The sequence below is a fragment of the Curtobacterium sp. KBS0715 genome (genome assembly GCF_005938005.2).
GTDB lineage: Bacteria > Actinomycetota > Actinomycetes > Actinomycetales > Microbacteriaceae > Curtobacterium > Curtobacterium flaccumfaciens.
The window spans coordinates 1,472,183-1,927,088 of record NZ_VCCA02000001.1 but is presented as its reverse complement, the minus strand read 5'-3'; the positions used below and the strand labels follow the sequence as shown (position 1 = coordinate 1,927,088).

Here is a 454,906-nt window from a genome sequence, read left to right as displayed (position 1 = left end):
CCGAGGATCGGCATGAAGACCGACGGGTCACCGATCTCCGGCTCGACACCGTTGCCGGCGAGCAGCGGGAGCGAGATGAGGACGCCGATCCAGGTGGCGACGGCGCTGACCACGAACGTCGTGACGGCGAGGACGGTGGCCTTCGCCAGGATCACGCCGGTGCGACGGGGGTCGGCGGTGAAGGTCGAGCGGACCTGGCCCGTGCCGTACTCACCGGTGATGATGAGGACGCCGAGCACGCCGACGACGAGCGACGAGAGCAGGACGCCGACGGTGTTGGCGTTGACGAACGTGCCGTTGGCGATGTCCGTCGGCAGGTCCTGCCCACCGCTGTTCGTGTTCGCACCGACCAGCGCGGCCATGCCGATCGTGACGACGACCAGGATCGCGTAGCACCAGAACGTGGACCGGATGCTGCGCAGCTTGATCCACTCGCTCCGCACCAGGTGCGGGAACGACAGGCGGGTCGAGCCGCTCATCCGGGTCGACGGCGTGGTGGGCGAGGTGGTGGCGCTCATCGGGTGCCCTCCGATCGGTACTCGACGTCGTCGCGGGTGAGGGCCATGTAGGCCTCTTCCAGGCTCGCGCCGGTCGGGGTGAGTTCGTGCAGGGGGACGCCGGCCTGCGCGGCGATGTTGCCGACCGTCGGGGCGTCGGGCCCGACGACGAGGAACGATCCGTCCTCGCGCTGGGTGACCGCGGCGTTCGGGCCGATGGCGGTGAACAGGCCGTTCGGGTCCGGCGTGCGGACGATGACGCGACTGACGGCGGCATCGGTGCCGGCAGCGGCGCCACCACCGGCGACGAACTCGGCGATCGGGGCGTCGGCGAGGACCTTGCCCCGGCCGAGCACCACCACGCGGTCGGCGGTCTGTGCCATCTCGCTCATCAGGTGGCTGGAGAGGAACACCGTGCGGCCGTCGGCGGCCATGCGGCGGGCGAGCTGACGCACCCAGAGCACGCCGTCGGGGTCGAGGCCGTTGACGGGCTCGTCGAGGATCAGGGTCTTCGGGTCACCGAGCAGTGCGGCAGCGATTCCCAGGCGCTGCCCCATGCCGAGCGAGAACCCGCCGACGCGCTTCTTCGCGACGGAGTCGAGGCCGGTCATGTCGATGACCTCGTGCACGCGGGACTTCGGGATGCCGTGGGTCGCCGCGAGGGAGAGCAGGTGGTTGTAGGCGCTGCGCCCCGAGTGCACGGCCTTCGCCTCGAGCAGGGCGCCGACCTGCCGGAGCGGGTCGCGGAAGCTCGTGTAGGACTGGCCGTTCACGGTGGCGCTGCCCGATGTGGGCCGGTCGAGCCCCATGATCATGCGCATCGTGGTGGACTTCCCGGCGCCGTTGGGCCCGAGGAAGCCGGTCACACTGCCGGGACGCACGACGAAGGAGACGTCGTCCACGGCGGTCTTCGGACCGTACTGTTTGGTGAGATGGCTGACTTCGATCACGGCCTCGACGCTACGGGAGTGCGCGGCGTCGCCGCGTCCGCCGCTGGGGGGAGATGTGTGCTCCCACAGGGTGACGCGGGGGCGGGCGGGGTCGCGCGGGGTGCGGGCGGGGCGCGCGGGTTTTCGCGCTGGGCGACAGTTCACGCGCGCGGCCGGCCGTGAGGTGTCGCTGGACGCGAAGTGATCAGGCGGGGTGGTGCGCCGGGCGCTCGTCGCCAGGGTCGCGAGCGAACGCGAGGCTCTCCTCGATGATCGACAGCACGACCGCGAGTTCCTCGACGTTGCGCGGGCCGTAGACCATGAACTCGGTCCCGTGGTCCTCGTACTGGTGCGGGATCGCCCAGCCGAGCTCGGTCAGTTCGGCTCCCCGTGCGACCGGGAGGCAGAGGTGGACCGAGGTGTCCTCGACGCCGTGCAGGTGCACGGGCTCGAGTCGTCCGTCCGGCGCCAGTGACGTCCACGGGACGAAGTGGTCGCGCTGATCGCGCAGGAACAACGCGCGTGACGACGCCGGCGACACCTGGCTGTGCCCCTCTTCGACGCCGGGCAGCGCGACGGCGCTCCCGACGAGCGCTCCCCACAGTTCCGGCGTCGCGCGGTCGGTGAGCTGACGCTGGGGACCGGCGTCGGACACGGCGGGCCGTTCGCCGCGGCGGATGGACCTGATCATTGCTCGACGATACCGTCTCGGCCGGGCTGCATCGCTCCTGTTCGCGCCCTCACGAGGACGGGGAAGCGTCCGCGTCGACCTCGTACGCCTCGAACCGGGCATCGGCGAGGAGCGCGTCGACGAGCGACCGCGACCCGGCGACGATCGTCGAGTCCCAGTCGATCTCGGTGGCGAGCACCCACTCGTGCCCCTCGGGCCAGAGCATCTGCGGGGTGTGCCCGACCTCGACGTACGTGCCCACGCGGGCGTCGTCCGTCCAGGACGGGTCGCTGAGCTGCGGCAGGGACATGGAGAGCAGGAAGCACTCGCGGGCCGGCCACAGGAAGCGCGGACCCGCGAGCGACTCCCGGAGCGCAGCCTGCTCCCGCCGGTGCTGCGCCTGCCTCCGGTCGATGTGCGCCTGCATCTCCACGCGCTCGGCCGCCGTCGGCTCGCCGCTCCCCTGCCACCCGAAGCCCAATGTCGACGTCCCGTTCAGGTCGCCCCATCCGTCCCAGATCGCCCCGACCAGGTCGTCCGGGGTCGACGTCGCCTCGGCGAGGAGCTCGGTGAGCGCGGCGAGTTGCCTCGGCTCGTACCAGCCCTCTTCGGGTGGATGGACGACCCAGCCGTCGTCGAAGGGCAGGTCCGACTCGTCGTCCCGACCGCTGAGCGTCTGCCACGACACGAGCGGGTCGATCGTCCGACGGGTGCGCTCGGCGACGTCGGCCCAGCGCCACTCGGCCGACTCGAGGACCGGGTGCTCGTCGTACTCGTCCACGGTCGTCCGGTCCTCGCGATCCGCTCGGAGCGGGTGCAGGATCCGGGCGTAGGCCTCGAACCCGGTGCCCGCGACGCCGCCGAACGAGGCGAACGAGCCGGCCCGGGCCAGCAACCAGTCGCCGCGTGAGGCGTCCTCGATCAGTTCCACGTGTCGAGCCCAGGGTGCCCGTGCGGGTCAGCTCGCCTGCGGGCGGGGCGCGCGGAGGCCGGGGAACTCGTCGTCGCGCCACTCCCCCTCGGCGCGCGTGCCGTTGCTCACCGACTGCTCCTCGCGCTCCCGGAGCTCCACGCGGCGGATCTTGCCCGAGATGGTCTTCGGGAGCTCCGCGAACTCGACGCGGCGGACGCGCGCGTAGGCGGGGAGAGCCGTGCGTGCGTACTCCAGGACCTGTCTGGCGGTGTCGGCCGACGCCTCCCATCCGGTGGCCAACGTGACGTACGCCTTGACGACGTTGAGACGGGCGTCGTCGGGGGCCGGGACGACCGCGCTCTCGGCCACGGCCGGGTGCTCCAGCAGGGCACTCTCCACCTCGAACGGCGACACCTTGTAGTCCGAGGACTTGAAGACGTCGTCGGTGCGGCCGATGAAGGTCAGCTCACCGTCGGCGTCGCGGACGGCGATGTCGCCGGTGTGGAAGAAGCCGTCGCGCATCGACGAGGCCGTGCGGTCGGGATCGCCGAGGTACTCGGCCATCAGGTTGACGGGCCGCTCGGTGAGGTCGAGGCAGACCTCACCCTCGTCGCCCGGTTCGCCGGTGACGGGGTCGAGCAGCGTCACGGTCACGCCGGGGAGCGGCTTGCCCATCGCGCCGGGCGTCACGGCGGCACCCGGGGCGTTGCCGATGATCGCCGTCGTCTCGGTCTGCCCGTAGCCGTCGCGGATGGTGAGCCCCCACGCCGCCTCGACCCGGCCGATGACCTCGGGGTTGAGCGGCTCGCCGGCGGAGATGAGCTCGCGGAGCGCGCGCGGCTTCGCGCCGAGGTCGGACTGCAGCATCATCCGCCACGCGGTCGGCGGCGCGCAGAACGTGTTGACCTCGGCCCGCTCGAGCTGCGCGAGGAGTGCAGCCGGGTCGAAGCGCGCCGTGTTGTGGATGAACACGGTGGCCTCGGCGATCCACGGCGCGAAGAAGCAGCTCCAGGCGTGCTTGCCCCACCCGGGCGAGCTGATCGTCAGGTGCACGTCACCGGGCCGGACGCCGAGCCAGTACATCGTGCTGAGGTGTCCGACCGGGTACGACGTCTGGGTGTGCACGACCATCTTCGGCTTCGACGTCGTGCCGGACGTGAAGTAGACCAGGCACGGGTCGGTCGTGCGGGTGACGACGTGGGGACGGACCTCGTCGGCAGGAGCGGGCTCGCCCAGGTCGCTCGGGTACTCCGTCCACCTGTCAGCGGGACCGCCGATCACGATGCGCGTGAAGGACCCGCGGACGTCGTCGTACTTGTGCGTCTCGCTCCGGTTCGTGACGACGTGCGCCACGGAGCCCCGGTCGACGCGGTCCTGCAGGTCCGCGGTGTCGAGCATGGTCGACGTCGGCAGGATGACCGCACCGAGCTTGATCACGGCGAGCATCGTCTCCCAGAGCTCGAGCTGGTTGCCGAGCATGACGAGGACGTGGTCGCCCTGCTGCACGCCGAAGTCGTGCAGGCGCGCGGCGAGCCGATCGGACCGTGCGGCCATCTCGGCGTAGCTGAGCCGCTGCTCACGACCGTCCTCCTCGACGATCCAGAGCGCAGTGCGGCTGTTGTCGGTCGCGATGACGTCGAACCAGTCGGTCGCCCAGTTGAACGTGTCGCCGACGTCCGGCCAGCGGAACCCGGCGCGTGCCGCTTCGGGAGAGTCCGCGGCGAGGAGCTGGTCGCGGGCGGCACGGTACGCGGCGGTCGGGTTCACATCAGGCACGGACCGATCATGCCGCATCCGGCCCGGCACGCTCACGAACACCGGCGTCAGCGCCCGGTCGCCCGGCCGCTCCCCCGCACGACCGCACCGAGCACCCGGATCGTCTCGTCGGTGTCGACGTGCAGGTGCGCCCCGATGCCGAGCGCACGTGCGGCCTCGATGTTCTCGGGCACGTCGTCCACGAAGAACACCTCGTCCGGATCCGCCCCGAGGCGCTCGAGGGTGATGCGGAACGCCCCTGGTTCGGGCTTGTTCACGCCGATCTCGTGGGAGTAGCAGATCGGGTCGAACACCGCCGAGAACCGGAAGCGCCGCTCCTCTTCTTCTCGAGCGCCGTCGCCCGAGTTCGACAGGATCGCCAGGCCGATCGTGCCGCGGAGTCCGGCGAGGAAGTCGTACAACGGCTGGTTCAGGGTTCCGCAGTACGCATCCCAGAAGTCGGCCCGCATCACGGCGAGCTGATCGGCCCCGAGTTCGAGCGCTGTCCCGATCGCACCCCAGTAGCGGTCGACGACGCCGGTCTGACGGGAGGCGTCGGGCAGGTCGGCCGCGACGAGGCGAGCGGAGAAGTCGTCCGTCGTCATCCCGAGACGCTCGGCCCACCGCGCCCGGAAGCGTCCGGGCCAGGCGGCGTCGTCGACGAGCTCGAGGACGCCGCCCACGTCGGACAGCAGCCACCGCACGACGGGCCCCGTAGCCCCGGCCGTCCCGCCGCTCACAGCGATCCCCGCAGCTGCCGGATCATCTCGATCTCGAGTTCGCTCGGATCGAGGACGTACGCCTCGGTCGCCCCCGTCGGCTCGTAGCCACGTCGGGCGTAGAAGGCCTGTGCACGGGTGTTCCCCTCGTGCACGTGCAGCCGCAGTGCCGATCCGTGTGCAGCCGCCCACACCTCGATCTCGTCGAGCAACGCATCGGCGACGCCGGCGGGACGGCCCCGGTGCGACGGTGCGACGTAGACGCCGACCAGGAGCGGCCCGACCCGGGGTCCGGGTACGAACACCCCCATCGTCCCGAGCCACCGGCCGTCGGCACCGATCGCGGCGAGGGTCGTCCCGCCGACGTCCTGCTCACGGCGGCCGCGTCGGCGCCAGTCACGCTCCTGCATGCGCTCCGCGTCGGCGAGTCGCTCCCCGTACGCCTTCGGGGTGTCCCGGAGCATCTCGAGCCGCAGTGCCCGCACGGACTCCCAGTCGTCCTCCGTGGTCGGTCGGATCGTCGTTCCCCGCATGACCCGAGCCTAGGGGCGACAGGCCCGGAGAACTCGTTCCAATCCGACTGGCGGACGACGCCGAATCACCTGCAACGACCGGGAAACACCCGGAGCGCTCACCAGCCGCACATCGCTGGTTCTCCACCCCACCAAGGGTGTGTTCGGCGCGCACACAGCAGCCGCGCCGAGCGCGACAACAGCAAAGGACTGATCACGATGCGTAAGAGCCTCAAGACCTCCATCACCCTCGCCACGACCGGCGCCCTCGTCCTCGGCGGTGCCGCGTTCGGGATCTCCTCCGCCCAGGCCGCGACCCCGAACGTGCACACGGTGTCCTCCTCGTCCGAGTCGAAGATCCCCGCACCCGTCGCCTCGGTCCCCGAGGTCCTCGGTGGCTCCACCGCCGTGAAGCTCGACTCCGGCTTCACCGACGCCCTCACCGCCCTGAAGCTCACCCCCGGCGTCTCCGGCGACGCGACCCTCGCCGACGGGTCGGTGTCGTTCCCGATCACCGCCGGGTCGGTCACCTACTGGTCGCCCGACGGCAACTACCGCCCGTACGTGCAGGGCCTGCTGAACCACGACGACTCGGGGCTGACCCTGAAGGCCGGCGACACCACCGTCACGCTGGAGAACTTCGTCGTGAACCCGGGCTCGTCCAAGCTCTACGGCGACGTCCTCGTCAACGGCAAGGTCGCCGCGGCCAACGCGTTCCTATTCGAGCTGCACGGCGGCTCCCTCAAGCCCCTCCAGCTCGAGGGCGACAACGCCATCCTCACCGGCACCACCGTCCACATCTCCGAAGACGCCGCCGGCCTGCTGAACAAGACCTTCGGCACCGACGCCGTCAAGCGCGGCCTCCTCGTCGGCACCGCCACCATCACCGCACAGATCAAGTAACACCCCGCACCACCACAGTCGGCCCGGACCACGCAGCAGCGCGGTCCGGGCCGACTTGCGTCGGTTGCGGTGGACGTGAGGAACGACGGACTGGAGGCGCGGTGCCAGACCGCACCGCGCCTCCAGTCCGTCCCGTCGGCGCTTCCACAGCCCCACCGCGTGCGGTGGCGACCGCTGCTAGGGTCGTCGCAGGCCACGGGAGGGGTGACCGATGGGGGATCTGCAGGTCGACGAGACGACGCTCGATGCGCTGACGAACGCCTTGACGCCGGTACCGCAGGCGGTCCGGCTCGACCGGGCCATCAGCGATCCGCGAGAGGACGCACTCGGGTCGGCCGAGGTCGCAGACGCACTGGGGACGGCCGGCACCGCCATCACCGACCGCGCCGAGGTGCTCGCGCAGTCCCTCAGCGCCATCGGGCAGTACCCGCGCGACGTGGCAACGAAGATCTCCGCGGTCGAGGACGACCTCGCGGGCCGGTCTGGCGGTCGCTGATGTCCTGGACGACCACCGACCCCGGAACTGGCGACACCGCCGCCGTCGCGGCGCTGGCGACTGCGCGACGCACCAAGGCTGATGACCTGCAGGACGTCGAACGGACCCTGCGTGACATCGCGAGCGACGGCCAGAGCGCCGACTGGAAGGGACGCGCGAAGGAACCGTTCCTGTCGAACATCGGCGATTTCAGCGCGGACACGATGATGCTCCGGGCTGCGCTCGTCGAGCAGGCGTCCGCTCTGGAGCGGTACGCGATGGACCTCGAGGCGGTGCAGCAGGAGCAACAGCGGCTCGAGACCGCCCGGGCTTCGGCCGCAGCGGCTCTCGCGTCCGCCCAGACTGCGTCCGAAACGGCTCGCGACGCAGCACGCTCGGCTGCGAAGGACGCCACCACGACACCCGAGGCGGGCGCTGGACTGCAGTCCACCGCGAACCGGGCCGACGACCAGCTGTCCCACGCAGTCGCGACGACCCGGTCCCTCGACATGGAGTGGGACGCCCTCGTCGAGCAGCGTCGTGCGGCCGACCGGCGGTGCATCGACGCGCTCTCGGCCCGCCGGGCGAACGGACTTCCCCAGAAGCTGAGCGGGTCCGACATCGCGAGTGCGACCCCGTTGACGCTGCTCGCCCTGCTCCAGAGCATGGGCGCTGATGAGGCAGCAGCGTTCCTGAAGGCCCACCCCGAAGTCGTCGAGACCATCCAGCAGGCCGACCCCGGCGCGGTGCGTGCGTGGTGGCAGTCGCTCGGGAGCGGCGACGACGGAACCCTGTCCCCCGAGCAGCAGGCACTCATCGCAGCAGTGCCGTCGGTGCTCGGCGGACTGAACGGCCTCCCGCCCGCGGCGCGCGTCGCGGCGAACAAGAACCTCGCGGAGAACCGCCTCTCGGCCGTGCAGTCTCGGCTCCAGGCGCTCCGACTGGCTCTGGCCTGGTCAGAGGCGCTCTCCGGTCGGACCGACACGTCGACCAAGGACGAGATCGACCGGCTGGCGCTCGAGGAGAAGTACCTGCTCCGGGTCACGGCCGAGCCGCCGAAGACCCAGCTGTACCTGTACGACCCGGAGGACCATCGGATCATCGAGATGATCGGCACGCCGTCGCCGGACACGGAGCACGTGATCACGTACGTGCCGGGGACCTTCAGCAATGTCGAGTCCTTCTACAACGGCAGCGTGCAACAGGTCGGCAAGTGGTTGCACAACCAGTCGCCCGATGACACGGTGGTCCTCGTGGCGAAGGACGGCGTCTTCCCCGGCGAGGAGACCCCTGGGCCAGCCGGCGTCAACGAGGCGAACGACCCCGACTTCGCACTGGCCCCGGCTGAACGACTCCGCCAACTGTCAGCAGGACTGGATGTGGACCCGAACCTCGCGAACACGCAGCGAACTGCCATCGGACACAGCTGGGGTCTGGCGAACATCACCACGTCCGAGACCCTGGGGACCCAGTACGGGCAGGTCACATCGTTGTCCGGAGCGGGTATGCCGCCGACCTGGCAGCCCAACCCGATGACGACCTACACGGACCACTCCTACTACGACATCCTGCAGCTCGGGCAGGGCACCCGACAAGTCTGGGACGGCAACAATCCACGGTGGAACCCGGCGTTCGGCCACGACGAGTACTACGGTCCGGCACCGACCGACGTGAACCCGTACGATTTCGGAAACCTGATGGACCAGCACAACAAGGTCGCACGCATCGAGGGCAATCGCGCCGTCCTCGACCAACTCGCCGAGGAGATCTTCGAGTGACCACCCGCTCCGCCTGGTTCGTCGCGGGTCTCGTGACGACGTTCGCACTGTCCATCACTGCCTGCGCTGGAGGACCATCGATGAAGGAACAACACGAGCCGGGCGCAACCGCCTCGGTGTCCCGGACAACTGCCGAACGTCGCACGACGGAGATCCAGGACCGGGTGATCGGTGCGATCCCGGACGACGCGGTCGCCAGCAGCCGCACGATCGACTGGACGCTGCTGGCCTGCTCGGACACCACTGTTTCGGCAGCGGGCGGCGCCGCCATCACGCTGGCGCGCCCAGTGGACGTCGATGAGACCTACGACGCGATCACCGCCGCTGTGCGGGACGACGGGTACACGGCCGCCACTGACACGACCGGCAAGGGCGCGAAGCGACTGACGCTCACCGGGAAGAACGACGACCAGTACCTCGTCACGATCTACAACGACACCAAGAAGGTCCGGTTGTCGTCGTTCTCGCAGTGTTTCCCGGGTTCGTTGAACGACGACTGAGTGAACGCCCGCCTCGGCGGCCGTGGAGATGTGGCAGCCCGAACGACAGGCCACCTACACGGACTACTTCTCGGTCGACTTCCTCCAGGTCGGGCAAGCGACGGGCGGGTGTGGGACGGGAACGGTCCTCGCCGGAACCCTGCGTTCGGCCACGGCGAGTACTGCGGCCGCCGCCCGAGGGCGTCGACTTGTACGATTCGGGAACCTCATTGACCAGCATGACAAGGTTGCTCGGATCGAAGGAAACCAGGACGTCCTCGACGACCTCGTGGAGGAGATCTTCCTGTGACCAGACACCCGGCCATCTCATCCGCCATCGGGGCGATCATCGCCCTCGCACTGACCGCATGCACCGGAGGGCAACCCACGACGGCAACACCGACGACCTCATCGAGTTCCGATCAAGCGGAGGTCCGCGCTGCGGCCGAGGAGCGCACGGGTGCTGTGCAACGAAAGATCGCCGACACGTTCGACGCCGAGAAGGTTTCGTCTGAGGCGACTCGGAAGTGGGTACTGCTCGCATGTTCTGATTCAGAGGTGCAGTCTGCCGGCGGCATCACCCTGCGGCTGACGGAGTCAGAAGCAGCGGATCCCGCGTACGGCAAGATCCGGTCCGAGTTCTCAACGGACTCCTCGTTCACTGCCGAGACGGAACGGACCGGCAAGGGCTTCGAACGGCTCGCGCTCAGCCGCGGTGCTGGCGAGCGATACCTGGTCACCGTCGACAACGGGTCGCTGACCGTCCGGATCGCTTCGTTCTCGTCCTGCTATCGGGGCTCCCTGTCCGAGCGTTGATCACACCGATGCGCTGGAGGCCCATGCTTCCGGGACCGCAGTTCTCGAGGGGCCAGCGTCGATCTGAGCGAGTGAACGCCGAGCTCGTTTCGGGCTGAGCGACACCCTGCGTGGTTCACCGGGCGTGAGCTGTCGTTCGGCGCGAGATCACGGCCCGAGCTCGTGGTGCGCAGGGCCGGAGCCCCTGCCGAGACTCGGTTCCGCGGACACGTTGCGGATGCCGGGACCCGCGAGCTGTCCGGCAGGGCGAGACTCCGTCGACCGCGGCCACTCCCGCAGCGACGAGCAACGCCCCGACCGGAACGGTCGGGGCGTTGCTCGTGGTGGTGCCGATCAGCGGATGATCGAGATGTTGTCCGCCTGCGGGCCCTTCTTGCCGGGCCCGATCTCGTACTGCACGTGGTCGTCCTGGGCGAGCGGCCGGGAGCCGGTCGCCGCGACGATGCTGGAGAAGTGCGCGAACAGGTCTTGGGACCCGTCGTCGGGGTGGATGAAGCCGTACCCCTTGCTGTGGTCGAACCACTTGACGGTGCCCGTCGGCATGGCGGTCAGCACGGCGTCAGTGGATGCGCAGCTGCGCGACCATCGGGCACGCGAAGGGGTCGCGGGCGGCGAGGCCGACGCGGTTGAGGTACCGGACGACGATGCCGTAGGAACGCAGCAGCGTCGTCTCGGTGTAGGGCACGTCGAGGGTGTCGCAGTGGTCGCGGACGAGCAGGCGGGCCTGCTTCAGCGCCGGACGCGGCATCGACGGGAACAGGTGGTGCTCGACCTGGTAGTTCAGGCCACCCATCAGGAACGACACCCACCAGCCGCCACGGATGTTGCGCGAGGTGCGCACCTGGCGGGAGAAGAAGTCGACCTTCGCATCGTGGGCGATCGTCGGCATGCCCTTGTGGTTCGGGGCGAACGAGGCACCCATCATCACGCCGAACACGGCCAGCTGCACCCCGAGGAACGCACACGCCATCCCGAACGGCAGGAACCAGAACACGACCGTCAGGTAGATCGCGAAACGCGCCACCAGCAGGGCGCCCTCGATGAGGCGGTGCTTCTTGTCGGCCTTGGTGCCGTTGCCGGTGACGATCGACATCACTGCGTAGCGGTGCAGGTTCAGGCCCTCGAGCGTGAGGAGGGGGAAGAAGAGCCACCCCTGGAAGCGCATGAAGGTCTTCATCGCGCCGCCCTTGACGGCGGCGGCGTCCTCGGGCAGGAACCGGATGCCGTCGGGGGCGATGTCGGGGTCCTTGCCGACGGTGTTCGGGTTGCCGTGGTGGCGCGTGTGCTTGTTCATCCACCACGAGTAGCTGAGGCCCACAAGGAACGTGCCGAGCCAGCGGCCCGCGCGGTCGTTCCACTTCTGGGACTCGAACACCTGGCGGTGGGCGGCTTCGTGCGACAGGAACGCGAACTGTGTGAACAGCACGCCCAGCGCGCCGGCCACGATGAGCTGGAACCACGAGTCGCCGAGGAACGCGAACGCGACCCAGGCGAGGGCGAGGCTGCCGACGAGTGCGCCGAACAGTGCCCAGTAGAAACCGGTACGACGGCGCAGGAGGCCGTTCTCCTTCACCTGCGCCAGGAGCGCGGAGTAGGTCGAGGTGCCCTTGCGGGCCCCCGTAGCGGGACGAGTGCGGGTGTAACCCGGAGCGAGCGGAGTGGTGGTCATGTGGACCGCCTTCCGGTACGGATCGGTCCTTCAACCGGTTCGAGGGAGTTCACGCGATTGCGCTTGCGGCGACCCTAGGGGCCGAACTTGCGTGTTCACCGTGGTGTCCGGAACACGTTGCGCGGTGCACGAACTCAGCCGGCGTGACGCTCCGGACCGTCTGCGCACCGGCCGGACGATGCACGCAAAGTCTGCCCCGGATACTCCCCGAAACGGCGGAAGTACGTGCCCGAGAACCGCCCCAGGTGCCGGAAGCCCCAGGCCATCGCGGCTTCGCTCACGCTCGTCTCGTGACGGCCGCTGGATTCGAGGGCCGCGTGCACCCGGTCGAGCCGCATCTGCAGCAGGAACGTCATCGGCGAGACACCGTGCTCCCGCATGAACGCCGTCTGCAGGGTCCGCGGACTCACGCCCACGGCGTCGCAGATGTCGGCGAGGCAGAGCACCTGATCGCAGTGTCCGTCGAGGTAGGCCTCGGCCAGCTCGACCGTCGACGGGATCGCCGCACGGCGGAGGACAGCGGCCGTCCGGACGCCGAAGGCTCCGAGCACGGCTTCGACCAGCGCGACCTGCGCGGCGTTCCGGGTGCCCGAGGTGAACCCGTCGCGCGTCGCGGTGACGGCCACCTGCTCGACGCACCGGCGCAGGTGTTCGAGCGCCGCGACGGCGGGCTCGGCACCCCGGGTCGGCAGTTCGGGCGCTGCGGCTCCCAGCGACGAGCACACCTGGTCGAGGAGCGCCCGGTCGATGCTCACGAGCTGCAGCGTGCCCTTCGGGGCGCGCACCGAGAACTCCCCGGACGTCGGCATCAGGACGGGCGTGCCCGGGCGGGTCTCGAGGACGACGCCGTCCTCGACGGCGATGTGGACACCGCCGGTGCTCGACCACCCGACGACGATGCGGTCGATGGGCTCGAAGACCCCGGAGAAGCCGGAGGTCGTCGACGCTGTGACGAGGCTCACGCAACCGTCGCGGCGGGTCCGGTAGCGGAACCGGAACGGCAGCCGGAAGGCGTCGTCCTCGACGTCGAAGCGCACGTCACGGCCGTGCCCGGCCTGGGCGAGCAAGCGCGCGGCGAAGGCCCGGTCGGTACCGGATCGTTCGGTGCGCCGGCATTGGGCGTCGATCCGCGCGGTGACGGTCCGGGCGGCGTCGGTCCCGTGGACCGCGGTCAGCACGGTGCCTCGTCGACGTGCTGTCCGCAGCGGTGTTCGAACCAGGCGCGAGCGTCCTGCAGGCTCGCTCGCCGGTCGTGCTCGTGCAGTGCCGCCATGAGCGTGCAGTCGAAACCCTCCACCGTGCGCTCGATGAAGCCGAGGAGCATGTCCGGGTCCCCCCATGCAGCTGCGGCGTCGACGACCCGCCAACACCCGGCGTCGACCGGCTGCACCCGGATGTCGGTCGGGTCCGTCGCGGCGAGCGCACGGATCCGGTCTGTGTGGACGACCTGCTGCCAGACGGCGGCCTCGGTCATCACGGTCGTGGATCCCTGGCGGTGTCCCATCGCGCCTCCCTGTCGGTTCGATGTGGCGCACCGATTTCGACGGCGGTGCACGAGACACTTTCAGTATCGACAGGACGATTCCGGTCATGTCAGGGGTTGACTTCTCACCGCGCAAGGTGCACCACCTGGGGCCTCGGTCGGAGCCCTGGGAGCGCGCCATCGGCGGGTCCCGTACGGTCGGCACATGAGCGACGGGAGCAGCGCGACCCAGGACGGCCCGCCCCGACTCTCGCGTGCGGTCCGGGATGCGATGCGGTTCGTCCACGAGCAGGCTGCGACGCACATCACCGTCGCCGACGTCGCCGCGGCAGTGCAGCTGTCGCCGCGGAGCCTGCAGAAGCGGTTCCAGGCCGAGATCGGGCAGTCTCCGGGGATCTTCCTTCGCGCAGTGCGCCTCGAGGGGGTCCGACGTGACCTGCAGGCAGCGTCGGCAGCGCCGGACCGACGGACGATCGCCGAGATCGCCGAGCGCTGGCAGTTCAGCAACGCGGGCCGGATGGCTGCGGCGTTCCGCGCGGCGTACGGCATCGCGCCGTCGTCGGCGCTGCGCTCCTTCGTGCCCGAGGACGACGAGGACGGCGAGGACGGCGCACCGAGCCTGTCGGACCGGAACCAGCGACGCTTCCGCCTGGTGCTCGACTGCGAGGTCGACGTCGACGACGCGAAGGCGGTGCTCGCCGGTGCCCTGCAACGCGCGGGGGCCGGTCCGTGGCGCGATTACCGACCGGATGGGGGCAGCGAGGACCTGATGGCGTTCCTGCTCGGCAACGCGGTGCGGACGGCGGTGCGTGAGACCCCGGGTGTGAGCCTCGTCGCGCTCGATGCGATGCTGCGGGTGCAGGACGAGCAGGGGTCGTACCCACCCGCAGAGCTGCCGGCCTGGCGCGCCGGCCCACCGCCGAACCTGCCTGCGCCGTCCGGATCGTCCGACACCGACCAGCGCGTAGGATCGAGCGACGGCAGGGAAGGCGCCCATGGATGACGCATTCGAGCGTGCACTCCGTGCGCTCCGGTCGGCAGAGATCGCCGACGACGAACTCAGTCGGCCGTTCGCGCTCGCGCTGCCGATGGGCGGTGTCTCGATCTCGACCTTCGGTGACCTGTGCCCGAGCGAGACCGTGTCCGCGACCGACGAGGTCGCCACCCGGATCGACGAGATCCAGCTCGACCTGTCCGAGGGACCGTGCTGGACCGCGCTCGCGACCGATGCCCCTGTGCTGGAGACGGATCTCGTGCAGCGTCCGAACGCCGCGTGGCCCGCCTTCAACGATGCCGTCCGGAGCGAACCCGTCGGCGCGGTCTTCGCGTTCCCGGTCGCCTTCGGGCCGTTCCCGCTCGGCGCGATCGACGTGTACGTGACGGAGCCCGCGACGATCGAGGACGACACCGTGCGGCAGGCGATGACCCTCGCCTCGGCCGTCAGCCGCCGGGTCCTGCGCCGGGCACTCCGCTCCATCGCGGACGAGGACGACGCCCTGCTCGACCGCAGCCCGTCGTCGCGGCGCGTGGTGCACCAGGCCACCGGGGTCGTGCTCGCGCAGCTCGACATCAGCCCCGAGGACGCCTACCTGCTGCTGCAGGGCCACGCCTTCGCCCGTCGGACGACGATGCGGCGGGTGGCGGAGGAGATCCTCGACGGCACGGTCCGGTTCGAGAAGCGAGGCGACCTGATCGAGGAGGCCCAGTGACGACGGCAGGCAGAGAAGCCCGGATCCTCGAGACGTTCACGTCACTCACCGACACCCTGGTGGACGCCTACGACGTCGTGGAACTGCTGCAGACCCTGGTCGAGACGTGCGCCGACGTGCTCGGCATCGACGCCGCGGGCATCCTGCTGGCGAACGACGACCAGGAGCTCGAGGTCGTGGCCTCCACCTCCGAGGCGACCCGGCTCGTCGAGGTGCTGCAACTCGATGCCGAGGCCGGCCCCTGCATGACCTCGTTCGCGACCGGACGGGTCGTGACGTGCCCGGACATCGAGATGGCTCCGGCGGAGTGGGCGATGTTCCGCACGGGAGCACTCGAACTCGGGTTCCGGTCGGTGCACGCCGTCCCGCTCCGGCTCGGGAGCAACGTCATCGGCACGCTCAACCTGTTCGGTGCAAGTGTCGGTGTGCTCGCGGAGTCGGACCTGCGCGTCGCCCGGGCCCTGGCGGACGTGGCGACGATCGGTATCCTGCACGAACGCTCCCTGCGCGAGCACGAGGTCGTCCGCGCGCAACTGCAGCGGACCATCGGGTCGCGCGAGGTCATCGAGCAGGCCAAGGGCGTCGTGTCGTACCTGCGCGGCGTCTCGATCGAGGACGCCTTCGCGGTGATCCGCGGGTACGCGCTCGAGCACCACGAGCCGCTCTCCGAGGTCGCCCGCGCGATCGTGCAGCGCCGACTCGTCCCCTGACGACCACGAGCGAGCACGGCCCGGCCGGTCCGACGCGTCCGGCGAGTCCCGCCCGCTACGGTGAGCGGATGGGCAAGGTCACACTGCAGGACGTCGCCGCACACGCCGGCGTCTCGATGAAGACCGTGTCCAACGTCGTCCGCGGCTACCAGCACGTCAGCGACCCGATGCGCAGCCGGGTGCAGGCCGCCATCGACGAGCTGGGCTACCGCCCGAACGTCTCGGGCCGGTCCCTGGCGACCGGACGCTCGAACATGCTCGCCTTCGCGTTCCCCGACCTGCGGCGTCCGTACTTCGCCGAACTCGCCCACGTGTTCTCGCGGGTGTGCGCCGACCGCGGCTACCAGCTCCTGCTCGAGGAGACCGGCGGCGACCCCGACGGTGAACGCTCAGCGGTGCGGGGACGTGAGGCCGGTGTGGTCGACGGGGTCGTGATCCACCCGCAGGTGCTCACACCCGAGGCCATCGACCGGATCCGCGGGGACACCGCCGTGGTGTTCCTCGGCGAGGACGTCCGGCCCCCGCACGCCGACCAGGTCGTCATCGACAACGCCGGGGCCGCCACCGAGGCCGTCGCGCACCTCGTCGCACTCGGCTGCCGCCGCATCGGGTTCTTCGGGCACGAGACCGGCCCGTCGTCGCGCACGTCCGGACTGCGTCTGGACGGCTACCGCGCCGGACTCGTCGCCGCGGGCCTGCCGCTCGACGACGCGTTGCTGGTCCCCCGCGAGGTCGGTGACGCCGCCGGTGCCGAGGTCGCCTTCGGCGCTGCGCTCGACGCCGGACTCCGCGTCGACGGGCTGCTCTGCCGCGACGACCTGGCCGCGCTCGGGGCGCTCCGGGCGATGCGCCTGCGCGGCCTGGACGCCCCCGGCGACGTCGCCGTCGTCGGGTGGGACGCGGTCGGACTCGGGTCGAGCCTGGTGCCGAGCCTGACCTCCGTCGCGCCCGACACGGTCGCCCTCGCCGACACCGCGCTCGACCTGCTGGTCGAGCGGATGGACGGGTCCGACGTGCCCGGCCGGTTGGTCACGGTCGGCCACCGCCTGCTCGTCGGCGAGAGCGCGCCGTACGCGGACGGCACGTCCGACCGGGCGGCGCACCAGGGAGAGTGAACGGCGGACGGGAGGCCCGTGGCGGTGCCGCCACGGGCCTCCAGTCGGATCTTCCCCCGTCGCGTGCCGTCAGCGGCCTGCGAGCGCCGACTCCCCCGGGTGCACGCTGCCGAGCAGCTCGACGACGACGTCCCGCAGGGCGTCGGGCAGCCCGACGGTGCCGAGCTCGACGATGCGGTCCGCACGCGGCAGGTCCTTCGCCACGACCTCCCACGCCTCGAGCTTCTCCGGGTTGCCGGCCTGCGCGCCCTCGAGGACCCGCCGCACGGCCTCCCGCGCGTCGACACCGACGACCGGAGCGCCGACCAGCGCGACCGATCCGCCCGACGCCGAGTCGACGGACAGGTCGACCGAGAACCGGTCGGCCGCGTGTGCCGACGTCGGTTGCCCGTCGGCTGGCGCAGCGAGGAACGTGACCCGCCAGTCGCGGTGGGCGGGGACGACGTCGAGGGTCCCGGTGGTGGCGTGCACCCGGAACTCGGCGTGCTCGGGATCCCAGGTCAGGCGGGTCCGGGCGGTGCGGCTGCCCTCGCCCTCGTGGTCCTCGACCAGGGTGAACTCGCCGGGCGCACCCGGTGCGACGAGGACCTCGAACGCCGTCGGGTTGACGGTGGCGTCGAGCTGGTCGGCCGCCGCGAGCGGCAGGATCCCACCGGCGCGCAGCAGGACCGGCACCGTGTCGAGCGTGCGGTGCAGGTCGACGAACCGGTCGCCTGCGTACACCGTGCCGGTGAAGACGTCGGTCCAGGTGCCGGGCGACAGCCAGGCCCGGGCGACCCCGTGGCGAGTGACCGGGTCGCGCGGCGCCACGATCGGGGCGACGAGCAGCTCCGAACCGAACGCGTAGGTGTTCGGCACCCGGTACGCCTCGTCGCGGCGTGGCTCCAGGTGGTAGAGCGGCCGGACCAGCGCGGTGCCCTCGGCGGTGCCGTGGTTCATGGTGTGCAGGTAGGGCACCAGGCGGTGGCGGAAGCGGAGTGCCTCGCCCATCGCGGCGCGGGCCTCGGCGGGGAACACCCACGGCTCCTTGCGGATGAACGGGTTGTTCGCGGAGTGCAGGCGCATGATCGGCGAGAACACCCCGAACTGCACCCAGCGGGTGGCGAGCTCGTCGTCGCGGACGCCGCGGGTGTGGCCGCCGATGTCGTGGCTCCACCAGGGGTAGCCGATGTTCGCCGCGGTGGCGGTGAACTCGGGCTGGAACGCCAGGGACGCCCACGACACGACAGCGTCGCCGGAGAACCCGACGGCGTACCGGTGGCTGCCGGGGCCGGCGTAGCGCGAGAAGGTCATGCCGTCGACGGGGTCTGCTGTTGCGTCGTCGTCTGGAGCCGTGTCCGCGCCGCCGTCAGGCCTTGCGTCGGCGTCACCCGATGCCGCGTGTCGCGCCGAGTCGAGCAGGTGGAAGTGGTTGAGCAGCCACAGCGGGTCGACCCCGGGCAACCCGGTCTCACGACCCTGCTGCCAGTCGATCCACCAGAAGTCGACGCCCTGCTCCTCGAGCGGGCGGTGCAGCTGTTCGAAGTAGGCCTGCAGGAACCGCCGGTCCGTCGGGTCGAACGCGATCGGCTGCTCGGTCTCCGGGTCGACGCCCATCGCCCGCGCCACCGCGGCGTAGGCGTCCTCGAACGCCCGCACGCCGTCGGCCGGGTGCAGGTTCAGCGTCGTGCGCATCCCCCGGCGGTGGAGCTCTGCGAGGAAGGCTTCGGGGTCCGGGAAGAGCGACGGCTCCCACGAGTACCCCGTCCAGCCGTTGCCGAAGCGCGGCGGGACGGAGTCCACCCGGTGCCAGTCCATGTCGATGACGGCGACCGAGAACGGCAGGTGTTCGTCGGCGAAGCGGTCCAGCAGCTCGAGGTACGAGGTGTCGCTGTACGGGTGGTACCGGCTCCACCAGTTGCCGAGTGCCCACCGCGGCATCCGCGACGGCGGCCCGGAGACGGCGTGGTAGGTGCGGAGCGCAGCGTCGTAGTCGCGGCCGTACGCGAAGACCGTGACGTCGCGGCGCCCGGGGACCCGCGTGCCGATCCAGCCGTCGTCGGCGAACAGGAACGACTCGCTGTCGTCGAGCGCGGTGATGCCGTCGCGGGCCAGGATCCCCGGTTCGAGCGGCATCCGGCCGTCGACGTCGTCGAGGGTCCGGCCGGTGCCGCCGAGGTCGCGCGGCTCCTGCCCCCAGCGCCAGCGGTTGGCGTCCGGGCCGGTGGTCTCGACCACCAGGCCGCTCGGGCTGAAGGGGCGGCCGTCGTAGCGCAGGCGGGCGCGGTCGGTGGTGACGACGATGCCGGCGGCGGTGCCGTCGGTGCCGGTGCCGTCGGCCGCGGCCGTCCGCTCCACGGTGAACGTCGGCACGGGCAGGCGGCGGCGCATCGCGAAGGTCGACGCCCGGTCCTCGAACCCGCCGTCGTCGCTCCACTCGATGCGGAACGCCCCGGCGTCGAGCACGGTGATGCGCCAGTGGTCGCCGGTGACGACGGCTGCGGGGTCGGCGACGGGGTCCGACCCCGGGAACGGACGGATGGTGGGGAGGACCGCGCCGGTGGTGCTGGTGGTGCCGGTGGTGCCGGTGGTGCCGGTGGTGCTGCTGCTCACGTGGTGCCTCTCAGCTCTTGACCGCGCCCTGCGTCACGCCGCTGATGACCCAGCGCTGCGCGAACAGGTAGACGATGATCGTGGGCGCCATCGCCATCAGGTACGAAGCGAAGGCGACGTTGTAGTTGGTGCCGAACTGACTCTGGAAGATGTTCTGCACCACGGGCAGGGTCTGCAACCCCGGATCCGCCGTGATGAGCGACGGCATCATGAAGTCGTTCCACGATGCCAGGAACGCGAAGATGCCGACCGTCGCGTTCATCGGGCCGAGGAGCGGCAGGATGATCCGCCAGAAGATCTGCCACGTGGACGCCCCGTCGATGCGGGCGCTCTCCTCGAGTTCGACCGGGATCGACCGCAGGTACGCCGAGTAGAGCAGCACACTGAACGAGAGTTGGAACATGGCGTGCAGGATCCCGACGCCGATCGGGTTGTCGAGGCCGATCTCGGCGGTCAGCTTGATCTGCGGCAGCGCCACCACCGGGAACGGCAGGAACATCGCCGCGAGCAGGTAGACGAACGAGTACCGGAAGAACCGCTTGTGCCAGTTCCGGACGATCGCGTACGAGGCGAACGAGCTGAGCAGCAGCGTCGCGACGACGGTGAGCGCCGCGACGCCCAGGGACACCGAGAAGGACACCGGGAACCGGGTCAGCTGCCAGGCCTCGGCGAACGAGCCCGGGTTGAACGGGAACGGCAGCGAGAGGGCGTTGCCGTCGACGGACTGCTCGGTCGTCTTGAACGCCATCGAGAGCGTCACGTACAGCGGGATGAGCACGGTCAGCGACGCGAGGCCGAGGACCACGGTCAGCGTCCAGTTCGTGCCGCCCAGTCGTCGGCGGTGGCCGCGGCCAGAGCGACCGCCGCCGCCGGTGGTCACGGCGCGGGTGTCGGTCGGGGGTCGTGTGTCGATGGCGGTCATGCGAGTCGCAGGTTCCTTCCGCGGGTCGCCGCGAGCTGCAGCACGGAGATGAGGACGGTGATGATGAAGAACACGGTCGCGTTCGCCATCTGGTAGGCGTAGTCGCCGCCGGTGAAGCCGCCGAAGATGGTCATCGCGACGCTGCTCGTCGCGCTGCCGGGACCGCCGTTGGTCAGACCGACGATCACGTCGTAGGCGCCGAGGTAGCCCTTCACGCCGAGCACGGTGTTGATGACGATGAAGCCGCCGAGCAGCGGGAGCGTGATCGAGCGGAGCTGCTTCCAGCCGGTCGCACCGTCGAGCGCACTGGCCTCGTACAGCTCCTCGGGGATCGACGTCAGGCCCGCCGTGTAGATGAGGAGCGCGCCGGGCACGGTCTGCCAGGCGGACACGATCACGATCGCGAGCCAGGCGAGGTTCGGGTCGCCGAGGATGCTCTGCTCGAGCGGGCCGAAACCGACGCTCGTGGCCAGGGCCGGCACGGTGTTCGAGAACAGGAAGTTGAACACGTAGGCGACGATGATCCCGGAGATCACCATCGGGATGACGAACACCGACCGCAACCCGGCGGCGAACCGGATCTTCTTCGCCAGCGCGATCGCCAGGGACAGCGCCACGACCTGCGTGACGACGACGGTGACGGCCGCGAAGCCGAGCGTGAAGCCGTACGACGCCAGGATCGCCGGGTCGGAGACGAGCGCCCTGTAGTTCTCGACGCCGATGAAGTCCCACTGCCCGAACCCCAGGTAGTCGGTGAAGCTGTAGAAGACGCCGACGCAGGCGGGGACGACGACGAACGCCGTGAACAGCACGAGGGCCGGCACGAGGAACAGGTAGTACATGCCCTCCGTCCGGTGGAGGGAACCCACACGACGGTGCGTACGGGACGCCGCGGTCGCCGGTCCGGACGTTGCCGGGTCGGTGTCGCGGGAGAGCGGGGTCTGCATGGTCATGGTGACTCCTGTGTCCTGGTCCGGCTCAGACCGTCGCGGAACGGCCGGCGAGCCGCCGCCAGTCCGAGTCGAGCCGCTGCAGCATCGAGGTGAAGTCCCCGCTCCGGATCGCCGACTGCAGGTAGTTGCCGAGCGGGATCGACGTGGGGATGAAGGTGCCGGCGCCCTGGTAGAACGCCGCGTCGTCGACGTACTGCTGCAGGCCGGCGAGGCGCTCGTCCTGCTGCGGCGGTGCGTCGATACGGGGCGAGTACGCCAGGTTGTCGCGGTTGTAGGCGTCGATGACCTCGGGCTGCATGAGGAACTCGACGAGCTCCTTCGCCTGCTCCGGGTGCTCGGACGCCGTGGGGATCCAGAGCCCGAGGTCGATGTTGACGCGCGCCTTGCGGTCGGCCGGGTCGTTCGACACCGGCAGGGCGAAGGTGCCGACGGGCAGCTCGTCGTCGATCAGCGCGATCTGCCCGAGCGCCCACGGGCCCTGCAGGTACATCGCGGCCTCGCCCTTGCCGAACGCCAGGTTGCCGTCGGCGTAGGCCCGGGTGGCGTGGTCGCGGTTGAAGAACGACGAGATGGTCTTCGCGCGCTCCATCGGCACCGCGAAGTCCTTCTCGAACGACACCTCGGAGTCCGGACCGACGTCGGCGCCGAGGGCCTTCATCTTCCGGAAGAACGAGCCGGTGTCGACGAGGCTGCCCACCGAGTAGTCGAACAGGCCCTGCCAGAGCGTCCAGGTGTCCCGGTCGGTGGCGTAGATCGGCGTGATGCCGGCCTCCTGCAGCGTCCGGCAGACCTCGACGAACTCGTCCCACGTCGTCGGGACCGGCAGGTCGTGCTCGGCGAAGATCCGCTTGTTGTAGATCACCCCGGCCGCCGCGAGCGAGTACGGCAGCACGCTCGTGCGGTCCTCGAACTCCGCGTACTGGTTCGTCAGGGTGTCGATGTCGGGTCGGCCCCGCGCTGCCGACGGCAGGTCGCTGAGGTCGCTGAGCACGCCGCGCGAGATGTACCGGGCGAGCTCGAGGTTGTCGTTGAAGCACCCGACGTCCGCCGGTTCGCCGCGGACGAACTGCGGGGCGATGGCCGCCGTGCTGTCGTGCACGACCGACATGCCGGTGTGCTCCCCCTCGAACCTCCGCAGCAGCTTGTCGAAGTACGCGATGACCTCCTGCTTCTGCTCGTAGAAGCGGAGCGTCGTGGCACCACCGGCGGCACGCCCCGGGGTCGCGCACCCGGCGAGCGCCATCGTGCCGAGTGCGATGCCACCGGCCGCGCCCGCGAGGAACCCCCGCCGGCTCACCGCCGCCTGGAGTGTTGCGGTCCTGCTTCCCACCATCGGGTCTCTCCCTCGTTGCGCATCGTCGCGCAGGCTCCTGTTTACAGCGCTGTAAAGCGTACGTCAACGTTGTAATCGCATGTGGCATTGGTCGGTGCGCCCCACGGACGGGAGGCACGGTGCCAGCCCGCCCCGCGCCTCCCGGCCGCCGCGCAGCGCGTCCACTGCCGCGCGCCGCCGCCTGGTGCGAGGCTGCGCACTCCGTGCGGCGCCCGCAGCGCCGCACGGAGTGTGGAACCTCGCACCGGGCACGCCCCGGCACCCTCACGACACGCCTGGGCGAACACACAGGATCGCGAGCAGGCACCATGGAGAGATGGCAAGCACCACTCCTCCCCTGCCCGGACCCGTGACCACGACGCCGCAGTTGCGGCGGTGGGTGTTCTGGCCCGCCGCCGTCATCGTGCTGGGGTTCGTGGCCTTCACCCTGATCTCCCCCTCCACCGCCGAGGCGCTGTTCCTCGGTCTGCAGGACGGCATCGTCAAGAACTTCAGCTGGTACTACGTGCTGATCGCCGCGTTCTTCGTCGGCTTCTCGCTGTTCGTCGGCTTCAGCCGCTTCGGTGACATCAAGCTCGGCAAGGACCAGGACGAGCCCGAGTTCTCGACCGGTTCGTGGTTCGCACTGCTCTTCGCCGCCGGCATGGGCATCGGCCTCGTCTTCTACGGGGTCTCCGAGCCCCTCAGCCACTTCGCTTCCCCGCGCCCCGGCGTCACCGGCACCGAGAAGGAGCTCGCGCAGCAGGCACTGACCCAGACGTTCCTGCACTGGGGCCTGCACGCGTGGGCGATCTACGTCGTCCTCGGCCTGGCCCTGGCGTACGCGATCCACCGCCGGGGTCGTCCGGTGTCGATCCGCTGGGCCCTCGAACCGCTGCTCGGCAACCGCGTGCGCGGCGGCTGGGGCAACCTGATCGACGTGATCGCCCTGGTCGGCACGCTCTTCGGCGTCGCGACCTCGCTCGGCCTCGGCGTCATCCAGATCGGCGCCGGGCTCGAGAGCGCCGGCATCGCCGACAGCAGCATCGTCAGCCAGATCGCCATCATCGCGGTGATCACCGCCGTCACGATCGTCTCGCTCGTCACCGGCGTGACCAAGGGCATGAAGATCCTGTCGAACTTCAACCTGCTGCTCGCCGCTGCGCTACTGCTCTTCGTGCTCATCGTCGGCCCGACGCAGTTCCTGCTCCGCGACTTCGTGCAGTCGATCGGCTCCTACCTGCAGAACATCGTCGGCCTGTCGTTCAACGTCACCGCCCAGCAGGGCGCCGAGGGCGAGGCCTGGCAGGGCGCCTGGACCACCTTCTACTGGGGCTGGTGGATGTCGTGGGCGCCGTTCGTCGGTGTCTTCATCGCCCGCATCTCCAAGGGCCGCACCGTCCGACAGTTCGTGTTCGGCGTCCTGCTGGTGCCGACCGCGCTCACGTTCCTGTGGTTCGCCGTCCTGGGCGGCACCGCGATCCACCGCCAGACCGACGGTTCGGGCGGCCTGATCGGCTCGGACGGCTCGGTCGACATCGAGGGGTCGCTGTTCGCGGTCCTCGGTGACCTCCCCGCCGGCATGGTCCTGACCTACGGCGCGATCCTGCTGATCGGCGTGTTCTTCGTGACCTCGTCGGACTCCGGGTCGCTCGTGATGGCGATGATCGCGTCGGGCGGTGACATCGAGCCGAAGAACTGGCTGCGGGTCTTCTTCGCCGGTGTCGCTGCGCTGCTCGCCGTCGCCCTGCTGCTCAGCGGTGGACTGAACGCGCTGAAGACGGCGGCGATCACGACCGCGCTGCCGTTCAGCATCGTCCTGCTGCTCACCTGTTGGTCGACGATCATCGCCTTCTCCCGCGAGCGCCGTGCCTACGACAAGGCCGAGCGCGAGGTCCTGCTCGAGCACGTCGGCGCCTACTACGGCCTCGAGGTCGAGGCGCCGACCGAACGTCCGGCACGGTCCGGCCTCGGCCGTCCGTGGGCCGCGGTGAAGAACCGCGTCCGCGGCGGTCGCGGAACCACGTCCCCGTCGGTGGAGGCCGGTGCGCTCGAGGACTTCCCCGTGCGGCCGTCGTCGATCTCGGCGGACCCGGCGGTCGACCCGAGCCTCGACGCACGTCCGACGTCGGCCGACGGACCCGCGACGGAGCAGCCCGAGCGCTGACGGGCGGTCGACGCGACCACCTGACGGACGGGAGGCACGGTGCCAGCTGGCACCGTGCCTCCCGTCGTCCGTCAGGTGTCGGTCCGTGCGGACGCCACCTCGAGGGTCACGACGACCGCCACCACGGCGAGCGCCGTGACCGGCAGCGACACCGCCGGCACCGCGATCGACGCGAGGACCACGAGCACCAGGGCCACCACGACCGCGTTGGCCCGGGCCGACAGCGACGGCCGGATCGCGAGCGCCCAGATCGAGAGCACGAACACGGCGACCGGCACCGCGACGGTCGCGGCGACCGAGGCGGACGACAGTGCGACGTGTCCGGCGTCGGCGCTGACCGCGACCTCGATGCCGGCCGGCAGGGCACCGGCGGCGGCGAAGACGAAGTAGTGGCCGTAACCGAACACGAGCGCGGTGGGCAGCGAGCGGATGTGCGCGTGCTGCTCGCGGGAGAAGTAGATCCACCACATGCCGACGGTGATCACGAGCCCGCAGCCGGCGAGCGCCAGCAGGGCTCCGAGGTGCTCGGTGTGCGCGACGGCGTCGATCACCGCGCCGGCCGAGGCCACCAGCCCCTCGCCGAGGACGATGAGGGTGAACAGGGAGAACCGCTCCGCCAGGTGCCGGGTGTGCCACGGGGCCGTCCCCGTCGAGGTCTGCGCCCAGATCGGCACGGCCAGCTCGGCGAGCACGAGGAACGGTGCCGCGTAGGACCAGACGTCGTCGGGCAGGGCCAGGGAGACCACCCAGAGCACCTGCACGACCGTGATGCCGACGGCGTGCAGGGTGGCGGTCCGGCGGTGGCGGGTGGAGGACGCGGCGGCGCGGATCCACTGCCCGACCAGGGCCAGCCGCATGACGACGTAGCCGATGATGCCGATCGTGAAGTCGTTCTCCACCATGGCCGCGTGCACCCCGGCGGCGAGGACGAGCACCCCGGCCATCTGCACGAAGGTCATCACGCGGTAGAGCCAGTCGTCGGTGTCGAACGACGTTGCGAACCACGTGAAGTTCATCCACGCCCACCAGATCGAGAAGAACACCAGCCCGTAGGCCAGGACGGCGGAGGTGACGTGTCCCTCGAGCTCGATCTCGTGCAGGTTCGTCGCGGCGAAGCCCACCGCGACGACGAACACCAGGTCGAACAGGAGCTCGAGGGGGCTCGCCGCCCGGTGTCGCTGGTCGGGGTCGCGCGGCACCATCCGGCGCAGTCCGATGGTCGGCATGGGGCCAACGGTAGGGCCCGGCCCGACGCCGTGCCGACGCGCGTGTGGCGGATCGGTCGAATCCCGTCGGGTCGGGCCGCGTCCGGCCGACGATCCGTCGCAGCGAACCCGTGTTTGCCACACACTTGACCGAACAGCCGACAACCGACGGAGACACGATGTCGCAACCGCTCGAATCGCTCATGCACGCCAACCTGTTCGAGGTGTTCGGGGAACGGGACCCGGAGCGCCGCCGCGCCGCGATCGAGCGGACCTACGCCCCGGACGTCGTGTTCCTGGACCCGGACGAGGTCGTCACCGGGCACGAGGCCCTGCACGCCAAGGCGCAGCGCCTGCTCGACGAGGCTCCCGGGTTCGTGTTCTCGGCGGCCGGCCCGGTCTACGAGAACCACGGGATGGGGTACCTCGCCTGGCACTTCGGCCCCGAGGGAGCACCGCCCGTCGTGTCCGGCATGGACATCTGCTTCATCGAGGGCGATGCCATCGCGAAGGTCTACACGCTGCTGACCGACTGACCGCCACCACCCGCAGCTGGTGGCGATCGTCGGGCGCGAGCGATGCGGTCACCGTGAGCGGCTGACGGACTGGAGGCCCGGTGCCAGCTGGCACCGGGCCTCCCGTCCGCCTGTCGGTACGGTCGAGTCGTTGCCGGATCGAGACACCGGTGCGGCCCGGCGTGCGGCATGGTTGAGCGACCGATGGCGAACAGGACGGAGCGCACGGTGGAACGAGCGGTGGGGTGGGCCACGAACGCGGTGGACGTCCGATGACGAGCACGGGCCCTGCGGCGAGTCCGCGTCCCTGGACGCTGATCGCCGTCGTGGTGCTGGTGGGCTGGTCGATCGTGACGGCACTGCTGTTCCCGGTCACCGGGGTCGACGAGCACGAGGGGCCCGGCGACCAGGTCTGGCGGACCTCGTCGAGCGCGCTCGGCGTGCCGCTCTCACCCGAGTGGGACGTCCTCGTCTGGCTCGCCGCGCTCGCGCTGGTGCCGGTCGTCGTCGTCGGTCTCGCGTTCCTGCTCCGCCGCCGACGACCGCACACCGCGCCCGTCAGTCCGTCGCCGGGTGGCCCTGTCCGCTGAGGTGTGCGCGGAGCACGTCACGGACGCTCGTCCACGACTGCACGCCGTAGCGATCGTTGTCGACGTGGTGCAGCTGGGCCTGCCCGCTGAACATGCTCACGAAGTACTGCATCCCCTGCCATGCCGGGAACGTCTCGTCGGGGTCCTTCGACAGGCGCCGGCCGACGGCGCTCATCGCGGACAGGGTGCCGGTGGTGCCGGCCCACTGCAGCCGGAAGCGCTCCCCCGTCAGCTCGCTCATGGTGCGTGCGACGTCGCGGGCGGTGACCTGGTCGCCCGCCATCTCGATCACCCGCGGAGCATCGTCGTCCAGGGCGGCGAGGGCCGTGACCCGGGCGACGTCGTCCTTCGTGGTGAAGTCGAGCACTTGGTCCGCCGACGACCAGAACAGCACGAGCCGACGGCCGGACAGGATCATCGGGGCCTCGCCGGTCAGCAGGTCGGTGAACATGCCGGTCAGGATCGAGGTCGCCTGCACCGGGGCCGCATCGAGGTCGGCGGCGAACTCGCGCCGCAGCTCGAAGTTGCGGTTGGTGCCCGGTGCGATCCGCCGGTAGTCGGCCGAGTAGTCGGACGGGATGAACCGCCGGACGCCCGCCGCCACGGTCGCGGCGAGCAGCGCGCGCTGGGCGTCGACGATCACCGGACGTGTCCCGCTCACGGCGGAGACCACGACGTCGGCCCCGCTGACGGCCCGGGTCAGGGCGTCGTGGTCGCCGTACTCGGCGGCGACGACGTCGACACGGGCGTCGTCGCCGAAGCGTTCTGCGGCGGTCCTGCTGCCGGGCCGGGTGAGGACCCGGACCTGCACGTCGTGCTGGGTGAGCTCGCGGACGATGCGGTGCCCGAGGTCGCCGGTGGCGCCGGCGACGAGGATGGTGGTGGTCATGGGCGAGGCCTCACTGCAGTGGTGGTCGACGTGGTCGTCGCGGTGCGCCGTCGGGATCGCTCCGGGACGGCGAGGGGGTGTTGGAACGTGGGGTCTGCCTGGTCCGGTCCGGCGGTGCCGAGCCCGGCGGTGAGCGCGACGCGGGCCAGCAGCCGGCGGAGCGTCGTCTGTTCGTCGTCGTCGAGGTGCCGCATGAGCACGCCCTCGGCGCCGCGCAGGGCGGACCGTGTCCGGGCGAGCAGGGCACGGCCGGCGTCGGTGGGGTGGACCTGCCGCACCCGCCGGTCCGTCGGGGCGGGGCGACGTTCGACGAACCCGCCCGCCTCGAGCGCGTCGACGATGTAGGTCATCTGGGTCTTGTCGATCCCGAGGCGCTGCGCGAGTCCGAGTTGCGACGACGGTTCCTCGGTGGTGGTCGCGACGAGCACCTGGTAGCCACGGGGACCACCCGGCACGTCGGCGACCGCCTCACTACCCAGCCGCGTGAAGCCCTGGAGCGCCAGCGGCAGCGCCCACCCGAGTTCGGATTCGATGCCCTCGGCACCCCAGTCGATCTCGGGGAGTGCATCGGTCGGCGTCGGACTGTCCATATCGGAGACCGTACCGGAACAAGATCGTCTTGTGCAAAGATCATCTGCGATCAAGACGGACAGCCGCCCTGACGCCGAGCACCGAGGACCCCATGTCGGACACCGCAGCCATCACCCCGTTCACCCTCGACGTCCCCCAGGCGGAGCTCGACGACCTGGGCCGCCGTCTGCTGGCCACCCGCTGGCCCGATGCCGAGACCGTCGAGGACACCTCGCAGGGACCCCGACTCGAGAAGGTCCGCGCCCTCGTCGAGCACTGGACGACGGAGTACGACTGGCGCCGGACCGAGGCACTGCTGAACACCTGGGGCCAGCACACGACCCGGATCGACGGGCTCGAGGTCCACTTCCTGCACGTCCGGTCCGCCGTCCCCGGTGCCCGCCCGCTCCTGCTCACCCACGGCTGGCCCGGTTCCGTCCTGGAGTTCCGCCACGCGATCGGTCCACTCACCGACCCGGTGACGCACGGCGGCGACGCGGCGGACGCGTTCCACGTCGTGATCCCGAGCCTGCCCGGGTTCGGCTTCTCCGGGAAGCCGACGACCACCGGGTGGAACACCGCCCGGACCGCGAGAGCCTGGTCGGTGCTGATGTCCCGGCTCGGGTACACGGACTGGTTTGCCCAGGGCGGTGACCTCGGCGCCACCGTCACCGCGGAGCTCGCAGCCCTGCAGGACGCCGGGGACATCGGACTCGCGGGGATCCACCTCAACATGGCGCTGTTCATGCCGACGGACGACGAGGCCCGGAACGCGTCCCCCGACGAACAGGTCATGCTGCAGGAGAGCGGCCACTACTGGCAGGAGCTGTCGGCCTACTCGCAGCAGATGTCGACCCGCCCGCAGACCATCGGGTACTCGTTGGCGGACTCCCCCGTCGGGCTGGCGTCGTGGATCTACGCGATGTTCCAGGACGTCGGCGGCTCGCACGACGAACACGGCGATGCGGAGCGGCTCTTCCCGCTCGACGAGATCCTCGACGACGTCATGCTGTACTGGCTACCGAACACCGCCGCGTCCGCGGCGCGCATCTACTGGGAGGCGACCCGCACCGGCTGGGCCACCCCGGGCACCGTCGAGGATCCACTGACCCTGCCCGTCGGCCTGAGCATCATGCCGGGCGAGTACGTCCGCCGGTCGCGCCGCTGGGCAGCGCGCCGGTACACCGACCTGGTGTTCTTCAACGAGGTCGCGCGCGGCGGGCACTTCGCGATGCTCGAACAGCCGGAGCTACTCGTCGACGACGTCCGTGCGACCTTCCGGAACCTGCGCTGATGCCTTGTGGACCGAGAGTAGATACCGCTACTCTCCGATAGTGCGAATATCTGAACTTGCCCGAGCGGCGTCCACGCCGGTCACCGCCGTCAAGTACTACCAACGCGAAGGCCTCCTGCCCCCCGGCGAGAAGTCGGCGCCGAACCAGACCGCCTACGACGACCGGCACGTCGAACGGGTCCGGCTCGTCCGGGCACTCCTGGAGACCGGCGGGCTCTCGGTCGCCGTGACGAAGCAGGTCCTGGCCGTGCTCGACGCCGAGACCGCACCGCTGGCCGAGGTCTTCGCCGTCGCCCAGTACGCCATGACCACCCCGCGCTCCCCCGAGTCCGAGGCGACCCCGGAGGCCCGCGCCCGGATCGAGGAACGGGTGTCGGCCGCCGGCTGGTGCGCGACGTCGGACAACCCGGGACTCGAGACCGCGGCCCGGGCGCTCGACGGGCTGCGCACCATCGGGTTCGACGCTCCGGACGACTACCTCGACGCCTACGTGTCGGCAGCGGCGAGCGCGGCACGTGCTGACGTCGCCGCGCTGCAGGACCGCGACGGCCGGACCGCGATGGCGGAGTTGATGGTGATCGGCACCGTCCTCGGCGATCCGCTCTTCGCAGGACTCCGGCGCCTGGCGCAGCAGGACGCCACCCACGACCTGTTCCCCGTCGCCGACACGGACGAGGCCGGCGCATGACCGCTCCGCTGCACGTCGTCCTGGGCGGCAACGGTGTCGTCGGGCGCGAGACACTCCGTGCACTGCGCGAGCACGACGTCGCCGCCGTGTCCGTCGGCCGGCGCCCGTCGACAACAGCAACGGCAGGCAACAACGAGAGCGAGAGCGGCAACGCCCGCACCGACCACGTCATCGCCGACCTGCTCGACCCCACCGCCGTCCGCCGCGTGCTGCACGGCGCCGACGTCGCGTACCTCGTCGCCGGCCTGCCGTACTCGTCGGGGGTCTGGGCGGACCAGTGGCCGAGGATCGTCGACAACACCGTCGGAGCAGCACTGGCCGAGGGTACCCACCTGGTGTACCTCGACAACGTCTACGCCTACGGCCGCGTGTCCGGGCCGATGACCGAGGCGACCCCGATCAACCCGTCCGGTCGGAAAAGTGCGGTGCGCGCGGCCGCCCTCGAGCGGCTGCGGACCGCGGCCGACCGCGGACTGGCCGTCACCGTCGGGCGGAGCGCCGACTTCACCGGCCCCGGCGCGACGACGAGCGTGTTCAACGGTTTCGTCGTCGACCGGATCGCCGCCGGCAAGCGCCCGACCTGGCTGCTCGACGCCGACCAACCGCACTCCCTCACCGCCACGACCGACATCGGCGACGCACTCGTGACCCTCGGTACCGACGACCGTGCGACGGGCCGGACCTGGCACCTGCCGACCGCTCCAGCGCTGACCGGTCGGCAGTACGTCGAGCTCGCCGGGGTCCCCGCCGCCGACACCGCCGTGATGTCGTCGGCCACGCTGCGCCTCGGTGCACTGTTCGCCACGTCCGCCCGGGAGACGCTCGAGCTGCGGTACCAGTACACCGACCCCTACGTGTTCGACTCGTCGGCGTTCGAGCAGACGTTCGGCGTGCACCCGACCCCCACCGCCGACGTCGTGGCCGCCGCCCTGCTGCACGCCCGGAGCGTGACCCGGTGATCGCCGCCGTCCGTCGAGCGGTCGCGTGGCACCCGGCACTCATGGCCGTGGCCGGCCTGATGGTCGTGTCCACCGCGGTCTGTCTCGTCGGACTCGTCGTGGATCCCCGGACCATCCTCGGGGCACCGGCGTGGATGAAGCCCCTGAAGTTCTCGCTGTCGATCCTGCTCTACGCCGTCACCTGGGCGTGGCTCATCGCCCACCTGCCGAAGTGGCGGACGCTCGCTCGCCGACTCGGCACCGTGGTGGCCATGGCCCTGGTGGTCGAACAGGTGCTCATCGTGTGGGCCGCCGCGACCGGCACGACGAGTCACTTCAACGTGTCGAACAGCGTGCACGTGGTGGTGTGGGCGGTGATGGCGGTGGCGATCACGACGCTCTACCTCTGCACCTTCGTCACCTCGATCGCGCTGTTCTTCCTGCGCCTGCCCACCCCGGCACTGACGGTCGCCGTCCGCGCCGGTGCCGTCATCGCGCTCCTCGGCATCGGGGTCGCGTTCCTGATGACCGGCCCGACCCCCACCCAGCTCACCGCCCCGGACGGGATCGTCGGCGCCCACACGGTGGGGATAGCGGACGGCGGCCCCGGGGTGCCGCTGCTCGGGTGGAGCACCGTCGGCGGTGACTACCGGGTCGCCCACTTCGTCGGCATGCACGCCCTGCAGGTGCTCCCGCTGGTGGCACTCCTCGTCGCCGCCGCCGGTCGGCACTTGCCGTGGCTGGCACACCCGACCACGCAGGTCCGGATCGTGGTCGTCGTCGCGGTCACGTGGGCGGCGGGCACCGTGCTCCTCACCGTGCAGGCCGCGGTCGGACAGTCGGTGGTCCACCCCGCCGGCACGGTGGCCGCGGTGGCGTGGTCACTCGTCGTGCTCGCCGCAACTGCGAGCGCGGCCGTGCTGCTCCGTGCCCGCACCGCTCCGGCAGCGCGACCGCGCTGACGGATCAGCGGGTCCGGAGCCCTCGGGAGACCAGGTCGGCGGCTGCACGGGCTTCCGTCGCCCACCCGGGGCGATCGATCCCGGCCCCGATGCCGTGCAGCAGCATGAGCACCGTCCCGGGGGCGACGTCGGACCGGATCGTCCCGTCACCTGCCGCGCGCGCCATCAGCTCGGCGAGTGTCCGCTCCAGGTCGCCCCCACCCTCGGCCTGCGTGGTGGCGTCGACCACGGCGGCGAGGGTGCGGGCGAGCGCCGCATGGTCGACCACGTACTCCACGAACCCGCGCAGGAAGTCGTCGAGGCTCTCAGCCGCTGGCCGCGTCGAGTCACGAGCACGCTGGCAGAGGACGTCGACCTCGCCCCGGTAGACCGCCGCCGCCAGCGCTTCACGCGTCGGGAAGTGTCGGTAGAGCGTGCCGACACCGACGCCGGCGCGTCCGGCGAAGTCGTCGAAGCGCAGCTGCTCGTCACGCTCGAACGCCGTCCGGGCAGCGGCCACGATCGCGTCGCGGTTCCGACGGGCGTCGGCGCGCATCGGCTTCGCGGCAGGCAGGGGTTCCTCGACCGGCACGGCGCTCCTTGACAAGTGGAAACAATCTCCATATCTTCCAAGTGGAGATCGTCTCCAGACTAGCGGACAGGTGCCTGATGCGGATCCTCATGCTCGGACGGGGCGTCATCGCCACGATCTACGGCCACGCCTTCCAGCGCTCCGGGCACCAGGTCGACCACCTGGTGCGACCCGGGCGCGCTGCCGAGTACGGCGACACCGTGCAGACCGACGTCATCGACGGCCGCCGCGGACCCCTGGGTCGGCGGACCCGATCGACGTCGCCGACGCGACTGGTCGAGTCGATCGACACAGACGACGCGTACGACCTCGTCGTCCTCAGCGTCGGCCACCACCGACTGCAGGAGGCCGTGGCCACCCTGGCACCCCACATCGGTGACGCCACGGTGCTGGTCCTCGGCAACGTGTGGGACGAACCCCTCGCCGCGGTCGCACCGCTCGCCGCGGACCGGGTGCTGTTCGGGTTCCCGGGAGCCGGCGGCGGGTTCGACGCCGACGGGGTCCTGCACGGTGCCGTCCTCCGTTCGGTCCGGCTCGGGACGACGGGCGCGGCTCCGGACCGGCGGGAGCTGGTGCGGTCGGTGTTCCAGCGGGCGGGGTTCACCGTGCAGGACGAGGACGACATCCGCGGATGGCTGTGGCTGCACTTCGTGCTCGACGCCGGCATGCTCGCACAGGCACTGCAGAGCGGTGGCCTGGCGACGATGGTCGGGGATCGGCAGGCGCTCCGCGAGGCGTTCCTGATCGGTCGGGAACTCCTCCCGGTCCTGCAGGCACGGGGCGTCGACCTCTCCCGACACCGCTCCACGACCATGCCCGTCCGGCTGCCGGGGACGACGGCAACGCTCGTCGCCGCGGCCACGGCGCTCGTCCCGATCGCGCGTGCGAGCCTCGCCGCGCACGACGACCCGACCGCCGCCGAACCCCTCGCGGTCCTCGAGGACGTCCGGCGCACCGCCGAGACCCTGGGCATCCCGACCCCGCGCCTCGACCGCGCTGCGCGACGCGTCTGACGGCGGGTGCGGGCCCTGGACCGGACCGCCCACGGCCTGGAGGCCCGGCGCCAGCTGGCACCGTGCCTCCAGGCCGTCACGGCGAGCGTTCCGAACCCGCCCGTTACGCTGTCCCCGTGTCAGAGCCGCGCCGCAGTCCGGGGAACCAAGCTTCACTGCGTGAAGCCAACCGGGGTCGGGTCGTCAGCGCGGTGAAGCGGCACGGCGGGCTGACGCAGGTCGAGCTCGCCGGGGTGACCGGACTCTCCCCCGCGACCGTCTCGAACATCGTCAAGGAACTCGTCGCGACCGGTGCCCTGCACGCGACGCCGAGCACCTCGAGCGGCCGCCGGGCGCTCCGCGTGACCCTGCCGCACGGCCTCGGGCTGGTCGCCGGGGTGCACGTCTCGCCGCGGCACCTGCGGCTGGCGCTGTCGGACCTGAACGGCGCCGTCCTGGCCGAGCGGCACATGCCCCTGGCCCGTGACCACCGCGCCGACGCCGAGCTCGACAAGACCGCGCTGCTCGTGCTGGACATGGTGGAGTCGATCGAGTCGTCGATGGACGAGGTGCTCGCAGTCGGCCTCGCCGTGGCCGCCCCGATCGACGCCCGCACCGGGATGACGGCCCGCGGCGGGATCCTGCGGGGTTGGGACGGCATCGCGCTCGGCCAGTCGCTCGCCCGGCGGATGGACAAGCCCGTGCAGGTCGACAACTCGGCCAACCTCGCCGCCCTGGCGGAACACCGGAGCGGGGCGGCCCGCGGCCGCGACACCGTGGTGACGCTCGACGTCGGCAACGGCATCGGCGCCGGACTCGTGCTGGGCGGGCACCTGTTCCGCGGGCACCACGGCATCGCCGGCGAGTTCGGGCACACCCCCGTCCTGCCGAACGGACCCCTGTGCCGGTGCGGCAACCGTGGGTGCCTCGAGGCGATCGCCGGCGCGCCCGCCGTGCTCGAGGGTGTCCGCGACGAGGTCGGCACCCTGAAGCTGGCGGACCTGATCCTGCGCGCGATGGGCGGCGACCAGGTCTGCATGCGCGCCGTGGCCGACGCCGGGCGGGCGATCGGTTCGGCGGCGGTGGGGCTCTGCAACGTCCTCGACCCGGAGCGGGTGGTGGTCACGGGCGAGTTCGCACGGGCCGGGGAACTCCTGCTCGGCCCGATGCGGCACGCCCTCGAGTCGTCGTTGATCGTCGACGTGGACGGCACGCCGGACGTGGTGCAGGGGCAGCTCGGTGAGAAGGCCTCGGTGACCGGCGCGCTGGCCCTGGCGATCGAAGCCGTGGACGTGACGCGCGCACGATAGGCACGGGCGAGCCGGGGCGCCCCGCGCCCTCCGGATAACGTTTTCGTCACGGCGCGCGGTCCTTGCGTTCAACTCTTGCAGCCAAGAACGCTCGCTGTCACACTCAGGGCACCGCCGATGGGGGCGGTCCACTGTTGGAGGACGTTTCAATGAAGAAATCCACCACACGAGCGATGCTGGGCGTCAGCGCCCTGCTGCTCGCGATCACCACCCTGGCGGGCTGTTCCAACGGCGCGGACGCCGGGACCGGTTCCGGCGGAGGCGGCGGGGACGCGTCGAAGGCCAAGATCGGCCTGCTCCTGCCCGACTCCGTCACCGCCCGCTACGCCAGCGCCGACCGCCCGCTCTTCACCGCCGAGGTGAAGAAGCAGTGCAGCGGCTGCTCGGTCATCTACGCGAACGCCGACGGCGACGCGTCGAAGCAGCTGCAGCAGGCCCAGTCGATGCTCACGCAGGGCGTCAAGGTCCTGGTCCTCGACCCGTTCGACGGCGAGGCCGCAGCATCCATCGTCCAGCAGGCGAAGGCCAAGAAGGTGCCGGTGATCTCCTACGACCGGCTCATCAACAGCCCCGACCTGAGCTACTACATCTCGTTCGACAACGAGAAGGTCGGTGAGCTGCAGGGCCAGGCCCTGGTCGACGCCCTCAAGGCGAAGAAGGTCCCGGAGGGCTCGGGCATCATCATGGTGAACGGGTCCCCCACCGACAACAACGCCTCGCAGTTCAAGAAGGGCGCGCACTCGGTCATCGACGACAGCGGCTACAAGGTGCTCGCCGAGTACGACACACCCGGATGGGACCCGGCCAAGGCGCAGGACTGGGCAGCCGGTCAGATCAGCAAGCTCGGCAAGGACAAGATCACCGGCGTCTACGCGGCGAATGACGACACCGGCGGCGGCGTCATCGCGGCCCTGAAGTCGGCCGGTGTCACCGAGCTCCCGCCCGTCACCGGGCAGGACGCCTCACTCGCGGGCATCCAGCGGATCCTCGCCGGTGAGCAGTACATGACCGTCTACAAGGCCTTCAAGCCCGAGGCGTCGAAGGCCGCCGACCTGGCGATCCAGTTCGCGAAGGGTGAGACGCCGAAGGGCGACACCACCGTCGACACCGCCGGGGGCGCGAGCGTCCAGTCGACGCTGCTCGACCCGGTCGCCGTCACCGCGGACAACGTCCAGTCGACGGTCGTCAAGGACGGCCTGTACGAGGTGTCGAAGATCTGCACCGCGCAGTACAAGGCAGCCTGCGACAGCGCCGGCATCAAGTAGGTCCGACCCCCTCTGCCCGCCCGGTCCGACTGCGGACCGGGCGGGCCTCACCGATCGAGGACGACACCCGTGAGCACGACACCCGTGAGCAACGCGTCACCAGCAGCACACCCCTCCGCCGACCCGGTGATGTCCCTGCGCGGGATCACCAAGCGGTTCGGCGCCGTCCAGGCCCTCAGCGACATCGACTTCGACGTCTACCCGGGCGAGGTGGTCGCCATCGTCGGCGACAACGGCGCCGGCAAGTCGACGTTCGTGAAGATCCTCGCCGGGGTCTACACGCCCGACGGCGGCACGATCACCTTCGGCGGCGACGAGGTCACGGTCCCGAACCCCGCGGCGGCCCAGACCCTCGGCATCGCCACGGTGTTCCAGGACCTCGCCCTCGCCGACAACCTCGACGTGGTCTCGAACCTGTTCCTCGGGCGCGAGATCGCCCACCCGTTCCTCGACGAGGAGGAGATGGAGCGCCGATCGTGGGAGCTCCTCCAGCAGCTCGCCGCCCGGATCCCGTCGGTTCGCATCCCGATCGCGTCGCTGTCCGGTGGGCAGCGGCAGACCGTGGCGATCGCCCGCTCGCTGATCGGTGACCCGCAGGTGGTCGTCCTCGACGAGCCCACCGCCGCACTCGGTGTCGCACAGACCGCCGAGGTCCTGAACCTCGTCGAACGCCTGCGCGAGCGCGGACTCGGCGTCGTCCTCATCAGCCACAACCTCGCGGACGTGCAGGCCGTCGCCGACCGGGTCGCGGTCCTGCGACTCGGCCGCAACAACGGAACCTTCCGCATCGACGACGTCTCCTACGAGGAGATCATCGCGGCCATCACCGGCGCCACCGACAACGCCGTCACCCGTCGCGCCGCCGCCCGCACCGAGCAGGAGACCTCCGCATGAGCAAGACCGACGAGACCCTCACCGCAGCGACCCCGACGCCCTCGGCCGCGGACCTGCAGGACGAGCGGCTCCTGCGTGACGCCGGGCTCGGCGGCGCGGCGAAGGCGTTCGTCCGACGGGTCCGCGGCGGTGACATCGGCTCGCTGCCGGTGGTCGTCGGGCTCATCGTCATCTGGGCGGTGTTCCAGGCGCTCTCCCCCGACTTCCTGTCCCCGGGCAACCTGGTCAACCTCGCCCTGCAGTGCGCCGCGGTCGGCACCATCGCGATCGGCATCGTGCTCGTGCTGCTGCTCGGCGAGATCGACCTGTCCGTCGGCAGCGTCAGCGGGCTCTCCGCCGCGATCCTCGGCCAGGGGCTCACGACGCTCGGCTGGCCGCTGTGGCTCGTGCTCACCGTCGCCCTGGCCGTCGGTGCCGCCGCCGGCCTGCTCTACGGCCTGCTGTTCACCCGCTTCGGGGTGCCGAGCTTCGTCATCACACTCGCCGGTCTGCTCGGGTTCCTCGGGCTGCAGCTGCTCATCCTCGGGCCGAACGGCTCGATCAACCTGCCGTACGACTCACCGATCGTGCAGTTCGCCTCGGCCTCGTACCTGCCGCCGTGGCTCGCGTACCTGCTGGCCGTCCTGGCCGCCGGAGGACTCTTCTTCACCGAGGTCCGTCGCGCTGCCCGCCGCCGCCGTGCCGGGCTGTCGACCGGAGCGATGTCGCTGACCATCGTCAAGGCCGTCGCCCTGTTCCTCGGCCTCGCGCTGATGGTCTGGTACCTGTCGCGCGACTTCGGCACCGGCACCTCGTTCGTGTTCTTCGTCGTGCTGGTCGTGCTGATGAACTTCGTGCTGAAGCGCACCCGCTGGGGCCGCTCGGTCTTCGCGGTCGGCGGCAACGTCGAGGCCGCACGGCGCTCCGGCATCCGGGTGAACCGCATCTACATCTCGGTGTTCATGCTGACCTCGCTCTTCGCCACCGTCGGCGGCATCCTCGCCGCGGCCCGCCTCAACTCCGCGAGCCTGTCGTCCGGCGCCGGTGACACGAACCTCAACGCGATCGCCGCAGCCGTCATCGGCGGGACCAGCCTGTTCGGTGGCCGCGGCAGCGCCTGGTCGGCGCTGCTCGGCATCATCGTGATCCAGTCGATCTCGAACGGGCTCACCCTGCTGAGCCTCGACTCGTCGATCCGCTACATGATCACCGGCGCGGTCCTGCTGCTGGCCGTCATCATCGACTCGCTCTCGCGGCGCAGCCGCGCCAGTCACGGCGCGGCCTGAGCGGGGCCCCGGACCCCGCCACGCGGACGGACGGGAGGCACGGTGCCAGCTGGCACCGTGCCTCCCGTCCGTCTCGGCGCGCGTCTCGGATCCGGAAGACGCCGTCGTGTTCTCCCGACGCCGCCCCGTGTGCGAGACGCCTCCGAAAACGGAGGCGTCTCGGCGACTGGGCGGCGTCTCGGCGCGCGCTACTTGCTCTTCGAACCCGAGGTGCCCGGCAGGCTGAGGATGTTGTCGGTGCCCTGCGGCACGACGATCAGCGAGCCGTTGTCGCCGGCGCTCTTGAGCGCCTCGATCTCGCGCTGCTTGAGGGCGGCGTCGGAGAGCGGGTGCTCGTTGAGGACCTCGTTGGCGTCGGCCTGCCCCTGTGCCTCGGCGACCTGCTGCTGCGCCTGCACCTTCTTGGCGTCCAGGAGCGCGCGCTCCTTCGTGACCTGGATCTGCGCCTGCTGTGCGGTGGCGTAGGCCTCGATGACCGACTTCGGGGGCGTGATCTCCTGCAGGGCGAAGTTGTCGACGTGCACGCCCGAGCCCTTCCACCGCTTCTCGAGCGCCTGGATCATCGCCTTCTCGACGGTGCCTCGCTTGGTGATCAGTTCGATGGTGGTGAAGTCGTTCGGCACCTGGCGCACGACGCTGCGCACCGAGTTGCCGATGAACTGCGTCTTGAAGTTCTCCTCGGTCTTGTACGACCGGTAGATGTCGGTGACCGACTTCGCGTCGATGCTGTACTGCAGGTTGAGGCTGACGTTCGACGAGACGCCGTCCTGGTCCTGCACCGTGACGTACGGGCCGGAGCGGACGTTGCCGTTGTTGTCCGAGTCGGAGCCGTTGACCGCGTTGATGTAGGTGACGGTCTGGTTGCGGATGTTGAACGTGTGCAGCGTCGCCCACGGCGCCTTGAAGTGGAACCCGGAGTCCGTGCTCTGCCCGACGATGTTGCCGGAGATGTCCACCTGGACCTTCGACTCACCCGTGTCCTGCGCGTACAGGGTGCTGCCGAGCGTGAGCCCGACGAACAGGACGCCGGCGGCGGCCGCGGTCCACGTCGCGATGAGGTTCGGGCGGCGGGTCGGGACGGCGGGGCGTGCCTCGCGACCGGGTGTGGCCGGTCGTGCGGGGGTGGAGTAGGTGCGTGTTCGGAAGAAGAGCGCGACGAGCGCGATGACGAGGAAGACGATGGCGGCGACGAACATGACGATCACTCCTGGATGCTTGTCCGTGCAGTCTGCCGTACCCGGAGGGGTGTGGGTGACTCGAGTGCGCGGGGTCCGTGTCGCCTGGGGTCCGTGTCGCCTGGGGTCCGTGTCGTCTGGTGCGAGGTTGCGCACCTGGTGCGACCCTCGATGCCTCGCACCAGGAGTGCAACCTCGCACCGACCGTACGTCCATCGACCCCGAGCCGCACGCCCGGCCACGCGTCGGGGGTCAGACGTCAGTACTCGGCACGACGCGTCGCCTCGGCGAGGTCGCTCGGGTTCACCACCCCGGCACCTCGACGCGCACCGAACTGATCCGACCGGCGCGCGTCGTCGCCGTCACGGCCGGGTCGTAGCTGTCGGCGGTCGCCAGGTACAGGGTGCGCCCGTCCTCGCCACCGAGCGCACAGTCGATCGCGCAGTCCCCGGGTGCGTCGATGCGGTCCGTCACCTCGCCGCCCTCGACGACCCGCAGGAACTCCCCCGTGTCGACCGAGCAGACCCAGATCGCGCCGTCACGGTCGACGGTGCTGCCGTCCGGGGTCACGCCGCCGGGCAGGGCTGCCCACTCGCGACGTCCGGTCAGCAAACCGTCGTCCTCGATGTCGAAGGCGGTGAGGCGGCCACCCCACGTCTCGCTGACCACCAGGGTCCGGGTGCCGGGCAGGATGTTGGCGCTGTTCGGGAACACCAGGCCCTCGGCGGCGAGGCGGACCGAGCCGTCAGGGTCGATCACGTAGAGCGGGCCGGGGCGCAGTTCCTCGCCCGCGTACAGGTCGTACCCGAAGGCACCGATGTAGGTCCGGCCGGTCTGGGCGTCGACGACCAGGTCGTTCACGAGCGACGACTCGATCGTGGACAGGTCGGCGAACACCGAGGTGCTGCCGTCCGGGTCGACGGCGACGACCGTGCGGGACTCCATCGAGCTGACGATCAACCGCCCGTCGGCGAGCCACCCGAGCCCCGACGACTGCCCGTCGACCGTCGCCTCGAGCCGGGGGCCGTCGGTCGAGGACGGGTCGACCGAGAACACCTCGCCGGTGTGCATGTCCGAGTACCAGAGCCGCCCGTCGTGCCAGCGGTTCCCCTCCGGGAAACGGATGCCGGAGATGACGATGTCGGTCGCGGAGTCCAGGGTGATGTGCACGGATCCAGCCTGCCAGCGGGACCGGGATGCTGCCCGGACGGATGCCGTGACGGCGGCCTAGGGTCGTCCCATGCCGGGTCGTCACCTCATCCACCACCTGGGCGTCTTCGCCAGCGGCTTCGCCGCGAGCGACGCGTTCTACACCGCCGCCCTCGCGCCCCTCGGCATCGGAGCGGGCTACCGCACGGACGCCGTCGCCGAGTTCTGGCAGCACGGGGACGACACCCCGAGCGTCTCGCTCGAGACCGCCCGGACCCCAGAGGCGACGACGCGCGGACTCCACCTGGCGTTCGAGGCCGGGTCACGGAGCGAGGTCGACGCCTTCCACCGCGAAGCCGTCGCCGCTGGCGGGGTGTCCCGGCACGAGCCGCGCTACTGGCCGGAGTACGGCGCGTACACGACGTTCGTGTCCGACCCGGACGGCAACAACGTCGAGGCCCTGATCAAGGAGACCGGTGACTGAGCCGGCGGCTGCACAACGGTCATCAACGGACGAACGGCACGACGCATCTGGCACGATCGACCCATGCCCCTCGACGGAACTCCCCTGCACCGGCTCGGCTTCCTGACGATCGGGTCGTTCGACCCCGCACGACCGTCCGAGGGCCACGAGGACACCCTGCGCGTGATCGAGCGCGCCGAGGCCCTGGGCTTCGACAGCGCCTGGCTGCGCCACCGGCACCTGCAGCACGGCATCTCCTCCCCCGTCGCGGTGCTGGCCGCCGCCTCGCAGCGCACCTCGCGCATCGACCTGGGCACCGCCGTCACCCCGATCGGCGCGGAGAACCCGTTCCGCCTGGCGGAGGAGCTCAGCACGGTCGACGTGCTCCTCGGCGGCCGCCTGAACCCGGGGTTCTCGGTCGGCACCCCGATGAACTTCGACCTGTACCGCGACGCGATCTACCCCGACACCCTGGAGCACGAGGACCTCGGCAACGACCGGCTCCTGCGCTTCCGTGCCCTGGTGCGCGGTGACCCGGTGACGGCCACGGAGACCGTCGAACGCCGCGGCATCGAGGAGTTCGCGAGCACCGTCCAGCCGCACAGCGCCGGCCTGGCCAACCGGATCTGGTACGGCACCGGCAGCACGAAGTCGGCCGTGTGGGCAGGTGAGAACGGCTTCCACCTGCTCACCTCGAGCGTCACCCGCAGCGAGAACGGCACCGACTTCGCCACGAACCAGCGCGCCCAGATCGACGCCTACCTCGACGTCCACCCCGACCCCGCTGCCGCCCGCGTCTCGCAGGGCCTGGTCGTCATCCCGACCGACACCGCGACCGCCGAGCAGGAGGCCCGCTACCGTGCCTACGTCGACAGCCGCTCGGGCCGCGTCGGCGTGCCGCAGGGCCCCGCCGGGATGCTCTTCGCCGCCGATCTGGTGGGCACCTCGGCCGAGATCGCGGACCGGCTGCGTGCCGACGTCGGCTACCAGGCGGTCACCGAGGTCGCCTTCGCACTCCCGTTCTCGTTCGAGCCCGACGACTACGCGCAGATCATCACGGACATCGCCGAGCGGCTGGGTCCGGAACTCGGCTGGGCGCCGCAGGTCGCGGCCTGAGAACGGCGCCAGACCGACGGACTGGAGGCACGGGGCCAGCTGGCACCGTGCCTCCAGTCCGCCGTCGACGCGCGCCCAGGGCGCGCTCAGGCGCCGGATCAGTCCTGCTGGTCCGCCTCCACCGCGTCCCGCAGCCGGTCGAGCACGTCCGGCACCGCTGAGCGCACCCGGCTCCAGCTCGGGATGAACGGCTTGTCGTTCGGCCGCGCCGTGAAGGCGCCGCCGGCGTCGAGGATCGCCTTGGTGAAGAGCTCCACCGCGGCTTCCTCGGCGTGCTGGTCGAACGCGAGCCCGCTCATCTCGGCTTCGTGCCGGTACACCTCGACGATGTCGAGCGCGTTCCGGTAGTACGTCGCCTTGAGCACGCGGAACGAGTCGGACGTGAGCGGGACGCCCATGGTCGCGAGCTTCCGGAGCAGCGACTGCACGATGTCGTTGCCCATCCGGGCGAGGCCGCCGGTGCCGTCGGCCTCGGCGAGGGGCTGGTGCTTGTGGTCGTACGCGTCGGCGATCTCCACCTGGCACACCTGCCGGGTCGCGTAGTCGCGGTAGACCTCGGAGAGCATGCCGATCTCGAGTCCCCAGTCGCCGGGGATCTTCAGGCCGTTCAGCACGTGGGCGCGCATCGCGAACTCGCCGGACAGCGGGTACCGGAAGCTGCTCAGGTACTCCAGGTACTCGGACTCGCCGTAGACCTGGCGGAGCGAGCGGAGCAGCGGCCCCACGAGCAGCCGTGCGGCGCGTCCGTTGATCCGACCGTCGGCGACGCGGGCGTAGTAGCCCTTCGAGAACTCGTAGTCGAACGCGGGGTTCGCGACCGGGTAGAACAGCCGCGCGAGCATGCCCCGCTCGTAGGTGGTGATGTCGCAGTCGTGCAGGGCGATGCAGTCCGCCCGCTCCGACGCCAGGGCGTACCCGGTGCAGTACCAGACGTTCCGGCCCTTGCCGGGCTCCCCCGGTGCCAGGCCCGCGCGCTCCAGTTCGGCGTCGAGTTCGCGCAGCCGCGGCCCGTCGTTCCACAGGATCCGGTGCCGCTGCGGCAGCCGCGTGAAGAACTCGCGGGCGTGCTCGAACTGCGAGCGGTCGGCCCGGTCGAGCCCGATCACGATCTCGCTGAGCCAGTCGGCCTCGGCCAGCTCGTCGACGATCCGCGACAGGGCCGGACGCTCGAGCTCGGAGTACAGCGCCGGCAGGATCAGGCTCATCGGGCGTTTCTCGGCGAAGCCCCGCAGGTCCTCCTCGAGGCTCGCGGTGCTGCGGCGACCGAGGTCGTGGAACGTCGTGATGACGCCGTTCTGGTGGAAGTCGCTCATCGGTGGCTCCTGACGGACGGGGTGGTGAACCGGGTGAGGCCCTCGGTCCAGCCTTGCGGGCCGGGGGCGGTCGTGCGGTGGACGCGCTCGGGGCGGTCGTCGGCGAGTGGTCCGGGTGCCGGGCCGTGCCCGCGGACCACGACGGCGAAGTCGACCGCGTCGAGCATCACCGTGTCGTTCGGGCCGTCACCGAGTCCGATCGTGCGCGGGATGGTCCCCGTCCGGCGCTCGTGGTCGGCGATCAGCGTCCGGACCGCCGCGCCCTTGTCGCGGCCCGCCGGCAGCACGTGCCAGAACCGGCCGCCGCGCACCAGGTCGAGGCCGACGGCGGCGAGCGCCGCGCGGAACGCGTCGGCCCGGTCGTCGTCCTCGGCGTGCCAGAGCAACACCTCGGACGCCTCGCGCTGCTGCGCTCGTCCGGCCGCTTCGAGGTCGAGGCCGGTCCACGCGGCGACGACGGCGTCGGTCACGCCGCCGAAGGTCTCGAACCGCAGATGCAGTGCCCGGCGGACGCGGTCGAGTTCTCCGTGCAGCCGCTCGAGGTCGCCGTCGACCGGTCCGACCAGGACGTCGCCCGCCGGCCCGACGACGACCGCGCCGTTCTCCGCCACGAACGAGTGCCCGTCGAGCCCGGTGCGCGCCTGCAGCGCCGTGATCTCGGCACGCGTCTTGCTGCTGCAGAACACCACGGGGACGTCGTCCGCCCGCAGCTGCTCCAGCATCGGCAGGGCCGCGTCGAACGAGTAGTCGTGGTGGTCGAGGAACGTCCCGTCGAGGTCCGTGACGATCATCAGGTCGGGTGTTGGCATCGTGCTCCGCTGGCGGCTGGCTGGGCTGCGGGCGACGATGCCCCGGACCACCCTGCCACGCGCATGCGTCGGTTGGGTGAACAAGCCGGCGCTGGTCGCGCGACGGGACCAGCGGACGGACTGGAGGCGCGGTGCCAGCTGGCACCGCGCCTCCAGTCCGTCGTCACGCACGCTCAGAGCCAGTGCCGCCGCTTGAACACCGCCCACAGCACGACCGCCAGCAGGACCATCGCGACGATCGCCGCCGGGTACCCCCACGCCCACCGCAGCTCAGGCATGTGCTCGAAGTTCATGCCGTAGATCGACGCCACCAACGTGGGGGCGAACAGGATCGCCGCCCACGACGAGATCTTCTTCACCTCTTCGCCCTGCTCCATCGACGCCCGGGCCAGCCGCCGGCTCTCCTCCCCCTGCGCCAGGCTCGCGCTGGTCATCCGGCGCATCGCGTCGTTCTGCTCCTGCGTCACCAGGGTCGAGTGCAGCGTGAGGGCGTTCTCGAGCAGCGTCCGGAACGTGTCCACCCGCTCGGTGACGCGGATCGCGTGGTCGAGGACGTTCCGCAGCTGGTTCTGCACCTCGGTGTCCGTGCCGTACTTCTCGGCACCCCGCAGCAACGCGTTGAGCATCCCGGGCAGCGGGCCGATGGCGCGCTGGAACCCGATGACCTCGCTGAGCAGCTGGTAGATCCGCCGCGAGGACGCCGGGTCGACGTCGCCGTCGAACAGGTCGTCCTCGATGTCGTCGATGTCGTCCTGCAGCCCGGCGACGACCGGGGCGTAGCTGTCGATGACCTCGTCGAGGACCGCGCAGAGCACCGCCTCGGACCCGCGCCCCAGGGCGTCCGGGTCGGCTTCGAGTCGCTTCCGCACGTCGGCGAGGTTCGGCTGCTCCGCCTGCCGGACGGTGACGACGAAGTCCCGCCCGGTGAACAGGTGCACCTCACCGAACTCGACGGTCTCCTCGTCCTCGTCGTACCAGGCGGGTCGCAGCACCACGAACAGGGTGTCGCCGTAGCGCTCGAGCTTCGCCCGCTGGTGCCCCTTGCGCGCGTCCTCGACGGCGAGCGGGTGCAGCCCGAACTCGTCCGCGACCGAGGCCAGCTCGGTGGCCGTCGGTCGGAACAGCCCGATCCAGGCCATCGCGCCCCTCCCGGCGGCGTCGAGCGCTTCGTACGTGCGCCCGAGGTCCGCGGGCGAGTCCGTCCGTGTTCCGTTGACGTAGATGCCGTTGTCGATGAGGGCCACCGGTGTCCTCCTGGTTCCGTGGTGCATGCGGGCAACCTGCCGAGCATGCCGGACCACCGACGGTGCGAGCGCTTCCCTGACGGACCCCTCACGCTGCGCGCCGGATTCCTGTCGGAGTCCTGACGCGCCCTGGGCGCGACCCCGTGACGGACTGGAGGCGCGGTGCCAGCTGCCACCGTGCCTCCAGTCCGTCACGTGGCAGACGAGACGGCGTGGAGCTGACGGAACGCTCGGCACGACAGCGAAGATGGCCAGGTGAATCGCACCGATCGGCTCTACGGCCTCGTGGAGGAGTTGCGCGCCGTCTCCCCGCAACCGCGGAGCGCGCGTCGCCTCGCGGAGCGGTTCGAGGTGTCGGTCCGGACCATCGAACGGGACGTCTCCGCGTTGCAGCAGTCGGGTGTGCCCATCTGGGCGGAGCCCGGCCGGACGGGTGGGTACGTCATCGACGCGTCCGCGACGCTCGGCCCGGCGGGCTTCACGGCGGATGAAGCCCTCGCGGTGCTGATCGGGCTCGGCTCGCTGGGGCGGAGTCCGTTCCGGCACGCGGCACACACCGCGGCCAGGAAGACGCTCGCGGTGATGCCCGCCGGGGATGCCGCACGAGCCAGCGCGCTGGCGTCCCGGGTGCACTTCCTGGAGGACGACGAGGACACGGTCGTCCCGGCCGGGTTCGCGGCGGCCCTGCGCGCGGATCGAGTCGTGCGGCTCCGGTACCGGGACGCCGACGGAGCGGAGTCCGAACGCGACGTCGAACCGCTGGGGTCGATCGGGAAGGACGGTCAGTGGTACCTGATCGCCTGGTGCCGGAAGCGCGACGGGGTGCGGGCGTTCCGGGGCGACCGGATGCTGTCCGTCGAGGTCACCGACGAGCGGCCCGCGCAGCGCGTCCTGCGATCCGAGGACCTCGCGATCCAGTACGGACGACTCCGGCCGGTCCTCGACGAGTAGCGCGGTCGGTTTCCGGAAACGCGGTCGGTTTCCGGAAACACCGACAGGACGGTGTCGCGGCAGTCGGTGAAGCTGGTCGCTCCGAGTCAGCAGCACCACCGTGAGGAACCCCATGTCGTTCGCATCCGTCCGCATCATCACCGACGACCTCGAAGGCATGGTCGCCTTCTACGAGCGGATCACCGGCCAGCCGGCCGAGCGCCCCGCACCGGTCTTCGCGCAGTTCAGCGGCCCGGGTGCGACCCTCGCGATCGCAAGCACCGCGACAGTGGCCATGCTCGGAGGCACGCTGACGCCCGGGACGAACCGTTCCGTGTTCATCGAGTTCGAGGTCGCCGACGTCGACGGCGACTTCGCCGGACTGCAGCTCGGCAGCGACGACGTCGTCCTGGAGCCGACAACGATGCCGTGGGGCAACCGCTCCGCACTGGTCCGCGACCCGGACGGCAACGTCGTCAACCTGTTCAGCAGGCCCGCCGCCAGCTAGTCGGGGTGCTCAGGCGGCGGCGGCATTCGCCGACGAGCGGCACTCCTCCGGCGGTCGCCCAGCAACGGACTCCGCCGCGATGTCGCGGAGCCGCGCGAGGCGGTCATGGGTGGCGCCGAGGGCCTCGATCTGGCGCCGGATGCGATCGCTCTCCTCGTCGAAGTGGTCGAGCATCGTCCGCGTCGCGACCCCGGTGTCGAGGAAGGGCAGGATCTCGACGATCCGACGACTCGGCATGCCCGCCGCGTAGAGCATCTGCATGAAGCGCACCCGCGCGACATCGGGCTCGCGGTACTCCCGGTGTCCGCCCGTGGTCCGCTCGGACTCGAGGAGGCCCTGTTCCTCGTAGTACCGCAGCGACCGGACGCTGACGCCCGCCCGTTCTGCGAGTTCACCGATCCGCATCGTTCTGTCCCTCGGGCTTGATTCTCACGTTGACGTCAGGTTCTACCGTAGCGGCATGAACCTCTCTGGAGCCACTGCCCTCGTCACCGGCACGAACCGCGGTATCGGTCGCCACCTCGCCGCGCAGCTGATCGCCCGCGGGGCGAAGGTCTACGCCACCGCCCGACGCCCCGAACTGATCGACCTCGAGGGAGTCGAGCGCCTCGCCCTCGACATCACCTCCCCCGCGTCGGTCGCAGCGGCCGCCGCGGTCGCCACCGACGTCGATCTCCTGGTCAACAACGCCGGGATCGCGACCACGGCGACCCTGCTGGGCGATCTGGACGCAGCGCACGCCGACATGGACACGAACGTCTGGGGCACCCTGTCCGTGATCCGCGCGTTCGCGCCGGTCCTGGCGGCGAACGGCGGTGGCGGCATCGTGAACATCGCCTCGGGTGCCTCGTGGCTCGCCATGCCCGGAGCCTCCGCCTACGCGGTGTCGAAGGCCGCCCTGTGGAACATGGGCAACGCGTTGCGTCACGAGCTGGCCGGCCAAGGAACCACGGTGATGTCCGTGCACCTCGGAGTGGCCGACACCGACATGACCGCGGGGATCTCGATGGCCAAGACCGACCCGGCGGACGTGGCGCGCGCGACCCTGGACGGGGTCGAGCGCGACGACTACGAGGTCGTCGTCGACGAGCAGGCCGCGTTGATCAAGCAGATGCTCGCCGGCCGCCCCGAGGAGCTGTACGCCGTGGTGGCGCAGATGCTCGCGTCGTAGGCGCCGGCTTCACGCAGCCTTCGGCACGGCTGCCAGCGTGCGGCCGTGCCGGGCCGCCTGCTCTTCGGCGCGGACCCGCAACTCGTCGGCCAGCTCGGTGAACTGGTCGAGGGCGGGGTTCACCCCGACGAGCGTGAACTCACGCGTCACCACGTCGAGGTCGGGCTGCGACTACTGAGACGGCCCGGTCGTGAGTTCGGCCACCTCGACGACCGCATCGTCCGGCATGTCGGGGTAGTAGTTCTCACGGAGCTGCTGACCGAAGAGCTGCATGTCCGTCTCCGGCGGCTGATGCGCCTGTTCCGCCGTGAGGGTGTCGAGCCGGTATCGGTGCACGGCGGTGATCGTGCCTGCCACCGGTTCGGCGGTCGGGTGATCGTCGAAGACGAACGTCGCTTCGCCGACCTGCACGGACTCGTTCCACCGCACGGTGGTGACCTTCTCGCCGCGGATGATCGCTTCGTGGTGCTTCTGGTGGAAGTGGACGGTCCCTGGGGCTGTGTCGGCCATGCTCCCAGCTTGCCGCACTCCTCGCGGAGCGAGTGCCCCTCCCGCGCTGAGGACTCAGCGATCGAGGAGGACCGGCAACTCGCGATCGGTCTCGGCGACCTGGGTGAGCTTCATGGCGACTGGCCGGAGCGGCCGTGACATCAACACCTTGTTCAGGAGCCCGCGGAGCGCGAGCGCGAGTCGGGACTGCGGGTACGCCAGGGCCTTGAGTCCGCGAGGGAGGTCCTGCACATCGTCGACCAGCGGGCGCATCCACTTCTCGTACGCGGTCAGCGCTGACTCCTGGTCCTGCGTCGCGTCTGCGAGCTCCGCGGCCAGGACGTACCCGGCGGTGAGCGCGAGCGAGGCGCCGCCGCCACCCATCGGCGTGACACACCATCCGGCGTCACCGGCCATCACGACGTGACCGCGGTGCCAGGTCCGCATCCGGATCTGCTGGAGCTGGTCGATGTAGACGTCCGGGGACGTGTCGAGCGCGTCCAGGACCCGCGGCGCCTCCCACCCGACTCCGTCGTACCTGCGCCGCACCGCCGCCAGTGTCTGCTCACGAGTCAGACCGATGACGTCGTCCCCGGGAGAGTAGGCCAGGATCGCGCGCGTGGTGCCGTACGGGTCGGGTCGCAGGTGGACCTGGCGTCCGCGGACGGCGTTGTGCCACCGCCACCGGTCGTCATCGCCGTCGGTCCGGGGGATGGTCCCGAAGACCATCGTGACGTCGAGGTCGCGCTGGTCGACGTCGTCCTCGTCGAAGACCATCGCACGGGTCCGGGACCGCACACCCTCGGCGATGACGAACAGGTCCGCGCGGAGGCGCTGCCCCTTCGCGGTCGTCACGGTGACTCCCGCAGCGTCGTCGTCGACGTCCGACACGGTGTCCCCGTAGACGAAGGAGACGCCGGCCGGAAGGTTCTCGAGGATCGTCCGAGCGAGGTCACCGCGCAGGATCTCGAGTTCCGCTGTCGCACCGCCGGCTCCGTCAGAGGGCAGTTCGGCGGTGACGGCCCCTCGCCCGTCGACGAGGACGGTGCCCGTCTCGGTGGTGTTCCGTGCCTTCACAGCGTCGAACAAGCCCATCTTGCGGAGCACGTCGCGCGCGACGCCTCGGACGTCGACGTTCTGCCCGCCGTCACGGAACGCAGCGGCTCGTTCGATGACGGTCACGTCCCATCCGGTCCGGCGGAGCCAGTAGGCGGTCGAGAGGCCAGCGATACTGGCTCCTGAGATGACAGCGGTGCGGTTTGCCATGGTGTTCCTCCGTTGCGAGCTTTACAATAAAGATACTACACAGTAAAGGAGTCTGATGGACGACGTGTTCGAGGCGGAGTGGGACGCGCCCCAGGTCGAGGTGATGGAAGCGCTCCAGACCTGGGCGGTGGCGTTCGCGGAGCTCAACCAGCTGATGTCCTCATGGCTCGACCTGCCGACCACCGATGCGAACGCCCTCGGACAGGTGATCTGGGCAGACTCGTCCGGCGACCCGCTGTCACCCGCCCGGCTCGGGCAGCGGATCGGGATGACCTCCGGATCCGTGACGGTGCTGCTGAACCGCTTGGAGTCGGCAGGTCTGGTCGCACGCAGCCGCGAGCACACGGACCGGCGCCGGGTGACGCTCCGTCCGACACCGGCTGCGCGGGAACGCGCGCGGGCGTTCACGGAGATGTCGACCGCCGAGATCGCCGCCGCCCTGCAACAGGTGCCTGCGGCGGAGCTCGAGCACCACGCCGCGTTCATCCGCCGCATGGTCGGTGCCGCGTCGGATGCCGCGGACCGGCTCCGCGGATAGACGTCATCGAAGTTGCCTGGCCGATCACCAGGGTTCTCGTTGGCCGATCGCCAGCTGCTTATTCACCGTTGATCTCTCATCTTGAGCGCTGCTAGCGTTCGTTCAACTGGTCCGATGATGGCGAAGGGTGGCAACGATGCCGTTCTGTGCCCCTCGTCGACTGTTCTCCACCAAGCCTGCGCCCGAGTTCGTCGGACCGCGGCCGATCCCTCCCGGAGTCATGGCAACGCAGAACTGAGCTGACCACGAAGGTCGGCCTCTCCCCGCCGCGAGCGTTGTGCTCGCGTGCTTCTGCTTGCCCGCGCCGTCGTGCGACGACGGCGCGACGACTTCACGGGACCACATCCATGTTCTTCACCCCTGCCCGGTTTCGGGCCTCACTCGCGAGCTTGCGCGAACACCGTTTCGTCACCTTTGCAGTCTTGACCGACACCATCGGCGCCGGCCTCACGCTGCCACTGACGATCGTCTACTTCACCATCACCACCGACGTGCCGCTTGCAGTGCTCGGGGCCGTCTCCACCGTCGCGACACTGGTTGCTCTCCCGATCGGACTGGTCGGTGGCGTCCTCACCGATCGATTCGGCGCGAAGGCGTCGATGATCCTCAACAACCTCCTCTCGGCAGCGGGCTTCACGCTCTACCTGTTCGCCCATGACCCGATGATGATCTTCGCGGCGATCTTCCTCGCCAACGGCTCCGAGCGGCTCTACTGGACCTCATGGACCGCGTACGTCCACGACCTCGCTGAAGGCCGCCCGTTCGAGCGGTGGTTCGCGTTCCTCGAAGCGACGAAGGCCGCAGCGCTCGGCGCTGGCGCGATCATCGCCGCGGTCACCCTCGCGAACGGCCACCAAGACGGGTTGCGGTGGCTGATCCTCGCCAACGTCGTCACCAGCGTTCTGGCGGCCGGCGTGTTCGCGACGCAACCCACCGGGCATCGATCCACGCCGCCGTCCGCCCTCGCAGATGCGGAAGAGGCGGACACGACCGGGTCACTTCGTTCCTTCATCGCCGACCGGTCGATGCGACTCATCACGCTCGGACAGTTCCTCATCGGTCCCGCAATGGTGTTGCCGAACGTCGCGTTCAGCGTTCTGTTCGTCGAGCAGTGGGGCATGTCCCCAGCGGTCGCGCCCGTCCAGTTCGCTGTCGCTACGGGCCTGTGCGCGTTGCTCCAGACCTCCGTGACCCGCTGGGTTGCTGGTCAGCAGCGTGGAACGCTCATCGCGCTCGGTGCAGTCTTGACTGCCGCGACCGCAGCACCGCTCATCGTTCTTCCTCCGCTGCACGGGCTGGCGGCGTGGTCCTTCGTCATCGTGGTCGCGATCCTGCTGGCAGCTGCGGACATGATCTACCTCCCGGCCGCCAACGCGGTCATGGCCGAAGCTCCACACCCTCGAATCCGCGGCCGAGCGATCGGGGTGTTCCAGACCGCGAGCTCGATCGGCATGGCACTGTTCCCGCTCACTCTCGGACTCTTGGACTCGCGCACGCCCTGGCTGCTCTGGCTCATCGCCACGGGTGTGTTCCTCGCCGCCGCCTGGGCTTGGCACAGAGCGGTCCGGGGTTTGCCGGGACGCGTACAAGTCGCCGAGCCGACCGACATCGACGCTTGAACAGTGTCTTGGGCGAACTGTCTTGCTCGCAGCGTCGCGGTCTGCCAGCGTTGGCGCATGGGCGAGGACGCGACCACGCTGCGTGGAGTGCTCGGGTTCCGCCCGTACTGGTCCGCTGCGACCGTCTCATCGTTCGGATCAGCAGTCAGCGCGGTCGCCGTACCGGTTCTCGTGGTGACCGTGCTGCACGCCAGCCCGTTCGAGGTGGGGCTGGTGAACGCTGCCCAGTTCCTCCCGTACGCGTTGTTCGGGCTGATCGTCGGCGCGTACGTCGATCGATTCCGGCGCAAGCCACTCCTGATCTGGGCGAGTGTCGGTCGTGGCGTGTGCCTGGGCGCGATCCCGGTGCTCTGGTTCACCGGGCTCTTGAACCTCTGGGTGACGGCGGCGGCGTTGTTCGTGTTCGGCATCCTGTCCGTCATCGGATTCGCCGCGACGCAGTCCCTCCTCCCTCGAATCGTCCCTCGCCCGCTCCTCCTGGCGGCGAATGCGCGGGTCGACCAGAGTGATGCGGCAGCGCAGACGGTGGGCCCGGCTCTCGGAGGTGTCCTGGTCAGCATCGTGACCGCGCCGGTCGCGATCGCCCTCGACGCGGTGAGCTACTTCATCGACGCCGTCCTCATCGCGCGCGTCCGCGTCATCGAGCAGACGCCAGCGCGCACGGCGGGTGCGCGGTTGCGGAGCGACATCGCCGACGGTCTGCGGTGGACGTACGGTCATGCGACGCTCGCACCGCTGGCGCTGTCGACACATCTCTGGTTCCTCGCCAACGCCGCCGGACTGACGGTGTTCGCGACACTCGCGCTCCGCACCTTCGCGCTCCCAGCGGCCGTGTACGGGGGCATCCTCGCCGTCAGCGGTGTCGCGATGCTCCTCGGCGCCACCGCTGCGCCGCGCCTCGGTACCCGCTTCGGTGCCGGCCGGACGATCATCGCCGCTCGAGCCGCGTACCCGGTCGCCTGGGCCGCCGTCACGCTCACGACGGTCGGCACCGGCACCGCAGGAACACCGGCGACTGTCGCGGTGTTGTTCGTCGCCTTCGCCGTGCACGGCGCTGCAGCGGGCTGCGAGAACGCGAACGAGATGAGTCTCCGCCAGACCGTCACACCCGACGCGCTGCTCGGTCGGATGAACGGCACGATGCGCAGCGCGAACAGGACCGTCGCGGCTGCAGGAGCAGTGGGCGGCGGCGCGCTCATGACCGTCGCTGGAGATGGCGTCGCGCTGCTCGCGGTGACGCTCGTGTTCGCCGGCGCCGTCGTCGTGGCGATGTGCTCACCACTCAGGACGATCGCCGTTCGGTAACGGGGAGCTCGAGCACCACGCCGTGTTCATCCGCCGCATGGTCGGTGCAGCGTCGGACGCTGCGGATCGGCTCCGCGGGTGAGACCCCGCGGACACTCGGCTCAACGGTCAGGCTGGTGCACCCTGGCGGCTCACGGACCGCTTCGACACTCACTCGCTCCCCGGAACGCGCTCGGCGCTCAAGCGGGGGAAGAGCTGCTCGGCGGCTGTTCGGTGCACCTCGCCCAGTCGTTCTGCGCCGGGGCCGTCGTAGGTGTCCAGGTCGTGGTCGAAGCGGGCGCTCCAATCGGGGTGCGCGTAGGGGAAGTCGCTGCCGTAGAGGACATGGCCGGGTTCCGCGAACGCCAGCAGTGACGGCAGCGAGGCGGGAGACGCGGACAGTGCGGTGTCGAAGTAGAACTTCCGGAGGCCCGCCTGGATGCTCTCCGGCGTGGTGTCGGGGTTGAACATCGCGGCGGCGCTGAATCGACTGGCTGCGTACGGCAGGAACCCGCCGGCGTGGGAGAGGATGACGCGGAGGTTCGGGTACCGGTCGAACACGCCGTGCGCGACGAGGTCCACGGCGGTGCGGGTGGTGTCGAACGGGAAGTCCAGCAATGCAGTCGGCATCCCTGGCAGCTGGGTGATCGGTGGTGCGGTGGGGTGCACGAAGACCACGGCCGAGCGCGCGGCGAGTTCTGCCCAGAGCGGCTCGTACGCGGGGTCGCCGAGGTACCGTCCGTGCGCGTTCGACAGCAGGAGCACCCCGTCGGCGTGGAGTTCGTCGAGTGCTCGCACAGCCTCGGCGACGGCACCATCGAAGTCCGGCAGCGGCAGCACCGCGAAGTGCCCGAACCGGTCCGGCGCCTCACGGACCAGCTCGGCCTGGTAGTCGTTCAGTTCGCGGGCGAGTTCCCGCGCCGCGGCGTCGTCACCGAAGTGCACGCCGGGTGCGCTGATCGAGAGCATTCCGGTCTCGATCCCCGCCTCGTCCATCATCTCGATCGCCGCTCGGGGGCTCCACTCCGGCATCAGCCAGCCACCGATGGCCCGAGGCCCTCGTCGCGGTGCGGTCCCGCCGCTTCCACCCCACGGGTCCCACTGCGCGGACCCTCCGGTCGCAGCCGGCGCATCCCCCGGGGCGCCGGCCCCCATCGCTTTCGATCCTGCCGCTGCCAGCGCCTCGAAGTAGCGGGGCGGGAGCAGGTGCTGGTGGACATCGATCTTTCCTGGCATGGTGCAGTCCTCCGATCGTCCCCAGCAATGAGGGCTGGTTGTCGTGTCCAGGAGTGGGTGCCTCGAGGGATCCCCGCCCGTCGAGGACCCCTGTTGCATTCAGGGCGTTGGGGTCAACGGCAGCAAGGCCGCGTTGGGCGTGACTGCAGCGGCCTCGAGGTGGGAGCCCGAGGGTCCGGCCGTCTGGCGGGGATCGCGCTCGGAGCGGAGGCCGCCCTTCGGTCGAGCCGCGGCTTCGCGTCGGTTCCGGATGAGCATCGCCGTCAGCGTGAGCAGGATGCCTGCCACGGCCCAGATGCTCAGCCGGATGATCGGGGCGGCGACCGCGGCGCCGTCGAAGTACTGGACGGACCGCAGCAGGTCGAGCGCGTCGCCCTGTGGGAAGACGTAGTAGAGCGTCTGGAAGAAGTCGTTGAGGACGTGGATCCCGAGCGGGCCACCGGACGACGTGTTCCCGAGGATCACCAGGGCGAGCGTCATCACCAGAGCCGCGATGGTTCCGCCGAGTGCTGCGACGCCCGTGACCGCTCCCCCGATGGCGAGTCCGGTCAGCCAGAGGGTCCCGAACACGGCCCAGGGGCCGACGGTCACCGCTCCGAGTGCGGAGTCGATCCACAGGGTGATCAGTCCGGCGAGGAGACCGGTGTAGAGCACGAGGACGATGCTGCGCTCGATGAACTTCGCCGCTGTGTCGACAGTGCCGAGGATGCGTCCGAACACCGTCGCACCGAGGGCGGCCCCCAGGCCGGCGAAGAGGATCGCGTAGAACTCGATCGATCCGACCGGGTCCTGCTTCGGCAGGGGTGCGAGGTCTGCGGCCGTGTTGGTGGTCCGCAGTTTCGCTGCGATCGAGTCACCGATACCGGAGATCGCCTGTCCGAGGCCACGGCCGCCGCCGCTGGCGATGTAGGTGGTGACGCCGGCGCCCTTCCCCGGAGCAGGCAACACGACAGCGCCGTCGACGTCGCGGTCGAGCACCGCGGTCCGCGCCTGCTGGTCAGAGGCCACGACGGTGAGGTCCAGCGATCCTTGCTGCTCGAGCGCGACGATCGCGTCAGCGTCGCCGGTGACCGCGAGGTGCACGTTGTTCGGCGTCGGGTCGCCGAACGCGCTCGAGTAGCTCGTCAGCATCGCCATCGCGAGGAGCAGGATCGCGATCCCGCCGAGGATCACGTTCCGGTAGCGATGAGCCGATCCCGGCCCTTCGGAGTTCAGCGTTCCGCCCGCGACCGCCGCTTCGAAGGCCGGGTGCTGCGGGCCGTCTCGCCGGTCCGGTGCGGGTTCGGTCACGTGCGTCATGGTGTCCTTTACAGTTGTCCAGTAGATGACGAACGTACATCAGAGCTCTCAGGCTGGCAAGATGGACGCATGACGGAGGGAACGCCCACGGCGGCACTCGCGAGCCAGCGGGTGGACCCGCGCATCACCCGCACCCGCGCCGCCCTGATCCGGGCGTTGACCGCACTCGTGTCCGAGGCGCCGAAGGGCGAGACGATCTCGATGAGTGCAGTGGCGCAGCGAGCTGGCTTGAGCAGGCAGGCGCTCCACAACCACTACAGCAACGTCGGTGACCTCGCGACAGATGTCTGGATCAGTCGACTCCTCGAAGACCATCTTCCCCTCGACGAGGGCGCGGCGAACCTCGCGCAGGCCCTCACCGACGCCGTTCGCGAACGCGGGATCGAACCGCTGCTCACCGCAGGACGATCGGATCGGGAGTTCTTCGACAAGCTCCGTGCCATCCCGCGCGGCGAGCGGGTCACCGAGGTGCTGGCTTCGGCGATGACGACGTGGCTGACGGAGTCCGATTGCGATGGCCCCCGACCGGTGGTCGCACTCAGCGGGGACGCCCGCACCTTCACGATCGGCGGCATGATCGCGCTGGTGTCGACGTGGCAGATGGCCGACGCACCGCCGAGCACCGCGCAGCAGGTCGCCACGCTCCGCACGTTCGCAGCCGCGGCAGCCGGTGCCCGCACCGACTGACGTGCAGAGCGCCACCATGCAGAGTTCGCGGCAGCCACCCGTCCAGGCCGGCCGGCCCGGACGGGTGTGTCGTCAGCCGTCGTAGGCGACGTAGTGCAGTTCGGCGTCCCGCCGCTCGTCATGGAGCTTCACGTACGACTGCGCGATGACCGCGGGCTCCGCATCCGGTCGCCCACCTCCGATCAGGGCGGTGATCGCGACGAAACCGACGTAGACACCCTTCTCCGCGACGGCGGCACCGAGGTTGAGGATCCAGTTCCGGAGCCCTGCGGCTGCGATGTTGACGTTCCCGCGGACCGGAGTCCGGGCGAGCGCACCACCACCGGTCGTCACGAGGACCGTGCCTGTGCCCGCGGCGATCATGTCGGGCAGCACCGCACCGACGGCCGCGATGGCGCCACCGAGGTAGAAGTCGATCTGTGGCTGCAGGTTGTCCATCGTCACGTCCACGGCATCGACCGACTCCAGTGCCCGATCCGCCGGCGAGTACTCGAGGACGTCGATCGGACCGAGCGACTCCCGGATCGACCGGAGTGCGCCTCGGATCGTGTCGGGCTCGCTGACGTCGGCGGTGAACCCGCGAGCCTGGATGCCCTCCGCGACGAGCGCACTCGCCAGGGCATCCACCTTCGCCTGGCTGCGGGCAACGAGCGCGACGTCGAAGCCCTTCTTCCCGAAGGCGCGAGCGATCTCGAGACCCAGTCCGGGTCCCGCGCCGATGATGGTGATGAGGGGCATGATGTGTCCTTTCGTGGCCCACCGCCGGGCCCTGCAAGCTGGTGCGGTAAGTTGAGAACGTCCTCAAATCCACTGCAGCATATGTTGAGACCGCCCTCAAGATCCTTCGGAGTCGCTGTGAGCACCCCACCCCGTCTGCGTCGAGACGCGCAGGTGAACCTCCAGAAGCTGCGCGCCGCCGCCATCGCCGTGTTCTCGCAGCGAGGGTTGTCCGCTCCCCTGGAGGACATCGCCCGGGAAGCCGGCGTGAGCATCGGCACGCTCTACAACCGCGTCGGATCGCGCGAAGAACTCATCGACGCCGTCGTGCCCGACATCGCAGGGGCAAAACTCAAGACCCTGCGAGACCGGACACTGTCGCAGGACAGTCCCCGTTCCCAGTTGGAGACCTTCATCGCCGAGATGATCGACCTCCAACGAAGCGACCCGGCCATGAACGACGCAATGCTGCGGCGCTACCCGGACGCCGTGCTCCTCATCAACGCTTGCGAACGATCCATGGCGCTCGGCGCCGAACTCGTCGCCAACGCACACAGCGCCGGAGTGCTCGCCGAGGACTTCACCGCCGACGACCTGATGGCCGTCCTGTGGCTGGCCGGGATGGCCAGCCACGACCCTGCAGCCCCGGAAGGATGGCGTCACGTCGTGGACCGGAGCGTGTCCGCAGCCTGGCTTGCCTGAGGGTCATGCCACGGCGATCGTCACGGAGTACCACTGACCCACCGGGCAGCCGCCCCGTGTCGCGCGAAGCCGATCGCACCCTGACCGTTCACCTGATTGCCGACGGGAGCGCCCCGATCTGCCCGAGGATGCTGAGCACGTCCGGCTGGCCGACCTCGTCGACGATCAGTCCCTCGTCGAAACGGTAGAAGTTGCTCGCGTTCGCGACCACCGTCCTCCCCGTAGCGGGGACACCGAGGAACTCGCCGTCGTGCGTGCCGCGCAGTTCGAAACGTGCTGCGACTTCGTCGCCCTCGACGACGATCCGGTCGGTGCTCCACTGGATGTCGGAGAACGCGCCCCGCATGATCGTCAGGATCTGCATGTACCCCGGCAGCCCGCGCAGCGGCTCGGGCGAGAACGGCGTCAAGAACGCCGCTTCGGGTGCGATGACCGTCTCACCGATGGACGGGTCGGCGCTGTTGATGAAGTCGACGAATCGCAGGAAGGAGAGGCGTGTGTCTGTGGTCATGGACAACTACTTTACATAGCAAGTAGATGCCGTAGAGTCGAAGCATGAGCACGGACCTCGCACCCCTCCCTGGAATCGACGCCCCGGATGACCGGGCTGGGCGAGCGGCGCGTCTGCGGGAGTACTTCGCCGCGCTGGTGCGGCACGAGACCGACGTGTGGAACGCGGTCGAGAAGCGGATGCGGGGCGAGGGCGTGCTGAGCCTGGCCCGACTGGAGGTGTTGCGGATCGTCCAGGCAGCCCCATCGGGCGCCCGGGTGCAGGACGTCGCGACCGGCGTCGGGACGTCGATCGCTGCAGCCAGTCGCTTGCTCGACCGGCTCGCCGCCGATGGTTTCCTCGAACGTTCGACGGACCCGGACGATCGGCGCAGTGTCCGGAGCGTGCTCTCGCCCCAGGGGAGAGACGCCTTCGCCCTCGCGGACGAGCGGTTCGACCAAGCGCTGGACGCCGTGCTCTCGGATGCCGATGCCGCGGCGATCGCAGACGGCATCGCGGCACTCGAGCGCCTGCAGTCGACGTTGGAGGCAAGGCGATGACGGCGACCATGCGGGCCGTCGTGATCGACGCACCCGGTGGCCCCGACGTGTTGCACCTCCGTGAGCTGCCGGTCCCGATCCCAGGCCCGGGCCAGGTGCTGATCCGTGTGGAAGCGTTCGGGCTCAACCGGTCCGAGCTGCACTTCCGCCGCGGCATGGGCCATTCCGGGACCTTCCCACGGGTGCCCGGGATCGAAGCCGTCGGGACCGTGGAGGCAGCCCCAGGTGGAGAGTTCCCCGCCGGTACCCAAGTAGCCGGACTGATGGGCGGGATGGGTCGCGACTTCGACGGGGGCTACGCCGAGTACACCGTCGTTCCGGCCAGCAGCGTCGTGCCGTTCCGGAGCAGCCTCGACTGGTCCGTGCTCGGCGCCGTCCCCGAGATGCTGCAGACCGCACACGGTTCGCTCACAGTGGGCGTCGGTGCCCGCCGGGGCGACACGATCCTGATCCGCGGTGGCACGTCGTCGATCGGCCTGGCGTGCATCGTGCTGGCGAAGCAGCAGGGCATGACCGTCCTCGCCACCACTCGCAACCCTGACCGCACCGAGCGACTGCACACCACTGGTGCGGACCACGTCGTGGTGGACACGGGCAGGATCGCCGACACGGTCCGTCGAATCGTGCCGCACGGCGTCAACGGAGCGGTCGAGCTGATCGGCACCGACACGCTGCCCGACACACTCCGGGCGACAGCCGTCCACGGCACCGTGTCGTTCAGCGGGATGCTCTCCGACGTCTGGACCATCCCCGACTTCTACCCGATGGCGGTGATCCCCAACGGGGTGCGCCTCACCGCGTACTCCGGCGAAGCGAGCGACCTGCCGGCATCGGTACTGCAGGCGTTCCTCGACACCGTCGCAGCCGGCACCGTGCAGGTCCCGATCGCGAAGGTGTACGCGCTCGAGGAGATCGTTCAAGCCCACCGCGATATGGAGGACGGGACCCGGTCAGGCAAGCTCGTCGTCACCATCCGATGATGGGTACGGGTTCTCCGGAACCCCGCTCTCGGGGTGGAACCCGTTCGTCCTCGACAAGGGCGCCAGCCAGTGCAAGTCAGGAAGGTCGGATGTCTCCTCGCAGCTACAAGATCACCTTGGCCATCCTCGGCCTGGTCAGTCTCTTTCTCGTGCCGTTCTTGGTGCAGGGCGCCCTGCCGGCGATGTGCGGCACGGTCGCACTCGTCGTTGTCGTCGCCTGGCTGCTCTACGGCGTCGTCAGCTCGAAGCTGACCCGACGATCCGGGCCCAGCTAGGCAGGTCCCACGGCGCTGCCGTGTCCGGCAGCACCGTCCGGTCACCCCCAGGTCAAGGGCTGTTCACCCGCTGCCGCTACCTCTGCTTGTCGGACCGCCACCCGAGGGTCCCGATACCGGAGGACCCATGAACACCCGCACCGCACTGTCCTGCGTTGCCGTCGCTGCACTCGCCTCGCTGGTGTTCGCGGTGCCGGCGCACGCCGACGAGGCCAGCTCCTACAGCAGCAAGCAGCCGTACATCGCCCCCACCCAGTCGGACATCGACGCCTACTCGCCGGCACCGACGGGCTACGCACCCGTCGCCACGGAGTCGGTCGCCCGACATGGATCCCGGGGGCTCTCCGCGTACAAGTACGACGCGCTGCTGCACCGTCTCGCCGCGACCGCGCAGGCCGAGGACGGGTTCCTGACGCCCGAGATCGGGAAGGAGTTCTCCGCGAACCTCGATGCCATCACCGCGGCGAACGTCGCGAACGGCTACGGCATGCTCACCGGTCAGGGCGCCGCCCAGCACCAGGGCATCGGAGCGCGAGCCGCGCAGCGCAACGAGCAGCTGTTCGCAGCTGCGGCGAAGACGCGCGGGCGAGTGGTCGCCGAGACCTCGGGTGAGTCTCGCGCCGCGGAGTCGGGCGAGAACTTCTTGCGGGGCTTCGGGGCCGCGGGCGTCGAGCTCGAACCGCGACCTGATCTGCTCTACTTCCACGACGTCGAGAACCCGGACGGCACCGACAAGGCCGAGGGGTCGCCCGAGCGCGAGCGCGCCCAGGCGTACGAGGACTACGTCGCCGCACAGACCGGTGACGGCGGCACGATCGCGGCGGCCTTGCAGTACATCGAGGCGAAGCCGCGATCGGTCGAAGCGGCGCAGGACCTGCTCTCCGGCATCTTCACGCCCGGGTTCATCGCCGCGATCGGCACGGACAAGGCGCACACCTGGTACAACACCGCCGATGGTTCCAAGGGCGGCGCGGTGGCGTGCGCGCCCGGCGCCGACACGAAGGCCGATCCCGATGCCTGCGGCGATCCGAAGAAGTCGATCAAGAGCACCGTCGATGCGGCGATGTCGCTCTACAACCTGTACATCATCGCGGCCGACATGCAACAGGAGAACGTCGCTCCGCACGTGTTCGACTTCGCCCAGTACTTCGCTGGCCGGCCGGCCGATGCCGAGTGGTTCGCGTACCTGCTCGACGCCGAGGACTTCTACGAGAAGGGCCCGAGCCTCGCCGGGCACGACGAGACCTACTCGATCGCCGAGCCCCTGCTCGACGACTTCTTCGCCACGATCGACGCCCGCATCGCCGGCGGCGACGTGGTCGCGACCTTCCGCTTCGCGCACGCCGAGACGATCATCCCGTTCGCTGCGCTGCTGCGTCTGCCGGGTTCCACCGTCGCCGCGCCCGACAACGCTGCTCCGGCATCCGACGCCGACGTCTACGGGTACGCCACCAACCCGTGGCGAGGCTCCCAGGTGACGCCGATGGCGGCGAACGTGCAGTGGGACGTCGTGTCACGAGCGGGCATCGACCCCGCTACCGGAGCGGCCTACACGCCGCTCGTGCGCATGCTCTACAACGAGCGGGAGATCGCGTTCGCCTCCGGATGCCGTGCGGTCGCCGCAGGGTCGAACTGGGTGAAGGAGACCGAGCTCAAGCACTGCCTGACCGGCACCGCGATGACCGAGAGCCCCCTGATCGCTGCAGCCACGCCAGGACCAACCGCGACGCCCACTGCGGAGCCCGCGCCGACCCCGACCGTGACACCGGCGACCCAGGGTGCCGGCACACCGACGGCCCCGGCGACGGCGACGGGAACGCTGGCCGCGACCGGAGCGGAGTCGCCTGTCGGACCGGCGTTGCTCGCGACGCTGCTCCTCCTGGCCGGTGCCGGGACCCTGGTGCTGCGTCGCCGACGCCGTCACACCGAGTGACTCCGACGCGGAGTCGCGGCTTCTCGACATGACCAGCCGGCACCGGCGCCCCGCGCCAACGGGGTGACGGACGGACTGGAGGCACGGCGCCAGCTGGCACCGGGCCTCCAGTCCGTCATCGGCCCGAGTCCACGGCCGCGTACGACGCGACCACGCCGCTCACCGAGGCGGCGGAAGCCGCGAAACGAGCCGACCCGCGGCTGCCCCTTCCTCAGGAGCCCTCCGGGTCGTATGGTTTACAGCGTTGTAAACGGGCCGCCGCAGGGACGGCCCGCAGGTCACGGCCGTTGCACGGCCCGATGGACGACGACGTCCACGAGGAGCACCCACTTGCGCCCCATCTCCTTCCGATCCCGAGGGCTGCGTCGTGCGCTGTCGTCGGGCATCGTCGCTGCGACCGCCCTCGGCATGCTCGGGATCGCCGCGATCCCGGCCGCCGCGGACCCCGCAGCCGACCGCACCGTCGTCTCGGGCCAGGCCCGGTTCGAGGTGCTCTCCCCCACCCTGATCCGCACCGAGTACGCGGGTGACTCGCAGTTCACCGACGGCAGCACCTTCAACGTCATCGGCCGCGACGACTTCGCACCCACGACGTTCACGAAGACCGAGCGGGACGGCTGGCTGACCCTCGACACGGGCGCGATGACCGTCCGGTACAAGGAGGGCTCGGGGGCCTTCACGCAGGACACCCTGCGGACCACCGTGACCACGGCGTCCGGGCAGCGGGTCACCGGCACGCCGTGGGTGTCGACGCCGACCCCCTCGTGCACGATCGGGTCGCTCTGCGAGGCCGAGGCGCTCGGACTCACCGGCCTGTCCCTCGCGACGGACCACGCGGGCTTCACCGGAGCCGGGTTCGCCGCGGGCTTCGAGTCCGTCGGCAACGCGATGACCTTCACGACCACGGCGGCACGTGCCGGCTCGTACGACCTCGCCCTGCGCTACGCGAACTCGCAGGGCGGCGACGGCCAGGTCGCCACCCGCACCCTCAGCGTGAGGGTCGACGGCGGTGCCGCGAAGACGATCCGGCTCGCAGCCGGCGCGAACTGGGACGACTGGAAGACCACCGCTGCCACGACGCTCGACCTGACGGCGGGCGAACACCGCGTGCGCATCGAACGCACCGCGGACGACTCCGGCCGGGTGAACGTCGACAGCCTGGCCGTGGTCGGCACCGGCGCCGCCTACCCGGCACCGTCGACCCCGGTCACCGGCGAGGACTGCGCGTTCGGCACCGTGTGCCAGGCCGAGGACTCGGCACGCACCGCTCCGGCGACGACCGCCACGAACCACAACGGCTTCGCCGGGGACGGCTTCGTCGCCGGGTTCGAGCGTGCCGGGGCGCAGCTGACGACCCACGTCACCGGGGTGCCGGCCGCGGGCGACTACGCCCTGCAGGTCCGCTACGCCAACGGCTCCGCCGGGACGCCGACGCTCACCGCGGCCCCGACCGGTCAGCAGTCGACCACTGCACCGCTCCCGAAGACGAGCGGCTGGGACTACTGGAACACCGCCACCGTGCCGGTGCACCTGGCCGCCGGCGCGAACGACGTCGTGATCGGGTGCCCGACCGTGGCGAACAACTGCAACGTGAACTTCGACACCGTCGCCGTGGTCGACACCGCGTCGCCGGTCCTCGCCGCACATGCACCGCTCGGCGGGTACCGACGCGACCTCGACACCGCCGACGGATCGGTGAAGACGAACCCGGGCCTGCTCTACCAGGACGGCTGGTCACTCCTCGACGACAGCGCCTCGGCGCTGTACGACCAGGCGAGCGACACCGTCACCCCCGCCGGCGACCACGGCGGCGAGCGCTACCAGGACGGCTACGTCTTCGGGTACGGCAGCGACTACCGTCACGCCCTGCAGGAGCTCGCCGTCCTGACCGGTCCGACGAAGCTGCTCCCCCGCTGGGCGTACGGCGTCTGGTACTCCGAGTACTACGACCGCTCGCAGGCCGACTACCTGGCGATCGCGAAGCAGTTCGACGACGAGGACGTCCCCGTCGACGTCATGGCGATCGACACCGACTACAAGATCGGCAGCCCCACCAACCAGGGCGACAGCAAGTGGAACGGCTGGTCGGTCGACCCGTCCCGGATCCCGGACATGACCGGCCTGCTCGCCGACTGGCACGCCGAGGGCATCCACAACACCCTCAACATCCACCCGTCGATCTCGAGCCAGGACCCGCAGTTCGCGAAGGCCCAGGCCACCGCGAAGGGCAAGCTCACCAAGGGCGACGGCGACCGGTACCTGTTCGACTGGTCCGACCCCGACCAGCTCAAGGCCTACTTCGACCTGCACACCTCGCTGCAGCCGAAGGGCGTCGACATGTGGTGGCTCGACTGGTGCTGCAGCGAGAACTCGAAGTACTCCGCGAACGGCGTCACCCCCGACGCGTTCATCAACCAGCAGTACGCGGAGTACACGAACCAGGCGCTCGGCGGCCGGGGGCTCGCGTTCTCGCGGGCGTACGGCTCGCTGACGGCCGGTGGCTACGGCAACCCGCAGGCGGTCCCGACCGGCCCGTGGGCGGACAAGCGCACGACCGTGCACTTCACCGGCGACACCACGTCGTCGTGGGACATGCTCCTCGCCGAGGTCGGCTACACCCCCGGTGAGTCCGCCGCGACCGGCCTGGCCTCGGTCAGCCACGACATCGGTGGCCACAACGGTGCGCAGTACGGCATCGAGGGCGCCGAGGAGGGCACGACCCAGCTGCCCGAGGACCTCTACGCCCGCTGGGTGCAGCTCGGCACCTTCCAGCCGATCGACCGCCTGCACAGCAACCACAGCGACCGTCTGCCGTGGCAGTACCCGGCCGCTGCCGAGGCGTCGGCGAAGCGGTTCCTGAACCTCCGCGAGGCCCTGGTCCCCCTGACCTACACGCTCGCCGCCCAGGCCACCGAGACGGGCACCCCGATCCTGCAGCCGCTCTACCTGCAGTACCCCGAGGCGCAGGAGTCCTACGCCCAGGCCGGCTCCGAGTACCTGTACGGCCCGGACGTGCTCGTCGCCCCGGTCACCACCGCGAACGACGACTCCGGCAAGGCGACCCGCTCCGTCTGGTTCCCGGCCGGCAGCTCGTGGACCGACTGGTTCACCGGTGAGACGCACGCCGGAGGCACCACCGCCGACGTGACGACCGACCTGAACAGCATGCCGGTGTTCGTGAAGAGCGGCGGTATCGTCCCCACCCGCTCGGAGCAGGTGCAGAACGACGCCGCCCCGCTCGACGCCGTCACCCTGACGGTGGCGACCGGCGCGAACGGCTCGTTCGACCTGCACGAAGACGCCGGCGAGGACAGCGCCGCTGACGGCGCCGCGAAGTCGAGCGCGATGACCACGGCCACAGCGTCCGCGAAGGCCGCGGCGGGCAGCGCCTCCACCGCCGTCCGCTACACGCAGCAGGCGACCGGCGGCTCGCTCGCCATCGCCCCCGCCGACGGCTCCTTCGCCGGCCAGGTGCAGGACCGCTCGTGGACGGCGACGTTCACGAACGCGGACCGCCCTCGCACCGTCACCATCGACGGTCGGGTGATCGCGGGCACCGGCTGGACCTACGACGCCACCACGCGCACCATCAGCGTGCCGGTCGACGAACGGTCCGTGACGGAGCGAACGGTCGTCGCCTTCAGCAGCAAGGCGGCGGCGACGCCGGTCCTGCGGGTCGAGTCGCCTCGGGCGGACGCGGGCGACACGCAGACCGTGACCGGCGCCGGCTTCCCGGCCGACACCGACGTGGCGCTGGCGACCGCGCCACGCATCGGTGGTGCCACCGCGCACACCGACGTGAGTGGTGCGTTCTCGACCGACCTGCGGGTGCCGAACACGGCGTCCGGTCGGGTGACCGTCACCGCATCGGTCGACGGTGTGGCCCTGGCTCGGGCCGCCTTCACCGTGGTGGCTGCGGCTGCTCCGGTGCCGACCACGTCGCCGGGTGCAGGCACGCCGGGCAGCGGCGCTCCGACGCCGGGTGACAGCGGATCCGGTGCACCGGGCGCGGCAGCGCCGGGCAACGGCGGCGCGGATGCGGGCAGCGACCCGGGCGACGCACTGGCCTGGACGGGCGCGAACCTGCTCCCCCTCGGGCTGTTGGCGGCGGCACTGCTCGCGGCCGGTGGACTCGTGTGGACGCTGCGGAGCCGGCGACGCCGGGCGCGTGTCTGAGCCCGCCTGAGCGGTCACCCGTCACGAGCGGATGACGGACGGACGGGAGGTGGGCCCCACCAGCCGGTACCGGCGCACCGCGCCAGCGGGGTGACGGCCGAGCCTGGAGGCCCGGTGCCAGCTGGCACCGGGCCTCCAGTCCATCCTTGGTCGCGCTGCAGGTCCCGATCACGCGTCCGCAGGACGGGCGCGACTACGACACGCTCCTAGGCAAAACCTCCGACGTCTGACATGTTAACGGCTGGTGACGCGCACCGTCCGAGGCGTGAGGAGAAGACGTGACGAAACAACAGATCACGGCGATCGCGGGCCTGCTGCTGCTGGCCATGCTGTTGACGGTCTTGATCGGGGTGTTCGACGCTCGCCGACGTGTCATCGCCTCGGAAGGCAATGACCTCCGCACGGGCCAGAGCGCGTGGGTGACCGCGACGCTCGACGATCTCGAGCGTGCGCGGAGCGCGTTCGAACCGGGGACGAAGGTGTTCGTGGGTCTGGACGGAGACGTCCGCGCCGTCGTGGTCCTGTCCGGACAGTGGACAGACGTTCCGCTGCACGACGGGCACGCTCTGACCGGGCGTCCCGGTGAGGCCCTCGTCGGCGCTGCCGTCGACGTCCGCGGCGAGGACATCACCGTCGATGGCACGACGTACGAGGTGGTGGGGCGTCTCGGCGTCCGGGCCGACAGCCTGCTGTCCGATGACGTGATCATCGCCGATTCGTCGCGGTTCTCCGCGTCACCACAGCGACTACTCCTGGACGGCCCGAACAGCGTCCGCCACTACAGCACACGATTCCCCGGACGAAGCGTCGAGATCATCGACGACGGCACGAACCGCAGAACGAACGTCGACGCGGTGTCTCCGGTCCTGGTCACGCTCGGCGTGCTCGTCGTCGCACTCATCGCCCTGATCGCTGGCTTGCAAGCTGGACGATGGGAACTCCGCGCTGCCGCCGTCCGGTTCGCCACGGGGATCCGACCGCTGACCACCCTGCGCAGCGCGGCCGCCAGGGTCGGCGTGATCAGCAGCGCTGCCTGCACGATCGCCCTCGCAGGCGCGGCAGTCGTCAAGCAGACCACCATCCTCGACCTCGACGTCACCGCCGCAGTCGTCGCGGTCGGAACCGTCGTGCTTGCCGTGTCCGTCGCTTCGTTCTTGCAGGGAACCCGACGATGGAACTGCTGAACGACCTCCGGTCCAACTGGACGATCATCGTCGCCAAGATCGTCCTGCTCGTGCTGCTCACACTCTGCTGGTACAACGTGGCGTCGTTCACCCAGTCCACATCGCAGGCCGTGGCCCAAGGACTGTCCGCTGATGCCGATGTCGACCTCTACACGGTGGTCGACGATCTCGGCCCGGATGCTTTCGAAGCGATCCGGCGAGACCAGCACGCACTCGACGACGTCGCCTCGTTCGTCGACCGCATCGACGACGAGCCCGGGTTCGACTTCATCTCCTCGTACGACCAGCCCGTCACGGTCCAGGGCTTCCGCGGCGACGACCGCTTCGACGTCGGTTACGGCACCGAGTACACGCTCAACGGGAAGTACCAGGACGAGTCCGGCCGCAGCGTTCAGGACATCAAGTCCATCCAGCTCAACGAGAACGCGTACGAGTTCGCGGGGCTCTCCGTGCAGGACGGCGTGCCGATCGATTGGGACGCTGTCGACTGGGGATCCGGCCGGATCCCGGTGCTGCTCGGCAACGAGTACCGCGGCGTGTACGAGCTCGGAGAGCGACTCACCGGAGCGGTCATCCTGCAGGAGCAGGAGCTCGAAGTCGTCGGTTTCCTCGAACCGAACAGCGCCGTGTACTTCCGCGGTGAAGCCACCCACTACCTCGATGACACCGTCATCGTGCCCTACCCGCCGACACTCGCCGGACTCGACCGAGCAGCACTCGACCGGTTGGATCCCGAGCTGTTCGGGCGCCTGGTGTTCCAGGTGCTCAACGCCGACCTCGCCGTCGATCCCAGCCTCGATTTCGCAGGCGTCGTCGCGCGTCTTGACGCAATCGGAGACGACACCGGCTTCCGGTCGTACACGTTGCTCGGAGTACCGACCTACCTCGTGCAGCTCTCCCTCGTTCGCCAGCTCATCCAGGACAACCTGGTGCTCGTCACCGCGCTGCTCGTCGTCCTCAGCGCGGGCGTGAGCATCATCACGGCGTTCCTCCACCGGCTCCTGCATCACCGTCGTGCGCCAGTGGCGCGGGTGCACCATCTCCTCGGGAGGAGCCCGGACGCGACGAACCGACTGTTCCGCGCAAGCCGCCTGACCGAGTACACCGCCGCGCTCGGGCTGTTCCTCGCGTCCAGCGCGCTGCTCCCCAACGACAGTGCGATGGCACGACTCGGAGCCGGCACCGCCCTGCTCCTCTGGTGTGTGGCAGACGGCGCACTCGGTCGACGAGCCGTCCGCATCGAACTGACCACCCAACGCCGAAGAGGTACCCCACGATGATCGTGCTGCGCGACGTCTCCAAGACCATCACCGAGCCCGACGGAACGACCCGAGCACTGTTCGACCGACTCGACTTCGACCTTCGCGAAGACGATCGCTCCGTAGCGATCACCGGGCGCAGCGGATCCGGCAAGAGCACGCTGCTCCGGATCCTCGCCGGCCTCGACACCGACTTCGGCGGGACCTACGAGCACGACGGGCACGTGCTCGAGCGCACCGCACGCAGGATGGCGGCGCACCGACTCCGACACATCGGCATCGTCACCCAAGACCACAGCCTCCTCGGCGACCGCAGCGTGCTCGACAACGTCCGGCTCGGCGTTCCTGCTCGCGCTGACTCCGCTGAACGAGCGCGTGAGGCTCTCGAGGCGGTCGGCATCGGTCACCTCGCTGGCAAGCGCCCACCACGACTTTCGGGGGGAGAAGCGCAGCGCGTCGCGATCGCTCGAGCCATCGCGAAGCGCCCTACCGTCGTCCTCGCCGATGAGCCCACCGGCGCACTGGACGAGACGACCGAAGACGACGTGCTCGCCCTCTTCGACCGGCTGCAGCAAGCAGGAACCAAGTTCGTGATCGTCACCCACAGTGAGCGCGTTGCACAGCGGTGCGGACGGCAACTCCAGCTGCAGCACGAGCAACTCATCGCACGCGGCGCGTGACGGACGGGAGGTGGGTCCCACCAGCCGGTACCGGCGCACCGCGCCAGCGGTGTGACGGCCGAGCCTGGAGGGACGGTGCCAGTTGGCACCGGGCCTCCAGGCAAACGCCGCACGGTACGCCGCGTCTGTGACGCGGATCACACTGACCGACCAACTCGTGGCGTCCCAGTCGGGCGCGACCATCGCGCCGCTGGGTGCATGGAAAAAGTGCACGACGAACGTGTCGTGCTCGCCTTCCGTGCCGTAGTGCCGCTCGTCCACTTCTTCGATCTGCACGAACTCATCTTGTCAGCGTCAGCCGGGGCGTTCGAGGCCGCGGACCAGCCGAAGCGTGCACCTTCGCCGGTACCATCTCGCCATGGCTGAAGCAGGTCTGCTCGCGGCGAGCATCGCGGTCCTGGTGGGTACGGTCGCGATCCTCGTGAATCGTGTGCGGAACCCGGCCTGGGTGCGTGACGCGCAGCTCGGGTTGAACGCCAGCCCCGTGACCAGCCTGCTGCTGCTCCTGGTCGGTGCACTCCTGGTCGGCCTCGTTCTCGCCTTCGGGATCTTCTTTGTCGTCACCAGGCACGGCGTCATCGGGTGGGCAATGGTCTGTCTCGCTGCGACCGGCATCGCTCACCTCGGGGTGACCGTGTGGATCCGGCGACAGCCGCTCTCGTGATCAGGTGCGGAGCTCGCCGGTGGAGAAGAAACGATCGAGGTGCTCGTCAGTCCGGACACGCACCACAAGTACACCTCGGGGAGGGCATGCTGCTCCCGGCGACCTGGTCATCAACTGGGCGCTCGTCGTGGTCGGGATCGTCGCCGTGATCATCTCAGCCGGGTACGTGTTCAACGAGAACTTGCACGCCTACGGGCTGCAGTGTCTCTGAGGATCGCTACCGTGACGTCGTGGGCTCGAACTGGGGATGGGTGTTAGCTGCACGGTGGCGGGCGCTGCCGGCCGAGGTTTGGATCCTCGTCGTCGCTCGCACCGTGAACCACCTCGGGGCGTTCACCCTGCCGTTCCTGACCGTGGTCCTCGTCAACGACTTCCGCACACCGGTCGCAACTGCCGGCCTCATCGTTGCGCTGTTCGGGGCAGCGACCATCCCGTCAGCAGTCCCATCTATCGGCCATAACGAGGGTGGCGTCTCGGGCCCCTCTGCCATGATCATCAAGTGGTGAAATCGATCGAGGCACTGCGGATGCCTCGGCCAGGCGAACGTGCGATCGTCGATGCGCTTGCTGACGTGGCTCAAGGCGAGAGCACGAACGCTCTCCGTCAGCAGGCGGCGACGATGCTCGTTGCTGCGAATTGCGGGTGCGGATGTGGAAGCTTCAACGTGTCGTTGACTGAGCCGGTTCCGGCTGCCGCCGCTGAGGAAGTCCCTACTCTGGTCAGCAGCGAGCCTGCGATCGAGGTCTTGCCTGTGTTCAGTCCCAGCGGCAGGCTGGCGAGTGTCGAGGTCACCTACTTCCTCGACGAAGCGAGAGGCGTTCCGGCTCCAGGCTCGCTGATGCTGGGTCCGAGCGGCTGACGCAGAGCCCGCGGGACGGTGGGTTCAAGGCCGCTCAACGATCGGTCACCGGTCACAACGCGGAGCGGTCACGAGTGGGGCATGCTCGACTCATGACGTTCTCCTGGTGGATCTGGTCTGCCTTTGTGCTCGTCGGGCTCATCGGAGCGGGACTGCTCTTCCGTTCGGTTGTGGTTACGGTCCGCGAGTACGGGTTCGGACGAGGTCAAATGACCAGACGACCGGGGGCGCCCTGGTTCTGGACGGGACTCGCGACTCTGATCATCGCGGGGTTCCTCGTTATCGGCTGGGCCTTCATGCTCGACGGGTGACTCCGCAGGATGGCGAGTCTCGGCCGCGTCTCGACGACCGCGTTGCGTTCGGAGCTCCGGCGGAGCGCGCAGCAGTTCACCCGCGGCCGCTGGCCGATCCCTGACCGGTCGAGCTACGGGACCAGGTGCTGCATGATCGAGCCGTCCTCCCCGTTGAGTCGAACTTCCGCCAGGGCGCCGTTCACGAGTGGCATCTGCGGCGGCTGGTGCCCGGTGTCGAAATCGAGGAGTACCGGCACGTCGAGGTCGCCCAGCAACCGACGCACGGCTTCTTCCTGGGTCAGTTCGGGCACGGCCGCGCCGTCGGTGCGGCCGATCAGAACACCGTTCGCGTCGTCGAACCAGCCCGCGAGGCGCAGCGAGGTGAGCATCCGAAGGACGGTGATCGCGTTGGACTCGGCTGCTTCGAGGTAAACGATCGTGCCCTCCGGGGCGTACTTCCGCGCGAATCCAGGTACGTCGCCATAGGGCGTTCCGGCGAGCAGCGACACGGTTTCGAGGCATCCGCCGATCAGACGGCCGCGCATCGTCACGTCGTTCGCGCCGTCGAGGGACCGCCACCTCGTGGGGGATTCGTACGCGTGTTCGCGATCCAACGGCTCATCAGCCCACGCTCCCCACGGGCGGCTGCGCCGGCGAGGTGCGCTGTACTGCTCGAAGGTGCTCCCTGGCGGAAGCGCCACGACGTCGGTCCATCGCTCGAACTCGCTGGGTAGCTCGTACGGCTCATCCATGAGGTTGGCGCCGTGAAGTGTCGCGAGCCCGGTCCGCGTGGTCAGCGGCAGCAGCAGTGTGGAGATGTCCGACCAGCCCACGAACCACGGGCGAGCTTCGGCGAGGGCGTCCCAGTCGATCTTCTCGACCAATTCGATAGCAAGCTCCCCGCCCCACGGTGGAAGTACCGCGTCGGCTGCCTCGAACGCAGCGTGCAGATCCTCGGCGCGGGCAGCGGCAGACGCCGGCGTGAGACCAGCCGTGGACGTGTGCGGGCGCACATGAGTCTCGAACCCGAGTGTCGTGAGCGCTTCGACCGAAGTCTGCAATCGCTCGAGGAGATGCACGGGAACCCCCATCGACGGTGCAGGAACCTCGATCCGCCCGCCTGGTTGGAGCGGCGTTGGGTAGGTGATGCTCGCCATGATTCGACCGTAGCGGCATCCGAAGCATGTCCCGCAAGCCGGTCCTCCCACGGACCTCGGTGTCCAACTCGGACTCGGGCTCGAACCGGACGATCCGCGAGAAGACTCATGTCGCACATAGGTGGTCCGCTGAACGTCGCAATGAGGCAGCCCTGTGCGGACGACCCCACGACAGGCACACGAACGAAGAAGCCCACCGAGATCCTCGGTGGGCTTCTGTCGCCGTGCCAGACACGTTTCGGTGGGCTGTCTTAAGAACCCGTCGATGCCTGGAGTGGTGCGGAGGACGACGGGTGGCCTGGTCGCCCTATCCTCTGGCGACGCCGGGGCTATCCTCTGGCGAGGGACGGTGCGCTGCCGAAACGTGCGCTGACCAGCAATTTTCCGACTTCCGATTCAGTCGCGCCGGTTCGCGAAGGGGCGCTTTCCACCGCCGATACCTCGGACAAAGCCTTCGATGAGAGCGTGCTCCTCGGCCACCACGCCCTCATCGGACGGATCGGCGGACACTCGCCAACACACGCGTAGCTCGTCGCCGTCGGCGAGTTGGAACACCGACACACCGCCGGCGTGGTTGTCAGCTCTTCCGGCGCCGGTGCGGCGGAACTGCTTAAGCCTCCGGTGGAGGCCATCGCCTCGCATCCCGGACCGAGCGAGCCCGACGTAGAGCACCTGGCAGTCGTCGACCCACGCCTCAGCGAGCCGTTCAACGGGTTCAGTGAAGTCGCGATGCCTCCCAGCTGAGTTGGTACTGGCGAAGCCTGGGCTTCGAGTGTGGTCGCGAATGACCATGTAGACACCAGGCGCAGAAGGGGGCCGATGAAGCCGGAGCTCGTCGAACCGACGGAAACCCTCGAACCCCGCGTCGACCAAGCCTTCGATCGTCCAGCTGGCGGGAAGCAGAGGCGCTACGTCGGAAGCTTGCATCACTGCTCGGCGATCCGCGCGACGCTGACTTCAACGTCGAGCGCTCGGAGTGCGTCGTACTGTTTGACGAGGTTCACCTTCGTGAAGGTGAAGAGGTTGTCGACCATTACCGGCTTCGACGAGCCGATCGCTAGGACGACGCGCGAGACCGTTGCGTGAGTGATGCCGCCGTCAGACTCCTCGACGATGCGCTTCATCCAAGCCGCTCGCGCAGACTCATCGCCTGCGAGTGCGTCGGTGGATACAAGTCCCTGTGCGAGCAAGTGGCTCAAGTCAGCCGAGCTTCGTCGTCGTTTGACGTGGACGAGGGTGCCCTCCGGCACAAAGATGTCACACGGTTCGATCCCTCCCCTATGAAGCGGCGTCTGGATCAGCTTCCGATCAAGGCTCAAGCCGCCTACCTCCGCGGCCGCCCGCAGGTTGTATTCGCGCTCGTCCTCGTCAGCCGGCCAGGCCGGGAGTTTCACGGGTGCGTCGCGGGCGAGTATTTCCTCGACCCTCTCGTCGATGCGCGCAAGATACCGGTCATCCATCCGGAACCACTTCCCGTCGTGAAGGCAGAAACGCTTCTCGTCCTCTCGGACCTCAAACGCCAGCCACCTCCATAGCGGCACGTCGTTTGAGACACGCGTCTCTGGCTCGAGGTCCGGACTGCTGTACAACACGACGCGGATCGTGTCGAGACGGGTCCTCAGTTCACTGCGAGGAATCTCTCGCAACCACTGCAAGACCTCATCGAGCTCGGGCACATCACCAGAAACCCGAGCAGTTCGATCGCCGAATCCGAGCACCTTAGAACCGGCGACCGGTCCGTAGAGATCGAGCCGCTCGTGCGGCCAGGACAAGCCGAGTCTTTTCGGGTCGTCGGAGAGAATCTCGTCCAGCAGCTTGTCTTCCAAGCCGGCGGCTCGTTGGTCGCGCGGCTTCAGCGCGATGAGCTGTTCAACGCTCTCGAGTCCGGGGCGAACATCCTTGGTCGTGAGGCCGACCAGGACGTCTAGATCCGCGAGAAGTCTGTCTGCCCTCTTCGCCAACGGGAGGTTGAGGGACTCAGCTGCTCGGATCGAGATGATCCCTTCACCGACGCTGAGCCCTGGAATCTGGGCCTTCGCCTCAATCCGGCTCACGACTTCACCGTACCCATCGACACCCAAGTCGCGAACCGTACTCCCGTTCGGCAACGAGCTCCGGTCAACGCGAGCGCGATGATCTAGCACGGTCTTCGTGACCGACTTCACGGAGTCCGCGATGGCCGAACGGGCAACGATTCCGGGTCCGAATGCGTAATCGACGCGCTCAGCATCGACGTAGTGGAACCCTGTTCCCCACGTCAACACCCAAACCGACCCATGGTTGTCGGGGATGGCGAGCGCCGCTCCAGGCGAACTCGACGCCGCGTCTACAGGCTGACCAATCAGGAGCGCGACGTCGCTCGTCCACTTTGCGGAGGACGACGACGACCCCAACACAAGGCGCGCCTCACGTCCGCCAAGATCGACATCGTCGATTCTGAAGCGATCGGGGTCCTCGATCTTCTCCGGGATGAAGACTGTGTCAACGGTTGTTCCGTCGATCATTCGATACAACGTCGTTCGTTTTGTCTGAACCGTCTCGATGTCTGCCATGCAGCCCACCCTCCCCCACGTTAGGCAAAGGTCCCCGTCCTGGCGGGACCCCTGAGACGGTATACAGCATTTCCGCCCCGAGTGGAAGTGGACGAATCGAACCATTGTGATTCAGTGCTCTGAACACGGGGCCGCCCGTCGTCGACATCCGTCCGTCCGACCCAGTTCGTTACTGCTTCCTCGAAGTCCTTCGCGACCTGCGGCACAACAGGCCGCTCCGACGAGCGGACGCGTTCAAAATGCCACACCCATCGAACACGAACTACCCTTCACTACGAACACCCATACCCGCCTGAAACGGGTAACCAGGCCATAGGGCTCGTCAAGGACGTCAACCGAGCCTGCAGTAGTCCCAAGTGTCTGAAGACGAGCGTTCGGTGCACTACGCCACAGCGGAATCTGAACGCTAGTCCTCGTAGAACTCGGATGTCGATCGAACGATCCGACGCGTGAGGAGCGAGTCTCGCGCCCCTCGCAGTGAGTCCATGACGTCTTGCGTGAGTTCCGGGACCAGATCCTCAATCGCACCATCCGTCGCTTCGATCAGCGCTGCGCCGTCGCGGGATTCTCGGTAGGTGGCATCGAGCCGAGGCAGGTGCTCGTGCATCTCTGGGGACGTTGGGATTAGCAGCGCAGAGACCTCGCTGGGGACGAGCTCGAGTACGCCGCCGCCGAAGCTCCTGCCCTCGATCTCGGCCGACAACAGGGTTAGCGAGTTGTGGAACGAAGCCGTTACGTCGTTCGCGGTGACGCCGCTACTAGCGAGCACCTGCCCTTTGTAAATGGTGTCGGTCGTGATTGCCTTTGCGTGGTTCGCGATCACGCGGGGAAACTCGTTCGACCTCTTGGACAACAGCAAGTCCCCCGCCGACACGATCGGCACGCGGTACCACGGGGTGCGAATCCTTGTCTTGTACCTGGTGTGAATGTCGAGCAATTCACCCCTGTGGATGTATTCAAGCGCCTTGCGGACCTTGGTCGGGTCGGGGCGGTTCGCCGCGAAGCTCAGGATCCAGGAAGGCTGATCCTCATCAGCAAGCAGTCCGTGATCTTCGCCGGTGAAAAAGAGGCCCCGCGCCTGACGTGATCTGCCGAGCAGTGGCAGCGCCCACGGCTCCAGCTCGTGCGCTCGGACCTCGCTCGTTGATAAGCAGAAGTACGCGTTGGCGCCGGTCACGGTCGACACACTGAAACGTGCGACTCGGCCGAGCGTGTCCACGGACTTGAGTGCCTGTGCGAAGCGGTACGCCTCTACCTCCGCCGGCGACAGAAGGTATGCCGTCCATGTCTTGGCATCGCGATCTACGACATGCGTCCAAGTGTGACTTCCACCGTTATGGTCGGCGAATTCGACAGTGGACGTTTGGTTTGCGGACGTGCGACGGCCAGACAACACCAACACTTCTTGTAGTACAGCAGGGAAGGAGCCCGGCTTGAATAGATCAATCGACAGGTCGGTCGTGTTGTCGAGCAGCCAACCACGAACACGACTCGCTGACACTCCTGTCAAGAATTCCGTTGGGAGAATGACCGAGAACACGCCACCGTCAGCAAGGGAGTTGAGCGCGAGGAGGAACACTGGAATCCACAGATTAGACACTGATGAGCCGACAACCCCAAGCTCGGAACTGAGATCCTTCGCGCGTTGCTTGTCTTCGTCGTTGATGAACTGGAACCGCACATAGGGCGGATTCGCGAGCACAACGTCGTAGTCGCGCGTATTGCCCGCGGTGTACCACTCAAGAACGTTCGCGTTCAGCACCCGCCCGGGCAGCTCAGACCGATCCAGGAAGCGATCAATCTTGGTCGCCTCAGAATCGAGCAATTCGATCGCCTCGACGTGACCCACCCTCGAGCCGAGCGCGTGCGCCTGTAGCCCACGAAGGAACGCGCCATCCCCAGCGGTAGGCTCCAAGACCCGGAGCCCATCGCGACTCGCCAGGAGCGTCTGGACTCGATCGAGACAAAGCTTTACGAGGATCTCCGGTGAGTAGAACCCGCCTCGCAGCTTCTCTGGACTGACAGCTTCACGGGTACGCACGTCTCACATGATACCGCTGCTTCAGAAACTGAAGCAAACCGGCGTTCTGATGGAAGCCCTCCCGAGGTTGACGGTCGTGAGATCCTTCATAGATGGACGTTAGGTTCGTAGCGCAGCCCTTCGAAAACGAGAAGAACCTCGCTGACTTCATGGCGCATGTAAGCGATGGAGCCTTTTCCGAGGTCCAGATTGCGGTCGCGTGGGCGAAGCGCTCGGGTCTCGGTCGCGCTCGCGAGTATCTCGAGGCATTCCGCAGCGCTGGAGGCAGACTCTCGATGATCGTGGGCGTCAGTGAGGGAGGCGCAACCCGTGAGGGTCTGGAGCTTGCACTCGAGTTAGCGACCGAAGTGCACGTCTTTCATGACCCGCGGCGCACGTTCCATCCGAAGGTCTATGTCGCGACCGGCGACGATCGTCAGTCGCTGTTCGTGGGCTCAAGCAACCTTACGGCGGGCGGGCTCGGCTGGAACTACGAGGCCTCGATCTGGCTCGACTGGCAAGATGCTGTTCCTAGCGAGACCGTTGTCGAGGTGCAGACTTGGTTCGATCGGCTCCGTGCGGAAGCGGGCGCGTGCCTCCCCCTCACGAGTGACCTCATTGACAGGATGGTCGCCAGCCCCGACATTTTGATCAACTCCGAGCTCAGGGCCAAACGGGTCACGCGCAAAAGCGATGACGCACCGGAGGATACCGACAGCAGGGAGATTGGCGCAGCGGCCGGTCTGTTCGGCGCCGTCACCGCGCCCCTGAGGAAGCTGCCAGCGCTGAGTTCGAAGTCCGCGGTGACATCACGGACCAAGGTCGTCGACGTCCGTACGCTCAGCACAGCTGGGGCACCGATGACAGGAAGCGACGCCATCCCCTTCGGCGGCCAGACCGTAGTGCGGCGCTGGTATCGCGAGCTTGGCTACACGCAGGCTCAACAGAAGCGAACCCCGACGACTCAGGTCAAGGGTTCAATGACGCTCACCAAGGCTGGCAGCGAGGTCGACCACCTGACCTACTTCTACGACTCGTTCTTCGCAGGGCTGCCTTGGTCGCCGGTCCCCAACACCTCGGACCAGGTGGAGGTCGAGGTAGCCTTCCACGTTTGGATCGACGGGCATGACCTGGGGGTCCATGAGCTTCGCATCAGCCACGCACCTCACCGCGCTTCATCGCAGGGCAACGTACCGACGTGGCTGCACTGGAACACGCTCGGTGCGTACCTCCAGTCCACGAACTACGTCGGCTTCTATGCAACGCTCGAACGCCTCCAGAACGACGAGTTCCGACTGATGATTGACCACAGTCCGGCCGGCGAATACATCCGCTGAGCCGGGCTCGGCCGAGGCCGCCAAGGAGGCTCATCGGCGGCGTTGTCCGACCGCGCGCTCGATCACGGACGTTGTGGTCTCTTGGAGGCGCGGGACTGCTGAGGGTTCGGCGACTGCTGCTGGAACAGGAAAAGGAGATTTTGCGCCGCCGGTGACTTCCGCCGATGATGTCGGTCGCGGAAGCAATCATCACGACACCTCCGACATTCAGCCCGGAAAGTTCATAGGAGCTTGGTATAGCTGGCACCGAAACGATGGGTGGGTGGAACACGACAAAGCCCTCCCGGTTCAGGAGCGCTTCGTCGTGTTCGGTCTGGGTCGACTACAAGGTGTTGGTTCGGAGCGGGCACCGAGTGACCCGCCGGTTCGCGCCGGAGCTCTGGGGGTTCCCGCCGCGGTACTGCTTGACCTGGTACCGGCGCAGGTTGATCTGGTCGGGCCGCGCGACGTGGGTGGCGTCGAACGCAACGGCGAGGTCGCGGGGCGTTGCAGAAGCGTAGAAGCGCCCCTCAGCGTGGAGTGCAAGCGGCCGGGTTGCGGCGGCGGCCTTCGGGCGTCGCGCGGTCTGGTCGGCGCTGCGCCACTCGGCAAGCGTGTTCAGGGTCTTCTCGCTGATGTGCTGTGAGCGGACCGCTGCGTCGCGGTTCTGGTTCGGCTTGCTGAAGTCCGTGACGGCGGTCTTCGGCGTGCGGTTGCCGTCGGTGAGGGTCTTGACGTTGTCGTTGTTCATGGTTATTCCTTCGTGGGTTATCTGGTGTGGACGGCGGATATGACTAGCGGGTGATGGTGGTGGGCGACTCGGAATGCTCGGGAGCGGAGGGGGTGTGGGGCCAGCCGATGATGAGGCTCTCGTCTTCCGCGCCGGTCCTCAGGAAGCGCCTGTAGTCGGGTGCTTCGGCCCGGTTGCGCGGTCGGGCGCGCTTCGGCGCGTCGGGCTCGCGGAACGTCGCGAGGTCCTCCCACGAGGTGATTCCCCAGCGTCGGATCGCGAGTTCCAGCGGGCCATCGGTGAGCAGACCGGCCCGGAGCTGAGCGAGCATCTGGCGCTTCTCGGCTCGAGTACGCGCGTCGCGGGTGGCGTGCCAGTGCTGGTCGCGAAGGGCGTCCACGGTGATGCCACGCTGGTGGGCGACCTCGAGTTCGTCGGCTTGCAAGGCGAAGTTCGCGGCAGCCGTGCGCGCTTCGTAGACCTCGTACATCGGTTCGAGAAGCGCCACATGCTTGTCGAATGAGGCGAATCTCGGGACCGGAATCGGAACCGGGCGGTAGGAGCGGACGAATGCGAAGAGGTCTCGGACGAACGCGGTGTTCTGCGTTGCTGCGCGGTACTGCTTGCGGGCGTCGGGCTGCTCGTGGAGCTCGACCCACTTCGTGATGAGGTTCTGCGGAAAGCGGTCGGCGTACACGTCGAGGGGACGGAGCTCGCGGAGGGTGTGGCGGTGTGCCCGGCGATTGGTGCAGTCGGTAATGACGGCCATGGTCTTCCTCTTTCTAGTTCGTGGCTGATGCGTGGCGTGCCGTGATGGTGGGCGAGCAGGGCTGCTGTCCCGCACCGGCGATCTCTCGACATGGATCTACTGCGGTGCGCGGAGGGCGCTTGTGCTCGCCTATTCCGTTGGGCTTGGTGTCTCTATGCCGGGCGCTTTCGACCGGCTGGGAGTGAAGCTGTTGCGCCTGGCAGACGAGCACCGTCCCGCGTGCTGTCCGAGGACCGGGTCAGGGGTGTGGTCTCGTCGTGACGTTGCTGCGGGAGGTGCTCGCCTGCTGTGGCTGGCTTCGACGGCTCTATGCCGGCTCGTCCGGGCCAGCTGGGAGTTTCGCGTTTAGGCGTCTGCGGTGGCGTGTGCGTGAAAGGTGGTGAGGTCCTTCCAGGTGGTTCCCCACTGGTCCTCGACGGCCTGGTACTGCTCACGGGTGGCGACCCCGGCGCGCAGGAGCGAAAGCAGCCGCCGTCCCGCCTCGACCATGGTCGGGTCGTCGCCCCAGTGCTGTCGGCGGAGCGCAGCGACGTCTTTGAACCCGGCCTGCGCGGCGGCTGCGGCTTCGTCGCGGTCGTACTGGAGGAGGAAGTGCTGCTCGGCGCAGCGCTGGAAGTCCGGGTCGGTGCGGAGCTTGCGGATGGTGGCGATCTGGAACGCGAACACGTCCGGCTCGTCCAGGAACGGTTCGACGCGGTAGTGGGCCCGGAACTGCCGCTTGCCGCCCGGGCCGGCGAGGAGGTGGTCGTAGAGGTCGTCGATGCCGCGGCCGTTGAGGTCGAGCCAGTCGAGCACGATCTGCATCTCGTGGCGTCGCTCGGTGCGCTTGTGGTTCTGGTGGGAAGCCATGGGGTGGCCCTTTCGTACGGGGGTGGTCGGCACCGGTTCGTGGTGCGCTCCCCCTCTGTGCAGGCTGCCGACGGCGAGCTGTGATCGCAGATCTGGGATCTCTGATCCATAGCGCTCACCCGAGGCGCTGATCAGGGCTTCCTCCTGTTCCGCGGTCCAGTGACAGACGAGCCGCAGCCGATCCCCGCAACCGCAAGCGCGGCTGACGGCCTTTCGAGCCCGTCTTGGCGGTTGGCGGCGGCATAGAGGCAACTCCGTCATCTCAAGGAGTTCCTCTTGGACCACATCACTGCCACCCGTCTGGCCCGCTGCGACGCGTTCATTGCCGCTGCGGACGCTGAGCACGGTGGCCGCTACGACTATTCACTGCTGCCCGACGAGTTCGTCAACGTCAAGACACGGGTGCGGATCATCTGCCCGGAGCACGGGGTCTTCCGGATGGCGCCGCAGGACCACAAGGCGAAGACAGTGAAGGGCCGAGTGATTCCTGGGCAGGGCTGCCACGACTGCTCCACGCGGCGCGGACCGGCCGCGCGCCGCTTGCAACTCTTCCTCGACCGAGCGCTGAAGGTTCACGGGTCCCGGTATGACTACCGGAACGTCGACTTCGTTGACCAGCGGACCAGCATTCGCATCCGCTGCTTCGAGCACGGGGCCTTCAGCGTCATGCCGAAGAACCACCTCGCTGGTGAGCAGTGTGGGAGTTGCGGGGCCAGGGCGCGAGCAGAGTCCCTCCGCCAGGTCGACAACGCCGGCCAGTTTGGCGACCCCCGCCGCATCGCCCTCGACAAGAAGCGCGCCGCTACCGAGCGACGTAACGAGAAGAAGCGTCTGAAGCGCGAGGCAGCAGCGTCGTTGGACGCTGTCTGAGTTTTCCCGTTCCTGGCCTCGAGCGGCTCGATCCCCTGGCTCTCACGGTTGCTTCATCCCTACCGTCGAGATCGTCCACTCCAACTCCAACGCTGCTGCTGGCAGCGAAGCGGCTGCGCCTGCGGAGTGACGGATTGGGCGAGCGAGAAGGAGCCGCATGCCGAACGCCGAGAACGACCCGCGCCGCCGTGCGCGGCAACTCGCCGCCATCCACGGCATCGCACGGGTCCCGTTAGCGGACCTGCGCGACCACAGTCCCCCGAACCTGCAGGCCCTCTACGCAGAACTGCAGGACGGTCAGGCGCTGATCCCGGGCCTGAGGATGGGGCTCGGCGCCCTGACCGTGCAGCCGTGGGATCCGGCCTACGCGGCCGTCGGTTGGACCCTCTACGGAGCGGACCTCAGCCTCGACATGGGGCACCCGTTCGGGTCGATGTTCTACCGCAACGACGAGGACGGGCGTGTCCTGAGGGTCGGGGTGAAGTGGCATCCGCCGGTGCAGCAGCTCGAGTTCCCCGCGCTGCATCCGTCGAAGCCGGAACTGACCTCCGACTGCACGGACGAGGAAGTCGCCGCGGTCGTGCTGGATGCGCGGAGCCGGATCGGGACTCTTGTCGCGGTCAATGCGCAGATCGGTTCGTTCGTCGCCACCGAAGAGTCCGAGAACGCCATCCTCGACGCATCCGGCCTCGGGCTCGAGCGGCTCTCCGAAGACGATCCGAGGCTCGCCGGCCGCGATGCGCCTCGGCCGCCAAGGCAGGGCGGGGGCGGCGTTGATGAGTGATCGGCAGTGGGTGCAGGACATCCGGCATCAGCAGACGATCCTGTCGTTGCCGTTCGGGCTCGGATGGACGATCGACATCACGCAGACGTTGGTCGCGCTCGAGGCTGCGGGGATGCCCGCTCGTGTGGAGGCGTTCGACCGGCTCCGCTTCGATGACGGCCGGTCCGGGTTCCTGTCCACCCCGAACCCAACCGCGACGATCAACGACGACGGCACCCCGACCGAACGGACCGAGGACCTCATCGTCATCCCCGGCGGGTCGGAAGGCGGCGTGCTCTCGCTCGCCCGCCGGTACCCGGACCTGGTGTTCGTGAACGGGAAACGGCAACGCGTCTGGGCGAACGGTCGGCAGGTGCACGGGTCGTCGATGGAGCGGGACGCAACACATGGCTGGCGGACCGTGTTCGCGATCGCCCGCACCATCGCCCTGCACGGCGGCGGCACACGCGCTATCGCGGACCGCATCGGCATCCCACTCGACGACGTGCGCGCCGCAATGCCCGCTCTCGGGGCGAACGTTTTCCACACGCCGATCGGATGGGAAGCAGCCGACCGGGCCGCCCTATGCGACTGGGCGTTGGGGGCGTATCCCGGTGCCGGCGGAATCAGGACCTGCTGGCGCCGCGACAGAACCATCGACGAGCAGGCGGACCATCTCATTGCGCTGGGTGGGGTGATGTCGGACCGATGGGCCGCGCACCAGTCCGGCGTCACCGTCCCGCCGAACCGGCTGACGGCGTTCTTCGCCCAGCACCCCGACATGCAAGCGCTCGGCTACGAGCCCGCGTCAGTAGATGAGGCGACGGTGTCGATTGTCATCCCGCAGGACACCACGATCCTCACCAGCGCGGAGGGGTGCTGCACGGACGACTTCATCACCGCGCACGTCCTCTATGAAGACAGCTGGGTGACCGCGAACACGGACGCGATGAACGGGCTGCGGCAGCTGCTGCACTTCCGATCCGACCTCGCCCACGACCTCCGCTGGCACCCCAACAAGGGCAGCGGTGAGGGCGGGGTGAGCTGATGCTGCAGCTTCTGTCCCTGACGCTGGTGTACGACGACACCCGGTTCTTCGGCTCCGTCATGTTCACAGACCCGAAGGATCCGGATGACAAGCCGGCGACGGTCCTCATCGATCACGCTGACGAACCGCCCTGGTTCCAGCTCACCGACGTCGACCCGACGGCGCAGGACCCGACGGCGCAGGCGATGGTCGAAGCGGACCGCATCATGCGGTTCCTGCTCCGCTACACACCCGACCGCATCGGCCGCAGCCCCGCCGACTTCCCGCAGCTCTGACCCGCTCTGCCCGCACCCATCCTTTGGAGGTAGTTGCTGATGATGCGTCTGGTGTCCATGCACCTGTCGAACGACCGGATCCTCTGGGGGCACGTCCTCCTCGAGGACACCGAGAACCCTGACGCGCACCTGGCGCAGATCCTCGTCCGCCCGATCGACGTCGAGCCCGGGTACGAGCTCTACGACAGGACCAACACGGTCCTGTCGGACCTTTCGGTGCCGGCGGTGCGGGAAGCGAACCGCATCGTGCAGACCCTCCTTATCCCCGCATCCGAGATCGCACGACGGGAGAAGGCCGTCCGAGCGTTCATCCACTCCGGTTACCTGGAAGGGTTCCCGGACGACATGCCGTGGCAGTCGCAGCTGTGGATGTACGCCCGCGGCGAAGTCACCCGCGAGCAGCTGTCCGCGTACGCCGACGAAGGCCGAGAGATCCCCCGCCAACCCGAACGCTCCGCCGTCGGCCCGGCTGACGTCCCTGAGGACTGGTGGCAGACCACGCAAGCCCGGATCCGCCGGAACCTTCTCAACACCACCCTCACCGAGCCGGAAGTAGCCGCAGCCCTGCAGATCAGCATCGACGAGGTCGGGGAGCTGTTTGAAGCGAACCGGCTGACGAGCTTCGACCTCGACGGTGAAGAACGCATCCCTGACTGGCAACTCGTCAAGCCCGCCCTCCCCGAGTTCGGCGACCCATCGTCGTTGCTGCCCGGCCTGGACGTCCTCTACGCGGCAGCACCCCAACCGCTCCTCGACGCGGCGGCGATGACGGAGTTCATGACCACGCCCCTCGAGTTCCTCACCGTCGACGACCGGATCCTGGCGCCGTTGGACTGGATGCGGGAAGGTCGGCCGTTGACGACGATCATCGCCCTGTTCCGCGGACGACGGTGGCGGCAGTGAGCAGCCGGCCGGACCTGTTCCTCCTCAACGTCGCCTACGACGCCACAGGGGCGCACGGGCACGTGTTCTTCCGCGACCCACCCAGCACCACGCTGCGGCAGGTCATCATCCGCAGCACCGACACCGGCAACATCTGCGAACCAGCCCACGGCGACACCCGCACCGGCTGGGAACCCTTCCTCGAAGAAACCCGCTGGCTCGTCGCCCTCACCCAACCCGACGTCCCGGAAGAGCGCAGCTGATGATGCCTGGGCTCGAATGGGTCAACGCCGCGTACGCCGGTCGGCCGCAGATCACGATGCCGTATGGGCTCGGAGAGACCACCGACCTCACCAACGCGCTCACTGTCCTGAAACTCGCGGGGCTCGCCGCGGTCGTGGAGTCGCACGACACGATCCGCCTCGCCGACGGCCGCCGCGCACGCTTCCCAACACTCACCCAACGCCCCCGCGACGACGACCGGAACGACGCGGAACTGCTGCTTCTAGCCCCACGCACCGTCACTGCGACGCAGATCGCGCTTGCGGAGCAGACGGCGTCGGTGCTGCTGGTCGACGTTGACCGGCGCCGGGTCTGGATTGACGGAGATCAGGCCCTCGGGACGAAGGAGCGGTGGAAGGACGCCGCACCCATCTACGTCACGTTCGCCGTCGCGCGGATGCTCGCCGTTAACGGCTGCACCTTCGACGGGCTGGTGCGGGCTGGGCTGACTGCCGGGCAGGTGGATGACGGGCTCGCACGCCTCGGGAAACGCGTGCACCGCACCGACATCGGATGGGAGTCACGGCAGGCTGGCGGCCTCGTGGACTTTGCCATTGCCTGCTACCCGGGACCTGGCGGCGTTCGAACCCGATGGACGTCCAACCTGCCGCTCGTCGAGCAAGCGGAACGGCTCATCGCAGCTGGCTGCCGCATCTCCGGCCGTGCGATCTCGGACCGCCACGGCTACCCCGCCATCAGCAAACGCGAGATGCCCTACCGAATCGTCGCGTTCACCGAGGAGGAAGTCGACATGGTCACGCTCGGCTTCGAACCGGACACGATCGGCTTTGCTGGCACCGAACTCATCCGACCGGCCGACCCCACCGTCTTCCTCACCGCGGCGGCCGCCGGATACGCGGACCGCACCGACGACATCATCACCGCCAACACACTCCTCCGCGCCGACTACCGCAACGCCGACGACGCAGCATCGCTGCAAGAAGTACGCGACCGGCTGCAGTTCCTCGCCGACACCGGCTACGACCTCCGCCACAACCTGCCGAGCTGAAGCCTCTGCTTCCGAGTCCACCGGCGTCCGTATGAGGCAGCCTGGTGAGAATCAAATCGGACGGGCTATCTGCGACCCTGTGACTGTTCACGCTGATCTGCGCGGTTCTGCTCAGGCTCCCTTGCACGCCGCTGGCAGCTTCTCCCCACCACGTACCTATGACGGCAGCAGCAGGAGTGCGAGCGCGAAGACGCTGACGCTCGCCAGGCCGACACCGATGGCCGTGGCCGCGAGCAGGCGCGCGACGGCCGTCTCGCGGACTTCGCTGAAGCGCGACTGCACTCCTCGTGGGGTGTCGTTCGCCACCGGAACCTCTACGGCAGCCACGTGGTCAGGCCAACGTTGTCGCAGAAGGATGCGTCCCCGGTCGGGAAACCGGCGATGATGCCTGTGCGGAGGGTGCAGAACTGCAGTGCCGGTACTGGGAATTTCGCGGTGTTGGGGTCTGCAGGGATCGTGGCCTGCCCGATGGTGCCCGCCTTCCAGGACTGCTCGCAGAGCGCGACCGGGTCGGCGTCGCCGACGAGCTTCGCGCCGGAGTTGACGTTGTAACCGTCGGCGACCGTGACATCGACGTGGGGCGCGGTGAGGCTCGGTGCGGAGTAGCAGGCGACGTTGTGCTGGATTTCGTCCTGCGTGGCCATCTTGACCGCGACGGCGCCGCCTGTGGCTCCGAGGCCCACCAGGAGCGCCGCGGCGCCGGCGATACCGATGCGGAGGTTCCGGGTGCGCTTGGTGGTGCGGCCGACCTCGGTGAGGACCGCGGACCGGATGGAGCGCAGGCGGCGGTCGATCTCCTGGTCGTTGGGGATCTGCTCGGTGTTCATTGGGTTACCTCCCGGTACTTCTCGCGTGCGATGCGGAGCCGCTTGCGGGTCCGCTCGAGCTTCTTGCCGACAGCAGAAGGGGTCAGTCCGAGTGCGTGTGCGGCTTGGTCGTAGGTGAGTCCCTCGCGGAGCACCAGGCGGCACACCTGCTGGTCCGTCTCGGACTGGGTCGAGATCTCGCTGAGGATGAACGCCAACTCGTCGGCGTGCTCGTCGCTGTCGGCGAGCACGACCGGCTCGGTCTGCTGGCTCTCCAGCGGGGCCAGCCGTTCACTGTCACGGCGGCGCTGCCGGGCGAGGTTCAGCGCTTCGAACCGGCATGCCGTGAGCAGCCACGGCAGGGCGGAGTCATCGACCACGCGGACCTGCCGGCGTTTCTTCCACGCCACGAGGAACGTCTGCTGGACAGCGTCGAGGGTGTCCTCGTTGTTGTGAAGCACGGTCCAGGCGTAGCGGTACAGCGCTGGACTGTGCCGGTCGAAGAGCACGCCGAACGCGGCACGGTCACCGCCGGTGACTGCTGCTATCAACGCGACATCGGTCAGTTCTTCCATCTGTGCACCTCCTTCACTTCCAACACGTCAGGAGAAGGCAATTCCTGACATCCGAGTTCGAGAACCAGCTCGGTCGCGGCCACGACCGCCCGAAACGGCGGGGCGGACTCTCACGGACAGGATCAAGGCACGGTCTACATACAACTTCGGCCGCCATCGGCAAGCCGTGCAGGGTCTAGCTCCGGTCACCACGGACGACGGCCTGAAGGGACCGCCGCTTCCCTACGGCGGAGGCTAGCGTCACGTTCACCCCTGGAGCGGGGCGTTGGGCGGGACCGATTTTCATAGCTCTTGCGATCTGCGTGCCCATCGCTTTGCTCCAGGATCGACGAGCGAAGCGGCGAATTCAAACCTGCGAAGCGAGGATGATGAGCGGCCAGCAACGCTCGACATGCCTGCCGTACCGCACCGTCGTCGAGCCCGTCGACCGTGTCGCTCCAGCGTTGAAGACCCGCCGCTGTAACAATCGTTTCGGCCGCGCGGCCGCGATCAGGGGGTAGAGATGCGCATCAAGTCGATCAGGGTCAAGAACTTCCGGTGCCTCGAGGACGTGCGCGTCGATATGGGAACTTTGACATCGTTCGTCGGGCCGAACGGGGCAGGTAAGTCGACAGTCCTTCGCGCTCTGGACTGGTTCTTCAACGGTGAAACACGCCTGGTCGACGAGGATGTTTATTCCGGGGCAGTCGAGGACCGGCGGATTAGCGTCGAGGTCAAGTTCTCCGACCTCAGCGTTGCGGATCGCGAAGCCCTCGGGTCGACTTACGCTCCCCCCGGCTCCACGACCTTCACGGCCTGGCGAATCTGGGATAACGGCAGCGACAAGATGACTGCGCGAGCCCGGTCATTTCCAGCGTTCGAGGAAATCCGGAACGCGGGATCAGCGAAGGAGAAGAAAGGTCTCTGGGATGATCTGATTGCGCGCGGTGAAGCGCCCGGGCTGCCAAAGTGGAAGAACCAAGGTGCTGCCGACCAGGCGATGACGCTATGGGAGAGTGACAACCCCGATCGTCTTGAAGAGACCGAGAGTGGAGTCACGCACCTGTTCGGGTTCAACGGGCAAAACAAGTTGTCTGGGCTGTTTGACTTCGTGCTCGTGACGGCTGATCTTCGCGCTAGCGAGGAGAGCGTGGAGGGCAAGAAGACGATCATCGGACGCATCCTCGAACGCACCATTGACCGGAAGGGTGCCAACGCAGCGTTCGAGGCTCTTGCGAAAGAGGTCAGCGAGAAGCAAACGGCGATCAACAAGAAACACCTCGGTGAGCAGCTCAACGATCTGGCTGACGCGCTGACCGCCGAGGTGCGTGCCTTCACCGCCGGCCGCGGTATTCGACTTCACACGCGCACCTCAGACTTACGCCCCAGCCCGGCATCGATCAGCGTCGGCATCAGTGACGCTCTGAACGAAACCAGCGTGGATCGCCAGGGGCACGGCTTCCAGCGAGCGCTGCTGATCTCATCACTCAAACTACTCGCCGCCCGCGGTGCCCAAGGTAACGACGGCAGTGTCATCTGCCTCGCCATCGAGGAGCCGGAACTGTTTCAACATCCAACCCAGGCACGGGTATTCTCGAAAGTGCTACGGGATCTAGCAGATAACCTCACAGGCGGACTCCAGGTCATGTACGCGACGCATTCGCCGTACTTCATTGATCCACGGTTCTTTGACCAGGTTCGTCGTGTCACTCGTCGCCAGCAAAGGCCGGACGAGCATCCATCGGTCAGCGTTCACCTCGCGTCTCTTGATGCCGTAACCAAGCGACTCAACGGCTCCGAGGTGACCGACGACGCCCTGCGGTCAAGATGGGACCAGGTATGGACGAAAAACCTGGCCGAGGCGTTCTTCGCTGACGCCGTCGTCTTGGTCGAGGGCGACACCGATAAGGGCATCCTTGATGGCATTGCCGCACGCAAAGGACAGACCGCTCTCGAGGTGGAGGGCATAACCGTCGCTTACTCCGGCGGAAAACAGCACCTCTTCATACCTCACGCGATCCTGGCGGAACTGTCCATTCCGACGCTCGTCGTGTTCGATAACGACAAGGGCGGCGGTTTGCGGCTACGAGCCAACGGCAAGCCAGAGCACGATGCCGCTGCAACCGAGGCGAATGAGATCCGCACGAACCGACGGCTACTCGCGTACCTGGGAGAGACCGTCGTAGATAACCCCGAGGGACAGGTAAGCGCCACTCTCCACGTGTGGGCAGACCGGCTGGAGGAAGTAATCGAGAACGAGTGGGGCGAGTGGAACAGCACTCGGCAGTCAATCGTCGACAGCGGTCGTGGCGTTGCGGGGAAAAACGCAGCGACATACGCCCTGGCCGCTCGGGAGTGCCCGGCTGCCCCCAGTGGTGAACTCATCGAGGTGATGGTCGCCGCTCGCGCACTCGTTGCCTCCACTCCTTGACTGTTACTGAGCCCGGCCGAACAGAGGCCGAACTCGCGTCCTAGCCCGCTGAGGGATCCCATATCGAACTGGTTGGTCAGTCGAGGGCCGACAGCTTGTTCTTCGAAGCCTTGATGTAAATCCACACGGCCGGGTCTTCAAACCCTTCCCTGTTCCCGAGCGCCTCAGCATCGGCGACAAGAGCCTCTCCACGGACGCGGACCACCGATTCGGGAAGCGTGTAGCAGTCCTCCCGCAGAGCGTCGATCGCCTCGGACAGGTCTGCGTCGAGCGGGCGCACACCCTCCTGTAGATCACCAAACGCGGACTTCAACCGCAGATTTTCACGAACATCACTCATGTCTGGGATCATTGCACAAATCAGACGGGGTCCCGATAGCCGATGCCCTCAGAGCGACGACGAGCACGCCGCCGAGGCAGACGCCCGGCAGCAGCTCGCAGCGGCCAGGACCCGCCGTCTACAGCGTCTCCGCCGTCTCCTCATCGGCACACCCGCGTGGGCGGCCGCGATGCTCCTCACGGTCACCCCCGTCCACGGATGGTGGTCCGCCGGCGCTGTCGCTGGAGGCATCGACGTCGACGCCGCCGAGCTGACCTTCTGGGGCCCGCTCACGGACGCTTTGCTCCTCGCCGCCGCGATGCTCCTGCCGCAGATGCTCACGTGGGTGACGACCCCCGGTGGCCGTGTCAGCGATCGCGCGATCCGCCACCTGCTCGAGGTCGAGGCACATCGCGATCGGCCCGACAATACGTAGCCGGCGATCGAGTCATCTAGTCGCGAGACGCCAGCGTGCAGAGCGCCCGAAGCCCTGTCGCAGGGAGGAAACACCCGAGCCTGATGCCCCTGGGTGCTCCTCTTAACGGGGCGTCAGCTAAACGGCCTTGATCTCGCCGAGCGTCCAACCCGTTACGTCTTTAAGGGCGCCGCGCCAGAAGGGCAGTACGGCAAAGTTGCCACCCCCGAGGTCCACTTGGACGTCACTCATGTGCAAGAACCGGCGTGCGCGGGGCGGGAGGTCCGCTGCGCGCCGTTCTTCATGCCGCGTCGTCACGGTGGCATTCACCTGGTCGTAGACCTCACGCAGGTGCTTTGTACCATTTGAGGCCTCGTACTGGGCGGCGACCCCCTCAGTCCACTCGGTACGGCTGATCGCTCTGCCGCTGAGGACTTGTCCGCCGAGTGTCACTGTGAGTCCGAAAGACCCCCGGTCCTCGTCCTTCATGCCGTGCACGAAGTTCAAAACCGCGTCCAGCATGAAGTCCTTCGGTGCGACGTTGTCGCTGGTGTACCCGTCGGGGTCGGTCGCAGGTCCCACTTCGGCCGGTTCTCTTTCGATTCGGGCGCTGCGGGAGTTTCGTTGTCGTCCATGCGTCTCCTTCGAAGTTTCAGGGAGACGCTAACCGAAGTGACTTGGAGCCACCCCACTGCCTTTCCGTGCGCACAAACGATCGACCGTGCTCGCCCCGGTAGTGGATCGCTTAGCGGGCGCTATCGAGGAGTGTTTGCACCCTCAGAAGCTCGGTCCCCGTCCAAGCGACGTCCTGACGTGTCCAAGGCTCCCGAGGTCGGCGGGTTCACCAAACTGGTGGACCAGCCACATTCCTGACTGCTCGACTAGCCCGGCCTCGGGCCGCCATACCAGAGTGGCGACCGCGGGAACCAGCATGGGCGTGGGCTCGGACACGGTGAACCCCTCGGTAACACCCGAGAGCACCTTGAAGTAGCCAACATCGGGCGCACCCTTTGGCTGGTTGATCGTGGAGCCGAAGCCGGGGTTCTCGATACTGTCGTAGACGCCTTTCGCCGACGAGAAATCACCCCAGTGCTTCAAACTCTCTGGAGTGACCAGCTGTTGCAGCCATGCAGTATCAAGAACGGGAGCAGCGAGCGCCTTGACGAACTCAAGCGCGACCGTGAGCGGGTGACGTAGGCCCTCCAGCTCCATTCGTACTTGTTCGTCGTCGAATACGGTCCAGCTATCGTCGTCCACAAGCCGATCTTAAGTGGATACGTTCGCCGAAGCTCCAACGACGTGTCCGGATGCCGATCCGCTTGCGGAACTATCCGCGTTACCGAGCGTCGTCAACCAAGGAACGTCAACGCGTTGAAGAACGCTCCGACCGCACCGAAGAGGCCAGCGCCGAGCGCGGGCAACGCTCCGATGGCGCCAATCCCGAACGTTGTCCACCCGAGAACTCGTACCCAGGTGACGCCTCGGCTGTTCCGCGCGGTGCTGAGCCCAGTGAGAAGCGCGATAGCAGCTGCTGGCACGGCGAGCACGAGCACAGCGCCCACGAAGAACTCGGCAAGCGCAACCTGGGCGGGCTGATCTTGAAGGATCGGCGGGTTGTTCAGGGAGTCGAGGTGGGCTTGGTACGCGGTCTCGAGAGGAACGTAGTGCGCGTGAGCTGCGCAGAAGAGCAGCACCCACGCGGCAACGACTGCAAGGCCTGTGACCGCGTATCGGTCGTCACGATGAAGCACACCGTTCCCCATGACTAGCCAGCCTGCCACCCGGTCTCGTGCCTGTGAATCGGTCGGAGGTACGAACTCTGGACGCCACTACTCGGCCACCCAGTCCGTTAGTCGATGGACTTTCGAGGCTCAGATCCTTCGTCCAACAACCGGCCGGGCAACCGCTGATCGTTCGTATTCGTCACAGCGGTCGTGCCAGCGCGGCGAGCTGAAGTGCCCGCACGGAACGGAGGTGTTGTTCCGAGCGGTGGCGGCCGTTGGCGGGAGAGGGGTGCGGTGCTGCGATGACCGGGATGAGTCGGGGGCGCTGGTGCAGGGTGAGGTGTCGCATGACGCCGTCGAGGGCGACGGTCCCGTACGTGACGATGGCGTTGAGCGCGGGGAGGGCCGCGAGCAGTGTGGCGAGGGCATGCCGCCCCTCGTCGATGTCCGCGAGTCGCACGCGGTCGGGCAGTTCCCATGGGATGAGGTTCCAGCGGACGTACTCGCTGCGTGCGAGTCCGGACTCGATACGGGCTGCTCGGAACGCGGCCGCGGTCGGGCCCGGGTTGTCCTCGCTACAGATCGCTGCGTGCGCTGCGGCGACGGTCTGGGGGCCGGGCGACTGCATCAGGACCAGGACACGGCTGGATGTGCCGCCGGATCGTGGGTCGAAGCTCGGGACGAACCGTCGGCTGCCATCGGGCGCGGTCCGCCACGTCTCCGCGAGATCATTCAGCGATCGAACGTCAGCGAGTTCCTCGGGGGTGCTCATGCTGGCTGTGGCGGTGCCAACAGGGTGCCACGAATGACGGAGCCCTGGAAGGTGCGGATCGCGACGGTGATCCATGCGGCGACGAGGCCGGCGTAGTAGATGACGGCGAGGACGGCGACGACGGTGAGGCCTGAGTGCAGGGCGAGCCCGTTGAGTCCGGTGACGCAGGTGCCGACGGGGAACGTGAACGACCACCAGGTCAGGCTGAACGGCAGGTGTTCGCGAGCGGTCCGGACGGTGACGGCGAGGGCGATGACAGTCCACAGCAGCGCGAAGCCGAGCATCGCGAACCCGTACACCAACGCCACGACCAGGAGCGCGTGAGCGGTGGAGGCATCGACGACGGCGGGTGCGTTCGAGGCGAGGAGGTTCACCGCCGTGATCGACTGTCCGACGGGTCCGAGGACGATCCACAGGGTCGGCACCATGCCGGCGGCACCGACCTTGTGCTGCGCGAGCCGGCTCCAGATCAGCGTGATCACGACCAGCGACGTCACGAGACTGAGCCCGAAGAAGCCGTAGCACGACCACAGCAGCGTCTCCCGCGCCTGACCGGCGGGAGCGTACGGCAGCAGCAGGGCGCCGGTGGATGCGGACACCATCGGCGGGACGATCGGCATCAGCCAACCGCCGAACGCGGAGTCGGGCTTGTTCTCGTGGCGGGTGAACGCCAGGTACGGCACCAGGACTGCTGTGAGCAGACCTCCGACGGTGCCGATGGTCCACAGGACCCAGTCGACGGTTACGGCAGCGGGCAGGCCGATCCAGTCCTTGCCGAGCAGGAGTGTCCCGGCGCCAACGGTGAGTAACGCCATCGGTGGTGCGCCGTAGAAGTGGGAGATGACCGGGTTGAGGTGGTGCCCGGCTGCGGTGCTCCGGTAGCGGATCCAGTGCAGCACCGTCGCGACCGTGAGGGCGACGAGGAGCACCGCGGCGATCGCCCACACGACCGTCGCCGCGATGCGCAGACCGGGGAACTGCAGCGGCAGTGACGCAGCCGCGACGGCGACAATCCCCGTGCCCATGATCGACGCGAACCAGTTCGGTGTGAGGTTCGACACGATCAGGCCTGGCCGCTCCAGATCGCGGAACAACGCCGTCTGCGGCCTTTGGGGCAGCTGGCTACCGTTCGCGGGTGCAGGATCGGTGCGGAGCGTTGTCATGGGCCAAGCCTGCGCGAATCCTGCCTCTGGCGGTACCGGGAACCTCTTGGCAGGGCACAATCGTTGATTGTGGCACTACGGCGACTCACGGACCGAACGCTCGACCTCGACACACTCGACGTGCTCGCACGCGTCGCTGAGACCGGCTCCCTCTCCGCTGCCGCTGGAGCGCTCGGCGTCACGCAACAGGCAGTGTCTGCTCGGATCCGGGTCGCCGAGCGCATGGTCGGTCACTTGTTGGTGCACCGCTCGACCACGGGGTCGGTGCTGACCGAGACCGGCCGGCTCGTCGTCGGGCTGGCCGGACCGGTCCTCGACGCGTCTCGCCACCTCGAGGCAGGAGTGGCTGCGCTGCGGGCTCCCACGGGTTCGCTCGTCGTCGCAGCGTCACAGACGATCGCGGAGCTGCTGCTGCCGGGCTGGCTGCTCGAATTTCGCCGCCGCGAACCCGACGTGCGGGTGCGTCTGATCGCGGGCAACTCCGCCGCGGTGACGGACCTCGTGCAGTCGGGTGGCGCGAACCTCGGGTTCACGGAGACCCCGGTGACGGCGGCAGGTGTGTCCGCGCAGGTGATCGCGGACGATGAGCTCGCGGTCGTCGTTGCGCCGGGCCATCCCTGGGCTCGGTCGACCGGGATCACTGCGGAGGTCCTGGCGGCGACGGCTCTGCTCCTGCGGGAAGAGGGTTCCGGGACTCGCGCGACCCTCGCCGCATGGCTCAGGGAGGCCGGTTTGAGCATGTCGGTTCCGGCCGCGGTGCTGGAGACCACGAGCATCATCCGGGCGAACGCGCAGGCTGGAATTGCACCGGCGGTGATGAGCCTTCGCACGGTCGCCGCCGACATCAACGACGGGTCGCTGGTGCGGGTCCCGCTCGCTGGGCCGCCACTTGCCCGGCCGTTGCGGGCGATCTGGTCGGGAGAGCCCCAGCCAGCTGGTTCTGCTTTCCTGCGCGTCGCCCACGAGGTGGCCGGTCGGGGTCAGCGAAGCCCGTAGGGCAGCTCCGGATTGTTCTCCGCGATCTCGGTGAGCCGGTTGTACTTGGCGACGCGTTCTCCGCGGGCGGGTGCGCCGGACTTGATCTGTCCGGTTCCGGTGCCGACGACGAGGTCCGCGATGAACGTGTCGGTGGTCTCGCCGGACCGGTGCGACACCATGCTCCGCATCCCGAGCGAGCGTGCGACGCCGATCGCGTCGAGGGTCTGGGAAACGGTGCCGATCTGGTTCGGCTTGATGAGCGCCGCGTTCGAGAGCCCGTCCTTCCCGCCATCGCGGATGCGCTGCGGATCGGTGACGTAGAGATCATCGCCGACGATCTGGAGCATGTCGCCGAGCGCGAACGACATCGCCTTCCAGCCGCCGTGGTCATCTTCGGAGAAGCCGTCTTCGATGCTCCGGATCGGATACCGGCTGATGAGGTCGCGGTAGTAGTCGACCATGCCTGCTCGGTCGAGCCGGCGGTCCACGACCCGGTAGCTACCGTCACCGAGCGCGAACTCGTTCGCCGCCGGGTCGAGTGCGATCGCGACGGTGGCCACGCCGGGCTCGTAGCCAGCGGCACTGATAGCGGCGACGAGGAGGTCGAGGGCCTCCTCGGGCGCGGCGATCGATGGGGCGAAGCCGCCTTCGTCCCCGAGACCGAGACTGCCGAACCGTTCCCGGACCAGTGCCGCCAGTGCGTGGTAGACGTCCGACCCGATCCGAACCGCGTCGGTCATGGTCTCGGCGTTCACCGGGGCGATCATGAACTCCTGGAAGTCGAGCGCGTTCGCTGCGTGCGCTCCGCCGTTGAGCACGTTGAAGTGCGGGACGGGCAGGCGGGGCGTGCTGCCGGTGACGTCTGCGATCCAACGCCAGAGCGGCAGCTCCGCTGCGGCGGCGAGAGCGCGTGCCATCGCGATCGAGGTCGCGACGACGCTGTTCGCGCCGAGCCGGCCGTAGTTCGGGGTGCTGTCGAGGGCAGCGAGGGCGGCGTCGGCCTGCCTGATCGAGGTCCACGACTGGCCGGTGATCATCGGTGCGACTTCTGCCGAGATGAGGTGGAGTGCCTGGCTCACGTCGCGGCCGCCGTAGCTGCTGCCGCCGTCGCGAAGCTCGACGGCCTCATGCGCGCCAGTGGATGCGCCTGCGGGGGCGTCGCCGGTGACGACGGTGCCGTCCTCGAGCTCGAGATGCACCTGGATCGTCGGGTAGCCGCGGGAGTCGAGGATCCGGGAGCCGTGCAGGCTGCTGATGGTGACGGGGCGGCTGGTGTGGGTGACGTACTCGCCCTGATGGTGGGTGGTGTGGTGGACGTTGCTGATGTAGTCGTTCATGGCGGTTGTCGCCTTTCGGGTTGGTCGTGCGGGCGTGGGCCGCGGGGAGGCGGAGGGACGACCTCCTGGCGATCACTGGGCGCCAGTTGCCTCCCCACGGCGGTTCAGGGCGCGCACTGGATGGTGTCGGGTGCGCGGGTGCGCGGGTACCGGTCAGGGGTGCGGGGTGAACCGTTCCTGTGCGGCGCGGATGATGGCTTCGGCGTCGACACGGTTCGCCCACCCGTTGGTGGTGACGTGCTTGCCGTGCTCGATCTCCTTGTAGTGGGCGAAGAAGTGCTCGATCTCCGCCAGGACCGGCTCGGCGACGTCGGAGATGTCCTGGACGTGGTCGAAGCGGACGTCTCCGGCGGGGACGGTGAGGATCTTGTCATCGCCGCCGTTCTCGTCGACCATGCGGAGCATCCCGACCGGGCGGACGTCGATGACGACGCCGGGGAACGTGGGCCGGGGCAGCAGCACGAGCGCGTCGAGGGGGTCGCCGTCATCGCCGAGAGTGTCGTCGATCGAGCCGTAGTCCTGCGGGAACACCATGCTGGTGAACACCGCCCGGTCCAGGCGGATACGTCCGGTGGCGTGGTCGACCTCGTACTTGTTGCCGCTGCCGCGGGGGATCTCGATCGTGATGTCGAAGCGCATGAGCTGTTCTTCTCCCAGTCGGATGGTCAAGTGAGGGTGCCGAGGGTGACGCCCCCGGCGGCTGCGGCGACGGAGACGACGAGCATCCCGAGCCCGTTCACGGCAGCCGCGGTGGTGCGCCCGGTGCGTGCGAGGCGGACGGTCTCGAAGCTGGCGGTGCTGAACGTGGTGTAGCCACCCATGAGCCCTGTTCCGAGCACCGCGACGGGGGTAGCGCCGAGGTGACCGGCGGCGCCGGTGATCAAGCCCAGCAGGAACGAGCCGGTGATGTTGATCGTCAGCGTCCCGACCGGGAGCCGGAACTGCCGACCCCGGTTGATCGCACCATCCACGAAGAACCGTGCGGCCGCGCCGACACCGCCAGCGACAGCGACGCTGAGGAAGGCCAGGGCGCTCATGAGGTGGCTCCGTTCGGTCGGACCAAGCCCGCGATCGCGAGGCCGCTACCGGTGGCGATCGCGCCGGCGAGGACCGTCAGGAGCCCGTACCCGGTTCCGGCCAACCCGCGGCCGTCGAGGAACAACACCGCGGTGCTGGTCGCGAGGGTGCTGTAGGTGGTGAACCCGCCGAGGACACCGGTTCCCAGAAGCAGGCGCAGTGTCCGGCGGCGACCCTCGTCAGGTCCGCGATGCGCGAGGTGTTCCAGCAGCACACCGAGGAGGAGCGCGCCGACGATGTTGATCCAGAAGATCGCCCAGGACACTCCGTGCTGAGCGGGGAACGCGGTGCTGAGTCCGTCGCGTGCGGCGGTACCGATGGCGCCGCCGAGTGCGACGACACCGAGGTACCGCCACCGCAGATGCACCGGCCGAACAACACGTGCGGGATCGTTGGCGTCGATGTCCGGGTCGGGCGGAAGCTGCCCATCGGGCAGGTCCGTGTCCGTTCGGGAGGTCATGTTCCACCTTCCGCAGCGACCGCTGCCGCTGCTGCTCGTGCTGCCGGATGCAGGTACTCCCCACCCCGCGGACAGAACCCACCGTCGCCGTCGAACTGGTAGATCAGGGGCTCGCCCGTGGGGAGGTTCAGGTCCGCGAGCTCACCGTCAGTCAGGCCGTCGATGCAGGCACACAGTGCCCGCAGTGAGTTGCCGTGCGCGACGACGAGTACTGTCTGCCCGTCGCGGAGTGCCGGGGTGATGCGGTCCGACAGGACGGGTTGGACCCGGCGGATGACGTCGGAGAGTGTTTCGGTTCGACGAGCTGCCGCCCACGGCAGTCCACGAAGCGCCGGCGTCCGCCGGAGCGCCAGCCACGCGCGGATCGACATGCGTGGCGGCCGACCCGTGCGGGTCCGGCGAACAGCGAAGAACTGCTCCGCCCCCAACGCGGCTTGCGCATTCTGCTTCGACATGCCGGTGAGGGCGCCGTAGTTCCGCTCGTTCAACCGCCACGTCGACTCGATCGGCACATCACTGGCGAGGACTTCGGTGACGAGCTCCGCCGTGTGGAACGCCCGCTCGAGCGCTGACGTGAGCACGAGGTCCGGACTGAAGCCGGCGCGGAGCAGAAGCGACCCTGCCCGGGTCGCTTCGGCGACACCTCGTTCGGTCAGCGCGACGTCCCGCAACCCGGTGAAGGTGCCGGCGGCGTTTGCGGTGCTCTGCCCGTGGCGGAGCAGCACAAGCTGGCCGGTCACGGGTTGTCCCAGGGCAATGGAGCGTCGAACCCGGCCGGATCAACCGGCACCACGAGCACCGGACGGTGCTGTTGATGGGTCAGCCGTGCCGCGACCGACCCCGTGAAGAACTCCGCGATCCGGCCCGTTCCCGTCCTGGTCCCGACGACCAGCATCGCCGCGTCGCGGTCTTCGGCCACCTGCGACAGTGCCCGGCTCGGATCCCCAACACCCGGGACGAACGTGACGTCGACGCCGTAGGTCGTTGCGGCAGCACGTACTGCCGCCTCGTCACTGTCCGACAAGCCCTGCGGTGTCGTGTCACCGGTGTCAGGGTCGATCGGTTCCACCATCACCGACCCGTCCGAGCGCGTACCGGCGTCGATGAGCGATGTATCCACGCTGACGCACACCAGCGTCGTACCGAAGCGGCGCGCGGTGGACGACGCAACCTCGATCACCCCGGGCGCGAAGCCGGGCAGGACACCGACGACGACCGGACCGGTACCGATTGGTGCTGTCATGACACTCCCTACCTCAGGCGCGCAGAAACGCGACCAGCTGAGATAGGGACTGTTGTCGACAACTGTCGAGGTTGGGTCCGGCAAGCCCCACTACCGGGTCCGAAGACACCACCAGTATGCACCCGAACCCCTAGCCACGCGAGCCGTCTCGCGCACCCGTGACGCCCCAACACCGGAGGAAGCGATTCCGACGACACGGAGCGAAGCTGCCCACACTGGTGCGGACGCCGACCAACGTCGTTTGTCTCGGTTGCCGATCCTCTTACGGGACGCGCCACCGTCTGGACGGCGATCCGGAATCATTGCGTCATGGCTGAATCGTTTCCTGCCGTCTTCAACCCGATCGCCTCCGAGATCCGGCTTGTGCACGCGCGGCTCGATCGGGCTGACGAGCAGGTGCGGATGTTCCAAGAAACGTGGGACGAGTACCTAAGCACCCGGCCTCACAAGCTCCAGCACACCCCTGAAAGCGACGGGACGTTGACGGTGCGGCTGCACCGAACGAGCCCGCTCCCCGTCGAGTTGTCGGTGACCTTCGGGGAGCTGCTCTACGAGCTGCGCGCAGCACTCGACAACTGCCTCTACGCGATCGCGGTGCTCGTCTCGGGAGAGAACCCACCACCCAGCGCGGGGAGGCTGGAATGGCCGATCCGCGAGACGCCGGCAGAGTGGAAAAGCCAGGCCAGCAGGTACCGCGACCTGCCGCCGGTGATTAGGGAGGCGCTCGAGAAGGTGCAGCCCTACCAGGCCCAGCTACCGGGGTGGAACAGCCTGGCGATCCTGCACGAGCTCGCGCGGGTGGACCGGCACCGATCGATGCACGGTCTGGGGCTGTATCTCTCTCAACTGCGCATGAAGGCCGACCTTCGCTACATCGAAGTCCTCGATCAGGGGCGGCCAGGCATCATTGGTGATGGTGACCCGATCGTGAGCCTGCACCTAGCCGAGGGTTTCATCCTTGCTCCCGACAATTTCGATCTGAGGGTCGAGTTCGATGTCGACGTGACGAACGTGACAGAGAGCGTCGGCCCCTCGGGACAGCCCGGCCGCCCTTGGGGCTCGCTCGACAAGCGCCTGCGCACCCTCGTCCTGGTGACGCGGCAGTACACGACGGAACTCCTTGAAATCGCCGCGGATCACGTTCTTGGACGAACGCCATAGGCCGTATCAGCCAGTAGGGAACCCCACTTGGGACGCACCGAGGGCAGCCAGCGGTAACACCGCCTTGTCGTCACACACACGCCGCGCACCACTAACCGGATACGGCCGGAAGTGGATCCGGGGGCGTCCGATAACCGATCGGCTATCGAGACGGGTTTCGGCGTCTGCGTCTGGCTGCCCGGACGGCAATCAAGATCTGCGCTGCCCAGCAGACGGCATCAAGCAGGATCACTCCGCTTCCGGTCCAAACCGCGATCGCGTTACCGAACCGCGCACCGCCGACGATCAATGCGATTCTCGTCAGCACGAAAGAGCCGCTCACCAGATGGTTGTCGAGGGTGCCCCACCTGTCGAACCAGATCCCGAGTCCAGTCAAAGCACCCTGAATTTGGCAGCAAGCAAGCGCCTACGGCGGTCCGGCGGGAGTGTGCCGACTCGATCGGAGGCTCGCTGGTGGGCGACCCATCGAGCGATGCTGGCCTCAGCAGGGTCCGTCGCGCGGCGGCGAGGAGCCCGCTGCTCACGCTCCCAAAACGCTTGGTGCTGCTGAAGCCACGCGTCCCAGCGCTCGTTTTGCGGCTCCCACTCGAAGCGTGGCAATGCCTCCAACCGTGCGCGCTGGTACTCGACCATCGCTGCACGCGTGGACGGGCGCCGCTGGTACGCGAGTTGATCGACGAGTCGCTGCTCCGCCGTTCTAGGGCGCGGCCGCTCGGCGCTGGCCAGCGGAAGTCGGCCATGTGAAGTGGTGAAACCATCCAGCTCGTGAATCATGGTGGTCCAGCGGCGCACGTGCGGTTCAGCACTGTCACCCTGCTGAACGTCGGCGAGGTAAAAGTCCACGCTTCGCCGCTGGTCGCTCGTGAGTTCCGCTGCAGGTAGAGCGGCGATCTCGCTCCATCGAGCGTGCAGTTGCTCGAGCGCGCTGTTGTGTTCCGGCACGGGGTTCCTTCCCGAGGCCGGATGTCGGCCTCGGGACGCCTATGCGCGGACGGACTGTGCTTCGTGTTGCCCTGCCGCTGTGCGCTGAGCCGAGGCCAGAAACAGGACGACTTGCGCTGTCGGGATCACTACCGTTCCGGAGGTCTCACTATGAAAGGCGCCACGCTCGTGACCTCTGATCTCCCCGCACCCTCGACCTACACACCGCTGCTCGCGTTGCCGTGGTGGGACACGATCGGACCGTTCCTCACCGCACTGGTGGATGACGTGAGTGCGGAACTCGGAGTCGCCCCTCGGTCGCTGTACTCGTTCCTGACACCGTTCGTGCTCTGGTGTTGGCAGACGAAGGCGCTCGACTTGGACCGGCAGACGATGTTCCGCCGCAGCCGCATCGAGAGCTTCGTCATCAATGGCATGCCGGGACTGAGCCGAGGGACGAAGAACACGGTGCGCGGCAAGCTGCTCCGCGTTAGCGAAGTGATTGTCACCGAGTTACCGACGACGCCGCTTCATGGCATCGGCAGGTCGACTACCACCCCGCCCTACAACGCCAAGCAGCGGGCCGAGCTGTACTCCTGGTCCAGGACCCGCGGGACAGACGCCGGCCGTCGCGATGCCGCGGTGCTTCTCGCGCTGGGGTTCGGCGCCGGACTTGCCACCCGCGAACTCCTCGCAGTGCGCCGGCGAGACGTCGCGGACGATGGCAGCACCGTTCGAGTACGCGACGCGCGACGCAGAACGGTTCCGGTGGACGATCAATGGCAGGCGGTGCTCCAGCGAGCGCTGGACGAGCACGACCCCGACGACTGGGCGTTCAGGCCGGGACGTCACTCAGCAAGCTCTGGTCAGGTGGCGGACTTCGTGCGCCGCACCGCCACGGACCTCGACATCAGGCCAGCGAGGATGCGGTCAACCTGGTTGTGCCAGCGCCTCGAGCAGGACATTGCGGTCGATGCCCTCCTTGCGCAGTCCGGACTGCAGACCTACGCCGCACTCGACCGGTACCGGAGCTTCTTGCCCGTGTCCTAGCGGAAGTAGCCCGTGTCCTAGCGGAAGCACGCCTCTGCTCCCGCCTCACCTCGGTGGTCCGGCATAGCTCCATCGTGACCAGGACCACGAACCGCGTACAGCACGCCATCACTGGCAAGCCCCATCGACGCAAGACCCCGACTCCAGCCATCGCCGCCGAGATCGACACCGCCATCACCAACTTCCTGCCTGACAAGAACCGCGCCGCCTTCGCGGTCGTCGGACCCTTCGTTCGCGAGCTCGTGCGCGCAGCGGAACCCACCACCTTCGACAACGCCCGCCGTCTGCTGACCTTCGTGAGCCGCTTCGTCATCTGGGAGTGGATGCGCTCCGGCTGCGACCTGTCTCCGGAACGAGTACTCCGCGACAAGCTCATCAGCAAGTACGTCGCCACCGAGCTCAGCCATCTCGCACCGTCCACGCAATTCGACGTCACACGCATCTTGGGCATCCTCACCACGAAGCTCACGGGTGAGCCGACGCACCGGCTCACGCTCCAAGCCGGCCCCCCGAAGGCCCCCTACAGCAGCGCCGAGCTCGCGGAACTCAACAGCTGGCGAACGGGTCTTCCGACTGACCTCAGCCGTCGCAATGCCGCCGTTCTCCTGTCCCTCGGCGCAGGCGCCGGTCTGAACCCGGCAGAGCTCATCGCCGTCGAACGTCAGGACATCACTCGCACCGCGGAAGGCGACCGCTTCGTCTCCGTGCGCGGCGAACGCGCCCGAAGCGTCCCCGTCCGTCGCGAATGGGTTTCGGTACTCGACCTTGCCTGCGAGAGCCGCGATGGCTTGCTCTTCCACCGTTACGAGTTCGACGAGTACCCGCCCCGACCCATCACATCGTTCATCACGGCGCACCCGGGAAAGGTTCGGCTGACCCCGCAGCGCCTCCGTTCCGGATGGATCGTCAAGCTCATCGATGAAGGTGTGCCGGACAACCTCATCGCACGCCTCGCTGGCATCAACGTGCCCACCGTCGCCCGCTACTACCATTACGCCCGTCCGACCTCCATCGAGGCGAACCTCGCTGCGATCACCGGCGCCGGCCGCCAGGCGGTCACCCGATGAGCGAGTACGGCATCTCGAACGGTGCAGCAGCCGACTACGTCAAGAAGGACGGCCGCACGAAGCAGGAACCGGTCGAGCAGTGGGACCCATACATCCTCACCCGCGAGCGCCTTGCTGCCGGCATCGCGCTTCGCGGCAAGGAGATCGCGGACCCACGTTCGGGCTTCCGACGTTTCGACTTCGAGACCACCTGGATCGCTCGAGCTCGAGTCCTCGCCTCTGGTGTCCTCGACGACTACGAGGACTACGTCCGCGTCGACGGTTGGCACCCGGGACGTGGGGGTGCTCCGGCAACGATCACCCCGCTGGCCCTGCTCACCGGCATGATGCTCGCCACGATGGCCAACCAGCCCCAACTCATGGTCGAGCTGGGTTCCCTGTTCTACGGCGGCCTCGACGACGACGCGCGTGAGCTCCTCAACTTGCCGCATCCTTCGAGCAAGCCGTCCTTGATGAAGATCGAGAACTGGGAGCAGAACGTCGGCAACGCCTTCCGCCGCTTCTTGAAGACCTACGACCCCTACCCCACGTTCAAGGAGCCGACGACGCCCGACGAGATCGGGCGCACACCAACGGACCGGTACAAGTCAAAGAGCATCGAGATCAACAAGAAGATCTGGGACGAGCGTGACCTCGACCGCGAGCAGCTCGGCATGGAGCGCCTCGACCGCTTCACTACGCGCTTCCTTGAGATGACCTTCTACATGCAGCCCCGGCGAGTGCGTCGGGCGCCGAAGCGCAAGAACATCGACGTCGCATTCGATGGCACCCACGTCACCTCGCCCCTGAAGAAGGGCATGACCCACAACGAGGTCAAGCTCGAAGCGCGTATCGAGAAGGAGCGCGCAGAAGCGGCAGCAGGGAAGCCGCGCCCGGGCCCTGTGGAGCCGCACGCCGGCTGGTACGTCAAAGAGACCGAGAAGCGTCTCGACGCGGCACCAGGCAAAGCACCGCAGTACGTGAAGGAGACCGAGTACTTCTGGGGTTGGAATGCAACCCTGGCTCGACGTGTCTTCCTCGAAGAATGCGACCGAAAGTCTGCACCGCAGCTCATCATGGCCGCAACGCTGAGCATGCCGGGTATCGGCACGGCCGAGGCAGCGGCCGCCGTCCTCGCCTCGATCGTCGGTGCGGGCCACTTGCCCGGCATCGCGGATGCCGACAAGGAGTACTGGGCGAACGCGCTTCCCGAACGGCTCTACAAGCCAGCACGCAAGCTCGGCTGGGAAGCCAGTACCGAATACCGCATCGACAACCTCGGCCCCGCCGGCGGTCACGCCGGCCTCATCTTCGTCGAAGGTGGCAGCTACTGCCCCGCAATGCCGAGCCAGTACAAGTCCGCCAGCAAGGACGTTCTGGAAGGCAAGATCGACGAGGCGACCTACAACGTCCGCATCGACGCGCGGGAAGACTACGCGGCGCGTCCGAAGGCGCGACCCGACGAGCAGGGCCGCGTTCCGATGATGTGCCCTGCATCCGGCGACAGCCCCACGATCATCTGCCCGCTCAAGCAGATCAGCCAGCGTGTCTCCGAAGCGAAGAAGCGCAAGCTCGATGAGGTGAACCCGAAAGAGGACGGGTACCCGATCGGCGACGACCTCCCCGAGATCTGCCGCCAGCACTCCGTGCTCTTCACGCAGGACGACATGCCTCCAGTTCAGCAAGCGCTGCGCTACAAGTCGAAGGAATGGCGCAACTTCCACGGCTACGCCCGCAACCTCTCCGAGGGCGGGAACTCCATGGCGAAGAGCACCAAGTACGGCAGCCTCCACGACGACTCCCGCCGCCAGGTCCGAGGGTTCGCGGCCGCCCAGATCTTCATGACGTTCTTGCTCGCTGCCATGAACATCCGCATGATCTGCGACTTCGTCCGCAAACTCGAGCGAGAAGAAGCACGCGAGAAGGCTGGTAAGGCGCCGCGCAACGTTCCCGTTCAGAAGCGACGGGACCGTGAATTCGCGAACACCTACACGGGGACCCTCCCCGGCGGTGCACCGGACCTCGAACTCAGACAGCAAAAAGCCGCAGAGAAGGCGGCTCGCACGGCGCAACGCGCCACCCGCACGGTCAAGAAGCGGACGTAGGCAAGACCTACCTCAGCGTTCCTGCAGCCTGCTGCGAGGTACACCCATCCGATCGGCGATGTCCACCGCTCGCCAACGTCGAACACACGGCTGATCACTGAACTGCCTACGCTGGCCCCTTCCGCAGGAGCTGGTGCCGTCGTGACGGCATACGAGACGCGTCGCCTAGGGTGACGGCGTTGCCGTAGCCGACGCCACACTGACGTGGCGATACTTGTCGCGCCTGGAAGCGAGCGCGCGCGCCTCGCGCGTTTCGAAAAAGCAACGACAAGTGCCGCGCATCCCAGCACGAGCCCGACGACAACGAAGAAGCCCACCGAAATTCTCGGTGGGCTTCTTCGTTGTGAACAGTTCTTAAGACGATTACTAACTCGCCCCTTCGGTCGGGCTGACAGGATTTGAACCTGCGACCCCTTGACCCCCAGTCAAGTGCGCTACCAAGCTGCGCCACAGCCCGCGAGTTCCGGAGAACTCAGGATCCCGGAGGATCCTCGCCCGCGTCCGACCGGAGCGCGAGCGACCGGTCCAGCATAGCGGACGTCAGACCCCCTCCGTGCCACGGCGAGTCGGAGCAACGCGACCCGAACGACAGGCTCAGCCCGGCCGCACCACCTCGCGCCGCGCCGCCAGCCACGGCAACCCGAGCCCGACGAGCAACCCGCCGGACCCGTCCGCCGCCAGGTCCCCGATCGTGTCGTCGTACCCGACGAAGATCTTCGAGTCGACGAAGTTGTGCCCGAGCCACTCCCCCATCTCCCACACGGCCCCGACCGCGAGTCCCGCACACAGCGCGAGCACCGCGACGACCACCCGGCGCTCGGCGTGCGGGGCCGGCACCGCCCGCAGATCGGCACCGATGACGTAGAGCACCGCCGCGAGCAGCCCCGTCAGCACGACGTGCATGAACTTGTCCCACAGGAAGACGGTCGTGTACCACTCGAGCACGCTCGACCACCCGGCGAGGAGCACGAGGACGCACACCGCCACGTCGAAGGCCGGCCGCAGCCCGAGCATCCGCGGCACCACGACCCCGAGCAGCGCCAGCGCCATGACCGGGAACGCCGTCCCGCCCCAGCCGACAGTCGCCACGACGACGCTCACGAGCGTCAGCGCCCGCACCACGTCGGCCACCAGGAACCGCGGCCGCAGGAACGTCGGTCCGAGCGTGGCGATCACGACGCCCACCGCACGACCGCGTGCACGGCGGCGTGGTCGGACGGCCAGACGCCGCCCGGCCGCCGCACGTCGACCGCAACGCGGTCCACCTCCGCCTCGGACGTCACGAGCACCCCGTCGATCCGCCGGCCACCGACACGCGGACTCCCGTAGTGCGGGTACGTCCCGTACGGCTCGCCCGTCTGCCTGGAGGCCCGTCCCCAGCTGTCGACGACGCCAGCGTCCGCCAGTGCTCGCCATGGTGCGGACCCTGCCGGACTGTTCCAGTCGGCCATCACGACGGCGGGCAGGCCGCGCTGTCGCACGATCCGGCCGAGGAGTTCGGCGGACCGCAGTCGTGCCCACGGCGAGGCGACGTCGAGGTGCGTCGCGATCGCCAGGAACCGGACACCGGTCGCGCGGTCGTCGACAACGGCGCCGACGGCGTGCCGGGGGAAGGACGTGGCCCACGACCGCGAGCCGGGGCGGTGGGGTGTGCGGGAGAGCGCCCAGGTACGGCGCTCGACGACGTCGAGGCGGGAGCGGTCGAGGAACAGGCCGACCTGTTCGCCACCGCCGCGCGCTCCTCGCCCGGCCAGGACGGGCTCCCAACCCGACCCGAGGCCGGACGTCAGGTCGTCTGCCTGCGTGGGCAGGGCCTCCTGGACGGCGAGGACGGTGGGCGCTTCGGACGTGACGAGCGCGAGCACGGCGTCGCGGCGACGCTCCCAGGCATCGGGGTGGGTCGGCTGTCGCGGCACGCGGCGACGCACGTTGAGCGTCATGCAGTGCACCTCGGGCGACCGGACCGGTCCGATGAGCGGGCGGTCGTCGGGGTGGTGGGGCATGCCTCCCTTCTACGAGACGACACCCGTCGGATTCCCAGGGACCTCTCCGTCTGGCTCGTATGGTGGCTCGATGCGTTCTCGTTCCACCCCTCGTTTCCTGATCGCGATCGCGGTCTCCGGGCTGCTGCTCGGAGCCGCCGGGTGCACGTCGAGCGGACCGGACACGAGCCGCCCGACCCTGGCGAAGGCCTCGGCCGACACCGTCACGGTTGCCGACGCTGCGGACGTCGCCGCCCGGTCCGTCCGCGTCAGCAAGGCCCTGTTCGCGAGTGCTCCCGGAGCGGTCGTCGCCCGGGCCGGCGACACCGACGGGATCCGTGGTGCGGCGAAAGCTGCGGCGAGCGCCCACGTCCCGGTGCTGCTGACGACCAAGAACACGAGCACTGCCGTCGCCCGCGAGCTCGACCGGCTCGGCGCCGACTGGTACCAGGCCGAGGGCGACGTGTCGGTCGACACGGACGTCGAACAGCGGCAGGCACCGGACGGCGGGGACGCGCCCGAGCCGAACCGGGCCTCCCGGCAGGCGACGGTGGTGGTGGCGGACGCGAGTGCGGACGCTGCTGCCGTGGCGACCGCGAAGGCCGCCGGTGCCCGGGTCGTGACCATGCCGGAGGGCGTGACCGACCCGGCTGCCGCACCGGACGTGGTGACCGCGCTGCACGAGCGGGCGAAGCACCCGACCGTCCTGGTCGGCGCGACGTTCGACGCCCTGCCGGATCCGGAGTGGACGGTCCGGGCTGCCGAGGGCGGATTCCAGCTGCGGAACGGCGGCCAGCGACCGTTCGAGGGGCACCGCTACGTCGCGCTGTACGGGGCTCCCGGGGCGCCGGCGCTGGGCGTGCTCGGCGAGCAGGGGCCGAAGGAGACCGTGCAGCGCGCCGAGCAGGTCGCGAAGCCGTACCGGGCGGAGTCCGACGAGCTCGTGACGCCCGCGATGGAGGTCATCGCGACCGTCGCCGCCGGGGACGCCGGCGCCGACGGCGACTACTCGACGGAGCTGCCGGTGTCGACGCTCGAGCCATACGTCGAGGCCGCGCACGATGCGGACATGCCCGTGATCATCGACCTGCAGCCGGGCCGCTCGGACTTCCTGTCGCAGGCCAAGAAGTACGAGTCGCTGCTGAAGAAGCCGGGCGTCTGGCTGGCGCTCGACCCGGAGTGGCGGCTGACGAAGGACCAGGTGCCGCTCAAGCAGATCGGGAGTGTCTCGGCGTCCGAGGTGAACGAGGTGTCCTCGTGGCTGGCTGCGCTCGTGCGCGATGAGGGGCTGCCGCCGAAGGCCCTGGTGCTGCACCAGTTCCGGCTGTCGATGATCCAGGACCGCTCCGCACTGCAGACCCACCCGGAGCTCGACATGCTCGTGCACGTCGACGGGCAGGGGTCGCAACCGGACAAGCAGGCGACGTGGAAGGCACTGCACCAGGGCGCGCCGGAGGGGCTGCACTGGGGCTGGAAGAACTTCTATGACGAGGACACGCCCATGCTGACGCCCGCGCAGACCATGCAGGACGTGCAGCCGACGCCGTCGTTGGTCACGTACCAGTAAGCGCGCGCCGTCGCGTTGTCCACAGTCTGGAGGCGCGGGTCGGGTTTCGTCGGTCGGTGCTGACAGCATGGGGGCATGGACACCCCCACCGCCGCTCCGTCTGTCGTCTCGCCTTCTGCGGACATCGCTGCCGAGGCGCAGCAGGCGCTTGCTGCGCTCACGGGGCGCCCCGACGCGGTGTTCCACCCCGGCCAGCTCGAGGCCATCTCGGCGCTGGTCGAGCACCGGCAGCGTGCCCTGGTCGTGCAGCGCACCGGGTGGGGCAAGTCCGCGGTGTACTTCCTCGCGACGCTGCTGCTGCGCCGACGCGGGGGCGGCCCGACCGTCCTGGTGTCGCCGCTGCTCGCCCTGATGCGCGACCAGGTCGCCGCCGCCGCGCGGGCCGGTGTCCGTGCGGTGTCGATCAACTCCGCGAACGCCCACGAGTGGGGCGAGACCCAGGCCGCCCTCGCCCGTGACGAGGTCGACGTGCTCCTGGTCTCCCCCGAGCGACTGAACAACCCGAAGTTCCGCGACGAGCAGATGCCGACCCTGATCGCTCGGATGGGCATGCTCGTCGTCGACGAAGCGCACTGCATCTCCGACTGGGGCCACGACTTCCGGCCGGACTACCGGCGGCTCGCCGAGCTGATCCGGTCGCTCCCGCACGGGGTGCCGGTCCTCGCGACCACGGCGACGGCGAACGAGCGCGTGGTCGAGGACGTCGCCGAACAGCTCACCGTCGGTCCGGCCGACCCGGTGTTCACGATCCGCGGGTCCCTGGCTCGCAAGTCCCTGCGCCTCGGCGTGCTGACGCTGCCCGATGCCCGGCAGCGGCTCGGCTGGCTCCTCGCGCACCTCGGCGACCTGCCCGGCAGCGGCATCATCTACACGCTCACCGTCTCGGCGGCCGAGGACATCGCACGGCTGCTGCGCGACAACGGGTACGCCGTCCGTGCCTACACGGGGCGCACCGACACCGACGAGCGCGAACAGCTCGAGCAGCAGCTCAAGGGCAACGAGCTGAAGGCCCTGGTCGCCACGAGTGCGCTCGGCATGGGGTTCGACAAGCCCGACCTCGGGTTCGTCGTGCACGTCGGGGCTCCCTCGTCGCCCGTCGCCTACTACCAGCAGATCGGTCGTGCGGGTCGTGCGACCGACAACGCCGACGTCCTGCTCCTGCCCGGGCGTGAGGACCGCGAGATCTGGCAGTACTTCGCCAGCGCCTCGATGCCGACCGAGGCCCGTGCCGCCGCCGTGCTCGGCGCCCTGTCCACCGACACCGCGATGTCGACCGTGGCGCTCGAGGGCCTGGTCGACATCAAGCGTTCCACCCTCGAACTCCTGCTCAAGGTGCTCGACGTCGACGGCGCCGTCCGACGTGTCACCGGGGGCTGGGTGTCGACCGGGCAGCCGTGGGAGTACGACGCACCCCGGTACGAGCGGGTCGCAGCTGCCCGCGCTGCCGAGGCAGCGTCGATGCTCGACTACGAGTCCACCTCGGCCTGCCGCATGCAGCTGTTGCAGCAGGACCTCGACGACCCCTCGGCCGAGCCCTGCGGCCGGTGCGACAACTGCGCCGGGGCCTGGTTCCCGACCGCCGTGTCCGACACCGACTCGTCCGGGGCGGCAGCCGCACTCGACAAGGTCGGCGTCGAGATCGCTCCGCGTGCCCAGTGGCCCTCGGGGATGTCGTCGCTCGGGGTCTCGGTGCGGGGCAAGATCGGCGCGGAAGAGCTCGTGCAGCCCGGCCGTGCGGTGGCGCGTCTGACCGACCTCGGCTGGGGCGGTCCGCTGCGCGCGCTCTTCTCGACGTCCACCCCCGATGCCCCGATCTCGCGCGAGCTCGTCGACGGCTGTGTCCGGGCGCTCAAGGACTGGCCGTGGGAGACCCGGCCGACCGGCGTCGTGGCGATGTCCTCGCGGTCGCGGCCCGAGCTGGTGGGGTCCCTCGCCCAGGCGCTGTCCACGATCGGGCGGCTGCAGTTCCTCGGCACGCTCGGCCGCGCTGGGGGGACCCCTCGTGGCGACGGTGCGACGAACAGCGCCTACCGTCTGTCCGGCGTGTGGGACACCTTCGTGGTCGATCCATCGCTCGCCGCCGCCCTGCAGGCGCACGAGGGCCCGGTGCTGCTCGTCGACGATCTGGTCGACAGCCGGTGGACGATGACCGTGGCCGGCCGGGAGCTCCGGCGCGCCGGGGCCGCCGCAGTGCTCCCGTTCGCGCTGGCGACGGTCGCGTAGCCCGGTCGCGCCGGTCTCGCACCACCGTTGCGACAGTCCACGTGTCGATCGACTCGTGTTCTGTCGCAGGTCCGGTCCGACGCCGGCCGACGGGCGCCTCAGCGCCGGGCGGGCTTCGGGAACGTCGCCCGCATGTGGTCGCTCGTCAGCACGTCGCCGATGCCGACCATGAGCACCGAGAACAGGATCTGCTCGATGACCATCCAGAACGGGTAGAGCCCGGGGATCGCCGCGACGATCAGCGTCACGATCGGGAAGATCCGGCTGAACAACCGCAGCCGCTGGTACGCCCAGTAGTACCCGAGCTGCGCCCGCCAGGCGAACACGTAGAGCGTCAGGGTGATGAGCAGCACCACGGTGGACCGGAACCACACCGCCCACGACAGGGACTCCCCCGCACGGGTCAGCAGCACGGCGACCACGATGGCGGTGAGCCCGACGACGGTCTCCGCGACGAGCAGCCACCGGATCCACCGGAACGAGCGGACGGTGTCGGGGTGTCCGAGCATGTCCTCGCGGATCACGTACCCGGACTGTCGGCCTCCGGCCAACCGGTCGAGCCGCAGACGGCACCACACGCGGTCGGCGAGCACACCGAGTCCGTCGTTCTGCTGCGTCACCAGTACATCGTGCCCCATCCCGGCGGCGGCAGCGGACGCGGCACAGCCACGAGCACCGATGCGGATCGACACTGTCGACGTCGGACGACCACGACAGTGTCGTTCGGCGTCGGTTCAGCACGCCCCCGGCACGCCCCGCTCAGTCGGACGGGACGAGTGCCGCGCCGCCCAGCACGGTGCCGGTGTCGGCGTCCAGCAGGACCAGGGAGCGGACCTCGTCGGGCAGTGACCACGGATCGCTGAGCACGACGGTCAGTCCCTGTTCGACCCCGGCGGCCTGGAACAGGTCGTAGGACTCCCCGGCCGGCGTCCACATCGGCTTCGAACCACCGCGCACCGTCCCCGCGGACAGCACGACGTCCACCGGGCCGTCCCCGCCCGTCTCCAGGTGGTCGATCTCCACCGCGACGGTCTCGTCACTCGTGTTCGCGGCGATCCGGACGTGCCCGGAGGCCGCAGCCCCGATGCCGACGATGTCACCGGACACCGGCGGGACGCGGCGCCACCACGGGTCGATGGGCGAACCGTCGACCGGGCGGACGGGTTCCTGCTCGACGGGGACGCCGAGGCCGTTCGTCGGCTGCAGTCCGCTGTCGGGCGACCGCGCCGGCTCGGGGGTCGCGGAGTCGGCACGGGTGACCGTGTCGCCGTCGTCGGACGTGTGCGAGATCGTCCAGAGGGACACCGAACCCACGACGACCACACCGACGAGGACGCCCACCAGGGCGAGCCGACGTCGGTCCGCTGCCCACGGCCCGGTACGCACGCCCCCAATGATGCCGCACCGGCGTGCCGGACCGGCTGCGGGCCTCCAGGCCGAACACGAACGCAGAACGCGCCCCGACGGATCGAGGCGCGTTCTGCGTGACGGGTGGAAAGCTCAGCGCTTCCGGCGCTCGCGCACCCGCATGTTGACGTTGATCGGCGTGCCGGAGAAACCCCAGACCTCGCGGAGGCGACGCGTGATGAAGCGTCGGTACTGCGGGTCGAGGAACGCCGACGTGAAGAGCACGAAGGTCGGCGGCTGGCTCGACGCCTGGGTCCCGAACAGGATGCGGGGCTGCTTGCCGCCGCGCACGGGGTGGGGGTGTTCCTGCACGAGCTCGGCGATGAAGGCGTTGACCTTGCCGGTCGGGATGCGGGTGTCCCACGACTCGAGGGCCGTCTCGAGCGCCGGCACGAGCTTCTCGAGGTGACGGCCGGTGCGGGCCGAGATGTTCACGCGGGGGGCCCAGGCGACGTGCGCCAGGTCCTGCTCGATCTCGCGCTCCAGGTAGCGGCGTCGCTCGTCGTCGAGCAGGTCCCACTTGTTGTAGGCCAGCACGAGGGCACGGCCGGACTCGAGGACGAGGTCGATGATGCGGAGGTCCTGCACGGAGACCGGCTCGGTGACGTCGAGGACGACGACGGCGACCTCGGCCTTCTCGAGCGCGGCGGTGGTGCGGAGCGAGGCGTAGAAGTCGGCGCCCTGCTGCATGTGCACGCGCTTGCGGATGCCGGCGGTGTCGACGAAGCGCCACACCTTGCCGCCGAGCTCGATCTGCTCGTCCACCGGGTCGCGGGTGGTGCCGGCGATGTCGTTCACGACGACCCGCTCTTCACCGGCGGCCTTGTTGAGCAGCGAGCTCTTGCCGACGTTCGGGCGGCCGAGGATGGCCACGCGGCGGGGGCCGCCGACCTCCTGCTTGGCGACGGCCGAGGTGTCGGGCAGCGTCTTGATGATCAGGTCGAGCAGGTCCGCGACGCCGCGGCCGTGCAGGGCCGACACCGGGTGCGGCTCGCCGAGCCCCAGGTTCCAGAGTTCGTAGGCGTCGAGTTCACGGCGCTCGTCGTCGGCCTTGTTCGCGACGACGATGACGGGGCGGTCGGTGCCGCGGAGCATCTTGACGACGTGCTCGTCGGTGGCCGTGATCCCGACCGTGACGTCCACGACGAACAGCACGGCGTCGGCGAGGTCGATCGCGACCTCGGCCTGTGCGGCGACCGAGGCGTTGATGCCCTCGGCGCCGGGCTCCCAGCCGCCGGTGTCGACGAGCGTGAAGCGCTTGTCGTTCCAGTCGGCCTTGTAGCTGACACGGTCGCGGGTGACGCCGGGGACGTCCTGCACGACGGCTTCACGACGACCGAGGATGCGGTTCACGAGCGCGGACTTGCCGACGTTCGGGCGGCCGACGATCGCGAGCACCGGGTAGGCGGGCAGGTAGTGGACGCCGTCCTCGCCGACCTGACCGGCCTCGAGCAGGGCGAGGTCTTCGTCCTCGAGGTCGTACTCCTCGAGCCCGGCGCGGAGCGCGGTCGCGCGCTGCTCGGCCTCGGCCTCGTCGAGTCCGGCGAGCCGCTCGCCGAGGGCGTCGTCGTACTGGGGGAAGTCGTCGTTGTCCGGGTTGTCCAGCTGAGCCATCTTGGGTTCCTCGCGAGCGGCCGGGGCCGCGGTGTCGGTGGCCGTTGCCGGCCGGGGCCGGGGGTCCGGCCGTGGTGGACCGTCCCGCCGAGGCGGTCCGGTCTGCGTCAGTGCGTGATCGGCCCGCCGAGGCGGTCCGGTCTGCGTCAGTGCGTGGCCGCGCGGGCCAGGTCGACGACCGCCTGCACGGTCTGGTCGAAGTCGAGGTCGGTGGAGTCGAGCGTCGTGACGCCGTCGGCGGCGTTCATGAAGTCGACGACCTTCGCGTCCGCCGCGTCGCGACGAGCGAGTGCTGCGGAGGTCTCGGCGGCCGACTGGGTCGTGACCTCTGCCGAGCGTCGGGCCATTCTAACGGACTCGTCGGCCGTCAGCAGGATCCGGACCTCGGCATCGGGTGCGACGACCGTGGTGATGTCCCGGCCCTCGGTGATGATGCCCGGGGCGTCGGTCTTCCGCATCACGTTCCGGAACAGCTGGACCAGGCGGTTCCGGACGTCCGGGAGCTTCGCGATGTGGGCGACCGCGCCGGTGACGTCGGGGGTGCGGATGGCCTCGGTCACGTCGGTCTCCCCCACCTTGACGTAGTAGTCGTCGGGGTCGGTGCCGATGGCGTAGTCGAAGGTGTCCCAGCTCGCCAGGATCGCCGCGGCGTCGTCGAGGTCGACCCGCTGCTGCAGGGCGTGCCACGCGAGTGCACGGTAGGCGGCGCCGGTGTCCTGGTAGCCGTAGCCCAGGGCGCGGGCTGCCGCACGGGAGACGCTCGACTTGCCGCTGCCGGCGGGGCCGTCGACCGCGATGACGATCTTCGCCACGTAGGCGCCGTCGGCCAGGCCGGACGGCATCGGGACGCTGGTGGAGCCGGGCTCCCCGCCGGGTTCGCCGAGGCCGCCGGCCGGACCGCCGAGGGGGCCACCCTCAGCACCGCCGCGTGCCCCGTCGCCAGGAGTCGGGGTCGGCGTCGGCAGGCCGGAGTCGGGCCCGTCGGTCCCGCCTGCCGGAGCGCGTCCACTGATCACGCCGGAGTCGTTCGTGTCGTCGTTCAGGCCCATGCTGCTGCGATCCTCCATCCGCGCCCCTCGAGTTCCTCGACGAGTCGCTGTTCCTGCTCGGGCAGCACCGACACCTCGACGATGCCGATCTGTGCGCCCGGTGAGTGCTCGAGGCGCATGTCCTCGAGGTTGATGCCGATCTCCCCGATGAACGTCAGGAGTGCGGCGATCTGCCCGGGGGTGTCGTCGACCAGGACGACCACCTGGGCGAAGCGCTTGGTGGTGCCGTGCTTGCCGGGGAGCCGTTCGACCCCGCGGTTGCCGTCGGCGATCGTCTCGGCGATGGTGCGCGGCGATCCGGCACCGTCCGGGTCGCCGAGCGCGTCGATCACACGGGACAGGTCGTCGCGCAGGTCGGTGAGCACCGGCCGGATGTGCCCGGCGTTCGCCCCGATGATCTGCACCCAGAGCCCCGGGTCGCTCGCGGCGATCCGGGTGACGTCGCGCACACCGCCGCCGGCCAGGCCGAGCGACCCGTCGGGGGCGTCCCGCAGGCGCGAGGCCATCAGCGTCGACACGAGCTGCGGCGCGTGCGAGACGTACGCGACGGCGAGGTCGTGCGACTCCGGGTCCATCGGCACGACGGTGGCGCCGACGTCGAGCGCGAGGTCCTCGACCACCGCGGCACGCTGGTACGTGATGCCGTCGTGCCCGGCGATCACCCAGGGGCGCCCGACGAACAGGTCGGCGCGGGCAGCGGTCGGACCGCTGCGCTCACGTCCGGCCATCGGGTGCGACCCGATGTAGCGGGAGACGTCGGCCCCGGCCGCCACCAGGGCGGCGAGCGGCCCGGACTTCACGCTGGCGACGTCCGTCACCACGGCGTCGGGGTGGGCGGCGAGCTCGCGCTCCACCACGGTCGCGACGACGTCCGGCGGCACCGCGACGACGACGAGCTCCGGCTGGTCGCCGGCGGCGGGTCGACGCCCGGCGCCGTAGTCCACGGCGAGCGCCAGCGCGGCGGGCGAGACGTCGTCGAGGACGACGTCCACACCCTTCTCGCTCAGGGCGAGACCGATCGAGGCGCCGAGCAACCCGGCACCGACGACCCGGACCGGGCCGCGCAGACGGCGGTCGATGTCGGTCGGGGTCACGTCGGTCACCGGGCAAGCCTACCGATCGAGGCTCGGGCATCGGTCGATGCCCGAGCGTCGGGGTCGGTCAGTCCGCCGACTCGTCCTCGTACTCGTCGTCGTCCTGGTCGAGGGCGACGTCGCGGTCGTCACGAGCGGACGGCTTCGCGTCACGGACGGTGCTGAGCAGCTTGCCCACCTCGACCGTGCCGAGCTCGCGCATCTTGCCCGGCGGCAGGCTGCCCAGGTGCAGGGGTCCGAACGACCGGCGGACGAGTTCGAGGACCGGGTGGTCGACGGCCTCGAGCATGCGACGGACGATGCGGTTGCGGCCGGAGTGCAGCGTGATCTCGACGAGCGACTCACCCCGCGAGGACTCGAGCAACCGCACCTTGTCGGCCTTGATCGGACCGTCCTCGAGCTCGACGCCCTCGGTCAGGCGCTGCACCACGGCGGGGTTCACGTTGCCGTGGACCTTCGCGATGTACGTCTTCTGCACGCCGAACGACGGGTGCGCCAGCACGTGTGCCAGGTCGCCGTCGTTCGTCAGGACGAGCAGCCCGGAGGTCTCGGTGTCGAGGCGGCCGACGTTGAACAGGCGCTCCTCGTAGCGGTCCACGAACTCGGTCAGGTCGCGGCGACCGCGCTCGTCCTGCAGGCTCGAGACGACGCCGGTCGGCTTGTTCAGCACGATGTAGCGCCGCGAGGAGTCGATCTGCACCGGCACGCCGTCGACGCTGATCGCGTCCTTCTCGGGGTCGACACGACGCCCGAGGGCGTCCACGACCTCGCCGTTGACCGTCACGCGGCCCTCGACGATCAGGTTCTCCGCGACCCGGCGGGATGCCACGCCGGCAGCGGCGATCACCTTCTGCAGGCGCTCACCCTCTGCCTGGAGGCCCTGCTCGGCCCCGGCAGGCGCCGTTCCGTCCGCCGCGTCCCAGTCCTCGATGATCGGCCGCTCGGGCGTGCCCTCGGCCGGGTTGCCCCGGTCGTCGCGCTGCCCGCTCGGCTTCGGCGTGGTGCGGTCGCTGTTGCGGACACTCGTGGTGCCGCCGACGTAGCGACGGCCGTTGTGCCAGACGCGGCTCTGCTGGCCGTCGGGAGTCCGGCGGTCGTCGCGCCGGTCGTCGCGGGGAGCGGAGCTGCCACGGTCGTCGCGACCCCGGTACCCGCCACGGTCGTCACGCGGTGCCGAGCTGCGGTCGTCGCGACCCCGGTACCCGCCACGGTCGTCACGCGGAGCCGAAGCCCCACGGTCGTCACGTCCGCGGTACCCACCGCGGTCGTCACGCGGAGCCGAGTTGCCGCGGTAGCCACCACGGTCGCCGCCACCGGAACGGTCGTCGCGACCCCGGTAGCCACCACGGTCGTCACGCGGAGCCGAAGCCCCACGGTCGTCACGTCCGCGGTACCCACCACGGTCGTCACGCGGAGCCGGGTTGCCACGGTAGCCACCACGGTCACCGCCACCGGATCGGTCATCGCGACCCCGGTACCCACCGCGGTCGTCACGCGGAGCCGAGTTGCCGCGGTAGCCACCACGATCGCCGCCCCGGTCGTCGCGCGGCGCGGAAGCCCCACGGTCGTCACGACCCCGGTAGCCACCACGGTCGTCACGCGGAGCGGAGTTCCCGCGGTAGCCACCACGGTCACCGCCACCGGAACGGTCGTCACGACCCCGGTAGCCACCACGGTCGTCACGGGGAGCCGAGGACCCGCGGTAGCCACCACGGTCGCCGCCACGGTCGTCTCGCGACGGGTACCCGCCACGGCGGTCGTCGTCACGCGGCGGGCGTGCGCCCCCGCGGTCGTCGCGACCGTACCCGCCGGAGCGGCCACCGGCACCGGAACCGGCTGCGCCGCGTCCGCCGGCCGGGCGGCCCGAGCGATCCGGGCCTCCTGAGCGTCCGTTGCGGTCGTCTCGGTCTCGGGGCGCGCCGCGCCCCCGGTCGTCAAACCCTGCCATCGGGGATCCCTTCGTTCTGCTCGAAGCCGTCCGCACCGTCGTCCAGGAGGGGCGAGATGAGCGGCAGCTCGTCGAGCGAGTTGATGCCGAGCTGCTGCAGGAGCAGGTCGGACGTGACGTAGTTGATGGCGCCGGTCTCGGCGTCGGTGAACGACTCCTCGATGAGGCCGCGTGCCACCAGGGTTCGGACGACGCCGTCGACGTTGACGGCGCGGATCGCAGCGATCTGCGAGCGGGTGATCGGCTGCTTGTAGGCGACGACCGCCAGGGTCTCGAGTGCAGCCTGCGACAGCCGCGAGGGTCGCTCGGCCTCGACGAACTGCTCGACCACGGGGTCCAGGTCGGTGCGGACGTAGAAGCGCCAGCCGCCACCGACCTCGCGCAGTTCGAAGCCACGGCGGATCGTGCCGTCGACGCCGTCGAAGTCCGCGACCAGGCGTTCGATCGCCTGGCGGACGGCGGGGACGGGCGAACCGACGGCAGCACCGAGGGCGACGAGCGACTGCGGCTGGTCGGCGATCATCAGGATGGCCTCGAGCTGGCGGTCGATGGGGATGGCGGGGTGGGCCTCGGACGCGGCGCGCTCGTGGATCTCGTGCTCGATCGCGCGGGCGTCGGCCATCTCGTCGGCGCCGCCGGGTTCGGCGCTGGACGTGTCGTGCACGTCATCCGTCATAGTCGGCTCCCAGGTTCGCGAGGCTCTCGTCGGACCAGTCCTCGGCGGTCCACCGCAGTGTCAGCTCCCCGAGCGGCTCGAGCTGCTCGAACGAGATCGACGCGTTCCGGTACAGCTCGAGGATCGCGAGGAAGCGAGCCACCACGATACCCGTCTGGTCGACGCCCGCGACCAGTTCACGGAACGAGACGCCCTCACCATCTCGGGTGCGGAGGATCGAGACGACGATCGCGGCCTGTTCACGGATGCTGATGAGCGGGGCGTGCAGGTGGTCGAGGCCGACGGTCGGGATCTCCCGGGGGGCGAAGGCCAGCGCGGCCAGTGCTGCGAAGTCCTGCACCGACAGGGTCCAGACGAGCTCTGGCGTCCGCGCACGGAACCGCTCCTCGAGCCGGACGCTGCGGACGTGCCGGCGCGACTCGACGCCCCAGCGCTCCCCGAACCAGTCGGCGGCCTGCTTGAACGCCCGGTACTGCAGCAGTCGGGCGAACAGCAGGTCGCGGGCCTCGAGCAGGGCCACGTCCTCGGCGTCCACGAGTTCACCCTGGGGCAGCAGACCGACGATCTTCAGGTCGAGCAGCGTCGCCGCGACGACCAGGAACTCGCTGGCCTCGTCGAGCTCGTCGGCGGACTCGGCCTGCCGGACGTACTGGATGAACTCCCCCGTCACGGCACCGAGTGACACCTCGGTGATGTCCAGCTCGTGCTTCGTGATGAGCGACAGCAGGAGGTCGAACGGTCCGTCGAAGTTGGCGAGCCGGACCCGGAACCCCGCGTCAGGCGACGGCGCCACGCTGGACGAGCTCTCGTGCGAGCTGCCGGTAGGCGTGGGCGGCAGGATGGTCCGGCGCGGTCTGCGTGATCGGGCGTGCGGACACCGTGGCGTCCGGGAACTTCACGGTGCGGCCGATGACGGTGTCGAGCACACGGTCGTCGAAGGTGTCGACGACCCGCTCCATGACCTCGCGCGAGTGCAGCGTGCGCGAGTCGTACATGGTCGCCAGGATGCCGTCGAGCTTGAGCGCCGGGTTGAGGCGGTCGCGCACCTTGTCGATCGTCTCGATGAGCAGGGCGACACCGCGGAGCGCGAAGAACTCGCACTCGAGCGGGATGAGCACGCCGTGCGCCGCGGTCAGGGCGTTCACGGTGAGCAGGCCGAGCGACGGCTGGCAGTCGACCAGGATCACGTCGTAGTCGTTCGCGACCTTGCGCAGCACGCTCGCCAGGATCTGCTCGCGGGCGACCTCGTTGACCAGGTGCACCTCGGCCGCGGACAGGTCGATGTTCGCCGGGATGACGTCGAGGCCGGGGGTGTTCGTCGGCTGGATGACCTGGTTCGGGTCCTTCACGGCGCCCATCAGCAGGTCGTACACGGTGTGGATGTCGTGCGTCCGGACCCCGAGGCCGGCGGACAGCGCACCCTGCGGGTCGAAGTCGACGGCCAGGACCTTGCGGCCGTACTCGGCGAGCGCGGCGCCCAGGTTGATGGCCGTCGTGGTCTTGCCGACGCCGCCCTTCTGGTTGCAGAGCGCGATGATGCGGGCGGGTCCGGTGCTGTCGAGCTCCTCGGGCACGGGGAAGTCCCGGACGGGACGCCCCGTCGGACCGTGGGTGGTCGCGCCGGTGGGGTTGGTCGTCGGGTTCGGGCTCACCCCGTCATCGTACCGGCGACCTCGGGCTGGGCCGGGTCGCACCGCCGCACTGTTGCTCGTCAGGCAGCGCGCAGGGCGACGCGCATGCTGTCGACCCGCTCGGCGATCACGGGGTCGGTCGACCACCGCTGCTGCAGCCGGCCGACGAGCTCGCCGACCTGCTCTCGGTCGAGCCCCGGGTGCAGCGCCAGGCCCACCGTCAGCTCCGGCCCGGCGAACCGGCCGACCGGGTCGCCCGGCGCGAGTTCGACACGGGCGACGCTGGACTCCCCCTCGACCGACGCGGCGAAGGCGCGGGCCACGTCGGGGTCCTCGAAGCACGGGGCCCACGGCAGGTCCTGCCCGAGCGCCCACACCGCCGGACGACGCAGCACGAACTCGGTCGGCGACTTCGGGTCGAGCACGACGAGCTGGGTGTCCTCGCTCGCCGCGGCCATCGCCACACGGCGGGACTCCACCGGGACCGGGCGCGCGTCCGGGTCCCACGCGTGCATGGCGTCGACCGAGGTGAACGCCGGCATGACGCTGCGACCGTCCGGACCGGCGACCGTCACGATCGAGAGTTCCTGGGTCTTGTCGACGAGCTTGCCCTCGTCGGTCTCCCCCACGTCGCCGGCCTCGGCGATGAGCGGGATGAGCAGGCGGGCGGTGCGGAGCGCCTCGACGATCGCCGCCTGCGAGGCACCGCCGGCGAGCGCGCCGATCGCGGCGACCACCGCGGGGTCGGCGAGTCCGTCGTCCTCGGCGAACGCGGTGTCGTGGTGGTCGAACGTGCGGCCTTCCCACGAGAAGCCCGCCGAGTCCGCGGCCCCGCCGGGGGTGTGCGCGTCGTCGGCGTCGGGCCCGGTGCCACGGCCGTTCGAGATGCCCGCCACGGCGTTACTCGGAGGCGATGTCGAGTGCGGCCGGCAGCGTGAACGCCCCGGAGTACAGCGCCTTGCCGATGATCGCGCCCTCGAGCCCGTACGGCACGAGTTCGCGGAGGGCACGGAGGTCGTCGAGCGTCGAGATCCCGCCGGAGGCGACCACGGGCTGATCGGTCCGGTCGCACACCTGGCGGAGCAGTTCGACGTTCGGCCCCTGCAGCGTGCCGTCCTTGGTGACGTCGGTCACCACGTAGCGGGCACAACCGGCGGCTTCCAGCCGGTCGAGCACCTCCCACAGGTCACCGGCGTCCTCGGTCCAGCCGCGGCTCGAGAGCGTGGTGCCGCGGACGTCCAGCCCGACCGCGATCTGCTCGCCGTACTCACCGATCACGCGCGCGGCCCAGTCCGGGTTCTCGAGCGCCGCGGTGCCGAGGTTCACGCGCGCCGCACCGGTCGCCAGTGCCGCTTCGAGCGAGGCGTCGTCGCGGATGCCGCCGGACAGCTCGACGGAGACGCCCTCGACCTCGCGGACGGCGTGCGCGATCACCCGGCGGTTGTCGCCACGGCCGAACGCCGCGTCGAGGTCGACGAGGTGGATCCACTCGGCGCCCTGGTCACGCCAGGTCCGGGCAGCGGCGACGGGGTCGCCGTAGCCGGTCTCGCTCCCCGCCTCGCCCTGCGTGAGTCGCACGGCCTGTCCGTCGACGACGTCGACCGCCGGCAGCAGGACGAGGGGCGGGGTGTCGGTGAGGTCGGTCATGGTCCTGTCGGTTTCGTTGCGGTGGAGAAGGGGCTGCGGACGGCCGGGAGGCCCGGTGCGCGTCCGGCACGGCCGTCGCGCCCGGCGCCGGCCGGGTTCAGAGCGAACGCACCCAGTTGGAGAGCAGGCGGATGCCCGGCTCGCCGGACTTCTCGGGGTGGAACTGCGTGGCGGTGAGCGGTCCGTTCTCGACCGCGGCGATGAACGGCTGCCCGTGCTCGGCCCACGTCAGACGGGGCGCACGGAACGGCCCGTAGGCCTCGAGTGGGAAGTCGGTCACGCCGTAGGAGTGCACGAAGTAGAAACGCTCGTCGTGTAGCCCGTCGAACAGCACGGAGTCCTCGGGGGCCTGCACGGTGTTCCAGCCCATGTGCGGCAGCACCTCGGCCTGGATCTCCTGCACGGTGCCGGGCCACTGGCCGAGCCCTTCGACGTCGGCACCACGCTCGATGCCGCGCGAGAACAGGACCTGCATGCCGACGCAGATGCCGAGCACGGGTCGCCCGCCGGCCAGACGGTGGTCGACGATCTCGCCGCCCTGAACGCCCTCGAGCTGGTCGATCACGGCGGCGAACGCGCCGACGCCGGGGACGAGCAGGCCGTCGGCCTTGAGCGCCGCCTGCTTGTCGGAGGTCAGCGTGACGTCGGCCCCGGCGCGCTCGAGCGCCTTGGCGGCGGAGTGGACGTTGCCCGACCCGTAGTCGAGGACGACGACGTTCGGCTTGGCGGCGGTCACAGGGCGCCCTTCGTCGAGGGGATGCCGTCGACGCGCGGGTCCAGTTCGACCGCCTTGCGCATGGCTCGGGCGAACGCCTTGAACTCGGCTTCGGCGATGTGGTGGGGGTCCCGGCCCTCGAGCACGCGGACATGGACGGTGATGCCGGCGTTGAACGTGATCGCCTCGAACACGTGGCGGACCATCGAGCCGGTGAAGTGGCCGCCGATGCGGTGGAACTCGAAGCCCGCGGGCTCGCCGGAGTGCACGAGGAACGGACGCCCGGAGACATCGACGACAGCCTGGGCCAGCGCTTCGTCGAGCGGGACCAGGGCGTCGCCGTACCGGCCGATGCCGGAGCGGTCCCCGAGGGCCTGCTTGATCGCCTGTCCGAGCACGATGCCGGTGTCCTCGACCGTGTGGTGCACGTCGATGTCGGTGTCGCCCGTCGAGCGTACGCGCAGGTCGATCAGGGAGTGCTTGCTGAACGCGGTCAGCATGTGGTCGAAGAACGGGACGGAGGTCGAGATCGACGAGGTCCCGGTGCCGTCCAGGTCGAGCTCGAGTTCGACACTCGATTCGCTCGTCGAACGGCTGATCGAGGCGGTGCGGGCGGTCATGCCTCAACCCTAACCGGCGGCTGCTCGGCGGCGACCTGCCGCATGGCGTCGAGGAACGCGGTCGTCTCGGCCTCGGTTCCCGCGCTCACCCGCAGGTGGTTCGGGATCCCGAGGTCGCGCACGATGACGTCACGCTCGAGGAGCGCTTCGAACGCGGCGTTCGGGTCGGCCACACCACCGAACAGGACGAAGTTCGACCAGGTCTCGTAGGTGCGGTACCCCATGGCCTGGAGCTCGGTGACCATGCGGTCGCGCTGCCCCTTGATGTCGTCGACCATCGCCAGCATCTCGGGGGCGTGCCGGAGTGCCGCGACCGCCGCCGCCTGGGTCAGCGCGGACAGGTGGTACGGCAGCCGGACGAGCCGGACGGCGTCGACGACGGCCGGGTGCGCGGCCATGTACCCGACCCGGGCACCGGCGAACGCGAACGCCTTGCTCATGGTGCGGGAGACCACGAGGCGCTCACGACCGGGCAGCAGCGTGAGCGCGCTCGGAGCGTCGGACGGCATGAACTCGGCGTACGCCTCGTCCACCATCACGATGCCGTCGGTCGCGTCGTAGGCGGCCGCGATCGTCTCGATGTCGAGCGGGGTGCCCGTCGGGTTGTTCGGCCCGCACAGGAACACGATGTCCGGCTGGTGCGCACGGATGGCCGCCACGACGATCTCGGGCGAGATGCGGAACTCGTCGTCCCGCTGGGCCGGGATCCACGTGGTGCCGGTGCCCGACGCGAGGATCGAGTGCATCGAGTAAGTGGGCGGGAACCCGAGCACCGAGCGACCGGGCCCGCCGAACGCCTGGAGGAGCTGCTGCAACACCTCGTTGGACCCGTTCGCCGCCCAGAGCTGCTCGGCGGTCAGGTCGTGCCCGAGGTAGTCGGCAAGGGACTGCCGGAGCTCGGTGAACTCGCGGTCCGGGTACCGGTTGACCGTCAGCAGGGCCTGCCGGATCGACTCGACGATGTCCGCAGCGACGTCGTCCGGAACCGGATGCGTGTTCTCGTTGACGTTGAGCTGCACACGGACGTGCTTCTGCGGAGCGCCGTAGGGGCTCTGCCCGCGCAGGTCGTCTCGGATCGGGAGGTCTTCGAGCGTGAATGCCACCGATCCATCGTAGGCCGCTGTCACCGTGTGACGACCAGCCGTCTGGACGGCGTTGCCCGAGTGGCTACTCGCCGTCGGTGTACTTGGTGGGGATGGCGATCTCTTCGCCGGCCTGCAGCGCGGAGCCGTCGAGCGCGTTGAGGCTCACGACGTCCTGCACGAAGTCGCGCGGGTCCGAGTCGGGGGCCGTCTGCTCGGCGAGCTGCCAGAGCGTCTCGCCCGGCTGGATCGTCACGGTCTCGAACTGGGTGCGAGCGCCGCCGGCGGTGGCGTCACCGGCGGAGGCCTGTCCACCGTTCAGCACGCCGAGCGCGACGACGATGAGGAGCGGGAGCGCGGCGAGCGTCGTGAAGACGATACGGCCGCGACGCGTCAGACGCAGGCGGGTACGCACGGCGGGCGCCGCGGTGCGCTGGATGTCAGCGATGGCGATGGTGCTCATGTCGTTCTTGCCTTCCCGTTCGGTGGAACCGAAGTCGTGTACCGAACATAGTTTCGAATCAGACGACGCACAAGTCCTGTGAGGGGATTTGTACGGGGTTTTCTTGCGACACGCTCGAACAGGTGTTTGTCCGGCCCTGGCTGGTCGGATACTGTTTCGATCGACTGGGACAAGCCTGACGGGGACCACCGACATTCCCGCCGCGGCCGGACCGGCACCGACGAAAGCGAGACGACGTGGTGGACGAACTGCGGGGCCAGAAGCCGCTGACGCCGAAGCAGCAGGCGATCTTCGACGCGATCCGTGCGTCGATCGCCTCACGGGGCTACCCGCCGAGCATGCGCGAGATCGGCGACGCCGCCGGGCTCTCCTCGCTCTCCAGCGTCTCCCACCAGCTCGGCCAGCTCGAGCTCGGTGGCTGGATCCGCCGCGACCCGAACCGTCCACGCGCGCTCGAGGTCCTGGTCGACGAGCCGTCGTCCGACGTCGGCGGCCCGGACATCGACGCCACCACGCTCGTGCCGCTCGTCGGCCGGATCGCCGCCGGTGTCCCGATCACCGCCGAGCAGCACGTCGACGAGATCATCCCGCTCCCCCGACAGCTCGTCGGCACCGGCGAGCTCTTCATGCTCAAGGTCGTCGGTGAGTCGATGATCGACGCCGCGATCTGCGACGGCGACTGGGTCGTCGTCCGGTCGCAGCAGACCGCCGAGAACGGTGACATCGTCGCAGCCATGCTCGACGAAGAGGCGACGGTCAAGGTCTTCCGCCAGCGCGACGGTCACACGTGGCTGCTGCCGCGCAACTCCGCCTTCGAGCCGATCCTCGGCGACGCGGCCTCGGTCCTCGGCAAGGTCGTCGCGGTCCTCCGCTCCCTCTGACCGCGGCCCGCGCTGCACTTGCGCGAGACTCCGTCGTCGGTGCACGAAACCCCTCGTACGACGCCCCCTGCACGACGAAACGCCGCCGGATTCGGCGGCGTTTCGTGTGTTCCGGGGCGTCTCGGTGACGCGACGGCGTACGGCGGACCCGTGACGGGCCTCCAGGCCGCGCGGCAGCGCTCGCCGGGGCCGAGCGTCAGACCGTCGGGACCGGCGTGACCACGTAGGGCTCGAGCTCGGCGACCTGCCGCTGGAAGACGCGCACCCGCAGGCGCGTGCCGTCCTCGACGTAGTCGACGGACTCGACCGAGCCGGTGTCGTGCAGCGACGACACCAGGTCGCCGCGGTCGTACGGCACCACGATCGCCAGGTCGACGTCGGGCTCGGGCAGGCGGTCCTCGATGACGCCGAGGAGCTCCGGGATGCCCTCACCGGTGCGCGCCGACACGAACACCGCGTCCGGCACGAGTCCGATGAGCACCAGACGCTGCGCGTCGTCGATCAGGTCGGCCTTGTTGAAGACGACGATCTCCGGGATGTCACCCGCACCGACGTCGCCGATGACCTCGCGCACGGTGGACAGCTGCGCCCCGGGGTCGGGGTGCGAGCCGTCGACCACGTGCACGATGACGTCGGCGTCGCCGACCTCTTCGAGGGTGGAGCGGAAGGCCTCGACGAGCTGGTGCGGCAGGTTGCGTACGAAGCCGACCGTGTCGACGAACGTGAACTCCCGGCCCTTGGCGCTCTCGGTCCGACGGACGGTGGCGTCCAGCGTCGCGAAGAGCTGGTTCTGCACGAGCACACCCGCGCTCGTGAGCCGGTTCAAGAGCGACGACTTGCCGGCGTTGGTGTAGCCCGCGATCGCGACGCTCGGCACCTCGTTGCGGTTGCGCTCGGCACGCTTGGCCTCACGGGCCGGGGTGAACCCGGCGATCTGCCGGCGGAGCTTCGCCATCCGCGTGTGGATCTTGCGGCGGTCGAGCTCCATCTTCGTCTCGCCGGGGCCACGAGAGCCCATGCCAGCACCTCCGGAGACCTGGCCACCGGCCTGCCGGGACATCGAGTCACCCCAACCGCGCAGTCGCGGCAGCAGGTACTGCAGCTGGGCGAGTTCGACCTGCGCCTTGCCCTCGCGGGTCTTCGCGTGCTGGCTGAAGATGTCGAGGATCACGGCCGTGCGGTCGATGACCTTCACCTTCACGACGTCCTCGAGCGCACGACGCTGCGAGGGTGCGAGTTCGGTGTCGGCGATGACCGTGTCGGCGCCGGTGGCCTTGACGACCATCGCGAGCTCCTGGGCTTTGCCCTTGCCCAGGTAGGTTGCCGGGTCCGGGTTCGGCCGACGCTGGAGGAGCCCGTCGAGCACCACGGCACCCGCGGTCTCGGCGAGTGCCGCGAGCTCGCGGAGGGAGTTCTCGGCGTCCGAGGCGTCGCCCTGGGGGTACACGCCGATGAGGACGACCTGCTCGAGCCGCAGCTGGCGGTACTCGACCTCGGTGACGTCCTCGAGTTCGGTGGAGAGGCCGGCGACACGGCGCAGCGCCGCACGGTCCTCACGGTCGTACTGGTCGCCGTCGCCGGTCCAGCTGCGGTCGTCGACCGACTGCGTCTGGATGGCCTGAGCGGGTGCGAAGATGGACGATGCTGCGCGGTGGTCTGCGTTGCGCAACACCCTTTCGACGACACCGTCTGCGCTGTCGTCGTTGGTCTGGTGGTTCTGCTGATGGGTATCCGTCATCCTGTGCACAGGCTACCTCCGCAGGCCCTCCGACACACTCGGTTGCCGGTACGGTTCATCCATGGCGAACGACCACTACTTCTCGGCCACCCCCGAGAGCGAACTCCGGCCGCGCCAGGTGCACGTCACGCTCGCCGGTCAGCCCCTCACCCTGTCGACCGCGTCGGGGGTCTTCAGCCCCGACGGCGTCGACCGCGGCACGAAGGTCCTGCTCGGTTCGGTGCCGGCACCGGCTGCCGACGGCGCCCTGCTCGACATCGGCTGCGGCTGGGGCCCGATCGCGATCACCATGGCCCTGCAGTCCCCCGACGCCCACGTGTGGGGCGTCGACGTCAACGAGCGGGTGCTCGGGCTCGCGCGCGCCAACGCGGCTGCTGCCGGGGCGTCGAACGTCACGATCGCGCTGCCCGACGACGTGCCGGCCGACCTTCGCTTCCGCACGATCTCGTCGAACCCGCCGATCCGTGTCGGCAAGGACGAACTGCACCAGATCCTGCTGACGTGGCTGCCCCGGCTCGAGGTCGGGGGCGACGCCTGGCTCGTCGTGTCCAAGGACCTCGGGGGCGACTCGCTGCAGAAGTGGCTCGTCGGGGCGCTCGGCGAGGGGTTCTCCGTCACCCGCGAGTCGACGGCCAAGGGCTTCCGCGTCATCCGGGTGCGCCGCAGCGCGTAGCGAGCGAGCGCGAGCGCGAGCGCGAGCGCTCACATCGTGAGCAGAAATGGTCGGGTCGCCGCTGGGCACCCGACCATTTCTGCTCACGAAGCGACACGGGGCGAAGCGCGCCCGTGCGCCGCGACCCGTGCCGCGGGGCGAAGCGCCCCGCGCGCCACGTCAGACCGTCAGGTCGCCCGAGAACACGAGCTCGGCGGGACCGGACAGCGAGACGTGCTCGCCGTCCTCGGTCGCCGTCATCCGCACCGTCAGCAGCCCGCCCGGCACCCGCACGCGCCAGGTGTCCGGCGCCCCCGCACCGACCCAGTAACGCGTGGCGAGGGCCGCCGCGACCGCCCCGGTGCCGCACGAGAGCGTCTCACCGCTCCCCCGCTCGTGCACCCGCATCGTGATCTCGCCGACGCCGTCCTTGATGAGGGGGTCGCCGGGCAGCACGAACTCGACGTTCGCACCGTGCTCCGGTGCCGGGTCGAGCACCGGCAGGAAGGTCAGGTCGAGGTCGGCCAGTTCGTCCTCGGTCTCGACGGCGACTACCACGTGCGGGTTGCCCACGTCGATGCCGATGCCGGGCCGCGCCCCGTCGAGGTTCTTCGCCCGGACGAGCACGTCGTCGGAACCACCGCCCTCGATGCCCAGGGCCCAGCGGCCGAGGTCGGCGGCGAACCCGTTCGTGGTGCGCTGGATGTCGACCAGCCCCTTGCGGCTGCCGACGGTGAGCGTCTCACCGGGAGCGAGCTCGACCAGGCCGGACTCGGTCAGGTACCGGGCGAACACGCGGATGCCGTTGCCGCACATCTCCGCGACCGTGCCGTCGGCGTTGTGGTAGTCCATGAACCACGTCGCCTCGGGCTCGACGGCCACGAGCGCACGCCCCTCGGGGATCGCCTCGGACCGCACCGCGCGGATCACGCCGTCGCCGCCCACGCCGAAGCGTCGGTCCGCGATGGCGCGGATCCGCTCGGGGGTCAGGTCGACGGTGGCGTCGGGGTCCGCGAACAGGACGAAGTCGTTGCCGGTCCCCTGGCCCTTGGTGAAGTGCAGCTCGGTCACGGCACGATCCTACGGGCCAGTTCCGACAGGTCGCCGCGGTCCGCACCGGTGACGTCGAGCGTCTCGGCATCGGCGTACCGGCGGAACCACGACACCTGCCGCCGGGCGTACTTCCGGGTCGCGATGCCGGTCGCCTCGACCGCCTGCTCGCGGGTCGACGTGCCGGCGAGCACCTCGAGCGCCTGCGAGTACCCGATGGCGCCGCGCGCGGTCCTGCCCTGCTCGAGTCCCTGCTCGCGGAGCGCCGCGACCTCGTCGACGAGTCCGGCCTCGAACATCCGCGCGGCCCGCTCGTGCAGCGCCGACACGAGCTGCTCGCGGTCACGCCGCAGGTGCAGGATCCGGGACGGTCGCCAGACGCGGGGCGCGGCCGGGAGGCTCGGGGTCACGACCTCGGATCGGCTCGCGATCTCGAGTGCACGGATCAACCGCCGTGGGTTGCGTGCGTCGATCGTCGCGGCGGCCGCCGGGTCGAGGGCGCGGAGTCGCTCGAGCAGGATGCCCGGGCCGAGCTCCTCGTGCTCGCGCTCGAGCTGCGCACGGAGCGCGGGGTCGGTGCCCGGGAACGCCAGGTCGAACAGCACCGCGGAGACGTAGAGGCCGCTGCCGCCCACGAGGACGGCCACGCCACCGTCGGCCTGGATCCGGTCGACGTCGGCCCGGGCGGCGACCTGGTACGCGGCGACGCTCGCCTCGTCGGTGACGTCGAGCACGTCGAGCTGGTGGTGCGGGATGCCGTGCCGTTCGGCCGGCGGAAGCTTCGCGGTACCGATGTCCATGCCCCGGTACAGCTGCATGGCGTCCGCGTTGATGATCTCCGCGGGGCGTCCGGCAGCACGCAGCCGCTCTGCGATCGAGATGCCGAGGTCGGACTTCCCGGTGCCCGTCGCCCCGACCACCGCGATCAGGTCGGCAGTGGCAGTGGCAGTGGCATCGGCACCGGCGGTCGGCAGGTCAGCGCCCGACACGGAGCGTGGGCAGCCCGAGCGAGACCGGACGGGGACCGTCGCCCGCGGCGGCAGCGGGCGTGGTCACGCCGCAGCTCTCGGCCTGCGCGCGGTCCCAGGCGTCACCGGCCCGGGTACGTCGGATGCGCAACGGAGCGTCGTCGTCGGCGAGCAGGAAGTGCGGTGCGGCACGGGTGATGTCGACGGTGACCACGTCGCCCGGGCGCGGGGCCTCGGACCCGGCGGGCACGGTGAAGTGCACGAGCCGGGAGTCCTCCGCGCGACCGGAGAGCCGGCGGGTCGCGTCGTCCTTGCGGCCTTCACCGGAGGCGACGAGCACCTCGACGCTCCGGCCGACCTGCAGCGCGTTCTCCTCCGCGGTGATGCGTTCCTGCAGGGCGACGAGTCGCTCGTAGCGCTCCTGCACGATGTGCTTCGGCAGCTGGTCGTCCATCGTCGCCGCCGGAGTGCCCGGGCGGATCGAGTACTGGAACGTGAACGCCGAAGCGAACCGCGCCTGCTCGACGACGCGCAGGGTGTCCTCGAAGTCGGCGTCGGTCTCGCCGGGGAACCCGACGATGATGTCGGTGGAGATCGCCGCGTTCGGGATCTTCGCGCGGACGCGGTCGAGGATGCCGAGGAACCGCTCGCTACGGTAGCTCCGGCGCATGGCCTTGAGCACCCGGTCGGAGCCCGACTGCAGCGGCATGTGCAGCTGGGGCATCACGTTCGGGGTCTCGGCCATCGCGTCGATGACGTCGTCGGTGAAGGCCGCCGGGTGCGGGCTCGTGAAGCGGACGCGCTCGAGCCCCTCGATGGTGCCGGTGGACCGCAGCAGCTTGCCGAACGCCTGTCGGTCGCCGAACTCGACCCCGTAGGAGTTCACGTTCTGCCCGAGCAGCGTGACCTCGATCGCGCCGTCGTCGACGAGCGCCTGGATCTCGGCCAGGACGTCACCGGGACGGCGGTCCTTCTCCTTGCCGCGGAGCGAGGGGACGATGCAGAACGTGCAGGTGTTGTTGCAGCCCACCGAGATCGAGACCCAGCCGCTGTGCGTCGAGTCGCGCTTGGTGGGCAGCGTCGACGGGAAGACGTCGAGTGCCTCGAGGATCTCGATCTGCGCCTCGTCGTTGTGCCGCGCCCGCTCGAGCAGGGTCGGCAGCGACCCCATGTTGTGCGTGCCGAAGACGACGTCGACCCACGGCGCCTTCTCGAGGATGACGTTCTTGTCCTTCTGCGCCAGGCACCCGCCGACGGCGATCTGCATGCCGGGGTGCTCGCGCTTGATCCCCGCGAGCTGCCCGAGATTGCCGTACAGCCGGTTGTCCGCGTTCTCGCGCACCGCACAGGTGTTGATGACGACGACGTCGGCCTGCGCACCGTCCGCCGCGGTGTAGCCCGCGGCCTGCAACGACCCGCTCAACCGCTCGGAGTCGTGCACGTTCATCTGGCACCCGTAGGTGCGGACTTCGTAGGTGCGGGGGCGCGCTTCGACGGTGGCCATGGTCGTTCCAGTGTAGGTCGGAGCGACTACTCGAATCGTACGGTCCCGCGGCCGGGCTGCGGCCGTTTCCCGCCACCGTCGAGGGCCCGTGCCACAGCGATCCGGACGACGCCGGAGCTGTAGCCCTTGCGCATCAGGAAGCCGGACAGCCGGCGTTCTGCCGTGGCCCGGTCGAGCCCGCGCATCTGCGGCGCCCGCTTGTCGGCGAGCTCTTGCGCACGGAGGAACTCGTCGTCCTCGTCGTCGGCGGCTTCGTCGAGTGCGGTGTCGATCGCCACCTGGTCGATGCCCCGTCGGCGGAGCTCCGTCACGACACCCTGTCGACCGAGACCCTTGCGGGCGTGCAGTCGGTCCACCAGGTCGGTGGCGAGGGCGACGTCGTCGAGGAGCCCGACACGGGTCAACCGTTCGATCTCGTGCTCGACCACGTCGGGGTCGAGGTCCTGCTGCAGCAGCAGGGTCCGCATCTCGGACTCACTCACGCCCTTGCGACCGAGCGCGCGCAGGCTGATCCGTTCGGCATCCGCCCGCTGTTCGTCGAGCGGACGCGGTGCGTCGGCCGGGTCGATCTCCTCGCCGCCGGCGATGGAGAACACCGACGCGGTGGTGGCATCAGCGGTCTCGGCGTCGTAGCCGTCCTGCTCCGCACGGCTCGAGCGCCCGCTGCCGTCGCCGATCACGGGCGACACCCACGCTGCCGGCCCCCGGGCACCATGCAGGGGCACCGGCGAATCGGCGTCGAACGATGCGGGGAACTCCTCCGCCCGGCCTTCGTCGGACTCGGGCAGGGCCCAGCCGTCGGAGTCGCGCGGTTCGTCCGGTGACACCGGAGGCTCGGGGATGGCGGGCATCACCGGCGTGACAGGAGCGCGACGACGCGACCTCGCACCGAACAGGTCGGTGACCGGTGCGAGGCCGTCGTCGTCGTGGTCGGTGCTCACGCGCCCTTGCGCTCCGCGAGCTTCGGCGCGATCGACTCGACCGGGGCATCTTCGGCCTTGGCGCCGCCGACGCCGAGCTTGGCGAGGATCTTGCCTTCGATGTCGGCAGCGATCTCGGGGTTCTGGATGAGGAAGGAACGCGAGTTCTCCTTGCCCTGCCCGAGCTGGTCGCCGTCGTAGGTGTACCAGGCACCCGACTTCTTGACGATGCCGTGGTCGACACCGAAGTCGAGCAGCGAGCCTTCGCGCGAGATGCCGACGCCGTACAGGATGTCGAACTCGGCCTGCTTGAAGGGCGGCGCCATCTTGTTCTTGACGACCTTGACGCGTGTGCGGTTGCCCACCGCGTCGGTGCCGCTCTTGAGCGTCTCGATGCGACGGATGTCGAGGCGGACGGACGCGTAGAACTTCAGCGCCTTACCGCCCGAGGTGGTCTCCGGTGAACCGAAGAACACGCCGATCTTCTCGCGCAGCTGGTTGATGAAGATCATCGTGGTCTGCGTCTGGTTCAGGCCACCGGCGAGCTTTCGCAGGGCCTGGGACATGAGGCGGGCCTGCAGACCGACGTGCGAGTCGCCCATCTCGCCCTCGATCTCGGCACGGGGCACGAGGGCCGCGACGGAGTCGATGACGATGAGGTCGATGGAGCCGGAGCGGACCAGCATGTCCGCGATCTCGAGCGCCTGCTCGGCGGTGTCGGGCTGCGACACGAGCAGGGCGTCGATGTCGACACCGAGCTTCTTGGCGTACTCGGGGTCGAGCGCGTGCTCGGCGTCGATGAAGGCCGCGATGCCACCGGCGCGCTGGGCGTTGGCGATGGCGTGGATGGTGAGGGTCGTCTTACCCGACGACTCCGGGCCGTAGATCTCGACGATGCGGCCACGGGGCAGGCCACCGATGCCGAGCGCGACGTCCAGCGCCACCGACCCGGTCTGGATGACGTTGACGGGGGCGCGTTCGTCCGAACCGAGGCGCATGATCGCACCCTTGCCGAACTGCCTGTCGATCTGTGCGAGTGCGGTCTCGAGGGCCTTCTCGCGGTCTGCCGGTGATGGCATGGGGTGCTCCTTCGTGCTCGTGTTCGGCCGCCTGTAGGCTGTCGCGTCCACGCCGGCCGATGGTGCAAGGCCGATGGTTCTGCGACAAGGCTTCGGGCTGTTCCCGATGTCCATCAACCTATGGCGAGCCACCGACATCACTGCCGACGGTCACGCGATCTGTGGATGGAACACCCGGGCGACGCCGCTGTGGAGGAAGCTACCACCGATCGAACACGCGTTCGAGCAACACGCCGAACACAGTTTCGGGTGCTCGGCCCCGCGGAACCGGCTCAGTCCTGGGGTTCGGCCAGGCCCTTGCCGTGCCGACGGTCCATCGGGACGTCCTGCGAGTCGCACAGCGCGTCCCACACCCGGCGGGCGTCGATGCCGGCGGCGAGGGCGTCCACGGCGGAGCGACCGCCGAGCCCTTCGAGCACGACGTCACGGGTGACCACGGAACCGTAGGCCTCACCGAACACCTGGTCGACGGCTCGCCAGAACTCACTCACGCGCATCCGACCAGCCTAGGCGCGTGCTCGCGGGCCGGAACGCAGAACGCCCCCGCCGGGAAGGACCGGCGAGGGCGTTCGGTGCGATGCGCTCAGCGCACCGCGAGGTCGTTGTCGAACTCGGCGACGAGGTCGTCCGGGAGCGTGTCGGGGACGGGGGTCAGCCCCTCGACGATCGCGAGGCGGTCGCCCACTTCGCGCATGATGGTCGAGATGGGCGTGTCCAGAGCATCCGCGACGGACGCGAGGATCTCCGAGCTGGCTTCCTTCTGCCCGCGCTCGACCTCACTGAGGTACCCGAGCGCGACACTGGCCTTGGACGCGACCTGACGGAGGGTCCGGCCCTTCTGCAAGCGGAAGTCCCGGAGCACATCGCCGATTTCCTGACGAACGAGAACCATGAGAACTCCTCCTCTCTGTCGTCTCCGCGCCCGCTCGGTCCGGTGGATCGAGTTCGGGTTCAGCAACAATAGCGTTGCCGGTTGCAGCATGTTAGCCAGGCTGGCTGCCGTACTGCTGGAGATTTCGTGAGATGTAACCCAGTGGAAACGGGACCTATTCCCGGCCCCGGACCTCGGACGACATCCGTGCAAGGAGTTCGGAGACGGCGGCGTGCCGGATTGCCCCTCGGTCACCGTCGAGGTGCAGCTCGAAGGCCTCAGCCCCCGCGGCGGAGGCGATCCCCACGTACACGGTGCCGACGGGCTTGCCGTCCTGCGGATCCGGGCCGGCGACGCCCGTCGTGCTGATCCCCCATGTCGCCGGTTCCCCGTCGACGGACAGCGCGAACCGGACACCGGCGGCCATCTGCCGGGCGACCTCGGGGTGCACGGCGCCCTCGGCCTCGAGCAGCTCCGCCGAGACCCCGAGCACCGAGTGCTTCACGGGCGTCGCGTAGGCCACGACGCCGCCGCGGACGACGGCGCTCGCACCCGGCACGTCGACGAGGGTCGCGACCACGAGGCCGCCGGTCAGCGACTCCGCCACGGCGAGGGTCTCGCCCCGCGCCGTCAGTTCGGCGATGAGTCCCGGTGCGACCGGGACGGGAGGCGCGGCCTGCGTCGAGCGGTCGGGTCCGGTCATGCGGTGGTGCGGTTGTGCTTCCATGCCTGCCAGAGGTAGTCGATCCCGCTCAGGATGGTTGCCAGGAACGCGCCCGTCATCAGGATGCCGTTGACCCAGTGCGCCCAGTCGCCGACCAGGTTCCACCACGGGAACAGCGCCGCGGTCAGGGCGACCGCCTGCAGCACGGTCTTGATCTTGCCGCCGCGGCTGGCCGGGATCACCCGGTCGGAGAGCACCGCGAACCGGAAGACCGTGATGCCGATCTCGCGCACCATGATCAGCACGGTGACGTACCAGGGCAGCTCGGCCAGGATCGACAGCGCGACGAGCGCACCACCGATGAGCACCTTGTCGGCGATCGGGTCGACGAGCTTGCCGAAGTCCGTGACCAGGTTCTGCCGACGGGCGATGATGCCGTCGGCGCTGTCCGTGACGATCGCCACGACGAAGACGACCGCTGCCCAGATGCGCAGGGGTCCGTCGTTGCCGGCGTCGGCGAGCAGCAGGACGAAGAACAGCGGCGCCATCAGGATGCGCACCACCGTGATGATGTTCGCGACGTTCGCGGTCGACGCCGGGCCGGGGCCCTTGCGCAGCAGCCGCCCGCGCCACGGGAACCGTGCGCCGTGCGTGGTGTTCGTGCTGTCCGAGGCGGTCATCGCCGTCACTCCCTGCCCGTCAGTCCCCACGCGTCCTCATCGGGCTCGTCGTGGACTTCATCGTACCCGCGGGTCATGTCCCCGACGGGGTCTGCTCCGTAGCGGTCACCGTCGCCGGACGGCGTCGGGGCCGGCGCTGCCGGAGCGGCCGCGGCGGGCGGCTCCTCGCCGCGGAGCTTCGCGAGCACCGCGGGCAGCTGGTCGGCGGTCACCAGGACGTCGCGGGCCTTCGAACCCTCGGACGGCCCGACGATGTCGCGCGACTCCATCAGGTCCATCAGACGACCGGCCTTGGCGAAGCCGACGCGGAGCTTCCGCTGCAGCATCGACGTCGAACCGAACTGGGTCGACACGACCTGCTCGACGGCCGCGAGCAGCAGTTCGAGGTCGTCTCCGATGTCGGCGTCGATCTCCTTGCGCTCGACCACGGCCTGGACGTCCTGGCGGTACTCGGGCTGCGCCTGCCGCGTGACGTGCTGGACGACCTCGGCGACCTCGCCCTCCTGCACCCAGGCCCCCTGCACGCGGAGCGACTTGGACGAGCCCATCGGCAGGAAGAGCGCGTCGCCCTGACCGATGAGCTTGTCGGCGCCGGGCTGGTCGAGGATGACGCGGGAGTCCGTGACGCTCGTCACCGCGAAGGCGATGCGCGACGGAACGTTCGCCTTGATCAGGCCCGTGATGACGTCGACCGAGGGGCGCTGCGTCGCGAGCACCAGGTGGATACCGGCGGCACGGGCGAGCTGGGTGATGCGGACGATCGACTCCTCGACGTCACGCGGCGCCACGAGCATGAGGTCGGCGAGCTCGTCGACGACGACGAGCAGGTACGGGTACGGCTTGAGCTTCCGCTCGCTGCCCGCCGGCAGGACGATCTCGTTGTTCTCGATCGCCTTGTTGAAGTCGTCGACGTGGCGGAACCCGAACGACGCCAGGTCGTCGTACCGCATGTCCATCTCCTTCACGACCCACTGCAGCGCTTCGGCCGCCTTCTTCGGGTTCGTGATGATGGGCGTGATGAGGTGCGGGACACCGGCGTAGATGGAGAGCTCGACGCGCTTCGGGTCGACCAGGACCATGCGGACCTCGGACGGCTTCGCGCGCATCAGCAGCGACGTGATCATCGAGTTGATGAACACCGACTTGCCGGAACCGGTGGAGCCGGCGACGAGCAGGTGTGGCATCTTCGCCAGGTTCGCGACGACGAAGCCGCCCTCGACGTCCTTGCCGACGCCGATCGTCATCGGGTGCTTCGACTTGCGGGCGGCGTTCGAGCGCAGCACGTCACCGAGCGAGACGATCTCGCGGTCGGTGTTCGGGATCTCGACGCCGATGGCGCTCTTGCCCGGGATCGGCGACAGGATGCGGACTTCGTTCGAGGCGACCGCGTACGACAGGTTCTTCGACAGGGCCGTGACGCGCTCGACCTTGACGCCGGGGCCGAGCTCGATCTCGTACCGGGTCACCGTCGGCCCGCGGGAGAACCCGGTGACCTTCGCGTCGACCTTGAACTCGGTGAGCACCCCGGTGATCGCGGCGACGATGTCGTCGTTCGCCTGGCTCCGCGCCACCGAGGGTGTTCCGGAGCTCAGCGTCGTGGCGGCGGGCAGTCGGTAGGGCTTCGACGGATCGTCGTCGGAACCGGCGGCGGCCGCGCTCAGCTCGGCGGCCGCGTCGATGTCCTCGCGCTCGTCGACGATCTCGGGCTCGGACAGCACCTCGGGCACCGCGGGACGGATGTCGGCCGTCGGCTCCGGCCGCGCGGGGACGTCGGTGCCGAACGCGCGGAGCGCCTGCTCGGCGTCCTGCAGGTCCTGCTCGACGGAGTCGTTGAGGTTGACCGACGCGGGCTCGGCCGGCGTGAGGTCGACGAGCCCGGCGGCGGCACCGGCGTTCGGGCTCACGGCGGGGGAAGCGGGCACGACGGGCGCAGGCGGTGCGACGGCAGCGGCAGCCGGGGCGACCCCGGTGGCCGGCGGCAGCACCGGGCTGTCGTACGCCGGGTCCTCTTCGCGCCCGGACTTGTTCCGGCGCCACCACGGCACGTTGTCCCCACCGGCTTCGGCGTCGGCAGCGGCCTGCTCGTCACCGAACCCGAGGTCGTCGAACAGCTGGAAGTCGGTGTCGCCCTTCTTGCCGCGCTTCGACGTGCGGGCGCGGGCGGCGGGCTCCGCCACGGCGGCGGCGTCGGCCTCGGGTTCTGCTGCGGGGGCCGGGGCGCCGAACAGGTAGGCGTAGAGCTCGTGCAGGCGTCGCCCGAGCTTGTTCGGCGGCGTCTTGGTGATGATGAAGAGCGAGAGCACGAGCAGCACGATCGCCACGGGGACCGCCACCCAGGCGGTCGCGATCGTGACGAGCCAGCCGATGACCACCCAGCCCAGCACCCCACCGGCGGCGGCCAGCGCGGGCATGCCGTCGGCCGCGCTCGGTCGGCCACCGAAGACGTGGCAGAGCGAGGCGATCGACACGATCAGGATGCCCAGGCCGATGCCGATCCGGGTGTTGTCGTGCACCGAGGCCGGGTGCCGGAACAGCCACCCGGCGAACACGATCATGATGACGGGCAGAGCGAACGCCAGGCGGCCGAACAGCCCACCGAACGTGTACGCGTCGAGTGCGACGGAGACGCTGTTCGTCGGGTTGAGCCACTCCACGATCCCGCCGGCGATGGCCAGCAGGAACAGCAGGAACGGGAACCCGTCGCGCCGCTGGTCCTTCTCGAGGGTCTCCTTGCCGAGCAGCCGGAACATCGCGCCGACGCCGTGCGCCATCGCGAGCCAGAAGGTCACGAGCGGGTTCTGCTCGCGGAACACCGGCGTGGGCGCAGCCTGCGGCAGCTTCTTCGTCGTGGCCTGGGTGCGCGACGAACCGCGCGTCCCGTTGCCACGGGACGACGTGGACGCGCGCGAGCGCGTGGTCGACTTGGTGCCTCCGGCCATGGGCAGAACCCTAACGCCCGCTCAGGACAAACGCAGGAAGGCCCGCCGCAGCGCCCGTGACGGACGTTGGACGGGCCTCCAGGGCGGGGCCTGACGCTACGCCTCGATGACCACCGGGACGATCATCGGACGACGACGGTGCTTCGTGTTCACCCAGCGACCGACCGTGCGACGGACGACCTGCGCGAAGGCGTGCGAGTCGCGCGTGCCGTTCGCGGCAGCCTCGGAGATCGCCTTGGCGATCTGCGGGCGGACGTCGTCGAACACGGAGTCGTCCTCGGCGAAGCCACGCGACTGGATCTCCGGGCCGATCACGCACTGCCCGGTGGTGAAGTCCACCGCGCAGAAGATCGAGATGAAGCCCTCTTCCGCCAGGACGCGGCGGTCCTTCAGGTCGGCGTCGGTGATCTCGCCGACGGTGGAGCCGTCGACGTAGACGTAGCCGATGTCGAGCTGACCGGCGACCGTCGCGACGCCGTCCTTCAGGTCGACGACGATGCCGTCCTGCCCGAGGATCACGTTGCGCGGCGGGACGCCCGTCTGGATCGCCAGGTCGGCGTTCGCGTACAGGTGGCGGTGCTCGCCGTGGACGGGGAGCACGTTGCGCGGCCGCAGGATGTTGTAGCAGTAGAGCAGCTCGCCGGCGGAGGCGTGTCCGGAGACGTGCACCTTCGCGTTGCCCTTGTGCACGACCTTCGCGCCGAGCTTGGTCAGCCCGTCGATGACGCGGTACACCGCGTTCTCGTTGCCCGGGATGAGCGACGACGCGAGGATGACGGTGTCGCCCTCGCCGATCTCGATCTGGTGCTCGAGGTTCGCCATGCGGGCCAGGACGGCCATCGGCTCACCCTGCGACCCGGTCGACATGTAGACGATCTGGTCGTCGGGGACGTTCTTCGCCTTCTTCGTGTCGATGAGCACGTTCTCCGGCACCCGCAGGTACCCGAGGTCGGCGGCGATCGTCATGTTGCGGATCATCGAGCGCCCCATGAACGCGACCTTGCGGTTCGCGGCCGCGGCGGCGTCGAGGACCTGCTGCACGCGGTGCACGTGCGACGAGAAGCTCGCCACGACGACCTTCTTGCGGGCGCGCATGATGATGTTCTCGAGCACCGGGCCGATGTCGCGCTCCGGAGCGGTGAAGCCCGGCACGTCGGCGTTCGTGGAGTCCGGCAGGAACAGGTCCACGCCGGCCTCGCCCAGACGGGCGAACGCACGGAGGTCCGTGATGCGGTCGTCCAGCGGGAGCTGGTCCATCTTGAAGTCACCCGTGTGCAGCACACGACCGGCGGGGGTCGTGATCGCGACGGCAAGGGCGTCCGGGATGGAGTGGTTCACGGCGACGAACTCGAGGTGGAACGGGCCGATCTGCTCGGTCTGGTCCTCGGCCACGACGAGCGTGTACGGCTTGATCCGGTGTTCCTTGAGCTTCGCCTCGACCAGCGCGAGGGTCAGCGTGGAGCCGATCAGCGGGATGTCGTCGCGGAGCTTGAGCAGGTACGGGACGGCGCCGATGTGGTCTTCGTGGCCGTGCGTGAGCACGACACCGAGGACGTCGTCGAGGCGGTCCCGGATCGGCGAGAAGTCCGGCAGGATCAGGTCGACGCCGGGCTGGTGCTCCTCGGGGAACAGCACGCCGGCGTCGACGATGAGCAGCTTGCCCTCGTACTCGTAGACGGTCATGTTGCGACCGATCTCGCCGAGGCCCCCGATGGGGACGACGCGGAGGGTGCCGGCTTCGAGCGGCTGCGGTTCGGAGATCTGTGTGGGCATTCGGTCCTACGGATTCGGGCGACGCGCGTGCTGCGCGCCGCGGTGTTCGCTAGCGGGTGGTGCCTGGCACCTTCGGTAGTGCACCGCCGGCCGCCGCGTTGCGGTCGGGGCGGAAGTTCGAGAAGTCGGCGCCGGGCACGTCGCGCACGGCTTCGAGGGAGGTCTCGATGGCGTACGCCTCGGAGTCCTCGGGGCCGACGAGCGGCAGTCGGACGCGCGGGCTGCCGATGCGGCCGAGCCCGTGCAGGATGTACTTCGCGGCCACGGTACCGGGAACGTGCGTCATCACGGCGCGGACGAGCGGCTCGAGTCGCTTGTGCTCGGCCGTCGCGGTGGCCAGGTCGCCCCGGTTCACGGCGTCGACGATCGTGCGGTACGGCGCGCTCGTGATGTTCGCGGTCACGCCGATCAGGCCGGTGGCGCCGATCGACAGGTGCGGGAGCACGTTCGTGTCGTCGCCGGAGAAGTACATGAGGTCGGTGTTGTTCAGCACCCGCGAGACCTCGGCGAAGTCGCCCTTGGCGTCCTTCACGGCGAGGATGTTCGGGTGCTTCGACGCACGCAGGATCGTGTCGTACGTGATCGGGATGCCGGTGCGGCCCGGGATGTCGTACAGGATCACCGGCAGGTCGGTGGCGTCCGCGATCATCCGGAAGTGGGTGAGGACACCCGACTGCGTCGGCTTGTTGTAGTACGGCGTGACGATCATCACGCCGTCCGCGCCGGCCTTCTCGCTCTGCTTGTACAGGTGGATCGCGTGCGCGGTCTCGTTCGAGCCACCGCCCGTGATGATCTTCGCGCGGCCGGCGGCGACGGACTTGCCGACCTCGACCAGACGGAGCTTCTCCGGGTCGGTCAGCGTCGACGTCTCGCCGGTCGTGCCGGTGACGACGATGCCGTCGGCGCCGGCGGTGATGCAGTCGTCGATGTGCTGCTCGACGCCGGGCCAGTCGACCTCGCCGTCGGCCGTGAACGGGGTCACGAGGGCGACGAGGACCTGACCGAAGGGATTCTCACGCGGGGACACGGGCACCAGCGTACCGGGGATGCGCGCGAGGACCGCCGTCCGTGTGGACGGTGGACCGCCTGCGGCGCGGCCGGGAGGCCCGGATCACGTCCGTCCCGCCGGTCACGCCCGCCGACACCGGGCACTCAGGCGCGGCGCTGCCACTCCAGGAACCGGTAGCGGGTGCCCGTGCGGGACTCCTGCCAGGGGCCCTCGTCGGCGAGCGTCCAGCCGGCAGCCTCGCCGAGCGTGGGTGCGACGGTGTCCCCCGCCACGTCGACGTCGATCAGGGTCTCGGAGACGTGGTCGGCCGCGTCGAGTGCGGCGTCGTACACCTGGCCGCCGCCGATGACCCAGACGGTCTCGTCGGTGTCGAGGGCGGCCTGCAGGTCGTGCACGACCTCGGCGCCGTCGGCCGTCCACGTCGCGTCACGCGTGAGCACGACGTTGCGGCGACCGGGCAGCGGCCGGAAGCGCTCGGGCAGGGACTCCCAGGTGCGTCGGCCCATCAGCACGGTCGCGTCGCCGGTGACCTGCTTGAAATGCGCCAGGTCCTCGGGCACGTGCCAGGGCATGCCGCCGTCGGCACCGATGACACCGGTGGTCGAGCGGGCCCAGACCATGCCGATCATCAGACGGCGACCGCAGCCTTGATCGCCGGGTGGTGCTCGTAGCCGACGACGGTGAAGTCCTCGTACTCGTAGTCGTCGATCGAGTCGCGCGGTGCGAGCTCGAGCGTCGGCATCGGGTACGCCGTGCGGGACAGCTGCTCCTCGACCTGTTCGACGTGATTGTCGTAGATGTGGCAGTCGCCGCCGGTCCAGACGAAGTCGCCGACCTCGAGCCCGGTCTGCGCCGCGATCATGTGGGTCAGCAGCGCGTACGAGGCGATGTTGAACGGGACGCCGAGGAACATGTCGGCGCTCCGCTGGTAGAGCTGGCACGAGAGCTTGCCGTCGTTCACGGAGAACTGGAAGAACGCGTGGCACGGGGCGAGCGCCATGTCCGGCACGTCGGCGACGTTCCACGCCGAGACGATGAGCCGGCGGCTGTCCGGGTTGGTCGTGATCTGCTCGATGACCTGGGCGATCTGGTCGACGTGCTCACCCGAGGGGGTGGGCCACGAGCGCCACTGGACGCCGTACACCGGGCCGAGGTCGCCGTCGGCGTCCGCCCACTCGTTCCAGATCCGGACACCGTGCTCCTGCAGCCAGGTCGCGTTGCCCTCGCCGCGCAGGAACCAGAGGAGCTCGTACGCGACCGACTTGAAGTGCACGCGCTTCGTGCTGACGAGGGGGAACCCCTTCGACAGGTCGTAGCGGAGCTGCGCACCGAACAGGCTGCGGGTGCCGGTGCCGGTGCGGTCGCCCTTCGGCGAACCCTCGGTCAGGACCCGGCGGAGCAGGTCTTCGTAGGGGGTCGGGACGGAGGCGTCGGGCTGTACGGTCTCGCTGTCGGTCACACACAGAAGCCTACGTCGGTGTGAGTAGCGTTGCGGGCATGCCCGACACGACGGAACAACCGCTCTCGATCCTGGTGGCCGGCTCGTCCGGGTTCATCGGGACGCCCCTCGTCCGCGCCCTGCGCGAGGCGGGGCACCACGTCACCACGCTCGTCCGCCGCGAAGCGCGCACCGCGACCGAGTTCCGCTGGGCGCCGGGGCGGCGTCCGCTCGACCCGGCGATCCTCGACGGCGCCGACGTGGTGATCAACCTGGCCGGCGCGAACATCGGCAAGCTGCCGTGGACGGACGCCTACCGCAAGGAGATCCGCAGCTCGCGCATCGACGCCACCGACACCCTGGTCGAGGCGATGCGGCACGCCGCCACTCCCCCGGCGCTGTTCCTGTCGGGCTCGGCCTCGGGCGTCTACGGCGACCGCCCCGCCGACGTGCTGCAGGACGACGCCGCCCCGGGCACGGGCTTCCTCGCCGACGTCTGCACCGCGTGGGAGGCCGCCGCGAACGCCGCTCCCGCCGGGGTGCGCGTCGTCACGCTCCGTACCGGCATCGTCATCGGCAAGGGCGGCGGTGCACTCGCGCCGCTCGTCCCGCTGACCAAGCTCGGCGTCGGCAGCCGGCTGGGCACCGGTGGCCAGCACTGGCCGTGGATCGCGCTCGAGGACGAGGTGGGCGCGATCGTGCACCTGGCGACCGCGGCCCCGGACGTCTCCGGCCCGGTGAACCTGGCGGGTCCTGAGCCCGTCGTCGCCGACCGCATCACGAAGCACGTCGCCGAGGTCTTGCACCGCCCGTACCTGTTCCGGATCCCCGAGTTCGCCCTGCGCCTGGCGCTGCGCGACGCCGCCGACGACATGCTCCTGTCGAGCCAGCGGATGGTCCCGACGAAGCTGCTCGAGTCCGGCTACACGTTCCGGTACACGCAGGCGGCGGACGCGATCGACGCCGTCTTCTGATCCGACGCCGACCCCGGGGTCAGCGGTCGGCGGCGCGCGCCAGGGCGGTGCGCATCGCCGATCGTGCACGCTTGCGGTCACCGGCGGCGTCGTAGACCACACCGAGCCGGTACCAGGCACGCCAGTCGCCCGGGTCCTGCTCGACCGCGTCGCGGTACCGCGGGAACAGCTCGTCGGCGGCGTCGCGGATCGGTCGACCGGAGGGCCGCACCGGGACGACGTCGTCCGGGGTGCCGCCCTCGGCCTCGAGGCGTGCACCGAGCCGGGTGATGCGGATGCCGAAACGGAACTCGAGCACGAGCAGCATCGCCCCGATCGCGGCGACGACGAACAGCGCGACGCCGATGCCGATGCCGATCGGGATCCCGGTCGCGATGAAGGCGACGGCGCGCTGCCCGACGAGCACGATGTACAGGGCGAGCAGCACCGCCATCAGCGCCGCACCCCAGAACGGCGAGCGGATCGTGCGTCCGGCCCGCTCCATCCGACCCACGGCGGTCAGCCGATGCCGAGGACGCTGCCGAGGCCCACGGTGAGGCCCCGCGCCGACACCACGTTCGCCAGCGCCGCACGGATGCCCGCGACGTAGGCGACGTCGTCGTTGGTGTCGTGCCGGATCGTCAGCGTCTCGCCGGGGCCGCTCAGCACGACGTCCTGCACGGCCTTCACCCCGGGGAGCCGGAGCGAGTGGATGGGCACGCTGGCGACCTGCTGGCCGCGGGCGCGCTGGTCGACGTGCGGGGCGTCCACGGGGCCGACCTCGCGCCGGGCGTCGGCCATCAGCTCGGCGGTGCGCACCGCGGTGCCCGAGGGCGAGTCGATCTTGCCGGCGTGGTGGGTCTCGACGATCTCGGCGGCGGGGAACCACGGGGCCGCGATCGTCGCCAGGTGCGTGCCGAGCACGGAGCCGATCGAGAAGTTCGGGACCACGAGCACCCCCTGGTCCGGGCGTTCCTGCAGCCCGGTGCGGAGCTTGGCGAGCCGGTCGAGCGACCAGCCGGAGGTGCCGACGAGCACGTTCGCGCCGCTCGAGAGCGCGTTCTCCACGATCGCCGGGCTGAGCGACGGCACCGTCACGTCGACCACCAGGGCCGCGCCGCCGAAGACCGACGGCGGCGCCTCGTGCGCGCCGTCCTTCGACGACAGGCGGGCGACGAGCGCGAACTCCGGGAGTTCCTCGACGACGGACGCCACGAGGCCCCCGAGACGACCGGTGGCGCCGACGACGGCGACGGGAGTGACCATGCGGTCCATCCTAGGATCGACGCATGTCAGTCGAGGTCAGGACCGTGCCGGCCGATCTGCCCGAGGTCGACGCGCTGCTCGATGCGTACCTGGACGAGCGCGAGGCGACGTTCCCGAGCGCGCAGGGCACGTACTCGCGGAAGCGCACCCCCGCAGCCGAGTTCACGCCGCCGAACGGGGTGTTCGCCGTGGCGTACGACGACGGCGTCGCGGTCGGCTGCGGCGGCCTCCGTCGGATCGCGGACGGGGTCGACGCGACCGGCGCCGTCGACGTCCGGTTCGAGGTCAAGCACGTCTTCGTGGCGCCGGCCGGGCGCGGCACGGGCGTGGCGACGGCCGTGATGGACCTGCTCGAGCGGGCCGGGGCCGACCTGGGTGCGACGAGCATCGTCCTCGACACGAACGACTCGCTCGTGGCGGCGGGCGCGATGTACCGCGGCCGCGGGTACCGGCGGGTCGAGCCGTTCAACGACAACCCGAACGCCACCGCCTGGTACCGCAAGCCGATCGTCTGAGCCGCCACGGGCCTCCCGTCCGCCCCGCCGCCGCGGACCGGACGGGCAGCCGCTAGACGGGCTGGTCGACCGGGAGACCGGTGCGCAGCTCCACCGGCAGGTGGGCCAGGTCGTTCAGGGTGACGACCTCGGCGGGCTTCGCCGACCGGATCCGGATGATCGTGAGCGCGGTGTGGGCGACGTTCGTGCCCATCCAGCGCCACTCGGGGGCCTGGAACGCCTCACGCACGAACCAGCCGATCACGGCGTTGTGGGTGATCAGCAGGTCGTGCCGGTCCTCGCGCGCCGGGGTGAACCACTCCGACACGGCGTCGCCCATCTGGGCCTGCCCGGCGACGATCTCCTCTTCGGTGATGCCGCCGTACCAGCCCTGGTAGGCGTGCGGCATGTCCGGGGTCGGGCCCGAGGGGATGCAGTCGAACAGCAGGGTGGAGGGCTCGGGCTGGATCGACGGCAGGCGCTGCGACAGGAACGCGGCGGTCTCGCTCGGGGCCTCGAGCGGCGAGTGGTACACGCCGTCGAAGGGCACGCCGCCGAGACGGTCCGCGATCAGGGTCGCCTGGCGCTTGCCGCGTTCGGAGAGCTTGCCGTCCCGCAGGCCGTGTTCGGCGTCCTGGTGTTCGCCGTGCCGGACGAGGTACAGGTAGTGCGACATGTCCGTGCTCAGCTGCCGATCCCGATGGCCGCGGCGAGTTCGTCCTGCTGCACGGCACCGACGACCGAGGTGATCGTCGGCCGGGTCAGCAGGTCGCGCGCGAGTTCGAGCACGCCGTCGGTCGTGACACCGTCGACACGCTCGAGCGCCGTCGACAGGTCGGTGTACTCGCCGGTGCCGAGCTCGGAACGGCCGAGCCGGGTCATGCGGGCGTCGGAGTCCTCGAGCGAGAGCGTCAGCGCGCCCTCGATCTGGCCCTTGGCACGTCGGAGCTCGTCGTCGGTGATGCCGTGGTCGACCATCCGGCGGAACTCGGCGTCGACGATGTCGATGACTCCGGCGACGTTGTCCGGCGCGCACCCGGCGTAGACACCGAAGGCGCCGTTGTCCAGGTACGCGGGGGCGAACGACGACACCGCGTAGGCCAGACCGCGGCGCTCGCGCACTTCTTGGAACAGGCGCGAGCTCATGCCACCACCGAGCACGGCGTTCAGGACGCTGAGCGAGGGACGGCGGTCGTCGCGCAGGTCGAGGCCCTGCGAGCCGCGGAGCATGCTGACCTGCTCGGTCGGGCGGTGCACCACGGACAGCTTCGCCTCGACCGGGTCGGCCACGGTCTCGGGCGTGCGGCGCGGCAGCGGCTCGGCGTCGGGGGCATCGTGGAAGACGCCGGCGACGAGTTCGCAGAACCGGTCGTGGTCGACGGCCCCGGCGGCGGTCACCACGATGCCGTTCGGTGCGTAGTGCTCGCGGTAGTGGGCCAGCACCTCGTCGCGCTGGACCGCACGGATGCTGTCCGGGGTCCCGCCGATGGGACGGCCGAGGGGGTGACCGCCGAAGGCCGCGGCGAAGAACGCCTCGCCCGCGACGTCGGCCGGGTCGTCGGCGGCCATCGCGAGTTCTTCGAGGATGACCCCGCGCTCCACGGCGAAGGCGTCCGGTTCGAGCACCGAGCCGGTGACCATGTCACCGATGACGTTCACGGCCATCGGGACGTCGGTGTCCCGGACCCGTGCGTAGTAGCAGGTGTACTCCTTGGCGGTCGCAGCGTTGTGCTCACCGCCGACCGAGTCGAACGCGATGGCGATGTCGAGCGCCGATCGGGTCTCGGTGCCCTTGAAGAGCAGGTGTTCGAGGAAGTGGGTCGACCCGAACTGCCCGTCGCGCTCGTCACGCGAACCGACGCCGACCCAGAACCCGATGCTCGTCGACGCGGCGCCCGGCACCGCCTCGGTCAGCACACGGACACCCGAGGGCAGCACGGTGCGACGGACGAAGGCCCCGCCGGACGTCAGGAACGACGTGTCCGGGGCCCCGAGCGGCAGTGGCACTGGCTGGTTCATCGCAGACGAGCCTACTGATCCGTCGATGCCTCCCGCCCAGTTTCCCGGTCTCGGTCGCGTGCCACTCGAAGTGGGGTACAGAAAATGTGGACAGACCGACTCGTCTGTCTGTCCTCCTTGTGCTACTGTTGGTCACGCCGGATCGAAAGCCCCCCTAAGTTCCGATCCGGCGGCTCGGGACATCAGTCCTGCGCGACCACCGAGTCCCCCCACTCCGGTCGCGGAGCCGATGAGTCCGAGGAGTACACGCTGTGACGGTCGATTCCCCCCAACCGGCCGTCCAGCGTCTCCCCGGCCCGAGCACGAACCTCGCGTCGCCGGACGGGTCGAGCGTCCCCCCGACTCCCCGCTCCGGCGGCGCGAAGGTCCGTGTCCTCGAGACCGCCACGCGGCTCTTCTACGAAGAGGGCATCCACAGCGTCGGCGTCGACCGCCTCATCTCCGAGGCGAGCGTCACGAAGGCGACGTTCTACAAGCACTACGGGTCGAAGGACAACCTGATCCTCGCCTACATCCGCACCCAGCACGAGCGCGTGCAGGAGCGGATGGAGCAGCTGATCGCCGACGCCGGCTCCCCCGACCGGGCCGTCCGCGCGTGGGTCGCCGCACTGGCCGACGACGTCAACGACCCGGCGTTCCGCGGCTGTGCGTTCCTGCACGCCGCCGCCGAGTACCACGACCCGCGCGATCCTGTCCGCCAGGTCGTCGCCGTGCACCGCGACTGGTACACCGAGCGACTCGCGACCCTGCTGCAGGAGGCCGGACACCCCCTGCCCGGCGACGGCGCGGACGAGCTCATGCTCGCGCGTGACGGTGCGATGGCCGGCGCGTACGCCGGTGACGCGATCGCCGCCACCGCTGCGCTCAACCGCGTGGTCGACCGAGTACTCGCGGGCTGACGCCCGGCTGTCGCCGGATCTGTCGCTCCGGCGGGGCGGTCGAGGCGACCGCCATCGGACGGGAGGCCCGTGGCGGGCCCGCACCGTGCCTCCAGGCCGTCGCGTGCGAACTCCCACAGCCCCGCGCGCGCACCGAGCGCAGCCCGAGCCGGCGGGTGTTGGCTTGGGGCATGGCCAACGACCCCAACTGGAACCTGCCCGACGTCCCGTCCTTCACCCTGACGAGCCCCGACTTCACCGACGGAGGCGAGCTGCCCACCTCGGCACGCGGCTCCGACGTCGGCGGTGAGGACCGCTCCCCCGCACTCGAGTGGTCGGACGCACCCGAGGGCACGAAGAGCTTCGTCCTGACCGTCTACGACCCCGATGCCCCGACCGGCTCCGGCTTCTGGCACTGGAGCCTGACGGACATCCCGGGCTCGGCGACCTCGCTCCCCGCAGGCGCCGGCACCGACGACGCCCTGCTGCCCGCCGAGGCGCTCCGCCGCCGTAACGAGTTCGGCACGGACACGTTCCTCGGGGCCGCTCCGCCCGCGGGCCACGGTGTGCACCGCTACTTCTTCACGCTGAGCGCCCTCGACGTCCCCGTGCTCGAGGTCCCGGCCGACGCGACCCCCGCGGTCGTGGGCTTCATGCTCCGCGGGCACCTGCTCGGGCGCGCGCAGCTCATGGGCACGCAGGAGACCCCCGCGGCCTGACCGGCACGTGGCACGGCGCGGCGTTCTTTCGCGCACAGCGACAGTTCACGCGGCGCCGTGCCCGTGAGGTGTCGCTGACCGCGAGAGCACGCGCGGCCAACACGCACATTCGCCCCGCAACGGCGAACGGCCGCCGCCCCGGAGGGGACGGCGGCCGTTCGTGCGTCAGGACGCGGGAGAGGATCAGCCCTCGGCCGGGTCCTCGGCGTGGGCGCGGACCGTCTCGGCCGAGGTGGAGTCACCCTCGGTCTCGTCGGCCACGACCGGCGCGAGCGACAGCTTGCCGCGGTCGTCCACCTTGGTGACCTCGACCAGGACCTTCTGGCCGACGCCCAGGACGTCCTCGACGTTCTCGACACGCTTGCCACCGGCGAGCTTGCGCACCTCGGAGACGTGGAGCAGACCGTCACGGCCCGGGAGCAGCGACACGAAGGCGCCGAAGGTGGCGATCTTCACGACGGTGCCGAGGAACTGGTCCCCGATCTCCGGGTTGGTCGGGTTGGCGATCGCGTTGACCTGGGCACGAGCGGCCTCGGCCGACGGACCGTCGACGGCGCCGATGTAGACGGTGCCGTTGTCCTCGATCGAGATGTCGGCACCGGTGGTGTCCTGGATGCCGTTGATCGTCTTGCCCTTCGGGCCGATCAGCTCGCCGATCTTGTCGACGGGGATCTGCACCGAGATGACGCGAGGAGCGGTGTCCGCCATCTCGTCGGGGGCGTCGATGGCCTCGTTCAGCACACCGAGGATGGCCGAGCGGGCCTCCTTGGCCTGCTTGAGCGCCGCGTCGAGCACCGTCGACGGGATGCCGTCGAGCTTGGTGTCGAGCTGGATCGCGGTGACGAACTCCGAGGTACCGGCGACCTTGAAGTCCATGTCGCCGAGGGCGTCTTCCGCGCCGAGGATGTCGGTCAGGGCCGCGTAGCGGGTCTGACCGTCGACGGTGTCGGAGACCAAGCCCATCGCGATGCCGGCGACCGGGGCCTTGAGGGGCACACCGGCGTTGAGCAGCGACAGGGTCGAGGCGCAGACGGAACCCATCGAGGTCGAGCCGTTGGAGCTGAGCGCCTCGGAGACCTGACGGATGGCGTACGGGAACTCGTCGCGCGACGGCAGCACCGGCACGAGGGCGCGCTCGGCGAGGAAGCCGTGCCCGATCTCGCGACGCTTCGGCGAACCCACACGGCCGGTCTCACCGGTCGAGTAGGGCGGGAAGTTGTAGTGGTGCAGGTAGCGCTTCTTCGTGACGGGCGACAGCGAGTCGATCTGCTGCTCCATCTTGAGCATGTTCAGCGTGGTGACGCCGAGGATCTGCGTCTCGCCGCGCTGGAAGATCGCCGAACCGTGGACGCGCGGGATCACGGCGACCTCGGCGTCGAGCGGACGGATGTCGGCGAGGCCACGGCCGTCCATGCGGATCTGCTCGGTCAGGATGCGGCCGCGGACGACCTTCTTCGTGACCGACTTGTACGCGGCGCTGACCTGCGAGTTGGCGACCTCGGGCAGCGAGCCCGCGGTGACCTGCTCCGCGATGGCGGCCTTGACGCGCGACTTGAGCGCGTCGTCGGCGTCCTGACGCTCGGTCTTGGCGGCGATCTTGTAGACGTCACCGAGCTCGGAGAGCGCGAGTGCCTCGACAGCCGAGTAGAGCTCGGGCGCGTAGGGCGGGAAGACCGGGAAGTCCTGGATCTCCTTGGCCGACTGCGCGGCGAGCTTGGCCTGCGCGTCGACGAGCGACTTGAGGAACGGCTTCGCCGCCTCGAGACCCTGGGCGACGATGGCCTCGTCGGGCTTGGTGGCCCCGCCCTGGATGAGGTCCCAGGCGTGCTCGGTGGCTTCGGCCTCGACCATCATGATCGCGACGTCCTCGTTGCCGGCCTCGTCCGTGACGACACGACCGGCGACGGTCAGGTCGAACACGGCGTCGGCGAGCTGCGAGGCCTTCGGGAACGCGACCCACTGGTCACCGATGAGCGCGAGGCGCACACCGGCGATCGGGCCGGAGAACGGCAGACCGGAGATCTGCGTCGACGCGGACGCGGCGTTGATCGCCAGCGCGTCGTAGAACTCGTCCGGAGCGATGCTCAGGACGGTGATGACGATCTGCACCTCGTTGCGGAGGCCGTCGACGAACGACGGACGCAGCGGCCGGTCGATGAGACGGCAGACGAGGATGGCCTCGGTCGACGGACGGCCTTCACGACGGAAGAACGAACCGGGGATCTTGCCGGCGGCGTAGGAGCGTTCCTCGACGTCGACGGTCAGCGGGAAGAAGTCGAAGCCCTCACGCGGGTGCTTGCCGGCGCTGGTGGCCGAGAGGAGCATCGTTTCCTCGTCCAGGTACGCGGCGACCGCGCCCTGGGCCTGCTGTGCGAGCCGACCGGTCTCGAACCGGACGGTGCGCTTGCCGTACTTGCCGTTGTCGATGACGGCTTCGGCGAACTTGATCTCGGGACCCTCCAAAAGGGCGCCTCCTTGATGTGTTTCCGGCAGGCCATGGCGACGGCACTCGATGGTGCGTGCGCGCCGATCGTTCCGGACGCATGTCTGGCCAGCAGTAGAAGCACTCGGGAAACCGTTCCGGCCCGCGAGCCACCACCGATGACCAGCTCCGTGCCCGGCCTGCGCAGTGTTGTGTGTGACGTCCGGGGAATGAGTCCTCGGACACGATGGACTTTACCAGTCCTCAGGCTGTCGGCGGCGCGGCTCGCTGGACTCATGGTGAACATCGGTAGCCTGCCCACATGCGCTTCACCCCCTCGCGGGGCGTGCTCGTCGCGGCCGCCGTGGTCGTCGGCGCGCTCGTCGCCCCGGCCCTGACCGCTGCCCCCGCGAACGCCACCGAGTACCCCACGTGGCAGGACGTCCAGCGCGCCAAGGGCAACGAGACCGCGAAGCGCGCCGAGGTGCAGAAGGTGCAGGCCGCACTGCAGTCGGCACAGGACGAAGCAGCCGCGAAGTCACAGGCCGCCCTGGTGGCCTCGTCGAAGGCGGACGCGGCCGAGGCGGAGTTGGCGTCGGCCACCCAGGCCGCCACGAGCCTCCAGGCCCAGGCGCAGCACGCGAGCGAGACCGCGGACCGGGCCCAGCAGCGGGCCGGCCAACTGGCCGCGAACCTGTACCGCGACGGCAGCACGAACCAGATGACCACCCGCATCGCGACCGCGAAGAACCCGGACCAGCTGCTCTACCAGCTCGGCGCGCTCGACCAGCTGTCGGAGACCTGGGCCGGCGTCATGGACGAGGCGTCCGTCGCGGCCGGCACGGCGTCGTCGCTGCACGAGCAGGCCGAGCGGGCCGAGACGGAACGCGCGACGCGCGCGCAGGCGGCCGAGGAACGCTCGGCCGCGGCGAAGTCGGCGGAACAGGCGGCGGACGCCGCCGTCGAGTCGACGGAGCAGCACAGCGACGAGCTGTACGCGCAGCTCGCGTCGCTCAAGGACAGCACCGCGAAGCAGGAGGCCGGGTACGAGCTCGGCCAGCGGGTCGCCGCGCAGAAGGCGGAGCAGCAGCGCAAGCGGGCTGCAGCGGCGGCGGCCGAGGCGGCGGCGAACGCGAACGCGGCGAACGCCAGCAGCAGCGCGTCCAGCGGCGGCGCGACCAGCGGCGGCACCGGCTCGTCCTACCCGAGCACCGGGGGCGTCGCCGTGGACCCCGCGGCCGCACAGGCCTACGCGCGGAGCGCGCTCGGGGCGTACGGGTGGGGCTCCGACCAGTTCTCGTGCCTGGTGTCGCTCTGGACGCAGGAGTCCGGGTGGCGGGCGAACGCCCTCAACTCCTCGAGCGGCGCCTACGGCATCCCGCAGTCGCTCCCGGCCGAGAAGATGGCGGTCGCCGGAGCCGACTGGCGCACCAACGCGAACACGCAGATCGACTGGGGGCTCGCGTACATCAAGAGCGCCTACGGCTCACCCTGCGGGGCGTGGGGTCACGAGATGAGCGTCAACCCGCACTGGTACTGAGCGCTGGGCCGGCCGGGCTCCGGGCTCCGGCCGTTCACCGCTCCACCAGCCGGAGCGCCTGCAGGGGGCACATCGCGACGGCGTCGGCCGCAGCGGCCCGCTCGTGCGGACGGACCGGGACGTCGCGGGTGCCGGTGCCGGGGGTGCCGGGGTCGCCCGGGTCGCCGGTCCGGGCACCGGGGCCGCCTGGGTCGCCGGCCCGGGCGATCGGGTAGCCCCACTCGTCGCGCTCGAGCCGCTCGGCGAACAGTTCCGTGCACAGCCCCCGGCCCCGGCAGCGGGTCCAGTCGACGTGCAGCGCGACGTCGCCCGCACCCGCACCCGCGCCGACGCCCCCGCTCACCGCGCACCCCCGCGCTGCAGCAGGCACCGGCCGCCGAGGTGCGCCTGCACGTCGTCGTGGAACACGTCGAGCGCGCTCCGCACCATCCGCGCCACCCCGTCCGGGTGGTGACACGCCCCGCGACCGTCCACCAGCGCGGCGACCCGATGCACCTCGCCTGCCAGGTCACCGGCGGATCGCCCCGAGGCGACGCTCCCGACGCCGGCTCGCCCCGACGCCAGGTCCCCGACGACGTCGGCGATCCGCGGCAGCCCGTTCACGCACGGTCCGCACCGTCCGGCCGACGCTCCGGCGAGCGCCGTCGCCAGCCGGGCCGTCACCGCGATCGGGCAGGTCCGGTCGTCGAGCACGGCGAGCACCCCGGCCCCGGGCGCGGCACCCCACCGAGCCAGTCCCTCGGGGTCGAAGGACGTGTCGAGGGCCGCGGCCGGCAGCCACGTCCCGCCCCATCCGCCGACCAGTACGGCGCGCGTTTGCGCCGGATCGGTCACGGGTAGCCGGGAGGCCCGCAGCAGTTCCCCGAGCGGCGCACCCCCGGCGGTCTCCAGCACCACCGCGGTGGTCGTGTCCGTCACGTCGCTCACCGTGACGAGCCGCGTGCCGGGGGCACTCGGGCTGCCGACACCCCGCGCCCACGCCGCCCCGAAGCGCACGACGAGTGCTGCCTGAGCGAGGGTCTCGACGTTCGACACCAGGGTCGGTCGCCCGCTCGGCCCGCGTTCGGCGAGCCGCACCACGCGGTCCTCGGGCACACCCCGGCCACCGGCGACGGCCGAGGCGAGGGCGCTGGCCTCGCCGGAGACGAAGGAGGCGTGGGGCAGGACCCGCAGGCTGATCGGCACGGGGTCGCCGCCGCGGTCGGTGCCGCGGTCGGCGCGTTCCGCGAGGGCCCGGCGGACCGGGCCGGCGAGTCGGTCACTCGTGGCGAGCACTGCCTCGGAGGCACCGATCGCGGCGGCCGCGACGGCGATGCCGTCGAGCACCAGGTGCGGTGCGCGCTCGAGCAGGACGGCGTCCTTGCGGCTGGCGGGTTCCCCCTCGGCGGCGTTCGCGACCACGAGGGGCGCACCCCGTCCCCGACGGCGGCCGCGGGCGGTCACGGCGGCGAGCTTCCGGGCGAGCGGGAACCCGGCTCCGCCGCGGCCGTCGACGCCGGCGCGGCCGAGTTCGTCGATCACCCACGGGCCGAGCTGCGGGAGCGGGCCGAAGGTGTCCTCGTGGTCGATGCGCGTCGGACCGGGTGCGGCCAGGAGCCGTCGGGTGCCGGTGGGCGGGACGACGGTGCGGGGGTGGGTCAGGGTCATCGGACGACCTCCAGCTTCGCGGAACGGAACTCGGTGACACGGGCGGTGCAGCGCCAGACGACGGCGACGACGACCGCCGCGGTGCAGATGCCGGCGAGTACGAGGAACCACACGGAGGTGCCGTCGGTCCCCGTGCCGACCGCGTGGGCCAGGGCGATCGGCCACATGGCGTAGGCCGCCCAGTGCACTGCGCGGAAGACCCGCGGGCCGATCGCGCGGCGGAGCAGTGCGGTGACGACGAGCACGACGAGCAGGTCGACGGCCAGGGTGCCGAGCCCAAGCCAGAACCACCGGTAGGCGCCGACGAACGGCACGACCGTGTCGAGGAGGCGCAGCTCGGCCTCGGTGTCGAGCAGCAGCGAACCCACGTGCACCGCGACGAACACGGTGGCGGCGAGGGCGACGTTCCGGTGCACGAGCTGCACGGCGAACCGGGGCAGTCCGGGCAGCGGTCGTCCGCCCCTGGTGACGATGCCGAGCAGCACCGTGAGGGTGAGGAGCAGGACGGCGGTGACCCCGGTGCCCCGGCCGATCACCCAGAGCGCGGTGTCCATCAGGCGACCGCCGATCGGTCGTCGGGCCAGCCGCCGAGCCGCACGACCGTGCCGTCGGCGGCGACGAGCCGGGCGGCGCGTCCGCTCTGCCGGAGCCACTCGGCGGCGGCGCGACCGCGCACCACGGCGGCGGTCGTCATCGTGTTGGCGGTGGTGCACGACGGGGCGACGACGGTCACCGTGCGCCAGACCGGCTCGGCGGGCAGACCCCACCGCGGGTCAAGGATGTGGTGCCGGGCGGTGCCGTCCTGCTCCCAGCGGCGCTTCTGCGTGCTCGAGGTGGCCACGGACCACCCCGTGGCGATCCGGACGTGGTCGACCGGGTCACCCTCGAGGTCCTCCACCCGCACCTGCCAGCCGCCGGACGGATCCGGGCCGGCGGTCGCGACGTCACCGCCGAGGGACACCAGCGCACCGATGCCGAGCCGTGCGGTGATGCTCGCCGCGGCCATGTCGGCGGCAGCGGCCTTCGCCGTGGCACCGAGGTCGAGGGAGACCCCCTCGGGGATGCGCAGGAACGTGCCCGACAGCAGGATGCGCTGCCATGCCGGACGGTCGTCGAGTGCACGAGACAGGGCCTCGGGCGACGGGACCGGCCGGGCGTCGGCGAAGGCGGCGTCGTACCCAAGGGACACCATCCGGCGCCCGAGGGTGGGGTCGACGTCACCGTCGGAGAGCCGGGCTGCGTCGAGGGCCTGGTGCACCAGTGCGGCGAGGAGCGACGACACCTCGGTGCCACGCACCAGGTCGTCGGCGCATGCGGTGAGTTCGGAGTCGTCGCGGAAGCGGCTGCACGCGGCGTCGACGGCGGAGGTGACCTGCCGGACGCAGGACTCCGCGGCAGCGAGGTGCCGACGGTCCCGGTGGTCGAGGACGACCCGGGCGGTCGTGGTCCAGAGGTCCCACTCGGTGGCGGCGCGCACGGTCACGACCCTGTCGTCGTGGTGTCGGAGGCGCCGCCGGTGCTGCCCTGCGAGACGCCGGTGTCCGAGTCGCTCGTGCCGGAGTCGGTCGTGCCGGAGCCGCTCGTCGAGTCGGTCGCGGCGTCGGTCGGCTGGGTCGACGAGTCGGAGTTCGTGCTCGTGTCGGCGCTGCCGCTCGAGTCGGCACTGCTACTCGTGCTCGTGTCGCTGCTCGTGCTCGCCTGCTCGTGCCCGAGCCAGAGCCCCGCACCGGTGACCATCGCCACCACGAGCCCGCCCATGCTGACGAGCGCACTCGTGATCCGTGCGGATCGCCTGCCGCTGCCTCTGGTGTCCATCGGTGCTCCTCGTCGTCATGACGAGGTTCCCGAGGGCACCGATGAGCCAGCCGCGCACCCGCCGCGCACCGACCGTACGAACCCTGTGGTCCGTCTAAGAGCACGTGCTCCGGAGACGGCGGCGGGACCGTCGGTCAGTGGCCGAGGCCGCCGAGCAGGCTCGCGAAGTCGGGGGTCGCGGGGAGCGCGTCGGCTTCCTGCGGCGCCCGCCTGGAGGCCCGGACCGCCCAGGCCAGGTCGGCTCCGGCCCGGCGGATGCGACCGTCCAGGGCGGCCGCATCACCGTCGGTCCCCCAGTCGTCGGTCGCGGCGAAGACCCCGGTGGGCACGATCGCCGCGCGCAGGTACGCGAAGACGGGCCGCAGGGCGTGGTCGATCGCGAGGGAGTGCCGCGAAGTCCCGCCGGTGGCCCCGAGCAGGACGGGCATGTCGGCCATGGAGTCCTTGTCGAGCACGTCCAGGAACGACTTCGCGAGTCCGCTGACGCCCGCGGTGAAGATCGGCGTGACGAACACGACGGCGTCGGCCTCGACCACGGCGGCCATCGCTGCGGAGAGCGCCGGGGCCGCGAAGCCGGTGAGCATCGCGTCGGTGATCTCGTGCGCGAGCGGCCGGAGTTCGACGTGCACGACGTGTGCCGGGGTGCCCTCGGCGACGAGCGACGCCACGGCGGCCTCGCCCAGACGGTCGGCGAGCAGGCGGGTGGAGCTGGGCTCGGAGAGTCCGGCGGAGACGACGGCGATGGTGGTCATGATGCTTCCCGACTTTCGATGCGTTTGCATGAACATAGCATCCAACCGGGGCGCCGTCGCAACCATTCCCGCCGACGAGCAGCGTGCCGATCGGTCACGACTCCCCGCGTGCTGACTGCGGAGCGGTCATGAAGTGTCGACTGGGACCCCCGCAACCGACGAATCGTGACCGCCCCGGGGACGAAGAACGCCCCGGTCCTCACGAAGAGGTCCGGGGCGTTCGGTCAAGCGTGTGTCGGTCGACTAGCGACGCAGGCCGAGGCGCTCGATGAGCGTGCGGTAGCGGGCGATGTCGACGTCGGAGAGGTAGCCGAGGAGACGGCGACGCTGACCGACCATGAGGAGCAGGCCACGACGCGAGTGGTGGTCGTGCTTGTGCTCCTTGAGGTGCTCGTTCAGGTCGTTGATACGACGCGTCAGAACGGCGACCTGGACCTCGGGGGATCCGGTGTCGCCCGGGTGGGTCGCGTACTCTTCGATGATCTCCTGCTTGACCTGTGCGTCAAGTGCCATGGTGATCCCCTTCCTGTCCGTTGCGCGGTGCCCGTGCCTGATGCACGAGCGCTCTTTGTCCGCGGCCGTTCGACGGCAACCGCACAAGACTACCAGAGTCCTAGGCGGTCCTGGGGTGCAGACGGCGTCGGCGGCGACGCTCCGGCAGCAGACTGCGGACGAGTCCGACCAGCGTCGCGCCGAGCAGTCCGCCGAGGCCGTTCGACAGCACGTCGCGCGGGTCCGCGACGCGGTACGGCAGGTAGGTGGCCTGCGCGAACTCGATGCCCGTGGACAGCGCGACCGCGACGAGCGCGCCGAGGATCCACCAGCGCCGGGGCAGCCACAGCGCCGCGAGCACCCCCACCGGCACGAACATCGCGATGTTGGCGAGGAACTCGGTGCGCTCGTACGTGAACCACGTACCGTGCGGGAGCTGCTGCACCCAGGCGATCGCGTGCAGGACGAGCGAGTTCTGGGCAGAGGTGAAGACCTGCGGGGTCAGCGTCATCCGCCAGATCACCCAGGCGTAGCCCGCGGTCAGGGCGAGGAGGAGGAGTCGACGGAACATCCGGACAGTGTGCTGCACGGTCCTGGCCGGTCGCTGGAGCGCTCCTGTCAGCGACCGGTGCGACTCCTGGGGGATCGTGGATCGGCGCTGGTCAGGACTCCCCCGCACCTGTCAGCATGGGTCGGGGCGCGATCGGTGCCCACACCACCGACACCGCACGGGCAGATCAGGAGCACCGCAGCATGCCGGAGCACGAGGCACCCAGCACCCCGCGCCGCAGCCGCACCGGCGGCCTGCGGCAGTGGGGGTGGATCGCCGTCGCCGCCGTCGTCGTCGCCGCGGTCGTCACGACGCTCGTGGTCGTCGGCCCGTGGAACGGCGGCCAGCCGGACGGCGACGGCACCCCGAGCGGGCGCACCGTCGCCGAGCGGAAGTCCGCCGCCGAGGCGTTCCCGGGCGGGCTCGCGCGCCAGCCGACCGCCGTGAACCAGGCCGGCATCCGCGAGCGACAGGCACGGGCCGCCGGCGACGCCGCGACCGCCGAGCAGATCGCCGTGATCGCCGACCAGCCGATCGCGACCTGGCTGACGAACACCTCGCGGGCCGAGACCCGTTCAACGATCCGGTCGGTCGTCAGCACGGCGAAGCAACGCGGTGGCACCCCCGTGTTCGTCCTCTACAGCATCCCGGACCGCGACTGCGGCAGCTACTCGAAGGGCGGCACCGAGGACGACGCCTACCTGCCGTGGGTCCGGTCGGCCGTCCGTGCGATGGCCGGTTCGCACGCCGTCGTGCTCGTCGAACCCGACTCGATCGCCCAGATCCAGAACTGCGAGCGGCTGCGTGACGAACGCCTGCCCCTGCTGCGGAAGGCCGTCGACGCGCTGACCGGCCACGGGCTCACCGTGTACCTGGACGGCGGCAACGAGAACCGTGTGCCGACCGCCACCATGGCGGACTGGCTGCGGCAGGCCGGCGTCGACGAGGTGCAGGGGTTCTTCACGAACGTGTCGAACTTCTACCGCGTCGACCAGGAGCGCGCGTACGCCGACGAGCTCGCCGACGCGATCGGCGGCGACCCGCACTTCGTCATCGACGTCTCCCGGAACGGGCAGGGGTGGCGGGGAACCTGGTGCAACCCCGAGGGCGCCGGCCTCGGCCAGGAGCCGCACGTCACCGGCGGCAGCACCCGGCTCGATGCCCTGCTCTGGGTGAAGACGCCGGGGCTCAGCGACGGCACCTGCAACGGCGGCCCCGCGGCCGGCCAGTGGTGGGAGTCGTACGCGCTGGCCCTCGTCGAGCACCGCAAGCGCAACTGACCACGGCACGAGACAGCCCGCGCAGGGCCGTGTCGGTGCCCGGTGGTTGCATGTGCGCATGACCGCGACCGACCGCATCCGCTCCGTCGTCCCGCCCTACCTGCTCCGCGCCGTCGCCGACGCCGGTGCGTTCCCACGGGCAGCCTCGGCGGCACGCACCGCACTGGCCTCGCTCGACGCCGTGCAGGCGCCGAAGCACGAGCACCTGGTCGCGCCGCGCGGCGTCAGCGGCACCGTCGACCGCTCCCCGCAGCGGACGATCACCGACGCGCACGGCACCACGACGCTGCCCGGCACCGTCGTCCGGCGCGAGGGCGACGCCGACTCCGGTGACGCCGCGGTCGACGAGGCGTACGCGGGCCTCGGTGCCACGCACGCCTTCTGGCTCGAGGTGTTCGACCGGGTGTCGATCGATGGCGCGGGGCTCCCCCTCGACGCGACCGTGCACTACGGCCAGGACTACGACAACGCCTACTGGGACGGCAACCGGATGGTGTTCGGCGACGGCGACGGCGAGGTGTTCCGCCGCTTCACCGTCGCGCTCGACGTCATCGGCCACGAGCTCGCGCACGGCGTCACGCAGTACACCGCCGACCTGACCTACCAGGGCCAGTCGGGCGCCCTCAACGAGTCGATCAGCGACGTCTTCGGCTCCCTCGTCGCCCAGTACGCGGCGGGGCAGACGGCCGAGCAGGCGAGCTGGCTCATCGGCGAGGGGCTGTTCACCGACGCCGTGCAGGGCGACGCGCTCCGGTCGATGCGAGCCCCCGGCACCGCGTACGACGACCCGGTGCTCGGGAAGGACCCGCAACCGGCGACCATGGCCGGGTTCGTCGACACCACGGACGACGCCGGCGGGGTCCACACGAACTCCGGCATCCCGAACCACGCGTTCTTCCTGGCGGCCACGGCGATCGGCGGCCCCGCGTGGCTGGGCGCCGGTGCCGTCTGGTGGGACGCCCTGACGTCGCCCGAGGTGACCGCCTCGATCGACTTCGCGGGCTTCGCCACCGTCACCGTCGACGTGGCCGGGCGGCGGTTCGGGAACGGCTCCGCCGAGCAGACCGCGGTGCGCCAGGCCTGGCAGCAGGTGGGCGTGCTCGACTGACCGCGCCACCCGGGCGTAGCGTCGTGGGCATGCGCATCGAGGTCCGCCGCTCCGGGGGCTTCGCCGGCACCACACGGCGCTGGCGGGTCGACACCGACACGAGCAGCGACCCCACGGCGTGGTCCGAGGTCGTCGATGCGTTGCAGCGCACCCCGGCGCCGACGGCAGCGCCCGTCCCCGACGACTTCAGCTGGACGATCACCGTCGAGCGCACCACCGTGACGATCCCCGGTCGCCGCCTCGACGGTCCGTGGGCCGACCTGGTCGCGCGTGTGCGCTCCGAGGGCGACCCGACCTGAGCCGGGAGGCCCGTGGCGGGCCCGCACCGGGCCTCCCGTCCGCCCCGCGGTCACGCGAGCGTCAGTCGACGTCGATGACCGTCAGGCGACGGGTCGGACGCGTCATCGCGACGTACACCGCGGCGGCGGCACGGGCGGCGTCGGCGCCCACGCCGTCCGGGTCGACGAGCAGCACGCCGTCGAACTCCAGGCCCTTGGCGTCCGCACCCGTCAGCACCGTGAGCGAGCCGGCGTTCGGCGAGGCGAGCCCCCGGACGTCCGCCTCGGTGCGGGCGAGCCGCTGCCGGACCGTGTCGACCTGGGACTCGGGGACGATGACGCCGATGGTGCCGGAGCCGATCCGGGCACGCTCGGCGTCGGCGACCGCCACGACGGTGTCGAGCAGGTCGGCCCGGGCGACGCGGACACGCTCGACCGGGTCGCCGTCGCGCACGGCCTCGTTGCGGGTGACGGTGAGGCCGGCGCTGTCCGCGAAGGCCCCGGCGGCCTCGACGATGGAGCGCGGGGTGCGGTAGTTCACCGTGAGCTGCTCGATGCGGTGGTCGAGCGGCACCTGCGGCGCACGGCCGCGTCGGCGACGCGCGAGCGCCCCGATGACGTCATCCCAGGTGCGTGCGGCACCCGGCGAGGAACCCTGCGCCATGTCGCCGACGATCGTGAACGAGCGCAGCGGGTTGCGGCGGGCGAGCACGCGCCACTGCATCGGCGAGAGCTCCTGCGCCTCGTCGACGACGATGTGCCCGTAGGTCCACTCGCGGTCGTCGGCGGCGCGCTCGGCCGTGGAGCGGGGGTCGCCGCCCTCGGCGAACGAGCCGGCGACCTGCTCGGCGCTGACGATGCCCTCGACACCCATGTTCTCGATGGCCTGGCGGGCGTTCTCGATGTCGCGGTTCCGGCTGGCCTTCGCCGCGCGCTTGGCGGCGCCGCCGGTCGGGTCGAACGGGCCGAGCAGTTCGGCGGCCTCGTCGAGCAGGGGGACGTCCTCGACGGTCCAGGCTGCCCCTCGGGCACGCTGCAGCAGGGCTCGGCGCTCCGCAGTCCAGTCGGGGGTGAGCGAGGCGAGCCAGTTCGGCCGGGCGTAGAGGTCCTCGAGGAACTTCTCCGGCGGCAGCGGCAGCCACGCGGTGTTGAGCAGCACGCGGGCGTCGTACGAACTCCGGATGTCCTCGCGCAGGACCTTCTCGTCGGCCTCGTCCACCGTGGTGCCGCGCTCCCGCAGCTGCTCGGCGAGCAGGCGGGTCATCGCGTCGAGGGCGATCTTGTTGAACGTGACGCGAGCGGCGTTGTGCGGCTTGCCGCGGTCCTGCGCACGCTTCATGGCGTCGGCGACGAGCTGCGGCGGGACGACGAGCCGCTCGCCCTCGACGTCGAGCGTGACCGACTCGGTCGGAACGACCTGGCGCGAGCGCACGGCCCGCCGAAGGAGTGACGCCATCTGCGCTGCGCCCTTCACGGCGGCGACGTCGCGGGTGTCGTGCGTCGTCGCGTGCACGCCCGGGTAGAGCGAGCCGAGCGACGCCATCACGACACCGGTCTCACCGAGCGACGGCAGCACCTGCTCGATGTACGTCAGGAACGCCGGGGACGGACCGACCATGAGCACGCCGGAGCCCCGCAGCCGCTCGCGGTACGAGTAGAGCAGGTAGGCGGCCCGGTGCAGCGCCACGGCGGTCTTGCCGGTGCCGGGGCCGCCCTGCACGACGAGCACGCCCTCGAGCGGGGAGCGGATGATGCGGTCCTGCTCGCCCTGGATCGTCGCGACGATGTCGGTCATCCGGCCGGTGCGCTCGGCGGTCACCGCGGCGAGCAGCGCCCCCTCGCCCTGCAGGTGGGTGCGCTCGTCGTCGTAGAGCGAGGCGTCGAACACCTCGTCCTCGACGCCGACCACGCGACGACCCTGCAGGGACAGGTGCCGACGGGACCGCATGCCCATCGGGTGCGCTGCGGTGGCCTGGTAGAAGGCGCTCGCACCGGGGACGCGCCAGTCGAGCAGCAGCGGCCGGTGCTCGGCGTCGCGCAGCCCCACACGGCCGATGTACCGGAAGGTGTCGTCGGGGTTGTCGGGCTCGGCGACCTCGAGCCGGCCGAAGACCAGACGGTCCCCCACCCGCTCGAGCGTCGCGACGGTGTCCTCGTAGAGCCGCGCGTACGCATCGCGCTCGCTGCGGCTCTGGTGGTTCCCGCCGACCGCCTGTCGGCGGGTCTCGGCGAGGCGCTGCTCGGCCTCGGCGGTCAGCTCGTCGAGACGACGGAAGAGGCCGTCGACGTAGCCGCGTTCACGGTCGATCTCGGTCGGTTCGGACACACGCAACCCTTCGGGAAGAGGGGGAACCAGTGTACTGCCCACCGGGAGCCCCGCTGTCCCCGAAGGGTCGCGTCGGAGTCACATCTCCTCGTGCGTGTCCGGGTCGCCGTCCCACAGACGACCGCGCTCGAGCGCGGAGATCGCCTGCACCTCGTCGTCGGTCAGCTCGAAGCCGAAGACATCGAGGTTCTCCTTCTGACGGGCGGCGTCGCCCGACTTCGGCACCGGCACGGCACCGAGCTGGACGTGCCAGCGCAGCACGACCTGGCCGGGGGCCACACCGTGCGCGGCGGCGGCGTCGACGATCGGCTGCTCGGTGAGCAGTTCCGACCGCTTCGCGAGCGGGCTCCAGCTCTCGGTCACGATGCCGAGCTCCTGGTGCACCTTCCGCAGTTCCGCCTGGGGGAAGTACGGGTGCAGCTCCACCTGGTTGACGGCCGGGGCGACCCCGGTGGCGTCGACGATGCGGCGGAGGTGCTCCGGCGTGAAGTTCGAGACGCCGATCGAGCGGACCTTGCCGCTGTCGCGGAGGTCGACGAACGCCTTCCAGGTGTCGACGAACTTGTCCACCGACGGGTTCGGCCAGTGGATCAGGTACAGGTCGACGTGGTCCAGCCCCAGGTTGCCGAGGGTCTCGTCGATCGAGCGGTGCGCCTCGTCGTAGCCGTGGTGCCGGCCGGGCAGCTTCGACGTGACGACGAGGTCCTCGCGCGCCACCTCGGACTCGCGCACCGCCTTGCCGACGGCGTCCTCGTTGCCGTAGTTCAGCGCCGTGTCGAGCAGCCGGTAGCCGCTCGCGATCGCTGTGCCGACCGCGGCAGCACCCTCGTCGCCGTTCAGGCCGTAGGTGCCGAGCCCGAGCTCCGGGAACCGGTGGCCGTCGTTCAGCTCGATCGTCGGGGCACCGACCTGCATCAGCGGACCCCGAGCAGGTCGATCACGAAGATCAGGGTCTTGCCGGACAGGAAGTGGCCGCCACCGGCGGGACCGTAGGCGAGCTCCGGCGGGACGACGAGCTTGCGGCGACCGCCGACCTTCATGCCGGGGATGCCCTCCTGCCAGCCGCGCACCAGGGCCGCGAGCGGGAAGTCGATGGGCTCGCCGCGGTTCCATGAGCTGTCGAACTCCTCGCCGGTCTCGTACTCGACCCCGGCGTAGTGGACCTTGACGGTCGAGCCGGCGGACGCTTCCTCGCCGGAGCCCTCGACGATGTCGGTGATGACGAGCTCGGTGGGGGCGGGGCCCTCGGGGGCGTCGAACTCGGGCTTGCTGTTCAGGTCAGTCATGCCGATCAGTCAACCAGAGCACGCACCGGGCACGCGCAACGAGCGTCCAGCCCGCAGAATGGTTCCACCGTGACACCATCGACTCCCGCACCGCCGCGCCGCCGCCTGCTCGCCGACCTCACCCCGCTCCGCCGCTCCCCCGCCTTCGCCCGGCTCTGGGCCGGCACCGCGATCGCCGGCATCGGCACCCAGATGACCACGGTCGCCGTCGGGCTCGAGGTCTACGAGATCACCCGCTCGACGTTCGCCGTGGCCCTGGTGGGTGTCATCGCGCTCGTGCCGATGATCGTCGCCGGCCTGTACGGCGGCATGCTCGCGGACGCCTTCGACCGACGCCTCGTCGCGCTCGTGTCGTCGATCATCGCCTGGGTCGCCGTCGCCCTGATCGCCACGCACGCCTGGCTCGACCTGCACAGCGTCGCACTGCTCTACGTGCTCGCGACGGTGAACGCCGTGGCCGCCACCGTCAGCAACGCCTCCCGCTCGGCCATCGTCCCGCGGCTCGTCGGTACCGACCTGCTGCCCGCGGCGAGCGCCCTGGGCGGGATCGCGTCCGGGTTCCAGGTCACCGTGGGTCCGGCGATCGCCGGCGTGCTCATCGCGAGCGTCGGGTTCGCGCCGACCTACACGATCGACGTCGTGCTGTTCACGTTCGCGTTCCTCGGGGTGTTCACGCTGCCCGGATGGCCGCCGACCACGACGCACTGCGGCCCGGGCTCGGTTCGCTCATCGAGGGCGCGAAGTTCCTCCGGCGGTCGCGCAACATCACGATGACGTTCGTGCTCGACATCATCGCGATGACCTTCGGGCAGCCGCGTGTGCTGTTCCCCGCGATCGGCGCGCTCGTCATCGGCGGTGGGTCGATCACCGTCGGCACCCTGACCGCCGCGTACGCGATCGGGGCGCTGCTGTCGAGCGTGTTCTCCGGGCCGCTCGGGCGCGTCCGGCGCCAGGGTGAGGCCGTCGGCTGGGCCATCACGGCGTACGGCGGGGCGATCGCGGCGTTCGGTGTGGTCATCGCGCTGGCGCACGTGCTCGGCGGCCGCTCGGGCGAGGCGTTCGGCGTCGAGATCCTGCCCGCCCTCGGGCTCGCGGCGCTCTTCCTTGCGATGGCCGGCGGCGCGGACAACGTCAGCTCGGTGTTCCGGAACACGATCCTGCAGGCGGCGTCGCCGGACGGCATGCGCGGTCGGCTGCAGGGCATCTTCATCGTCGTCGTCACGGGCGGCCCGCGGCTCGGCGACCTGTACGCCGGCCTGGTCGTCGCGGCCGGCATCGCGTACCCGCCGGTGATCGGCGGCGTGCTCATCATCGGCCTCGTCGCGCTGCTCCTCCGGATGGTCCCGTCGTTCCGCCGCTACGACGCCCTGCACCCGCACGCCAACTGACCGCGGGCGGCGGTCGGGGTCGGGGCCGCAAAACACCGGTGTTCGCGCGTGGAACACCCGCGATCCGCGGTGCGGAGAGTGAACACCGGTGTCTTGCCGGCGCACCAGCGCGACCAACAGGCGGTCGGGAGGCGCGGGGCGGGCCCGCCACGGGCCTCCAGGACCGCACGTGTCGGGTACCGTACGACACATGCCGGACAGCGCATCGCGCGACCTCCAGCGGACCGGAGTCCGCGCCGTCGTCCGGCGCACCTACCACTCGGTCATCCGGCACCGCGTCGTCGACGCGGCCGCGTCGCTGACGTTCTTCGCGCTGCTGACGGTGTTCCCGACCGCGCTGGCGGTCGTGTCGGCGCTGTCCATCGTCGACCGCAAGGGCGACAGCCTGACCGACATCGTCGAGGTCCTCGGGTTCATCGTCCGGCCGGAGACCGCCGAGCACCTCGAGGGGCCGCTCCGGCAGCTGCTGACCCTGGACAACCCGTGGCTCGGGTTCACGATCGGCGTCGTGCTGACGCTCTGGTCACTGTCCGGCTACGCGACGGCGTTCGGGCGGGCGATGAACACCGCCTACGAGGTCGAGGAGGGCCGGCGGATCTGGAAGTTCCGCAGCATGATGCTCCTCGTCACGCTGCTCGTCATGGTCGGCGGCGCCGTCGCCATCGTCATCCTGCTCGGCACACCGACGATCTCCGAGGCCGTCATCCGACAGCTCGGGTGGGCGCCCTGGATCGACGACGTGTGGAACGTGGTGAAGTGGCCGGTGCTCGCGGCCGACCTCGTCGTGATGGTGGCGGTGCTCTACTACGCGACGCCGAACGTGAAGACTCCGCAGCTGCGGTGGGTGTCCGCCGGTGCCGCGTTCGCGATCGTGACCTGGGCCATCGCGACGGTGGGGTTCGCGCTGTACGTGGAGACCCTGGGCGGCGGGAACCGCGCCTACGGATGGCTCGGTGGCGCGATCCTGCTGCTCGTCTACCTGTACATCTCGAACTTCGTGCTCGTGGTCGGCGGGGAGCTCGACTCCGAGGTGATCCGGATGCGGCAGCTGCTCGCCGGCATCGAAGCGGACGAGTCGATCCGGCTGCCGCTGCGGGACGTCACGCGGAACTTCACGCTCGCGCGCTGGCGGGACCAGGACATCGCGGCCGCGCAGCACGTGCGGGCCGAGGCCGCGCGGGTGGCCGAGGACGAGCACGCCGAGCTGACCCCGGGCGAGGAGCACCTGCGGGCGATGGCGCAGCAGGTGCGGGTGGGCGAGCGGCCGCTGCCCTGACGGGTGCGTGCGGACGCCCCGCGTCAGCGCTTGCGCGCCTCGGCGTCCAGCATCTCCTCGGTGATGATCGGGATCGCACCCGTCGCCAGCTCGATGCCCGACAGCCGTGCCGGGCTGAGCACCCGCATGACCTGGTCCTCCTCCATCAGCCCCGCGGCCACGACGAGCGTCGAGATCGGCGTCGAGGTGGTCAGCGCCGTGTGCGCGATCGACGCAGCCGCCGCGTACCCGATGTACGGCGTGAGCGCGGTGACGACGCCGACGTTCGTGTCGACCTGGGCGGCGAGCTTCGCCTCGTTCGCCTCGATGCCGACGACGCAGTGCTCGCGCAGGGTCGCGCAGCCACGGGACATCCACTGCAGCGACTGCAGGATCGAGTGGGCGATGATCGGCTCGAAGGCGTTGAGCTGCAGCTGCCCGCTCTCCGCCGCCATCGTCACGGTGGTGTCGGCCCCGGCGACCGCGTAGGCGATCTGGTTCACGACCTCGGGGATCACCGGGTTGACCTTGCCCGGCATGATCGACGAGCCGGCCTGGCGAGCGGGCAACGTGATCTCGCCGAGGCCCGCCTGCGGACCGGACGACAGCAGCCGCAGGTCGTTGCAGATCTTCGAGAGCTTCGCGGCGCTGCGCTTCACCGTGCCGGACAGGGTCATGAACGCACCGGCGTCGCTCGTCGCCTCGATGAGGTCGGGGGCGGTGACGACGTCGATGCCACTCGCCTCCTGCAGCTGCCGACGGACCTCGTCGCGGTAGAGCGGGTCCGCGGTGATCCCGGTGCCGATCGCCGTGGCGCCGAGGTTCATCTCGGCGAGCAGCGGCATCACCTTGCGGAGCAGGTCCGCGTCCTCCTGGATCGTGTGCGAGAACCCGGTGAACTCCTGCCCGAGGGTCATCGGCACGGCGTCCTGCAGCTGCGTCCGGCCCACCTTCAACACATCGGCGAAGGCGCGGCCCCGTTCGGCGAACGCCGCCGACAGTTCTTCGAGCTGCACGATCAGACGACGGACCCCGAAGATCATCGCGATCTTGATGCTCGTCGGGTAGGTGTCGTTCGTCGACTGGCTGCGGTTCACGTGGTCGATCGGGTGCAGGTACGCGTAGTCGCCCCGCTCACGCCCGAGGAGTTCGAGGGCCCGGTTCGCGAGCACCTCGTTCGTGTTCATGTTCGTGCTCGTCCCGGCGCCGCCCTGCACGACGTCGACGACGAACTGCTCGCGGAGTGCTCCGTCGCGGACCTCCTGGGCCGCGCGGTCGATCGCGTCGGCGCGCTCCTCGTCGAGGACACCGATCGCCCGGTTCGCCCGCGCCGCCGCCTGCTTCACGGTGACGAGCGCCTCGATGAGGTCCGGGTACACGGCGATCGGGACCGAGGTGATCGGGAAGTTCTCCAGGGCCCGCAACGTGTTGACGCCCCAGTACGCGTCGTTCGGGACCTCCCGTGATCCCAGCGAGTCGCTCTCGGTCCGCGTCGTCGTCACAGGTGCCTCCTCGTTGCCGGTCACACGTCGAGGCTAGTCCCGTCCGTCCGGCCGGTCCGGGAACGCGCCGCGGCTGATGGGACCGCACGTTCCTGCGCGAGCGGGCGGAATGCCGCGGTCGCCTCGGCAACGCACGCCGGCATTTCGCCCACTCGCCCCACGACGGCCTGGAGGCGCGGTGCCAGGCCGCCACGGGCCTCCCGTCGCTTCGTGAGCAGAAGACGTCGGGTCCCAGACGGCGACCCGACACCTTCTGCTCACCGAACGCGCCGCCCGCGCGAGCGGGCGAAATGCCGCGGTCGCCTCGGCAACGCACGCCGGCATTCCGCCCGCTCGCCCGCGACGGCCTGGAGGCGCGGCGCCAGGCCGCCACGGGCCTCCCGTCCGACCCACGGGCACGCCCGGACGCCCTCGCTTGCACTTCGTGAGCAGAAGATGTCGGGTCCCAGACGGCGACCCGACATCTTCTGCTCGTCAAGAACGCGTCGCCCGCGCGAGCGGGCGAAATGGCGTGGTCGCCTCGGCAACGCACGCCGGCATTCCGCCCGCTCGCCCGCGACGGCCTGGAGGCGCGGTGCCAGGCCGCCACGGGCCTCCCGTCCGACCCACGCTCACGCCCGGACGCGAGCGGGCGAGATGGCGGGGTTCCTGCGCGCGAAGACGCGGGTATTTCGCCCGCTCGCGCAGCGCACGCGGTGAACGCGCGACGAGTGAGCAGAAGACGCCGGGTCGCGAAGGGCGACCCGGCGTCTTCTGCTCACTCGGAGAGCTTGCTCGTCAGTGGAACTGCGGGACGATGAGGTAGATGCCGTAGAGCACGACGGCGCCGCACACGACGAAGCAGGCGATGGCCGCGGCGCGGAGCGCACGTGCCGCTGCCGAGGCTCCGGCCGGGTTCGGGAAGCCGGCGGTGGCCGGGCCGATCGTGCCGTCGTCCTTCACGGTGAACTTGCCTTCGCGGGTATCAGCGGCGCTCCAGAGACGGAGGCCGACCGAGTACACGGCGACGACGAAGCACGACGAGACCACGGCGACGAGCGCCACGGTGAGGAATGCAAACCAGTCGATGCCCATCAGCGACGGCCTCCCTTGCGGGCCGCCATGCGACGCAGCGTGCGCTCGCGGCTCAGTTCGGCGCGACGCTGGGCGACCGCGTCGGCACGCTTCTTGCGCTGCATGTCACGCAGCTCCTTGCGGGTCAGGACCGCGTTCGCGGCGACGTCGACCTCGATCGCGGAGGCCTGCTCGTGCGGCTTCCGGAGCGACCACAGGTACAGGCCGAGGATGACGACGGCACCGATCACGGCGTCGAGCACGAGCCCGATGACGCCGAGGCGGGCGATGCCCGAGGCGACCGCACCGACCGCGGCGGCGGCGGGCAGGGTGATGAACCAGGCGATGACGATCTTGCCGGCGGTCGACCACTGGATCTTCGAGCCGCGGCGGCCGAGCCCGGCACCGATGATGGAGCCCGAGGACACCTGCGTGGTCGACAGCGCGAAGCCGAGGTGGCTGGAGGCGAGGATCGTCGCGGCGGTCGAGGCCTCGGCGGCGAAGCCCTGCGTCGCACGGATCTCGGTGATGCCCGAGCCGAGGGTGCGGATGATGCGCCAACCGCCCGTGTAGGTACCGAGGGCGATCGCGAGGGCACAGGCGACGACGACCCAGAACTGCACGCCCTGGTTCGACGACTGCGCGCCCGAGGCGATGAGGGTCAGCGTGATGACACCCATCGTCTTCTGCGCGTCGTTGGTGCCGTGCGCCAGGGACACCATCGAGCTGGTGAAGACCTGCCCGATGCGGAACCCGCCGCGCTCGTTCGGGAACACCGGACGCTTCGTGATCCGGTACGCGATGCGCGTCGACAGGAACGACACGAGCGCGGCGATCACGGGCGAGGCGAACGCCGGGATGATCACCACCGTCAGCAGCGCGACGTAGTTGACCGACTGGAACCCGGCGCCGACGATCGCGGCACCGATGAGCCCGCCGAACAGCGCGTGCGACGACGACGACGGCAGCCCGCGGAGCCACGTGATCATGTTCCAGACGACTGCCCCGATCAGGCCCGCGAAGATCATCTCCGGGCTGATGGCGACGCCACCGGGCCCCTCGTTGATCAACCCGTGCGAGATCGACGTCGCTACGGCGGTGCTGAGGAACGCACCGACCAGGTTGAGCACCGCGGCGACGGTGACCGCCACCTTGGGCTTCATGGCGCCGGTCGCGATCGGGGTCGCCATCGCGTTGGCGGTGTCGTGAAAACCGTTTGTGAAGTCGAAGAAGAGGGCCAACGCGATGACCAGGACGACTATGAGTGTGATGTCCACCGCGGGCAAGTGTCCCAGGCGTCGGCCCTTCGAGCAAACCTGATCGGCAACCCGTTGTTCACCGCAGCTTCACACTCGTTCAGCTTCGGAACCATGCCGATGGGAGAATGCGTCTATGGACACCGCTGAGCTCCTCATCCTGCTGATCGGATCGCTCGCGGTGACGGGGTTCGCCCGGGCAAAGGGGCTCCCCGCTCCGCTGCTCGTCACGGCGGTCGCCCTGGCCGCCTCGTTCCTGCCCGGGCTGCCGCCGATGGAGATCGACTCCGAGGTCATCCTCACGGTGATCCTGCCGCCGCTGCTCTACTCGGCGGCCCTCGACGTGTCGTGGCAGAGCTTCCGCGGCTCGATCAAGCAGATCCGACGGCTCGGCATCTTCCTGGTGATCGTCACCGCCCTGGTCGTCGGCGGGGTGGCGTACCTGCTCATCCCGGACATGACGCTGCCGGCGGCGATCCTGCTCGGCGCGATCGTCGCCCCGCCGGACGCGGTGTCCGCCGCCGCGATCGGCCGGAAGCTCGGACTCCCCCGACGCGTCATGACCGTGCTGTCCGGCGAGAGCCTGATCAACGACGCGGCCTCGCTGACCCTGGTGCGGGTGTTCACGCTCATCATCGCGGGCACCTCACTGACCGTCTGGCAGGACCTCGGCATCTTCGGCCTGGCGATCGGCGTCGGTCTGGTCGTCGGCATCGTGCTCGGCGTCGTCGTGCACTGGATCCGGATGCGCATCAACGACCCCGTGGTCGAGACGATCATGAGCATCCTGCTGCCCTTCGTCGCCTACATCCTCGCCGAGGACCTGTCCGGCTCCGGGGTCATCGCGGTCGTCACGGCCGGCCTGTACATCGGCTACAACTCGCCGAAGGAGGGCTACGCCACCCGCCTGCAGGAACGTCCACTCTGGACGAGCATCGACGTCATCCTCGAGGGCTTCGTGTTCGCGCTCATCGGCCTGCAGCTCAACACCGTCGTGCAGGACCTGGTCGAGAGCGAGCGGAGCCTCGGGCAGACACTCACCGCCGCGGCCGTCGTGCTCGTCGTCGTGATCCTGGTGCGGCCGCTGTTCGTGTTCGAGTCCTACGCGCGCAACCGCTTCAACGGGAAGTGGCTCCGGCCACTGCGGATCAAGCTGTCCCGCGGGCACCCCTCGCTGCGCTGGATGCGCGGTTCCGCCGAGCCGAAGCTCAACTGGCGGGAGCTCACCGTCATCTCGTGGACGGGTATGCGCGGTGTGGTGACCCTGGCGGCTGCGGTGTCCGTCGTGGCGAGCCCGACGCAGATCCCGGCACAGGACACGATCTTCATCATCGCCTTCTTCGTCACCGTGGGCACCCTGCTGCTGCAGGGACTCACCCTGCCGTTCGTCATCCGCGCGCTCAAGGTGCAGGACCCGGCCGAGGGCGAGGAGGACGTGCGCAGCGAGATGCGGCTCAACCAGCGCACCACCGAGGCCGCGATCGAGCTGCTCGAGAAGCGGCGTCCGGCGTGGGCGAAGCAGTACGGCTCGGAGGCCGTCGACTCGGTGGTGAACCGGCTGAAGGCGCGACTCGAGCGACAGGCCGAGACGTTCCGTCAGGACGCCGAGGAAGAAGAGGACGAGGGGCGGAACGTCGCACTGCGCCTGCGTGGCTCGCAGATCCAGGACATCCGGCGCGAGCTCCTCGACCGCCGCCGCGAGATCGTGCTCGAGGAGCGGGAGAAGGGGAACCTCGACGAGGAGGTCATGCGCCGCGTGCTCGTGACCCTCGACGCCGAGGAGCTCGCGATGGACTCGGCGCAGGCGTCGCGCAGTCGCTCCTGAGCACCCCGGGCGTATCCTGGCGCTCCGATCGAGAGCAGGAGCAGAGCGCCGAGTGAGCACGCCGCGGAACGACGTCCCCAGGAACGACGACGGACCGGAGCGCCCCGGCGGTCCCCGTCCCACGCCGCCGAAGCCGCGCGGGACCCGGCCCTCCGCACGTGGGACCAAGCCCCGTCGTGGTGGCAAGGTCGCCGGGCACACGCGTTCGGGACCCCGGCGACAGGCTCCGGTTCCTGCGCCCCAGCAGCACGGCGCCTACCGCCGGTGGTACTCGACCTTGCACCCGTCGCTGCAGCTGATCGGCCTGCAGCTCTGGATGCCGCTGTTCTTCATCGTCGGGTTCTGCCTGTGCTACGTCTTCGCGTTCCACGCCCCGCACCCACACGACGTCCCGATCGCCCTGATCGGCAGCGACCCGGCGTTCGTGCGGGCGGTGCAGCAGGCGTTGCCCGGCGAGTTCGTGTTCCACACGTACGACTCGCTCGCGCAGGCGAAGCGCGACGTGGTGGGCGGCTCGATGGCGGTCGCGTACGACCCCGCTGCGAACGAGTTCTTCAAGGCGAGCGCGCACCAGTTCCAGGTCGCGAGCCTCGTACCGGCCACCCTCACCGCGGTGCTGACCGGCCTGGGCGTCGCCACCCCGAAGGTCACCGAGCTCGCACCCCTGCCGGCGTGGGACGAGTACGGCACCGTCGCGATGTACGTCATGCTCGCGTGGTGCATCGGCGGCTACATGGTCGCGATGTTCATCGGCATCATGGGCGGCCCGCTCCGGCACCGCACCCGGATGACGGTCATCGTGGTCGGCGGCCTCGTCATCTCGCTCATCACGAACACGCTCGCCGGGCCCGTGCTCGGCGCCATCCACGGGCACTGGATCCAGCTCGTGCTCATCGCCTGGGGCTGGATCGTGGCGATCGGCCTGGCGGTGAACGGCCTGAGCTACTTCGTCGGCCGGTTCATCGCCGCACCCGCGATGATCTGCTTCGTCTTCCTGTCCATGCCGTCGTCCGGCGGCGCCTACCCGAAGTGGTTCATGCCCGAGCCCTTCGCCTGGCTGAACAACGTCGTCGTCGGCTCGAGCATGGTCGACATGATCAAGCACCAGGTCTACGGCGTCGGCCCCGGCCCGGCTCGCGGCCTGATCACGATGGCCTGCTACGCCACGGCCGGCCTGGTGCTGATGTACTTCGGCAAGAAGTGGTGGGAGCGCCGACGGATCCGGGCGATCGTCACCGGCCGGACCACGATGTTCCAGGACGCCAACACGGCCAACCGCGAGTTCCTCGGCGGGCAGCGCGACGCCGAGCTCGAGCGCCACGGCCTGACCTCCACCGAGACCGGCACCCTGAGCGTGCTGCGGGACGACGACTGGGAGGACGACCGCACCGGCGGTGACGTCTTCACCGGCGGTCGCGACGGCCTCGAGCCCAGCGGGACGCCGACCGGACGCATCGCCGTGCAGCGCCCGGCGAACCGGAAGGAACCGCGACCGGCGGCGGCGCAGCACGGCAAGCACGTCGACCGCTGACGCGTATCCTGATCGGATGAACCCGCGCATCACCTGGCACCGCGTCCTCATCACCGTCGTCGTCGTGTTCCTCGTGCTGACGGTCGGCTTCTACGCCGCGAGCGTCCTGCTCGCGCCCGCCGACGGCCGCGGTACCGCCGGGCTGTTCGTCGGGTGGGCGATGTTCTCGATGATCGGCGCGATCGTCGTCGGCATCATCGACTTCTTCGTGCGGCCCCTGGGCGGCCGGAGCGGCGACGCCGACGTCATGGCCGCCGCCGAGGAAGCGCGCACCGGCAGCACCCGCACCCAGCAGCCGCGCTAGCCGCTGGCAGCGAGGCGCTAGTCGCCCGCGCCGACGCCGACGCCCGTCCCGGTGAACCCGGCGACCGTCGCGTCGTCCTCGGCGAACGTGAACCGCGCGCGGACGCTGCCCCCGGCGAGCACCCCCGGCAGCCAGTAGCGGGCGTCGTCCCACATCGCGTCGTAGGGCACGGTGTCGACGGGGATCCACCTCGGCTCGAGTTCGTCCGAGCCCGACGGGTCTCCCTGCCAGCGGCGGCAGACGAAGACGTCCGAGACCTGGGACCAGGACGGTCGGTACGGGAACCGGTAGTCCAACGTGCCACGGGCCTCCAGGTCGACCGTGTCGAGCTGCAGGCCGACCTCTTCACGCACCTCGCGCACGGCGGTCTCGACCGCCGACTCGCCGGGCTCGCGCTTGCCGCCGGGGCCGACCAGACGGCCCGTGCCGAGGCCACGGCGCTTCTCCCCCAGCAGCACCTCGGGGCCTGCCTCGCCGTCGCGCAGCAGGTACACGACCACCACCCGGGGATGCTGGGACTTGCTCTCGTCGCGAAGGGTCACGCGTCCAGTGTGACCGATGGAGTGTCGTACGCTTTTCCCATGGCAGGCGTGCTGCGGGGGCACCATGGCTGAGCCCCGCAGGACCGGGCGCAGCCTCGAAGTGCTGCGCGCCGAGGCCGCCGAGGAGATCTCGATGCTCGTCGAGCACCGGAGCCGTCAGGGTGAGGACCCGTGGGAGTTCATGCCGACGCTCCCCACCGTCGACGAGCAGGTCGTGCTGATCCTGCGTGCGGACGCCGTCGACCTGGACGAGGCGATCGGCAAGCGGCACGCGCAGTGGTCGAGCCACCCGGCGTCCGGGCAGGGCACCAGGCTGGGCGAGGAGTACCACCGGCTGCGCCGGATCGCGCTGCAGCACCCCGAGCTGACGCCCGCCGTGTGGAAGCTGCTGGGCGCGCTGCCCGAAGCCGGCTGAGCTGCGGTTGGATGGACGCATGACCGAAACCGTGCTCGCCGTCCTCAACCAGCCCTCCCGCGACGCCGCGCCGCACGACCCCGCGGCCGACGCCTTCACCTGGGCGAAGCCGCTCGAGGAGCACGTGCAGGTGCAGGACCTCGGCGTGACGCGCGGCGACGGCGTGTTCGAGACGATCACGGTCATCGACGGTCGGCCCCAGGCCCTCGAGGCGCACCTCGCCCGCTTCGGCCGCTCCGCCGCGATGCTCGACCTGCCCGCCCCTGATCCGGAGGCCTGGCGCCAGGCCATCGAGGCCGTCTGCGCCCGACTCGACCCGGTGCGCGAGGCCTTCGCCAAGACCGTCCTGACCCGCGGCGTCGAGGGCACCGACCGCCCGACCGGGTGGGTCTACGCGGCGCCGTCGGGCGACTCCACGGCCGCACGCACCGAGGGCATCTCCGTCGTCGTCCTGGACCGCGGGTACCGGCACGACGTCGAGCGCACCTCGCCGTGGCTGCTGCAGGGCGCGAAGACGCTGTCGTACGGCGTCAACATGGCCGCCCTGCGCGAGGCCGTCCGCCGCGGCGCCGACGACGCCCTGTTCGTCTCGAGCGACGGCTACGTGCTCGAGGGCACGCGCGCCAACCTGATCATGAAGGTCGGCGACCGGCTCGTCACGCCCCGCACCGACATCGGGATCCTGGCCGGCACGACGCAGGCCGACGTGTTCCGCTTCGCCGAGCAGGAGGGCATCGAGACCGCCTACGAACTCGTCACCCTCGCCGACCTGGCGGCGGCGGACGCGCTCTGGCTCGTGTCGAGCGTGCGGCAGGCGGCGCCGATCCGTTCGGTGAACGGCGACGCGCGCCCGATCGACGCGGAGCTCACGACGCGGATCAACGACTTCCTGCTGGCGCGCGAGGTCTGAGTGCGCGGCGCCCCGGCGCAACGGCCTGGAGGCCCGGATCGCGACCCGCAGGCACGTCGCGATCCGGGCCTCCAGGCTCTGCACCCGCTACCAGCGCGGCGTGGTGACGCCGGCTCCGTCGGCCCACGTGAAGACGGACTCGCCGTCGATCCAGACGCGCGTCGCGCGACTGGTCGCGTCGAGCGGGTCGCCGTCCCAGAGCACGAGGTCGGCGTCGTACCCCTCGGCCAGCCGACCGACGCGGTCCCCGAACCCGAGGAACTCGGCCGGGTTGACCGTGAGCGCCTCGAGTGCGGTCTGGGCGGGCAGGCCCTCCTTCACGGCGGCGGTCGCCTGGTCGACGAGCATGTTGATCGGCACGACCGGCGCGTCCGTCGTGATGGCGACCCGCACACCGGCCGCCGCGATCGTGGCGAGGTTCGGGATGCCGCGGTCGCGGAGCTCGACCTTCGAGCGACTGGTGAAGAGCGGGCCGTAGATGACCGGGATGTCCTTGGCGGCCAGCACGTCGGCGATCTTGTGCGCTTCGGTGCCGTGGTTCACGACGAGCCGGTAGCCGAACTCCTCGGACAGGCGGATCGCGGTGGCGATGTCGTCGTGGCGGTGGGTGTGCTGGTCCCAGACGAGCTCGCCGTCGAGCACCCGGACGAGCGTCTCCTTCGTCAGGTCGCGGGCGAACGGCTCGTCCTTCGCGGCGGCGGCGTCACGGGCGGCCCGGTAGTTCTGCGCCTCGACGAAGGCGTCTCGGATGACCTTCGCGACGCCGAGCCGGGTCGAGGGCGTCTGGCCCTTGCCGCCGTAGACGCGCTTCGGGTTCTCGCCGAGGGCGCTCTTCACGCTCACCGAGTCGGAGATGAGCTGCTCGTCGATCGTGCGGCCGCCCCAGGTCTTGATGGCGACGCTCTGACCGCCGATCGGGTTGCCGGAGCCGGGCTTGACGACGATGCTCGTGATGCCGCCGGCGAGCGCATCCCGGAAGCCCTCGTCGTCGATGTCGATCGCGTCGATCGCCCGGACGCCGGCCATGTTCGGGGCGGTCATCTCGTTCGTGTCGTTGCCGGCCTCGCCGTTGGCCTCCTCGTGGATCCCGACGTGGCCGTGTGCCTCGACGAAGCCGGGGACGAGCCACGAACCCGCGGCGTCGATGACCGTCATCCCCTCGGGCGGAGAGACGTCCGGACCGATCGCGGTGATCCGGCCGTCCTCGACGACGACCGCGCCGCCGTCGAAGGCGGGGGCGGAGACGGGGACGACGTGGGCACCGGTGATCGCGAAGGAGTTGCTCATGGCACCAACGGTACGCGTGGGCGTGCGGGCGGCGGCGAGCGGGCGGAATACCGATTCCTGGCGTCGAGCGTCCGGGTGGTTCTACCGTCGCGGGATGGCACACCGCAGCGACACCTGGCCGACGCACGAACGCAACGAGCGACCGTGGCGGAGCACCGTCCGCGGGTGCCGCGACGACCGGCTGGTGACCACCGTGCAGGTGTCGCTGCCCCCGTCCATCGCGAGGGCTCGGTGGACGCCCGACGACGACACCGTTGCGCTGCTCGACCGGAGCGCCACGGCCCTGCGCGCCCTCGACGTCCACCACGGCTCGCGGCTCGCACCGCTCGGGTCCGTGCTCGGCCGGACCGACGCGCTGGCGTCGTCGCGGATCGAAGACGAGTCCGCGTCGATCGACGACCTGGCGCGGGCTCTCGTCGGCATCCGGGCGAACGCGGGTGCCACCGCGGTCGTCCGGGCCGGCGGCGCCGTCGAGCACCTGGTGGCCGGAGCGGATTCGGGCACCGTCGCCGAAGCCTCCCTGCTCGAGGCACACCGGCTGCTGATGCGCGACGACCCGGTCGACGGACGGTACGCCGGCCGGTACCGCGACGTGCAGAACTGGATCGGCGGCGGCGCCACGCCCCGCGACGCCGTCCACGTGCCACCGCCGCCCGAGCTCGTGGTACCGCTGATGGCCGACCTGTTCGCGTTCGTGCACCGCGTGGACCTGCACCCGATCGCCCAGGCCGCGATCGCCCACGCGCAGTTCGAGTCGATCCACCCGTTCACCGACGGCAACGGTCGGATCGGGCGGGCGCTGATCGGTGCCGTGCTGCGGCGACGCGGGGTGACCACGACCGTGACGGCACCGGTGGCCACCGCGCTCGCGGCTGGCCGGCTGCGGTACTTCCGGCACCTGGAGCAGTACCGCGACGGCAAGGTCACCGGGTTCGTGGTCGACCTGGCCCTGGCGATCGGGACGGTGTGCGACGAGGCGACGCTGAGCGCCCTGCTGCTCGCCGAGCACGACGCCGACCGGTCCGCCGGCCCCTGCGCCTCGGGCCCGCACGCCGTGGTCGGCCGTGCACTCGCCGACGATCCCGTCCTGACCGAAGCGCACCTGGACACCCTGCTCACCGCCGACGAGGTCGAGCGCGTCACGCACGACCTGGTGCTGGCAGGGGCGCTCCGTCCGGTCACCGGTCGTCGCCGTGACCGCGCGTGGGTCGCACCCGCCGTGGTCGCCGAGCTCGAGGCGTTCGAGCAGCGGGTGCACGCCGCTGTGGGCGGCCGCGAGCGCACGGCGGCCTGACCGGGGGTGCGGGCGAATAGGGTGGGACGGTGAGCAACGAGCACACCGCATCCACCCCGCCCAGCGCCGCGAAGCGGCCCGTGACACGGACCCACCACGGCATCGACTTCGTCGACGACTACGAGTGGCTGCGGGACAAGGAATCCCCCGACACCCTGGCGTACCTCGAAGCCGAGAACGCCCACACCGACGCCGCCACCGCGCACCTCGCGCCGCTGCGGGACCGCATCTTCGCCGAGGTGAAGAGCCGCGTGCAGGAGACCGACCTCTCGGTACCGGTCCGCATGGGCGACTGGTGGTACTTCACCCGCACCGCCGAGGGCAGCCAGTACGGCGTGCACTGCCGCGTGCCGGTCGCCGGTGCCGACGACTGGACGCCGCCCGCCGTCGTCGAGGGCGAGTCGACGCTCCCCGGCGAGCAGGTGGTCCTCGACGGCAACGCCCTGGCCGACGGCCACGAGTTCTTCTCCCTCGGCACCTACGACATCAGCGACGACGGCACCCGCCTGGTCTACGGCATCGACGTCGAGGGTGACGAGCGGTACACCCTGCACGTGCGCGACCTGGCCTCGGGGACCGACCTCGGCGACGCGATCCCGAACACCGGGGCCGGCGCCACGTTCGACCCGGCCGGCCGCTACGTGTTCTACCCCACCGTCGACGAGTCCTGGCGTCCGGACAAGATCTGGCGCCACACGGTCGGCACCGCGACGTCCGAGGACGTCCTGGTGTTCGAGGAGCCCGACGACCGCTACTGGGTCGGCGTCGGTGTCACCCGCTCCTCGCAGTACATCGTCATCGAGCTCGGCTCGAAGATCACATCCGAGGCGCACGTCCTCGACGCCGCGGACCCCACCGGTGAGTTCCAGGTCGTCTGGCCTCGCCGCGAGGGCGTCGAGTACGAGATCGAGCACGCCATCGTCGGCGGCAGCGACCGGTTCCTGGTGCTGCACAACGACGGCGCCGAGAACTTCGAGCTCGTCGACGTCCCCGCCGACGACCCGACCTCAGAGCGTGACCGCCGCGTCGTCGTGGCGCACCACACCGAGCGCCGGATCGAGTCGGTCGACGCCTTCGCCGGACACCTCGCCCTGGAGTACCGCTCCGAGGCGCTCCCCCGCGTCGCGATCATCCCGATCGAGGGCGACGGGTACGGCGACGCGCACGAGGTCCCCTTCGACGAAGCACTGTTCTCGGCGGGGCTCGGCGGCAACCCGGAGTGGGAGCAGCCGACGCTCCGCATCGGGTACACGTCGTTCGTGACCCCCTCCGAGGTCAGCGACCTCGACCTGGCCACCGGCGAGGTCACCGTCCTGAAGCGCCAGCCCGTGCTCGGTGGCTACGACCCGGCCGACTACGTGCAGGAGCGCGACTGGGCGACCGCGTCGGACGGCACCCGCGTGCCGATCTCGCTCGTCTGGCGTCGTGACGCCGTCGAGGACGGTACCCCGGCGCCGCTGCACCTCTACGGCTACGGCTCGTACGAGCACTCGATCGACCCCGGCTTCAGCGTCATGCGCCTGTCGATGCTCGACCGCGGTGTCGTCTTCGCCGTCGCCCACGTCCGTGGTGGCGGTGAGCTCGGCCGGCACTGGTACGAGAACGGCAAGACCCTGACGAAGAAGAACACGTTCACCGACTTCGTCGCGGTCGCCGAGCACCTGATCGAGTCCGGCCGGACGAGCGCCGACCGGCTCGTGGCCGAGGGTGGCAGCGCGGGCGGGCTCCTGATGGGTGCGGTCGCCAACCTCGCACCCGAGCGGTTCGCCGGCATCCTGGCCGCCGTGCCGTTCGTCGACGCGCTGACGAGCATCCTCGACCCGGACCTGCCCCTCACCGTCATCGAGTGGGACGAGTGGGGCGACCCGCTGCACGACGCCGAGGTCTACCGCTACATGAGCGAGTACACCCCGTACGAGAACGTCCGCGACGACGTGCAGTACCCGCAGATCCTCGCCGTGACCTCGATCAACGACACCCGTGTGCTCTACGTCGAGCCCGCGAAGTGGACCGCGAAGCTCCGCGAGGTCGGCGCTCCGGTGCTGCTGAAGACCGAGATGTCCGCCGGCCACGGTGGTGTCAGCGGTCGCTACGCGTCGTGGAAGGAGCGGGCGTTCGAGCTCGCCTGGCTGCTCGACGTGCTCGGGCTCGCCGACGAGACGCCCGCCGCAGCGACCGCCAACCCGATCGCCGCGGGCTGAGCCGCACCGCGCACTCCGTGAGCAGAAGAGGTCGGGTCCGAACGCGGGACCCGACCTCTTCTGCTCACCAAGCGAACAGCGGCGCACGCAGCGCCCGCACCCCGATCACACGCGGTTGAGCGCGTGCACCGCCTCGTCGTAGGACTCCTCGGCCAGGCGCACCCGGTCCCCCGCGAGCACCCCGTACCCGAACGTGCCCTCACCCCCGCGCTCCGCGATCGCCGCGTTCGCCCGCAGGATGTCGAGGGCGTGCAGGGACCGCACCCGTTCGGTCAGCACGTCGGCAGCGGTGCCGATCCGCTTCCACAGCGCGTGCGGGAACGCGTCGTCGCCGAGCACGTCCATCGCCATCCGGGCGCGCATCGTCTCCTGCCACGCGGCCTCGGTGGTGGTCCGGTCGGCGGCCTCGCGCTCGGCAGCGGTGTCCGAGGTGTCGTCGGCGACGGCGGCCCGGACGAGTTCGCGCACACGCGGCTTCACGTCGGCGCCGACGTCCTGCGCGACCTGCTTCGGTGCGCGGAGCGACCACGCCGTCGGGGCCGGGCGCTCGGCGGCGTCGTCGAGGGCGTCGAGCAGCTCGAGGAACGGCTCGCCGTGCAGGAACGCGACGACGTCCCGCACCGCCTGGTCGCGACGTTCCCGGGTCGAGGCGAGGATGCGCTCGCGGGTCATCGCGTCGACCAGGTCGTCCTGCGCCGGCGACGACGCCCGCGGCAGCCGGTCGATCAGGTACTCGGCCAGCGCCGCACGCGCGGTGACGCCCGCCAGGCCGTCCGCCGCCTCGGCGGCGCGGTCGACGGCCTCGCCGTCGGGGAACGCCGGGCGGTAGGCGCCCAGGATCGCGGCGATCTCGAGGGTGGTGTCGGCCGCCTGCCGGAGGTCGGCCGTGTCGCCGGAGCGGAGCCGGGCCTCCTGGCCGAGCAGCGCGACGCGCAGCTTGCGCACCCGCTTCGCCAGGATGCGTGCGGTCGTGCCCTTGGCCGGCTTCTCCTCGGTCTGGAGGCGCGGTGCCGGTGCTCCTGCCAGCCCGCGTGCCAGCTTGGACGCGACGGCGGCGGGGCCGGCACCGACGGCCGCGAAGCGCCCGTCGAGGGCCGCGAACAGCTCGTGGGCGATCTGCGGGTCGACGCCGTCGACGGTCTCGACCTCGACCTCGCGCCAGGTGCGGGGGGTCTCCGGAGCATCGTCGTCGAGGCGCTGGGCGGAGACCTGGTCGTCGGCGAGCTCGGCGATCTGGTCGCCGTCCTCGTCGAGCAGTCGGGTGACGGTGCGGGTGGTGGTGATCCGGACGACGGGACGCAGCCCGCGACCGCGACGCTCCGTGAAGAGCGCGGCGAGGACCTCGTCGGGCACCGTGTCGGCGTCGTCGGTCAGGGGGAACTGCTGCTCGTGGCGGACCGTGTCCGACTCCGAGCGCTTGATGTGCCAGCCGGCGTCGGGGCCGCCCGTGCGGCGGCGCACGGTCACCCGCGCGGCCACCAGGTCGTACCGCTCGGTGTCCCAGTAGGTCGCGTCCAGTTCGAACGGCTCCTGGTGCTCGGTGCGGAGGATGCCGCCCGCGCCGACGAGGTCGGGGAGGGCACCGCCCTCGGGCAGGTCGTAGGTGCGCTCGATCTCGAGGTGCGTGTGGCTCACACGCTCTTGTCTACCAGGCGCTGCGAGGTTTCCCCGCACCCGGGGTTAGCCTGCAGGGATGAGCGACACGATCACCCGCGAGCAGTTCACGCCCGAAGCCGGCGGCGTCACGATGTTCACCACCACGTGGTGCGGCTACTGCGCCCGGCTGAAGAACCAGATGTCGAAGGCCGGGGTGCCCTTCACCGAGGTCGACATCGAGCAGACCCCGGGCACCGCCGAACTCGTCGCCGAGGTCAACGGCGGCAACCAGACCGTGCCGACGCTCGTGTTCCCCGACGGCACGACGGCGACGAACCCGTCCCTGGCCGAGGTGCAGTCCCGCATCTGAGCGGCGGCCCTCCGCAAAACACCGGTGTTCACGCTCCGAACACGCGCATGACGCGGTTCAGAGTGCGAACACCGGTGTTTTGCTGTCAGCGCCGCGCGCCGGCGCTAGCCGCCGAGCGCCTCGGTCAGCAGCGCAGCCATCGCGTCGAGCTGGATGTCACCGGAGTCGACGACCTCTTCGTCCGAACCGTCGAGCGCGCGGGCGGCCAGGGACGCCTTCGAGTCGATGAGCTCGGCGATCTTGGTGTCGATCGTCTGCGCGGCGATGATGCGCCACGCAGTGACGGGCTCTTCCTGGCCGATGCGGTGCACACGGTCGATCGCCTGGGTCTGCTCGGCGCTCGTCCACGACAGCTCGGCGAGCACGACGTTCGACGACACCTGCAGGTTCAGACCGACACCGGCCGCGGTCAGCGAGCAGACGATGACGGCGACGTCGGGGTCGTTCACGAACGAGTCGATCTCGGCCGTGCGCTGCGTCGGGGTCTGGTCGCCACGGATCGTGGCGGTGCGCAGGCCGCGACGGGCGAACACCTCTTCCGCCTGGTCCATCACGTCGAGGTGCTTCGCGAAGAACACGACCTTGCCGACGTTCGAGGCGAGCTGTGCCGCGTAGTCGGCCGCGAGCTGGGCCTTGGCCCGGCCGATGCGGCGGACCATCGAGAACACGTTCTCGCCGGTCGACGAGGCGTCCTGGTCCTCGAGCTCCCAGCGCGCGACCTGGCGGACCAGCTTGTGGTCGATGCCGACGACCGGGTCCTGCCCGGTGCGGGCGTCGAGCGCCTGGTGGTAGCGGCGGACGAGCTTCGCGGTGAGCTCGCGCTCCGCGTCGCGGATGGAGCGACCCTCGTCACCGTCGAGCTCGACGGGGATGTCGGCGATCCGGCGTGCGGGGATGTCCGCGGCGACGTCGACCTTGCGGCGTCGGACGATGCCCTGGTCGATGACGGCACGGCGGGCCTCGACGAAGAACCCGGGGTCGGCCGGCGTCAGACCGATCTCCTCGAGCTCGTTCATGAGCTTCGCGCGCGGCTTCTTGTCGTCGATCCAGCCGAGGTACTCCCAGATGGTGCGGAAGTCCTCGACCGAGTTGATCAGCGGGGTACCGGTCAGCGCCATGAGCAGCGGCGCGGCGGTGCGCTGCCGGATGCGCTCGGCGATCTGCAGCACGAACCGGGCGCGCTGCGAGTCCTTGTTCTTGATGAAGTGCGCCTCGTCGACGACCATCCCCTTGAACCCGAAGTTGCCGAGCCACCCGGCGTGCCGGTCGAGGATCTCGTAGTTCACGATGACGATGTCGGCGAACCCGTCGAGGTCGTTGCCGTCCCCGTGGATCACCGTGGCGCGGTGGTTCGGCACCCAGCGCTCGGCCTCACGCGCCCAGTTCGTCTTGACGACGTTCGGCACGACGACGAGCAGCGGGAACGCGTTCGCGGCATCGGCGGCGAGCAGCGACTGTGCGGTCTTGCCGAGGCCGGGCTCGTCAGCGAGCAGGAACGTGCGGTGCCCCTGCGCCGCGGCGGCGACGAGTTCCGCCTGGTGCTTCATGAGCGTGGTGCCCGAGCGCGAGTGCAGCGTCGTGGGCTCCGGCAGCGGCATCGTCGCCGCTCCGCCGCCCGCGCCGTACTCGAACGACTTGAACAGCGGTCCGAACAGTTCCCAGTTCGCCAGACGACGCGGGTGCGCGACGGGCTGGTCGGCGAGGGCGAAGTCCGGCGGCATGAACGGGTTCGCGAGCTGGCGCTGCACGACCGCCTGCGGCACGACGGCCCGCACCGGGGTCTCGACCACCGCGGCGGGCTCGGACGCGATGACGAGGTCCTCCGGCTGCAGTTCCACGCCGCCGGCGATCATCATGTCGCGCTTGACCGCACGCGTCGCCTCGGACACCTGGACCTCTTCGGCGAGGAGCTGGATGACGCTGGTGTCGCGCGCCGCCGTCTTCGCGAGGATCGTGGCCACGCCGTCGAGCCGCTTGAGCTGCTCGGCGCGCTGCGCGTCGGTGAGCTCCGTGTCGGCCTTCACCCGCGCGCGCTCTTCGCGCATGAGCAGGGCGACCGCCTGGAACTTCGTCCGGTTCGATGCCTTGAGCGGTCCGCGCTGTGCCGCGGCCTCGACCTCGCGCACAGCGCGGGCGAGGACGGGGATGACGCCGTCGTTGTCCAGCGGCCTGGTGCGACGTGACGCGGTCCGCGTCCCGCCGGCAGCACGCCGGGTGCCTGATCGAGCCAACGCTCCTCCTGTTCCGCCCACACGTCGGGGCGATCCGCCCGTGGGGCGGGAAGTCCTGCACCGGGGCCTGGCGCGGCTCCGGTTCGGCTGCGGGCCACCGTGGCCCACCGCATCGCCGGTCCCCGCATCGGGACGTCCGGTGGACTCCCGCGAGCCGTTCCACACGAGCACCTGCCGGGAGCAGGTTCGGACGGTCCGCGCCGGGATCCGGCGTCGTCACACGCACGTGATGCCCCCTCGGGGCGGTCACGGCCCGGTCCCCGCGTCGATCAAGTGATCGACGGCTGCGTCCGGAATCGACGCGGCACGCGGGAACGCGGTGCGTGCGCGCTCAGTTTACTCCCGGACCACCGACAGAGGCGACCGGCGCGTTGCCCGCGCGCGTCGCGACGGCGGACGGGAGGCCCGTGGCGGGCCCGACCCGCGCCTCCCGTCCGTTCCTCGGTCGCGTCTCAGACCTGCGGTGCGGACCGCGGGCGGGTCGAACCACCGGTCGGGAGGCTCGGGGCAGCGTCCGCCAGGGCGGCCTGCGTCGCGGCGAGGAGCTGCTGGGCGGTCTGTATCCCGTTGGCGGAGCCGGTGGTCGCCTGACCGCCGGCGTGGGCGAGCAGCTGGGCGCCGATGGCCGGTCCGATGCGGTCGGCCTCGCGCGGGTTGCGCGCGACCCAGTCGCGGGCGATCGCGTCGGCGAGGCGCTCGGCGGCGGCGCCGCGCTCGGCGTCGCCGCGGGACCGGTGCCAGAGCCCGGTGACCACGAGGTGGGCGACGACGGCGCCGACGTCACGGACCGGGAAGCCCCAGCCCGCGGTGTCGATGTCGAGCAGACCGGAGATGCGCCACGGCTCGTCCTCGTCGACGAACACCTGCTCCAGGTGCAGGTCGCCGTGCACGACCTGCTTGGTCGAGCTCGACCAGCCGATGGAGCGGCGCCCGATGGCGTCGTACAGGCGGTCGATCTCCTCGGCGTCGCGCGGCAGCGCGGCGATGAGCGTGCGACGGTGCCAGTCGGCGTGGTCCATCGCGTCGGCACGCGCCTGCTGGGTCATCGGGACGGTGGCGACCCGGCCGCTCAGCGCGGCGAGCGACGCCACGAAGCGGGGGTCGTCGGCGATGTCGAGGATCCGGCTGCCGGCGGGCACGCCGCGGATGCGCTCGAGCACGAGCAGGCCGTCGCCACGGCTGGACAGCACACGCGGCACGGGCAGACCGGCCGCGACGAACTGCTCGTGCGACTGCACGATCGGTGCGACCCGGTGCGGACGCACGATCTTCAGGAACAGCGTGCGCTCGGGGGCGTCCACGCGCACGACCGCACGCTTGCCGGGCCGGTACGCCGCCACGGTGAGCACCGGGTCGGTGACGGGCATGCCGAGCGTGGTCAGCAGCTCGGCGACGGCGTCGCGGTAGGTGACCTGCGGCAGCACCGGCAGGCCGGGATCGTTCGGGTACGCCCACACCGACACCGGGTCGCCCGTCGCCGGATCGGTGACGATCGCGCTGTTCTGGTCGTGGGTGCCGCCGGTGTCGACGTAGGTCAGGACCGTGGCGCGCTGGCCGTTGCGGTCCACCGTGTCGACCTCGTAGCCGTACAGGTAGCCGTTGCCCGAGGGCTCGACGGAGTGCGCCCGCGCGGCCACCACGGAGGTCCCGGAGCCGGCGAAGGCCTGCGGGATGACGCGCTCATGGTTGGGCCACACGACATCAGTCAACCGTGTCGCGCGGGTTTCGTCGCGTTCGTGCACGGCTCGGCGCGCGGCCGGTGGCTACCGTGGTCGGTGTGAACCCGGTCGCGCGCCTCCGCAGCTCCAGTCGCACGCCGTTCCTGCAGGTCGTGAAGACCGCCGTCGCGGTGGTCGCCGCCGTGCTCCTCTGCCGCCTGGTCATCCAGGGGCCGTTCCCCACCTTCGCGGCGATCGCTGCCCTGCTGGTGGTGCAGCCGAGCATCAACCAGTCGTTCGTGAAGGGGCTCGAGCGGAGCGCGGGCGTCGTGATCGGCGTCGTGCTGGCCACCGGGTTCCACCTGCTGCTCGGCGACGGCGTGTTCGTCGTGCTGCTCGTCATCGTGCTCGCGATCCTCATCGCCTGGGCGCTCCGGCTCACCCCGACCTCGGCCACCCAGGTCGGGATCAGCGGGATGCTCGTGCTCACCGCCGGGGTCGTGACGCCGAACTACTCCGCCGACCGGATCCTCGAGACCGTGATCGGTGCGATCGTCGCCCTGGTCGTGAACGCGCTCATCGTGCCGCCCGTGCTGCTCGAACCGGCACACCTCGCCGTCGCGCGGCTCGCCCGTGACACCGCGGTGGCGTTCGAGCGGATCGCGATCGGCCTGACCGAGGGGTGGGACCGCGAGCGCTGGGACGAGGCGCTCGTCGCCGCCCGGGCACTGCGGCAGCAGCACGCCAAGGCCGAGGCGTCCCTGGGGTCGGCGCGCGAGTCCCTGACGATGAACCCGCGCGGCGGCCGGCACCGGACGATCCTCGACCGCGACGTGGTGACCACCGACCACCTGCGCGTCCTGGTGACCCGGGTCACCGGGATGACCCGGGCGATCCGCGACAACACCGCACCGGACCTGCGCGACGACCCGGTGGTGCACGGCATCGCGACCGAGGTGGCACGGATCGGTGCGGACGTCCGGGCCCTCAGTGCTCGGGTCGAATCGACACGACTCGACCCGGTGGACGGGGCCGGCCGGGCGGACGCCGCTGCCTTCGGACCGGACGTCGAGCCGTGGGCGGAGGCCTCGGAGCCGGCGCTCACCGCGCCACTCGAGGTGGTGCGGCCGAACTCCCGGCACTGGGTGCTCATCGGGGCACTGCTCGAGGACATCCGACGGGTGCGTGGCGAGCTGCTCGGCGAGGACGACTAGTCAGTCCGCTTCAGCGCGCTGCGCAGGCCGCTCGGTCCGGCTCAGCGCGCTGCGCATGCCGCTCGGTCCGCTTCAGCGCGCTGCGCATGCCGCTTCCGACGCCGTCCGGACGACGTCGGACCAGATCACCGCGGTCGGCACGACGTCGGTCGCCGTCGCACCTGGGATGCCGGCGTCGGCGTACCGGCTGATCTCCGCGACGACGGCCTCGGTGCCGACCTCGCGCGCAGCACGGCTCGCCACGTCCGGCACGGCCGTCCGCAGCTCCGCGACCACGCGATCGCGCGGAGCGTCCTCCAGCTGCGCGAGGGCGCCGATGCCCTTCCACGCGGCGTCCAGTTCGGCGCGCAGGCGCACGATGGCCGGGTGGTCGATCGAGTCGTTCATGATCCCCCAGTGCAGGCGGCGCATCGGGTCGCGCTGTCCGCTGCCGGAGCCTAGCAACGAAGCAAGCGGCGCTCACGTCCCTAGAACGTGGGACAGACCGTTCTGCTCTGTCCTGTGACGAGATTCAGCGAGTCGGACCCGGAGAACGGCCCTCCGCGCCGGTTCGATGCCACGATGGGTTCGAGGAGGTCCACTATGCGGCTGTTGGTGGTCGAGGACGACGACGAGATGCGTGCCCTGATGGAACGCGGACTCGCGGCCGAGGGGTACCGGGTCACGGCCGTCGAGAACGGTGTCGAGGCGCTCATCGCCCTCGGCGAGCAGGCGTTCGACCTGGCGGTCGTGGACGTGATGATGCCCGGCATGTCCGGCTTCGAGCTCGCGCGGCGGATCCGTGAGCGCGAGGACCCCGTGCGGATCCTGCTCGTGACCGCGCGCGACGCCGTCGACGACCGCGTGTTCGGGCTCGACGCCGGCGCGGACGACTACCTCACCAAGCCCTTCGCCTTCGCCGAGCTCACCGCCCGGCTGCGTGCGCTCGGCCGTCGCGAGTCCGCCGGGGCTCCCCGCACGATCGAGGTCGGGGACGTGTCGATCGACTCCGAGGCCCGCCGCATCTCGATCAAGGGGCAGCGCGTCGCCGTGAGCCCCACCGAGTTCGCCCTGCTCCGACTGCTCGCCCGCTCCGCCGGCAGTGTCGTCGACCGCCCGAAGATCCTCGAAGAGGTCTGGGACGGTTCGCAGCACGTCGACCCGAACGTGGTCGAGCAGTACATCTCGTACCTCCGCAAGAAGCTCACCGCGCACGAGGCGACCGTCGCCATCGCCACGGTCCGCGGTCGCGGGTACCGCCTGGATCTGCTCGGGGCGTGAACGGGGCCGACGACGCCCCACGATCGGACCGCCGACGCGGCGGTCCGATCCGGCCGCTGCGTCTGCTGTCGCTGCGTGCCCGGATCACGATCGGCTCGACAGCGATCGCCGCGATCGTCATCCTGCTGCTCGTCCTCGTGATGCGGTTCCAGGTGGTGAGCGTCGTCGCGAGTGCGACGCGCACGCTGCTCGACGCCGACGCCGACCCCTACGTCGCCACGCTCGAGGTCGACAGCGACCCCGACCTGTCGCCGCCGGGCAACGCGCAGCTCGTCGCCGTCGTGTCCCCGTCCGGCGAGATCGTGCTGTCGACGATGCCCGACCGTGTCGAGCAGGCGCTCGGCAGTCTGCGGTCCACCCCTGCCGGCACCTCGATCATCACCGTCTCCGGCTCGGAGTACCGCGTCGTGGTGGAGCACCCCGTCAACGAGGCCGGCCGCTGGACCGTCGTCGCCGCCCGCAACTCGCAGGCCGAGGCCATCGTCGTCGACGACCTCACGACGACCCTGTCCCTGACCGGCCTGGCGATCCTGCTCGCCTTCGGCGTGGCGTCCTGGGTGCTCGCGACCACCGCACTGCGCCCGGTGAACCGGATGCGCCGCGAAGCCGAACGGCTCTCCGTCGCCCCGGAGCGTGCCGAACTGCCGGTGGGCCCCGCACAGGACGAGCTGGCATCCCTGGCGACCACGCTCAACGCGTTCCTCGCCCGGACCCGGCAGGCGACCGAGCGCGAACGCCAGATGGTGTCGGACGCCAGCCACGAGCTCCGGACGCCCCTGGCGATCCTGACGACCCAGCTCGACCTCGCCTCGCTCGACGGGAACGACGCCGCCGCCCTCGCCGCCCACATCGAACGCGCCAAGCACAGCGTCGCGCGGTTGTCACGGCTCGCGAACGACCTGCTCGCGCTGTCGCGGATCGAGGAGTCGGAGCGGCGTGAACAGGACGGCGACCGACGACCCGAGACCGCGTGGTCGGACCTCGGCGACGAGGTGATGGCCGCGGTCGACCGCGTCCGGCTCATCGCCTCGGCGAAGGACGTCACCGTCGACTTCGACCTCGAGCCGCCCGTCGCCGTCGGCGGTTCCGGCCCGGGCATCGGCGGTGGCACCGTCGAACCGCGGTACCGGATCGACACCGGCGGAATGGCCCAGCTCGTCACGAACATCGCGGGCAACGCCGTGGCTGCACTCCCCCGCGGCGGCGGCATCTTCGTGTCCTGGCGGAGCACCGGCGGCGAGGGCGTGCTGCAGATCACCGACGACGGCCCCGGCGTCCCCGAGTCCTTCATCCCCGTGGCGTTCGACCGCTTCACGCGTCCGGACGAGGCCCGGACGTCCCGCCCGAACCCGGACCCGTCGACCGGTGTCGGCGCCCTGCCCGGCGGCTCCGGGCTGGGACTCGCGATCGTGCGTGCGGTGGCGGAACGGGCGGGAGGCACGGCGTCGCTCCGCAACGTGCCCACCGGTGGGCTCGAGGTCACGATCCGCCTGCCCGAGGTGCGCTGAGCACGACCGCTCGCCCGTGCACGACCGCTCACTGGAAGTCCCGCGAGCGGGTGCGGACGGACAGCGACAGGTGCTCGATGCGGTCCGCCACCAGGTTGACGACCCCGTCGGGCGAGCGCTCGAGGATGCCCCGGACGATCACCGCCGGGGACTCCCGCGCCACCCGGCGGAAGCGCCCCCAGACCCCGACACTGCAGATGACGTTGACCAGCCCGGTCTCGTCCTCGACGTTCAGGAACGTGATGCCGGAGGCCGTCGCCGGACGCTGCCGGTGCGTCACGATCCCGCCGACCTCGACCCGTCGTCCGGTCTCGGCGGTCGCGGTGTCCTGCACGCTGAGCACCCGGCGGGCGGCGAGGCGGTCGCGCACGTGCCGGACGGGGTGGTCGTCGGTCGTCATGCCCGTCGACCACATGTCGGCGATGAGCACGTCCCCGCTCGTCATCTGCCCGAACAGCGGCGGCTGCACGAACACCTGCGTGTCCGGCAACTGGTCCGGACGTTCGGCGGCCGCCTGGGCAGCCGACCACATCGCACCGCGGCGGTCGATGTCGAAGGGGGCGAAGGCGTCGGCAGCGGCGAGTGCCTCGAGCTGCGGCGTGGTGAGCCCGACCCGTCGGGCCAGGTCCGACATGTCGCGGAAGGGACCGTTCGCGTCCCGCTCCGCGACGATCTTCTCGGCGCTCTTCCGGCTGAGCGACGCGACCTCGGCGAGCCCGAGCCGCACGGCGAAGGCACCGTCGCGTCGGTGGCTCGCGGTGTCGTCGGGGAGCGCCTTGGCGAAGGGCAGCACCGGGGGCTGCTCGGTGGCCAGGCACGCGTCGTCACCGGCAGGGGTGTCCCCGTCCGGCAGCGGTTCGAGCGTGGCGTCGACCCCGGACCGCAGGATGTCCGGTCGCAGCACGCGGACGCCGTGCCGTCGGGCGTCGGCGACCAGGGTCTGCGGTGAGTAGAACCCCATCGGCTGCGCCCGGAGCAGCGCCGCCAGGAACGCCCCCGGGTAGTGCAGCCGCATCCACGCGCTCGCGTAGACGATGAGGGCGAAGCTGATCGAGTGGCTCTCCGCGAAGCCGAAGTTCGCGAAGGCCTGGATCTTCGCGTAGATCGCGTCGGCGTCCGCACCGTGGATGCCGTTGTCCGCCATCCCCGTGTAGAGCTTGTCGCGCAGCCGGTCGATCTTCTCGTGCCCGCGCTTCGACCCCATCGCCCGTCGCAGCAGGTCGGCGTCGTCACCGGAGCAGTTGCCGACCGCGATCGCCATCTGCATGAGCTGTTCCTGGAACAGCGGGACCCCGAGGGTGCGTTCGAGCACGGGTTCGAGCGCCGGGTGCATGTAGGTGATCGGTTCCTCCCCCGTGCGCCGGCGGATGTACGGGTGCACCGCGCCGCCCTGGATCGGTCCGGGTCGGACGAGTGCGACCTCGATCACCAGGTCGTAGAACCGCCGCGGGAGCAGTCGGGGCAGGGTGCCCATCTGCGCGCGGGACTCCACCTGGAACACCCCGATCGTGTCCGCGCGGCAGAGCTGGTCGTAGACACCCTGTTCTTCCTTCGGGATGGAGTGCATCTCCCAGCGCTCCCCGCAGTGCTCTGCCGCCAGGTCGAACGAGTACTGCAGGGCCGCGAGCATGCCGAGCCCGAGCATGTCGAACTTCACGAGCCCCATGTAGGCGCAGTCGTCCTTGTCCCACTGCAGCACGGTGCGGCCGTCCATCCGGGCGTGCTCGATCGGCACGACCTCGCCCACCGGGCGGTCGGTCAGCACCATGCCGCCGGAGTGGATGCCGAGGTGCCGCGGGAACCCGAGGACGTCGCTCGCGAGCCCGACGACCGCCGGCGGGATGTCGTGGTCCTGGCTCTCGGTCACCGAGCCCCACCGCTCGACCTGCTTCGACCAGGCGTCCTGCTGCCCGGGGCTGTGGCCGAGCGCCTTCGCCATGTCGCGCACCGCACCCTTGGGCCGGTAGGTGATGACGTTCGCGACCTGGGCGGCGTTGTGCCGGCCGTACTTGGCGTACACGTACTGGATCACCTCTTCGCGGCGGTCCGAGTCGAAGTCGACGTCGATGTCGGGTTCCTCGTCGCGCATCGCCGACAGGAACCGCTCGAACGGCAACCCGTACCGGATCGAGTCCACCGCGGTGATCTCGAGCAGGTAGCAGACCGCCGAGTTCGCCGCCGAGCCACGCCCCTGGCAGAGGATGCCCCGACCGCGGGCGTACTGCACCATGTCGCGCACGATCAGGAAGTACCCCGGGAAGTTCTTCTCCTCGATCACGGACAGCTCACGCTCGATGCGCTCCCGTTTGCGGGGGTCGACGCCGTCGGCGCTGCCGGGGTAGAACCGCCGGGCACCCGTCCACGTCAGCTCGCGGAGCCACGACATCGCGGTGTGTCCGTCCGGGACGTCGAGGTCGGGTAACCCGGGCTGCACGGTCTTCAGCCGGAACCCGAGCTCGTCGGCGAGTTCCACGGTCCGCTCGATCGCGCCGGGGTAGCGCCCGAACCGTCTGGCCATCTCGGCGCCGGAGCGCAGGTGGGCGGTGTCGGCGGCCGGCAGCCAGCCGTCGATCTCGTCGAGGCTGCGGCGGGCGCGCACCGCCGCGAGCGCGGTCGCCACCGGGAACCGGTCGGGGGTGGCGTAGTGCACGTTGCCGGTGGCGACCAGGGGCAGCGCGTGCTTCGCGGCGAGGGCGGCCAGGGCGTCGTTGCGGGCGCTGTCGAGCGGGTCGCCGTGGTCGAGCAGCTCCACGACGACGTTGCGGCTGCCGAACCGGTCGAGCAGCACCCGGAGCGCGGTCTCTGCGGCGGACTCGCCACCCTGCTCGAGGGCCTGCCGAACGGAGCCCTTCCGGCACCCGGTGAGGACCCGCCAGTGCCCGTCCGCCCGCGCGGCGAGGTCGTCGAGGTCGTACTGCGGGCTGCCCTTCTCGGACCCGGCGGCCAGGTGTGCGCTCGTCACCGCGCCGGCGAGCCGGTGGTAGCCGTCCTGGCCGTCGGCGAGCAGGAGCAGGTGCGAGCCCTCGGGGTCGGGCACACCGTTCTGCGGTTCGGTCAGCCCCAGGGACAGCTCGGTGCCGAACACGGTGCCGACCTGCGGGTACGACTCGGCGACCTCGGCCATCCGGGCGGCCCCGTAGAAGCCGTCGTGGTCGGTGAGCGCGAGGGCGTGCAGTCGGAGCCGAGCAGCTTCTTCGAACAGGTGCTCGGGCTGGCTGGCGCCGTCGAGGAAGCTGAAGGCCGAGTGCGCGTGCAGTTCGGCGTACGGCACCACGGGCCCGCCGTCGGTGTCGAGCGGTGACGGGACGTACGGCTCGCGCTTCCGCGACCACGCGGGGCTGTCGCCGCCGTCGCCGTCGTGCGCCGTGCCCGGGCTCCGCTTGTCGGACAGCGCGCGCTCGAACTGCGACCACGGGATGGGTGGGTTGCTGTAGCCCATCAGGTCACGCTCCTGTCGGTGGTGGTGGTCGGGGTCACGTCGCGATCGCCTCGGCCCACCAGCGGTGGTCCGCCAGCACCAGGTACCAGGCACGCCCCTCGGCGTCGACGAGCTGCAGCCGGTGCAGGCGTCGACCGCCGGACTCCCACCACCGGACGACGAGCGGCCACGGACCCGCCCAGGCCGTCACGGCCGAGAAGCCGCCGCCCCGGTCGCCCTCGGCACGGAACCGTTCGGGTGCGCCGGACAGCACGCCACGCTCGTCGACGTCGACGCTCGCACCACCGACGGCGACGACGTCGACCGGTCGGGGGCGCTCGAGCACGGTGGCGGGGGGCGGGCCGGGCAGCTTGCCGGGCCACGGACGGTCGCGCACGGTCGCCAGGGCTCGCTCACCGCCGGCGGGCGCGTCGCCCCACGGCACGAGCACCACGCGCTCGGACAGGGTGCGGCCCCCACCGATGCGCGGGCTCACCACACCGTCGTGGCCGACCATGCCCTGGATCCGGGCGAGGCCGTGGTGCACGCGCTCGTCCGGGCCGGAGCCCCACAGCCCGCGCTCGTGGTTCGCCATGTCGTCGACGGCGACCGGCTCGAGCACGACCGAGGTGACCGGCGCCTCGAGCCCGCTGGGGTCCACCCCGCCGGCGAGCTGCCACCGCACCCGGTCGACCACGTCGGCGGCGTCGAACCAGCGCGGGTGTGCCCAGGTCCGTTCGAGCAGGATGTCGCGCTCGTCGACGATCCCCACACGGATGGTCGTCGCCACGAGCCCCGCGGCCCGGAGCCGCTCGGCGAAGTCGTCGGCGGAACGCCGGAACGCGAACGCGATCTGGTCGGCACGGTCCAGCGGGGGTTCGAACGACGCCTCGACCCGGAGTTCCGGCGGGATCTCCCGCGCCGCGATCTCTCGGGGGTCGCGGCCACCGGCCAACCGGTGCAGGAACGCCCCGGCCACGCCGAAGCGGTCCCGCACCTGTTCGTCGCCGAGTGCCGCGAAGTCGCCGAGCGTGGTGATGCCGAGCCGGTCGAGCACCGTCGTGAGGTCGGGGTCGCCGAGCACGCCGAGCGGCAGGTGCGCGAGGAAGTCCGCCGATCCCCCGACGGGCACGAGCCGCACCCGTTCGCCAGGACGCACCGGACGGGTGCGGGCGGCCTGGTCCGCCGCGAACGGGGTGTCGGCCACCCCGGCCCGCACCGCGGGGGCGCCGTGGTCGGCCGCGATGCCGGCAAGGGTCGCCGCCGCCGCGCGCTCACCGCCGTAGTACCGGGCCGGGCCGCGGGCGCGGAGCGCGAGGGTGCCCGGCCGCAGCACCTCGACCCCGGGGACCGCCGCCTCGACCGCACGGATGACGGGCTCGAAGGCGCGGTGGTCGAGGGCGTCGTCGTAGGGCTGCACGAGGAGCTCGGGGCACCGTGCCTGCGCCTCACGCACGCGGAGCCCCCGCACGACACCCTGCTCACGCGCGGATGCGGAGCTCGCGAACACGAGCCCCTTCGCGGTCAGGGCGAGGGGTTGCTCCGGCGGGGTGCCACCGGCCCGAGCCGCCGCGATGACCGGCCAGTCCGGGCACCAGAGCACGATCGTCCGGGTCGGGGGTGGTTCGGGCAGTGCCGCCCCACGCGTGATCGCGTCGGTCCGGACGCGCCCGGAGGCGATCACGACGCCACCGCCACGGGCCGCAGCACCCGGGTGCCCCCGGAGCCCACCGTCGGCACCGGTGTGGCGGCCCGGACCGCACCGTCGGCCGCGGGCAGGAGCAGCTCGGCGGTCGCCGGACGCACCGCGCCGGCTCGCCCGGTCGCGGTCACGGTGGCCAGGCGCTCCGTCAGGTGGCCGTGGCCCTGACCGATGCCGCTCCACGTCGAGGACGTGACCCGCAGCGTGACGTCCGCCCCGGGCCAGGAGCCGAGCGCGACGAGCGCGCCGCCGCGCTGTCGCAGCCGAGCCGACAGCCGTGCCACGTCGCCCGGCACGACCCGGCCGAGCGGTCGGGTGAGGACGATCTGGGCGACGTCGGCCATCGCCGCCGTCACGGCGAGCCACTGGTCACCGGGATCGGGGACGAGCACGAGTCGTTCGAGGTCGATCCCCGCGGCGGCGGCGGCTTCGATCCCGAAGGACGGCACCCCGACGACCGCACACCACGCCCCGGCCGCCGAGGCCGCCTGCAGCATCGTGATCGCGAGCAGCACCGACTCGGGGACGGCGTAGGTGCCACCGACCCGGATCGCGCCACCGGGCAGCAGGGGTTCGAGTGCCGGGGCCGTGGGGAGCCCGGCGGTGTCGACCCGCGTGGACTCCATGTCGGCCACCCGGGACCGCAGGGACGTGATGCGGTCGAGCGCGGCCCGGGCATCGCTCAGGTGGTCCGGCCCACGGCGCGCACCGCCACCGCCCGCACCGCTGCCACCGCGTGCAGCACCGCTCCGCCCGCCCCGGTCCGGGGTGGGCGACCGGAGTGCCGCCGCCGTCTGCATGCCCTCATATTCGAACATGTGTTCGATGATGTCAATCGCGTCCGACATCCGTGGACAGTCCTGGTCGAACACGTGTTCGGATCAGGGCATCAGCTCACCAGCTGGCGACCGACCCGACTCCGCCGAGCACCGACCGCGTCTTGGTCTCGACCTCGTCCGCCTCGTCCGCGGGCACCGACGACCAGGTCACCGCTCCCCCGGCTCCGAGGGTCCGGGAACGCACCGCCCCCGACTCGTCGAGCACGGTCACGAGGCTACGGATCGCCACCGACAGGTCGGCCGCCCCGCTCGCCGAGAAGTACCCGATCGCGCCCGAGTACACCCCGCGCGGCGCCCCCTCGAGCCGGTCCGCGATCGCCGTGGCACTGCTCTTCGGCGCCCCGGTCATCGACCCCGGCGGGAACGCCGCGTGCACCACGTCGGCCCGAGACGTCCCCGGCGGCAGCACCGCCCCGATCGTCGAGACCAGCTGGTGCACGCTGGCGTACGTCTCGACGGCGCACAGCCGCTCGACGTGCACCGACCCGGGCACCGCGGTCCGCAGCAGGTCGTTCCGCAGCAGGTCGACGATCATCACGTTCTCGGCGCGGTCCTTCGGGCTCGCCGCCAGGTCGTCCCGCGCGGCTGCGTCCGCCACCGCGTCGGCGAGCCGCCGCCGCGTGCCCTTGATCGGCTCCGCGAGCACCGCTCCGGCCGCGTCGATCCGCAGGAACCGCTCCGGTGACCGGCTCGCCACGCGCAGCGGGCCGAGCCGCAGGAACGCACCGAACGGGACGGGGTCGGACGCCCGCATCCGCAGGTACTCGTCCAGGTGCGGGTCCGTACCGGGGCCGCCACGGGCCTCCTGTCCGACCGCGAAGGCGGTGGTGAGGCAGACCTGGAACGCGTTCCCCTCGCGGATCTCCGCGCGGCACACGTCGACCGCCCGCTCGTAGGCGGCACGCGTCACGCGTCCGGTCGCCGTGGACACCCCGGCCGGGAGGCCCGTGGCCGCGTCCACGACACCGACCGACGTCGCGGGGGTGCGCATCTCCTCGAGCCACGCGCGGTTCCGCGCGCTGGCCGCCGGTTCCGCGTCGGCGACGAGCGCGAGCGCCCAGGCGCCACCGGTGTGGTCGACGACGACGGCTCGGTCGACGAACCGCAGGTCGGCGTCGGCGTGCCCGTCGGCGGTGCGGTCCGGGCCGCCGGACTCGCGGCCGAGCTCGTAGCCGAGGAACCCGACCCAACCCAGCGCGAACCCGCACCCGACGACCGGCTCGGGCAGGCTGGGCGTGCGTCGGAGCAGGTCAGCCAGCACCGCGAAGGCCGGACGCTCCTCGGATCGGGCGGGCCCGAACCACTCCTGGGCGGGCGCGGCGACCGTCAGGTGCGCACGACGGTCCTGGTGCCGGAACCGGGCGGCGAACGGCCCGTCCGTCCACGCCAGCACGGACCACCGCGCCCGGGGTCGAGCCGTGGCGGGAGCACCGTCGGGCAGGCCGGAGTCGAGCCACACCACGTCCCCGGCGACCTGCGCCACCACGGCCGCGAGGTCGGGGACCGGGTCGAGTCGGCGGACCTCGACGCGGACGCCGGGGTCGGGGGTGCTCAGATCGCGGCGATCGTCCATGCGGCGGCGTGCGAGGCACCGGGCGCGAGCACCACGAGGCCGCGGTCCTCGCCGTCGTTGAAGGCGTCCGGGGCGCACGTCATCGGCTCGACGGCGAGACCGGCGCGGTGGTACTCGGGGACGACGTGGTCGGCGGTGTGCACCTGGGCCCAGCCGCACTCCGGCCCGAAGCTCGCACGGACCCCGTGACCGTCCGCCGCCGTGACCGCGATGGTGGCGAGGCCGGCGGCGTCACGGTCGAAGCCGGTGAAGGCGTGGTCGATGAACCGGTCGCCGATCAGTGTGGGCGTGCGCAGGTCGAACTCGTCGTGCACGGGGACCAGGTCGGTCGGGACGAGCCGGTCCGGCGTCACCTCGAGCACCTGGGCGGCGGGGAGCGTCAGGGTCCAGTCGTCGACGGTGCCGGCACCCGCGACGAGGTAGGGGTGCGGGCCGGTCCCCCACGGCGCGTCCTCGGCGCCGGTGTTCGTCCCGGTGATCGTGGTGTGCAGCCCCTCGGCGTCGAGCCGGTACTCGACGATGACCTCGACGCGGTACGGGTAGCCCTGCTGCGCCTGCACGGTCGTGGCGAGCACCACGCGGTCGTCCGCCTGCTCCTGCACGCGGAAGTCCGTCCACGCGACGAGTCCGTGCAGGGCGTGGTGCCGTGCGGGCTCGGTGAGGGCAAGCTCGTGGTCGACGCCGCCGAAGGAGTACTCGCCGTCGACGATCCGGTTCGGCCACGGGGCCAGGACGGCACCACGGAAGACCGGGCGGACCTCGTCGGCGTCGAACGGGACGACCAGGTCCCGGCCCTCGTGCCGCAGGGTCCGCAGTGTCGCTCCGACGGTGGCGATGTCAGCCGTGTACCCGGCGGAGGCGATCGTCAGCGGGGACCCGGACAGCGGCGCGTCGTTGCTCATGCGCTCAGCGTATCGGGCCACCGAAGCCTGACGGGCGCACGAAAAACCCCGCCGTTCCGAGGAACGACGGGGTTGAGGGTGGATCTGAGGGGACTCGAACCCCTGACCCCCTGCATGCCATGCAGGTGCGCTACCAGCTGCGCCACAGACCCAGATCGTGCTGCTTCCGTACCAACCGGTTCCCCGGAGGCACCATAGAAGCGTACACCATGCGCACGCCGGGCAACGAAATCGAAGCCGTCACCCGGGCGCGTCGCTGATCAGGCGGTGTGGTCCACCGGGAGCTCGAGCGGGATCGTCGGGCAGTCGGCCCAGAGACGCTCGAGCGAGTAGTACTGACGGTCTTCGTCGTGGAAGACGTGCACGATGATCTCGCCGAAGTCGATGAGGACCCAACGGCCCTCGGTACGGCCTTCGCGGCGGAGCGTCTTGGCACCGAGCTCGAGGAGGCGCTCCTCGACGGCATCGGCGATGGACTGCACGTTGCGCTCGTTCCGACCGGTTGCGAGCAGGAACACGTCCGTGAGCTGCAACGGCCCGGTCACGTCGAGAGCGACGAGGTCCTCGGCCTGCTTGGCGTCGGCCGCGAGTGCTGCGGCCTGCACGAGTTCCAGTGCGCGAGTGGAGGCGGTCACGGATTCCTTCCGGTCGTCGAACCGACGGACAGCCGGTTCGCTTGATGGGTCACGATCATAAGCCACCCCGCCGACAGCGGCCAGGCCAGGGTCGGCGGGGTGGTGGAGAACGGACGTCGGGGACGGCAGCGGTCAGCCGCCGAACGCGTGGGTGGTGAGCAGTGCGGTGATGATGACACCGGCCGCAGCCAGTCCGACCGCGCCGACCGTGACACCGAGGATCAGCGGCGTCCGCGACTCCTTCGGCTTGGCGGCGGCGAGCACGACCTGGCGGGTCGAGGTGTGGCTGGACACCGCGCGGCTGGCCCGGACCGGGCTGGCATCGGTGTCGGGCTGCTCGTCCTGCTGCTCGAGCAGGCGGTCGACCTCGGCGCCGTCGATCGGCCGGTGCGACCCCGTCGACGACAGCGATGCCGGCAGGTCGATCGACCCCGTCAGGATCACCTCGCCCGTCGCGTTGAGGGCGCCCGTGGGGTCGGCCAGGGCCGAGTTCGGCAGGATGATCGCGTTCGTGTTCGTCACCGCGACGCGGCGGGTGCCGGTCTCGGCGTCGTGCACCTCGGAGTCGTTCGAGTCGTGCGCCTGCTGCGACCAGTGGCCGGCGGGCGGCGCGAAGGCCGTGGTCACCGGCTTCGGCTCGGTCGGACGCTGGAACGCGGCGGGGACCTTCGGGGCCTCGGTCGCGGGCTCGGGCAGCGGCACCTCGTTGGTGTCGTCGTCCTCGGCGTCGAGCGAGAGCGGGAACACCGCTGGGGTCGCTGCTGCGGTGTTCGTCGGGATCGGCACCGGCGTGACGGCGGGCTGCGAGCCGGCGGCGGGAGCGGGAGCGTCGTCGGCCGAACGGGCCGGAGCGTCCTCGGACGTCTCGTCCGCCGGGGCGACGTCGGTCGTCTCGTCCGCAGGGGCGTCGGTCACCGGCGCATCGGACTCGGGGACGTCGGTCGCCGGTGCGTCGGAGTCGGTGACGTCGGCGGGCGGCGACCACGTCGACCGGTGGCGGCGGGGCTCCTCGGCGTGCGCAGCGGCCTCGTCGAGGGGCTCGAGCGCGTCCGGGGAGCCGTCGGCCTCTGTGGCCTGGGCGACCGCGGCCTGGTCGAGGACCGTCGGGGCAGCGGGCTGCTCGTCGTGCGCGGCCTCGGCGTCCGGAGCGCTCTGCGGCGCGGCCGTGGGGTCGATCGTGTCCACCGACCCGAGGACGTCCTCGACGGTGCGGTCGGACGACTGGGGCGTGGGGTCCTGCAGCGGGACCGGCTGCACCGCCTGGCGCTCGGCGGCGCGGAGCTGCCGGATCTGCCGACGGGTGAGCCCACCGCTGCCGGGGACGATCTCGGTCGCGGAAGCAGGCGGGAACGGCGGCACACCGGCCGCGGACCCCGATGCCGGGACGGACGGGGCAGAGGCCGGAGCGGCCTGCGCCGAGGCCGGCGTGGACGACTGGGCGGGGCCACCGGGGGCCGGGGCGACGTGCGACCCGGGACGGCGGGACTCGGGAGTCTCGGCGGCGGGTGCGGCGACGGTCGGGGGCGGCGTCGCGGGCTGCGAACCGGCCGCGGCGGCACGCTCCCGCTCGCGCGCCTGGCGCCGCGACAGGGGCGGCTGCGCGTCGGACGAACTCATGCAACGCTCCGATACAGATGGTGCTTGGAGATGTACTGGACGACACCGTCGGGAACCAAGTACCAGACGGGGAACCCCCGTCGAACCCGGTCACGGCAATCCGTCGAGGATATGGCCAGTGCAGGGACTTCGAGCAAGCTTACGTCCCGCTCGGGCAATCCGGTGAGGCTCAAGGCGTGTCCCGGACGCGTCACGGCCACGAAGTGCGCGAGGTCCCAGAGACCATCATGGTCTTTCCAGTCGACGATCTGCTGAACGGCGTCTGCGCCCGAGATGAAGACGAGCTGGGCATCCGGTCGCTGTTCGTGCAGGTCCCGCAGGGTGTCGACGGTGTAAGTCGGCCCCGGGCGGTCGATGTCCACGCGGCTGACGGTGAACATCGGGTTCGACGCGGTGGCGATGACGGTCATCAGGTACCGGTGCTCGGCGTCGGTGACGTCGGACTTCATGTACGGCTGTCCGGTGGGGACGAAGACGACCTCGTCGAGGTCGAACGCCCGCGCCACCTCGGACGCCGCGACCAGGTGCCCGTGGTGGATGGGGTCGAACGTGCCACCCATCACGCCGATGCGTGGCCGTCCGGTGGTCTCGAGCATCGAGTGGTCGGTCAGATCTTGGTGTGGCCGAACTCGTCGACACCCGTCTCGTGGTGGCGGGTGGCCTCGAACTTCTGGGAGTGGCGGTAGGCCACGTCGCGGAAGCTCCAGGTCACGAAGCCGAGGAAGATGAAGAAGAGGGCGCCGACCATGGGGAACACGAACGCGGGCGCCCCGGAGGCGTGCTCAGCAGCTTCTGCGAGGAGGGTCATCGTTCGTGCTCCGTTCGGTCGGGGAAAGACGCCGTTCAGTCTAGCCGCGGATCTGCCCGGAGCCGCGCACGATCCACTTCGTGCTCGTCAGCTCCGGCAGGCCCATCGGACCGCGCGCGTGCAGCTTCTGCGTCGAGATGCCGACCTCGGCCCCGAAACCGAACTCGCCGCCGTCGGTGAACCGGGTCGACGCGTTCACCATCACGACCGCCGAGTCGACGGTCGCCAGGAACCGTTCGGCGGTGTCGACGTCGTTCGTGACGATCGACTCCGTGTGGTGCGTCGACCACCGTGCGATGTGCGCCATCGCCGCGTCGACGTCGGGCACGACGCGGATCGACAGGTCGAGGTCCATCGACTCGGTCGCCCAGTCGTCGTCGGTGGCGCGGAGCACCCCGGGCACGATCGCCCGCGTGGCGTCGTCGCCGCGCAGCGTCACACCGGAGGCCCGCAGCCGGTCGGCCAGTACCGGCAGGAGTCGTTCGGCGGCGGCCTCGTGCACCAGGAGGGTCTCGAGGGCGTTGCACACGCTCGGCCGCTGCACCTTGCTGTTCAGGACGATGTCGACCGCACGCTGCTCCGGCGCGGAGGCGTCGAGGAACACGTGCACGACGCCCGCACCGGTCTCGATGACGGGCACCTGCGACTCGGTGACGACGGTCTGGATGAGTGCGGCGCTCCCCCGCGGGATCAGCACGTCGACCAGGCCGCGTGCGCGCATGAGCTCGGTGGCACCGGCGCGGCCGAACTCGTCGATGGTCTGCACCAGGTCGCGGGGCAGGCCGACCGACTCGACCGCGTCCTGGATCCGGGCGACGAGCACGGCGTTCGTGTGCTGGGCCGCCGATCCGCCACGGAGCACGACGGCGTTGCCCGACTTGAGCGCGAGCGAGGCGATGTCGACGGTGACGTTCGGGCGCGCCTCGTAGACCGCCCCGACGACACCGAACGGCACGCGCACCTGGGTGAGCTGGAGTCCGTTCGGCAGCTGCGACCCGCGCACGTGCTCCCCCACGGGGTCGGTCAGCCCGACGACGTGCTCGACCGCGGCGGCGAGGGCCTCGATCCGGACGGGGTCGAGTCGCAGCCGGTCGAGCAGCCCGGACGAGAGTCCGCCGTCCTCGCCGGCGACGAGGTCGTCGTGGTTCGCGGCGACGATCTCGTCGGTCGCGGCACGCACCGCCGAGGCGATCGCACCGAGGGCCGCGTCCTTGACGGCGGTCGTCGCGGTCGCGAGCGCCGACGAGGCGGCCCGTGCGGCCACGAGCTTGTCGGTCAGGGTCGGGGCGGGCGCGATCGACGACATGGACCGATTGTAGGTCCGCGGCGAGCCCATGTGACGGACGCGCCCACAGACCCTGCTGACGGGTCAGGACACGTCGTACCAGGACCGCCGAGCGGTCGCAGATCGTCGCTCCGCGACGCCCGCGCCGACGGTTCCCGACCACACGACCGCACCCCGACGGCGAGTCGTGACCGCCTGGAGGCCCGCCACCGGTCCAGGGACCCGCACCGGGCCTCCAGGCAGTCGCGTCCACCCCGTCGGTCGGTCACGACACGTCGTCCCGCACCACCCGAGCGGTCGCAGATCGTCGCTCCGCGACGCCCGCACCGACGGTTCCCGACCACACGACCGCGTCCCGACGGTGAGTCGTGACCGCCTGGAGGCCCGCCACCGGTCCCCGGGACCCGCACCGGACCTCCAGGCGGTCGCGTCCACCCCGTCGGCTGGCCGCACCGACCGGTCACAACACGTCGTACCAGGACCGCCGAGCGGTCACAGATCGTCGCTCCGCGCCGCCCGCGCCGACGGTTCCCGACCACACGACCGCGCCCCGACGGTGAGTCGTGACCGCCTGGAGGCCCGCCACCGGTCCTCGGGACCCGCACCCGGCCTCCAGACAGTCGCGTCCACCCCGTCGGTCGGTCACGACACGTCGTCCCGCACCACCCGAGCGGTCGCAGACCGTCGCTCCGCGACGCCCGCACCGACGGTCCCCGACCAGTCGGCGCAGTCCCGACGGCGGATCGTGACCGTTCCGGGCGCAACCCGCCTCAGGGGCGCGGCGCGGCGTGGAACCAGGTGCCGAGGTGCTCGCCGGCCAGCGCACGGTCGACCAGCGCGGTGTCGGTCACGAGCACCGCGGTGCCCGCCTCGGCCGCGAGCCGCGCGGCGGCGACCTTGGTCCCCGCTCCCCCGGTGCCGACGCCGGCGGTGCCGATCGAGCCGAAGGTGACCCCGGCCAGCTCGTCGCCGAACGGCACCTCGTCGATGCGGGTCGCGCCGGGCTGCTCCGGGGGTGCCGTGTAGAGCGCCTCGACGTCGGAGAGCAGCACGAGGGCATCGGCCCCGAGCAGCCGGGCCACCAGGGCCGCGAGCCGGTCGTTGTCGCCGAAGCGGATCTCGTGCGTGGCGACGGTGTCGTTCTCGTTCACGATCGGCAGCACCCGCAGCGCGAGCAACCGGTCGATGGCGCGCTGGGCGTTCACCCGGTGCGTGGGGTTCTGCAGGTCACCGGCGGTGAGCAGGATCTGCGCCGCGACGACACCGTGCCGGTCGAGTTCCTTCTGGTACCGGAACATCAGGACGTTCTGCCCGGTGGCCGCCGCAGCCTGCTGGGTGGCGAGGTCGTCCGGCCGGCCTTCGAGCCCGAGGAACGGGAACCCGGTCGCGATCGCACCGGACGACACGAGCACGACCTCCGTTCCCCGGCCGTAGGCGGCGGCCAGGGCGTCGACCAAGGGGCCGATCTGGCCGGCGGCGTCACCGCTGACCGAGGACGAGCCGACCTTGACCACGATCCGCCGCGCACGCGGGATGTCCTCGCGCCGGGTGACGGGTCCGAGGTCGGTGCGGGCGGTCGTGTCGGTCATGCCGCGGTCAGTCCTTCTGGTCGCTGGTCTCGACCTGCTCGCTGGTGCCGAGCTGGTCGCTGGTCACCACGTCGTCGTCCACCCAGAGCCCGGAGACGCGCTCCTGCTCGAGCTCGGCACGGGCGGCCGCCTTGGCGTCCATCCGCTCGAAGTACTCCTCGCGCCGCTCGTTGCGGGTCGGACGCGAGGTCGCACCGATGCGGGCGTCGGTGCCACGGGCGCTCGTGATGAGCTCCGCGGTCGACGTGAGCGTCGGCTCCCAGTCGAACACCATGCCGCCGTCGCCACCGATGACGACGGTCGAGCCGGCGACGGCTCCGGCCTTGAACAGGCCGTCCTCGACGCCGAGCTTCGCGAGCCGGTCGGCCAGGTAGCCGATCGCCTCTTCGTTGGTGAAGTCGGTCTGCTGGACCCAGCGCTCCGGCTTGGCGCCGCGGACGCGGTAGAAGCGGTGCTCCTCGCCGCCCTCGGCGCGCACGGTGAACGGCTTCTCGTTGACCGAGCGGGGGCGGAGCACGATGCGCTCCGGCACGGGCTCTGCCGCACGGGCGGCGCGGGCCTGCTCGACGATGTCGGCCAGGGCGAAGGTCAGCTCACGGAGCCCCTTGCGGGACGCCGTGGAGATCGGGAAGACGCGGTAGCCGCGGCCCTCGAGCTCGGCGGTGACGAACTCGGCGAGCTCCTGCGCCTCGGGTACGTCGATCTTGTTCAGGGCGATGAGCTGCGGGCGCTCGAGCAGCGGCACCTGGCCCTCGGGGACCGGGTAGCGCTCGAGCTCACCGAGGATGACGTCGAGGTCGCTGATCGGGTCGCGGCCCGGGTCGAGCGTGGCGCAGTCGATGACGTGGAGCAGCGCCTCGCACCGCTCGACGTGGCGCAGGAACTCGAGGCCCAGGCCCTTGCCCTCGGACGCGCCCTCGATCAGACCGGGGACGTCGGCGACGGTGAACCGGGTGTCGCCGGACTCGACGACACCGAGGTTCGGGGTGAGGGTCGTGAACGGGTAGTCCGCGATCTTCGGCTTGGCGGCGGAGACGGCTGCGATGAGCGAGGACTTTCCGGCGCTCGGGAACCCGACGAGGGCCACGTCGGCGATGGTCTTCAGCTCGAGGTTGATGTCCCCTGCCCAGCCCTCGGTGCCGAGGAGCGCGAAGCCGGGGGCCTTGCGCTTCGTGGTGGAGAGCGCCGCGTTGCCGAGGCCGCCCTGTCCACCGGGGGCCACGACGACGCGCATGCCGGGCTCGGTGAGGTCCGCGATGACCTCGCCGGACTCGTCGTACACCACGGTGCCGACGGGCATCGGGAGTTCGAGGACCTCGCCGCTGACACCGCTGCGGTGGTCGCCCATGCCGGGCTGCCCGTTCTTCGACGAGCGGTGCGGGGAACGGTGGTAGCCGAGCAGCGTCGTCACCTGCGGGTCGGCGACGAGCACGATGTCGCCGCCGTCACCGCCGTTGCCGCCGTCGGGCCCGGCGAGGGGCTTGAACTTCTCACGGCGGACCGACACGCAGCCGTTGCCGCCGTGCCCCGCGCTGAGGTGCAGGGTCACGCGGTCGACGAAGGTCGCCATGGGTCCACTCCTGGTGTTTCGTTGTGCCGACGGGATCGTCGGCGGGAAAAGCGAAGGAGGGGCGGGCACTCGGCCCGCCCCTCCAGCTGCAGTCGTTCGAACGACTACGCGTTGACGATGTTGATGACCTTGCGGCCACCCTTGGTGCCGAACTCGACCGAACCGGACGAGAGGGCGAACAGCGTGTCGTCGCCACCGCGGCCGACGTTGGCGCCCGGGTGGAAGTGGGTACCGCGCTGGCGGACGATGATCTCGCCGGCGTTGACGACCTCGCCACCGAAGCGCTTCACGCCGAGGCGCTGTGCGTTCGAGTCACGACCGTTGCGAGTGGAACTCGCACCCTTCTTGTGTGCCATGAGTTGACTCCCTTACGCGATCTTGGTGATCTTGACGCGGGTCAGCTCAGCGCGGAAACCCTGGCGCTTCTTGTACCCGGTCTTGTTCTTGAACTTCTGGATGATGACCTTGGGACCACGGAGGTCGTCGAGCACCTCGGCGGTGACGGTCACGTTCGCGAGCTCGGAAGCCGCCGACGTGATCTTGTCACCGTCCACGAGGAGCACGGGGGCGAGGTCGATGTTGCCCTTGTCGTCCGCCTTGGCACGGTCGATGGTCAGGATGGTGCCGACCTCGACCTTCTCCTGACGGCCGCCGGCGCGCACTACTGCGTAAACCACGTGGAAATCCTTACGTAACTCTGCTTGAGGGAAGTCTCGGGTGCCCACTTCTGCACGAGCGGCTCCCGGAAGGCCGGGCCCGATCGGCGACGCAGGCAGAACGGCCCGCTGACACCAGGGACCGAGAATACTCGATCACCCTGGGTCCGGTCAAACGGCGACACCCGTACGATTGCACGGTGACCGTGTTGATCGACCCACCGACGTGGCCCGCCCACGACACACTGTGGTCGCACCTCGTCAGTGATGAATCCTACGCGGAACTCCACGCGTTCGCTGCGCGGGCCGGTGTGCCGCGCCGCGCGTTCGACCACGACCACTACGACGTCCCGCTCGCGCGGTACGACGAACTGGTGGCCGCGGGCGCCTCGGCCGTGACCGGTCGCGAGCTCGTGCTGCGGTTGATCCGCAGCGGGCTGCGCGTGGCGCAGCGGGACAAGCGCGGCCGCTGACAGCACCGCAGGGCGGCCGGGAGGCCCGGTGCCGGTCCGCCCCGCGCGGCACCTCGCACGGCGCGCCGCCGGCTCGCAGGGCCGCACGAACGGGCTCAGCGGGGCGCTGGACCGCCCCAGGGGTTCGCCGGGGGCTGCTGCTGCTGGGGCTGCTGGATCGTCGACGGCGGCACCGCGTCGGCGGGTCGGACGGTGCCCGGCATGCCCGGGGTCGTCGACGGGCCTCGTCCGCGGCGCGGTCGACCGAGCCAGAGCCAGGCCGCCGTGGCGGTCGCCAGGAGCATCACCGTGAACGGCAGACCGTTCTGCAGCGGCCGCGTGACCACGTCGATGACGAGCTGGGAGGCGCCGGCGGTGGTCGCTCCGAGCGACCCGGTGAAGACCCCGACGAGCATCAGGGCCACCGTGCCAGCGGCGCCGGCGAGGACCACGCGGAGCAGGAGCCTCGGCAGCGGACTGCGACGGTCGATCGGCGTCAGGAACGCCAGGGCCAGGAACGCCCCGACGTAGTACGGGAACGGCGCCACGAAGACCCCGGTCGTGAAGCTGCCGAGCAGGCTCGTGCCGGCGCCGTAGTGCCGGAACGGACTGACCACGAGCGAGGTGCCGAGCAGCCCGAAGAGCCCGGACACGAACTCGACGAGCACCAGCGCCACCACGGCGATGAGAGCGCCGGCCGTGTTCGTCACCGAGGCTCCGGGCGCGAAGGCCCGACGCGGGTCTGCCGGGGCACGGGGCGGCCGCGGCGGGGCGTACGGCGCACCGGCACCGGGCTGACGCCCGTACTGCGGCACACCGCCCTGCTGCGGCGGCACGGGGCCACCGGGCTGCTGGGCACCCGGGCCGGGCGGTGCGGGCTGGGACCAGCCCGCACCGTAGTACCCACGCTGCTGCTGCGGGTCGCCCGGGTTCGTCACGTCAGTTCCCCAGGATCACTGCGCCGTCGGAGCCGTCGGCGTCGTCGGTCGGCTCCTCCGTCGGGGTGGCCGGAGCGCTGATGCTCGGCGACGAGACCCGGCGGGAGCGCGAGCGCCCCTGTCCGGGCTGCTTCGGCTCCGGGAGCGCCTGGAGCACCGAGTCGAGCAGGGACTCGGCGTCCGGGGCGACCGCGCGGGGCTCGCGCTTGGGCGCCGCGGCGATCGGGATGTCCAGGATCGCGACGGTGTTGTCGGTCGGGGTCACGGTGGCGCTCGAGCTCACGCGACGGCGGGCCGGGGCCTTCGCCTTCGGTGCGGCAGCGGGCTCCGTGACGGCCGGAGCGTCGGCCTTCGGCGCGCGCGCCTCGGACTCGACGACCACGGCGGGCTCGGCGATTGCCGAGGACTCCGGTGCGTCCGACTGCTCGGCGGCTTCGGCCTGCGCGGCGGCCTGCTGGTCGCCGGTCTGCTGGTCGCTGTTCTGCTGGTCTCCCCCGCGGCCTCCACGGCCACGACGACGACGCTTCGAACCGGTCGGCTGTTCGCCACCCGTGCTGTCCGTGCTGGTCGACGCGTCGGCCGACGACGGTGCCGTGGCCTCCGTCGCGGTCACGGCAGCCGCTGCTGCCTCTTGCTCGTCGTGCGACAGGGTCGAGGCGGCGATCCGCGACAGCGCGTTCTTCACGTCGTCGGTGATCTGGTGCGCCTGGCTGGACGCCCCGTTCGACGACCCCGACGAACCGGAGTTCCCGTTGCCGTTCCCGCCGTTGCCGCCGTTGCCGGACCGACCGTTCTCGTTGCCGTTCCCGCCACGGCCCTTGCGACGACCCTTGCTCGGGCCCGGGTCGGCGTTGTTGTCGTTGATCTTGGCGTTGACCTCGTCGAGGGACTCGCGCAGGCCGACACCGATCTTCTTGCGGGTCATCTGCACGAGGCCGAGCGAGGTGATCTCGGCGACCTGGTGCTTCGTGCGGTCACGGCTCAGGCACTCCACCAGGCGGCGGAGCACGAGGTCGCGGTTCTCCTCGAGCACCATGTCGATGAAGTCGACGACGATGATGCCACCGATGTCCCGCAGGCGGAGCTGCCGGACGATCTCCTCGGCGGCCTCGAGGTTGTTCTTCGTGACCGTCTCCTCGAGGTTGCCGCCGGAGCCGACGAACTTGCCCGTGTTGACGTCGACGACCGTCATGGCCTCGGTGCGGTCGATGACGAGCGAACCGCCGGAGGGCAGCCAGACCTTGCGGTCGAGCGCCTTGTCGATCTGCTCGTTGAGGCGGAACTCCTCGAAGGAGTCGGGGCCCTCGTACCGGACGACGCGGTCCTTGAGGTCCGGGGCGACGGCCGACAGGTACTCGTCGATGGTGCCGCCGGCGGCCTCGCCGTCGATGATCAGCTTCGTGAAGTCCTCGTTGAAGACGTCGCGGACGATCTTGATGAGCAGGTCGGGCTCGGAGTGCAGCATCACCGGGGCGTGGCCACCGGCGACCTTCTTCTGGATGGCCTCCCACTGGCTGGTCAGGCGCTGCACGTCGCGGGTGAGCTGCTCCTCGGTCGCACCCTCGGCAGCGGTGCGCACGATGACGCCCGCGTGCTCCGGCAGGACCTCCTTCAGGATCTTCTTCAGTCGGGCACGCTCGGTGTCCGGCAGCTTGCGCGAGATCCCGTTCATCGAGCCGTTCGGCACGTAGACCAGGTAGCGACCCGGCAGCGAGATCTGGCTGGTGAGACGGGCGCCCTTGTGGCCGACCGGGTCCTTCGTGACCTGCACGAGGACCTTGTCGCCCGGCTTGAGCGCTGCTTCGATGCGGCGACCGTGGTTGCCGGTCTCGACGGAGTTCCAGTCGACCTCACCGGCGTAGAGCACGGCGTTCCGGCCACGACCGATGTCGACGAACGCCGCCTCCATCGAGGGCAGGACGTTCTGCACCTTGCCGAGGTAGACGTTGCCGATGAGCGACACGTTCTCGGACTTGGTGATGTAGTGCTCGGCGAGGATGCCGTCCTCGAGCACGCCGATCTCGATCGTCGACGAACTGGAGCGGACGATCATCTGGCGGTCGACGCTCTCGCGGCGGGCGAGGAACTCGTCCTCGCTGACCACCTGACGGCGGCGTCCGGCGTCGCGGCCGTCACGACGGCGCTGCTTCTTCGCCTCGAGCCGGGTCGAGCCCTTGATGCGCTGCGGCTCGGTGATGAGCTCCGGCTCGCGGCGGCGCGGCTCCTGGTGGTCGCGCGGCTCACGGGCCTCGCGGTCGGCGCTCGAACCACGGCGACGCGAGCGACGACGCGAGCCGCCCTGGTCGTCGCGGTCGTCACGGTCGCGGTCGCGGTCGAACCGGTCCTCGCGGTCGTAGCGGTCGTCCTCGTCGCGGTCACGGTCGCGGTCGCGGTCGCGGTCGAACCGGGGCGCGCGCTGCGGCAGCTCCGGCAGCACCGGCGCGTGGAAGATCAGGCTGAGCGTGCTCGTGGCCTTCGGCACGAACGGCTCGTCGGCGGGTGCTGCGTCGTCGCTCGCCTCGGCCGTCGGTGCGGCGTCGGCCGGACGGGAGGCGCGGTCCGCGTCCGCCCCGTCGGTCGCGGTCGCCGACTGGTCGCCCGTCACGACCGGCAGGTCGCCGGTCAGCGTGCTCACGTCGTGCGGCTCGGCACCGCTGTCGGCGACGGCCTCGACCGCGACGGAGACCGCCCCGGTGTCGGTCGGCTCGACGGGCGACGCCGGCGAGGCCGGGGAGTCGGGCGAGTCCGGCGATTCGGGAGAGTCCGGGGAACCGGCCGACGCGACGCTGGCCGCGGGACGGGCGTCAGCGCCGCCCGTCAGCGCGAGGGTCTCGTCGGCGTGGGGTGCCTGCTCGGCGCTCCTCCCCACGAGCTCGGCCGCCACGTCGCTTCGCGACGCGTCGGAACCGGCTCGCGTGGGCCCAGCCTCCTGGCCGGACGACCGGGCGCGGCGACCGCCGAACAGGCGGCTCCGGCGCTTCGGCGCGTTCTCGTCGTTGGTCGTGTTGTCGTTGTTCTGCTCCACCATGGACTGGTGCACTCCTCGGCCCCACTCGCACCCTTTCGGGTGGCGGGAATTCTGTGTCGTGGCGGGCGGCGTCGACGCCCCCGCGCTCGCTGTCTCGTGATCGGTCTGCGTCAACTTCTCGTTGCGTCCGCGCCCGTTCCGGTCCGGGCACCCGGCCCGGTCCGGCTCGGCGTCGGAGTGACGCTGCCCGACCACAGTGCGCTCTCACCGCACCTGATCGTCCGGGTTCGGCCCGGTGGGGCGTCACTCGGAAAGCTCTCTTCGGTGTGCGGTTGGCCGCACGACCTCCAGGCATTATCGCATGCCGCACCCGGAAAGCACCGGAACCCGCATGCGATGATGGCCGCGTGACCGCGTCTGCCCCTGCCCCCCGTCGTCCGATCGCGATGGCGGTCTTCCTGCTCGTCACCGGGATCGTCGGCCTGTTCGGCTCGTTCCGGCTCGTCCTCGACGAGTTCACGAAGTACCAGAACCCGAAGGCCGTCCTGAGCTGTGACGTGAACCCGTTCATCAACTGCTCCGACGTGATGGCCAGCTGGCAGGGGCACCTGTTCGGGTTCCCGAACCCGCTGCTCGGCGTCATGGGGTTCGTCGCCCCGATCGCCGTCGCGGTGCTGCTGCTCGCCGGGTTCCGGAACGGTTCGCGCTGGTTCTGGATCGTCTTCAACGCCGGGGTCTTCCTGGCATGGGTCTTCGTGACCTGGCTGTTCACGCAGACCGTCTTCGTCATCGGTGCCCTGTGCCCGTGGTGCATGCTGGTCTGGTCGATGACCATCCCGATGTTCTGGGTGTTCACCATCTGGAACATGGCGCAGGGTCGCTTCGGCGCCGGGGCGCAGCGCGTCGGGCGGTCGCTCCTGCCCTTCAGCTGGGCGTTCGCGCTGGCGAACTACCTGGTCATCATCGTGACGATCATCATCAAGTTCCCCGCGGTCCTCACCAGCTTCTGAGCCGTCACCGCTGCCCCTACGCTCGGGATCGATGAGCGAGAACGAGAGCAGCAGGGCGCGCCGGGACGCCGCACGTGACCGCGCGCGAGCGACACGGGCGGCGGAGCAGTCGCGCCGACGCCGCCGCCGCACACTCGGCATCAGCGGGATCGTCGTCGGCGGGCTCGCGGTGGTCGCGGTGGTCGTCCTGGTGATCGCGAACTCCGTGCAGCCCGCCGGTCCCGGTCCGCGGAACGCGGCGAGCGACGGCGTCCTGCTCACCGGGGTGCGCGGCAGGATCGTGCCCGTCGAGACGCGGGCGGTGCCCGACGGCGGGACCCCGACACCGACCGAGCAGGACGGCTCCACGACCGCGATCACGATCTACGCGGACTACATGTGCCCGTACTGCAACCAGTTCGAGACGGCCCAGATGCCCCGGATCCGACAGTGGGTCGAGGACGGCACCGCGACCCTCGAGCTGCATCCGCTCGGGCTGCTCGACCGCGTGTCGCTCGGATCGCGGTACTCCACCCGGTCGGCTGCGGCTGCGGCCTGCGTGGCGGACCACGACCCGGACGCGTTCCTGGCGTTCAACAGCTCGCTCTACGAACACCAGCCCTCGGAGAGCACGCGCGGACTCACCAACGACGAGCTGGCGTCCCTCGCGCGCCAGGCCGGGGCGACGGACCCGGCCGTGGCACCGTGCATCACCCGGCAGGACTTCGCCGGGTGGGTCGCCGACGCCACGAACCGGGCGATGAACCACCCGGTGCCGAACTCGTCGCTCGACGGGATCACGAGCACGCCGACGATCATCGTCGACGGCGAGCAGTACAACGCGGACGGCGCGGCGTCCCTCGCCGACGTCGACGCGTTCGCGGCCTTCGTCCGGGAGCAGGGCGGGACGTCCTAGCCTTCCCCGCTCACGACGAACGGCCCCCGCTCCCGGATGGGAGCGAGGGCCGTCGGTCGTTCGAGGAGTGCTACTTCGCCGCGGCGTCGATCGCGGTGATGACGGTGCTCAGGTCGTCCAGGCGCTTGCCGTCGACGACGATCGTCGGCGTGCCGAAGCCCTGCGCGCCCGCGAGCGCCTCGTTCGTGGTGACGGCCTGCGTCGACTTCGTCACCCAGCCCTTGAACTGCTCGGACGACAGGCACTCGGACAGGTCCGAACCGGTCGCGCCGCCCGCCTTGACGAGCTTCGCGATCTCGGAGTTGGTCAGGCCCTTGGTGCCCTCGGCCGGCTGGTTCTCGAAGAACTGCGTCTGCACGTCGAGGAACTTGTCCGGCGCGTAGTTCGCCACGCACATGGCGGCGTTCGCGGCACGGCTGGCGTAACGGGAGCCCGCGTAGCTGCGGTCGAGGATCGACACCGGCTGGATCGCCAGGGTCGCATCGCCCGACTTCACCTTGTCGAGGATCTGGCCCGAGTAGGCCGCCTCGAACTGCTTGCAGACCGGGCAGGCCCAGTCGACGTACTCGGTGACCGTCACGGCGCCGTCGCTGTTCGCCGTCGGGACCGGCGAGGCCGAGCCCGTCGCGGAGACGGCCGGCGTCGTCACCGGGGTGACCTTGCCGTCCTGGCCGGTGAACTGGATCGCGCCCGTGGCCATGTTCTTCGGCCCCGCTGCGGACACCACGGGCGCGTTGTTCACGTTCACCACGACGATCGCGATGATCGCCGCGATCGCCACGATGCCCAGGCCGATGCCGCCCTGCAGGAACCACTTGTTGCGGCGCTTGCGGCGCTTCTCGGCGTCGGCTCGCTGGCGTGCGACCTCTCGGGCGTGCTGACGCCGCTCGTTCTTGGTGGGTCGGTCGTTGTTCGTCACGTCGTCCCCGTCGCTCAGGCGAACCAGAGCGCGAGCTCGCGCGCGGCCGACTCGGGGCTGTCCGAACCGTGGACCAGGTTCTGCTGCACCTTGAGGCCCCAGTCGCGGCCGAGGTCACCACGGATGGTGCCGGGCGCGGCGGAGGTCGGGTCGGTGGTGCCGGCGAGCGAGCGGAAGCCCGCGATCGCACCGTTGCCGGCGACGCGCACGGCGACGACCGGACCGGACTGCATGAACTCGACGAGCGGCTCGAAGAACGGCTTGCCCTGGTGCTCCTCGTAGTGCGCGTCGAGCAGGTCGCGCGGTGCGGTGAGCATCTTCAGGTCGACGAGCTCGTAGCCCTTCGCCTCGATCCGGCGGAGGATCTCACCGGTCAGCTGACGGGCGACTCCGTCGGGCTTGACGAGGACGAGGGTCTCTTCGAAGTCGGACACGCAGTACTCCCTGTGTTCGGGGTCGAATGTGGTGGTCAGTCCTCGCCCATGGCCGCTCGGCGCGCGTCGTTCTGACGGTCCAGTTGACCGCCCTTGACGAAGCAGAAGACCCACAGCGCCAGGAACACCACGGCGACCGCGAACATGAACGGTTCGATGAACCCGGTGGCGAGGATGGCCGCCTGCAGCAGCCACCCGAACCATACACCGGCCCGGTTGCCCGTCAGACGTGAGGCAGCTGCGAGGACGATGATCGCGCCGATGCCACCGCCGAAGGCCGCGGCGGGCGGCAGCGTGCCCTTGCCGAAGACGACGAGCATGGGGAAGAAGAACATGATCGCCTCGAGCACCAGCGTGATCGAGAGCAGGCTCTCCTGCGCCCCGCGTTCGCGGCGCGGCTTCCGGGTGCGCGGTGACCGGCCCGGCCGGGAGGCCCGGGGTGCGTCCGTCACTTCGCCTCGCCTTCGCGGTGCACGAGGTCCATGACCGCGCCCACCATCACGATGGAGCCCGCGACGAGCACGAGGGCGTCCTCGGCGTCCGCCTCGTCGGCCAGGCTGCGCGCTTCCTGCAGTGCGGATGCCAGGGACGGCTCGACGACGACGCGGTCCTCGCCGACCTCGTCGACGACGACCCGGGCGAACTCGTCCGCGTCGAGCGCACGTTCCCCCGGCGGCTGTGTCACGACGAACGTCGCGACAGTGTCCTTGAGCGCGCGGACGAACCCGCGGGCGTCCTTGTCGCCGAGGATCCCGACGACGCCGACGACGTGCTCGGACGGGAACGCGACCGGCAGCGCCTCGGCCAGGGCCTTCGCACCGTGCGGGTTGTGCGCGGCGTCGACGACGACGGTCGGGTCGGTCGCGATGGGCTGCAGGCGACCGGGGCTGGTCGTGCCGGCGATGCCCTCGGACAGGACGTCCTCGTCGAGGGCCTGGGCCCCGCGGCCGAGGAACGACTCGACCGCCGCGATCGCCACGGCGGCGTTCTCGGCCTGGTGCCGGCCGAACAGCGGCAGGAACAGGTCGTCGTAGCGGCCGGCGATGCCCTGCACGGTGATGAGCTGTCCGCCCACGGCCGGGGTGACGTCGACGACGCTGAACCCCGTCCCTTCGACGGCCAGGGTGGACTCGGTGAGCTCGGCGGCGCGCTCGAGTTCGGCGAGGGCCTCGGGGACCTGCCGGCTCGACACCACGGCAGACGACGGCTTGACGATGCCCGACTTGGTGCGGGCGATCTCGGCCACGGTGGCACCGAGCTGCTTCGCGTGGTCGATGGCGATCGGCGTGAACACCGACACCTGACTCTGCACGACGTTGGTGGAGTCCCACTCGCCGCCCATCCCGACCTCGATCACGGCGACGTCCACCGGCGCCTCGGCGAAGCACGCCAGGGCGAGCACGGTGAGCGCCTCGAAGAAGGTCAGCGGGAGTTCGCCCTTGTCGGCGAGCTCGCGGTCGGTGATCTCGAGCACCGGGGCGATGTCGTCCCAGTTCTCGACGAACCGGTCCGCCGCGATCGGCTGGCCGTCGACCACGATGCGTTCCCGGATCGACACCAGGTGCGGGCTCGTCATCAGACCGGTGCGCAGACCGTGCGCCCGGACGATGCTCTCGATGGTGCGCGCGGTCGACGTCTTGCCGTTCGTGCCCGTCACGTGGATCACCGGGTACGCCAGGTGCGGGTCGCCGAGCAGCTCGACGGCGCGGCGGGTGGCGGTCAGCCGGCGCTCGGGGGCCTGTTCACCGATGCGGGCGTACAGGGCGGCCTCGACGCGGCGGACCTCGTCATCGTCGCCGCCGTAGGGCACGGCGTCGGCCGGAGCGTCTCCGGAGGGGCCGACCGGGATCCGGATGCCGTCCTCGTCGCGACCGTCGAACTCGTCGTGTCCGACGAACTCCTCGTTCGCCTCGTGGCCGTCGTACTGGTCGTCGTCACTCATGCGCGTGCTACCTCCACGGATACCTTCGCACCGTCACCGACGTCGGTGGTGGTGTCGTCCGCCCCGAGGGGCTCGATCTCGACGCTCGTCGCCAGGGTCTCCCCCGCGATGAGCTCCTGGTGCGTGCGGACCGCGCCGTCGGCCGTGTCGTCCACCCGGAGGGTCAGGGCGATGCGGTCGCTGACGTCGAGGTCGGCGTCGCGGCGGGCCTGCTGGACGGCGCGGACGACGTCGCGGGCCAGCCCTTCGGCCTCGAGCTCGGGCGTGGTCACGGTGTCGAGCACGACGAAGCCGCCCTCGTCGAGGAACGCCACGGCCACCGAGGCGTCGGCCACCGTGAGGTCGAGCGAGTACTCGCCCTCGATCAGGTCGACGCCGCCGACGGTCACGCCGGAGTCGGTCGCGGTCCAGTCGCCCTTCTTGGCGGCCGGGATCACCTGCTGCACCTGCTTGCCGATGCGGGGGCCGGCGACGCGGGCGTTCACGGTGAGCTTCCGCTCGATGCCGTACTGCGCCAGCGACTCCTCGGCCTGGGCCTCGAGCACCACGCGCTTGACGTTGAGCTCGTCGCGCAGGATGTCGGCGAACGGTTCGACCGCGGCCGGGTCCGGCACCACCAGGGTCAGGGTGGCGAGGGGCAGGCGGACGCGCTTGCCGGTGGCCTTGCGGAGCGCCAGGCCCTTCGAGGCGACGTCGCGCACGCGGTCCATCGCGTCGACGAGGGCGTCGTCGGCGGGGAACTCGTCGGGGTCCGGGAAGTCCGTCAGGTGGACGCTGCGCCCGCCGGTCAGGCCCTTCCAGATCTCCTCGGTGACGAGCGGCGCGAGCGGGGCGGCGAGCCGGGTCAGGGTCTCGAGCACGGTGTACAGCGTGTCGAACGCCGCACGGGTCTCGGCTCCGGCGTCCGCGTCGGCCCCGGTCCAGAACTTGTCGCGCGAGCGGCGGACGTACCAGTTCGTCAGCACGTCGGCGAAGTCGCGGACGGCCTGGGCCGCGAGCGGGGTGTCGAGGGCGTCGAGGTGCGTCCGGACGTCGGTGACGAGGACCCGGGTCTTCGCGAGCAGGTACCGGTCGAGCACGTCGGTCGAGTCGGTCCGGCGCTGGGCCCGGTAGCCGTCGGGACCCGAGGCGTTCGCGTACAGGGTGAAGAAGTAGTACGTCGACCACAGCGGCAGCATGAACTCGCGGACGCCCTGGCGGATGCCCTCTTCGGTGACGACGAGGTTGCCGCCGCGGATCACCGACGAGGACATCAGGAACCAGCGCATGGCGTCGGCGCCGTCGCGGTCGAAGACCTCGGAGACGTCCGGGTAGTTCCGGAGCGACTTCGACATCTTCTGGCCGTCCGAGCCGAGGACGATGCCGTGGCTGATGACGTTCTGGAACGCCGGCCGGTCGAACAGCGCGGTGGAGAGCACGTGCATGACGTAGAACCAGCCGCGCGTCTGCCCGATGTACTCGACGATGAAGTCGGCCGGGCTGTGCGACTCGAACCACGCAGCGTTCTCGAACGGGTAGTGCACCTGGGCGTACGGCATCGACCCGGAGTCGAACCACACGTCGAACACGTCGGTGATCCGGCGCATCGTCGAGTTGCCGGTGGGGTCGTCGGGGTTCGGCCGCGTCAGGTCATCGATGAACGGCCGGTGCAGGTCCACTTCACCCTCGGCGTTCACCGGCAGGCGACCGAAGTCGCGCTCGATGTCGGCGAGCGAGCCGTACACGTCGGTGCGCGGGTACTCGGGGTCGTCGGACTGCCACACCGGGATCGGCGTGCCGAAGTAGCGGTTGCGCGAGACCGACCAGTCGATGGCGTTGCCAACCCACTTGCCGAACTGGCCGTCCTTGACGTTGTCCGGCACCCAGTTGATGTCCTGGTTGAGCTGGCCCATGCGGTCGCGGAGCTCGGTGACACGGACGAACCACGACGAGACGGCCTTGTAGATGAGGGGCTTCCGGCAGCGCCAGCAGTGCGGGTAGCTGTGCTCGTAGGACGCCTGGCGGAGCAGTCGCCCGGCGTCGCGGACGGCCTTCGTCAGCGGCTTGTTCGCGTCCGACCAGAGCATGCCGGCGACCTCGCCGAACTGCGACGTGAAGACGCCGCCCTCGTCGAGGGACAGCACCACGGGGATGCCGGCGGCGGCGCAGACCTCTTGGTCGTCGGCACCGTAGGCCGGGGCCTGGTGCACGATGCCGGTGCCCTCACCGGTCTCGACGTACTCGGCGACCAGGATGCGCCAGGCGTTTTCGTAGCCTTCCTGGTCGGCCAGGTGGTCGAACAGGCGCTCGTACTCGACGCCGTCGAGCTCGGCACCCGTCAGCGTGCGCGCGACGGCGGCGAGCGCCTCGTCACCCGAGGCGTAGCCGAGCTCCTTCGCGTGCGCGGCCACGGTGTCGGACGCGAGGAGGTACGAGGCGGAACCTGCTTCGGCACCGTCAGCCGCGCCTCCAGGCCCTGCCGGCACGACCGCGTACGCGATCTCCGGACCGACGGCCAGGGCGGCGTTCGTCGGGAGGGTCCAGGGGGTCGTCGTCCAGGCGAGTGCCCGCACGCCGGTGAGCTCGAGCGCGTCCGCGCGCGAGCCGTGCAGCGGGAACGAGACCGTGACGGACTGGTCCTGGCGCATCTTGTAGACGTCGTCGTCCATGCGCAGCTCGTGGTTGGACAGCGGCGTCTGGTCGTTCCAGCAGTACGGCAGGACCCGGAAGCCCTCGTACGCCAGACCCTTGTCCCAGAGCTGCTTCCACGCCCAGAGCACGCTCTCCATGAAGGTGACGTCGAGGGTCTTGTAGTCGTCCTCGAAGTCGACCCAGCGCGCCTGGCGGGTGACGTACTCCTGCCACTCGTCGGTGTACTGCAGCACGGACTTCTTGGCGGCGGCGTTGAAGACGTCGATCCCCATGGCGTCGATCTCGTGCTTCTCGGTGATGCCGAGCTGCCGCATCGCCTCGAGCTCGGCGGGCAGGCCGTGGGTGTCCCAGCCGAAGCGGCGGTGCACCTGCTTGCCGCGCATGGTCTGGAAGCGCGGGAAGACGTCCTTGGCGTACCCGGTCAGCAGGTGCCCGTAGTGCGGCAGGCCGTTGGCGAACGGCGGGCCGTCGTAGAAGGTCCACTCCGGGCAGCCCTGTCGCGCGTCGATGGACGCCTGGAACGTGTCGTCGCGCTTCCAGAAGGCGAGGATGCCCCGCTCGACGGCGGGGAAGCTCGGCGAGGGGACGACGCCATCGGCATCGGCGTTCAACGGGTACGGCACCGGGACTCCTTGTGGGTTCGCTCGATCTCCACGAGGACGAAAAACAGGTTCCGCGGTACCACCTCGTTTGCCGCCCAACGTGCGCTGTGCGACCACTCTGTGTCGGGGGTGGTGACGGTCCCGAACCCGCCCGGTTCTACTGACGGAGGCGCTGGTGCGCTCCGCGTTCTTCCGGAAGCTCCCCGGTGATGGCCGGATCGACGCTCTTGGAACACGACTTTACCGGACGGGAGCATGCTTGAGTGATGCCCGCAGAAGAACGTCCCGAGTCACTCGTCACCGTCCTGATCGCGTTCGGGGCGAACCTGCTCGTCGCGATCGCGAAGACGATCGCCTCGCTCGTCTCGGGTTCGGCCTCGATGGTGGCCGAGGCGGCGCACTCCTGGGCGGACACCGGCAACGAGGTGTTCCTGCTCGTCGCGGAACGACGGGGCGGCAAGAAGCGGGACACCGCGCATCCGCTCGGGTACGGACGCGAGACGTACATCTGGTCGATGTTCGCCGCGTTCGGCCTGTTCACGGCCGGTGCGATCGTGTCGATCTACCACGGCATCTCGGAGTTCGGGGACACCGGGCCGGCCGAGGACGTGGTGCTCAACTACGTCGTGCTCGGGGTCGCGTTCCTGCTCGAGGGCACGAGCTTCCTGCAGGCGTACCGGCAGGCGCACGGTGCCGCGACCAAGCGCAAGGTCCCGGTGCTGCGGCACGTTCTGCAGTCGTCGAACCCGACGCTCCGTGCGGTGTTCGCCGAGGACGCGGCGGCGCTGATCGGCCTGGTCGTGGCGTTCCTCGGGGTGTTCCTGCACCAGGTCACCGGGCTGGCGGTGTTCGACGCGCTCGGCTCCATCGCGATCGGTGTGCTGCTCGGGATCGTCGCGATCGTGCTGATCGACCGCAACCGCCGGTTCCTGCTCGGTCAGAGCACGTCCCCCGAGCTCGAGAACGCGGTGCTCGTCGAGCTGCTGGGCCGGTCGCAGGTCGAGCGGGTCACCTACCTGCACCTGGAGTTCGTGGGGCCGTCGCGGGTGTACCTCGTCGCGGCCGTCGACCTGACGGGCAACGAGACCGAGGAGCACGTGGCGGTGCGGTTGCGTGACGTGGAGAAGTCGCTCGAGGACAGCCCGTACATCGAGGAGGCCGTCCTCACCCTGAGCTACCCGGGCGACGAGTCGCTGGTGCCGACCGACGGCGACGTGCCCGAGGTGGTCCGGGACGGCACGGCTTCGGACGTGGCGTCCGGTGGCGCGGGGACCCTGCGCACCGAGTGAGCGTCAGCGGGTGTGCGGGCGTACGGGCGGGTGTCGGGCGGGTGTCGCGGGACGCCGGCGTGTCCGTCCGACGCCGCCACGTGCTCGACACGCCGCCGAATCCGGCGGCGTCTCGCCGGCGAGGCGGCGTCCCGCGAAGACGACGGCGTGTTCTGTGAGCGACCGACCGGCGGACGGGTGGCGCGGTGCCAGACCGCCACGAGCCTCCGGACCGACCGTCGGTCACGACCACCGCCCCGGGCACGACCGCAGGGCGACGGCGTCAGCGGGCGTCGAGGCCCGCGACCACCGGGGTGAGCGCCGCCGCCACGTACTCGACGAGCGCACGGCGGCCGACCCCGTCGGTGACCCACACCCCGAACGCCGCGGCGGCGGCACCGAGCATCGCGCCGGACACCGTCTGCGGCCAGAGCGAGCGCGGCTGCTCCCCCGTGCGGCCCGCGACGAAGGCGGCGACGGCCTCGTGCTGCGCCGTCACCCGGACCGCGACGCCCGCCACCAGCTCGGACCCGATGCCCATCACCTCGGCCTGCGCGACGGCCCACGGCACCCGCTCGGGGTCGTGGGCACGGGCTGCGGCGAGGATCGCCTGCTCGACGGCCCGGACGGCGCTCGGCTCGGTCGACGCGGCGAGGTACCCGGGCAGCCCGGCGACGGCGGCGTCGAGCTCGAGCCACATCACGTCGGCCTTCGCCGGGAAGTAGTTGAAGAACGTCGCGCGGCTGACCCCGGCGCGGGCGGCGATCTGGTCGACCGTGGTGCGTCCGTACCCCTGCTCGAGGAAGAGCTCGGCTGCGGCGTCCGCGAGCACCTCGGCGCTCGAGCGTCGGGGGCGGCCACCGCGGCGGATCGGTTCGTCCATGGGCCCCAGTAAACCGCTAGACTCGGTCAGCCATGATCTTGGACTCAGTACAGAAAACCCTCACCGCAGTCGCGGGCGCCTCGGCGGTCCTGCTCGTCCTTGCTGCCTGCAGCGGACCGGGCACGAGCACCGGGAGCAGCACCCCGGTCGCGGGCGGCACGCTCACCTACGCCTCGGGCGACGCCGAACCGACCTGCCTCGACCCGCACGTCGGCGGCAACTACCCGCAGGCGCTCCTGGCGACGCAGTACATCGAGGAGCTCGTCGGGCTCGAGGACGGCGGGCCCACGCCGGAACTCGCGACGAAGTGGACCACGAGCGACGACGGGAAGACCCTGACGTTCACCCTGCGTGACGACGTCTCCTTCAGCGACGGCACCCCGTTCGACGCCGCCGCGGTCGTGGCGAACATCGAGCACGTGCAGGACCCGGCCACCGCCTCGAGCACCGGCTACCTGGCGCTGCAGTCCATCACGAAGGCGACCGCCACCGACGAGCGCACCGTCACGCTGACGCTGAGCCGACCGGACAGCGCGCTGCTCGAGTCCTTCTCGCAGCCCTGGGTCGGCATGGAGTCGCCGAAGGCGCTCGAGCGCGAGCAGGCGACGAACTGCGAGTCCCCCGTCGGCACCGGCCCGTTCCGGGTCACCGGCTGGAAGCACGGCGACCGCGTCACCCTGACGAAGAACACCGACTACTGGGGCGCGACGAAGCCGCGCCTGTCCGGCATCACGTGGCGGTTCCTGCCGGACTCGACCTCGCGCTACGCCGCACTGCAGTCCGGCCAGGTCGACGTGATCGACAACGCCCAGCCCGACCAGCTCAAGGCCGCATCGGCGAAGGGCGCCATCCGCGACCTCGACGCCCCACGCCCTGGTGCCTCGAACCGGCTCGAGCTGAACTCCGGTCACGGGGTGTTCCGCGACCAATCGGTGCGCCAGGCCTTCATCGCCGGTGCCGAGATCGACCCAGGCCTGCAGTCGCTGTTCCTCGGCACCGCGAAGCGCTCGTACTCGGTGCTCTCGAGCGCCGAGCCGCTCGCGTACTCGGAGAAGAGCCGGTTCGACTACTCCCCCACCAAGGCGAAGCAGATCCTCGACGACGCCGGGTGGAAGGTCGGGTCGGACGGCATCCGCGAGAAGGACGGCAAGCAGCTCACCGTGACGTTCCCCGTCTCGACGAACCAGTCGGTGCCGGCCGAGCGCAGCTTGTTCCAGCAGATCCAGGCGTCCGAGAAGGCCGTCGGGTTCAAGGTCGTCCTCGACGAACTCGACCTGTCCAGCTGGTACGCCGCCCTCGCCGCGAACGAGTACGACGTCGTCAGCGCCCCGTACACGAAGGTCGGCCCCGACGTCCTGCGCATCCTGTACGACAGCGCGAGCATCGAACCGGCACCGTCCGGCTACTTCGCGAACCTCGCCCAGCTCGACGACCCCGCGCTCGACCGGCTGCTCGAGCGGGCCGCCCGCACCTCGGACGCCGACCAGCGCGCCGACCTGTACGAGCAGGCCCAGAAGGCGATCCTGGCGAGCGACACGGTGCTCCCCCTGTACGACCAGCAGAACCACTTCCTGGTGCGCTCGGCCGTGCACGGCATCCGGACCACCCCGGTCTCGACGCCCTGGTTCGGCACCGCCTGGATCGACCGCTGACCCGGATGCGATGGGTCTGGTGGGCCGTCCGGCGGCTCGCCGGGGGCATCGGCGTGCTCTGGGCCGTCGCGACGATCGTCTTCGTCGCGATCCGGCTCATCCCCGGTGACCCGGCGCTCGCGATCCTCGGCGGACCGGGCTCGCAGGCCTCGGCCGAGGCCGTCGCCCAGGTCCGGCACGAGTACGGCCTCGACCAGCCGGTCCTGGTGCAGTACGCGGTGTTCCTCGGACGCCTGGCGACCGGCCAGCTCGGGGACTCGTACGCCTTCCGCACCCCGGTCGCGACGCTCCTCGCCCAGCAGCTGCCCGTCACGCTGACGCTCGCGGTCGCCGGTCTCGTCGTCGCCTGGGTGCTGGCGATCATCGCCGCCTGGGCCTCGACGCAGCGCGGCCGGATCGCCGCCGGGCTCACCAGCGCCCTGAGCGTCACCGCGAGCGTGATGCCGCACTTCTGGCTCGGCAGCGTGCTCATCGTGGTGTTCGCCACCTTCCTGGGGTGGGTGCCGGCGGTCAGTGACGGCACCGCGCGCGGGTGGGTGCTCCCGGTGCTGACCGTGGCCGTGCCGGTCGCCGGGTACCTGGCCGAGACCGTGCGCGACGGCGTGGTCGACGCGCAGCGTTCGGCCTTCGCACTCGCCGCCCGGGGCCGGGGTGAGACCCGCCTCGGACTGTTCGGACGCCACCTGCTCCGGCACGCCGCCCTGCCCGGGATCGCGCTGTCCGCGTGGGCCTTCGGGTCGCTCGTCTCCGGAGCCGTGGTCGTCGAGTCCGTGTTCGCCCTGCCCGGCATCGGCCGTGCCCTGGTCACCGCCGTCACCCAGCGGGACATGCCACTCGTCGCCGGCATCGCGATGGTGTCCGCCGCCGCGTACGTCGTCGTGCTGGCCGTGGCCGACCTGGTCGAGCGTGCCGTCGACCCGCGCAGCACCGCACGGAACGCGGCCCTGCACCCCGGTGGTGCGCGACGCCGTCGAGCCGGACGTCCGGCGGGCGCGCGGTGAGCGGGATCGCCGACCCGGGCCTCCAGACCGGAGCGCCCGGCCACCAGACCGCCGTCGGCACCGAGCGCGTCCGTGGGGGGACGCTCGGCGCCGGCGGCATCGCCGCGGGGGTGGTCGTCCTGGTCGCCGTCGTGGCGGCGGCGTGGCCCGCCCTGCTCGGCGGCGGGGACCCGCTCGCGGTGCACCCCGCAGATGCCCTGGCTGCGCCGAGCGGCGCGCACCCGTTCGGCACCGACGAGTCCGGACGCGACGTCCTGGCACGGGTGGTCGCGGGGACCCGGGCATCGCTCGTCGTCGGCGTCGCCGCGACCCTGATCGGCGGCGGCGTGGGCGTCCTGCTCGGCGTCGTCGCCGGACTCGGCGCCGGGGCCGGACGACCCGGACGCCTGCTCGACGCCGTCATCGGACGCGTCACCGAGGTCGCGTTCGCCCTGCCGCTGCTGCTCGTCGCCCTGGTCGTCATCGCCGTGACCGGTCCGGGTCCGGTGCCGGCGGTGCTCGCGGTCGGGTTCGCGACCGCTCCCGGCTACGCCCGGATCGTGCGCGGCCTGGTCCGGCCCGCCCGGAGTTCGCAGGTGGTCGAGACGGCGGTGCTGCTCGGCCGCTCCCCCGCCCGCACCGTGGTCCGGCACGTGCTGCCGACGGCGCTCTGGCCCGTCGTCGCCGTCGCCACGCTCGGGGTCGGGCAGGCGGTCGTGTGGGCCTCGGCGCTGAGCTACCTCGGCGTCGGCACGCCCCCGCCCGCGCCGGAGTGGGGCGCGATGCTCGCCGACGGTCGCACGTACCTGCAGACCGCGCCGTGGATGAGCACCTTCCCCGGACTCGCGATCGTGGTGCTCGCGACCGCCGTCACCGTGCTCGGCCGCGCGATCCGACGGACCGGGGCCGCGCGGTGAGCGCTGTCCTCGACGTCCGCGGGCTCACCGTCGCCATCGGCGGCACCCCGATCGTGCACGGTGTCGACCTGCGCGTCGACGCCGGCGAGTGCGTCGCCCTGGTCGGGGCGTCCGGTTCCGGCAAGACCGTCACCGCCCGAGCAGTGCTCGGCCTGTCCGCGCCCGGTGCCGCCGTGCACGCCGACGCGTTCGCGGTCGACGGCGTCGACGTCGGCGGGTACACGGACCGGCGGTGGCGCCGGCTGCGGGGATCACGGGTCGGCTACGTCGGCCAGGAGGCCCTGGGCGCGCTGGACCCGCTGCGCCCCGTCGGGCGCGAGGTCGCCGACAGCCTCCGCCTGCACACCGAGATGCGTGTGGCCGAGCGCGTGGACGCCGTGCGCGACGCCCTGGCCGCGGTGGGCCTCGACCCGGACATCGCGACGGACGGCCGGCTCGCCGGAACGCTGTCGGGTGGGATGCGTCAGCGGGCCCTCATCGCCGCGGCGACCGTCGGGTCCCCCGCGCTGCTGGTCGCCGACGAACCGACGACGGCGCTCGACGCCGGGGTCGCCGTCACCGTGATGGAGCAGCTGCGGGCGGCGCAGACCCCGGGCGCCGGACTGCTCGTCATCACGCACGACCTGGGGCTCGTCGCGGGGTGGGCCGACCGGGTCGCCGTCGTCCACGAGGGCCGGATCGTCGAGCAGGGCGCGGTCGCCGAGGTCTTCGCGGCGCCGACGCACCCCGCGACCCGGGCGCTGGTGCGGGCGGCCGGTGCGGCGGCGGCCGGCCCCGAGCCCAAGCCCGGCGCAGAGCCCGAGCCACCGCACGGTGCCGATCGAGCGGACCGGTGCGAGGGAGATGGCTCCGTGCAGTCCTCTGACGATGCACCGAGCGGCCAGCCTCGCACCGACCGCGCGACTGCGCACCATGCGCCGATCGGCGACCGCGGCACCGAGCGCGCAGCCTCTCACGGTGCGAGGGGGGTGCTCGCGGCCCAGGGGCTCTCGCGGGAGTACGACGGGATGCTCGCGGTGGACGACGTGTCGTTCGGGCTCGTGCGCGGCCGGGTGCTCGGGGTGATCGGCGCCTCGGGCTCGGGCAAGACGACGCTCGCGCGGATGCTCCTCGGGCTCGAGTCGCCCGACGCCGGCACGGTCACGCTCGACGACGAACCCTGGGTCCCGCTGCCCGAGCGCGAGCGACGCCCCCGACGGCACCGGGTCGCGGCCGTCGTGCAGGACCCCGGCGCGACGTTCGACGAACGGTGGAGCGTGGAGCGGGTCCTCGCCGACGCGTTCTCGCGCGGTGACGAACGGCGGGCACGCGGTGCGCTCGACGAACGGGTCGACGCGGCACTGCGGCAGGTCGACCTCGACCCCGTGCTGCGGTCCCGCTCCCCCCGTACCCTGTCCGGCGGGGAACGACAGCGGCTCGCGATCGCCCGTGCGCTGGCGACCGAGCCCGAGGTGATCGTGCTCGACGAGCCGGTGACCGCCCTCGACGCCACCGTGCAGGACGCCGTGCTGCGGCTGCTCGAACGGCTCCGCGACGAGACCGGGGTGGCGATGGTGTTCGTGTCGCACGACCTGCGGGCGGTCCGGCGGATGGCCGACGACGTGCTCGTGGTGCACCGCGGTGCGGTCGTCGAGCACGGCCCCGCCGCCGAGGTCTTCGCGCGCCCGGCGCACCCGGTGACCGCGCGGCTGCTGCACGCCGCGGAGCGGCTGGCAGCGGGCCCCGCCCTCACGGGCTGAGCGACAGTCCACGCGCGCTCGCACCCGTGGACTGTCGCTGTGCGCGTGACGTCACCGACGGCCCTGGAACGGCCAGGAGGCCCGGGGCGCGTTCCGAGACGGAACGTGCACCGGGCCTCCTGGCCGGGTTGCCGCGGGGCGGCCCCGTGGTCAGGAACCGGAGGGTTCCTTCTGCGCCGCGTCGGCCGAGATGATCGGGATCTCGCTCGTCGAGAAGTCCTTCGCCCAGTCGGACTGCGCGAGCTCCGACGTCGGGTCGTTGTAGTCCTCGATGACGCCGGCGATCTCGTCCTCGGAGCCGACCGTCGGGCCGGAACCCATCAGCGGGCTCGCGGCGGTCTCCTTGGTGAAGTACACCGCGACCAGGCCGATCACGGCGGCGAGCATCAGGTAGAACGCGGGGATGTCCTCGGCCCAGCCGTACCCGGCGTCCTTCGCGGCGTTGATGAGCGCGGCGGTCGCGAGCGGGGTGGTCCCGCCGAAGAGCGACACCGACACGTTGAACGCGATCGCCAGGGCGCCGTAGCGGATGATCGTCGGGAACAGCGCGGGCAGCGTCGACGGCATGGTCGAGGTGAACGTGACCAGCACGACGCCGAGGATCAGCAGTCCGGCGAAGACGCCGACGCCGGTGCCGGTCTGGACCAGCTTGAGGGCCGGCCAGGACAGCAGGATGAAGCCGATGCAGCCGGCGGCGAGCACCGGACGGCGCCCGAACTTGTCGGACAGTCGGCCGCCGAAGGTGATGACGACCATCATGAGCAGCATCACGATGACGATGAGGATCAGGCCGAACGTGGCGTTCTGGCCGAGGTTCTGCTCGAGGTAGGTCGGCATGTACGACAGCAGCATGTAGTCGGTCACGTTGAAGACCAGGACCAGGCCGATGCAGATGATGAGCGAGCGCCAGTTCTCGGCGAAGAGCTTGAGGAACGGGGTCTTCTGGCCCTCGCGCTCGGCGGCCTGCTCCTGCTGCTTCTGGAACGCCGGGGTCTCCTCGAGCTTGAGGCGCAGGTAGAGGCCGATCAGGCCGAGGGGGCCCGCGACGATGAACGGGATGCGCCAGCCCCAGCTGAGCAGGGCGTCCTCGGACAGGCCGAACTGCAGGCCGGTGACGATCGAGGCGCCGAGCACGTAGCCGGCGAGGGTGCCGAACTCGAGCCACGAGCCCATGAAGCCGCGGCGCTTGTCGGGCGAGTACTCGGCGATGAAGGTCGCAGCGCCGCCGTACTCACCACCGGTCGAGAAGCCCTGCACGAAGCGGGCGACGAGCAGCAGGACCGGGGCCCAGAAGCCGATCGTGTCGTACGACGGGATCAGACCGATCATGAGCGTGCCGGCTGCCATCAGGATCATCGTCAGCGCGAGGACCTTCTGGCGGCCGATCTTGTCGCCGATCGGGCCGAACACGGCACCGCCGATCGGGCGCACGATGAACGCGGCGGCGAAGAAGCCGAACGTGGCGACGATGTTCGCGGCCGGGTCGCCCTGCGGCAGGAACACCTGCGAGATGGTGACCGTCAGGTACGCGAAGATGCCGAAGTCGAACCACTCCATGGCGTTGCCGAGCGCGGCAGCCGCGACGGCACGCTTGAGCAGCGACTCCTCGACGACGGTGACGTCGTCCTTCGTCAGATCGCGACGAGCGCGCTTCGCGGCGCCCTTCGTGCGCAGCGGCCGATCGCCGTGCGGGTGGGGTGCGTTGTTCGGTGCCAAGTCGTTCCTCCGGGGTGCGGTGCTTCCTTCGGGCGTCCGGCGGACGGCGACGTTGCAGCTCCTGCGAACCCTGCGCTCGCCGGACAAACCCAGGAAGACTAGCAGGCTCCGGGCGTGTCCGACAGTTCGGTGTGCTAGACGCTGCTCGATGATGGCCCCGTCCGACCGGTCGTCCGCCTGCGCGTGCGTGCGCGGCCGCTACGATTGGGGCACCGCGCGTCAGGCGCGGAACACTCAGGCACCTCATCACGGACTCGGTGCCGCACACACGTACGGAAGGCACACCCATGACCAAGCCCATGCCCGAGAAGCCGAGCGTCGACGGACTGGAGCAGGTCTGGGGGCCGGTCTGGGAACAGGACGGCACCTACCGCTTCGACCGCGACGCCGCCGGTCACCGCGACGCCGTCTGGTCGATCGACACCCCGCCGCCCACCGCCTCCGGCTCGCTGCACATCGGCCACGTGTTCTCGTACACGCACACCGACCTCAAGGCCCGGTTCGAGCGCATGCGCGGCAAGCACGTCTTCTACCCGATGGGCTGGGACGACAACGGTCTGCCCACCGAACGCCGCGTGCAGAACTACTACGGCGTCCGCTGCGACCCGACCCTGCCGTACGAGCCCGGGTTCACGCCGCCGTTCGAGGGCGGGGACGGCAAGTCCTCGAAGGCCGCCGACCAGCTGCCGGTGTCGCGCCGCAACTTCATCGAGCTGTGCGAGCGCCTGACCGTGCAGGACGAGCAGCAGTTCGAGGAGCTCTTCCGCACGCTCGGCCTGTCGGTCGACTGGACCCAGTCGTACCGCACCATCGACGACACCTCGCGGGCCAGCGCCCAGCGCGCGTTCCTGCGCAACCTCGAGCGCGGCGAGGCCTACCAGGCCGACGCCCCGACCCTGTGGGACGTCACGTTCCGCACCGCGGTCGCGCAGGCCGAGCTCGAGGACAAGGAGATGCCCGGCGCCTACCACGGCATCGCCTTCCACCGCACCGACGGCGGCGACGACGTCGTCATCCAGACCACCCGCCCGGAGCTCCTCCCCGCCTGCGTCGCCCTGGTGGCGCACCCGGACGACGAGCGGTTCCAGGACCTCTTCGGCACCACGGTCCGCTCCCCCCTGTTCGACGTCGAGGTCCCGGTGCTCGCACACCACCTGGCGCAGAAGGACAAGGGCGCCGGCATCGCGATGGTCTGCACCTTCGGTGACACCACCGACGTCGTGTGGTGGCGCGAGCTGCAGCTGCCGAACCGCGCGATCATCGGCTTCGACGGACGCGTGCGTTCCGACGAGCCCGCCTGGATCGAGTCGGCGACGGGCCAGGCGCTCTACGCCGAGATGGCCGGCAAGACCGTGTTCTCGGCCAAGAAGGTCGTCGTCGACGCCCTGACCGAGTCCGGCGAGCTGATCGGTGACGTCAAGACCATCCAGCACCCGGTGAAGTTCTTCGAGAAGGGCGACAAGCCGCTCGAGATCGTGTCGACCCGCCAGTGGTACATCGTCAACGGTGCGCGCGACGAGCAGCTGAAGAGCACGCTCCGCCAGCGCGGCGAGGAGATCGCGTTCCACCCGGACTTCATGCGCGTCCGCTACGACAACTGGGTCGGTGGCCTGTCCGGCGACTGGCTCATCTCGCGCCAGCGCTTCTTCGGCGTGCCGCTGCCCGTCTGGTACCCGCTCGACGCCGACGGCAACCCGGTGTTCGACCAGCCGATCGTGCCGACCGAGGCGCAGCTGCCCGTCGACCCGGCCTCCGAGCCCGCCCCCGGCTTCACCGAGGACCAGCGCGGCGTGCCCGGCGGGTTCCAGGGCGAACTCGACGTCATGGACACCTGGGCCACCTCATCGCTCACCCCGCAGCTCGCGGGCAAGTGGGAGACCGACCCGGCGCTGTACGACCTGGTGTACCCGTACGACGTCCGCCCGCAGGCGCAGGACATCATCCGCACCTGGCTGTTCACGACCGTGCTCCGCAGCCAGCTCGAGGCCGACGTGGTGCCGTGGAAGCACGCCTCCATCTCCGGCTTCATCGTCGACCCCGACCGCAAGAAGATGTCGAAGTCGAAGGGCAACGTCGTCACGCCGCTGTCGATCCTCGAGCAGCACGGCGCCGACGCGGTCCGCTACTGGGCGGCCTCGTCCAAGCTCGGTACCGACGCGGCGTTCGACCCGCAGAACCCGAAGCAGATCAAGGTCGGCCGTCGTCTGGCGATCAAGGTGCTCAACGCGGCGAAGTTCGTCTACGGCTTCCCGCTGCCCGAGGGCGCCACGAGCGTCACCGAGGCCCTCGACGTCGACATGCTCGCCGAACTCGGTGCCGTCGTCGAGCAGGCCACCGCGGCGTTCGACGGGTTCGACCACGCCCGTGCCCTCGAGATCACCGAGCGCTTCTTCTGGACGTTCTGCGACGACTACCTCGAACTCGTGAAGGAGCGTGCGTACGGCACCGCGTCCGACGCGACGCACGAGACGCAGGCGAGCGCGGTCCTGGCACTGCGCGGCGCGATCGACGTGCTGCTCCGACTGCTGGCACCGTTCCTCCCGTACGCGACGGAAGAAGTGTGGGCCTGGACCCACGACACCAGCGTGCACCGGGCCTCCTGGCCGACCGCTGCCGACCTGCCGACCGACGCGGCCCCCACCGGGCTGCTCGCGGCCGTCGGGCAGGCGCTCATCGGGATCCGCGGGGCGAAGACGGCGGCGAAGGCGTCGCAGAAGACGCCCGTGACGCGTGCGGTCGTCGCGGCGCCCGCCGAGACGCGGGTGCTCATCGAGCGCGCAGCGGTCGACCTGGCGGCCGTCGGCCGCATCGAGAACCTGTCGTTCGTCGACGGCGACGAACTCGCCGTCACCGAGATCGAGCTCGCGGAGCAGCAGGCGTAACGTCGGCTCTCCGGGCCGGGTCGCTTCGGCGACCCGGCCGCGTCAACCACCGGACCGGAGGCACGGATGCAGTTGGGCACACGCTGGAACGTGGGTGGGGAGCCGCCTGCGCGACTGCCCGAGACGATGGTCGTCGCCGTGCGCGGGGTCGAGGACGAGCTCGCGGCGGAGTCCGTCGACACGGCGACGTGGGGCTGGACCCTGACGTTCCTGGAGGGCAAGCCGATCGTCGAGCTCGACGACGGCACCTCGATCCACCTCGACGCACTCGGGCACGCCCAGGTGACGAACCCCGACGACGCGGGCGAAGAGGACTAGCGCGCGGCTTGGTTCGCTTGGAGTGCAGAAATGGTCGGGTCCCCGGTGGGGACCCGACCATTCCTACTCACGATGCGGGCGCCCCCGCCGGGGAGCGCCCGCGTGATCGCCGAGGGATCAGGACTCGGCGAGCCAGGTGCCGAGGACCTCGTTCACCTCGGCGGTGTGCGTGGTGAGCAGGCCGTGCGGGGCGCCCTCGATCTCGACGTACTTCGCCGCGGGCAGTGCCTGGGTGAAGCGTCGGCCGGTGGCGTCGATGGGCAGGATGTTGTCCGACGTGCCGTGCACGATCAGGGCGGGGACGGTGACCTTCGGGATGTCCTGGCGGAAGTCGGTCGGCCAGGTCAGGGGTGCGGCCGCGGACGCGATGGAGCCGGAGCCGGCCGCGATGTTCCAGGCGTTGCGGACCTGCTCCTCGGAGATGCGGGTGCCGAGGTTCTCCGACAGGTTGAAGAAGTCCTGGTAGAAGTTCGTGAAGTACGCGTAGCGGTCCTTCGCCACGTCGGCGGCGATGCCCTCGAAGAACGACATCGGGCCGGCGCCGTCGGGGTTGTCGTCGGTGATGGCCAGGAACGGCTCGAGCGAGGCGAGGAACGCGACCTTCGCGATCTGGTCCTCTCCGTGGCGGCCGATGTAGCGGGCGATCTCGCCGGTGCCCATCGAGAAGCCGACGAGGATCACGTCGCGCAGGTCGAGGGTCGTCAGGACCGTGTGCAGGTCGTCGGCGAAGGTGTCGTAGTCGTAGCCGGTGGACGGCTGCGAGGACCGGCCGAAGCCGCGGCGGTCGTACGTGATGACGCGGTAGCCGGCCTCGAGGAGCATCGGGACCTGCCCCTCCCACGAGTTGCCGTCGAGGGGGAAGCCGTGGATCAGCACGATCGGCTGCCCCTGGCCCTTGTCCTCGTAGTGGAGTTCGATGTCGACGCTGTTCTCGGTTCCGACGGTGATGGCACCCATGATCGTTCCTTCCCTGAGCATCGCGGAGAACGATCGTTCTCCGCCGATGTGGACTACAGTAGAGAACGCCCGTTCCCGGCGCAAGTCGAGAACGGTGAACACTCAGGGAACGGGGTACACACATGGCCACCAGCACCGTCGAGCCGGACGTCCGAGCACACATCGTCGAGGTCGCGGACCAGCTGTTCTACACGCGCGGGATCCAGTCCGTGGGGATGGACGAGATCCGCACCGGCGCAGGGGTCTCCCTCAAGAAGCTGTACGCAGCGTTCCCCGGCAAGGAGCAGCTCATCGCCGCGGTGCTCGCCGGCCGCCACGACATGTGGGAGCAGGGTGTGCACGGCGCGGTCGAGGCTGCGACCAGCCCGCGCGACAAGCTCCTCGCGGTCTACGACTTCCTCGAGTCGTGGTTCGGCGACGACACGTTCCGCGGCTGTGGGTTCATCAACGCGTTCGGCGAGCTCGGCGCGACCTCGCCCGCGGTCGCCGAGATCGCGCGCGCGCACAAGGACTCGTTCCAGCAGTTCGTGCAGCGCCTCACCGCCGAGGTCGTCGCCGACCCCGAGCACGCCGAGGAACTCGCCGCGCAGCTCGCACTGCTCGCCGAGGGCGCGCAGACCACCGCGGCCATCGCCGGCACCACGGCGCCGGCCGCGCACGCGCGCCGTGCCGCGGTGACCCTGATCGACGCCGCGATGCGCTGACACGCGACGCGGGACGGTCGGGAGGCCCGTGGCGGCGCCGCCACGGGCCTCCAGACCATCCCGCTGGTCGCGCCGGGCGCGGGTGCGCTCGCCGGGCCGTTCCGGGCGTACCTGGTCGTTCCGGGCGTACCGGGTCGGTTCCTTCGACCACGTACGCCCGATTCCGCTTCCCAGTCCGGGCGTCATGGGAAGGAACGGACTCCAGCACCCGTGCATAGGGTGGGCAGATGGCAACCCCGTTCGACGTCCCGAGCACCCTCCCCTACGCCCTGCCGCCCTTCGGCGACGTGCGACTCGAGCACTACCGACCGGCGTTCGAGGCCGGCATGGCCGAGCAGCGCGCCGAGGTCGAGGCCATCGCCACCGACCCGCACGCCCCGACGGTCGAGAACACCCTGGTCGCACTCGAGCGAGCCGGGCAGCTGCTGACCCGCGTCAGCCACGTGTTCTTCACGCTGTCGTCGGCCGACTCGACCCCGGAGCTGCACGACCTCGAGGCCGAGGTCTCCCCGCTCCTCGCCGCCCACCGCGACGCGATCACGCTCGACTCCCGCCTGTACGCCCGCGTGCAGGAGGTGCGGAGCGGTGCCGAGGCCGCCGGACTGACCGGTGAGGCGCTGCGCCTGGTCGAGCGGACCCACGCCGAGATGACCCTGGCGGGCGCCGGCCTCGACGACGCGGGCAAGGAGCGTCTGACCGCGATCAACCAGGAGCTCTCGACCCTCACGACGACCTTCGAGCGGAACCTGCTCGAGGACACCAACGACTCCGCCGTGCACGTGACGAACGAGGACGAGCTCGAGGGGCTCGACGACGGGGCGAAGTCCGCCGCGGCCGCTGCTGCAGCCGACCGGGGCCTCGACGGCTGGCTCATCACGCTGCCGCTCTACACCGGACACCCGTGGCTGTCGTCACTGGCGAACCGTGACCTGCGCGAGCGGATCATGCGCGCCTCGCTCGCCCGCGGTCGTCGCGGCAACGAGTACGACAACCGCGACGTGCTGCTCCGCATCGTCCGGCTCCGCGCCGAGCGCGCCGAGCTGCTCGGGTTCCCGAACCACGCCGCCGTGGTCACCGCCGACGAGACGGCGAAGACCCCCGAGGCCGTGGACGGGCTGCTGTCCTCGCTCGTCGGCACCGCGGCACGGAACGCCGACGACGAGCGTGCGGTCCGGTCGCGCACGGTCGGGTTCGACATCGAGTCGTGGGACTGGGCGTACGCCACCGAGATCCTGCGAGGCGAGCAGTTCGCCGCGGACAGCACCGCGCTCCGCCCGTACTTCGAGGCCGACCGGGTCCTGCACGACGGGGTCTTCCACGCCGCCGGCGCCCTGTACGGTCTGACCTTCTCCGAGCGCCCCGACCTGCGCGGCTACAACGACGAGGTCCGGATCTTCGAGGTCACCGGCGACGACGGTGAGCCGGTGGGGCTGTACCTGCTCGACCTCTACACGCGTGACGGCAAGCGCGGCGGTGCGTGGATGAACCCGGTCGTCGAGCAGTCCGAGCTGCTCGGCACCCTGCCCGTCGTGGTCAACAACCTCAACGTCGCGAAGCCGTCCGCCGGCTCCCCCACCCTGCTCATCCAGGACGAGGTCGAGACGCTCTTCCACGAGTTCGGCCACGCCCTGCACGGTCTCATCGCCCGCACCACCTACCCGCGGTTCTCCGGCACGAACGTCGAGCGGGACTTCGTCGAGTTCCCGAGCCAGGTGAACGAGATGTGGCTGTCGTGGCCGTCCGTGCTGGCGAACTACGCGAAGCACCACGAGACCGGAGCACCCCTGCCGCCCGAGCTCGTCCTGGGGCTCAGCGAGTCCGAGGGGTTCAACGAGGGCTTCGGCACGACCGAGTACCTCGCCGCAGCACTGCTCGACCAGGCGTGGCACCGGCTGTCGGCTGCCGACGCCGCGGCGGTGACGTCCGTCGAGGACTTCGAGCGTTCGGCATTGGAGTCCGCCGGCATCGCCGTCGAGGCCGTGCCGCCGCGCTACTCGTCGACGTACTTCGCGCACACGTTCTCGGGCGGCTACGACGCCGGGTACTACGGGTACATCTGGTCCGAGGTGCTCGACGCCGACACGGTGGAGTGGTTCCGCGACAACGGCGGGCTGGACCGTGCGGCTGGTCGACGCTTCGCGGAACGCCTGCTCGGGGTCGGCGGGGCGAAGGACCCGCTCGAGGCGTACCGGGACTTCCGCGGCCGCGACGCCGAGGTCGGCCCGTTGCTGCGGCGCCGCGGGCTGGAGTAGGCGCGGGGCCGGCGGCACCGCGGCGGCGCGGCCGCAGGCGCTGGCCGGCGGCCGGCGGCCGGGTGGCGCCGGCACCGCACGGCACGGCACCGCACGAACGACGAAGGCCCGCACCGATCACGGTGCGGGCCTTCACGCTGAGGACGACGGAGCGGGCTACGCCGACTTCTCGACACGCTTGGCCCGGGGCCGCGGGACGATCGTCGGCGCCGCGTTCTCGAGCACGGACTCGCGGGTGATCACCACGCGGGCGACGTCGTCGTCGGACGGGACGTCGAACATCACCGGGCCGAGGACCTCTTCGAGGATCGCCCGGAGCCCGCGGGCACCCGTCTGGCGCAGCACCGCGAGGTCCGCGATGGCCTCGAGCGCACCCTGGTCGAACTCGAGCTCGACGCCGTCGATCTGGAACATCCGCTGGTACTGCTTCACCAGCGCGTTCTTCGGCTCGGTCAGGATCTGCATGAGCGCTGCCTGGTCGAGCTGCGACACCGTGGTGACGACGGGCAGACGACCGATGAACTCGGGGATCAGACCGAACTTGTGCAGGTCTTCCGGCAGCACCTCGGAGTAGAGGTCCTGGTGATCGGTCGCGCTGTGCAGGGGTGCTCCGAAGCCGATCCCGCGCTTGCCGACGCGCGAGGACACGATGTCCTCGAGCCCGGCGAACGCACCCGCCACGATGAACAGCACGTTCGTCGTGTCGATCTGGATGAACTCCTGGTGCGGGTGCTTGCGGCCGCCCTGCGGCGGGACCGAGGCGACCGTGCCCTCGAGGATCTTGAGCAGCGCCTGCTGCACGCCTTCGCCCGAGACGTCGCGGGTGATCGACGGGTTCTCGGCCTTGCGGGCGATCTTGTCGACCTCGTCGATGTAGATGATGCCGGTCTCGGCGCGCTTCACGTCGTAGTCGGCGGCCTGGATGAGCTTGAGGAGGATGTTCTCGACGTCCTCGCCGACGTAGCCGGCCTCGGTCAGGGCGGTGGCGTCCGCGACGGCGAACGGCACGTTGAGACGCTTGGCCAGCGTCTGCGCCAGGTAGGTCTTGCCGCAGCCGGTCGGGCCGATGAGCAGGATGTTCGACTTGGCGATCTCGATGTCGTCGCGGTCTTCGGCGGCGGTGATCTGCCCCTGCGCCCGGATGCGCTTGTAGTGGTTGTAGACGGCCACGGCGAGGGCGCGCTTCGCCGGGTCCTGCCCGATGACGTACTCCTGCAGGAAGTCGAAGATCTCCCGCGGCTTGGGCAGTTCGAAGTCCCCGCTCGAGGTGTCCTCGCCGGCTTCGGCCAGACGTTCCTCGATGATCTCGTTGCAGAGCTCGACGCACTCGTCGCAGATGTAGACGCCCGGTCCGGCGATGAGCTGCTGGACCTGCTTCTGGCTCTTGCCGCAGAACGAGCACTTGAGGAGATCGCCGCTCTCTCCGATGCGTGCCATTCCCGTGCCTCCCTGATTGGACATGCCGGCCGCGCTGTCGCACCACCGCTGGTGCACCGCTGCTGGTGGGCACCTCGTCGTGGACACGAGCCTAACCGCAACCGGTGACACCGACCGCGATGCCCCTCCGGAATCCGCCCGCGCGTTCGCCCAGGGCGTGCGAGCCTGCTACGGTGATCCGGACTTCTCTACATCTTGTAGAACAGCAGGTGCAGAACCACCCCGGAAGGAACCCCATGCAGAAGCGTCTCGCCGCCGGCGGCGCCGTCACCCTCGGTGTCGCAGCCGTCATCGTCCTCGGCAGCGCCACGGCGGCCAGCGCACACGTGTCCGCCACGGCCACGTCGACCGCAGCGAACTCGTACACCACGGCGACCTTCTCGGTCCCGCACGGCTGCGACGGCTCCCCCACGACGAAGATCCAGTTCCAGGTGCCGGAGTCCGTCATCGAGGTCACGCCCACCGTGAACCCGAACTGGACGATCACGAAGGCGACCGAGCCCTACACCGACCCCTCGGCATCGGACGAGGACCACGCCGAGACGGCCGCCGAGCGCGTCACCAGCGTCACGTACACCGCGAAGACCCCCCTGCCCGCCGACGAGCGCGACACCTTCGCACTCTCGTTCTCGCTGCCGGACGGCAAGGTCGGTGACCTCGTCGAGTTCCCCGCGATCCAGACCTGCGAGAAGGGCAGCGTCGAGTGGAACCAGGAGCAGAAGGCCGGCGAAGCCGAGCCCGAACACCCGGCCCCCTCGATCACGCTGACCGCCGCCGAGGCGACGGACGACGACGGTGACCCGATCGCCGCGACCCCGACGGCCGAGGCCGCCGGCACGACCGCCTCGAGCGACCCCGACCTGGTCGGCCGCTTCCTCGGCCTCGGCGGCCTGGTGCTCGGCGCCGTCGCCTTGGTCGTCGCCGTCGCCGGCACGCGTCGTCGGAGCTCCGCCAAGTGACGCAGCGCGGCTCGCGTCGGTCCCGGCCCCGGTCCTCTGCCTGGAGGCTCGTGGCCGGGACCGCCGCGGCCGTCGCGATCGCCGGTGGTGCGGTCCTCGGGCTCGCCGGTCCGGCCAGCGCGCACAACTACCTGATCTCGTCCGACCCGGAGGTCGGCGGCACCCTGACCGAGCTGCCGAAGACGTTCGACATCACGACGAACGACAGGCTGCTCGACATCGGCGACTCGGGGTCGGGCTTCGCGTTCCGCATCGTCGGCCCCGACGGCAGGTACTACGAGGACGGCTGCGTCGACGTCGAGGGGCCGTCGATGACCACGACCGCCGCACTCGGCGGATCCGGCAAGTACACCGTCGAGTGGCAGATCGTCTCCGCCGACGGGCACACCGTGTCCGACGAGTACCCCTTCACGTGGAAGGCGCCGTCGGGCTTCACCCCGGCCTCGGGTGCGGCGAAGCCCCCGACCTGCGCCACCGCCGGTGACGACGACGCCGGCTCGGACACCACCACCGGCACCGCCTCGGGGTCGAGCGACTCGGCGGCGTCCGACGCGATCTGGATCGGCGCCGGCGGCGTCGTGCTGGTCGGCGTGGTCGTCGCGGTGCTGCTGCTCCTGCGCCGCAAGCCCGCCCCGGAGTCCGACGACACCGAGGACTGACCACCGCGCAACGACGAAGGCCCCGCACCGTTCGGTGCGGGGCCTTCGTCGTTCCTGCTGGTGCTACTTGACGAGCGCCGGCAGGTTCTTGCGGCTGGTGAGGACCTGGTCGATCAGGCCGTACTCCACGGCTTCCTGCGCGGACATGATCTTGTCGCGCTCGATGTCGTGGTTGATCTCCTCCGGCGTCTTGTTGGAGTGCTTCGACAGCGTCTCCTCGAGCCAGGTGCGCATGCGGAGGATCTCCGCTGCCTGGATCTCGATGTCGGACGCCTGACCGCCACCCTGCTGGGTCGCGGGCTGGTGGATCAGCACACGGGCGTTCGGCAGCGCGAGGCGCTTGCCGGGGGTACCACCGGCGAGCAGCACCGACGCGGCCGAGGCAGCCTGACCGAGGCAGACCGTCTGGATCTGCGGACGGATGTACTGCATCGTGTCGTAGATCGCCGTCATCGCGGTGAACGAGCCACCGGGCGAGTTGATGTACATCACGATGTCGCGGTCGGGGTCCATCGACTCGAGCACGAGCAGCTGGGCCATGACGTCGTCAGCCGACGCGTCGTCGACCTGCACGCCGAGGAACACGATGCGGTCCTCGAACAGCTTGGCGTACGGGTCCTGGCGCTTGTAGCCGTAGGCCGTGCGCTCTTCGAAGCTCGGCAGGATGTACCGATTGGACGGAGCCGGGACGTTCTGCGCGCCACCGAGCATGGGGAGATGCATTCTCGTTTCCTTTTCTTCGGTGGTGATCAGGACTGGGCGTCGGGCTCGGCTGCGCTGGTGGGCGTCTCGCCGTCGCCGACGGTGCCACCACCGCCGATGACCTCGGCGCTCGAGGCGCGGAGGTGGTCGACGAAGCCGTACTCGAGCGCTTCCTGCGCCGTGAACCAGTTGTCGCGGTCGTTGTCCTTGAGGATCTGCTCGACCGACTTGCCGGTCTGCTCGGCCGTGAGCTCCGCCATGCGCTGCTTCATGTCGAGGATGACCTTGGCCTGCGTCTGGATGTCGGCAGCGGTGCCGCCGAAGCCACCGGACGGCTGGTGGAGCAGCACGCGCGCGTTCGGCGTGATGTAGCGCTTGCCGGGCGTGCCGGAGGACAGCAGGAACTGTCCCATCGACGCGGCGAGGCCGATGCCCACGGTGACGATGTCGTTCGGGACGAACTGCATCGTGTCGTAGATCGCCATGCCGGCGGTGATCGAACCACCGGGCGAGTTGATGTAGAGATAGATGTCCTTCTCAGGGTCCTCGGCGGCGAGCAGCAGCAGCTTGGCTGCGATCTCGTTCGAGTTGTCGTCGCGGACCTCGGAGCCGAGCCACACGATCCGGTCTCTCAGAAGGCGGTCAAAAACACTGGGGTTCAGTGTTGCTTCGGCCATGGAAAAGCTCCCGTTCAGTTGTCGCTTGTTGTCGAACTTATCGGGTGCAACGCACCAGTTCTCGTCTGTTCGCCGACAGCAATGCGGTGGTGCGGAAAACACGAGACGGGAGGCACGGTGCCAGCTGGCACCGTGCCTCCCGTCTTGCATGCTGGTGGCGTCGAGATCGTTACTCGGCGTCCCCTGCCGGCTCCTGCGCGACGCCCGCCGTGAAGGCGGACAGGTCGACTGCGTCGCCGTTGGTGTCCTTGACGGTCACCTTGGACAGGACGGTCGCGACCGCCTTCGAACGGGCGACCTCGCCGACCATGCCGGGGATCTGGCCGTTCTGGTCGATGACCTTGATGAACTCGGCCGGCTCCATGCCGTACTGCGCGGCGGCCTGGATGAGGTACTGGGTCAGTTCCTCCTGCGAGACCTGGATCTCTTCCTTCTCGGCGATCGCGTCGAGGAGGATCTGCGAGCGGAAGGCGGTCTCGCTGGACTCGGAGACCTCCTTGCGGTGCTCCTCGTCCTCGAGGCGGTTCTCCTGCTCGAGGTGACGGTGCACCTCGTCGGCGATGAGCTGCTCCGAGATCGGGATGTTGACGTCCTCGGTGAGCTTCTCGACGAGCTTGTCGCGAGCCGCGGCACCCTGACCGAAGGTCTTGGACTTCGCGATCTGCTCCTTGAGGTCAGCCTTGAGCTCGTCGATGGTGTCGAACTGGCTGGCGATCTGGGCGAACTCGTCGTCGGCCTCGGGGAGCTCGCGCTCCTTGACGGCGGTGACGGTGACGGCGATCTGGGCGGTCTCGCCCTCGCGGTCGCCACCGACGAGCTTCGACTCGAAGGTCGTCGACTCACCGGCGGTCAGGGACTCGAGCGCCTCGTCGATGCCCTCGAGCAGGTCGCCGGAGCCGATCTCGTAGGAGACGCCGGTGGCCGAGTCGACCTCGTCGTCGCCGATGCTGGCGGTGAGGTCGATCTGCGCGAAGTCGCCGGTCTTCGCCGGACGGTCGACCGTCACGAGCGTGCCGAAGCGGGTGCGGAGGTTCTGCAGTTCCTCTTCGATCTCGTCGTCCGACACCTCGACGGCGTCGACGGTGAGCTCGTACGAGGAGTAGTCCGGCAGGTCGAACTCGGGGCGGACGTCGACCTCGAAGGTGAGGACGAGGTCGCCGGTGAAGTCCGCGACGTTCGGCAGCTCGGCGACGTCGGCCTCGGCACGGCCGAGGATGCGCAGCTCCTGCTCTTCGACCGCCTGGCGGTAGAAGTTGTCGATGGCGTCACCGACGGCGTGGTTCAGGACCTCGCCGCGGCCGACGCGCTGGTCGACGATCGCCGGCGGGACCTTGCCCTTGCGGAAGCCGGGGATGTTGATCTGCTCGGCGATGTGCTTGTAGGCGTGGTCGATGCTCGGCTTGAGATCGTCCGGCGTCACGTTCACGGTGAGCTTGACGCGGGTGTCGCTCACCTTGTCGACGGTGCTGGTGGCCAAGGGATGTTCTCCTGTTGGTTGACGTTCGTGTGGTCGGTGGTGCTCGGAGGACCTGGTCGGGGCGACAGGATTTGAACCTGCGACCTCCCGCTCCCAAAGCGGGCGCTCTACCAAGCTGAGCTACGCCCCGTTGCTTCGTGCCAGGGATCAGCCGCGCACGCTGAAGGGCGCACGCGACCCCGGTGAGTCTAGCGGTCCGACGGCGCGCTGTTCCCGGGGGTTGCTCAGTCGTCCTCCGCGGCGCGTCGCAGACCCCGCCGCCACCGGATCCCGACGGCCACCTGGACCCCGAGGGCAGCCACCGCGAGCAGCAGTCCGACGACGATCCGCCAGACGTGCAGCAGTGCGTGCGCGGGCTGCGACTGCGGGTCGCCGAAGAGGTCGGGGCGCAGGGACAGGACCGCGGCGGCGAGGACCACCAGCACGTAGGAGACCACCCGCGACCAGCGGATGGTGCGCTCCGCACCGGCGTCCGGCTTCGGGATGACGCGCGTCGGCATGTCGGTGCTCGTTCGTCCGCTACGATGGTCGGGCTGCGCCTGGTGCGCAGGCGCGGGGATGTAGCTCAATGGTAGAGCCCCAGTCTTCCAAACTGGCTACGCGGGTTCGATTCCCGTCATCCCCTCCGAATCCTCTCCGTCAGGGGTCGGCGAACTCCAGGGTGATCTGCGAGGTACCCGCCGTCCTTCGGGAACAGCGACGTCGTCCACGTCACCGACCTGACCGGCACTCGTGCGGGGATCACACCCCGGCGCTACGGGCGCCGAGACCCGCGGACAAGGGCTATCGGGTGCCGACTCTGAGCCCTACTCTCGTTCGCGTGAACAAGCACCTCTCCTTCGCCGTCATGACGCTCGCGGCAGTCAGCATCGTCGCGAGCACGGCAGCGATGCCGGCGGGCGCGGCGTCCGCTGCCCCTACCCAGACCACCGCGACCGGCGAACCGACGCCCACGGCGACCGCGAAGAAGTCGAAGCGAATCAAGAAGGCCGAGAAGCGGGTCCTCGCTGAACTGCCCGATGCGCCGATCTGGGAGGGCCTGACTGTCAACGGGGTCAGGGTCAGCAAGCGCGTGATCTGCGTAGACCGCACTTGGGCTCCGGGCGGCGGACCGGACGACAAGGGCGGCAACGCCGGGTACGTCGTGGTCAAGTTCCCCAAGAAGAAGAGCGGCAAGGTCAAGCTCGGCGACCCGCAAGACGGGTTCTGCGCCGACTACGTGCCCCCGGCTCCGGCAGCCAAGGTCCACGTTCCGAAGAAGCTCAAGAAGAAGAAGGGCCTGCTGGTCAGCACCAAGTTCGGAGACAAGTGGCCGCTGACGGTGCCCTACGCGGTCGTGCGCTGCAAGAACATCACCGCGGGCGGCATGGATCTGAACGTCGTGACACTCAAGGCTCCCGACGGCACCCGCTACGCCGTCAACGGCACCGCGCAGGACCACACGTCGTACCCGGAAATCGACCCCGTCTGGGCACCGAATCCTGACGTCGACGGGTTGAGGATCGACATCTCGCCCGTGCTCGAAGCGGGGCTGAAGCTCTGCAAGTAGCAGCAGCTCGCCGACCCTCCGACAAGCTCTCCCACCGCGCGCCGCCACTCCTGACCGACGTGAACCGCCACGATCGCACACGCGCACGGGACCGATCCGTCCTCACGGTGTGACTCAGGCGACGGATGCCCGCCAGTCGATCGCCTTAGACCGCTCCGAGCGGCGCTTCTCCGACTTCCTGCCGCAGCATCCGGTAGTGCTGCTCCCAACCGGGAGTGCCGCGTCCAGCAACGTGCAGCGCGGTCCGGACGGCACCGAGCGCACGGTCGAGTGCACCGGACTCGTCGTCCCCGTCGACACCGATCGAGAAGGTGAGCGTGCCGGTCGACAGGTCAGCGGTCAGGTCCTGGTCGTGGACGTCGTCGAGGTCGAAGAGTGCTTCCGCGATGGCGTCGAAGTCCGCCGCGAGGGCTGCGCGCGGATCGTCCGCTACCCCGGGTTGCGCCACGCACTCGAGTCGCACGAGGTAGTTCGTCATCACGTTCTCCTGTTCTCACAGCCCGTTCGCGCGAGCCGATACTTCAGATGCACAACGTATCAAGGGCAAACAGCCCGACAGCGACGCTGAAGCCCACCGCGATGGCTGTGGGAAGGTCTCGCGATCGACGTACCTGTGGAGGACTGACGGTCGGTGGCTCTCCGTCAGGGGTCGGCGAACTCGAGCGTGATCTCCGGGGAGTCGCCGAGCTCCGCCCGGGCACGCTTCCGCTCCGCCGCACGCAACGGCACGAGGTAGCCGCCGTCCTTCGGGAACAGCGACGTCGTCCACGTCACCGAGCCGATCGTCACGCGCGCCGGGATCACACCCCACCCGTAGGTGATCACCGGCGCGAGGTCAGCGATGACCTCGGCGGCGTCCGGCGGCACGACGGCGAAGAAGAACGGTGACGGGCCGCGCCACTCGATCACCTCGCCGCGGAACTCGAGCTCCATGCGGCGATCGTACGGCCGCGGCATCGAGCGCGCCGGGCCGGGCCGGGATTCGTTGTCGGTGGATGGCGGTTCCGGTTCACGATCGCCGGGGTCTGCGAACCGGAACCGTCACGGGCGAGGAGGAACTGGTGCCTCCCCCTGACCAGCGGGACCCGGACGACGGACGCGCCCCGCGCCTCCAGGCCGGAGCCGGGGAGCACGGAGCGCGAGCCGCCGTCAGGACGGACGCGTCAGCGGTACGACGCGGCCTGTCCGTAGAGCACCTTCGTGAAGGAGGAGACGTAGGCGGACTCGTCGCCTCCCGGCAGGTTGTACGTCATGAAGACGCCGTACCCGTCGGCCTTCGTGCGCTGTGCGAGCGACACCGCGGTGGCCTGCGGGGTGTTCTGGATGTCGACCGCGGCGGCGGACAGCTTCGACTTCGGCAGGCCCGGGATCGTCGGCGCCGTGTAGGTGCCGTAGTACGGGTTCCAGGCGTAGTCGAGCTTGCCGCCGATCGACGGGCTCGCGGTCTTCAGGGCGTCGGACGACGGGCCGATGTCGTAGAACGAGATGATCTTGCCCGGCATGTCCGCACGCAGGGCACTGATGAGCCAGCCGATGGACTGCTGGTTCGGCTGCGGGGTACCGTTCACGCCGTAGTCGGAGTACTCGTCGTCCAGGTCGACGCCGTCGAGTCCGTACTTCTTCACCGTCGCCGAGACCTGCGCCGCGAAGTCCCGCGCCGCGGCCTTCGTCGGGAAGTTCGCGAGGCCGGCGCCCTGGTGGTTGCCGAGCACCGAGAGCGTGACCTTGATGCCCTTGGCCTGCAGCGGGCGGATCTGCGTGGCGGCCTGGTCGAGGGTGCGCTGCACGTTCTCGTTGTTGTACAGGACCGCCTTGCCGTCCTCGTAGTTGATGTTCGCGGCGAAGATGATCGCCACGTCGAACGCGTTCGCACCGTTCTCCAGCGTGTACCGACCGACGTTGGCGAGCTCGTCGTTGTTCACCTCGACGTAGGCGATGCTCGTCGGCCCCGACTTGGTGGGCGCAGCGTGGTGCCCGTGGCCATGACCGTGGCCGTGCCCGCCGCCGTGGGACGAACCGTGCCCGTGCCCGTGGCTGGACCCGGACGAGGAGGGCGCCGCGGACGCTGCGGCGGGCACCAGTGGTGCCGCGAGCATGGCGACCAGTGCGGTCGCGATGCTGAACTTCGTGGACTGCTTCATGTGGTTCCTCCTTGGGTGGGACGGGCGGTTGGTCGGTCAGTCGGTCGGTCAGTCGGTCAGGCGCGCGGGAACCGGAAGGTGCGGACCTCGTAGGCGTCGACGGCGAACGAGGACGCGGCGGCGGACGACGCCCCGGCGTCACCGAGCGGTTCCTCGAGCAGGGTCACCTCGACGGCAGCGCCGAAGGTCGCCTCGTCGGCCGAGACCGCGATGGCCCCGGTCCCCCGCTGCCCGGACGGCTCGTAGACGCGCACGACCAGGTCGCCCGACCGGTCGTCGGCGAGCTTGACACTCGACAGCACGACGTCGCCGGACACCTGCACCAGCGGCGCGAAGCCGTGCGCCCCGGTGATCGTCCGAGCGCCCGCGTTCATCCGCACGCCAGCCGACGTGGCACCGAGCTGGTCGGTGCCGATGACGATGCCGTACCGGTGCGTCTGCACGCCCTGGTCGGTCTCGGGGTCCGGGAACCGCGGTGCCCGCAGCAGCGACAGCCGCACGGTGGTGGTGACGTGCCCGTCGACGGCGTCGCGCGTGGTGTCGAAGCCGTGGATCGAGTCGTTCACGAGCGCGACACCGAAGCCGGGCTCGGCCACCAGCACGTAGCGGTGCATCGAGGTCTCGAACTTCGCGGCCTCCCACGAGGTGTTGGTGTGCGTCACCCGCTTCTGCGCGCCGAACTGCGTCTCGGCGACGGTGTGCTCGGCGCGGACGTCGAGCGGGAACGCCACCTTGAGGAACTTCTCGGTCTCGTGCCAGTCGGTCACCTGGTCGAACTCCAGGGTGCGGGACCCCGGCGCCAGGACGATCTCCTGCGTCACCGTCGAATCACCGAACGCCCGGGACACGACGACCCGTGCGACCCCGGACTCGTCGACCGACGCGGTCAGCCCGGTGGTCGACACGAGGTCCTCGACGCGGTTGCGGTAGTACCGGTCGACGTCCCACGCGTCCCACATGTTCGGGAAGTCCTGGTGCAGCTGCAGCAGGTTCGCCGCCTGGCCGGCCGCGATCGCCTCGCGCCCGCTCGCCAGGTCGACGGCGCTTGTCACGAGCCCCTGCCCGTCGACGACGACCCGCACCAGGTCGTTCGCCAGCACGTACCCGCCGTCCCGCTCGGTCAGGGACACGGCGGTCGCCACCGCCACGTCGGTCGCCACGACGGCGCCCTGCGCGGGTGCTCCGGCCTGGAGGAACGGGGCCGGGTTCACGACGACGGCCGCGTCCCCGGTGCCGGCGAGCGCCGAGAGCGCCTGGTCGATGATCGCGGTCAGCGCCGCGGCCGTCTCGGCGTACCGCTCGACCGCTTCGCGGTGCACCCACGCGATCGAGGTGCCCGGCAGGATGTCGTGGAACTGTTGGAGCAGGACCTGCTGCCACAGGGCGTCGAGCTCCTCGTACGGGTAGGCGAAGTCGGTGCGGGCGGCGGCGGTCGCGGCCCAGAGCTCGGCCTCGATGAGCAGCTGCTCGCACCGGCGGTTGCCCTGCTTCGTGCCGTGCTGCGACGTGAGCGTGGCCCGGTGCAGCTCGAGGTACAGCTCCCCCACCCACACTGGCGGATCGGTCAGCTCGGACTTCGCCCGGTCGAAGAACGTGTCCGGGTGCTCCCAGCGGACCTTCGCGCTGCCCTCGAGGTCCGCCAACCGTGCGGCGGTGCCGGTCATCTCGCGGGTGGTGCCACCGCCGCCGTCGCCCCAGCCGACCGGGGCGATCGAGCCGGTCGCGAGTCGGTTCTCGCGGAACTGGCGGGAGGCCTTCGCGACCTCGCTGCCGGACAACCTCGAGTTGTAGGTGTCCATCGACGGGAAGTGCGAGAACACCCGCGACCCGTCGATGCCCTCCCACAGGAACGTGTGGTGCGGGAACTTGTTGACCTGGTTCCACGAGATCTTCTGCGTGAAGAACCACTCGAAGCCCGCACGGCGCATGAGCTGCGGCAGCGCCGGCGAGTACCCGAAGCTGTCCGGCAGCCAGACACCCTTGGGTCGGATGCCGAACTCGCGCTCGAAGAACCGCTGGCCCTGCGAGAACTGCCGGACGATGCTCTCGCCGGTCGGCATCACGGTGTCGGACTCGACCCACATGCCGCCGATCGGCAGGAACCGGCCGGCCTCGACCGCGGCCTTGACCCGCGCGTAGACCTCGGGGCGGTGCTCCTTGATCCACGCGTACTGCTGCGCGCTCGACATGCCGTACAGGAAGTCGTCGGTCTGGTCGATGAGCTCGGTCATGGTCGATGTGGTGCGGGCGACCTTGCGGATGGTCTCGCGCACGGGCCAGAGCCAGGCGGAGTCGATGTGGGCGTGCCCGACGGCCGAGATCGTGTGCGCCGAGGCCTCGGCAGGAGCGGCCAGCACCTCGGCGAGCGCCGCACGGGCGTCGCCGGCGGTCTCCGGGATGTGCTGCAGGTCGAGCGCGTCGAGGGCGTCGTCGAGGGCCTGCAGGATCCGCATGCGTCGGGGTCCGGCGGGCAGCTCGGCCTGCAGTTCGAGCAGGACGTCGATGTCGAGGGCGAGTTCGTGCACCTCGGACTCGAAGACGGCGAGCTCCATCCGGCGGGTGGCGTAGAGGCGCTTCGAGGACGAGGTCTGCACGTCGCCCTCCTGCGTCGGCAGGAAGGGGTGGTAGTCGAGCAGGACGGGGTTCGACGCGGCCTCGACGAACAGTTCGACGGTCTCGCCGCCCTCGGCCGGTTCGGTGACCAGGACCCACTGGTTGCGCGGGTTGATCGACTTCACGGGGGTACGGTCGGCCAGGTACACGAGTCCCTCGCACTGGAACCCGGGCATGTTCTTGTCGAAGCCGAGGTCGATCACGGCCTCCACCCGACGTCCGGCCCACTCGGTCGGCACGGTCCCGGTCAACCGGAACCACGTCGTGCCCCAGGCCGCACCCCACGGAGTGCCGACCTCGTAGGGCTCGAACGTGAGCGCGAGCCCCTCGGTCGGCGGGACCGGCTCCCCCGGCAGCTCGTGCCAGGCGGCCTGGAGGGCCGTCGTGGTCGCGTGCACCGCGGGGGTGATCCGCTCGTCGAGCACCCGTCGGGCGCGTCCGGTGGTGAGGGGGATGTCGTCGTGCATGGGGCCTTCCGGGGTCAGGGCGTGGTCGCCGGGTGGGCGACGCGGACGGTGGTGGTGTCGAGGTCGGAGGGCACGTCGACGCAGCGGTCGATGCCGCGGGCGGCCAGCAGCGCGGTGTCCGACAGCCGGGAGCGCAGGACGACCTGCGGGCCGCGGCCGTCCGGTGCGGCCTCGGCCAGGGCGAGCCAGGCGGCGGCGAACCGACCGCCGGGGGCGCAGTCGGCGCGGGTGCCGTGCCGGTCGGTGCCGTCGGGCAGCACGTCGTCGAGGACGAGCGCGGTGGTCGGGGGTACGGCGCGGGCGTCGCGGGTGTGCTCGGCGCGGGCGAGGACGGCGAACGCCTCGCCGGCGGGCTTCAGCCGTCCGTCGTTCGTGAACAGCCCGAGGTCGTACTCGAGCTCCGGGAAGTCCGCGAGCGACCGGGCGACGTCGTGGGAGCACCACCACGTCACCCCGAGCACCTGCTGCGCGTCGAGGACGTGCCGGATGGTCTGCTCGGTGAAGGCGGCGGCGTCGGCGGGGTCGACGACGTTGGTGGGGGCGCCGACCTCCTGCAGCCAGTTCGGCCGGGCGGCGTCGCGGTTCCAGGCCGCGGCGAGCTGGAGCAGGTACTCCCCGTGCCGCACCGAACCGGCCCCGAGGGCGCCGTGCAGGGCCGCCGAACCGTTGAACACCCACGAGTGCGTGACCGTGGCGTCACCGTGGTCCGCCGCGTGCTCCGGGCCGAAGGGCTGGGCGTCGTCGTACCAGGCCGCGTCGTACTGCGCGACGGTGACCAGTGGACCGGGGCGCGACCCGGTGGCGGGCGGGACCGTCGAGGCGGGGTCGAGCCGCGCCTCCAGGCCGACCGACACGGACGACGCGACCGACGCCGACGCCCCGTCCGACAGCCCCGCCCGCGCCGCCGCGACCATCGCCGCCGCCCACGCGTGTCCTTGCTCCGCCGTGATCGCGTGCGGTGCGGGGTGCGGCGCGTGTGCGAACTGGTTGACCTCGTTGCCGATGGTGATGCCGAGCAGGTTGGGCTTGTCGGCGACCGCTCCGGCGAGCGCCCGGACGTACGCGGCGGTCGACGCGACCACGTCCGGGTCGGTGAACATGTTGCGGCGGTGCCAGCTGTCCAGCCAGGACGGCACGAAGTCGAAGCTCGACAGGTGCCCCTGCAGGGCGTCCACGTTGACGTCGAGTCCGAACGAGCCGGCGAGGTCGACGACCGTCGCGACGTCGTCGAGGGCTTGCTGCCGGATGAGTGTGCGGTTCGGCTGGACGACCGGCCAGAGCGGGAAGATCCGCACGTGGTCGGCGCCGATCGACGCGATGGCCTCGAGGTCCCTGGCCGTGTCCGACCGCGAGAAGTCGAGCCACGAGTGGAACCAGCCGACCGAGGGCGTGTAGTTGACCCCGAACCGCATCAGCCCTTCACACCGCCCTCTTCGACGCCCTTGAAGAAGAAGCGCTGCAGGACGGCGAAGATCACGGCGATCGGGATGAAGGCGATCATGGTGCCGGCCGCGATCATCCGCTGGTCGGTGGCGAACGTGCCCTGCAGGTACTGCAACCCGACGGTCAGGGTGAGGTTCTCGGGCGACTGCAGCACGATGAGCGGCCAGAGGAAGTCGTCCCAAGCACCGATGAACGAGAAGATCGCGATGACCGCGATGGTCCCCTGCACGGCGGGCAGCGAGATGTAGCGCAGGCGCTGCAGGGCGTTCGCACCGTCCATCACCGCGGCTTGGTCGATCTCCTCGGGGATCTGCCGGAACGCGTTGAACATCAGCAGGACGTTGAGCGCCGCGATCATGCCGGGCAGGGCGACGCCGACCAGGTTGTCGGCGAGGCCGAGGTCCTTCACGGTGACGAACTGGGAGATGATCGTCGCCTCGCCGGGCAGCACGAGGGTGCCGAGGAACAGGCCGAGCACGAGCTTCCGGTGCCGCCACTGCAGACGGGCGAGGGCGAACCCGGCCAGGGTCGCGAACACGATGTTGCCGAGCACGTCGATCGCGGCGACGAGCAGCGAGTTGCCGATGTACCGCCACACCGGGATCGCGGCGGCGACCTTCAGGTAGTTCTCGATGGTCGGTTCGGACGGGATGAACGACGGGTTCGCCGTGTAGATGTCCTCACCGGCGCCCTTGAGCGACGTGGACAGCTGCCACAGGAACGGGCCGATCGTGATGAAGAGCACCACGATGAGCAGGACGTAGCGGACGACTTTCTCGCGGGTGGACATGACGCCCCAGACCGCGCGGCGCCGCTTGCGTCCGTCGCGTCCCTTCTGCCTGGAGGCCCGTCCCGCGCCCGTCGCGCCGGTCACGTCCGGCGTCGGGCTGGCTGCGCCCTGCGCGCCGCCGATGACGGGTTCGGTCGTGCTGGTCGTGTTCGTCACTTGTCCGCCTTGCTGTTCATCCGGGCGAGGGCGAGCATCGGCACGAGCGTCACGACGAAGAGCAGGAGGCTCAGGGCGGACGCGTAGCCGAGGTTGCCGGTGAAGCCGCGGGCGTACTGCTGGATGAGCATGACGAGCGAGTTGTCCTGCCCGCCGGGCCCGCCGGTGCCGTTCGTGAGGATGTAGAGCTCGCTGAACACCCGGAGCGCGGAGACGCACACCAGGATCCCGACGAGCGTCATGGTGCCGCGGACCCCGGGCATCGTGACCGACCAGAAGCGCCGGACCGCGCCGGCGCCGTCGAGCGCGGCGGCCTCGTGCAGGTCCTTGCCGACGTTCCCGAGGGCGGCCAGGAAGATGATCATGTAGTAGCCGAGCCCCTTCCACACCGTCAGGCTGATGGCGCTGAGGAGCAGCAGCCAGCGGTCGGTCAGGAACGGGACGCTGCCCTGCACGACGCCGAGGGCCTGCGCCATCTCGTTGATGACGCCGCGGTCGTCGAGGATCCACGTCCAGATGAGCCCGACGACCACCGCGGACGCGATGACCGGCGTGTAGAACGCGGTGCGGAAGAACGCGATCCCGGGCAGCTTCTGCTGCACGAGCACCGCGATGAGGAGCGGGAGGACCGTCAGCAGCGGCAGGCACACCGCCATGTAGATGACGCTGTTGAGCAGCGCCTCCCACACCTGCGGATCAGCGAGCAGGGTCTCGAAGTTCTGGACCCCCACCCACTGGCTGACGCCGCCGAGCGGGCTGGCGTTCGTGAACGACAACCGGACCGTGTTGATCGAGGGCCACAGGCTGAACGCGACGAGCCAGATCAGTGCCGGCAGGACGAGCAACCAGGGCGTGTACCAGCGGTTCGCACGCATGACGATCCTCCCTCTTCCTTCTCCGGGGCCGGATCAGCCGTTGGCCAGCAGGCTGTTCATCTTGGTCTGGGCGGTCTGCAGCGCCTTCTCGGGCGCCACCTGGCCCTTCATCGCGAGGGCGATCTGCTGGTCGAGGAAGTCCGTCATCGCGGAGTTCGCCTCGACCGGGTTGATGACCTTCGCCGTCTTCAGGGCCTCGTTCGCCAGGACCCGGGCCTCGCCGTTCACGGTGCCGTCGTCCTTCGAGAAGTACGGGTCGGACTGCGACGACGTGGTGGACGGGAAGATGTTGACCTCGTGGGCGAACGCCTCCTGGTTCTTCGCGTTCGTCATGAACTCCGCGAAGGCCTCGGCGGTGGCGAGGTGCTTCGACTTGCTCGAGACCGACAGGCCCTGCACGTAGAGCGGCGGGGTGTCGAGTGCGGGGCTGACGGTGACCTTGCCCTTGAGCGACGGGTTGTTCTTCTCGAAGTCGGCGAGCGAGGTGGCCCCACCGGTGGTCCAGGCGACCTTGGCCTGTGTGAAGAGGGTGGAGTTGCCGAGGTAGTCGCTGTTCAGCACGTTGGAGGGCATGTAGCCGTCCTGGTACGCGTCCTTGTAGCGGTCGATCAGGTCGGCGGCCTTCGCCGAGTCGGCGAAGGTGAACTTCGTGCCGTCGGCGTTGAGCACCTTGACGCCGGCGAGGGTGAAGTCACCGAGGCCGGGCTTCCGGCTCATCAGGTAGTCGGTCGGGCAGTTGTCGTGCATGGTCTTCGCCTGCGTGAACAGCTCGTCGGTGGTCTTCGGCGGGTTCTTCGCGTCGAGGCCGCACTTGGCGAACATCGTCGAGTTCCAGTAGTTCACGTCCGTGTTGAGGTACCAGGGGTACCCGAACGTGCCGTCCACTCCCTTGTACTTGTAAGAGTCCAACGCGCCGGCGACGTACGTGCTGGCGAGCTTCGAGTCGTCCTTCGCGACGTCCTGCAGGAACCCGCGCTTCGCGAGCGGCAGGGCGATGTCCGGCGGCAGGTTGATCACGTCGGGCAGGCTGTTCGACGAGGCCTGGCTGAGCACCTTGTCGGCGTACCCGTCGCCGGGCTGGTCCTGCAGCTTGACCTTCGCGTCCGGGTGGGCCTGCTCGAAGTCCTTGATGACCCCGTTGAGGTACCCCGTGTAGGTCGGCGTGAGCGCCCAGGTCTGCAGGGTGATGGTGCCGCTGATCTCGCCGCCGCCGTTGTCGGCCGCGTTCCCGCCGCTCGAGCAGCCGGTCAGGACGAGCGCCGTGGCGGCGGCCGTCGCGAGCAGCGCGGTGGCGCGGCCCCTCGTCATGCGTGTGGTGGTCCTCATGGCGTCTGACTCCCTCGTCATAGCTGAACCGGTTCAGCAGCATTCACCGAACCCGTGTGTGGCAGCCACTGTGGATGACTAAAGCGCTATAGTCAACCCCGTGGCCACCAAGCGTCGAACGACGATCGCCGACATCGCCGCGCGGGCCGGTGTGTCCATCAGCGCGGTGTCCTTCGCGTTGAACGACCGCCCCGGTGTCTCCGATGAGACCCGTCGCCGCGTGCGCGAGATCGCCCGCGAGCTCGACTGGCAGCCGCACACCGCGGCCCGGGCACTCGGCGGCGCGAAGGCCGGTTCCATCGGGTTCGTGCTGAACCGTCCGGCCCGGACCCTGGGCACGGAGTCGTTCTTCGGCGACCTGATCTCCGGCATCCAGCTCGGGCTCGCCGGCACCCACGTCGGCATGAACCTGCTCGTCGCGCGTGATGCCGAGGAAGAACTCGAGACCTACCGGGACTGGTGGCGCGGACACCGTGTCGACGGCGTGATCGTGATCGACCCCCGTCGCGACGACGCCCGGCTCGCCCTGCTCGCCGACCTCGGCATGCCGACCGTCGTCGTCGGCTCGCACCCCTCACCCGAAGGCGCCGCCCCCACGGTCTGGATCGACGACTCGGACGCCACCGACACCGTTCTCCGGTACCTGCACGCCCTCGGGCACCGACGCATCGCGCACGTCGCCGGGCGGCCCGAGTTCGAGCACACCGCCATGCGCATGGACCGGCTCCGGGCGTTCGCTGCCGACGAGGGACTCGACGACGCGGTCTCGGTACCGACGGACTACTCGGCCGAGGCCGGCGCGAGCGCCACCCGCACCCTGCTGTCCCGGAGCGTCCGGCCGACCGCGATCGTCTACGACAACGACGTGCTCGCCGTCGCCGGGCTGGGCGTGGCGAGCGAGATGGGCGTCGCAGTGCCCGGCGACGTCTCGATCGTGTCCTTCGACGACTCGGCGATGATCCGGCTCGTCCGGCCCGCGATCACCTCGCTCACCCGCGACACGGTCGAGCTCGGGCAGCGTGCGGCGACCCTGCTGCGTGCGCAGATCGACGCCAGCGCCCCGCTCCCCTCACGCCCGGGCCCCTCGCTCACCCTGAGCGTCCGCGAGTCCACCGGTCGCGCACCCGCCTGACCCTGCTGCCCCGGCTGCCCCGGCTGCCTTCGTCTGGCGCGCGCACACCGCACCTGCGCCGGCGCGGGACGACGTGGTCTTCTCCGCGCCGTGACGGTTCTGGTTCACGAAACCCGAGGATCGTGAACCGGAACCGTCATCGATGCGGATAGGAACTCCCTTCCCCCGCCCTCGACGGTCACCGGCGGTTCGTCGGGGGTCGGACCCGCTCGAGGGCCCGTCGCATGGACGACGTCGTACTGAAGCCGAAGCGGGTCGCGACGTCGGACGGGCGGTCTCCACGGCTGAGCGCGCTCCGGACGGCGAGACTGCGGTACCAGCGGCCGAGCTGCGCGGGCGAGCATCCCGTCGCTGCGACGCACCGGCGCTCGAGGGTGCGCTCCGACATGTCGATGCCGACGAGGAGCTCCCGCACGGATGGTCGACCGGCGGGATCGAACAGGCGATCGAGGACCCGCGCGAGACTGTTGTCGCCGAGCATCGGGGGCGGGTTGTCGAGGAGCACCGTCGTGACGACGAGTCCGGCGAGGGCCTGCTGCTGCGCGCCGTGCCACCTCCCGCCGTCGAGGTGCCCGACGTGGCGCAGCGCGAGGCCGACGTCGGGCGAGGGCGCACCGGGCGGACCGGTGCTCGCGAGGGGTGGGAGTGCGAGGACCTCGTCGGCGAGGGGGCCGAGCGTTGCGGTGCCGACGAGGACACCGGTGAGCGCGAAGAGTGCCTCGTGCGGGAACGCGTACGTCTCCGCGGCCTGGGGTGCCCCGGAGCGCTCCGGGCCCGTGCTGATCGTCATCGGCACGTGCCCTTGGACGAGGGCGGCGGTGCCGGCGTCGACGATCGCGATGTCGTCTCCGCGCCGGATCCACACGGAGCGGGACCGCGTCGCCACCCAGGCGTGGGTGCCCGTCGGTTCGACGTCGAGCGTCCAGGCCTCCTCGTCGGACCGGACCTCGGTGCCCGGCCCCACCTGGAGCCCGACGGCGTCGGTCAGTGCTCGGAGCGCGTCACCCATCCGACGAGCGTGATCCACGGGCGGGACGCGGCGGGCGTGGATCGGGTGGCCTGTGGAAGAGGGGGGATAACCCCACCCGGGGTGGGGAGAGGGCAGGATGGGGGAACGGCTCCGCGATCGCGAGGCTGGATGCATGACCGACATCGACCGCCTCGACCAGGCGCGAACCGTCCCGCTGGACGACGTCACGCCTTCGCCCGACCAGGCCCAGACCGTCCCGCTGGGCGACTCCGTGCCCCCTGGAGCCACCAAGCCGATGCCCCAGTACCCGCGCCAGCACCACCAGGACCCCCAGGACGCCCCGCAGTCACCGCCGGCGTCGTGGAGCGCCACCCCTCGGGTCGGGTCCGGCCCGGTCGGTGGTTCCGGTCGCGGGTCCGGCATGACCGCGGGGCAGTTCTACCGCGACGCGTGGAAGCGCCTGCCGCGGGACTTCGGCTACATGGCGCTCACCGCCGTGCTGCTCTGCACGCTGTACTTCGCGTTCCCGGCGGCGGTCTTCGGTGGCGGGTTCCGGGACCTGTTCAACCCCTTCGTCCTGCTCATGTTCTTCATCGCGCTGTTCGTGGCGCGGTGGCTCGGACAGTTCGAGAAGCTCCGCATGAGCTGGGCCGACCGACGTCCGATCCGCCCGGTGGACTGGACGCCCCGCTGGCAGCAGAACTGGTGGACCCGCACGGGCTCGGCCGTCGCCAACCCGCACTACTGGCTCTACCTGCTGCACGCCGCGGTCGTGTACCCGCTCGTCGCGGTCGTGACCGTCGGGGCCGGTGCACTGCTGCTCGTCGGCTTCGCCTGGCCGATCGTCGTGGGCGGACTGTACTTCGCGAACAACGTCCGGGTCGGCTACTTCACGGACAGCGTCGGGTTCGTGACCGGCGTCGGCGCCCTCGGGCTGCTGTCGATGGCCGCCTCGGTCGTGCTCTTCCCGCTCTGGGCCCGCGGCTCCGTCCTGGCGCACTACTGGGTCGACTTCGGCCTGCTGGGCGGCTTCCGGGCCGAGCAACTCGAGCAGCGCGTCGCCGGCCTGCAGGCCTCCCGCGCCGGTGCCGTCACCGCCGAGGGCCAGGCACTCCGCCAGATCGAGCGCGACCTGCACGACGGCCCGCAGCAGCGGCTGGTGCGACTCCGCATGGACCTGTCCGCCGCCGAGCGCGCCTTCGAGAAGGACCCCGAGAAGGCCAAGCAGCTCATCGGTGAGGCATCCGAGCACGCCCAGGACGCCCTCGACGAACTGCGCGCACTGTCACGCGGCTTCGCCCCGCCGATCCTGCTCGACCGCGGACTCGTCGCGGCGCTCGAGGCACTGGTCGCCCGGACCCCGATCCCAGTGGGTCTGGACGTCCGGCTGCCCGAGGGCCTGGAGCTCGCCACGGAGATCCAGCGCAACGTGTACTTCACGGTGAGCGAGCTCCTGACGAACACCATGAAGCACGCCGGCGCCACCACCGCCGGGGTGTACCTCGGCCTGGTCGTCGACGCCTCGGGCCTCTGGTACCTGACCGTCAGCGTCACCGACGACGGCCGAGGTGGTGCCCGACCGCAGCAGGGCCACGGGATCGAGGGCCTGATCGGCCGCATGCGGGCCCTCGACGGCGACCTGGTCGTCTCGAGCCCCGAGGGCGGCCCGACCGAGGCCACCGCCCGGATCCCCCTCGGTGCCCTGAACGGCGTGCCGACGGCGGCGAACCAGCGGTCGTGACCCCACGGGGGCGTCCGCGCTCCCACTAGGCTGGTCGGCATGACAGACGGCCCGGATGCAGCACGCATCCGGGCCGTCGTCGTCGACGACGCCGTCCTGCTGCGCGAGGGCCTGGCCCGCGTGCTCGACGAGGCCGGCATCGACGTCATCGGGCAGTACTCCGACGCCCGGGCCTTCCTGGCGACGTTGCCCGAGGGTGCACCCGACGTCGTGGTGATGGACGTGCGGATGCCGCCGACCTTCACCGACGAGGGCGTCCGCGCCGCCGTCGAGACCCGCCGGATCGCCCCACGGACGGGCGTGCTCCTGCTCTCCCAGTACGTCGAGGCCACCTACGCCGAGGACGTCCTCGCCGCCGGCGCGACCGGCATCGGCTACCTGCTCAAGGACCGCGTCACCCGGCTCGAGGAGATCGACGACGCCGTCCGCCGCATCGCCGCCGGGGGCACCGTGCTCGACCCCGAGGTCGTCACGCAGCTGATGAGCCGCCGCCGCGACCCGCTCGCAGCCCTGACCCCGCGCGAGCGTGACGTGCTCGGGCTGATGGCCGAGGGCCGCACGAACGCCGCGATCGCCCGCGCCCTGGTGATCGGCACCGGTGCCGTCGAGAAGCACGTGTCGAGCATCTTCGGCAAGCTCGCACTCGAGGACACCGGAGAGGACCACCGCCGGGTCCTCGCCGTCCTCGCCTACCTCGGATGAGCCGAGCCCGAGGATGAACCGGGTCCCCGCGCCCCTGCTGGCCCTCGCCGCGATGGTGTCCGTCCAGCTCGGCGCCGCGATCGCGAAGACCCACTTCGACGACGTCGGTGCGGTCGGGGCCGCCACGCTGCGGCTCGTCATCGGTGCCGTCGTGCTCGCCCTGGTGGTCCGTCCCCGCGTCCGGCACTGGACGCGGGCGCAGTGGCTCGGTGCGGTCGGGCTCGGCCTGGCGCTCGGCGGCATGAACGTCTTCATCTACCTGTCGTTCGCGAGCATCCCGATCGGGGTCGCCGTGACGATCGAGTTCCTCGGGCCGCTCGCCCTGTCGCTCGTGCACACCCGGCGTTGGCGCGATGCACTGTGGGCGGTGCTGGCGCTCGCCGGGGTCGTGCTGCTCGGCGTCGGTCCGACCGCGGTGACCGAGGTGGGTGGGGTCGTCTGGGCGGTCCTGGCAGCCGGGTGCTGGGCGGGCTACATCGTGATGAACCGGCACGTCGGCGCCGCGATCCCCGGAGTCGACGGGCTCGTCGTGTCGATGGTGGTCGCGATGCTCGTGTCGTTGCCCTTCGGGCTCCGGTCCGCGGTCGACGGCGTCCTGCGCGAACCGACGCTCCTGATCGTCTTCGGTGCGGTCGCCGTGCTGTCCAGCGTGCTGCCGTACGCCCTCGAGATGCTCGCGCTCCGCCGGATGCCGACGCGGGTGTTCGGCGTGCTGCAGAGCCTCGGCCCGGCGATCGCCGCCCTGGCCGGCCTGGTGGTGCTGGCCGAGGGGCTGTCGGTGCTCGAGACGGTCGCCCTGGCGTGCGTCACCGCCGCGAGCGTCGGCGTGACGCTGTCGGCGCGTCGCCGACGCGGCGGACCGGTGGGGTGAACGAAGAGGAGGCCCGGATCAACTCCGCCGACGGCGGTGCGTGATCCGGGCCTCCTGGAGAAGACCGTCTACTCGTCGCGCAGGAAGTCTGCGTACGTGGGTTCCGACTGCTCGCCCGACAGCAGGGCCGGATCGTTGATCCGGCGCTCGACGTAGGCGCTGATGACCTCGGGCGGGGTGAGCACGTGGGCGACCCAGGACGGCACCGCTGCGTTCTTCATGGTGCCTCCTTCTGGACACGGGTCGGACCGAATGCCTCGATCAGTGAGTTACTTGCTGACCCCGTGTTCGCTAAACCATCCTCGGGGTGCGGGCGGAAGTCAACGCAGTGCGTTCTGCGGACTCCGGTTCGCGCTGTCCCGGTCGGCACGGAGCATGCGGTGCTTCACCGCGGAGCGCCACACCCACGCCTCGGCCTGCTGCCCGAACTGCGCCCACTCCACCAGCACGGCATCGCGGGTCCAGCTCTTCGCGAAGGCCTTCACCCGGACGTGGAAGGTCGGGAACTGGATCCACGCCCAGACCGGCTTCGGGGTGACGGCGTGGCAGACGTCGCCGCCGCGGGCGTCCTCGGACAGGGAGTACGCGCGCGGACGCTCGACCTCCGGGTGTTCCGGGGGCTGCCACCGGTTCTCGCGACGCCGTCCCACGACGGTATTCGAACGTGTGTTCGAACGACAGTCAAGTCGACCGCGTCGTCTGGACGAGCACCCGGGGCCGGACGGGCGTGTCGCAAGGGGCGCCGAACGGCGGGGAGCGTGTTCCGCTGGCGGGGTCCCGGGGCATAGGGTGCGGGCATGCAGAGCAGCACGGGGGTATGGGTGGTGTCGGCGGCCGCGGTGGTGGCGGCGCTGGTGTTCGGAGCGGCCGGACTGGTCGGGACGGTCTGGTTGGCGCCCTGGGACCTGCCCCGCGGGTTGCTCCTCGGCGCCACGGTCGTCGCCGGCATCGCCGCAGTCGTCGTGCTCGTCGCCGCGGTGCGTGCTCGGGACCGCCGGGCGCTCACGTTCGGGGTGTCCGTGCTCGCGTTCGCGCTCGTGTCGCTGGTTCCCGGACTGTTGATCGACGTGTTCCTCGTCGTCGCGCAGGCGGCGCTCGTGGCCTTCGGTGTCGTCACCGTCCGGAGTGAGCCGGGAGTGCAGCGGGCCTTCGGCTGCATCGTCACGGTGGCGGCCGCGGCGTGGTTCGTCACCGCGCTGCTGTCGGAGACCGTGCTCCTCACGGCGCTCCCGCAGGAGTCGCTCGGCGTGGCCTTCGCGGTCCCGGGCCTGCTGCAGACCGTCGCGTACCTGGCCGCGGCGGTGCTCGTCGCGGTGCCGCTGCTGCGCCCGGTGGGCCTCGGTGTCGGCATGTTGTGGGCCTCGGCCGAGGTGCGCTGACCCGGACACCGCCCGCCTCAGCCCGCGCGGGCCGCCAGACGCTCGGAGCGTCGGCGTGCCTGCTCCCCGGGGTCCGGCACCGGGGCGGCCTGGATGAGCCGTCGTGTGTACGGGTCCTGGGGCGAGCGCAGGATGGCGTCCCGCGTCCCGTGCTCGGCGACCCGACCGCCGTGCAGCACGACGACCCGGTCGCACAGGGTGTCGACCACGGCGAGGTCGTGCGTGACGAACAGGCACGCGAACCCGAGGCGCTCCTGCAGCTCGCGGAACACGTCGAGCACGCGGGCCTGCACCGACACGTCGAGCGCGCTCGTCGGCTCGTCGGCGATCAGGAGCGCGGGGTCGAGGGCCACCGCGCGGGCGATCGCGACCCGTTGCCGTTGGCCGCCGGAGAGTTCGTGCGGGTAGCGCTCGGCGTACCCGCCGTCGAGACCGACGTCGGCGAGGAGCCGTTCGACACGCTCCTCGACCTGCACCGCCGGCAGCCGGAGGATCTGGCGGAGCGGCTCGGCGACGGTCTGCCCGACGGTGTACCGGGGGTTGAGCGACCGGAGCGGGTTCTGGAACACCACGCCGACGTGCTGGCGCATCTGCCGGCGGGCGGCTCGTCGTGCGCCGGCGACGTCGGTGCCGTCGACGACCACCGAGCCGGAGGTGATCGGCGCGAGACCGACCGCGGCCCGGCCGATGGTGGTCTTGCCGCTGCCGGACTCCCCCACCAGGCCGACGATCTCGCCACGGCCAACGGTGAACGACACGTCGTCGACGGCACGGAAGCGCCCGCGCAGGGCGCCGCCGTACTCGACCACGAGGTGCCGGACGTCCAGCACGGCGGCCGGGGGCTCCGTGGCGGAGCCGAGCCGGGCCTCCTGGCCGGACCCGGTGCCCATCCGCGGGACCGCAGCGAGGAGTTCCCGCGTGTAGTCGGCGGACGGTGCGGCGAAGACCGCCTCGGCGGTGCCGGTCTCGACGACGCGTCCGCGGCGCATCACGACCACCCGGTCGGCGAGGTCAGCGACGACGCCCATGTCGTGGGTGATGAGCAGGACCGCGGTGCCGGTGCGCTCGCGCAGCGCGCGGAGGACGTCGAGCACCTCGGCCTGCACGGTGACGTCGAGGGCGGTCGTCGGCTCGTCCGCGATGAGCAGGTCCGGGTCGGCGGCGAGCGCCATCGCGATCATCACGCGCTGGGCCTGCCCGCCGGAGAGTTCGTGCGGGTACTGGCCCAGGCGGCGTTCGGGTTCGGGGACTTCCACGGCGCGGAGCAGCTCGAGCGAGCGCTCCCGGACCGCGGCGCGGTCGTGCGGGCGGTCGGTGCGTCGGACGGCCTCGGCGAGCTGGAACCCGATGGTGAACACCGGGTTCAGCGCCGCGGACGGGTCCTGGAAGATCATCGACACGCTGCGGCCCCGGACCGACCGGAGGGTGCGCTCGTCGGTGCCGATGACCTCGAGGTCGCCGAGCCGGATGCTCCCCGAGGCGCGCGCACCGTCGGGGGCGATGCCCATCGCGGTCATCGCGGTCATGCTCTTGCCGGAGCCGGACTCCCCCACGACCGCGACGACCTCGCCCCGGGCGACGGTGAACGAGGCGTCGTCGACGGCGCGGACGACCTCGCCGTCGACGTCGAAGGTGACGGTGAGGTGCTCGACGGTCAGGACGTCGGTGGTGCCGCTCATGGGGTCTCCGGGGGGTCGGTGTCGTCGCGGGCGGCCTTGAAGGCCTCCCACTCCTCGAGCATCTTGCGGTGGTAGCCCTGCAGCCACTGCATGTAGTCGCGGCCGTTGAGCAGACGCTCGCGGACCTCGGCGTCCACGTCGCCCGTGCCGGTGCGGCCGGCACCCTCGACGACGGCGAGCCCGCGGCCGATGATGTCGCGCTGCCGGTCGAGGTACTTCCGTTCGCTGGCGAGCCAGGAGCCCCAGACGTCGGCCTCGGCGCGGAAGTAGTGACTGCGCTCGCCGGGGACGATGTGGCGCTTCACGAACCCGGAGTCGACGAGCCGCCGGGTGGCCATCGACACCGACCCCGAGCTGGCACCGAGCGCTGCCTGCAGGTCGGACGACGACGAGTGCGGCGCGCGGGTCATCATCAGGTAGCCGAGCACCCGGGCGTCGGTGAGGGGCATGCCCGCGCCGTCGTTGAGCATCAGGGCGAACTCCTCGACGAACGCCTGGCGCTCCGGTCCGAGCAGCCGGTCGTCGGTCACGAGGCCAGCCCGGCGGCCACCTCGGGTCGCTCGTCCGGGATCGACCACGGCTCCTGCGACATGCCGCCCCCGCCGCGGATCGCCCGCACGGTGCCGTCCTCGTCGCGCGTGTAGGTGATGTCCTCGTCGACCGAGCCGAAGCGGTTGCCGTGGGTCATCCGCAGGGTGTCGGCGTCGACGACCTCGAGCCGGGTGGGGGTGTCCATCGGTTCGGGGCCGGACGGGTCGACCTCGACGAGCCGGTCACCGATCCGGGCGACGTCGGTGACGCCCCACGGGTTGGCGAAGCGTCCGGTGAACGCGGCGGTGTCGACGTCGTCGGGCACCGGGGTCCCCGGGGCGTCGGCGTCGGCCGCTGCGTCGAGCATGGCGATGACCGCGGTGGCGATGAGCGTGGCGGGTCCGGCGGCGGCACTCGTGAGCACCGACACGACGAGCCCGGACGCCGGGTCGAACATCGACTGGGTGATGTGGCCGGGGAACCCGCCCGAGTGGCCGCGGATCTCCCGTCCGCCGATCCGGTCGACGATGAACCCGGCGCCGTAGCCGCGGGCCGCGGGGTCGTCGGTGGCGCTCCAGGCCTTCCGCTGCGCGAGGCGCTTGGAGTGGTCGTCGAGCAGGGTGCCCTGCCCGATCACGTGCTGCGAGAAGTAGCGGACCAGGTCGGACGCGGTGCCGTGGAACCCGGTGGCGGCGGCCATCGCGCGGGTGTCGACGTGGTCGATGCGCTGCCGGTGCCTGGCGGTGTGGAAGCCGGTGTACCCGACCACGAAGTCGTCGGCGCGTGCGGGGTCCCAGTCGGGGCCGGTGTTCCGCAAGCCCAGGGGTTCGGTGATCGACTCCCGCACGAAGTCGTTGTACGACCGCCCGGAGACCTCGGCGATGACCAGGCCGAGCAGGGAGTAGCCGAGGTTCGAGTAGTTGAACGACGAGCCGGTCGGCACCTTCTGGCCCCGGTCGAGCACGAGCGCCAGGAGTTCCTGCTCGTCGGGGAACGGGCGGAGCAGGGACCAGTAGTCGCCGTCGTGCCCGTCGCGGATGACGCCGGCACCCATCTCCATGAGCTCGCGCAGGGTGGCGTCGGCGAGCGGGGAGCCGCCGTCGACCAGTGCCGGGACGTACGTGCCGACGGTGTCGTCGAGCCGGAGCGACCCGCGCTCGGCGAGCTGCAGCAGGGCCGTCGCGGTGAAGGTCTTCGAGTGCGAGGCGATGCGGAACAGGTCGGTGGTGGTCAGGCGGCGCCCGGCCTCGACGTCGGCGTAGCCCCAGGCCTCGTCGAACAGCACCTCGCCGCCGTACCCGACGGCGACCTGCACGCCGGGCACCCGCAGCTGCCACACCTTGTACGACACCCACTCACGGATGTAGGGCAGGGTCTTCCGGTACGCGGAGAGGGTGTCGGTCACGGTGGTCCTTTCGAGAAGCGGTGGTTCGAGTCTGGCGCGTCGATCGCTGCGGCGTCCGCCGCGACGCACGTCAGCGCCGACGCGGGTCGAGTGCGGCGCGCAGCGTGTCGCCGAGCGCGATGACGGCGAGCACGGTCACGGCGAGGAACGCCGCCGGCGCGATGAGCATGTGCGGGGCCCGGAGGAACTGCGACGTCGCCGCGGACAGCTGCAGCCCCCACGAGATCGCCGGACGCTCCAGCCCGATGCCGAGGTAGGTCAGCGACGACTCGGACACGATGACGCCGCCGACGGTGATGGTGGCGAGCACGAGCAGCGGCGAGATCGACGACGGCAGCACGTACCGGGTGGTGATCCGCCACGTCGACAACCCCATCGTCCGCGCGGCGAGCACGAACTCGGCGCCCCGGACGCTGCGGACGCTCGACCGCACGAGCCGGGCCATCGTCGGCCACCCGAACAGGGCGAGCACGAGCGACACGGTGAGCACCGACCGCTCCCCCACGCTGTTCAGCACCACGACGGCGCCGAGCAGGAACGGGAACCCGAGGAACACGTCGGTGAGCCGGGCGAGGACGGCGTCGACCCACCCGCCGACCATGCCCGCGACGGTCCCGACGACGACCGCGACCATGCCGGCGAGCAGGGTCGTGAGCACCGCGACGGCGATCGACGACCGGGTGCCCCAGACGACGTTCGCGTACACGTCGCAGCCCTGCAGGTCGAAGCCGAACGGGTGCCCGGCGGTCGGTGACGCCCCGCTCCGGCCGAGGTCGCACACCCGGGGGTCGCCGTGGCCGAACAGGCCGGCGAACAGCTGCGGGAACGCCGCGATGAGCAGGACCACCACGAGCACCGACGCGGGCACCCAGAACCCCGGCGTCCGTGCGGCGGCGAGCAGTGGCCGGCGCCGGACCCCGACGACGGGTTCGACGGTGGCGCCGAGGGCTTCGGTGGTCATCGGGAGGCTCCTGTCCGGACGCGCGGGTCGAGGGCGGCGTGCAGCAGGTCGACGAGCACGCTCGTGACGAGGAACACCAGGATGAGGGCGGTCGAGATGCCGACGACGACGGCACCCTCGTGCGAGCGGATGCCCTGGAACAGCAGGTTCCCGACGCCCGGCAGGTTGAAGATGCCCTCGATGATGACGGTGCCGCCCATCAGGTACCCGAGGTCGGTCGCCAGGTAGGTGGCGGTGGGGATGAGCGAGTTCCGCAGCACGTGCACGCCGACGATCCGGCCCGGGGCGAGCCCCTTGGCACGGGCCGTCCGCACGTAGTCGGCGTCGAGCGTCTCGATCATCGACGTCCGGGTGAGCCGGGACACCGCGGCCAGGCCGAACAGGGCGATCACGAACGCCGGCAGGACGTACGCGGTCGGCCACCCGGCGGTGACGCCCGCGACCGGGAACCAGTGCAGCCGCACCGAGAACACGAGCTGCAGGGCCACACCGAGCACGAACACGGGGACCGCGCCGACGACGATGGTGCCGACGAGCACCGTCTTGTCGAGCACGGTGCCGCGCTTGAGCGCCGAGACGACGCCGAGCCCGATGCCGAGGACGATCTCGAGCGCCCAGGCGCTCAGCGCCAGCGTGATCGTCACCGGCCACCGCGAGGCCATCTGCTCGCCCACGGACTGCCCGTTGAAGTCGGTGCCGAAGTCACCCCGGAACAGGCCGCCCAGGTACTGCACGTACTGCAGCCACAGCGGCTGGTCCAGGTGGTACTCCGCCCGCAGCGCCCGCACGACCGAGTCGGTGAGGGGGCGCTCGCCGCCGAGCGCCTTGATCGGGTCGCCGGGCAGCGCGAACGTCATCGCGTAGATCAGGAAGGTCACCCCGAGGAACACGATGACCAGGCCGCCGAGTCGGCGACCGACGGCGAGCGTCGGACGCATCACGCGCCTCCTGAGACGGTCGCCGACACCGGCCGGGAGGCGCGGGTCGGGTCCGCCACGTGCGCCGCGCAGGCGAGGATCGCCCCGTACTGCACGCCCACGAGCTTCCCCACCGGGATGGGCTCGGCACCCGTCGACGCGTCCGCCTGCCAGTGCGCGTACCGCTCGGCCAGGCGGTCGCGGAGCCGCCGGAGCGGCGCGGACGCCGTGCCGGCGGTCGTCTCCGCCTCGACGGCGCGCAGGAGCATGCCGCCGTAGCGCAGGCGGAAGCAGCGGACGAGGTCCTCGCAGCCGAAGCGCTCCGCGACGGTGGCGGTGCGGTCGGCCGGTTCCCGTTCGGCGCGGCGGCGGTCGGTGTCCGCCATGCCGACGAGCATCGGGACGAACGCCCGGGAGGCCTCGAGGAACGGGGACGGGATCGAGAGCATCGGCGACGCCTCGTCGAGGAACGCCTGCAGCTCCGCACCCGAGGCACCGAGCTCGTCCGCGCACCGGCGGAGCAGGTCGGCGTACGACTCGTCGGTCGGGGTCGGGTCGTCGGCGTCGGGGTGGCTCCAGTACGGCAGCTCGGCCACCATGCAGAGGGCGCCGTGCCGCATCGCCCACGCCGCGCTCGATCCGCCGTGGATGTGCTCGCCGGGGTCGACGCCGAGCTCCTCGAGGTAGGCGTACGCCGTCTCGATGCCGTCCATCGCGAACACGGCCGGGGCGAGCTCCCGCAGGTACGGGGACTCCGGCTCCCCGGTGTCGAGCGGCAGCCCGAGTGCGGCCGGCACGGCGTGCAGGGTGTCGACGACGTCAGGCAGGTCCTCGGACAGGTAGTAGTAGACACCGCCCATCTCGCCGTTGTGCAGGCTCACGAGCAGGTCCGGCTCGGTGTCGTCGATGAGCCGCATGAACGCGAGCGTCTCGGGCAGCACCTGGTCGAAGTACACCGACTTGTAGCTGTTCGGGAACGTCCACTCGACCTGGCTGTCCGGCGCGGGCCGGTAGAAGTGCCGCGAGTAGAAGACCCGGTCGTGCGGGTCGTGGAACCACGCCTCGTTGAGCCGCATGCCGTCCGGGTCGATCGTCGGGACGATGTGCCAGGTGACGTCGAGCCCCGCCACCCGATCGTCACCGAGGGCCGTCTCGGCGAGGTGCAGCGCCGTCCACGAACCGATCGGCTCGTTCGGGTGCACCCCGCCGACCACGACGGCCGCGTGCGACCCGGTGCCGATGCGGTAGCTGTGCAGGGGTTCGCCGAGGCGGCTCGTGCCGATCCGGGTGACGGTGACCCGGTCCCGGTGCGCGGCGGCGAGCGCGGCGAACCGGGCGTGCAGGTCGTCGACGAGCGGGAAGCCGTCGCGGTCGGGGACGTCGCGGACCAGGTCGAGGACGGTGTGCTGCTCCATGCCGCGCCCTACTTCACGGCGATCTGCGCGATCACGGGGCTGCCCGCCACCGCCGGCAGCTTCGCGATCTTGTCGCTCGTGACGTACGAGTACTTGTCGAAGAAGGTCGGGACGATCGGGAAGTCCTGCAGGACCGCCTCCTGCGTCTTCGTGTAGTACCCGTTCGCCTCGTCCTGGGACCCGGCGGAGTCGGCCTTCGCGAGCAGCGAGTCGACGTCGTCGGACTGGTAGTAGCCGGTGCACGGGGAGCAGCCGCCGGCCGTGGTGAACAGCGCGCGGAGCGTGTTCTGCTGGCTGATGTACAGCGCGCCCCAGTGGCCGAAGTGCGGGCCGGCGACGGTCTTGTCGGTGAGCTCCGAGTAGTAGGACGCCCAGTCGGTGGTGGCCTTCGCCTCGGCGGCGACGCCCAGGTTCTGCCGGATCTGGTTGGCGTACGCCTCGTACAGGGAGTCGAGGCCGGTGCCGCCCGGGTAGACGAGCGTCATGGTGCCGTCGAACCCGCCGGCGCTGGCGAGGAGCTTCTTCGCCGCTGCCGGGTCGAACTCGCAGGCGTCGCCGCAGATGCCCTCCTCGGTGCCGGACATCGACGGTGGGGTCAGCGCGGTGGCCGGGTCGTACAGGCCGCCGTAGATCGCGTCGTTGACCTCGTCACGGTCGATCGACATCGAGATCGCGCGGCGCACGTCGGGGTCGGAGTACCGGTCGTCCCACAGCGGGAACCCGAGGTAGTCGATGCCGGGGGCGTCGAAGGAGTGCAGGCGGTCGCCGAAGTCGGCCTTCGCGCTCGTCATCTTGTCGGTCGGCAGGAACAGCACGTCGGCGTTGCCGGCCAGGACGTCGGTGTACGCGGTGTTCATGTCGGAGTAGCTGCGGAAGGTCACCTCGTCGGTGGCGGGCTTCGTGCCCTCGTAGTCCTTCCAGGCCGTGACGGTGAACTCCTGGTCCGCCTTCCACGCCTTCGTCATCTCGTACGGGCCGTTGCCGATCGGCTTCTTGTCGTACGCCTTCAGGTCGTCGTAGGCGGCCTCGGGCATCGGGTAGAACGCCGTCTGGGCCTGGCTGAGCTGCAGGGGGAACTGGCTGTCCGCGTGGGTGAGCGTGACCGTGAAGGTGTCCTTGCCGGTGACCTTGAGTCCCGACATCTCCTTGGTCTCCGGGGTGCCCTTCGCCGGGTTGAGGTCGGTGTACCCGACGATCCCGGCGAGCTGACCGCTGTTCTCCCAAGCGTTCGGGCCGTAGGCGACGTGGTTCCAGGCCGTCACGTAGCTCTCCGGTGTGACGGCCTCGCCGTTCTGGAACGTCCAGCCGTCCCGCAGCGTGATCGTCCAGGTGGTGGCGTCGTCGCTCTCGACGCTCTTCGCCGCGACGTACCGCAGGTCACCGTCGGCGTCGGTCTGGGTCAGCGGCGCGAAGACGCTCATCACCTGGTCGAAGGCCACGGTCTGCCGTCCCGGGGTCAGGTGGTCGGGCTCGCCGGTCGCGTAGACCAGGCTCGAGGGAGCGTCGTCGTCGGCCGCGCCGCCCGCCGAACAGCCGGTCGCCACCAGTGCCAAGGTTGCCGCCGCGGCCAGCGCGGCGATCGTCCTGCGTCGCATGATCTCTCCTCGATCGGGTGCGGCCGGATCCCTGCCCGGTCGTCGTGGTGGGAAAGCTAGGACGGTTCGAATCCCGACCACAAGACTTCTTTCAATGCGCTCTGAGAGTTTTACCGCGCAGAAACACTGACGAAACGACACCCGTCGCGCGACCGGGCCCGTTGTGCCACGCTCGGAACATGCGCCACACACCGCACTTCCTGATGACCGACGTCGACGAGGTCCGACGCCTCATCACCGGGAACCCGTGGGCGACGATCGTGTCCCACACCGAGGCCGGATTGGTCGCCTCGCACTACCCGGTGCTGCTCGAGACCCCCGGCCCCGACGACGACCCGGACGCCCTCGTCCTGGTGTCCCACGTCGGCCGCCCCGACGAGGTCGCGCACGAACTCGGACGGCACGAGGTCCTCGTCGTGTTCCAGGGCCCGCACGGCTACGTCTCCCCCGCCTGGTACCCGCCGGAGCAGTTCGTGCCCACCTGGAACCACGTCACCGCCCACGTCTGGGGCACCCCCGAGATCCTGTCCGACGACGAGAACTTCCGTGTGCTCGGCGAACTCGTCGACCACTTCGAGCACGTCATGCCCTCGCCGGTGTCGTTGCAGATCGACGAGGAGACCGCCCGCCGGATGGCCAAGGGCACCGTCGGCATCCGGATCCGCGTCACCCGGTTCGACGCCCGCGCCAAGCTGTCGCAGAACAAGGCCCCCGAGGTGATCGACCGCATCGTCGCCGGGCTGCGGGGCGACGGCCCCTACGCGTCGCCGGCGCTCGCCGACGAGATGGCACGAGCAAATGGCCTGGAGGCGCCGTGACGGAGATCCTGCTCCGCACCGTCCGGCGGGTGGGCACCTCCGGGGCCCCTGCCGACGTCCGCATCGTCGACGGCCGGGTCGCCGAGATCGCACCGGCCGGCACGCTCGACCCCATGAGCGTCGACACCGACGTGGTCGAGGCCGCCGGCGCCTGGCTCGGCCCGGGGCTCCGCGACCACCACACGCACTTCGACCAGTGGGCACTCGTCCGCCGCCGTGTCGACGTCACCGGCTGCGACTCCGCCGAGGCGACCGCCGACCTGCTCGCCGCCGTCGCGCAGTCGGGCGTGACGGACCGCGTCCTGGTCGGACACGGCTACCGCGACGGGATGTGGCCGCGCCCGGCACGACGCGAGCTGCTCGACCGTGCCGCACCGGGCCTCCCGGTCGTCGTGATCAGCGCGGACCTGCACGCGGTGTGGTGCAACGCGCTCGCGCTCGCGCACTTCTCGGCTGCTGTCGGCCGCCCGCTCGAGGCGGGCGAGGACGGGGTCCTGCGCGAGCAGGACGCGTTCGACGTGACCGGTGCGCTGTCGCAGGTGCCGGACGACCTGCTCGACGCCTACGTGGCGGATGCTGCCGAGGCCGCGGCGGCCCGCGGGGTGACGGGCGTGGTCGACCTCGAGATGCGCTTCGGGCTCGACCGCTGGCGCCGCCGGATCCACGCCGGCACCGACGCGATCCGGGTCGCGTCCGGGGTGTACCCGGCCGAGCTCGACGAGGCCATCGCCCGGGGTCTGCGCACCGGCGACGTGGTCGACGGCACGCGGGGCCTGCTCACGATGGGCCCGTTCAAGGTGGTCACGGACGGGTCGCTCGGCACCCGGACCGCCGCCATGACCGACGGCTCCGGCGTGCTCGCCTGGCCGTTCGAGGAGCTCGTCGCGATCACCCGCCGTGCCGTCGACGCCGGACTCGTCCCCGCGATCCACGCGATCGGCGACCGTGCGAACACCCTGGCGCTCGACGTCTTCGAGACCGTCGGGGCCCGCGGCACGATCGAGCACGCGCAGTTGCTCGTCGACACCGACGTGGACCGGTTCGCCCGGCTCGGGGTCGCCGCGTCCGTGCAGCCCGAACACGCCATGGACGACCGGGACATCGCCGACCGGCACTGGGCCGGGCACACCGACCGGGCCTTCGCCTTCGCGTCGCTCGCCCGGGCCGGAGCGCGCCTGCTGCTCGGGTCGGACGCTCCGGTGGCGCCGCTCGACCCGTGGGTGTCGATGGCGGCGGCCGTCGGACGGGACCGCGACGGGCGGGACCCGTGGCACCCGGCCGAACGGCTCTCGGCGCTCGTCGCCTGGCAGGGGTCGACCGACGGGCGGGTCGGGGTGTCCGTCGGCGACGTGGCGGACCTGGTGCTCGTCGAGTCCGACCCGCTGGCGGCGCCGTCCGCCGCACTGCGCGGCATGCGGGTGCTCGGGACGGCCGTGGCCGGGCGGTTCACGTACCGGGAGCTGTGACCCAGGAGGGCGGGCGGCTGCGTCCGTGCCCCGAGGGCTACTTCTGGTCCTTCGGGCACCAGTAGAGCTTCCGGCCGGCCATGTCGGCCATCCGGATCTCGGTGCCGCACACCCGGCACGGCTCGCCCTGCCGGTGGTAGACCCAGTGACGGTCCTTGCGTGATCGCAGGGCCTTCTTGTGGTCGGCCTCGGACAGGTCGTCCATCGTCATCATCAGGCCGTCGCGGACGCCGTCGTGCAGCAGCTTCGACCAGTCCGCCCAGAGCGCCTTGGCCTGCTTGACGGTGATCTTCTTGCCGGGCTTGTACGGGTCGATGCGCTGCCGGAACAGCAGCTCGGCGCGGTAGATGTTGCCGATGCCGGCCACGACGGACTGGTCCATGAGCAGCTGCCCGATCGCGACGTTCCGACGGCGGACGTTGTCGACGAAGGTCTTCTCGGCCTCGGGCCCGTCGTCGTTCATCGGGTCGGGGCCGAGCTTGTCGAGCGCGCGCTGCACCTCGGCCGGGGTCTCCACCACGCACGCCGTCGGGCCGCGCAGGTCGGCGACGGTGTCCTCGGTGAGGATCCGCACCCGGACCTGGCCCACCGGGTCCGGCGGGAAGGACTCGATCGGGTCCTCCGCCTTCTCCTGCTCGGCCATCCGGTAGCGGGCGAGCCGCGGTGCTCCGATCGAGCTGAGCGACTCTTCGCGGTCGTCGTCGTCGGACAGCGCCTCGGCGGTGGAGATCACGCCCGCGAAGTCCCATGCCCCGTACAGCCCGAGGTGGACACGGAGGAACAGGTCGCCCTCGAACTCCAGGAACATCTGCTTCGCCACCGCACGCGCGGCGATCATGCGCTTGCCGTCGAGCTGCGCGGCCCCGGCGGCGAAGCGCCCCTGGGGGCTCGACACCTCGCAGCGCTTGCCGACGAAGTGCCGGGTGAACTGGTTGGCGATGCGGTGGACGGAGTGACCCTCGGGCATGACTACCGTTCTACCCGGTACCCCTGACGGGCCGGACTACGCGTCGATCTGGCGGCCGGCGATCAGCCCGGTGGTCTCGTACTCGGCGAGCTGGGCGATGCGGCGGGCGTGGCGCTCCTCGCCGGAGAACGGCTCGGCGATGAACAGGTCGACGAACCGGATCGCCTCGTCCTCGGTGTGCTGGCGTGCGCCGATGGAGATGACGTTGGCGTCGTTGTGCTGACGGGCGAGCAGCGCGGTCGACTCGTTCCACACGAGCGCGGCACGGATGCCCTCCACCTTGTTGGCAGCGATCTGCTCACCGTTGCCGGAACCGCCGAAGACGACACCGAGCGCCTGGACACCGGCGCGCTGGTCCTGCACCACGGCGTGCGCGGCGTTGATGCAGAACGAGGGGTAGTCGTCGAGCGCGTCGTACTCGGTCGGACCGTGGTCCACCACCTCGTGCCCGGCTTCGGTCAGGTGGGTTGCGAGGGTCTTGTTGAACTCGAGGCCGGCGTGGTCCGTTCCGAGGTGGATGCGCATGGAACCGATCATATTCCTGCGGCTCCGGGCCCCGGACCACCACGGACTACGGCGCGCGGACCACCACGACGAGGTACCGGGTGGGGTCCTCGCCCGAGTTGCGGTAGACGACGTCGGCAGGGTCGCCGAGCTCGATCCGGTCCCCCGCCGCCAGGCGCGTCGGCTCACCGCCGACGACGACCTCGAGCACGCCGTCGACGACCCAGATGCAGTGCCGCAGGAACGCGTAGGCGGACGCCGGGTAGGCCACTTCGCGGCCGGCCGGGAGGCGCACCTCGGTGATGTCGGCGGGGAACGTCGCGCTCGAGACCGGACGGCGGCGGTACCCGGTGTCGGGATCGGTCCAGGAATCGGCGGTCGCGCCGCGCTGGACCCCGCGCGCCTCGTCGGGGTCCGTCACCCTGGGCACCTCGTGCTCCAGGGCATCGTCGAGGAGCTGCGAGATCGTCAGGCCGAAGGCACCGGACAGGCGACCGAGGATCGTCGCGGTGGGACTGGAGACCCCGCGCTCGACGCGGTTGATCATCGCGCGGGAGACACCGGACTCCTCGGCGAGCTCGGTGAGGCTCCACTTCCGCTCGGTGCGGAGCCGCTGGAGGCGTTCACCGAGCGCCCGCTGCTCGGCGACCGAGGTGTCGTCGGCACCGGTTGCGGGATCGGCGCGCTCGTCGTCTACGATGTGAGACATGACGACAGCATATGCGACGAACGGGGTCGTGATCCGCGACTGCACCCAGAGCGACCTCGACGTCGTGCACGCCCTGCACGTCGATGCCGTCCTGCACTCCACGGCCATCTGGCAGGACACCCCGCACCCGCGTGCGTACTTCGACGGGTGGCTCGCCGAGCGGCAGGGAGGCGGGTACCCGGTGGTCGTGGCCGAGGTCGACGGCGTCGTGGCCGGGTACGCCACGTACTCCCAGTGGCGGCCGCACCAGGGGTACCGGCTGACCGTCGAGCACAGCGTCTACGTGGTCGAGGCGTTCCGCGGCCGGGGCATCGCGACGACCCTGATGGCCGAGTTGGTCGCGCGCGCCACCGCCGAGGGCCGGCACGTCATGATGGCCGGGATCTGCAGCACCAACACGGGGTCGATCGCCCTGCACGAACGCCTGGGGTTCACCACGGTCGCGGTCGTGCCCGAGGTCGGACGCAAGTTCGACCGCTGGCTCGACCTGACGATGATGCGGCTGCCGCTCGTCTGACGCGACGGGCGGGGCGGACACACCACGGGCCTCCCGGCCGCCCGTCCCCCACCGGTCGGTACCGGATCAGTCGGTGGTGTCGAAGATCGGACCGACCGTGCGCGAGCGCTTGAGCTCGAAGAAGCCGGGGTACTTCGCGACGGCGACGACGCCGTCCCACAGGTCGAGCGCCTCCTGGCCCTTGGGTGCCGGGGAGATGACCGGTCCGAAGAACGCGGTGCCCTCGACGGCGATGACCGGCGTGCCGACGTCCTGTCCGACGCGGTCGATGCCGTCCTGGTGACTGGCACGCACGGCGGCGTCGACCTCGTCCGTCCAGGCGTACTCGAGCAGGTCGGCGTCGAGGCCGAGCTCGGCGAGCACGGCGGGGACGACCTGCTCCGGGTCGGACTCCTGGCGGTGGTGGATGTGCTCGCCGAGGGCGTCGTAGAGCGGCTTGACGACGTCCTGTCCGAGCCGGAGCCTCGCCGCCGTGACGATCCGCGGGTAGACCTGGCCCGCGTGCAGGCGCTCCTTGTAGCTCTCCGGGACGTCCTGGTCCTCGTTGAGGACGAACAGGCTCATCACGTTCCAGGTCACGTCGAGGTCGCGGTGCTCGGCGACCTCACCCACCCAGCGGCTCGTCATCCAGGCCCAGGGGCAGTTCGGGTCGAACCAGAACTCCACGGCGGTGCGCTCGGTGGTGGTGTCGGTCGGGTTGTCCACAGTCGTCTCGGTCACGATCCGAGCGTACGCGGCGTCGCTAGGCTGGAACCCATCGTCCCGCCGGCGCACGACGCCGTCCGGGGCCCCGTACGCGGACACCGATCGTCCGCGTCCCCAGCGAAGATGGAGCGTTGCGTGCCCGGAGAGAACCTCACCCGAATCGAAGCCCAGGAGCGCGCGGCCGTCGTCGCCGTGCAGACGTACGACGTCGAGCTCGACCTGACCCGCGGCGCCGACAGCTTCGGCAGCACCACGCGGGTGCGCTTCACCGCCACCGCCGGCGCATCGACCTTCATCGACGCCATCACGAAGACCGTGCACTCGATCACGCTGAACGGCACGGCGCTCGACGTCGCCGCGGTGAACGACGGCGTGCGCATCCGGCTCGACGACCTGCAGGAGCAGAACGAGCTCGTGGTCGTCAGCGACGCGCTGTACACGAACACCGGTGAAGGCCTGCACCGCTTCGTCGACCCGGTGGACGACGAGGTGTACCTGTACTCCCAGTTCGAGGTCCCCGACTCCCGCCGCATGTTCGCGGTGTTCGAGCAGCCCGACCTGAAGGCCGAGTTCTCCTTCACCGTGACGGCGCCGTCGCGGTGGCAGGTCGTCTCGAACTCCCCGACTCCGGAGCCGCACGTCGACGGCGACGTCGCGACCTGGGCCTTCCCGCCCACCGCGCGCATCTCGAGCTACATCACCGCGCTCGTCGCCGGCCCGTACGAGGTCGTGCGCGACGAGCTGACCAGCCGCGACGGCCGGACGATCCCGCTCGGTGTGTTCGCGCGCAAGTCGCTCGCCTCGTACCTCGACCCCGAGTACGTGTTCGACATCACGAAGAAGGGCTTCGCGTACTTCGAGGAGAAGTTCGACGTCGCCTACCCCTTCGACAAGTACGACCAGCTGTTCGTGCCGGAGTTCAACGCCGGTGCGATGGAGAACGCCGGCGCGGTCACCTTCACCGAGACCTACGTGTTCCGGTCGAAGGTCACCGACGCCATCAAGGAGCGCCGGGTCGTCACGATCCTGCACGAGCTCGCCCACATGTGGTTCGGCGACCTGGTCACCATGAAGTGGTGGAACGACCTGTGGCTCAACGAGTCCTTCGCCGAGTGGGCCTCCACGATCGCCACGGCCGAGGCCACCGAGTGGACCGAGGCCTGGACCACGTTCCAGGCGATGGAGAAGTCCTGGGCCTACCGCCAGGACCAGCTCCCCTCGACGCACCCGATCGTCGCGACGATCAACGACCTCGAAGACGTCCAGGTCAACTTCGACGGCATCACCTACGCGAAGGGCGGCTCGGTCCTCAAGCAGCTCGTCGCCTGGGTCGGCATCGACGCGTTCTTCGCGGGTGTCTCCGCCTACTTCAAGAAGCACCACCACTCGAACACCGAGCTCCGCGACCTGCTCGTCGAGCTCGAGGCGACGAGCGGCCGTGAGCTGACCGAGTGGTCGAAGCTCTGGCTCGAGACCGCGGGCGTCAACACCCTGCGTCCCGAGATCGAGACCGACGAGTCCGGTGTCATCACGTCGTTCACCGTCCTGCAGGAAGCCCCCGCCGACTACCCGACGCTGCGCCCGCACCGTCTGGCGATCGGCGTGTACGCCTTCCGGAACGACGAGTCCGCGCCGTTCGGCGCCGACACGGCCTCCGCCGGCGGCAAGCTCGAGCGGGTCCACCGCGTCGAGATCGACGTCGACGGTGCCCGCACCGAGGTGCCCGAGCTCGTCGGCGTCCAGCGCGGCGACCTCGTGCTGCTGAACGACGACGACCTGGCCTACGCCAAGATCCGTCTCGACGAGCACTCCCGGCGCACCGCGATCGAGCACCTCGCGTCGATCGCGAACCCGCTCGCCCGCTCGATCGTCTGGGGTTCCGTGTGGGACGCCACGCGCGACGCCGAGTCCCCGGCCAGCGACTACGTCCGCCTCGTGCTCGGCAACATCGCGACCGAGACCGAGTCGACCACCATCCGCACGACGCTCTCGCAGCTGCTGCTCACCGCACGCAACTACGTGGCACCGGGCTCGGTCGAGGCAACGGTCCGCACCGTCGGCGACACGCTCTGGCAGCTCGCGTCCTCGGCCGAGGCCGGTTCCGACGCGCAGTTCCAGTTCGTGAAGTTCTTCGCGCAGATCCCGTCCACGCCCGAGCACGTCGCGACGCTGCAGGGTCTCCGCGACGGATCGGTCACGCTCCAGGGCCTCGAGATCGACACGGACCTGCGCTGGGAGCTGCTCGAGGGCCTCGTGCTCGCGGGTGCTGCGGACAACGCCGAGATCGACGCCGAGCTCGCCGCGGACAAGACCGCGTCGGGCGAGCAGGCCGCGGCCCGCGCCCGGGCGACGATCCCCACGGCCGAGGGCAAGCTGGCGGCGTTCTCGTCGCTGGTCGACTCGTCCGAGCTGCCGAACGCCATCGTGCGCCAGACCACGGTCGGGTTCCAGCACGTGAACAGCCCGGTGCTGCTCGAGGGCCTCGTGCCGAAGTACTTCGAGGTGCTCACGCGCATCTGGGCCGAGCGCAGCTACCACATGGCGGACACCATCGTCTCGGGCCTCTACCCGGCGCCGCTCGCGTCGGCCGAGCTCCGTGACGCCGCCGCCGCGTGGCTCGAGGAGCACCCGGAGACGCCGGCGCTGCGCCGCATCGTGTCCGAGAGCCTCGCGGGCACCGAGCGCGCGCTCCGGGTCCAGGCCGCCGACGCCTGACCCTGCGCTGATCCGGCGGGGTCTTGGTGTTCCTCCAGGGACGCCGAGGCCCCGCCGCTTAGCATCGACCGGATATGAACCTGGCTGCAGACTCCACCGACGTCCCGAAGTGGGCCTCCAACACCTTCACCCAGTTCGTCGACGCGTGGCACATCCCGATCACGATCGTCATCACGATCCTCGCGGCGATCCTCGTGCGCGTGTTCCTGCGGCGCATGATCAAGCAGGTCGTCGACCGGGTCGTGAACGGCGTCAAGAAGCGCCAGGGCGCTGAGGACACGCAGGCGCTCATCGCCTCGCCCGTGCAGACCGCCCGGGTCGTGCAGCGGACCCGGACGCTGGGCAGTGTGCTCGAGAACCTGGCGACGGTCATCGTCGTCGTCATCGCGCTGGCGATCATCATCCCGGTCGCGATCCCGGACGCCGCGGTCGGCATCGTCGGCGGGGCATCGCTCGTCGCAGCGGGTCTCGCCGTCGGCGCCCAGTCGATCGTGAAGGACCTGCTGTCCGGCGTCTTCATGATCCTCGAGGACCAGGCCGGCGTCGGTGACGTCGTCGACACCGGTCAGGCCACGGGCGTCGTCGAGAACGTCGGGCTGCGCGTCATGCAGATCCGCGACGTGAACGGCATCCTGTGGTTCGTGCCGAACGGCCAGATCCTGCGCGTCGGCAACCTGTCGCAAGGCTGGTCGCGCGTGCTCGTCGACATCACCGTGCCCTACGACACCGACATCGACGCCGTGCAGGACGCCCTGCTCAAGGCCGCAGTCACGATGTCGCAGGAGTCCCGCTGGCGGCAGCGGATCGTCGAGAAGCCGGAGATCTGGGGCCTGCAGTCGATCACCGACGCGGGCATGGTCTTCCGCCTGGTCGTGAAGACCCGCGCGTCCGAGCTCGACGTCGTCGGCCGGGAGCTCCGCACCCGCCTGAAGCACGCCGTCGACGAGCTCGGCATCAGCCTGCCCGCGATGGCGATGATCATGCCCGAGGGCTGGGAGAACGCCACCTCGATCAACGGCCTGCGCACCGTCCGGACCCAGCCGACGCCGGCGCCCACGAAGCCCCGGCGGACCAAGCGCAACATCCTCGGGCAGCCGATCCGCACGGACGACCCCGACAGCGGGAAGGACCCCCGATGACCGACCCCACACCCCCGAGCGGCACCGGCGGGCCCGGAGCACGCGGCTCGCTCGGCATGCCCGGCTCCCCGGGCGTGCCCGGCTCCGTCGGGGTCCCGGCGCAGCCGATCACCCTGCGCGTCGGCGAGCACGGCGCCTCGGCCACCGGGTCGCTGTACGAGCGGATCGGCGGTGCCCCCACCTTCGACCGGCTCGTCCGGCGCTTCTACGAGGGCGTGCAGCAGGACGAGGTCATCTGGCCGATGTACCCGGCCGACGACCTCGAGGGTGCGATCTGGCGCCTCTCCGCCTTCCTGCAGCAGTACTGGGGCGGCCCGGGTACCTACAGCGAACAGCGCGGGCACCCCCGCCTGCGGATGCGGCACAACCCGTTCCGCATCACGTCCGAGGCCCGGGAACGCTGGCTCCACCACATGCACGACGCGGTCGAGTCGCTCGAGCTCGCGCCCCTCGACGAAGCCGAGCTCTGGGGCTACCTCGACCGCGCCGCCCACGCGATGACGAACACCTTCGACTGACGCGCACCCGGCGCGACGCCGGCGCAGTGCACGCCGGACGCCGTCGTGTCCGTTCGACGCCGCCATGTGCGTTTCACGCCTCCGTATTCGGCGGCGTCTCGCGGGACTCGCGGCGTGTTCGTGGGACGCCGGCGTCTTCCGCCAGCGCGTCTCAGCGCACGTACGAGCCGGAGGCGAGGTCCTCGACCAGGGACGGCCGTGACGGACGCCAGCCGAACGCCGACCGGGCGTGCGCGCCGGACGCCCCCTGGTGCAGCAGCAGGGCGTCGGCGTAGTCCCGCCCGAGCCGTTCGCGGCTCGCGTCGACGCTCTCGGCGACGACCGGTGCACCGTGGGACCCGGCCTCGGCAACCTGGCGGACGGTGGGGTTGTCGCCGGTCGCGGCGACGATGTACCCGTCGGGCTCGCCGCGGTGCAGCGCGAGGACGTAGAGCTCGCCGAGGTCGTCGACGTGCACCGTCGTCCACCGCTGGGAGCCGTCGCCCACCAGCCGCACCGGCTGCTCGCCGTCGCTGACGAACATCGCCGGGATACCGGCGCCGCGCCCGTACACGATGCCGGGGGCGACGATGGTGCTCCGCACGTCGCTCGCCCGCAGCAGGGCCTCGTTCGGTCCGCGCCAGGCGGTCAACGCCGGCGGGTCGAGCGGCGACTGCTCGGAGATGTCCGTCGAGTCGCCGAAGGTGAAGATCCCACCGGTGTGCACGAACGGCTTCGGTGTGCCGGACAAAGCGCCGATCGCGGTGCGGATGAAGTCCGGGTCGACGCCGGGCGCCGATGCCGTGTGGACCACACCGTCGCTCTCGTGCAGCAGCCGTTCGACGACGTCGGTGTCGGTGACGTCGCCGACCAGCGCCCGGCCACCGGCGTCACGGACGCGCTGGGCCTTCTCGTCGGACCGGACGAGCGCGGTGACCTCGTCGCCGTGGGCCACGAGGGAGCGGAGGACGGAGGAGCCGATGTAGCCGGACGCGCCGGTGAGGAAGACGTGCATGCGGCCAGCCAACCACGGCGGCCGGGCGGTGTCGTCGTCGCCGTCGCCGTCGTCGTCGTCGCCGTCGCCGTCGCCGTCGCTAGGAGCTCAGGGTCCAGGCGCGGCGCTTGACGAGCACGTGGCCGCGCGAGGTCGTGAGTCGGCTCCACGGTCCCGTCTCGAACAGGCGGACCGGGTCGTGCCCGAGGAACCCGAGGCTCTCGCCCGCGAAGCCCGCACCGGCGGGCAGGTGTTCGACGCCCGGGACCGGTCGGCCCCAGACCTCGGCACGGATCCGCCGGACGATGGCCTCGCCCGCGTTGGACGGCACGGCGTCTGCGACCTCGGCGATGCCGTCGCGGGTGGCCCGGCGGAGGAGTTCCGGGGAGACGTCCGGCAGCGGGACCCAACCACCGCGGGGCGGTGAGATGGCCGCCCACGTCACGGTGTGCACCTCGTGCGGCAGCTCGACCTCGATCGGGGTGGCCCGCGTCGGGTCGACTCCCTCGGCGCGTTCGGCGTCCTGCGCCTCGGCCAGCAGGCGGAGGCGCTCGAGGAGCGACTGCAGCGGGACCACGGTGTCGATCGACGCGGGCTCGGTGAGCGAGAACGTGCGGAGCCCGAGCACCGTCGGCAGTTCGTCGAGCAGCCCGAGCGGGTAGAGGATCGCCGTGTAGACGGCCAGGACGCCGGAGTCGGCGATGAGCCGGACCGAGCCGTCCTCGATCCGAGCGGCACGTCCGAGGTACGTGCGGAGGTCACCGAGTGAGGCGGCGTCGGGAAGCGTGAACGAGTTGCCCATGTCGTCCTCGATCCTACCGGCCATCGGCGCCGCGCAGCCTGGGGGCGACGACCTGCGACGGCGGCGGGCAGCCGTTCGTAGACTGCACAGCGTGAACGGCGAACCCGACTTCCTGCGGACCCTGCGACTCGAGGACACCGGCGCGAGCACGGGCGAGACGATCCTGACCGGTGCCAGCCACTGGTCCCCCGGTGGACGGGTGTTCGGCGGCCAGGTCCTCGCGCAGTGCATCGTCGCCGCGCAGCGGACCATCGAGGGACGCGACGTCCACTCGATGCACGGCTACTTCCTGCGGCCCGGCGACATCGACGTGCCGATCACCTTCGGCGTCGAGCGCATCCACGACGGCCGGTCGTTCGCGGCCCGTCGCGTGCAGGCCTACCAGCGGGGTGTCCCGATCTTCTCGATGATCGCGTCGTTCCAGGTGCCGGACACCGGCATCGAGCACCAGGACCCGTACCCGGTGGACACCCCGGACCCGGAGTCCCTGCCGTCGGCCGCGTCGATCCTGTCCGCGATCGACCACCCGGTCGCACGTGCCTGGGCCGCGCGGTCCATCGACCTGCGACACGTCGAGGGACCGGTGTTCGTCGACGTGCAGGGCGAGCACGTGCCGCACCAGGCGGTCTGGTTCCGGGTGCAGGGCGACCTGCCGGAGGACCCGGCGCTCCACCGTGCGGTGCTCGGGTACGCGAGCGACCTGTCGATCCTCGAGCCGATCATGCGTCGGCACGGCGTCGCCTGGGGCACCCCGGGGGTCAAGAGCGCGAGCCTCGACCACGCCATGTGGTGGCACCGCGACGGTCGCGCCGACGAGTGGATCCTGTACACGCAGGAGTCCCCGAGCGCACAGGGCGGACGGGGACTCGCATTCGGCCGGATGTTCTCCCGTGACGGCAAGCTGCTGGCCACCGTCGCCCAGGAGGGCATGATGCGGGTGCCTACGGCCGGCTGAACTGCACCGGTTCCTCGAGGTAGCGCTCGCACGCGGCCCGCTCGGTGTCGGTCAGCCGACGCGGACGGTTCGTCGCCGCGTCGACCATCACGAGTGCCGTCGTCGCCCGCGTGTACAGGACGGCGGGGTGCTGCCCCACCGGCGACCAGACCTCGTAGGAGACGTCGATGCTCGCGCCCCCGAGCCGCCCGATCCACATCTGGATGTCGAGCGGTTGGCGGAGGTACGGGATCGACGCCAGGTACTCGAGGCGCTGGCCGGCGATCACCGTCATGGTGCCCGAACCGGGCCGACCGTCGATGATCGGCTCGGGCAGGTCGCCGTCCGGGTCCTCACCCGGGTCCGCACCCCAGAACCCCACGATGCGCGCCTCTTCGAGCAGGCGCAGCATCGCGGAGTTGTTGACGTGACCGTAGGCGTCGATGTCGCTCCACCGCATGCGGATGGGAGCGTGCAGTCTCGCCACGGGGATCAGTCGCGGGTGAGCTTGCGGTACGTCGCGCGCCCGGGCTTCGCGGCATCGGCGCCGAGGCGCTCGATCTTGTTCTCCTCGTAGGCCTCGAAGTTGCCCTCGAACCAGTACCAGTTCGGCGTGCCGTCCTCGTTGAGGCCCTCCCACGCCAGGATGTGCGTGGCGATGCGGTCGAGGAACCACCGGTCGTGGGTGATGACCACGGCGCAACCGGGGTACTCGAGCAGGGCGTTCTCGAGGCTGCCGAGCGTCTCGACGTCCAGGTCGTTGGTCGGCTCGTCGAGGAGCAGCAGGTTGCCGCCCTGCTTGAGCGTCAGCGCCAGGTTCAGACGGTTGCGCTCGCCACCGGACAGGATGCCGGCGCGCTTCTGCTGGTCCGGGCCCTTGAACCCGAACTGCGACACGTAGGCGCGGGACGGGATCTCGGTCTTGCCGACCTGGATGTAGTCGAGTCCGTCGGACACGACCTCCCACAGGTTCTTGTTCGGGTCGATGCCGCCGCGGGTCTGGTCGACGTAGGAGATCTGGACGGTGTCGCCGATCTTCAGCGTGCCGCCGTCGAGGGGCTCGAGGCCGACGATCGTCTTGAAGAGCGTGGTCTTGCCGACGCCGTTCGGGCCGATGACGCCGACGATGCCGTTGCGGGGCAGCGTGAACGACAGGTCGCCGATGATGACGCGCTCACCGAACTGCTTGCGCAGGTGCTCGGCGTCGATGACCTGCGAACCCAGACGCGGGCCGACCGGGATGACGATCTCCTCGAAGTCGAGCTTGCGGGTGCGCTCGGCCTCGGTGACCATCTCCTCGTAACGGGCGAGACGGGCCTTCGACTTCGCCTGACGGCCCTTGGTGTTGCTCCGGACCCAGTCGAGCTCCGAGGACAGGCGCTTCGCGAGCTTGGCGTCCTTCTTGCCCTGGACCTCGAGGCGAGCGCGCTTCTTCTCGAGGTAGGTCGAGTAGTTGCCCTCGTACGGGTACAGGCGGCCGCGGTCGACCTCGGCGATCCACTCGGCGACGTGGTCGAGGAAGTACCGGTCGTGGGTCACGGCGAGGACGGCACCGTGGTACTGCTGCAGGTGCTGCTCGAGCCAGAGCACGCTCTCGGCGTCGAGGTGGTTGGTGGGCTCGTCGAGGAGGAGCAGGTCGGGCTTCTGGAGCAGCAGCTTGCAGAGCGCGACGCGGCGCTTCTCACCACCGGACAGGTGCGTGACGAGTTCGTCCCCCGGGGGGCACTGCAACGCGGCCATGGCCTGCTCGAGCTGGGAGTCGAGGTCCCATGCGTCGGCGGCGTCGATGTCTTCCTGCAGCGTGCCCATCTCGGCCAGGAGCGCGTCGAAGTCGGCGTCCGGCTCGGCCATGAGCGCCGAGATCTCGTTGAAGCGTGCGAGTTTGCCGTGGATCTCACCCACGCCTTCCTGCACGTTCTCGAGCACGGTCTTGCTCTCGTCGAGCTCCGGCTCCTGCATGAGGATGCCGACGCTGAAGCCCGGCGTGAGCTTCGCCTCGCCGTTGGACGGCTGGTCGAGACCCGCCATGATCTTCAGGATCGTCGACTTGCCAGCACCGTTCGGTCCGACGACGCCGATCTTGGCACCGGGGAGGAACGACATCGTGACGTCGTCGAGGATCAGCTTGTCGCCGACCGCCTTGCGGGCGCGGACCATCTGGTAGATGTACTCAGCCATATCGGCCCCAAGTGTAGTGACACCGCCGGAGCACCGCTCGCCCGACGCCGGATCGCCGCTTCCCGCACCTGTACGAACAGCCCTGTTGCGCAACGCACGTCTCGACGTAACCTCTCCTCGCCCCGCAACCTCGGGGGCCCGTCGCCCACCACGACGAGGACCAGGATCAGGACCACGGACAGGACGAGGACCATGACCACGCACACGAACACGACCACGTCGCGGCTCCGCCGCCTCGCGCTCCCCTTCATCGGAGCGATCGCACTCACCACCGCACTCCTCGCACCCGTGTCGCCGGCATCGGCCGCCGGTGCCGTGCCGAAGGGTTCCCCCTACCTGCTCTACACGGCGACCATCAGCGCGGACGGCGCCGGCACAGGGTACTCGTCCTACATCAACGTGCACGACGCCCACAACAACGCGTACGCGTTCGGCATCCAGTCGGACAAGGGCTCGCCCGAGAGCAAGGGCAAGCCGCGCTTCATCTGGGAGCGGGTGCAGAACGGCAAGTTCACCTACGGGTACCTCGGTCCGGCGACGAACAAGAACACCCCGATCGGGATGCGCTGGTACCAGAACGACGTCGCGACGATGATCGTCAACCACAAGACGATCGGCACGCTCAAGCTCAACCTGGACGGGCGGCTGTTCTTCAACGCCGAGGCGAACGGTCGACTCAACGGCGACGTCGTGCACTCCACGGTCCAGAACACCCGCATCACGGTGGGCAACGTCGCGGGGCGGACCGGTCTGAACGGCAAGTGGAACACGAACTTCTCGTTCCACGGCATCAAGGCGACCCAGATCAACGCGCCGGCGGTCCAGGGTGCGACGTTCCGGATCAACGGCCGGGTCTCCGGGCTGCCGCGCGGCGGCAACTGGGACACCGATCAGGTGTCCGGCATCGGGATGATCGCGCAGAAGTGGTGACCGACGCGACCCGTTGACCCGCGCACTCCCAGCGGGCCTGACCCGCACCCCGACCCCGGTCGGCGTGCGGGTCAGGCCGCTTCGGCGTCGTGGGTGTGGTCGTCGAGGGGTGGCGCCGGGTCCCATGGTGCGTCGTCCTGGTCGAGCGCGTGCTCGGAGGGCTCGGCGGGCTCCGCACCGTCGCCGTCGCCGTCGCCGTCGCCGTCGCCGTCGCCGTCGCCGAGGGCCGGCGCGCCGTCTGCCCCGTCGAGGTCTCCGTCCGGACCGTGCTCCGTGGACGGTGCGTGTTCGTGCGCGCCGTCGGGCTCTGCCCCGTGGTCGGCCCCGTGACCGGCACCGCGCCCCGCAGCGGGGTCACGGACCTCGCCGGTGCGGGGGTCCACGCCGTGCAGGCCACCCTGCCCCGATGCACCGTCGCCGACCTGCCGTGGCACCCGGAGCCAGTTGCTGATCCCCCAGGCCAGGTCATGGCCGATGCCGTCGGCGTCGATCTCGACCGAGGTCCCACCGCGACCGTCGCGTTCCCACGTGCGGATGCGGACCCGGCCGGCGACGACGATCCGGTCGCCCTTCTTCAGGGACTTGTACACGTTCGACGCGAGCGACCGGAACGCGGTGACGGTGTACCAGTTGGTCGCGCCGTTGACCCAGGCGGCGGTGGCCCGGTCCCAACGGCGTGAGGGCGACGCGAGTCGGAGACTCGTGATGGCGATGCCGGTCTCGGTGACGAGGTGCCGGGGCTCGGTGGCGACGATTCCGCAGACGGTGATGATGTCGTTCATGCGTCGATCGTCACGGAGCCCGGGGCTGCGTCAGCGGCCCCGGGCTCGATCTGTGGCATGTGGACCCGATCAGGCGACCTGTGGAGGACGAGTCCCCCGGGCCTCCTGGACGGACCCGCTCAGTGCGCTCGGAACTCGGGCCGGGCGGCCAACGGTCCGAGCGCGGCGTGGACCGCACCCTTGGCGGACTCGAGGGACGGGTAGGGCCCGCCCGCCCGTCGGCGTCCGTAGAGCTCGACCTGGAAGCCGTCCGCCGCCCGGTGGATGCTGCCCACCGCGCCGGCCGGACCGATGGCGACCCAGGTTCCCGTGTTGTCCGTCATGTTCGAACCACCTCCTCGTGGCCCTGCCGTCCCGGGGTCAGGACGCCAGGATGTACTGACTGTAGGCCTTCCGGACCTTGTTCACCTTGGGCAGCGCCACTGCGAGGCAGTAGCCCTGGCCGGGGTTCTTCGCGAAGAAGTCCTGGTGGTACTCCTCGGCGCGGTGGAACGTCGAGAGCGGCTCGATGGTGGTGACGATGCCGCCGTCCCAGATGTCGGAAGCCCGCTCGATCGCGCGCTCGAACAGCTCGCGCTGCGCGTCGTCGGCCGGGAACATCGCCGAGCGGTACTGCGTGCCGACGTCGGCGCCCTGACGGTTCAGCTGACGCGGGTCGTGCAGCGTGAAGAAGACGTCGAGGATCACGTCGGCCGGGATCACCGACTCGTCGAACGTCACGGCGACCGCCTCGGCGTGCCCTGTCGTACCGGTGCACACCAGTTCGTAGGAGGGCTCCTCGACCTCTCCGCCGATGTAGCCGGACACGACGTCTTGCACACCCTGGAGCGTGCGGTACACGGCGTCGAGACACCAGAAACATCCACCTGCGAGCACGAACGTGGTCATGGCCACTCCCTCTCTCCGGGCCGCCGATGCAGCCACCTCGTTCCTCCACAACAGTGTGCGCGGAGACCCTGTTCCCCAGATCGGCTGGCACCTCTCGGCGTGTCGGTGGTCCGCCGTAGCGTCGGTACCACACCGACCAGGAGGCCAGCGATGCAGACCATCACCGAACCCGCACTGCGGATCCGCACCGTCCCGCTGGCCCGCGCCCGGGGCGACTACCGCATCCTCGACGTCCGCGACGACCTGAGCCGGGTCACCCGGGCCAACGGCGAGATCGTCGGGTACGTCGACCGCATCGACGTCGCCGGCGACACCGCGTACCGCGCCCGCCGGTACGTCGCGACCGAGCGCCGGTTCGTCGAGCTGCCGAGCGTGTGGTCCGCCGACGACGCCGTGGACACCCTGCGCTGGTCATGATGTTCCAGATTGGAATCATCTGCGATGGGATGCACGGAACGCCGTCCGGCCTCCCCGACGCCTGACCGTTCCGTGGGTATGGTGCGCGCATGGACTGGTGGAACGACCTGACCGACTGGACTTCGTCCGACACGGGTTGGCGGGTGCTCTCGGGCGCTGTGATCCCCTTCGTCGCCATCGTCGTGGCGGGCGTCATCGCGGCGCTCATCGGGCGCAGCGCGACCAAGCGGGTCGTGGCGTTGCAGGAGCGGGAATCGAAGAACGCGGCCGTGGCCGCGATCCTGACGGCTGCGCGCAAGGCAGCTGCATGGGGATCGCTCGGACACGACGAGCGGGCCTACGCCGACCACCTCGCCGAGGACGCCGACATCCGGCTGCGCCTGCTCCCCGTGCAGGGCGCGCCGCTGGCCGCCAACTGGGCACAGCACGAGATCGCCGACATCAAGAAGAACTCGTCGACGTTCAGCTTCCAGGCCGACCAGTCCCTCGCCGAGTTCCGTGACCGCCTGCTCGACTGGCAGGCGCGACCGAGCCGTGCGCGCAAGCTCTTCAAGGCCGACCTCGAGCGCTGGAAGTTCGAGTCCCCGGACCCCGACGCCGACCTGATCAAGCGCCAGCAGGACTGGAACGCCGACCAGGCCGAACCCCCGCGTACGCAGGCGCAGGCAAAGGCCCCGGCCCCGGCCGCTCCCACCGAGCGTCCCACCCCGACGACGACCTCGCTGCGTCCGGCGCAGCGCCCCGCGTCCGCACCCTCGACCCCTCCGGCGGCGGCCGCTCCCGCGCCCGGTGCTGCGTCAGCCGGTGCCGCGTCAGCCGGTGCTACCGGCGGGACGACCCCGTCGTTCTCGGTGAACCGCGGTGCGGGCACGAACCCGAACCGCGGCACCACCGACCCGAACGCCACGCGTTCCTTCGGCGACAACACCACCCGCGTCTACGGCGACGACGAGGCTGCACCACCGGTCCGTCCGACGCTCGGTACCCCGACCTCGCCCGCCCGCTCCCCCCAGGGCCGCGGCACGGACGACACCGAGGTCGTGGACGACGCCAGCGCCACCCGCGCCTTCGGCGACAGCGACCGCGCACCGCGGAACGACCGTCCGTCCTCGTCCGACCGCCCCGTCGCGACGCCCACCGCAGCCGACGCACACGTCAACCGGGCACCCGCGAACGACGTCCCGCCCGCCTCGGCACCCCGGGTCGACACCCCCGGCGCGACGAACACCACGTCCGTCCCGACGCGGCTGAACCAGGCCCCCGCGGAGCCGGCCGACGCGAACGAGACGTCCGAGGCGCCGTACACGCAGCCGATCAGCGCCGCCGAACTCCGCCGCCGCGCCGCGGACGACGACGAGTAACAGCCAGCACGACGAGCAGCAGCCAGCACGACGAGCAGCAGCCAGCACGACGAGAACAGGGCCGCCATCCGGAGAGGATGGCGGCCCTGTTCGTCTTCGGCGCCCCCGGCAGGAATCGAACCCGCGGCACGGTGGGTAGAAACCACCTGCTCTATCCACTGAGCTACGGAGGCGAGCAGCGTCGATTGTAGCGGCGAGCGACCCTCAGACGCTCGATGCACGCCCCGCCGCGTCGCCGCGACATGGCTCGGCGGTCGCCCAACGGTCGGCCGCCGTCTGCTCCCCGTTCCCCTCCGCGACACCCGCGCTTCGTAGCGTCCGGAGCATGCGCACCACCGGTTCCGTCCTCGCCGTCGTGCCCGCACGTGCCGGGTCGAAGGGGATCCCCGGCAAGAACCTCCGCACGGTCGCGGGTCGTTCGCTGGTCCGTCGCGCGGTCGAATCAGCACGACGTGCCACGCGCATCGACGAGGTGCTCGTCACGACCGACGGCGACGCCATCGCTGCCGAGGCGGTCGCCGCCGGTGCTGCCGTGGTCCGCCGTCCACCCGAGCTCGCCGGCGACGAGGCGTCCTCGGAGTCGGCGCTGCTGCACGTCCTCGACGCGATCAGCACGCCGCTGCCCGAAGTCCTCGTCTTCCTGCAGGCGACCTCGCCGTTCATCGACCCGGCCGACCTCGACGCCGCCGTCGCGCGCGTGGTCGACGGGCACGCCGACGCGGTGTTCGCCGCCGCTCCGTCACACGCGTTCCTGTGGCGGACCGCCCCGGACGGCACGGCGGTCGCGGTGAACCACGACGCTGCGACCAGGCCCCGTCGGCAGGACCGAGAGCCCGAGTACCGCGAGACCGGCGCCTTCTACGTGATGCGGACGGCGGGGTTCCTCGAGAACCGGCACCGGTTCCACGGCCGCGTCGAGCTGGCCGTCGTCGACGGTGCCGGTGCGATCGACATCGACGACGAGGCCGACCTGGCCCTCGCCGAAGCCCTCGCCGAAGCACTCGCCGAAGCCCTGGCCCCGACATCCACCACGACCCGAGACCCATCCCCGACGCGGGCCACCCCCGCACCGAACGGAGCACCATGACCGTCACCATCGGTACGTCCACGATCGGCGCGGGCCACCCCGCGTACCTCATCGGCGAGATCGGCCTCAACCACAACGGCGACGTCGACATCGCGAAGCAACTCATCGACGTCGCTGCCGACGCGGGCCTGCAGGCCGTGAAGTTCCAGAAGCGCACCCCCGCGATCTCCACGCCGGAGCACATGAAGAACACCCCGCGCAGCACCCCGTGGGGCGACATGACCTACCTGGACTACCGCTACCGTGTCGAGTTCGACCGCGACCAGTACATCGAGATCGGTGACCACGCGACCCTGCGCGGCCTCGACTGGTTCGCGTCGCCGTGGGACGAGCCGTCGGTCGACTTCCTCGAGGACCTCAACGTCGTCGCCTACAAGATCGCCTCGGCGTCCGTCACCGACCTCGGCATGCTCGCCGCCGTCGCCGCGACCGGCAAGCCCGTCATCCTGTCGACCGGCATGTCCACGCTCGAGCAGATCGACGCCGCCGTCGAGACCCTCGGCACCGACCGTCTCGTCCTCATGCACGCGACGTCGACCTACCCGTTGCCGGCCGAGGAGGCGAACCTCCGCATGATCGACACCCTCGCCCACCGGTACGCGGGCGTCCCCGTCGGGTACTCCGGCCACGAGCCCGGCCTGCAGATCTCCATCGCCGCGGTCGCCCTCGGCGCCACGGCCGTCGAGCGTCACATCACGCTCGACCGCACGATGTGGGGCTCCGACCACGCCGCGTCGCTCGAGCCGCACGGCCTGAAGACGCTCGCCCGCGACATCCGCATCATCGAGACCGCCCTCGGCGACGGCGTCAAGAGGATCTTCCCCGGCGAGCAGGCACCGCTCGCGAAGCTGCGTCGCGTCGGCGCGTGAGCGGATGCAGTCCCCATCCGACCGCCGGCGAGCAGGCACCGCTCGCGAAGCTGCGTCGCGTCGGCGCGTGAGCGGCCCGGTCGACGGGACCCGCGCCCTGGACGGGCCGGGTGACGGCGGTGCGCCGACGGACGGACTGGAGGCGCGCCTCCCGTCCGACGCGTCACCGCGCGTCCGACGCGTGGTCGGCCTGGTCGACACCGACTCGTTCGCGAAGTGGGGCGCGCACCTGCTGGCGAGCGCCCCGGCGGACTGGGACCTGGAGCTGCGCACCGTGAGGACCCCGCGGTCGGCGAGTCCGAAGCAGCTGCGGTCGGCGTTCCGCGGGCTCGACCGGCGACTCGCCCACCTGCACCGCGAACCACCCCCACCCAAGGACGTCGACGCCGTCGTCGAGGAGCTCCGACAGGACCCACCCGACGCCGTCCTGGTGTCGTTGATCGGACCGGTGGCCGAACTCGTGATCGACGAGGTGCACCGGCGGATCCCGCACCGGCCGGTGCTGGTGTCGGGGCTGCCGGGGATCTCGTTCCCGGCGAAGTGGAAGGGCATCTTCTTCCGCGCCCGAGCCGACCTGTTCGTGCTGCACAGCCACCGTGAGGTCCGCGCGTACGAGGAGATGGCGCGCGAGGGCGGCGTCGAGCCGCACTTCGCGCTCGCCACGCTGCCGTTCGCGCGGGGTGCCGGATCGACCGGCAGTTCCGGCGCGACCGATCCTGTCGACGGTGTCGGCGCGACCGCCCGCGACTCCGTCGTCTTCGCGGCGCAGCCGAGCGTGCCGTTCGAGCGGGCCGACCGGGCACTCGTCGTGCGGTGGCTCGTCGAGACGGCACGGGCGCACCCGGAGTGGCGCGTCGTCATCAAGACGCGCGCCGCGGCCGGCGAGCACCAGACGCACCGCGAAGAGCACCCCTACCCGGACCTGGTGCCCGCGGACGCGCCGACCAACCTCGTGGTCGAGAGCGGGCCGATGGCAGAACACCTCGACCGTGCGGTGGCACTCGTGACGATCAGCTCGACGGCGGTGCTCGAAGCGGCGGCACGGGGCGTTCCCGCACTCACGCTGACGGACTTCGGCGTCGGGCGACATCTGATCAACGAGGTGTTCGTGGGCAGCGGCCTCGAGGGCGACGCCGTCGACCTGGTCGACGGACGGTTCGGCGTCGTCCGGCCGGAGTGGATGCGGGACAACTACTTCCATCCGGCTTCTGAGGACGACTGGCAGCACCGTCTCGTGGAGCTCATGGCCAGACGGGACGCCGGAGCCCTGGTGGACCGGGCGCCGGCTCGGCGGAGTCGCGGTGGCGTACTGCGCCGTGCGTGGGAGCGGAAGAACGCCCTCGGCGGGGCCGATCGCAGCCCGCTCGGGCTGGTGGCGCTGGGCATCGGGGCGCCGATCCGGGGCGCGAAGCGTCTGGTGCGACGCGTGCGGGCGATGGTCGATCCGCCGGCACCGGTGGTGGTGGCGGCGCCGACGTCGCAGCGCGCGGAGGTCCGCGCCGCCGTGCCTGCGCCGGGAGCCGCCGTAGGCACGGCCGCGGCGCCTACGGCTGCGGCGCCTGCGGCTGCGGCGGCCGCTCGCTCAGAGCGCCTTGGCCACCGCGAGCAGGAGCTGGTCGCGGGTCGGGACGCCGGGTGAACGGAAGACCTCGGTGCCGTCGTCCTGCCGCACGATGATCGTGGGCGTGGACCGGATACCGAGGTCTTCCGCGTCGTCGGGGTGTGCCGCCACGTCGCGTTCGGTCACGGTGAGCCCGGGGACGAGCGCCGAGGCCTCGGCGGACACCCGGCGGGCGGCGGCACACGGCGCACAGAAGGCGGACGTCCAGAGGTCGAGCTGCATGTGGTCCTGCAACGCGGCGGGTGGGGGTTCTACTCCCGGTCGAACTCGCCGCTGCGGTCGCCGCGGTCCTGCAGGTCGTCCACCGGGTCGGACTCGTCCGGCTCGTAGGTGAACTCGACCGAGATCTGGTCGAGGACCTGGCGGGACTTGGTGGCGCGGTAGGTGAAGGCCGTCTGCAGGCCCTCGACGTCGGCGAACACCGTGACCTCGTCGTCCAGCGCGTCGCTCGTGGCGGTGCGGGTGTCGGTCGTGCCGTCGAAGGGGCCGCCGTGGAAGATCGCGGTGTACTCGTCGCCTTCGTGGATGGTGATGTCGCTCATGCCTCCCTTCTACCAGGCGGCGGCTGGTGCAGTCTGTTCGGTCCCGTCGCTGCTCGGCTGCACCGCCGTTGCGTTTTGCATAGCACAGCTATATAGTTCAGCTATGGAAACACCGCGCGAGCAGACGATCGAGACCCTCCTCGTTTCCGTCAACCGCCTGATCCGCAGCGCCGTCCAGTCGACGGGCAACACCACGTCCGCCGCGGTCTGGCGCACGCTCGGCATCCTCGAGACCGACGAGCCCCTGCGACTCGGTGAACTGGCCACCGCCTCCCGTGTGGCGCAGCCCACCATGACCCGACTCGTCGCCGGGATGCTCGCCGACGGCCTGATCAGCCGCAGCGTCGACCCCGACGACTCCCGCGGGCAGCTCATCGAACTGACCGAGGCCGGACGCGAACGGCTCGCCTCCTGGCGCTCCACCCTCACCAGCACGGTCGGTCCGTTGTTCACCGACCTGACCGACGACGACTGGGACGTCCTGCACCACGCGGCGAACCTGATCGCCCAGCGCACCCGGACAACCCCCAACGGAACGGAGATCCCCGCGTGAACGCCCACGCACCCGCCGGCCAGTCCGGCTCCATCCTCAAGCAGTCGTCCGCGGTCTGGGCGATCGCCTTCGCCTGCGTCGTCGCGTTCATGGGCATCGGCCTCGTCGACCCGATCCTCCCGGCGATCGCGGCGTCCCTCAAGGCGACCCCCGCGCAGACCGAGTTGCTCTTCACGAGCTACCTCGCCGTCACCGGTGTCGCGATGTTCTTCACCAGCTGGGTCTCCAGCCGCATCGGCGCGAAGCGCACCCTGCTCATCGGACTCGCCCTGATCGTGCTCTTCTCGGTGCTCGCGGCCACGTCGAACAGCGTGTGGAGCATCATCGACTTCCGCGCCGGCTGGGGCCTCGGCAACGCGCTCTTCATCTCCACCGCGCTCGCGACCATCGTCGGGGCAGCGTCGGGCGGCACCGCCTCGGCGATCATCCTGTACGAGGCAGCACTCGGCCTCGGCATCGCCGTCGGCCCCCTGGTCGGAGGTCTGCTCGGCTCGGTGAGCTGGCGCGGCCCGTTCTTCGGCGTCACGACCCTGATGGCCGTCGCGTTCATCGCCATCGTCGCGCTGCTGAAGACCGGCAGCCTCGAGAAGCCCACGCCGACGAAGCTCTCCGCACCCTTCCGTGCCCTGACCCGTCCGGCACTCGCAGCCCTGGCCGCGACCGCGCTGTTCTACAACATCGGCTTCTTCGTCCTGCTGGCGTACACGCCGTTCCCGCTCGGCTTCGGCGCGCTCGGCATCGGGTTCACGTTCTTCGGCTGGGGTGTCGGTCTCGCGATCACGTCGGTGTGGGTCGCCCCGATGCTCACCGCCCGTCTCCGGAGGACGACGGTGTTGAAGATCGCGCTGCCCCTGCTCGCGCTCGACCTGTTCGCCGCGGCCCTCGTCGTCCGCTCCCAGGTCGGCCTGATCATCTGCGTCGTGATCGGTGGACTCGTGCTCGGTGTCCTGAACACCGTGCTCACGGAGTGCGTCATGGAGGCCACCGACCTCCCCCGCTCGGTCGCCTCGAGCGCCTACTCCGCCGTCCGGTTCATCGGCGGCGCCATCGCCCCGCCCGTCGCGACCCTGCTCGCCGACGCGTACTCGCCCTCGGCGGCGTACGTGTTCGCGGGTGCGTCCGTCGCGGTCGCCTTCGTCGTGATCCGCTGCACCACGAGGGTCCTGCGCCGCGTCGACGACGGTCCCGAGCCGGAGCGCGTCGAGGCGGAGGCCATCACCGCCGGCGACATGGCCTAGCCGCCGGGCGCGCGCTCTCTCCACTCGCGCCCCACTTACCCCTTCCCCACGAACGGGCGAAATGCCGGAGTGTCCCCCCTTGGGAACGCCGGCATTTCGCCCGTTCGTGCGTCCGCGGGCTTCCCCGCGCGGGTTCTCTCCCCCTCGCCCCTCACCCTCGCCCCTCTTCCCCCTCGCCCCGCCTCCCGCTCGCCCCGCCTCCCCCGCGCGAGCGGGCGAAGTGCCCGGGTTCGTCCGCAGGGCGACTCGGGTATTTCGCCCGCTCACGGTCGGCTCACGGTCGGCTCACGGTCGGCAGGCGGGGTGGAAGGGACTGCCCGGAGGCGCGGGCCGGCCTGACGGGGTCGCGGCGAGCCTCCAGGCGGTCGCCTGCACCGCACGCAGCTCGCGCCGCGGGCGAGCGGGCGAAACATCGGGGCGCGTCCGCAGGGCGACCGCGGCATTTCGCCCGCTCGGCTGGGCGCAGTCGTGCGAAGGCGCGACCGGGCGCGGCCGGGCGCGGCCGACGGCGAGCGGGCGGAACACCACGGTCCGTCCGCAGGGCGACCGCGGCATATCGCCCGCTCGGGGCGAGGAGGCGGGATCGGTGCGGCAGGCGGGGTGGAAGTGCCCGCCTGGAGGCGCGGGGCGGCTTGCGGAGTCGCGTTGAGCCTCCAGGCGGTCGCCTGCACCGCATGCGGCTCACGTGAGCGACGAGCGGGCGGAACATCCGAGTACGTCCGCAAGGCGACCGCGGCATTTCGCCCGCTCGCGGATCGGACGCGCGGGACGGGTGGCCGAGCACCGGCCACCGTGCACGGGTGACCGAGCACGGGCAGGCACGGGCAGGGCGGGCGCAGCGGCACGTACGGGAGGCACGCGGGGCGGGAATAGGATCGAGGACATGGCAACCGCGAATGACCGCCTCGTCTGGATCGACTGCGAGATGACCGGCCTCGACCTCGAGGTCGACGAACTCGTCGAGGTGGCCGTGGTCATCACCGACTTCGACCTCGAGCCCGTGCACCCCGGCTTCGACATCGTCATCAAGCCGGACCAGTCGGCGCTCGACAACATGAACGAGTTCGTGACGAACATGCACGTCACCTCGGGGCTCCTCGCGGAGATCCCGAACGGCGTGAGCCTGGCGGACGCCGAGTACCAGGTGCTCGAGTACATCCTCCAGCACGTCCCCGCCGAGGGCTCCGCCCCCCTGGCCGGCAACACGATCGGCACCGACCGCGCGTTCCTGTCGAAGTACATGCCGCGGGTCGACGGGCACCTGCACTACCGCAGCGTCGACGTGTCGAGCATCAAGGAGCTCTGCCGCCGCTGGTTCCCCCGCGTGTACTTCAACTCGCCGGAGAAGCACGGTGGGCACCGGGCCCTCGCGGACATCCTCGAGTCGATCCGCGAGCTCGAGTACTACCGCCGCGCCGGCTTCGTCGCCGAGCCCGGCCCGAGCACCGACGACGTGCGCGCCGTGCAGGCCGACGTCGTGGCGAAGTGGGAGTCACGGCTGGCGCAGCCCGCGGCCGAGTAGCGACACGGGTGGTCCGCACCCCGTCCCGCATGTACTACTATTGAGTGGTCGCGCCGGTCCGCCGGTTCGAGCATGGTGGATATAGCTCAGTTGGTAGAGCGCCTGGTTGTGGTCTAGGAGGTCGCGGGTTCGAGACCCGTTATTCACCCCAGTCGAGGGAGAGTCCTGTTGCGTGTGACGCAACCGGGGCTCTCCCTCAGTGTTTGTCTGGGCACCTCCGGCGCCGTGCGGCTTCGCCGCGAGGGGTCAGCCGCGGTTGGTCAGCCGCGAGTGCTCAGCCGCGAGGCCTCAGCCGCGAGTGGTCAGCACGGTGTGGGACGATCCACCCGTGATGGAGATGTCCGCCGACGCGTTCGAGCAACTCGTGACCGACGAACTCGACCTGCTGCCCGACGAGATGGTCGACGGGCTCGACAACGTGGTGTTCGTCGTCGAGGACGAACCGGAGAACGGTGAAGAGCTGTTCGGCGTGTACGACGGCATCGCGGCCACCGAGCGCGGCCAGTACGGCTTCGGCGAGCTGCCCGACCGCATCGTCGTGTTCCGGAAGCAGCACCTGGCCGAGTGCGACACGGTCGAGGAGCTCAAGGACGAGGTGCACACCACCCTCGTGCACGAGATCGGCCACTTCTACGGGATCGACGACGAGCGGCTGCACGAGCTCGGCTGGGCGTAGCGGTCAGCCGGAGCGCGGCGCCCGGGTTTCGGGCTCAGCGACATTCCTCGGGTCCACGGGCGCGAGAACTGTCGCTCACCGCGAAAACTCGCCCCACCCCGCCCCGCCCCGCGCCCGCCAGCAGCCCCTCAGAACCGCGTCGGCCCCACCTCGTGGTACTTCTCCCACGCCCCCACCGGCCCCCGCCCGTGCAGCGCGTACTCCCCCACCATCCGCTCCTTGTAGACCGCCGGGTTGTGCGACGCCACCACCCGGGCGTTCCGCCAGTGCCGGTCCAGCGCACGCGTCCGGTCGGCAGCGGACGCCCCGCCGACCTCGAACAACTCGGACGCCGACCGCAGCACCCGCGGCCCGATCTCGACCTGCGCCTGGTACACGGCGTTCTCGGCCGCGTCGAGCACCACGCGGTCGACGCCGACCCCGGGCTCGTTCGTCGCGACGACCCCGTCGAGCAGCCCCGCGGCGGCGACGACGAGTGACCGGGCGGTGAACGCCCCGGCCGACAGCCGCCCGAGCACCGCGAGCACCTGCGGGTCCTCCCCCGGCACGGCGGCGTTGGCGTGGATGTACGTGCGGGTTCGCGGTCGCACGAAGGCCACGGCGTCGTCGGACACGGCCTGCCCGATCCCGGCGAGGACCGCCAGCAGGTACAGCTGGTAGAAGGCCTGGATGTGCGACAGCGGGGCGTCCCGGTACGCCGACACCACCGAGGGGTCGACCGACACCCCGTCGAACACGGTGGTGCCGGACGCCGTCAACCGCTGCCCGAACCCGTCCCAGTCGTCGATGCTCCTGACGCCCGGCGCGGAGGCGTCGACGGCGAACGTCACGCGCTCGCCGTCACGGTCCGCCGCCAGGTAGATCCAGTCCGCGTAGAGCGTGCCGGTCGAGTAGAACTTCCGCCCGTCGAGGCGGAGGGAACCACCAGACGGCGTCACCGTCGTCGAGATGTCGGCGAGCGTCGTGCCGGTCCGCTCGGACGTCGCGTTCCCGATGATCGCTCCGTCGACGATCCGCTCGAGCCACTCATCACGGGAGGGCGACGATGGCCGCAGCAGCACCAGTTCGGTGTACCCGAAGTGTCCGCGCCACAGGTGCGCGAGGTTCGAGTCCGCCGCCGCCAGGTCCGCCACCAGGTGCGCGAGTTCGACCAGCGTCACACCGAAGCCGCCTCGGTCCTCCGGCACGCGCAGCCGCCCGAACCCCGCGTCGGCGAGCGCCCGGACCTCGGCGTGCGGCAGCGGTCGGTCGCCGGGCTTCCCGGACGCGAGCTCACGCTCGACCGCGCCGTCGCGGATGGTCGCGAACACGGGCGCGAAGCGTTCGCGCAGGGTCGCCAGACGGTCGGCCGGGAGGCCCGTCACGGCTCCGTCGGTCGTCGTCGCGGCCGTCATGCGGGCACCTCCACCGCACGGGTCGCGTCGTCCGGGTGGGCCGCGGTCGCGCCGGCACCGCCCGAGAACGCTCCGCGCCACTGCCTGGCCGGGTGCGAGTCCGGCAGCTGTGCGTGACCGAAGAGCTTCTCGCGCAGGGTCCCCTCGCGGTACTCGGACTGCATCAGCCCGCGCTCCTGCAGGGTCGGCGCGATGTGGTCGACGAACTCCTCGTACGAGCCGGGCAGCGCCCAGTTGATGACGTTGACGCCGTCGACGCCCACGCGCTGCCAGTCGGCGAGCTCGTCGGCGATCTGCTCCGGCGTCCCGACGACCCGGGCGCGGAGCTTGGCGGACAACCGGGCGAGGTCGGCGATGGTCGGTTCGCGGTCCCCGGCGGCCTCGCGGAGCCACTGCAGGTGCGACTGCCCGGCGTGGGTGCGGACCTCGGACAGCGGGGTGTCCGGGTCGAGGGGCTCCCCGGTGTCGGGGTCGAAGCCGAGGTTCGAGTGCACCAGGAACCCGTCGGCGGCCAGGTACTCGTCGATCTCCGCTTCCTTGGCCTTCGCCTCGGCCTCGGTGGAGCCGGTGACGAAGGTCAGGCCGAGGAAGAACGCGATGTCGTCCCGCTGCCGGCCAGCGGCCTCGGCCAGGTCGCGGGTCTCGCGGATGAGCTGTTCGGTGGCGTCCCGGTTCGAGGTCAGGATGAACTGGGCCTCGGCGTTCCGGGCGGCGAAGGCACGGCCTGCCGGCGACGACCCGGCCTGGAACAGCACCGGGGTCCGCTGCGGCGACGGTGCCGACAGGTGCGGGCCCTGCACGTCGTAGCGCTTGCCGTGGTGGTCGATGCGGTGGACCCTGTCGGGGTCGGCGTAACCGCGGACGGGGTCCTTCAGCACGGCGCCGTCCTCCCACGAGCCCTCCCAGAGCTTCGCGCAGACGTCGAGGTACTCCTCGGCCCACACGTAGCGCTCGTCGTGCTCCTCGAGCCGGGCGGCCCCGAAGTTCCGGGCGGCGCTGTCGAGGGCGCTCGTGACGACGTTCCAGCCGATGCGGCCCCGGGTGATGTGGTCGAGCGTGGAGACCTTGCGGGCGAAGTCGAACGGGTGCGCCTGGATGACGCTCGAGGTGAACGCGAGCCCGAGGTGCTCGGTCGACACGGCGAGCGCGGAGAGCAGCACGGAGGGGTCGTTCGAGGGGATCTGCAGCCCCTCGCGCAGGTTGGTCGAGTAGTCGCCGCGACCGGGTCCGTAGGTCCCGACGACGTCGGCGAAGAACATCGCGTCGAACTTGCCGCGCTCGAGGGTCCTCGCCAGGTCGGTCCACAGCGTCACGTCGTCGAAGTCCGCCTGCCGGGCGTCGGGGTGCCGCCACAGGCCGTGCTGGATGTGCGAGGTCGTGTTCATGACGAAGGCCGCGAAGCGCAGCGGGCGGTTCGGTGCATCGCTCATGCGTCCCATCGTGGTCGGCGGGCACCGCCCGACGACAGCGACGTGACCTCCCGTTACGCGCGGTGTTCCCCGCGGCCCTGGACGCGACCATGCTCCTGAGGCATGCCGAGCCAGACCACCGTCACCGCGCCTCCAGACCGTCCCGCCGCACCGTCGACCACCGCGACCCGTCGTCGGGTCGCCCTCGCGTCGTTCGTCGGGACGACCGTCGAGTACTACGACTTCTACCTCTACGCGACGGCCTCGGCGCTGGTGTTCGCACCGACGTTCTTCCCGTCCGTGACGCCGGCCGTCGGGGTCATCGCGTCGTTCGCGACCTACGGCGTCGGGTTCGTGGCGCGGCCGCTCGGCGGTGTGATCGCCGGCCACCTGGGTGACCGGATCGGGCGGAAGAAGCTGCTCGTCGCGTCGCTGGTGCTGATGGGCATCGCGTCCACGTTGATCGGGGTCATCCCCTCCGCCGCGACCATCGGGGTCGGTGCCGTCGTGGCGCTCGTGTTCCTGCGGCTGCTGCAGGGCGTCGCGGCCGGCGCGGAATGGGGCGGCTCGGCGCTGCTGTCCGTCGAGCACGCGCCGGAGCGGCACCGGGGGCTGTTCGGGGCGTTCACGCAGATGGGGTCGGCCGGTGGGATGCTCCTGGCGACCGGGGTCTTCACGCTCGTGCGGTCGCTGCTCGGCACCGAGGCGTTCCTGGCCTGGGGCTGGCGGCTGCCGTTCCTGTTCTCGGCGGTGATCGTGGCGGTCGGGCTCGTCATCCGGCTCGGCGTGCAGGACGCCCCGGTGTTCCAGGAGCTGCGCGCCTCGGGCGGGGTCGAACGGTTCCCGGTGTGGCAGGCGATCCGGCAGCACCCGCGGTCGATCCTGGTGACGGCGGGCCTGCGCCTCGTGCAGCCGGCGCTGTACTCGATCCTGACGACGTACTCGCTGACCTACCTCGGCAACGTGCGCGGGCCATCGGGCTCGGACGCGGGGCTGCAGGCCGTGCTCGTGATCTCGGCCGTGTCGCTCGTGTCCACGCCGTTCTGGGGATGGCTGTCGGACCGGGTCGGGCGGCGGGTGCTGACGATCTGGTCGGCGGTGGGCATCGCGGTGCTCATCTGGCCGTTCTTCGCGTTCCTCGACGCCGGGCCGCTCGTGCTGCTGCCGCTCGTGGCGCTGATCGGGATGTGCGTGTTCCACGACAGCATCTACGGGCCGCAGGCGGCGTGGTTCGCGGAGCAGTTCCCGACCGGGCGGCGGTACTCGGGGATGTCGCTCGGGTACCAGATCGGGTCGATCTTCTCGGTGGGGCTGACGCCACTGCTGGCCGCGGTGTTCGTGCAGCTCGGGGGCGGGTCGCCGTGGATCCTGTGCGGGTACCTCGGGGTGTACGCGGTGCTGACGATCGTGGCGGCGGTGTTCGCGGTGGATCCGCGGGCGGTGGCGCGGCGGGAGGCGCGGGCGGGCGCGGGCGCGGCGGGCACGGGCGCGGCGGGCACGGGCGCGGCGGGCGCGGGTGGCGGCGCGGGCGCGGCGGGCACGGGCGCGGCGGGCTGACGTTTCGTGCTGGGCGACAGTTCTCGCCTTCCGAAGGCCGTGAGGAGTCGCTGAGCGCGAAACCTCGATGCTCGCCGCCGGCCGCCGCGGGGCGGCTCGGGCCCGCGCCCTACGTCCGCAGGACCACGTCGGCCAGGGCAGCCGGGTCCTCGGCGGCGATGAAGGCCTGTTCCTGCGCGGCCCAGCGGTCCCACTCGCGTGCGAAGACCTCGCCGTCGCGGCCGATCGCCCGGTCCCACCGCACGGCGTCGTCGGCCTCGAGCCACACCCGCAGGGACGCCAGCGGCGCCGACGCCCGGGACAACGCCCCGCAGCCCTCGACCACGATCGGCAGGTCGGGGTCCACCGACGCCCAGTCCGCGGGCGCGTCGGCCGCCCAGTCCCAGCGTCGGTACCCGCTCGGCGCTCCGAGGACGTCCGTCACCACGGCATCGGCAGCCGCGCGCAGGCCGTCCCACCCCGGGTACAGGTCGTCCAGGTGCACGAGCTGCGCACCGAGCTGCTCCGCGACCTGTGCTCCGAGGGTGGTCTTGCCCGTGCCGGACCGGCCGTCGATGAGCACGACGGCGCGCCGGCCCGTGGCAGCGGCGACACCGGCAGCAGCAGCGGCCAGGCCGGGGGCGAGGTCACCGGCGGTCGTACCCGTCGCGCGCTCGCCGTCCGTCGTGCCGGCTGCAGGCGTCGCGTCAGGCACGCCACGTCCCCACGCTCACCGCGACGGCGATCGACACCACGCCGATGCCGACCAGCACCGCCACCGTCGCCCACTCCGGCCCGGCGAACCGTGCGACCCGCGCCCAGGTCCGCCGTCCGGGAGCACCGAACCCCCGTGACTCCATCGCCACCGCCAACGTCGTCGCCCGGCGCAACGCGAGCACGAGCAGCGCGAACGCCATGGTCGCTCCGCGGCGGAGCCGCCCGGAGTCCGCGAGTCCTCGGGCACGCCGGGCCATCGCGAGCTGTCGCCAGTCGTCGACGAGCAAGGTCATCATCCGGACGGCGGCGAGCGCTCCGAGCACGAACCGCGCGGGCAGCCGGAGCACCTGTGCGAGCCCGTCGGCCAGGTCGGTCGGGTCGACCCGTACGAAGAGCGCGATGGCCGGCACGCCCACCGCGAGGACCCGGAGTGCCGTCGCCAACGCGAGTGCCAGCGACCCGTCGGTGACGTGCGCGAACCCGAGGTCGAACCACTCCCGCCCCGAGGGCCTGCCGTACAGCGCGATGCTCACCGCCGTCAGCGGCACCGCGACGAGCACCGGTGCGAGTCGGAGCAGCAGGGTCCGGACCGGCAGGCGCAGGAGCGGCAGCAGCACGAGTTCGAGCGCCAGGGCGACGGCGGCGGAGACGACGTCGAGACTGAGCACCAGGCAGACGCCGAGGGCGAGCACACCGATCAGGGAGGCGACCGGCTGGACGCCGGGGATGCCGGTCGCGCGGGTCGGCAGCGGTCGTCGCGCCGGGTCCGTCCGGTCGGTTCCGTCCGTCGCGTCCGCCGCATCCGCCGCATCCGCCGCGTCCGTCCGGTCGTCCGTGTCGGTCCGGTCTGGAGGCCCGGGGCGGCTCCCGGCTGTCGGTCCCGTCTCCGGGACGGTCGCGACTGACGGCCCCTGGTCGCGCCCGGCGGTCCGGGCGCCGTCCGGCCCGAGCACGACCTCGTCGGCGTCGAGTGCCCGGACGAGATCGCGGTCGTGGGTGACCGCCACCACCGAGGTGCCATCGTCAGCCAGGGCCCCGAGCCGCCCGACGACGGCCTGCCACGTGGCTCGGTCCTGCCCGGAGGTCGGTTCGTCGAGCACGACGACCGGCGGCCGGGCTGCGATGACCGAGGCGATCGCGAGTCGTCGTTGTTCGCCCCCGGACAGGGTGAAGGGGTTGGCGTCGGCCAGGTGTGCCAGCCCGAACTCGTCGAGCAGCGCGGTGGCTCGTTCGGCGGCGTCAGGCGCATCGAGTGCTCGGGGGCCGGCCTCGACCTCCTCGCGGACGGAGCGGGCGACGAACTGGTGCTCGGGGTCCTGGAACACCGTGCCGATCCGGGCGGCGAGTTGGCGGCTCGTCCAGGTGTGCGGCGCTGCGCCGAGACCGTCGGCGAGGGTGTCGGTGGCGCCGAGCTCGCCGGCGGCCGGTGCCAGCAGGCCCGCGAGGGTGAGCCCGAGCGTCGACTTGCCGACGCCGTTCGGGCCGGTGACCGCGAGGACCTGCCCTGCCCGGAGCCCGAGGTCGATGCCGTTCCCGACCGGCTGCTTCCCCCGTGCCGTGCCGAGCCCCCGGGCTTCGAGCAGCACCGCCGCAGCGTCGTCACGCGCCCCCTCGCCGAGCTCTCCCTCGCCACGCGCCCCCTCGCCGAGCGGGCGGAATGCCGCGGTCGCGCCGCCGGACGCCCCGGGCATTTCGCCCGCTCGTCCGAGCGCACGCCGCAGCTGACGGGCCGAACCACGCGCCGGCTCGGCGCCGGGCACCCAGACCCCGGCCGCCGTGAGCGCCGCGCCGTGGTCCGCCAGCACCCGGGCCGGCGGGCCGTCCGCGACCACGCCGCCGCCTGGTTCGAGCAGCACGAGCCGATCGACCAGGTCCAGCCAGGTGCCGATCCGGTGCTCCACCACGAGCAGCGTCGCTCCGGTCTCGTCGAGCAGTGCCCGGACGGCGTCGTGCACCTGCGCCACGCCGTCCGGGTCGAGGTTCGCGCAGGGTTCGTCGAGCACGAGCGCACCCGGCTGCATCGCGAGCACGCCCGCGAGCGCCAACCGCTGCCGCTGCCCACCGGACAGCTGCGCGGTGGAACGGTCGAGCGGCAGGTCGAGGCCGACGACGTCGAGCGCCGTCCGCACCCGGTCCCAGGTCTCGTCGCGGGGGACGCCGGCGTTCTCGCAGCCGAAGGCCACGTCGTCGCCGACGCGGGACATCACGGTGTGTGCCTCGGGGTCCTGCATGACGAGACCGACACGCCCGCGGACCGCGCGGGGGTCGGCCTCGTCGACCAGGAGTGTCCCCTGCACCGACGCAGCGGTGTCGTCGGTGGCGTCGGGCTCGTCGGGCAGCACGCCGGCCACCGCTCGCAGGAGCGTCGACTTGCCGGCGCCGGACGGACCGACGACGGCGACCCGCTCCCCCGGTTCGACGGTCAGGTCGACGTCACGGACGGCCCAGGCGTCTCGCTCCGGGTACCGCCAGCCCCAGCCACGGAACACGATGCGCGCTCCGCGGACGCCGGCTCCTGCGCCGGCGTCGCCGCCGGTGGAAGGGGACGTCGCCGACGGAGCGCGCACGGTCACACCAGGGCGCGGGGCTCGCGGCGGCTGTGCTCGCGGCCGGCCGCGAAGGACGACAGCACCCCGGTGCGGGCGAGAGCCCGGACGATGAGCCACGAGCCCGCCCCCGCGATCACGGCACCGGAGATCACGGCACAGATCACGTAGACGACCTTGAAGGCGACGTCGAGCCCCGGGTACCAGAGGACGGTGTCGTTGATGCCGAGCGCGAGGCCGGCCGCGGCACCGGCGAGCACGACGACCGGCAGGCGGTAGACGCGGTACAGGAACAGCGCGAGGACGATCTCGGCACCGAGGCCCTGGACGAGTCCGGCCTCGAGCGTGAGCCATCCCCACTGGGTGCCGAACAACGCCTCGACCGAGGCGGCGACCATCTCGCCGTAGAGCGCGGCGCCGGGCTTGCGGACGACGATCGCGACGATCGGTCCGGCGAGCAGCCAGACCCCTCCGAACAGGGCCTTCGTGCCGGGGAGCACGAGGTCCATGACGGCGCTGATGGGCTCGTAGCCGAACTCCCAGAGCCGGAAGACGACTCCGAGGGCCACCGCGAGGACGCTCGCGACGACGATGTCGACGACCCGCCAACGCAGCGATCGCCGCGGAGCGGTGGGGACGGTTGTGGACGTGCCTGAAGGCATGCTGCTGACTCCTCCCTGCGCCGGCATGATCCGGATCAGGTTCGACGGTCGGAGCGCCGATCGCTCCCTCTCAGCCCGGCGGTCCCGGACTCCCGTGTGTGTGCCAGCAGTCTAGACGCGGTCGCGACCGCGTGACGCAACGGGAGGCCCGTGGCGGCGTCGCCATGGGCCTCCGGTTGCGTCAGGTGGTCACTTCTTGAGCGCGCGCACCAGCTTGCGGAGGACACGCCCGGCCACCCACACGAAGGGGATGCCGACGACGATCAGCGAGATCGGGTTCGGCTCGAACACGAGGTCCTTGCCCGGGCGGCGGACGTAGGCGCCGACGGGGGCCGACAGGCCGCCGCCACCGCCGCCACCGTTCTCGTCGTCCCCGCCGCCTCCGAAGCCGAACCAGCTGACGGACACGGGGATGAGGGTCTGGTCGCCGACCTCGACGGGTTCTCCGTAGTTCGTGGAGACCCCGAGCGGGCGGACCTGGTCTGCGATCTTCGAGACGATGTTGGCCATGCGCGCGACGCTACTCGTCCGTTCCTCCACAGGCCGCGGGGCGCATCACGCATCCACAGCTGGGGCTTGTCTGCGGACGCGGACGAGCGCCGCCGATATGTTGGCCGCACCCACACCTGGAGGACCGTTTGCACACCTGGCCCGGAAACCCGTACCCGCTCGGGGCGACCTACGACGGGAGCGGCACGAACTTCGCGCTGTTCTCCGAGGTCGCCGAGCGCGTCGAACTCTGTCTGTTCGATTCCGACGGCAACGAAGAATGCGTCCGCCTGCTCGAGGTGGACGCCTACGTCTGGCACGCGTACCTCCCCAACATCGGCCCCGGGCAGCAGTACGGCTTCCGCGTGCACGGCCCGTACGACCCGGACTCCGGCGCGCGCTGCAACCCGTCGAAGCTCCTGCTCGACCCGTACGCCAAGGCGACCAGCGGCGAGATCGACTGGGACCAGTCGCTCTTCTCGTACACGTTCGGCGACCCGGACTCGACCAACGACGAGGACTCCGCGTCGCACATGATGAAGGGCGTCGTGATCAACCCCTTCTTCGACTGGCAGGGGGATCGTCCGCCGCGCACGCCGTACGGCGAGACCGTGATCTACGAAGCACACGTCAAGGGGCTCACCGAGACCCACCCCGACGTGCCGGAAGAGCAGCGCGGCACCTACGCCGGCGTCGCCCACCCGGCGGTCATCGAGCACCTGCAGCGCCTCGGCGTCACCACGCTCGAGCTCATGCCGGTGCACCAGTTCGTGAACGACTCGACCCTGCAGGACAAGGGGCTGTCGAACTACTGGGGCTACAACACCATCGGCTTCTTCGCGCCGCACTCGGCGTACTCGTCGTCGGGCGACCAGGGCCAGCAGGTCCAGGAGTTCAAGACGATGGTGCGCGAGCTGCACCGCGCCGGCATCGAGGTCGTCCTCGACGTCGTCTACAACCACACCGCCGAGGGCAACCACCTCGGCCCGACGCTGTCGTTCCGCGGCATCGACAACGCGGCCTACTACCGCCTGGTCGACGACGACAAGAAGTTCTACATGGACTACACGGGCACGGGGAACTCGCTCAACGTCGGGCACCCGCACTCGCTGCAGCTCATCCTCGACTCGCTCCGCTACTGGGTGACCGAGATGCACGTCGACGGGTTCCGCTTCGACCTCGCCTCGGCACTGGCCCGCGAGTTCTACGAGGTCGACCGGCTGTCGGCCTTCTTCGAACTGGTGCAGCAGGACCCGATCGTGTCGCAGGTCAAGCTCATCGCCGAGCCGTGGGACGTCGGCCCCGGTGGCTACCAGGTCGGCAACTTCCCGCCCCAGTGGTCCGAGTGGAACGGCAAGTACCGCGACACCGTCCGTGACTTCTGGCGCGGCGAGTCGTCGACGCTCGGTGAGTTCGCCTCGCGGATCTCCGGCTCGGCCGACCTGTACGAGCACGACGGCCGTACGCCCAAGGCGAGCATCAACTTCATCACCGCGCACGACGGCTTCACCCTGTACGACCTGGTGGCCTACAACGAGAAGCACAACGAGGCCAACGGCGAGGACAACAACGACGGCGAGAGCCACAACCGGTCGTGGAACTCCGGGGCCGAGGGCCCGACCGACGACGAGGCCGTGAACGCCCTGCGGCTGCAGCGTCGCCGGAACTTCCTGGCGACCCTGCTCCTGAGCCAGGGTGTGCCGATGATCGCGCACGGCGACGAGCTCGGCCGCTCGCAGTCCGGCAACAACAACGTCTACGCGCAGGACTCCGAGCTCAGCTGGATCGACTGGGACAGCGCGGACGAGGACCTCATCCAGTTCACCGCCGACGTGGTGAAGCTGCGGCACGACCACCCCACGTTCCGCCGGACCCGGTACTTCAACGGCCGTCCGGTCCGACGTGGCGAGGGCGAGCCGCTTCCCGACGTGGTGTGGCTGACCCCCTCGGGCGACGGGATGGACCCCGAGGACTGGGACTCCGGCTTCGGCAAGAGCGTCGGCATGTACCTGAACGGCGAGGGCATCCGAGGTCGCGACGCCCGTGGTGAGCGCGTCACCGACGTCGGCTTCATCACGTACTTCAACGCCCACGACGACGTCGTGACCTTCACGCTCCCACCCGAGGAGTACTCCCCCGGCTGGACCGTCCGGATCGACACCGCCGACCCCGGCGCCCGCGACGAGGTGCTCGACGCGGGTACCCCGCTCGACGTCCCCGCACGGTCGATGATCGTGCTGCGTGCCGAGCCCGACCACGAGGTCACCAGCACCCCGGTCGACGCCGAGCAGGACGGCGCCCCCGCACCGGACGCCCCGCAGGACGCCGTCACACCGGTGAACCCGGCCGGTTCCACCGCACCGAGCGGAACCGCTCGATGACCGCCGGAACGCCCGGCGCCGCGAACCGCGTCCCCGCGTCGACCTACCGGCTGCAGGTCTCGGCCGACTTCGACCTCGATGCCGCACGCGACCTGGTCGACTACGTGCACGACCTCGGCGCCGACTGGCTGTACCTGTCGCCGGTGCTGCAGGCCGAGTCCGGGTCGAACCACGGCTACGACGTGGTCGACCACACGCGGGTCGACACCGACCGTGGTGGCGACCAGGCGATGCGGGCGTTGGCCGAGGCCGCGCACGCCGTCGGCCTCGGGGTCATCGTCGACGTGGTGCCGAACCACGTCGGCGTCGCGACCCCCGAGTCGAACCCGTGGTGGTGGTCCCTGCTCGAACTCGGGCAGGGCTCCCCCGTGGCCTGGGCCTTCGACGTGGACTGGGAAGCCGGCGACGGCAAGCTCCGCGTCCCCGTGCTCGACGACCGGCTGCTCGACGCCGTCACGCTCGACACGTCCGACGCCGAGCGTCCGGTGCTCCGCGTCGGCGAGACCGCCTACCCGACCGCCCCCGGAACGGTGCACGACGGCGACACCGTCGAGACCGTGCACGACCGCCAGCACTACGCGTTCGTGCACTGGAAGCGCGCCGACCACGACCTGAACTACCGCCGGTTCTTCGCGGTGAACACCCTCGCGGCGATCCGCGTCGAGGAGCCCGAGGTCTTCGCGGCCTCGCACGGCGTCATCGGCGGCTGGTTCCGCGACGGACTCGTCGACGGCCTGCGCATCGACCACCCGGACGGTCTGTACGACCCGGCGGGCTACCTGCAGGACCTGGCGGAGCTGACCGGCGGGGCCTACACCCTCGTCGAGAAGATCCTCGAGCCGGGCGAGCAGCTGCCGAGTTCGTGGCCGGTCGACGGCACCACCGGGTACGACGCCCTCGGGGTGCTCGACCGTGTGTTCGTGGACCCCGCGGGCGAACAGGCGCTGACCGCGGCGTCGGGCGCCGAACCGACCGACTGGCAGCAGCTCACGCACGACACACGACGGGGCATCGCGGACGGCATCCTCGGCAGCGAGGTCGAGCGGCTCGCACGCCTGCTCGCACCGAGCGCCGTGACGGAGACGATCACGCACGAGCGGATCGTCGACGCGGTCGCCGAGATCGTGGCCTCGTTCGACGTGTACCGCACGTACCTGCCCGAGGGCGCCCACCACCTCATCACCGCCCTCGAGCGCGCCGCCGAGGCCCGCCCGGACCTCGACGACGTCATCGACCGGATCGCTCCGGCACTCGTCGACCCGACGGACGCCGCGGCGGTCCGACTGCAGCAGACCAGCGGCATGGTGATGGCGAAGGGCGTCGAGGACACGGCGTTCTACCGCACCTCGCGTCTGTCGTCCCTGAGCGAGGTCGGCGGCGACCCGAGCGTCTTCGCTGTCTCGGTGGCGGACTTCCACCAGGCCCAGCGCGAACGGCTCAGCAGCTGGCCGCACACCATGACGACGCTCACCACGCACGACACGAAGCGCAGCGAGGACACCCGCGCCCGCATCGCGGTGCTGGCCGAGCTCGGCGACGAGTGGGCCGCCACGCTCGAGCGTCTGCAGTCGCTCGTGCCGTTGCAGGACCGCGTGTTCGCCGACCTGCTCTGGCAGGCGATCGTCGGCGCCCGGCCCGCCAGCCGTGAGCGTCTGCACGCGTACGCCGAGAAGGCCTCCCGCGAAGCCGGTGACAGCACCACCTGGACCGAGCCCGACGAGGCGTTCGAGCTGCAGATGCACGCGATCGTCGACGCCGCGTTCGACAACCCGGACGTGGTCGCCGTGCTCGACGCCCTCGACGAGCAGATCGACGCCGCCGGGTGGTCGAACGGTCTCGCCCAGAAGCTCGTCCAGCTCACCGCCCCGGGCGTCCCCGACGTCTACCAGGGCACCGAGTTCTGGGACCGCTCGCTCGTCGACCCCGACAACCGTCGTCCGGTCGACTACGCCGAGCGGCGTCACGTGCTCGCCGAGCTCGACGGCCCGGACGACGACGGCCCCGAGGACCTGCCGACCATCGACATCGACGGTGCCGCGAAGCTCCTGGTCACGACCCGCGCGCTGCGCATCCGTCGGGACCACCCGGAGCTGTTCACCCGGTACCTGGAGCTCGAGGCCACCGGCAGCGCGGCCGACCACGTCATCGCGTTCGACCGCGGCGGTGCCGTGACCATCGCGACGCGTCTGCCGATCGGCCTCGGCCGGGTCGGCGGTTGGGGCGACACGCTGGTGCACGCCGTCCCCGTCGAGCGCATCGACCTGCTCACCGGCCGACGCGTCCCCGCCGACCGCGGGATCGCGCTGGCCGACCTGCTCACCACCTACCCGGTCGCGCTGCTCGTGCCCGCCGACGCGATCGGTGCAGCCGGCCACGTCGACGCGGTGACCGCCGTGTCCGACGCGAGCGGTGCCTCCCGGCCCGCCGCCGGCCGCATGCCCGACGCCACCGAGACCGACGCGCAGGCCGAGATCGACATCCTGGAGGGTCACGCATGACCGCACCTGACCGTTACGCCGTCTGGGCGCCCGAGCCGGACCGGGTCCGGCTCGTCGTCGACGACGTCGAGTACCCGCTCACCAAGGGCGACGACGACTGGTGGTCCACCGACGCCGTGATGCCGGTCGTCGGCGCACGGTACGGGTTCCGCATCGACGACGGCGACGCGGTCCGACCGGACCCGCGCAGCCGGTACCAGCCCGAGGGCGTGCACGGCCCGTCCGAGGTCGTCGACCCCGCACGGTTCGCGTGGACCGACGAGTCGTGGACCGGACGCCCGGCCCGCGGCGCCGTGATCTACGAGATGCACATCGGCACCTACACGCCCGAGGGCACGCTCGACGCCGCCGCCCAGAAGCTGGACCACCTGGTCGAGCTCGGTGTCGAGTTCGTCGAGTTGCTCCCCGTCAACGCCGTCAACGGCGAGTGGAACTGGGGCTACGACGGGGTCGGCTGGTTCTCCGTGCACGCCCCGTACGGCGGCCCGGACGCCTACGACCGGTTCGTCGACACGGCGCACGCGCTGGGTCTCGGGGTCATCCAGGACGTCGTCTACAACCACCTCGGTCCGAGCGGCAACTACCTGCCGCTGTACGGCCCGTACCTGCTGGCCGGGCTCGGCAACACCTGGGGTGACTCGGTGAACGTCGAGCACCCCGAGGTCCGGCGGTACGTGCTCGACAACGTGCGCATGTGGTTCCGCGACCACCACGTCGACGGGCTCCGGCTCGACGCCGTGCACGCGATCCGCGACACCACCCGCCCGCACGTGCTGGCCTCGATGGCCGACGAGACCGACGCCTACTCGTCGTTCATCGGGCGTCCGCTGTCGCTCATCGCCGAGTCCGACCTCAACGACCCGGTGATGTTCCGGCCGCGCGAAGCCGCCGGGTACGGCCTCGCCGGGCAGTGGTCGGACGACTTCCACCACGCTGTGCACGTGGCACTCACCGGTGAGACGAACGGCTACTACGCCGACTTCGCTCCGTTGTCGGCGCTGGCGAAGGTGCTCGAGGACGGTTTCTTCCACGACGGAACCTGGTCGTCGTTCCGCGGCAAGCGGCACGGCCGGCCGATCGACCGCGGCACCTCCCCCGCGACGGCCCTGGTCGTCGCCAACCAGAACCACGACCAGATCGGCAACCGCGCCGCCGGCGACCGGCTCGCCGCGACGCTCGACGACGAGGGGCTCGTGATCGCCGCGGCCCTGACGCTGCTCGGACCGTTCACGCCGATGCTGTTCATGGGCGAGGAGTTCGCGGCCTCGACGCCGTGGCAGTTCTTCACCTCGCACCCGGAGCCCGAGCTCGGCAAGGCCACCGCCGAGGGGCGTATCGCCGAGTTCGCCGAGCACGGGTGGGACGAGTCAGCGGTGCCGGACCCGCAGGACCCGACGACGTTCACCAACTCCAAGCTCGACTGGGCCGACGTCAGCTCGGAGCGCGGTGCGGCGATCCTGCGTGCCTACCGGGTGCTCATCGCCCTGCGGCGCACCGACCAGGCGTTCGTCGACCACCGCTACGAGGCGAACGCCGTCCGCTTCAGCGAGGACCGTCGTTGGCTGGTGCTCACCCGCGGGCTGCTCGGCCCCGACGTGGCGCCGGTGCACGTCGTGGTGAACTTCGCCGACGACGCGGCCGAGGTCCCGGTGCCCGACGCCGTGGGCGAGGAGCTCTACGGCTTCGGCGCGACCGAGGTGGACGCAGGCGTCGTCCGGTTCCGCGGCCGCGGCGTGGTCGTGCTGCGCTAGCGAACCGCGTGCTGCGCGAGCGAACCGCGTGCTGCGCGAGCCAACCGCGAGCCGCAGCTCCGCACGCACGAACGGCGACGAACCCATCGGGTCCGTCGCCGTTCGTGCGTTCTCGTGTCCGCCGGCCTCAGGCGACGTGGTCGGAGACCGCGTGCGCGTTCTTCCGCACCGAGGGCAGCTTGCGGTGGTCCTTGAGCAGGGAACGGGTCTCGCGGATCCGGCGGTCGATGCCCCACTTCGTCACGAGCGCCAGGCTCTCGCGCACGATGTTGCCGCTCATCTTCGAGACGCCGAACTCCCGCTCGGTGAAGGTGATCGGCGTCTCCACGACCCGCAGACCCGCTTCGAGGGCACGCCAGCACAGGTCCACCTGGAAGCAGTACCCCTTCGACGCCACACCGGCGAGGTCGATCCGCTCGAACGCCCGCGAGGTGAAGACCCGGAACCCGCCGGTGGCGTCGCGTACCGCGATGCCCAGGGCGAGACGCGTGTACAGGTTGCCACCGCGGGAGAGCAGGAGGCGGTACCAGGGCCAGTTCTCGACCTTGCCGCCCTTGATCCACCGGGAGCCGAGCACCAGGTCGTTCGAGTCCGCGAGCTCGAGCATCCACGGCAGGTACTCGGGGTGGTGGGAGCCGTCGGCGTCCATCTCGACGAGCTTGGCGTAGCCGTGTTCCAGGCCCCACGCGAAGCCCGACAGGTACGCGCCGCCCAGGCCGTCCTTGACGGTGCGGTGCATGACGTGCACCCGATCGGTCTCGCGGGCGATGGCGTCCGCGATGTCGCCGGTGCCGTCGGGTGAGTTGTCGTCGACGACGAGCACGTGCACGGAGTCGTCGGTCGCGGCCAACGTGCGCTCGACGATCGGCCGGACGTTCTCGGCTTCGTCGTAGGTCGGGATGATGACCAGGGTCTCGCTCATGGTGCTCCTCGTGCTCGCAGTCGAATGTATCGCTGGCTTGGTGGGTCAATCCGACGAGAGGTCTGCGAACACGATCAGATTGTCCGTGTAGTGCCCGGTGGCGGTGTCGAACGTGCCGTCGCAGGTGATGAGTCGGAGTTGCGGAGTAGGGGTGGGGCCGTAGACGTCGCTCGTCGGGAACGCCGACTTGGCGGCGCGTTCGGAACGGTCGACGGTGAAGGTGCGGGTGCTGCCGTCGGACATCCGGACGTGGACCTCGTCGCCGGCGACCAGTTCGTCGAGCCGGAAGAACACCGCGGCGCTCGTGGGGCTGTCGACGTGACCGGCGATGACGGCGGGGCCGACCTCGCCGGGGACGATCCCGTCGCTGAACCAGCCCGCGCTGTCCCAGTCGACGGGCGGGTCGAGTTCTCCGGCAGCGCCGCGGTGCAGGTCCTCAAGCGAGGACCGCACGCCGATGGCCGGGATCGACACGCTGACCGGTGTGGCCGTCGAGCGGGCCTCGGGTGCGGCCGGGTCCTGGAACCCGTCGGTGCCGGAACCCGAGGACGACGAAGAAGACGACTGCGACGAGGACGACTGCGACGGGGACGCCGACGCCGACGACGCGGCGCGCTCCCCCTCGCCGCCGCCGACCGTCGACGCGACCGCCACCCCGGCCACGCCCCCGACCACCACGACGGCGGCGACCACGGCACCGATGACCACGCCTCGGCGTCGGACGGCCGAGACGCGCCCGGCGCTCCGACGGCCGCTCACGAGCCGGCTCCGACGTCGCTGGCACAGCCCCCGAGCACGTCGGAGGTCAGCATGGTCGAACCGATGGCCAACCAGGCGTCCCCGTAGTAGGTCGGTGTGGTCGCCGCCGTCCGGTCGGCCCGCTCGAGGTCGTCGGCAGCCGCACGGGAGGAACCCGCGGCCTGCTCGGCAGCGGCCCGCGCGGTGTACGCCAGCGCATTCGTGTCCTGCGTCACCGGGGTGCCACCGAGGTCGAGCTGCGAGGCGAGCCTCGTCGTCCGTCCGAGCGTGGGCGCGAGGGCCGCCGCGAGCTCCCGGTCGGACGCCGAGCACGCCTCGGCGTACCGCAGCGGCGTCCGCATCGCGTCGTACCCGTAGAGCACGCGCCCGTCCCCACCGACGGCCGGCATCGGGTCCACCGATCCGTCGGCGTGGACCTGGGACCAGTCGCTGGGCAGGTCGGAGGCGTCCAGCACGGCGGCCGTCACGGCGCGCGAACCCCGGTTCAGCGCGTTCCAGCGGTCGTCCCCGGTGGCGTCCGCCAGCACCGAGAAGGCCACGGGCGAGGCGTACGAGGCGTTGTACCGGTAGGGCTCCTGATCCGCCCACGGTCCGGGCAGCAGGATCGTGCCGAGGTCCGTCCGGGCCGTCTCGTGCTCGAGGATCGCCGCCGCGATGCGCTTCCCCGCGGCGGTGTACCGGTCGTCGTCCCAGGCCTTCCCCGCGAGCACGAGGGCCCGGGCGGCGTCGAGGTCGGCGTCGCTCGCGGACTGCTCGTCGGCGACGCCCTCGTCGGACGTCCACCGCCACGCCAGCAGGTCGTCGTCGGTGAGCAGGTGGTCCTTCGTCCACTCCCAGATCGCGTCGAAGCGCGCACGGTCGTCGTTCGCGTAGGCGATGAGCAGGCCGTACGCCTGCCCCTCGCTGACGGTGTCACCACCCTGGTCGGTGCGGACGACGCGACCGTCCTCGACGTAGCGGTCCAGGAACGCCGACCGCAGCTGCTGCGGCGAGCGCGCCGCGTCGGGCGCGGTGGTCGAGGTCGGGGTCGCCGTGCCGCGAGCGGCGGTCGTGGTGCTCGACGACCAGGGGCGGACCGCGACGATCGCGACCACGATGGCGACGATGACGGCCGCCGCGGCGGCGACCGGTATCCAGGTCCTGCGGGTCATGCTGGCCTGCCTCTCCGGGGATGGTGGGGGGGGGTCGAAGAGGAGGCGCGGATCACGTGGGCCGTGCAGCGCACGTGATCCGCGCCTCCAGTCCGGGGCGTCAGCGGAACAGCGAGCGGAGCATCGCGACGGCCGCGTGGAACGCCTCGGTCACCGGACGGTCCGCGGCTGTGCCGCCACCGCCGGTCTGCACCCCGCCGGACGGGGTGGCGGCGGTCGCGGCGGCGTCCGTCACGGGCACGACCGTCAGGTTGCCCTTGCTGTCGTCGAGGACGAACAGGGTCGAGACGGTGTTGCCGGCGAGGTCGACCTTCGCGGTGCCCCGCTGGCCGCTGCCGGAGACGTCGAGCGACCACTTGCCGGCGTCGACCGTCGCGTACTTGGTGGCGGTGCCGAAGGTGGCGTCCTCGGCGATCGGGGTGCCGTCGGAGGTCTGCACGTCGACGCGCTTCGCGGTGGTGGCGGCCTGCACGAGCCGGAGCTTCGCCTTGCCGTCGCCGGGCTGCTGCAGGTCGTCGGTGAACGCGGTCGTCTTCAGCCCGTCGTTCTTGCCGTAGGCGACGACGGTGCTGGCGTCGCCCTTCTGCACGGTGACGTCGGTGGAGATGACCGGGGTGGAACCCGGGGCGTCGGCGGCGCGCATCGACAGGACGTAGGTGCCCACCGGCAGCTTCTCGTACGGGCTGACCTGGCCGTAGGTGACGTCGTCGAGTTCGAAGACGGTCTTCCCCCCGGCGAGGCTGGACAGTTCGACGTCGACGCCCTTCGTGTCCGGCGACAGGTGTCCGACGCGGAGCCAGCCTTGGTCGGCCGTCGCGGCGGAAGCGGTCTGCGGGGCGGCGAGCCCGATGGTCGCGGCGACGAGTGTGGCGGCGAGCGCTCCGATGACGACGGTGCGGCGGCGGTTCGTGGTGCGTGCGGTCATGATGGTGCTCCTTCGGGTCGAGGTGCGGTTGGCGTGCGGGTGTCGTGTCGAGGTGTGGTTCGTGGGGTTGTCGTCCGGGCCGCCGGGCGAGCGGGCGGAATACCCGGGTGAGCGCCGGAGCCCTCCGGGCATTTCGCCCGCTCGTCCAGCGGGCGTTCCGCCCCGATGCGTTCGCGGGGAACGGTTCCGGGGCCGATCCGGCGAGCGGGCGGAATGCCGGGGTGAGCGCCGGAGCCCTCCGGGCATTTCGCCCGCTCGCCCAGCAGCAGCTCCAGCTCCAGCCCCGGCGCGGCCGAGCGATCGGGGGTCACGAGGCGCTCGTCGCGGTCGTCGTCGGGTCGGCCGGGGTGTACGTCACCGTGAGCCGTGCTCCCTCGCGCTCGACCGAGTCCGGCCGGAACGCCTGGGACATGGCGTCGAAGGTCCGAGCGACCCGTGCTGCCGAGGCATCGTCGCTCGTGTGCAGGACGACGGTGCGGAACGGCTGGCCGGTCTCCCCGGTGCGCGGGGTGAACCGGCCGACCCGCACGTCCTGGTCGGCGAGCACCTGTCCGAGCGCGATCATCGCCCGCGAGTCGACCTGTCCGGCACGGAACTGCGACTTCGTGCCGTCGTCCGCACGCAGGGCCGGGTTCGACGCGAGCTCGGTTCCCAGGGTCTTCCGGACGTCGGTGGCCCGGGTGATCGCCGTCTCGGCGGCGCTGGCTCCCTCGGCGTGGATCCGGCGGACCTCGACCTGCTGGTCACCGGTGCCGAAGGTCGCGACGGCCGTGGAGTTCTCGATCGCCTGCCGCACGTCGGTGGACGAGTTGCCGCCGGTGCGCATGGAGTCCGTCGTGATGACGTAGTCCGAGTCCTTCCAGCCGTTCGGGGACTGCCGTTCCACTGCTCCGTCGGTGTCGAGCTTGTAGTACCAGACGACGTTGTTCCGGGCGAAGCCGTCGTCCACGAGGTCGACCCACATGGCGTCGTCGACCAGCAGACGCGAGGACTTCGGCACGTTGTCCCCCACCCACTGCTCGGCCTGCTGCATGGGCAGGTCGAGGTTGCCCAGCAGGAACCCCCGCAGCTGTGTCCCCCACAGCGGCACCGCGACGACGAGGGCCGCAGCCGCGACGACGGCCCAGGTGATGCCGAGGCCGCGCCGCGCCCGCGGGCCGAACCGGCCCCGGGTGTGGACCCGACCGGCGATCGTCAGGACGGCACGCTCGACGGTGTAGGCGACGAGGAGCGCTGCGAACGGGATGAGCATGATGACGTAGGGCACCGGCAGGTACCCGTTCGGCCGGAACATCACCGCGAGCAGGAACACGAGCATCGCGGCGATCGGTCGGACCCGTCGCAGGAACAGCCCGACGACGGCCGCGACCGAACCGAGCACGATGAACACCGGGTCGAGTGCCCACCACTGCGCGGCGGCCTCGTTCGCCAGGCTGCCCCCGTCGAACACGGATCCGGACGCGGTCCGCGACCCGAGCTGGTAGGTGACGCCCTCCCACAGGCTGACTCGCCCGTTGCCCGGCACGAGTTCGCCCTTCACCGCGGCGAGCAGCAGGTACCCGCCGCCGATCAGCACGAGCACGGCCCCGGCGACGCTGAGCGTGTACCGGCGGGTGCTCTTGTCGGCACGACGCACGGCCATCCAGATCAGGAACGGCAGTGCGAGCAGGTAGGTCTCCTTGGACAGCACGGCGATGCCGAGGCAGGCAGCGGCACCGGCGAACCCGGCGAGCTGCTGGCGACGGCTCAGCACGAGGACGAACGCGGCGAGCAGCCAGGGCGTCGCGACGTTGTCGATGTACACGGTGCGGTGGTACTGCAGCGCGAGCGGTGACAGCGCGAAGACGAGTCCGGCTGCGGCCGCCGTGATCCGTCCGGCGCCGAGACGTCGGGCCAGGACGAACAGCAGGATGCTCGAGACGGCGGAGAAGAACACCATGGCCTCGCGCCCGGCCTCCACCGCGAAGGGGTACCGCGCGAACGCCCCGGTCAACCCGGTGTACCCGGCGATCTGGATCCAACCGAGCGGCGGGTGGTCGTACCAGTACGTGTAGTGGGTGAGCTCGCCGAGGTTCGTGATCGCCCACGCCTGTGCGGTGTAGGTCCCCTCGTCGTCGATGCGCTGCGGTGTGCCCGACGTGTTCCAGGCCTGGACGAGCACGGTCACCGCGACGACGGGCAGCAGCCACGTCAGGCTGGCCGCGTGCCGGCGGAACCACGCCCCGATGCCGGATCGGTGCGTGGTTGCTCCACCACGGATCGGGATGCCCGTGGTGTCGGTGATGCTGGCGGTCATCGGGTGCCTCCCGTGGTGGTGCCGGCGAACGCACGATCGGACGACGCTGCATCCGCGGAGGACGCTGCGCCCGATCCGGCGCCTGCGGACGACGCTGCGCCCGACCCGTCCAGGTCCGAGGCGAAGCCGACCACCTGTCCGGTGCGGTGCTGGCCGGTGTGCTCGGTCTTCTCCCACCCGTTCTGGCCCTTGGCGTGCCGGACGACTGCCCGGACCGCCGCGGCGGCGAGGAACACCTGGTACGGCACCAGGCCGAGAACGAGCCGCACGTAGTCGCGGAGCCGGACCTTCTCGCCGTACAGACGACCGAACTCGTTCAGCCCGACGATCTCGACGGCGAGCAGCATGAGCGTCGGCGCCACCGGCACGAAGGACACGAGGGCGATCGCCGTCGGCACCTTGACGAACAGGATCATCAGGACGCTCAGCGGGATGAGCAGCCCGGTGGCCGCCTGGATGAACGGCATCGTGAGCATGTAGCGGGCGAAGAACCGCTGCCGGAACGACGGCAGCTTCCTCCACTCCCCCTTGCCCAGCACCTGCAGGAAGCCCTGGTTCCACCGCGTGCGCTGCTTGAGCAGCGAGGCGAAGGTCGGCGGGGTCTCCTCGCGGGTGACGGCCTCGGGGCTGTAGGCGACGACGACCTTCGCGCCGTCGGCGGAGAGCCGCACGCCGAGTTCGCAGTCCTCGGCGAGGCAGTGCGCGTCCCAGCCGTTCGACCACTCCAGGCGCTCCTTCGTCACGAAGACGGTGTTGCCGCCGAGCGGGATGAACTTGGACCCGGCGTGGAAGTGCAGGCGCGAGCGGAACCAGAAGTAGTACTCGAGGACGTTCCGCAGCGACCACCAGCTCGATCGGAAGTTCATCAGCTGGACGCCGCCCTGCACCACGTCGGCGTCGGTCTCCTGGAACCGCGAGTCGACGAGGGAGAGCAGCCGCGGGTAGACCTCGTCCTCCGCGTCGAACACCCCGACGATGTCGCCCGTCGCGTGCTGGAGCGCGAGGTTCATCGCCTTCGGCTTGTTCTTCGGCAGGGTGTCGTCCACCACGACCTTGATCAGGGAGGGGTGCCGAGCCGCTGCAGCACGCACGACGGCGTCGGTCTCCGGGTCGTCCTCCCCGACGATCGCGATGATCTCGAAGTCGGGGTGGTCCTGGGTCGCGAGCATGTCGAGCGTCTGCCCCATCACGTCCTGCTCGTGCCGACCGGGCACCAGGAGCGTGAACCGGTGCGTCGCCGGACGCGGGGTCTGGCTGAAGCTGGTGGACTTCAGCGCGTCCCGCGAGCGCCAGGCGTGCAGCATCCACCAGAGGGTGGTCAACGCGATGATCGTGAGCAGCACGGAGAGGGCGATGAGGGTCGAGTAGCCGAGCCACTCGCCCAGCGACCAGGCGGCCTGTGGGAGCTGCCCCGAGCCTCCCGTCGGCACGTCCGTGGTCCCTCGGTTCGGGACGTCCCCCGTCGTCCCGGTGTCGTTGTCGGGTTGGAGCAGCGGCCCTGCGGCCGTCAGCAACACGGCTGAGATGGTCATTCGGGGAACCCCTTCGGACGTGTGTCGGTGGACCGGAAGACGAGGGCCTTGTACGCGGCGAACCGGAACGCGGTGCCGAGGACGAGGCCGACGCCGTTGCCGGCGACGTTGTCGGCGAGGGTGGACGTGAAGCCGAGGACGTAGTGCGAGACGAACAGGCAGGCAGCGGCGATGCCGAGGCCGACGAGGTTCGTGGCAGCGAAGAGCAACCCCTCGCGGACGGTCTCGCGGCGGCCGGTCTGGCGCTGGGCGCGGAAGGTGATGAAGCGGTTGCCGATCCACGCGACCGAGGTCGCCACGATGGCCGACACGATCTTCGCGGCGATGGGACCGTCCGACATGACGGTGGCGCGGAGCAGGTTGTAGACGCCCAGGTCGATGACGAAGCAGACGGCACCGATGGTGCCGAACGACGCGAGTTGCCTCGCGGTGGCGAGCAGGCGCGGGACCGTGCCAGGGCGCACGGTCCGCACCGCACCGGTGTCGGGTGACACCAGAACGGGGGTATGAGTTCGGGTCATGCCCCCGATTCGGGGGGCGCTGCTGGGTGGTTTGGGCGGGGTACGCGACTTGCCAGGCCTCTGCCAGATGCGCGACACATGCCGTTCATCTTGACGATCCGTCAGCTGCGGTGGTCAGGGGCGCAGCCACGACGGACGGGAGGCCCGGTGCCAGCTGGCACCGGGCCTCCCGTCCGTCGGTCGGTCGCGTCTACGCGGGGCGCGACGACGGGGACACGTTCTTGGAGGCGTCCCGTTCCGGGATGTCGCCGAGTGCCTCGTCGATCGCCGCGAGGGCGTCCGCGTCGAGCTTGACGCCGGCGGCCTTGACGTTGTCGGTGACCTGCTGCGGACGCGAGGCGCCGACGATGGCGCTCGCGACGTTCTCGTTCTGCAGGGTCCACGCGATCGCGAGCTGCGCCAGCGTGAGGCCGGCCTGGTCGGCGACGGGCTGCAGGCGCTGCACGGCTTCGAGGACCTCGTCGCGCATGAACCGCTTGATCATGTCCGCGCCGCCCTTCTCGTCCGTGGCTCGCGAGCCCTCGGGCAGGGGCTGACCCGGCTTGTACTTGCCGGTCAGGACGCCCTGCGCGATGGGCGACCAGACGATCTGCGACAGGCCGAGCTGCTTCGAGGCGGGGACGACCTCGCCCTCGATCACACGCCACAGCATCGAGTACTGCGGCTGGTTCGAGATGAGCTGGAAGCCGAGCTCCTTGGCGAGTGCGGCACCGGCGCGGATCTGCTCGGCGGACCACTCGCTGACGCCGATGTAGAGCGCCTTGCCCTGGCGGACGACGTCGGCGAAGGCCTGCATCGTCTCTTCGAGGGGGGTCTCGTAGTCGTAGCGGTGTGCCTGGTAGAGGTCGACGTAGTCGGTCTGCAGTCGCTCGAGCGAGCCGTCGATCGACTCCATGATGTGCTTGCGGCTGAGGCCGACGTCGTTGTGCCCCTTCGGGCCGGTCGGCCAGTAGACCTTCGTGAAGACCTCGAGGGACTGGCGCCGCTCGCCCTTGAGCGCCTCGCCGAGGACGGTCTCGGCGGCGGTGTTGGCGTACGTGTCCGCGGTGTCGAACGTGGTGATGCCGGCGTCGAGCGCTGCCCGCACGCACTGGGTGGCGACGTCGTTCTCGACCTGCGAGCCGTGCGTCAGCCAGTTGCCGTAGGTGATCTCGGAGATCTTGAGTCCGGAGTTGCCCAGGTACCTGAATTCCATGGTCCCGACGCTACTGGAGTGAGCGCGCACGTGAGGGGTCCCGCGAGTGCCTGTCGGGGCCGCGGTGGGCGGGCGGGAGCGGGGTGAGGCGGCGTCGGGCGGGGCGTGGGGCGGAGGTGGCCCGGAGGCGGGAGCGCGCGAGGCAGCGCGGGGTAGCGCGGGGTGGCGCGCGCGGAGGGGTGCGCGAGGAGGGAGCGCAGGGCTGGCGCGCGCGAGCGGGCGAAATGCCAGAGTGCCCCGACGGCACACCCGGACATGTCGCCCGCTCGCCCACTCGCCTGCTCGCCTCGGGCGCCACCCCGGCGGCGGCTTCCGTGCAGCAGTCCCGAGCGACGGTCCCAGACCTGTGGGCGAGCGGGCCGCGCGAACGGGCGAAACACCGCCGTGCGGCCAGGCGGCAGGCTCGGTGTTTCGCCCGCTGGCGGAAGCAACCGTCCCTCCACAGCGGCGAGAGCGAGCCAGCCATCCACAAAGGAGGCCCGACTCATGTCCGCAAGACCGGCTCGCCGTCACGCTGTGGACATGACCGCACGAAGGCGACTCCCGATGGCACTCCGCGACGCTTCGTTCCGAGTCCGCGATGCGCTGCACCGAGGCGTTTCGCGCGGCCGACTCGACGCTCGCGATCTCATCCGCCCGTTCCACGGCATCCGATCGGGGTTCCCACCGGTGTCCGTGGAGGAACGTGCGAGGGCGCTCGCTCCTCGGCTCCGCCCCGATCAGGTGTTCAGCCACGTCACTGCAGCAGCGATCATCGGCGTCCCGCTGCCCAGACGCCTCGAACGCGACCAGCGGTTGCACGTCACGACCATCGGGACCGATCAAGCGATCCGGGTTCGCGGCACCGTCGGCCACCGGGCTCGGTACGGATCAGTCCGCGCGACGATCGCACGAGGAGTGTCACTGACCACTCCGGCCGACACGTTCGTCGCTCTGGGCTCGATGCTGACGCTCGACGAACTCATCGTCGCGGGCGATGCACTCGTGGGGTGGCTCGGTTGGACGACGCTCGACGAACTCGCGCAGGCCGTCCGACGACGACGTGGCATCCGTGGGATCGTGAAGCTCCGCTTCGCGCTCGATGAGATCCGGAAGGGATCTCGGTCCCCCGGAGAGACCCGGACACGGCTGGCACTCATCCGCCGCGGACTCCCGGAACCGGCGCTCAACCACGATGTCGTCGTCGACGGCCAGTGGATCGCATGTGTGGACCTCGCCTACCCCGATGCCAGGGTCGCGATCGAGTACGAGAGCGATCTGCACCGCACCGATCCAGCCAGCTTCCGGAAGGACCTCACGCGCGGCGAGCACCTCAAGGACGTCGACTGGTGGCTCGTCAGAGCAACAGCAGACGACCTCGGTCACGGGGTCGAGCGTTTCGTGCACCGCGTCCGTCGACTGCTCGAGGTCGGCGCCAGAGGAGCGCATGACACGCGGTTTGCGACACTTGGGTGAACAATGGTTGACGCTTCAACCAAAACGGTGCACACTGTCGTAGTATCAACTCGATGCAGGCGCATGGAACGCGTCGCACCGCAGACTCTCGTTCGGAAGAAGGACCACCATGACGCTCACCGCTGACACCGTTCCCGGCTACAAGACCGGCACCTGGAAGATCGACCCGACCCACTCCGAGGTCACCTTCTCGGTCCGCCACCTCGCCATCAGCAAGGTCAAGGGCAAGTTCGAGACGTTCGACGCCACCGTCGTCACCGCCGAGAACCCGCTCGAGTCGACCGTCGAGGCCAACATCGACGTCGCGTCGATCAACACCGGCCAGGAGCAGCGCGACCAGCACCTCAAGACGAGCGACTTCTTCCTCACCGAAGAGCACCCGCAGCTGACCTTCCGTTCCACGAGCATCGAGGCGAAGGGCGACGACCTGCACATCGCGGGCGACCTGACCCTGCGCGGCGTCACCAAGCCGGTCGTCCTCAAGGCCGAGCTCGGCGGCTTCACCACGGACGGCTACGGCCAGGTCAAGTTCGGCGCCGAGGCGACCACGAAGATCGACCGCACCGAGTTCGGTGTGAACTGGAACGCGGCGCTCGAGGCCGGCGGCTTCACGCTCGGCAACGACGTCACGATCAACCTCGACGTCCAGTTCGTCCTCCAGGCGGCCTGAGCCACCTCTGACTCAACGCCTGACCGAGGGCACCGAGCAGCACTCCCCGAACCCGAGAAGAACGCCCCGACTCCGCACGGAGTCGGGGCGTTCTTCGTTGCCCGCGCCGGTCCGGCCGACCACGAACGGGCGAAATGCCTCGGAGCTTCGTCCTGGCTCGTCAGGAATTCCGCCCGCTCGCCGATGACGGGCACCGAAGTCGAGGCCGATCGCCGCAATCACGCCCACGCCGCGCGCCCACGCCCACGCCCACGCCCACGAGCGGGCGAAACACCACGCCGATCTCTGTGGCACGCCGGACATTTCGCCCGCTCGCGCAAGGACTCGAGCGGAGGGTGCGAGCGACCCCGGCCGAGATCGGAAGCGCGGTCGAGCGGGCGGAATGCCCTTGACCCGGCGGGGAGAAGTGCGGCATTTCGCCCGCTCGCGCACAGGGGCGCACGGAGCGGTACGAAGGCGAGGCGAGGCGAGGCAGCGGCAGCGGCAGCGGCAGCGCACCAGCAGGGAACGACCGGACGAGCGACGGCCGAGCGCCGCCCCCGCGTAACGTTGGCACGTACGACAACAGCGCGGGGAATCCGCACTCCGGACCCCGAGTTGCACCAAGCGCACACGCCCGCACGACGAACAGGAGCACCACCATGGCCACCGACTGGATCGCGATGCAGGCCCTCGCGGCAGCCGAGTTCGGCCGCCGCGTCGCCGCCGTCACCGACTGGGACGCCCCGACCCCCGACTCCGAGTGGAGCACCCGCGACCTCGTCGCCCACGTCGTCGACGAGCAGCGCTGGATCCCGAAGCTCCTCACCGGGTGCGACTACGCCCAGGCCCAGTCCGACCTCGAGCCGATCGGCGACGACCTGGTGGCCGAGTGGCACCGGTTCGCCACCGCGGCCACCGACGCCTGGCGGAACGCTCCGCAGGACACCCCCGTGCACCTCAGCACCGACGTCGTGCCCGCCGCGCAGTACCTCACCGAGCAGACGAGCGACATCACGATCCACACGTGGGACCTCGCCCGGGCGACCGGCACCGAGGAGTCCCTGCCCGACGAGCTCGTCCGCGCCGTGTGGGAGTACTTCGAGCCGCAGATCGAGGACCTCGCCGCCACCGGCCTGTACGCACCCCCGGTCGACGTCACCGAGGACTACCCGCTCCAGGTCCGCCTGCTCGCCGTCACAGGCCGCGATGCCAGAGTGACAGCATGACCACCGACACGAAGCGCCTCGGTAACTCGGGGCTCGAGATCAGCAGCGTCGTCCTCGGCATGATGTCGTACGGCGACCCGGACCGGGGCTCGCACGCCTGGAGCGTCGGCATCGATGAGGCCCGCCCGTTCGTCCGCCGCGCGTTCGAGGCCGGCATCACGACCTTCGACACCGCGAACGTCTACTCGGACGGCAGCAGCGAGGAGATCACCGGCACGCTCCTCGCCGAGCTGGCCCCGCGCGAGGACGTCCAGGTCTTCACGAAGGTCTTCAACCGGATGCGTCCCGGCCGGAACGGCGCCGGGCTGTCCCGCGCGGCGATCATGCACGAGATCGACGCTTCCCTGACCCGGCTCGGCACGGACTACGTCGACCTGTACCAGATCCACCGCTTCGACCCGGTGACGCCGATCGAGGAGACCATGGAGGCCCTCCACGACGTCGTGAAGGCCGGCAAGGCGCGCTACATCGGCGCGAGCAGCATGTGGACGTGGCAGTTCGCCGAGATGCAGCACACCGCCCAGCGCCACGGCTGGACGAAGTTCGTGAGCATGCAGGACCAGTACAACCTGCTCGAACGGGAGGAGGAGCGCGAGATGCTCCCCTTCTGCGAGCACACCGGCGTCGGCGTGATCCCGTGGAGCCCCCTCGCCCGCGGCCGCGTCACCCGCCCCTGGGACGCGTCCGGTTCGGGCTCGCGCGCGCAGACCGACGAGTTCGGCAAGACCCTCTACAAGCAGGACGAGGACGCCAACCGCGCGATCGTCGACGCGGTCGAGGCCGTCGCCACCGAGCGCGGCGTCCCGATGGCGCAGGTCGCCCTGGCCTGGGTCGCCGGCAAGCCCGCGGTCTCCGCGCCCATCGTCGGCGCGACGAAGGAGCACCACATCGACGACGCGGTGGCCGCAGCGTCGCTGACGCTCACCGACGACGAGGTCACGCGACTCGAGTCCGCGTACACGCCCCGGGCGCCGTCGGGTTTCTGACGCCCCCACGAGCGGACGGGAGGCACGGTGCCAGCTGGCACCGTGCCTCCCGTCCGTCAGGTGGTCGCGGTGACGGCCGTGGTCAGGCGACCGCGCTGCCGTCAGTGCGCTGCAGGCGCGCGATGCGCCGCCGCGCGGCCCGTTCGGAACCGGTCTGGTCGTCGAGCACCGCACCGATCCCGTCGAGCACGAGCTTCGTGGTGCGGGCCACCGGCAGCTCCACCGGGCCGACGATCGGCGCACGGAGGCCGAGGAGCGAGCGGTGCCGCGGGTCGAGCGTGGACACCGCCCCCTGGAACACGGCGCGGTAGCCGGGTCGCAGCAGGCGGGACAGCGGCGGGTCCTTGATGAACCGGACGACGTCACGGGTGCGCGAGTCCACCAGGAGTTCGCCGCGGTCGAGGTACCCGTTCATCTGGGCACGGAGCTCCGCCTCGGACTCGGGCGGGTCGACGATGCGCATGAGCCGCCCGGCCTCGGCCCACTCGCGCACGTAGGCGTCCGCGCCTCCGGGGATCGGGCCTCCCCAGCGCTGGGCGGCGCGGAGGAACGCGTCGGTGAAGGCGAGGTGCACCCAGCGCGCCAGGTCCGGGTCGTTGGCCGCGTAGGGACGGGTGGTGCCGTGCGCGTCGACGTACTGCCCACGGACGCGCTCGTGCAACCGGAGGACCCAGTCGCTGCCGCTGCGGGCGGTCTGCCGGTCGCCGTACGTGACCGTCGCGATCCACCGGCTGGTGCCCGCCAGGCGACCGAACGGGTCCTCGCGGTACCGGGAGTGGTCGGCGACGCCGGCGAGCGCGCCGGGGTGCAGCGCCTGGACGAGCAGTGCCCGCACGCCGGCGACGATGCCGTGGCTCCCGCCGTGCACCGCCCACGTGGCGGAGCCCGGACCGAAGAAGCCCGCGTCGGTGCCGTGTTCCAGGTCGTCCATCCAGGCTTCCGTGCCGGTCGAACCACCCGTGAACGTCTGGTTGAGGCGGGACCGGAAGACATCGGAGACAGTGGACATGTCGTCATGTTCCGTCCGTCACCTGGGCGTGGGGGTGCCATCGCGCAAAGTGGCCCTCCCAGCGTGCACGGGGGTGGCCCACTAGGTTGGGTCGGGTGAGCATCGACACGCCTCGTCCCTGGCTTGCCTCGTACGCCCCGGGGGTCCCGCACGACATCGAGGAACAGAGTGGTTCCCTGTACGACCTGGTCGAGCAGTCGGCCCGGAAGTTCCCCAGGCAGGTCGCCCTCGAGTTCTTCAAGCGCACCACGAGCTACGCCGACCTCGAGGAGCAGATCCTCCGCGCGGCGAACGGCCTGCGGAAGCTCGGCGTGGGGGCGGGTGACCGCGTCGCCATCGTCCTGCCGAACTGCCCGCAGCACATCGTCGCGTTCTACGCGGTTCTGCGGCTCGGCGCGATCGTGGTCGAACACAACCCGCTGTACACGCCGCGGGAACTCCGCCACCAGTTCGAGGACCACGGCGCCAAGGTCGCCATCGCGTGGGACAAGTCCGTCGCGACGCTGCAGGACTTCCCGGCCGACGTGCACCTCGACGCGATCGTCTCGGTCGACATCACCCGGGCCATGCCCCGGAGCACCCGGCTCGCCCTGGCGCTGCCGGTCGCGAAGGCCCGCGAGTCCCGCGCGAAGCTGACGGCGAAGGTGCGCGGCACGGTCAAGTGGGACGACCTCGCCGACACCCGGAAGCTGTCGAAGCGGCACCCGCGGCCGGCCACCGACGACGTCGCGCTGATCCAGTACACGTCCGGCACCACCGGGACGCCGAAGGGCGCGGTGCTGAGCCACCGGAACCTGCTGGCGAACGCCGCGCAGGCCCGGGCGTGGGTGCCGCAGATCCGCCGCGGCGACAACGTCGTGTACGCGGTGCTGCCGATGTTCCACGCCTACGGCCTGACGCTCTGCCTGACCTTCGCGATGAGCATGGCCTCGCGGCTCGTGCTCTTCCCCGCGTTCGACCCCGCCCTGGTCCTGACGGCGATCAAGCGCCACCCGCCGACGTTCCTGCCGGCCGTGCCGCCGATCTATGCCCGGCTGCAGCACGCGGCCGACTCGGCGAAGGTGTCGCTCAAGGGCATCGAGATCGGCATCTCCGGTGCCATGCCGCTGTCGCAGGACATCGTCGAACCGTGGGAGGCCCGGACCGACGGCTACCTGGTCGAGGGCTACGGCCTGTCCGAGTGCTCCCCGGTCCTGATGGCCAACCCGGTCTCCCCCGAACGTCGACTCGGATCGATCGGCCTGCCGCTGTCCTCCACCGAGGCGCGCGTGGTCGACCCCGACGACGACACGAAGGTGCTCGGCATCGACGAGCCCGGCGAACTGCAGGTCCGTGGCCCGCAGGTGTTCCGCGGCTACTGGGGCAAGGCCGAGGCCACCGACGAGGTCTTCACGCCCGACGGCTGGTTCCGCACCGGCGACATCGTGGCCATCGACGCCGACGGGTACGTCCGGATCGTCGACCGCCTCAAGGAACTCATCATCACCGGCGGCTTCAACGTGTCACCGTCCGAGGTCGAGGACACCCTGCTGAAGCACCCCAGCGTCAAGGAGGTCGCGGTCGTCGGCATCACGCAGGGCGGCAACGAGCAGGTCGTCGCCGCGGTCGTGCCGAAGGACCCCGCGACGTTCGACGGGGCCGCGCTCCGGGCCTGGTCGCGCGAGCACCTGGCGGCGTACAAGGTGCCGCGCCGGGTCGTCGTGGTCGAGGACCTGCCGCGCTCGATGATCGGCAAGGTGCTGCGGCGGAAGGTGCGGGACCAGATCCTGGACGGCTGACGCGCGGGCGCCGGGCGGCGGTCCGGCTGACGCGTGGGCGCCGCTGCTGGTCAGCGCGCGCCGCCGCTGATCAGCGGCCGCGCCGCGCGGGCAGTGCCAGCACGGACAGCCCGGCCACCACCAGCACGATGCCGGCCCATCCGCCGGTCCCCAGGCGCTCCCCCACCACGAGCACCGCCAGCACCGCGGCCACGACGGGCTCGAGCAGGGACAGCAGCGTCGCGACCGACGCCGTCACCGTCCGGAGCCCGAGCGCGTACAGCGAGTGGCCGATCACCGTCGGCACCAGCGCCAGGTACAGGAACACCGGCCAGTTGTCGGCGTCGGTCAGGAACGGCCCACCCGCCACCACGGCGAGCACGACGAGCGGCACCGCGGCCACCCCGAACACCGCACCGACGAGCCCGCGTTCGTTCGGCCCGCGGGCAGCCCGTGCGGCGGCGACCCCGACGTCCCCGCCGACACGCATGCTGTCGGACTCCGCGCGGACGACGGCGATCGGCATCCGGCTCGTCGCGGCGTGCATCCCCCGCGCCACCGCCCACGAGTACAGCGCGTACGTCAGACCGGCGACCAGGGCGCTGCCGACCCCGACCACGAGTGACCGCCCGCCGCCGTCGTGCTCGGAGCGCGCGAGGGTGACGACGACCATGCCGACCACGCTCACCACGGTGGCGAGGACCCACCGACGGGTGACGCCTCTGCGGTCGACGACCCACTCGACCAGGCCGGCGAAGACGGGCGACGACCCGATGGCCAGGGTCGTACCGAGCGCGACCCCGGCGTCGGCGAGGGCCGCGTAGAAGGCAACCGCGTAGACCACGAGCGATGCGGCACCGAGCAGTGCCCAGCCGCGGGTGCGGCGCTGGGCGACGGCACGCAGCGTGCCCCGGCCCGCGGTCGCGGCGAGCACGAGGCCGCCGAGCCCGAAGGTCACCGCACCGAACACGAACGCCGGCACACCGGGCGCGAAGTGCGTCGCGGTCCCGGTGGTGCCCCAGACCGCTGCGGCGACGGCGATCGCCGCCAGGCCGCCGACGGGCCTGGAGGCACACCCCGCGCCCGGTCCGTGCCTCACGAGACGTGGACGCTGGGCCGTCGGTTGACCTCGGGTTCCGCTTCGCGCAGGACCTCGCGCGTGACGGGGGCGACGTCGCCGGCGCCGGTGAACACGAAGCGCAGGGCGTTGCGGATCGGGCTGCCCTCGTTCCACTCGAAGTAGATGCTCGGAACCACCCCGGCGAGGTCGCGGATGGCGAGGAGCGTCGACGCGATGGTGTTCGGGACGTTGCCGGAGCGGACCTTGAGCACGCGGAACCCGTGGATGACGTGGCCTTCGACCACCAGGTCCTCTTCGAAGTCGGAGGAGTCGGCCGGCAGGACCTCGAGGAACATCGTCGGCACGCGGGCCGGGATGCCGGAGTCGCGGCGTTCCTCGCGCCCCTTCGCCCGGTACGCCTCCGCCGTGCCGGCACCGGGCTCGTTCGCGATGATGCAGACCGAACTGAACTGGTCGGCGTCGGCCTCGACGAACTGCCTGGCGGTCGCGTCGAGCTCGATCGACGACGCACGGAGCTCGAACGAACGCCGCACGCGCGAGATGAGCGACACCACGACGATCGCGATGATGAAGATCGCGGCGATCCGCACGCCGTCGGGCCGCTCGATGACGTTGGCGACCGTGGTGTAGACGAACACGACCGAGATCACACCGAACGCGATGGTGCGCTTGCGCTGCTGCTTGCGGCGCGCGGACAGCGTCACCGCGACCGCGGCGCTCGTGATGAGCACCAGCACGCCGGTGGCGTAGGCGCCACCCTGGGCGTCGACGTCGGCCTGGAAGATGATCGTGATGACGAACGCGATGAGCGTGAAGATGATCACGAGGGGACGCACCGCACGCGCCCACTGCGGTGCCATGCCGTAGCGGGGCAGGAACCGCGGCACCAGGTTGAGGAGCCCCGCCATCGCGCTCGCGCCGGCGAACCACAGGATGGCGACGGTCGAGAAGTCGTAGATCGACCCGAACACCCCGCCCATGTACTCGTGCGCCAGGTACGCCAGGGCACGGCCGTTCGCACCGCCGCCCGGCTGGAACTCGCGCTGCGGGATGAGGAACGTCGTCACGATCGACGACGTGATGAGGAACGAGCTCATGATGAGCGCCGCGACGGTCAGCAGTCGCTTGGTGCCGCGGATCCGGCCCTCGGGGCGGTCGCTGGTCTCGTCGGTGGCGTCGCCGCGGACCTGCGGCATCACCGCGACGCCGGTCTCGAAGCCGGAGAGCCCGAGCGCGAGCTTCGGGAACACGATCAGGGCGATGCCGACCATCACGAGCGGGTTGCTGTGCTGTGCCGTCAGCCCGGACCACCAGTCGCTGGCCACCATCGGGTTCTCGAACACGTGCCAGAGGGCGACGATGATGACGACGGCGTTCAGGGCGAGGAACACCGCGACGAGTCCGACCGCGATGCCGATGGCCTCCTTGAACCCGCGCAGGAACACGATGCCGAGCAGGAGCAGCAGCGCCAGGGTGAGCGGCACCGGGATCTCGGTGAACCAGTGCGGCGTGTACGGGTTCTCGGCGATGTGCGCCGTGGCGTCGGCCGCCGACAGGGTCATCGTGATCATGAAGTCCGTCACGGCGAACCCGAGCAGCACCAGCACGAGGAGCTTGCCCGCCCACCACGGCAGGAGCTTCTCGAGCATCATGATCGACCCGGCGCCCCGGAAGCTGTCGTGGGCGATCCGGCGGTAGACCGGCAGTGCCCCGAACAGCGTGACGAGCACGAGGACGATCGTCGCGATCGGCGACAGCAGCCCCGCGGCGAGCGCGGCGATGGCGGGCTGGTACCCGAGGGTGGAGAAGTAGTCGACGCCGGTCAGGCACATGACCCGCCACCACGGGTGGGTCTTCTCGACCTCGACCTGGTGCGGGCCCTGGTGCGAGGCGCCCTGGTCGGCCCCGTGCAGCATCCACCGGCGCAGGCGGGTGCTGCGGTCGAGGGGCTGCTCGGTGGCGTCGCGCTGGGCGGCCCGCTCGGCGTCTGTCGCGGTCACGTGGATGATGCTAAGCCGTCCGGGTGACCCCCGTGCACACCTGGACAGCCCGGTGCACGGAGCGGTCCGACTAGCGCCGTGTGCGGGACAGGGCCGCCACGATCCCCGCCACGACCAGCAGCACACCGGCGGCGATGCAGGCGGCCAACAGCAGGGTCGTGGTGTCCACTGAGAACATCGGCAGCGCACTCACGGCCATCGCTCCGGCGAACACCAGGAGCAGCACGCCCCAGAGGATCGTGCCGAAGCGTGCACCACCGCGTCGGGGCCGGTAGGCGGGCCCGTCCGGGGCGCCCGGGGAGGCCACCGGTGCAGTCGCCTCGTCGTTCGTCGAGCCGTCGTCCGTCGGGTTGTCGTTGGTCGTGCTGTCCGTCGTCATCGTCCCGTTCCTCACTCGCCAACCGTGATCGCCCGCGGCACCTCGACGCCACCGCCGAGGATCCACAGGTGCACCGTCGTCGTCTCGTCCGCGTCGGCCGTGCGTGCCGCACGGTTCTCGAGCGTGGTGGTCCGGAGCACCCCACCGGTGCCGTCGTCGTCGCCCCCGCCGGTGTCGATCCCGTAGCCGACACCGCTCACCTCGACCCGCACCGGCAGGTCGGTCGGCAGCAGCACCTCGGCTCCGCCGGCGCCCAGCCAGAGGCTCACGTCGCCCCCGACGGCCGACGGCTCGAGTCCGCGGAGGTCCAGGGTGGGACCGCCCGCCAGCATCGCGAAGTCCCGTTCGGTCCCCGACGCGGCCCGTTCCACCTGCCACGTGGTGCCGCCGATCAGCGAGACCTGCGTGCCGGCGGGCAGGACCCCGGTGACCACCAGGGCCACCGCGGCGACCGTCGAGAACAGTCCGAGCACGTCGTCGTCGCGACCGCGGATCCCGGCGACGATCGTGGCGATCGCCAGCACCGCGAGCGCCGCGGCGATCCCGAGGACCGGGACGGACCACCCGGCCTGCTGCGCCCAGAACGCGACCCCGGCTCCGGCGACGAGTGCGAGTCCGAGGGACACGGCGACGTACGCCGCCCCGGGGCGCCGCTCCACCCGCTCGGCCCGCCGTTCGGCCGCCCGCTCGCGTTCCGCGCGCATCCGCTCCTCGTGCTGCCGTCGCCGGTCCTCGGGGCTCAGCGGTGCACCCCACTGCCAGGAGGCCCGCCCCGCGTCCGTCGCGCCGGTCGCCTCCGCAGTCCACGCGTTCCGGGCCGGGTGCGGCTCCTCGGGGCTGGTCCAGAAGTCGCCCCGCGGTGCGGCGGTCGGGTCGGTGCCGGTGCCGGTGCCGGTGCCGGTGCCAGTGCCAGTGCCAGTGCTCGCTGACAGATCACCGTCCACCCCGCGTCGGGCCAGGACCACGATGAGCCACACGATCCCGCCGACGAGCACGATGCTCCACCCGGTGGCGAGGGTCGCCTCGAGCCAGCCGGGCATCCCCCAGGCGTCCGGGACCCCCTGCCACCAGAGACCCCGGGCCGCGGGCACGAACGTCAGTGCCACGAGCGCGCCGATCGCGATGAGCGCCGGGTCGAGGACCCCGCGGATCATCCGTTCGACGTGGATGCGTCCGGCGGTGTCGGGCAGCAGCGCCCAGCCGACGGCGTAGGCGAGGAAGACCGGTCCGCCCAGCAGCGCGACGACGATCGTCACGCCGCGGACCACGAGGGGGTCGAGCCCGGTGCGGCGGGCGACGGCGCCGCACACGCCGGCGAGCCAGCGGTCGTCGGTGCGCGCGATGCCGAGGCCGCGGACCCAGTCGAAGAACCGGGTCGTCGAGTCGGCGCTGCCGGCGGCGGTGCCGGGAGCGGAGTCGTGCTGGTGATCGGTCATGGCCACCAGCATCCCGGCAGTGCTTCGCCGGCACCATCGGGGTTCCCCCTGACCGGTCCCTGATCCCGGCCCCGGACCCTGCTGCGACCGCCGTCCGGGTGCCAGGATTGCCCCATGGCCACCGCGACGATGACGCGCCCGACCCCCAGGGTCGTCGGCGGGGTCTGCAGCGGGTTCGCGGCGCACACCGGGCTGCCGGTCGGGGCCGTCCGGCTCGCCACCGCGGTCCTGGTGGTCTGCGGCGGCGCCGGGCTGCTGCTGTATGCCTGGCTCTGGGCGACCGTGCCGAGCGCAGCCGCCGGGGCAGCCGCCGGAAGCGCACCGCTCAAGTCCGTGCTGACCCCTGCCGCCGACGTCGTCCACGACGAGGCCACCGCGTCCGCCCGCCGCGCCCCGGTCGTCGAGATCCTGCTCGGCGTGGCCCTGCTCGTGGCCGCCGGCGCCGTCGTCGCGGCACGGATGGGCGCGGCGGTCCCCCTCGAGGTCGTCGTGCCCGGCGTCGTGGTCGTCACCGGCGCCGCACTCGCCTGGCGGCAGTTCGACGCGCTCCGCAACGTCCGCACCGCCGGGTCCTCCGCCCTGGTCGTCCGGGCGCTCGGAGCCCTGGTGCTCGTCGTGCTCGGCATCCTGCTGTTCTTCACGACGAGCAGCCGCCCGAACGTCTGGACGGTCCTCACCGCCGCGGTCGCCGTCCTGGTCGGGGTCGCCGTCGTCGTCGCCCCGTGGGTGGTCCGACTCGTCCGCGACCTCGCCGAGGAACGCGCCGCCCGCGTCCGCGACCTCGAGCGGGCCGAGTTCGCGGCACACCTGCACGACTCGGTGCTGCAGACCCTCGCCCTCATCCAGCAGAAGGCCGAGCCGGGTTCGGACGCAGCGCGGTTGGCGCGGGCGCAGGAGCGCGAGCTGCGGTCCTGGCTGTTCACCGAGCAGGCGGAACCTGCGCGCGACCTCGGCACGCAGCTGCGGGACGCTGCCGTGGACATCGAGGCCGAGTACCCCGCCCGCATCGAGGTCATCGCGGTCGGACCCGCCCGCAGCGACCTGCCGGACGGGCTGGTCGCCGCCGCCCGCGAGGCGATGCTCAACGCCGCCCGGCACGCCGGTGGGACCGTGAGCGTGTACGCCGAGACCGCCGGTGACCGGGTCGAGCTCAGCATCCGCGACCGCGGCCCGGGCTTCGACGTCGACTCGGTGCCCGCGGGCCGGTACGGCGTCCGCGAGTCGATCGTCGGCCGGATGCAGCGCCTCGGCGGCCACGCGACCATCGCGCCGGGGCCGGGCCGCACCGGCACCGACGTCCGGCTGACCCTGCCGCTCGCACCCGTGGCCCAGGACGAGGAGCACGCATGACCGAGCCCGCCCCGTTGACGGTCGCGATCGTCGACGACCACTCCATCTTCCGAGCCGGCGTGCGCGCCGGGCTGCCACCGGGCCTCCAGGTCGTGGGTGAGGCGGCGACCGTCGACGAAGCCGTGACGCTCGTCGCGGCCACGCGCCCGCGCGTCGTCCTGCTCGACGTGCACCTGCCGGGCGGTGGCGGCGGCGGTGGTGCCGAGGTCATCACGCGGTCCGCACCGGGGACCCCGGACACCCGGTTCCTCGCGTTGAGCGTGTCGGACGCCGCCGACGACGTGGTGCGGGTCATCCGCGCCGGCGCCCGCGGGTACATCACGAAGAGCTCGTCGAGTGCCGAGGTCGCCGAGGCCGTGGCCCGCGTGGCGGACGGTGACGCGGTGTTCTCGCCACGCCTGGCCGGCTTCGTGCTCGACGCCTTCGGCGCGGTCAGCGGCGAGACGGCGCAGCACGACGCCGAGCTGGACCGCCTGTCCGCCCGCGAGCAGGAGGTCATGCGGCTCATCGCGCGTGGGTACGCCTACAAGGAGGTCGCGACGGAGCTGTTCATCTCGGTGAAGACCGTCGAGACGCATGTGTCGAAGGTCCTGCGGAAGCTCCAGCTGTCGAACCGGCACGAGCTGACCGCGTGGGCGCTGCAGCGCAAGCTGCTCTGAGCGCCCGCGCCGGTCTCACTTCGCGCTGATGCGGGTGTACTTGTTGACCGCCCAGGGAACGAACACCACGAGCATCACGGCGATCCCGATCAGCACCGTCAGCACGGGGTGCTGCATCGTCCAGATGTCCGGCACCGGGGCGGACCCGACGTTGCCGAACAGCTCCCGTGCGGCCTGCACGAGCGACGACACCGGGTTCCACTCCGCGAACACGCGCAGCACCAGCGGCAGGGTGTCGCTCGGCACGAACGCGTTCGAGATGAACGTCAGCGGGAACAGGATCATGAACGAGGCGTTGTTGATGACCTCGGGCGTCTTGACGCTCATGCCGAGCAGCGCCATCACCCAGCTGAACGCGTAGCTGAACAGCAGCAGCAGGGCGATGCCGGCCAGGAACTCGAGCGGCGACGAGTTCACCCGCCACCCGACCGCCAGGCCGGTGAGCATCATGATCGCCATCGAGATCGAGTTGAGGACGAGGTCGGAGTTGGTGCGCCCGACCAGGACCGCGGACGCCGACATCGGCAGCGTCCGGAACCGGTCGATCAGCCCTTCCTTCAGGTCCTGCGCCATCGCCGACCCGGAGAACGTCGCACCGAACACCACCGTCTGCGCGAAGATCCCCGCCATCAGGAACTGCGTGTAGTCGGTGCCCTGCACCTGGATGGCACCGCCGTACACCTGGCTGAACAGCAGCACGAACATGATCGGCTGCAGCACGGCGAACACGAGCATGTCCGGCGACCGCTTGAGCTTGATGAGGTTCCGCTTGGTGACGGTCCAGCCGTCCTCGACCCAGACGGCGAGCGGCGAGGTGACGACGACGGGCAGTTGCCGGCCCGGCGCGAGGGACGTGGTGGTCATCGTGCCGTCTCCTTCTGCTTGGTGGCCGCGGGTTCGTCGGCGTCGTCGTCCGTCGCGGCGTGCCCGGTCAGGCGGAGGAAGACGTCGTCGAGGGTCGGGCGTCGCATGCCGGCGTCGTGGAGTTCGATGCCGGCCGCGCCCAGGTCGGCGAGCACGCGCTGCAGGGCTGCCGGACCGGCCTCCACCGCGATGGCACGGGTGCGACCGTCGCCCGAGGTCTCGACCTCGCCGACCCCGTAGCGGCGCAGCACCGTCGTCGCCGCGTCGCCGTCGGCCTCGTCGACCAGGGTCACGACCACCCGGTGCCCGCCGACCTGCGCCTTGAGCTGGTCCGCGGTGCCCTCGGCGATGACCGCCCCGTCGTCGATGACCGCGATGTCGTCGGCGAGCCGGTCGGCTTCCTCCAGGTACTGGGTGGTGAGGAGCACCGTGGCGCCCTCGGCCACGAGGTCCTCGATGATGCCCCAGAGCGCCAGCCGGCTGCGGGGGTCGAGGCCCGTCGTCGGCTCGTCGAGGAACAGCACGCGCGGGTTCATCACCAGCGCCCCGGCGAGGTCGATGCGTCGCCGCATGCCGCCGGAGAAGCCCTTCACCGGACGGTCGCCCGCCTCGGACAGGTCGAAGACGTCGATGAGCTCCCGGGCACGATCGCGCGCTGTCCTGCGGCCCAGGTGGTAGAGCCGCCCGATCATCTCGAGGTTCTCGAACCCGGTCAGGTTCTCGTCGACCGCGGCGTACTGCCCGGACACCCCGATTGACCGCCGGGTGGCCTGCGGGTCGGCGATCACGTCGATGCCGTCGATCGTCGCGGTGCCCGAGTCCGGCGTGATGAGGGTGGTGAGCACCTTCACCACCGTGGTCTTGCCCGCGCCGTTCGGCCCGAGCAGCGCCTTCACGGTGCCCTGCGGCACCGACAGGTCGAGTCCGGCCAGCGCGTGCACCGGCCCGGACTTCGACCTGTAGGTCTTGGTCAGCCCGGAGGCTTCGATGATGGCCATGTCGCTCCTTCGTCGGACACGGTGGGTACCCGGGGTCCGGTGGAGCGACGGACGTCACTCAGACGTCGAAGTCACCACCACCGAAGTCGCTGAAGCCACCGCCGAAGTCGGATCCGCTGTCGCCCCAGCCCGCACTGTCGAAGCCGCCGCCGTCGGATGCGCCGCCGTCGGACGCCCCGGCATCGCCGGATTCAGCACCAGTGTCCTCCGAACCACCGTCACCCGCAGCGTCGGTACCGCCATCGAACGAACCGGGGTCCGGCAGGAAGGCGCTCATGATCGCCGAACCGATGACGTAGCCGGCCACCGTCCCGAGGATCGAGGCGCCGATCATGCTGCCGAACGACGGGCCGCCGCGCTGGCCGCCGAAGCGTCCGCCGGCACCGCCGACGCCGCCGAGCGAGCGCTCCATGAAGCCCGGCTGGCGGATCTCGGAGCGGGTCGCCGACTGGGCGAGCGAGCGCGGGTCGTCGCCACGGGGCGCCTCACCGGGAGGCGCGGTCCGGGTGAACTCGTCGTAGACCATGCGGCGCTGCTCGTCGGTCAGCTTGGCGAAGGCCTCGGCGTGGACCTCTTCGATGCGCTCCGGCGGGGCCGTGCGGAGCAGGTAGCGGTAGCGCTCGACCGCACGCTCGTCGTCGGTCGTCGCGCCCTGCTGCTGCGTCGGTGCACCGCCCCACTGCGGGACGCCGTACTGGCCGCCCTGCGGTGCGGCCGGTGCCGGCTGCTGGTAGGACTGCTGGCCGTACCGGTAGCCCTGCTGCTGCGGCGGCTGCCCCCACTGGTTCTGCTGTGCGTCAGCGGATCGGTCACGCTCCGGACGTCCGAGCAGGCGGTCGAGGAATCCCATGGTCGATGCTCCTTCGGGTGCACGGTGGATCCGGTCGGACCCGTCGTGGACTGCAACACTACGAACCCCCGACCTCCGATGACTGAGCGCCCGCTCAGAGTCGGCCGGGAGGCGCGTGCCGGGCTGGCACCGTGCCTCCAGTCCGCACCGTGCGCACCTGCACACCCCGTGCACGGTTCCCAGCCCCGTGCGCGCCCGCAGCACCGCACCCGGCAGCCAACCCCGCACCGGATCGCCGACCCCGCACCGTGCGCCGTGCTCACCCCGCGGCGAGCGCCGCCGTCCACACCGCGTGCAGCTCGTCCGCGGCACCCGGGTGCGCCACGAGGAACGGCTCCCCCACGGGCGGGAAGCCCTCCACGGGCCCGGACGGCGTCAGCACGACGCCCCCGGCCTCGTGCACGAGCAGCACCGCGGCGCCGTGGTCGACCGGGTTGAACGCCGAGACGCAGCCGCCGATCCCGCGCCCGGCCGCGACCTGGGCGATGGTCAAGGTGCCCGATCCCTGCACCCGGAGCGTGCAGGACCGGTCGGCCAGGGCGTCGAGGAACGCCCCGAACCCCGGCCACGGGCGGTGTCCGTCGAGCTCGGTGCCGACGACGGCGCCGGCGAGCGGCCGGGGTGTGTCGTCGAGTCGGAGCTGGCGGTCGCGCAGGGTGGCGCCGCGGCCACGTCGGGCCTCGAGCACCTCGCCGCGCCAGGGGTCCGCGACGACCCCGACGAGCGGGCGGCCGCCACGGGTCAGGCAGAGCGACATCGAGGTCCAGGGCACGCCGTTGGCCAGGTTGGTGGTGCCGTCGACGGGGTCGAGGAACCAGCGGTGCCGGTCGCCGGGGGCCTCGCCGTACTCCTCGCCGGTGAACCCGTGCGTCGGGAACACCATCCGCACGCGGGAGCGGACGTGCTGCTCCACCAGGCGGTCGACGTCGGTGACCAGGTCGGCGGGGTTCGCCTTGGTGTGGACCTCACTGACCGGGTGTTCACGCGTGTAGGCGATGACCTCGTGGGCGATCCGGTGGGCCAGGGGCTGGGCGCGCGAGGCGACCTCGGTCTCGGTGGGCTCGCGGTCGCGCTCGGGCCAGCCGTCACGCTCGGCCGCCGACAGGGCTGCTCCGATGGACCCGACGTCGTTCGTGGTGATCGAGTCGACACCGAGCCGGGCTGCCCAGATCGCGGGCTCGACGTCGTCGATGGTCCAGACGGCGACGCGCAGACCCAGGGCGTGCGCGACCTCGACGGTGCGCGGGGTGAGGAACGCGACGTCGAGGTTGAGCGTCGACGGGTCGAGCGCCTCGAGGTCCGCGGCGACGGGCGGGTCGAGCGATTCCCACGCCAGCCAGACGTCGGCGTCGGGCAGCACGGAGCGGACGGCCGCCATCGCCGCCGGCGCCCCGCACCAGGCCACCGCGGTGGAGCCGGTGAAGCCCGCGACGGTGCGGGCGGCGACCAGGGCGTCCTCGGCGTCGGTCAGGTCGACGAGCAGGGTGGACCGGCAGCCGTCGAGCCGTTCGAGTGCGCCGTCGAGCCGTGGGATCCGGTCGAGGCCGTTGCCGAGCCGGGCGACGTCGCACCAGTCGACGTCGGACACCCGGCGGGCGTCGCCCCACATCCGGCCGAGGGTCTCGTCGTGCAGCAGGACGGCGACGCCGTCGGCGGTGCGACGGACGTCGACCTCGATGACCTCGGCGCCGAGCGCCTCGGCGACCGCGATGGCGGGCAGGGTGTTCTCACGCCGGACGCGCGGCGCACCGCGGTGGGCGACGAGGCGTGGCGGACGCACGCCGGGCCTGGCGTCCGGGCTGGTCGAGACCACACGGTCGACCGCAGCCGCAGCGGAGACCGTCGACGTCGGGACCCCCGCGCTCATCGGACGACCTCGAGCAGCACGCCGTCGCGGTGGACGAGCACCTCGCCCAGGCGCACCCCGGTCTCGGTGCCGACCGCCGGCGGCGGCCCGGTGACGTAGGCGCGGAGTTCTGCGCCGTCGGTGCTGAGCACGACCTCGGCGAAGTGCCCGCGCATGAGCACCCGCGCGACCGTCGCGCGGATCGGCGAGTCGTCGGTGAGCACGACCTGCTCGGGGCGGATCACCACCGTGTCGGCCGCCGTCGGGCTGACCGACGTGCCGGCGAGGAACCGGCCGGTGACGACGCTCGTCGACCCGATGAACGACGCGACGAAGCTCGTGGCGGGGCGGGCGTAGAGCTCCGTCGGGGTCGCGATCTGCTCGATCCGGCCGTCGTGCATGACGGCGATCCGGTCGGAGATGCTGAGCGCTTCGTCCTGGTCGTGCGTGACGATCACGGTCGTGATGCCGAGGCGCTGCTGGATGAGGCGGATCTCGTCGCGCACGCTCACGCGGAGCTTCGCGTCGAGGTTCGACAGCGGTTCGTCGAGGAGCAGGACGTCCGGCTCCTGCACGATGGCGCGGGCCAGGGCGACGCGCTGCTGCTCACCGCCCGAGATCGCGGTCGGCTTCGAGCCGGCGTGGTGGCCCAGGCCGACGAGCTCGAGCGCGTCGCGCACCCGCTCGGCGACCCGCTGCTTCGGCACCCGTCGGGTCCGCAGCGGGAACGCGACGTTCTGCGTCACCGTCATGTGCGGCCAGAGCGCGTAGTTCTGGAACACCATTGCGCTCGGCCGGCGCTCCGGTCCGAGCGACGTGACGTCGCGGTCCCCCATGGTCACGACGCCGCCGTCGGCGGGCAGGAACCCCGCCACCATGCGGAGCGTCGTGGTCTTGCCGCAACCGGACGGGCCGAGGAGCGAGACGAGCTCGCCCTTCGCGACGTCGAGGTCGATGCCGGCGACGACGTCGCGTCCGCCGAGCGTCTTGCGCAGTCCGCGGATGGTGAGTCCGCCGGAGCGGGTCCGGTCCGTCGTGCTGCCGTCGGCCTGGAGGCCCGGTGTGCGTTCCGCGACGAGCGCCTTGTCCGTCATCTGGTCGCCTTTCGTGCTGGTGTGGGTCATCGGATCTGGAAGCCGTCCGCCAGGCGGCCGCCCATGATGTGCTTCCGGGCGAGCAGCAGCAGGACCACGGACGGGATGCTCAACGCGATCGCGAACACCGCCGAGACCTGGCGTGGGGAGTTCAGGACGAGCGAGTACATCGCCGTCGGCATCGTCATGTACGTCGGGGCGCCGACCAGGTACGTGCCCTGCGCCTCGTCGAAGGACGCCAGGAACGACATCACCATCGCGACGAGGATCCCGGGCCAGGCGATCGGGAACGTCACCTTCCAGAAGGTGCGCCAGCGGCTCGCCCCGGCATCGCGGGCGGCTTCTTCGAGGGACCGCGGCACGGCCGACAAGGCTGCGGCGGGCAACCACGTCATGAACACGACGCAGCCCAGGACGTGGACGATCAGGATGCCGGTGACCGTGTTCATGAGGTTCAGCGCGGTGAACATCGCCGACATCGTGACGAAGAGGCCCATCTTCGGGAACGCGTTCGTGGCGAACAGTCCGACGAGCACGAGCCGCCGCCCCGGGAACTCGATGCGGCTGATCGCCCACGCGGCGGGCAGGCAGACCACGGCGGCGATGAGGACCGTGAGCGGGGCGAGGACGAGCGAGTTCTGCACCGCGACGGCCAGGCTGCGGTCCTCGAACACGGTGCCCCACCACTGCAGGGTCCAGCCGTCGGGCAGCAGGTTCGGGTAGGTCCACGTCGTGGCGAAGGCACGGGCGGCCAGCCAGACGAGCGGCCCGAGGATGAACACGGCCAGCACGATCGCGGTCGCCCAGACGAGGGCGTTGCCGGTCAGACGCTTGATCACTGCTGCTCCTGACGCTTCTTGTCGAGCTCGCCCGCGTTCGAGCGGACCGTCGAGCGGAGGTAGAAGACGCTCGCGGCCGCGGCGAACGCGAACACGATGAACGCCATCGCCGTCGACTGCTGCGGACGGTTGTAGGCCTGGAAGTACTTCGAGATGTCGACGCCGAGCATCGTCGGCGCGTTCGGACCGGTGAAGTACGGCACGGTGAACGAACCGAGGACCCCGATCACGGTGAACGTCGTCGCGATGACGAGCGGGGTCGCGGCCATCGGCAGGAGCACCTGCCAGACGACGCGCCAGGTGCTCGCCCCGGCGTCCTTCGCGGCCTCGACCAGTGCGTCCGGGGTGCCCTGCAGCGCCCCGGCGATCATGAGCACCGCGAACGGCAGGCTGGTCCAGACGCTGCCGAACACCACGGCGACGAGGGTGTAGCCCCACACCGGGACGTCGAGGCCGAACTGGGCACCGAGGCTCCGGAGGAACCCCTGCGCGTCGGTGAAGGTCAGGATCGACCAGCTCGCGATGACCACCGGCACGAAGATCGGCACCACGGCCAGGACACTGAGGGTCTTGCCGAGGAAGCCTCCGCGGAGCCGCAGGATCACCGCGACGACGACCGCGAGCCCCACGGTCAGGCCGGTCGACAGTGCGGTGACGCCGAGGGTCGCGACCAGGTCACGCAGGAACGTGGCGTTGCCGAGCAGGGTGGCGTAGACCGCGAACGAGAAACCGCGCACGGTGTCGCCACCGATGTCGGCGAGCGCCTGGTTCAGGCCACCGGTGAACCCGAGGCTGAACAGGGCGGCGTTCACCACCGGGACGCCGACGAACAGGACGACGACCAGCACCGGGGCGGCGACGAGGGCGAGGCCCTGCCACCGCCTGCGGCGGGCCAGCCGCTCCTGCGTCGTGCGCCCGCTGGCGGGGTGCGCCGGGCCCTGGGCGTGGGGCGGGACGGGCGGGAGGCCCGCGGCGGAGTCGCCACGGGCCTCCCGGCCGGTTGCCGGGCCTTCCTGGACGGTCTGGGTCACTGCGGGACCTTCGCGTCCCACGCCGCGTTCATGTCGGCGGCGAAGTCGCTCTGGAACCCGAGGCGGAGCTGCGAGGGGTTCGCGTCGGCGAACTGCTCGGCGACCGACGCCGGCAGGCTGTCGAGCGGGATCACCGGGTAGCCGGAGACGGCGCTCGCGACGAGCTGCTGCCCCTTCGAGCTCAGCACGAAGTCGGCGAGCTTCTCGGCTGCCGCCTTCTTGGCCTTCGGCTCGGTCTTGGGGATGCCGAGGAAGCTCGCGCTTCCGGTGAACGACGGGTCGTCGATCTGCACGGCCTTGGTGGTCTTCGGGATGATGCCGGTCTTCTGCGAGGTGATGAACTGGTCGCTCCAGACCGGGGCCATCGCGATCTGGCCACTGCCGAGCAGCTGCACGACCTGGTCGTTGCCGTTCGGGTAGACGCCCTTCTGGTACGTCGACGGGCCGAGGTCCTTCAGGGCCGCGAAGCCCTTGTCCCACTTCGACTCGAGCGACTTGTCGTACTTCGTCTGCATCGTCTCCTGCTCGGCGGGCGTCAGGTACTTCGCGAGCACCGTGGCCACGAACGAGCCACCCGAACCGCCGGACGACGGGGAGTTGTAGGCGAACTCGCCCGGGTTGGCCTTGATCCAGGCGAGCAGGTCGTCGAGGGTCTTCGGCGGGTCCGTGACCTTCTTCGCGTCGTACGCCAGCAGCACGCTCGAGGCGCGGTACGGGATGGCGCTGTCGCCGCCCTGCTGCTTCGTGGCGTCCGGGACGTCCTTCAGGTTCGGGATCGTGCTGTCGCCGACCTTCGCCATCAGCCCGGCCTTGCCGGCGGTGGTGACGAACCCGGCGTCGACGAGGTCGTACGCGACGGACTTGCCGGCCTTGACCGCGGTGGCGAGGTTCGCCTGGGTCTGGGCGTCGTGCTCGCCGTGCAGGTCGATGCTCGTGCTGACGTGGATCTTCGGGTTCGCCTTCTCGAAGGCGGGGATGAGCGACTTGTCCCAGAGGTCCTGGACGTTGGTGTCGCCGCTGATGAACACGGTGAGGTTCGTGCTGCCGCCGCTGGTGTCTGCGGCGTTCGAGGCGTTGGCGCTCTGGACGCAGCCGGAGAGTGCGACGGTCGCGGCTGCCGCGATGGCGAGGCCGGCGAGGACTCGGGTCTTCACGTGGGTTCTCCCTGTTCCGTGGTGGTGCGGTGGGGTCGTGCGGGGTGGGGTGTGCGGGGCTGTGCGAACGGGCAGTGTGGGAACGTTCCCGCGCCGGGGTCGAGTGTGGCGCTGCCGGGTGAACTCCGGGTGCCTCCGGCGTCGCCGCCGGGTGAACTCCGGGTGCGGGCGGCGCGGGCGCGTGCGCGTCTCGCTCTGGTGCGACCGCGATGCTGTGCGGCCGGAGCGGTGAGTGGCGCACGGTGCGAGTTCCGCCGACCCGTGCGAGGTTGACGGCTCCGTGCCCGGCTGCAACCCTGCACCGAGCGAGATGCTCGCCCCCGAACGGCGAAGGATGCACGGTGCGCGGCCCCGTTCGCTGCCGATGACCCCGCGCCGAGCAGCCAGGTCCGCGGTTGGCGACGAACCGCGCACCGTGCGCACTGGCAAGAGGCCGAACGATCTCGCACGGTGCGTGACTGATACCCCTCAGCGCGACATGCGGACTCCGGCCTGGCGGAGCTTCGCGCGGAGGACCCACTCGTTGCGCAGGTCCGACCAGGTGAGCCGCACCACGGTCCGCACCTCGGGGAACGCGCGGAGCCGGTCTTCCCGGATCTTCTCGTCGAACAGCGCTTCCTCCGGCGTCCGTCCCCGCAGGTACGCACCGCTCCGGTACTTCACGGCTCCGTCGAACTCGACCACGACCCCGGCATCCGGGAACCAGAAGTCCACGACGATGTCCGGCTCGCCGAGCGCCCGGAAGCGGTGCTGGAGGACCGGCGGTGGTGTCCCGAACTGGTCGAACCGTGCTCGTGCGTACGACTCCCCCGGTGAGTCCGATGCGGCATCGGCGAACCCGATCGCCCGGAGTGCGCGACGTCGTCCTTTCTGCCCGCGCCGCTCGATCGCCGACCGGACGTCTTCGCGCTCGACCTCGCGCCGGAGGAGCGCATCGAGGGACACGACTGCGTCGGTGAACGGCAGTGTGAGTGCGAGGTCGGTCGCCAGCCGATCGAGTCCGCACAACAGCAGTCCGTCGGGCGTGGCGACCGGACGCTCGTTCCGTTCGGCGTCGAGGTCGGCGTGCACCACGAAGGTCGCGTTCGTGGTGCGCCGGTCGGCTCCGCGCGAGGTCACGTGGATCCGTGTCGGTGGCGGGGTGAGCAGGGGCACACCGAAGACGACGGCGGCGGAGACGTGTGAGATCAGGTCTCCGGGGCGGATCCGGTCGGCGAACGAGCGTAGCCGGAGGTGGTGCTGCTCACTGGGGCGGAGTGCGGTCCATCCCGCCGACTCCACGTACAGCCCGCGTGCTACCCGGGTGAGCTCCCCCGCAGCGGCCCGACGTCTGATGACATCGGACTCGTCAGGGCGCTGGGCGGACGTTCGGAACGTGAGGACTTCGGGGACCGGTGCGAGCTTGAGGTTCATCGACATACTCGAGATGCTCCGGATCGTCCGCCTTCGGAGCAGCACCGCAGGGGACTGCTGTGGAGGACCAGCCGCGCCGAGCACCTTGTGGAGGAATGAGCGAGCAGCCCGGGGCCTGCGAGAATGAGCGGGTGAACGCACGCACCTGGGGTTGGCTCGCAGCCGTCATCGACGTCGTCCTCATCGTCGTCTTCGCACTCATCGGGCGCTCGTCGCACGGTGAGGCCAACACGGCGCTGGCGCTCTGGACCACCGCGTACCCGTTCCTGGCCGGTTGGGCGATCGGGTACGTGACGAGCGGGGCCTGGGCTCGACCGCTGCGCTTCTGGCCGACCGGCATCGTGGTCTGGATCCTCACGGTCTTCGTCGGTCTGGCCATCCGCGTCGCCACCGGCCAGGGTGACGTCGACGGCAACCCGCTGCCGATCTCGTTCGTCATCGTCGCGACGATCGTGCTCGGGGTGTTCCTGCTCGGCTGGCGCGCGATCGCCCGCGGCGTGCTCCGGTTCACCGCGTCGCGGTCGCGACGGGACGCCGCAGCGTCCGACGCGTGAACGGCAGCCGCGGTTCCCAGCCGACGATCCTCGACGTCGCCGCACGTGCGGGGGTCTCGAAGTCGGCGGTGAGCCGCGTGCTCTCCGGGACCGGACGGTTCTCGAACGAGACCCGCGAACGCGTCGAACGAGCGGCAGCCGAGCTCGGGTACGTCGCGAACGCGATGGCTCGGGGGCTGGTCAGCGGGCGCACGAACACGATCGGGATGCTCGTCCGGGACGCCTCGTCCATGGTCTACACCGCACTGCACGCCGTGATGGAGCGCCGAGCATCGGAGCTCGGCTACCGCGTCGTCACCACGACGGGCGTCGGTCGGGTCGAGGACGAGAAGTCCGCCCTCGCCGCACTCGTGTCGATGCGCGTCGACGGCCTCGTCGTGTGCAGCGGCCTGATGCCGTCCGCCGACATCGCCGAGTTCGCGGCCCGGATCGCCACCGTCGTCGCCGGTCGGCCCGAGCTGCACCCGGCGCTCTCGAGCGTCTACTGCGACGAGGTCGACGGTGGGGCTTCCATCGCGGATGCCGTCGCCGATGCCGGCCACACCACAGCCGTGGTGTTCACCGTCCCGCTCGACAACGCGATCACGCAGCACGCGCGATCCTCGGCGATGCTCGAGCGGCTCCGAGCACGTGGCGTCCGGGTGATCGACATCGACGCGAGCTTCGTGCGGCCACCCGACGACCTCGCCGCCGACCTGGTGGACGCCGTGCAGGAGTCGGGCGTGACCGCGGTGATGTGCCCGACCGACCGGCTGATGCTCGACGTGTGCGAGGCGCTCGCCCGCCGGGGCGTCGAGGTCCCGCGCGACCTCTCCGTCACCGGGTTCGACGGCGTGTACCCGCTGGCGAGCGACTGGATCGGCTTCACGACCCTCGAGCAACCGATCGAGCGCATCGGCCGCGAGGCCATCGATCTCGTCATCGGCCGCATCGACGACCCCACGCGCCCGGTCGAGCACCGCTCACTGCGCGGCACCGTGATCCCCGGCCGCACCCTGCTCCCCCGCTGACGCCGACCCGCCGACCTCGCACGGTGCGCGTCGACTCAACCCGTGCAGGCTCCGGGCCTCGCGCACGATGCGAGGTCGCTCAAACCGAGCACGATTCGTGATGCGGTGCGAGGCTCGAGAAGCACGCACGGTGCGAGGTTCGTCAAGCGGTACCACCGTGATGGCTCGGTGCGGCGCTACAAGCGTGCACCGAGCGGGCAACCTCGCACGGGCCGACACAGACAGCACCGTGCGGCTTCGACCCACGGCCGCACCCACGGCCGCAGCCGCACCCGCAGAAGCGAGCGCCCGCCCGCCCGCGCCTAGAACAACCCGCTGCGCGGGCCGTCCTCCGGCCCGTCGAACCCGCGGAACATGTCCGACACCAGCGCCTCGATCTGCGGCTCCACGAGCCGTTCGACGGCCTCGGCGATCCGCGGCCGGTGGTCGATGAGCGCCAGGCACACCGCGGTACCGGTCGACCGCGCACACTCGTCGGACAGCGCGATCTCGTGTCGGAGCGCGGCCTTCGCCTCGTCGGACAACGGCTCGCGCGGCGTCTGCTCCCCTGCACCGGTGCCGGCCAGCTCGCCGAGCGTGAACAGGAACGGCGACCCCGGCGACGGCTCGGGGTCCACGTCGAGGCCCTGGAACTCCGGCGACAACCCCTCGGCCGGCTGGTACCCCGCGTGCCGCTTCCGGGCCGCCGCCCGCTCGAGTTCACGCTGCAGCAGCGGCAGGTTCTTCGCCGTGTAGTCGTCGACGGCGTCCTCGACGATCGTCGAGATCCGCCCGATCAGCGCGTGCTGGACGGCGTGCGGCACGTCGGGTCCGAACCCCGCGGCCGCGGCGATCGGGGACCCGGTGCACTTCCGGCAGATGCGCGTGCGCGGGCGGGCGGTACCGATCTGCCAGCGCGGCAGCCAGCGCAGCCACACGTCGACCGCGCCCCGCACGCGACCGTCGATGCCGTCCATCCCTCAACAGTAGGCCTGGAGGCGCGGATCACCCCCGGCGCACCGCGCCGGTCGGGCAATCCACCGGTTCTCAGGCCTGTGGTTCCGTCACGAAGTCGATCAGCTCCTCGACACGGCCGAGCAGCTCCGGCTCGAGGTCGGCGAAGGTGCGCACCTGCCCGAGGATCCGCTGCCATGCCCGAGCGATGTCGGCCTGCTCGGCGTGCGGCCAGCCGAGCGCCTGGCAGATGCCCGCCTTCCACTCGATCGAGCGCGGGATCGTCGGCCACGCCCGCAGCCCGACCCGCGCCGGCTTGACCGATTGCCAGACGTCGACGAACGGGTGCCCGACGACGAGCACGTGCGCTCCCCACTCGCCACGCATGACGGCGTCGGCGAAGCGGGACTCCTTCGACCCGGGCACCAGGTGGTCGACCAGAACCCCGACCCGGCGCTCCCGCGTCGGCTGGAACTCGTCGAGCACGGCGGCCAGGTTGTCGACGCCGGAGAGCTCCTCGACCACGACGCCCTCGACGCGCAGGTCGGCGCCCCAGACCTTCTCGACGAGTTCCGCGTCGTGCTTGCCCTCGACCATGATGCGGCTGGGGAGCGCCACCCGAGCACGCTGCGACTCCACGGCGAACGATCCGGACGCGGTGCGGAGCCGACCACCGTCGGACGCCTGCCGCACGGCGGGCGCGCCCCCGGGCCTCCAGTCCGCGTGCACGGCACCGACGGAACCAGCAGCACCCGCGCGGCCAGCGGTACCAGCAGCACCAGCCCCGGCCGACCGCCCGACCGGCGCCGACGGCCGCCCCAGCGTCACCAGTTCGCCCTCGAGCAGGAACTGCCCGGTGAAGGGGAAGGAGCGTGTGCGGCCCTTCCAGTCCTCGAGCGCGATGTTGCCCGCCTCGAGCCCCACCACGGCACCGGCCCACCCGGAGTCCGGGTCCTCGAGCACCATGTCCCGTTCGAGCGGCACCTGCCGCACCTTCTTCACTCCGCGCGAGCGCCAGTCCCCCGAGAGCACATCGCCGCCGTACCGGTCGTCGTCCACCCGCACGAGGGTACTGTCGACGACGGCCCGGACGACGTCGACCGCGCCGGTTCCCCATCATCTCGACGGAAGGCCCGCCCGTGCGCGCAGCGATCATCCACGCCCCGAACGACATCCGCGTCGAGGAGCGCGACCGACCCGGGCTCCTGTCCGGCAAGGACGTCGTCGTCAAGGTCCTCGCGGCCTGTGTCTGCGGATCGGACCTCTGGCCCTACCGCGGCGTCACCGAGACGAAGCAGCCGCGGCCGATCGGCCACGAGCTCGTCGGCGAGGTCGTCGCCGTCGGTGATGACGTCACCGGCCTGCACGAGGGCGACTTCGTCATCTCCCCCTTCACCATGAACGACGGCACCTGCCAGGCCTGCCGCAACGGCATGACCACCGGCTGCGACCACCTGTCCGGCTTCGGCAGCACGGACGCATACGGCGACCCCGTCGGTGGTGCACAGGCCGAGTACGTGCGGATCCCGGACGCCGACGCCACGCTCGTCGTGGTCCCCGGCCCGGTCGACCCGGCCCTGGTGCCGTCGCTGCTCACCCTGTCCGACGTCTTCTCGACGGGGCACCACGCCGCCGTGTCGGCAGCGGTCGGCCCCGGCAAGACCGTCGTCGTGGTCGGCGACGGCGCGGTGGGCCTGTCCGCCGTGCTCGCCTCGAAGCGGCTCGGTGCGGAGCGCATCATCGCGATGAGCCGGCACGCCGACCGCCAGGCGCTCGCCCGCGAGTTCGGCGCGACCGACGTCGTGGCCGCCCGTGGTGCCGAGGGCGTCGATGCCGTCCGGGAGCTCCTGGCCGGCGACCTGGCCGACTGCGCAGTCGAGGCCGTCGGCACCGAGGAGAGCATGGACCAGGCACTGCACTCGGTGCGCGCCGGTGGCAACGTCGGCTTCGTCGGGGTCCCGCACGGGGTGCCGACGATCGGCACGCGCTACCTGTTCGACACGAACATCGCCATCGCGGGCGGCATGGCCCCGGCCCGGAAGTACATCCCCGAGCTGCTGCCCGACGTGCTGTCCGGCGCGATCGACCCCGGTCGCGTCTTCGACCTGGAGCTGCCGCTCGACGAGGCCGCCGAGGCCTACCGCGCGATGGACGAGCGCCGGGCCATCAAGGTGCTGCTGCGGCCGTAGCGGCGCGCGTCGTGGACGCAGCGGCAGACGGACGGGAGGCCCGTGGCGGCGTCGCCACGGGCCTCCCGTCCGTCATCTGGTCGCGTCGGGCAGCGGACGCCCGCTCAGGCGTCGCGGATCGCCAGCACCCGGTGCGGTGCAGCCGCCTCGGCCCGCCACCCGCCGGGCAGCACGTCGCGGAGTTCGGGCACGGTGAAGCTCCGGCGGATCGACCGCAGGCCGTCGACCCGGATGAACGTCCCCGCCCCCACGAGCGGTGACGCCAGCGCGTACGCCCGGTAGGCCGCCGGCGACCGCCGGATGTCGGAGTGCAGGCTGCGCCCGCTCGCGAGCAGTTCGGAGTCGGCCAGGAAACCCCGCCGCTCCTCGTCACCCAGGTGGTGCAGCACGTGGTTCGACACGACGACGTCGAACCGCTCACCAGCCGCGACGAGGTCGCCGCTCGACTGCTGCCGGAACGTCACACCGGTCGGCGACGACCGCCTCGCCGCGGCGATGGCGCGTTCGTCCGGGTCGACCCCGACGACCTCGAGGTCGAAGCCGTCGCTCGCCGCCCAGCGCACCAGCGAGCGCGCCAGGTCGCCGCCGCCGCACCCCAGGTCGAGCACCCGGCCGCGGCCGCTGGCGGGCAGGGCCGGCACGACGTGCGAGCGCCAGGCCGCACGCCAACCACTCACGAGCGCGTTCACGACCGCGAAGCGCCGGAACGTGCGCGCGAGCGCACGCGGGTCGCAGTCCGGGTCGTCCATCAGTTCGGTCAGGTCGAGCGCGCGGGTGCGCAGGTCGACGGCCGGGAGGCCCGTGGTGCCGCCGCTCTGACGGCTCACGCCGCGCCCGTGGTCGCGACGGGGACGCGGTTGGCTGCGACCGCGGGTTCCGCCGCGGGCAATGCCTCGGGTTCCGCCGTGGGTTCTGCCGCGGGCGACGCCTCGGTCCGCACAGCGGTGAGCCGCGCACTCTCCACCGTCAGTCCGGGGCCGAAGGCGAGCGCGACGACGGCGCTGCCGTCCTCGAGGCCGGCGTCGACGGCGTCGCGCAGGACGAAGAGCACGGTGGCACTCGACATGTTGCCGTGTTCGCGCAGCACCCGCCGGCTCGACTCCATCGCACTGTCCGGCAGGCCGAGCGACTCCTGGGTGCGGTCGAGGATGGCTCGGCCGCCCGGGTGGACCGCCCACACCGGCACGTCCGAGGCGGGCCCGCCGGCCAGCAGCGGTTGCACGGCGCTCGGGACGTGCAGGCCGACGAGCTTCGGCACGGCGGTGGACAGGACCATCTCGAAACCCTCGTCCCCGATGTTCCACGCCATCTCGGACGCTCCCTCGGGCACCACGGCCGTCGTGAAGTCGTCGAAGCGCAGACCGGCTCCGTCGCGGGCGATCACCGCGGCGGCCGCACCGTCGCCGAAGACGCTGTTCGCGACGATCTGGTCGGGGTCGTTCGAGGCGCGGACGTGCAGGGTGCAGAGTTCGCCGCAGACCACGAGCACGACGGCGTCCGGGTCCTGGTCGACGAACGCCGCGGCGATCCGCAGCGCGGGGAACGCCGCACAGCACCCCATGAAGCCGATGTGGTGCCGGAAGACGCCTCCGGGGAGCCCGAGCTGCTCGACGACGTCGATGTCGGGCCCGGGCTGCGTGAACCCGGTGCACGACACGGTCACCAGGTGCGTGACGGCCTCCGGCGCGATGCCGGCGCGTTCCACGGCGTCGCGGGCGGCGGCGACGAACAGCGGCGGGGCGAGTTCGCGGTACCGGTCGTTGCGTGAACCGGTGGACGGCGACCGCAGGGTGCCGTCGTCGTCACGGAACGCACCACCGGCACGTGCGGAGTCGAGTTCCTCGAGGACGGTGTGCCGCTGGTCGACCGCCGACCCGTCGAACGCGGCGGGGACGAGCCGTTTGCCGAGCCGCCCGAGGTCGGGTTGGGCGGAGAACAGGTCACGCACCCTGGGCTGGTCGAGGGTCGTCTCGGGGACGGCGGTTCCGATGGCGCGGATCGTTGCGGACACGACTCATCCTGTCACCGGATCGCTGACGTGTCCCCAGGATGCACACGGCGACCGGGACGCACGCAAGGGCACGGCACCGACCGGTGCCGTGCCCTTGCGAGGTGGGACTGCCTACGACTGCTGTGCGCGCTCCAGCACGAGTTCCCGCACGCGGGCGGCGTCGGCCTGGCCCTTCATGGCCTTCATGACCGCACCGATGATCGCGCCGGCTGCCTGGACCTTGCCGTCCTTGATCTTCGCCAGCACGTCGGGCTGCGCCGCGAGTGCTTCGTCGACCGCGGCCGTCAGGGCGGAGTCGTCCGAGACGACCTTGAGCCCGCGGGCCTCGACGACCTGCGCCGGCGAGCCCTCGCCCGCGATGACGCCCTCGAGCACCTGGCGTGCCAGACGGTCGGTCAGGTCGCCGGACTCGACGAGCGCGATGACCTCGGCGACGTGCTTCGGCGACACCAGGTCACCGGGGGCTGCGTCCTGCGCGTTGGCGACGCGGCTGATCTCACCGGTCCACCACTTGCGGGCGGCCTGGGGTGCGGCGCCGGCGGCGACGGTTCCCTCGACCTCGTCGAGCAGGCCGCCGTTGACGACGTCCTGGAACTCCAGGTCGGCGAAGCCCCAGTCACCCTTCAGGCGACGGCGGCGTGCGACGGGGGCCTCGGGCAGCGAAGCACGGAGCTCCGCGATGACGGCCGGGTCCGGCACGACGGGCAGCAGGTCGGGCTCCGGGAAGTACCGGTAGTCGTCGGCGTCCGACTTGGGGCGACCGGCCGACGTGCGACCGGTGTCCTCGTGCCAGTGGCGGGTCTCCTGCGTGATCGTGCCACCGGCGGCGAGGATCGCGGCCTGACGCTGGATCTCGTAGCGGATCGCACGCTCGACGGCGCGGAACGAGTTGACGTTCTTGGTCTCGGTGCGGGTGCCGAGCTTCTCCTGCCCGCGGGGGCGCAGCGAGATGTTCGCGTCGCACCGCAGGTTGCCGCGCTCCATGCGTGCCTCGGAGACACCGAGCGCCCGGACGAGGTCGCGGATGACCTGCACGTAGGCGGCTCCGAGCTCGGGGGCACGGTGCTCGGCGCCGAAGATCGGCTTCGTGACGATCTCGACCAGGGGCACGCCGGCACGGTTGTAGTCGACGAGCGAGTACTCGGCGCCCTGGATGCGGCCGGTGGCACCACCGACGTGCGTCAGCTTGCCGGCGTCCTCTTCCATGTGGGCCCGCTCGATCGGGATGTTGTAGATCGTGCCGTCGGCGAGCTCGACCTCGACCTCGCCCTCGTAGGCGATGGGCTCGTCGTACTGCGAGACCTGGTAGTTCTTCGGGTTGTCCGGGTAGAAGTAGTTCTTCCGGGCGAACCGCGAGGACTCGGCGATCGAGCAGCCGAGCGCGAGCCCGAGCTGGATCGAGTACCGCACGGCCTGTGCGTTCACGACCGGCAGCGACCCGGGCAGCCCGAGGTCGACCGGGGTGACGTTCGTGTTGGGCTCGCCGCCGAAGAAGTTCGGGGCGTCCGAGAACATCTTGGTCTTCGTCGCGAGTTCGACGTGGACCTCGAAGCCGAGCACCGGCTCGTAGCGCTCGAGCGCCTCGTCGAAGTCCATCAGCGCGTCCTTCTGCGCCATCAGATCACACCTTCCTGCGCAGCGGACTGCTGACTCTGGTCGAGGTCCGGGACGGACGCGATGAGCGGCGCGCCCCACTGCTGTTCGAGCAGACGCTCGAGGGCGGCACCGTAGCGGTAGAGCCGGGCGTCCTCCCGCTGGGGCGCCATCAGCTGCACGCCGACGGGCAGGCCGTCCTCGGGCGCGAGGCCGTTCGGGATGCTCATGCCGGGGACACCGGCGAGGTTCGCCGGGATCGTGGTGAGGTCGTTGAGGTACATCGCCAGCGGGTCGTCGATGCGCTCACCGATCGGGAACGCGGTCGTCGGCGCCGACGGGCTGACGAGCAGGTCGACCTGCTCGAAGGCGGCCTGGAAGTCCCGCTGCACGAGCGTGCGGACCTTCTGCGCCGAGCCGTAGTAGGCGTCGTAGTAGCCGGCGCTCAGGGCGTAGGTGCCGAGGATGATGCGCCGCTTGACCTCGGGTCCGAAGCCGGCTTCACGCGTGGCGGCCATGACGTCCTCGACGGTGGCGCCGTTCTCGGGCGTGACCCGGAGGCCGAAGCGCACCGAGTCGAACTTGGCGAGGTTCGACGACGCCTCGGCCGGGAGGATCAGGTAGTACGCACTGATCGCGTACGCGAACGACGGGGCGTCGATCTCGACGACGACCGCACCGGCCGACTCGAGCAGCGCGACCGTCTCCTGGAAGCGCTGGGTGACACCGGCCTGGAACCCGTCGCCCCCGGCGAGTTCCTTCACCACGCCGACGCGCAGGCCGCGGAGCGTGTCCGCCTGCAGCCCTTCGCGTGCGGCGGCGGCCATCGAGGGCCAGGCGTCCGGGATGGACGTGGAGTCCTTCGGGTCGTGCCCACCGATGACGTCGTGCAGGAGCGCGGCGTCGAGGACGGTGCGGGACACCGGCCCGATCTGGTCGAGGCTGGACGCCAGCGCGATGGCGCCGTAGCGGCTCACGCCGCCGTAGGTCGGCTTCACGCCGACCGTGCCCGTCACGGCACCGGGCTGGCGGATCGAGCCACCCGTGTCCGAACCGAGGGCGAAGGGTGCTTCGTGCGCGGCGACCGCGGCGGCCGAGCCACCGCCGGACCCGCCGGGGATCCGGTCGAGGTCCCACGGGTTGCGGGTCGGACCGTACGCCGAGAACTCGGTGGTCGAGCCCATCGCGAACTCGTCCATGTTGGTCTTGCCGAGCGGCACGAGGCCGGCGGCGCGGAGCTTCGCGACCGGGGTGGCGTCGTACGGCGGCACCCAGCCCTCGAGGATCTTGGACCCGGCGGTCGTGGGCATGTCCTGCGTGCACAGGACGTCCTTGACGGCGATCGGCACACCGGCGAGCGGGCCGAGGTCGTCACCGGCGGCACGGCGGGAGTCGATCGACTTCGCCACCGCCAGGGCGTTCTGGTTGACGTGCAGGAACGCGTGCACGTCGCCGTCGACGGCGGCGATCCGGTCGAGGTGGGCCTGGGTGGCCTCGACGCTCGAGACGTCGCGCGCCACGAGGGCGTCGGCGAGTGCCGCGGCACTCAGCTTCGTGATGTCGTCAGTCACTGTTCTTCGCCCTACTGTTCTTCGCCGAGGATGGCGGTCACGCGGAACCGTTCGCCGTCGGAGTCGGGCGCCCCGGAGAGCGCCTGCTCCTGCGTCAGCGTCGTCCCGACCACGTCGGGTCGGGTGACGTTGCCGAGCGGCACGGGGTGGCTCGTCGCCGGGACGTCGTGGGTCGCGACCTCGGCGACCTTGGCGACGCTCTCGACGATGTGCGACAGCTCCCCGGTCAGCTTCTCGATCTCGTCGGGCGTGAGTGCGATACGTGCGAGGTTCGCCAGGTGCGCGACCTGCTCGCTCGTGATGTCAGGCATGGTGCTCCGTCGATCGGTTCGTGGAATGCCCCACAGTCTATTGGCTGCGTCGGGCGCGCAGGCGCGACTGTGGACAACGCCCCTGGGGGCCCGGTGCCGGTCCGCCGGACCGGCACCGGGCCTCCAGGTGGTCAGCGGGTCACTTCCCGTTCTGGTCCCCCGCAGCCGGCGCCGCCGGAGCCACCGTCGCAGCGGGCGCCGGCGCAGCGGGTGCAGCGGGCGCAGCGGGCGCAGCCGGAGCGGCTGGCGCAGCCGTCGGCGTCGCCTGGTCGTCCTGCGCCGTCCCCTGCCCGGACGAGGACCCCGACGACGAAGACGACGACGACTTGCTCGCGTGCCCGATCATCTCCTGACTCGGTGCGGGCAGTGCTCCCCCGCCGACGGTCTGGTCCAGGTACGCCATCATCGACTTCCCGACCCCGAACTTCGCGCTGTACCCGGTGGTGCCCTGCAGGAACGGCCAGTTCGCCAGGCTCACGTTCCCCTGCACGTTGCCGACCCAGGTGGCGTTCGTGTACTTCGTCGACGACGCGACCAGCCAGTTCTGCACGTCACCGTCGGTGGTGCCGGTCTTCGCGAACTTCGCCACGCTGTCCCCGGGGTTCGCGCTCGCGGCCGTCCCCGACCCGGACAGCACGCCCTGCAGCGCGTAGTCGACCGTGCCCGCGACGTCCGCCGAGACGCCCTGCGTGCAGGACGACGGCGTCGGGGTGATCTTCGTGCCGTCCGCCTCGGTCACCGAGTCGATCGCGGTGGGCGTGCACACGATGCCGCCGTTGGCGAAGCCCGCGTAGGCCTCGGCCAGGTCGATCGGCGACAGCTCGTTCACGCCGAGGATCGAGGACGGCGTCTGCGTCAGGTCACCGCCGTCGGCGCGGTGGATGCCCATCGACTGCGCGAGCTGGGCGATCTTGCACAGGTCGAGCTGCTTGCCCATCTGGGCGTACGCGGTGTTGATCGACTCGACCGTCGCAGCCTCGACCGACATCGACGACGGCACGCTCTCGGCGTTGGCGACGTTCCAGGTGCCGCCCGCGACGTTCTTGCAGGTGTTGGTGAACTCGGCGTTCTCGAACTGGTGCTCCGAGGTGGTGACCGAGTCGGACAGGGTGTGCCCGCTGGCGAGCCACTCGGCCAGGGTGAACACCTTGTAGGTCGAGCCGGTCTGGAACCCGCCCGAGTTGCCGTACCCGGAGTCGGCGCTGTAGTTCACCGCCGTGGCACCGGCCCCGGCGTTGTCGCCCTGCGTGTACGTGGTGTTCTGCACCATCGACATGATCCTGCCGGTGCCGGGTTCCACGGTGACGTTCGAGCCGCCGACGTCGACACCGGCCATCGTGGCCGGCACGTAGGTGGACAGGGCGGACTGTGCCTGACCCTGCAGGTCGAGGTCGAGCGAGGTGTGGATCTGCAGGCCCTTGGTGTCGAGCGTGGCGATGCGTGCCGCCGCGGTCTTGCCGAACGCGGAGTCCTGCAGCACCTGGTCGCGGACGTAGTCGCAGAAGTAGCCGGCGTCGTAGTTCGTCGCGGCGGTCGAGCACCCGTTGGCGGTCTCGGTGATCTTCGGCGTGACCGGCGTCGCGATCGCCTTCGTCATCTCCGCCTTCGTGATCGACCCGTGCGCCTGCATCCGGCGGAGCACGTAGTCGCGGCGCTCCTTCGTCAGCTCGTACCCGTTGGCCTTGCCGTTGTCCTTGTCGCTCGGCACGTCGATGCGCAGGTTCGACGGGTTGTTGAGGATCGCGACGAGCGTGGCCGACTGCACGAGCGACAGGTCCTTCGCGTGCACGCCGAAGTAGTACTCGGCCCCGGCCTCGGCACCGTAGACCCGCCCGCCGAGCCCGACGATGTTGAGGTACCCGGTCAGGATCTCGTCCTTCGAGTACTTCTTGTTCACCGCGATGGCGTACCGCATCTCCTGCAGCTTGCGCTGCGGGGTGACGCCGGCCGCGTCCTCGTAGCAGGCTTCGACCTTCTTCTCGGTGGCGGCCTGGTCCGTGCCGGTGAGCTCCTCGCACTGCTGCACCAGCACGTTCTTGACGTACTGCTGCGTGATGCTCGAGCCGCCCTGCACGTCGCCGCCGACGACGGTCGCGGCGACGCCGCGGAGCGTCCCGAGCACGTCGATGCCGCCCTCGTCGTAGTAGCGCGGGTCCTCGGTGTCGATCGCCGCCTGCTTGAGCGTGTCCGCCATCTGGTCGGCCGTCACGTTCGTTCGGTTCTCGGCGTAGAACGAGGCGATCTTGACCTGCTTCCCGCCCTTCTCGGCGTACACGGACGACACCTGCTGCGGGGTCTGCACGTCGAGGTAGGTCGGCAGGTCCTCGAAGAACGAGACCGCCCCGGAGGTCCCCTCTCCCGCGACGGCGACCGCCGGGGTCACCGCGACGGCGACGAGCATGCCGGCGAGCACGGACATCACCACGAACATCAGGAGAGCACCAGGCCATCGCACCACACGCATGACGGCACCGTAGGCAGCAGGGCTGTACTGGTTCTGCCCTGGAACGAGTGCAGGCTGCGGTCGCGTTCAGGTTGCCACCCAGCCCGTTCCGAGGACGGGTCGCGATCCGCACGGGCGCAGCGATCCGGCCGGGAGGCACGCGACGGCTCCGGCACGTCGGCCGCCGGTCACGATCGGGTCACGCCCACCGCGTCGCCACGACCGGCTGGTCCGCCCGGTCGGTCAGGGGGCGGTCGGGCACGGCAGGTCAGTCACGGGGCTGCAGGTCCTGCGGGCGCACGAGGTACATGTCCGGCGAGGCGCCGACGATGCCGTCACCACCCGACTTCCCGCGTCGGACCTGCTCGCGCACCAGGTCGCCGCGTCCGATGCCGATCAGGGCGACGTCGTGCAGCGATGCCGTGCCCGGCTTGAGGTAGTCGTTGTGCCCCACGGGTCGCCGGAACACGTCACCGGCCGACAGCGCGTCGGCGCCCCCGGCCAGGTCGAGGACGGTCGACCCGAACGACGCTCCACCCGGGTCGGTACCGAAGTACCCGGAGCCCGCGATGGGATCGCTGTGTGCACCGCCGACGAAGACCTGCCCGGTGGCGACGGCGAGGTCGTCCGCGGTCCGGACGTCACTGCCCGGCGACCCGAGCACGGTCAGGGTGTCGGCGGTCATCCGCCCCGACGCCAGGGCCGTCATCGCCGTGGTCGAACCGTACGAGTGCGCGACGATGTTCACCCGTGGTTGGTCGCCCGCGCGGATCACGCGCAGCCCTGCGACGGTCCGTTCGAGCCGCTCCGCCCCGGTCCGTGCGAGCCCGAGCGACAGGATGTTCGACAGGTCCGGCGTCCGGTACCCCATCCACGCGACGACGGCGACACCCGACCCGTTGCCGGTGGCGGCGAGCGGCGCCAGGGTGGCCTGCTCGCGGGACAGGTCGTTGGCGGTGTTCGTGAAGTCGGTCATCTGCCCGGTGACCGTGAAGAACATGCCCGGCACCACGACGGTGACGTCGGCCGCGGTGTCGAGGTCGCCGATGCTGATCGCCGCACGCCCGGAACCCCGGGTGTCGAGCGCCACCAGGAAGCGCCGCGGGTCGCCCGGCTCCTGCACCAGGGAGTCACGGACCTGCCCGAGCATCGCGGCCCGGGCTGCACCGAGGTCGGCGTCGGCGAGGCCGGCGGTCAGCGTCGCGCGGTTGGCCTGGTCGCGGACGGCGTACGGCACGCCCTCGAGGTTCCCCACCAGTGCGGGTGCGTGCACCCGGAGCCGGTCCTGCTCGTCGGCCGGCAGGTGCGACCACCACTGCGCGACGGTCTGCGCGGGCGGCGGGTCGTCCTGCACCGTCGCCACGACACGACGGTCGGTGGCCGCGCTTCGCAGGTCGGCGGCGCCGAGTGCACCGAGGTCCTCGACGAAGGCCCGTCCGTGCGCGGCGGCGAGGTCGTCGACGTCCGTCGTCGACCTCGACGACGACGGCGACACCGCTACCGCTGCTGCCGCCGGTACCGCCGGTACCGCCGAGAGCGTGGCGACGGCGGGGTCCGCGACCGGGACGATGCGGGTCGCGGCGGTGCTGGCGACCGTGACCTGGGGCGCCGGGGGCATGCCTGGGGCCTCGATCACTCCGAGCGAGTGCACCGAGGCGGTGAGCAGAGCCGCAGCGATGAGCAGCAATCGGGTCTCCCCCGGGAAGGCCGTCCCGACGTCCCCCTGCAGACGACGGGTGATGCTCGGTCGAGTCTATGGAGATGTCCGCCGATCATCCATGCGCGATGCAACTTGTCCCCCGAACTGGGCGCGTTCGACGGCGCGCCGCGCTCAGCGGATGCGACCGGGCGTGCTGGGCATCCCGCTCGGTCCTCGGGCCTCAGTCCTCGGTCGTCGGCGCTTCCGGTTCGGCGAGCGCCGCCGGCCCCTCGGTCACGAGCAGGTGGAACTGCTCGGCGTCGATGATCCGGACACCCAGCTGCTCGGCCTTCGTGAGCTTCGAACCGGCACCCGGACCGGCGGCCACGAAGTCGGTCTTCTTGCTCACGCTCGACGCCGCCTTGCCGCCGGCGGTGATGATCGCCTCCAGCGCACCTTCGCGCGTGTAGCCCTCGAGTGACCCGGTCGCGACGACGGTGACGCCGCTCAGCACGCCGCCCTCGACGTCGGCACCGCCCGGGCCGGGGTGGCCCGGGGTGGTGAACTGCACGCCGGCCGCGGTCCAGCGGTCGATGATCTCGCGGTGCCAGTCGACGTCGAACCAGGCGAGCAGGGCGTCGGCGATGATGCCGCCCACCCCGTCGACGGCTGCGAGGTCCTCGCGCGAAGCCGACCGGATCGCGTCGAGGGAGCCGAAGTGGTTCGCCAGGGCTCGGGCGGCGACGGGTCCGACGTGGCGGATGCTCAGGCCGACCAGGATCCGCCACAGGGGCTTCGTCTTCGCGGCGTCGATGTTCGCGAGCATCTCGAACGCGTTCTTCGACGGGTAGCGGCTCGGCTCACCGGTGTAGTCGGCGCCCCGTGCCTCGGGGTCGAACGGCGGGTCGGTCTTCTTGCGCGCCCGGCTGAACGGTGTGACGCGCTTCGGGGTGCCGTCGTCGTCGACCTTCTCCATGCCGGTCTCGGCGTCGCGGACGATGACCTCGATCGGGACGATGTCCTGCATCGTCAGGCCGAACAGTCCGGCCTCGGTGACGAGCGGTGGGGTCTCCGGGCGGAGCGGCTGCGTGAGCGCCGCGGCCGCGACCTCGCCGAGCCCCTCGATGTCGAGCGACCCGCGCGAGGCGATGTGCTCGACCCGGCCGCGCACCTGCGCCGGGCAGCTCTTCGCATTCGGGCAGCGCAGGTCGATGTCGCCTTCCTTCGCGGGGGCGAGCTCGGTGCCGCACTCGGGGCAGTTCGTCGGCATCACGAACTCGCGCTCGGAGCCGTCACGGAGCTCGACCACCGGGCCGAGCACCTCGGGGATGACGTCGCCGGCCTTCCGCAGCACGACGGTGTCGCCGATCAGCACGCCCTTCGCCTTGACGACCTGCTGGTTGTGCAGCGTGGCCTGGCGGACGACGGACCCGGCGACCTCGGCCGGGGCCATCACCGCGAACGGGGTCGCACGGCCGGTGCGGCCGACACTGACCACGATGTCGGTGAGCGTCGTGTGCACTTCTTCCGGCGGGTACTTGTAGGCGATCGCCCACCGCGGCGCCCGCGACGTCGACCCGAGTTCCTCGTGCAGGGCGAGGTCGTCGACCTTCACCACGACGCCGTCGATCTGGTGCTCGACGGCCGACCGGCGCTCCCCCGTGGTCCGGACGAAGCCGTTGACCTCGTCGATGGTGTCGAACACCCGGTAGTGGCTGCTCGTCGGGAGCCCCCAGGTCTGCAGGAGCTCGTACACCTCGGACTGGCTGCGGACGTCGGTGCCCTGCTCGAGTTCGCGGACGGGCCACGCGCCGATGCCGTGCACGAGCATCCGCAGACGCCGCAGCCGGTCGACCATCAGGGCACGCTTCGCCTCGGACTTGCCCTCTTCCTTCTGGCGGAGGGACCCGGCGGCGGCGTTGCGCGGGTTGGCGAACACGCGCTCCCCCGCCTCGCGCTGGTTCGCGTTGAGCTCGTCGAACTCGGCGACCGGGAAGAAGATCTCGCCCCGCACCTCGACCAGGGGCGGGTGGCCGGTGCCCGACAGGCGGTCCGGGATCGTGCCCATCGTCCGGACGTTGCCGGTGACGTCCTCGCCGACCACGCCGTCACCGCGGGTGGCGGCCGAGACGAGCCGACCGTGCTCGTACCGCAGGTTGATGGCCAGGCCGTCGATCTTCAGCTCGGTCAGGAACCGCACCCGCTCGGCGCCGGCGTCCCGCTGCACCTTGAGGGCCCACTCGGTGAGCTCGTCGGGGCTGAAGACGTTGTCGAGCGAGAGCATGCGCTCGGCGTGCTCGACCGGCGCGAACTGCGTCGTCTGCGCCTGCCCGCCCACGGTCTGCGTCGGGCTGTCGGGCGTCAGGAGTTCCGGGAACCGCCGTTCGATCGCGTCGAGGCGGTGCACCAGGGCGTCGTAGTCGGCGTCCGACAGGGGCGAGGCGTTGCCCTCGTAGTAGTCGTGGCGCAGCTCGTTGACGCGGGCGCGCAACCGGTCGACCTCGCGCGCGGCCTGGGCGGCGTCGAGCCCGTCGGGGTCGATGGTCTCGAACGTCGCGTCGGTCTCGCTCATGGCATCAGTTCTACCGTGCACCACCGACGCGGCGTGCAGCGAGCGTGCGCCCCGGGAGCGGCGGGGTCAGGCGTCGACGGGGACGGCGCTGACCGTGGTGTCGATCGTGCACTGGCCGAGCACGCGCGTGCCGACGTAGACCACGGCGGTCTGCCCGGGAGCGACCCCGTGCAGCGGCTCGTCGACGTCGATCACGAGCACGTCGTCCTGCACCCGGGCGGTCGCGGGCACCGGGTCGGCGTGCGCGCGGATCTGCACGTCGCAGGCGAAGGGCGTCGCAGGGTCGGCCGGGGCCGTGCCCGCCCAGGTGAACCGCGAGCCGGACATCGAGGTGACGGCGAGGGCTTCCTTCGGGCCGACGACGACGGTGTTGTCCTTCGGGCGGATCTCGAGCACGAACCGGGGCTTGCCGTCCGGTGCCGGGCGGCCGAGGGCCAGGCCGCGGCGCTGTCCGACGGTGTAGCCGGTGGCGCCCTCGTGCGAGCCGACGACCGTGCCGTCGCGCTCGACGACCTCGCCGGGGGCGGTGCCGACGCGGTCCGCCAGCCAGCCGCGGGTGTCGCCGTCCGGGATGAAGCAGATGTCGTACGAGTCCGGCTTCTGGGCGACCGTCAGCCCGCGCTCGGCGGCCTCGGCCCGGACCTCGTCCTTCGACGGGGTGGCTCCGAGCGGGAACATCGCGTGCTGCAGCTGCTCGGCCGTCAGGACCCCGAGCACGTACGACTGGTCCTTCGCCCACGCGGCCGACCGGTGCAGTTCGCGGGAGCCGTCCGGACCGGTGACGATCGAGGCGTAGTGCCCGGTCGCGACGGCGTCGAACCCCAGGGCGAGTGCCTTCTCGAGCAGCGCCGCGAACTTGATCCGCTCGTTGCAGCGCATGCAGGGGTTCGGGGTGCGGCCGGCCTGGTACTCGGCCACGAAGTCGTCGACGACGTCCTCCTTGAACCGGGCCGAGAAGTCCCACACGTAGTACGGGATCCCGAGTGCCGACGCGGCGCGCTGGGCGTCCATCGAGTCCTCGATGGTGCAGCATCCGCGGCTGCCGGTGCGCAGGGTGCCGGGCATCCGGCTCAGGGCCAGGTGCACGCCCACCACGTCGTGGCCGGCGTCGACCGCCCGGGCTGCGGCCACCGCCGAGTCGACACCACCGCTCATCGCCGCAAGAACACGCATGCGTCCAGGGTAACCCGCCGACGAAGCGGTACCGCTGGCGTACCGTTGGTCGGGCGATGGCCACGACGGGGAACGACTCATTCGACTTCCGGTCCGTCCTGCTGTCCGGGTTCCTGCCCGCCGCGCTCTTCGCGATCGGCGAGGGCGCGATCATCCCGATCATCCCGATCGCGGCTGACTCCCTCGGCGCCAGCCTGGCGTTCGCGGGCTTCGTCGCCTCGCTCATCCTGGTCGGCGAGCTCATCGGCGACGTGCCGTCCGGCATCGTCGTCGCCCGCATCGGTGAGCGGAACGCGATGATCGGCGCCGCGCTCGTCTCGGTGGTCGGGCTCGTCGTCGCCACCACGGCCGCGAACGCCTGGGTCCTGGCGCTCGGGGTGTTCCTGGTCGGCGTTTCCACCGCGGTGTTCGCGCTCGCCCGGCACGCCTACATGACCACCGCGATCCCCCTGCGGATCCGGGCCCGGGCGCTGTCGAGCCTGGGCGGCGTCTTCCGCTTCGGCTACTTCGTCGGCCCGTTCATCGCCGCCGGCGTCATCCACCTGACCGGCACCACCAGCAGCGCCTTCTGGATCCACGTCGTCTGCTGCCTGGCGGCGGCGACCGTGCTCCTGGTGCTGCGCGACCCGGCGACGGGCACACGCGGCCTGCGGTTGCCGCCACGGGCCTCCCGGCGCTCGGCCGACCACGCGACCGAACCGCCCGCCGACACCGGCGCGCAGTTCGTCCAGCAGGAGGCGCAGGGCCTCTTCCGCACCATCCGCGCGAACGGGGCGGTCCTGCTGCGGCTCGGCAGCGGTGCCGGCCTGATCGGAGCGATGCGCGCCGGACGGCAGGTGATCCTGCCGCTCTGGGCGGTGAGCGTCGGCCTCGACGACTCGACCGCGGCCCTCGTGATCGGCATCGCCGGAGCCGTCGACTTCGCGCTGTTCTACACGAGCGGGCAGATCATGGACCGGTGGGGACGGCTCGCGAGCGCCCTGCCCTGCATGCTCGGCCTGAGCATCAGCTACTTCCTGCTCGCCTGGAGCGGCCACCTGGATGCCCGGGTCGGCTGGTTCGTCGCGATCGCGATGGGCATGTCCCTGGCCAACGGGGTCGGTTCCGGCATCCTCATGACGCTCGGCGCGGACCTCGCACCGCGCGACGCCCCGGCACCGTTCCTGGGGGCCTGGCGGTTCACCGGTGACTTCGGGTCGGCGGCGGCACCGCTCCTCATCTCCGGTGTGACCGCCGTCGCGTCCATCGCGGTCGCGAGCGGGGTGATGGGCGTGCTCGGCCTGGTCGGCGCGGGCATCCTGCTCCGGTACGTCCCCCGGTACCTGCCGCGTCCGCTGCGCTGACAACGGCGGCGAAGTCGCGCTGCCGCATCGTCGCTTCAGGGCGCACCGTGCGCGCTCCTCCGCTCCGTGCGCCGTTGACCGCACCGTGCGCACCCACAGCGCCGCACCCAGCCGCCAAGCTCGCACCGGGTCGCGGACCGCGCACGGTGCGTCCCACGGCCTGGAGGCCCGGCGCACGTCCGCCCCGCACGCCGCGCTCGGTAGACTGCCGCTGCTCGCGGGAGTGGTGGAATCGGTAGACACGCAGGATTTAGGTTCCTGTGCCCCAGGCGTGAGGGTTCGAGTCCCTCCTTCCGCACCGAGTCCCCCAGGCGCACCGTTGCGGTCATCCGCACGCCTCGAGCAGGTCAACCCTGCGAGGGATGGCCCGGTCACTTCCGGGCGGTACCCTCATCCCGCGGGAGTCCTCCCCGTGACTCCCGCCTCCACGACCGGAAGAACCATGCACTCCGTCGCACTCGCCCTGATCCCGTGGCTCGATCCGCAGTACATCCTCGACCACTTCGGGGCCATCGCCGTGCTGGTGGTCTGCGCGATCGTGTTCGCCGAGACCGGTCTGCTCATCGGCTTCATCTTCCCGGGCGACAGCCTGCTGGTCATCACCGGCCTGTTCGCCTTCGACCGCGGTGGCGAGATCGGCGGCATCCCGATCTGGGTCGCAGCGCTGATGATCGGCGCGGCCGCGTTCCTCGGCGGTGAGCTCGGGTACTACATCGGCAAGAAGGCCGGGCCCCCGATCTTCGAACGCAAGGACAGCGGGCTCTTCTCGAAGGCGAACGTCGAGCGCACCAACGCGTTCTTCCACCGCTTCGGCCCCCTCGCCGTGATCCTGGCGCGCTTCGTGCCGGTCGTCCGCACCTTCGCCCCGATCGCCGCGGGTGTCGGCCGGATGGACTACAAGAAGTACTCGCTCTACAACGCGATCGGCGCCGTGGTCTGGGGCGTCGGTGTGACGTTCCTCGGGTACTTCATCGGGCACATCCCCTTCGTGGCGCACATCGTCCGCGAGTACATCGACATCATCCTGCTCGCCGCGGTCGTCGTGACCGTCGTGCCGATGGCGCTGACGTACCTGCGCAACGCCCGCAAGGCGAAGCACACGAACGAGACCGAGGCCACCACGGCCCCGACGGTCGACCCGACGCTCTAGCCGCAGCACCGGCTGTACCGCCGGACCCGCGCACCGGCGCACCGGCGCACAACCAAAGTCGCCCCGAGCCACGTGATCACGTGGTTCGGGGCGACTTCGGTTGTGCGGAACGGAAAGAGCGCCGGCGCTCAGACGCCGAAGTGCTCCCGCACGATCGGCGCGATGCCCCGGAACGCCTTGCTGCGGTGCGACAAGGCGTTCTTCTCGTCGCGGGTGAGCTCCGCCGACGAGCGGTCGGCATCGTCCGGCCGGAACACCGGGTCGTAACCGTGCCCGCCGTCACCGACGGGCTCGGTCAGCACCTCGCCGTTCCAGACCGCCTCGACGACGTGCTCCTGGCCGTCGGGCGTCACGAAGGCCGCTGCGCACACGAACGCGGCGGTCCGCTCGACGACACCCTGCAGGTTCGTGAGCAGCAGCGCGATGTTGTCGGCGTCCGAGCGGGTGCCGGCGTAGCGGGCCGAGTGGATGCCCGGTGCACCCCCGAGGGCGTCGACCGCGATCCCGGAGTCGTCGGCGAGCGCCGGCAGCCCCGTGTGCGCGACGGCGGCGCGAGCCTTGATCAGGGCGTTCGCTGCGTAGCTGTCGCCGTCCTCGACCGGCTCGGGACCGTCGTACCCGACGAGTTCGACACCCTCGCCCAGCGCCGACCCGAGGATCTCGCGCAGTTCGACGACCTTGCCCTGGTTGTGGGTGGCCAGCACCACCTCGCGGGACGTCACGCCAGACCCAGGACCGAACGCTGGATCGCCGCGAGCGACAGGTTGCCGGCCAGGCCGAGGTCGAGCAGGACGTTCAGCTCGTCCCGGTCGAACGGCGCGTGCTCGGCGGTGCCCTGCACCTCGATGAACTTGCCCGAACCCGTCGTGACGATGTTCATGTCGGTGTCCGCTGCGGAGTCCTCGGTGTAGGCCAGGTCGAGCATCGGCTCCCCCTTGACGATGCCGACCGAGATGGCCTGCACGCTGTCGGTGAGCGGGGTGGCCTTCTTCGCGATGAAGCCCTTGGCGCGGCCCCACTCGATCGCGTCGGCCATCGCCACGTAGGCGCCCGTGATCGACGCCGTGCGGGTGCCGCCGTCGGCCTGCAGCACGTCGCAGTCGATGACGAGGGTGTTCTCGCCCAGGGCCTTCGTGTCGACGACCGCGCGGAGCGAACGCCCGATCAGGCGGGAGATCTCGTGCGTGCGGCCGCCGACCTTGCCCTTGATGGACTCGCGCTGCATGCGCTCGTTGGTCGACCGCGGCAGCATCGAGTACTCGGCGGTGACCCACCCGGTGCCCTTGCCGGCGAGCCAGCGGGGCACGCCGTTGGTGAACGACGCGGTGCAGAGCACCCTGGTGTTGCCGAAGGAGATGAGCGCGCTGCCCTCGGCCTGCGTGCTCCACCCCCGCTCGATGGTGACGGGACGGTGGTCGGTGGCGGTACGGCCGTCGACGCGGAGGTTGTCGGTCATGGGGTCCTTTCGGTGCGGGGCAGCGTGATGGCCCCCGTCTGGAGGTGGCCGACGCTCGAGACCTCGGGACCGAGGAAGCGCCGGGCGAGCCGGATGAAGCCGTTCTTGTCGTCGCCCGTCGCCTCGAACGAGTACGTCGGGGCGGTGGTCGCGGTGCGCTCGAGCCCGTGCTCCACGAGCCGGCGGTAGACGTCGTTCGCGGTCTCCTCGGCGCTGGAGACGAGCGTGACCTCCGGACCCATGACGAACTGGATCGCGGCGGACATGAGCGGGTAGTGGGTGCAGCCGAGCACGAGGGTGTCGACGTCGGCGGCACGGATCGGGTCGAGGTACCCGGCCGCGATCTCGCGCAGCGACGGCGACGAGGTGTCCCCCGCCTCGACGAACTCGACGAACCGGGGGCACGCGGCGGTGGTCAACGTGACGTCGGCGGCGACCGCGAAGGCGTCCTCGTAGGCGCGCGACGCGATGGTGCCGACGGTGCCGATGACCCCGATGCGGCCCGTGCGGGTCTGCTTGACGGCGGCGCGGGCCGCGGGCTGGATGACCTCGACCACGGGGATGCCGTACGCCTGCTCGTACCGTTCGCGGGCGTCGCGGAGCACGGCGGACGACGCGGTGTTGCACGCGATGACCAGGGCCTTCACGCCCTGCTCGACCAGGTCGTCCATGACCTCGAGCGCGTAGCGGCGGACGTCGGCGATGGGCTTCGGGCCGTAGGGCGAGTGCACGGTGTCGCCGACGTACCGGATGCTCTCGCGCGGGAGCTGGTCGATGATGGCGCGGGCCACGGTGAGGCCGCCGACCCCGCTGTCGAAGACTCCGATCGGTGCATCCGTCACGGCACCAGCGTACCGACGCACGCCGACGAGCACCGACGCGGCCACGCGCGCCACGCGTGCCGGACGCCCGGGGTGATCCGGGCCTCCCCACCGTCACGTCACTAGTGTCGGAGACGTGACCAGCGCGCTCCTCACCGACCAGTACGAGCTCACCATGGTGGACGCCGCCCTGAAGGACGGGACCGCCGACCGCCGATGCGTCTTCGAGGTGTTCGCCCGGCGGCTGCCGGACGGCCGCCGCTACGGTGTCGCGGCCGGACTCGGCCGCTTCCTCACCGCCCTCGGCGACTTCCGCTTCGGCGACGAGGAGATCGGGTTCCTGCGCGACCGCGGCGTCATCGACGCCGGTACCGCCTCGTGGCTCGCCGACTACCGGTTCAGCGGCGACGTCCGCGCCTACCGGGAGGGCGAGGTCTACTTCCCGAACTCCCCCATCCTGCAGATCGAGGGCACCTTCGCCGAGGCCGTCGTGCTCGAGACCCTCGCCCTGAGCATCTTCAACGCGGACTCCGCGATCGCCTCGGCCGCCGCCCGCATGGTGTCCGCCGCCGACGGCCGCCCGCTCGCCGAGATGGGCTCCCGCCGCACCGGTGAGTGGAACGCCGTCGCCGCCGCCCGTGCCGCGTACATCGCCGGCTTCGGTGCGACGAGCAACCTCGAGGCCGGCCGCACCTGGGGCATCCCCACGATGGGCACCGCCGCGCACGCCTTCACGCTGCTGCACGACTCCGAGGAGCAGGCGTTCCGTTCGCAGCTCGACGCGCTCGGCAGCGGCACGACCCTGCTCGTCGACACCTACGACATCGAGGCCGCGGTCGAGACCGCCGTCCGCCTCACCGACGGCAAGCTCGGCGGCGTCCGGATCGACAGCGGCGACCTGCCGTCCGTCGTCGCAGCCGTGCGTGCGCAGCTCGACCGCCTCGGTGCGACGGGCACGAAGATCACGGTGACGAACGACCTCGACGAGTACACGATCGCCGCGCTCCGAGCTGCACCGGTCGACTCCTACGGCGTCGGCACCTCGGTCGTCTCCGGCTCCGGGCACCCCGCCGCCGGCATGGTGTTCAAGCTCGTCGCGCACCGGGACGCGGACGGCGGCGACTGGGTCCCCGTCGCCAAGAAGTCGGCCGACAAGGCGTCGATCGGCGGCCGGAAGGAGGCGGGCCGACGACTCCGGAACGGCGTCGCGACCGCCGAGATCGTGCTCACGGGTGCGCAGGTCGGCCCAGACGAGCGGCCACTGCTGGTCCCCGTCGTCACCGGCGGCGAGGTCGACCCGGCGTTCCTCGGCACGCACGGCGTCGAGGCCGCACGCGCGCACCACACGCGCGCGAAGGCGGAGCTGCCCGCCGACGCATCCCGCATCGGGCGCGGCGACCCCGCCATCCCCACCCTGGTGATCTAGGGCCCGTACGCCGCGCGTCGCGTCGCGTCGCGTCGCGCCGCGCCGCGTCGCGTTCGCGTCGCCGCTTCGCGAGCAGGAATGGTCGGGTGTCCGGAGGTGACCCGACCTCTTCTGCTCACGATGTGCGGTCAGCGGACGCAGACGACGGACGGGAGGCCCGTGGCGGCGTCGCCACGGGCCTCCCGTCCGTCTGCTGGTCGCGTCTACTCGGCCTTCATCTTCTCGTAGATGGCCTTGCAGTCCGGGCAGACCGGGAACTTCTCCGGGTCGCGACCCGGGATCCACTTCTTGCCGCACAGGGCCTTGACCGGCTTGCCGGACATGGCCGACTGCAGGATCTTGTCCTTCTTCACGTAGTGCGAGAACCGCTCGTGGTCACCGGGTTCGATCGCTTCGTCTTCGAGGAGCTTCTCGAGCTCCCGGTCCATCACGTCGAGGCCGCCGCCTGGTTCCGTCATGCTCATGGGTCCAGGGTACGACGGTCCGCCCTCGGGCGCGCCGCTCGTTGTGCTGCGTCGCTAGTTGCGCTGGGCCGCGGCGAGCAGGTCGGGACCGCGGCGGTCGAACAGACGGCCGCCCGCGGACACACCGATCACGAGCACGACGGCACCGACCCCGACGCCCACCAGGAGCGTCAGCACCGACCAGGGCTCCGGACCCTGCACGGCGGCGAGCACGGCGAGGCAGGCGGCGGGGACCGTGCAGAGCGCGATGCCGATCACCATGGTCGCCTGCGCGACCGTGGCGGTGACGCCGGCCGCCTGCGGCTGCTGGAACGGGTGGTCGCCCGGGCGCACCGTCGGGTAGGGCATGAGCACGGACAGGACGCTCGACAACCCGAGCCCTGACAGGAGCGCACTCGCACTGACGCCGATGAGCAGCGGGAAGGCGGCCCAGTCACCGAACAGCCACGCGGACAGTGCGGCCCCGGCGACGATCGCGGGCGCCCCCACGACCAGCACGGGCACGACCCGACCGAGCCGGTCACTCCACCCGGGCGCACCGGACGCGACGTGCAGCCACACGGCGGTGTTGTCGTACGACACGTCGTTGTGCGGCAGGAACCCGGCGATCAGAGCCATCAGCGGCAGCGGCACGACGGCGGTCCACTGCCACGGGACCCCGGCGACACCGAGCGGGATGACGACGATCGGCACGAGCAGGATGATCAGGTACGACGTGCGGTACCGCGGGTCGCGGACCCAGTAGGTGAGCGCCCGCGCAGCGACGGCCGACACCGGGGCCGAGCCGAACCGGTCGAACCAGCCCAGGCCCTGGTAGCGGCGGGTCCGGGCGCGGTCGTCGACGGTCTCGAGCGCACGGCCGACGAGCGCCCACCATGCCCAGGCGAGGAGCGCGACGACGGCGACCGCGACGAGGAGCTTCACGACACCGGCGCCGACGTGGCCGCTCGCGACCTCGGCGGGCACGGCCCACGCGGCACCCCAGGGGGTCCAGCCGGCGACGTCCGCGACCCGCTGCATCTCGGTGCCCTGCGGGTCCAGCCAGTCGACGCGCAGCAGCAGCGCCACCGTCGGGATCGAGAGCGCGATGATGACGAGGGCCACCAGCCACCCGGCGTCGCGGGAGCGGTCCGGCCCGATCAGCCGGGAGCCGACGGTGCAGCAGACGCGGATCAGGAGTGCGCAGGTCGCGACGCCGAGCACCCCGCCGAGGACCGCGAGCAGGCCGAGACCGGGATCGCGTGCCCAGGCGACGACCTGGCCGACCGCGACGACGACCACGCCGATCACCGGGATGCCGACGAGTCCGGCGACGACGAGCCCGATCGTCAGGCGACGGCGCTCGATGCCGAACACCGCGAAGCGCCGCGGGTCGAGCTGGTCGCTCCGGCCGACGACGAGCGGCACGACCGTGAACCCGAAGGTGATCAGGGTGCCGACGGGAACGATGACCGCACGGGCGACGTCCGGGTCGGCGTCACCGAGGGCGATGGTCTGCGACGCGACGAACACGGCGGCGAGGAGTCCGACGAGGCTGGCGAGCACGACGGCGACGGACCGGCGGGCGGTGCCCCGGACCTCGCCCGCGAGCAGGTCCGCCCTCAGCCGGAGAAGCTGTGCAACCATTCCATGCTCTCCGCGACGACACGACCGCCGGCGAGTTCGACGAACTTGTCCTCGAGGCTCTTGCGCCCGCGGACCTGGGCCATGGTGCCGGACGCCAGGACCTTGCCGCCGACGATGATGGCGACCGAGTCGCAGGTGCGCTGCACGAGCTCCATCGAGTGGCTCGACAGCACGACCGTGCCGCCACCCCGGGTGTACCGGCGCAGGATGTCCGTGATCGTCGCCGCGCTCACCGGGTCGACCGACTCGAACGGCTCGTCGAGCACGAGCACCCGCGGCGAGTGGATCAGGGTCGCGGCCAGGGCGATCTTCTTCGCCATGCCGACCGAGTAGTCGGCGACCTGGCGGCCGAGCGCCTCGCCCAGCCCGAAGGCCTCGGCGAGGTCGGCGCTGCGCTTCCGTGCGGTGGCACCGTCGAGCCCGCGGAGCGTGGCCGAGTAGTAGAGGAGCTGCGCACCGGTCAGCCGGTCGAACAGCCGGAGCCGGTCCGGCAGGACGCCGAGACTGCGCTTCGCCGCCGTCGGGTCGGCCCAGACGTCGTGGTCGAGCACCGTCACCGAGCCGGCGTCGGGGCGCAGCAGTCCGGTGATCATGGACAGGGTCGTCGTCTTGCCGGCGCCGTTCGGGCCGACCACGCCGAAGATCGAGCCCTGCCGGATCTCGAGGTCGACCTCGTCGACGGCCAGGGTCTGCCCGTACCGCTTGACCAGGCCGCTCGCTGCGAGCACGACGGGCTGGAGTGTCTGCGGCTGCTTCGGTGCGGCGGTGCGGGGCGCACGCTTCTTCGTCGTGGCCGGGGCCGCGGCGGTCGACCGGTCGGCGTCGTCCGTCGCGTCGTCCGCGTCGCTCGGGACGGGAGGCTCGGCGTCGGTCCGCGGGGCGGCCTTCGTCGGGCGCCTGGTGCGTCCCTTGCCGGTGCGCGCCTTCGCGGGGCGCGGCGCTGCGGCCGTCGTGTCGTCGGCGCGGGTGTCCGTCGTGGCGTCGTCGGAGCGGGTGTCCGTCGTCGCGTCGGAGCGGGTGTCCGTCGTCGCGTCGGTCATCGCGTCATCAGTGGCGGCGTCGTCCGCATCAGTGTCCCCCGTGTCGTCGTCGGCTGCGTCGCCCGCAGCAGCCGCGGCGGTGTCCGCTTCGTCGGCGTCCCCCGCCTCGGTCATCCAGGCAGCGTCGGCCGTGGCGTACACGTCCTCGTTCTCTGCTCGCGCTGGCATCGACCCACCGTACCAACGCTCTCCGTCCGTCGGGAACCGTCGCGGCCAGGGTCACGAATTGAGTACGAAGCGCGCAGACCCGTACCCCGCGAGGGGGTGTTTCCGTATCATTCACCAGGGCACGAAGGAGTGTTCACCACTTGGAAACCTGCTCCAGCAGGCGATCCCGGCGGCCTCTTCGCAGCGACGACCACGTCGACACGAACGGTTCTCGGGCAACTCGGACGTTGGAAGCGCAGACTCGACGAGGCCCGCCCGTACCCCAGGGTGCGCGGGCGGACACCAGAAGGGACCAGCATGACCACGCAGATCGTGATCCTCGCAGCGGGGATGGGCAGCCGTCTCGGCCGCAGCCTGCCGAAGCCGCTCACGGAGCTCAGTGACGGCCGCACCATCATGCAGCAGCAGTTCGACAACATCCGCGCCGCGTTCGGTTCGAGCGCCCGCGTGACGATCGTCGTCGGCTACAAGTCGGAGCACATCGTCGAGGCGTTCCCCGACGCGAACTTCGTCTACAACGAGTCGTACGACTCCACCAACACCTCGAAGAGCCTGCTGCGTGCCCTCAAGGCCACCGGCAAGAGCGGTGTGCTCTGGATGAACGGCGACGTGGTCTTCGACCCGATGGCGCTCGTCCGTGCGGCCGACATGATCGACGAGGGCCGTTCCTTCGTCAGCGTCAACACCGACAAGGTCTCCGACGAAGAGGTCAAGTACACCGTCGACGCCGAGGGCTTCATCCACAAGCTCTCGAAGCAGGTCGTCGGGGGTCTCGGCGAAGCCGTCGGGATCAACTACGTCTCCGCCGCCGACAAGCAGGCCCTCATCCGGCAGCTCGGTCGTGTCGACGACCAGGAGTACTTCGAGGGCGGCATCGAGGCTGCCATCGCCGAGGACGGGCTACGCTGGACGCCGATCGACATCTCCGACCTGTACGCGGTCGAGATCGACTTCGCCGAGGACCTCGAGCGCGCGAACAACCTGTTCGCCTGAACCACCGTCAGGACCCCTCGGCGGTTCCGCCCGAAGGGAAACCGTGACCACAGCGAGTGCGCCGACCGCGCCCGTGGCTCCCGCACCCGCGAAGGCCCGGAGCGCCGGTCGGCGCTATCGTCAGGCCCTCTGGTTGCTGACCGTCCGCGACCTCCGGGTCCGCTACTCGACGTCGGCGCTCGGCTACGTGTGGTCGATCCTCGACCCGCTCGTGATGTCGGGGATCTACTGGTTCGTCTTCACGCAGGTCTTCCACCGCGGATCGGTCGGTGAAGATCCGTACATCGTGTTCCTGCTGTCCGCGCTGCTGCCGTGGATGTGGTTCACCGGTGGCGTCTCGGACTCCACCCGGGCGTTCATCAAGGAATCGAAGCTCATCCGCTCGACCACCATCCCCCGCACGATCTGGGTGGCACGGATCGACGCGTCGAAGGGCATCGAGTTCCTGCTGAGCCTGCCGGTCCTGGCCGTCTTCGCGATCGCGACGGGTGCCCACCTGCACTGGCAGGTCGTGTTCTTCCCGCTGGCGATCGTGCTGCAGTGCGCGCTGGTCTACGGCCTGGGGCTCATCGTGGCCCCACTCGTGGTCTTCTTCCGTGACCTCGAGCGCGCCACCAAGCTCGTGCTGCGGTTCCTGTTCTACGCGTCCCCGATCATCTACGGCACGCACGCGCTGCCGCCTGCCCTGCGGGACATCGCCGCGATCAACCCGCTCACCGGCATCTTCGGCATGTACCGTGCGGCGTTCTTCCCCGGCCAGCTCGACTGGCTCGAGGTCGGCGCCTCGGTGGTCGTGACCGCCGTCGTCCTGGTGATCGGCTTCGCGGTGTTCCGCCGCAGCGAGCACCGCGTGCTGAAGGAGCTGTGATGACCGCGACCGACCAGACCCGACGCACCGAGACCGTCGCCCCGGTCATCTCGGTGCGCGATGCCGGCATCTGCTTCAAACGCAACCGTCGCGCGAGCCGGAACTTCAAGGACCTGTTCGCCGGACGCGGGCGCCGCAAGCGTGCCGATGAGTTCTGGGCGCTCCGCAACGTGTCGTTCGACGTCCGCCCGGGCGAGGCGATCGGCGTCGTGGGGCGGAACGGACAGGGCAAGTCGACCCTGCTGAAGCTCGTGGCCCAGGTCATGCTCCCCGACGAGGGCCGGGTCGACGTGGGTGCCGGCGTCGCCCCGCTCATCGAGATCACGGGTGGTTTCGTCGGCGACCTCACCGTGCGCGACAACGTGTACCTGACGGCGGGCCTGCACGGCATGTCGCGGGCCGAGATCCGCGACGCCTTCGACGAGATCATCGACTTCGCCGAGATCGCTGACTTCGTGGACACCCCCTACAAGCACCTCTCGAGCGGCATGAAGGTCCGCATCGCGTTCGCGGTGATCTCGCGGCTCGACGAACCGGTCATCCTCGTCGACGAGGTGCTGGCGGTGGGCGACAAGGCCTTCCGCGAGAAGTGCTACAAGCGGATCGAGCAGCTCCTCGCCGGCGGTCGGACGCTGTTCTTCGTCTCCCACAGCGACAAGGACCTGCGCCGCTTCTGCGACCGGGGGCTCTACCTCGACAAGGGTCGTCTGCAGCTCGACGGCACCATCGAGGCAGCACTGGCCCGGTACGCAGCCGACTACGGCTCCTGACCGGCCGGGGTACTCCCCCTGCACCAACACGCGCGTCACCGGCTCCCTCCACAGCCCCAGCCCTCGTGGCCGCCCCCGGGGTCTCGCCGTCGGACCCTCCCCCTAGCGTTCAGCCCATGCACCACCCACCAACCGCGTACGCCGTCCCGTTCGCCGTCGACCGATCGCACGCACCGCGTCGGTACGACCTCGTCAACACCGGTCCCGAGCCGGTCGACGGGCTCTCCCTCACCCACCTGGGCAACGGGTACTGCCCGCCGCTCGCGGTGCGCCGCCTCGACCCGGGCCGATCGCTGTCCCTGGCGGTCTTCGGCGCCGACCCCGAGGACACCGGGGTCGTCATCGTCCGGTGGCGCCGACCCGACCGGTCCGAGTACCTCTGGCGGATGTCACTCGTCGGGCCGGGGCTGCAGCCGTGAAGCCGCACGCGGGATCGGCACGGAGCACCCGGGGTGACGGTCGACCGTCAGCGCCCGCCGCGTTCGGCAGCGACGGTCCGCCACCGCTCGAGCAGCCACTCCACCGCCGCGTGGAACCGCTCCGTGGCGGCACCAGGGGTCGTGTCGCCGAAGTACCGGGTGACCCAGTGCTGCAGTCGCGCGAGCTCCTCGGCGTCGCTCGCCGCCGCGTCGACCCGGGCCAGCACCGACGGGGCGTCGGACGCGGTCAGCCAGTTCGCGGCGCTCAGGTAGCCGCGCTCGTCGACGTCGGCCTCGGGCGACACCGGCCGCGTGACGATGAGCGGCTTGCCCACCGCCAGCCGGTCGTAGATCATCGCGCTGATGTCGGTGATCGCCACGTCGGCGTCCGCCAGCTGCCAGCCGAGCTCACCGCCGTCGTCGTACAGATGGTGCGCGGCCGGGTCAGCGGCGTTGGCCGCGCTGATCGCCGCGACGATCCGCTCGTGCGCCGCACGGTAGGCGGGGTCGAGCACGCCGCTTCGAGGGTGCGGGCGGTACACGAGACGGTGGCGGGGCGATGCGAGCACCTGCTCGGCGATGACGGTACCGTGCGACGCGATCGACCCGTACGCCGCGGCACCCCGGTCGCCCTCCCACGTCGGGGCGTAGAGCACGACGGTCCGCTCGTCATCGGGGTACGGGGCTGCTCCGGCGAAGTGGTCGGCCTGCGGGCGTCCGATCGCGATGGTCCGGGCGTCCAGGTCGTAGTCCCACAGCGCCTCGGCCAGACGGTCGCGTGCGGCGTCCCCCGCGATCAGGGCGTAGTCGTACGCCTTGAACTGGTTCGTGGTCATGTACATCTTGTCGCTCTCGCCGTGGTTGACGAAGACGTGCCAGATCCGCCCGTACCGCATCATCTGGAAGTTGCGGGCGTTCTGGTTGACGTACAGCACCACCTTCGGCGCCTGGGTGTCGACGAAGCGCTCGAGGTCGACCACCTGCCGCGCGTAGACCGCGGGCACGGGCGACTCGTCGAGCAGGGTCAGCATGGTCCCCGGGCTCCGCGAGACGATCGCCACCGGGTGCGTCTTCGCGAGCTCGGCCAGCGGCGCGTACCACTGGCGCACCTGGTACATGTTGACCGGCCCGTCGGCGAAGTACACGGCGATCTCGATCGAACCGGGCGCCGGCTCGGGTGCGGACGGCAGTCGCCGTGCGAGCTGCCGACGGCTCCGGCGCGACGTCAGGAGTCGCTCGACGAGCCGCAGGGCGGTCCGCAGGTCGCTGATGATCGACATGGTCCTTCTCCGGGTCTGCTCTGGTGGGACGAGGCGTGCGGGTCAGACGACCGGCGGCCGCCCTGCGATGGTCATCCGCGCGACTGTGAGCCAACCCATCGGGCGGATCGGACCGCAGTCGGTCGTCCATCCTTCACGGATCGCGCCGAACCAAGTGGCCAGTCGGCGGGGGTGACGCCACCAGCGCGCGGTCTGGATCACGGCCCACGACCCCACGTACACCGGACGCAGCACCGCGGGCAGGTTGCGCCGGGCCAGCCACACCCGGTTCCGGGCGTTCAACCGGTAGTACTCGGTGTGCCGCGCCGGGTCGATCGCGGGGTGGTGCGCGACGAGGTCGCCGGCGTACCAGGTCCGACGGCCGGCGTCCCACACGCGCCAGGCGAGCTCGATGCCCTCGTGGGCGTAGAAGTACTCGGCCCCCCAGCCGCCGACGGCCCGGTAGACGTCCATCGGCAGCACGACGGCGCCTTCCCAGACCGAGAACACCGGCGACGAGTGGTCCGGCTCGCCCTTCCGGATCCGCGGCACCCATCGGCGGGGGTTCGCGGCACCCGTCGGGTCGACGACCCGGGGCTGCACGAGGCCGAGCGACGGATCGTGCTCGAACATCGCGATCGCGTCGCGCAGGAACGTCGGCGACGGCACCGAGGCATCGTCGTCGAGGAAGAACACGTAGTCGCCGTCGACGACCTCGGCCCCGGCGTTCCGACCGGCCGGGATCCCGACGTTCTCGGGCAGGGCCAGGGCTCGCACACCGTCCGGCAGGCCCGTCGGTACCCAGCCGTTGCCGACGCAGACGACGTCGAGTTCGACGTCCTGCTGGGCGAGCACGCTGTCGACGCCGCGGCGCAGGTCGTCCGGCCGGGTGCCCTGCGACAGGCTCACGACGGCGACGCGCGGTCGTCCGCGGTGCACCACCGCGTGCCGGCGCAGGGTTCCGGGCGCGGTCGTGTCCTCGGTCACGCCTTGACCCGCTTCGAGGCGATGATCGCCAGGAAGTGCCCGATCGTCGCGAGCACGGCGAGCGGCAACAGCGCACCGACCAGGATCCGACTGGCGAGCGGGTCACCGATCACCAGGGCGAGCAGGGCGAAGACGAACGCGAGCATGCTCAGCTCGACCGAGTGGTACAGGCGGTGGAACGGCAGGAAGCGTGCCACGCGGCGGAGCGAGGCGAGCCTGCGGCCGGACGGGGCGGTGGAGGCATCCCGCCGGTCGACCAGCTTGTCGAGCCCGGCGTTCGCGCGGGCCACGTGCACCATGTCGTTCAGGGCCTTGTTCAGCACGATGACCAGGCCGAGCGCGCAGCCGATCGTGGTCCACATCCAGTCGGCGCCGTGGATGGGCCAGGTGGCTGCACGGATGCCGAGCGCGACCGGGATCAGCCCCTCGGTCGTGTAGTGCCCCACCTTGTCCAGGAACACCCCGGCGGGCGACTTGGTGCCGCGCCACCGGGCGACCTCGCCGTCGGAGCAGTCGACGAGCATCTGCAGCTGGCCGAGGACCAGCGCCAGCGCCGCGCCCCAGATGCCGGGGATGAGCAGGGCGGCGGCGACGCTCCAGCCGACCAGGATCATCAGGCCGGTGACCTGGTTCGCGCTGACGCGGGTCTTCAGGAGCACCCAGGTCAGGTAGGGCGAGACGTCGCGCAGGTACAGCGAGGCCGTCCAGTGCTCGGCGTTGGCGCGCGCACGGACCTCGTCCGGCTGGGCGACGGCCCGGAGTTCGGCGATCGAGGTCGGCCGTGCGGATCCGCGGCCGGTCGTGGGGTGGTCGGTCATTCGGTCACCGTCCCGTGTGGGTGGTCAGCTCGGACGTGCGGGTCAGGAACCCGATGATGAACCCGAGCCCCCAGCCCACGTGGATGCAGGGCAGCACGACGAGCAGCCAGAGGAGCGTCGGCAGCCCGGAGCGGCGCGCCACCGCGATCGACCCCAGGACGACGAAGAGCAGGTAGACGACGGGCACCACGAACCCGAGCAGAGCCCAGGCGAGCGGGGTGCCGAGCGCCGCGCCGACGATGCCGACGAGGCCGGCGACGATGCCCAGCGCCATCGCCGCGACCATCGCCGGCGGCACGAAGTAGCGCAGGCCGTTGTTGGCAGGGAACCGACGCGCGAGCTCGCCGCGCCAGAGCCCGGTGGCGACGAACTGCCGCACCAGGCGCTTCAGGCTCGGCCGCGGGCGGTAGGTGACGACGAGCTCCGGCGTGAACCAGACGGTCCCGCCGGTCTGCCGCAGCCGCCGGTTGAGTTCCCAGTCCTGGCCGCGCTTGATGCCCTCGTCGAAGAGGCCGACGTCGAACAGTCGCTCGCGTCGGAACACGCCGAGGTAGGCGGTCTCGGCCGGGCCGGCTGTGCCGCCCACGTGGTGCGGCGTGCCGCCGAGGCCGACACGGCTGCCGTAGGCCAGGGCGACGGCCCGCTCGAAGGGGGTCCGGCCCTCGGCGCGCATGATGCCGCCGACGTTGTCCGCCCCGGATTCCAGGAGCGTGCGCACCGCGATGCGCGTGTAGTCGGTGGGCAGGACCGAGTGCGCGTCGACGCGGATGACGACGGGGTGCACGGACGCACGGATCGCGACGTTCAGCCCCGCGGGCGTCGAGCCGACGGGGTTGTCGATCGCGCGGATCCGTGGGTCGGCAGCGCTCATCTCGGCGACGAGTTCGTTCGTGCCGTCGATCGACGGCCCGAGCGCGAGGATGACCTCGAACGGGCCCGTGTAGTCCTGGTCGAGCAGACTGCCGACGGCGGCCCGGACCTCGGTGACCTCGTTCAGCACGGGCATCACGTACGAGACGCCCGGCAGGGGCTGTCCGTCTGACTGCATGCGTACCTCGGGGTGCTGGCTTGGCGGCACGGGACGCACCGGGGCGGTGCCGCCCCGCAGAGCGACCATGAGCCTATCAAGAGGCCGAACCGCCCACCTGCGACGGCGCGGGACGCGCCCCCGGGACGGACTGGAGGCCCGGCGCATGTCGTGCCCCGAGCCTCCTGTCCGTCGTGTGGTGGCGTCAGCCCTTGCTGTCGTACGTCCCGAGCTTCACGTCGGCCTGGCGGGTCTGGCCGTCGCGCAGGTAGCTGATCGTCGTCGACGCGCCGCCCGCGAAGTAGCGCACCTGCGCGGTCAGGTCGGTGGCGTCGGAGACGGTCGCCGAACCGATCTTCGTGACGACGTCGCCCTTCTGCAGACCGGCCTTCGCCGCGGCTCCGCCGGACGAGACCGACTTGATGAGCGCGCCCATCTGCGTGGCGCTGGCGTCCTCGGAGGCGTCGCCGACGGTCGCGCCGAGCAGCCCGTGCGTGGCGGACCCCTTGTCCTTGATCTCGTTCGCGACCCGCTTGACCAGGTTCGACGGGATCGAGAAGCCGACGCCGATGCTGCCGGCTGCCGACTCGGACGACGAGGAGCTACCGGCGGACGCGATCGCCACGTTGATGCCGATGAGCTTGCCGTCGGAGTCGAGCAGCGCACCGCCGGAGTTGCCGGGGTTGATGGAGGCGTCGGTCTGGATGACCGGGAGCGACACCGTGGTGTTCGCCGACGAGCTGCTGCCGTTGTCCCCGTTGCCCCAGAAGTCGAAGGGACCCGAGCCGCCGTTGCCCCCCTCGTTCGAGTCGCCGCCCTCGGTCGGGGCGCTCGAGGTGACCTGGATGCTGCGGTTCAGGGTCGAGACGATGCCGTCGGTGACGGTGTTCGACAGACCCAAGGGCGCACCGATCGCGACCGCGGTGTCCCCGACGTTGAGCTTGGACGAGTCCGCGAACTCCATCGGCTTGAGGTCGGTCGCATCGATCTTGATGACCGCGAGGTCGACCGTCGGGTCGGTGCCGACGAGCTTGCCCGCGTAGATCTTGCCGTTCGAGGTCGTCACCGTGATCCGGCCGCTCGAGCTGTCGCCGTCGAGGGTGACCACGTGGGTGTTCGTGACGATGTAGCCGTCCTTGCTCATGACCACACCGGAACCGGTGCCGGCCTCGTTGCTCGCCGACACGTTGATCGTGACGACGGACGGGGTCGCCTGTGCCGCGACCGCGGTGACGACGGTGGCGGAGTCGTAGTCGTTGACGGTCAGGTTGCCGCCCTGCGACGAACCGGAGGACACCACGCTGCCACCGTCGTTGCCGGAGGAGACGGCCCACCCGGCACCGCCGCCCACCAGACCACCGGCGATGACGGCCGCGATGATCGGCAGCAGCAGCCTGTTGCGGCCCGAGCGCTCCTTGGTCGTCGTGGTCGCCGCGGCACCCGAGGCGTCGTCGCTGAAGTAGTGCCCGTTGCGCTGGTTCGCACCGTCGACGTCGCCGAAGGCGCTCGTTGCGGACTGCGGGGCCTGCGCGGATGCGTTCGCGTACTCGGAGGACGAGCTCGGCGCGGACGAGGACGTCGGCTGGGCGTACTCGCCGTAGCGGGGGCGTTCGGCACCCGGCTGGCCGTACTGGGACTGCTGACCGTACGGGTTCTGGGACTGCTGACCGTACGGGTTCTGGGACTGCTGACCGTACGGGTTCTGCGACTGCTGGCCGTACTGCGACTGCTGGCCGTACGGGTTCTGTGCCTGCGGCGCCTGCTGGCCGTACTGCGGCTGCTGGCCGTACGGGTTCTGTGCCTGCGGCGCCTGCTGGCCGTACTGCGGCTGCTGGCCGTACGGGTTCGGGCTCTGCTGGGGCTGCTGGCCGTAGGTGTTCTGTGCCTGCGGCGCCTGCTGGCCGTACGGCGACGTCTGCTGGCCGTAGCCGCCCTGCTGCGCGCCCGAGGACTCGCCGGAGACGGCCGGGTACGGCGCGGTGTAGCGGTCGGTCGGGTGGTCCGTCGACGACGGGATCACGTCCGTGTGGTCCGGGGTCGTCTCGTCGTTCTGGTTCTGGTTCTGGTTCTGGTTCGGGCGAGGGGTCTCGTCCGGCTGGTCGGAGTCGTTCGGCATCGACGTGTTCCCTCTCGTCGCCGCTGCTGCGGCGTCCTCACTGGCGGCAGGCGGAGCCGCATCGTCCGGACGGCGGTCGTCGCCCTGCCCGTCGGGCGTGGTGTCGGTCATGCTGGACGTGCTCCTTTCAAGCTCGTGCAGTCTGTCGCAAGCACCTGAGCGGTCCTTCTGGCGAGGCTGCGAGCCACCCCTGGCGATCTTATGCGTGCGCTGTACACGGCGCCCCGGTCCGCCGCGGGGCGGACAGCTAGGTTGGGGTCCGTTCAGCGCGACACGTCGTCGCCCGCACGGGAGGGAACCACATGCGCCAGGCAGGACCGTGGCTGCGAGCCGCCGACGGAGCGATGCTGCTCGGACCGGACGGGGTCCCCGCACCGACGGTGTTCGCCGAGATGAGCGCCCTCGCCGCCAGCACCGGCGCGGTCAACCTGGGGCAGGGGTTCCCCGACGAGGACGGGCCGGCCGAGGTGCTCGAGGCCGCGGTGCAGGCGATCCGCGACGGCGTGAACCAGTACCCGCCGGGCCGGGGCACCCCCGACCTGCGAGCCGCGATCGCCGAGCACCAGCAGCGGTGGTACGGACTCGACGTCGACCCCGACCGCGAGGTCCTCGTCACCGCCGGCGCCACCGAGGGGCTGGCCGCGGCGCTCCTCGCGCTGGTCGAACCCGGCGACGAGGTGATCACCTTCGAGCCGTTCTACGACGCCTACGGTGCGCTCATCCGGCTGGCCGGCGGGGTGCACGTCACGGTCCCGCTCACTGCGCCCGACTTCCTGCCCGACGAGCGCACGCTGCGTGCGGCCTTCACCGACCGCACCCGCGCCGTGCTCGTGAACACCCCGCACAACCCGACGGGCCGGGTCCTGCCCACCGAGGTGCTGCGGACGATCGTCGACCTGGCCACCGAGCGCGATGCGGTGATCATCACGGACGAGGTCTACGAGCACCTGACCTTCGACGTCCCGCACACGCCCATCGCGACCCTGCCGGGTGCCGCGGAGCGGACGGTGTCGGTGTCGAGCGCCGGCAAGACCTTCAACACCACCGGGTGGAAGGTCGGCTGGCTCACCGCTCCCCCGGCGCTCGTCGACGCGATCACGACGGTCAAGCAGTACCTGACGTTCGTGAACGGCGCACCCTTCCAACCGGCTGTCGCCGTGGGACTCCGCCTGCCCGACGCGGTGTTCACCGGCATCGCCGCCGACCTGCGCGCGAAGCACGAACTGCTCGCGAACGGACTGACGGCTGCGGGCTTCGACGTGATGCGACCCGACGGCGGCTACTTCGTGCTCGCCGACGCCGCGCCGCTCGGGTACGACGACGCCCGCGCGTTCTGCCTCGAACTGCCGGCTCTGGCCGGAGTCGCCGGGGTACCGGTGTCGGCGTTCGTCCGCCCGGACCGCGTCGCCGGCTACCGGTCGCTGGTGCGCTTCGCGTTCTGCAAGCGCCGGAGCGTCCTGGAGGACGCCGCCGCACGCCTGGCGACCCTCGGAACGCGCCCCCGCGCCTGAGACGCGACCGCGTCGGGGACGCGACGGACGCGTCAGCGCTGCCCCGGGCCTCCAGGCGGGGTGCGCAGTGCGACGTCGTACCGCCGCAGCGACAACGACGGGTTCACCCGACGGACGGCGTCCGTGACGGTGGTGTCGATCGTCGCGGTGAGCGTGCCCGGCGAGGCACCCGCCGAGGCGACCGCGACGCCGGACGGGTCGAGGACGACCGAGCCGCCGATCCCGATGGGCGGCGTCTGGCCGACCCCGACGACCCAGACGGTGTTCTCGATCGCGCGGGCCGTGAGGAGCGTGCGCCAGTGGTGCTCCTTGCCTGGCCCACGCACCCACTCCGCCGGGAGGACGACGACGTCGGCCGCGCCGGTCTCGGGAGCGGCGAGGCGCCGGGTGACCTCGGGGAAGCGCAGGTCGTAGCAGGTCTCCAGCCCGACGCGGACGCCGCCGAGCTCGAAGACCGGCAGCTGCTCCGGGTCGCCGGACTCGATGCGGTCCGACTCCCGCGAGCCGAAGGCGTCGTAGAGGTGGACCTTCCGGTACGTCGCCGCCACGTCGCCCGACGGGAGCACCGCGACCAGGGTGTTCCGGAAGCGCTCCGGCGTGTCCGCCGACTCGGCGACCCCGACGACCAGGGCGATGCCGGACTCGCGGGCGACGTCACGGAGGCCCGAGACGAACGGACCGTCCAGGGGCTGCGCCGCGGCGACGAACCGATCGTCGATGTCGGCGGTGAAGTACGAGGTGTACTCCGGCGTGACGAGGAGGTCCGCACCCCGGGCGGCCGCGTCGACGGCGGCGGTGCGCACGGTGTCGAGGTTGGCGACGGGGTCGTCCACGGGGGCGAACTGCGCCGCCGCGATCGTGAGGGTGGCCATGCGGTGAGCGTACCCGGGGGTGTGCGGCGGCCGGCCTTCCTGCGGGCGGGGACACGAAGAAGGCCCCGGTCCTGTTGGACCGGGGCCTTCGTGTGACGCTTGGTTGCGGGGGCAGGATTTGAACCTACGACCTCTGGGTTATGAGCCCAGCGAGCTACCGAACTGCTCCACCCCGCGGCACGTTTAGAAGCCTACACGGGGCCGTGGCGGGACACAAATCGAGTGCCCCGCCACGGTGTGTCAGCTGCCGTTCTCGGCTGCCGTGGCGGCCTCGATCGCGTCCTGGAGGCGCTGGTCGGCTTCCGCCGCAGCGACCAGGTCGTTGTCGGCGTAGGCCTCCTGGCGGTCCTGCAGGGCTGCCTTGGCGTCGGCCAGGGCCTTCTGCAGGGCGTCGTTGTCGGCCGAGCCGGAACCCGTCGAGCCGGTCGAGCCGGTCGAGCCGGTCGAGCCGGAGCCCGTGTCGGAGCCGGAGCCCGTGTCCGAGCCAGACCCGCTGTCGGAACCCGAACCGGAACCGGAACCGCTGTCGCCACCGCTCGCGCCGGAGTCGCCGGCCGCCGCACCGGAGTCGCCGCCGAACAGCGAGTTCAGGGCCTCGTCGAGTGTGTCCTCGAACGCGATCTTGTCGCCGAAGGCCACGAGGACCTTCTGCAGCAGCGGGTACGAACCACTCGAGGTCGACTGGACGTAGACGGGCTGCACGTAGAGGAACCCGCCGCCGACCGGGAGCGTGAGCAGGTTGCCCTGCTTCACGGTCGAGTTGCCCCGCTTCAGGATGTTGAGCTCCTGCGACACGGTCGAGTCACCGTTGAAGAGGCTCTGCACCTGTCCGGGGCCCGGGATGTTGTCGGTCTTCGGCATCGTCAACAGCGTGAGTTTGCCGTAGCCCGACGCCTTCTCTCCCTTGCCGGCACCACCCGCGTCGGAGTTCACCGCCAGGTAGCCGGTCAGCACGTTGCGGTTGTTCGCCCCGGCCGACTGCTGCGGGATGTAGGTCGTGTACAGCGAGTACGCGGTCCCCTGACCCGGCACCTTCATCGTCAGGTAGTACGGGTCCTGCAGGTTCGCCCTGTTGGCCGTCGTCGTCGTCTGTGCGCCGAGCGCGTTCGTCGACGTCGCCGCGGTGTCGGCGTCACTGTCCGACGTCGCCGTGCTCGTCGGTTCCTGCGGGGTGTTCCACGCGTCGTCACCCGAGTAGAACGAGTTGGCGTTGGTCACGTGGTAGGTGCCGAGGATCGAGCGCTGCACCTTGAACAGGTCGGTCGGGTACCGCACGTGGTCGAGGAGTTCGGCGCTCATGCTCGACACCGGCTTCATCGACGTCGGGAAGATCTTCTGCCACGTCTTCAGGACCGGGTCCTTCGTGTCCCACGTGTACAGCGTCACCTTGCCCGTGTACGCGTCGACCGTGGCCTTCACCGAGTTCCGGATGTAGTTCACCTGGTCGGTGCGGTACGTCGACGACTCGGCGCCGGCGATGCTGTCCGACAGGCTCTGGCTCTGCGAGTACGGGTACGCGTCGCTCGTGGTGTAGCCGTCAACCACCCACTGGATGCGGTGGTCGACGATGGCCGGGTACGCGTCACTGTCGACGGTCAGGTACGGCGCGGCCTTCTGCACGCGGGTGATCGGGTCGCGGTCGTAGAGGATCTGCGAGTCCTTGTTCACGGCGTTCGAGAGCAGGATCTGCTCCGACTGGAACTTCGCGGCGTAGACGAGCCGGTTGAAGAAGTTGCCGAGGCTCGGACCGCCGTCGCCGGCGTACGTGGTGGTCGCGTTGCCACCGTTGTCGTCGTCGGAGCCGGACGGGTAGTCGAGCTCGACGTCCTTCGTGCCCTTCGGGGCACCCACGATCGAGTAGGGCGGCGAGGTCTCACCGAAGTACACGCGCTGCTGGAAGTCGCCCAGGGCACCGTTCGACGGGATTCCGGACTCGAGGAACACCGGCTTGCCGTCGCTCGCGCGCTGGTTGCCGTAGGCCGCGGTGACGCCGTAGCCGTGGGTGTAGACGAACGCCCGGTTGTACTGCGTGTTCGCGGCCGAGCTGAGCCCGGCGAGGTCGATGTCGCGGACCGCGATCACGGTGTCCTCGGTCTCGCCCTTGACGTCGTAGCGGTCGACGTCCAGCTCCTTCGGGAACTGGTAGTACTGCCGGTACTGCTGCAGCTGGCTGAACGTGTCGGAGACGATCTTCGGGTCGATGAGACGGATGTTGGCGGTGGTCTGCGCGTCCTTCGCGAGCGCACCCGAGCTCGTCTCGGTCGTGGCGTCGTAGTTCTGCTCCTGGACGCCGGCGACGCCGTAGGCATCACGCGTGGCCTTGATGTTCCGCTCGATGTAGGCGGACTCGAAGGTGCGCTCCGAGGGCTTCACCTGCAGCCGCTGGACGACCCACGGGTAGATGCCGCCGACGACGATCGCGGCGACGAGCAGCAGGCCCGTCCCGACGATCGAGATGCGCCAGCGGCCGATGACCGCCGTGACGATGAAGAGCAACGCGACGATCGCCGCGATGCCGGCCATGATCTCGCGACCCGGGATCACCGCGTTGACGTCGGTGTACTGGGCACCGGTGATGAGCGAGTTCGACTTCGTCAGGGCCGCGTACTGGTCGAGCCAGAGGCTGACGGCCTGCAGCGCGATGTAGAGCGCCGCCGTGACCGCGAGCTGGATGCGCGCGGCGCGGGAGATCCGGACCTCACGACCACCGAAGCGGAGCGCACCGTAGAGGTAGCTCGCCGCGAGTGCGGCGAGACCGGCGATGAGGACGACGGCCGACGAGTAGGCCACGATCGAGCGCCAGAACGGCAGCTCGAACACGTAGAACCCGATGTCCAGTCCGAACTGCGGGTCGGTCTTGCCGAACGGCGTGCGGTTGAAGTACTCGAGGACCATGCTCCAGCGCCCCGCCGTCGAGAGCCCGGCGAAGATGCCGAGGACCACGGGGATGCCGATCATCACGGCGCGCCGCAGGGGCTCGATGACCTGCTGGTAGCGGTCGAGCTGCGAGTTGAGCTTCGCGTAGACCGGCCGGAACCGGAACGCGAGCGCGATGCTCACGAAGACCGGGACCGCCATGCCGAGGAAGCCCGCCAGGAACATCAGCGTCCCGGCGATCCACCGGGTCGTGAGGACCTGCTGGAACCCGAGCTGCGCGAACCACGCGTAGTCGGTGTACAGGCTGGCGAAGATGAAGAAGGCGATCACCAGTGCGGCCAGCACGATGATCGTGACCACGATGGGGACCCGCGGCGAACGCCGCCCCGAGGTGGACGAGGTTGTCGTCACTTGATGTGCTCCAGACGTGTCGGACCGGCGGGCCCGGCTCGCGGCGGGCCGTCAGTGACACTGATCCTATGGGACCGGACCGGACGTGAACCTGTACGGGGACTCAGGACCGGGTCAGGAACCGCAGCGGGCGAGCTTCGCGGTGCTCCCGCCGTCGGCGATCGTCTGCAGGTCGGTGACGGCCTGGTCGAGCGTGGAGACGCTGTAGACGTCGAGTCCGTCCGGCACGTGCCCGACGACCTCGTCGCAGTTGTCCGCGGGGGCGAGGAACACCGTGGCACCCGCGTCCGCCGCCCCGTAGAGCTTCTGCCGGATCCCACCGATGGGCCCGACCTCGCCGTCTGCAGTGATCGTGCCGGTGCCCGCGACGTGCTTGCCACCGTTGAGCTTGCCCGGCGTGATCTCGTCGATGATCCCGAGCGCGAACATCATGCCGGCGGACGGACCGCCGACGTCCTGCAGCCGGATCGACACCTTGAAGGGGAACTCGTAGCGCTCGGTGACACCGACCCCGAGCAGCGCCGTGCCCTGCTCACTGCGCGGCGTCACCCTGACGTCCTTGGTCGCGCCGTCCCGTTCGACGGTGACGGTCGCGGGGCGCGAGGTGCCGTGCTTCGCGACCGCTTCGCGCAGGCTCACTGCATCAGCGTTGGTCGTGAGCGACTTGCCGTCGAACGCCGTGATGACGTCGCCCTTCTCGATCGCGCCGTCGGCCGCCGAGCCCTCCTGCACGGCACTGACCTCGAGTTCCGTCGGCAGGTCGTTCCCCTGTTGGATGAGCGCGGCGGCGACGGCCGACTGCTGCGATGCCTGCATGTCGGCGGAGTCCCGCTCGTTCACCTGCTCCGTCGTGGTGCCGCTCGGGTAGATCGCCTCGACCGGGATGACCGCCTGTGACCTGGTGAAGATCGCGCGGATGACGCTGGTCCAGGACGGACGGTTCGTGGCGTCGCCCTGGATCCCGACCGTGAGCATGTCGAGGGCACCGGCCGTCGGGTACGTCTCGTGGCCGGACACCTGGATGAGCTTGACGTCCTTCGCGTCCTTGCCCGTCCCCTGCTTCTGCGTGCCGATGGTGTTGTAGACCGGCCCGGGGACCTCGATGAGGTACGGGCTGGGCAGCAGGCTCGCCAACAGGCCCAGGACGACCGCGCCGATCAGGAACGCCCACCCGACGGTCCGGGCACGCGAGCGACGACGGGGCGCGGGGGCGAAGAGGGTCACGCGGGGTCCTTCCGAGGTGGGCACCCGCGCCTGGCGGCAGGGTGGTCGCCCACGTCTCGCGACGGGGCTGTTCGCCCTGGGCGCAGCGCTTCGGGCGTTCCCACGGGGGCATCCCAGGTGCGGCCCCGTGAGCAGCGATTAGCGTAGTCGGCATGCCTGATGAACCACAGCCGGGGCCGGACGACGACTTCCAGGAGATGCTGCGCAAGCTGCTCTCGGGCGAGGGGCAGATCGACCCGTCGCAGCTCGCCGGCGCCGCCGGTCTGCCGAACGACCCGGCCTCCGTGGCGAACCTGATGAGCCAGCTCCAGCGCGCCGCCCAGTCCGGCGGTGACGGCATCGACTTCTCGGCCACCGCCGAACGCGCCACCGCGATCGCTCGGGACGGCGGCCACCCCGTCGACCCGGCCACCTCGCAGGCGGCCGACCAGGCGTTCCAGGTCGCCGCACTGTGGCTCGACGAGGTCACGACCGTCGCCGAACTGACCGCGACCCCGAGTCTCTACACGCGTGAGCAGTGGGCCAAGGCGACCGTCCCGGTGTGGACGCAGATCGCCGAACCGGTGGCCTTCAGCATCGCCGATGCCCTGACCGAGGCGATCGACCAGCGCGCTCCCGAGCAGCTCAAGGCGATGCTCGGCGACGTCTCGAAGGCGATGCGCGGCATCGGCGGGGCGCTGTTCGCGATCCAGCTCGGCCAGGTCGTCGGGCAGCTGTCGAAGGAGGTCGTGTCCGGCGGAGACGTCGGCGTGCCGCTCCTCGACGAGCAGGTCGCAGCGCTCCTGCCCCAGAACGTCGCCGAGTTCGCCGAAGGCCTCGACGTCTCCGAGGACGAGGTCCGCATCTACCTCGCGGTCCGCGAGCTCGCGCACGCCCGGCTCTTCCGGTCGGCACGGTGGCTCCGGCTGCACATCATCTCGTCGATCACGGACTACGCACGGGGCATCCACATCCCCTTCGACCGCGTCGAGGAACTCGCGGCCGACATCGACCCGACCAACCAGGAGCAGCTGCGCGACGCACTCGCGTCGGGTGCCCTCATCCCGCCGCGCACCGCCGAGCAGGACGCCGCACTCGCCCGGCTCGAGACGATGCTCGCGCTGGTCGAGGGCTGGGTGGACACGGTCACCGCTGCTGCCACCGTCCGTCTCCCCAAGGCCGGGGCGATCGCCGAGATGGTGCGCCGTCGCCGTGCGGCCGGTGGCCCCGCCGAGTCGGCGTTCGCCACACTCGTCGGCCTCGAGCTGCGGCCGCGCCGTCTGCGTGAGGCCGCGGCGATGTGGCAGCGGGTGACCGACGAGCTCGGTGCCGAGCAGCGTGACGCCCTCTGGTCGCACTTCGACCTCGTGCCGACCTCGGACGACGTCGACGCACCCGACGCCCTCGTCGCACGGCTGCGGAACCCGTCCCAGACCGACGAGGACGACGCGTTCGACAAGGCCCTCGAGGACCTGCTGAACGACTCGACCGGTGCGCGCCCGCACGAGGACGAGTCCGGCCGCGTGGCCGACGACCCCGAGGGTGGAGCGGGCGACGAGCCCGGGAACGACACGGGCGACCAGCCCCGCTGAGTTCTCCACAGATCCCTCTTGTGACCCCACGCGTGCCGCGTACTCCGGCACCGTGGGGTCATGGGCATCCGCATCGATCCGACGCTCGAGTTCGTCTGGCGTGACCCCGCCACGGTCCAGCTCGGGGTCGATCCCCCGCGCGCGGTCGTCGCGGTGCCCACCACGGGTGAGGAGCGGTTCCTCAACGGCCTCCGACGAGAGACCGGGCACGACGTGCTGTCCGGCCTCGCGACCGCGTCAGGGTGTTCCCCGGAACGTGCTGCCGGGGTGCTCGGTGCCGCGTCGCCCGCGGTGGTCGAGGTCCTGCCCGAACCGCTCGAACGCATCGAGGTGCACGGCGCCGGTGTCCTCGCCGACACCGTGGCGGCGTTCCTGTCCGGCGAGGGCGTGACGGTCAGCCGCACCACCGCACCCGCCGGAGGACCGATCGTGCTGCCCGAACCCGAACCACGCCTCGCCGTTGTGGTGGCCGACCACGTCGTCGACCCGGCGCTCCGCGCCGCGTGGACCCGTCGGGGTGTGCCGCACCTGGCGGTCGTCGTCGGGGACGGACGCGTCCGCCTCGGTCCGTTCGTCGTGCCGGGAGCCGGGCCGTGCCTCCAGTGCGCTGAGTACGCACGCGTCGACGACGACCCGGCCTGGCCGGCCATCGCCGCCCAGGTGTGGGGCCGGCACCCGGCACCGCTCTCACCGTGGCGAGCGGCTGCGGTGGCCGCCGCCGCGACGCGGATGCTGCTGGAACGGCTCCCGCTCCGGACGCAACAGGCCGAACCCGACCAGGTCGTCTTCGAGCGCGACGACCTGTCGGTCAGCCGTTCGCCGGTCCGACCCCATCCGCGGTGCGCGTGCCGAGCGCTGCCAGGAACCGACTCGGAGCCCGGGCTCCCCCACGCGTGGAGCCCTGTTGCGACCACGTGATCGTGACGGATCGGCGGGCTCGGGTCAGCCCGACGTAGAACAGGCGTCGTTCCTCGTCCACCTCGGTGTCGGTCGACGCGTGCGAGATCGGCAGGAGGCCCTCGGCGGCGCCGGCGATGACCACGTGCGGCCACTCCAGGCCCTTCGACGAGTGCAGCGTCGCGAGCGTGACGGCGTCGACCTCGGGCTCGTGGTGGGTCGCCGCACGGTCCACCAGGTCCTGGGTGAACTGCTGCATCGTCGTGCCGGCGGGGGCGTCCTCGGCCAAGCCCATGATCGCTTGCAGCGCTTCCCACTGCTCGCGCACTGCGCCGGTGCCCTCCGGCGGCGTCTCCGTCCAGCCGCTGACCTGCAGCACCAGCCGGACCCGTCGGGTCAGCTCGTCGTCGGTCTGCCGGATCGCCTCGCCGCGCATGTGGTGGACGGCGAGCTTGACCTCCGGGCGGTTGAAGAAGCGGGTACCTCCCTGCACGCGGTACGGGATGCCGTTCCGGCCGAGCGCGGACTCGAGCGCGGCGGACTGCGCCCCGACGCGGAAGAGCACAGCGCATTCCCCGTAGGACGCTCCGGCTCCGACGAGCTCGGCGATGCGGCGGGCGATGGTCTGCGCCTCGTCTCCGTCGTGGACACAGGCCAGCACGACCGGTTCCGGGCCCGGTTCCTGGCTCTGGGCCACCAGGTCGAGTGCCCCGGGCTGGCCGCGCATCAGCGTGTTGGCAGCGGACACGACCTCGCGGGTGGAGCGGTAGTTCCGCTCGAGGCGCAGCACCGACCCGCGCGGGAACTCCGACCCGAACCCGAGCAGGTAGTCGCTCGAGGCGCCGGCGAACGAGTAGATGGTCTGACTGGCGTCGCCGACGACGCACAGGTCGTCACGGCCACCCAGCCAGGCCCGCAGCAGGTCGTGCTGCACCGGCGAGACGTCCTGGTACTCGTCGACCACGAAGAACCGGTACTGCTGCCGCACGTACGACGCCACGCGGGGCTCGGACTCGACCATGCCGAGGGTCGCCAGCAGGACGTCCTCGAAGTCGAGTTGCCGTCGGTCGTCCTTCAACCGCTCGTACGCCTTCATCAGGTCGATGACCCGGCGCGGTGTGGTGTCCCGCGGCATCACCCGGCCCGCGGCGGCGGCCTCGTACTCGTCGAGCGAGAGCATCTGCACCTTGCGCCACTCGACCTCGGCGGCCAGGTCACGGAGCACCGGGGTGTCGACGTGCATGCCGACCGTGTCCGCGGCGTGGGCGATCATCCGACCCTTGGACTCGACGATCTTGGGGGCGTGCCCACCGACGGTGTCCGGCCAGAAGTAGCTGAGCTGCGCCATCGCCGCGGCGTGGAAGGTGCGCGCCTGGACCGTCCCGGCACCGAGCGCGCGCAGGCGCGACCGCAGTTCACCGGCGGCGCGGGTCGTGAAGGTCAGCGCGAGGACGTGGTTCGGGGCGTAGGTCCCGGTGGCGACCCCGTAGGCGATCCGGTGCGTGATCGCACGGGTCTTGCCCGTCCCGGCTCCGGCCAGCACCGCGACCGGACCGAGCAGGGTGCGGGCGACCGTCCGCTGCTCGGCGTCGAGCGCGGCGAGCAGTTCGTCGGGCGACGGCGGCCGGGGCTCGACTGCCCCTGCGCCCGTTGCGCCGCGCGGACCGGCGACGCTCACGGCAGGTCCAGCGGCCCGCCGTACCACTCCTCGATGATGGCGCGGGCGATCGAGGTGCGTCCCGGGAGCAGCAGGGTGTCGCCGGCGCGCTCGCGGATCTCGTCGCGCGAGAACCACCGGACGTCCAAGATCTCCACGCCGTCGGGGCGGGCGGTCGTCGGGTCACCGCCGGCTGCACGGGCACGGAAGCCCACCATCAGCGACGCGGGGAACGGCCACGGCTGCGAGCCGAGGTACTCGGGCTCCTCGACGCGGACGCCGGACTCCTCCCAGACCTCGCGGCGGACGGCGTCCTCCAGCGACTCCCCCGGCTCGACGAACCCGGCCAGCAGCGAGTACCGGTCGGCGTCCCACGCGGCATTGGAACCGAGCAGGATCCGGTCGTCGGCGTCGACGACCCCGACGATGATCGCCGCGTCCGTGCGCGGGAAGAGGTCGTGTCCCTCGGGGTCGCGGCGGACCCATCCGCCGCTGACGACAGCCGTGGGCGACCCGGTGCGCGGCGAGAAGCCGTGCACGGCGTGCCAGTTGGCCATGGCCACGGCTTCGACCGCCAGTCCCTGGTCGCGCGGCGAGAGCTCGGTGCCGAACATCCGGAGGCTCTGCCAGGCGTCGTCGTCGGGTTCGATGGCGGTGGCCGTCGCGCTGTCGATCAGGGCGGCGACGAAGCGGGTACCCGCCGCGGCGTCCGCGGCGTCCGACACCGCACGGCCGAGGTACAGCGTCACGGTGTCGACCGGGATCTCCGTCGCGGCCACGAAGCGCAGGGTGCCGTCGGCGTTCCGGAGCATCTCCGCACCACGCACCGGCAGGTACCGGGTGTGCTCGTCCTCGCGCAGGACGCGCTCGACGTCGTCGGTCGTGCGGAACTCGGCGTCGCGGTCGAGTTCGTTGCGGGAGAGCGGGAGCCGGGCGGCGAACTCGACGGTCACGGCGGGAGAGCTCCTCGGATCGGGTGCGGACGTGCAGGAGACGTGCGGTGGGCGTGCGGGCCGCCGAACAGCGTGGCGTGCAGCCGTGCACGCGTCACGCGCCTACCCTGAGGGGCATGGCGGGATCCCAGTTCACTCTAGCCGCGTTGGCGACGACGGCCGTTCCAGGTCTCCTCGTCACGGGCACGCGCACGCTCGGCTCGGCCGCGGCCGGCGACTACGAGTCGGCGCTCCTCCGCGACGCCGACGGCACCGAGATCGTCATCCGCCGCCCCCGGAACCAGCGCGCCGAGGCCCGGCAGTCAGCCGACCTCGTCGCCATCCGTGCGCTGAGCGCCGGCATCCGCACGCGGCTGCCGTTCGGCGTCGCCGAGTACCGCGGCCAGGCCCCGATCGGGTCGACGCGCGCCATCGTCACGACCCGACTGGCCGGGACCCACCCGACCCTCGCGTCGCTCGTCGAGCGTCCCGACCTCGCGACCAGCGTCGGCCGTGCCGTCGCCTCGATCCACCAGCTGCCGACGAGCTTCGTCTCCGACGCCGGGCTGCCCTCGCTCACGCCGTTCGAGGTGCTCCGGTCCGCAGTCTCGGTGATGGACCGCGCCGTGGCGACCAAGCTCGTCCCCGCCGCGCTCGTCGAACGTTGGGAGGGCGCCGCTCGCGACCAGCAGCTCTGGCAGTTCACACCGACCGTCGTGCACGGGTCGCTCGGCACCGGAGCCCTGCTCGTCGACGGCGATGCGGTGACCGGGGTCCTCGACTGGGGCGAGCTGCGGCTCGGCGACCCGGCGAAGGACCTCGCCTGGGTGCTCGCCGGCCGCCGCGACGCCTTCGACACCGTCCTCAGCGCCTACGAGGCGAACGGCGGCGGACGCGACCGCCAGCTCGCTCAGCGTGCGCGCGTGCACCACGAGCTCGAGACGGCGCACTGGCTGCTGCACGGCGTGCAGGCGAAGAGCACCGAGGTCGTCGACGACGCCGTCTCGATGATGCACCGCCTGGTCGACGCGGTGCACGCCCCGAGTGCGGAACCGCTGCAGTCCGTGTCACCGGAGACGATGGAGATCGGCGAGGTGGAGCAGCTGTTGTCCTCCACCGAACGCCGCCACGGCTGACGCCGTCTCGTTCCGCATCGTCTCGTTCCACACTTCTCGTCCACACCGCCGCACGGTGGTCACGACTCCCCGCTCAGTTCCGCCGAGCGGTCACGACCTGTCGGTTGCAGGGTGTCCACCCGACGGTCTGTGACCACTCGCTGTGCGTCCTGCGGGGTGTGGTGACCAGTCACGGCCGCGCGTGCACCTGATGCGACCGCCTGGAGGCCCGGTGCCGGCCCGGCGGACCGGCACCGGGCCTCCAGGGCGGAGCACGACACGACACGGGCGGAGCACGACACGACACGGGCGGAGCACGACACGGGCGCGGCTCGACACGGGCTCAGCGCGACAGAGCACAGCGCGCGACGAGCGCGGCGCGCCTCGCACGCAGCGCGCAGCGCGCGACGCGCGACGGGCGCAGCACGACACGGGCGGAGCACGACACGAGCACGACGCGCCTTCCGCGGGACGTCAGCTGCCGACGGCCTCCGACCACGCACGCTCGAGTCCAGCGCGGTCGAGCAGCTCGGTCGGACGGACCTCGAGGTCGTCGGCGACGAAGTAGAACACCGCGTCGACCTGGTCGAGCGGCCGCCCGGTGAACTCGGCGTAGGCGACGCGGTACAGCGCGAGCTGCAGCGTGCGTCGGGCCAGGTCGTCCGCACCCGACGGTGCCTTGCCCGTCTTCCAGTCGACCACCTCGGCACGCCCGTCGATCTCGTACACGGCGTCGAGCTTGCAGACGACGCTGTGCCCGAGGAACGGGATGTGGATCTCGCGCTCGACCTCGATCGGCGTGAGCCCGGCCCAGCGGGAGCGGGCGAACGTCGCCTGGAAGTCCGCGAGTCGACGAGCGTCGTCGTCGGTGACCACGGCGTCCGGCGACGCATCGGCGAGGTCGTCGACATCGAGGTCGAGCTCCCCGTCCCACACGTCAAGGGTCTCGAGCGCGCCACCGCTCCGCGCACGCTGTTCCACCCACTGGTGGAAGAGCGTGCCGAGCCGGGTCGCGCGGTACGGTCGCTCCGGCATCGGCCGGCGGAGCCGCTCGGCCACGGAGTCGGGTTCGGTCAGGTAGTCCTTGAAGCCCGACGCCGGCACCCGGTGCGGGACGGCGACCGAGTGCTTCGCGTTCCGGGTGGCGTGCCGTTCGGCGAGCAGCAGGTCGATGTCGGCGGCGAAGCGCCCCGCCGCTCCGGGGTTCGCGTTCCGCACCCGCTCCGCGGCGGCCAGGACCCGCGGCGCACGCTGCCCGAACGGCACGTGCGGCCAGGTCTGGGTCGCGCCGTTCTCCCCCATGGGGTTCTCGTCGTGCACCGTCGTCTCCGGGATCGCAGCACCGTCGATGACGCCGGCGTCCACCAGGTCGCGCAGGTAGCGGCTCGGCTCGGTGGGGCGGACCCCGCCGGCCCAGAACGAGCCGGACACCAGCAGGTCGTGCTTGGCACGGGTCAGGGCGACGTAGGTGAGCCGGCGTTCCTCGTCCTCGTTGCGGGCCTTCACCTGTTCCTTGAAGGCGTCGATCGCCGTGGTGACGTCCTTCTGGGTCTCCTGCCCGCGCCATGCGAGTCGTGGCAGCTCGGCGGCGTCCCCGCGGAACTCGTACGGCAGCCGGCCGAACCCCAGCCAGCCGGACGAGCCCCCCTGCGGGCGTGCCGGCAGGCCGCCCTCGACCATCCGGGGCACCGCGACGGCATCCCACTCCAGCCCCTTCGACCCGTGGATCGTCAGGATCTGCACCGTGCCGGCCTCGGGCTCCTCGGACCGCGGGCCCATGTCGTCACGCCGGGCTGCGGCGTCGATCCACCCGAGGAACGAACCGAGGTCGGCGCGGTCGTCGGTCGAGGCGAAGCCGGCGAGTTCGTCGATGAAGGCGTCGAGGTAGGCGCCGCTGCCCTGTTCGTGCGCGGCGACCTCGATGTCGAGCCGCATCTCCTGCACGACGAGCGTCACGAAGTCGACCAGGTCGCTCCCCGCGCGTGACCGGAGCATCGCGAGCTGCCCGCCGAGCGCACGCATCCGGCTGCGACCAGCTGCGGTGATGCCCTCGAGCGCGCCGTGCTCGTCGGGCGCGGTCGCGACGAAGTCGAGCGCGTCGACGATCGACCCGTGTTCGCCGGCGGCAACGGACGCCCGGAACGCCGCGGTCAGGTCGTCGTCGAGCCGCTGCTGGGTGTGGTCGCGCTGGAACAGCCACCGGGCGAGCTGGTGCAGGGCGACGATGTCCGCCGCCCCGACCCGCCACCGGGCACCCGCGAGCAGCCGGATCAGGTCGTTGCCGGCCGCCGGGTCGTGCAGCACCCGGAGGCACGCCACCAGGTCGACGATCTCCGGGCGTTGGAGCAGTCCGCCGGTGCCGAGCACGTGGTACGGCACGCCGCGGGCACCGAGCGCCGCCGTGAACGCCGCGAGGTCCTTCCGCGCGCGCAGCAGCAGCGCCATCGAGCCCGTCGGGTCCTGACGGCGGTGGTCCTGGAACCACGCCGCGACCTCGTCGGCCTCTTCCGGCAGGGTCTCCGGGAACACCACCCGCACGGTGCCGGCGTCCGCGCCCGGCCGGGGCGAGAGCCGTTCGACGTCGACCTCGGACGCCTCGGACAGCGGTGCCACGATCGCGTTCGCCCCCGCGAGCACGTCCACCGGGTTCCGCCAGCTGGTCGACAGCGCGAAGGTGACGGGTTCGGCCACGCCGGGTTCGTCGCCGCCGAAGTCGTGCGGGAACCGGGCGAGGTTCGCGGCACTCGCACCTCTGAACCCGTAGATCGACTGGTGCGGGTCGCCGACCGCCATCACCGAGTGCCCGCGGAACAGCCGGGCGAGGAACCGGGTCTGCACCACCGAGGTGTCCTGGTACTCGTCGAGGAGCACCACCCCGTACCGGCTCCGCAGGTCGGTGACGACGCGAGGGGCCGACTCGGCCGCGGCGAGCGCGAGGGCGATCTGGTCGGAGAACTCCACGAACCCGCGGTCGACCTTCTGCCGCCGGAACTCGGCGACCAGGTCGGCCAGGGGTTCGAGGGCGCCGATCGCGGCGACCGCGTCGGTGATCGCCCTGTACGGCTTGCCGCGGTTGCCGGGGAGTTCGAGCAACTCGGAGAACTCGATCGCGAACCGGCGGAGGTCCTCGGGCTCGACGAGGTGTTCGGAGGTGGCACCGGCGAGCGCCACCACGGCTGCGGTCAGGGTGTCGACGTCGCGGTCGAGTCCGGCGAGCCGGTCGTCGCGGGCGGCCACCACGACGCGACGGGCGAGCTGCCAGGCCGAGGGTTCGGTCAGCACCTGGGACTCGCCGTCACGCCCGACGAGCAGGGCGTTCTCGCGGAAGACCGCGTTGGCGAAGGCGTTGTACGTCGAGACGGTGGGCGCTTCGAAGGCGTCCCCGGGGGTGATCAGCCCGACGTCCTCGAGCGCGCGGATGCGGTCGTTGATGCGGACGGAGAGTTCGCCGGCGGCCTTGCGGGTGAAGGTCAGTCCGAGGACCTCGTCGGGTCGGACGAGTCCGTTGGCCAGCAGCCAGACGACGCGCGAGGCCATCGTCTCCGTCTTCCCGCTGCCGGCTCCGGCGACGACCAGCGCCGGCACGAGCGGCGACTCGATGACGGCGCGCTGCTGGGCGGTGGGACGGGGCCGGCCGAGGGCGTCGGCGATGGCGTCGGCGCCGTGCCGGATGACGGGCGGCGCAGCAGCAGCCGTGTCGGCCGCGTCGACCGCAGCAGCCGTGCCGGTCGCGTCCGCCGTGTCGGTCGTGTCCGCGGTGTCGCTCACCAGGTCACCTCCGCCACCACGTGGATCCGGCACTCGACCCCGGTCCGGGCCTTCTCGCAGTGGTCGTCCACGTTCGCCACGAACGTCCGGCCGGCCATGCCCCGCGCCACCCCGTGCAACCGCTCGCGGTAGGCCTCCCGCGCCTCGGCGTCGAACGCGTGCTGCGTCCGCTCGGAGTACGCCTGTCCGCCGCGGGGGTTCTGGACGAACACCAGCCGGGCATCGGTCATCGGCGACCCCGCCGGCACGCCCTCGACCGCGCCGTCCTCGACCGCGAGTTGGTAGGCGCCGAGCTGCGGGTGTTCCGGCATGTCGTTCTTCTCGCTGGGCATCGAACGGCCGGTCTTCAGGTCGACGACGCTGACACGGCCCTCGGGGTCGACCTCGATGCGGTCGATGCTCCCCCGGATGCGGGCGGGGCCGGTCACGAGCGCGAACGAGGTCTCGGCGCCGAGCAGTCGACGGCCGGCACTGGCGAAGGTGCGGAGGTAGTCGCTCAGCCCCTCGATCATCCGCCGGGTCCGGGCGCGTTCGCGGTCGGCGACCCAGGGCGACTCGAAGGTGAGCTCGTCCCACCGTGCCTCGACCCGCTCCCACAGCGACTCGACGTCGATCTCGGTGGCGTGCTCCATCGCTTCGTGCACGATCGTGCCGATGCCCATCGCCGGGCTCGGGGCACCGCCGCCGAAGGTCTGCGCGAACCAGTGCACCGGGCACTCCTCGAAGGTGCCGATGCGCGACGGCGACACCGACACGGCCGGAGCGACGGGCTCGCCTCCCTCGACCTCGGGCGCGGGCTCGGCGTCGAGGTCGACCAGGGGGTCGTCCGTGGTCGGTTCGGCGAGCCCGTACCACTCGTCCGGAGCCGCACCGGGCACCTCGGCCTCGGCCAGGCGGGCCAGCGCGGACGCGGCCTCGTGGTCGCCCGAGCCCACCACCCGGCGGCGCAGCGACCCGGCGAGCCCACGCAGGGACAGCGGGTGGACGGTCGGTTGACGGTCCGGCGGCACCGGGACGAGTCGGACGAAGGGTGACGGCGACTCGTCGTCGTTCGCGACCGTGCCGATGACGACCTGGGTGGTGGCGCGCGAGACGGCCCGGGCGAACAGCCGGAGTTCGTCGGCGACCACGGCGGCACGGTCGTCGATGGGCGAACGCTCGACCCCGGCGGCTGCGCGGACCAATCCGTCCGGGTCGAGCAGACTGCCGCGCACCCGGGTGTTGGGCCACACGCCGTCCTGCAGACCGAGCACCACGACCACGTCGCACTCGAGTCCGATGGTCGCCGACGGCGTCAGGACCCGCACCCGGCCGGCGGTCCGGTCGGGGCCGATCGAGTCCTCTGGCAGGTCCGCGCCGAGCAGGTCGTCGACGAAGACCCGCGCGGGGGCGTCCGGCGTGCGCTCGACGAAGCGCTTGGCGGCGGTGAACAGGCTGACGACGGCGTCCAGGTGCCGGTCGGCTTCCCCGGCGCCGACCCCACCGGCGGCGGACTGGGCACCCCACGACTTCGCGAGACCGCTGCGTTCCCAGAGGCCCCAGAGGATCTCCTCGATGCTCGATCCCGCCTGGGCGTCGGCACGCGCCTGCACCAGGCTCCGGGCCAGCCGGGTCGCCCGTCGCGCGAACCCGGCGTCCACCGTCGCCAGGCGCTCCGGTGCGCCGAGTGCATCGACCAGCAGTTCGTCGGCGGTGCGGCTGCCCTCGCCCGCGAGCTCCTCGCGCCGCAGGGCGAGCCGGAGCCGACGCATCGCCAGGGTGTCCAGCCCGCCGAGGGGCCCCGTGGCGAACGCGGTGGCCAGGGCGGCGTCGAGCGGCAGGACGTCGAGCGCCACTGCGGCCGCGTCGAGCAGCGCCCCCGCCGCGGAGTCGTCGCGCGGACGGACGGGTGCGGCACCGGCGGTCGCCGGGACCTCGGCCACGGAGAGTGCCCGGACGAGTTCGGGGATGGCAGCACCGCTGCGGGTGACCACGGCCATCCGGTGCCACGGCACACCGTCGAGCAGCCGGTGTTCGCGCAGTCGACGGGCGATCGCCACGACGAGCGCGGACCGGCTGGCGGCCTCGAGGTGCACGACGGCGTCGGACCGCGCATCCTGGTCGCCCGCCGACGCGCTGCGCTGCCGACCGGCCGCCGCGGTGCCGATGCGACCCGTGACGCCGGTGACCAGGGCGCGGATGGGGGCGGGGTGCCGGTGCACCGCGCCGAGGAACAGCTCGTCGACGCGGTCGACCCCGAGTCGCACGGCCAGTCGACCGAGCACGTCCGGTTCGGCGCCGCGGAACGCCGAGGCGGCGATGTCCGGGTCGCCGAAGGCCACGACCTGCACGCCGGAGCGCGCGAGCGCCCGGAGCAGGGCGATCTCGCCCTCCACCAGCTCCTGCGTGTCGTCGACCACGACCAGGCGCAGGGCGGCGATGCCGGCGGGGAGCTCGTGCCGCAGCACCGCGGCGGTGGCGTACGCCACGAGTTCACCGGAGTCGAGTCCGGTCGGCCGGAACGCGGTGACCGATGCCCGGTAGTCGTCCACGAAGTCGCCGACGGCCCGCCACTCGGGCCGTCCGAGCTCGTCGCCGAGTTCCCGCATGTCGTCGGGTTCGACGCCGGCGGCCACCGCACGCATCATGACGTCGCGCAGGGCGGTGCGGAACCCGGCTCGCTCCCGGACCACGGAGGTGATCGGGTCGGGCCAGGCCGGTCCGGCGCCGTCGAGTTCGTGCCCGGCGAGCAGGTCGGCGATGATCCGGTCCTGCTCCCCACCGGTCAGCAGCGTCGGGGGTTCCTGCCCCTGCACCGACGCCGCGTGGGTGACGATCTGGAACGCCAGTGAGTTCACGGTGCGTGCGAGGGCACCCGGCACGACCCGGTCGACCGCCCGCGCGAGCCGGTCACGCAGCGCCGTTGCAGCCGTCCGAGCAGAGGTCAGGGCGAGGACCGTCGCGTGGCCGTCGGGCGTGATCGCGTCGGCTCGGGCCAGCCGATCGGCGACGAGCCGTGCGAGCGTGGTCGTCTTGCCGCTGCCCGGTGCACCGATCACCGCTGCGTGACGGCCGTCCGGCAGCGCGAGCACCGCGGCCTGCGAGGGGTCGTCGACCAGTGCGCGCGCGAACCCGGTGTCCTCGGGAGCGGGCATCAGCGTGGTCTGCGGCACGCTCGTACGGTACCCAGGACCGCCGACAGCACCGCTGCGGACGCGCGGAGCACCGGTCGTCGCGCCGTCGAGTGCGCCCGCGGCGAACGCCCGATACCGCACGGGACCGCTCGGATACGCTGTGCTCGTGGACATCAAGATCGGCATCATCAACAGCCCCCGCGAGATCGCCTTCGAGACCGCCCAGACCGCGGACCAGGTCGAGAAGGCCGTGTCCGAGGCGCTCACCGCGCAGTCGACGCACCTGTCGCTGCAGGACGACAAGGGCCGTCGCTTCATCGTCCCCGTCTCGGCTCTGGCGTACGTCGAGGTCGGCGCGGAAGAGGCACGGCGCATCGGCTTCGTCGCCTGACGACGTGGAACTGCTCTTCGCCGTCCTCGGCGGCGTCATCATCGGTGCGGTCGCGCACGTGATCCTGCCGTGGCGGTCGAACCGCGGCGTGCTCGTCGGCCCCGCGGTCGGCGGCATCGCCGCAGCCGTCCTCTGGGAAGCGCTGACCTGGGCCGGGTGGCGGTACGACGGCACCTGGATCTGGGTCGTGGCCCTCGTGGGGTCCGGCCTGGCCGCCCTCGTCCTCGAGTGGCTCCTCGGCACGCAGCGCGAGAAGCGCGACGCCGAGTACTACGAGCAGCTCAAGACGCGCGGCGCCTGACGTTCAAGCAGCCTGACCCCCGAGCAACCTGACGCGCGAGCAGCCTGACCGCTCAGGCCGTCAGCCCGAGCGCGTCCATCCGTCGGGTGTGCGCCGCGATGAGTTCGGTCCAGACCGGCTCGAGCCGCTCCTGGTCCTCTCGGGCGTGCGACGCCAGCGCCGACCGGGCGACCAGCAGGGTGTCGCCCACCAGGCGCCGTCCCCACATCGCCAGGCGTGAACCGATCCGCGGGTCGTTCTCGATGTGGGCCGTCAGTTCTTCAACGACCGCTGCTTCCTCGCGCGCGTCGAACACCGAACGCAGCCGCTGCCGCACGTCGATCGGCAGCGAGCGGAGCAGGTTGCCGAACAGGTCGTTCAGGATGCCGGCCGTCACGTAGCCGGTCAGCATCGACTCGTACCAGTCGGCACCGCTCGTCCGTTCGAGGAACAGGTCGATCGCCTCGCGGTGCGGGGCCATCAGCGCCGCCGGGTCTCCGCCGCTGCGCTCGATCTCGGCCACGATGGTGCGGTGCCGCTCGAGCGCCGTGGTCGCGAGGACCCCGGTGACCAGACGGCCGGAGAGCGTCGGTGCCGAAGCACCGGCCCGTCCCATCGTCTCGTAGACGGAGAGCTGCAGGTACGCGGCCTGCCCCAGGTAGACGTCGAGCTCCGGTGTGACGTCGTCGAGCGCGAGCCGCTTGACCTGCGCGGCTCCGCGCGGGTTCCGCGACGCGAGCCATGCAGCAGCGAGCTGCGCCGCGCGCTTCCGGTTCCACCACGAGACCACCGGACCAGCATAGAGGGCACGTCCCGTGGCACCCGCCGGTCGCCCGCCCGGACGCCCCGACGCACCCCGGAGCGCCCCGGACCACGCGCCCGTCGGTAGACTGGCCGGGACTTCCACCAGAACTAAGGTGATTCTTTGACTTTCTCAGACCTCAACATCGACCAGGACATCGTCGATGCACTGGCCGGCAAGGGCATCATCGAGCCCTTCCCGATCCAGGAACAGACCATCCCGCTCGGCCTGACCGGCCAGGACATCATCGGCCAGGCCAAGACGGGTACCGGCAAGACGCTCGGCTTCGGCCTGCCGCTGATCCAGCGACTCGGTGCCGACCCGGCGCACGGCGTGAAGGCGCTCGTCGTCGTCCCGACCCGTGAACTCGCGGTCCAGGTCACCGAGGACCTCGAGCTCGCGGCCTCGAACCGCCCGACCACGGTCGTCTCGATCTACGGCGGCAAGGCCTACGAGGGCCAGGTGGAGCAGCTCAAGGCCGGTGCCCAGATCGTCGTCGGCACGCCCGGGCGGCTCATCGACCTGCAGCGGCAGCGTCTGCTCGACCTCTCCCACGTGCAAGAGGTGGTGCTCGACGAGGCCGACCGCATGCTCGACCTCGGGTTCCTGTCGGACATCGAGCGCATCTTCCAGGCCGTCCCCGAGGTGCGGCACACGATGCTGTTCTCGGCGACGATGCCCGCGCCGATCGTCGCCCTCGCCCGCCGGTTCATGAGCCGTCCGGTGCACATCCGGGCGACCGACCCGGACGAGGGCCTCATGCAGGCCAACATCAAGCACCTCATCTACCGCGCGCACTCCCTGGACAAGGACGAGGTCATCGCCCGCATCCTCCAGGCCGAGGGTCGCGGCAAGACCGTGATCTTCACCCGCACCAAGCGTGCCGCGGCGAAGCTCGTCGAGGAGCTGAAGGACCGCGGGTTCAACGCCGCAGCGGTGCACGGCGACCTCAACCAGGAGCAGCGCGAGCGCGCGATGGCGGCGTTCAAGGCCGGCAAGCGTGACGTGCTCATCGCCACCGACGTCGCTGCCCGCGGCATCGACGTGGACGACGTCACGCACGTGATCAACCACACGATCCCGGACGACCCGGACACGTACCTGCACCGTGCCGGCCGCACGGGCCGCGCCGGCAAGACCGGCATCGCGGTCACGTTCGTCGACTGGGACGACCTGCACAAGTGGACGCTGATCGACAAGGCCCTCGAGTTCGGCATCCCCGAGCCCGTCGAGACCTACTCGTCGTCGCCCCACCTGTTCGAGGAACTCGACATCCCCAAGGGCACCAAGGGCCGCCTGCCCGGCTCGTCGTCGCACGCCGCCTCGGCCGGCGCTCCCGTCGAGAAGCGCAGCAGCGACCGCCCGGCCTCGGGTTCGCGTGACGCGTCGCGTTCGCGGTCGCGCAGCCGCACCCGGTCAGGAGGCTCGGAGCAGTCCGCCCCGCAGGCTCCGGCCACCGAGTCGGTCGCCCCCACCGCCGCGGCGGGCACCGAGGACGGCTCGGCCGTCGAAGGTGGTTCCACCACCGACGGCGCCGCGAAGCGTCGCCGTCGTCGCCGCCGTCGCGGAGCCGGCACCGGCGATGCCTCGGCGACCGCCTCGGCACCGCAGGGTACGTCGGACGGCGAGTAGCGCCTCCAGACCGAAGGGCCCGTCGCTGACGCGACGGGCCCTTCGTCGTCTCCACCCGCGGACCGGCGTCACGCGCGCAGCGACAGTTCACGCGGACGCCGACGCGTGGACTGTCGGCCAGGCCGAAGACTCGGTGGCCGGTCGTTCGGTCTGCGGTCAGGCCAGACGCGAACCGGGGCCGACGACCGGGGCGCTGCCGGTGGCCTCGGACACGATCGCGTCGAACGAGACGCGTGCGGTGCGGTGCTCCCCCAGCCGGTTCGGCTTGCCCGTGCCGTGGTAGTCGCTCGAACCGGTGACGAACAGGCCGTAGCGCGTCGCCCAGTCGAGCAGGGTGCGCTTGCCGTGTGCCAGGTTCTCGCGGTGGTCGACCTCGAGCCCGCCGAGCCCGGCGTCGACCAGGTCGCGGAGCATCGGCTCGTCGATGACGATCCCGCGCGAGGACGCCGCGGGGTGCGCGATGACGGGCACGCCGCCCGCCTGCCGGATGAGTTCGACGCCGCGCAGGGGCGACGGTGCCTCGTGGGGTTCGTAGTAGCCGGACGCCGGGTGCAGGATGCCGCGGAACGCCGCGGACCGGTCGGACTCGAGCCCGCGGGCGACCAGGGCGTCGGCGATGTGCGGACGGCCGATCGTGGCACCGGGGCTGGACTGGGCCAGGACGTCCGCCCAGGTGACCGGGTGGTCCTCGGCGATGCGGTCGACCATGCGGTGCGCGCGGGAGAGCCGGCCGTCGCGGATCCGGGTCGTCTCCTCGACCAGTCCGGGGTGCTCGGGGTCCACCAGGTAGCCGAGCACGTGCACGCTGCGGTAGCCGATCCGGGTGCTCAGCTCGAGGCCCGGCAGCAGGGTCAGGGGCAGCTCGTGCGCCGCGGCCGTGGCGTCCGCCCACCCCGCGGTCGTGTCGTGGTCGGTCAGCGCGACGGCGTCGAGTCCGGCGGCCGCGGCCGCTCGGACGAGCTCCGCGGGACGCTCGGTGCCGTCGGAGACACTGGAGTGCGCGTGCAGGTCGATGAACGGGTCTGGCACGTGGCCAATGCTATCCACAGGTGAGCGGCCGCACAGGCCGGGTGTCCCCGGGCGGTGCGATGATGGACGCATGGCCGACACGACTCCCCGCGCGACGAGCAACCGATCCACGACCCCCGGGTCCTCGACCTTCAAGGACTTCATCGGGTCGCAGTGGGCCGAGCGCTCGGAAGCGCAGCCCGAGCCCCGCGAGCAGGCCGCGTTCGCCGCAGAGCGTCGCGCGCGCATCTCCGAGCTGCACCCGGGCCGCACGATCGTGGTGCCGGCCGGGCAGGCCAAGGTCCGCTCGAACGACTGCGACTACCCGTTCCGCCCGCACTCCACCTTCGCCCACCTGACCGGTTGGGGCACGGACACCGTCGTCGGCTCCGTGCTCGTGATGACGCCGAACGGCTCCGGGCACGACGCCACGCTGTACTTCCGCGCCACCGCAGGCCGCGACTCGGAAGAGTTCTACGCCAACCCCGAGATCGGGGAGTTCTGGGTCGGTCCGCGCCCCTCGCTCGACGCCGTCGCCGCCGACCTCGGGCTGGCCACCGCCGACCTCGGGGCGTTCACGGCCGTCGCCGATGCACTCGACGCGTCGGCGCTGCTCGTGCGCGAAGCCGACGACGACCTGACCCGTTCCCTCGACGCCCGCATCGGCGCGGCGATCGGTGGCACGGACGAGACCGAGGGGTCGCCGGCCACCGACGACCTGCTCTCCCGCGACCTGTCCGAGCTGCGACTCGTCAAGGACGCGTACGAGGTCCGCGAGCTCCGCAAGGCCGTCGACGCCACGAAGCACGGGTTCGACGACGTCATCGGCGACTTCGACGCCGTGCTCGCGCACCCGCGCGGTGAGCGCATCGTCGAGGGCACGTTCAACCGCCGGGCGCGCGCGGACGGCAACACCGTGGGTTACGACACCATCGCCGCCTCGGGCCACCACGCCTGCATCCTGCACTGGACCCGCAACGACGGCGCCGTGCAGCCGGGCGACCTCATCCTCATCGACGCCGGGGTCGAGGTCGACTCGTTCTACACCGCCGACATCACCCGCACGCTCCCGGTGAGCGGCACGTTCTCGCCCGTGCAGCGCATGGTCTACGAAGCCGTGCTCGAAGCCGCCGACGCCGCGTTCGCGATCGTCAAGCCGGGCATCACGTTCCGCCAGGTGCACGCGACGGCGATGGAGGTCATCGCGCGGAAGACCGCCGAGTGGGGCTTCCTGCCGGTCTCGGCTGCCGAGTCGCTCGAGCCGGACAACCAGTTCCACCGCCGCTACATGGTGCACGGCACGAGCCACCACCTCGGGCTCGACGTGCACGACTGCGCGAAGGCCCGCCGCGAGATGTACCTCGACGGCACGGTGCAGGCCGGCATGGTCTTCACGATCGAGCCCGGGCTGTACTTCCAGCAGGACGACCTGACCGTGCCGGAGGAGTTCCGCGGCATCGGTGTCCGCATCGAGGACGACATCCTGGTGACCGAGGACGGCGCCGAGAACCTGTCCGTCGGCATCCCCCGGACCCCCTCGGAAGTGGAGGGGTGGATCGCCCGCTCGGGCCGCTAGCCTGATCGGGTGACCATGCCCGAGGCCTCCCCGAACACCTTCTCGATCGAGGTCGAGCACTTCGACTCCCCCGACGCCCAGCGACTCCGCGCCGCGCAGCGACTGGAGATCGACCGGGCGCACGGCGGCGACACCGAACCGGGTGAGAAGCCGACCGCCGACTCGATCGCGGTGTTCTTCGTCGCGCGGGACGAGTCCGGTACTCCCCTGGGGTGCGGGGGGCTGCGCATCGTCGACGACGGCATCGCGGAGATCAAGCGGATGTACGTCCGACCGGAGTCCCGCGGGTCCGGTGTCGCGGCCGCGTTGCTGCGACGGCTGGAAGAGGCCGCGCTCGACCTCGGGTCCCCGGCGCTCGTCCTCGAGACGGGCACGGCGCAGCAGCGCGCCGTCGGGTTCTACCAGCGCGAGGGGTTCCGGCGGATCGCGAACTTCGGGCCCTACGTCGGGGCGCCCCTGTCGGTCTGCTACTCGAAGGTCCTCTAGCCAGACCGAGCCTGCCGGGCGATTCCGGGCGGTGCCGTCCGGTGCCGTCCGGTGCTGTGCCGCGCGATGCCATCCGGTGCTGTGCCGTCCGGTGTGATGCCGTCCGGTAGTGCCGGGCGACGCCGTGCCACGCGTGCCGGGCGATGCCGCACCGTGCCGGGGCTGCTCTGCCGCGCCCGGGGCCCGCGCGGCGCCCGGTCACGACGTGCCGTCTGCCCGAGGCCGAGCGGTCACGAACCGTCGTCTTGGCCGGCGCCGAACGACGATCTCTGACCGCTCGAGGCCGTGCGCGCGGGGTGTTGCGACCACCCGGACCACCCGGACCGCCAGCACCGCCCGGACCGCCAGCACCGCCCGGACTCCACCGCTGAGGTCGCCGCAGCGCCGCCCGAGGCACTCGGCGGCGACACTTCGTGGGAACTCGGCGGACGTGAGCGGCGTGTCGAACGACCTGGCGCCGCACCGCATCACCGACCGAGGAGCACGCGCGCCGGGGCCCGAGCGCAGCAGCCGGAGCGCGACTAACGGCGGTCGCTGTCCCCGTCGCCGTCGCGCTGGGCGTCCGGCGAGGACGAGGGCTCCGGCGGCGTGGCACCGACGACCCGCTCGCCGTAGCGCGGCGGCTCCTCGGGTCGACGCTCCGGCACCGGCGGAGCCGCGGGGGCGGCGGCCGTTTCGGGGGTCTCCCCGTACCGGGGTCCGTCGTTCGTGCCGTAGCGCGGCGGGCCCGAGGGCGCACCCGCCTGCGTGCCGGGGGCCGACGTGCCGGGGTGTTGCGGGCCTCCCGGCTGCTGGTGCGGCGTGGCGTGCCCGCCGTACGGCGACTGCTGCTGCGGCGGGACCCCACCGGGGCCCGGACGCCACTGCTGCTGCTGCTGCTGCTGCTGCTGCTGCTGCTGGGGAGCGTCGTTCCAGTGCGTGGACGGGGTCGCCCCGTGCTCGCCGAGGATCCGCTGCGCCTGCCCGGTCAGCTGCGGGTTGACGACGATCTGGTAGTTCGTGGCGAGCACCTGGTGCACGCTCGTGAAGTCGCGCTGTCGCTTCGTGATCGCGAACGAGACGATGCCGTAGAGCATGCCGAACGCGGCACCGATGATCGCGGCCGCCAGGATCAGGCCGCCGGCGCTCGGCGAGAAGAGCGTGAGCACGATGCCGAAGAAGATGCCGAGCCACAGGCCGGACAGCGCGCCGGCGATGGCGGCACGGCCGTAGGTCATCTTGCCGGTGACCCGCTCGACCGTCTTCAGGTCGTTGCCGACGATCGAGAGCTGGTTGACGGGGAAGTCGGCCTCGGCCAGCTTCGCCACCACGCGCTGCGCGTCGGGGTAGCTGTCGTACGTTCCCAGGACGTCGCCCTTGGGCAGCGTCGGGAACGCCTGGGCGGTCCTGCCGGCGAAGGGGCTCTGATTGCTCACACAGCCATCATTCACCGCACACCTTGCAATCGCACGTGCACTCTCAGGGAAGCAGCCGATCGGAAGCAGCCGACCGGCGCGCGCGAACGCCCACACCCGAGCGACTACGCTGGGTCGGGTGAGCGCCACGAAGGTCTTCGTCGCCCGCCTCGCCGGGTGCTCCGTCTTCGACCCCGCGGGCGACCGCGTCGGCAGGGTCCGGGACGTCCTGGTCGTCTACCGCCGGGCCGATCCCCCGCACGTCGTCGGGCTCATCGTCGAGGTGCCCGGCAAGCGCCGCATCTTCGTGAGCATCGGCCGCATCACCTCGATCGGTGCCGGGCAGGTCATCACGACCGGCCTGGTGAACATGCGCCGCTTCGAGCAGCGCGGCGGCGAGGTCCGCGTCATCGCGGAGATGCTCGGCCGCAAGGTACTCGTCAAGAACCAGCGGATCCGCGCCACCATCGAGGACGTCGCGATCGAGGACCGCGGGCAGGGCGACTGGGAGGTCGCGCAGCTCTTCCTCCGCAAGCCGAAGACCACGCCGTCGCCGTTCGGCAAGGGCCCGACGACGTTCGCGACGTGGAACGAGGTCACCGAGGACGAGCTCCCCGGCGAGGCCCAGTCCGCCGAGCACGTCATCGCCGCCTACTCCGACCTGCTGCCCGCCGACCTCGCGTCGACGCTGCTCGACCTGCCCGCCGAGCGCCGGTTCGAGGTCGCCGAGGAACTCCCGGACGACCGACTCGCCGACGTGCTCGAGGAGATGCCCGACCAGGAGCGCATCGAGATCCTCACCCGGCTGGTCGACGCCCGCGCCGCCGACGTCCTCGACCAGATGCAGCCGGACGACGCGGCCGACGTCCTCGCCCAGTTCTCCGACGAGCGGAGCGAAGCTCTCCTGCAGCTCATGGAGCCGGAGGAGGCGCAGGACGTCCGCATGCTCCTGGAGTACGAGCCGGACACCGCCGGTGGTCTGATGACCACCGAACCGGTGATCGTCTCGGCAGACGCCACCGTGGCCGAGGGCCTCGCGCTGGTCCGCCGCCACGAGCTCGCGCCGGTGCTCGGCGCCGCCGTCTGCGTCACCCTGCCGCCGTACGAGCCGCCGACCGGTCGGTTCCTCGGGCTCGTGCACTTCCAGCGGATGCTCCGCTACCCGCCGAACGAGCGGCTCGGCACGCTCATCGACCAGCAGACCGAACCGGTCCGGGTCGACGCGAGCGCCGCCGAGGTCACCCGCATCATGGCGACCTACAACCTGCTGTCCGTCCCCGTGGTCGACGACGCCCACCGTCTCGTCGGGGTGGTGACGATCGACGATGTCCTCGACCACGTCCTGCCGGACGACTGGCGAAGTCAGGGCGAGGGGGAACCCTCACCGCTTCCACGCCAACGCCCGCGCAGGACACCCGTGACGACGGGAAGGAGGACCACCCGTGGCCCGAACGGATGACAACCGTCGCGACCGTGACCGGCAAGAGGTCCGGCTCGACTCCCCGAAGGGCATGCGCACGCGTGTGCTCCCCAGCCGCCGCCGTGGTCGCGGGGACACCTTCGGTCGTGCGACCGAGGGCATCGCCCGCGGCATGGGCACGCCGTGGTTCCTCATCGGCCTCACGCTGTTCTGCGTGGTCTGGATGGGCTACAACACCCTCGCGCCGAAGCCGTGGCAGTTCGACTCGGCGGCCATCGGCTTCACGGCTCTGACGCTCGTGCTCTCGCTGCAGGCCTCGTACGCCGCCCCGCTGATCCTGCTCGCACAGAACCGGCAGGACGACCGCGACCGCGTGCAGTTCGAGCAGGACCGCCAGCGCGCCGAGCGCAACCTGGCCGACACCGAGTACCTGGCCCGCGAGGTCGTGGCCCTGCGCCTGGCGATGCGGGACATGGCGTCGAAGGACTTCATCCGCGCCGAGCTCCGCTCCCTGCTCGAGGAGCTCGACCGCCGCGACGCCGACGAGGCCGGCTACGCGGACGAACACGACAGCTCCACCCGTGGCTGACGCCGTCCCCACCGACGAACAGCTCGGCACGGCGGTCCTCGCCGCGCTCGGCCGCGTCATCGACCCCGAGATCCGCCGCCCCGTCACGGAGCTCGACATGATCCGCGGTGTCGACGTGCGGCCAGGAGGCGCGGTGCGCGTCGACCTGCAGCTCACGATCGTGGGGTGCCCTGCCGCCGACACCATCGAGCGCGACGTCCGCGTCGCCGCCGGGTCCGTCCCGGGGGTCGCCGCAGTCGACGTCGACGTGTCCGTGATGGACCCGGCCACGCGCTCCGCGCTGACCGAACGGCTGCGAGCCGGCCGCCCCAAGGGCGTCCAGTTCACCGCGGACTCGCTCACGCGCGTCATCGCCGTCACGAGCGGCAAGGGCGGCGTCGGCAAGTCCACCGTCACCGTGAACCTCGCCGTCGCGCTCGCCCGCCGGGGCTTGCGGGTCGGGGTCGTCGACGTCGACGTGCACGGCTTCAGCGTCCCCGGCTTGATGGGCCTGACCGACGAGCACGGGGTCGCACCCCGCCCGACCCGGGTGGACAGCATGATCCTGCCGCCCGTGGCGCACGACGTGAAGGTCGTGTCGATCGGCATGTTCGTCGACGACGTCTCGACCGCGGTGTCGTGGCGCGGACCGATGCTGCACCGCACCGTGAACCAGTTCCTGACCGACGTGTTCTTCGGCGACCTCGACGTCCTGCTGCTCGACCTGCCCCCGGGCACCGGCGACGTCGCGATCTCGGTGGGGCAGCTGCTGCCGCACGCCGAGGTCCTCGTCGTCACGACCCCGCAGGCCGCCGCGGCCGACGTCGCCGAACGCAGCGGGATCGTCGCCCGACAGACCGGGCAGCGGGTCATCGGCGTGGTCGAGAACATGGCCGGGCTCGTGCAGCCCGACGGCTCGGTGCTGCACCTGTTCGGCGAGGGTGGCGGCGCCGAGACCGCTGCACGGCTCTCCCGCGGGCAGGACGCCCCCGTCCCGGTGCTCGGCAGCGTGCCGCTGTCCGTGCCGCTGCGCGAGGGCGGCGACGCAGGTGTCCCGGTGGTGCTCGGCACCCCGGAGGACCCGTCCGCCGTCGCCCTGACGGCGATCGCCGACCGGATCACCACGATGGGACGCGGGCTCGCCGGCCGGAAGCTCGGGTTGTCGCTGTCCTAGGCTCGGGGTCATGAGCACCGATCACGTCGATGTCGACTGGGACCACGCACGCGCCACCAACCGCGCGAACTGGGACGACCGGGTGCCGATCCACGAGGGCGCGTACGCGATCGACGCCCTCGCAGACCCCGGCCACCGCTCCGACGTCGTCCGCGACGACCTGCCGGCCCTGACGCCCTGGTTGCCGAACGGCTCGCTCGCGGGCCTCGACGTCTGCCACCTGCAGTGCCACATCGGCACCGACACGGTGTCGCTCGCCCGCGAGGGTGCCCGGCTGACCGGCGTCGACTTCTCCCCCGCCGCCCTCGCCTCGGCCGCCGGGCTCGCGTCGCGCCTCGGCCTCGACGTCACCTGGGTCCAGACCGACGTCCTCGATGCCCGGGCCGCCGTCGCCGGCGACTTCGACGTCGTGTACACGAGCATCGGCACGATCTGCTGGCTCCCCGACCTCGACCGCTGGGCTGCGCAGGTCGCCGGCCTGCTGCGCCCCGGCGGGGTGTTCTTCATCCGCGACGGCCACCCGGCGCTGTACGCCCTCGACGAGGACGCCGACGAGCTCGTCACCCGGTACCGGTACTTCCCGGACGGCACCGCGCAGCAGTGGGACGACGCCGGCACCTACGCCGGCGACGGCACGGTGGCGAACACCCGCACCTTCGAGTGGCCGCACCCGCTGTCCGAGATCGTGAACGCCCTGCTCGGTGCCGGGCTCCGGCTCCGACGGCTCGACGAGGGCCGGACCCTGCCCTGGCGCTTCAGCTCCCGCATGGTCGAGACCGACACGGGTTCGTGGGCCTGGCCGGATCACGACCGTGACCGGATGCCGACCACCTACACGATCGTCGCGACCCGCGACTGACCTGACTCCCCTGGTCCGTTCGGCGCATCCTGTGCGTTCGTTCATGGACAGGGCGTTCTACCCCGGCGCATTATGCAAGGGCATTACACAATGCCCTTGCGGAATGTGACGTGAGGGCTCCACCCGCCGGACGACGACGTCCGACCGAGGACAGGAGAACCGTGTGAACCAGAACACCCGCGTGCGATCGGGCCTCGTGGCCACCATCGCCGCCGTCATCGTCGCAGGGGCCTCGCTCACAGCGGCGCCAGCCCTCGCTGCGACGACCTGCGCGACCGCCTGGAGCGCCGGCACCGCCTACAACGGCGGAGCCACCGTCAGCGAGAACGGCTCGAACTACACCGCGAACTGGTGGACCCAGGGCGACGAACCGGCGACCCACTCCGGTGCGACCGGCAGCGGCCAGCCGTGGACGTCGTCCGGCACCTGCACCGGCGGCGGCACCGGCGGCGGGACCACCACCCCTGGCGGCGGTGGGACCACCACGCCCGGCAACGGCAGCACCGGCACCGGCACCGCGAGCGGTCTGGTCTTCAGCCCGTACAAGGACATCACCGTGAACCTCGACTGGAACACGAACGTCATGAACACCGCGGTCACCGGCACGCGGATCCCGGTCGTCGGGTCGAGCAACAGCCTCGTGTCGACGCGGGAGCACGGCCTCAAGGCCATCACGCTCGCCTTCGCCACCGGTACCTGCGGCAGCGAGAACTGGGGCGGGGTGGCCGCCGACGCGTTCGCCAGCGCCAACATCGCGAAGCTCGACGCGGCCGGGGTGAACTACATCGTCAGCACCGGTGGCGCCGCAGGCTCGTTCAAGTGCTCCGGCACCGCGCTGCAGTCCTTCATCGCCCGCTACGCCTCGCCGCACATGATCGGCGTCGACTTCGACATCGAGAGCGGGCAGTCCGCCGCGGACGTGCAGAACCTGGTGAGCGCAGCGGCCCTGGCGCAGGCGAAGTACCCCGGCCTGCGCTTCTCGTTCACGCTCGCCACGCTGGCGGCGTCCGACGGTTCGTTCGGCGGGCTGAACAGCACCGGAGACGCCACCGTCAAGGCGATCAAGGCCTCGGCGCTCACGAACTACACGATCAACCTCATGACGATGGACTTCGGACGCGCGACCACGGCCAACTGCGTGATCGTCGGGTCGACGTGTCAGATGGGGCAGTCCACGATCCAGGCGGTCACGAACCTGCAGCACACCTACGGGATCGCCTCGTCGAAGATCGAGGTCACCCCGATGATCGGCGTCAACGACACCGCCGACGAGGTCTTCACCCTCGCGGACGCCGACACCGTCGCCGCGTACGCCAAGTCCCACGGGCTCGCGGGCGTGCACACCTGGTCGCTCGACCGCGACACCCCCTGCCCGACGGCGCAGAGCACCGCGTCACCCACCTGCAGCTCGGTGGCCGGCACCACGGCGCTCGCCTGGACCGACCGCTTCCTGGCGGCCCTGAAGTAGGGAAGGACCGGGCGTCGCGACGCGACCCCGTGACGGACGTCAGGTCGCCTCGGCGTCGAAGGGTGCCGGTTCACCGGCGGCCAGGGGCACGACGGGAGCCGTCGCGCGCACCTTCGAGGCCGTCACCTGCGCGGTCTGGACGGCTGCGGCACTCGTGCCGGAGTCGAGCAGGGCGTCGCGGATGATGCGGCGCGGGTCGTACTGACGCGGGTCGAGCTTCTGCCACTCGATGTCGTCGAACTCGGGGCCCATCTCGTCGCGCATCCGCTCCTTCGCGGTGTCGGCGAACCGACGGACGGCCTTGACGAACTCGGCCAGCTTCTGGGCGTACATCGGCAGGCGCTGCGGCCCGAGCAAGAGGACGCCGATGACCCCGATGATCAGGATCTTGTCGAGCGGGATGTCCACGCGAGCGAGCCTAACGCGTGCTGCTGCGTTGCACCTCTAGAGTTGTCTCCCGAACGGAGTGTGCGTGTCAGAGAAAGAGTCGAACTGGAAGTTCGCCGAGGACATCGTCTCGGAGACCGAGGCGATCGCCCGTGCTCGTGAGCACTCCCTGGAACTCGGGGTCGAAGCGATCTCGCCCGCGATCGGTGCGCAGATCGGGGTCATCGCCGCTGCCTCGCGAGCCACGAGCATCATCGAGATCGGCACCGGCCTCGGGGTCTCCGGCCTGTACCTGCTCGCCGGCGCCCCGAACGCGACCCTGACCACGATCGACGTCGAGGTCGACCACCAGCAGTTCGCCCGCGACGCCTACATCAGCGCCGGCACCGCTCCCGCACGGATCCGGCTCATCCCCGGTCGCGCGAACCAGGTGCTCCCCCGCATGAACGAGGCCTCGTACGACGTCGTGCTCGTCGATGCCGACCCCGAGCACGTGATCGAGTACGTCGAGCACGGGCTGCGGCTCGCCCGCCTGGGTGGCACCGTCCTGGTGCCGCACGCCCTCTGGCGCGGACGCGTGGCCGACCCGGTGAAGCGCGACCGCGCCACCACGGACTTCCGGCTGCTCCTGACCGAGGTGTCGACGTCGGGTGCAGTGCGCAGCGCGCTGTCGCCCGCCGGCGACGGACTGCTGCAGCTGACGAAGGTCACCAACTAGCGCTCGACCCGCCGCCGCTCGCGCAGGTCAGTCCAGGTGCCGCAGGTACCGCTCGGGCGACTCGAGGAACGCACGCTCGTTCCGCACCAGGTCGAGGTCACGCCATCCGGTGCGCCGCAGGCCCCACTCGCCGACCTCGTGGATCTCGGCCCCGGGGAACGCGGCGAGCACGGGTGAGTGGGTCGAGAGCACGACCTGGCCGACACCCGTCTCGACGATGGACTGCAGGAGCCCGATCAGCGCCAGGCACCCCGAGAACGACAGGGCGGACTCCGGCTCGTCGAGGATCCAGAGCCCGGGCCACTGCGACCGGTGGGTGACGAAGTCGAGGAACGACTCACCGTGGCTCCGCTCGTGGAACAGCGGCTCGGCTCCCCCGGGGTGCTGTTCGAGGTAGGTGAACACCCCGTGCATGGTCTCCGCGCGCAGGAAGAAGCCGGACCGCACCGCGCCGGGCTCCCGGTGCAGGGCGATGTGCTCCCAGAGCTGCGATTCGCTCGGGCGGGTGCTGTGCCCGGACTTCGTCGAACCGCCCTCGGGTCCCATGCCGAAGGCGAGCGCCATCGCCTCGACGAGGGTGGACTTGCCGGCACCGTTCTCACCGACCAGCACCGTCAGCGGAGCGAGGTCGAGCCCGTCGTCGAGCAGCTGCCGCACGGGCGCGAGCGTCGCCGGCCAGACGTCGCGGGGCATCGGGTCGGGCGCGAACTCCTCGACGCGGCGGATCGGCAGTCTCGTCCTCGGCACGGTTCCATCCTGCCGGAGCCGACCGACAGCGCCGCGGATCGCCCAGCCGCGGGATCGGCAGCGCACAGACGGAAGGCCCGGAGCGTACACGCTCCGGGCCTCCCGTTCTGGTGCTTCGACGTACTAGGCCGAGACGACCTCAGCGAGTGCGTCGTGGAGTTCCTTGGCCTCGGCATCGTTGACCGAGACGACCAGGCGGCCTCCACCTTCGAGCGGAACCCGCACGATGATGAGTCGACCCTCCTTAACAGCCTCCATCGGCCCGTCACCGGTCCTCGGCTTCATGGCTGCCATCAGATGTCCCCTTTCGTGCAGTAAATGCAGCCCCATTATCCCGTATGGAGGGGGCAACTGCGAAACCGCCCAGGTTGGGGGTGTCGGATGTGCCGTCCGGATGCTCCGCAGAACGCGGATCCACGGGCCTCCGGAGCCCCGCATCGATCACGGCGGGGTCCAGTCGTAGCCGTCGACCCACCACGTGTAGTACAGCCAGACCCACTGCAGCCCGACGAACGCGACGACGACGGCCACGCGGTACACCGGCGACCGCGGCAGCGCGACGATGCCGAGCAACGGCGCGATCGGCACGAGGATGCGCCACGTGCTCGACTGCGGGAAGAACACCGCGAGCAGGTACACGAGGTACGCCACGCCCCAGAGCCGGAGCTCGATGCCGATCCGGCGTGCGGCGGGCATGCACACGAACGCCGCGAACCCGACGAGGACGACGACGAGCAGCACCGTGCCGGTCGGCTGCCCGAACCACCACCCGAACCCCTGCACCCACGGCGCGAACGGCACGAGTTCCTTCCACCCGATGTAGGACGACCGCCAGGCGAGCTCGGTGTCGGTGTAGGCCTTCGGCACCCCGGTGACCGCCCACGCGATCGCCGGCCACGCCAGCCCGACCAGACCCGACACCGTGGCGACCACCGCGGGGGGCACGAGTCGGCGGAGGGTGAGCGGCTCCGACGAGCGCACCCACGCCGGCCGGATCGCCCACGCGGCCACGAAGAGCACCACCAGGAACGCGAAGGCGAGGCCCGTCGGCCGCGTCATGCCGAGCAGCAGCACGACGGGCAGCATCGCCCACCACCGTCGATCAACCATGAGCAGCAGCGCGACGAGCAACAGGAACAGGCCCATCGACTCCGCGTAGGCCACCTGGAACATCGCGGACACCGGTGCGACGCAGAACAACACCGTGGCGAACGTCGCCCGTGCGGGGTCGAGGAACCGCCCCATGAGCCGGCGGAACACCAGCGCGGCCCCGAGTCCGGCGAGCAACGACACCGAGACCGCGACGAACTCGAACGACGCTCCGGTGAGCAGCATGAGCCCGCGCACCAGGAACGGGTACGCGGGCATGAACGCCCACGCGTTCTCGGTCACGTGCCCGGCGGCATCGACCGGCAGCGTCGACGGGTACCCGCCCGTGGCGATCACGCGGTACCAGGCGCCGTCCCAGATCGACGCGAACGACAGGTAGCCCGGGTTCTGCACGGTGAACGAGTTCGCCGCTTGCACACCCGCGAACGCGAGCATCATGGCACCGGTCACGAGCCGCGCCAGCACGTAGACGACCGTGATGCGCACCCACCACGGGACGACCCGGTACCGGGCCCGCCAACGGTTCCGGGCAGGGGTCCTCCGGGTGGCCCCCGCCGTCGTCAGGCCGTCAGCCACCGACGCAGCCCGGCCTCGACCGCGGTGATCTGCGCGACCGGGACCTGCTCGTCGTCGTGGTGGGCGAAGACCGGCTCGCCGGGGCCGTAGTTGACCGCGGGGACACCGAGCGCCGAGAAGCGTGCGACGTCGGTCCAGCCGTACTTCGGACGGGGCTCCGGTCCGCCGACGGCCGCGACGAAGTCCTGCGCGAGCGGGGCGTCGAGACCGGGGCGGGCACCGGCGGCGAGGTCGACGATCGTGACCTCGTACCCGTCGAACAGCTCGCGGATGTGGGCGACGGCCTCGTCGGCCGAGCGCGAGGGGGCGAACCGGTAGTTCACGTGCACCATCGCCTCGTCCGGGATGATGTTGCCCGCGATGCCGCCGCTGATGCCGACCGCGTTCAGGCCCTCGCGGTACTCGAGCCCGTCGACCGTGACCGTACGGGGCTCGTACGCGGCCAGGGTGGCCAGGATCGGGGCGGTCTTGTGGATGGCGTTGTCGCCGATCCAGCTCCGGGCACTGTGCGAGCGCTTGCCGAACGTGCGGATCTCGGCGCGGAGGTTGCCGTTGCACCCGCCCTCGATCTGCGCCCCGGACGGCTCACCCAGGATCGCGAAGTCGGCGGCGAGGAGTTCGGGTCGCGTCCGGGCCAGGCGGCCGAGGCCGTTGAGGGCGTCGCTCACCTCTTCGTGGTCGTACCAGACCCACGTGACGTCGACCGAGGGGTCGACCAGGTCGTACGCGAGCTTGAGCTGCACCGCGCAGCCCGCCTTCATGTCGACGGTGCCGCGTCCCCAGAGGATCTCGGTGCCGTCCTCGGCGGTCCGGAACTCGGTCGGCAGGTTGTCGTTGAGCGGAACGGTGTCGATGTGACCGGCGATGACGACCCGGCGGTCGCGGCCCAGGTTCGTCCGCGCCACGATCGCGTCGCCGTCACGGATCACCTCGAGGTGCGGCAGCGGTGCGAGCACGGCCTCGATCGCGTCGGCGAGGGCCTGCTCGTTGCCGGACACCGACTCGATGTCGCAGATGGCACGGGTGATGTCGATGGACGAGGCGGTGAGGTCGAGGTGCTCCGGCATGCGGGCAGCCTACCGGCCGCCCCTCGCACCGCCCCGGCAGTCCGGACGGTCGGCGACCCGACCGCCCCGGCAGTCCGGACGGACGGTGCCCGCCGATCGGCGCTCGGTACCCTGGAGCCGTGACCGACACGACTGCCACCGACCGCCCGACCCACGCCTGGGGCCACGGCCTCGCGACGATCGCCGCCGACGGCACGACGCTCGACACCTGGTACCCCGAGACGCACCTCGGCGCGCTGCCCGCCGACGCCGTGTTCCCCGCCGAGCTGCAGGCGCACGTCGGTGACGACCCCCGCCGCGAGGTCCGCATCGAGGCCGTCACCACCGAGATCACGATCGACGCCGGCCCGACGAGCACCCCGGACGCGTACCTCCGCCTGCACCTGCTGAGCCACCTGCACGTCCGCCCGAACGAGGTCTCCCTCGACGGCGTCTTCGGCCACCTGCCGATCGTCGCGTGGACGAACGCCGGCCCGGTACACCCCGAGTCCCTGACGCGCCTGCGCCCGTCCCTGCAGCGCGCCGGCATCGCCGTGCACGCGATCGACAAGTTCCCGCGCCTGCTCGACTACGTCGTGCCGGACCGCGTGCGGATCGGCGACGCGAACCGGGTCCGCCTCGGCGCACACCTGGCACCGGGCACGACAGTCATGCACGAGGGCTTCGTGAACTTCAACGCCGGCACCCTCGGCGACGCCATGATCGAGGGCCGCGTCTCGCAGGGCGTCGTCGTCGGCAACGGCACCGACATCGGCGGCGGTGCCTCGATCATGGGCACCCTGTCCGGCGGAGGCACGCACCGTGTCGCGCTCGGCGAACGCGCGCTGCTCGGCGCGAACGCGGGCCTCGGCATCTCGCTCGGCGACGACTCCGTCATCGAGGCAGGTCTCTACGTCACGGCCGGCACCAAGGTCGTGCTGGTCGGCGCCGCCCCGAACCCCGACGGCACCCCGAAGACCGTCAAGGCCGCCGAGCTCTCCGGCACCCCGAACATCCTGTTCCGCCGCAACAGCGTCAGCGGCGCCGTCGAGGCGCTGCAGCTCAAGGGCGAGGGCATCCAGCTGAACACCGCGCTGCACGCGTAGCGCACCGCGCCCGGCCCGCGCGCCCGGAGGCCCGCCCCGCGAGCGGTCACGACACGCCGTCCGCGGGCGCCGAGGGGGCACGAACCGTCGGTTCGACACCCGCCGGGCGACAGTTCTCGACCACTCGGCGAAGGCGAGCGACGCGCACCGCCGCCCTGTGCCGGACGACGCACGCACGGGAGGCCCGGAGCCGGTCCACGAGACCGCCACCGGGCCTCCAGGCCATCGCGTCCAGTGCCCCGCCCCGCGAGCGGTCACAACACACCGTCCGCGGGCGCCGAGGGGGCACGAACCGTCGGTTCGACACCCGCCCGACGACAGTTCACGACCACTCGGCGACGGCGAGCGGCGCGTCCCGCCGCCCCGCGCCCGGTACGCCCGCACTGGAGGCCCGGCGTCCGTTCACGAGACCGCCACCGAGCCTCCAGGTCGTTGCGTCCACTGCCCCACCCCGCGAGCGGTCACAACACACCGTCCGCGGGCGCCGAGGGGGCACGAACCGTCGGTTCGACACCCTCCGAACGACAGTTCACGACCACTCGGCAGAGCCGAACGGCGCGTCCCGCCGCCCCGCGAGCGGGCGAAATGTCAGCGTGCGCACGCAGGCTGCCCGGGTGTTTCGCCCGCTCAACGAACGACGAGCACGGACGGGACGGCGACACTCGGCAGGCGGCGCACAAGCACGAGCGCCCCGCACCACGGAACCGTGGGGCGGGGCGCTCGGAGTCGATCAGCGCGAGGGGACGTCGCGCTCGGGCGCACCCACGTAGAGCTGCTGGGGGCGACCGATCTTGTTCAGCGGGTCGTTGTTCAGCTCGCGCCACTGGGCGATCCAGCCCGGCAGACGACCGATCGCGAACAGGACGGTGAACATCCGCGGCGGGAAGCCCATCGCCTTGTAGATGATGCCGGTGTAGAAGTCGACGTTCGGGTAGAGCTTGCGGCTGACGAAGTACTCGTCCTCGAGCGCGATCTGCTCGAGTTCCATCGCGATGTCGAGCAGGTCGTCCTGCACACCGAGGGACTCGAGGACCTCGTGCGCGGACTCCTTGACGAGCTTCGCGCGCGGGTCGTAGTTCTTGTAGACGCGGTGCCCGAAGCCCATGAGCTTGACGCCCTGCTCCTTGTTCTTCACCCGCTCGACGAAGCGCGTCACGGGCTCGCCCGAGTCCTTGATCTGCTGGAGCATCTCGAGCACGGCCTCGTTCGCACCGCCGTGCAGCGGGCCGTACAGGGCGTTGATGCCGGCCGAGATCGAGGCGAACATGTTCGCCTTCGTCGAGCCGACCATGCGCACCGTCGAGGTCGAGGCGTTCTGCTCGTGGTCCTCGTGCAGGATGAGGAGCCGCTCGAGCGCCTTCGAGAGCACCGGGTTGGGCTTGTAGGTCTCGGCCATGGTGCCGAAGTTCAGCCGCAGGAAGTTGTCGACGAACGACAGCGAGTTGTCCGGGTACAGGAACGCCTGCCCGATGGCCTTCTTGTGGGCGTAGGCCGCGATGACCGGGAGCTTGGCGAGGAGCCGGACGGTCTGCAGCTCGACCTTCTCGGGGTCGTCGACGTCCATGTCGTCCTCGTAGTACGTGGACAGGGCGCTCACGGCGCTCGAGAGCACGGACATCGGGTGCGCCGAGTGCGGCAGGGCGTCGAACAGGCGGCGGAGGTCTTCGTGCAGCAGGGTGTGCCGACGGATGCGGGCGTCGAACTGCTCGAGCTCGGTGGGAGTCGGCAGCTCGCCGTAGATCAGGAGCCACGCGACCTCGAGGAAGGTGCAGTTGCCGGCGATCTGGTCGATCGGGTACCCGCGGTAGCGCAGGATCCCCTGGTCGCCGTCGATGTAGGTGATCGCGCTCTTCGTCGCACCGGTGTTCACGAACCCGTAGTCGAGCGTGTTCATCCCGGTCTGCTTCTTGAAGGTCGAGATGTCGATCGCGGACGCGCCGTCGACGCTCTGCAGGATCGGGAACTCCGCCGTGCCGCCCGGGAACGTCAGCGTCGCGGTCGCGCCCTGCTGTTCGGCGGCGGGACTCACGGGGACGGGCGTGGTGGGCGGTGTGGCCGTCTTCTGAGCGTCATTGGCAGTGTCAGTCACGAGGACAGCCTAATCGCGGCACCTGTCGGTCGTGCACACATCCCAGGTGACGATTTGGTGGTCCTCACGGATTGCGGCCCCCGCCCGGAGTACTCGTGCCCGTGCTACGCGGTACCGAGGCGACGGCTGCTCGCCAGTCGCTGCGCCGCCGCGGCGATGCGTTCGTCGGTCGACGTCAGGGCCACGCGGACGTGCTCGCCCCCTGCTGCGCCGTAGAACGTGCCCGGTGCGACGAGGATCCCGCGGTCGGCGAGCCAGGCCACGGTGTCGAGTGCGGGTTCGCCACGGGTGGCCCAGAGGTAGAGCCCGGCCTCGCTGTGGTCGATCCGGAAACCGGCGTCCTCGAGTGCTCGCCGGAGCATGTTCCGGCGGGCCCGGTAGCGGGCCTTCTGCTGCTGCACGTGGGTCTCGTCCTGCAGCGCGACGACCATGGCCTGCTGCACGGGCAGTGGCGGCATGAGCCCGGCGTGCTTCCGGACGGCCAGGACGTCGGCCAGGATCGCGGCGTCACCGGCGACGAAGGCCGCACGGTAGCCTGCGAGGTTCGACTGCTTCGACAGCGAGTACACGCTCAGCACGCCCCCGAGCGAGTCACCGACCACCCGGGGGTCCAGGATCGTGGGCGTCGGGGTGGTGGCGTACTCCGGGTCCCACCCGAGCTCGGCGTAGCACTCGTCGCCGACGATGACGGCTCCGAGCTCGCGGGCGCGGACCACGGCGGCACGGAGTTCGTCGAGGGTCAGCACGCGGCCGTCGGGGTTGCCCGGGGAGTTCAGCCACACGAGCTTCGTGGTGGACGGCCACTCCGCCGGGTCGTCCGAGGCCAGGGCATCGGCGCGGACCAGAGCGGCGCCGAGCTCGTACGTCGGGTACGCGGCGGCCGGGAACACCACGGTGTCACCGGGGCCGATGCCGAGCCAGAGCGCGAGGCCCGCGATGAACTCCTTCGAGCCGATCGTCGGCAGCGCGTTCGCCTCGGTCAGGGCGACGCCGTGCCGACGGCCGTACCAGTCGGCGATGGCTTGCCGCAGCGCCGGGGTGCCGGCGACCTGCGGGTAGGCGTGCGCGTCGGTCGCGGTGGCCAGGGCAGTGCGGACGACCTCGGGCGTCGGGTCGACGGGCGATCCGACGCTGAGGTCGACGATGCCACCCTCGTACGCCGCGGCGCGCTGCTTGAACGGGACGAGCTGGTCCCAGGGGAAGTCGGGGAGGTCGAGCGCCACGAGGTGTCCGGTCAGCCGCGGACGGGCTCGGCCGCGACGACGGGGTGGTCCTTGTGGATCACGCCGACCTTCGCGGCACCGCCGGGCGACCCGACCTCGTCGAAGAACTCGACGTTGGCCTTGTAGTAGTCGGCCCACTGGTCGGGCAGGTCGTCCTCGTAGTAGATGGCCTCGACGGGGCAGACCGGCTCACACGCACCGCAGTCGACGCATTCGTCGGGGTGGATGTAGAGCGAGCGGTCACCCTCGTAGATGCAGTCGACCGGGCATTCGTCGATGCAGGCGCGGTCCTTGACGTCGACACAGGGCTGGGCGATCACGTAGGTCACGGTTCGGGTGCTCCCTTCGACGAGCGGGTTCGAGTCTACTCGCGGCCCGGGGCCGTCCGGGACCGCAGCCCCGACAGGTCCGGCCACGCGAGGACCAGGGCGGCGATGACCGCGGGGGCGAACGTCCACACGTACCCGGCCGCGTTGGCGAGGACGAGCGGCGAGCTCTCCCCGCCGACCGACACGAGCACCTGCGTCGCGACGAGGAGCCCGATGCCGATCGCGGCGACCATCGCACGCGAGCGGTAGACGAGCCGCACGCCCACGGTCAGGCCGAGCACGATGAGGGTGGTGACGACGAGTCCGACCGGGAACGCGCCGATCGTCTGCTGGTGCGTGACCGTCCCGAGGCCGCCCGCGAGCAGCCCGAGCAGCAGCGAGACGACGACCGCCGCGGCCTTGCCCTGGCCGGACATCTCGGCGTAGGTCTGGGGCGCCGCCGGCTGCGGGGCCGCGTCGTGCCGGAACGCCTCGACCGCCGGGGCGTGCTGCCGGACGCCGTGCGGCATCACCCACGACAGGGCCGCTGGGTCGGCGGGGTCCACGGGGTCGACGGCGACCTGGGAGCGGTACTGCTCGACCGCCGCACGCACCTTGGCCCGGACCGGCAGGACGTCGACCGTGACGTCGGCCTGACCGCTGGCGGGGTCGACGATCATCGAGAACGGGACTTCCTCGGCTCGGGCCGCGTACTGCGCCGCGTGGTGCATCCGCACGTGGTCGGGGTGCCCGTAGCCGCCGTCGTCGGCGTAGCTGATCACGGCGTCGGCCCCGGTGGAGCGGATCGCGGCGCGGACGTCGTCCACGACCTCGCCCAGGTCGGCCGCGGTGAGCGAGTCGGCCGGGGCGTCGTCCGCGGCGGTGGCCCGCCCGTCCGGGCCCCACTGCATGCCGGAGTCGACGTAGCGACGCTCCGGCAGGTCGGTCGGCCGGGCACCGCGCCCGCCGAGCCACAGGTGCTGCGGCCCGCCGAGGGCGGCGAGGGCCGCGGCGATCTCGGTCTCCCGGTGCCGTGCCACCCGCGCGGGGTCGCCCGCCAGCGGGGCCAACTGCTCCGTGAGCATCTCCCCGCGCTCGCCCCGGGTCGCGGTGAGCACGGTCACCTCCGCGCCACGTTCGAGCAGGGTCGCGATGGTCCCGCCCGACGAGAGCGTCTCGTCGTCGGGGTGGGCGTGCACGATCAGGACGCGCTCGGGGCGCGTGGCAGGGGCCTTCGACATCGTCCCCAAGGGTACGGGACTAGCGGGGCGTGACGATGTAGGTCGCGGTGACGCCGCCGCTGTCCTTGTTCTCCGAGAAGGTCAGGACGACGCGGTAGGCGTCGCTCCGGAACATGCCGAACGCGCTCGACGAGTCCGCACGCTTCGCCGACTCGGTGTACCCGGCGTCGGTGAGCTGCTGCACGGCGGCCTGGAAGTCGTCGACCGAGGCCGCCCGGACCTGCGCGACCCACCCCGAGCCGTTCGGCCCGGCTCCCCCGCCGAGCACGGTGCCGTCGACGAGCGGCACGTCGGCCGACGGGAACCCGTCCGGCACCTTGCCGTCGGAGGTCACGTCCGCGCCCTTGAGCGCCGTGTCGAGCGCGCCGTCGATGCCCCCGGCGACCGAGGACATGCCGTCCTGGATCGCCTTGCCGTCGATGCCCGCGACCCCGTCGGCGACGTTCGACGCGACGGAGGACCCGAGGTCGGTGGCCTGCTGCACGGCCTGGGTCGAGCAGCCGGTGAGTCCGGCCAGGGCGATGCCGGCAGCGACGGCGGCGATCAGCGGGGTACGGAGGGAACGCATGGCGCGACCGTAACGGACGAGCCGGGAGGCCCGGCGCGAGTTGGCTGTGAACGTGCCGTCCCCGGGGCGGTCACGTGCGCGGCGGGGCCGCCCCCGGGCCTCCTTCCCGAAGGACGTGTCAGGCGACGTAGGCGCGCGTCGCCGCGACCAGGGCGTCGACGCCGACCGGGATCGCGGTCTCGGCCTGCGGCGCGTAGAACGGCGAGTGGTTGCTCGGGATCTCCTCGCCGCGACGGAAGCGCTCCGGGTCGGTGATCCCCGTGAACCAGTACACGAGCGGCGCTCCGGCGGCGGTGGCGAGCTGGCCGACGTCCTCCGACGCCATGGCGAGCCCGATCTCCAGGTCGCGGGCTCCCGGCACCTCGGCGCGGATGGCCTCGAGCACGGTGGCGGCGGCCTCGGCGTCGTTCACGGTGACCTCGGCGCCCGGTGCACGCACGATCGTCGGCTCGGACAGACCACCGGCCGTGCTCTCGGCACGGACGATGCGCTCGATCGAGGCGATGATGCGCTGGCGGGTCTCCTCGTTGCGGGCCCGGGTCGAGATCTCGATGACGGCCTCGTCGGGGATGATGTTCGCCCGCGTGCCGGCGTGGAAGCTGCCGACGGTGACGACCCCCGCGTCGCTCGGCGAGACCTCGCGGGCGACGACGGTCTGCAGCCGCACGACGGCCGAGGCCGCGGTGACGACCGGGTCGAGCGAGGCCTGCGGTGCCGAACCGTGCGCCCCACGACCGTTGAAGGTCACCGTCAGCCGGTCGCTCGACGCCATCACGGGGCCGGTGCCGACGGCCACGATGCCGACCGGTGCGGGCGCGGAGTGCTGCCCGAGCACGACGTCCGGCTTCGGGAACCGCTCGACCAGGCCGTCCTCGACCATGGCGCGGGCGCCGGAGATGACCTCTTCAGCGGGCTGGAAGACGGCGACGACCGTGCCGCGCCAGTCCCCCGTGGTCGCGACCAGGCGCTCGAGCGTGCCGAGCAGCCACGTGACGTGGATGTCGTGGCCGCAGGCGTGCATGGTGGGGACCTCGCGGCCCTCGTCGTCGGTGCCGACGTGCTCGCTGGCGTAGGACAGACCGGTCCGCTCCTGCACGGGCAGGCCGTCCATGTCGGCGCGGAGCCAGACCACGGGGCCCTCGCCGTTCGACACGACACCGACGACGCCGGTGCCGCCGACGCCCGTCGTCACCTCGATCCCACCGATCTCGGCGAGCTTCGCAGTGATGACACCGGCGGTGCGGTGCTCCTGGAAGCCGAGCTCCGGGTGGGCGTGCAGGTCCTGGTAGATCGAGAGCAGGTCGAGAGTCACGCGCACCACGGTACAACTCTCGGGCAGCTGAACATCTTCACAAGTCGGCACATCACTGCTAGAACGTGTCATGTGAAATTCTCAAAGACCACCACCTTGGCCGTGTCCGCGCTCACCCTGACGAGCACCCTGATCGCCGCTGCGCCCGCTGCGGCTGCCATCGCCCCTCCGTCCGGAGCAGGCATCGCCACCTCGCTCGCCGACATGCCCTCGACCGAGACGACGGTGTCGTGCTCGGCAGGCGGCATGACCGGCGAAGCGCGCCTGACACTCGCCAGTGACGGCACCCGGTGGACGACGACGGTCGACTCGTACCGGATCACCGCGAACGGCCGGAGCAAGGGCAACATCAACGCGTACGTCTACGGCAAGAACTTCGTCGGTCAGACGACCCTCGACCAGAGGGAGCCGTCGCGGGATGCAATGGTGCAGAACGGCCAGTGGCAGAACCTTGGTCTCGAGCTCTCCCGGTCGAGCGTCCCGTGGACGTCGATGGCACAGGCATCCGGCACGGGTGTCGAGTTCGTGTTCGACAAGTCCGGTTCCGACCCGAGGTGCTCAGCTGGCGTGTCCTCCAGCGGCGCCCACCGAGCCGTACAGCACATCGCGACCCACCCCGGTGTGATCGACAAGCTCCGACCGTTGACCTCGTGTCACGTCCTGACCGACGACATCACCTGCTCCATCGCCGAGACGAAGACGGTGACGAGTTCGGTCACCCTCAACGGGTCCGTCAATCCGACGGGGCAGTCGTTGGACTGGCTCACCGCCGGCATCAGCAGCTCCTGGACCAGTGCGCGGAGCGTCGACGTCCGCTGCACCTCGCCGGCGATGCGCCGCGGGCAACTCTTCGTCGCGTACCCGACCGGGACGACGACCGAGTTCCGCGTGCAGGTCAACGCGTTCGGTGTGCGCATCGACGGGCCGGGGAAGGCGTTCGAGGTCGCTTCGGGCATCGCCTGCGAAGTGGTCTGACGCTGACCCTGCGCCGCGCTGCGGATCAGCGTCGGGACGACGACGGCCCGGCCACCTGTTGCAGGTGACCGGGCCGTCGGACGGAGGACGGGCCTCCGCGAGTGTTGCTCGTGCTGGTGCTTACGCGTCCTGGCGCTTGAGACGCGCGTAGGAGCGCTGGCGAGCCGACGCGTCCAGCTCGACCTTGCGGATGCGCACGGCGGCGGGGGTGACCTCGACGCACTCGTCCTCACGGGCGAACTCGAGGCACTCCTCCAACGAGAGCTGACGCGACGGCGTCATCGACTCGAACGTGTCGGCGTTCGCCGACCGCATGTTGGTGAGCTTCTTCTCCTTGGTGATGTTCACGTCCATGTCGTCGGCGCGCGAGTTCTCGCCGATGACCATGCCCTCGTAGACCTCTTCGGTCGGGTTGACGAAGAACGACATCCGCTCCTGGAGGTTCGTGATGGCGAACGGCGTCACCACACCGGAGCGGTCGGAGACGATCGAGCCGTTGATGCGGGTCTGGATCGCGCCGGCCCACTCGTCGTAGCCGTGGAAGATCGCGTTGGCGATGCCGGTGCCGCGGGTCTCGGTCAGGAACGACGTGCGGAAGCCGATGAGGCCGCGCGACGGGACGATGAACTCCATGCGCACCCAGCCGGTGCCGTGGTTCGTCATGTTCTCCATGCGGCCCTTGCGAGCGGCCATGAGCTGCGTGATCGCGCCGAGGTACTCCTCCGGCGTGTCGATCGTCATGTGCTCGTACGGCTCCTGCAGCTTGCCGTTCTCGTCACGCTTCGTGACCACCTGCGGCTTGCCGACGGTGAGCTCGAAGCCCTCGCGACGCATCTGCTCGACGAGGATGGCGAGTGCGAGCTCACCACGACCCTGGACCTCCCACGCGTCGGGGCGGCCGATGTCGAGGACCTTGAGCGAGACGTTGCCGACGAGCTCGCGGTCGAGGCGCTCCTTGACCATGCGGGCGGTCAGCTTGTGGCCCTTGACCTTGCCGACGAGCGGGCTGGTGTTCGTGCCGATCGTCATCGAGATCGCCGGGTCGTCGACCGTGATGGTCGGCAGCGGGCGGACGTCCTCGGGGTCGGTCAGGGTCTCGCCGATGGTGATCGTGTCGAAGCCGGCGACGGCGACGATGTCACCGGGGCCGGCCGACTCGGCCGGGTAGCGGTCGAGCGCCTTGGTGATGAGGAGCTCGGTGATGCGGGCGTTGACGACGGTGCCGTCGTGCTTGACCCACGCGACCGTCTGGCCCTTCTTCATGGTGCCGTGGAAGATGCGCAGGAGCGCGAGGCGACCGAGGAACGGGGAGGCGTCGAGGTTCGTGACGTGCGCCTGCAGCGGGTGCTCGTCGTCGTACTTCGGGGCCGGGACGTGCTGGAGGATCGCTTCGAACAGCGGCTCGAGGTCGTCGTTGTCGGGCAGCTCGCCGTCGTTCGGCTTGTTGCGCGACGCGGCGCCGTTGCGACCCGAGGCGTAGACCACCGGGACGTCGAGGATCGCGTCGAGGTCGAGGTCGTCGACCTCGTCCGACAGGTCCGAGGCCAGGCCGAGGAGCAGGTCCTGCGACTCGGAGACGACCTCGTCGATGCGGGAGTCGGGCCGGTCCGTCTTGTTGACGAGCAGGATCACCGGGAGCTTCGCGGCGAGCGCCTTGCGCAGCACGAAGCGGGTCTGGGGCAGGGGACCTTCGGAGGCGTCGACGAGCAGCACGACACCGTCGACCATGGAGAGGCCGCGCTCGACCTCACCACCGAAGTCGGCGTGGCCGGGCGTGTCGATCACGTTGATGGTGATGGGGCCGTCCGCGCCGAACTCGGTCGCGTGCTTGCCGTTGTAGAGCACCGACGTGTTCTTCGCGAGGATCGTGATGCCCTTCTCGCGCTCGAGGTCGTTCGAGTCCATCATCCGGTCTTCGCCCTCGAAGTGGGCGTCGAACGAGTTGGTCTGCGTGAGCATCGCGTCGACGAGGGTGGTCTTGCCGTGGTCGACGTGTGCCACGATGGCGACGTTGCGCAGGTCGGACCGGGTGGCGAGCGCCATACAGGACATCCTTCAATTTCTGGGAGAGTGTCGGGCCAGTGTTTTCACAGCACCGCACCCGTGGGCAGAACGCCCGACACGCCAGTCTACCGGTAGTTCGCAAGCGACAGGAGTACAGCGCATGAGCCGTCGGCGAACGTGGGTCGAGATCACCATCGTCCTGCTGCTCTCGCTCGGCGCCAGCGCCCTCTACTCGATCCTGCAGATCATCGACGACCTGTCCCAGACGACCCCGCTCGGCGAGCAGTCGACGGCCCTGAACACCTCGTCGACGACGGTGCAGTACGTCGACCTCGCCCGGCAGCTCCTCGGCATCGCGGTGGACCTGGCCCCGGTGGCGCTCGTCTGCTACCTGCTCTGGAGCACGTCGCGACCGCACCTGGGCCGGCTCGGCATCGACCGGTTCCGGGCGAAGCCGGACCTGGGCGGCCCGGCGCTCATCGCCCTGTGCATCGGGATCCCGGGGCTCGCGCTGTACTTCGCGGGGCGGGCGCTCGGCATCACGGTCGCGGTCGACCCCGCCGCGCTCAACTCGTACTGGTGGACGGTCCCGGTCCTGCTGCTGTCCGCGATCCGCTCGGGTCTGCAGGAAGAGGTGATCGTGATCGGGTACCTCTACGCCCGTCTCGGCGACCTGGGCTGGGGCCGCTGGCAGATGATCCTGTCGACCGCCCTGCTGCGCGGCAGCTACCACCTGTACCAGGGGTTCGGAGCGTTCATCGGCAACGCGGTGATGGGCGTCGTGTTCGGCTGGATCTACACGAGGTGGGGCCGGCTCCTGCCGCTCGTCATCACGCACGCGCTGCTCGACGCGGTGGTCTTCGTCGGGTACCCCTGGGTGGCGCACGCGTTCCCACAGTTGTTCTCGTAGGCCGCGGGGCGCATCCACAGCCGCCGCACAGCGCGCCGAGGGCCAACCCCCGCCGGGTCGCCCTACCGTGAGACCCATGAGCATCCCCGCGATCGGCGAGTCCGCCCCGTCGTTCACCCTGCCGGGGATGGTCGTGCGCGGCGGCGTCCGCACCGACGACGAGTACGACCTGTCCGCCGAGATCGGCCGCACCGTGGTGCTGGCCTTCTACCCGGGCGACGCGACGGCGGTCTGCACGGCCCAGCTCTGCAGCTACCAGGCCGAACTCGACGAGTTCACCGACCTCGGCGCGACCGTGTGGGGCATCAGCCCGCAGGCACTCGACTCGCACGAGGGGTTCGCCCGCGGGTCCTCGCTCGCGTTCCCGCTGCTCAGCGACACCGCGGGCTCGGTGGTCCGCGCCTACGGGGTGCAGGCACCGGGCATCGGTCTGCGCCGCTCGGTCTTCGTGATCGGCCCCGACGGCGTGGTCCGGTGGCGGCACGTCGGCCTGGTCGGCCTGCGGTTCCCGAAGGCCGAGACCATCCGCGAACAGATCGAACTACTCGTCTCGTAGCCCCCGGCGTGGGAGTCCGCTGAGTGCGCCGAGATGGGGTATTGACACCCCAACTGGGGGCGACGACCATGGACGGCACGAGGGTCCGTCCAGGATCTGCCTCCCCGGGGAATCGGGTCGTCCGGAGATACGCGCTGGTGTGTCACACCCGCTCCCCGGGCGTCTCCGGGGAGGCATCTCGTACCCTCGTCCGGTGCCCACCACCATCGTCGCCCCCGGCCTGCGCGCCCTCGCCGTCGTCCTCTGGGTCGTGGCCGTCGTGCTCGTACCACTGGCCCTGCTCGGCGGCGGCGCCCCCTGGCTCGTGCCGATCCCGAGCATCGCCGTCGCGTTCGTCGCGTGGGCGGCGCTGTGGCGTCCCCGGGTCGAGCTGACGCCGGAGCACCTGCGCATCGTGGACGTCCGGCGGACCAGCACCTACACCTGGTCACGCATCAGCGAGGTGCGCACGAAGTACGGCATCGAGGTGGTCACCAGCGAGGGCGTCCGTCGCGTCTGGATCGCGACCCGCCCGACGGCGCGTCTCGCCGCGCACTCCGGTGACCAGCCGGGAGGCCCGGATCGCCTGGACGTCGACGCTGCGGCCGCGCGGATGCTGGCCCACGTGCCCGCACCGGCCGTGCAGGACGGGCCGCCCCCGTCGAGCGTGACGGCTGCGCCGATCACGCACCGCACCCACGGCTGGACGATCCTGACGATGGTCGTCCTCGGGGTCGCGGCGTCGCTGGCGGCGGCACGGTTCTAGCGGTCACGGCGCAGAACGACACCCCCGACGTCGTGCGACGTCGAGGGTGTCGTTCGTGGACGCGGTGCCGACTACTTCGTGTAGCCCACGTCCTGCCACTTGACCGAGGACTGCTGGAACTGCGCCGGACCGTAGTTCACCAGGTCCTTGCGCACGCCCCAGGCGTACGGCTCGGCGAACAGCGGGATGGTGCCGGCGACCGCGACGATCTTCTTGTCGATGGCCTGCGCGTCCTTGATGCGGGCATCCGGGTCGAGCTCGCCGTTCGCCTTGTCCCAGGCGGCACCGAGCGAGTCGTCCGTCACGCCGGTGTAGTTCTGGCCGGCGTCGGCGGGGTAGTAGATCGACTTCAGCGACGAGATCGGGAACGGGGTGCCCTGCCACGCGAAGTACGTGGCGTCGAAGTCACGGGTCGTCGTGGTGATGTACTTCGTGAAGAAGTCATCGGTGGGCACGGTGTCGATGGTCACCTTGAAGCCGGCGAGCTTGGTCTGCTGCTGCACGAGCTGCGCGACGTTCGCCGAGTTCGGGTTGTCCGACGGGATCACGAAGCGGACGTCGAGTTCCTTGCCGCCCTTGGTCGCGTAGCCGTCCGAGCCGATCTTCCAACCGGCGTCCTCGAGCTTCGACTTCGCCTTGTCGGTGCTGTAGCCGTAGACGCTCGACACGTCGTCCTGGTAGCCCTCCTGACCGGGCAGGTACGTCAGGTTGTTGAGCACGTCACCCGGGCTCTTCACCGGCGACAGGATCGCCTGGGCGAGCACCTTGCGGTTGATCGCCTGCGCGAACGCCTGGCGCACGTCCTGGTCCTTGAAGACGTCCGAGGTGCCGTTCAGCGTGATCTGGCGCTGCGTGGTGCCGAGCGACCGCTCGATCTTCGAGTCGGAGCGCGAGTTCGCCGTCTTGAGGTTGTCGGCGCTGCCGTTCAGGTTGAAGGCGTCGAGCTCCTTGTTGCCGTACGCCTGGGCGACACCGTCGCGGGACACCGTCTTGAAGACGATCGTGTCGAGCTTGCCCTCGTCGCCCCACCACTTGGGGTTCTTCTCGAAGGTCACGACGCCACCGTTGGCGTCGAAGGACTTCAGGATGTACGGGCCACCGGAGACGTAGGTCTTGCCGTCGGCCGCGTACGGGCCCTTGGCCCAGGCCTTGTTGAAGTGGTCCGGGGTGTCGACGGCCCAGTACGGGTAGATCGCACCGAGGACGCTCGCCCAGTCGGCGTTGGTCTTCGAGAACGTCATGATGACGTCACGCTCGTCGGAGCCCTGCTTGACCGAGTCCACGTCCTCCCACACGTTGGTGGCGAGGGGCGCGAAGGCCTTGTTCGTGCCGTTCAGCGCCTTCCAGTTCGCGATGACGTCCTTCGCGCTGATCGGGGTGCCGTCCGACCACACGGCCTTCGGGTTGATCTTGATCTCGACGGTCTGGGGCGAGTCCTTGGTCAGCTCGACCGAGGTCGCGTAGTCCTTGTTCGCCTCCCACTCGCCGTTCTCCTTGAACTGGATGAAGCCGGGCAGGTAGGTCTGCGAGATCGTCGTGTCGTCGACGGTCCCCGAGTCCAGGTTGGCCAGCTGCCAGTTCGCCGGAGCCGTGTCGATCGGCAGGGTGATCGACCCGCCGTCCTTGACGTCCGCGCGGTCCGCGACGGTCCAGCCGGTCGACTTCAGCGACGACTCGGCGACCGCGGAGTTGTCGCCGCCGGCCTCTCCGCCGCCGGAGCAGCCGGCCAGCACGACGGCAGCAGCCGCAGCGGTGGCCAGGACGGCGATGCCCTTGATCCTCTTTCGCATGGCGAGGATTCCCTTTCGTTGTGGTTCGCGCAGATCGCGCTGGACCGCGGCGGCCCCCGCCGTCGCGCCTGTTGGTTGAGAACCCTAGCCACATCCGAAGGCGGCACAAGGGTCTGTGCGATGAATCGAAACACGCTCGTAACGAATGTTGCATAGCGTCACTTCCGTTGTCCCACCCAGCCGCTCGAACGGCTAGCCTGTCGCCACCGACAACGCCGTCCGGTTGGACGGCCGCACCCAGAGGTCACGAACCACATGCTCGCCTTCATCGCAAAGCGGATCGTCAACTACATCGTCCTGACGATCGTGGCAACCACGCTCGGGTACATCCTCGCCAGCACGACGCTCAACCCGGCCGCCCGGTTCCTGGGGCGCAACCCGGCCGTGCCGCAGGGCACCATCGAGGCGTCGCTCCGCAAGCTCGGCGCCGATCCGGACACCCCGCTCCTCGTCCGCACGTGGGACTGGTGGGTCGGTCTGGTGACGCACGGCTCGCTCGGCATGAGCACCCGCGGCACCGAGGTGACGGCCGACATCATCGCCCGCTCCGGCACGAGCCTGCGGCTGCTCGTGATCGGTACGCTGCTCGGCGCGATCCTCGGCGTGCTGCTCGGCGTCTGGAACGCGGTCCGGCAGTACCGCACGTCCGACCAGGTGTCGACCTACCTGTCGTTCGCGGTGCTCGCCACCCCGACCTTCGTCATCGCGGTCGTGCTGATGATCCTCGCGACCACGCTCAACCAGGGCGTCGGGACGCAGGTGATCCGGTTCACCGGCGAGTACACGCCGGGGGTGACCGGGTTCTTCCCGGTGCTCGGCGACCGGCTCGGGCACCTGTTGCTCCCGACGATCTCGCTCACCATCGGCGCCGTCGCCACGTACTCGCGCTACCAGCGCTCGGCGATGCTCGACGTGCTGTCGAACGACTTCATCCGCACCGCACGGTCGAAGGGCCGCACCCGCGGGTCGGCGATCATGCGCCACGGTGTGCGGGTCGCCCTCATCCCGATGTCGACCTTCTTCGCGTACTCGTTCGGACTCATCCTGACCGGCGCGAGCATCACCGAGCTGGTCTTCAGCTGGCACGGCATGGGCGAGTACTTCGTCCAGAGCATCAGCAACAACGACATCAACGCGGCGTCGGGCACGATCCTCTTCACGGCGATCCTCGTGCTCATCGCAGGGACCCTCGCGGACCTGCTGTACGCCGCGCTCGACCCGCGAGTGAGGGTGTGACCCGTGTCTGTTCTCGACCCCACGACCACGACCACCGCCGGTGACCCCGGCGACGGCAACGCCGGTACGCCGGCGCACGTCATCGAGGTGAAGGGCGGCCGCACCCCGCTCTGGCGCAAGGTGTTCGGCACCTGGCGCGCGCGCATCGGCGGCAGCGCCCTGCTCCTCATCATCCTCTGGGCGTTCCTCGGCCCGTACCTGTACCACTGGAACGCCGTCGACTCGGACGGACTGGCGTTCGGCATGCCGCCGAGCGCCGCGCACTGGTTCGGCACGAACGACATCGGCCAGGACATCTACGCGCAGACCCTGGTCGGCCTGCAGAAGTCGCTGCTCATCGGTCTGATCGCCGGTCCGGCAGCGACCCTGATCGCCGGCATCGTCGGCGCGATCGCCGGGTACTTCGGCGGCGTCACCGACCGGCTGCTCGTGTGGGTCATCGACCTGCTGCTCGTGATCCCGTCGTTCTACGCGCTCGTGCTGCTCAGCCCGGTGTTCAAGAACCTGACGTGGGTGGCCCTCATCGTCGGCCTCGCGGTGTTCAGCTGGATGGTGATGGCCCGGGTGATCCGCGGTCAGACGATGTCCCTGCGCGAACGCGACTACGTCAAGGCCGCCCGGTTCATGGGTGTCCCGGCGTTCACGATCATCCGGCGGCACATCCTGCCGAACGTGGCGTCGCTGCTCATCATCGACGCCACGCTCGGCGTCGGAGCGGCGATCCTGGCGGAGAGCTCGCTGAGCTTCTTCGGCTTCGGCATCCAGATCCCCGACGTCTCGCTCGGCACCCTGCTCGCCGCCGGCAGCCAGTCCGCCGTCACCCGCCCGTGGCTCTTCGTCCTGCCCGCCGCGACGCTCGTCGCGACCGTGCTCTCGACCAGCCTGCTCGGCGACGCCCTGCGCGACGCCATCGACCCCACCTCCGGAGCCAACCGTGACTGAGCCCCTGCTCACCGTGTCCGACCTGTCGGTCACGTTCAACCCGAAGACCAAGCCCGTCTACGCGGTCCGGGGTGTCGACTACGAGGTGGCTCCCGGCGAGTTCCTCGGCATCGTCGGCGAGTCGGGTTCCGGCAAGTCGGTGTCCTCGATGGCCGTGATGGGCCTGCTGCCGTCGTCCGCCCAGGTGCAGGGCAGCATCCGGTTCGACGGACAGGAACTCGTCGGCAGGAACGACCGCGAGATGTCGGCGCTGCGCGGTCGTGACATCGCGATGGTGTTCCAGGACCCGCTGTCCGCCCTGACGCCGGTGTACACGATCGGCCAGCAGATCATCGAGGGCCTGCGCCTGCACGACCGCTCCCTCAGCCAGCACGCCGCACGCACCCGCGCCGAGGAACTCCTGCGCATCGTCGGCATCCCGAACCCGGCTCGACGACTCGACGCGTTCCCGCACGAGTTCTCCGGCGGCATGCGACAGCGCGCGATGATCGCCATCGCCATCGCGAACGACCCGAAGCTGATCATCGCGGACGAGCCCACCACGGCGCTCGACGTGACGATCCAGGCGCAGATCCTCGACGTGCTGCAGACCGCCAAGGACATGACGGGTGCGGCCGTCGTGCTCATCACCCATGACCTCGGCGTCGTCGCCGGCAACGCCGACCGCGTCGCCGTGATGTACGCCGGTCGGATCGTCGAGACGGCGCCGGTGCTCCCCCTGTTCCGCGAGCCGGTGATGCCGTACACGATCGGGCTGCTCCGCTCGATGCCGAACATGACGTCCGCCCGCACCGAGCGGCTCGTCCCGCTGGACGGCCGCCCGCCCCTGCTCACGCAGAAGCCGACGGGCTGCCCGTTCGCCGACCGCTGCCCCGCCGTCATCGACGCCTGCCGCGACGGCGAGCCCGCCCTCGTCGCTCCGTCGGTGCCGCAGAGTGCCGACAACCCGGTCCTGACCGGCGCCGTCACGACGATCGGCAACGGCACCCTGCTCGACGACCACACCGCCGCGTGCATCCGCCGCGACGAGATCGCCGCGGGCACCCTCGAGCGCTCGGAGATCTTCCCCCGCCCCGAGGACGTCCCCGAGGCCGCCGTCGACCACGGCGACGACGTCGTGCTCGAGCTGCAGGACGTGGTCAAGACGTTCCCGCTCACCAAGGGCGCGCTGTTCCGCAGGCAGATCGGCGAGGTGCACGCCGTCGACGGCATCTCCCTGACGCTCAAGCGCGGGCAGGTGCTCGGCCTGGTCGGCGAGTCCGGCTGCGGCAAGACGACCACCATCATGGAGATCCTCGAGCTCGCCGGGGCCCAGCACGGCACCATCCGGGTGAACGGCGTCGACACCGCCTCGCTGTCCAAGAAGGACCGTCTGGCACTGCGCCGTGACATCCAGGTCGTGTTCCAGGACCCGATGGCGTCGATCGACCCCCGGCTCGACATCGGCTCGGTGATCGGTGAACCCCTCACCGTGCACGGCGTCGCGAAGGACGAGATCCGCCGGCGGGTGCGCGAGGTGCTCGAGCTGGTCGGGCTCGAGCCGAGCTACATCGACCGGTACCCGCACGAGTTCTCGGGTGGCCAGCGGCAGCGCATCGGCATCGCCCGTGCGCTCATCGTCGAGCCGAAGATCCTGGTGCTCGACGAGCCGGTCTCCGCGCTCGACGTGTCGGTGCAGGCCGGTGTGATCAACCTGCTCGAGGACCTCAAGCACCGCCTCGGGCTGTCGTACCTCTTCGTGGCGCACGACCTGTCCGTGGTCCGGCACATCGCCGACGACGTCGCGGTCATGTACCTCGGCCGCATCGTCGAGTACGGCGACGGCGACGCGGTGTTCTCGGACCCCCAGCACCCGTACACGCGGGCCCTGCTGTCGGCCGTGCCGGTGCCGGACCCCATGGCCGAGGCCGCTCGCGGGCGCATCCTGCTCGACGGCGACCTGCCCTCCCCCACGGAGCGCATCGACGGGTGCCGGTTCCGCACGCGCTGCCCGCTCTACCAGCTCCTCGACGAGGGCCGGCAGGAGCAGTGCCGCACGATCGACCCGGGTCTCGAGCCCGTGCACGGCCGTGGTGTCGCCTGCATTCAGACCGACCAGGAGCACCTGCTCACCGAGCGGGTCGGCGCGGTCGTCTGACGACGCTGGTCACGCCGTGGACGCGACCAGCAGACGGACGGGAGGCCCGGAGCACGTCGTGCGCCGGGCCTCCCGTCCGTCTGGGGTCGCGATCGCGAGCCGTGTCAGGCTCCCAGCCACAGGCTGAGCAGCGAGGCGGCGAGCAGAACCAGCGCGGCTGCGCCGACCGCCAGGGCCGGCACGTCCCAGCCACGCACGGCGTCGCCGGCACCGGCGCGCTCGCGGTGCTCGGACCAGCGGTCGAGCAGCACGGTCATCTCGTCGGGCTGTCGCAGGACCGCCCGCTCACCCCGCCGGGCCGGCTTCGGCCGTGGCAGCGACGGGCCGCCCCAGCACTGGACCTTCCGGCCGGCGACCGTCTCGATCACGATCTGCCAGCGGAGCCGGACGTCGGCGACGGCCTGCCACGGCACCACGGTGCGGCGGAGCGGGTTGACCACGGTGACCGCGCGCTCGTCGATGACGATGCACGGGCGGTAGGTCAGGACCCAGAGCGCCCAGACGAGCACGGCGATCGGGCCGGCGGCGCGGAGGACGACGTCCCAGCTCCCCCGGAACGCCGCATCGCCGAGCAGGAACAGGCCCAGGACGGCGACGAGGCCGGACGCCACCGCACCCCCGCGACCAGCGCGGAGGACGACGGGGCGTCCGGCCTCGTTCGTGTCCAGGTGGATCAGCGTCCGAACTCGAACCCGGCGCCGGGGATGGCGGCCAGGAGGTCCTTCGTGTACTGCTCCTTCGGGGCGGCGAAGACCTCGTCGGTCGTCGCCTTCTCGACGATCTGCCCACGGCGCATGACGCAGACGTTGTCCGCGACGAGGCGGACGACCGCGAGGTCGTGCGTGATGAACAGGTACGTCAGGCCGAGCTCGGTCTGCAGCTCGGTGAGCAGGTCGAGGATCTGGCCCTGCACGAGCACGTCCAGCGCGGAGACGGCCTCGTCGAGGACGATGACCTCCGGCTTGAGCGCCAGCGCACGAGCGACGGCGATGCGCTGGCGCTGGCCGCCGGACAGCTCGTTCGGGTAGCGGTTCACCATCGACTTCGGCAGCGCGACCTGGTCGAGCAGCTCGAGCACCCGGGCGCGACGCGAGGCCTTGTCGCCCACCTTGTGCGTGGCGAGCGGCTCGGCGATCGTGTTCCCGACGTTGTACATCGGGTCCAGGGAGCCGTACGGGTCCTGGAACACCGGCTGCACGCGGCGGCGGAAGTCGAAGAGGTCCTTGCCCTTCAGCGCGCCGATGTCGATGCCGTCGAACTGCACGGTGCCGCTCGTGATGCTCTCGAGCTGCAGGACGAGCTTCGCGACGGTCGACTTGCCCGAACCGGACTCGCCGACGAGCGCCGTGGTGGTGCCCTTCTGGATCGAGAACGACACGTCGTCGACGGCCTTGAGCTCGCGGGTGGCGAGGCTCTTGCCGCGCAGCTTGTAGACCTTCTCGAGGTTCTTCACCACGATGAGGTCCTCGGCCGGACGGTGCTCGCGTTCCTGGGCCCGGGCGATCAGCTCGGCGTCGTCGTTGCCGGCGTCGGAGATGTCGACCCGCTGGTGCTGCACCTTCGACTGGATGCGACGGCTGGCCAGCGACGGGGCCGCCGCGACGAGACGCTGCGTGTACGGGTGCTGCGGGTTGGCCAGGATCTCCTTCGAGGGACCGGCCTCGACGACCTGGCCCTTGTACATCACGACGAGCTTCTCGGCGCGCTCGGCGGCGAGCCCGAGGTCGTGCGTGATGAACAGCACCGAGGTGCCGAAGTCGCGGGTCAGGCTCTCGAGGTGGTCGAGGATGACACGCTGGACGGTGACGTCGAGCGCACTCGTCGGCTCGTCGGCGATGAGCAGCTGCGGGCGGCTCGACAGACCGATGCCGATGAGCACGCGCTGGCGCATGCCGCCGGAGAACTCGTGCGGGTACTGCTTCAGGCGGGTCGACGCGTCGCCGAGACCGGCTTCCTGCAGGACCTCGACCGCACGGTCACGGACGGCCTTCTTGCCGGTCGCCATGCCGTTCGCGCGGATGGCCTCTTCGACCTGGAAGCCGATCGACCACAGCGGGTTGAGGTTCGACATCGGGTCCTGGGGGACGTAGCCGATCTCCTTCCCACGGATCTCCGACATCTCCTTGTCGCTCAGCCCGACGAGCTCGCGCCCGTTGAACTTGATCGAACCGCCGGTGACCTCACCGGTACCGGGGAGCAGCTTGATGATCGCCTGGGCGCTCGTCGACTTGCCCGAACCGGACTCGCCGACGATGGCCAGCCGCTCGCCCTGCTCGAGGGTGAGGTTGACACCACGGACGGCTCGCACGAGGCCGCTCTGGGTCTTGAAGCCGACCTGCAGGTCGGTGATCTCGAGCAGCGGCGCGCCGGAACCACCGGTACGGCTGCTGTTCGTCTGGGTCAGTGTCTCGCTCATCGGCGGGCCCTCGCCTTCGGGTCGAGCGCGTCGCGCACCACGTCACCGAGGAGCAGGAACGCGAGCACGGTGATGGACAGGGCAGCCGACGGCCAGAAGATGGTCGACGGGTTCGTGCGGATCGACGTCTGGGCGGTGCCGATGTCGAGGCCCCAGCTCAGGGCCGACGGCGGCAGACCGATGCCGAGGAACGACAGCGTCGCCTCGGCGACGATGAACGTGCCGAGCGACACGGTCGCGACCACGATGACCGGAGCCAGCGAGTTCGGGATGACGTGACGCAGGAGCGTCCGGAACCGGCTGACGCCCAGGGCCGCCGACGCCATGACGTAGTCGGCCTGCTTGGCGCTCAGTACGGCGCCACGCATGATGCGGGCGATCTGCGGCCACGCGAACGCCGCGAGGACGAGCGCGACGGTGATCGCGTTCCGCGCCGGGATGACCGACATGATCACGATCGCACCGAGGACGGTGGGGATCGAGAAGAAGATGTCACCGATGCGGGACACGATCGTGTCGAGCCAGCCGCCGTAGAAACCGGCCAGGGAACCGATCACGATGCCGACGATCGACACCAGGATCGTCGCGACGATGCCGACGATGAGCGAGTTCTGGGCACCCCAGATCACGCGGGCGTAGACGTCCGAACCCTGACGGGTGAAGCCGAGGATGTGCCCGGCCTCGGGTCCGCCGTCGCTGTTGTCCAGGTTCGACGCCCTCGGGTCGACGTGGGCGAAGAGCCCCGGGAAGACCGCGACGACGATGATCAGCAGGATCAGGACCGAGGAGATCCAGAACGTCGGGCGGGTCCGCATCGACTCCCAGGCGTCGGTCCACAGGGAACGGGTCTTCTCGTCCTCGTTGACCTGGTCGACCGCCTGCAGGGGGGTTTCTTCGAGCGGGGCGACGTAGTGCGTCGCCGAGCGGGGTGCGGCGTTACTTGGCATAGCGGATCCTCGGGTCCAGGACGGCGTAGAGCAGGTCCACCAGGAGGTTGGCGAGCATGAAGATGATGACCATCACGGCGACGAAGGAGACCACCGTCGGGCCCTCGCCGAGCTTGACGGCGCGGAACACCGTGCCGCCGACACCGTTGATGTTGAAGATGCCCTCGGTGACGATCGCGCCGACCATCAGGTTGCCGATGTCGACACCCAGGTAGGTCACCACGGGGATGAGCGAGTTCCGGAAGATGTGCACGCCGACGACACGACGACGGGGCAGGCCCTTCGCCGTGGCGGTGCGCACGAAGTCGGCGCTCATGTTCTCGGCGACGCTGGCTCGGGTCAGACGCACGATGTACGCGAACGACACCGACGCGAGCACGATCGCCGGCAGGACGAGTTCGCTCCACGGTGCCTCGCCGGAGACGGTGACCCGGAACAGTCCGAGCTTGATGCCGAAGACGTACTGCAGCACGAACCCGACGACGAAGGTCGGCACCGAGATGAGCAGGAGCGACACGACGAGCGCGGTGGCGTCGAACAGCTTGCCCTTGCGCAGCCCTGCGATGACGCCGACGACGATGCCGGCGACGGCCTCGAACACGAGCGCGAGGATCGCCAGGCGCGCGGTGATCGGGAAGGCCGACGCGAGCTGCTGGCTGACCGGCAGACCGGAGTAGGTCACGCCGAGGTCGCCGCGGAACACGCCGCCGATCCAGAGCAGGTACTGCACGATGAACGGCTTGTCGAGGTTGTACTGCTGACGCAGCGTCTCGATGACCTGCGGCGACGGCTGCCGGTCGCCGAACAGCGCGGCGATCGGGTCGCCGGGCAGCGAGAAGACCAGGAAGTAGATGAGGAACGTGGCCCCGAAGAACACGGGGATGAGTTGCAGGAGGCGCTTGCCGAGGTACCAGAGCATCAGATCACTGCCCGGTCCGGAGCGATGTCGATCAGGTTCATTGTGGTGAGGGGTGGACGGTCCGAGGGTCGGCACGGATGTCCGGTGCGGGAGGGCGCCCGCTGTGTGGGGGTGTTGTCACCGTGGTACGGGGGTTCGGGGACCTGTGCGGTCCCCGAACCCCCGTCCGGTGGTCGCGAGGCAGGATACCTGCTCGCGCCTTGGTCTCGAGGAGACCGGTGTTACTTCTTGACCTCGATGTCGTAGTACAGCGGCACCGAGTTCCAGCCGAACTTGACGTTCGACACGTTGTCCGCGTTCCAGACACCGGTCACGTTGGAGTACCAGAGCGGGATCTCGGGCAGGTCCTGGAACAGGAGTTCCTGTGCCTGGTCGAAGGACTTGTTGCCCTCTTCGACCGTCGCAGCCGAACGGCCCTTGGCGAGCAGCTCGTTGTACTCCTTAGAGTCGTACCGCGAGTAGTTGTTCGACGAGCCCTCACCCATGGTCGGGCCGAGGAAGTTGTACAGCGACGGGTAGTCGGCCTGCCAACCGGTGCGGCTGCCGCCCTTGAGCTTGTCGTTCGTCTGGAGGTCCAGGGCTTCCTGGAACGTCGGGATCGCGTTGCCCTCGGCCTTGATGCCGAGCGTGTTCGAGATCGAGTTCGTGACCGCGGTCACCCAGGCCTCGTGGCCACCATCGGCGTTGTACGTGATGGTGAGCGTGTCGTCGTACTTCGAGATCTTGTCGGCCTCGGCCCAGAGCTTCTTGGCCTCGGACTCGTTGTAGTCCAGGACGTCCGACCCCTCGAGGTCGTCGTTCCAGCCGGCGATCACCGGGGAGGTGAAGTCCTTGGCCGGAGTGCGGGTGCCGTCGAAGATCTTGTCGGTGATCTGCTTGCGGTTGATCGCCATCGAGATGGCCTCGCGACGCAGCTTGCCCTCTTCACCCTTCCAGTGGTCGAGGTAGTAGGGCAGGTAGATCGCCTGGAAGATCGCGGCGGCCTGGTTGACGTTCGAGTCCGGGAAGTCGGACTTGTAGGTCTTGAACGCGCTGTCCGGCACGGCGTCGAGGACGTCGAGGTTGCCGCCCTGGGCGTCGGAGTACGCGGTGTCCTGCGAGGCGTAGAACGTGATCGTGAGACCACCGTTCTTCGGCTTGCGCTTGCCCTCGTAGTCCTTGTTGGTGACGAGCTTGATGGACTGGTTGTGGGTCCAGGCCTTCTTGCCGTCGAGCTTGTACGGACCGTTGCCGATCGGGTTCTCACCGAACGCCTTGGTGTCGTCGTAGAACGCCGACGGGAGCGGCACGAACGCCGAGTAGCCGAGCGACAGCGGGAAGTCGGACTGCGCCGACTTCAGCGTGACGGTGAACTCGTCGTCGTCCACGACCTTGAGGCCGGTGAGCTCGGAGTCCTTGTCGGCGTTGTAGCCCTCGATGTTCTCGAAGAAGTAGCTGGCGCCCTGGGCGTTCGACTTCTGGGCTGCCCAGTTCCACGCCTTGGTGAACGACTCGGCCGTGACCTTCTCGCCGTTGGTGAAGGTGTAGCCGGTGTTCAGCGTGATGTCGAACGTCTTCGAGTCATCGGTGTCGATGCTCTTGGCGACCTCGTTGACCGGCTTGCCGTCGGCGTCGTACGAGACGAGGCCTTCGAAGAGCGAGTCGATGATCTTGCCGCCACCGGTCTCGGTGGTGTTCGACGGGATCAGCGGGTTCTGCGGCTCGCTGCCGTTCGTGGTGACGATCCCGGACGCGTTCGCCGAGCCCGAGTCACCGCCGTTCGACGAGCTGTTGCTGGAGCAGGCGGTCAGGGCGAGTGCTGTGGCCCCGAGCACGGCGAGGGCTGAGAGCCCGGCGCGCTTCTTGATCAAGGTTCCTCCTGGTGCATGGGACGCGCAAGGGCACAGCGGTGTCACCCGGGCGCGTTTGACCTTTGCAGCGTAGGCAAGGTGAACAGCGGCGTCCAAACCCAGGGGCGAACGGTTACACGCCGGTAACCAACTTGCACGATCCTTGCGAGAAGATGCAACATTCGCGCGCGTCCTGGTGAAGGGTGCGTTTTTGTTGCATCCGCATGAAATCCATTGCACTCCGTCACACTTCTGTGCAAGTCGGGGGACGGGCGAGCATCACTCAGGGGTACGGCTGAGGGGCTGCGTCGAGCGGTCAGGACCTGCCGTGGGTGGCGCGCCGAGTGGTCACGAACTGTCGGTGGGAGCGGGTCCGGACGACGGTTCGTGACCGCTCGGCGGAACTGAGCGGGGTGTCGTGACCGCCCGGCCTGCCGGACGCCCGGACACCCGGACACGAGGACGCCCGGACGCCCGGACGCCCGGACGCCCGGACACGACCGTGCCCCGCCCGGCGGACCGGACGGGGCACGAAGCGCTCGGCGACCGAGCGGGGGCGACGACGGGGAGTCGACGCCGATCGGATCAGGCGAACGCCTCGATCGGCGGGCAGGCGCACACCAGGTTGCGGTCCCCGTACGCCTGGTCGATGCGACGCACCGGCGGCCAGTACTTCCGGCCGCTGATGCCCGGCAGCGGGTAGACGGCCTGCTCGCGGCTGTAGGCGTGCGCCCACTCCCCCGAGATCACCGACGACGCGGTGTGCGGCGCGTGCACCAGCGGGTTGTCGTCCGCCGGCCACTCCCCGCGCTCCACCGCTGCGGCCTCGGCCCGGATCGCGAGCATGGCGTCGACGAAGCGGTCGAGCTCGGCGAGGTCCTCGCTCTCGGTCGGCTCGACCATGAGCGTGCCCGCCACCGGGAACGACATCGTCGGCGCGTGGAACCCGTAGTCGACCAGGCGCTTCGCGACGTCGTCGACCGTGATGCCGGTGGTGTCGCGCAGCGGGCGGAGGTCGAGGATGCACTCGTGCGCGACGAGTCCGTCGTCGCCCGTGTACAGCACCGGGAACGCATCACGCAGACGAGCCGCGATGTAGTTCGCCCCGAGGACCGCGGCCTCGGTCGCACGGGTGAGGCCCTCGAGCCCCATCATCCGGACGTACGTCCACGTGATGGGCAGGATGCTCGGGCTGCCGTACGGAGCAGCACTGACCGGGCCACCGGCGTGCACCAGGCGGTCGTCCGCCTCGGCGACGGTCGCACCGGAGCGCCGGTCGGCCTGCTGCGCGAACGGATGCCCGGGCAGGAACGGTGCCAGGTGCGCCTTCGCGGCGACGGGTCCCACGCCGGGGCCGCCACCGCCGTGCGGGATGCAGAAGGTCTTGTGCAGGTTGAGGTGCGACACGTCGCCGCCGAAGTCACCGAAGCGGGCGTGGCCGAGCAGCGCGTTGAGGTTCGCACCGTCGACGTAGACCTGGCCGCCGGCGTCGTGCACGGCGTCGCAGATCTCGCGGATGTCGTGCTCGTAGACGCCGTGGGTGGACGGGTACGTGATCATCAGGGCCGCGAGGGTGTCGGCGTGGGCGGCGACGCGGGCCCGGAGGTCCTCGAGGTCGACGTTGCCGTTCTCGTCGCAGGCCACGACGACGACCTTCATGCCGGCGAGCACCGCGGACGCCGCGTTCGTGCCGTGGGCGCTCGACGGGATCAGGCAGACCGTGCGCTCGCTGTCGCCGTTGGCCTGGTGGTACCCGCGGATGGCCAGCAGGCCGGCGAGTTCGCCCTGGCTGCCGGCGTTCGGCTGCAGGGAGACGGTGTCGTAGCCGGTGACCTCGGCGAGCCACGACTCGAGGTCGCCGATCATGTCGAGGTACCCCTCGACGTCCTCGCGCGGTGCGAACGGGTGGATGTTCGCGAACTCCGGCCAGGTCACGGCGGCCATCTCGGTCGCCGCGTTGAGCTTCATCGTGCAGCTGCCGAGCGGGATCATGCCGCGGTCGAGCGCGTAGTCCTTGTCGGACAGGTGCTTGAGGTACCGCATCATGCGGGTCTCGCTGCGGTGTGCGCTGAACACGGGGTGCGTCAGGTAGTCGCTCTCACGCTGCAGGGCGGCCGGGAGGCCCGTGGCCGCGTCACGCACGGCGGTCTCGGTCGCGGGGACGGTCACGTCCACCGCCCCGAGCACGCCCGCCAGCGCCACGACGTCGTCGGGCGTGGTCGTCTCGTCAACGGACAGCTGGAACGTGTCGGCGTCCACGACGTGCAGCAGGTAGCCGGCGTCCTGCGCTGCCGCGACGATCGCCTCGGCGCGACCGACGGCCCGCAGGGTGAGCGTGTCGAAGAAGGCGTCGTGCACGACCTCGACCCCGGCGTCACGCGCGACGGCGGCGAGTGCCCCGGTGGTCCGCGCGACCCGTCCGGCGATGAACCGCAGGCCCTCGGGCCCGTGGTAGACCGCGTACATCGAGGCCATCACGGCGAGCAGGACCTGCGCGGTGCAGATGTTGCTCGTCGCCTTCTCGCGGCGGATGTGCTGCTCGCGGGTCTGCAGGCTGAGGCGGTAGGCCATCTGGCCGTCGGCGTCGAAGGACACCCCGACCAGGCGACCGGGGAGCTGGCGCTCGAGGCCGGCGCGCACCGCGAGGTAGCCGGCGTGCGGGCCACCGAAGCCGAGCGGGACGCCGAAGCGCTGGCTCGTCCCGACGGCCACGTCGGCACCCAGGTCGCCGGGGCTGGCGAGCAGGGTCATCGCGAGCAGGTCGGCCGCGACGACGGCGATGCCGCCACCGGCGTGGACCCGCTCCATGACCGACGACGGGTCGACGACGCGGCCCGAGGCGCCCGGGTACTGCAGGATGACGCCGAACGCACCGTCGAGCTGCTCGTCGCTCGGGCCGTCGGCAGCGTCGAACGCGCGCAGCGTGATGCCCACGGCGTCCGCACGGTGGTCGAGCAGCGCACGGGTCTGCGGCAGCAGGTCGGCGTCGACGAGGAACGCGTCGCCCTTGACCTTGGACGCGCGGCGGGCGAGGAGCATGCCCTCGACCACGGCGGTGCCCTCGTCGAGCATCGAGGCGCCGGCGGTGGCCATGCCGGTCAGGTCGGACACCATCGTCTGGAAGTTGATGAGTGCTTCGAGGCGGCCCTGCGAGATCTCCGGCTGGTACGGCGTGTACGCCGTGTACCAGCTCGGGTTCTCGAGCACGTTCCGCTGGATCACCGCGGGCGTGTGGGTGCCGTGGTACCCGAGGCCGATCATGGCGCGGCGGACGGTGTTGCGGCCGGCCTTCGCACGGAGCTCGGCGAGCGCCTCGGTCTCGCCGACGGCAGCCGGGATCACCGAGTCGGCGACGGGGCCGACGTGGATGGACTCCGGGATCGCCGCACGGACCAGGGCGTCGAGCGACGGCTGCCCGACGACGTCGAGCATGGCCTGCTGGTCTGCCGGGGTGGTGCCGATGTGGCGGTCGGCGAAGGACGTCTGGAGGTTCTCGAACGCGGTCATGCGATGGAGGCCCGGTACGCGTCGTGGTCCATCAGGTCCTCGGGGAACGAGGTGCCGTCGACCTTGATCTTCACAAGCCAGCCGGCACCGAACGGGTCCTGGTTGACGGTGTCCGGGGTGTCGACGACGGCGTCGTTGACCTCGACGACCTCGCCCTCGATCGGGGCGAAGAGCTCGCCGACGCTCTTGGTCGACTCGATCTCGCCGATCTGCGCACCGGCGGTGGTGGCGGTGCCGACGGCGGGGAGCTCGACGTAGACGACGTCACCGAGCTGCTCGGCGGCGTGGTCGGTGATGCCGACGGTGACGGTGTCGCCCTCGACGAGCAGCCACTCGTGGTCGGCCGTGTACTGGAGTGCGGTCTGGTCGGTCATGGGGTCAGCCTTTCGAGGCGCGGCGGTAGAAGGGGAACGCGGAGACCGTGCTGGGGACGGCAGTCCCGCGGACGTCGATGTGGAGGACCTGTGCCCCGTCGGACACGGCGGCGAGCGCGGCCGGGTCGACGAAGGCCATCGCGACCGGGTGTCCGAGCGTCGGCGAGAGCGCGCCCGAGGTCACGGTGCCGACGACCGTGCCGTCGAGCACGACGTCGTAGCCGGCTCGGGGAGCACGGCGCCCCTCGGTCACCAGGCCGACGAGCACGCGGGCGTCCGCGGACGGGGTGACGCCGGCCGCACCGACGAAGTCGCCGTCCTTGGCGACGACGCGGCCGAGGCCAGCCTGGGCCGGGCGGACGTCGGTGCCGAGCTCGTGCCCGTACAGGGGCATGCCGGCCTCGAGCCGCAGGGTGTCGCGTGCGGCGAGGCCTGCGGGGACGACCCCGCGGTCGGCACCGGCCTCGAGCAGGGCGTCCCAGAGCACCGGCGCGGTGTCCGGGTCGGTGTAGACCTCGAAGCCGTCCTCGCCGGTGTACCCGGTGCGCGCGACGAGCACGTCGGCACCGTCGAACAGCGCGTGCAGCACCCGGTAGTAGCCGAGTTCGTCGAGCGGGGTCTCGGGCTGCAGACGGTCGGCGACCACGAGGGCGTCGAGCGTGCCGGCCGCCGCCGGTCCCTGCACGGCGACGAGGGCCGTGGTGTCGGAGTCGTCGGAGACCTCGATGTCGAACCCGTCGGCCCGGGCGGTGAGCGCGCTGACGGCCACATCGCGGTTGGAGGCGTTCGCGACGACGAGGAAGACGTCGTCGTCGGTCCGGTACACGACGAGGTCGTCGAGGATCCCGCCGTCCTCGGCGAGCAGCAGCGAGTACTTGGCGCGGCCGATCGGCATCGTGCCGAAGGACCCGGCGAGCGCGTGGTCGAGGAAGGCGACGGCGTCGGTGCCGGTCACCCCGATCTCGGCCATGTGCGACAGGTCGAAGACCCCGGCGGCCTCGCGCACGGCGTGGTGCTCGGCGAGGTCCGACGAGTAGCGCACGGGCATGCGGTACCCGGCGAAGTCGGTGAAGGTCGCACCGGCGGCCTCGTGCACGGCTTCGAGCGGCGACGAACGCTGACCCGGCGTGGGCAGTGGGGACGGACTCATGGCGGAGTTCTCCTGGCATCGGCAGGGCCCGGCGACGATCGCCGGGTGGAACTCCCCCTCTGTCATGGGCCTGAGAGTTTCACCGCGGCCCGTGAGGTCCGGCGGCTTTCACCGTGGGCGAGACGACCGTGCGTCTGCTTTTCAGAGTGGCCTGTCCGCTGCGGTGTGGGACCTGAGAGATTGACGGGGGGATTGCTCCTTCGGTGCCGTGCGTGCGCCCGAGGGCACGACGTACCCGGAGGTACGTGCACGGCGTCTCCCGCGACGGATGAGCGGCCGGTGTGTTCAGTTGTCCGCCCAGAGCATACCGAGACCGCGTTACGAGCGTGTGTCGTGGCCCGGCCTTCGACATCTCGTAGAATGCGGGGATGGCCGGACAACGATCGCGCCCCCGCGGGCAGCTGGAGCAGGCGGTGCTCGACGCACTCCGCTCCGCCGACGCCGGGCTCACCGCTCGCCAGGTGCTCGACGCGTTCCCGGAGCCCCGCCCCGCGCTGACGACCGTCCTCACCGTGCTCGACCGGCTCGGCCGCAAGGGCCAGGTGGAACGGGAACAGCACGACGACGCTCCCCTGACGTTCCGCGCCGTGCACAGTCGCGACGAGCAGACCGCGTCGCTGATGTCGAGCGCGCTGGCCGCGTCCTCCGACCGCGAGGCCGCACTGCTGCAGTTCACCGGCTCGCTCGCCTCGGACGACCTCGAGGCCCTGCGCCGCGCCCTCGACGCCCGCGCCCGCTCCTGACCGGCTGCGCACCGTGGTCGTCGCCGGCATCGCGCTCATCGTCCTCGCACTCGCCGTGGTGGTGTTCGCGCCCCGGGTCCTGACCCGCTCCGCCTGGACGATCGACCTGCCCCGCACTGCGCTGGTCTGCTGGTCGGTCGCGGTCCTGCTCGGCGTCGTCGGCTTCGTGGTCGGCATCACCCTCGTGGTGCTCGCGGACCGTCCGGTCACCGAGCTGTTCGGCGGGGACGGCTCCCCCACGCACGGCTTCAACGTCGGCGTCGCGCTGCTCGGGGTCGTCGCGTTCGTCGTCGCGGTCCGGGTGCGCCCCGGCCCGGAACACGAGGCCGTCCGGCAGGCGATGCGTTCCGGGGTCGCCCCGCACCGCGAGATCGACGGCACCCCCGTCGCCGTCGTCGAGGCCGACCACGCACTGGCGTGCGCCGTGCCGGGGCGCAGCGGCGGCGTCCTCGTCAGCACCGGCTTGGCAGAGCGGTTGCGCACCGACGAACTGGAGGCCGTGGTCGCCCACGAACGTGCCCACCTGACCCAGCACCACGCGGCTGCGGTCGCGGTCGCAGAATCGATCGAACGTGCGGTCCCGTGGGTGCCCGGTGCGCGCGCCATGGCGCGGTCGACGCGCGTGCTCGTGGAGTTCGCCGCGGACGACGCGGCGGCCCGTCGCGTCGGACGCGACGCCCTGCGCCGGGCGGTGCTGGTGGCGGACGGGAGCAGCGCACTCGGCGCGATCCGCGCCTCCAGACTGTCCTGAACGGGGCGATCCGAGACCGCACCGTCGACCACACGGCTGTCGTGACGCACCACGTGTCGGGGGCGAGGCATATGGTGATCGGACCGTGAAGCCACTGACCGAAGCCGACATCCGATCGTCGTTCGTGAACGCCACCCCCGACGAACTCGCACAGCTGCCCATCCCGGGCCTGCACGAGACACTCTGGGACGAACGCGAGTTCCTGGGCTGGCGCGACCCGCAGGCCGCCCGCCGCGGGTACATCGTGTCCTGGATCGACGAGCGCCCCGTGGGCATCGTCGTCCGGTCCGCCGGTGGCTCGCTGCGCCCCGGCATCGCCGCGATGTGCTCGTTCTGCCACTCGCCGCAGCCCGCGACCCAGGTCCGGCTGTTCTCCGCCGCGCGTGCCGGTGAGTCGGGGCGCAACGGCAACACGATCGGCACGTACATCTGCGAAGACCTCGGGTGCCCGATGCTGATCCGCACCGCACCCCCGCACCTGAACCCGCCGGCGACCATCGCCATGCGTGGCGCCTCCCTGCTGCAGCGCGTGCAGAACTTCACCGCGGACATCACCAAGACGGCGTGAGCCGGTTCGGCACCGCCCGCTGGGCCGTGGTCGAGGAACTCGGCGACGGCCGGTGGCGGTTGACGCTGCGGGACGAGGCCGACGACGAACTCGGCGCGTTCGGCCTGGGCGTCGAGGGGCCGTGGGACCCCGACGTCGAGCCGCACGTCGGGTTCGTGCTGGTCCAGCTCGGCTTGACGCTGCGCGGCGCTCGGCCGTGGCGCATCGACGAACTCGGCGACCACCGGGCGCCCGTCCTGTCGCTCGGCTGAGCGAGGACGCCCGAGCGGCGTCCGCTGGCGCAGCCGGTCCGCTCGGTCAGTCCGCGGCGACGAAGTTGCGCAGGATCTCGCGGTCGTCGTCGGCGCGCATCGCCCAGGCGAGCTCGCTGCGGTGGTCGCTGCCCTCGAGGGGCAGGAGCGCCACCGTGTCGGGTGCGGCGAGCGCGGCGCTCTCCGGCACCACCGTGACACCGAGGCCCACCCCGACCAGGTGCAGCACGGTCGCCCAGGTCGTGGCCTCCTGCACGATGACGGGACGGCGGCCACCGGCGGTGACCGGTGCGAGGTTGCGCTCGGTCGCCAGGGCCCCGGCGACCGCCGGAAAGAACACGAACGGCTCGTCGACCAGCTCGGTGCCGCGGATGCGATCCCGATCCGCCAGCCGGTGGCCGCGCGGGACAGCGGCGACGAAGGCCTCGGACCGGAACGGCAGCAGCCGCACGGCGGGGTCCGGGTCGGCATCGCGGACGACGGCGAGGTCGAGCTCGCCGCGGACGATCCGGGCGAGCAGGGTCGACGAGTACCCCTCGGTCAGTTCCACCCGGACCAGCGGGTAGCGCTCCCGGAACGCCTGCACGCGTTCGATCGGACCGAGGGGCAGCGCGGAGACGACGAACCCGACGTCGAGCCGACCGACCTCGCCCCGACCGACCCGCACCGTCTCGTCGAGGTCCCGTCGCACCTGCCCGAGCAGCGATCGCGCACGCCCCTGCAGCACCCGGCCGGCGGCGGTCAGGGCCACACTGCGGCTGGTCCGGACGAACAGGTCGACCCCGAGCGCGCGTTCGGTCCGCCGGATCTGCTGGGACAGCGCGGGCTGGGCGATCCGAAGCTGCTCGGCAGCACGGCCGAAGTGCAGCTCGTCGGCGACGGCCAGGAACGCCCGCAGCTGCCGGAGGTCGACGTCCGGTTCTCGATCCATGCACACAGGGTATCGATCAGCGCGAACGAGTATTGGACGTGACTGCATCATCGCCCGAGGATGGGTGCATGCCCGAAGCGACCTCCACCGTCACCATCGCCGATCTCGCCACCCCCGCGGACGCCGAGGCGTTCC

420 protein-coding genes, 8 tRNA genes, 2 pseudogenes and 2 riboswitches (2 of these 432 cut by a window edge) are annotated in these 454,906 nt (G+C 70.8%); of the genes and pseudogenes, 172 read left to right on the top strand and 258 right to left on the bottom strand.

The window, feature by feature from the left end; translation table 11 throughout:
* The 7 genes from FFG40_RS09285 to FFG40_RS09255 form a co-directional block, all read right to left on the bottom strand.
* Positions 1-518: the 5' portion of an ABC transporter permease gene (locus FFG40_RS09285; protein WP_138802977.1), read on the bottom strand. It extends 346 nt beyond the left edge of the window; the window shows 518 of its 864 coding nt (coding positions 1-518); its start codon is at positions 516-518; its stop codon lies off the left edge, out of view.
* On the bottom strand, positions 515-1,447 hold the full coding sequence (locus FFG40_RS09280) for an ABC transporter ATP-binding protein (RefSeq protein ID WP_138802976.1): 933 nt from the start codon (positions 1,445-1,447) through the stop codon (positions 515-517). Before FFG40_RS09280 ends, FFG40_RS09285 begins: the two co-directional genes overlap by 4 nt.
* A 184-nt stretch (positions 1,448-1,631) precedes the next feature.
* Positions 1,632-2,117, bottom strand: a complete 486-nt coding sequence (locus tag FFG40_RS09275; RefSeq protein WP_221935165.1) for a luciferase family protein — start codon at positions 2,115-2,117, stop codon at positions 1,632-1,634.
* Positions 2,118-2,166: 49 nt separating this feature from the next.
* Positions 2,167-3,027, bottom strand: coding sequence for a hypothetical protein (locus FFG40_RS09270; RefSeq protein WP_138802975.1), 861 nt, complete (start codon positions 3,025-3,027; stop codon positions 2,167-2,169).
* A 27-nt stretch (positions 3,028-3,054) separates the two neighbouring features.
* Positions 3,055-4,803, bottom strand: coding sequence for an AMP-binding protein (locus FFG40_RS09265; RefSeq protein WP_138802974.1), 1,749 nt, complete (start codon positions 4,801-4,803; stop codon positions 3,055-3,057).
* Between the two features lie 29 nt (positions 4,804-4,832).
* Complete coding sequence (locus tag FFG40_RS09260) at positions 4,833-5,504, bottom strand: HAD-IA family hydrolase (protein WP_138802973.1); 672 nt, start codon at positions 5,502-5,504, stop codon at positions 4,833-4,835.
* Positions 5,501-6,016, bottom strand: a complete 516-nt coding sequence (locus FFG40_RS09255) for an N-acetyltransferase (protein ID WP_138802972.1) — start codon at positions 6,014-6,016, stop codon at positions 5,501-5,503. Before FFG40_RS09255 ends, FFG40_RS09260 begins: the two co-directional genes overlap by 4 nt.
* 198 nt (positions 6,017-6,214) lie before the next feature.
* Here FFG40_RS09255 and FFG40_RS09250 point away from each other — a divergent pair, with 198 nt between their 5' ends.
* The 5 genes from FFG40_RS09250 to FFG40_RS09230 all read left to right on the top strand — a co-directional run bounded on the left by FFG40_RS09250 (position 6,215) and on the right by FFG40_RS09230 (position 10,446).
* A complete protein-coding gene (locus FFG40_RS09250; protein WP_110865654.1) occupies positions 6,215-6,898 on the top strand; it encodes a hypothetical protein in 684 nt (227 codons plus the stop codon).
* A 211-nt stretch (positions 6,899-7,109) separates the two neighbouring features.
* Positions 7,110-7,394 (top strand): hypothetical protein, encoded by a 285-nt coding sequence (locus tag FFG40_RS09245; protein ID WP_138802971.1) that lies wholly within the window; start codon positions 7,110-7,112, stop codon positions 7,392-7,394.
* Positions 7,394-9,151: a hypothetical protein gene (locus FFG40_RS09240; protein WP_138802970.1), complete on the top strand. Its 1,758-nt coding sequence runs from the start codon at positions 7,394-7,396 to the stop codon at positions 9,149-9,151. Before FFG40_RS09245 ends, FFG40_RS09240 begins: the two co-directional genes overlap by 1 nt.
* Positions 9,152-9,231: 80 nt before the next feature.
* On the top strand, positions 9,232-9,651 hold the full coding sequence (locus FFG40_RS09235) for a hypothetical protein (protein WP_138802969.1): 420 nt from the start codon (positions 9,232-9,234) through the stop codon (positions 9,649-9,651).
* A gap of 285 nt (positions 9,652-9,936) precedes the next feature.
* Complete coding sequence (locus tag FFG40_RS09230) at positions 9,937-10,446, top strand: hypothetical protein (RefSeq protein ID WP_138802968.1); 510 nt, start codon at positions 9,937-9,939, stop codon at positions 10,444-10,446.
* A 333-nt stretch (positions 10,447-10,779) separates the two neighbouring features.
* Here FFG40_RS09230 and FFG40_RS09225 read toward each other — a convergent pair whose 3' ends face one another.
* The 4 genes from FFG40_RS09225 to FFG40_RS17110 form a co-directional block, all read right to left on the bottom strand.
* A complete protein-coding gene (locus tag FFG40_RS09225) occupies positions 10,780-11,001 on the bottom strand; it encodes a cold-shock protein (RefSeq protein WP_309146757.1) in 222 nt (73 codons plus the stop codon).
* 4 nt (positions 11,002-11,005) lie between these two features.
* Positions 11,006-12,115, bottom strand: coding sequence for an acyl-CoA desaturase (locus tag FFG40_RS09220; protein WP_111235189.1), 1,110 nt, complete (start codon positions 12,113-12,115; stop codon positions 11,006-11,008).
* A gap of 134 nt (positions 12,116-12,249) precedes the next feature.
* Complete coding sequence (locus FFG40_RS09215; RefSeq protein ID WP_185974149.1) at positions 12,250-13,293, bottom strand: AraC family transcriptional regulator; 1,044 nt, start codon at positions 13,291-13,293, stop codon at positions 12,250-12,252.
* Entirely contained in the window at positions 13,287-13,619 is a 333-nt protein-coding gene (locus FFG40_RS17110) for a hypothetical protein (RefSeq protein ID WP_185974148.1), read from the bottom strand. The genes FFG40_RS09215 and FFG40_RS17110 overlap by 7 nt, the downstream gene beginning before the upstream one ends.
* Positions 13,620-13,803: 184 nt before the next feature.
* Here FFG40_RS17110 and FFG40_RS09210 point away from each other — a divergent pair, with 184 nt between their 5' ends.
* From FFG40_RS09210 to FFG40_RS09195, 4 genes are all read left to right on the top strand, one after another.
* A complete protein-coding gene (locus FFG40_RS09210; RefSeq protein ID WP_138802966.1) occupies positions 13,804-14,601 on the top strand; it encodes a helix-turn-helix transcriptional regulator in 798 nt (265 codons plus the stop codon).
* Positions 14,594-15,307 (top strand): GAF and ANTAR domain-containing protein, encoded by a 714-nt coding sequence (locus FFG40_RS09205; protein ID WP_138802965.1) that lies wholly within the window; start codon positions 14,594-14,596, stop codon positions 15,305-15,307. The genes FFG40_RS09210 and FFG40_RS09205 overlap by 8 nt, the downstream gene beginning before the upstream one ends.
* Positions 15,304-16,017 (top strand): GAF and ANTAR domain-containing protein, encoded by a 714-nt coding sequence (locus FFG40_RS09200; protein ID WP_138802964.1) that lies wholly within the window; start codon positions 15,304-15,306, stop codon positions 16,015-16,017. The genes FFG40_RS09205 and FFG40_RS09200 overlap by 4 nt, the downstream gene beginning before the upstream one ends.
* A gap of 68 nt (positions 16,018-16,085) precedes the next feature.
* Positions 16,086-17,132: a LacI family DNA-binding transcriptional regulator gene (locus FFG40_RS09195; RefSeq protein ID WP_081827195.1), complete on the top strand. Its 1,047-nt coding sequence runs from the start codon at positions 16,086-16,088 to the stop codon at positions 17,130-17,132.
* A gap of 69 nt (positions 17,133-17,201) precedes the next feature.
* On the opposite strand, the gene FFG40_RS09190 is transcribed toward FFG40_RS09195, so the two are convergent.
* Genes FFG40_RS09190 through FFG40_RS09175 form a run of 4 tightly spaced genes read right to left on the bottom strand, consistent with a single transcriptional unit; the run spans position 17,202 to position 22,896 of the window.
* Complete coding sequence (locus FFG40_RS09190) at positions 17,202-19,724, bottom strand: TIM-barrel domain-containing protein (protein ID WP_138802963.1); 2,523 nt, start codon at positions 19,722-19,724, stop codon at positions 17,202-17,204.
* Between the two features lie 10 nt (positions 19,725-19,734).
* Entirely contained in the window at positions 19,735-20,646 is a 912-nt protein-coding gene (locus FFG40_RS09185; protein WP_111024510.1) for a carbohydrate ABC transporter permease, read from the bottom strand.
* Positions 20,643-21,599 (bottom strand): carbohydrate ABC transporter permease, encoded by a 957-nt coding sequence (locus FFG40_RS09180; RefSeq protein ID WP_138802962.1) that lies wholly within the window; start codon positions 21,597-21,599, stop codon positions 20,643-20,645. Before FFG40_RS09180 ends, FFG40_RS09185 begins: the two co-directional genes overlap by 4 nt.
* A gap of 25 nt (positions 21,600-21,624) precedes the next feature.
* Positions 21,625-22,896 (bottom strand): ABC transporter substrate-binding protein, encoded by a 1,272-nt coding sequence (locus FFG40_RS09175; protein WP_138802961.1) that lies wholly within the window; start codon positions 22,894-22,896, stop codon positions 21,625-21,627.
* Between the two features lie 352 nt (positions 22,897-23,248).
* Here FFG40_RS09175 and FFG40_RS09170 point away from each other — a divergent pair, with 352 nt between their 5' ends.
* Positions 23,249-25,078, top strand: coding sequence for a BCCT family transporter (locus FFG40_RS09170; protein ID WP_260678843.1), 1,830 nt, complete (start codon positions 23,249-23,251; stop codon positions 25,076-25,078).
* Between the two features lie 71 nt (positions 25,079-25,149).
* Here the strand turns inward: FFG40_RS09170 and FFG40_RS09165 are convergent, their stop codons facing one another.
* The gene (locus FFG40_RS09165; RefSeq protein WP_185974147.1) at positions 25,150-26,304 is read right to left on the bottom strand and encodes a low temperature requirement protein A; all 1,155 of its coding nucleotides are present in this window, start codon (positions 26,302-26,304) and stop codon (positions 25,150-25,152) included.
* A 158-nt stretch (positions 26,305-26,462) separates the two neighbouring features.
* Here FFG40_RS09165 and FFG40_RS09160 point away from each other — a divergent pair, with 158 nt between their 5' ends.
* On the top strand, positions 26,463-26,819 hold the full coding sequence (locus FFG40_RS09160) for a nuclear transport factor 2 family protein (protein WP_260678842.1): 357 nt from the start codon (positions 26,463-26,465) through the stop codon (positions 26,817-26,819).
* A 251-nt stretch (positions 26,820-27,070) separates the two neighbouring features.
* Positions 27,071-27,388 carry a hypothetical protein gene (locus FFG40_RS09155; protein WP_138802960.1) on the top strand — a complete coding sequence of 106 codons (318 nt, stop codon included), beginning with the start codon at positions 27,071-27,073 and terminating at the stop codon, positions 27,386-27,388.
* Here the strand turns inward: FFG40_RS09155 and FFG40_RS09150 are convergent.
* Both FFG40_RS09150 and FFG40_RS09145 read right to left on the bottom strand, forming a co-directional pair.
* On the bottom strand, positions 27,357-28,277 hold the full coding sequence (locus FFG40_RS09150) for an NmrA family NAD(P)-binding protein (RefSeq protein WP_138802959.1): 921 nt from the start codon (positions 28,275-28,277) through the stop codon (positions 27,357-27,359). The two genes, FFG40_RS09155 and FFG40_RS09150, sit on opposite strands and share 32 nt — an antisense overlap.
* Positions 28,274-28,867: a MarR family winged helix-turn-helix transcriptional regulator gene (locus FFG40_RS09145; protein ID WP_071404274.1), complete on the bottom strand. Its 594-nt coding sequence runs from the start codon at positions 28,865-28,867 to the stop codon at positions 28,274-28,276. Before FFG40_RS09145 ends, FFG40_RS09150 begins: the two co-directional genes overlap by 4 nt.
* Before the next feature lie 92 nt (positions 28,868-28,959).
* Between FFG40_RS09145 and FFG40_RS09140 the strand changes: the two genes are divergently transcribed.
* From FFG40_RS09140 to FFG40_RS09125, 4 genes are read left to right on the top strand one after another with little or no spacing between them, the layout of a single operon-like run.
* Positions 28,960-30,141 carry an epoxide hydrolase family protein gene (locus FFG40_RS09140; RefSeq protein WP_138802958.1) on the top strand — a complete coding sequence of 394 codons (1,182 nt, stop codon included), beginning with the start codon at positions 28,960-28,962 and terminating at the stop codon, positions 30,139-30,141.
* 40 nt (positions 30,142-30,181) lie between these two features.
* The gene (locus tag FFG40_RS09135; protein WP_138802957.1) at positions 30,182-30,829 is read left to right on the top strand and encodes a MerR family transcriptional regulator; all 648 of its coding nucleotides are present in this window, start codon (positions 30,182-30,184) and stop codon (positions 30,827-30,829) included.
* The gene (locus FFG40_RS09130; protein WP_138802956.1) at positions 30,826-31,788 is read left to right on the top strand and encodes an NAD-dependent epimerase/dehydratase family protein; all 963 of its coding nucleotides are present in this window, start codon (positions 30,826-30,828) and stop codon (positions 31,786-31,788) included. Before FFG40_RS09135 ends, FFG40_RS09130 begins: the two co-directional genes overlap by 4 nt.
* Positions 31,785-32,729, top strand: coding sequence for a hypothetical protein (locus FFG40_RS09125; RefSeq protein WP_260678841.1), 945 nt, complete (start codon positions 31,785-31,787; stop codon positions 32,727-32,729). The genes FFG40_RS09130 and FFG40_RS09125 overlap by 4 nt, the downstream gene beginning before the upstream one ends.
* Before the next feature lie 4 nt (positions 32,730-32,733).
* Here the strand turns inward: FFG40_RS09125 and FFG40_RS09120 are convergent, their stop codons facing one another.
* Positions 32,734-33,300: a TetR/AcrR family transcriptional regulator gene (locus tag FFG40_RS09120; RefSeq protein ID WP_138802955.1), complete on the bottom strand. Its 567-nt coding sequence runs from the start codon at positions 33,298-33,300 to the stop codon at positions 32,734-32,736.
* Between the two features lie 77 nt (positions 33,301-33,377).
* Here FFG40_RS09120 and FFG40_RS09115 point away from each other — a divergent pair, with 77 nt between their 5' ends.
* From FFG40_RS09115 to FFG40_RS09095, 5 genes are all read left to right on the top strand, one after another.
* A complete protein-coding gene (locus FFG40_RS09115; RefSeq protein WP_138802954.1) occupies positions 33,378-34,313 on the top strand; it encodes a ketopantoate reductase family protein in 936 nt (311 codons plus the stop codon).
* Between the two features lie 116 nt (positions 34,314-34,429).
* Complete coding sequence (locus FFG40_RS09110; protein ID WP_071246751.1) at positions 34,430-35,602, top strand: ROK family transcriptional regulator; 1,173 nt, start codon at positions 34,430-34,432, stop codon at positions 35,600-35,602.
* Between the two features lie 149 nt (positions 35,603-35,751).
* Complete coding sequence (locus FFG40_RS09105) at positions 35,752-36,867, top strand: sugar ABC transporter substrate-binding protein (RefSeq protein WP_138802953.1); 1,116 nt, start codon at positions 35,752-35,754, stop codon at positions 36,865-36,867.
* A 129-nt stretch (positions 36,868-36,996) separates the two neighbouring features.
* Positions 36,997-37,761 carry an ATP-binding cassette domain-containing protein gene (locus FFG40_RS09100; RefSeq protein ID WP_111038920.1) on the top strand — a complete coding sequence of 255 codons (765 nt, stop codon included), beginning with the start codon at positions 36,997-36,999 and terminating at the stop codon, positions 37,759-37,761.
* Complete coding sequence (locus tag FFG40_RS09095; protein WP_138802952.1) at positions 37,758-39,026, top strand: sugar ABC transporter permease; 1,269 nt, start codon at positions 37,758-37,760, stop codon at positions 39,024-39,026. Before FFG40_RS09100 ends, FFG40_RS09095 begins: the two co-directional genes overlap by 4 nt.
* 188 nt (positions 39,027-39,214) lie before the next feature.
* Here the strand turns inward: FFG40_RS09095 and FFG40_RS09090 are convergent, their stop codons facing one another.
* On the bottom strand, positions 39,215-40,222 hold the full coding sequence (locus FFG40_RS09090) for an SPFH domain-containing protein (RefSeq protein ID WP_260678909.1): 1,008 nt from the start codon (positions 40,220-40,222) through the stop codon (positions 39,215-39,217).
* 282 nt (positions 40,223-40,504) lie between these two features.
* Positions 40,505-41,371: an SMP-30/gluconolactonase/LRE family protein gene (locus FFG40_RS09085; protein ID WP_138802950.1), complete on the bottom strand. Its 867-nt coding sequence runs from the start codon at positions 41,369-41,371 to the stop codon at positions 40,505-40,507.
* A gap of 70 nt (positions 41,372-41,441) precedes the next feature.
* Here FFG40_RS09085 and FFG40_RS09080 point away from each other — a divergent pair, with 70 nt between their 5' ends.
* Both FFG40_RS09080 and FFG40_RS09075 read left to right on the top strand, forming a co-directional pair.
* A complete protein-coding gene (locus tag FFG40_RS09080; RefSeq protein WP_138802949.1) occupies positions 41,442-41,834 on the top strand; it encodes a VOC family protein in 393 nt (130 codons plus the stop codon).
* Positions 41,835-41,897: 63 nt separating this feature from the next.
* Complete coding sequence (locus FFG40_RS09075) at positions 41,898-42,929, top strand: LLM class flavin-dependent oxidoreductase (RefSeq protein ID WP_138802948.1); 1,032 nt, start codon at positions 41,898-41,900, stop codon at positions 42,927-42,929.
* Positions 42,930-43,027: 98 nt separating this feature from the next.
* Here FFG40_RS09075 and FFG40_RS09070 read toward each other — a convergent pair whose 3' ends face one another.
* The 3 genes from FFG40_RS09070 to FFG40_RS09060 all read right to left on the bottom strand — a co-directional run bounded on the left by FFG40_RS09070 (position 43,028) and on the right by FFG40_RS09060 (position 46,295).
* On the bottom strand, positions 43,028-44,242 hold the full coding sequence (locus FFG40_RS09070; protein WP_138802947.1) for a glycosyl transferase: 1,215 nt from the start codon (positions 44,240-44,242) through the stop codon (positions 43,028-43,030).
* Complete coding sequence (locus FFG40_RS09065; RefSeq protein ID WP_138802946.1) at positions 44,239-45,051, bottom strand: mannosyl-3-phosphoglycerate phosphatase; 813 nt, start codon at positions 45,049-45,051, stop codon at positions 44,239-44,241. The genes FFG40_RS09070 and FFG40_RS09065 overlap by 4 nt, the downstream gene beginning before the upstream one ends.
* Before the next feature lie 173 nt (positions 45,052-45,224).
* The gene (locus FFG40_RS09060) at positions 45,225-46,295 is read right to left on the bottom strand and encodes a magnesium and cobalt transport protein CorA (protein ID WP_138802945.1); all 1,071 of its coding nucleotides are present in this window, start codon (positions 46,293-46,295) and stop codon (positions 45,225-45,227) included.
* 255 nt (positions 46,296-46,550) lie between these two features.
* Between FFG40_RS09060 and FFG40_RS09055 the strand changes: the two genes are divergently transcribed.
* Both FFG40_RS09055 and FFG40_RS09050 read left to right on the top strand, forming a co-directional pair.
* Complete coding sequence (locus FFG40_RS09055) at positions 46,551-47,246, top strand: YafY family protein (protein WP_138802944.1); 696 nt, start codon at positions 46,551-46,553, stop codon at positions 47,244-47,246.
* A gap of 112 nt (positions 47,247-47,358) precedes the next feature.
* Entirely contained in the window at positions 47,359-47,733 is a 375-nt protein-coding gene (locus FFG40_RS09050) for a VOC family protein (protein WP_138802943.1), read from the top strand.
* Positions 47,734-47,742: 9 nt separating this feature from the next.
* On the opposite strand, the gene FFG40_RS09045 is transcribed toward FFG40_RS09050, so the two are convergent.
* On the bottom strand, positions 47,743-48,138 hold the full coding sequence (locus FFG40_RS09045) for a MerR family transcriptional regulator (RefSeq protein WP_027464801.1): 396 nt from the start codon (positions 48,136-48,138) through the stop codon (positions 47,743-47,745).
* A 55-nt stretch (positions 48,139-48,193) separates the two neighbouring features.
* On the opposite strand from FFG40_RS09045, the gene FFG40_RS09040 reads away from it, so the two are divergent.
* Complete coding sequence (locus tag FFG40_RS09040) at positions 48,194-48,904, top strand: SDR family oxidoreductase (protein WP_138802942.1); 711 nt, start codon at positions 48,194-48,196, stop codon at positions 48,902-48,904.
* Positions 48,905-48,913: 9 nt separating this feature from the next.
* On the opposite strand, the gene FFG40_RS17105 is transcribed toward FFG40_RS09040, so the two are convergent.
* From FFG40_RS17105 to FFG40_RS09030, 3 genes are read right to left on the bottom strand one after another with little or no spacing between them, the layout of a single operon-like run.
* Positions 48,914-49,054, bottom strand: a complete 141-nt coding sequence (locus tag FFG40_RS17105) for a hypothetical protein (RefSeq protein ID WP_181422692.1) — start codon at positions 49,052-49,054, stop codon at positions 48,914-48,916.
* Positions 49,055-49,075: 21 nt separating this feature from the next.
* Positions 49,076-49,414, bottom strand: a complete 339-nt coding sequence (locus tag FFG40_RS09035) for an ASCH domain-containing protein (RefSeq protein ID WP_138802941.1) — start codon at positions 49,412-49,414, stop codon at positions 49,076-49,078.
* 54 nt (positions 49,415-49,468) lie between these two features.
* Complete coding sequence (locus FFG40_RS09030) at positions 49,469-50,659, bottom strand: FAD-dependent monooxygenase (protein ID WP_138802940.1); 1,191 nt, start codon at positions 50,657-50,659, stop codon at positions 49,469-49,471.
* Positions 50,660-50,714: 55 nt separating this feature from the next.
* Here FFG40_RS09030 and FFG40_RS09025 point away from each other — a divergent pair, with 55 nt between their 5' ends.
* From FFG40_RS09025 to FFG40_RS09015, 3 genes are all read left to right on the top strand, one after another.
* A complete protein-coding gene (locus FFG40_RS09025; protein ID WP_138802939.1) occupies positions 50,715-51,197 on the top strand; it encodes a MarR family winged helix-turn-helix transcriptional regulator in 483 nt (160 codons plus the stop codon).
* 347 nt (positions 51,198-51,544) lie between these two features.
* Positions 51,545-52,816, top strand: a complete 1,272-nt coding sequence (locus FFG40_RS09020) for an MFS transporter (RefSeq protein ID WP_138802938.1) — start codon at positions 51,545-51,547, stop codon at positions 52,814-52,816.
* A gap of 57 nt (positions 52,817-52,873) precedes the next feature.
* A complete protein-coding gene (locus FFG40_RS09015; RefSeq protein WP_138802937.1) occupies positions 52,874-54,121 on the top strand; it encodes an MFS transporter in 1,248 nt (415 codons plus the stop codon).
* Between the two features lie 150 nt (positions 54,122-54,271).
* Here FFG40_RS09015 and FFG40_RS09005 read toward each other — a convergent pair whose 3' ends face one another.
* Positions 54,272-55,336: an amidohydrolase family protein gene (locus FFG40_RS09005; RefSeq protein WP_081612183.1), complete on the bottom strand. Its 1,065-nt coding sequence runs from the start codon at positions 55,334-55,336 to the stop codon at positions 54,272-54,274.
* 99 nt (positions 55,337-55,435) lie between these two features.
* Positions 55,436-56,626, bottom strand: a complete 1,191-nt coding sequence (locus FFG40_RS09000) for an ABC transporter permease (protein ID WP_138802936.1) — start codon at positions 56,624-56,626, stop codon at positions 55,436-55,438.
* Between the two features lie 78 nt (positions 56,627-56,704).
* On the opposite strand from FFG40_RS09000, the gene FFG40_RS08995 reads away from it, so the two are divergent.
* A complete protein-coding gene (locus tag FFG40_RS08995; protein WP_017885862.1) occupies positions 56,705-57,322 on the top strand; it encodes a TetR/AcrR family transcriptional regulator in 618 nt (205 codons plus the stop codon).
* Positions 57,323-57,394: 72 nt separating this feature from the next.
* Here the strand turns inward: FFG40_RS08995 and FFG40_RS08990 are convergent, their stop codons facing one another.
* Positions 57,395-58,060 carry an SDR family oxidoreductase gene (locus FFG40_RS08990; protein ID WP_017885863.1) on the bottom strand — a complete coding sequence of 222 codons (666 nt, stop codon included), beginning with the start codon at positions 58,058-58,060 and terminating at the stop codon, positions 57,395-57,397.
* Between the two features lie 153 nt (positions 58,061-58,213).
* Here FFG40_RS08990 and FFG40_RS08985 point away from each other — a divergent pair, with 153 nt between their 5' ends.
* On the top strand, positions 58,214-58,741 hold the full coding sequence (locus FFG40_RS08985) for a TetR/AcrR family transcriptional regulator (RefSeq protein ID WP_260678840.1): 528 nt from the start codon (positions 58,214-58,216) through the stop codon (positions 58,739-58,741).
* A gap of 88 nt (positions 58,742-58,829) precedes the next feature.
* Here the strand turns inward: FFG40_RS08985 and FFG40_RS08980 are convergent, their stop codons facing one another.
* On the bottom strand, positions 58,830-59,252 hold the full coding sequence (locus tag FFG40_RS08980; RefSeq protein ID WP_056071192.1) for an ester cyclase: 423 nt from the start codon (positions 59,250-59,252) through the stop codon (positions 58,830-58,832).
* 44 nt (positions 59,253-59,296) lie between these two features.
* On the opposite strand from FFG40_RS08980, the gene FFG40_RS08975 reads away from it, so the two are divergent.
* The 11 genes from FFG40_RS08975 (at position 59,297) to FFG40_RS08925 (ending at position 71,801) form a co-directional block, all read left to right on the top strand.
* A complete protein-coding gene (locus FFG40_RS08975) occupies positions 59,297-59,791 on the top strand; it encodes a MarR family transcriptional regulator (RefSeq protein WP_042536897.1) in 495 nt (164 codons plus the stop codon).
* A complete protein-coding gene (locus FFG40_RS08970; protein ID WP_138802934.1) occupies positions 59,788-60,771 on the top strand; it encodes a zinc-binding alcohol dehydrogenase family protein in 984 nt (327 codons plus the stop codon). Before FFG40_RS08975 ends, FFG40_RS08970 begins: the two co-directional genes overlap by 4 nt.
* 89 nt (positions 60,772-60,860) lie before the next feature.
* Positions 60,861-61,046 (top strand): hypothetical protein, encoded by a 186-nt coding sequence (locus FFG40_RS08965; protein WP_138802933.1) that lies wholly within the window; start codon positions 60,861-60,863, stop codon positions 61,044-61,046.
* Positions 61,047-61,173: 127 nt separating this feature from the next.
* Complete coding sequence (locus tag FFG40_RS08960) at positions 61,174-62,979, top strand: histidine-type phosphatase (protein WP_138802932.1); 1,806 nt, start codon at positions 61,174-61,176, stop codon at positions 62,977-62,979.
* Positions 62,980-63,309: 330 nt separating this feature from the next.
* Positions 63,310-67,155: a TIM-barrel domain-containing protein gene (locus tag FFG40_RS08955; protein WP_221935164.1), complete on the top strand. Its 3,846-nt coding sequence runs from the start codon at positions 63,310-63,312 to the stop codon at positions 67,153-67,155.
* Between the two features lie 278 nt (positions 67,156-67,433).
* On the top strand, positions 67,434-68,339 hold the full coding sequence (locus tag FFG40_RS08950; RefSeq protein WP_138802931.1) for a hypothetical protein: 906 nt from the start codon (positions 67,434-67,436) through the stop codon (positions 68,337-68,339).
* Positions 68,327-69,619, top strand: coding sequence for a hypothetical protein (locus tag FFG40_RS08945; RefSeq protein WP_138802930.1), 1,293 nt, complete (start codon positions 68,327-68,329; stop codon positions 69,617-69,619). The genes FFG40_RS08950 and FFG40_RS08945 overlap by 13 nt, the downstream gene beginning before the upstream one ends.
* Entirely contained in the window at positions 69,616-70,278 is a 663-nt protein-coding gene (locus FFG40_RS08940; protein ID WP_138802929.1) for an ABC transporter ATP-binding protein, read from the top strand. Before FFG40_RS08945 ends, FFG40_RS08940 begins: the two co-directional genes overlap by 4 nt.
* Before the next feature lie 358 nt (positions 70,279-70,636).
* Positions 70,637-70,942, top strand: a complete 306-nt coding sequence (locus FFG40_RS08935) for a hypothetical protein (RefSeq protein WP_138802928.1) — start codon at positions 70,637-70,639, stop codon at positions 70,940-70,942.
* 230 nt (positions 70,943-71,172) lie between these two features.
* A complete protein-coding gene (locus tag FFG40_RS08930; RefSeq protein WP_138802927.1) occupies positions 71,173-71,448 on the top strand; it encodes a hypothetical protein in 276 nt (91 codons plus the stop codon).
* Positions 71,445-71,801 (top strand): hypothetical protein, encoded by a 357-nt coding sequence (locus FFG40_RS08925; protein ID WP_138802926.1) that lies wholly within the window; start codon positions 71,445-71,447, stop codon positions 71,799-71,801. The genes FFG40_RS08930 and FFG40_RS08925 overlap by 4 nt, the downstream gene beginning before the upstream one ends.
* 424 nt (positions 71,802-72,225) lie before the next feature.
* Here the strand turns inward: FFG40_RS08925 and FFG40_RS08920 are convergent, their stop codons facing one another.
* From FFG40_RS08920 to FFG40_RS08905, 4 genes are all read right to left on the bottom strand, one after another.
* A complete protein-coding gene (locus FFG40_RS08920; protein ID WP_138802925.1) occupies positions 72,226-73,251 on the bottom strand; it encodes a S66 peptidase family protein in 1,026 nt (341 codons plus the stop codon).
* Positions 73,252-73,647: 396 nt separating this feature from the next.
* Positions 73,648-74,124 (bottom strand): hypothetical protein, encoded by a 477-nt coding sequence (locus tag FFG40_RS08915; RefSeq protein ID WP_138802924.1) that lies wholly within the window; start codon positions 74,122-74,124, stop codon positions 73,648-73,650.
* A 53-nt stretch (positions 74,125-74,177) separates the two neighbouring features.
* Positions 74,178-75,803, bottom strand: a complete 1,626-nt coding sequence (locus FFG40_RS08910) for a DUF6119 family protein (protein WP_185974145.1) — start codon at positions 75,801-75,803, stop codon at positions 74,178-74,180.
* A 406-nt stretch (positions 75,804-76,209) separates the two neighbouring features.
* Positions 76,210-77,844, bottom strand: a complete 1,635-nt coding sequence (locus FFG40_RS08905; RefSeq protein ID WP_138802922.1) for an Eco57I restriction-modification methylase domain-containing protein — start codon at positions 77,842-77,844, stop codon at positions 76,210-76,212.
* Between the two features lie 92 nt (positions 77,845-77,936).
* Between FFG40_RS08905 and FFG40_RS08900 the strand changes: the two genes are divergently transcribed.
* Positions 77,937-79,160, top strand: coding sequence for a phospholipase D-like domain-containing protein (locus FFG40_RS08900; protein WP_138802921.1), 1,224 nt, complete (start codon positions 77,937-77,939; stop codon positions 79,158-79,160).
* Positions 79,161-79,482: 322 nt separating this feature from the next.
* On the opposite strand, the gene FFG40_RS08895 is transcribed toward FFG40_RS08900, so the two are convergent.
* From FFG40_RS08895 to FFG40_RS08885, 3 genes are all read right to left on the bottom strand, one after another.
* Complete coding sequence (locus FFG40_RS08895; protein WP_138802920.1) at positions 79,483-79,890, bottom strand: hypothetical protein; 408 nt, start codon at positions 79,888-79,890, stop codon at positions 79,483-79,485.
* A gap of 43 nt (positions 79,891-79,933) precedes the next feature.
* Positions 79,934-80,638, bottom strand: a complete 705-nt coding sequence (locus FFG40_RS08890; RefSeq protein ID WP_138802919.1) for a hypothetical protein — start codon at positions 80,636-80,638, stop codon at positions 79,934-79,936.
* 345 nt (positions 80,639-80,983) lie between these two features.
* Positions 80,984-81,487: a hypothetical protein gene (locus FFG40_RS08885; RefSeq protein WP_138802918.1), complete on the bottom strand. Its 504-nt coding sequence runs from the start codon at positions 81,485-81,487 to the stop codon at positions 80,984-80,986.
* Positions 81,488-81,763: 276 nt separating this feature from the next.
* On the opposite strand from FFG40_RS08885, the gene FFG40_RS08880 reads away from it, so the two are divergent.
* The 7 genes from FFG40_RS08880 (at position 81,764) to FFG40_RS08850 (ending at position 86,616) form a co-directional block, all read left to right on the top strand.
* On the top strand, positions 81,764-82,357 hold the full coding sequence (locus tag FFG40_RS08880; RefSeq protein ID WP_138802917.1) for a hypothetical protein: 594 nt from the start codon (positions 81,764-81,766) through the stop codon (positions 82,355-82,357).
* A 157-nt stretch (positions 82,358-82,514) separates the two neighbouring features.
* Positions 82,515-83,141 (top strand): hypothetical protein, encoded by a 627-nt coding sequence (locus FFG40_RS08875; RefSeq protein WP_138802916.1) that lies wholly within the window; start codon positions 82,515-82,517, stop codon positions 83,139-83,141.
* On the top strand, positions 83,095-84,168 hold the full coding sequence (locus FFG40_RS08870) for a hypothetical protein (protein WP_138802915.1): 1,074 nt from the start codon (positions 83,095-83,097) through the stop codon (positions 84,166-84,168). The genes FFG40_RS08875 and FFG40_RS08870 overlap by 47 nt, the downstream gene beginning before the upstream one ends.
* Complete coding sequence (locus FFG40_RS08865) at positions 84,168-84,443, top strand: hypothetical protein (protein WP_138802914.1); 276 nt, start codon at positions 84,168-84,170, stop codon at positions 84,441-84,443. Before FFG40_RS08870 ends, FFG40_RS08865 begins: the two co-directional genes overlap by 1 nt.
* 51 nt (positions 84,444-84,494) lie before the next feature.
* The gene (locus tag FFG40_RS08860; protein ID WP_138802913.1) at positions 84,495-85,346 is read left to right on the top strand and encodes a hypothetical protein; all 852 of its coding nucleotides are present in this window, start codon (positions 84,495-84,497) and stop codon (positions 85,344-85,346) included.
* A complete protein-coding gene (locus FFG40_RS08855; protein ID WP_138802912.1) occupies positions 85,343-85,588 on the top strand; it encodes a hypothetical protein in 246 nt (81 codons plus the stop codon). Before FFG40_RS08860 ends, FFG40_RS08855 begins: the two co-directional genes overlap by 4 nt.
* Positions 85,588-86,616, top strand: a complete 1,029-nt coding sequence (locus tag FFG40_RS08850; protein ID WP_138802911.1) for a hypothetical protein — start codon at positions 85,588-85,590, stop codon at positions 86,614-86,616. Before FFG40_RS08855 ends, FFG40_RS08850 begins: the two co-directional genes overlap by 1 nt.
* A gap of 156 nt (positions 86,617-86,772) precedes the next feature.
* On the opposite strand, the gene FFG40_RS17100 is transcribed toward FFG40_RS08850, so the two are convergent.
* From FFG40_RS17100 to FFG40_RS08840, 3 genes are read right to left on the bottom strand one after another with little or no spacing between them, the layout of a single operon-like run.
* The gene (locus FFG40_RS17100; protein WP_185974144.1) at positions 86,773-86,922 is read right to left on the bottom strand and encodes a hypothetical protein; all 150 of its coding nucleotides are present in this window, start codon (positions 86,920-86,922) and stop codon (positions 86,773-86,775) included.
* An 8-nt stretch (positions 86,923-86,930) separates the two neighbouring features.
* Positions 86,931-87,443, bottom strand: coding sequence for a hypothetical protein (locus FFG40_RS08845; RefSeq protein WP_138802910.1), 513 nt, complete (start codon positions 87,441-87,443; stop codon positions 86,931-86,933).
* The gene (locus FFG40_RS08840) at positions 87,440-87,997 is read right to left on the bottom strand and encodes an RNA polymerase sigma factor (protein WP_138802909.1); all 558 of its coding nucleotides are present in this window, start codon (positions 87,995-87,997) and stop codon (positions 87,440-87,442) included. The genes FFG40_RS08845 and FFG40_RS08840 overlap by 4 nt, the downstream gene beginning before the upstream one ends.
* A gap of 502 nt (positions 87,998-88,499) precedes the next feature.
* On the opposite strand from FFG40_RS08840, the gene FFG40_RS08835 reads away from it, so the two are divergent.
* Complete coding sequence (locus FFG40_RS08835; protein ID WP_138802908.1) at positions 88,500-90,407, top strand: ATP-dependent endonuclease; 1,908 nt, start codon at positions 88,500-88,502, stop codon at positions 90,405-90,407.
* A gap of 76 nt (positions 90,408-90,483) precedes the next feature.
* On the opposite strand, the gene FFG40_RS08830 is transcribed toward FFG40_RS08835, so the two are convergent.
* Positions 90,484-90,747 carry a hypothetical protein gene (locus FFG40_RS08830; RefSeq protein ID WP_138802907.1) on the bottom strand — a complete coding sequence of 88 codons (264 nt, stop codon included), beginning with the start codon at positions 90,745-90,747 and terminating at the stop codon, positions 90,484-90,486.
* 169 nt (positions 90,748-90,916) lie between these two features.
* On the opposite strand from FFG40_RS08830, the gene FFG40_RS08825 reads away from it, so the two are divergent.
* A complete protein-coding gene (locus tag FFG40_RS08825; RefSeq protein WP_138802906.1) occupies positions 90,917-91,162 on the top strand; it encodes a hypothetical protein in 246 nt (81 codons plus the stop codon).
* 117 nt (positions 91,163-91,279) lie between these two features.
* Here FFG40_RS08825 and FFG40_RS08820 read toward each other — a convergent pair whose 3' ends face one another.
* Together FFG40_RS08820 and FFG40_RS08815 are read right to left on the bottom strand one after the other, a co-directional pair.
* On the bottom strand, positions 91,280-91,723 hold the full coding sequence (locus tag FFG40_RS08820; RefSeq protein WP_138802905.1) for a hypothetical protein: 444 nt from the start codon (positions 91,721-91,723) through the stop codon (positions 91,280-91,282).
* A 195-nt stretch (positions 91,724-91,918) separates the two neighbouring features.
* Positions 91,919-92,398 carry a hypothetical protein gene (locus tag FFG40_RS08815; RefSeq protein ID WP_138802904.1) on the bottom strand — a complete coding sequence of 160 codons (480 nt, stop codon included), beginning with the start codon at positions 92,396-92,398 and terminating at the stop codon, positions 91,919-91,921.
* A 50-nt stretch (positions 92,399-92,448) separates the two neighbouring features.
* On the opposite strand from FFG40_RS08815, the gene FFG40_RS08810 reads away from it, so the two are divergent.
* On the top strand, positions 92,449-92,910 hold the full coding sequence (locus FFG40_RS08810) for a hypothetical protein (protein WP_138802903.1): 462 nt from the start codon (positions 92,449-92,451) through the stop codon (positions 92,908-92,910).
* A gap of 154 nt (positions 92,911-93,064) precedes the next feature.
* Here FFG40_RS08810 and FFG40_RS08805 read toward each other — a convergent pair whose 3' ends face one another.
* Together FFG40_RS08805 and FFG40_RS08800 are read right to left on the bottom strand one after the other, a co-directional pair.
* Positions 93,065-93,493, bottom strand: coding sequence for a uracil-DNA glycosylase (locus FFG40_RS08805; protein WP_260678839.1), 429 nt, complete (start codon positions 93,491-93,493; stop codon positions 93,065-93,067).
* 140 nt (positions 93,494-93,633) lie between these two features.
* Complete coding sequence (locus FFG40_RS08800; RefSeq protein ID WP_260678838.1) at positions 93,634-94,698, bottom strand: TDT family transporter; 1,065 nt, start codon at positions 94,696-94,698, stop codon at positions 93,634-93,636.
* 171 nt (positions 94,699-94,869) lie between these two features.
* Between FFG40_RS08800 and FFG40_RS08795 the strand changes: the two genes are divergently transcribed.
* Positions 94,870-95,796 (top strand): LysR family transcriptional regulator, encoded by a 927-nt coding sequence (locus tag FFG40_RS08795; protein WP_138802901.1) that lies wholly within the window; start codon positions 94,870-94,872, stop codon positions 95,794-95,796.
* Here FFG40_RS08795 and eno read toward each other — a convergent pair.
* From eno to FFG40_RS08765, 6 genes are all read right to left on the bottom strand, one after another.
* Positions 95,781-97,115, bottom strand: a complete 1,335-nt coding sequence (gene eno / locus FFG40_RS08790) for a phosphopyruvate hydratase (RefSeq protein ID WP_138802900.1) — start codon at positions 97,113-97,115, stop codon at positions 95,781-95,783. The genes FFG40_RS08795 and eno overlap by 16 nt on opposite strands.
* 153 nt (positions 97,116-97,268) lie before the next feature.
* Positions 97,269-97,754: an inorganic diphosphatase gene (locus FFG40_RS08785; RefSeq protein ID WP_138803487.1), complete on the bottom strand. Its 486-nt coding sequence runs from the start codon at positions 97,752-97,754 to the stop codon at positions 97,269-97,271.
* Between the two features lie 26 nt (positions 97,755-97,780).
* Positions 97,781-98,152: a CrcB family protein gene (locus FFG40_RS08780; RefSeq protein ID WP_055960823.1), complete on the bottom strand. Its 372-nt coding sequence runs from the start codon at positions 98,150-98,152 to the stop codon at positions 97,781-97,783.
* Positions 98,149-98,652 (bottom strand): fluoride efflux transporter FluC, encoded by a 504-nt coding sequence (locus FFG40_RS08775; protein ID WP_395876238.1) that lies wholly within the window; start codon positions 98,650-98,652, stop codon positions 98,149-98,151. Before FFG40_RS08775 ends, FFG40_RS08780 begins: the two co-directional genes overlap by 4 nt.
* The gene (locus tag FFG40_RS08770; RefSeq protein ID WP_138802899.1) at positions 98,649-99,392 is read right to left on the bottom strand and encodes a 2,3-diphosphoglycerate-dependent phosphoglycerate mutase; all 744 of its coding nucleotides are present in this window, start codon (positions 99,390-99,392) and stop codon (positions 98,649-98,651) included. The genes FFG40_RS08775 and FFG40_RS08770 overlap by 4 nt, the downstream gene beginning before the upstream one ends.
* Positions 99,389-99,979: a universal stress protein gene (locus FFG40_RS08765; RefSeq protein ID WP_260678834.1), complete on the bottom strand. Its 591-nt coding sequence runs from the start codon at positions 99,977-99,979 to the stop codon at positions 99,389-99,391. Before FFG40_RS08765 ends, FFG40_RS08770 begins: the two co-directional genes overlap by 4 nt.
* 225 nt (positions 99,980-100,204) lie before the next feature.
* Here FFG40_RS08765 and FFG40_RS08760 point away from each other — a divergent pair, with 225 nt between their 5' ends.
* Positions 100,205-101,056: a hypothetical protein gene (locus tag FFG40_RS08760; RefSeq protein WP_138802898.1), complete on the top strand. Its 852-nt coding sequence runs from the start codon at positions 100,205-100,207 to the stop codon at positions 101,054-101,056.
* 372 nt (positions 101,057-101,428) lie between these two features.
* On the opposite strand, the gene FFG40_RS08755 is transcribed toward FFG40_RS08760, so the two are convergent.
* The gene (locus FFG40_RS08755; RefSeq protein ID WP_138802897.1) at positions 101,429-101,998 is read right to left on the bottom strand and encodes a helicase associated domain-containing protein; all 570 of its coding nucleotides are present in this window, start codon (positions 101,996-101,998) and stop codon (positions 101,429-101,431) included.
* A 168-nt stretch (positions 101,999-102,166) separates the two neighbouring features.
* Between FFG40_RS08755 and FFG40_RS08750 the strand changes: the two genes are divergently transcribed.
* The 3 genes from FFG40_RS08750 (at position 102,167) to FFG40_RS08740 (ending at position 106,178) form a co-directional block, all read left to right on the top strand.
* The gene (locus tag FFG40_RS08750; RefSeq protein ID WP_138802896.1) at positions 102,167-103,027 is read left to right on the top strand and encodes a site-specific integrase; all 861 of its coding nucleotides are present in this window, start codon (positions 102,167-102,169) and stop codon (positions 103,025-103,027) included.
* Between the two features lie 74 nt (positions 103,028-103,101).
* A complete protein-coding gene (locus tag FFG40_RS08745; RefSeq protein WP_138802895.1) occupies positions 103,102-104,094 on the top strand; it encodes a site-specific integrase in 993 nt (330 codons plus the stop codon).
* Positions 104,091-106,178 (top strand): hypothetical protein, encoded by a 2,088-nt coding sequence (locus FFG40_RS08740; RefSeq protein WP_138802894.1) that lies wholly within the window; start codon positions 104,091-104,093, stop codon positions 106,176-106,178. Before FFG40_RS08745 ends, FFG40_RS08740 begins: the two co-directional genes overlap by 4 nt.
* Positions 106,179-106,561: 383 nt before the next feature.
* Here the strand turns inward: FFG40_RS08740 and FFG40_RS08735 are convergent.
* The 3 genes from FFG40_RS08735 to FFG40_RS08725 all read right to left on the bottom strand — a co-directional run bounded on the left by FFG40_RS08735 (position 106,562) and on the right by FFG40_RS08725 (position 108,181).
* Positions 106,562-106,635 (bottom strand) — tRNA-Pro (locus FFG40_RS08735).
* A gap of 137 nt (positions 106,636-106,772) precedes the next feature.
* A complete protein-coding gene (locus FFG40_RS08730) occupies positions 106,773-107,354 on the bottom strand; it encodes a hypothetical protein (RefSeq protein WP_128781346.1) in 582 nt (193 codons plus the stop codon).
* On the bottom strand, positions 107,351-108,181 hold the full coding sequence (locus FFG40_RS08725) for an endonuclease/exonuclease/phosphatase family protein (protein ID WP_138802893.1): 831 nt from the start codon (positions 108,179-108,181) through the stop codon (positions 107,351-107,353). The genes FFG40_RS08730 and FFG40_RS08725 overlap by 4 nt, the downstream gene beginning before the upstream one ends.
* A 70-nt stretch (positions 108,182-108,251) precedes the next feature.
* On the opposite strand from FFG40_RS08725, the gene FFG40_RS08720 reads away from it, so the two are divergent.
* The gene (locus FFG40_RS08720; RefSeq protein ID WP_138802892.1) at positions 108,252-109,727 is read left to right on the top strand and encodes a hypothetical protein; all 1,476 of its coding nucleotides are present in this window, start codon (positions 108,252-108,254) and stop codon (positions 109,725-109,727) included.
* 75 nt (positions 109,728-109,802) lie between these two features.
* Positions 109,803-111,950 (top strand): ATP-dependent DNA helicase RecQ, encoded by a 2,148-nt coding sequence (locus FFG40_RS08715; RefSeq protein ID WP_185974142.1) that lies wholly within the window; start codon positions 109,803-109,805, stop codon positions 111,948-111,950.
* Between the two features lie 98 nt (positions 111,951-112,048).
* Here FFG40_RS08715 and FFG40_RS08710 read toward each other — a convergent pair whose 3' ends face one another.
* From FFG40_RS08710 to FFG40_RS08640, 15 genes are all read right to left on the bottom strand, one after another.
* A complete protein-coding gene (locus tag FFG40_RS08710; RefSeq protein WP_071244988.1) occupies positions 112,049-112,570 on the bottom strand; it encodes a hypothetical protein in 522 nt (173 codons plus the stop codon).
* Positions 112,571-112,709: 139 nt separating this feature from the next.
* The gene (locus FFG40_RS08705; RefSeq protein ID WP_138802891.1) at positions 112,710-113,336 is read right to left on the bottom strand and encodes a hypothetical protein; all 627 of its coding nucleotides are present in this window, start codon (positions 113,334-113,336) and stop codon (positions 112,710-112,712) included.
* 114 nt (positions 113,337-113,450) lie between these two features.
* Positions 113,451-114,971, bottom strand: coding sequence for a ribosome biogenesis GTPase Der (gene der / locus FFG40_RS08700; protein ID WP_027464783.1), 1,521 nt, complete (start codon positions 114,969-114,971; stop codon positions 113,451-113,453).
* A gap of 146 nt (positions 114,972-115,117) precedes the next feature.
* Positions 115,118-115,813 (bottom strand): (d)CMP kinase, encoded by a 696-nt coding sequence (gene cmk / locus FFG40_RS08695; RefSeq protein ID WP_138803483.1) that lies wholly within the window; start codon positions 115,811-115,813, stop codon positions 115,118-115,120.
* A gap of 197 nt (positions 115,814-116,010) precedes the next feature.
* Entirely contained in the window at positions 116,011-117,123 is a 1,113-nt protein-coding gene (locus tag FFG40_RS08690) for a prephenate dehydrogenase (protein WP_138802890.1), read from the bottom strand.
* A gap of 58 nt (positions 117,124-117,181) precedes the next feature.
* Positions 117,182-117,970: a pseudouridine synthase gene (locus FFG40_RS17290; protein WP_231495626.1), complete on the bottom strand. Its 789-nt coding sequence runs from the start codon at positions 117,968-117,970 to the stop codon at positions 117,182-117,184.
* Between the two features lie 1,078 nt (positions 117,971-119,048).
* Positions 119,049-119,738 (bottom strand): SMC-Scp complex subunit ScpB, encoded by a 690-nt coding sequence (gene scpB, locus FFG40_RS08680; protein ID WP_260678833.1) that lies wholly within the window; start codon positions 119,736-119,738, stop codon positions 119,049-119,051.
* Complete coding sequence (locus tag FFG40_RS08675; protein WP_171907825.1) at positions 119,728-120,531, bottom strand: ScpA family protein; 804 nt, start codon at positions 120,529-120,531, stop codon at positions 119,728-119,730. The genes scpB and FFG40_RS08675 overlap by 11 nt, the downstream gene beginning before the upstream one ends.
* Complete coding sequence (locus FFG40_RS08670) at positions 120,515-121,390, bottom strand: ParA family protein (protein WP_017885900.1); 876 nt, start codon at positions 121,388-121,390, stop codon at positions 120,515-120,517. The genes FFG40_RS08675 and FFG40_RS08670 overlap by 17 nt, the downstream gene beginning before the upstream one ends.
* Before the next feature lie 59 nt (positions 121,391-121,449).
* A complete protein-coding gene (locus tag FFG40_RS08665) occupies positions 121,450-122,265 on the bottom strand; it encodes an SseB family protein (RefSeq protein WP_111057442.1) in 816 nt (271 codons plus the stop codon).
* 4 nt (positions 122,266-122,269) lie between these two features.
* Positions 122,270-123,016: a bifunctional 1-(5-phosphoribosyl)-5-((5-phosphoribosylamino)methylideneamino)imidazole-4-carboxamide isomerase/phosphoribosylanthranilate isomerase PriA gene (priA, locus tag FFG40_RS08660; protein ID WP_017885902.1), complete on the bottom strand. Its 747-nt coding sequence runs from the start codon at positions 123,014-123,016 to the stop codon at positions 122,270-122,272.
* A 97-nt stretch (positions 123,017-123,113) separates the two neighbouring features.
* On the bottom strand, positions 123,114-123,752 hold the full coding sequence (gene hisH, locus FFG40_RS08655; RefSeq protein ID WP_017885903.1) for an imidazole glycerol phosphate synthase subunit HisH: 639 nt from the start codon (positions 123,750-123,752) through the stop codon (positions 123,114-123,116).
* On the bottom strand, positions 123,749-124,351 hold the full coding sequence (gene hisB / locus FFG40_RS08650) for an imidazoleglycerol-phosphate dehydratase HisB (RefSeq protein WP_027464776.1): 603 nt from the start codon (positions 124,349-124,351) through the stop codon (positions 123,749-123,751). The genes hisH and hisB overlap by 4 nt, the downstream gene beginning before the upstream one ends.
* Positions 124,348-125,454 carry a histidinol-phosphate transaminase gene (locus FFG40_RS08645; protein WP_138802888.1) on the bottom strand — a complete coding sequence of 369 codons (1,107 nt, stop codon included), beginning with the start codon at positions 125,452-125,454 and terminating at the stop codon, positions 124,348-124,350. The genes hisB and FFG40_RS08645 overlap by 4 nt, the downstream gene beginning before the upstream one ends.
* A 64-nt stretch (positions 125,455-125,518) precedes the next feature.
* Positions 125,519-125,896 carry a LysM peptidoglycan-binding domain-containing protein gene (locus FFG40_RS08640; protein WP_110859282.1) on the bottom strand — a complete coding sequence of 126 codons (378 nt, stop codon included), beginning with the start codon at positions 125,894-125,896 and terminating at the stop codon, positions 125,519-125,521.
* A gap of 236 nt (positions 125,897-126,132) precedes the next feature.
* Here FFG40_RS08640 and lexA point away from each other — a divergent pair, with 236 nt between their 5' ends.
* Positions 126,133-126,777, top strand: coding sequence for a transcriptional repressor LexA (gene lexA / locus FFG40_RS08635; protein ID WP_027464773.1), 645 nt, complete (start codon positions 126,133-126,135; stop codon positions 126,775-126,777).
* A 196-nt stretch (positions 126,778-126,973) separates the two neighbouring features.
* Here lexA and hflX read toward each other — a convergent pair whose 3' ends face one another.
* Entirely contained in the window at positions 126,974-128,515 is a 1,542-nt protein-coding gene (gene hflX / locus FFG40_RS08630) for a GTPase HflX (RefSeq protein WP_138802887.1), read from the bottom strand.
* A 61-nt stretch (positions 128,516-128,576) separates the two neighbouring features.
* Here hflX and FFG40_RS08625 point away from each other — a divergent pair, with 61 nt between their 5' ends.
* Positions 128,577-129,188 carry a class I SAM-dependent methyltransferase gene (locus FFG40_RS08625; RefSeq protein ID WP_138802886.1) on the top strand — a complete coding sequence of 204 codons (612 nt, stop codon included), beginning with the start codon at positions 128,577-128,579 and terminating at the stop codon, positions 129,186-129,188.
* 159 nt (positions 129,189-129,347) lie between these two features.
* Here FFG40_RS08625 and dapF read toward each other — a convergent pair whose 3' ends face one another.
* The 14 genes from dapF to FFG40_RS08555 form a co-directional block, all read right to left on the bottom strand.
* Positions 129,348-130,238: a diaminopimelate epimerase gene (dapF, locus tag FFG40_RS08620; RefSeq protein ID WP_138802885.1), complete on the bottom strand. Its 891-nt coding sequence runs from the start codon at positions 130,236-130,238 to the stop codon at positions 129,348-129,350.
* The gene (gene miaA / locus FFG40_RS08615) at positions 130,235-131,206 is read right to left on the bottom strand and encodes a tRNA (adenosine(37)-N6)-dimethylallyltransferase MiaA (protein ID WP_138802884.1); all 972 of its coding nucleotides are present in this window, start codon (positions 131,204-131,206) and stop codon (positions 130,235-130,237) included. The genes dapF and miaA overlap by 4 nt, the downstream gene beginning before the upstream one ends.
* Positions 131,193-132,689, bottom strand: a complete 1,497-nt coding sequence (miaB, locus tag FFG40_RS08610) for a tRNA (N6-isopentenyl adenosine(37)-C2)-methylthiotransferase MiaB (RefSeq protein WP_138802883.1) — start codon at positions 132,687-132,689, stop codon at positions 131,193-131,195. The genes miaA and miaB overlap by 14 nt, the downstream gene beginning before the upstream one ends.
* A gap of 26 nt (positions 132,690-132,715) precedes the next feature.
* Positions 132,716-133,630, bottom strand: coding sequence for a regulatory protein RecX (locus FFG40_RS08605; protein WP_138802882.1), 915 nt, complete (start codon positions 133,628-133,630; stop codon positions 132,716-132,718).
* Complete coding sequence (gene recA / locus FFG40_RS08600; protein WP_027464767.1) at positions 133,627-134,688, bottom strand: recombinase RecA; 1,062 nt, start codon at positions 134,686-134,688, stop codon at positions 133,627-133,629. The genes FFG40_RS08605 and recA overlap by 4 nt, the downstream gene beginning before the upstream one ends.
* Positions 134,689-134,960: 272 nt before the next feature.
* Positions 134,961-135,185, bottom strand: coding sequence for a DUF3046 domain-containing protein (locus FFG40_RS08595; RefSeq protein ID WP_017885915.1), 225 nt, complete (start codon positions 135,183-135,185; stop codon positions 134,961-134,963).
* An 86-nt stretch (positions 135,186-135,271) separates the two neighbouring features.
* Positions 135,272-135,580 carry a helix-turn-helix domain-containing protein gene (locus tag FFG40_RS08590; RefSeq protein ID WP_027464765.1) on the bottom strand — a complete coding sequence of 103 codons (309 nt, stop codon included), beginning with the start codon at positions 135,578-135,580 and terminating at the stop codon, positions 135,272-135,274.
* 154 nt (positions 135,581-135,734) lie between these two features.
* Positions 135,735-136,262: a CinA family protein gene (locus FFG40_RS08585; RefSeq protein ID WP_138802881.1), complete on the bottom strand. Its 528-nt coding sequence runs from the start codon at positions 136,260-136,262 to the stop codon at positions 135,735-135,737.
* Positions 136,259-136,903 (bottom strand): CDP-diacylglycerol--glycerol-3-phosphate 3-phosphatidyltransferase, encoded by a 645-nt coding sequence (gene pgsA / locus FFG40_RS08580; RefSeq protein WP_185974141.1) that lies wholly within the window; start codon positions 136,901-136,903, stop codon positions 136,259-136,261. The genes FFG40_RS08585 and pgsA overlap by 4 nt, the downstream gene beginning before the upstream one ends.
* A gap of 5 nt (positions 136,904-136,908) precedes the next feature.
* Entirely contained in the window at positions 136,909-139,842 is a 2,934-nt protein-coding gene (locus FFG40_RS08575) for a DNA translocase FtsK (RefSeq protein ID WP_138802879.1), read from the bottom strand.
* 96 nt (positions 139,843-139,938) lie between these two features.
* The gene (locus tag FFG40_RS08570; RefSeq protein ID WP_027464761.1) at positions 139,939-141,615 is read right to left on the bottom strand and encodes a ribonuclease J; all 1,677 of its coding nucleotides are present in this window, start codon (positions 141,613-141,615) and stop codon (positions 139,939-139,941) included.
* A gap of 49 nt (positions 141,616-141,664) precedes the next feature.
* Entirely contained in the window at positions 141,665-142,642 is a 978-nt protein-coding gene (dapA, locus tag FFG40_RS08565) for a 4-hydroxy-tetrahydrodipicolinate synthase (protein ID WP_017885921.1), read from the bottom strand.
* A 125-nt stretch (positions 142,643-142,767) separates the two neighbouring features.
* Positions 142,768-143,253, bottom strand: coding sequence for a dihydrofolate reductase (locus FFG40_RS08560; RefSeq protein WP_035807690.1), 486 nt, complete (start codon positions 143,251-143,253; stop codon positions 142,768-142,770).
* Positions 143,253-144,083, bottom strand: coding sequence for a thymidylate synthase (locus FFG40_RS08555; protein ID WP_138802878.1), 831 nt, complete (start codon positions 144,081-144,083; stop codon positions 143,253-143,255). Before FFG40_RS08555 ends, FFG40_RS08560 begins: the two co-directional genes overlap by 1 nt.
* A gap of 38 nt (positions 144,084-144,121) precedes the next feature.
* On the opposite strand from FFG40_RS08555, the gene FFG40_RS08550 reads away from it, so the two are divergent.
* Positions 144,122-145,036: a TIGR01777 family oxidoreductase gene (locus FFG40_RS08550; RefSeq protein ID WP_110864735.1), complete on the top strand. Its 915-nt coding sequence runs from the start codon at positions 144,122-144,124 to the stop codon at positions 145,034-145,036.
* A 19-nt stretch (positions 145,037-145,055) separates the two neighbouring features.
* Here the strand turns inward: FFG40_RS08550 and FFG40_RS08545 are convergent, their stop codons facing one another.
* Positions 145,056-145,520 (bottom strand): tetratricopeptide repeat protein, encoded by a 465-nt coding sequence (locus FFG40_RS08545; protein WP_138802877.1) that lies wholly within the window; start codon positions 145,518-145,520, stop codon positions 145,056-145,058.
* A 14-nt stretch (positions 145,521-145,534) separates the two neighbouring features.
* The gene (locus FFG40_RS08540; protein ID WP_260678832.1) at positions 145,535-146,281 is read right to left on the bottom strand and encodes a 4-hydroxy-tetrahydrodipicolinate reductase; all 747 of its coding nucleotides are present in this window, start codon (positions 146,279-146,281) and stop codon (positions 145,535-145,537) included.
* Positions 146,282-146,304: 23 nt separating this feature from the next.
* Here FFG40_RS08540 and FFG40_RS08535 point away from each other — a divergent pair, with 23 nt between their 5' ends.
* A complete protein-coding gene (locus FFG40_RS08535; protein ID WP_138802875.1) occupies positions 146,305-146,796 on the top strand; it encodes a GNAT family N-acetyltransferase in 492 nt (163 codons plus the stop codon).
* A gap of 52 nt (positions 146,797-146,848) precedes the next feature.
* Here the strand turns inward: FFG40_RS08535 and FFG40_RS08530 are convergent, their stop codons facing one another.
* Both FFG40_RS08530 and FFG40_RS08525 read right to left on the bottom strand, forming a co-directional pair.
* Positions 146,849-147,451 carry a histidine phosphatase family protein gene (locus FFG40_RS08530; RefSeq protein ID WP_027464756.1) on the bottom strand — a complete coding sequence of 201 codons (603 nt, stop codon included), beginning with the start codon at positions 147,449-147,451 and terminating at the stop codon, positions 146,849-146,851.
* Between the two features lie 8 nt (positions 147,452-147,459).
* Positions 147,460-148,794 carry a pitrilysin family protein gene (locus FFG40_RS08525; protein ID WP_071245003.1) on the bottom strand — a complete coding sequence of 445 codons (1,335 nt, stop codon included), beginning with the start codon at positions 148,792-148,794 and terminating at the stop codon, positions 147,460-147,462.
* Between the two features lie 251 nt (positions 148,795-149,045).
* Here FFG40_RS08525 and FFG40_RS08520 point away from each other — a divergent pair, with 251 nt between their 5' ends.
* Positions 149,046-149,693, top strand: a complete 648-nt coding sequence (locus FFG40_RS08520; protein ID WP_110859266.1) for a TetR/AcrR family transcriptional regulator — start codon at positions 149,046-149,048, stop codon at positions 149,691-149,693.
* Between the two features lie 170 nt (positions 149,694-149,863).
* Positions 149,864-150,391 carry a YbhB/YbcL family Raf kinase inhibitor-like protein gene (locus FFG40_RS08515; RefSeq protein WP_111033188.1) on the top strand — a complete coding sequence of 176 codons (528 nt, stop codon included), beginning with the start codon at positions 149,864-149,866 and terminating at the stop codon, positions 150,389-150,391.
* 183 nt (positions 150,392-150,574) lie between these two features.
* Here FFG40_RS08515 and FFG40_RS08510 read toward each other — a convergent pair whose 3' ends face one another.
* Entirely contained in the window at positions 150,575-152,854 is a 2,280-nt protein-coding gene (locus FFG40_RS08510; protein ID WP_138802874.1) for a polyribonucleotide nucleotidyltransferase, read from the bottom strand.
* A gap of 281 nt (positions 152,855-153,135) precedes the next feature.
* On the opposite strand from FFG40_RS08510, the gene FFG40_RS08505 reads away from it, so the two are divergent.
* On the top strand, positions 153,136-154,353 hold the full coding sequence (locus FFG40_RS08505) for a hypothetical protein (protein WP_138802873.1): 1,218 nt from the start codon (positions 153,136-153,138) through the stop codon (positions 154,351-154,353).
* A 34-nt stretch (positions 154,354-154,387) separates the two neighbouring features.
* Here the strand turns inward: FFG40_RS08505 and FFG40_RS08500 are convergent, their stop codons facing one another.
* From FFG40_RS08500 to FFG40_RS08465, 8 genes are all read right to left on the bottom strand, one after another.
* On the bottom strand, positions 154,388-154,696 hold the full coding sequence (locus FFG40_RS08500; protein WP_260678831.1) for a ferredoxin: 309 nt from the start codon (positions 154,694-154,696) through the stop codon (positions 154,388-154,390).
* A complete protein-coding gene (locus FFG40_RS08495) occupies positions 154,693-156,000 on the bottom strand; it encodes an NADH-ubiquinone oxidoreductase-F iron-sulfur binding region domain-containing protein (protein WP_138802872.1) in 1,308 nt (435 codons plus the stop codon). Before FFG40_RS08495 ends, FFG40_RS08500 begins: the two co-directional genes overlap by 4 nt.
* Positions 155,997-156,554, bottom strand: coding sequence for a ferric reductase-like transmembrane domain-containing protein (locus tag FFG40_RS08490; RefSeq protein WP_138802871.1), 558 nt, complete (start codon positions 156,552-156,554; stop codon positions 155,997-155,999). Before FFG40_RS08490 ends, FFG40_RS08495 begins: the two co-directional genes overlap by 4 nt.
* Positions 156,554-157,477: an FAD:protein FMN transferase gene (locus tag FFG40_RS08485; protein ID WP_185974140.1), complete on the bottom strand. Its 924-nt coding sequence runs from the start codon at positions 157,475-157,477 to the stop codon at positions 156,554-156,556. Before FFG40_RS08485 ends, FFG40_RS08490 begins: the two co-directional genes overlap by 1 nt.
* A 2-nt stretch (positions 157,478-157,479) precedes the next feature.
* Positions 157,480-157,815, bottom strand: coding sequence for a hypothetical protein (locus tag FFG40_RS08480; RefSeq protein WP_138802869.1), 336 nt, complete (start codon positions 157,813-157,815; stop codon positions 157,480-157,482).
* 134 nt (positions 157,816-157,949) lie between these two features.
* On the bottom strand, positions 157,950-158,567 hold the full coding sequence (locus tag FFG40_RS08475; protein ID WP_138802868.1) for a CE1759 family FMN reductase: 618 nt from the start codon (positions 158,565-158,567) through the stop codon (positions 157,950-157,952).
* Between the two features lie 243 nt (positions 158,568-158,810).
* Positions 158,811-159,080 carry a 30S ribosomal protein S15 gene (rpsO, locus tag FFG40_RS08470; RefSeq protein WP_017885935.1) on the bottom strand — a complete coding sequence of 90 codons (270 nt, stop codon included), beginning with the start codon at positions 159,078-159,080 and terminating at the stop codon, positions 158,811-158,813.
* A 100-nt stretch (positions 159,081-159,180) separates the two neighbouring features.
* Positions 159,181-159,630, bottom strand: coding sequence for a VanZ family protein (locus tag FFG40_RS08465; RefSeq protein ID WP_138802867.1), 450 nt, complete (start codon positions 159,628-159,630; stop codon positions 159,181-159,183).
* A gap of 182 nt (positions 159,631-159,812) precedes the next feature.
* Between FFG40_RS08465 and FFG40_RS08460 the strand changes: the two genes are divergently transcribed.
* From FFG40_RS08460 to FFG40_RS08450, 3 genes are read left to right on the top strand one after another with little or no spacing between them, the layout of a single operon-like run.
* On the top strand, positions 159,813-160,889 hold the full coding sequence (locus tag FFG40_RS08460; RefSeq protein WP_185974139.1) for a glycoside hydrolase family 6 protein: 1,077 nt from the start codon (positions 159,813-159,815) through the stop codon (positions 160,887-160,889).
* Positions 160,890-160,947: 58 nt separating this feature from the next.
* Positions 160,948-161,997 carry a M4 family metallopeptidase gene (locus FFG40_RS08455; RefSeq protein ID WP_138802865.1) on the top strand — a complete coding sequence of 350 codons (1,050 nt, stop codon included), beginning with the start codon at positions 160,948-160,950 and terminating at the stop codon, positions 161,995-161,997.
* A 29-nt stretch (positions 161,998-162,026) separates the two neighbouring features.
* Positions 162,027-162,296, top strand: a complete 270-nt coding sequence (locus FFG40_RS08450; RefSeq protein WP_051596534.1) for a protealysin inhibitor emfourin — start codon at positions 162,027-162,029, stop codon at positions 162,294-162,296.
* A 61-nt stretch (positions 162,297-162,357) separates the two neighbouring features.
* Here the strand turns inward: FFG40_RS08450 and FFG40_RS08445 are convergent, their stop codons facing one another.
* The 3 genes from FFG40_RS08445 to FFG40_RS08435 form a co-directional block, all read right to left on the bottom strand.
* Positions 162,358-164,601, bottom strand: a complete 2,244-nt coding sequence (locus FFG40_RS08445; RefSeq protein WP_260678830.1) for an ATP-binding domain-containing protein — start codon at positions 164,599-164,601, stop codon at positions 162,358-162,360.
* A 78-nt stretch (positions 164,602-164,679) separates the two neighbouring features.
* Positions 164,680-165,516 (bottom strand): aldo/keto reductase, encoded by an 837-nt coding sequence (locus FFG40_RS08440; protein ID WP_027464743.1) that lies wholly within the window; start codon positions 165,514-165,516, stop codon positions 164,680-164,682.
* Complete coding sequence (locus FFG40_RS08435) at positions 165,516-165,887, bottom strand: FKBP-type peptidyl-prolyl cis-trans isomerase (protein ID WP_173035534.1); 372 nt, start codon at positions 165,885-165,887, stop codon at positions 165,516-165,518. Before FFG40_RS08435 ends, FFG40_RS08440 begins: the two co-directional genes overlap by 1 nt.
* Positions 165,888-165,956: 69 nt before the next feature.
* Between FFG40_RS08435 and FFG40_RS08430 the strand changes: the two are divergent.
* Both FFG40_RS08430 and FFG40_RS08425 read left to right on the top strand, forming a co-directional pair.
* Positions 165,957-167,275: pseudogene (locus FFG40_RS08430) on the top strand (MFS transporter).
* Between the two features lie 190 nt (positions 167,276-167,465).
* Entirely contained in the window at positions 167,466-168,551 is a 1,086-nt protein-coding gene (locus FFG40_RS08425) for a YihY/virulence factor BrkB family protein (RefSeq protein ID WP_138802863.1), read from the top strand.
* Positions 168,552-168,574: 23 nt separating this feature from the next.
* Here FFG40_RS08425 and FFG40_RS08420 read toward each other — a convergent pair whose 3' ends face one another.
* The 3 genes from FFG40_RS08420 to FFG40_RS08410 all read right to left on the bottom strand — a co-directional run bounded on the left by FFG40_RS08420 (position 168,575) and on the right by FFG40_RS08410 (position 172,362).
* Positions 168,575-170,032 carry an aspartate ammonia-lyase gene (locus FFG40_RS08420; RefSeq protein ID WP_260678829.1) on the bottom strand — a complete coding sequence of 486 codons (1,458 nt, stop codon included), beginning with the start codon at positions 170,030-170,032 and terminating at the stop codon, positions 168,575-168,577.
* Between the two features lie 777 nt (positions 170,033-170,809).
* Entirely contained in the window at positions 170,810-171,106 is a 297-nt protein-coding gene (locus FFG40_RS08415; protein ID WP_027464739.1) for a hypothetical protein, read from the bottom strand.
* Complete coding sequence (locus FFG40_RS08410; RefSeq protein WP_035807670.1) at positions 171,106-172,362, bottom strand: inorganic phosphate transporter; 1,257 nt, start codon at positions 172,360-172,362, stop codon at positions 171,106-171,108. Before FFG40_RS08410 ends, FFG40_RS08415 begins: the two co-directional genes overlap by 1 nt.
* Positions 172,363-172,477: 115 nt before the next feature.
* Here FFG40_RS08410 and FFG40_RS08405 point away from each other — a divergent pair, with 115 nt between their 5' ends.
* From FFG40_RS08405 to FFG40_RS08395, 3 genes are all read left to right on the top strand, one after another.
* A complete protein-coding gene (locus FFG40_RS08405) occupies positions 172,478-174,166 on the top strand; it encodes a sodium:proton antiporter (protein WP_111057467.1) in 1,689 nt (562 codons plus the stop codon).
* A gap of 277 nt (positions 174,167-174,443) precedes the next feature.
* Positions 174,444-175,697, top strand: a complete 1,254-nt coding sequence (locus tag FFG40_RS08400) for an ABC transporter permease (protein ID WP_138802861.1) — start codon at positions 174,444-174,446, stop codon at positions 175,695-175,697.
* Positions 175,698-175,713: 16 nt separating this feature from the next.
* The gene (locus FFG40_RS08395) at positions 175,714-176,001 is read left to right on the top strand and encodes a hypothetical protein (RefSeq protein WP_027464737.1); all 288 of its coding nucleotides are present in this window, start codon (positions 175,714-175,716) and stop codon (positions 175,999-176,001) included.
* A 17-nt stretch (positions 176,002-176,018) separates the two neighbouring features.
* Here the strand turns inward: FFG40_RS08395 and FFG40_RS08390 are convergent, their stop codons facing one another.
* On the bottom strand, positions 176,019-176,543 hold the full coding sequence (locus tag FFG40_RS08390; RefSeq protein ID WP_185974138.1) for an 8-oxo-dGTP diphosphatase: 525 nt from the start codon (positions 176,541-176,543) through the stop codon (positions 176,019-176,021).
* A gap of 64 nt (positions 176,544-176,607) precedes the next feature.
* On the opposite strand from FFG40_RS08390, the gene FFG40_RS08385 reads away from it, so the two are divergent.
* On the top strand, positions 176,608-176,958 hold the full coding sequence (locus tag FFG40_RS08385; protein ID WP_027464736.1) for a tryptophan synthase subunit alpha: 351 nt from the start codon (positions 176,608-176,610) through the stop codon (positions 176,956-176,958).
* Positions 176,959-176,977: 19 nt separating this feature from the next.
* The gene (locus tag FFG40_RS08380) at positions 176,978-177,868 is read left to right on the top strand and encodes an aminodeoxychorismate lyase (RefSeq protein ID WP_027464735.1); all 891 of its coding nucleotides are present in this window, start codon (positions 176,978-176,980) and stop codon (positions 177,866-177,868) included.
* Positions 177,869-177,955: 87 nt separating this feature from the next.
* Here the strand turns inward: FFG40_RS08380 and FFG40_RS08375 are convergent, their stop codons facing one another.
* Positions 177,956-179,155 carry an amidohydrolase gene (locus FFG40_RS08375; RefSeq protein WP_138802859.1) on the bottom strand — a complete coding sequence of 400 codons (1,200 nt, stop codon included), beginning with the start codon at positions 179,153-179,155 and terminating at the stop codon, positions 177,956-177,958.
* A 94-nt stretch (positions 179,156-179,249) separates the two neighbouring features.
* Between FFG40_RS08375 and FFG40_RS08370 the strand changes: the two genes are divergently transcribed.
* On the top strand, positions 179,250-180,449 hold the full coding sequence (locus FFG40_RS08370) for a Fic family protein (RefSeq protein WP_185974137.1): 1,200 nt from the start codon (positions 179,250-179,252) through the stop codon (positions 180,447-180,449).
* Between the two features lie 29 nt (positions 180,450-180,478).
* The gene (locus FFG40_RS08365) at positions 180,479-182,650 is read left to right on the top strand and encodes a S9 family peptidase (RefSeq protein ID WP_138802857.1); all 2,172 of its coding nucleotides are present in this window, start codon (positions 180,479-180,481) and stop codon (positions 182,648-182,650) included.
* Positions 182,651-182,755: 105 nt separating this feature from the next.
* Here the strand turns inward: FFG40_RS08365 and FFG40_RS08360 are convergent, their stop codons facing one another.
* The gene (locus tag FFG40_RS08360) at positions 182,756-184,285 is read right to left on the bottom strand and encodes a CYTH domain-containing protein (RefSeq protein WP_182710085.1); all 1,530 of its coding nucleotides are present in this window, start codon (positions 184,283-184,285) and stop codon (positions 182,756-182,758) included.
* A gap of 58 nt (positions 184,286-184,343) precedes the next feature.
* On the opposite strand from FFG40_RS08360, the gene FFG40_RS08355 reads away from it, so the two are divergent.
* On the top strand, positions 184,344-184,616 hold the full coding sequence (locus tag FFG40_RS08355) for a mycoredoxin (RefSeq protein ID WP_027464730.1): 273 nt from the start codon (positions 184,344-184,346) through the stop codon (positions 184,614-184,616).
* A gap of 104 nt (positions 184,617-184,720) precedes the next feature.
* Here FFG40_RS08355 and FFG40_RS08350 read toward each other — a convergent pair whose 3' ends face one another.
* A complete protein-coding gene (locus FFG40_RS08350; protein ID WP_185974136.1) occupies positions 184,721-186,847 on the bottom strand; it encodes a DEAD/DEAH box helicase in 2,127 nt (708 codons plus the stop codon).
* A 452-nt stretch (positions 186,848-187,299) separates the two neighbouring features.
* Entirely contained in the window at positions 187,300-188,544 is a 1,245-nt protein-coding gene (locus tag FFG40_RS08345; RefSeq protein WP_071405569.1) for a phosphotransferase enzyme family protein, read from the bottom strand.
* Between the two features lie 80 nt (positions 188,545-188,624).
* On the opposite strand from FFG40_RS08345, the gene FFG40_RS08340 reads away from it, so the two are divergent.
* Positions 188,625-189,719 (top strand): aromatic acid exporter family protein, encoded by a 1,095-nt coding sequence (locus FFG40_RS08340; protein WP_138802855.1) that lies wholly within the window; start codon positions 188,625-188,627, stop codon positions 189,717-189,719.
* Between the two features lie 72 nt (positions 189,720-189,791).
* Here the strand turns inward: FFG40_RS08340 and FFG40_RS08335 are convergent, their stop codons facing one another.
* The gene (locus FFG40_RS08335; RefSeq protein ID WP_143882747.1) at positions 189,792-190,130 is read right to left on the bottom strand and encodes a hypothetical protein; all 339 of its coding nucleotides are present in this window, start codon (positions 190,128-190,130) and stop codon (positions 189,792-189,794) included.
* A 171-nt stretch (positions 190,131-190,301) separates the two neighbouring features.
* On the opposite strand from FFG40_RS08335, the gene FFG40_RS08330 reads away from it, so the two are divergent.
* Both FFG40_RS08330 and FFG40_RS08325 read left to right on the top strand, forming a co-directional pair.
* Positions 190,302-190,979 (top strand): response regulator transcription factor, encoded by a 678-nt coding sequence (locus FFG40_RS08330; RefSeq protein WP_017885962.1) that lies wholly within the window; start codon positions 190,302-190,304, stop codon positions 190,977-190,979.
* Entirely contained in the window at positions 190,976-192,487 is a 1,512-nt protein-coding gene (locus tag FFG40_RS08325; RefSeq protein WP_138802854.1) for a cell wall metabolism sensor histidine kinase WalK, read from the top strand. Before FFG40_RS08330 ends, FFG40_RS08325 begins: the two co-directional genes overlap by 4 nt.
* 28 nt (positions 192,488-192,515) lie before the next feature.
* Here the strand turns inward: FFG40_RS08325 and FFG40_RS08320 are convergent, their stop codons facing one another.
* The 15 genes from FFG40_RS08320 to rplU form a co-directional block, all read right to left on the bottom strand.
* A complete protein-coding gene (locus FFG40_RS08320) occupies positions 192,516-195,926 on the bottom strand; it encodes an error-prone DNA polymerase (RefSeq protein WP_138802853.1) in 3,411 nt (1,136 codons plus the stop codon).
* A 34-nt stretch (positions 195,927-195,960) separates the two neighbouring features.
* Positions 195,961-197,589 carry a DNA polymerase Y family protein gene (locus FFG40_RS08315; protein WP_138802852.1) on the bottom strand — a complete coding sequence of 543 codons (1,629 nt, stop codon included), beginning with the start codon at positions 197,587-197,589 and terminating at the stop codon, positions 195,961-195,963.
* Positions 197,586-198,455 carry a hypothetical protein gene (locus tag FFG40_RS08310; RefSeq protein ID WP_260678828.1) on the bottom strand — a complete coding sequence of 290 codons (870 nt, stop codon included), beginning with the start codon at positions 198,453-198,455 and terminating at the stop codon, positions 197,586-197,588. Before FFG40_RS08310 ends, FFG40_RS08315 begins: the two co-directional genes overlap by 4 nt.
* 46 nt (positions 198,456-198,501) lie before the next feature.
* Positions 198,502-200,019: an anthranilate synthase component I family protein gene (locus FFG40_RS08305; RefSeq protein ID WP_138802851.1), complete on the bottom strand. Its 1,518-nt coding sequence runs from the start codon at positions 200,017-200,019 to the stop codon at positions 198,502-198,504.
* Entirely contained in the window at positions 199,998-200,921 is a 924-nt protein-coding gene (locus FFG40_RS08300; protein WP_138802850.1) for an aldose 1-epimerase family protein, read from the bottom strand. The genes FFG40_RS08305 and FFG40_RS08300 overlap by 22 nt, the downstream gene beginning before the upstream one ends.
* A 79-nt stretch (positions 200,922-201,000) precedes the next feature.
* Positions 201,001-201,073 (bottom strand) — tRNA-Ala (locus tag FFG40_RS08295).
* A 108-nt stretch (positions 201,074-201,181) separates the two neighbouring features.
* Positions 201,182-201,556, bottom strand: coding sequence for a ribosome silencing factor (gene rsfS, locus FFG40_RS08290; RefSeq protein WP_027464721.1), 375 nt, complete (start codon positions 201,554-201,556; stop codon positions 201,182-201,184).
* 132 nt (positions 201,557-201,688) lie between these two features.
* Complete coding sequence (locus tag FFG40_RS08285; RefSeq protein ID WP_138802849.1) at positions 201,689-203,173, bottom strand: hypothetical protein; 1,485 nt, start codon at positions 203,171-203,173, stop codon at positions 201,689-201,691.
* Positions 203,170-203,769 (bottom strand): nicotinate-nucleotide adenylyltransferase, encoded by a 600-nt coding sequence (gene nadD, locus FFG40_RS08280; RefSeq protein ID WP_027464719.1) that lies wholly within the window; start codon positions 203,767-203,769, stop codon positions 203,170-203,172. Before nadD ends, FFG40_RS08285 begins: the two co-directional genes overlap by 4 nt.
* Positions 203,770-203,780: 11 nt before the next feature.
* The gene (locus FFG40_RS08275; RefSeq protein ID WP_035807661.1) at positions 203,781-203,981 is read right to left on the bottom strand and encodes a hypothetical protein; all 201 of its coding nucleotides are present in this window, start codon (positions 203,979-203,981) and stop codon (positions 203,781-203,783) included.
* Positions 203,982-204,021: 40 nt separating this feature from the next.
* A complete protein-coding gene (locus FFG40_RS08270; protein ID WP_138802848.1) occupies positions 204,022-205,287 on the bottom strand; it encodes a glutamate-5-semialdehyde dehydrogenase in 1,266 nt (421 codons plus the stop codon).
* Between the two features lie 749 nt (positions 205,288-206,036).
* Positions 206,037-206,855, bottom strand: coding sequence for a glutamate 5-kinase (gene proB, locus FFG40_RS08265; RefSeq protein WP_217499638.1), 819 nt, complete (start codon positions 206,853-206,855; stop codon positions 206,037-206,039).
* A gap of 7 nt (positions 206,856-206,862) precedes the next feature.
* Positions 206,863-208,425, bottom strand: a complete 1,563-nt coding sequence (obgE, locus tag FFG40_RS08260; RefSeq protein ID WP_138802847.1) for a GTPase ObgE — start codon at positions 208,423-208,425, stop codon at positions 206,863-206,865.
* Between the two features lie 104 nt (positions 208,426-208,529).
* A complete protein-coding gene (rpmA, locus tag FFG40_RS08255) occupies positions 208,530-208,781 on the bottom strand; it encodes a 50S ribosomal protein L27 (RefSeq protein WP_017885976.1) in 252 nt (83 codons plus the stop codon).
* A 12-nt stretch (positions 208,782-208,793) separates the two neighbouring features.
* Entirely contained in the window at positions 208,794-209,102 is a 309-nt protein-coding gene (gene rplU, locus FFG40_RS08250) for a 50S ribosomal protein L21 (protein WP_027464715.1), read from the bottom strand.
* A 179-nt stretch (positions 209,103-209,281) separates the two neighbouring features.
* Here rplU and FFG40_RS08245 point away from each other — a divergent pair, with 179 nt between their 5' ends.
* Positions 209,282-209,554, top strand: a complete 273-nt coding sequence (locus FFG40_RS08245) for a DUF4031 domain-containing protein (RefSeq protein ID WP_138802846.1) — start codon at positions 209,282-209,284, stop codon at positions 209,552-209,554.
* A gap of 95 nt (positions 209,555-209,649) precedes the next feature.
* On the opposite strand, the gene FFG40_RS08240 is transcribed toward FFG40_RS08245, so the two are convergent.
* Positions 209,650-210,471, bottom strand: coding sequence for a hypothetical protein (locus FFG40_RS08240; RefSeq protein ID WP_138802845.1), 822 nt, complete (start codon positions 210,469-210,471; stop codon positions 209,650-209,652).
* Between the two features lies 1 nt (position 210,472).
* Positions 210,473-213,499: an Rne/Rng family ribonuclease gene (locus tag FFG40_RS08235; protein ID WP_138802844.1), complete on the bottom strand. Its 3,027-nt coding sequence runs from the start codon at positions 213,497-213,499 to the stop codon at positions 210,473-210,475.
* Between the two features lie 347 nt (positions 213,500-213,846).
* Between FFG40_RS08235 and FFG40_RS08230 the strand changes: the two genes are divergently transcribed.
* Both FFG40_RS08230 and FFG40_RS08225 read left to right on the top strand, forming a co-directional pair.
* Complete coding sequence (locus tag FFG40_RS08230; protein ID WP_260678827.1) at positions 213,847-214,449, top strand: vitamin K epoxide reductase family protein; 603 nt, start codon at positions 213,847-213,849, stop codon at positions 214,447-214,449.
* A 31-nt stretch (positions 214,450-214,480) separates the two neighbouring features.
* Complete coding sequence (locus FFG40_RS08225; protein WP_138802843.1) at positions 214,481-215,344, top strand: thioredoxin domain-containing protein; 864 nt, start codon at positions 214,481-214,483, stop codon at positions 215,342-215,344.
* 70 nt (positions 215,345-215,414) lie between these two features.
* Here FFG40_RS08225 and FFG40_RS08220 read toward each other — a convergent pair whose 3' ends face one another.
* From FFG40_RS08220 to ileS, 5 genes are read right to left on the bottom strand one after another with little or no spacing between them, the layout of a single operon-like run.
* Positions 215,415-216,263 (bottom strand): thioredoxin domain-containing protein, encoded by an 849-nt coding sequence (locus tag FFG40_RS08220; protein WP_138802842.1) that lies wholly within the window; start codon positions 216,261-216,263, stop codon positions 215,415-215,417.
* 14 nt (positions 216,264-216,277) lie between these two features.
* Positions 216,278-216,697: a nucleoside-diphosphate kinase gene (gene ndk, locus FFG40_RS08215; RefSeq protein WP_017885984.1), complete on the bottom strand. Its 420-nt coding sequence runs from the start codon at positions 216,695-216,697 to the stop codon at positions 216,278-216,280.
* A 35-nt stretch (positions 216,698-216,732) separates the two neighbouring features.
* Complete coding sequence (locus tag FFG40_RS08210; protein WP_138802841.1) at positions 216,733-217,149, bottom strand: DUF4233 domain-containing protein; 417 nt, start codon at positions 217,147-217,149, stop codon at positions 216,733-216,735.
* A complete protein-coding gene (locus tag FFG40_RS08205) occupies positions 217,146-218,639 on the bottom strand; it encodes a folylpolyglutamate synthase/dihydrofolate synthase family protein (RefSeq protein WP_181440201.1) in 1,494 nt (497 codons plus the stop codon). The genes FFG40_RS08210 and FFG40_RS08205 overlap by 4 nt, the downstream gene beginning before the upstream one ends.
* A complete protein-coding gene (gene ileS, locus FFG40_RS08200) occupies positions 218,636-221,893 on the bottom strand; it encodes an isoleucine--tRNA ligase (protein ID WP_138802840.1) in 3,258 nt (1,085 codons plus the stop codon). The genes FFG40_RS08205 and ileS overlap by 4 nt, the downstream gene beginning before the upstream one ends.
* Before the next feature lie 245 nt (positions 221,894-222,138).
* Here ileS and FFG40_RS08195 point away from each other — a divergent pair, with 245 nt between their 5' ends.
* Entirely contained in the window at positions 222,139-223,161 is a 1,023-nt protein-coding gene (locus tag FFG40_RS08195; RefSeq protein WP_071245036.1) for a cation diffusion facilitator family transporter, read from the top strand.
* A gap of 262 nt (positions 223,162-223,423) precedes the next feature.
* On the opposite strand, the gene FFG40_RS08190 is transcribed toward FFG40_RS08195, so the two are convergent.
* Positions 223,424-224,023 carry a TetR family transcriptional regulator gene (locus FFG40_RS08190; protein ID WP_138802839.1) on the bottom strand — a complete coding sequence of 200 codons (600 nt, stop codon included), beginning with the start codon at positions 224,021-224,023 and terminating at the stop codon, positions 223,424-223,426.
* A gap of 32 nt (positions 224,024-224,055) precedes the next feature.
* Between FFG40_RS08190 and FFG40_RS08185 the strand changes: the two genes are divergently transcribed.
* The 4 genes from FFG40_RS08185 to FFG40_RS08170 are packed head-to-tail and all read left to right on the top strand — an operon-like array spanning position 224,056 to position 229,311.
* Entirely contained in the window at positions 224,056-225,675 is a 1,620-nt protein-coding gene (locus FFG40_RS08185) for an ABC transporter substrate-binding protein (protein WP_138802838.1), read from the top strand.
* 5 nt (positions 225,676-225,680) lie between these two features.
* Positions 225,681-226,676 (top strand): ABC transporter permease, encoded by a 996-nt coding sequence (locus tag FFG40_RS08180; protein WP_138802837.1) that lies wholly within the window; start codon positions 225,681-225,683, stop codon positions 226,674-226,676.
* Complete coding sequence (locus FFG40_RS08175) at positions 226,673-227,572, top strand: ABC transporter permease (protein WP_138802836.1); 900 nt, start codon at positions 226,673-226,675, stop codon at positions 227,570-227,572. Before FFG40_RS08180 ends, FFG40_RS08175 begins: the two co-directional genes overlap by 4 nt.
* Positions 227,569-229,311: an ABC transporter ATP-binding protein gene (locus FFG40_RS08170; protein ID WP_138802835.1), complete on the top strand. Its 1,743-nt coding sequence runs from the start codon at positions 227,569-227,571 to the stop codon at positions 229,309-229,311. Before FFG40_RS08175 ends, FFG40_RS08170 begins: the two co-directional genes overlap by 4 nt.
* Before the next feature lie 150 nt (positions 229,312-229,461).
* Here the strand turns inward: FFG40_RS08170 and proP are convergent, their stop codons facing one another.
* Positions 229,462-231,027: a glycine betaine/L-proline transporter ProP gene (proP, locus tag FFG40_RS08165; RefSeq protein WP_228513609.1), complete on the bottom strand. Its 1,566-nt coding sequence runs from the start codon at positions 231,025-231,027 to the stop codon at positions 229,462-229,464.
* A 287-nt stretch (positions 231,028-231,314) separates the two neighbouring features.
* Between proP and valS the strand changes: the two genes are divergently transcribed.
* Positions 231,315-233,909, top strand: coding sequence for a valine--tRNA ligase (gene valS, locus FFG40_RS08160; protein WP_260678825.1), 2,595 nt, complete (start codon positions 231,315-231,317; stop codon positions 233,907-233,909).
* Positions 233,910-233,975: 66 nt separating this feature from the next.
* The gene (locus FFG40_RS08155) at positions 233,976-234,227 is read left to right on the top strand and encodes a hypothetical protein (protein ID WP_027464702.1); all 252 of its coding nucleotides are present in this window, start codon (positions 233,976-233,978) and stop codon (positions 234,225-234,227) included.
* 117 nt (positions 234,228-234,344) lie between these two features.
* Here the strand turns inward: FFG40_RS08155 and FFG40_RS08150 are convergent, their stop codons facing one another.
* Positions 234,345-235,184 carry an alpha/beta fold hydrolase gene (locus tag FFG40_RS08150; RefSeq protein ID WP_138802834.1) on the bottom strand — a complete coding sequence of 280 codons (840 nt, stop codon included), beginning with the start codon at positions 235,182-235,184 and terminating at the stop codon, positions 234,345-234,347.
* 122 nt (positions 235,185-235,306) lie between these two features.
* On the opposite strand from FFG40_RS08150, the gene FFG40_RS08145 reads away from it, so the two are divergent.
* Together FFG40_RS08145 and FFG40_RS08140 are read left to right on the top strand one after the other, a co-directional pair.
* Positions 235,307-235,888: a TetR/AcrR family transcriptional regulator gene (locus FFG40_RS08145; protein ID WP_111039271.1), complete on the top strand. Its 582-nt coding sequence runs from the start codon at positions 235,307-235,309 to the stop codon at positions 235,886-235,888.
* A 227-nt stretch (positions 235,889-236,115) separates the two neighbouring features.
* Positions 236,116-238,140, top strand: a complete 2,025-nt coding sequence (locus FFG40_RS08140; protein ID WP_138802833.1) for a M3 family metallopeptidase — start codon at positions 236,116-236,118, stop codon at positions 238,138-238,140.
* A gap of 156 nt (positions 238,141-238,296) precedes the next feature.
* Here FFG40_RS08140 and clpX read toward each other — a convergent pair whose 3' ends face one another.
* Positions 238,297-239,577, bottom strand: a complete 1,281-nt coding sequence (gene clpX / locus FFG40_RS08135) for an ATP-dependent Clp protease ATP-binding subunit ClpX (protein WP_017886000.1) — start codon at positions 239,575-239,577, stop codon at positions 238,297-238,299.
* A gap of 236 nt (positions 239,578-239,813) precedes the next feature.
* Between clpX and FFG40_RS08130 the strand changes: the two genes are divergently transcribed.
* On the top strand, positions 239,814-240,536 hold the full coding sequence (locus FFG40_RS08130) for a YcnI family protein (protein ID WP_185974135.1): 723 nt from the start codon (positions 239,814-239,816) through the stop codon (positions 240,534-240,536).
* Positions 240,537-240,586: 50 nt separating this feature from the next.
* Positions 240,587-241,195, top strand: coding sequence for a copper resistance CopC family protein (locus tag FFG40_RS08125; RefSeq protein ID WP_185974134.1), 609 nt, complete (start codon positions 240,587-240,589; stop codon positions 241,193-241,195).
* Positions 241,196-241,258: 63 nt separating this feature from the next.
* On the opposite strand, the gene FFG40_RS08120 is transcribed toward FFG40_RS08125, so the two are convergent.
* From FFG40_RS08120 to FFG40_RS08100, 5 genes are all read right to left on the bottom strand, one after another.
* On the bottom strand, positions 241,259-241,918 hold the full coding sequence (locus tag FFG40_RS08120) for an ATP-dependent Clp protease proteolytic subunit (protein WP_027464696.1): 660 nt from the start codon (positions 241,916-241,918) through the stop codon (positions 241,259-241,261).
* A 26-nt stretch (positions 241,919-241,944) separates the two neighbouring features.
* Entirely contained in the window at positions 241,945-242,574 is a 630-nt protein-coding gene (locus FFG40_RS08115; protein WP_035807635.1) for an ATP-dependent Clp protease proteolytic subunit, read from the bottom strand.
* Between the two features lie 169 nt (positions 242,575-242,743).
* Positions 242,744-244,051 carry a trigger factor gene (gene tig / locus FFG40_RS08110; protein ID WP_027464695.1) on the bottom strand — a complete coding sequence of 436 codons (1,308 nt, stop codon included), beginning with the start codon at positions 244,049-244,051 and terminating at the stop codon, positions 242,744-242,746.
* 53 nt (positions 244,052-244,104) lie between these two features.
* A tRNA-Pro gene (locus FFG40_RS08105) sits at positions 244,105-244,181 on the bottom strand.
* Between the two features lie 94 nt (positions 244,182-244,275).
* Positions 244,276-244,551, bottom strand: a complete 276-nt coding sequence (locus FFG40_RS08100) for a hypothetical protein (protein WP_111054863.1) — start codon at positions 244,549-244,551, stop codon at positions 244,276-244,278.
* Between the two features lie 54 nt (positions 244,552-244,605).
* Between FFG40_RS08100 and FFG40_RS08095 the strand changes: the two genes are divergently transcribed.
* Together FFG40_RS08095 and FFG40_RS08090 are read left to right on the top strand one after the other, a co-directional pair.
* Positions 244,606-244,676, top strand: a tRNA-Gly gene (locus tag FFG40_RS08095).
* A gap of 195 nt (positions 244,677-244,871) precedes the next feature.
* Positions 244,872-245,600, top strand: coding sequence for a YebY family protein (locus FFG40_RS08090; protein ID WP_260678824.1), 729 nt, complete (start codon positions 244,872-244,874; stop codon positions 245,598-245,600).
* A 145-nt stretch (positions 245,601-245,745) separates the two neighbouring features.
* Here FFG40_RS08090 and FFG40_RS08085 read toward each other — a convergent pair whose 3' ends face one another.
* From FFG40_RS08085 to FFG40_RS08050, 8 genes are all read right to left on the bottom strand, one after another.
* The gene (locus tag FFG40_RS08085) at positions 245,746-246,078 is read right to left on the bottom strand and encodes a hypothetical protein (RefSeq protein ID WP_138802830.1); all 333 of its coding nucleotides are present in this window, start codon (positions 246,076-246,078) and stop codon (positions 245,746-245,748) included.
* Between the two features lie 164 nt (positions 246,079-246,242).
* Positions 246,243-246,533 (bottom strand): DUF1905 domain-containing protein, encoded by a 291-nt coding sequence (locus tag FFG40_RS08080; RefSeq protein ID WP_138802829.1) that lies wholly within the window; start codon positions 246,531-246,533, stop codon positions 246,243-246,245.
* A 230-nt stretch (positions 246,534-246,763) separates the two neighbouring features.
* Positions 246,764-247,741 (bottom strand): endo-beta-N-acetylglucosaminidase H, encoded by a 978-nt coding sequence (locus tag FFG40_RS08075; RefSeq protein ID WP_138802828.1) that lies wholly within the window; start codon positions 247,739-247,741, stop codon positions 246,764-246,766.
* Positions 247,742-247,797: 56 nt separating this feature from the next.
* Complete coding sequence (locus FFG40_RS08070; RefSeq protein ID WP_138802827.1) at positions 247,798-250,821, bottom strand: glycoside hydrolase family 38 C-terminal domain-containing protein; 3,024 nt, start codon at positions 250,819-250,821, stop codon at positions 247,798-247,800.
* 14 nt (positions 250,822-250,835) lie between these two features.
* Entirely contained in the window at positions 250,836-252,233 is a 1,398-nt protein-coding gene (locus tag FFG40_RS08065) for a cellulase family glycosylhydrolase (protein ID WP_138802826.1), read from the bottom strand.
* Positions 252,233-253,210 carry a carbohydrate ABC transporter permease gene (locus tag FFG40_RS08060; RefSeq protein WP_220035374.1) on the bottom strand — a complete coding sequence of 326 codons (978 nt, stop codon included), beginning with the start codon at positions 253,208-253,210 and terminating at the stop codon, positions 252,233-252,235. Before FFG40_RS08060 ends, FFG40_RS08065 begins: the two co-directional genes overlap by 1 nt.
* Positions 253,207-254,085 (bottom strand): carbohydrate ABC transporter permease, encoded by an 879-nt coding sequence (locus tag FFG40_RS08055; protein WP_027464687.1) that lies wholly within the window; start codon positions 254,083-254,085, stop codon positions 253,207-253,209. The genes FFG40_RS08060 and FFG40_RS08055 overlap by 4 nt, the downstream gene beginning before the upstream one ends.
* Before the next feature lie 33 nt (positions 254,086-254,118).
* Positions 254,119-255,393 (bottom strand): sugar ABC transporter substrate-binding protein, encoded by a 1,275-nt coding sequence (locus FFG40_RS08050; protein WP_138802825.1) that lies wholly within the window; start codon positions 255,391-255,393, stop codon positions 254,119-254,121.
* Between the two features lie 118 nt (positions 255,394-255,511).
* On the opposite strand from FFG40_RS08050, the gene FFG40_RS08045 reads away from it, so the two are divergent.
* Positions 255,512-256,543 (top strand): LacI family DNA-binding transcriptional regulator, encoded by a 1,032-nt coding sequence (locus tag FFG40_RS08045; RefSeq protein ID WP_138802824.1) that lies wholly within the window; start codon positions 255,512-255,514, stop codon positions 256,541-256,543.
* 178 nt (positions 256,544-256,721) lie between these two features.
* On the opposite strand, the gene FFG40_RS08040 is transcribed toward FFG40_RS08045, so the two are convergent.
* Positions 256,722-257,552 carry a helix-turn-helix domain-containing protein gene (locus FFG40_RS08040; protein ID WP_185974133.1) on the bottom strand — a complete coding sequence of 277 codons (831 nt, stop codon included), beginning with the start codon at positions 257,550-257,552 and terminating at the stop codon, positions 256,722-256,724.
* Between the two features lie 133 nt (positions 257,553-257,685).
* On the opposite strand from FFG40_RS08040, the gene FFG40_RS08035 reads away from it, so the two are divergent.
* Genes FFG40_RS08035 through FFG40_RS08025 form a run of 3 tightly spaced genes read left to right on the top strand, consistent with a single transcriptional unit; the run spans position 257,686 to position 260,827 of the window.
* Entirely contained in the window at positions 257,686-259,254 is a 1,569-nt protein-coding gene (locus FFG40_RS08035; RefSeq protein ID WP_138802822.1) for a sensor histidine kinase, read from the top strand.
* A 39-nt stretch (positions 259,255-259,293) separates the two neighbouring features.
* Positions 259,294-259,956 (top strand): response regulator transcription factor, encoded by a 663-nt coding sequence (locus FFG40_RS08030; protein WP_027464682.1) that lies wholly within the window; start codon positions 259,294-259,296, stop codon positions 259,954-259,956.
* Between the two features lie 13 nt (positions 259,957-259,969).
* Entirely contained in the window at positions 259,970-260,827 is an 858-nt protein-coding gene (locus FFG40_RS08025; protein WP_138802821.1) for a DMT family transporter, read from the top strand.
* Between the two features lie 68 nt (positions 260,828-260,895).
* Here the strand turns inward: FFG40_RS08025 and FFG40_RS17095 are convergent, their stop codons facing one another.
* Positions 260,896-261,048: a hypothetical protein gene (locus tag FFG40_RS17095; protein ID WP_017886018.1), complete on the bottom strand. Its 153-nt coding sequence runs from the start codon at positions 261,046-261,048 to the stop codon at positions 260,896-260,898.
* A gap of 99 nt (positions 261,049-261,147) precedes the next feature.
* Positions 261,148-261,477 carry a hypothetical protein gene (locus FFG40_RS08020; protein WP_138802820.1) on the bottom strand — a complete coding sequence of 110 codons (330 nt, stop codon included), beginning with the start codon at positions 261,475-261,477 and terminating at the stop codon, positions 261,148-261,150.
* A gap of 147 nt (positions 261,478-261,624) precedes the next feature.
* On the opposite strand from FFG40_RS08020, the gene FFG40_RS08015 reads away from it, so the two are divergent.
* Positions 261,625-262,206, top strand: coding sequence for a hypothetical protein (locus FFG40_RS08015; RefSeq protein WP_138802819.1), 582 nt, complete (start codon positions 261,625-261,627; stop codon positions 262,204-262,206).
* A 17-nt stretch (positions 262,207-262,223) separates the two neighbouring features.
* Here FFG40_RS08015 and FFG40_RS08010 read toward each other — a convergent pair whose 3' ends face one another.
* The 7 genes from FFG40_RS08010 to FFG40_RS07980 all read right to left on the bottom strand — a co-directional run bounded on the left by FFG40_RS08010 (position 262,224) and on the right by FFG40_RS07980 (position 270,709).
* Positions 262,224-263,885 (bottom strand): ABC transporter ATP-binding protein, encoded by a 1,662-nt coding sequence (locus FFG40_RS08010; protein ID WP_138802818.1) that lies wholly within the window; start codon positions 263,883-263,885, stop codon positions 262,224-262,226.
* Positions 263,882-264,415: a GbsR/MarR family transcriptional regulator gene (locus tag FFG40_RS08005; RefSeq protein WP_231495614.1), complete on the bottom strand. Its 534-nt coding sequence runs from the start codon at positions 264,413-264,415 to the stop codon at positions 263,882-263,884. Before FFG40_RS08005 ends, FFG40_RS08010 begins: the two co-directional genes overlap by 4 nt.
* Positions 264,412-265,821 carry a serine hydrolase gene (locus tag FFG40_RS08000; protein WP_260678823.1) on the bottom strand — a complete coding sequence of 470 codons (1,410 nt, stop codon included), beginning with the start codon at positions 265,819-265,821 and terminating at the stop codon, positions 264,412-264,414. Before FFG40_RS08000 ends, FFG40_RS08005 begins: the two co-directional genes overlap by 4 nt.
* Before the next feature lie 70 nt (positions 265,822-265,891).
* Entirely contained in the window at positions 265,892-266,782 is an 891-nt protein-coding gene (locus tag FFG40_RS07995; protein ID WP_071246671.1) for an ABC transporter permease, read from the bottom strand.
* On the bottom strand, positions 266,779-267,720 hold the full coding sequence (locus tag FFG40_RS07990; RefSeq protein WP_110859193.1) for an ABC transporter permease: 942 nt from the start codon (positions 267,718-267,720) through the stop codon (positions 266,779-266,781). The genes FFG40_RS07995 and FFG40_RS07990 overlap by 4 nt, the downstream gene beginning before the upstream one ends.
* Positions 267,720-269,114 (bottom strand): M14 family zinc carboxypeptidase, encoded by a 1,395-nt coding sequence (locus FFG40_RS07985; protein ID WP_138802817.1) that lies wholly within the window; start codon positions 269,112-269,114, stop codon positions 267,720-267,722. The genes FFG40_RS07990 and FFG40_RS07985 overlap by 1 nt, the downstream gene beginning before the upstream one ends.
* Before the next feature lie 8 nt (positions 269,115-269,122).
* Complete coding sequence (locus tag FFG40_RS07980) at positions 269,123-270,709, bottom strand: ABC transporter substrate-binding protein (protein WP_260678822.1); 1,587 nt, start codon at positions 270,707-270,709, stop codon at positions 269,123-269,125.
* Between the two features lie 179 nt (positions 270,710-270,888).
* Here FFG40_RS07980 and FFG40_RS07975 point away from each other — a divergent pair, with 179 nt between their 5' ends.
* Together FFG40_RS07975 and FFG40_RS07970 are read left to right on the top strand one after the other, a co-directional pair.
* Positions 270,889-271,527 (top strand): FMN-binding negative transcriptional regulator, encoded by a 639-nt coding sequence (locus FFG40_RS07975; RefSeq protein WP_138802816.1) that lies wholly within the window; start codon positions 270,889-270,891, stop codon positions 271,525-271,527.
* Complete coding sequence (locus FFG40_RS07970; protein ID WP_138802815.1) at positions 271,524-272,993, top strand: amidohydrolase; 1,470 nt, start codon at positions 271,524-271,526, stop codon at positions 272,991-272,993. The genes FFG40_RS07975 and FFG40_RS07970 overlap by 4 nt, the downstream gene beginning before the upstream one ends.
* A 37-nt stretch (positions 272,994-273,030) precedes the next feature.
* Here FFG40_RS07970 and FFG40_RS07965 read toward each other — a convergent pair whose 3' ends face one another.
* Genes FFG40_RS07965 through FFG40_RS07955 form a run of 3 tightly spaced genes read right to left on the bottom strand, consistent with a single transcriptional unit; the run spans position 273,031 to position 275,173 of the window.
* Positions 273,031-273,960, bottom strand: a complete 930-nt coding sequence (locus FFG40_RS07965) for an Fpg/Nei family DNA glycosylase (RefSeq protein ID WP_071246661.1) — start codon at positions 273,958-273,960, stop codon at positions 273,031-273,033.
* Between the two features lie 36 nt (positions 273,961-273,996).
* On the bottom strand, positions 273,997-274,485 hold the full coding sequence (locus FFG40_RS07960; RefSeq protein WP_027464669.1) for a ribose-5-phosphate isomerase: 489 nt from the start codon (positions 274,483-274,485) through the stop codon (positions 273,997-273,999).
* Positions 274,486-274,531: 46 nt separating this feature from the next.
* Positions 274,532-275,173 (bottom strand): helix-turn-helix domain-containing protein, encoded by a 642-nt coding sequence (locus FFG40_RS07955; protein WP_138802814.1) that lies wholly within the window; start codon positions 275,171-275,173, stop codon positions 274,532-274,534.
* On the opposite strand from FFG40_RS07955, the gene FFG40_RS07950 reads away from it, so the two are divergent.
* Positions 275,172-275,690, top strand: coding sequence for a GNAT family N-acetyltransferase (locus tag FFG40_RS07950; protein ID WP_138802813.1), 519 nt, complete (start codon positions 275,172-275,174; stop codon positions 275,688-275,690). The genes FFG40_RS07955 and FFG40_RS07950 overlap by 2 nt on opposite strands.
* Before the next feature lie 66 nt (positions 275,691-275,756).
* On the opposite strand, the gene FFG40_RS07945 is transcribed toward FFG40_RS07950, so the two are convergent.
* Positions 275,757-276,317, bottom strand: coding sequence for a disulfide bond formation protein DsbA (locus tag FFG40_RS07945; RefSeq protein WP_244993485.1), 561 nt, complete (start codon positions 276,315-276,317; stop codon positions 275,757-275,759).
* 213 nt (positions 276,318-276,530) lie between these two features.
* On the opposite strand from FFG40_RS07945, the gene pepN reads away from it, so the two are divergent.
* From pepN to FFG40_RS07930, 3 genes are all read left to right on the top strand, one after another.
* Positions 276,531-279,110: an aminopeptidase N gene (pepN, locus tag FFG40_RS07940; protein WP_138802812.1), complete on the top strand. Its 2,580-nt coding sequence runs from the start codon at positions 276,531-276,533 to the stop codon at positions 279,108-279,110.
* Between the two features lie 74 nt (positions 279,111-279,184).
* Entirely contained in the window at positions 279,185-280,249 is a 1,065-nt protein-coding gene (locus FFG40_RS07935; RefSeq protein ID WP_138802811.1) for a mechanosensitive ion channel family protein, read from the top strand.
* A gap of 56 nt (positions 280,250-280,305) precedes the next feature.
* Positions 280,306-280,767: a globin gene (locus FFG40_RS07930; RefSeq protein WP_260678908.1), complete on the top strand. Its 462-nt coding sequence runs from the start codon at positions 280,306-280,308 to the stop codon at positions 280,765-280,767.
* Between the two features lie 151 nt (positions 280,768-280,918).
* Here the strand turns inward: FFG40_RS07930 and FFG40_RS07925 are convergent, their stop codons facing one another.
* Positions 280,919-281,761, bottom strand: a complete 843-nt coding sequence (locus FFG40_RS07925) for an NAD-dependent epimerase/dehydratase family protein (RefSeq protein ID WP_138802810.1) — start codon at positions 281,759-281,761, stop codon at positions 280,919-280,921.
* A 79-nt stretch (positions 281,762-281,840) separates the two neighbouring features.
* The gene (locus FFG40_RS07920; RefSeq protein ID WP_313900847.1) at positions 281,841-282,566 is read right to left on the bottom strand and encodes a hypothetical protein; all 726 of its coding nucleotides are present in this window, start codon (positions 282,564-282,566) and stop codon (positions 281,841-281,843) included.
* A 67-nt stretch (positions 282,567-282,633) separates the two neighbouring features.
* On the opposite strand from FFG40_RS07920, the gene FFG40_RS07915 reads away from it, so the two are divergent.
* Positions 282,634-283,497 (top strand): acyl-CoA thioesterase II, encoded by an 864-nt coding sequence (locus FFG40_RS07915; RefSeq protein WP_083404324.1) that lies wholly within the window; start codon positions 282,634-282,636, stop codon positions 283,495-283,497.
* On the opposite strand, the gene FFG40_RS07910 is transcribed toward FFG40_RS07915, so the two are convergent.
* Entirely contained in the window at positions 283,484-283,936 is a 453-nt protein-coding gene (locus tag FFG40_RS07910) for a thioesterase family protein (protein ID WP_071405517.1), read from the bottom strand. The genes FFG40_RS07915 and FFG40_RS07910 overlap by 14 nt on opposite strands.
* A 32-nt stretch (positions 283,937-283,968) precedes the next feature.
* A complete protein-coding gene (ettA, locus tag FFG40_RS07905) occupies positions 283,969-285,654 on the bottom strand; it encodes an energy-dependent translational throttle protein EttA (RefSeq protein ID WP_027464653.1) in 1,686 nt (561 codons plus the stop codon).
* A gap of 192 nt (positions 285,655-285,846) precedes the next feature.
* Here ettA and FFG40_RS07900 point away from each other — a divergent pair, with 192 nt between their 5' ends.
* The gene (locus tag FFG40_RS07900; protein ID WP_138802809.1) at positions 285,847-286,584 is read left to right on the top strand and encodes a hypothetical protein; all 738 of its coding nucleotides are present in this window, start codon (positions 285,847-285,849) and stop codon (positions 286,582-286,584) included.
* A 71-nt stretch (positions 286,585-286,655) separates the two neighbouring features.
* Here the strand turns inward: FFG40_RS07900 and FFG40_RS07895 are convergent, their stop codons facing one another.
* From FFG40_RS07895 to msrA, 3 genes are all read right to left on the bottom strand, one after another.
* The gene (locus tag FFG40_RS07895; RefSeq protein WP_138802808.1) at positions 286,656-287,366 is read right to left on the bottom strand and encodes a single-stranded DNA-binding protein; all 711 of its coding nucleotides are present in this window, start codon (positions 287,364-287,366) and stop codon (positions 286,656-286,658) included.
* Between the two features lie 119 nt (positions 287,367-287,485).
* Positions 287,486-287,689 (bottom strand): hypothetical protein, encoded by a 204-nt coding sequence (locus tag FFG40_RS07890; protein ID WP_027464651.1) that lies wholly within the window; start codon positions 287,687-287,689, stop codon positions 287,486-287,488.
* Between the two features lie 37 nt (positions 287,690-287,726).
* A complete protein-coding gene (gene msrA, locus FFG40_RS07885; protein WP_138802807.1) occupies positions 287,727-288,254 on the bottom strand; it encodes a peptide-methionine (S)-S-oxide reductase MsrA in 528 nt (175 codons plus the stop codon).
* Positions 288,255-288,404: 150 nt separating this feature from the next.
* Between msrA and FFG40_RS07880 the strand changes: the two genes are divergently transcribed.
* On the top strand, positions 288,405-288,671 hold the full coding sequence (locus tag FFG40_RS07880; RefSeq protein ID WP_017886047.1) for a hypothetical protein: 267 nt from the start codon (positions 288,405-288,407) through the stop codon (positions 288,669-288,671).
* 89 nt (positions 288,672-288,760) lie between these two features.
* The gene (locus tag FFG40_RS07875; RefSeq protein ID WP_138802806.1) at positions 288,761-290,032 is read left to right on the top strand and encodes a hypothetical protein; all 1,272 of its coding nucleotides are present in this window, start codon (positions 288,761-288,763) and stop codon (positions 290,030-290,032) included.
* 100 nt (positions 290,033-290,132) lie between these two features.
* Here the strand turns inward: FFG40_RS07875 and FFG40_RS07870 are convergent.
* A tRNA-Arg gene (locus FFG40_RS07870) sits at positions 290,133-290,205 on the bottom strand.
* Positions 290,206-290,357: 152 nt separating this feature from the next.
* Here FFG40_RS07870 and FFG40_RS07865 point away from each other — a divergent pair.
* The 3 genes from FFG40_RS07865 (at position 290,358) to FFG40_RS07855 (ending at position 293,627) form a co-directional block, all read left to right on the top strand.
* A complete protein-coding gene (locus tag FFG40_RS07865; RefSeq protein ID WP_138802805.1) occupies positions 290,358-291,119 on the top strand; it encodes a cytidylyltransferase domain-containing protein in 762 nt (253 codons plus the stop codon).
* On the top strand, positions 291,116-291,988 hold the full coding sequence (locus FFG40_RS07860) for an N-acetylneuraminate synthase family protein (RefSeq protein WP_138802804.1): 873 nt from the start codon (positions 291,116-291,118) through the stop codon (positions 291,986-291,988). The genes FFG40_RS07865 and FFG40_RS07860 overlap by 4 nt, the downstream gene beginning before the upstream one ends.
* 67 nt (positions 291,989-292,055) lie before the next feature.
* Positions 292,056-293,627, top strand: a complete 1,572-nt coding sequence (locus tag FFG40_RS07855) for a DUF6716 putative glycosyltransferase (RefSeq protein WP_138802803.1) — start codon at positions 292,056-292,058, stop codon at positions 293,625-293,627.
* Here the strand turns inward: FFG40_RS07855 and FFG40_RS07850 are convergent.
* Positions 293,571-293,831: a thioredoxin family protein gene (locus tag FFG40_RS07850; protein ID WP_027464648.1), complete on the bottom strand. Its 261-nt coding sequence runs from the start codon at positions 293,829-293,831 to the stop codon at positions 293,571-293,573. The genes FFG40_RS07855 and FFG40_RS07850 overlap by 57 nt on opposite strands.
* Before the next feature lie 29 nt (positions 293,832-293,860).
* Positions 293,861-294,151 carry an oligoribonuclease gene (locus FFG40_RS07845; RefSeq protein ID WP_138802802.1) on the bottom strand — a complete coding sequence of 97 codons (291 nt, stop codon included), beginning with the start codon at positions 294,149-294,151 and terminating at the stop codon, positions 293,861-293,863.
* A gap of 103 nt (positions 294,152-294,254) precedes the next feature.
* Between FFG40_RS07845 and FFG40_RS07840 the strand changes: the two genes are divergently transcribed.
* From FFG40_RS07840 to FFG40_RS07820, 5 genes are all read left to right on the top strand, one after another.
* On the top strand, positions 294,255-294,704 hold the full coding sequence (locus tag FFG40_RS07840) for a MarR family winged helix-turn-helix transcriptional regulator (protein ID WP_185974132.1): 450 nt from the start codon (positions 294,255-294,257) through the stop codon (positions 294,702-294,704).
* Positions 294,701-295,942 (top strand): MFS transporter, encoded by a 1,242-nt coding sequence (locus FFG40_RS07835; protein ID WP_138802800.1) that lies wholly within the window; start codon positions 294,701-294,703, stop codon positions 295,940-295,942. Before FFG40_RS07840 ends, FFG40_RS07835 begins: the two co-directional genes overlap by 4 nt.
* 883 nt (positions 295,943-296,825) lie before the next feature.
* On the top strand, positions 296,826-297,464 hold the full coding sequence (orn, locus tag FFG40_RS07830; protein ID WP_138802799.1) for an oligoribonuclease: 639 nt from the start codon (positions 296,826-296,828) through the stop codon (positions 297,462-297,464).
* A 75-nt stretch (positions 297,465-297,539) separates the two neighbouring features.
* Positions 297,540-297,615: transfer RNA gene (locus FFG40_RS07825), tRNA-His, on the top strand.
* A gap of 180 nt (positions 297,616-297,795) precedes the next feature.
* Positions 297,796-298,140 (top strand): metallopeptidase family protein, encoded by a 345-nt coding sequence (locus tag FFG40_RS07820; protein ID WP_035807616.1) that lies wholly within the window; start codon positions 297,796-297,798, stop codon positions 298,138-298,140.
* A gap of 128 nt (positions 298,141-298,268) precedes the next feature.
* Here FFG40_RS07820 and FFG40_RS07815 read toward each other — a convergent pair whose 3' ends face one another.
* Complete coding sequence (locus FFG40_RS07815; RefSeq protein ID WP_138802798.1) at positions 298,269-299,534, bottom strand: acyl-CoA dehydrogenase family protein; 1,266 nt, start codon at positions 299,532-299,534, stop codon at positions 298,269-298,271.
* Positions 299,531-300,964: an LLM class flavin-dependent oxidoreductase gene (locus tag FFG40_RS07810; RefSeq protein ID WP_138802797.1), complete on the bottom strand. Its 1,434-nt coding sequence runs from the start codon at positions 300,962-300,964 to the stop codon at positions 299,531-299,533. Before FFG40_RS07810 ends, FFG40_RS07815 begins: the two co-directional genes overlap by 4 nt.
* Before the next feature lie 102 nt (positions 300,965-301,066).
* On the opposite strand from FFG40_RS07810, the gene FFG40_RS07805 reads away from it, so the two are divergent.
* Positions 301,067-302,500 carry an MFS transporter gene (locus tag FFG40_RS07805; protein ID WP_260678821.1) on the top strand — a complete coding sequence of 478 codons (1,434 nt, stop codon included), beginning with the start codon at positions 301,067-301,069 and terminating at the stop codon, positions 302,498-302,500.
* A gap of 109 nt (positions 302,501-302,609) precedes the next feature.
* Here the strand turns inward: FFG40_RS07805 and FFG40_RS07800 are convergent, their stop codons facing one another.
* The 4 genes from FFG40_RS07800 to FFG40_RS07785 all read right to left on the bottom strand — a co-directional run bounded on the left by FFG40_RS07800 (position 302,610) and on the right by FFG40_RS07785 (position 306,914).
* Positions 302,610-303,194 (bottom strand): ATP-binding protein, encoded by a 585-nt coding sequence (locus FFG40_RS07800; RefSeq protein WP_266062865.1) that lies wholly within the window; start codon positions 303,192-303,194, stop codon positions 302,610-302,612.
* The gene (locus FFG40_RS07795; protein ID WP_260678819.1) at positions 303,187-305,763 is read right to left on the bottom strand and encodes an ATP-binding cassette domain-containing protein; all 2,577 of its coding nucleotides are present in this window, start codon (positions 305,761-305,763) and stop codon (positions 303,187-303,189) included. Before FFG40_RS07795 ends, FFG40_RS07800 begins: the two co-directional genes overlap by 8 nt.
* A gap of 2 nt (positions 305,764-305,765) precedes the next feature.
* A complete protein-coding gene (locus tag FFG40_RS07790; RefSeq protein ID WP_138802795.1) occupies positions 305,766-306,404 on the bottom strand; it encodes an ECF transporter S component in 639 nt (212 codons plus the stop codon).
* Positions 306,399-306,510, bottom strand: a riboswitch (TPP riboswitch). (Overlaps the previous gene by 6 nt.)
* 83 nt (positions 306,511-306,593) lie before the next feature.
* On the bottom strand, positions 306,594-306,914 hold the full coding sequence (locus FFG40_RS07785) for a hypothetical protein (RefSeq protein WP_027464636.1): 321 nt from the start codon (positions 306,912-306,914) through the stop codon (positions 306,594-306,596).
* Positions 306,915-307,042: 128 nt separating this feature from the next.
* Between FFG40_RS07785 and glgX the strand changes: the two genes are divergently transcribed.
* The 3 genes from glgX to treZ are packed head-to-tail and all read left to right on the top strand — an operon-like array spanning position 307,043 to position 313,523.
* Positions 307,043-309,274 carry a glycogen debranching protein GlgX gene (gene glgX / locus FFG40_RS07780; protein WP_138802794.1) on the top strand — a complete coding sequence of 744 codons (2,232 nt, stop codon included), beginning with the start codon at positions 307,043-307,045 and terminating at the stop codon, positions 309,272-309,274.
* Complete coding sequence (treY, locus tag FFG40_RS07775) at positions 309,271-311,772, top strand: malto-oligosyltrehalose synthase (protein ID WP_138802793.1); 2,502 nt, start codon at positions 309,271-309,273, stop codon at positions 311,770-311,772. The genes glgX and treY overlap by 4 nt, the downstream gene beginning before the upstream one ends.
* Complete coding sequence (gene treZ, locus FFG40_RS07770; protein WP_138802792.1) at positions 311,769-313,523, top strand: malto-oligosyltrehalose trehalohydrolase; 1,755 nt, start codon at positions 311,769-311,771, stop codon at positions 313,521-313,523. Before treY ends, treZ begins: the two co-directional genes overlap by 4 nt.
* 127 nt (positions 313,524-313,650) lie before the next feature.
* On the opposite strand, the gene FFG40_RS07765 is transcribed toward treZ, so the two are convergent.
* The 8 genes from FFG40_RS07765 to FFG40_RS07730 form a co-directional block, all read right to left on the bottom strand.
* Positions 313,651-314,445 (bottom strand): polyprenol monophosphomannose synthase, encoded by a 795-nt coding sequence (locus FFG40_RS07765; RefSeq protein ID WP_138802791.1) that lies wholly within the window; start codon positions 314,443-314,445, stop codon positions 313,651-313,653.
* A 45-nt stretch (positions 314,446-314,490) separates the two neighbouring features.
* On the bottom strand, positions 314,491-315,204 hold the full coding sequence (locus FFG40_RS07760) for a class F sortase (RefSeq protein ID WP_185974131.1): 714 nt from the start codon (positions 315,202-315,204) through the stop codon (positions 314,491-314,493).
* Complete coding sequence (locus FFG40_RS07755) at positions 315,201-316,355, bottom strand: glycosyl hydrolase family 8 (RefSeq protein WP_138802789.1); 1,155 nt, start codon at positions 316,353-316,355, stop codon at positions 315,201-315,203. The genes FFG40_RS07760 and FFG40_RS07755 overlap by 4 nt, the downstream gene beginning before the upstream one ends.
* A gap of 100 nt (positions 316,356-316,455) precedes the next feature.
* Positions 316,456-317,280, bottom strand: coding sequence for a DUF4397 domain-containing protein (locus FFG40_RS07750; protein ID WP_176708366.1), 825 nt, complete (start codon positions 317,278-317,280; stop codon positions 316,456-316,458).
* A 307-nt stretch (positions 317,281-317,587) separates the two neighbouring features.
* Positions 317,588-319,576, bottom strand: a complete 1,989-nt coding sequence (locus FFG40_RS07745; protein ID WP_138802787.1) for a glycosyltransferase family 39 protein — start codon at positions 319,574-319,576, stop codon at positions 317,588-317,590.
* Positions 319,573-321,108, bottom strand: a complete 1,536-nt coding sequence (locus tag FFG40_RS07740) for a glycosyltransferase (protein WP_138802786.1) — start codon at positions 321,106-321,108, stop codon at positions 319,573-319,575. The genes FFG40_RS07745 and FFG40_RS07740 overlap by 4 nt, the downstream gene beginning before the upstream one ends.
* On the bottom strand, positions 321,105-321,602 hold the full coding sequence (locus FFG40_RS07735) for a GtrA family protein (protein ID WP_259411309.1): 498 nt from the start codon (positions 321,600-321,602) through the stop codon (positions 321,105-321,107). The genes FFG40_RS07740 and FFG40_RS07735 overlap by 4 nt, the downstream gene beginning before the upstream one ends.
* 217 nt (positions 321,603-321,819) lie before the next feature.
* The gene (locus FFG40_RS07730) at positions 321,820-322,824 is read right to left on the bottom strand and encodes an aldo/keto reductase family protein (RefSeq protein ID WP_071405490.1); all 1,005 of its coding nucleotides are present in this window, start codon (positions 322,822-322,824) and stop codon (positions 321,820-321,822) included.
* 897 nt (positions 322,825-323,721) lie between these two features.
* On the opposite strand from FFG40_RS07730, the gene FFG40_RS07725 reads away from it, so the two are divergent.
* From FFG40_RS07725 to FFG40_RS07710, 4 genes are all read left to right on the top strand, one after another.
* Positions 323,722-324,279 carry a hypothetical protein gene (locus FFG40_RS07725; protein ID WP_138802784.1) on the top strand — a complete coding sequence of 186 codons (558 nt, stop codon included), beginning with the start codon at positions 323,722-323,724 and terminating at the stop codon, positions 324,277-324,279.
* Positions 324,280-324,388: 109 nt separating this feature from the next.
* Complete coding sequence (locus tag FFG40_RS07720; RefSeq protein WP_027464630.1) at positions 324,389-324,949, top strand: YceI family protein; 561 nt, start codon at positions 324,389-324,391, stop codon at positions 324,947-324,949.
* A 641-nt stretch (positions 324,950-325,590) separates the two neighbouring features.
* A complete protein-coding gene (locus FFG40_RS07715; RefSeq protein ID WP_138802783.1) occupies positions 325,591-326,157 on the top strand; it encodes a TIGR03086 family metal-binding protein in 567 nt (188 codons plus the stop codon).
* Complete coding sequence (locus tag FFG40_RS07710; RefSeq protein ID WP_138802782.1) at positions 326,154-327,143, top strand: aldo/keto reductase; 990 nt, start codon at positions 326,154-326,156, stop codon at positions 327,141-327,143. Before FFG40_RS07715 ends, FFG40_RS07710 begins: the two co-directional genes overlap by 4 nt.
* An 82-nt stretch (positions 327,144-327,225) precedes the next feature.
* On the opposite strand, the gene FFG40_RS07705 is transcribed toward FFG40_RS07710, so the two are convergent.
* A complete protein-coding gene (locus tag FFG40_RS07705; protein ID WP_138802781.1) occupies positions 327,226-328,152 on the bottom strand; it encodes an oxygenase MpaB family protein in 927 nt (308 codons plus the stop codon).
* A 95-nt stretch (positions 328,153-328,247) separates the two neighbouring features.
* Between FFG40_RS07705 and FFG40_RS07700 the strand changes: the two genes are divergently transcribed.
* Entirely contained in the window at positions 328,248-329,930 is a 1,683-nt protein-coding gene (locus FFG40_RS07700; protein ID WP_071246596.1) for a long-chain-fatty-acid--CoA ligase, read from the top strand.
* A gap of 70 nt (positions 329,931-330,000) precedes the next feature.
* Here FFG40_RS07700 and FFG40_RS07695 read toward each other — a convergent pair whose 3' ends face one another.
* The 4 genes from FFG40_RS07695 to FFG40_RS07680 form a co-directional block, all read right to left on the bottom strand.
* The gene (locus tag FFG40_RS07695) at positions 330,001-331,008 is read right to left on the bottom strand and encodes a DMT family transporter (RefSeq protein WP_138802780.1); all 1,008 of its coding nucleotides are present in this window, start codon (positions 331,006-331,008) and stop codon (positions 330,001-330,003) included.
* A complete protein-coding gene (locus FFG40_RS07690) occupies positions 331,005-332,906 on the bottom strand; it encodes an amino acid transporter (protein ID WP_260678907.1) in 1,902 nt (633 codons plus the stop codon). The genes FFG40_RS07695 and FFG40_RS07690 overlap by 4 nt, the downstream gene beginning before the upstream one ends.
* A 154-nt stretch (positions 332,907-333,060) precedes the next feature.
* Positions 333,061-333,369 carry a hypothetical protein gene (locus FFG40_RS07685; protein WP_138802778.1) on the bottom strand — a complete coding sequence of 103 codons (309 nt, stop codon included), beginning with the start codon at positions 333,367-333,369 and terminating at the stop codon, positions 333,061-333,063.
* A gap of 11 nt (positions 333,370-333,380) precedes the next feature.
* A complete protein-coding gene (locus tag FFG40_RS07680) occupies positions 333,381-334,805 on the bottom strand; it encodes a PspC domain-containing protein (protein ID WP_185974130.1) in 1,425 nt (474 codons plus the stop codon).
* Positions 334,806-334,919: 114 nt separating this feature from the next.
* On the opposite strand from FFG40_RS07680, the gene FFG40_RS07675 reads away from it, so the two are divergent.
* Together FFG40_RS07675 and FFG40_RS07670 are read left to right on the top strand one after the other, a co-directional pair.
* Positions 334,920-336,155 (top strand): ATP-binding protein, encoded by a 1,236-nt coding sequence (locus FFG40_RS07675; protein WP_138802776.1) that lies wholly within the window; start codon positions 334,920-334,922, stop codon positions 336,153-336,155.
* Positions 336,152-336,814, top strand: a complete 663-nt coding sequence (locus FFG40_RS07670) for a response regulator transcription factor (protein WP_138802775.1) — start codon at positions 336,152-336,154, stop codon at positions 336,812-336,814. The genes FFG40_RS07675 and FFG40_RS07670 overlap by 4 nt, the downstream gene beginning before the upstream one ends.
* A gap of 15 nt (positions 336,815-336,829) precedes the next feature.
* Here FFG40_RS07670 and FFG40_RS07665 read toward each other — a convergent pair whose 3' ends face one another.
* The 9 genes from FFG40_RS07665 to FFG40_RS07625 form a co-directional block, all read right to left on the bottom strand.
* Positions 336,830-337,678: an ABC transporter permease gene (locus FFG40_RS07665; RefSeq protein WP_051596514.1), complete on the bottom strand. Its 849-nt coding sequence runs from the start codon at positions 337,676-337,678 to the stop codon at positions 336,830-336,832.
* The gene (locus FFG40_RS07660; RefSeq protein WP_138802774.1) at positions 337,675-338,676 is read right to left on the bottom strand and encodes an ATP-binding cassette domain-containing protein; all 1,002 of its coding nucleotides are present in this window, start codon (positions 338,674-338,676) and stop codon (positions 337,675-337,677) included. Before FFG40_RS07660 ends, FFG40_RS07665 begins: the two co-directional genes overlap by 4 nt.
* A 58-nt stretch (positions 338,677-338,734) precedes the next feature.
* Positions 338,735-339,526, bottom strand: a complete 792-nt coding sequence (locus tag FFG40_RS07655; RefSeq protein ID WP_138802773.1) for a hypothetical protein — start codon at positions 339,524-339,526, stop codon at positions 338,735-338,737.
* 259 nt (positions 339,527-339,785) lie between these two features.
* Positions 339,786-341,393: an inositol monophosphatase family protein gene (locus FFG40_RS07650; protein ID WP_138802772.1), complete on the bottom strand. Its 1,608-nt coding sequence runs from the start codon at positions 341,391-341,393 to the stop codon at positions 339,786-339,788.
* Positions 341,390-342,466: an ABC transporter ATP-binding protein gene (locus FFG40_RS07645; RefSeq protein ID WP_260678818.1), complete on the bottom strand. Its 1,077-nt coding sequence runs from the start codon at positions 342,464-342,466 to the stop codon at positions 341,390-341,392. Before FFG40_RS07645 ends, FFG40_RS07650 begins: the two co-directional genes overlap by 4 nt.
* 26 nt (positions 342,467-342,492) lie before the next feature.
* Positions 342,493-343,305 (bottom strand): ABC transporter permease, encoded by an 813-nt coding sequence (locus FFG40_RS07640; RefSeq protein ID WP_138802770.1) that lies wholly within the window; start codon positions 343,303-343,305, stop codon positions 342,493-342,495.
* A complete protein-coding gene (locus FFG40_RS07635; RefSeq protein ID WP_138802769.1) occupies positions 343,302-344,336 on the bottom strand; it encodes an ABC transporter permease in 1,035 nt (344 codons plus the stop codon). The genes FFG40_RS07640 and FFG40_RS07635 overlap by 4 nt, the downstream gene beginning before the upstream one ends.
* The gene (locus FFG40_RS07630) at positions 344,333-345,490 is read right to left on the bottom strand and encodes an extracellular solute-binding protein (protein ID WP_138802768.1); all 1,158 of its coding nucleotides are present in this window, start codon (positions 345,488-345,490) and stop codon (positions 344,333-344,335) included. Before FFG40_RS07630 ends, FFG40_RS07635 begins: the two co-directional genes overlap by 4 nt.
* Positions 345,491-345,958: 468 nt before the next feature.
* Positions 345,959-346,909 carry a hypothetical protein gene (locus FFG40_RS07625; protein ID WP_138802767.1) on the bottom strand — a complete coding sequence of 317 codons (951 nt, stop codon included), beginning with the start codon at positions 346,907-346,909 and terminating at the stop codon, positions 345,959-345,961.
* Positions 346,910-347,034: 125 nt separating this feature from the next.
* Here FFG40_RS07625 and FFG40_RS07620 point away from each other — a divergent pair, with 125 nt between their 5' ends.
* Positions 347,035-347,457, top strand: a complete 423-nt coding sequence (locus FFG40_RS07620; protein ID WP_221935163.1) for a DUF3054 domain-containing protein — start codon at positions 347,035-347,037, stop codon at positions 347,455-347,457.
* Positions 347,454-348,467: a LacI family DNA-binding transcriptional regulator gene (locus FFG40_RS07615; protein WP_138802765.1), complete on the top strand. Its 1,014-nt coding sequence runs from the start codon at positions 347,454-347,456 to the stop codon at positions 348,465-348,467. Before FFG40_RS07620 ends, FFG40_RS07615 begins: the two co-directional genes overlap by 4 nt.
* A 302-nt stretch (positions 348,468-348,769) precedes the next feature.
* Here FFG40_RS07615 and FFG40_RS07610 read toward each other — a convergent pair whose 3' ends face one another.
* Together FFG40_RS07610 and FFG40_RS07605 are read right to left on the bottom strand one after the other, a co-directional pair.
* On the bottom strand, positions 348,770-349,423 hold the full coding sequence (locus FFG40_RS07610; protein WP_138802764.1) for a spermidine/putrescine ABC transporter substrate-binding protein: 654 nt from the start codon (positions 349,421-349,423) through the stop codon (positions 348,770-348,772).
* 70 nt (positions 349,424-349,493) lie between these two features.
* On the bottom strand, positions 349,494-350,459 hold the full coding sequence (locus FFG40_RS07605) for a DUF3097 domain-containing protein (protein WP_138802763.1): 966 nt from the start codon (positions 350,457-350,459) through the stop codon (positions 349,494-349,496).
* A gap of 80 nt (positions 350,460-350,539) precedes the next feature.
* On the opposite strand from FFG40_RS07605, the gene FFG40_RS07600 reads away from it, so the two are divergent.
* Complete coding sequence (locus tag FFG40_RS07600; protein ID WP_138802762.1) at positions 350,540-351,589, top strand: zinc-dependent alcohol dehydrogenase family protein; 1,050 nt, start codon at positions 350,540-350,542, stop codon at positions 351,587-351,589.
* Between the two features lie 104 nt (positions 351,590-351,693).
* Here FFG40_RS07600 and FFG40_RS07595 read toward each other — a convergent pair whose 3' ends face one another.
* The 9 genes from FFG40_RS07595 to mnmA all read right to left on the bottom strand — a co-directional run bounded on the left by FFG40_RS07595 (position 351,694) and on the right by mnmA (position 364,902).
* Positions 351,694-352,416 (bottom strand): methyltransferase domain-containing protein, encoded by a 723-nt coding sequence (locus FFG40_RS07595; protein WP_138802761.1) that lies wholly within the window; start codon positions 352,414-352,416, stop codon positions 351,694-351,696.
* The gene (locus FFG40_RS07590) at positions 352,413-353,600 is read right to left on the bottom strand and encodes a type III polyketide synthase (RefSeq protein WP_138802760.1); all 1,188 of its coding nucleotides are present in this window, start codon (positions 353,598-353,600) and stop codon (positions 352,413-352,415) included. The genes FFG40_RS07595 and FFG40_RS07590 overlap by 4 nt, the downstream gene beginning before the upstream one ends.
* A 111-nt stretch (positions 353,601-353,711) precedes the next feature.
* Positions 353,712-355,217 carry an Asp-tRNA(Asn)/Glu-tRNA(Gln) amidotransferase subunit GatB gene (gene gatB, locus FFG40_RS07585; RefSeq protein WP_138802759.1) on the bottom strand — a complete coding sequence of 502 codons (1,506 nt, stop codon included), beginning with the start codon at positions 355,215-355,217 and terminating at the stop codon, positions 353,712-353,714.
* Entirely contained in the window at positions 355,217-356,764 is a 1,548-nt protein-coding gene (gene gatA / locus FFG40_RS07580) for an Asp-tRNA(Asn)/Glu-tRNA(Gln) amidotransferase subunit GatA (protein ID WP_111022649.1), read from the bottom strand. Before gatA ends, gatB begins: the two co-directional genes overlap by 1 nt.
* Before the next feature lie 11 nt (positions 356,765-356,775).
* Complete coding sequence (gatC, locus tag FFG40_RS07575; protein ID WP_138802758.1) at positions 356,776-357,075, bottom strand: Asp-tRNA(Asn)/Glu-tRNA(Gln) amidotransferase subunit GatC; 300 nt, start codon at positions 357,073-357,075, stop codon at positions 356,776-356,778.
* A gap of 139 nt (positions 357,076-357,214) precedes the next feature.
* Positions 357,215-359,539, bottom strand: coding sequence for a transglycosylase domain-containing protein (locus FFG40_RS07570; protein ID WP_260678817.1), 2,325 nt, complete (start codon positions 359,537-359,539; stop codon positions 357,215-357,217).
* 247 nt (positions 359,540-359,786) lie between these two features.
* On the bottom strand, positions 359,787-361,205 hold the full coding sequence (locus FFG40_RS07565; RefSeq protein ID WP_138802757.1) for an alpha/beta hydrolase: 1,419 nt from the start codon (positions 361,203-361,205) through the stop codon (positions 359,787-359,789).
* Between the two features lie 193 nt (positions 361,206-361,398).
* Positions 361,399-363,729: an NAD-dependent DNA ligase LigA gene (gene ligA, locus FFG40_RS07560; RefSeq protein ID WP_138802756.1), complete on the bottom strand. Its 2,331-nt coding sequence runs from the start codon at positions 363,727-363,729 to the stop codon at positions 361,399-361,401.
* Between the two features lie 66 nt (positions 363,730-363,795).
* Entirely contained in the window at positions 363,796-364,902 is a 1,107-nt protein-coding gene (gene mnmA / locus FFG40_RS07555; RefSeq protein ID WP_031259645.1) for a tRNA 2-thiouridine(34) synthase MnmA, read from the bottom strand.
* 56 nt (positions 364,903-364,958) lie between these two features.
* Here mnmA and FFG40_RS07550 point away from each other — a divergent pair, with 56 nt between their 5' ends.
* The 3 genes from FFG40_RS07550 (at position 364,959) to FFG40_RS07540 (ending at position 367,395) form a co-directional block, all read left to right on the top strand.
* On the top strand, positions 364,959-366,245 hold the full coding sequence (locus FFG40_RS07550; RefSeq protein ID WP_138802755.1) for an MFS transporter: 1,287 nt from the start codon (positions 364,959-364,961) through the stop codon (positions 366,243-366,245).
* Positions 366,246-366,462: 217 nt separating this feature from the next.
* A tRNA-Leu gene (locus tag FFG40_RS07545) sits at positions 366,463-366,543 on the top strand.
* A 144-nt stretch (positions 366,544-366,687) separates the two neighbouring features.
* Positions 366,688-367,395: a DedA family protein gene (locus FFG40_RS07540; RefSeq protein WP_138802754.1), complete on the top strand. Its 708-nt coding sequence runs from the start codon at positions 366,688-366,690 to the stop codon at positions 367,393-367,395.
* Positions 367,396-367,523: 128 nt separating this feature from the next.
* Here FFG40_RS07540 and rdgB read toward each other — a convergent pair whose 3' ends face one another.
* The 3 genes from rdgB to murI are packed head-to-tail and all read right to left on the bottom strand — an operon-like array spanning position 367,524 to position 369,693.
* Entirely contained in the window at positions 367,524-368,117 is a 594-nt protein-coding gene (rdgB, locus tag FFG40_RS07535) for an RdgB/HAM1 family non-canonical purine NTP pyrophosphatase (protein WP_027464602.1), read from the bottom strand.
* Positions 368,114-368,851, bottom strand: a complete 738-nt coding sequence (rph, locus tag FFG40_RS07530) for a ribonuclease PH (RefSeq protein WP_138802753.1) — start codon at positions 368,849-368,851, stop codon at positions 368,114-368,116. The genes rdgB and rph overlap by 4 nt, the downstream gene beginning before the upstream one ends.
* On the bottom strand, positions 368,848-369,693 hold the full coding sequence (gene murI / locus FFG40_RS07525) for a glutamate racemase (RefSeq protein WP_027464600.1): 846 nt from the start codon (positions 369,691-369,693) through the stop codon (positions 368,848-368,850). Before murI ends, rph begins: the two co-directional genes overlap by 4 nt.
* 112 nt (positions 369,694-369,805) lie before the next feature.
* Between murI and FFG40_RS07520 the strand changes: the two are divergent.
* Positions 369,806-371,098 (top strand): annotated as a pseudogene (locus FFG40_RS07520) (nicotinate phosphoribosyltransferase); the annotation flags it as partial.
* A gap of 203 nt (positions 371,099-371,301) precedes the next feature.
* Here FFG40_RS07520 and FFG40_RS07515 read toward each other — a convergent pair.
* The 3 genes from FFG40_RS07515 to FFG40_RS07505 are packed head-to-tail and all read right to left on the bottom strand — an operon-like array spanning position 371,302 to position 374,396.
* Positions 371,302-371,562, bottom strand: a complete 261-nt coding sequence (locus FFG40_RS07515; protein ID WP_123313364.1) for a DUF3039 domain-containing protein — start codon at positions 371,560-371,562, stop codon at positions 371,302-371,304.
* Between the two features lie 54 nt (positions 371,563-371,616).
* Positions 371,617-373,188, bottom strand: coding sequence for an ABC transporter permease (locus FFG40_RS07510; RefSeq protein WP_138802751.1), 1,572 nt, complete (start codon positions 373,186-373,188; stop codon positions 371,617-371,619).
* A complete protein-coding gene (locus FFG40_RS07505; RefSeq protein WP_260678816.1) occupies positions 373,164-374,396 on the bottom strand; it encodes an ABC transporter ATP-binding protein in 1,233 nt (410 codons plus the stop codon). Before FFG40_RS07505 ends, FFG40_RS07510 begins: the two co-directional genes overlap by 25 nt.
* Before the next feature lie 297 nt (positions 374,397-374,693).
* Here FFG40_RS07505 and FFG40_RS07500 point away from each other — a divergent pair, with 297 nt between their 5' ends.
* The 4 genes from FFG40_RS07500 to FFG40_RS07485 all read left to right on the top strand — a co-directional run bounded on the left by FFG40_RS07500 (position 374,694) and on the right by FFG40_RS07485 (position 377,446).
* Positions 374,694-375,389, top strand: coding sequence for an NTP transferase domain-containing protein (locus FFG40_RS07500; protein WP_110862735.1), 696 nt, complete (start codon positions 374,694-374,696; stop codon positions 375,387-375,389).
* A gap of 43 nt (positions 375,390-375,432) precedes the next feature.
* Positions 375,433-376,257, top strand: a complete 825-nt coding sequence (locus FFG40_RS07495; protein WP_260678815.1) for an ABC transporter permease — start codon at positions 375,433-375,435, stop codon at positions 376,255-376,257.
* Complete coding sequence (locus FFG40_RS07490) at positions 376,257-377,027, top strand: ABC transporter ATP-binding protein (RefSeq protein ID WP_071405446.1); 771 nt, start codon at positions 376,257-376,259, stop codon at positions 377,025-377,027. The genes FFG40_RS07495 and FFG40_RS07490 overlap by 1 nt, the downstream gene beginning before the upstream one ends.
* Before the next feature lie 116 nt (positions 377,028-377,143).
* A complete protein-coding gene (locus FFG40_RS07485) occupies positions 377,144-377,446 on the top strand; it encodes a hypothetical protein (RefSeq protein ID WP_071405447.1) in 303 nt (100 codons plus the stop codon).
* Positions 377,447-377,493: 47 nt separating this feature from the next.
* Here the strand turns inward: FFG40_RS07485 and FFG40_RS07480 are convergent, their stop codons facing one another.
* The 5 genes from FFG40_RS07480 to FFG40_RS07460 all read right to left on the bottom strand — a co-directional run bounded on the left by FFG40_RS07480 (position 377,494) and on the right by FFG40_RS07460 (position 383,764).
* Positions 377,494-378,726: a CDP-glycerol glycerophosphotransferase family protein gene (locus tag FFG40_RS07480; protein ID WP_138802750.1), complete on the bottom strand. Its 1,233-nt coding sequence runs from the start codon at positions 378,724-378,726 to the stop codon at positions 377,494-377,496.
* A 42-nt stretch (positions 378,727-378,768) separates the two neighbouring features.
* Positions 378,769-379,644 (bottom strand): glycosyltransferase family 2 protein, encoded by an 876-nt coding sequence (locus tag FFG40_RS07475; RefSeq protein WP_138803468.1) that lies wholly within the window; start codon positions 379,642-379,644, stop codon positions 378,769-378,771.
* A 44-nt stretch (positions 379,645-379,688) separates the two neighbouring features.
* Entirely contained in the window at positions 379,689-380,510 is an 822-nt protein-coding gene (locus tag FFG40_RS07470) for a CDP-alcohol phosphatidyltransferase family protein (RefSeq protein WP_027464591.1), read from the bottom strand.
* A 4-nt stretch (positions 380,511-380,514) separates the two neighbouring features.
* Positions 380,515-381,558: a glycosyltransferase family 2 protein gene (locus FFG40_RS07465; RefSeq protein ID WP_110860507.1), complete on the bottom strand. Its 1,044-nt coding sequence runs from the start codon at positions 381,556-381,558 to the stop codon at positions 380,515-380,517.
* A gap of 184 nt (positions 381,559-381,742) precedes the next feature.
* Complete coding sequence (locus FFG40_RS07460) at positions 381,743-383,764, bottom strand: S1C family serine protease (RefSeq protein WP_260678814.1); 2,022 nt, start codon at positions 383,762-383,764, stop codon at positions 381,743-381,745.
* 191 nt (positions 383,765-383,955) lie between these two features.
* Here FFG40_RS07460 and FFG40_RS07455 point away from each other — a divergent pair, with 191 nt between their 5' ends.
* Positions 383,956-385,164 carry an aminotransferase class I/II-fold pyridoxal phosphate-dependent enzyme gene (locus FFG40_RS07455; RefSeq protein WP_138802749.1) on the top strand — a complete coding sequence of 403 codons (1,209 nt, stop codon included), beginning with the start codon at positions 383,956-383,958 and terminating at the stop codon, positions 385,162-385,164.
* A 32-nt stretch (positions 385,165-385,196) separates the two neighbouring features.
* Here the strand turns inward: FFG40_RS07455 and FFG40_RS07450 are convergent, their stop codons facing one another.
* From FFG40_RS07450 to FFG40_RS07435, 4 genes are all read right to left on the bottom strand, one after another.
* A complete protein-coding gene (locus FFG40_RS07450; RefSeq protein WP_138802748.1) occupies positions 385,197-386,036 on the bottom strand; it encodes a carbon-nitrogen hydrolase family protein in 840 nt (279 codons plus the stop codon).
* 100 nt (positions 386,037-386,136) lie between these two features.
* Positions 386,137-386,213: transfer RNA gene (locus FFG40_RS07445), tRNA-Met, on the bottom strand.
* Between the two features lie 63 nt (positions 386,214-386,276).
* Positions 386,277-389,273, bottom strand: a complete 2,997-nt coding sequence (locus tag FFG40_RS07440) for a UPF0182 family protein (RefSeq protein WP_185974129.1) — start codon at positions 389,271-389,273, stop codon at positions 386,277-386,279.
* Positions 389,274-389,438: 165 nt separating this feature from the next.
* Positions 389,439-390,548, bottom strand: coding sequence for a PDZ domain-containing protein (locus FFG40_RS07435; RefSeq protein WP_138802747.1), 1,110 nt, complete (start codon positions 390,546-390,548; stop codon positions 389,439-389,441).
* Positions 390,549-390,700: 152 nt separating this feature from the next.
* On the opposite strand from FFG40_RS07435, the gene FFG40_RS07430 reads away from it, so the two are divergent.
* A complete protein-coding gene (locus tag FFG40_RS07430) occupies positions 390,701-392,119 on the top strand; it encodes a zinc-dependent metalloprotease (protein ID WP_071246537.1) in 1,419 nt (472 codons plus the stop codon).
* Between the two features lie 60 nt (positions 392,120-392,179).
* The gene (locus tag FFG40_RS07425; RefSeq protein WP_138802746.1) at positions 392,180-393,037 is read left to right on the top strand and encodes a TOMM precursor leader peptide-binding protein; all 858 of its coding nucleotides are present in this window, start codon (positions 392,180-392,182) and stop codon (positions 393,035-393,037) included.
* On the opposite strand, the gene FFG40_RS07420 is transcribed toward FFG40_RS07425, so the two are convergent.
* Entirely contained in the window at positions 392,928-394,694 is a 1,767-nt protein-coding gene (locus FFG40_RS07420) for an ATP-dependent helicase (RefSeq protein WP_185974128.1), read from the bottom strand. The two genes, FFG40_RS07425 and FFG40_RS07420, sit on opposite strands and share 110 nt — an antisense overlap.
* The gene (gene nudC / locus FFG40_RS07415) at positions 394,691-395,626 is read right to left on the bottom strand and encodes an NAD(+) diphosphatase (RefSeq protein WP_138802745.1); all 936 of its coding nucleotides are present in this window, start codon (positions 395,624-395,626) and stop codon (positions 394,691-394,693) included. The genes FFG40_RS07420 and nudC overlap by 4 nt, the downstream gene beginning before the upstream one ends.
* Positions 395,627-395,742: 116 nt before the next feature.
* Between nudC and FFG40_RS07410 the strand changes: the two genes are divergently transcribed.
* The gene (locus FFG40_RS07410; RefSeq protein ID WP_111090644.1) at positions 395,743-396,741 is read left to right on the top strand and encodes a phosphotransferase; all 999 of its coding nucleotides are present in this window, start codon (positions 395,743-395,745) and stop codon (positions 396,739-396,741) included.
* Positions 396,742-397,194: 453 nt separating this feature from the next.
* On the opposite strand, the gene FFG40_RS07405 is transcribed toward FFG40_RS07410, so the two are convergent.
* On the bottom strand, positions 397,195-400,488 hold the full coding sequence (locus FFG40_RS07405) for an ATP-dependent DNA helicase (protein ID WP_260678813.1): 3,294 nt from the start codon (positions 400,486-400,488) through the stop codon (positions 397,195-397,197).
* Positions 400,485-403,640 carry a UrvD/REP family ATP-dependent DNA helicase gene (locus tag FFG40_RS07400; RefSeq protein ID WP_185974127.1) on the bottom strand — a complete coding sequence of 1,052 codons (3,156 nt, stop codon included), beginning with the start codon at positions 403,638-403,640 and terminating at the stop codon, positions 400,485-400,487. The genes FFG40_RS07405 and FFG40_RS07400 overlap by 4 nt, the downstream gene beginning before the upstream one ends.
* Positions 403,641-403,767: 127 nt before the next feature.
* On the opposite strand from FFG40_RS07400, the gene FFG40_RS07395 reads away from it, so the two are divergent.
* Positions 403,768-403,992, top strand: coding sequence for a DUF3107 domain-containing protein (locus tag FFG40_RS07395; RefSeq protein ID WP_027464581.1), 225 nt, complete (start codon positions 403,768-403,770; stop codon positions 403,990-403,992).
* 4 nt (positions 403,993-403,996) lie between these two features.
* On the top strand, positions 403,997-404,293 hold the full coding sequence (locus tag FFG40_RS07390; RefSeq protein ID WP_138802743.1) for a hypothetical protein: 297 nt from the start codon (positions 403,997-403,999) through the stop codon (positions 404,291-404,293).
* Between the two features lie 52 nt (positions 404,294-404,345).
* Here FFG40_RS07390 and FFG40_RS07385 read toward each other — a convergent pair whose 3' ends face one another.
* Positions 404,346-405,062, bottom strand: coding sequence for a ferritin-like domain-containing protein (locus tag FFG40_RS07385; protein WP_260678812.1), 717 nt, complete (start codon positions 405,060-405,062; stop codon positions 404,346-404,348).
* Between the two features lie 135 nt (positions 405,063-405,197).
* Here FFG40_RS07385 and FFG40_RS07380 point away from each other — a divergent pair, with 135 nt between their 5' ends.
* Positions 405,198-406,706, top strand: coding sequence for a DEAD/DEAH box helicase (locus FFG40_RS07380; protein WP_071246524.1), 1,509 nt, complete (start codon positions 405,198-405,200; stop codon positions 406,704-406,706).
* Positions 406,707-406,862: 156 nt separating this feature from the next.
* Here FFG40_RS07380 and FFG40_RS07375 read toward each other — a convergent pair whose 3' ends face one another.
* Positions 406,863-407,735 (bottom strand): PHP domain-containing protein, encoded by an 873-nt coding sequence (locus tag FFG40_RS07375; protein WP_138802742.1) that lies wholly within the window; start codon positions 407,733-407,735, stop codon positions 406,863-406,865.
* Positions 407,736-407,805: 70 nt separating this feature from the next.
* Between FFG40_RS07375 and FFG40_RS07370 the strand changes: the two genes are divergently transcribed.
* Together FFG40_RS07370 and FFG40_RS07365 are read left to right on the top strand one after the other, a co-directional pair.
* Positions 407,806-409,290, top strand: a complete 1,485-nt coding sequence (locus FFG40_RS07370) for an aminopeptidase P family protein (protein ID WP_138802741.1) — start codon at positions 407,806-407,808, stop codon at positions 409,288-409,290.
* Positions 409,291-409,305: 15 nt separating this feature from the next.
* Entirely contained in the window at positions 409,306-409,776 is a 471-nt protein-coding gene (locus FFG40_RS07365) for a GNAT family N-acetyltransferase (protein WP_185974231.1), read from the top strand.
* Between the two features lie 521 nt (positions 409,777-410,297).
* On the opposite strand, the gene FFG40_RS07360 is transcribed toward FFG40_RS07365, so the two are convergent.
* Positions 410,298-411,191, bottom strand: a complete 894-nt coding sequence (locus tag FFG40_RS07360; protein ID WP_138802739.1) for a general stress protein — start codon at positions 411,189-411,191, stop codon at positions 410,298-410,300.
* 118 nt (positions 411,192-411,309) lie between these two features.
* On the opposite strand from FFG40_RS07360, the gene FFG40_RS07355 reads away from it, so the two are divergent.
* From FFG40_RS07355 to FFG40_RS17375, 5 genes are all read left to right on the top strand, one after another.
* Entirely contained in the window at positions 411,310-412,629 is a 1,320-nt protein-coding gene (locus FFG40_RS07355; RefSeq protein WP_138802738.1) for a magnesium transporter MgtE N-terminal domain-containing protein, read from the top strand.
* A 52-nt stretch (positions 412,630-412,681) separates the two neighbouring features.
* A complete protein-coding gene (locus tag FFG40_RS07350) occupies positions 412,682-413,179 on the top strand; it encodes a DUF1003 domain-containing protein (RefSeq protein ID WP_042539423.1) in 498 nt (165 codons plus the stop codon).
* Positions 413,172-414,332, top strand: a complete 1,161-nt coding sequence (locus tag FFG40_RS07345) for a P-loop NTPase (RefSeq protein ID WP_138802737.1) — start codon at positions 413,172-413,174, stop codon at positions 414,330-414,332. The genes FFG40_RS07350 and FFG40_RS07345 overlap by 8 nt, the downstream gene beginning before the upstream one ends.
* 10 nt (positions 414,333-414,342) lie before the next feature.
* Positions 414,343-415,191 carry a bifunctional 2-polyprenyl-6-hydroxyphenol methylase/3-demethylubiquinol 3-O-methyltransferase UbiG gene (locus FFG40_RS07340; protein ID WP_138802736.1) on the top strand — a complete coding sequence of 283 codons (849 nt, stop codon included), beginning with the start codon at positions 414,343-414,345 and terminating at the stop codon, positions 415,189-415,191.
* A gap of 163 nt (positions 415,192-415,354) precedes the next feature.
* A complete protein-coding gene (locus FFG40_RS17375; RefSeq protein ID WP_138802735.1) occupies positions 415,355-416,659 on the top strand; it encodes a carbohydrate-binding protein in 1,305 nt (434 codons plus the stop codon).
* A gap of 39 nt (positions 416,660-416,698) precedes the next feature.
* On the opposite strand, the gene FFG40_RS07330 is transcribed toward FFG40_RS17375, so the two are convergent.
* A complete protein-coding gene (locus FFG40_RS07330) occupies positions 416,699-417,067 on the bottom strand; it encodes a twin-arginine translocase TatA/TatE family subunit (RefSeq protein ID WP_027464570.1) in 369 nt (122 codons plus the stop codon).
* A 64-nt stretch (positions 417,068-417,131) separates the two neighbouring features.
* Between FFG40_RS07330 and FFG40_RS07325 the strand changes: the two genes are divergently transcribed.
* Positions 417,132-417,764 carry an O-methyltransferase gene (locus FFG40_RS07325; RefSeq protein WP_017887052.1) on the top strand — a complete coding sequence of 211 codons (633 nt, stop codon included), beginning with the start codon at positions 417,132-417,134 and terminating at the stop codon, positions 417,762-417,764.
* Between the two features lie 27 nt (positions 417,765-417,791).
* On the opposite strand, the gene FFG40_RS07320 is transcribed toward FFG40_RS07325, so the two are convergent.
* From FFG40_RS07320 to dapE, 4 genes are all read right to left on the bottom strand, one after another.
* Positions 417,792-418,511 (bottom strand): AAA family ATPase, encoded by a 720-nt coding sequence (locus tag FFG40_RS07320; protein WP_260678811.1) that lies wholly within the window; start codon positions 418,509-418,511, stop codon positions 417,792-417,794.
* Positions 418,512-418,634: 123 nt separating this feature from the next.
* Complete coding sequence (locus FFG40_RS07315; protein ID WP_017887054.1) at positions 418,635-418,805, bottom strand: DUF3117 domain-containing protein; 171 nt, start codon at positions 418,803-418,805, stop codon at positions 418,635-418,637.
* Between the two features lie 147 nt (positions 418,806-418,952).
* Positions 418,953-420,197 (bottom strand): hypothetical protein, encoded by a 1,245-nt coding sequence (locus FFG40_RS07310; protein ID WP_138802734.1) that lies wholly within the window; start codon positions 420,195-420,197, stop codon positions 418,953-418,955.
* Positions 420,182-421,264 (bottom strand): succinyl-diaminopimelate desuccinylase, encoded by a 1,083-nt coding sequence (gene dapE / locus FFG40_RS07305; RefSeq protein WP_027464567.1) that lies wholly within the window; start codon positions 421,262-421,264, stop codon positions 420,182-420,184. The genes FFG40_RS07310 and dapE overlap by 16 nt, the downstream gene beginning before the upstream one ends.
* 119 nt (positions 421,265-421,383) lie before the next feature.
* On the opposite strand from dapE, the gene dapD reads away from it, so the two are divergent.
* Positions 421,384-422,349: a 2,3,4,5-tetrahydropyridine-2,6-dicarboxylate N-succinyltransferase gene (gene dapD / locus FFG40_RS07300; protein WP_138802733.1), complete on the top strand. Its 966-nt coding sequence runs from the start codon at positions 421,384-421,386 to the stop codon at positions 422,347-422,349.
* A gap of 730 nt (positions 422,350-423,079) precedes the next feature.
* Here the strand turns inward: dapD and FFG40_RS07295 are convergent.
* The 6 genes from FFG40_RS07295 to FFG40_RS07270 all read right to left on the bottom strand — a co-directional run bounded on the left by FFG40_RS07295 (position 423,080) and on the right by FFG40_RS07270 (position 429,090).
* The gene (locus FFG40_RS07295) at positions 423,080-424,378 is read right to left on the bottom strand and encodes a citrate synthase (protein ID WP_081827170.1); all 1,299 of its coding nucleotides are present in this window, start codon (positions 424,376-424,378) and stop codon (positions 423,080-423,082) included.
* A gap of 164 nt (positions 424,379-424,542) precedes the next feature.
* Positions 424,543-425,661: a succinyldiaminopimelate transaminase gene (gene dapC, locus FFG40_RS07290; RefSeq protein WP_185974126.1), complete on the bottom strand. Its 1,119-nt coding sequence runs from the start codon at positions 425,659-425,661 to the stop codon at positions 424,543-424,545.
* A gap of 11 nt (positions 425,662-425,672) precedes the next feature.
* On the bottom strand, positions 425,673-425,990 hold the full coding sequence (fdxA, locus tag FFG40_RS07285; RefSeq protein WP_017887060.1) for a ferredoxin: 318 nt from the start codon (positions 425,988-425,990) through the stop codon (positions 425,673-425,675).
* A 35-nt stretch (positions 425,991-426,025) separates the two neighbouring features.
* Entirely contained in the window at positions 426,026-427,210 is a 1,185-nt protein-coding gene (locus FFG40_RS07280) for a PIG-L family deacetylase (protein ID WP_138802732.1), read from the bottom strand.
* 19 nt (positions 427,211-427,229) lie between these two features.
* Positions 427,230-427,778, bottom strand: a complete 549-nt coding sequence (locus FFG40_RS07275; RefSeq protein WP_138802731.1) for a hypothetical protein — start codon at positions 427,776-427,778, stop codon at positions 427,230-427,232.
* A gap of 118 nt (positions 427,779-427,896) precedes the next feature.
* Positions 427,897-429,090, bottom strand: a complete 1,194-nt coding sequence (locus FFG40_RS07270) for an amidohydrolase (protein WP_027464563.1) — start codon at positions 429,088-429,090, stop codon at positions 427,897-427,899.
* A 102-nt stretch (positions 429,091-429,192) separates the two neighbouring features.
* Here FFG40_RS07270 and FFG40_RS07265 point away from each other — a divergent pair, with 102 nt between their 5' ends.
* Entirely contained in the window at positions 429,193-430,065 is an 873-nt protein-coding gene (locus FFG40_RS07265) for a hypothetical protein (protein WP_138802729.1), read from the top strand.
* Between the two features lie 120 nt (positions 430,066-430,185).
* Here FFG40_RS07265 and typA read toward each other — a convergent pair whose 3' ends face one another.
* On the bottom strand, positions 430,186-432,108 hold the full coding sequence (gene typA, locus FFG40_RS07260; protein WP_027464562.1) for a translational GTPase TypA: 1,923 nt from the start codon (positions 432,106-432,108) through the stop codon (positions 430,186-430,188).
* A 121-nt stretch (positions 432,109-432,229) separates the two neighbouring features.
* Between typA and FFG40_RS07255 the strand changes: the two genes are divergently transcribed.
* From FFG40_RS07255 to FFG40_RS07245, 3 genes are all read left to right on the top strand, one after another.
* The gene (locus FFG40_RS07255) at positions 432,230-432,979 is read left to right on the top strand and encodes a CPBP family intramembrane glutamic endopeptidase (protein WP_035807570.1); all 750 of its coding nucleotides are present in this window, start codon (positions 432,230-432,232) and stop codon (positions 432,977-432,979) included.
* A 76-nt stretch (positions 432,980-433,055) separates the two neighbouring features.
* The gene (locus FFG40_RS07250) at positions 433,056-433,535 is read left to right on the top strand and encodes a peroxiredoxin (protein ID WP_138802728.1); all 480 of its coding nucleotides are present in this window, start codon (positions 433,056-433,058) and stop codon (positions 433,533-433,535) included.
* 193 nt (positions 433,536-433,728) lie between these two features.
* Complete coding sequence (locus FFG40_RS07245) at positions 433,729-434,280, top strand: PH domain-containing protein (RefSeq protein WP_185974125.1); 552 nt, start codon at positions 433,729-433,731, stop codon at positions 434,278-434,280.
* Positions 434,281-434,351: 71 nt separating this feature from the next.
* On the opposite strand, the gene FFG40_RS07240 is transcribed toward FFG40_RS07245, so the two are convergent.
* A complete protein-coding gene (locus tag FFG40_RS07240) occupies positions 434,352-436,070 on the bottom strand; it encodes an ABC transporter family substrate-binding protein (RefSeq protein WP_138802726.1) in 1,719 nt (572 codons plus the stop codon).
* A gap of 255 nt (positions 436,071-436,325) precedes the next feature.
* Here FFG40_RS07240 and FFG40_RS07235 point away from each other — a divergent pair, with 255 nt between their 5' ends.
* The 3 genes from FFG40_RS07235 to FFG40_RS07225 are packed head-to-tail and all read left to right on the top strand — an operon-like array spanning position 436,326 to position 440,385.
* Positions 436,326-437,306, top strand: a complete 981-nt coding sequence (locus FFG40_RS07235) for an ABC transporter permease (RefSeq protein WP_111235439.1) — start codon at positions 436,326-436,328, stop codon at positions 437,304-437,306.
* 3 nt (positions 437,307-437,309) lie between these two features.
* Positions 437,310-438,248 (top strand): ABC transporter permease, encoded by a 939-nt coding sequence (locus tag FFG40_RS07230; protein ID WP_083404166.1) that lies wholly within the window; start codon positions 437,310-437,312, stop codon positions 438,246-438,248.
* Entirely contained in the window at positions 438,241-440,385 is a 2,145-nt protein-coding gene (locus FFG40_RS07225) for a dipeptide ABC transporter ATP-binding protein (protein ID WP_138802725.1), read from the top strand. The genes FFG40_RS07230 and FFG40_RS07225 overlap by 8 nt, the downstream gene beginning before the upstream one ends.
* A gap of 104 nt (positions 440,386-440,489) precedes the next feature.
* Here FFG40_RS07225 and FFG40_RS07220 read toward each other — a convergent pair whose 3' ends face one another.
* The 8 genes from FFG40_RS07220 to gcvT form a co-directional block, all read right to left on the bottom strand.
* Positions 440,490-440,996, bottom strand: coding sequence for a PH domain-containing protein (locus FFG40_RS07220; protein ID WP_138802724.1), 507 nt, complete (start codon positions 440,994-440,996; stop codon positions 440,490-440,492).
* A gap of 62 nt (positions 440,997-441,058) precedes the next feature.
* Positions 441,059-442,801: an ABC transporter ATP-binding protein gene (locus FFG40_RS07215; protein ID WP_138802723.1), complete on the bottom strand. Its 1,743-nt coding sequence runs from the start codon at positions 442,799-442,801 to the stop codon at positions 441,059-441,061.
* Positions 442,798-443,748 carry an ABC transporter permease gene (locus FFG40_RS07210; protein WP_027464554.1) on the bottom strand — a complete coding sequence of 317 codons (951 nt, stop codon included), beginning with the start codon at positions 443,746-443,748 and terminating at the stop codon, positions 442,798-442,800. The genes FFG40_RS07215 and FFG40_RS07210 overlap by 4 nt, the downstream gene beginning before the upstream one ends.
* Positions 443,738-444,667, bottom strand: a complete 930-nt coding sequence (locus tag FFG40_RS07205) for an ABC transporter permease (RefSeq protein WP_027464553.1) — start codon at positions 444,665-444,667, stop codon at positions 443,738-443,740. The genes FFG40_RS07210 and FFG40_RS07205 overlap by 11 nt, the downstream gene beginning before the upstream one ends.
* A 221-nt stretch (positions 444,668-444,888) precedes the next feature.
* Complete coding sequence (locus tag FFG40_RS07200; protein ID WP_138802722.1) at positions 444,889-446,517, bottom strand: ABC transporter substrate-binding protein; 1,629 nt, start codon at positions 446,515-446,517, stop codon at positions 444,889-444,891.
* A 564-nt stretch (positions 446,518-447,081) separates the two neighbouring features.
* Complete coding sequence (gene gcvP, locus FFG40_RS07195; protein WP_138802721.1) at positions 447,082-450,003, bottom strand: aminomethyl-transferring glycine dehydrogenase; 2,922 nt, start codon at positions 450,001-450,003, stop codon at positions 447,082-447,084.
* Positions 450,000-450,377: a glycine cleavage system protein GcvH gene (gcvH, locus tag FFG40_RS07190; protein WP_027464550.1), complete on the bottom strand. Its 378-nt coding sequence runs from the start codon at positions 450,375-450,377 to the stop codon at positions 450,000-450,002. The genes gcvP and gcvH overlap by 4 nt, the downstream gene beginning before the upstream one ends.
* Positions 450,378-450,381: 4 nt before the next feature.
* On the bottom strand, positions 450,382-451,527 hold the full coding sequence (gcvT, locus tag FFG40_RS07185; RefSeq protein ID WP_138802720.1) for a glycine cleavage system aminomethyltransferase GcvT: 1,146 nt from the start codon (positions 451,525-451,527) through the stop codon (positions 450,382-450,384).
* A 151-nt stretch (positions 451,528-451,678) separates the two neighbouring features.
* Positions 451,679-451,799, bottom strand: a riboswitch (glycine riboswitch).
* Positions 451,800-451,895: 96 nt separating this feature from the next.
* Between gcvT and FFG40_RS07180 the strand changes: the two genes are divergently transcribed.
* The 4 genes from FFG40_RS07180 (at position 451,896) to FFG40_RS07165 (ending at position 453,840) form a co-directional block, all read left to right on the top strand.
* Entirely contained in the window at positions 451,896-452,270 is a 375-nt protein-coding gene (locus tag FFG40_RS07180) for a BlaI/MecI/CopY family transcriptional regulator (RefSeq protein ID WP_027464548.1), read from the top strand.
* A 13-nt stretch (positions 452,271-452,283) separates the two neighbouring features.
* A complete protein-coding gene (locus FFG40_RS07175; protein WP_138802719.1) occupies positions 452,284-453,021 on the top strand; it encodes a M48 family metalloprotease in 738 nt (245 codons plus the stop codon).
* Between the two features lie 85 nt (positions 453,022-453,106).
* Positions 453,107-453,589 carry an FBP domain-containing protein gene (locus FFG40_RS17090; protein ID WP_027464546.1) on the top strand — a complete coding sequence of 161 codons (483 nt, stop codon included), beginning with the start codon at positions 453,107-453,109 and terminating at the stop codon, positions 453,587-453,589.
* On the top strand, positions 453,586-453,840 hold the full coding sequence (locus FFG40_RS07165; RefSeq protein ID WP_017887084.1) for a hypothetical protein: 255 nt from the start codon (positions 453,586-453,588) through the stop codon (positions 453,838-453,840). The genes FFG40_RS17090 and FFG40_RS07165 overlap by 4 nt, the downstream gene beginning before the upstream one ends.
* 46 nt (positions 453,841-453,886) lie before the next feature.
* On the opposite strand, the gene FFG40_RS07160 is transcribed toward FFG40_RS07165, so the two are convergent.
* Complete coding sequence (locus FFG40_RS07160; protein WP_071404180.1) at positions 453,887-454,771, bottom strand: LysR substrate-binding domain-containing protein; 885 nt, start codon at positions 454,769-454,771, stop codon at positions 453,887-453,889.
* Positions 454,772-454,839: 68 nt separating this feature from the next.
* On the opposite strand from FFG40_RS07160, the gene FFG40_RS07155 reads away from it, so the two are divergent.
* On the top strand, positions 454,840-454,906 hold the 5' portion of the coding sequence (locus FFG40_RS07155; protein ID WP_138802717.1) for a GNAT family N-acetyltransferase. It continues 422 nt past the right edge of the window; 67 of the gene's 489 nt are visible here — the first part of the coding sequence; its start codon is at positions 454,840-454,842; its stop codon lies beyond the right edge, outside the window.

Excerpts from the sequence above, each read along its gene's own strand:
- FFG40_RS08395 (WP_027464737.1), top strand. The coding sequence starts at position 175,714 with ATGAACCCGCGCATCACCTGGCACCGCGTCCTCATCACCGTCGTCGTC.
- FFG40_RS08810 (WP_138802903.1), top strand. The coding sequence starts at position 92,449 with ATGCCGATCCGCTTGCGGAACTATCCGCGTTACCGAGCGTCGTCAACC.
- FFG40_RS08590 (WP_027464765.1), bottom strand. The coding sequence starts at position 135,580 with ATGGTTCTCGTTCGTCAGGAAATCGGCGATGTGCTCCGGGACTTCCGC.
- FFG40_RS08970 (WP_138802934.1), top strand. The coding sequence starts at position 59,788 with ATGACGGCGACCATGCGGGCCGTCGTGATCGACGCACCCGGTGGCCCC.
- FFG40_RS09180 (WP_138802962.1), bottom strand. The coding sequence starts at position 21,599 with ATGACCATGCAGACCCCGCTCTCCCGCGACACCGACCCGGCAACGTCC.
- FFG40_RS07955 (WP_138802814.1), bottom strand. The coding sequence starts at position 275,173 with ATGTCTCACATCGTAGACGACGAGCGCGCCGATCCCGCAACCGGTGCC.
- FFG40_RS07570 (WP_260678817.1), bottom strand. The coding sequence starts at position 359,539 with ATGCGTGTGGTGCGATGGCCTGGTGCTCTCCTGATGTTCGTGGTGATG.
- FFG40_RS08130 (WP_185974135.1), top strand. The coding sequence starts at position 239,814 with ATGCAGAAGCGTCTCGCCGCCGGCGGCGCCGTCACCCTCGGTGTCGCA.
- FFG40_RS08885 (WP_138802918.1), bottom strand. The coding sequence starts at position 81,487 with ATGGCTTCCCACCAGAACCACAAGCGCACCGAGCGACGCCACGAGATG.
- FFG40_RS08275 (WP_035807661.1), bottom strand. The coding sequence starts at position 203,981 with ATGACCCTCCTCGCAGAAGCTGCTGAGCACGCCTCCGGGGCGCCCGCG.
- FFG40_RS07340 (WP_138802736.1), top strand. The coding sequence starts at position 414,343 with ATGAGCACCGATCACGTCGATGTCGACTGGGACCACGCACGCGCCACC.
- FFG40_RS08965 (WP_138802933.1), top strand. The coding sequence starts at position 60,861 with ATGTCTCCTCGCAGCTACAAGATCACCTTGGCCATCCTCGGCCTGGTC.
- FFG40_RS08530 (WP_027464756.1), bottom strand. The coding sequence starts at position 147,451 with ATGTCGCACTACCTGTACCTCGTCCGGCACGGCGAACACCAGGACGCC.
- FFG40_RS08120 (WP_027464696.1), bottom strand. The coding sequence starts at position 241,918 with ATGCATCTCCCCATGCTCGGTGGCGCGCAGAACGTCCCGGCTCCGTCC.
- FFG40_RS08065 (WP_138802826.1), bottom strand. The coding sequence starts at position 252,233 with ATGCGGTTCGGGGTCAACTACACGCCCTCGGTCGGCTGGTTCCACTCG.
- FFG40_RS09045 (WP_027464801.1), bottom strand. The coding sequence starts at position 48,138 with ATGCGGATCGGTGAACTCGCAGAACGGGCGGGCGTCAGCGTCCGGTCG.
- FFG40_RS07720 (WP_027464630.1), top strand. The coding sequence starts at position 324,389 with ATGACGCTCACCGCTGACACCGTTCCCGGCTACAAGACCGGCACCTGG.
- FFG40_RS07425 (WP_138802746.1), top strand. The coding sequence starts at position 392,180 with ATGGGCATCCGCATCGATCCGACGCTCGAGTTCGTCTGGCGTGACCCC.
- FFG40_RS07930 (WP_260678908.1), top strand. The coding sequence starts at position 280,306 with ATGCCCGGCTCCCCGGGCGTGCCCGGCTCCGTCGGGGTCCCGGCGCAG.
- FFG40_RS08480 (WP_138802869.1), bottom strand. The coding sequence starts at position 157,815 with ATGGACACCAGAGGCAGCGGCAGGCGATCCGCACGGATCACGAGTGCG.
- FFG40_RS07865 (WP_138802805.1), top strand. The coding sequence starts at position 290,358 with ATGCGCACCACCGGTTCCGTCCTCGCCGTCGTGCCCGCACGTGCCGGG.
- FFG40_RS07850 (WP_027464648.1), bottom strand. The coding sequence starts at position 293,831 with ATGCAGCTCGACCTCTGGACGTCCGCCTTCTGTGCGCCGTGTGCCGCC.
- FFG40_RS07665 (WP_051596514.1), bottom strand. The coding sequence starts at position 337,678 with ATGACCACCACGTCCCTCGCGCCGGGCCGGCAACTGCCCGTCGTCGTC.
- priA (WP_017885902.1), bottom strand. The coding sequence starts at position 123,016 with ATGACCGACCTCACCGACACCCCGCCCCTCGTCCTGCTGCCGGCGGTC.
- FFG40_RS07740 (WP_138802786.1), bottom strand. The coding sequence starts at position 321,108 with ATGACCATCTCAGCCGTGTTGCTGACGGCCGCAGGGCCGCTGCTCCAA.
- FFG40_RS07765 (WP_138802791.1), bottom strand. The coding sequence starts at position 314,445 with ATGAGCGAGACCCTGGTCATCATCCCGACCTACGACGAAGCCGAGAAC.
- FFG40_RS07645 (WP_260678818.1), bottom strand. The coding sequence starts at position 342,466 with ATGACGGACAAGGCGCTCGTCGCGGAACGCACACCGGGCCTCCAGGCC.
- dapE (WP_027464567.1), bottom strand. The coding sequence starts at position 421,264 with ATGCCGGAGCACCTCGACCTCACCGCCTCGTCCATCGACATCACCCGT.
- FFG40_RS07660 (WP_138802774.1), bottom strand. The coding sequence starts at position 338,676 with ATGGCCATCATCGAAGCCTCCGGGCTGACCAAGACCTACAGGTCGAAG.
- FFG40_RS08740 (WP_138802894.1), top strand. The coding sequence starts at position 104,091 with ATGAGCGAGTACGGCATCTCGAACGGTGCAGCAGCCGACTACGTCAAG.
- FFG40_RS07945 (WP_244993485.1), bottom strand. The coding sequence starts at position 276,317 with ATGACGAGCCGCTGGGTGGGTGAGGTCGCCGAGCACCGCGACCTCGAC.
- FFG40_RS07965 (WP_071246661.1), bottom strand. The coding sequence starts at position 273,960 with ATGCCCGAGGGTCACTCCGTCCACCGCATCGCCAACCAGTTCACCCGG.
- FFG40_RS08185 (WP_138802838.1), top strand. The coding sequence starts at position 224,056 with ATGATCTTGGACTCAGTACAGAAAACCCTCACCGCAGTCGCGGGCGCC.
- FFG40_RS07505 (WP_260678816.1), bottom strand. The coding sequence starts at position 374,396 with ATGCCAGCGCGAGCAGAGAACGAGGACGTGTACGCCACGGCCGACGCT.
- FFG40_RS07880 (WP_017886047.1), top strand. The coding sequence starts at position 288,405 with ATGCAGACCATCACCGAACCCGCACTGCGGATCCGCACCGTCCCGCTG.
- FFG40_RS08865 (WP_138802914.1), top strand. The coding sequence starts at position 84,168 with ATGCTGCAGCTTCTGTCCCTGACGCTGGTGTACGACGACACCCGGTTC.
- FFG40_RS08910 (WP_185974145.1), bottom strand. The coding sequence starts at position 75,803 with ATGGCAGACATCGAGACGGTTCAGACAAAACGAACGACGTTGTATCGA.
- FFG40_RS08715 (WP_185974142.1), top strand. The coding sequence starts at position 109,803 with ATGGACACCCCCACCGCCGCTCCGTCTGTCGTCTCGCCTTCTGCGGAC.
- FFG40_RS08775 (WP_395876238.1), bottom strand. The coding sequence starts at position 98,652 with ATGACCTCCCGAACGGACACGGACCTGCCCGATGGGCAGCTTCCGCCC.
- FFG40_RS08805 (WP_260678839.1), bottom strand. The coding sequence starts at position 93,493 with ATGCAGTCGCCCGGCCCCCAGACCGTCGCCGCAGCGCACGCAGCGATC.
- FFG40_RS07980 (WP_260678822.1), bottom strand. The coding sequence starts at position 270,709 with ATGCGACGCAGGACGATCGCCGCGCTGGCCGCGGCGGCAACCTTGGCA.
- FFG40_RS07925 (WP_138802810.1), bottom strand. The coding sequence starts at position 281,761 with ATGCACGTCTTCCTCACCGGCGCGTCCGGCTACATCGGCTCCTCCGTC.
- rpmA (WP_017885976.1), bottom strand. The coding sequence starts at position 208,781 with ATGGCACACAAGAAGGGTGCGAGTTCCACTCGCAACGGTCGTGACTCG.
- proB (WP_217499638.1), bottom strand. The coding sequence starts at position 206,855 with ATGACCGACACGACCGCCCGCACCGACCTCGGACCCGTCACCCGGCGC.
- FFG40_RS08760 (WP_138802898.1), top strand. The coding sequence starts at position 100,205 with ATGGCTGAATCGTTTCCTGCCGTCTTCAACCCGATCGCCTCCGAGATC.
- FFG40_RS08300 (WP_138802850.1), bottom strand. The coding sequence starts at position 200,921 with ATGAGCAACGACGCGCCGCTGTCCGGGTCCCCGCTGACGATCGCCTCC.
- FFG40_RS07240 (WP_138802726.1), bottom strand. The coding sequence starts at position 436,070 with ATGCGAAAGAGGATCAAGGGCATCGCCGTCCTGGCCACCGCTGCGGCT.
- FFG40_RS07280 (WP_138802732.1), bottom strand. The coding sequence starts at position 427,210 with ATGTCGAAGGCCCCTGCCACGCGCCCCGAGCGCGTCCTGATCGTGCAC.
- FFG40_RS08375 (WP_138802859.1), bottom strand. The coding sequence starts at position 179,155 with ATGAGCAACTCCTTCGCGATCACCGGTGCCCACGTCGTCCCCGTCTCC.
- FFG40_RS07215 (WP_138802723.1), bottom strand. The coding sequence starts at position 442,801 with ATGAGCGAGACACTGACCCAGACGAACAGCAGCCGTACCGGTGGTTCC.
- gatB (WP_138802759.1), bottom strand. The coding sequence starts at position 355,217 with ATGGCGCAGAAGGACGCGCTGATGGACTTCGACGAGGCGCTCGAGCGC.
- FFG40_RS07810 (WP_138802797.1), bottom strand. The coding sequence starts at position 300,964 with ATGAGCGATGCACCGAACCGCCCGCTGCGCTTCGCGGCCTTCGTCATG.
- nadD (WP_027464719.1), bottom strand. The coding sequence starts at position 203,769 with ATGCTCGAGACCACCGGACGGCCACGCATCGGCGTGATGGGTGGCACG.
- FFG40_RS08835 (WP_138802908.1), top strand. The coding sequence starts at position 88,500 with ATGCGCATCAAGTCGATCAGGGTCAAGAACTTCCGGTGCCTCGAGGAC.
- FFG40_RS07860 (WP_138802804.1), top strand. The coding sequence starts at position 291,116 with ATGACCGTCACCATCGGTACGTCCACGATCGGCGCGGGCCACCCCGCG.
- FFG40_RS09075 (WP_138802948.1), top strand. The coding sequence starts at position 41,898 with ATGCCCCTCGACGGAACTCCCCTGCACCGGCTCGGCTTCCTGACGATC.
- FFG40_RS07900 (WP_138802809.1), top strand. The coding sequence starts at position 285,847 with ATGACCACGCACACGAACACGACCACGTCGCGGCTCCGCCGCCTCGCG.
- FFG40_RS09080 (WP_138802949.1), top strand. The coding sequence starts at position 41,442 with ATGCCGGGTCGTCACCTCATCCACCACCTGGGCGTCTTCGCCAGCGGC.
- FFG40_RS09185 (WP_111024510.1), bottom strand. The coding sequence starts at position 20,646 with ATGACCGCCATCGACACACGACCCCCGACCGACACCCGCGCCGTGACC.
- FFG40_RS09070 (WP_138802947.1), bottom strand. The coding sequence starts at position 44,242 with ATGAGCGACTTCCACCAGAACGGCGTCATCACGACGTTCCACGACCTC.
- FFG40_RS07250 (WP_138802728.1), top strand. The coding sequence starts at position 433,056 with ATGAGCATCCCCGCGATCGGCGAGTCCGCCCCGTCGTTCACCCTGCCG.
- FFG40_RS09245 (WP_138802971.1), top strand. The coding sequence starts at position 7,110 with ATGGGGGATCTGCAGGTCGACGAGACGACGCTCGATGCGCTGACGAAC.
- FFG40_RS09195 (WP_081827195.1), top strand. The coding sequence starts at position 16,086 with ATGGGCAAGGTCACACTGCAGGACGTCGCCGCACACGCCGGCGTCTCG.
- FFG40_RS09015 (WP_138802937.1), top strand. The coding sequence starts at position 52,874 with ATGGGCGAGGACGCGACCACGCTGCGTGGAGTGCTCGGGTTCCGCCCG.
- FFG40_RS07730 (WP_071405490.1), bottom strand. The coding sequence starts at position 322,824 with ATGGAATTCAGGTACCTGGGCAACTCCGGACTCAAGATCTCCGAGATC.
- FFG40_RS08540 (WP_260678832.1), bottom strand. The coding sequence starts at position 146,281 with ATGGTCACTCCCGTCGCCGTCGTCGGCGCCACCGGTCGTCTCGGGGGC.
- FFG40_RS07490 (WP_071405446.1), top strand. The coding sequence starts at position 376,257 with ATGACCGCGACCGACCAGACCCGACGCACCGAGACCGTCGCCCCGGTC.
- FFG40_RS07960 (WP_027464669.1), bottom strand. The coding sequence starts at position 274,485 with ATGCGCATCCACCTCGGAACGGACCACGCCGGCCTCGAGTTCAACAAG.
- scpB (WP_260678833.1), bottom strand. The coding sequence starts at position 119,738 with ATGACGGATGACGTGCACGACACGTCCAGCGCCGAACCCGGCGGCGCC.
- FFG40_RS08335 (WP_143882747.1), bottom strand. The coding sequence starts at position 190,130 with ATGCGCCGCCTGCACTGGGGGATCATGAACGACTCGATCGACCACCCG.
- FFG40_RS08270 (WP_138802848.1), bottom strand. The coding sequence starts at position 205,287 with ATGTCGTCGATCGCGCCCGCCCCGACCCTGACCGACAAGCTCGTGGCC.
- FFG40_RS08935 (WP_138802928.1), top strand. The coding sequence starts at position 70,637 with ATGGCTGAAGCAGGTCTGCTCGCGGCGAGCATCGCGGTCCTGGTGGGT.
- FFG40_RS07670 (WP_138802775.1), top strand. The coding sequence starts at position 336,152 with ATGACCGAGCCCGCCCCGTTGACGGTCGCGATCGTCGACGACCACTCC.
- FFG40_RS08960 (WP_138802932.1), top strand. The coding sequence starts at position 61,174 with ATGAACACCCGCACCGCACTGTCCTGCGTTGCCGTCGCTGCACTCGCC.
- FFG40_RS07450 (WP_138802748.1), bottom strand. The coding sequence starts at position 386,036 with ATGGCCACCCTCACGATCGCGGCGGCGCAGTTCGCCCCCGTGGACGAC.
- FFG40_RS08450 (WP_051596534.1), top strand. The coding sequence starts at position 162,027 with ATGCGCATCGAGGTCCGCCGCTCCGGGGGCTTCGCCGGCACCACACGG.
- FFG40_RS07650 (WP_138802772.1), bottom strand. The coding sequence starts at position 341,393 with ATGAGCGCGGGGGTCCCGACGTCGACGGTCTCCGCTGCGGCTGCGGTC.
- FFG40_RS07455 (WP_138802749.1), top strand. The coding sequence starts at position 383,956 with ATGCGCCAGGCAGGACCGTGGCTGCGAGCCGCCGACGGAGCGATGCTG.
- FFG40_RS07180 (WP_027464548.1), top strand. The coding sequence starts at position 451,896 with ATGGCCGGACAACGATCGCGCCCCCGCGGGCAGCTGGAGCAGGCGGTG.
- FFG40_RS08385 (WP_027464736.1), top strand. The coding sequence starts at position 176,608 with ATGGCTGAGCCCCGCAGGACCGGGCGCAGCCTCGAAGTGCTGCGCGCC.
- FFG40_RS07755 (WP_138802789.1), bottom strand. The coding sequence starts at position 316,355 with ATGACCCGCAGGACCTGGATACCGGTCGCCGCCGCGGCGGCCGTCATC.
- FFG40_RS08825 (WP_138802906.1), top strand. The coding sequence starts at position 90,917 with ATGCTCCTCACGGTCACCCCCGTCCACGGATGGTGGTCCGCCGGCGCT.
- FFG40_RS09250 (WP_110865654.1), top strand. The coding sequence starts at position 6,215 with ATGCGTAAGAGCCTCAAGACCTCCATCACCCTCGCCACGACCGGCGCC.
- FFG40_RS07540 (WP_138802754.1), top strand. The coding sequence starts at position 366,688 with ATGCACTCCGTCGCACTCGCCCTGATCCCGTGGCTCGATCCGCAGTAC.
- FFG40_RS08225 (WP_138802843.1), top strand. The coding sequence starts at position 214,481 with ATGAGCGAGAACGAGAGCAGCAGGGCGCGCCGGGACGCCGCACGTGAC.
- FFG40_RS07685 (WP_138802778.1), bottom strand. The coding sequence starts at position 333,369 with ATGACGACGGACAGCACGACCAACGACAACCCGACGGACGACGGCTCG.
- FFG40_RS17095 (WP_017886018.1), bottom strand. The coding sequence starts at position 261,048 with ATGAAGAACGCAGCGGTGCCGTCCTGGGTCGCCCACGTGCTCACCCCG.
- FFG40_RS09145 (WP_071404274.1), bottom strand. The coding sequence starts at position 28,867 with ATGGACAGTCCGACGCCGACCGATGCACTCCCCGAGATCGACTGGGGT.
- FFG40_RS07975 (WP_138802816.1), top strand. The coding sequence starts at position 270,889 with ATGCGCCACACACCGCACTTCCTGATGACCGACGTCGACGAGGTCCGA.
- FFG40_RS09130 (WP_138802956.1), top strand. The coding sequence starts at position 30,826 with ATGACCGCTCCGCTGCACGTCGTCCTGGGCGGCAACGGTGTCGTCGGG.
- FFG40_RS08455 (WP_138802865.1), top strand. The coding sequence starts at position 160,948 with ATGACCGCGACCGACCGCATCCGCTCCGTCGTCCCGCCCTACCTGCTC.
- FFG40_RS09205 (WP_138802965.1), top strand. The coding sequence starts at position 14,594 with ATGGATGACGCATTCGAGCGTGCACTCCGTGCGCTCCGGTCGGCAGAG.
- FFG40_RS08035 (WP_138802822.1), top strand. The coding sequence starts at position 257,686 with ATGACCGACATCGACCGCCTCGACCAGGCGCGAACCGTCCCGCTGGAC.
- FFG40_RS08115 (WP_035807635.1), bottom strand. The coding sequence starts at position 242,574 with ATGGCCGAAGCAACACTGAACCCCAGTGTTTTTGACCGCCTTCTGAGA.
- FFG40_RS08475 (WP_138802868.1), bottom strand. The coding sequence starts at position 158,567 with ATGACCACCATCGCCGTCGTCTCCGCCGGACTCTCCGAGCCCAGCTCC.
- FFG40_RS08780 (WP_055960823.1), bottom strand. The coding sequence starts at position 98,152 with ATGAGCGCCCTGGCCTTCCTCAGCGTCGCTGTCGCTGGCGGTGTCGGC.
- FFG40_RS09210 (WP_138802966.1), top strand. The coding sequence starts at position 13,804 with ATGAGCGACGGGAGCAGCGCGACCCAGGACGGCCCGCCCCGACTCTCG.
- FFG40_RS08875 (WP_138802916.1), top strand. The coding sequence starts at position 82,515 with ATGCCGAACGCCGAGAACGACCCGCGCCGCCGTGCGCGGCAACTCGCC.
- FFG40_RS09035 (WP_138802941.1), bottom strand. The coding sequence starts at position 49,414 with ATGGCCGACACAGCCCCAGGGACCGTCCACTTCCACCAGAAGCACCAC.
- FFG40_RS08145 (WP_111039271.1), top strand. The coding sequence starts at position 235,307 with ATGGCCACCAGCACCGTCGAGCCGGACGTCCGAGCACACATCGTCGAG.
- FFG40_RS08465 (WP_138802867.1), bottom strand. The coding sequence starts at position 159,630 with ATGTTCCGTCGACTCCTCCTCCTCGCCCTGACCGCGGGCTACGCCTGG.
- FFG40_RS08845 (WP_138802910.1), bottom strand. The coding sequence starts at position 87,443 with ATGAACACCGAGCAGATCCCCAACGACCAGGAGATCGACCGCCGCCTG.
- FFG40_RS08625 (WP_138802886.1), top strand. The coding sequence starts at position 128,577 with ATGGCGAACGACCACTACTTCTCGGCCACCCCCGAGAGCGAACTCCGG.
- FFG40_RS07625 (WP_138802767.1), bottom strand. The coding sequence starts at position 346,909 with ATGTCGATGAACCTCAAGCTCGCACCGGTCCCCGAAGTCCTCACGTTC.
- FFG40_RS08440 (WP_027464743.1), bottom strand. The coding sequence starts at position 165,516 with ATGCAGGTCGGTGCCCCGACGATCGAGCTGAACGACGGCCACCGGTTC.
- FFG40_RS08195 (WP_071245036.1), top strand. The coding sequence starts at position 222,139 with ATGCCCGCAGAAGAACGTCCCGAGTCACTCGTCACCGTCCTGATCGCG.
- FFG40_RS08515 (WP_111033188.1), top strand. The coding sequence starts at position 149,864 with ATGGCCAACGACCCCAACTGGAACCTGCCCGACGTCCCGTCCTTCACC.
- FFG40_RS07410 (WP_111090644.1), top strand. The coding sequence starts at position 395,743 with ATGGCGGGATCCCAGTTCACTCTAGCCGCGTTGGCGACGACGGCCGTT.
- FFG40_RS09095 (WP_138802952.1), top strand. The coding sequence starts at position 37,758 with ATGAGCAAGACCGACGAGACCCTCACCGCAGCGACCCCGACGCCCTCG.
- FFG40_RS09065 (WP_138802946.1), bottom strand. The coding sequence starts at position 45,051 with ATGCCAACACCCGACCTGATGATCGTCACGGACCTCGACGGGACGTTC.
- FFG40_RS08305 (WP_138802851.1), bottom strand. The coding sequence starts at position 200,019 with ATGGACGATCGCCGCGATCTGAGCACCCCCGACCCCGGCGTCCGCGTC.
- FFG40_RS09115 (WP_138802954.1), top strand. The coding sequence starts at position 33,378 with ATGCGGATCCTCATGCTCGGACGGGGCGTCATCGCCACGATCTACGGC.
- FFG40_RS07840 (WP_185974132.1), top strand. The coding sequence starts at position 294,255 with ATGGAAACACCGCGCGAGCAGACGATCGAGACCCTCCTCGTTTCCGTC.
- FFG40_RS09040 (WP_138802942.1), top strand. The coding sequence starts at position 48,194 with ATGAACCTCTCTGGAGCCACTGCCCTCGTCACCGGCACGAACCGCGGT.
- FFG40_RS08720 (WP_138802892.1), top strand. The coding sequence starts at position 108,252 with ATGCGTTCTCGTTCCACCCCTCGTTTCCTGATCGCGATCGCGGTCTCC.
- FFG40_RS07750 (WP_176708366.1), bottom strand. The coding sequence starts at position 317,280 with ATGACCGCACGCACCACGAACCGCCGCCGCACCGTCGTCATCGGAGCG.
- FFG40_RS08495 (WP_138802872.1), bottom strand. The coding sequence starts at position 156,000 with ATGACCCTGACCCACCCCCGCACCGTCGTCCCGCCCACCGGCACCCGA.
- FFG40_RS08980 (WP_056071192.1), bottom strand. The coding sequence starts at position 59,252 with ATGACCACAGACACACGCCTCTCCTTCCTGCGATTCGTCGACTTCATC.
- FFG40_RS08850 (WP_138802911.1), top strand. The coding sequence starts at position 85,588 with ATGATGCCTGGGCTCGAATGGGTCAACGCCGCGTACGCCGGTCGGCCG.
- recA (WP_027464767.1), bottom strand. The coding sequence starts at position 134,688 with ATGCCATCACCGGCAGACCGCGAGAAGGCCCTCGAGACCGCACTCGCA.
- FFG40_RS08190 (WP_138802839.1), bottom strand. The coding sequence starts at position 224,023 with ATGGACGAACCGATCCGCCGCGGTGGCCGCCCCCGACGCTCGAGCGCC.
- FFG40_RS07430 (WP_071246537.1), top strand. The coding sequence starts at position 390,701 with ATGCCTGATGAACCACAGCCGGGGCCGGACGACGACTTCCAGGAGATG.
- gcvP (WP_138802721.1), bottom strand. The coding sequence starts at position 450,003 with ATGACCGCGTTCGAGAACCTCCAGACGTCCTTCGCCGACCGCCACATC.
- FFG40_RS09025 (WP_138802939.1), top strand. The coding sequence starts at position 50,715 with ATGGACGACGTGTTCGAGGCGGAGTGGGACGCGCCCCAGGTCGAGGTG.
- FFG40_RS09240 (WP_138802970.1), top strand. The coding sequence starts at position 7,394 with ATGTCCTGGACGACCACCGACCCCGGAACTGGCGACACCGCCGCCGTC.
- FFG40_RS09050 (WP_138802943.1), top strand. The coding sequence starts at position 47,359 with ATGTCGTTCGCATCCGTCCGCATCATCACCGACGACCTCGAAGGCATG.
- FFG40_RS07785 (WP_027464636.1), bottom strand. The coding sequence starts at position 306,914 with ATGGCCAACATCGTCTCGAAGATCGCAGACCAGGTCCGCCCGCTCGGG.
- FFG40_RS08425 (WP_138802863.1), top strand. The coding sequence starts at position 167,466 with ATGCCGGACAGCGCATCGCGCGACCTCCAGCGGACCGGAGTCCGCGCC.
- FFG40_RS08595 (WP_017885915.1), bottom strand. The coding sequence starts at position 135,185 with ATGCGCGTGAGTGAGTTCTGGCGAGCCGTCGACCAGGTGTTCGGTGAG.
- FFG40_RS08080 (WP_138802829.1), bottom strand. The coding sequence starts at position 246,533 with ATGGAGCTCGAGTTCCGCGGCGAGGTGATCGAGTGGCGCGGCCCGTCA.
- FFG40_RS08140 (WP_138802833.1), top strand. The coding sequence starts at position 236,116 with ATGGCAACCCCGTTCGACGTCCCGAGCACCCTCCCCTACGCCCTGCCG.
- rpsO (WP_017885935.1), bottom strand. The coding sequence starts at position 159,080 with ATGGCACTTGACGCACAGGTCAAGCAGGAGATCATCGAAGAGTACGCG.
- FFG40_RS07485 (WP_071405447.1), top strand. The coding sequence starts at position 377,144 with ATGCACCACCCACCAACCGCGTACGCCGTCCCGTTCGCCGTCGACCGA.
- FFG40_RS07550 (WP_138802755.1), top strand. The coding sequence starts at position 364,959 with ATGGCCACGACGGGGAACGACTCATTCGACTTCCGGTCCGTCCTGCTG.
- FFG40_RS07805 (WP_260678821.1), top strand. The coding sequence starts at position 301,067 with ATGCCGAGCCAGACCACCGTCACCGCGCCTCCAGACCGTCCCGCCGCA.
- treY (WP_138802793.1), top strand. The coding sequence starts at position 309,271 with ATGACCGCCGGAACGCCCGGCGCCGCGAACCGCGTCCCCGCGTCGACC.
- FFG40_RS09255 (WP_138802972.1), bottom strand. The coding sequence starts at position 6,016 with ATGCGGGGAACGACGATCCGACCGACCACGGAGGACGACTGGGAGTCC.
- FFG40_RS07815 (WP_138802798.1), bottom strand. The coding sequence starts at position 299,534 with ATGACGGCCGCGACGACGACCGACGGAGCCGTGACGGGCCTCCCGGCC.
- FFG40_RS07845 (WP_138802802.1), bottom strand. The coding sequence starts at position 294,151 with ATGAGCGACATCACCATCCACGAAGGCGACGAGTACACCGCGATCTTC.
- pgsA (WP_185974141.1), bottom strand. The coding sequence starts at position 136,903 with ATGACCGCCTCGGACAGCACGAACACCACGCACGGCGCACGGTTCCCG.
- FFG40_RS09030 (WP_138802940.1), bottom strand. The coding sequence starts at position 50,659 with ATGGCAAACCGCACCGCTGTCATCTCAGGAGCCAGTATCGCTGGCCTC.
- FFG40_RS08330 (WP_017885962.1), top strand. The coding sequence starts at position 190,302 with ATGCGGCTGTTGGTGGTCGAGGACGACGACGAGATGCGTGCCCTGATG.
- FFG40_RS08085 (WP_138802830.1), bottom strand. The coding sequence starts at position 246,078 with ATGACGAACTACCTCGTGCGACTCGAGTGCGTGGCGCAACCCGGGGTA.
- hflX (WP_138802887.1), bottom strand. The coding sequence starts at position 128,515 with ATGACGGATACCCATCAGCAGAACCACCAGACCAACGACGACAGCGCA.
- obgE (WP_138802847.1), bottom strand. The coding sequence starts at position 208,425 with ATGGCGACCTTCGTCGACCGCGTGACCCTGCACCTCAGCGCGGGGCAC.
- typA (WP_027464562.1), bottom strand. The coding sequence starts at position 432,108 with ATGGCGCTCGCCACCCGGTCCGACCTGCGCAACGTCGCCATCGTGGCA.
- FFG40_RS09165 (WP_185974147.1), bottom strand. The coding sequence starts at position 26,304 with ATGCCGACCATCGGACTGCGCCGGATGGTGCCGCGCGACCCCGACCAG.
- FFG40_RS08785 (WP_138803487.1), bottom strand. The coding sequence starts at position 97,754 with ATGCGCTTCGACATCACGATCGAGATCCCCCGCGGCAGCGGCAACAAG.
- FFG40_RS07715 (WP_138802783.1), top strand. The coding sequence starts at position 325,591 with ATGGCCACCGACTGGATCGCGATGCAGGCCCTCGCGGCAGCCGAGTTC.
- FFG40_RS07510 (WP_138802751.1), bottom strand. The coding sequence starts at position 373,188 with ATGGTTGCACAGCTTCTCCGGCTGAGGGCGGACCTGCTCGCGGGCGAG.
- FFG40_RS08940 (WP_138802929.1), top strand. The coding sequence starts at position 69,616 with ATGATCGTGCTGCGCGACGTCTCCAAGACCATCACCGAGCCCGACGGA.
- FFG40_RS08640 (WP_110859282.1), bottom strand. The coding sequence starts at position 125,896 with ATGAGCACCATCGCCATCGCTGACATCCAGCGCACCGCGGCGCCCGCC.
- hisB (WP_027464776.1), bottom strand. The coding sequence starts at position 124,351 with ATGACCGCCCGCACCGCCTCGATCAGCCGTTCGACGAGCGAATCGAGT.
- FFG40_RS09160 (WP_260678842.1), top strand. The coding sequence starts at position 26,463 with ATGTCGCAACCGCTCGAATCGCTCATGCACGCCAACCTGTTCGAGGTG.
- FFG40_RS07255 (WP_035807570.1), top strand. The coding sequence starts at position 432,230 with ATGAGCCGTCGGCGAACGTGGGTCGAGATCACCATCGTCCTGCTGCTC.
- FFG40_RS07350 (WP_042539423.1), top strand. The coding sequence starts at position 412,682 with ATGCGCACGCGTGTGCTCCCCAGCCGCCGCCGTGGTCGCGGGGACACC.
- FFG40_RS08870 (WP_138802915.1), top strand. The coding sequence starts at position 83,095 with ATGCGCCTCGGCCGCCAAGGCAGGGCGGGGGCGGCGTTGATGAGTGAT.
- FFG40_RS08015 (WP_138802819.1), top strand. The coding sequence starts at position 261,625 with ATGCAGAGCAGCACGGGGGTATGGGTGGTGTCGGCGGCCGCGGTGGTG.
- FFG40_RS07895 (WP_138802808.1), bottom strand. The coding sequence starts at position 287,366 with ATGAACGACATCATCACCGTCTGCGGAATCGTCGCCACCGAGCCCCGG.
- FFG40_RS08550 (WP_110864735.1), top strand. The coding sequence starts at position 144,122 with ATGCCCGACACGACGGAACAACCGCTCTCGATCCTGGTGGCCGGCTCG.
- FFG40_RS09170 (WP_260678843.1), top strand. The coding sequence starts at position 23,249 with ATGGCAAGCACCACTCCTCCCCTGCCCGGACCCGTGACCACGACGCCG.
- FFG40_RS09265 (WP_138802974.1), bottom strand. The coding sequence starts at position 4,803 with ATGCGGCATGATCGGTCCGTGCCTGATGTGAACCCGACCGCCGCGTAC.
- FFG40_RS08415 (WP_027464739.1), bottom strand. The coding sequence starts at position 171,106 with ATGGGCATCGACTGGTTTGCATTCCTCACCGTGGCGCTCGTCGCCGTG.
- FFG40_RS08150 (WP_138802834.1), bottom strand. The coding sequence starts at position 235,184 with ATGGGTGCCATCACCGTCGGAACCGAGAACAGCGTCGACATCGAACTC.
- FFG40_RS08055 (WP_027464687.1), bottom strand. The coding sequence starts at position 254,085 with ATGCGTGCGAACCGCTGGTACACGCCCTGGTTGCTCGTCCTGCCGGCA.
- ettA (WP_027464653.1), bottom strand. The coding sequence starts at position 285,654 with ATGGCTGAGTACATCTACCAGATGGTCCGCGCCCGCAAGGCGGTCGGC.
- FFG40_RS08370 (WP_185974137.1), top strand. The coding sequence starts at position 179,250 with ATGGCACACCGCAGCGACACCTGGCCGACGCACGAACGCAACGAGCGA.
- FFG40_RS08040 (WP_185974133.1), bottom strand. The coding sequence starts at position 257,552 with ATGGGTGACGCGCTCCGAGCACTGACCGACGCCGTCGGGCTCCAGGTG.
- FFG40_RS09105 (WP_138802953.1), top strand. The coding sequence starts at position 35,752 with ATGAAGAAATCCACCACACGAGCGATGCTGGGCGTCAGCGCCCTGCTG.
- FFG40_RS08050 (WP_138802825.1), bottom strand. The coding sequence starts at position 255,393 with ATGACGAGGGGCCGCGCCACCGCGCTGCTCGCGACGGCCGCCGCCACG.
- FFG40_RS07985 (WP_138802817.1), bottom strand. The coding sequence starts at position 269,114 with ATGGAGCAGCACACCGTCCTCGACCTGGTCCGCGACGTCCCCGACCGC.
- FFG40_RS07610 (WP_138802764.1), bottom strand. The coding sequence starts at position 349,423 with ATGGACGGCATCGACGGTCGCGTGCGGGGCGCGGTCGACGTGTGGCTG.
- FFG40_RS07875 (WP_138802806.1), top strand. The coding sequence starts at position 288,761 with ATGGACTGGTGGAACGACCTGACCGACTGGACTTCGTCCGACACGGGT.
- FFG40_RS08920 (WP_138802925.1), bottom strand. The coding sequence starts at position 73,251 with ATGGCGAGCATCACCTACCCAACGCCGCTCCAACCAGGCGGGCGGATC.
- FFG40_RS07675 (WP_138802776.1), top strand. The coding sequence starts at position 334,920 with ATGGCCACCGCGACGATGACGCGCCCGACCCCCAGGGTCGTCGGCGGG.
- valS (WP_260678825.1), top strand. The coding sequence starts at position 231,315 with ATGACCAAGCCCATGCCCGAGAAGCCGAGCGTCGACGGACTGGAGCAG.
- FFG40_RS08235 (WP_138802844.1), bottom strand. The coding sequence starts at position 213,499 with ATGGTGGAGCAGAACAACGACAACACGACCAACGACGAGAACGCGCCG.
- FFG40_RS08405 (WP_111057467.1), top strand. The coding sequence starts at position 172,478 with ATGGACACCGCTGAGCTCCTCATCCTGCTGATCGGATCGCTCGCGGTG.
- FFG40_RS07460 (WP_260678814.1), bottom strand. The coding sequence starts at position 383,764 with ATGACCGACACCACGCCCGACGGGCAGGGCGACGACCGCCGTCCGGAC.
- FFG40_RS08380 (WP_027464735.1), top strand. The coding sequence starts at position 176,978 with ATGACCGAAACCGTGCTCGCCGTCCTCAACCAGCCCTCCCGCGACGCC.
- FFG40_RS07910 (WP_071405517.1), bottom strand. The coding sequence starts at position 283,936 with ATGCGGTGGAGCGACATCGACGCCTACGGTCACGTCAACAACTCCGCG.
- FFG40_RS07790 (WP_138802795.1), bottom strand. The coding sequence starts at position 306,404 with ATGCCTTCAGGCACGTCCACAACCGTCCCCACCGCTCCGCGGCGATCG.
- FFG40_RS08895 (WP_138802920.1), bottom strand. The coding sequence starts at position 79,890 with ATGAACAACGACAACGTCAAGACCCTCACCGACGGCAACCGCACGCCG.
- FFG40_RS09100 (WP_111038920.1), top strand. The coding sequence starts at position 36,997 with ATGTCCCTGCGCGGGATCACCAAGCGGTTCGGCGCCGTCCAGGCCCTC.
- FFG40_RS07820 (WP_035807616.1), top strand. The coding sequence starts at position 297,796 with ATGGAGATGTCCGCCGACGCGTTCGAGCAACTCGTGACCGACGAACTC.
- FFG40_RS07990 (WP_110859193.1), bottom strand. The coding sequence starts at position 267,720 with ATGCGTCCGACGCTCGCCGTCGGTCGCCGACTCGGCGGCCTGGTCATC.
- FFG40_RS07690 (WP_260678907.1), bottom strand. The coding sequence starts at position 332,906 with ATGCTGCACGGGGCCGACCAGGGCGCCTCGCACCAGGGCCCGCACCAG.
- FFG40_RS07680 (WP_185974130.1), bottom strand. The coding sequence starts at position 334,805 with ATGACCGATCACCAGCACGACTCCGCTCCCGGCACCGCCGCCGGCAGC.
- FFG40_RS09235 (WP_138802969.1), top strand. The coding sequence starts at position 9,232 with ATGAAGGAACAACACGAGCCGGGCGCAACCGCCTCGGTGTCCCGGACA.
- der (WP_027464783.1), bottom strand. The coding sequence starts at position 114,971 with ATGGCTCAGCTGGACAACCCGGACAACGACGACTTCCCCCAGTACGAC.
- FFG40_RS08830 (WP_138802907.1), bottom strand. The coding sequence starts at position 90,747 with ATGAGTGATGTTCGTGAAAATCTGCGGTTGAAGTCCGCGTTTGGTGAT.
- FFG40_RS07210 (WP_027464554.1), bottom strand. The coding sequence starts at position 443,748 with ATGCCAAGTAACGCCGCACCCCGCTCGGCGACGCACTACGTCGCCCCG.
- FFG40_RS08975 (WP_042536897.1), top strand. The coding sequence starts at position 59,297 with ATGAGCACGGACCTCGCACCCCTCCCTGGAATCGACGCCCCGGATGAC.
- FFG40_RS07995 (WP_071246671.1), bottom strand. The coding sequence starts at position 266,782 with ATGACCACCGAAGCCCTCGGCGCCACCGTCGAACCCGTCGTCGGGGTC.
- FFG40_RS08310 (WP_260678828.1), bottom strand. The coding sequence starts at position 198,455 with ATGTCGGACGCGATTGACATCATCGAACACATGTTCGAATATGAGGGC.
- FFG40_RS08435 (WP_173035534.1), bottom strand. The coding sequence starts at position 165,887 with ATGACTGACCTGAACAGCAAGCCCGAGTTCGACGCCCCCGAGGGCCCC.
- gcvT (WP_138802720.1), bottom strand. The coding sequence starts at position 451,527 with ATGAGTCCGTCCCCACTGCCCACGCCGGGTCAGCGTTCGTCGCCGCTC.
- FFG40_RS08355 (WP_027464730.1), top strand. The coding sequence starts at position 184,344 with ATGAGCGACACGATCACCCGCGAGCAGTTCACGCCCGAAGCCGGCGGC.
- eno (WP_138802900.1), bottom strand. The coding sequence starts at position 97,115 with ATGAACGACTACATCAGCAACGTCCACCACACCACCCACCATCAGGGC.
- FFG40_RS07205 (WP_027464553.1), bottom strand. The coding sequence starts at position 444,667 with ATGCTCTGGTACCTCGGCAAGCGCCTCCTGCAACTCATCCCCGTGTTC.
- ligA (WP_138802756.1), bottom strand. The coding sequence starts at position 363,729 with ATGAGCGAGACCGACGCGACGTTCGAGACCATCGACCCCGACGGGCTC.
- FFG40_RS08030 (WP_027464682.1), top strand. The coding sequence starts at position 259,294 with ATGACAGACGGCCCGGATGCAGCACGCATCCGGGCCGTCGTCGTCGAC.
- FFG40_RS08900 (WP_138802921.1), top strand. The coding sequence starts at position 77,937 with ATGGACGTTAGGTTCGTAGCGCAGCCCTTCGAAAACGAGAAGAACCTC.
- gcvH (WP_027464550.1), bottom strand. The coding sequence starts at position 450,377 with ATGACCGACCAGACCGCACTCCAGTACACGGCCGACCACGAGTGGCTG.
- msrA (WP_138802807.1), bottom strand. The coding sequence starts at position 288,254 with ATGACCACGTTCGTGCTCGCAGGTGGATGTTTCTGGTGTCTCGACGCC.
- mnmA (WP_031259645.1), bottom strand. The coding sequence starts at position 364,902 with ATGCGTGTTCTTGCGGCGATGAGCGGTGGTGTCGACTCGGCGGTGGCC.
- FFG40_RS07275 (WP_138802731.1), bottom strand. The coding sequence starts at position 427,778 with ATGCGTTCCCTCCGTACCCCGCTGATCGCCGCCGTCGCTGCCGGCATC.
- FFG40_RS07315 (WP_017887054.1), bottom strand. The coding sequence starts at position 418,805 with ATGGCAGCCATGAAGCCGAGGACCGGTGACGGGCCGATGGAGGCTGTT.
- FFG40_RS08070 (WP_138802827.1), bottom strand. The coding sequence starts at position 250,821 with ATGCACGACGACATCCCCCTCACCACCGGACGCGCCCGACGGGTGCTC.
- cmk (WP_138803483.1), bottom strand. The coding sequence starts at position 115,813 with ATGCCGTCCGGCCTGGCCGACGGCGCCTACGTGGCGAAGATCGTCATC.
- FFG40_RS08010 (WP_138802818.1), bottom strand. The coding sequence starts at position 263,885 with ATGAGCGGCACCACCGACGTCCTGACCGTCGAGCACCTCACCGTCACC.
- FFG40_RS07465 (WP_110860507.1), bottom strand. The coding sequence starts at position 381,558 with ATGCAGTCAGACGGACAGCCCCTGCCGGGCGTCTCGTACGTGATGCCC.
- FFG40_RS08945 (WP_138802930.1), top strand. The coding sequence starts at position 68,327 with ATGGAACTGCTGAACGACCTCCGGTCCAACTGGACGATCATCGTCGCC.
- FFG40_RS09275 (WP_221935165.1), bottom strand. The coding sequence starts at position 2,117 with ATGATCAGGTCCATCCGCCGCGGCGAACGGCCCGCCGTGTCCGACGCC.
- FFG40_RS08205 (WP_181440201.1), bottom strand. The coding sequence starts at position 218,639 with ATGAGTGACGACGACCAGTACGACGGCCACGAGGCGAACGAGGAGTTC.
- treZ (WP_138802792.1), top strand. The coding sequence starts at position 311,769 with ATGACCGCACCTGACCGTTACGCCGTCTGGGCGCCCGAGCCGGACCGG.
- miaB (WP_138802883.1), bottom strand. The coding sequence starts at position 132,689 with ATGGCCACCGTCGAAGCGCGCCCCCGCACCTACGAAGTCCGCACCTAC.
- FFG40_RS07935 (WP_138802811.1), top strand. The coding sequence starts at position 279,185 with ATGAACCTGGCTGCAGACTCCACCGACGTCCCGAAGTGGGCCTCCAAC.
- FFG40_RS08320 (WP_138802853.1), bottom strand. The coding sequence starts at position 195,926 with ATGGGCTACAGCAACCCACCCATCCCGTGGTCGCAGTTCGAGCGCGCG.
- FFG40_RS08840 (WP_138802909.1), bottom strand. The coding sequence starts at position 87,997 with ATGGAAGAACTGACCGATGTCGCGTTGATAGCAGCAGTCACCGGCGGT.
- FFG40_RS08460 (WP_185974139.1), top strand. The coding sequence starts at position 159,813 with ATGCCGGAGCACGAGGCACCCAGCACCCCGCGCCGCAGCCGCACCGGC.
- FFG40_RS08180 (WP_138802837.1), top strand. The coding sequence starts at position 225,681 with ATGCGATGGGTCTGGTGGGCCGTCCGGCGGCTCGCCGGGGGCATCGGC.
- FFG40_RS09005 (WP_081612183.1), bottom strand. The coding sequence starts at position 55,336 with ATGCCAGGAAAGATCGATGTCCACCAGCACCTGCTCCCGCCCCGCTAC.
- FFG40_RS08545 (WP_138802877.1), bottom strand. The coding sequence starts at position 145,520 with ATGGAGCGGGCCGGACGCACGATCCGCTCGCCGTTCTGGGGTGCGGCG.
- FFG40_RS07655 (WP_138802773.1), bottom strand. The coding sequence starts at position 339,526 with ATGGGATTCCTCGACCGCCTGCTCGGACGTCCGGAGCGTGACCGATCC.
- FFG40_RS07470 (WP_027464591.1), bottom strand. The coding sequence starts at position 380,510 with ATGACCGACCACCCCACGACCGGCCGCGGATCCGCACGGCCGACCTCG.
- FFG40_RS08585 (WP_138802881.1), bottom strand. The coding sequence starts at position 136,262 with ATGACCGGACCCGACCGCTCGACGCAGGCCGCGCCTCCCGTCCCGGTC.
- FFG40_RS08505 (WP_138802873.1), top strand. The coding sequence starts at position 153,136 with ATGCGCTTCACCCCCTCGCGGGGCGTGCTCGTCGCGGCCGCCGTGGTC.
- FFG40_RS09155 (WP_138802960.1), top strand. The coding sequence starts at position 27,071 with ATGACGAGCACGGGCCCTGCGGCGAGTCCGCGTCCCTGGACGCTGATC.
- FFG40_RS07705 (WP_138802781.1), bottom strand. The coding sequence starts at position 328,152 with ATGTCCACTGTCTCCGATGTCTTCCGGTCCCGCCTCAACCAGACGTTC.
- FFG40_RS17110 (WP_185974148.1), bottom strand. The coding sequence starts at position 13,619 with ATGGGACACCGCCAGGGATCCACGACCGTGATGACCGAGGCCGCCGTC.
- FFG40_RS08490 (WP_138802871.1), bottom strand. The coding sequence starts at position 156,554 with ATGGACACCGCGCTCTGGGTGATCGGCCGGGGCACCGGGGTCACCGCC.
- FFG40_RS08575 (WP_138802879.1), bottom strand. The coding sequence starts at position 139,842 with ATGGCCGGAGGCACCAAGTCGACCACGCGCTCGCGCGCGTCCACGTCG.
- FFG40_RS09090 (WP_260678909.1), bottom strand. The coding sequence starts at position 40,222 with ATGTTCGTCGCCGCCATCGTCTTCCTCGTCATCGCGCTCGTCGCGCTC.
- FFG40_RS08100 (WP_111054863.1), bottom strand. The coding sequence starts at position 244,551 with ATGCCGACGCGCGTCATCCCGAAGCCGGACGCCGGTGCGGAGCGCACC.
- FFG40_RS07160 (WP_071404180.1), bottom strand. The coding sequence starts at position 454,771 with ATGGATCGAGAACCGGACGTCGACCTCCGGCAGCTGCGGGCGTTCCTG.
- orn (WP_138802799.1), top strand. The coding sequence starts at position 296,826 with ATGGCAACCGCGAATGACCGCCTCGTCTGGATCGACTGCGAGATGACC.
- FFG40_RS07500 (WP_110862735.1), top strand. The coding sequence starts at position 374,694 with ATGACCACGCAGATCGTGATCCTCGCAGCGGGGATGGGCAGCCGTCTC.
- FFG40_RS07235 (WP_111235439.1), top strand. The coding sequence starts at position 436,326 with ATGCTCGCCTTCATCGCAAAGCGGATCGTCAACTACATCGTCCTGACG.
- FFG40_RS08560 (WP_035807690.1), bottom strand. The coding sequence starts at position 143,253 with ATGATCGGCATGGTCTGGGCCCGCTCGACCACCGGTGTCATCGGTGCC.
- FFG40_RS08995 (WP_017885862.1), top strand. The coding sequence starts at position 56,705 with ATGACGGAGGGAACGCCCACGGCGGCACTCGCGAGCCAGCGGGTGGAC.
- FFG40_RS07515 (WP_123313364.1), bottom strand. The coding sequence starts at position 371,562 with ATGAGCATGACGGAACCAGGCGGCGGCCTCGACGTGATGGACCGGGAG.
- FFG40_RS07480 (WP_138802750.1), bottom strand. The coding sequence starts at position 378,726 with ATGTCGATCATCAGCGACCTGCGGACCGCCCTGCGGCTCGTCGAGCGA.
- FFG40_RS07710 (WP_138802782.1), top strand. The coding sequence starts at position 326,154 with ATGACCACCGACACGAAGCGCCTCGGTAACTCGGGGCTCGAGATCAGC.
- gatC (WP_138802758.1), bottom strand. The coding sequence starts at position 357,075 with ATGCCTGACATCACGAGCGAGCAGGTCGCGCACCTGGCGAACCTCGCA.
- rph (WP_138802753.1), bottom strand. The coding sequence starts at position 368,851 with ATGACCGACAACCTCCGCGTCGACGGCCGTACCGCCACCGACCACCGT.
- FFG40_RS08535 (WP_138802875.1), top strand. The coding sequence starts at position 146,305 with ATGTCAGTCGAGGTCAGGACCGTGCCGGCCGATCTGCCCGAGGTCGAC.
- FFG40_RS08075 (WP_138802828.1), bottom strand. The coding sequence starts at position 247,741 with ATGAAGCAGTCCACGAAGTTCAGCATCGCGACCGCACTGGTCGCCATG.
- FFG40_RS07365 (WP_185974231.1), top strand. The coding sequence starts at position 409,306 with ATGCCCGAGGCCTCCCCGAACACCTTCTCGATCGAGGTCGAGCACTTC.
- FFG40_RS08285 (WP_138802849.1), bottom strand. The coding sequence starts at position 203,173 with ATGAGTTCGTCCGACGCGCAGCCGCCCCTGTCGCGGCGCCAGGCGCGC.
- FFG40_RS08570 (WP_027464761.1), bottom strand. The coding sequence starts at position 141,615 with ATGCCCACACAGATCTCCGAACCGCAGCCGCTCGAAGCCGGCACCCTC.
- FFG40_RS08025 (WP_138802821.1), top strand. The coding sequence starts at position 259,970 with ATGAACCGGGTCCCCGCGCCCCTGCTGGCCCTCGCCGCGATGGTGTCC.
- FFG40_RS09220 (WP_111235189.1), bottom strand. The coding sequence starts at position 12,115 with ATGACCACCACTCCGCTCGCTCCGGGTTACACCCGCACTCGTCCCGCT.
- FFG40_RS08725 (WP_138802893.1), bottom strand. The coding sequence starts at position 108,181 with ATGCCCCACCACCCCGACGACCGCCCGCTCATCGGACCGGTCCGGTCG.
- FFG40_RS07370 (WP_138802741.1), top strand. The coding sequence starts at position 407,806 with ATGGCCGACACGACTCCCCGCGCGACGAGCAACCGATCCACGACCCCC.
- FFG40_RS09150 (WP_138802959.1), bottom strand. The coding sequence starts at position 28,277 with ATGACCACCACCATCCTCGTCGCCGGCGCCACCGGCGACCTCGGGCAC.
- FFG40_RS07920 (WP_313900847.1), bottom strand. The coding sequence starts at position 282,566 with ATGGCCGGTAGGATCGAGGACGACATGGGCAACTCGTTCACGCTTCCC.
- FFG40_RS07890 (WP_027464651.1), bottom strand. The coding sequence starts at position 287,689 with ATGACGGACAACACGGGAACCTGGGTCGCCATCGGTCCGGCCGGCGCG.
- FFG40_RS09020 (WP_138802938.1), top strand. The coding sequence starts at position 51,545 with ATGTTCTTCACCCCTGCCCGGTTTCGGGCCTCACTCGCGAGCTTGCGC.
- FFG40_RS09140 (WP_138802958.1), top strand. The coding sequence starts at position 28,960 with ATGTCGGACACCGCAGCCATCACCCCGTTCACCCTCGACGTCCCCCAG.
- FFG40_RS08890 (WP_138802919.1), bottom strand. The coding sequence starts at position 80,638 with ATGGCCGTCATTACCGACTGCACCAATCGCCGGGCACACCGCCACACC.
- FFG40_RS07950 (WP_138802813.1), top strand. The coding sequence starts at position 275,172 with ATGACGACAGCATATGCGACGAACGGGGTCGTGATCCGCGACTGCACC.
- clpX (WP_017886000.1), bottom strand. The coding sequence starts at position 239,577 with ATGGCACGCATCGGAGAGAGCGGCGATCTCCTCAAGTGCTCGTTCTGC.
- FFG40_RS07745 (WP_138802787.1), bottom strand. The coding sequence starts at position 319,576 with ATGACCGCCAGCATCACCGACACCACGGGCATCCCGATCCGTGGTGGA.
- FFG40_RS08990 (WP_017885863.1), bottom strand. The coding sequence starts at position 58,060 with ATGCCCCTCATCACCATCATCGGCGCGGGACCCGGACTGGGTCTCGAG.
- FFG40_RS08155 (WP_027464702.1), top strand. The coding sequence starts at position 233,976 with ATGCAGTTGGGCACACGCTGGAACGTGGGTGGGGAGCCGCCTGCGCGA.
- FFG40_RS08525 (WP_071245003.1), bottom strand. The coding sequence starts at position 148,794 with ATGAACCAGCCAGTGCCACTGCCGCTCGGGGCCCCGGACACGTCGTTC.